The sequence below is a fragment of the Pseudoalteromonas distincta genome, assembly GCF_005877035.1.
In the GTDB taxonomy this organism is placed as follows: Bacteria; Pseudomonadota; Gammaproteobacteria; order Enterobacterales; family Alteromonadaceae; genus Pseudoalteromonas; species Pseudoalteromonas distincta.
Map to the genome: position 1 here is coordinate 1,326,446 of NZ_CP040558.1, position 461,373 is coordinate 1,787,818.

403 protein-coding genes, 5 tRNA genes and 4 pseudogenes (1 of these 412 running past the window's edge) are annotated in these 461,373 nt (G+C 38.8%); 195 read left to right on the top strand and 217 right to left on the bottom strand.

What is annotated here, in order from left to right:
• Positions 1-77: 77 nt before the first annotated feature.
• The 5 genes from FFU37_RS05885 (at position 78) to FFU37_RS05905 (ending at position 9,292) form a co-directional block, all read left to right on the top strand.
• Entirely contained in the window at positions 78-1,571 is a 1,494-nt protein-coding gene (locus FFU37_RS05885; protein ID WP_138488970.1) for a tryptophan halogenase family protein, read from the top strand.
• Positions 1,571-3,427 (top strand): glycoside hydrolase family 13 protein, encoded by a 1,857-nt coding sequence (locus tag FFU37_RS05890; protein WP_138488971.1) that lies wholly within the window; start codon positions 1,571-1,573, stop codon positions 3,425-3,427. Before FFU37_RS05885 ends, FFU37_RS05890 begins: the two co-directional genes overlap by 1 nt.
• Positions 3,428-3,516: 89 nt before the next feature.
• Complete coding sequence (locus tag FFU37_RS05895) at positions 3,517-5,376, top strand: alpha-amylase family glycosyl hydrolase (protein ID WP_138488972.1); 1,860 nt, start codon at positions 3,517-3,519, stop codon at positions 5,374-5,376.
• Positions 5,369-6,868, top strand: a complete 1,500-nt coding sequence (locus tag FFU37_RS05900) for an MFS transporter (RefSeq protein ID WP_138488973.1) — start codon at positions 5,369-5,371, stop codon at positions 6,866-6,868. The genes FFU37_RS05895 and FFU37_RS05900 overlap by 8 nt, the downstream gene beginning before the upstream one ends.
• Positions 6,869-6,877: 9 nt before the next feature.
• A complete protein-coding gene (locus FFU37_RS05905; protein WP_138488974.1) occupies positions 6,878-9,292 on the top strand; it encodes a glycoside hydrolase family 15 protein in 2,415 nt (804 codons plus the stop codon).
• 251 nt (positions 9,293-9,543) lie between these two features.
• Here FFU37_RS05905 and FFU37_RS05910 read toward each other — a convergent pair whose 3' ends face one another.
• From FFU37_RS05910 to FFU37_RS05920, 3 genes are all read right to left on the bottom strand, one after another.
• Positions 9,544-11,451 carry an alpha/beta hydrolase family protein gene (locus FFU37_RS05910; protein ID WP_138488975.1) on the bottom strand — a complete coding sequence of 636 codons (1,908 nt, stop codon included), beginning with the start codon at positions 11,449-11,451 and terminating at the stop codon, positions 9,544-9,546.
• A gap of 71 nt (positions 11,452-11,522) precedes the next feature.
• The gene (locus tag FFU37_RS05915) at positions 11,523-14,708 is read right to left on the bottom strand and encodes a TonB-dependent receptor (RefSeq protein ID WP_024596124.1); all 3,186 of its coding nucleotides are present in this window, start codon (positions 14,706-14,708) and stop codon (positions 11,523-11,525) included.
• A gap of 274 nt (positions 14,709-14,982) precedes the next feature.
• The gene (locus FFU37_RS05920; RefSeq protein ID WP_024596123.1) at positions 14,983-15,999 is read right to left on the bottom strand and encodes a LacI family DNA-binding transcriptional regulator; all 1,017 of its coding nucleotides are present in this window, start codon (positions 15,997-15,999) and stop codon (positions 14,983-14,985) included.
• A 290-nt stretch (positions 16,000-16,289) separates the two neighbouring features.
• On the opposite strand from FFU37_RS05920, the gene glk reads away from it, so the two are divergent.
• The 6 genes from glk (at position 16,290) to FFU37_RS05950 (ending at position 23,518) form a co-directional block, all read left to right on the top strand.
• Positions 16,290-17,282 (top strand): glucokinase, encoded by a 993-nt coding sequence (gene glk, locus FFU37_RS05925; protein WP_002959751.1) that lies wholly within the window; start codon positions 16,290-16,292, stop codon positions 17,280-17,282.
• A 38-nt stretch (positions 17,283-17,320) separates the two neighbouring features.
• Positions 17,321-18,334 carry a LacI family DNA-binding transcriptional regulator gene (locus FFU37_RS05930; protein WP_002959752.1) on the top strand — a complete coding sequence of 338 codons (1,014 nt, stop codon included), beginning with the start codon at positions 17,321-17,323 and terminating at the stop codon, positions 18,332-18,334.
• Between the two features lie 336 nt (positions 18,335-18,670).
• Positions 18,671-20,521 carry a phosphogluconate dehydratase gene (edd, locus tag FFU37_RS05935; RefSeq protein ID WP_002959754.1) on the top strand — a complete coding sequence of 617 codons (1,851 nt, stop codon included), beginning with the start codon at positions 18,671-18,673 and terminating at the stop codon, positions 20,519-20,521.
• 33 nt (positions 20,522-20,554) lie between these two features.
• Positions 20,555-21,175: a bifunctional 4-hydroxy-2-oxoglutarate aldolase/2-dehydro-3-deoxy-phosphogluconate aldolase gene (gene eda, locus FFU37_RS05940; protein ID WP_002959756.1), complete on the top strand. Its 621-nt coding sequence runs from the start codon at positions 20,555-20,557 to the stop codon at positions 21,173-21,175.
• A 9-nt stretch (positions 21,176-21,184) separates the two neighbouring features.
• Complete coding sequence (gene gap / locus FFU37_RS05945; RefSeq protein WP_002959757.1) at positions 21,185-22,189, top strand: type I glyceraldehyde-3-phosphate dehydrogenase; 1,005 nt, start codon at positions 21,185-21,187, stop codon at positions 22,187-22,189.
• Between the two features lie 204 nt (positions 22,190-22,393).
• Positions 22,394-23,518 (top strand): sterol desaturase family protein, encoded by a 1,125-nt coding sequence (locus FFU37_RS05950; protein ID WP_138488976.1) that lies wholly within the window; start codon positions 22,394-22,396, stop codon positions 23,516-23,518.
• 79 nt (positions 23,519-23,597) lie between these two features.
• On the opposite strand, the gene FFU37_RS05955 is transcribed toward FFU37_RS05950, so the two are convergent.
• From FFU37_RS05955 to FFU37_RS05970, 4 genes are all read right to left on the bottom strand, one after another.
• On the bottom strand, positions 23,598-24,920 hold the full coding sequence (locus FFU37_RS05955) for a leucine-rich repeat domain-containing protein (protein WP_138488977.1): 1,323 nt from the start codon (positions 24,918-24,920) through the stop codon (positions 23,598-23,600).
• Positions 24,921-24,961: 41 nt separating this feature from the next.
• Positions 24,962-25,675, bottom strand: coding sequence for a YebC/PmpR family DNA-binding transcriptional regulator (locus tag FFU37_RS05960; protein WP_002959761.1), 714 nt, complete (start codon positions 25,673-25,675; stop codon positions 24,962-24,964).
• A gap of 258 nt (positions 25,676-25,933) precedes the next feature.
• Positions 25,934-28,012 carry a M13 family metallopeptidase gene (locus FFU37_RS05965; RefSeq protein WP_138488978.1) on the bottom strand — a complete coding sequence of 693 codons (2,079 nt, stop codon included), beginning with the start codon at positions 28,010-28,012 and terminating at the stop codon, positions 25,934-25,936.
• 240 nt (positions 28,013-28,252) lie between these two features.
• Positions 28,253-30,031 carry an ABCB family ABC transporter ATP-binding protein/permease gene (locus FFU37_RS05970; RefSeq protein ID WP_138488979.1) on the bottom strand — a complete coding sequence of 593 codons (1,779 nt, stop codon included), beginning with the start codon at positions 30,029-30,031 and terminating at the stop codon, positions 28,253-28,255.
• Positions 30,032-30,132: 101 nt separating this feature from the next.
• Here FFU37_RS05970 and FFU37_RS05975 point away from each other — a divergent pair, with 101 nt between their 5' ends.
• The 5 genes from FFU37_RS05975 (at position 30,133) to FFU37_RS05995 (ending at position 34,705) form a co-directional block, all read left to right on the top strand.
• Positions 30,133-30,594 carry a hypothetical protein gene (locus tag FFU37_RS05975; RefSeq protein WP_138488980.1) on the top strand — a complete coding sequence of 154 codons (462 nt, stop codon included), beginning with the start codon at positions 30,133-30,135 and terminating at the stop codon, positions 30,592-30,594.
• 108 nt (positions 30,595-30,702) lie between these two features.
• Positions 30,703-32,541, top strand: a complete 1,839-nt coding sequence (gene secD / locus FFU37_RS05980) for a protein translocase subunit SecD (RefSeq protein WP_138488981.1) — start codon at positions 30,703-30,705, stop codon at positions 32,539-32,541.
• Positions 32,534-33,478 (top strand): protein translocase subunit SecF, encoded by a 945-nt coding sequence (gene secF, locus FFU37_RS05985; RefSeq protein ID WP_138488982.1) that lies wholly within the window; start codon positions 32,534-32,536, stop codon positions 33,476-33,478. The genes secD and secF overlap by 8 nt, the downstream gene beginning before the upstream one ends.
• 181 nt (positions 33,479-33,659) lie before the next feature.
• A complete protein-coding gene (locus tag FFU37_RS05990) occupies positions 33,660-34,136 on the top strand; it encodes a GreA/GreB family elongation factor (protein WP_039489872.1) in 477 nt (158 codons plus the stop codon).
• A 182-nt stretch (positions 34,137-34,318) separates the two neighbouring features.
• A complete protein-coding gene (locus FFU37_RS05995; RefSeq protein WP_138488983.1) occupies positions 34,319-34,705 on the top strand; it encodes a protein kinase family protein in 387 nt (128 codons plus the stop codon).
• Positions 34,706-34,751: 46 nt separating this feature from the next.
• Here the strand turns inward: FFU37_RS05995 and FFU37_RS06000 are convergent, their stop codons facing one another.
• Positions 34,752-35,090, bottom strand: a complete 339-nt coding sequence (locus FFU37_RS06000; protein ID WP_039490162.1) for a zinc ribbon domain-containing protein YjdM — start codon at positions 35,088-35,090, stop codon at positions 34,752-34,754.
• Between the two features lie 304 nt (positions 35,091-35,394).
• Between FFU37_RS06000 and FFU37_RS06005 the strand changes: the two genes are divergently transcribed.
• The 3 genes from FFU37_RS06005 to FFU37_RS06015 are packed head-to-tail and all read left to right on the top strand — an operon-like array spanning position 35,395 to position 38,427.
• Positions 35,395-36,789, top strand: a complete 1,395-nt coding sequence (locus FFU37_RS06005; RefSeq protein WP_138488984.1) for a RimK family ATP-grasp domain-containing protein — start codon at positions 35,395-35,397, stop codon at positions 36,787-36,789.
• Positions 36,790-36,793: 4 nt separating this feature from the next.
• A complete protein-coding gene (locus FFU37_RS06010) occupies positions 36,794-37,906 on the top strand; it encodes a GNAT family N-acetyltransferase/peptidase C39 family protein (protein ID WP_138488985.1) in 1,113 nt (370 codons plus the stop codon).
• A gap of 8 nt (positions 37,907-37,914) precedes the next feature.
• Positions 37,915-38,427: an MgtC/SapB family protein gene (locus FFU37_RS06015; protein WP_002960746.1), complete on the top strand. Its 513-nt coding sequence runs from the start codon at positions 37,915-37,917 to the stop codon at positions 38,425-38,427.
• Positions 38,428-38,533: 106 nt separating this feature from the next.
• Here FFU37_RS06015 and FFU37_RS06020 read toward each other — a convergent pair whose 3' ends face one another.
• Both FFU37_RS06020 and FFU37_RS06025 read right to left on the bottom strand, forming a co-directional pair.
• The gene (locus tag FFU37_RS06020; RefSeq protein ID WP_033021333.1) at positions 38,534-38,893 is read right to left on the bottom strand and encodes a hypothetical protein; all 360 of its coding nucleotides are present in this window, start codon (positions 38,891-38,893) and stop codon (positions 38,534-38,536) included.
• 61 nt (positions 38,894-38,954) lie between these two features.
• Positions 38,955-39,965 carry a GlxA family transcriptional regulator gene (locus tag FFU37_RS06025; RefSeq protein WP_138488986.1) on the bottom strand — a complete coding sequence of 337 codons (1,011 nt, stop codon included), beginning with the start codon at positions 39,963-39,965 and terminating at the stop codon, positions 38,955-38,957.
• A gap of 126 nt (positions 39,966-40,091) precedes the next feature.
• Between FFU37_RS06025 and FFU37_RS06030 the strand changes: the two genes are divergently transcribed.
• Together FFU37_RS06030 and FFU37_RS06035 are read left to right on the top strand one after the other, a co-directional pair.
• The gene (locus FFU37_RS06030) at positions 40,092-41,999 is read left to right on the top strand and encodes a beta-ketoacyl synthase (RefSeq protein ID WP_096792990.1); all 1,908 of its coding nucleotides are present in this window, start codon (positions 40,092-40,094) and stop codon (positions 41,997-41,999) included.
• A gap of 181 nt (positions 42,000-42,180) precedes the next feature.
• Positions 42,181-43,206, top strand: coding sequence for an energy transducer TonB (locus FFU37_RS06035; RefSeq protein WP_138488987.1), 1,026 nt, complete (start codon positions 42,181-42,183; stop codon positions 43,204-43,206).
• 62 nt (positions 43,207-43,268) lie between these two features.
• Here FFU37_RS06035 and FFU37_RS06040 read toward each other — a convergent pair whose 3' ends face one another.
• Positions 43,269-44,453, bottom strand: coding sequence for an acetyltransferase domain-containing protein (locus FFU37_RS06040; RefSeq protein WP_138488988.1), 1,185 nt, complete (start codon positions 44,451-44,453; stop codon positions 43,269-43,271).
• Between the two features lie 149 nt (positions 44,454-44,602).
• Positions 44,603-45,019 carry an MgtC/SapB family protein gene (locus FFU37_RS06045; RefSeq protein WP_002960738.1) on the bottom strand — a complete coding sequence of 139 codons (417 nt, stop codon included), beginning with the start codon at positions 45,017-45,019 and terminating at the stop codon, positions 44,603-44,605.
• 213 nt (positions 45,020-45,232) lie between these two features.
• Between FFU37_RS06045 and FFU37_RS06050 the strand changes: the two genes are divergently transcribed.
• Both FFU37_RS06050 and FFU37_RS06055 read left to right on the top strand, forming a co-directional pair.
• On the top strand, positions 45,233-45,457 hold the full coding sequence (locus FFU37_RS06050; protein ID WP_239022715.1) for a hypothetical protein: 225 nt from the start codon (positions 45,233-45,235) through the stop codon (positions 45,455-45,457).
• 75 nt (positions 45,458-45,532) lie between these two features.
• The gene (locus FFU37_RS06055) at positions 45,533-45,907 is read left to right on the top strand and encodes a hypothetical protein (protein ID WP_138490008.1); all 375 of its coding nucleotides are present in this window, start codon (positions 45,533-45,535) and stop codon (positions 45,905-45,907) included.
• On the opposite strand, the gene fghA is transcribed toward FFU37_RS06055, so the two are convergent.
• Entirely contained in the window at positions 45,861-46,703 is an 843-nt protein-coding gene (gene fghA / locus FFU37_RS06060; RefSeq protein ID WP_138488989.1) for an S-formylglutathione hydrolase, read from the bottom strand. The two genes, FFU37_RS06055 and fghA, sit on opposite strands and share 47 nt — an antisense overlap.
• A gap of 72 nt (positions 46,704-46,775) precedes the next feature.
• Entirely contained in the window at positions 46,776-47,897 is a 1,122-nt protein-coding gene (locus tag FFU37_RS06065; RefSeq protein ID WP_002960732.1) for an S-(hydroxymethyl)glutathione dehydrogenase/class III alcohol dehydrogenase, read from the bottom strand.
• A 134-nt stretch (positions 47,898-48,031) separates the two neighbouring features.
• On the opposite strand from FFU37_RS06065, the gene FFU37_RS06070 reads away from it, so the two are divergent.
• The 7 genes from FFU37_RS06070 to hflX all read left to right on the top strand — a co-directional run bounded on the left by FFU37_RS06070 (position 48,032) and on the right by hflX (position 56,059).
• Entirely contained in the window at positions 48,032-48,904 is an 873-nt protein-coding gene (locus tag FFU37_RS06070) for a LysR substrate-binding domain-containing protein (protein WP_175413920.1), read from the top strand.
• 147 nt (positions 48,905-49,051) lie between these two features.
• The gene (locus FFU37_RS06075; protein ID WP_138488991.1) at positions 49,052-50,269 is read left to right on the top strand and encodes a lipoprotein-releasing ABC transporter permease subunit; all 1,218 of its coding nucleotides are present in this window, start codon (positions 49,052-49,054) and stop codon (positions 50,267-50,269) included.
• Entirely contained in the window at positions 50,262-50,960 is a 699-nt protein-coding gene (gene lolD / locus FFU37_RS06080) for a lipoprotein-releasing ABC transporter ATP-binding protein LolD (protein ID WP_007375330.1), read from the top strand. Before FFU37_RS06075 ends, lolD begins: the two co-directional genes overlap by 8 nt.
• Entirely contained in the window at positions 50,950-52,194 is a 1,245-nt protein-coding gene (locus tag FFU37_RS06085; protein ID WP_138488992.1) for a lipoprotein-releasing ABC transporter permease subunit, read from the top strand. Before lolD ends, FFU37_RS06085 begins: the two co-directional genes overlap by 11 nt.
• A gap of 117 nt (positions 52,195-52,311) precedes the next feature.
• On the top strand, positions 52,312-52,785 hold the full coding sequence (locus tag FFU37_RS06090) for a YehS family protein (RefSeq protein WP_002960721.1): 474 nt from the start codon (positions 52,312-52,314) through the stop codon (positions 52,783-52,785).
• Positions 52,786-53,157: 372 nt separating this feature from the next.
• Positions 53,158-54,510, top strand: a complete 1,353-nt coding sequence (gdhA, locus tag FFU37_RS06095) for an NADP-specific glutamate dehydrogenase (protein WP_138488993.1) — start codon at positions 53,158-53,160, stop codon at positions 54,508-54,510.
• 199 nt (positions 54,511-54,709) lie between these two features.
• The gene (hflX, locus tag FFU37_RS06100) at positions 54,710-56,059 is read left to right on the top strand and encodes a GTPase HflX (protein WP_138488994.1); all 1,350 of its coding nucleotides are present in this window, start codon (positions 54,710-54,712) and stop codon (positions 56,057-56,059) included.
• Between the two features lie 100 nt (positions 56,060-56,159).
• On the opposite strand, the gene FFU37_RS06105 is transcribed toward hflX, so the two are convergent.
• Together FFU37_RS06105 and FFU37_RS06110 are read right to left on the bottom strand one after the other, a co-directional pair.
• Positions 56,160-57,893 carry an AMP-binding protein gene (locus FFU37_RS06105; RefSeq protein ID WP_138488995.1) on the bottom strand — a complete coding sequence of 578 codons (1,734 nt, stop codon included), beginning with the start codon at positions 57,891-57,893 and terminating at the stop codon, positions 56,160-56,162.
• 185 nt (positions 57,894-58,078) lie between these two features.
• On the bottom strand, positions 58,079-58,525 hold the full coding sequence (locus FFU37_RS06110; protein WP_002960715.1) for a DUF3010 family protein: 447 nt from the start codon (positions 58,523-58,525) through the stop codon (positions 58,079-58,081).
• 354 nt (positions 58,526-58,879) lie between these two features.
• Here FFU37_RS06110 and thrS point away from each other — a divergent pair, with 354 nt between their 5' ends.
• The 10 genes from thrS to FFU37_RS06160 all read left to right on the top strand — a co-directional run bounded on the left by thrS (position 58,880) and on the right by FFU37_RS06160 (position 69,415).
• Positions 58,880-60,790: a threonine--tRNA ligase gene (gene thrS / locus FFU37_RS06115; RefSeq protein ID WP_033039267.1), complete on the top strand. Its 1,911-nt coding sequence runs from the start codon at positions 58,880-58,882 to the stop codon at positions 60,788-60,790.
• 59 nt (positions 60,791-60,849) lie between these two features.
• Positions 60,850-61,410 carry a translation initiation factor IF-3 gene (infC, locus tag FFU37_RS06120; RefSeq protein ID WP_002960714.1) on the top strand — a complete coding sequence of 187 codons (561 nt, stop codon included), beginning with the start codon at positions 60,850-60,852 and terminating at the stop codon, positions 61,408-61,410.
• Between the two features lie 211 nt (positions 61,411-61,621).
• Positions 61,622-61,822, top strand: coding sequence for a 50S ribosomal protein L35 (gene rpmI, locus FFU37_RS06125; protein ID WP_002960713.1), 201 nt, complete (start codon positions 61,622-61,624; stop codon positions 61,820-61,822).
• A 15-nt stretch (positions 61,823-61,837) separates the two neighbouring features.
• Positions 61,838-62,197: a 50S ribosomal protein L20 gene (rplT, locus tag FFU37_RS06130; RefSeq protein ID WP_002960711.1), complete on the top strand. Its 360-nt coding sequence runs from the start codon at positions 61,838-61,840 to the stop codon at positions 62,195-62,197.
• A 363-nt stretch (positions 62,198-62,560) separates the two neighbouring features.
• Entirely contained in the window at positions 62,561-64,378 is a 1,818-nt protein-coding gene (locus FFU37_RS06135; protein WP_138488996.1) for a M14 family metallopeptidase, read from the top strand.
• Between the two features lies 1 nt (position 64,379).
• Positions 64,380-65,021 (top strand): MBL fold metallo-hydrolase, encoded by a 642-nt coding sequence (locus tag FFU37_RS06140; protein ID WP_138488997.1) that lies wholly within the window; start codon positions 64,380-64,382, stop codon positions 65,019-65,021.
• Positions 65,022-65,127: 106 nt separating this feature from the next.
• Complete coding sequence (locus FFU37_RS06145) at positions 65,128-65,586, top strand: Lrp/AsnC family transcriptional regulator (RefSeq protein ID WP_002960703.1); 459 nt, start codon at positions 65,128-65,130, stop codon at positions 65,584-65,586.
• A gap of 129 nt (positions 65,587-65,715) precedes the next feature.
• The gene (locus FFU37_RS06150) at positions 65,716-67,272 is read left to right on the top strand and encodes a SulP family inorganic anion transporter (RefSeq protein WP_024596640.1); all 1,557 of its coding nucleotides are present in this window, start codon (positions 65,716-65,718) and stop codon (positions 67,270-67,272) included.
• 249 nt (positions 67,273-67,521) lie between these two features.
• Positions 67,522-68,598 carry a sensor histidine kinase gene (locus tag FFU37_RS06155; RefSeq protein WP_024596641.1) on the top strand — a complete coding sequence of 359 codons (1,077 nt, stop codon included), beginning with the start codon at positions 67,522-67,524 and terminating at the stop codon, positions 68,596-68,598.
• A complete protein-coding gene (locus FFU37_RS06160) occupies positions 68,591-69,415 on the top strand; it encodes a LytR/AlgR family response regulator transcription factor (protein ID WP_039489820.1) in 825 nt (274 codons plus the stop codon). Before FFU37_RS06155 ends, FFU37_RS06160 begins: the two co-directional genes overlap by 8 nt.
• Before the next feature lie 64 nt (positions 69,416-69,479).
• On the opposite strand, the gene pyk is transcribed toward FFU37_RS06160, so the two are convergent.
• On the bottom strand, positions 69,480-70,916 hold the full coding sequence (gene pyk, locus FFU37_RS06165; protein WP_039489818.1) for a pyruvate kinase: 1,437 nt from the start codon (positions 70,914-70,916) through the stop codon (positions 69,480-69,482).
• A gap of 377 nt (positions 70,917-71,293) precedes the next feature.
• Between pyk and gnd the strand changes: the two genes are divergently transcribed.
• Complete coding sequence (gene gnd, locus FFU37_RS06170) at positions 71,294-72,667, top strand: NADP-dependent phosphogluconate dehydrogenase (protein ID WP_039489817.1); 1,374 nt, start codon at positions 71,294-71,296, stop codon at positions 72,665-72,667.
• A 68-nt stretch (positions 72,668-72,735) separates the two neighbouring features.
• Here the strand turns inward: gnd and ansA are convergent, their stop codons facing one another.
• Together ansA and sppA are read right to left on the bottom strand one after the other, a co-directional pair.
• Positions 72,736-73,746, bottom strand: coding sequence for an asparaginase (gene ansA / locus FFU37_RS06175; protein WP_002962901.1), 1,011 nt, complete (start codon positions 73,744-73,746; stop codon positions 72,736-72,738).
• Between the two features lie 82 nt (positions 73,747-73,828).
• Positions 73,829-75,694, bottom strand: a complete 1,866-nt coding sequence (sppA, locus tag FFU37_RS06180; RefSeq protein ID WP_039489813.1) for a signal peptide peptidase SppA — start codon at positions 75,692-75,694, stop codon at positions 73,829-73,831.
• 219 nt (positions 75,695-75,913) lie between these two features.
• Here sppA and FFU37_RS06185 point away from each other — a divergent pair, with 219 nt between their 5' ends.
• The 8 genes from FFU37_RS06185 (at position 75,914) to FFU37_RS06220 (ending at position 82,577) form a co-directional block, all read left to right on the top strand.
• Positions 75,914-77,875 carry an oxidoreductase gene (locus tag FFU37_RS06185; protein ID WP_138488998.1) on the top strand — a complete coding sequence of 654 codons (1,962 nt, stop codon included), beginning with the start codon at positions 75,914-75,916 and terminating at the stop codon, positions 77,873-77,875.
• Between the two features lie 93 nt (positions 77,876-77,968).
• Complete coding sequence (locus tag FFU37_RS06190; protein WP_138488999.1) at positions 77,969-78,652, top strand: HvfX family Cu-binding RiPP maturation protein; 684 nt, start codon at positions 77,969-77,971, stop codon at positions 78,650-78,652.
• Positions 78,653-78,781: 129 nt separating this feature from the next.
• A complete protein-coding gene (locus FFU37_RS06195) occupies positions 78,782-79,330 on the top strand; it encodes an NAD(P)H nitroreductase (protein WP_138489000.1) in 549 nt (182 codons plus the stop codon).
• 203 nt (positions 79,331-79,533) lie between these two features.
• Positions 79,534-79,911: a hypothetical protein gene (locus FFU37_RS06200; protein WP_002962892.1), complete on the top strand. Its 378-nt coding sequence runs from the start codon at positions 79,534-79,536 to the stop codon at positions 79,909-79,911.
• A gap of 144 nt (positions 79,912-80,055) precedes the next feature.
• Positions 80,056-80,146 (top strand) — tRNA-Ser (locus tag FFU37_RS06205).
• A gap of 53 nt (positions 80,147-80,199) precedes the next feature.
• A complete protein-coding gene (locus tag FFU37_RS06210) occupies positions 80,200-80,586 on the top strand; it encodes a hypothetical protein (RefSeq protein ID WP_002962891.1) in 387 nt (128 codons plus the stop codon).
• Between the two features lie 69 nt (positions 80,587-80,655).
• The gene (bamJ, locus tag FFU37_RS06215) at positions 80,656-81,276 is read left to right on the top strand and encodes a BamJ family beta-barrel-assembly machinery protein (protein WP_002962890.1); all 621 of its coding nucleotides are present in this window, start codon (positions 80,656-80,658) and stop codon (positions 81,274-81,276) included.
• A gap of 260 nt (positions 81,277-81,536) precedes the next feature.
• Positions 81,537-82,577 carry an IS481 family transposase gene (locus tag FFU37_RS06220; RefSeq protein ID WP_138488686.1) on the top strand — a complete coding sequence of 347 codons (1,041 nt, stop codon included), beginning with the start codon at positions 81,537-81,539 and terminating at the stop codon, positions 82,575-82,577.
• Positions 82,578-83,116: 539 nt separating this feature from the next.
• On the opposite strand, the gene FFU37_RS06225 is transcribed toward FFU37_RS06220, so the two are convergent.
• Together FFU37_RS06225 and FFU37_RS06230 are read right to left on the bottom strand one after the other, a co-directional pair.
• Positions 83,117-85,486, bottom strand: a complete 2,370-nt coding sequence (locus tag FFU37_RS06225; protein WP_138489001.1) for a TonB-dependent receptor — start codon at positions 85,484-85,486, stop codon at positions 83,117-83,119.
• A 214-nt stretch (positions 85,487-85,700) separates the two neighbouring features.
• The gene (locus FFU37_RS06230) at positions 85,701-86,090 is read right to left on the bottom strand and encodes a YkgJ family cysteine cluster protein (RefSeq protein ID WP_039489801.1); all 390 of its coding nucleotides are present in this window, start codon (positions 86,088-86,090) and stop codon (positions 85,701-85,703) included.
• A 280-nt stretch (positions 86,091-86,370) separates the two neighbouring features.
• Between FFU37_RS06230 and FFU37_RS06235 the strand changes: the two genes are divergently transcribed.
• Both FFU37_RS06235 and FFU37_RS06240 read left to right on the top strand, forming a co-directional pair.
• Positions 86,371-86,550, top strand: coding sequence for a hypothetical protein (locus FFU37_RS06235; protein ID WP_002961145.1), 180 nt, complete (start codon positions 86,371-86,373; stop codon positions 86,548-86,550).
• 199 nt (positions 86,551-86,749) lie between these two features.
• Positions 86,750-87,178 (top strand): hypothetical protein, encoded by a 429-nt coding sequence (locus FFU37_RS06240; protein ID WP_002961147.1) that lies wholly within the window; start codon positions 86,750-86,752, stop codon positions 87,176-87,178.
• Between the two features lie 135 nt (positions 87,179-87,313).
• Here FFU37_RS06240 and FFU37_RS06245 read toward each other — a convergent pair whose 3' ends face one another.
• The 4 genes from FFU37_RS06245 to FFU37_RS20370 form a co-directional block, all read right to left on the bottom strand.
• Entirely contained in the window at positions 87,314-88,354 is a 1,041-nt protein-coding gene (locus FFU37_RS06245; RefSeq protein ID WP_138488686.1) for an IS481 family transposase, read from the bottom strand.
• 175 nt (positions 88,355-88,529) lie between these two features.
• Positions 88,530-89,519, bottom strand: a complete 990-nt coding sequence (locus FFU37_RS06250; protein WP_039489797.1) for an alpha/beta fold hydrolase — start codon at positions 89,517-89,519, stop codon at positions 88,530-88,532.
• Positions 89,520-89,683: 164 nt separating this feature from the next.
• Positions 89,684-90,031: a hypothetical protein gene (locus tag FFU37_RS06255; protein ID WP_138489002.1), complete on the bottom strand. Its 348-nt coding sequence runs from the start codon at positions 90,029-90,031 to the stop codon at positions 89,684-89,686.
• Between the two features lie 248 nt (positions 90,032-90,279).
• Positions 90,280-90,495, bottom strand: coding sequence for a hypothetical protein (locus tag FFU37_RS20370; protein ID WP_239022716.1), 216 nt, complete (start codon positions 90,493-90,495; stop codon positions 90,280-90,282).
• 293 nt (positions 90,496-90,788) lie between these two features.
• On the opposite strand from FFU37_RS20370, the pseudogene FFU37_RS06265 reads away from it, so the two are divergent.
• Positions 90,789-91,263 (top strand): annotated as a pseudogene (locus FFU37_RS06265) (hypothetical protein).
• A gap of 27 nt (positions 91,264-91,290) precedes the next feature.
• Positions 91,291-91,878 (top strand): DUF1287 domain-containing protein, encoded by a 588-nt coding sequence (locus FFU37_RS06270; RefSeq protein WP_138489003.1) that lies wholly within the window; start codon positions 91,291-91,293, stop codon positions 91,876-91,878.
• Between the two features lie 35 nt (positions 91,879-91,913).
• Here FFU37_RS06270 and yfaE read toward each other — a convergent pair whose 3' ends face one another.
• The 5 genes from yfaE to ubiG form a co-directional block, all read right to left on the bottom strand.
• Positions 91,914-92,186, bottom strand: coding sequence for a class I ribonucleotide reductase maintenance protein YfaE (yfaE, locus tag FFU37_RS06275; RefSeq protein WP_039489790.1), 273 nt, complete (start codon positions 92,184-92,186; stop codon positions 91,914-91,916).
• Positions 92,186-93,316 (bottom strand): class Ia ribonucleoside-diphosphate reductase subunit beta, encoded by a 1,131-nt coding sequence (gene nrdB / locus FFU37_RS06280; RefSeq protein ID WP_002961159.1) that lies wholly within the window; start codon positions 93,314-93,316, stop codon positions 92,186-92,188. The genes yfaE and nrdB overlap by 1 nt, the downstream gene beginning before the upstream one ends.
• 65 nt (positions 93,317-93,381) lie before the next feature.
• A complete protein-coding gene (gene nrdA, locus FFU37_RS06285) occupies positions 93,382-95,664 on the bottom strand; it encodes a class 1a ribonucleoside-diphosphate reductase subunit alpha (RefSeq protein ID WP_002961160.1) in 2,283 nt (760 codons plus the stop codon).
• Between the two features lie 408 nt (positions 95,665-96,072).
• Complete coding sequence (locus FFU37_RS06290; RefSeq protein ID WP_039489787.1) at positions 96,073-96,753, bottom strand: HAD family hydrolase; 681 nt, start codon at positions 96,751-96,753, stop codon at positions 96,073-96,075.
• A complete protein-coding gene (gene ubiG, locus FFU37_RS06295; protein ID WP_024597262.1) occupies positions 96,753-97,463 on the bottom strand; it encodes a bifunctional 2-polyprenyl-6-hydroxyphenol methylase/3-demethylubiquinol 3-O-methyltransferase UbiG in 711 nt (236 codons plus the stop codon). Before ubiG ends, FFU37_RS06290 begins: the two co-directional genes overlap by 1 nt.
• A gap of 176 nt (positions 97,464-97,639) precedes the next feature.
• On the opposite strand from ubiG, the gene gyrA reads away from it, so the two are divergent.
• The 10 genes from gyrA (at position 97,640) to FFU37_RS06345 (ending at position 108,450) form a co-directional block, all read left to right on the top strand.
• Positions 97,640-100,339 carry a DNA topoisomerase (ATP-hydrolyzing) subunit A gene (gyrA, locus tag FFU37_RS06300; protein ID WP_002961163.1) on the top strand — a complete coding sequence of 900 codons (2,700 nt, stop codon included), beginning with the start codon at positions 97,640-97,642 and terminating at the stop codon, positions 100,337-100,339.
• Positions 100,340-100,497: 158 nt separating this feature from the next.
• Entirely contained in the window at positions 100,498-101,580 is a 1,083-nt protein-coding gene (gene serC, locus FFU37_RS06305; protein ID WP_033021486.1) for a 3-phosphoserine/phosphohydroxythreonine transaminase, read from the top strand.
• On the top strand, positions 101,580-102,857 hold the full coding sequence (aroA, locus tag FFU37_RS06310; protein ID WP_138489004.1) for a 3-phosphoshikimate 1-carboxyvinyltransferase: 1,278 nt from the start codon (positions 101,580-101,582) through the stop codon (positions 102,855-102,857). The genes serC and aroA overlap by 1 nt, the downstream gene beginning before the upstream one ends.
• Before the next feature lie 106 nt (positions 102,858-102,963).
• Positions 102,964-103,674 (top strand): (d)CMP kinase, encoded by a 711-nt coding sequence (gene cmk, locus FFU37_RS06315; protein ID WP_002961166.1) that lies wholly within the window; start codon positions 102,964-102,966, stop codon positions 103,672-103,674.
• A gap of 95 nt (positions 103,675-103,769) precedes the next feature.
• Positions 103,770-105,437, top strand: a complete 1,668-nt coding sequence (gene rpsA, locus FFU37_RS06320) for a 30S ribosomal protein S1 (protein WP_002961176.1) — start codon at positions 103,770-103,772, stop codon at positions 105,435-105,437.
• A 67-nt stretch (positions 105,438-105,504) separates the two neighbouring features.
• Positions 105,505-105,792, top strand: a complete 288-nt coding sequence (gene ihfB, locus FFU37_RS06325) for an integration host factor subunit beta (RefSeq protein ID WP_002961178.1) — start codon at positions 105,505-105,507, stop codon at positions 105,790-105,792.
• Between the two features lie 21 nt (positions 105,793-105,813).
• Positions 105,814-106,095 carry a lipopolysaccharide assembly protein LapA domain-containing protein gene (locus FFU37_RS06330; protein WP_039489780.1) on the top strand — a complete coding sequence of 94 codons (282 nt, stop codon included), beginning with the start codon at positions 105,814-105,816 and terminating at the stop codon, positions 106,093-106,095.
• Positions 106,096-106,097: 2 nt separating this feature from the next.
• Positions 106,098-107,234, top strand: coding sequence for a lipopolysaccharide assembly protein LapB (gene lapB, locus FFU37_RS06335; RefSeq protein ID WP_002961182.1), 1,137 nt, complete (start codon positions 106,098-106,100; stop codon positions 107,232-107,234).
• A 43-nt stretch (positions 107,235-107,277) separates the two neighbouring features.
• A complete protein-coding gene (gene pyrF / locus FFU37_RS06340) occupies positions 107,278-107,982 on the top strand; it encodes an orotidine-5'-phosphate decarboxylase (protein ID WP_002961184.1) in 705 nt (234 codons plus the stop codon).
• Between the two features lie 93 nt (positions 107,983-108,075).
• Positions 108,076-108,450: a hypothetical protein gene (locus FFU37_RS06345; protein WP_138489005.1), complete on the top strand. Its 375-nt coding sequence runs from the start codon at positions 108,076-108,078 to the stop codon at positions 108,448-108,450.
• A gap of 39 nt (positions 108,451-108,489) precedes the next feature.
• On the opposite strand, the gene FFU37_RS06350 is transcribed toward FFU37_RS06345, so the two are convergent.
• Together FFU37_RS06350 and FFU37_RS06355 are read right to left on the bottom strand one after the other, a co-directional pair.
• Positions 108,490-109,323 (bottom strand): CvfB family protein, encoded by an 834-nt coding sequence (locus FFU37_RS06350; RefSeq protein WP_138489006.1) that lies wholly within the window; start codon positions 109,321-109,323, stop codon positions 108,490-108,492.
• A 2-nt stretch (positions 109,324-109,325) separates the two neighbouring features.
• The gene (locus FFU37_RS06355; protein ID WP_138489007.1) at positions 109,326-110,654 is read right to left on the bottom strand and encodes a DEAD/DEAH box helicase; all 1,329 of its coding nucleotides are present in this window, start codon (positions 110,652-110,654) and stop codon (positions 109,326-109,328) included.
• 208 nt (positions 110,655-110,862) lie between these two features.
• Here FFU37_RS06355 and trhO point away from each other — a divergent pair, with 208 nt between their 5' ends.
• From trhO to FFU37_RS06370, 3 genes are all read left to right on the top strand, one after another.
• Positions 110,863-111,870, top strand: coding sequence for an oxygen-dependent tRNA uridine(34) hydroxylase TrhO (gene trhO, locus FFU37_RS06360; protein WP_138489008.1), 1,008 nt, complete (start codon positions 110,863-110,865; stop codon positions 111,868-111,870).
• A gap of 148 nt (positions 111,871-112,018) precedes the next feature.
• A complete protein-coding gene (locus tag FFU37_RS06365) occupies positions 112,019-113,914 on the top strand; it encodes a DUF294 nucleotidyltransferase-like domain-containing protein (RefSeq protein WP_039489770.1) in 1,896 nt (631 codons plus the stop codon).
• Between the two features lie 3 nt (positions 113,915-113,917).
• Entirely contained in the window at positions 113,918-114,628 is a 711-nt protein-coding gene (locus FFU37_RS06370) for a 3'-5' exonuclease (protein ID WP_024595068.1), read from the top strand.
• Between the two features lie 80 nt (positions 114,629-114,708).
• Here the strand turns inward: FFU37_RS06370 and FFU37_RS06375 are convergent, their stop codons facing one another.
• Positions 114,709-116,289 (bottom strand): BCCT family transporter, encoded by a 1,581-nt coding sequence (locus tag FFU37_RS06375; RefSeq protein WP_007376589.1) that lies wholly within the window; start codon positions 116,287-116,289, stop codon positions 114,709-114,711.
• 628 nt (positions 116,290-116,917) lie between these two features.
• Here FFU37_RS06375 and egtB point away from each other — a divergent pair.
• Complete coding sequence (gene egtB / locus FFU37_RS06380) at positions 116,918-118,189, top strand: ergothioneine biosynthesis protein EgtB (protein WP_138489009.1); 1,272 nt, start codon at positions 116,918-116,920, stop codon at positions 118,187-118,189.
• Positions 118,186-119,160, top strand: a complete 975-nt coding sequence (egtD, locus tag FFU37_RS06385; protein WP_033041141.1) for an L-histidine N(alpha)-methyltransferase — start codon at positions 118,186-118,188, stop codon at positions 119,158-119,160. Before egtB ends, egtD begins: the two co-directional genes overlap by 4 nt.
• Before the next feature lie 283 nt (positions 119,161-119,443).
• Here the strand turns inward: egtD and FFU37_RS06390 are convergent, their stop codons facing one another.
• From FFU37_RS06390 to pxpB, 6 genes are all read right to left on the bottom strand, one after another.
• A complete protein-coding gene (locus tag FFU37_RS06390; protein WP_138489010.1) occupies positions 119,444-120,331 on the bottom strand; it encodes a PhzF family phenazine biosynthesis protein in 888 nt (295 codons plus the stop codon).
• Positions 120,315-121,988, bottom strand: coding sequence for an asparagine synthase B (gene asnB / locus FFU37_RS06395; protein WP_138489011.1), 1,674 nt, complete (start codon positions 121,986-121,988; stop codon positions 120,315-120,317). Before asnB ends, FFU37_RS06390 begins: the two co-directional genes overlap by 17 nt.
• A 153-nt stretch (positions 121,989-122,141) precedes the next feature.
• Positions 122,142-122,810, bottom strand: a complete 669-nt coding sequence (gene pcp, locus FFU37_RS06400) for a pyroglutamyl-peptidase I (protein ID WP_138489012.1) — start codon at positions 122,808-122,810, stop codon at positions 122,142-122,144.
• Complete coding sequence (locus tag FFU37_RS20535; RefSeq protein WP_138490009.1) at positions 122,803-122,883, bottom strand: hypothetical protein; 81 nt, start codon at positions 122,881-122,883, stop codon at positions 122,803-122,805. Before FFU37_RS20535 ends, pcp begins: the two co-directional genes overlap by 8 nt.
• Before the next feature lie 49 nt (positions 122,884-122,932).
• On the bottom strand, positions 122,933-123,859 hold the full coding sequence (locus tag FFU37_RS06410; protein ID WP_138489013.1) for a 5-oxoprolinase subunit C family protein: 927 nt from the start codon (positions 123,857-123,859) through the stop codon (positions 122,933-122,935).
• Positions 123,852-124,517 (bottom strand): 5-oxoprolinase subunit PxpB, encoded by a 666-nt coding sequence (gene pxpB, locus FFU37_RS06415; RefSeq protein WP_138489014.1) that lies wholly within the window; start codon positions 124,515-124,517, stop codon positions 123,852-123,854. Before pxpB ends, FFU37_RS06410 begins: the two co-directional genes overlap by 8 nt.
• Positions 124,518-124,773: 256 nt before the next feature.
• On the opposite strand from pxpB, the gene msrA (FFU37_RS06420) reads away from it, so the two are divergent.
• Complete coding sequence (gene msrA / locus FFU37_RS06420) at positions 124,774-126,063, top strand: peptide-methionine (S)-S-oxide reductase MsrA (protein ID WP_039489755.1); 1,290 nt, start codon at positions 124,774-124,776, stop codon at positions 126,061-126,063.
• Between the two features lie 133 nt (positions 126,064-126,196).
• On the top strand, positions 126,197-126,973 hold the full coding sequence (locus FFU37_RS06425) for a transporter substrate-binding domain-containing protein (RefSeq protein WP_138489015.1): 777 nt from the start codon (positions 126,197-126,199) through the stop codon (positions 126,971-126,973).
• 1,227 nt (positions 126,974-128,200) lie between these two features.
• Here FFU37_RS06425 and FFU37_RS06430 read toward each other — a convergent pair.
• From FFU37_RS06430 to FFU37_RS06470, 9 genes are all read right to left on the bottom strand, one after another.
• Positions 128,201-129,082 carry a LysR family transcriptional regulator gene (locus tag FFU37_RS06430; RefSeq protein WP_002961883.1) on the bottom strand — a complete coding sequence of 294 codons (882 nt, stop codon included), beginning with the start codon at positions 129,080-129,082 and terminating at the stop codon, positions 128,201-128,203.
• 333 nt (positions 129,083-129,415) lie between these two features.
• On the bottom strand, positions 129,416-130,072 hold the full coding sequence (locus FFU37_RS06435) for a CoA transferase subunit B (RefSeq protein ID WP_138489016.1): 657 nt from the start codon (positions 130,070-130,072) through the stop codon (positions 129,416-129,418).
• 14 nt (positions 130,073-130,086) lie between these two features.
• Positions 130,087-130,785 (bottom strand): CoA transferase subunit A, encoded by a 699-nt coding sequence (locus tag FFU37_RS06440; protein WP_138489017.1) that lies wholly within the window; start codon positions 130,783-130,785, stop codon positions 130,087-130,089.
• Positions 130,786-131,046: 261 nt separating this feature from the next.
• Complete coding sequence (locus FFU37_RS06445) at positions 131,047-131,943, bottom strand: hydroxymethylglutaryl-CoA lyase (protein ID WP_138489018.1); 897 nt, start codon at positions 131,941-131,943, stop codon at positions 131,047-131,049.
• Positions 131,943-133,976, bottom strand: coding sequence for an acetyl/propionyl/methylcrotonyl-CoA carboxylase subunit alpha (locus FFU37_RS06450; protein WP_138489019.1), 2,034 nt, complete (start codon positions 133,974-133,976; stop codon positions 131,943-131,945). Before FFU37_RS06450 ends, FFU37_RS06445 begins: the two co-directional genes overlap by 1 nt.
• An 8-nt stretch (positions 133,977-133,984) precedes the next feature.
• Positions 133,985-134,755, bottom strand: coding sequence for an enoyl-CoA hydratase/isomerase family protein (locus tag FFU37_RS06455; protein ID WP_039489743.1), 771 nt, complete (start codon positions 134,753-134,755; stop codon positions 133,985-133,987).
• Between the two features lie 12 nt (positions 134,756-134,767).
• Positions 134,768-136,375 (bottom strand): carboxyl transferase domain-containing protein, encoded by a 1,608-nt coding sequence (locus FFU37_RS06460; protein ID WP_138489020.1) that lies wholly within the window; start codon positions 136,373-136,375, stop codon positions 134,768-134,770.
• A 10-nt stretch (positions 136,376-136,385) separates the two neighbouring features.
• A complete protein-coding gene (locus tag FFU37_RS06465) occupies positions 136,386-137,561 on the bottom strand; it encodes an isovaleryl-CoA dehydrogenase (protein WP_002961873.1) in 1,176 nt (391 codons plus the stop codon).
• A gap of 56 nt (positions 137,562-137,617) precedes the next feature.
• Positions 137,618-138,052, bottom strand: coding sequence for a MerR family transcriptional regulator (locus FFU37_RS06470; RefSeq protein WP_008135264.1), 435 nt, complete (start codon positions 138,050-138,052; stop codon positions 137,618-137,620).
• A gap of 330 nt (positions 138,053-138,382) precedes the next feature.
• Between FFU37_RS06470 and FFU37_RS06475 the strand changes: the two genes are divergently transcribed.
• The 7 genes from FFU37_RS06475 (at position 138,383) to FFU37_RS06505 (ending at position 146,152) form a co-directional block, all read left to right on the top strand.
• Positions 138,383-139,564, top strand: coding sequence for a thiolase family protein (locus FFU37_RS06475; protein WP_138489021.1), 1,182 nt, complete (start codon positions 138,383-138,385; stop codon positions 139,562-139,564).
• A 125-nt stretch (positions 139,565-139,689) separates the two neighbouring features.
• Positions 139,690-141,180, top strand: coding sequence for a CoA-acylating methylmalonate-semialdehyde dehydrogenase (locus FFU37_RS06480; RefSeq protein ID WP_138489022.1), 1,491 nt, complete (start codon positions 139,690-139,692; stop codon positions 141,178-141,180).
• A 171-nt stretch (positions 141,181-141,351) separates the two neighbouring features.
• Positions 141,352-142,509, top strand: coding sequence for an acyl-CoA dehydrogenase family protein (locus tag FFU37_RS06485; RefSeq protein ID WP_138489023.1), 1,158 nt, complete (start codon positions 141,352-141,354; stop codon positions 142,507-142,509).
• A 10-nt stretch (positions 142,510-142,519) separates the two neighbouring features.
• Positions 142,520-143,311, top strand: coding sequence for an enoyl-CoA hydratase (locus FFU37_RS06490; protein ID WP_138489024.1), 792 nt, complete (start codon positions 142,520-142,522; stop codon positions 143,309-143,311).
• Positions 143,311-144,462: an enoyl-CoA hydratase/isomerase family protein gene (locus tag FFU37_RS06495; RefSeq protein WP_138489025.1), complete on the top strand. Its 1,152-nt coding sequence runs from the start codon at positions 143,311-143,313 to the stop codon at positions 144,460-144,462. Before FFU37_RS06490 ends, FFU37_RS06495 begins: the two co-directional genes overlap by 1 nt.
• Positions 144,463-144,472: 10 nt before the next feature.
• On the top strand, positions 144,473-145,372 hold the full coding sequence (gene mmsB, locus FFU37_RS06500; protein WP_138489026.1) for a 3-hydroxyisobutyrate dehydrogenase: 900 nt from the start codon (positions 144,473-144,475) through the stop codon (positions 145,370-145,372).
• Positions 145,373-145,381: 9 nt separating this feature from the next.
• Positions 145,382-146,152: an SDR family oxidoreductase gene (locus tag FFU37_RS06505; protein ID WP_138489027.1), complete on the top strand. Its 771-nt coding sequence runs from the start codon at positions 145,382-145,384 to the stop codon at positions 146,150-146,152.
• Between the two features lie 249 nt (positions 146,153-146,401).
• Here the strand turns inward: FFU37_RS06505 and FFU37_RS20375 are convergent, their stop codons facing one another.
• On the bottom strand, positions 146,402-146,584 hold the full coding sequence (locus FFU37_RS20375) for a phage integrase N-terminal SAM-like domain-containing protein (protein ID WP_336432871.1): 183 nt from the start codon (positions 146,582-146,584) through the stop codon (positions 146,402-146,404).
• Positions 146,585-146,827: 243 nt separating this feature from the next.
• Between FFU37_RS20375 and FFU37_RS06515 the strand changes: the two genes are divergently transcribed.
• From FFU37_RS06515 to FFU37_RS06565, 10 genes and pseudogenes are all read left to right on the top strand, one after another.
• Entirely contained in the window at positions 146,828-147,409 is a 582-nt protein-coding gene (locus FFU37_RS06515) for a hypothetical protein (RefSeq protein ID WP_138489028.1), read from the top strand.
• A gap of 165 nt (positions 147,410-147,574) precedes the next feature.
• Positions 147,575-147,847, top strand: a complete 273-nt coding sequence (locus FFU37_RS06520) for a hypothetical protein (RefSeq protein WP_138489029.1) — start codon at positions 147,575-147,577, stop codon at positions 147,845-147,847.
• A gap of 966 nt (positions 147,848-148,813) precedes the next feature.
• Positions 148,814-149,093 (top strand): annotated as a pseudogene (locus FFU37_RS20555) (hypothetical protein); the annotation flags it as partial.
• Positions 149,094-149,320: 227 nt separating this feature from the next.
• The gene (locus FFU37_RS06535; protein WP_101163871.1) at positions 149,321-149,557 is read left to right on the top strand and encodes a hypothetical protein; all 237 of its coding nucleotides are present in this window, start codon (positions 149,321-149,323) and stop codon (positions 149,555-149,557) included.
• 181 nt (positions 149,558-149,738) lie between these two features.
• Complete coding sequence (locus FFU37_RS06540; protein ID WP_138489031.1) at positions 149,739-150,713, top strand: transposase; 975 nt, start codon at positions 149,739-149,741, stop codon at positions 150,711-150,713.
• A gap of 404 nt (positions 150,714-151,117) precedes the next feature.
• Positions 151,118-152,281, top strand: coding sequence for a hypothetical protein (locus tag FFU37_RS06545; RefSeq protein WP_138489032.1), 1,164 nt, complete (start codon positions 151,118-151,120; stop codon positions 152,279-152,281).
• 84 nt (positions 152,282-152,365) lie between these two features.
• Positions 152,366-153,160 carry a hypothetical protein gene (locus FFU37_RS06550; protein ID WP_138489033.1) on the top strand — a complete coding sequence of 265 codons (795 nt, stop codon included), beginning with the start codon at positions 152,366-152,368 and terminating at the stop codon, positions 153,158-153,160.
• Positions 153,157-153,357: a hypothetical protein gene (locus FFU37_RS06555; RefSeq protein ID WP_138489034.1), complete on the top strand. Its 201-nt coding sequence runs from the start codon at positions 153,157-153,159 to the stop codon at positions 153,355-153,357. Before FFU37_RS06550 ends, FFU37_RS06555 begins: the two co-directional genes overlap by 4 nt.
• A gap of 215 nt (positions 153,358-153,572) precedes the next feature.
• Positions 153,573-153,950 (top strand): hypothetical protein, encoded by a 378-nt coding sequence (locus tag FFU37_RS06560; protein ID WP_138489035.1) that lies wholly within the window; start codon positions 153,573-153,575, stop codon positions 153,948-153,950.
• A gap of 156 nt (positions 153,951-154,106) precedes the next feature.
• Positions 154,107-154,532: a retropepsin-like aspartic protease gene (locus FFU37_RS06565; protein WP_138489036.1), complete on the top strand. Its 426-nt coding sequence runs from the start codon at positions 154,107-154,109 to the stop codon at positions 154,530-154,532.
• Positions 154,533-154,648: 116 nt separating this feature from the next.
• Here the strand turns inward: FFU37_RS06565 and FFU37_RS06570 are convergent, their stop codons facing one another.
• Positions 154,649-155,683, bottom strand: a complete 1,035-nt coding sequence (locus tag FFU37_RS06570) for a methionine synthase (RefSeq protein ID WP_138489037.1) — start codon at positions 155,681-155,683, stop codon at positions 154,649-154,651.
• Between the two features lie 78 nt (positions 155,684-155,761).
• Positions 155,762-156,739: a DUF1852 domain-containing protein gene (locus FFU37_RS06575; protein ID WP_024604410.1), complete on the bottom strand. Its 978-nt coding sequence runs from the start codon at positions 156,737-156,739 to the stop codon at positions 155,762-155,764.
• Between the two features lie 612 nt (positions 156,740-157,351).
• Here FFU37_RS06575 and FFU37_RS06580 point away from each other — a divergent pair.
• From FFU37_RS06580 to FFU37_RS06595, 4 genes are all read left to right on the top strand, one after another.
• Positions 157,352-158,101, top strand: a complete 750-nt coding sequence (locus FFU37_RS06580) for a spermidine synthase (RefSeq protein ID WP_138489038.1) — start codon at positions 157,352-157,354, stop codon at positions 158,099-158,101.
• Positions 158,102-158,237: 136 nt separating this feature from the next.
• Entirely contained in the window at positions 158,238-159,251 is a 1,014-nt protein-coding gene (locus FFU37_RS06585) for a DUF5924 family protein (RefSeq protein ID WP_138489039.1), read from the top strand.
• A gap of 72 nt (positions 159,252-159,323) precedes the next feature.
• Complete coding sequence (locus tag FFU37_RS06590) at positions 159,324-159,560, top strand: hypothetical protein (protein WP_138489040.1); 237 nt, start codon at positions 159,324-159,326, stop codon at positions 159,558-159,560.
• A 381-nt stretch (positions 159,561-159,941) separates the two neighbouring features.
• A complete protein-coding gene (locus tag FFU37_RS06595; protein ID WP_138489041.1) occupies positions 159,942-160,745 on the top strand; it encodes a hypothetical protein in 804 nt (267 codons plus the stop codon).
• A gap of 287 nt (positions 160,746-161,032) precedes the next feature.
• Here the strand turns inward: FFU37_RS06595 and FFU37_RS06600 are convergent, their stop codons facing one another.
• Complete coding sequence (locus FFU37_RS06600; protein ID WP_039487815.1) at positions 161,033-161,338, bottom strand: hypothetical protein; 306 nt, start codon at positions 161,336-161,338, stop codon at positions 161,033-161,035.
• Positions 161,339-161,345: 7 nt separating this feature from the next.
• Positions 161,346-162,374, bottom strand: a complete 1,029-nt coding sequence (locus tag FFU37_RS06605) for a YHYH protein (RefSeq protein WP_138489042.1) — start codon at positions 162,372-162,374, stop codon at positions 161,346-161,348.
• Positions 162,375-162,628: 254 nt separating this feature from the next.
• On the opposite strand from FFU37_RS06605, the gene FFU37_RS06610 reads away from it, so the two are divergent.
• The 3 genes from FFU37_RS06610 (at position 162,629) to FFU37_RS06620 (ending at position 166,287) form a co-directional block, all read left to right on the top strand.
• Positions 162,629-163,288 carry an NADPH-dependent FMN reductase gene (locus tag FFU37_RS06610; RefSeq protein WP_007377135.1) on the top strand — a complete coding sequence of 220 codons (660 nt, stop codon included), beginning with the start codon at positions 162,629-162,631 and terminating at the stop codon, positions 163,286-163,288.
• A gap of 267 nt (positions 163,289-163,555) precedes the next feature.
• Entirely contained in the window at positions 163,556-164,005 is a 450-nt protein-coding gene (locus FFU37_RS06615; protein WP_138489043.1) for a hypothetical protein, read from the top strand.
• Positions 164,006-164,469: 464 nt separating this feature from the next.
• Entirely contained in the window at positions 164,470-166,287 is a 1,818-nt protein-coding gene (locus FFU37_RS06620; RefSeq protein WP_138489044.1) for a protein kinase domain-containing protein, read from the top strand.
• 105 nt (positions 166,288-166,392) lie between these two features.
• On the opposite strand, the gene FFU37_RS06625 is transcribed toward FFU37_RS06620, so the two are convergent.
• Positions 166,393-166,923: a hypothetical protein gene (locus FFU37_RS06625; protein WP_138489045.1), complete on the bottom strand. Its 531-nt coding sequence runs from the start codon at positions 166,921-166,923 to the stop codon at positions 166,393-166,395.
• Positions 166,924-166,936: 13 nt separating this feature from the next.
• Positions 166,937-167,941 (bottom strand): YHYH protein, encoded by a 1,005-nt coding sequence (locus FFU37_RS06630; protein ID WP_138489046.1) that lies wholly within the window; start codon positions 167,939-167,941, stop codon positions 166,937-166,939.
• A gap of 206 nt (positions 167,942-168,147) precedes the next feature.
• On the opposite strand from FFU37_RS06630, the gene FFU37_RS06635 reads away from it, so the two are divergent.
• A complete protein-coding gene (locus FFU37_RS06635; RefSeq protein WP_138489047.1) occupies positions 168,148-168,579 on the top strand; it encodes a DUF3859 domain-containing protein in 432 nt (143 codons plus the stop codon).
• A gap of 98 nt (positions 168,580-168,677) precedes the next feature.
• Here the strand turns inward: FFU37_RS06635 and FFU37_RS06640 are convergent, their stop codons facing one another.
• The 3 genes from FFU37_RS06640 to acuR form a co-directional block, all read right to left on the bottom strand.
• Positions 168,678-169,094, bottom strand: coding sequence for a VF530 family protein (locus FFU37_RS06640; protein WP_002960902.1), 417 nt, complete (start codon positions 169,092-169,094; stop codon positions 168,678-168,680).
• Positions 169,095-169,166: 72 nt separating this feature from the next.
• A complete protein-coding gene (gene acuI, locus FFU37_RS06645) occupies positions 169,167-170,159 on the bottom strand; it encodes an acrylyl-CoA reductase (NADPH) (RefSeq protein ID WP_138489048.1) in 993 nt (330 codons plus the stop codon).
• A 49-nt stretch (positions 170,160-170,208) separates the two neighbouring features.
• Positions 170,209-170,844, bottom strand: a complete 636-nt coding sequence (gene acuR, locus FFU37_RS06650) for an acrylate utilization transcriptional regulator AcuR (protein ID WP_138489049.1) — start codon at positions 170,842-170,844, stop codon at positions 170,209-170,211.
• Between the two features lie 399 nt (positions 170,845-171,243).
• Here acuR and rmf point away from each other — a divergent pair, with 399 nt between their 5' ends.
• Complete coding sequence (rmf, locus tag FFU37_RS06655) at positions 171,244-171,414, top strand: ribosome modulation factor (RefSeq protein ID WP_002960897.1); 171 nt, start codon at positions 171,244-171,246, stop codon at positions 171,412-171,414.
• A 65-nt stretch (positions 171,415-171,479) separates the two neighbouring features.
• Here the strand turns inward: rmf and fabA are convergent, their stop codons facing one another.
• Positions 171,480-171,995 carry a bifunctional 3-hydroxydecanoyl-ACP dehydratase/trans-2-decenoyl-ACP isomerase gene (gene fabA, locus FFU37_RS06660; RefSeq protein ID WP_002960896.1) on the bottom strand — a complete coding sequence of 172 codons (516 nt, stop codon included), beginning with the start codon at positions 171,993-171,995 and terminating at the stop codon, positions 171,480-171,482.
• 203 nt (positions 171,996-172,198) lie between these two features.
• Between fabA and FFU37_RS06665 the strand changes: the two genes are divergently transcribed.
• The 3 genes from FFU37_RS06665 to FFU37_RS06675 are packed head-to-tail and all read left to right on the top strand — an operon-like array spanning position 172,199 to position 174,304.
• Positions 172,199-173,056, top strand: a complete 858-nt coding sequence (locus FFU37_RS06665) for a 6-carboxytetrahydropterin synthase (RefSeq protein ID WP_002960893.1) — start codon at positions 172,199-172,201, stop codon at positions 173,054-173,056.
• Positions 173,049-173,867, top strand: coding sequence for a M23 family metallopeptidase (locus tag FFU37_RS06670; RefSeq protein ID WP_138489050.1), 819 nt, complete (start codon positions 173,049-173,051; stop codon positions 173,865-173,867). Before FFU37_RS06665 ends, FFU37_RS06670 begins: the two co-directional genes overlap by 8 nt.
• 5 nt (positions 173,868-173,872) lie before the next feature.
• Positions 173,873-174,304, top strand: a complete 432-nt coding sequence (locus tag FFU37_RS06675; RefSeq protein WP_002960891.1) for an acyl-CoA thioesterase — start codon at positions 173,873-173,875, stop codon at positions 174,302-174,304.
• Between the two features lie 274 nt (positions 174,305-174,578).
• Here FFU37_RS06675 and FFU37_RS06680 read toward each other — a convergent pair whose 3' ends face one another.
• The 5 genes from FFU37_RS06680 to FFU37_RS06700 are packed head-to-tail and all read right to left on the bottom strand — an operon-like array spanning position 174,579 to position 180,175.
• Positions 174,579-175,901 carry a Na+/H+ antiporter family protein gene (locus FFU37_RS06680; protein ID WP_138489051.1) on the bottom strand — a complete coding sequence of 441 codons (1,323 nt, stop codon included), beginning with the start codon at positions 175,899-175,901 and terminating at the stop codon, positions 174,579-174,581.
• Between the two features lie 8 nt (positions 175,902-175,909).
• The gene (locus FFU37_RS06685; RefSeq protein WP_138489052.1) at positions 175,910-177,880 is read right to left on the bottom strand and encodes a transglutaminase TgpA family protein; all 1,971 of its coding nucleotides are present in this window, start codon (positions 177,878-177,880) and stop codon (positions 175,910-175,912) included.
• Positions 177,880-178,866 (bottom strand): DUF58 domain-containing protein, encoded by a 987-nt coding sequence (locus FFU37_RS06690; RefSeq protein WP_138489053.1) that lies wholly within the window; start codon positions 178,864-178,866, stop codon positions 177,880-177,882. Before FFU37_RS06690 ends, FFU37_RS06685 begins: the two co-directional genes overlap by 1 nt.
• A 6-nt stretch (positions 178,867-178,872) precedes the next feature.
• Positions 178,873-179,778 carry an AAA family ATPase gene (locus FFU37_RS06695; RefSeq protein WP_138489054.1) on the bottom strand — a complete coding sequence of 302 codons (906 nt, stop codon included), beginning with the start codon at positions 179,776-179,778 and terminating at the stop codon, positions 178,873-178,875.
• 13 nt (positions 179,779-179,791) lie between these two features.
• Positions 179,792-180,175 (bottom strand): response regulator, encoded by a 384-nt coding sequence (locus tag FFU37_RS06700; RefSeq protein ID WP_002960883.1) that lies wholly within the window; start codon positions 180,173-180,175, stop codon positions 179,792-179,794.
• 528 nt (positions 180,176-180,703) lie between these two features.
• Here FFU37_RS06700 and FFU37_RS06705 point away from each other — a divergent pair.
• The 6 genes from FFU37_RS06705 (at position 180,704) to FFU37_RS06730 (ending at position 187,561) form a co-directional block, all read left to right on the top strand.
• Entirely contained in the window at positions 180,704-182,032 is a 1,329-nt protein-coding gene (locus FFU37_RS06705) for a hypothetical protein (RefSeq protein WP_138489055.1), read from the top strand.
• Between the two features lie 152 nt (positions 182,033-182,184).
• Positions 182,185-183,489: an ABC transporter substrate-binding protein gene (locus tag FFU37_RS06710; protein ID WP_138489056.1), complete on the top strand. Its 1,305-nt coding sequence runs from the start codon at positions 182,185-182,187 to the stop codon at positions 183,487-183,489.
• Positions 183,490-183,635: 146 nt separating this feature from the next.
• Positions 183,636-184,508: a carbohydrate ABC transporter permease gene (locus FFU37_RS06715; protein ID WP_002960879.1), complete on the top strand. Its 873-nt coding sequence runs from the start codon at positions 183,636-183,638 to the stop codon at positions 184,506-184,508.
• Positions 184,509-184,510: 2 nt separating this feature from the next.
• Positions 184,511-185,341 (top strand): carbohydrate ABC transporter permease, encoded by an 831-nt coding sequence (locus tag FFU37_RS06720; RefSeq protein WP_002960878.1) that lies wholly within the window; start codon positions 184,511-184,513, stop codon positions 185,339-185,341.
• A gap of 10 nt (positions 185,342-185,351) precedes the next feature.
• On the top strand, positions 185,352-186,353 hold the full coding sequence (locus FFU37_RS06725) for an ABC transporter ATP-binding protein (protein WP_138489057.1): 1,002 nt from the start codon (positions 185,352-185,354) through the stop codon (positions 186,351-186,353).
• 248 nt (positions 186,354-186,601) lie between these two features.
• Positions 186,602-187,561 (top strand): sugar-binding transcriptional regulator, encoded by a 960-nt coding sequence (locus FFU37_RS06730; protein ID WP_002960874.1) that lies wholly within the window; start codon positions 186,602-186,604, stop codon positions 187,559-187,561.
• Positions 187,562-187,981: 420 nt separating this feature from the next.
• Here the strand turns inward: FFU37_RS06730 and FFU37_RS06735 are convergent, their stop codons facing one another.
• From FFU37_RS06735 to FFU37_RS06800, 14 genes are all read right to left on the bottom strand, one after another.
• The gene (locus FFU37_RS06735) at positions 187,982-188,806 is read right to left on the bottom strand and encodes an alpha/beta fold hydrolase (RefSeq protein WP_138489058.1); all 825 of its coding nucleotides are present in this window, start codon (positions 188,804-188,806) and stop codon (positions 187,982-187,984) included.
• 357 nt (positions 188,807-189,163) lie between these two features.
• A complete protein-coding gene (locus FFU37_RS06740; RefSeq protein ID WP_002960870.1) occupies positions 189,164-189,592 on the bottom strand; it encodes a response regulator in 429 nt (142 codons plus the stop codon).
• 206 nt (positions 189,593-189,798) lie between these two features.
• Positions 189,799-192,669: an ATP-binding response regulator gene (locus tag FFU37_RS06745; protein ID WP_138489059.1), complete on the bottom strand. Its 2,871-nt coding sequence runs from the start codon at positions 192,667-192,669 to the stop codon at positions 189,799-189,801.
• Positions 192,635-193,837, bottom strand: a complete 1,203-nt coding sequence (locus tag FFU37_RS06750; RefSeq protein ID WP_138489060.1) for a hypothetical protein — start codon at positions 193,835-193,837, stop codon at positions 192,635-192,637. The genes FFU37_RS06745 and FFU37_RS06750 overlap by 35 nt, the downstream gene beginning before the upstream one ends.
• 9 nt (positions 193,838-193,846) lie before the next feature.
• Positions 193,847-194,662, bottom strand: coding sequence for a type II secretion system F family protein (locus FFU37_RS06755; RefSeq protein ID WP_024589372.1), 816 nt, complete (start codon positions 194,660-194,662; stop codon positions 193,847-193,849).
• Positions 194,659-195,534 (bottom strand): type II secretion system F family protein, encoded by an 876-nt coding sequence (locus FFU37_RS06760; RefSeq protein WP_002960861.1) that lies wholly within the window; start codon positions 195,532-195,534, stop codon positions 194,659-194,661. The genes FFU37_RS06755 and FFU37_RS06760 overlap by 4 nt, the downstream gene beginning before the upstream one ends.
• Positions 195,527-196,825 carry a TadA family conjugal transfer-associated ATPase gene (locus FFU37_RS06765; RefSeq protein ID WP_138489061.1) on the bottom strand — a complete coding sequence of 433 codons (1,299 nt, stop codon included), beginning with the start codon at positions 196,823-196,825 and terminating at the stop codon, positions 195,527-195,529. Before FFU37_RS06765 ends, FFU37_RS06760 begins: the two co-directional genes overlap by 8 nt.
• 6 nt (positions 196,826-196,831) lie before the next feature.
• Entirely contained in the window at positions 196,832-197,599 is a 768-nt protein-coding gene (locus FFU37_RS06770) for a hypothetical protein (protein WP_138489062.1), read from the bottom strand.
• A gap of 69 nt (positions 197,600-197,668) precedes the next feature.
• The gene (locus FFU37_RS06775) at positions 197,669-198,058 is read right to left on the bottom strand and encodes a hypothetical protein (RefSeq protein ID WP_039487863.1); all 390 of its coding nucleotides are present in this window, start codon (positions 198,056-198,058) and stop codon (positions 197,669-197,671) included.
• Positions 198,059-198,747: 689 nt separating this feature from the next.
• Entirely contained in the window at positions 198,748-199,425 is a 678-nt protein-coding gene (locus tag FFU37_RS06780) for a tetratricopeptide repeat protein (RefSeq protein ID WP_138489063.1), read from the bottom strand.
• Positions 199,422-201,341, bottom strand: a complete 1,920-nt coding sequence (locus FFU37_RS06785) for a pilus assembly protein N-terminal domain-containing protein (RefSeq protein WP_138489064.1) — start codon at positions 201,339-201,341, stop codon at positions 199,422-199,424. The genes FFU37_RS06780 and FFU37_RS06785 overlap by 4 nt, the downstream gene beginning before the upstream one ends.
• A gap of 212 nt (positions 201,342-201,553) precedes the next feature.
• Positions 201,554-202,126: a MiaE family protein gene (locus FFU37_RS06790; RefSeq protein ID WP_002962521.1), complete on the bottom strand. Its 573-nt coding sequence runs from the start codon at positions 202,124-202,126 to the stop codon at positions 201,554-201,556.
• 47 nt (positions 202,127-202,173) lie between these two features.
• Positions 202,174-202,806 (bottom strand): sulfotransferase, encoded by a 633-nt coding sequence (locus FFU37_RS06795; RefSeq protein ID WP_138489065.1) that lies wholly within the window; start codon positions 202,804-202,806, stop codon positions 202,174-202,176.
• A gap of 14 nt (positions 202,807-202,820) precedes the next feature.
• Positions 202,821-203,192 (bottom strand): MAPEG family protein, encoded by a 372-nt coding sequence (locus FFU37_RS06800; RefSeq protein WP_002962524.1) that lies wholly within the window; start codon positions 203,190-203,192, stop codon positions 202,821-202,823.
• Between the two features lie 152 nt (positions 203,193-203,344).
• On the opposite strand from FFU37_RS06800, the gene FFU37_RS06805 reads away from it, so the two are divergent.
• Positions 203,345-204,691 carry a DUF2254 domain-containing protein gene (locus FFU37_RS06805; protein ID WP_039487868.1) on the top strand — a complete coding sequence of 449 codons (1,347 nt, stop codon included), beginning with the start codon at positions 203,345-203,347 and terminating at the stop codon, positions 204,689-204,691.
• 134 nt (positions 204,692-204,825) lie between these two features.
• On the opposite strand, the gene FFU37_RS06810 is transcribed toward FFU37_RS06805, so the two are convergent.
• From FFU37_RS06810 to ggt, 3 genes are all read right to left on the bottom strand, one after another.
• Positions 204,826-205,551 (bottom strand): SIMPL domain-containing protein, encoded by a 726-nt coding sequence (locus tag FFU37_RS06810; protein WP_138489066.1) that lies wholly within the window; start codon positions 205,549-205,551, stop codon positions 204,826-204,828.
• A gap of 154 nt (positions 205,552-205,705) precedes the next feature.
• Positions 205,706-207,400 (bottom strand): NAD-dependent malic enzyme, encoded by a 1,695-nt coding sequence (locus FFU37_RS06815; protein ID WP_002962527.1) that lies wholly within the window; start codon positions 207,398-207,400, stop codon positions 205,706-205,708.
• A gap of 142 nt (positions 207,401-207,542) precedes the next feature.
• Complete coding sequence (gene ggt / locus FFU37_RS06820; RefSeq protein WP_002962528.1) at positions 207,543-209,321, bottom strand: gamma-glutamyltransferase; 1,779 nt, start codon at positions 209,319-209,321, stop codon at positions 207,543-207,545.
• A 97-nt stretch (positions 209,322-209,418) separates the two neighbouring features.
• On the opposite strand from ggt, the gene rrtA reads away from it, so the two are divergent.
• Positions 209,419-210,015: a rhombosortase gene (rrtA, locus tag FFU37_RS06825; protein ID WP_138489067.1), complete on the top strand. Its 597-nt coding sequence runs from the start codon at positions 209,419-209,421 to the stop codon at positions 210,013-210,015.
• An 81-nt stretch (positions 210,016-210,096) separates the two neighbouring features.
• Here rrtA and FFU37_RS06830 read toward each other — a convergent pair whose 3' ends face one another.
• From FFU37_RS06830 to FFU37_RS06850, 5 genes are all read right to left on the bottom strand, one after another.
• Positions 210,097-212,601: a S9 family peptidase gene (locus tag FFU37_RS06830; RefSeq protein WP_138489068.1), complete on the bottom strand. Its 2,505-nt coding sequence runs from the start codon at positions 212,599-212,601 to the stop codon at positions 210,097-210,099.
• Positions 212,602-212,733: 132 nt separating this feature from the next.
• Positions 212,734-213,897: an endonuclease/exonuclease/phosphatase family protein gene (locus FFU37_RS06835; protein ID WP_138489069.1), complete on the bottom strand. Its 1,164-nt coding sequence runs from the start codon at positions 213,895-213,897 to the stop codon at positions 212,734-212,736.
• 112 nt (positions 213,898-214,009) lie between these two features.
• Positions 214,010-215,161 (bottom strand): 5-(carboxyamino)imidazole ribonucleotide synthase, encoded by a 1,152-nt coding sequence (locus FFU37_RS06840; protein ID WP_138489070.1) that lies wholly within the window; start codon positions 215,159-215,161, stop codon positions 214,010-214,012.
• A gap of 2 nt (positions 215,162-215,163) precedes the next feature.
• Positions 215,164-215,646: a 5-(carboxyamino)imidazole ribonucleotide mutase gene (gene purE / locus FFU37_RS06845; RefSeq protein WP_138489071.1), complete on the bottom strand. Its 483-nt coding sequence runs from the start codon at positions 215,644-215,646 to the stop codon at positions 215,164-215,166.
• 151 nt (positions 215,647-215,797) lie between these two features.
• Positions 215,798-217,387, bottom strand: coding sequence for an ABC-F family ATPase (locus FFU37_RS06850; protein WP_138490010.1), 1,590 nt, complete (start codon positions 217,385-217,387; stop codon positions 215,798-215,800).
• 637 nt (positions 217,388-218,024) lie between these two features.
• Here FFU37_RS06850 and FFU37_RS06855 point away from each other — a divergent pair.
• On the top strand, positions 218,025-219,233 hold the full coding sequence (locus FFU37_RS06855; RefSeq protein WP_039487884.1) for a porin: 1,209 nt from the start codon (positions 218,025-218,027) through the stop codon (positions 219,231-219,233).
• 778 nt (positions 219,234-220,011) lie between these two features.
• Here the strand turns inward: FFU37_RS06855 and FFU37_RS06865 are convergent.
• The 3 genes from FFU37_RS06865 to FFU37_RS06875 form a co-directional block, all read right to left on the bottom strand.
• On the bottom strand, positions 220,012-220,893 hold the full coding sequence (locus FFU37_RS06865) for an alpha/beta hydrolase (RefSeq protein ID WP_138489072.1): 882 nt from the start codon (positions 220,891-220,893) through the stop codon (positions 220,012-220,014).
• 30 nt (positions 220,894-220,923) lie between these two features.
• Positions 220,924-221,535 (bottom strand): MarC family protein, encoded by a 612-nt coding sequence (locus FFU37_RS06870; RefSeq protein ID WP_039487889.1) that lies wholly within the window; start codon positions 221,533-221,535, stop codon positions 220,924-220,926.
• A gap of 162 nt (positions 221,536-221,697) precedes the next feature.
• Positions 221,698-222,180, bottom strand: coding sequence for a GNAT family N-acetyltransferase (locus FFU37_RS06875; RefSeq protein ID WP_002962624.1), 483 nt, complete (start codon positions 222,178-222,180; stop codon positions 221,698-221,700).
• A 107-nt stretch (positions 222,181-222,287) separates the two neighbouring features.
• On the opposite strand from FFU37_RS06875, the gene FFU37_RS06880 reads away from it, so the two are divergent.
• Positions 222,288-222,488 carry a hypothetical protein gene (locus FFU37_RS06880; RefSeq protein ID WP_002962626.1) on the top strand — a complete coding sequence of 67 codons (201 nt, stop codon included), beginning with the start codon at positions 222,288-222,290 and terminating at the stop codon, positions 222,486-222,488.
• A 58-nt stretch (positions 222,489-222,546) separates the two neighbouring features.
• Here the strand turns inward: FFU37_RS06880 and FFU37_RS06885 are convergent, their stop codons facing one another.
• Complete coding sequence (locus FFU37_RS06885) at positions 222,547-222,741, bottom strand: CPXCG motif-containing cysteine-rich protein (protein WP_002962627.1); 195 nt, start codon at positions 222,739-222,741, stop codon at positions 222,547-222,549.
• Between the two features lie 281 nt (positions 222,742-223,022).
• On the opposite strand from FFU37_RS06885, the gene msrA (FFU37_RS06890) reads away from it, so the two are divergent.
• Positions 223,023-223,622: a peptide-methionine (S)-S-oxide reductase MsrA gene (msrA, locus tag FFU37_RS06890; protein WP_039487894.1), complete on the top strand. Its 600-nt coding sequence runs from the start codon at positions 223,023-223,025 to the stop codon at positions 223,620-223,622.
• A 68-nt stretch (positions 223,623-223,690) separates the two neighbouring features.
• Here the strand turns inward: msrA (FFU37_RS06890) and FFU37_RS06895 are convergent, their stop codons facing one another.
• The gene (locus tag FFU37_RS06895) at positions 223,691-223,930 is read right to left on the bottom strand and encodes a hypothetical protein (RefSeq protein ID WP_002962631.1); all 240 of its coding nucleotides are present in this window, start codon (positions 223,928-223,930) and stop codon (positions 223,691-223,693) included.
• Between the two features lie 323 nt (positions 223,931-224,253).
• Between FFU37_RS06895 and FFU37_RS06900 the strand changes: the two genes are divergently transcribed.
• The 4 genes from FFU37_RS06900 to FFU37_RS06915 all read left to right on the top strand — a co-directional run bounded on the left by FFU37_RS06900 (position 224,254) and on the right by FFU37_RS06915 (position 228,829).
• Positions 224,254-225,168: a 2OG-Fe(II) oxygenase family protein gene (locus tag FFU37_RS06900; RefSeq protein ID WP_138489073.1), complete on the top strand. Its 915-nt coding sequence runs from the start codon at positions 224,254-224,256 to the stop codon at positions 225,166-225,168.
• 334 nt (positions 225,169-225,502) lie between these two features.
• The gene (locus FFU37_RS06905) at positions 225,503-226,765 is read left to right on the top strand and encodes a hypothetical protein (protein WP_138489074.1); all 1,263 of its coding nucleotides are present in this window, start codon (positions 225,503-225,505) and stop codon (positions 226,763-226,765) included.
• Positions 226,765-227,205 (top strand): type 2 periplasmic-binding domain-containing protein, encoded by a 441-nt coding sequence (locus FFU37_RS06910; protein ID WP_138489075.1) that lies wholly within the window; start codon positions 226,765-226,767, stop codon positions 227,203-227,205. Before FFU37_RS06905 ends, FFU37_RS06910 begins: the two co-directional genes overlap by 1 nt.
• The gene (locus tag FFU37_RS06915; protein WP_138489076.1) at positions 227,198-228,829 is read left to right on the top strand and encodes a sensor domain-containing diguanylate cyclase; all 1,632 of its coding nucleotides are present in this window, start codon (positions 227,198-227,200) and stop codon (positions 228,827-228,829) included. Before FFU37_RS06910 ends, FFU37_RS06915 begins: the two co-directional genes overlap by 8 nt.
• Positions 228,830-228,896: 67 nt before the next feature.
• On the opposite strand, the gene FFU37_RS06920 is transcribed toward FFU37_RS06915, so the two are convergent.
• The 4 genes and pseudogenes from FFU37_RS06920 to FFU37_RS06935 form a co-directional block, all read right to left on the bottom strand.
• Complete coding sequence (locus FFU37_RS06920; protein WP_138489077.1) at positions 228,897-229,319, bottom strand: hypothetical protein; 423 nt, start codon at positions 229,317-229,319, stop codon at positions 228,897-228,899.
• Positions 229,320-229,359: 40 nt separating this feature from the next.
• On the bottom strand, positions 229,360-229,767 hold the full coding sequence (locus tag FFU37_RS06925) for a hypothetical protein (RefSeq protein WP_138489078.1): 408 nt from the start codon (positions 229,765-229,767) through the stop codon (positions 229,360-229,362).
• A 649-nt stretch (positions 229,768-230,416) separates the two neighbouring features.
• Positions 230,417-230,716: pseudogene (locus FFU37_RS20385) on the bottom strand (DUF4241 domain-containing protein); the annotation flags it as partial.
• Positions 230,717-231,013: 297 nt separating this feature from the next.
• On the bottom strand, positions 231,014-231,367 hold the full coding sequence (locus FFU37_RS06935) for a hypothetical protein (protein ID WP_138489079.1): 354 nt from the start codon (positions 231,365-231,367) through the stop codon (positions 231,014-231,016).
• A 518-nt stretch (positions 231,368-231,885) separates the two neighbouring features.
• Here FFU37_RS06935 and FFU37_RS06940 point away from each other — a divergent pair.
• Together FFU37_RS06940 and FFU37_RS06945 are read left to right on the top strand one after the other, a co-directional pair.
• A complete protein-coding gene (locus FFU37_RS06940; RefSeq protein WP_002962650.1) occupies positions 231,886-232,587 on the top strand; it encodes a metal-dependent hydrolase in 702 nt (233 codons plus the stop codon).
• 334 nt (positions 232,588-232,921) lie between these two features.
• Positions 232,922-233,524: a thiamine biosynthesis protein ThiC gene (locus FFU37_RS06945; RefSeq protein WP_138489080.1), complete on the top strand. Its 603-nt coding sequence runs from the start codon at positions 232,922-232,924 to the stop codon at positions 233,522-233,524.
• A gap of 263 nt (positions 233,525-233,787) precedes the next feature.
• Here FFU37_RS06945 and FFU37_RS06950 read toward each other — a convergent pair whose 3' ends face one another.
• The 4 genes from FFU37_RS06950 to FFU37_RS06965 form a co-directional block, all read right to left on the bottom strand.
• Positions 233,788-234,153 (bottom strand): hypothetical protein, encoded by a 366-nt coding sequence (locus FFU37_RS06950; RefSeq protein WP_138489081.1) that lies wholly within the window; start codon positions 234,151-234,153, stop codon positions 233,788-233,790.
• A 93-nt stretch (positions 234,154-234,246) separates the two neighbouring features.
• Complete coding sequence (locus FFU37_RS06955; protein WP_138489082.1) at positions 234,247-234,795, bottom strand: hypothetical protein; 549 nt, start codon at positions 234,793-234,795, stop codon at positions 234,247-234,249.
• A 122-nt stretch (positions 234,796-234,917) separates the two neighbouring features.
• The gene (locus tag FFU37_RS06960; RefSeq protein ID WP_138489083.1) at positions 234,918-235,682 is read right to left on the bottom strand and encodes a DUF1883 domain-containing protein; all 765 of its coding nucleotides are present in this window, start codon (positions 235,680-235,682) and stop codon (positions 234,918-234,920) included.
• Positions 235,683-235,960: 278 nt separating this feature from the next.
• The gene (locus FFU37_RS06965; RefSeq protein ID WP_138489084.1) at positions 235,961-236,575 is read right to left on the bottom strand and encodes an excalibur calcium-binding domain-containing protein; all 615 of its coding nucleotides are present in this window, start codon (positions 236,573-236,575) and stop codon (positions 235,961-235,963) included.
• 392 nt (positions 236,576-236,967) lie between these two features.
• Here FFU37_RS06965 and FFU37_RS06970 point away from each other — a divergent pair, with 392 nt between their 5' ends.
• Complete coding sequence (locus tag FFU37_RS06970) at positions 236,968-237,588, top strand: trimeric intracellular cation channel family protein (protein ID WP_138489085.1); 621 nt, start codon at positions 236,968-236,970, stop codon at positions 237,586-237,588.
• 71 nt (positions 237,589-237,659) lie between these two features.
• On the opposite strand, the gene FFU37_RS06975 is transcribed toward FFU37_RS06970, so the two are convergent.
• Both FFU37_RS06975 and FFU37_RS06980 read right to left on the bottom strand, forming a co-directional pair.
• Entirely contained in the window at positions 237,660-238,169 is a 510-nt protein-coding gene (locus FFU37_RS06975; protein ID WP_138489086.1) for a DUF421 domain-containing protein, read from the bottom strand.
• A gap of 91 nt (positions 238,170-238,260) precedes the next feature.
• Positions 238,261-238,701 carry a GNAT family N-acetyltransferase gene (locus FFU37_RS06980; protein ID WP_138489087.1) on the bottom strand — a complete coding sequence of 147 codons (441 nt, stop codon included), beginning with the start codon at positions 238,699-238,701 and terminating at the stop codon, positions 238,261-238,263.
• A 121-nt stretch (positions 238,702-238,822) separates the two neighbouring features.
• On the opposite strand from FFU37_RS06980, the gene gloA reads away from it, so the two are divergent.
• The 3 genes from gloA to FFU37_RS06995 all read left to right on the top strand — a co-directional run bounded on the left by gloA (position 238,823) and on the right by FFU37_RS06995 (position 241,733).
• Positions 238,823-239,350: a lactoylglutathione lyase gene (gene gloA, locus FFU37_RS06985; protein ID WP_138489088.1), complete on the top strand. Its 528-nt coding sequence runs from the start codon at positions 238,823-238,825 to the stop codon at positions 239,348-239,350.
• Positions 239,351-239,518: 168 nt separating this feature from the next.
• Positions 239,519-240,148, top strand: a complete 630-nt coding sequence (locus FFU37_RS06990; RefSeq protein ID WP_138489089.1) for a response regulator transcription factor — start codon at positions 239,519-239,521, stop codon at positions 240,146-240,148.
• On the top strand, positions 240,135-241,733 hold the full coding sequence (locus FFU37_RS06995; RefSeq protein WP_138489090.1) for an MASE1 domain-containing protein: 1,599 nt from the start codon (positions 240,135-240,137) through the stop codon (positions 241,731-241,733). The genes FFU37_RS06990 and FFU37_RS06995 overlap by 14 nt, the downstream gene beginning before the upstream one ends.
• Here the strand turns inward: FFU37_RS06995 and FFU37_RS07000 are convergent.
• From FFU37_RS07000 to bioB, 8 genes are all read right to left on the bottom strand, one after another.
• Positions 241,730-242,272 carry a hypothetical protein gene (locus tag FFU37_RS07000; RefSeq protein ID WP_024593597.1) on the bottom strand — a complete coding sequence of 181 codons (543 nt, stop codon included), beginning with the start codon at positions 242,270-242,272 and terminating at the stop codon, positions 241,730-241,732. The genes FFU37_RS06995 and FFU37_RS07000 overlap by 4 nt on opposite strands.
• A gap of 200 nt (positions 242,273-242,472) precedes the next feature.
• Positions 242,473-242,991 carry a hypothetical protein gene (locus FFU37_RS07005; RefSeq protein ID WP_239022717.1) on the bottom strand — a complete coding sequence of 173 codons (519 nt, stop codon included), beginning with the start codon at positions 242,989-242,991 and terminating at the stop codon, positions 242,473-242,475.
• 247 nt (positions 242,992-243,238) lie between these two features.
• Positions 243,239-244,102, bottom strand: a complete 864-nt coding sequence (gene htpX / locus FFU37_RS07010) for a protease HtpX (RefSeq protein ID WP_002961248.1) — start codon at positions 244,100-244,102, stop codon at positions 243,239-243,241.
• A gap of 212 nt (positions 244,103-244,314) precedes the next feature.
• Positions 244,315-245,886: an FAD-dependent oxidoreductase gene (locus FFU37_RS07015; RefSeq protein ID WP_138489091.1), complete on the bottom strand. Its 1,572-nt coding sequence runs from the start codon at positions 245,884-245,886 to the stop codon at positions 244,315-244,317.
• A 121-nt stretch (positions 245,887-246,007) separates the two neighbouring features.
• A complete protein-coding gene (bioD, locus tag FFU37_RS07020; protein WP_138489092.1) occupies positions 246,008-246,691 on the bottom strand; it encodes a dethiobiotin synthase in 684 nt (227 codons plus the stop codon).
• Between the two features lie 28 nt (positions 246,692-246,719).
• Positions 246,720-247,619 carry a methyltransferase domain-containing protein gene (locus tag FFU37_RS07025; RefSeq protein WP_138489093.1) on the bottom strand — a complete coding sequence of 300 codons (900 nt, stop codon included), beginning with the start codon at positions 247,617-247,619 and terminating at the stop codon, positions 246,720-246,722.
• Positions 247,616-248,767: an aminotransferase class I/II-fold pyridoxal phosphate-dependent enzyme gene (locus tag FFU37_RS07030; protein ID WP_138489094.1), complete on the bottom strand. Its 1,152-nt coding sequence runs from the start codon at positions 248,765-248,767 to the stop codon at positions 247,616-247,618. The genes FFU37_RS07025 and FFU37_RS07030 overlap by 4 nt, the downstream gene beginning before the upstream one ends.
• 12 nt (positions 248,768-248,779) lie before the next feature.
• Entirely contained in the window at positions 248,780-249,820 is a 1,041-nt protein-coding gene (gene bioB, locus FFU37_RS07035) for a biotin synthase BioB (protein ID WP_002961242.1), read from the bottom strand.
• Positions 249,821-249,914: 94 nt separating this feature from the next.
• On the opposite strand from bioB, the gene bioA reads away from it, so the two are divergent.
• From bioA to FFU37_RS07075, 8 genes are all read left to right on the top strand, one after another.
• Positions 249,915-251,216, top strand: a complete 1,302-nt coding sequence (bioA, locus tag FFU37_RS07040) for an adenosylmethionine--8-amino-7-oxononanoate transaminase (RefSeq protein ID WP_138489095.1) — start codon at positions 249,915-249,917, stop codon at positions 251,214-251,216.
• A gap of 171 nt (positions 251,217-251,387) precedes the next feature.
• Positions 251,388-252,200 carry a hypothetical protein gene (locus FFU37_RS07045; protein WP_138489096.1) on the top strand — a complete coding sequence of 271 codons (813 nt, stop codon included), beginning with the start codon at positions 251,388-251,390 and terminating at the stop codon, positions 252,198-252,200.
• On the top strand, positions 252,201-253,241 hold the full coding sequence (locus FFU37_RS07050) for an extracellular solute-binding protein (protein WP_096793161.1): 1,041 nt from the start codon (positions 252,201-252,203) through the stop codon (positions 253,239-253,241).
• Positions 253,241-254,740: an ABC transporter permease gene (locus FFU37_RS07055; protein ID WP_002961234.1), complete on the top strand. Its 1,500-nt coding sequence runs from the start codon at positions 253,241-253,243 to the stop codon at positions 254,738-254,740. The genes FFU37_RS07050 and FFU37_RS07055 overlap by 1 nt, the downstream gene beginning before the upstream one ends.
• A 14-nt stretch (positions 254,741-254,754) precedes the next feature.
• On the top strand, positions 254,755-255,771 hold the full coding sequence (locus tag FFU37_RS07060) for an ABC transporter ATP-binding protein (protein ID WP_138489097.1): 1,017 nt from the start codon (positions 254,755-254,757) through the stop codon (positions 255,769-255,771).
• Positions 255,772-256,212: 441 nt separating this feature from the next.
• Complete coding sequence (locus tag FFU37_RS07065; protein WP_138489098.1) at positions 256,213-257,403, top strand: sensor histidine kinase; 1,191 nt, start codon at positions 256,213-256,215, stop codon at positions 257,401-257,403.
• A complete protein-coding gene (locus tag FFU37_RS07070; RefSeq protein WP_039487942.1) occupies positions 257,378-257,743 on the top strand; it encodes a response regulator in 366 nt (121 codons plus the stop codon). Before FFU37_RS07065 ends, FFU37_RS07070 begins: the two co-directional genes overlap by 26 nt.
• Positions 257,744-257,783: 40 nt before the next feature.
• Positions 257,784-258,848, top strand: coding sequence for an HD domain-containing phosphohydrolase (locus FFU37_RS07075; protein WP_138489099.1), 1,065 nt, complete (start codon positions 257,784-257,786; stop codon positions 258,846-258,848).
• 203 nt (positions 258,849-259,051) lie between these two features.
• On the opposite strand, the gene FFU37_RS07080 is transcribed toward FFU37_RS07075, so the two are convergent.
• Positions 259,052-259,486, bottom strand: coding sequence for an ATP-binding protein (locus FFU37_RS07080; RefSeq protein WP_002961231.1), 435 nt, complete (start codon positions 259,484-259,486; stop codon positions 259,052-259,054).
• A gap of 297 nt (positions 259,487-259,783) precedes the next feature.
• On the opposite strand from FFU37_RS07080, the gene asnS reads away from it, so the two are divergent.
• Positions 259,784-261,181, top strand: a complete 1,398-nt coding sequence (gene asnS, locus FFU37_RS07085; RefSeq protein ID WP_024596826.1) for an asparagine--tRNA ligase — start codon at positions 259,784-259,786, stop codon at positions 261,179-261,181.
• Between the two features lie 128 nt (positions 261,182-261,309).
• Here the strand turns inward: asnS and FFU37_RS07090 are convergent, their stop codons facing one another.
• Positions 261,310-262,236 (bottom strand): electron transfer flavoprotein subunit alpha/FixB family protein, encoded by a 927-nt coding sequence (locus tag FFU37_RS07090; RefSeq protein ID WP_138489100.1) that lies wholly within the window; start codon positions 262,234-262,236, stop codon positions 261,310-261,312.
• Positions 262,237-262,986 carry an electron transfer flavoprotein subunit beta/FixA family protein gene (locus tag FFU37_RS07095; protein ID WP_138489101.1) on the bottom strand — a complete coding sequence of 250 codons (750 nt, stop codon included), beginning with the start codon at positions 262,984-262,986 and terminating at the stop codon, positions 262,237-262,239.
• Positions 262,987-263,207: 221 nt separating this feature from the next.
• Between FFU37_RS07095 and FFU37_RS07100 the strand changes: the two genes are divergently transcribed.
• The 6 genes from FFU37_RS07100 to FFU37_RS07125 all read left to right on the top strand — a co-directional run bounded on the left by FFU37_RS07100 (position 263,208) and on the right by FFU37_RS07125 (position 270,092).
• On the top strand, positions 263,208-264,854 hold the full coding sequence (locus FFU37_RS07100) for an electron transfer flavoprotein-ubiquinone oxidoreductase (protein ID WP_138489102.1): 1,647 nt from the start codon (positions 263,208-263,210) through the stop codon (positions 264,852-264,854).
• 132 nt (positions 264,855-264,986) lie between these two features.
• Positions 264,987-265,451: an acyl-CoA thioesterase gene (locus tag FFU37_RS07105; RefSeq protein WP_002961226.1), complete on the top strand. Its 465-nt coding sequence runs from the start codon at positions 264,987-264,989 to the stop codon at positions 265,449-265,451.
• A 259-nt stretch (positions 265,452-265,710) separates the two neighbouring features.
• Positions 265,711-266,280: an outer membrane beta-barrel protein gene (locus FFU37_RS07110; RefSeq protein ID WP_002961225.1), complete on the top strand. Its 570-nt coding sequence runs from the start codon at positions 265,711-265,713 to the stop codon at positions 266,278-266,280.
• Positions 266,281-266,493: 213 nt separating this feature from the next.
• Positions 266,494-267,198, top strand: coding sequence for a tRNA (N6-threonylcarbamoyladenosine(37)-N6)-methyltransferase TrmO (gene tsaA, locus FFU37_RS07115; protein ID WP_039487947.1), 705 nt, complete (start codon positions 266,494-266,496; stop codon positions 267,196-267,198).
• A gap of 89 nt (positions 267,199-267,287) precedes the next feature.
• A complete protein-coding gene (locus tag FFU37_RS07120; protein ID WP_138489103.1) occupies positions 267,288-269,012 on the top strand; it encodes a proline--tRNA ligase in 1,725 nt (574 codons plus the stop codon).
• Positions 269,013-269,246: 234 nt separating this feature from the next.
• A complete protein-coding gene (locus tag FFU37_RS07125) occupies positions 269,247-270,092 on the top strand; it encodes a UDP-2,3-diacylglucosamine diphosphatase (RefSeq protein ID WP_039487950.1) in 846 nt (281 codons plus the stop codon).
• A 19-nt stretch (positions 270,093-270,111) separates the two neighbouring features.
• On the opposite strand, the gene FFU37_RS07130 is transcribed toward FFU37_RS07125, so the two are convergent.
• The 4 genes from FFU37_RS07130 to FFU37_RS07145 all read right to left on the bottom strand — a co-directional run bounded on the left by FFU37_RS07130 (position 270,112) and on the right by FFU37_RS07145 (position 276,245).
• Positions 270,112-273,123 carry an ATP-binding protein gene (locus tag FFU37_RS07130; RefSeq protein ID WP_138490012.1) on the bottom strand — a complete coding sequence of 1,004 codons (3,012 nt, stop codon included), beginning with the start codon at positions 273,121-273,123 and terminating at the stop codon, positions 270,112-270,114.
• 323 nt (positions 273,124-273,446) lie between these two features.
• Entirely contained in the window at positions 273,447-274,655 is a 1,209-nt protein-coding gene (locus FFU37_RS07135; RefSeq protein WP_039487952.1) for an ABC transporter permease, read from the bottom strand.
• Positions 274,648-275,436, bottom strand: a complete 789-nt coding sequence (locus FFU37_RS07140) for an ABC transporter ATP-binding protein (RefSeq protein ID WP_024596859.1) — start codon at positions 275,434-275,436, stop codon at positions 274,648-274,650. The genes FFU37_RS07135 and FFU37_RS07140 overlap by 8 nt, the downstream gene beginning before the upstream one ends.
• On the bottom strand, positions 275,433-276,245 hold the full coding sequence (locus tag FFU37_RS07145) for a DUF3025 domain-containing protein (protein WP_039487953.1): 813 nt from the start codon (positions 276,243-276,245) through the stop codon (positions 275,433-275,435). The genes FFU37_RS07140 and FFU37_RS07145 overlap by 4 nt, the downstream gene beginning before the upstream one ends.
• Positions 276,246-276,358: 113 nt before the next feature.
• Between FFU37_RS07145 and FFU37_RS07150 the strand changes: the two genes are divergently transcribed.
• Together FFU37_RS07150 and FFU37_RS07155 are read left to right on the top strand one after the other, a co-directional pair.
• Complete coding sequence (locus FFU37_RS07150; protein ID WP_138489104.1) at positions 276,359-277,984, top strand: M28 family metallopeptidase; 1,626 nt, start codon at positions 276,359-276,361, stop codon at positions 277,982-277,984.
• A 120-nt stretch (positions 277,985-278,104) separates the two neighbouring features.
• Positions 278,105-279,274 (top strand): putative manganese transporter, encoded by a 1,170-nt coding sequence (locus FFU37_RS07155; RefSeq protein WP_138489105.1) that lies wholly within the window; start codon positions 278,105-278,107, stop codon positions 279,272-279,274.
• Positions 279,275-279,335: 61 nt separating this feature from the next.
• Here the strand turns inward: FFU37_RS07155 and FFU37_RS07160 are convergent, their stop codons facing one another.
• The 7 genes from FFU37_RS07160 to seqA all read right to left on the bottom strand — a co-directional run bounded on the left by FFU37_RS07160 (position 279,336) and on the right by seqA (position 287,319).
• On the bottom strand, positions 279,336-279,701 hold the full coding sequence (locus tag FFU37_RS07160; protein ID WP_138489106.1) for a DUF805 domain-containing protein: 366 nt from the start codon (positions 279,699-279,701) through the stop codon (positions 279,336-279,338).
• Positions 279,702-279,850: 149 nt separating this feature from the next.
• Complete coding sequence (locus FFU37_RS07165; RefSeq protein WP_138489107.1) at positions 279,851-281,437, bottom strand: dihydrolipoyllysine-residue acetyltransferase; 1,587 nt, start codon at positions 281,435-281,437, stop codon at positions 279,851-279,853.
• A gap of 8 nt (positions 281,438-281,445) precedes the next feature.
• Complete coding sequence (locus FFU37_RS07170; RefSeq protein ID WP_138489108.1) at positions 281,446-282,423, bottom strand: alpha-ketoacid dehydrogenase subunit beta; 978 nt, start codon at positions 282,421-282,423, stop codon at positions 281,446-281,448.
• The gene (locus tag FFU37_RS07175) at positions 282,423-283,637 is read right to left on the bottom strand and encodes a thiamine pyrophosphate-dependent dehydrogenase E1 component subunit alpha (RefSeq protein ID WP_138489109.1); all 1,215 of its coding nucleotides are present in this window, start codon (positions 283,635-283,637) and stop codon (positions 282,423-282,425) included. The genes FFU37_RS07170 and FFU37_RS07175 overlap by 1 nt, the downstream gene beginning before the upstream one ends.
• Positions 283,638-283,902: 265 nt before the next feature.
• Positions 283,903-284,955 (bottom strand): succinylglutamate desuccinylase, encoded by a 1,053-nt coding sequence (astE, locus tag FFU37_RS07180; protein ID WP_138489110.1) that lies wholly within the window; start codon positions 284,953-284,955, stop codon positions 283,903-283,905.
• 120 nt (positions 284,956-285,075) lie between these two features.
• On the bottom strand, positions 285,076-286,713 hold the full coding sequence (pgm, locus tag FFU37_RS07185; protein WP_002962933.1) for a phosphoglucomutase (alpha-D-glucose-1,6-bisphosphate-dependent): 1,638 nt from the start codon (positions 286,711-286,713) through the stop codon (positions 285,076-285,078).
• A gap of 9 nt (positions 286,714-286,722) precedes the next feature.
• Entirely contained in the window at positions 286,723-287,319 is a 597-nt protein-coding gene (seqA, locus tag FFU37_RS07190) for a replication initiation negative regulator SeqA (protein ID WP_138489111.1), read from the bottom strand.
• Between the two features lie 220 nt (positions 287,320-287,539).
• On the opposite strand from seqA, the gene FFU37_RS07195 reads away from it, so the two are divergent.
• The 5 genes from FFU37_RS07195 (at position 287,540) to fur (ending at position 290,077) form a co-directional block, all read left to right on the top strand.
• Positions 287,540-288,307, top strand: coding sequence for an alpha/beta fold hydrolase (locus FFU37_RS07195; RefSeq protein ID WP_138489112.1), 768 nt, complete (start codon positions 287,540-287,542; stop codon positions 288,305-288,307).
• Positions 288,308-288,402: 95 nt separating this feature from the next.
• Complete coding sequence (locus FFU37_RS07200; protein ID WP_002962930.1) at positions 288,403-288,624, top strand: DUF2788 domain-containing protein; 222 nt, start codon at positions 288,403-288,405, stop codon at positions 288,622-288,624.
• Positions 288,625-288,626: 2 nt separating this feature from the next.
• The gene (gene ybfE, locus FFU37_RS07205) at positions 288,627-288,905 is read left to right on the top strand and encodes a LexA regulated protein (RefSeq protein ID WP_002962928.1); all 279 of its coding nucleotides are present in this window, start codon (positions 288,627-288,629) and stop codon (positions 288,903-288,905) included.
• 14 nt (positions 288,906-288,919) lie between these two features.
• The gene (gene fldA, locus FFU37_RS07210; RefSeq protein WP_007586856.1) at positions 288,920-289,447 is read left to right on the top strand and encodes a flavodoxin FldA; all 528 of its coding nucleotides are present in this window, start codon (positions 288,920-288,922) and stop codon (positions 289,445-289,447) included.
• 186 nt (positions 289,448-289,633) lie between these two features.
• Complete coding sequence (gene fur, locus FFU37_RS07215; RefSeq protein WP_002962922.1) at positions 289,634-290,077, top strand: ferric iron uptake transcriptional regulator; 444 nt, start codon at positions 289,634-289,636, stop codon at positions 290,075-290,077.
• 273 nt (positions 290,078-290,350) lie between these two features.
• Here the strand turns inward: fur and glnS are convergent, their stop codons facing one another.
• On the bottom strand, positions 290,351-292,009 hold the full coding sequence (gene glnS, locus FFU37_RS07220; RefSeq protein WP_024596870.1) for a glutamine--tRNA ligase: 1,659 nt from the start codon (positions 292,007-292,009) through the stop codon (positions 290,351-290,353).
• 218 nt (positions 292,010-292,227) lie between these two features.
• Between glnS and FFU37_RS07225 the strand changes: the two genes are divergently transcribed.
• Positions 292,228-293,298, top strand: a complete 1,071-nt coding sequence (locus FFU37_RS07225; protein ID WP_138489113.1) for a DUF3083 family protein — start codon at positions 292,228-292,230, stop codon at positions 293,296-293,298.
• 58 nt (positions 293,299-293,356) lie between these two features.
• Here FFU37_RS07225 and sucD read toward each other — a convergent pair whose 3' ends face one another.
• From sucD to sdhC, 8 genes are all read right to left on the bottom strand, one after another.
• Positions 293,357-294,229 (bottom strand): succinate--CoA ligase subunit alpha, encoded by an 873-nt coding sequence (gene sucD, locus FFU37_RS07230; RefSeq protein ID WP_002961811.1) that lies wholly within the window; start codon positions 294,227-294,229, stop codon positions 293,357-293,359.
• A complete protein-coding gene (sucC, locus tag FFU37_RS07235) occupies positions 294,229-295,395 on the bottom strand; it encodes an ADP-forming succinate--CoA ligase subunit beta (protein ID WP_002961809.1) in 1,167 nt (388 codons plus the stop codon). The genes sucD and sucC overlap by 1 nt, the downstream gene beginning before the upstream one ends.
• Positions 295,396-295,572: 177 nt before the next feature.
• Positions 295,573-297,090, bottom strand: coding sequence for a 2-oxoglutarate dehydrogenase complex dihydrolipoyllysine-residue succinyltransferase (gene odhB / locus FFU37_RS07240; protein WP_138489114.1), 1,518 nt, complete (start codon positions 297,088-297,090; stop codon positions 295,573-295,575).
• A 3-nt stretch (positions 297,091-297,093) separates the two neighbouring features.
• On the bottom strand, positions 297,094-299,913 hold the full coding sequence (gene sucA, locus FFU37_RS07245; RefSeq protein WP_033021680.1) for a 2-oxoglutarate dehydrogenase E1 component: 2,820 nt from the start codon (positions 299,911-299,913) through the stop codon (positions 297,094-297,096).
• Positions 299,914-300,004: 91 nt separating this feature from the next.
• Positions 300,005-300,721 (bottom strand): succinate dehydrogenase iron-sulfur subunit, encoded by a 717-nt coding sequence (locus FFU37_RS07250; RefSeq protein WP_002961804.1) that lies wholly within the window; start codon positions 300,719-300,721, stop codon positions 300,005-300,007.
• 10 nt (positions 300,722-300,731) lie between these two features.
• A complete protein-coding gene (gene sdhA, locus FFU37_RS07255; RefSeq protein WP_002961801.1) occupies positions 300,732-302,504 on the bottom strand; it encodes a succinate dehydrogenase flavoprotein subunit in 1,773 nt (590 codons plus the stop codon).
• On the bottom strand, positions 302,505-302,852 hold the full coding sequence (sdhD, locus tag FFU37_RS07260) for a succinate dehydrogenase, hydrophobic membrane anchor protein (RefSeq protein WP_002961798.1): 348 nt from the start codon (positions 302,850-302,852) through the stop codon (positions 302,505-302,507). It lies immediately after the preceding gene.
• Complete coding sequence (gene sdhC, locus FFU37_RS07265) at positions 302,843-303,220, bottom strand: succinate dehydrogenase, cytochrome b556 subunit (RefSeq protein ID WP_122975019.1); 378 nt, start codon at positions 303,218-303,220, stop codon at positions 302,843-302,845. Before sdhC ends, sdhD begins: the two co-directional genes overlap by 10 nt.
• 420 nt (positions 303,221-303,640) lie before the next feature.
• Here sdhC and FFU37_RS07270 point away from each other — a divergent pair, with 420 nt between their 5' ends.
• The 3 genes from FFU37_RS07270 to FFU37_RS07280 all read left to right on the top strand — a co-directional run bounded on the left by FFU37_RS07270 (position 303,641) and on the right by FFU37_RS07280 (position 306,718).
• Positions 303,641-304,927, top strand: a complete 1,287-nt coding sequence (locus FFU37_RS07270) for a citrate synthase (RefSeq protein ID WP_002961796.1) — start codon at positions 303,641-303,643, stop codon at positions 304,925-304,927.
• Positions 304,928-305,041: 114 nt separating this feature from the next.
• Positions 305,042-306,268, top strand: coding sequence for a SufS family cysteine desulfurase (locus tag FFU37_RS07275; protein WP_138489115.1), 1,227 nt, complete (start codon positions 305,042-305,044; stop codon positions 306,266-306,268).
• Between the two features lie 33 nt (positions 306,269-306,301).
• Positions 306,302-306,718, top strand: a complete 417-nt coding sequence (locus tag FFU37_RS07280; RefSeq protein WP_138489116.1) for a SufE family protein — start codon at positions 306,302-306,304, stop codon at positions 306,716-306,718.
• 6 nt (positions 306,719-306,724) lie between these two features.
• Here the strand turns inward: FFU37_RS07280 and tcdA are convergent, their stop codons facing one another.
• The 7 genes from tcdA to FFU37_RS07315 are packed head-to-tail and all read right to left on the bottom strand — an operon-like array spanning position 306,725 to position 314,186.
• Entirely contained in the window at positions 306,725-307,522 is a 798-nt protein-coding gene (gene tcdA / locus FFU37_RS07285) for a tRNA cyclic N6-threonylcarbamoyladenosine(37) synthase TcdA (protein ID WP_138489117.1), read from the bottom strand.
• A complete protein-coding gene (locus FFU37_RS07290) occupies positions 307,523-308,203 on the bottom strand; it encodes a TIGR01621 family pseudouridine synthase (protein WP_138489118.1) in 681 nt (226 codons plus the stop codon).
• Positions 308,200-308,961 carry a 3-deoxy-manno-octulosonate cytidylyltransferase gene (gene kdsB, locus FFU37_RS07295; RefSeq protein WP_138489119.1) on the bottom strand — a complete coding sequence of 254 codons (762 nt, stop codon included), beginning with the start codon at positions 308,959-308,961 and terminating at the stop codon, positions 308,200-308,202. Before kdsB ends, FFU37_RS07290 begins: the two co-directional genes overlap by 4 nt.
• Positions 308,949-309,146, bottom strand: a complete 198-nt coding sequence (locus FFU37_RS07300) for a Trm112 family protein (protein ID WP_002961789.1) — start codon at positions 309,144-309,146, stop codon at positions 308,949-308,951. Before FFU37_RS07300 ends, kdsB begins: the two co-directional genes overlap by 13 nt.
• The gene (gene lpxK / locus FFU37_RS07305; RefSeq protein ID WP_138489120.1) at positions 309,136-310,116 is read right to left on the bottom strand and encodes a tetraacyldisaccharide 4'-kinase; all 981 of its coding nucleotides are present in this window, start codon (positions 310,114-310,116) and stop codon (positions 309,136-309,138) included. Before lpxK ends, FFU37_RS07300 begins: the two co-directional genes overlap by 11 nt.
• Positions 310,113-311,858, bottom strand: coding sequence for a lipid A export permease/ATP-binding protein MsbA (gene msbA / locus FFU37_RS07310; RefSeq protein WP_138489121.1), 1,746 nt, complete (start codon positions 311,856-311,858; stop codon positions 310,113-310,115). Before msbA ends, lpxK begins: the two co-directional genes overlap by 4 nt.
• Positions 311,859-311,918: 60 nt before the next feature.
• Positions 311,919-314,186, bottom strand: a complete 2,268-nt coding sequence (locus tag FFU37_RS07315; protein WP_138489122.1) for a DNA internalization-related competence protein ComEC/Rec2 — start codon at positions 314,184-314,186, stop codon at positions 311,919-311,921.
• On the opposite strand from FFU37_RS07315, the gene FFU37_RS07320 reads away from it, so the two are divergent.
• Complete coding sequence (locus FFU37_RS07320; protein WP_024595571.1) at positions 314,166-314,672, top strand: DUF2062 domain-containing protein; 507 nt, start codon at positions 314,166-314,168, stop codon at positions 314,670-314,672. The two genes, FFU37_RS07315 and FFU37_RS07320, sit on opposite strands and share 21 nt — an antisense overlap.
• Positions 314,673-314,773: 101 nt before the next feature.
• On the opposite strand, the gene FFU37_RS07325 is transcribed toward FFU37_RS07320, so the two are convergent.
• The 24 genes from FFU37_RS07325 to FFU37_RS07440 all read right to left on the bottom strand — a co-directional run bounded on the left by FFU37_RS07325 (position 314,774) and on the right by FFU37_RS07440 (position 346,281).
• Positions 314,774-316,519 (bottom strand): DUF3466 family protein, encoded by a 1,746-nt coding sequence (locus FFU37_RS07325; protein WP_138489123.1) that lies wholly within the window; start codon positions 316,517-316,519, stop codon positions 314,774-314,776.
• 11 nt (positions 316,520-316,530) lie between these two features.
• The gene (uup, locus tag FFU37_RS07330; protein ID WP_138489124.1) at positions 316,531-318,444 is read right to left on the bottom strand and encodes an ATP-binding cassette ATPase Uup; all 1,914 of its coding nucleotides are present in this window, start codon (positions 318,442-318,444) and stop codon (positions 316,531-316,533) included.
• A gap of 15 nt (positions 318,445-318,459) precedes the next feature.
• The gene (locus FFU37_RS07335) at positions 318,460-318,699 is read right to left on the bottom strand and encodes a glutaredoxin family protein (RefSeq protein ID WP_138489125.1); all 240 of its coding nucleotides are present in this window, start codon (positions 318,697-318,699) and stop codon (positions 318,460-318,462) included.
• Positions 318,692-320,809, bottom strand: a complete 2,118-nt coding sequence (rlmKL, locus tag FFU37_RS07340) for a bifunctional 23S rRNA (guanine(2069)-N(7))-methyltransferase RlmK/23S rRNA (guanine(2445)-N(2))-methyltransferase RlmL (RefSeq protein WP_138489126.1) — start codon at positions 320,807-320,809, stop codon at positions 318,692-318,694. Before rlmKL ends, FFU37_RS07335 begins: the two co-directional genes overlap by 8 nt.
• A 91-nt stretch (positions 320,810-320,900) precedes the next feature.
• The gene (locus tag FFU37_RS07345) at positions 320,901-321,431 is read right to left on the bottom strand and encodes a cell division protein ZapC (protein ID WP_002961896.1); all 531 of its coding nucleotides are present in this window, start codon (positions 321,429-321,431) and stop codon (positions 320,901-320,903) included.
• Between the two features lie 117 nt (positions 321,432-321,548).
• Complete coding sequence (gene pyrD / locus FFU37_RS07350) at positions 321,549-322,559, bottom strand: quinone-dependent dihydroorotate dehydrogenase (protein WP_039488000.1); 1,011 nt, start codon at positions 322,557-322,559, stop codon at positions 321,549-321,551.
• A gap of 120 nt (positions 322,560-322,679) precedes the next feature.
• On the bottom strand, positions 322,680-327,521 hold the full coding sequence (locus tag FFU37_RS07355) for an NAD-glutamate dehydrogenase (protein ID WP_138489127.1): 4,842 nt from the start codon (positions 327,519-327,521) through the stop codon (positions 322,680-322,682).
• Between the two features lie 208 nt (positions 327,522-327,729).
• Positions 327,730-330,051: an efflux RND transporter permease subunit gene (locus FFU37_RS07360; protein WP_138489128.1), complete on the bottom strand. Its 2,322-nt coding sequence runs from the start codon at positions 330,049-330,051 to the stop codon at positions 327,730-327,732.
• Positions 330,051-331,046: a WD40/YVTN/BNR-like repeat-containing protein gene (locus FFU37_RS07365; RefSeq protein ID WP_138489129.1), complete on the bottom strand. Its 996-nt coding sequence runs from the start codon at positions 331,044-331,046 to the stop codon at positions 330,051-330,053. The genes FFU37_RS07360 and FFU37_RS07365 overlap by 1 nt, the downstream gene beginning before the upstream one ends.
• Positions 331,047-331,172: 126 nt before the next feature.
• On the bottom strand, positions 331,173-332,537 hold the full coding sequence (locus FFU37_RS07370; protein ID WP_138489130.1) for a DUF1329 domain-containing protein: 1,365 nt from the start codon (positions 332,535-332,537) through the stop codon (positions 331,173-331,175).
• A gap of 13 nt (positions 332,538-332,550) precedes the next feature.
• On the bottom strand, positions 332,551-334,650 hold the full coding sequence (locus tag FFU37_RS07375; protein WP_002961905.1) for a DUF1302 domain-containing protein: 2,100 nt from the start codon (positions 334,648-334,650) through the stop codon (positions 332,551-332,553).
• Positions 334,651-334,902: 252 nt separating this feature from the next.
• Positions 334,903-335,124, bottom strand: coding sequence for a DUF2835 family protein (locus FFU37_RS07380; protein ID WP_010552655.1), 222 nt, complete (start codon positions 335,122-335,124; stop codon positions 334,903-334,905).
• Positions 335,125-337,719 (bottom strand): aminopeptidase N, encoded by a 2,595-nt coding sequence (gene pepN / locus FFU37_RS07385; protein WP_138489131.1) that lies wholly within the window; start codon positions 337,717-337,719, stop codon positions 335,125-335,127.
• Between the two features lie 47 nt (positions 337,720-337,766).
• Positions 337,767-339,230, bottom strand: coding sequence for a Na+/H+ antiporter NhaC (gene nhaC, locus FFU37_RS07390; RefSeq protein WP_002961908.1), 1,464 nt, complete (start codon positions 339,228-339,230; stop codon positions 337,767-337,769).
• A 181-nt stretch (positions 339,231-339,411) separates the two neighbouring features.
• Complete coding sequence (gene prc / locus FFU37_RS07395) at positions 339,412-341,436, bottom strand: carboxy terminal-processing peptidase (protein WP_138489132.1); 2,025 nt, start codon at positions 341,434-341,436, stop codon at positions 339,412-339,414.
• Between the two features lie 26 nt (positions 341,437-341,462).
• Positions 341,463-342,113: an RNA chaperone ProQ gene (gene proQ / locus FFU37_RS07400; RefSeq protein ID WP_002961909.1), complete on the bottom strand. Its 651-nt coding sequence runs from the start codon at positions 342,111-342,113 to the stop codon at positions 341,463-341,465.
• A gap of 15 nt (positions 342,114-342,128) precedes the next feature.
• Positions 342,129-342,407 carry a hypothetical protein gene (locus FFU37_RS07405; protein ID WP_002961910.1) on the bottom strand — a complete coding sequence of 93 codons (279 nt, stop codon included), beginning with the start codon at positions 342,405-342,407 and terminating at the stop codon, positions 342,129-342,131.
• Positions 342,407-342,865 (bottom strand): free L-methionine (R)-S-oxide reductase MsrC, encoded by a 459-nt coding sequence (msrC, locus tag FFU37_RS07410; protein ID WP_138489133.1) that lies wholly within the window; start codon positions 342,863-342,865, stop codon positions 342,407-342,409. Before msrC ends, FFU37_RS07405 begins: the two co-directional genes overlap by 1 nt.
• Positions 342,866-342,993: 128 nt before the next feature.
• Positions 342,994-343,374 (bottom strand): hypothetical protein, encoded by a 381-nt coding sequence (locus FFU37_RS07415; RefSeq protein WP_138489134.1) that lies wholly within the window; start codon positions 343,372-343,374, stop codon positions 342,994-342,996.
• Between the two features lie 173 nt (positions 343,375-343,547).
• Positions 343,548-343,796, bottom strand: a complete 249-nt coding sequence (locus tag FFU37_RS07420; RefSeq protein WP_138489135.1) for a hypothetical protein — start codon at positions 343,794-343,796, stop codon at positions 343,548-343,550.
• 13 nt (positions 343,797-343,809) lie between these two features.
• Positions 343,810-344,622 (bottom strand): CPBP family intramembrane glutamic endopeptidase, encoded by an 813-nt coding sequence (locus tag FFU37_RS07425; RefSeq protein WP_138489136.1) that lies wholly within the window; start codon positions 344,620-344,622, stop codon positions 343,810-343,812.
• A 118-nt stretch (positions 344,623-344,740) separates the two neighbouring features.
• Positions 344,741-345,598, bottom strand: coding sequence for a LytR/AlgR family response regulator transcription factor (locus FFU37_RS07430; protein ID WP_239022718.1), 858 nt, complete (start codon positions 345,596-345,598; stop codon positions 344,741-344,743).
• Between the two features lie 418 nt (positions 345,599-346,016).
• A tRNA-Ser gene (locus FFU37_RS07435) sits at positions 346,017-346,107 on the bottom strand.
• Positions 346,108-346,190: 83 nt separating this feature from the next.
• Positions 346,191-346,281: transfer RNA gene (locus FFU37_RS07440), tRNA-Ser, on the bottom strand.
• Between the two features lie 251 nt (positions 346,282-346,532).
• On the opposite strand from FFU37_RS07440, the gene FFU37_RS07445 reads away from it, so the two are divergent.
• The 13 genes from FFU37_RS07445 (at position 346,533) to FFU37_RS07505 (ending at position 356,085) form a co-directional block, all read left to right on the top strand.
• Entirely contained in the window at positions 346,533-347,198 is a 666-nt protein-coding gene (locus FFU37_RS07445; protein WP_008133668.1) for a Bax inhibitor-1/YccA family protein, read from the top strand.
• A gap of 55 nt (positions 347,199-347,253) precedes the next feature.
• Positions 347,254-347,607, top strand: a complete 354-nt coding sequence (gene tusD, locus FFU37_RS07450) for a sulfurtransferase complex subunit TusD (protein ID WP_024607063.1) — start codon at positions 347,254-347,256, stop codon at positions 347,605-347,607.
• Complete coding sequence (tusC, locus tag FFU37_RS07455; RefSeq protein ID WP_002962696.1) at positions 347,604-347,960, top strand: sulfurtransferase complex subunit TusC; 357 nt, start codon at positions 347,604-347,606, stop codon at positions 347,958-347,960. The genes tusD and tusC overlap by 4 nt, the downstream gene beginning before the upstream one ends.
• Entirely contained in the window at positions 347,957-348,223 is a 267-nt protein-coding gene (locus tag FFU37_RS07460) for a DsrH/TusB family sulfur metabolism protein (protein WP_138489137.1), read from the top strand. The genes tusC and FFU37_RS07460 overlap by 4 nt, the downstream gene beginning before the upstream one ends.
• A gap of 3 nt (positions 348,224-348,226) precedes the next feature.
• Positions 348,227-348,556: a TusE/DsrC/DsvC family sulfur relay protein gene (locus tag FFU37_RS07465; RefSeq protein WP_138489138.1), complete on the top strand. Its 330-nt coding sequence runs from the start codon at positions 348,227-348,229 to the stop codon at positions 348,554-348,556.
• Positions 348,556-349,242 carry a pseudouridine synthase gene (locus FFU37_RS07470; RefSeq protein WP_138489139.1) on the top strand — a complete coding sequence of 229 codons (687 nt, stop codon included), beginning with the start codon at positions 348,556-348,558 and terminating at the stop codon, positions 349,240-349,242. The genes FFU37_RS07465 and FFU37_RS07470 overlap by 1 nt, the downstream gene beginning before the upstream one ends.
• Complete coding sequence (locus FFU37_RS07475; RefSeq protein WP_138489140.1) at positions 349,235-349,675, top strand: NUDIX domain-containing protein; 441 nt, start codon at positions 349,235-349,237, stop codon at positions 349,673-349,675. The genes FFU37_RS07470 and FFU37_RS07475 overlap by 8 nt, the downstream gene beginning before the upstream one ends.
• A gap of 246 nt (positions 349,676-349,921) precedes the next feature.
• Positions 349,922-351,022 carry a tRNA 2-thiouridine(34) synthase MnmA gene (gene mnmA, locus FFU37_RS07480; RefSeq protein ID WP_002962705.1) on the top strand — a complete coding sequence of 367 codons (1,101 nt, stop codon included), beginning with the start codon at positions 349,922-349,924 and terminating at the stop codon, positions 351,020-351,022.
• Positions 351,022-351,624 (top strand): high frequency lysogenization protein HflD, encoded by a 603-nt coding sequence (hflD, locus tag FFU37_RS07485; protein WP_033028400.1) that lies wholly within the window; start codon positions 351,022-351,024, stop codon positions 351,622-351,624. The genes mnmA and hflD overlap by 1 nt, the downstream gene beginning before the upstream one ends.
• Positions 351,625-351,655: 31 nt before the next feature.
• Positions 351,656-353,026 (top strand): adenylosuccinate lyase, encoded by a 1,371-nt coding sequence (purB, locus tag FFU37_RS07490; protein ID WP_002962710.1) that lies wholly within the window; start codon positions 351,656-351,658, stop codon positions 353,024-353,026.
• An 88-nt stretch (positions 353,027-353,114) separates the two neighbouring features.
• Complete coding sequence (locus tag FFU37_RS07495) at positions 353,115-354,272, top strand: ribosomal protein uL16 3-hydroxylase (RefSeq protein ID WP_138489141.1); 1,158 nt, start codon at positions 353,115-353,117, stop codon at positions 354,270-354,272.
• 154 nt (positions 354,273-354,426) lie between these two features.
• Complete coding sequence (locus FFU37_RS07500; protein WP_024606109.1) at positions 354,427-354,885, top strand: GNAT family N-acetyltransferase; 459 nt, start codon at positions 354,427-354,429, stop codon at positions 354,883-354,885.
• Between the two features lie 159 nt (positions 354,886-355,044).
• Entirely contained in the window at positions 355,045-356,085 is a 1,041-nt protein-coding gene (locus FFU37_RS07505; protein WP_138488686.1) for an IS481 family transposase, read from the top strand.
• A gap of 75 nt (positions 356,086-356,160) precedes the next feature.
• Here the strand turns inward: FFU37_RS07505 and FFU37_RS07510 are convergent, their stop codons facing one another.
• From FFU37_RS07510 to FFU37_RS07520, 3 genes are all read right to left on the bottom strand, one after another.
• Positions 356,161-356,607, bottom strand: coding sequence for a DUF4826 family protein (locus FFU37_RS07510; protein ID WP_024594685.1), 447 nt, complete (start codon positions 356,605-356,607; stop codon positions 356,161-356,163).
• Between the two features lie 117 nt (positions 356,608-356,724).
• Complete coding sequence (locus tag FFU37_RS07515) at positions 356,725-358,128, bottom strand: M28 family peptidase (protein WP_138489142.1); 1,404 nt, start codon at positions 358,126-358,128, stop codon at positions 356,725-356,727.
• A 174-nt stretch (positions 358,129-358,302) separates the two neighbouring features.
• Positions 358,303-358,716, bottom strand: coding sequence for a hypothetical protein (locus FFU37_RS07520; RefSeq protein WP_002962719.1), 414 nt, complete (start codon positions 358,714-358,716; stop codon positions 358,303-358,305).
• Positions 358,717-358,865: 149 nt separating this feature from the next.
• On the opposite strand from FFU37_RS07520, the gene FFU37_RS07525 reads away from it, so the two are divergent.
• Positions 358,866-359,663 carry a class I SAM-dependent methyltransferase gene (locus FFU37_RS07525; RefSeq protein WP_138489143.1) on the top strand — a complete coding sequence of 266 codons (798 nt, stop codon included), beginning with the start codon at positions 358,866-358,868 and terminating at the stop codon, positions 359,661-359,663.
• A gap of 6 nt (positions 359,664-359,669) precedes the next feature.
• Here FFU37_RS07525 and FFU37_RS07530 read toward each other — a convergent pair whose 3' ends face one another.
• On the bottom strand, positions 359,670-360,074 hold the full coding sequence (locus tag FFU37_RS07530) for a GFA family protein (protein WP_138489144.1): 405 nt from the start codon (positions 360,072-360,074) through the stop codon (positions 359,670-359,672).
• Between the two features lie 224 nt (positions 360,075-360,298).
• Here FFU37_RS07530 and FFU37_RS07535 point away from each other — a divergent pair, with 224 nt between their 5' ends.
• A complete protein-coding gene (locus FFU37_RS07535) occupies positions 360,299-361,135 on the top strand; it encodes a hypothetical protein (protein ID WP_138489145.1) in 837 nt (278 codons plus the stop codon).
• A 97-nt stretch (positions 361,136-361,232) separates the two neighbouring features.
• On the top strand, positions 361,233-363,080 hold the full coding sequence (locus tag FFU37_RS07540) for an ABC transporter ATP-binding protein (protein WP_138489146.1): 1,848 nt from the start codon (positions 361,233-361,235) through the stop codon (positions 363,078-363,080).
• Between the two features lie 127 nt (positions 363,081-363,207).
• Here FFU37_RS07540 and FFU37_RS07545 read toward each other — a convergent pair whose 3' ends face one another.
• From FFU37_RS07545 to FFU37_RS07555, 3 genes are all read right to left on the bottom strand, one after another.
• Entirely contained in the window at positions 363,208-363,627 is a 420-nt protein-coding gene (locus tag FFU37_RS07545) for an MAPEG family protein (RefSeq protein ID WP_002963227.1), read from the bottom strand.
• Positions 363,628-363,815: 188 nt separating this feature from the next.
• Positions 363,816-366,203, bottom strand: a complete 2,388-nt coding sequence (locus FFU37_RS07550) for a tetratricopeptide repeat-containing diguanylate cyclase (RefSeq protein WP_138489147.1) — start codon at positions 366,201-366,203, stop codon at positions 363,816-363,818.
• Positions 366,204-366,380: 177 nt separating this feature from the next.
• Positions 366,381-367,484 carry an endonuclease/exonuclease/phosphatase family protein gene (locus FFU37_RS07555; RefSeq protein ID WP_138489148.1) on the bottom strand — a complete coding sequence of 368 codons (1,104 nt, stop codon included), beginning with the start codon at positions 367,482-367,484 and terminating at the stop codon, positions 366,381-366,383.
• Positions 367,485-367,990: 506 nt separating this feature from the next.
• Here FFU37_RS07555 and FFU37_RS07560 point away from each other — a divergent pair.
• The 4 genes from FFU37_RS07560 (at position 367,991) to FFU37_RS07575 (ending at position 373,844) form a co-directional block, all read left to right on the top strand.
• Positions 367,991-370,282, top strand: coding sequence for a peptidase U32 family protein (locus tag FFU37_RS07560; RefSeq protein WP_138489149.1), 2,292 nt, complete (start codon positions 367,991-367,993; stop codon positions 370,280-370,282).
• A 10-nt stretch (positions 370,283-370,292) separates the two neighbouring features.
• Positions 370,293-370,952 carry a glutathione S-transferase gene (locus FFU37_RS07565; RefSeq protein ID WP_002962992.1) on the top strand — a complete coding sequence of 220 codons (660 nt, stop codon included), beginning with the start codon at positions 370,293-370,295 and terminating at the stop codon, positions 370,950-370,952.
• Positions 370,953-371,088: 136 nt separating this feature from the next.
• Positions 371,089-372,351 (top strand): valine--pyruvate transaminase, encoded by a 1,263-nt coding sequence (locus FFU37_RS07570; protein ID WP_138489150.1) that lies wholly within the window; start codon positions 371,089-371,091, stop codon positions 372,349-372,351.
• Positions 372,352-372,644: 293 nt separating this feature from the next.
• A complete protein-coding gene (locus FFU37_RS07575; protein ID WP_002962995.1) occupies positions 372,645-373,844 on the top strand; it encodes an Nramp family divalent metal transporter in 1,200 nt (399 codons plus the stop codon).
• A 103-nt stretch (positions 373,845-373,947) separates the two neighbouring features.
• Here FFU37_RS07575 and FFU37_RS07580 read toward each other — a convergent pair whose 3' ends face one another.
• Entirely contained in the window at positions 373,948-374,400 is a 453-nt protein-coding gene (locus FFU37_RS07580; protein ID WP_138489151.1) for a hypothetical protein, read from the bottom strand.
• On the opposite strand from FFU37_RS07580, the gene FFU37_RS07585 reads away from it, so the two are divergent.
• A complete protein-coding gene (locus tag FFU37_RS07585; RefSeq protein WP_138489152.1) occupies positions 374,385-375,575 on the top strand; it encodes a PQQ-dependent sugar dehydrogenase in 1,191 nt (396 codons plus the stop codon). The two genes, FFU37_RS07580 and FFU37_RS07585, sit on opposite strands and share 16 nt — an antisense overlap.
• An 886-nt stretch (positions 375,576-376,461) precedes the next feature.
• Here the strand turns inward: FFU37_RS07585 and FFU37_RS07590 are convergent.
• The 5 genes from FFU37_RS07590 to FFU37_RS07610 all read right to left on the bottom strand — a co-directional run bounded on the left by FFU37_RS07590 (position 376,462) and on the right by FFU37_RS07610 (position 380,499).
• Positions 376,462-376,716, bottom strand: coding sequence for a hypothetical protein (locus tag FFU37_RS07590; protein WP_200218719.1), 255 nt, complete (start codon positions 376,714-376,716; stop codon positions 376,462-376,464).
• A 121-nt stretch (positions 376,717-376,837) separates the two neighbouring features.
• Positions 376,838-377,056, bottom strand: a complete 219-nt coding sequence (locus FFU37_RS07595; protein WP_039489617.1) for a hypothetical protein — start codon at positions 377,054-377,056, stop codon at positions 376,838-376,840.
• Between the two features lie 134 nt (positions 377,057-377,190).
• Complete coding sequence (locus tag FFU37_RS20390) at positions 377,191-377,409, bottom strand: hypothetical protein (protein ID WP_239022719.1); 219 nt, start codon at positions 377,407-377,409, stop codon at positions 377,191-377,193.
• 1,058 nt (positions 377,410-378,467) lie between these two features.
• Entirely contained in the window at positions 378,468-379,442 is a 975-nt protein-coding gene (locus FFU37_RS07605) for a transposase (protein WP_138489154.1), read from the bottom strand.
• 82 nt (positions 379,443-379,524) lie between these two features.
• The gene (locus FFU37_RS07610) at positions 379,525-380,499 is read right to left on the bottom strand and encodes a transposase (protein WP_138489155.1); all 975 of its coding nucleotides are present in this window, start codon (positions 380,497-380,499) and stop codon (positions 379,525-379,527) included.
• 97 nt (positions 380,500-380,596) lie between these two features.
• Here FFU37_RS07610 and FFU37_RS20395 point away from each other — a divergent pair.
• Positions 380,597-380,740, top strand: a pseudogene (locus FFU37_RS20395) (IS110 family transposase); the annotation flags it as partial.
• A 52-nt stretch (positions 380,741-380,792) separates the two neighbouring features.
• On the opposite strand, the gene FFU37_RS07620 reads toward FFU37_RS20395, so the two are convergent.
• The 7 genes from FFU37_RS07620 to lrp all read right to left on the bottom strand — a co-directional run bounded on the left by FFU37_RS07620 (position 380,793) and on the right by lrp (position 389,254).
• Complete coding sequence (locus tag FFU37_RS07620; RefSeq protein WP_138489156.1) at positions 380,793-381,794, bottom strand: DUF4062 domain-containing protein; 1,002 nt, start codon at positions 381,792-381,794, stop codon at positions 380,793-380,795.
• A gap of 662 nt (positions 381,795-382,456) precedes the next feature.
• Positions 382,457-383,761: a serine--tRNA ligase gene (gene serS, locus FFU37_RS07630; RefSeq protein WP_008133608.1), complete on the bottom strand. Its 1,305-nt coding sequence runs from the start codon at positions 383,759-383,761 to the stop codon at positions 382,457-382,459.
• A gap of 9 nt (positions 383,762-383,770) precedes the next feature.
• Entirely contained in the window at positions 383,771-384,151 is a 381-nt protein-coding gene (gene crcB / locus FFU37_RS07635) for a fluoride efflux transporter CrcB (protein WP_021032117.1), read from the bottom strand.
• Positions 384,144-385,487 carry a replication-associated recombination protein A gene (locus tag FFU37_RS07640; protein WP_138489157.1) on the bottom strand — a complete coding sequence of 448 codons (1,344 nt, stop codon included), beginning with the start codon at positions 385,485-385,487 and terminating at the stop codon, positions 384,144-384,146. The genes crcB and FFU37_RS07640 overlap by 8 nt, the downstream gene beginning before the upstream one ends.
• Positions 385,480-386,106 carry an outer membrane lipoprotein periplasmic chaperone LolA gene (gene lolA / locus FFU37_RS07645; RefSeq protein ID WP_138489158.1) on the bottom strand — a complete coding sequence of 209 codons (627 nt, stop codon included), beginning with the start codon at positions 386,104-386,106 and terminating at the stop codon, positions 385,480-385,482. The genes FFU37_RS07640 and lolA overlap by 8 nt, the downstream gene beginning before the upstream one ends.
• Positions 386,103-388,601 (bottom strand): DNA translocase FtsK, encoded by a 2,499-nt coding sequence (locus FFU37_RS07650; protein WP_024595504.1) that lies wholly within the window; start codon positions 388,599-388,601, stop codon positions 386,103-386,105. Before FFU37_RS07650 ends, lolA begins: the two co-directional genes overlap by 4 nt.
• Positions 388,602-388,774: 173 nt before the next feature.
• Positions 388,775-389,254, bottom strand: a complete 480-nt coding sequence (lrp, locus tag FFU37_RS07655; RefSeq protein ID WP_007582985.1) for a leucine-responsive transcriptional regulator Lrp — start codon at positions 389,252-389,254, stop codon at positions 388,775-388,777.
• 142 nt (positions 389,255-389,396) lie between these two features.
• Between lrp and ald the strand changes: the two genes are divergently transcribed.
• Positions 389,397-390,518: an alanine dehydrogenase gene (ald, locus tag FFU37_RS07660; RefSeq protein WP_002962982.1), complete on the top strand. Its 1,122-nt coding sequence runs from the start codon at positions 389,397-389,399 to the stop codon at positions 390,516-390,518.
• Positions 390,519-390,626: 108 nt separating this feature from the next.
• Here the strand turns inward: ald and pssA are convergent, their stop codons facing one another.
• The gene (pssA, locus tag FFU37_RS07665; protein ID WP_002962483.1) at positions 390,627-391,952 is read right to left on the bottom strand and encodes a CDP-diacylglycerol--serine O-phosphatidyltransferase; all 1,326 of its coding nucleotides are present in this window, start codon (positions 391,950-391,952) and stop codon (positions 390,627-390,629) included.
• Positions 391,953-392,239: 287 nt separating this feature from the next.
• On the opposite strand from pssA, the gene trxB reads away from it, so the two are divergent.
• The 4 genes from trxB to infA all read left to right on the top strand — a co-directional run bounded on the left by trxB (position 392,240) and on the right by infA (position 395,010).
• Positions 392,240-393,190: a thioredoxin-disulfide reductase gene (trxB, locus tag FFU37_RS07670; protein WP_002962484.1), complete on the top strand. Its 951-nt coding sequence runs from the start codon at positions 392,240-392,242 to the stop codon at positions 393,188-393,190.
• Between the two features lie 97 nt (positions 393,191-393,287).
• Positions 393,288-394,004 (top strand): leucyl/phenylalanyl-tRNA--protein transferase, encoded by a 717-nt coding sequence (gene aat / locus FFU37_RS07675; RefSeq protein WP_024595507.1) that lies wholly within the window; start codon positions 393,288-393,290, stop codon positions 394,002-394,004.
• Positions 393,997-394,701 carry an arginyltransferase gene (locus FFU37_RS07680; protein WP_024606094.1) on the top strand — a complete coding sequence of 235 codons (705 nt, stop codon included), beginning with the start codon at positions 393,997-393,999 and terminating at the stop codon, positions 394,699-394,701. The genes aat and FFU37_RS07680 overlap by 8 nt, the downstream gene beginning before the upstream one ends.
• Positions 394,702-394,791: 90 nt before the next feature.
• Positions 394,792-395,010, top strand: a complete 219-nt coding sequence (infA, locus tag FFU37_RS07685) for a translation initiation factor IF-1 (protein WP_002962494.1) — start codon at positions 394,792-394,794, stop codon at positions 395,008-395,010.
• 213 nt (positions 395,011-395,223) lie between these two features.
• On the opposite strand, the gene clpA is transcribed toward infA, so the two are convergent.
• Together clpA and clpS are read right to left on the bottom strand one after the other, a co-directional pair.
• Positions 395,224-397,485: an ATP-dependent Clp protease ATP-binding subunit ClpA gene (clpA, locus tag FFU37_RS07690; RefSeq protein ID WP_138489159.1), complete on the bottom strand. Its 2,262-nt coding sequence runs from the start codon at positions 397,483-397,485 to the stop codon at positions 395,224-395,226.
• Between the two features lie 93 nt (positions 397,486-397,578).
• Positions 397,579-397,887 carry an ATP-dependent Clp protease adapter ClpS gene (gene clpS, locus FFU37_RS07695; RefSeq protein WP_021032429.1) on the bottom strand — a complete coding sequence of 103 codons (309 nt, stop codon included), beginning with the start codon at positions 397,885-397,887 and terminating at the stop codon, positions 397,579-397,581.
• A gap of 208 nt (positions 397,888-398,095) precedes the next feature.
• On the opposite strand from clpS, the gene cspD reads away from it, so the two are divergent.
• Both cspD and FFU37_RS07705 read left to right on the top strand, forming a co-directional pair.
• A complete protein-coding gene (cspD, locus tag FFU37_RS07700) occupies positions 398,096-398,314 on the top strand; it encodes a cold shock domain-containing protein CspD (protein WP_002962500.1) in 219 nt (72 codons plus the stop codon).
• Positions 398,315-398,825: 511 nt separating this feature from the next.
• Positions 398,826-401,048, top strand: a complete 2,223-nt coding sequence (locus FFU37_RS07705; RefSeq protein ID WP_138489160.1) for an NADP-dependent isocitrate dehydrogenase — start codon at positions 398,826-398,828, stop codon at positions 401,046-401,048.
• Positions 401,049-401,339: 291 nt separating this feature from the next.
• Here FFU37_RS07705 and FFU37_RS07710 read toward each other — a convergent pair whose 3' ends face one another.
• The 4 genes from FFU37_RS07710 to FFU37_RS07725 form a co-directional block, all read right to left on the bottom strand.
• The gene (locus FFU37_RS07710) at positions 401,340-402,587 is read right to left on the bottom strand and encodes an amidohydrolase family protein (protein WP_138489161.1); all 1,248 of its coding nucleotides are present in this window, start codon (positions 402,585-402,587) and stop codon (positions 401,340-401,342) included.
• Between the two features lie 12 nt (positions 402,588-402,599).
• Positions 402,600-403,982: an amidohydrolase gene (locus FFU37_RS07715; protein ID WP_138489162.1), complete on the bottom strand. Its 1,383-nt coding sequence runs from the start codon at positions 403,980-403,982 to the stop codon at positions 402,600-402,602.
• A gap of 100 nt (positions 403,983-404,082) precedes the next feature.
• Complete coding sequence (locus FFU37_RS07720) at positions 404,083-404,868, bottom strand: hypothetical protein (protein WP_138489163.1); 786 nt, start codon at positions 404,866-404,868, stop codon at positions 404,083-404,085.
• A gap of 227 nt (positions 404,869-405,095) precedes the next feature.
• Positions 405,096-405,788 carry a hypothetical protein gene (locus FFU37_RS07725; RefSeq protein ID WP_024603971.1) on the bottom strand — a complete coding sequence of 231 codons (693 nt, stop codon included), beginning with the start codon at positions 405,786-405,788 and terminating at the stop codon, positions 405,096-405,098.
• A 124-nt stretch (positions 405,789-405,912) separates the two neighbouring features.
• Here FFU37_RS07725 and FFU37_RS07730 point away from each other — a divergent pair, with 124 nt between their 5' ends.
• Complete coding sequence (locus tag FFU37_RS07730; RefSeq protein ID WP_138489164.1) at positions 405,913-406,785, top strand: fructosamine kinase family protein; 873 nt, start codon at positions 405,913-405,915, stop codon at positions 406,783-406,785.
• Between the two features lie 103 nt (positions 406,786-406,888).
• The gene (locus FFU37_RS07735) at positions 406,889-407,092 is read left to right on the top strand and encodes a CPXCG motif-containing cysteine-rich protein (protein WP_002962509.1); all 204 of its coding nucleotides are present in this window, start codon (positions 406,889-406,891) and stop codon (positions 407,090-407,092) included.
• A gap of 1 nt (position 407,093) precedes the next feature.
• Here the strand turns inward: FFU37_RS07735 and FFU37_RS07740 are convergent, their stop codons facing one another.
• Positions 407,094-407,720, bottom strand: coding sequence for a riboflavin synthase (locus FFU37_RS07740; protein ID WP_024603969.1), 627 nt, complete (start codon positions 407,718-407,720; stop codon positions 407,094-407,096).
• A 128-nt stretch (positions 407,721-407,848) separates the two neighbouring features.
• Between FFU37_RS07740 and FFU37_RS07745 the strand changes: the two genes are divergently transcribed.
• The 4 genes from FFU37_RS07745 (at position 407,849) to FFU37_RS07760 (ending at position 410,820) form a co-directional block, all read left to right on the top strand.
• Positions 407,849-409,219, top strand: coding sequence for an MATE family efflux transporter (locus FFU37_RS07745; protein ID WP_138489165.1), 1,371 nt, complete (start codon positions 407,849-407,851; stop codon positions 409,217-409,219).
• Positions 409,200-410,246: a DUF3080 family protein gene (locus tag FFU37_RS07750; protein WP_138490014.1), complete on the top strand. Its 1,047-nt coding sequence runs from the start codon at positions 409,200-409,202 to the stop codon at positions 410,244-410,246. Before FFU37_RS07745 ends, FFU37_RS07750 begins: the two co-directional genes overlap by 20 nt.
• A 113-nt stretch (positions 410,247-410,359) precedes the next feature.
• A tRNA-Val gene (locus FFU37_RS07755) sits at positions 410,360-410,436 on the top strand.
• A gap of 307 nt (positions 410,437-410,743) precedes the next feature.
• Positions 410,744-410,820 (top strand) — tRNA-Val (locus FFU37_RS07760).
• A gap of 638 nt (positions 410,821-411,458) precedes the next feature.
• On the opposite strand, the gene FFU37_RS07765 is transcribed toward FFU37_RS07760, so the two are convergent.
• Positions 411,459-412,196 (bottom strand): Crp/Fnr family transcriptional regulator, encoded by a 738-nt coding sequence (locus FFU37_RS07765; protein ID WP_138489166.1) that lies wholly within the window; start codon positions 412,194-412,196, stop codon positions 411,459-411,461.
• A 673-nt stretch (positions 412,197-412,869) separates the two neighbouring features.
• Here FFU37_RS07765 and FFU37_RS07770 point away from each other — a divergent pair.
• Entirely contained in the window at positions 412,870-413,073 is a 204-nt protein-coding gene (locus FFU37_RS07770) for a hypothetical protein (protein ID WP_002962616.1), read from the top strand.
• Between the two features lie 94 nt (positions 413,074-413,167).
• On the opposite strand, the gene FFU37_RS07775 is transcribed toward FFU37_RS07770, so the two are convergent.
• The 9 genes from FFU37_RS07775 to FFU37_RS07815 all read right to left on the bottom strand — a co-directional run bounded on the left by FFU37_RS07775 (position 413,168) and on the right by FFU37_RS07815 (position 424,493).
• Complete coding sequence (locus FFU37_RS07775; RefSeq protein WP_138489167.1) at positions 413,168-413,626, bottom strand: ATPase; 459 nt, start codon at positions 413,624-413,626, stop codon at positions 413,168-413,170.
• Between the two features lie 52 nt (positions 413,627-413,678).
• Entirely contained in the window at positions 413,679-414,662 is a 984-nt protein-coding gene (hflC, locus tag FFU37_RS07780; protein ID WP_138489168.1) for a protease modulator HflC, read from the bottom strand.
• Complete coding sequence (gene hflK, locus FFU37_RS07785; protein ID WP_002962612.1) at positions 414,659-415,600, bottom strand: FtsH protease activity modulator HflK; 942 nt, start codon at positions 415,598-415,600, stop codon at positions 414,659-414,661. The genes hflC and hflK overlap by 4 nt, the downstream gene beginning before the upstream one ends.
• A 494-nt stretch (positions 415,601-416,094) precedes the next feature.
• Positions 416,095-417,462, bottom strand: coding sequence for a Na+/H+ antiporter NhaA (gene nhaA / locus FFU37_RS07790; RefSeq protein ID WP_138489169.1), 1,368 nt, complete (start codon positions 417,460-417,462; stop codon positions 416,095-416,097).
• A gap of 170 nt (positions 417,463-417,632) precedes the next feature.
• Positions 417,633-418,781 (bottom strand): N(5)-(carboxyethyl)ornithine synthase, encoded by a 1,149-nt coding sequence (locus FFU37_RS07795; protein WP_033021975.1) that lies wholly within the window; start codon positions 418,779-418,781, stop codon positions 417,633-417,635.
• A 557-nt stretch (positions 418,782-419,338) separates the two neighbouring features.
• Positions 419,339-420,217 (bottom strand): restriction endonuclease, encoded by an 879-nt coding sequence (locus FFU37_RS07800; RefSeq protein WP_138489170.1) that lies wholly within the window; start codon positions 420,215-420,217, stop codon positions 419,339-419,341.
• A gap of 113 nt (positions 420,218-420,330) precedes the next feature.
• Positions 420,331-421,350: an RES family NAD+ phosphorylase gene (locus tag FFU37_RS07805; protein ID WP_175413893.1), complete on the bottom strand. Its 1,020-nt coding sequence runs from the start codon at positions 421,348-421,350 to the stop codon at positions 420,331-420,333.
• A gap of 631 nt (positions 421,351-421,981) precedes the next feature.
• On the bottom strand, positions 421,982-423,379 hold the full coding sequence (locus FFU37_RS07810; protein WP_138489172.1) for a sugar porter family MFS transporter: 1,398 nt from the start codon (positions 423,377-423,379) through the stop codon (positions 421,982-421,984).
• A 73-nt stretch (positions 423,380-423,452) separates the two neighbouring features.
• Positions 423,453-424,493, bottom strand: a complete 1,041-nt coding sequence (locus FFU37_RS07815) for a LacI family DNA-binding transcriptional regulator (protein ID WP_138489173.1) — start codon at positions 424,491-424,493, stop codon at positions 423,453-423,455.
• 211 nt (positions 424,494-424,704) lie between these two features.
• On the opposite strand from FFU37_RS07815, the gene FFU37_RS07820 reads away from it, so the two are divergent.
• A complete protein-coding gene (locus tag FFU37_RS07820; protein ID WP_138489174.1) occupies positions 424,705-426,315 on the top strand; it encodes a glycoside hydrolase family 43 protein in 1,611 nt (536 codons plus the stop codon).
• Between the two features lie 83 nt (positions 426,316-426,398).
• On the opposite strand, the gene FFU37_RS07825 is transcribed toward FFU37_RS07820, so the two are convergent.
• Positions 426,399-427,355: a Gfo/Idh/MocA family protein gene (locus tag FFU37_RS07825; protein ID WP_138489175.1), complete on the bottom strand. Its 957-nt coding sequence runs from the start codon at positions 427,353-427,355 to the stop codon at positions 426,399-426,401.
• A gap of 162 nt (positions 427,356-427,517) precedes the next feature.
• On the opposite strand from FFU37_RS07825, the gene xylB reads away from it, so the two are divergent.
• The 6 genes from xylB to FFU37_RS07855 all read left to right on the top strand — a co-directional run bounded on the left by xylB (position 427,518) and on the right by FFU37_RS07855 (position 434,853).
• Complete coding sequence (xylB, locus tag FFU37_RS07830; RefSeq protein WP_138489176.1) at positions 427,518-428,975, top strand: xylulokinase; 1,458 nt, start codon at positions 427,518-427,520, stop codon at positions 428,973-428,975.
• Between the two features lie 30 nt (positions 428,976-429,005).
• Positions 429,006-430,325 (top strand): xylose isomerase, encoded by a 1,320-nt coding sequence (xylA, locus tag FFU37_RS07835; protein ID WP_024599023.1) that lies wholly within the window; start codon positions 429,006-429,008, stop codon positions 430,323-430,325.
• A 39-nt stretch (positions 430,326-430,364) separates the two neighbouring features.
• Positions 430,365-431,303 carry a transaldolase gene (tal, locus tag FFU37_RS07840; protein ID WP_138489177.1) on the top strand — a complete coding sequence of 313 codons (939 nt, stop codon included), beginning with the start codon at positions 430,365-430,367 and terminating at the stop codon, positions 431,301-431,303.
• Positions 431,304-431,361: 58 nt separating this feature from the next.
• Entirely contained in the window at positions 431,362-433,380 is a 2,019-nt protein-coding gene (gene tkt, locus FFU37_RS07845) for a transketolase (RefSeq protein ID WP_138489178.1), read from the top strand.
• A 107-nt stretch (positions 433,381-433,487) separates the two neighbouring features.
• Entirely contained in the window at positions 433,488-433,871 is a 384-nt protein-coding gene (locus FFU37_RS07850; protein WP_138489179.1) for a hypothetical protein, read from the top strand.
• Positions 433,872-433,884: 13 nt separating this feature from the next.
• Complete coding sequence (locus FFU37_RS07855; protein ID WP_138489180.1) at positions 433,885-434,853, top strand: aldose epimerase family protein; 969 nt, start codon at positions 433,885-433,887, stop codon at positions 434,851-434,853.
• Between the two features lie 57 nt (positions 434,854-434,910).
• Here the strand turns inward: FFU37_RS07855 and FFU37_RS07860 are convergent, their stop codons facing one another.
• Positions 434,911-436,050 (bottom strand): endo-1,4-beta-xylanase, encoded by a 1,140-nt coding sequence (locus tag FFU37_RS07860; RefSeq protein ID WP_138489181.1) that lies wholly within the window; start codon positions 436,048-436,050, stop codon positions 434,911-434,913.
• Between the two features lie 135 nt (positions 436,051-436,185).
• On the opposite strand from FFU37_RS07860, the gene FFU37_RS07865 reads away from it, so the two are divergent.
• Entirely contained in the window at positions 436,186-436,608 is a 423-nt protein-coding gene (locus tag FFU37_RS07865; RefSeq protein WP_138489182.1) for a cupin domain-containing protein, read from the top strand.
• Between the two features lie 59 nt (positions 436,609-436,667).
• Here the strand turns inward: FFU37_RS07865 and FFU37_RS07870 are convergent, their stop codons facing one another.
• Complete coding sequence (locus FFU37_RS07870; protein ID WP_138489183.1) at positions 436,668-437,555, bottom strand: LysR family transcriptional regulator; 888 nt, start codon at positions 437,553-437,555, stop codon at positions 436,668-436,670.
• Positions 437,556-437,692: 137 nt separating this feature from the next.
• Here FFU37_RS07870 and FFU37_RS07875 point away from each other — a divergent pair, with 137 nt between their 5' ends.
• Positions 437,693-438,064: a DoxX family protein gene (locus FFU37_RS07875; RefSeq protein ID WP_033021971.1), complete on the top strand. Its 372-nt coding sequence runs from the start codon at positions 437,693-437,695 to the stop codon at positions 438,062-438,064.
• 266 nt (positions 438,065-438,330) lie between these two features.
• Positions 438,331-439,284 (top strand): MBL fold metallo-hydrolase, encoded by a 954-nt coding sequence (locus FFU37_RS07880; protein ID WP_007375177.1) that lies wholly within the window; start codon positions 438,331-438,333, stop codon positions 439,282-439,284.
• A 185-nt stretch (positions 439,285-439,469) separates the two neighbouring features.
• Here the strand turns inward: FFU37_RS07880 and FFU37_RS07885 are convergent, their stop codons facing one another.
• Positions 439,470-441,695 carry an endo-1,4-beta-xylanase gene (locus tag FFU37_RS07885; RefSeq protein WP_138489184.1) on the bottom strand — a complete coding sequence of 742 codons (2,226 nt, stop codon included), beginning with the start codon at positions 441,693-441,695 and terminating at the stop codon, positions 439,470-439,472.
• 571 nt (positions 441,696-442,266) lie between these two features.
• Positions 442,267-443,400, bottom strand: a complete 1,134-nt coding sequence (locus tag FFU37_RS07890; protein WP_138489185.1) for an endo-1,4-beta-xylanase — start codon at positions 443,398-443,400, stop codon at positions 442,267-442,269.
• Positions 443,401-443,515: 115 nt separating this feature from the next.
• Between FFU37_RS07890 and FFU37_RS07895 the strand changes: the two genes are divergently transcribed.
• On the top strand, positions 443,516-444,490 hold the full coding sequence (locus tag FFU37_RS07895) for an SMP-30/gluconolactonase/LRE family protein (RefSeq protein ID WP_138489186.1): 975 nt from the start codon (positions 443,516-443,518) through the stop codon (positions 444,488-444,490).
• Positions 444,491-444,604: 114 nt separating this feature from the next.
• Here the strand turns inward: FFU37_RS07895 and FFU37_RS07900 are convergent, their stop codons facing one another.
• Positions 444,605-445,885 carry a family 8 glycosyl hydrolase gene (locus FFU37_RS07900; RefSeq protein WP_138489187.1) on the bottom strand — a complete coding sequence of 427 codons (1,281 nt, stop codon included), beginning with the start codon at positions 445,883-445,885 and terminating at the stop codon, positions 444,605-444,607.
• A 322-nt stretch (positions 445,886-446,207) separates the two neighbouring features.
• Here FFU37_RS07900 and FFU37_RS07905 point away from each other — a divergent pair, with 322 nt between their 5' ends.
• A complete protein-coding gene (locus FFU37_RS07905) occupies positions 446,208-447,080 on the top strand; it encodes a LacI family DNA-binding transcriptional regulator (protein ID WP_239022720.1) in 873 nt (290 codons plus the stop codon).
• Between the two features lie 672 nt (positions 447,081-447,752).
• On the opposite strand, the gene FFU37_RS07915 is transcribed toward FFU37_RS07905, so the two are convergent.
• The 10 genes from FFU37_RS07915 to FFU37_RS07960 all read right to left on the bottom strand — a co-directional run.
• Positions 447,753-449,765: a glycoside hydrolase family 32 protein gene (locus FFU37_RS07915; RefSeq protein ID WP_138489188.1), complete on the bottom strand. Its 2,013-nt coding sequence runs from the start codon at positions 449,763-449,765 to the stop codon at positions 447,753-447,755.
• A 14-nt stretch (positions 449,766-449,779) separates the two neighbouring features.
• Positions 449,780-451,090 (bottom strand): sugar porter family MFS transporter, encoded by a 1,311-nt coding sequence (locus FFU37_RS07920; RefSeq protein ID WP_138489189.1) that lies wholly within the window; start codon positions 451,088-451,090, stop codon positions 449,780-449,782.
• 415 nt (positions 451,091-451,505) lie between these two features.
• The gene (locus FFU37_RS07925) at positions 451,506-452,330 is read right to left on the bottom strand and encodes a ThuA domain-containing protein (protein WP_138489190.1); all 825 of its coding nucleotides are present in this window, start codon (positions 452,328-452,330) and stop codon (positions 451,506-451,508) included.
• Positions 452,331-452,337: 7 nt separating this feature from the next.
• Complete coding sequence (locus FFU37_RS07930) at positions 452,338-453,060, bottom strand: DUF6445 family protein (RefSeq protein ID WP_138489191.1); 723 nt, start codon at positions 453,058-453,060, stop codon at positions 452,338-452,340.
• A gap of 5 nt (positions 453,061-453,065) precedes the next feature.
• On the bottom strand, positions 453,066-454,550 hold the full coding sequence (locus tag FFU37_RS07935; protein ID WP_138489192.1) for a tryptophan halogenase family protein: 1,485 nt from the start codon (positions 454,548-454,550) through the stop codon (positions 453,066-453,068).
• A gap of 21 nt (positions 454,551-454,571) precedes the next feature.
• Complete coding sequence (locus FFU37_RS07940; RefSeq protein WP_138489193.1) at positions 454,572-455,582, bottom strand: cupin-like domain-containing protein; 1,011 nt, start codon at positions 455,580-455,582, stop codon at positions 454,572-454,574.
• Positions 455,583-455,592: 10 nt separating this feature from the next.
• Positions 455,593-456,336 (bottom strand): SapC family protein, encoded by a 744-nt coding sequence (locus FFU37_RS07945; protein WP_138489194.1) that lies wholly within the window; start codon positions 456,334-456,336, stop codon positions 455,593-455,595.
• 178 nt (positions 456,337-456,514) lie between these two features.
• The gene (locus tag FFU37_RS07950) at positions 456,515-459,544 is read right to left on the bottom strand and encodes a TonB-dependent receptor (RefSeq protein WP_138490015.1); all 3,030 of its coding nucleotides are present in this window, start codon (positions 459,542-459,544) and stop codon (positions 456,515-456,517) included.
• Between the two features lie 386 nt (positions 459,545-459,930).
• Positions 459,931-460,998 (bottom strand): glycoside hydrolase family 43 protein, encoded by a 1,068-nt coding sequence (locus tag FFU37_RS07955; RefSeq protein WP_138489195.1) that lies wholly within the window; start codon positions 460,996-460,998, stop codon positions 459,931-459,933.
• Between the two features lie 62 nt (positions 460,999-461,060).
• A protein-coding gene (locus FFU37_RS07960) for an MFS transporter (protein ID WP_138489196.1) crosses the window boundary here: on the bottom strand, positions 461,061-461,373 show its 3' end. The gene runs 1,043 nt beyond the window's last position; the window shows 313 of its 1,356 coding nt (coding positions 1,044-1,356); its start codon lies off the right edge, out of view; its stop codon occupies positions 461,061-461,063.

Genomic DNA, 461,373 nt, shown 5'->3' on the forward strand with positions numbered 1-461,373 from the left:
ATTTGTTTTACAAGGGCTTTTTTATAGCTACTTTATCAAACTTAACAAAGCTTTAAACTGTAAACGTGGACAATAATATGAAACCAATAAAACACGTCGTAATCGCAGGCGGGGGCACGGCAGGGTGGATAACAGCCGCCTTGCTTAATAAAGTGTTAGGTAAAGTAATTAAAGTAACCCTTATTGAGTCAAGTACTATTGGCACTATAGGCGTGGGTGAAGCAACAATTCCACCTATTATTCAGCTCAATAACGCGCTGGGTATAAACGAGCAAGATTTTATAAACGCTACTAATGCATCTATAAAACTAGGAATTGAGTTCGAAAATTGGAAAACCCCCTCTCATAGCTACATGCATTCTTTTGGCTCATTTGGAAAAGACTTCCCCTTTTGCGATTTTTACAATTTTTGGATAAAAGGAAAAATTACAGGTTGTGAAGACAGCCTATGGGATTTTTCGTTAAATTACCAAGCAGCTAAACAGCATAAGTTTGCACCATTAAATACCATTCCTAATACGCAATTACCTGGCTTAAGTTATGCGTACCACTTTGACGCATCTTTATACGCTGAGTTTTTAAAAAAGCTCGCAACATCACGCGGTGTGGAGCATATTGATGCCAAAATAGAGCAGGCTGAACAATGCCCTCTATCAGGGAATATAAAATCATTAACCCTTGGTAACACACAACAGATAAATGGCGACCTTTTTATAGACGCGACAGGCCAGCGCGCCTTACTCATAGAGCAAACCCTTAACACCGGTTTTGTCGATTGGTCTCATTATTTACCGTGCGATAGCGCCGTGGCGGTGCAGACTCAAGGGACAAGTGAGCTAAAACCTTATACGCGTTCAATTGCACACAGCGCAGGCTGGCAGTGGCAAATACCGCTGCAAAGCCGAATAGGTAATGGCTTGGTGTACTGTAGTCGTTATTTATCTGACGATGCGGCAACGCAGTTATTATTAAATAATTTACCCGCTGAGCCAATGACTGAACCGCGGGTGATTAAATTTAAAACAGGACGGCGGTTAAAACAGTGGCATAGAAACGTGGTCTCGGTTGGCCTTGCCAGTGGCTTTTTAGAGCCGCTAGAGTCTACCAGTATTCATTTAATACAAAGTGCCGTAACCCGTTTAATAAAGCTGTTTCCACACAATGGCATAAGCGAAGCTTTAGTTACTGAATTTAATAAGCAAAGCGTAACTGAAATAGAGCACATTCGTGATTTTATAATTTTGCATTATAAGCTAACTGAGCGAGAAGATTCTGCTTTTTGGCGACAATGCAAGCAAATGGACATTCCTGACTCATTGGCCCATAAGCTCAAATTATTTAAGCAAACCGGCAAAGTAGTGCGCGAAAACGACGAATTATTTGCCGAAGTTGCCTGGCAACAGGTGTTTATTGGCCAAGGACTTATCCCCGAAGATTACAACAGCATTGTTGACTCACTCAGTAGTGAACAACTAAACGATTTATTCTCAACACTAAAAACGCTTATTACCTCAACGGTAGATCAATTACCCACTCATAAAGATTTTTTAGCAAAAATTAAAAAGGCCTGATGATGCAACTTTTAAAAAAACTTTTACTTGTAAGTGCCTGTACTTTACCAACCATTAGCTACGCAATTGACGTTGAGCCTGCTAATTGGTGGGTTGGCATGAACAAAAACACGATTACCATCATGGTTCATGAGCAAAACATTGCAAACGAGCAAATTAAATTAGCTAAATACAACGGCGTTAAGTTAAATAAAGTAACCCGTACCGATAATCCAAATTATGTATTTTTAAATATTACCATTACCGACGCCGCTAAAGCCGGAACGCTTGAATTTAATAGCAGCGAAACGAGCAATAACTTTGAGTTTCCACTGCTTAAACGAGATAAAAACAGCGCTCAGCGTCAAGGGTTTACATCAGCTGATACGCTTTATTTGATTAACCCTGATCGCTTTGCTAATGGTGATAAACAAAACGATACCGTCCCAAGCATGTTAGAAGCGGCAAACCCGAGTATAAAAGGTGGGCGCCACGGTGGTGATATTCAAGGCGTTATAAACGCGCTACCCTATTTAAACGACTTAGGCGTAACACAGCTTTGGTTAACCCCAGTGCTTGAAAACAACATGCCTAATTATTCTTATCATGGTTATGCAATTACAGACTTTTATAAGGTTGACCCACGAATGGGCTCAAACCAGTTATACAAAACGCTCTCGGTAAAAGCCAAAGAGCAGGGTATAGGGCTGGTAATGGATATGGTCCTTAACCATTTTGGCTCTGAGCATACTTGGGTTAACGATAAGCCAACTAAAGATTGGATTAACTTTAATGGTGAGTTTAATAAAGGCAAAAATGCCACCAGCCATGCGCGCCAAACCATACAAGACCCACACGCTAGTGAATACGACAAGCGCCAGTTTAACGATGGCTGGTTTGTAGAAACCATGCCTGATTTAAATCAGCGCCAACCACTGTTAAGTGAATACTTAATTCAAAATGCAATTTGGTGGATAGAATACGCCGATTTAAGCGGCATACGTGTTGATACCTACTCTTACTCAGATAAAGCATTTTTGAGTGATTGGACAAAAGCCATAATGCAAGAGTACCCAGACTTTAATATTGTTGGAGAAGAGTGGACGTCTAACCCTGCTATTGCCTCTTATTGGCAACGTGGAAAGCATAACCAAGATGGCTATACATCAAGCTTACCAAGCGTGATGGACTTTTCGTTGCAAGAGTCGGTAATTCAAGCGCTAAATGAAGATGAAAGCTGGAACACGGGTTGGGTTAAAGTATATGAATCGTTAGCTAATGACTTTTTATACCCTGATACAAATAACATTATGGTATTTGCCGATAACCACGATATGAGCCGTGTATACACCGAGCTTGGCCAAGATGTAGCCAAAACAAAAATGGCGATGACCTTGTTTTTAACCACACGTGGCATACCGCAAATGTATTACGGCACCGAAGTACTATTAGATAACACCCCAAGTAAAGACCATGGTGATATTAGAATCGACTTCCCGGGTGGATTTGAAGGGCAAACTCGTAATGCCTTTACCAAAGAGGGCTTAACAAAACAGCAAAAAGAGATGCATAACACCATCAGTACGCTGCTTAACTTTAGAAAAAACAGCTCAGCATTAGATAAAGGAAAGCTTGTACATTTTACGCCTCAACAAGGCGTGTATAGTTACGCGCGTGTTAGCGACGAGCAAACTGTGTTGGTATTTATGAATAAAAACACAAAAGAGCTAACTAAGAATATTGAGTATATGCAGGAAGTAATACCAAAAAATACCAAAGCACTTAACTTATTCACCCACAAAACACAGGTGTTGGGTAATACAGTTGCTTTACCGGCAATGAGTGCAACGGTATTAATTATAAATACCTCTCAATAGTTTACCTGAATACGTATGCAGCAACTGTATGGTTGCTGCAGTAATCTTTAGTATAAAGTTAATAACAATACTGACAAAAAAGACACACAATGAAAAAATCAGTTTATGTACCCGCAGTACTGTGTAGTGCACTTATTGCTACAGGGTGTTCAGAAAATAACAAACCTGAACAACAGCAAGCACCTGCCCACACGCAAAATGAGCTTACCAAGCCGGTTGTATATCAAGTATTTACCCGTTTGTTTGGTAATACCGAAACAGCCAATGTGCCATGGGGCACAAAAGAGCAAAACGGCGTAGGTAAATTTGCCGACTTTAACGATGCAGCCCTCAAAGGCATTAAAGAGCTAGGTACCACGCACGTTTGGTATACCGGTGTATTACACCACGCGTTAGTGGGTGATTATACCGACTACGGCATTTCACAAGATGACCCCGATGTAGTAAAAGGCCGCGCAGGGTCACCGTACGCAATTAAAGATTACTACGATGTTAACCCCGATTTAGCCGTTAATGTAACAAACCGCATGGGGGAGTTTAGCCAGCTTATTGAGCGTACACATAGCCACGATATGAAAGTCATTATTGATATAGTGCCTAACCATGTTGCCCGTAATTATCAATCACTTGGAAAGCCTAAAGGCGTAGAGGATTTCGGCGCGCAAGACGACACCAGTAAAACGTACGATAAAAATAACAACTTTTATTATGTGCCTGGGCAGTCATTTCAAGTGCCTACCTCTACAACTTATACCGTATTAGGTGGAAAGGCTCACCCACTTGCGGATGGTTTTTTTGATGAAACACCTGCTAAATGGACAGGTAACGGTGCCCGTGCACCAAAACCCGATATTAACGATTGGTACGAAACAGTAAAAGTAAATTATGGCGTAAAGCCTGATGGTAGCTACGATTTTGCTCAGCTGCCAAACGATTACAAAGACAAAGATTACCGTGCTCATTATGCATTTTGGCAAGATAAAGAGCTACCAGATAGCTGGTACAAATTTAGAGACATTGCGCTTTTTTGGCTAGACAAAGGCGTTGATGGCTTTAGATACGACATGGCCGAAATGGTCCCGGTTGAATTTTGGAGCTTTTTAAATTCGTCAATAAAAATGCAAAAAAGCGATGCGTTTTTATTGGCCGAAGTATATAACCCGTTAATGTACCGTGCCTATATTCAGCAAGGTAAAATGGATTACCTTTACGATAAAGTCGGCTTTTACGATACCTTAAAAGCGATAATGCAACTTAAACAACCTGCCAATAGTATTTTTGATGCGCATCAAAGTGTGCTTGATATAGAGCAACACATGCTGCACTTTTTAGAAAATCACGACGAGCAACGCATCGCAAGCCCAGACTTTGCGGGTAATGCCCAGTGGGGTAAACCTGCTTTAGTTGTTTCTAATTTAATTAGCCGCGCGCCAACACTTTTATATTTTGCTCAAGATGTGGGAGAAGATGGCTCTGAAAACGCAGGATTTGGCACAGCAACACGTACCAGTATTTTTGACTACATTGGCGTGCCAGCGCACCAAGCATGGATGAATAATGGCAAGTTTGACGGTGCTAATTTAACACAAGAGCAAGTAGCACTTCGTGATTACTACAAAGCGGTTATGTCACTAAATAGTTTACCTGCTGTGGTAGGCGGTGAAATGACTGAGCTTAGCGTTACAGGAAGTGAGCGAGTTGTAGGTTTTACGCGCAAACTTGGCCAACAAACGCTGTACGTATTAAGTAACTTTAGTGAACAACCTCAAACAATTACGGTTAATTTATCAAAAGAGCAATTAGCGGTACTTAGCGAGCACACTCAATTACATGACTTACTTGAGCAGCACAGCACCGAGATCACATCAGGGTCTCAAGGCTCAAGCTTCACACTCACACTTGATGCATTTAGCAGCGCAGTATTAACAAATAAGGCTAGCAATGAATAATCAAAATAATAATACCGATAAGCCAAATTTAAGTTTTTGGCAAATATGGAACATGTGCTTTGGCTTTTTAGGCATACAGTTTGGTTTTGCCCTGCAAAACGGTAACGTGAGCCGAATATTTCAAACATTAGGCGCACAAGTTGATGATATTCCCATTCTATGGGTTGCAGCCCCGCTTACTGGCTTAATCGTACAGCCTATTATTGGTTACTGGAGCGATAAAACGTGGGGGCGCTTTGGTCGTCGTCGCCCGTTCTTTTTTATAGGCGCAGTATTAACAACGCTTTCACTATTTATTATGCCGCATTCACCAACGCTTTGGATTGCCGCTGGTATGTTATGGATTATGGATGCGTCAATCAACGTAACCATGGAACCTTTCAGAGCACTTGTTGGCGATAACTTGCCAGAAAAACAACGCGCTACAGGTTACGGGTTACAAAGCTTTTTTATTGGTATTGGTGCGGTACTAGCCTCAGCATTACCATGGATGATGACCAACTGGTTTGATGTAAGTAATACTGCAGCGCCTGGGCAAATTCCAGAGTCTGTTAAATACTCATTTTATTGGGGTGGGGTGGTGCTACTTGTTGCTGTGCTTTGGACCGTTACACGTACAAAAGAGTACAGCCCAGAGCAATTAGCGGCTTTTGAAAAGCAAAGCGCTCAACCAACTACCAGCAAGCTGGTTGATATTAATTTTAATAAAGGCGCCATTATTTTTGTGGTGTTAGGTTTAGCAACCCTTGCATTAGTAATGGGCTTATCCCTTGAAAAAGAGTTATACCTACTTGCTGGTGGTTTATTAGCGTTTGGTATTGTGCAGTGGATTGCAGCAGCGCTTAAAAATGCTAACAAAACTCAAGGTGGTTTTTACCAAGTAGTACAAGATGTATTTACAATGCCAGAAGCCATGAAGCAGCTTGCATGGGTGCAGTTTTTTAGCTGGTTTACTTTATTTGCCATGTGGATTTATACCACCGCAGCAGTAACAAGCTTTCATTATGGTAGTAGCGATGCAACCTCTAAAGCATTTAACGATGGTGCAGACTGGGTGGGTATTTTATTTGCCGCCTACAATGGCTTTGCAGCTATTGCCGCTATGTGTATTCCGTTTTTAGTTAAAAAAATGGGGTTAAAAGGCGCGCATTGTTTTAATTTATTGCTGGGCGCGTTAGGTCTTGCAAGCTTTATGTTTATTCAAGACCCTAAAATGTTACTTATTCCTATGATTGGGGTGGGGTTTGCGTGGGCGTCTATTTTATCGCTGCCTTACGCCATGCTAAGTAACGCACTGCCAAGTAATAAAATGGGCGTTTACATGGGTATTTTTAATTTTTTTATAGTTATACCTCAGTTACTTGCCGCCAGCATTTTAGGGCTCATTTTACGCCACGTATTTTCTAATCAGCCTATTTACGCATTGTTAATTGGTGCAGCCTCGTTCGTTGTCGCTGCCGTTGCGGTAATGCGCGTTAAAAATTCACATTAAGGACACACAATGAAAAAATATAACCTTATAACCGCCTCACTTTTAACGTTAGGTTTAACTGCTTGTGGCGCTCAAAACACAAGCACAACCAATGAAAGTACCGGCGCACAGATTAAATCGGCACCAGGCGCCCCAGGTGCTGAACCATTTTGGGCTTATGCGGGTAAAACAGGTATTGGTACATCGTACGAGCAATACCAAAACGGCCAATACACTGATGCAGCTGCCACGGGGGATGTATCAAAAGTATGGTTTTCAATCGCTAAAGGTATGATCACCGAAACCATGTTTGGGCTTATTCACCAAGCTCAAATAAAAGACATGCAATTTATAGTAACAGGTAAAGACTTTACCGTTAGTGAAGCTGATGATTTAGATGTCACCATTGATTACTTACATAAAGATGCACAAGGTCGCCCGTTATCGCTGGCTTATAAAGTAACTAGCACTGATAAACAAGGGCGCTTTAGCCTAGAAAAACACATTTTTACTGACCCAGATGGGCAAACATTATTTGTACGCAGTGTATTTAACACTGAGCTTGAAGGGTTAAAAGCCTATGTTGCTGTAAACCCTTACATAAACAACAACGGGTTAGGTGACTTTGCTAAAACGACTGAGCAAGGGCTTGTGGCATGGGAAGAAGATAACTATTTATCGCTTCAATCTACATCACCATTTAAAGCAAAAACGGTAGGGTTTACAGGAAAAAGTGACGGTATTAACGCACTTAAAACAACTCAAGCGCTAAACACTCATTATACAAATACTGGCGAAGCTGCAGGTAACGTAAGCATGTTGGCAGAGCTTGGTGAAATAAGTGCTAACACCACCTTCGATTTAGCACTTAGCTTTGGTAAAACGCAGCAGCAAAGTATACAGCAAGGCGAAAAAAGCTTAGCAAAAGGCTATCAAGCGGTGCTTGATCACTATAACGGTAAGGGTGAAGCGCTAGGCTGGCAAGATTACCTACAAAGTCTCAAGCCGCTCAATAAAATGATTGAACAAACAGCCGATAACGGTAAGCTTTTATACACAAGCGCCATGGTTCTAAAAGCACAAGAAGATAAAACACACGCAGGGGCATTAATTGCTTCTTTATCTAACCCATGGGGCGAAACCGTATCTGCTAAAGAAGGCTCAACCGGTTATAAAGCGGTATGGGTGCGCGACTTTTATCAAGTAGCCATGGCCTTTATGGCACTGGGTGATACTGCCACAGCAAAAACAGCTTTCGAATACCTTGAAAAAGTACAAGTAAACAGCAAAACACCGGGAAATAACGGCGATACAGGCTGGTTTTTGCAAAAAACGCACGTAGATGGTGAGCTTGAATGGGTCGGCGTACAGCTTGACCAAACAGCTATGCCTATCATGCTTGCCTGGAAGTTACATAAAGCCAATGTACTTAGCGATGATGAACTAAAAAGCTGGTACGGCAAAATGTTAAAACCAGCGGCTGATTTTTTAGTTGATGGCGGCCTTGCTAAAATTTTGTGGAACGACACACAAATTACACCACCAGCAACCCAACAAGAACGTTGGGAAGAGCAAAGTGGTTATTCGCCATCTACAACTGCGGCAATAGTCGCTGGCCTTATTACAGCCAGTGATATTGCAACACTAAGTGGCGATGATACAAACGCAAAGCGCTACCTAGCTACGGCTAAAAAGTATAACAACGATATTGAATCGCAAATGTTCACCACTAAAGGTAACTTAAAAGGCGCGAATAGTGATGGTGAATACTTTATCCGTATAGGCCAAGATACCGATGCAAACTCAGACACTAAAATTAACGCTAATAATGGCCGCGAAGGGTTTAATAAAAAGCAAATTTTAGATGGCGGCTTTTTAGAACTAGTACGCTATGGCGTACGCGGTGCAAATGATGAAAGCATTGTTAAAACTCTGCCTGAGTACGATGATGAAACGCTTGAAGATAACCTACAAGTTAAATACAGCTTTAGCTTTGACGATGGCAGCGGCACATTTGCAGGCTACCGTCGCTACGGTAATGATGGCTACGGCGAAGATGAAGTAACAGGCACTAATTACGCAGAGGGTGGCAGTAATACACCAGGCCAACGTGGTCGTGTATGGCCATTTTTCACTGGTGAGCGTGGTCACTATGAAATAGCTGCAGCTAACGCAAACAACGCCTTTGATGATGCTAAACAAGCGCACATTAAAAATAGTTATGTTAAAGGTTTGGAGCAATTTGCCAATAAAGGGCTAATGCTACCAGAGCAAGTATGGGATGGTGTAGGTGTAAATAAAGCTGGTTATGAACTAGGCGAGGGCACAAACTCAGCAACACCACTGGCATGGACTCATGCAGAATACATTAAGCTTGTACGCTCACTCAGTGATAAACAAGTTTGGGATTATTACCCTGTGGTAGCCGAGTCGCTTAAAGACTAATATAAAGCATGTTGCAGTTATTAAAAAAAGGCTTCTAAATAAATTTAGAAGCCTTTTTACTATTCAGTAATTCTGTATTTAAACTAATATGAATAAGAAGTAATACTTAATTATTTGTTGGTAATAACAAGATAACGAAATTTTTATCTTGTTATCAGTACGATTTTCTTACCTCAAAATAGATCACCTAATTAGGCGATTTGGTATAAAGGGTGCTCTTCATATGAAATGAATGCCACCCTTTTATTACATTATTTGAGGCCACATTTATTATCAAACCAAGATAACAACTCTGTATAAAACTCTTTTTTATGATCGTAGAAAAGCGTATCAGAAAAGTGATCAGCATCTTCTAGCTCAATATATTTAAAGTCTTTTTTGTACTTTTCAAGCTCAGATACAAAGTCTCTACTGTGTTTTACTGGAACACGACTGTCGATATCGCCATGTACAACCAGTATAGGAATATTTACTTTATTTACTTGCTCTACAGGAGAGACACCAGAAATAGTAGGGCGTTGTAAGATACTTAAAAAGCGATTTTCGTTAAGAGTTGCATTGATACGACTCAAATCACTTACACCCGCACCGGCAACAACACATTTATATATGTTGTTTTCACGCATAGATGCAGCAAATGCAGCATAACCACCATAACTCCAACCAAATAAAGCAAGCTTATCTTTTGTTGCTAAACCTTTATCTATTAAATATTGTGCGGCGTCGTCTAAATCATCTTGTTTTTTCAAGCCCCAGTTATTATCACCGGCTATCCAATGCTCCAAACCGTAACCTGTAGAACCTCGGTAGTTTGGTTGAATAACTACGTAACCATGATAGGCTAGTAACTGTGCCCAGTCATCAAATACAACAGAGTCACGAACCCAAGGACCACCGTGAGGGAGTACTATTGCGGGGTAAGGACCTTTAGTTGCAGGAATAGTTACGTATGCTTTTATTTTACGTCCATCTCTTGCTTTATAAGAGATATATTTAACGGTTCCTAATTTACTTTTATCAATAAACGGAAGGCGATCACCAATCTTAGTTAACTTCTGTTTATTAGTAACAATGTAATAGCTGCCAGGGTTATCGTCAGCAGATACTCTCACTACTAATACATTATCGTTATCAGAGCTACTGATGATTTGTACAAATTTACCTTTAAATAAAGACGCAACAGATTCGTTAAGTGCTTGTAGGTTAGGATCTGTGAAATAAAACTTAGGTTGCTTAGTTGTATAGCGAAAGCCTTGTAAGGTGCCGTCGGTATCAAGTATAACACCATCGGTATCTACAGACTTAAGACCAAATTGACGTTCAGAATACTGACCTGTTTTAATATTATAAATATAAATGCCAGTCGTATTTTCGCCTAAGTTGGCATTAACATAAACTTCGTTAGGGTTACCTTTCGCAAACCCTAAAATCTCAAAGTTTTCACGCTTTTTAGGACTAACTTGCTTAATTACTTTCCAATCATCATTACCTTTATCTCGGGCATAATAATCGATTGCGTTATCAGACTTATTCCAACCTTGGGCTATTCTTATTTCACCGTCGTAGTCAGAAACGAATGAGCCTGATACTTTTTCATTTCCGCGCATTACAGTAACGCTTCGTCCAGTATTAATATTAAAGCGCACTACATCTGGAATGTAGTTATTATTAATATCAACCTCTACTAATACTTCATCTTTTTTGTCAGGAAGTATATTTATTATATTAAATTGAACATTTCGTTTCTTCTTAAATGGTAATAGCCAGTCGCCTTTACCATCTGCATCGGTTATTGCAAACTTATTAACCCAGTATTTGCGACTTCCATCTTCTAATATTTGCCTAAACATAACGCCAAGTTTTTCATCGTTTAACCATACGATTGAAGATATCAGCATTTTATCAGCGCCTAATCTTACAGGCTCTGCATCTAGGTTATTTGGATCTCTTATCTCAATTATATAGTCACCATTTTTAGTAGTCGCTCTTAAAATAGCAAGCTTCTCACCATCAGGTGATGCTACAACACTGCGTATAGCAGATGACATTGAGAAAGCATCAATACTGCTTACTTGTGCCGCATCTTCAGTTTCGCTATTAGCAAAAGAAGATAGGCCTAGTAGGGTTAATCCTACTAATATTCTTTTTTTAAATTTCATTTTTATTCCCTCAAAAAAAATGGCCTAAATTTTAGGCCATCTGGATTGAATATTTACTCAGCCAATTCTAATTAAAAAGAAGCTGTAAAACTGATGTATGGGCTACGACCTGAAGTGTCATAACCAACACCTAGAGGGATATTAGTGTTTGAAAAAGAACCACTTGGATCTACTTTAGGAGGAGCTTCATTAAACACGTTACGAACACCAAAGTTCACTTTATAAGCATCGTTAGACCAAGTCATACCGATGTTATGTACAAAGTAGTCATCGGTGAAACCAACTGGGCGACATTTAAGTGCTTCACCGTTAGCGTCAGTTAAACCACGACAACCTGCAGTGCCTTCTTCAAATTCTCCTAAATCATCCTCATCTTCACGACCTTTACCGATGAAACGCGTTTCCCAGTTAAATCTAAAATCAGAGTATTTAAGTTGCAAGCGAGCGGTACCACGCCATTCTGGAGAATCTGGTTCGCCCATATTGTCATCAATAGTACCAAGCACGTCAAAAACTTGTTCTGTCATGCGAGTAGCTTGAAGATCTAGTGTAATACCTAGGTTTTCTTCTGCGATTACTGTATCTGTTTCAAAGTAGATATTGTAATCAAAACCTTTAGATGAGATTAAACCAATATTGATAAAGCTAGCATCAACTAAATCAATTTGACCATTTTCATCACGCCCGATACGGCTACAGAAAGCATCATTACCATCAGCAGAATAACACTGACCAATACTGTAACCAGCGCTTGGTTCTGCAATACTATTCGTTACTTCAATATCAAAACGAGTTAATGACATTGTTAAATCAAATGCATCAGTGAACGGTTGTTCAAAGATAAAACCATATGTTTTAGCCACTGATGTTTCAGCACTAAGCTCAGTTGTACCGCCAGTTTCAATCTCAGCGCTGTAAGCAGCAGTGTATGAGTCAGTTCCATTTTGACCTAAACCAAGAGTAGTTGGATCAATACCTGATGCTTGACAAGCGTTTAGTACAGCTGTATCACGTGTTTCTTCAGCTGCATTATATGTAGCTGCTGAACCTGGGTTCAATGGGTCGATATTACGAGCATCTTCCGGAACAACACATGGATCGGCAACTGTATTAAAACCAGACGTACCGTTTAAGAAACGCTCGCGTAGGTTAGGTGCTCTGTACGAAGTACCTTTTGTTGCACGTAGAGTAAACCACTCAACAGGACGGTAAATTGTTTTAAGACTATAAGTTGATTCTGCATCGTAGAAAGATTCTTCAGAAACACGGCCAGAAGCTGTAAATGTAAGTTCTTCAGCGCCTTTAACACCTTTAAGTAAAGGGAATTCAACTTCTGTGAATATTTCCTTTAAGTTACGTGAGCCATCAGCGCCTTGGTCAGCAAAATAGCCCCATAGTAAGCCTTGAGATGCAGCAGCATTTGGATTTGATTCAATTTCATCACGACGATATTCAACCCCAACGATACCTGCAACAGTTTCGTTGTTCCATGGTAATGCGAAGAAATCACCACCCATGAATGCATTGAAAACAAACTGGTTTACTTTAGTTTCGATATCGCGATCGATAAATAAGTAAGCAGCTTCTTCAGGTGAAAGCGTACCGCCACCTTCTTGATAAATACTATCTGCAAATAAATTAACAGGAACACATCCATCAGAACCGGTACCACAGGTAACAGTACCATCATCATTAAGAACAGCGGTTTCTAATGAGTTAATTAAGCGCTCTTCATCAATACCAACACGGTGGTCAGTACCTTTTGATGCGCTGTACGATACAGACGCGTCGTAGTACCAATTGTCTAAACCGATGTTTTCAAACATACCAAGATTACCAGTAACACCAGTAACTAAACGATATTGTGAAACTTCAACCTCAGTTTGATCACGGTCACCACGAATATTGATGATTGGCTGAACGGCTTCTGGTCCACCAGGGCCCACACCTAACACGCCAAAACAGTCAATACCGTTTGTTCCACAAGGGTTATATGGGTTTGATGCCGCTACTTGTTGGAATATCTGTGCACCTGGGCTAAAAATTGGTGATTTACGACTAGCGTATAAACCTTCGTAGTAGAAAGTTGTATCGTTATCATCTTGGAAGTTATATTCACCATTAAGCATTAGTGAAATACGTTCATTTTTACTTCTGTAATCACCACTTTTGTAATAATCAGATTGTTGGAAAGCGTATAGAGGGTCTTGGAAATCAACGTCACGGAAACCATCGCCGTTACCATCTACAAATACACCATCATTGATACCATCGCCATCAAAATCGCCCGCTACCCATGAAGGTAAAAACCCTTCAAGACTTGATGGTACAGTTGATTCACTGAAGTTTGGAATACCAGTGTTTGTAAAGTCAGGTGTATAATAAACACTACCAAAGAAAGATGGTACGCTAATACGGTTTGTTAGAGGGAAAATGTCACATGAATCTTCACCGCTTGCTACAGGACCATAGCCACTGTTTCGGGTTACGATACTGCCATCTTCAGCTTCCCAAATACGCTCTTCACACCCTTTAACAAAAGGGTTGCCAGCTAAAGATTGAGATTTCTGTTCTGAATATTCAACACCAACGGTGATAAAACCATTATCCATGGTTTTGCCCCACATACCCGAAAGTACAGTTTCTTCACCGCCTTCACCTTTAGGTTGACGGTAAGATGCATCAAAAATAAAGCCTTCAACATCTTTTTTTAATATTACGTTAGCTACACCCGCTACCGCATCAGAACCATAAACGGTTGATGCGCCATCAAATAAATTCTCTACACGCTCAATCATTACACCTGGTATCAAGTTCAAATCAGGTGAAGTTGGCGCACCACCTACACCTGCGGGAGCCATTCTTCGACCGTTGATAAGTACAAGAGTACGCTCAGCACCTAAACCACGAAATCCGATTGTTGCAGCGCCCGGACCGTTATCTAGTACAAAACCACCAAATGTATTATCTATTTGAGCACCAGCCGCTTGGCTGGTTGACTGGAGCATTGAACCTGCATCAAATAAACCCATTTCACGAGATAAGTCACCGTTGATAATTTGAATTGGCGATGCATTTGAAAATTCAGCTTTTCTTATACGCGAACCTGTTACAACAATTCGCTCTGGCGCTTCTTCTTCTAGTTCAACGTCTGAGTTTAAGTCATTTTCCTGGGCTAGCGCGTTAGGCGCTAAGGCTACAGATCCTAGCAATAAAGAATATCTTATTGCATTTGATAGTGCTTTAGTTTTAAACATATGTAAATCCCTGAGATATTATTGTTATTTAGGCTATAAATCATAAATTAAACAAAGTGAAACATAGCATCACAATAAATTTACATTGTTGAAGTTAAATAGTAAATGCGGTTAATGGTGAGTAACTATGCAAAAGGTGCTGAAACAGCCTTTTTTGGGTCTTAAAAGTAATTTTTTTCGCTAAATATTTTTTAATTAACTGTTTTTAAATGGTTTTTTTGTTTGTAAACGAATGTGAATGGATGTAATCGGCATATACATGGAAAGAGAAGGCTCAGCTTGACTTTCTAGGAATGAGAATAGGAGGCAACAGGGTGCTTTGTACTTCTTCACCACGTATCAGTTTTAATAGGTTCTCTACTAACATTTGCCCAGCAATAGTGGTGTTTTGCTCTATTGTAGTTAGGGGGGGGTTTACATAACTTGCAATGGCTATGTTATCAAAGCCGACTACCGCAACATCTTTTGGCACGTTAATATTTGCTTCTTTAAGTGCGCGTATAGCCCCTATAGCAATTAAGTCACTTGCAGCAAATAAGGCGTTAAATTTAATATTATTAGCAATTAGTGAGCGTGTGGCGTGATAACCTGATTCTTCAGTAGAGATAGCATTAGCCATTTTACGTTCATTTATTTTAACGTTGTTAGCCAATAGCTCATCTTTAAAACCCTGAAAGCGACTAAAAAATTCGGGGCTGTGATCAGAAGCATCACCAATAAAAGCGCAATCAGTTCTGCTATGCGCAATAAAGTGCTCAGCGGCGAGCTTACCGCCACCGTAGTTATCACAACAAACAGTTAAATCGGGACGGTTATCTACCGTTGCACCCCAGCAAACAAACTTAGTATTTTGTTCAAGTAAGGTGTTAAATTTTGGTTGGTAATCAATGTAATCGCCATACCCGAGTAAAATAATGCCATCAGCTCTGTGGCTGTCTTCGTAGTCTGCTTGCCAATCAGCACTGGCCGATTGAAATGAAACTAATAAATCGTAACCTTCTTTAGCGCAAGCACGGGTAATACTGCCAAGCATGGCTAAAAAGAAAGGATTTATTTGGGACTCGTCAGAAGTGGGATCTTCAAACAACAATAATGCAAGCGTACTACTTTGTTGAGTGCGAAGGTTACTCGCATTTTTATCAACTTTATAATTAAGCTTTTTAGCTATATCGAAAACACGCTTGCGTGTTTCTTCATTAACAAGGTGGCTGTTACGTAAAGCGCGAGATACAGTCGATTGAGATACCCCTGCATAGTGGGCAATATCAAATGAGGTAGCTTTACCTTTCATTGTTACAACTTAATTAAATTGATAAATAATTGTGTCATTTTCGTTTATTGATGAATAATTTCAAGCTTTTTGTGAATTAACGTATATTTTTATTGATAAATTCCTGACACCGGTGTCATAATGTCAGTGTTTTATCATTTTGTTGTCAAAACGTATTCGCTGTCTATATCTTTATAGGCAGCATTTTTTACTGTGATAGCTACTTTGAGGTGATAGCTCAAAGTATAAATAACAATGGTACACCATTGTAAAATAATAAGCATGAGTCGCTTAACAAAAGAGATAATACTATGAGCCCAAACGCTTCTGCCCAATTTGATCCCATCTTAGTTGCTGATGTCGGCGGCACTAATGCCCGCTTTGCTTTAATAACTGCTTTTAATGAACAGACTAACCAATTTATAATAGAGCACATTAATATTTTTCCTAGTGCCAACTTTGGTTCTCTTGAAAGTGCGCTCGAGCAATATTTACAAACAGTCCCACATATTGCACCCAAACGCGCATGTTTAGCCGTTGCAGGGCCAATAAAAGCCGGGCAAGTGCATTTAACCAATTTAGGTTGGCATTTTAGCGTCAGTGAATTTAAAACTCATTTTGATTTACAACAACTTGAAGTCATTAATGATTTTGCTGCCTTTGCTTACGCTGCCCCTTACTTAGATCCTAAACAAAATGTCATTGTTAAATCAGGCCAAGCTGATGATAACGCAAACATTGGTGTTATAGGTCCAGGTACTGGTTTTGGTGCTGCGTGCTTAGTTAGAACGTCTCAATCTACCGCAGTGTTGAGTTCAGAAGGGGGGCATATTTCACTTGCACCTGTTAATGAACTCGATACTTTATTATTGAATGAATTAAGAAAAGATCATCCCCATGTTTCTATCGAAACAGTTTTCTCAGGTCCTGGCATAACGCATTTATACAAAGCAATGTCTGCGGTTAAGGGGGTAACAGCTAAAAATTTAGATGCCGCACAAATTAGCAGCCTTGCAAATAGCGGTGAATGTGACGTGTGTGATGCAACCTTAAACCAGTTTTGTGATTGGATTGGCAGTGTTGCCGGTGATTTAGCGGTTGTTTATGGCGCCTTAGGTGGATTATTTATTGGCGGTGGAATACTACCTCGTATGCAAGCGAGACTTCTTGAGAGTCGTTTTGTTGAACGATTTTCGCAAAAGGGTATTATGTCGCAGTACGCAGGACAAATCCCTGTAACACTCGTAACACAAGACAACATACCGCTTATTGGCGCTGCTGCGTGTTTACACAATAGCAAATAGGGCTTTGGTCTTACAGGTTGTATTTGGATAATGGATAGATGAAAAAAGTAACCATAAATAGTGTAGCAAGCCATGCAGGGGTTTCTAAAAAAACCGTCTCACGCGTGTTAAACAATGAGCCTAATGTAAGTGCCGCCACCCGAGAAAAGGTGCTTGCGGTATTTAAAGAGCTTGATTACACCCCAAATCCAATTGCACGAGGTCTTGCTCAAAATCGTAGCTTTATTATTGGCTGTTTATACGATAACCCAAGTAAAAGTTATATTACCCGAGTGCAAACGGGCGCCTTAGAAGCGTGTAAAGAAAATAACTATAATTTATTGATACACCCTTGTGAGTTTCGTGGTGAAGCACTAATAAATAATATTGAGCAATTACTACAAACTTCTCGATTAGATGGCATTGTGCTAACACCTCCTTTTGGTGACTTTGCTGAGCTTGCTTCTTTTTTAAAGTCTAAAAAAATTCCTTATGCAAGGGTTGCTTCAGCTTTACTACAAGATGATTCAATTTCAGTGCGTAGTAACGACGAGCAAGGCGCATTTGAGATTACTGAGCATTTAATTAACCTCGGTCATAAATCTATAGCCTTTATTAAAGGGCACCCAGATCACAGTGCCACGCAACAACGTTTTAAAGGTTACAGGCGTTCACTTGCAAGCCATGGTATAGAATTTGATGAGCGCTTAGTAGAGGAGGGTAACTTTAGTTATCACTCAGGTGTAGATAGTGCACGCAGTATTTTAGATTTATCCCCTAGGCCAACCGCTGTATTTGCATCAAACGATTACATGGCGGCAGCCGTACTTAAATTAGCAACTCAGCGCCAATTAAAAGTGCCTGATGACATTTCAATAGCTGGGTTTGATAATGCACCCATTGCACGTCATATTTGGCCTGGGTTAACAACGATTGCACAGCCTGTTGAAGAAATGACTAAACAAGCCGTAACACAACTTATTTCACACATAGCTCAACCACAAGAACAGCCGTATCAGGTAACGCTTGAGTCGCGCTTGATTACACGTGAGTCTACCTCAGCAATAAAATAGTGGGTTTAAAACACTTTCACAGTAGCCCGAATATGAGTGACGCTTATTCGGGCTTTTTTTTACTCTGAACTTGCTAAAACATGGTTTGCGCCTAAAAATCAATTAGGTCATTATTTGGTCATGTTAAAATATTAAACTATTTTTGTTACCCGGGGTTGACACCGGTGTCATTGCTATGCGTTAATACAGTGACACCGGTGTCAGGGTTGTTGTGAGAGGCTCCCTGGTAGCGTACCTTTGAACGGGTAAATCAAAGATGCTCAGTACAGTTATTTACGTGGAGTCTGTAGTTGCTACTGAGCCTTTATCCTCTAACTAATAGAGATGAGTTAAATTATGTTACATCCTCGTATTCAAGAAGTTACCCAGCGCGTTATCGAACGCAGTAAAAATACCCGTCAAGATTATTTAGATCGCATTTCGCACGCAAAAAAACAAACAAGAGTTCGTGCCGGTTTAGGTTGCGGAAATATAGCCCATGTTATGGCTGCATGTAGCAGTGATGACAAAGCGCGCTTAAAGGCTGATGAGCAGCCAAATCTTGCTATTATCAACTCATATAACGATATGTTATCGGCTCATGTGCCATACAAAGACTACCCAGATTTAATTAAAGACATTGCAACAAAATACGATGCTACAGCTCAAGTTGCTGGTGGCGTGCCTGCAATGTGTGATGGCGTTACGCAAGGGCGTGACGGCATGGAACTTTCACTTTTTTCTCGCGATGTAATTGCTATGTCTACGGCAATTTCTCTTTCGCACGATGTGTTTGATGGCGTTTTTTGTTTAGGCGTTTGTGACAAAATCGTCCCGGGTTTATTAATTGGTGCATTGTCGTTTGGTCATTTACCTGTGTTCTTTTTACCAGCAGGTCCAATGCAATCAGGTATTCCGAATAAAGAAAAAGCACGTATTCGCCAAAAGTTTGCACAAGGTTTAGTGAGCCGCGAAGACTTACTTGAAGCTGAAAGTGCGTCTTATCACAGCGCTGGTACATGTACGTTCTACGGTACTGCCAATTCAAACCAAATGTTAATGGAAATAATGGGCTTACACCTTCCAGGTAGCTCGTTTATTAATCCTTACACTGAGCTTCGCGATGGTCTTACAGGTAATGCTGTAGAAACAATGCTTAAGCAACTTACAGATGATAAAGAAAGCCCGTGTTTAGCCGATGTGATCAGCGAAAAAACGATTATAAATGGTTTAGTGGGTCTGCTTTCTACAGGTGGTTCTACTAACCATGCAATCCATATTGTTGCGATAGCAAAAGCTGCCGGCATTCAGGTTACGTGGAAAGATATGTCTGACTTATCAGAAGTTGTACCACTTCTTACACGTATTTACCCTAACGGCTCAGCTGATGTAAACCACTTTCAAGCAGCTGGCGGTATGGGTTTCTTAATGCGAGAACTAGCAAGCGCTGGTTACTTACATACAGACGTTAAAACAATGCTTGGCGATGGTTTAGCACCATACATGACAGAGCCTCGTTTGGATAAAGACGATAGCTTGATCATGAGCGACTCAACTGGCCCAACTAAAGTTAAATGGGTAGATTGCCCAGCAAACTCGCACGATGAAGAAGTACTTCGCCCAGTGAGTAACCCATTTAGTAAGCAAGGTGGTCTGCAACTTCTAACTGGCAACTTAGGTAAAGCTGTTATCAAAGTGTCAGCTGTTGCTGAAGAACATCAAACCGTTACTGCTCCTGCAAAAGTATTTAGCTCACAAAGTGCTCTGCAAGATGCATACACTCGTGGCGAATTAAACCAAGACTTTATTGCCGTGCTAAAAGAGCAAGGCCCTAAAGCGAAAGGTATGCCAGAGCTACACAAGTTAACGCCAGTAATGGCAACGCTTCAAGATGAAGGCTTTAAAGTAGCCATTGTTACTGACGGTCGTATGTCGGGTGCATCAGGTAAAGTACCTGCTGCTATTCACCTAGCACCAGAGGCAGTAGAAGGCGGCATTATTGCTAAAATCCGAGAAGGCGATTTAGTGACGCTTGATGCGCCAAACGGAATATTAAAAGTACACGTTAGCGACGAAGAACTTGCTAAGCGTGAAGCAGAACTTAGCCTGCCAAGTGCAACATTTGGTACAGGTCGTGAATTATTTACTGGATTTAGAAATATCGTAAGCAGTGCCGATTTAGGCGCGAGTGCTTTTGGACTTGAATAAATATTAGCCATACTGGGTAATGAGGAACAAGTAATGAGTATTGAAAAAATCTTAGCATCGGCACCCGTAGTGCCAGTGGTTGTAATCGAAAAATTAGAAGATGCAGCACCACTTGCAAGAGCTTTATACAACGGTGGCTTGAAAGCCTTAGAAATAACACTACGTACACCGATTGCTGCAGAAGCTGTAAAGCTAATGAAAGCAGAAGTACCTGAAGCCTATGTAGGTACTGGTACGGTAGTAGATAAGGCAAGTTTTGATCTTTCGGTTGCTGCTGGTGCAGATTTTATGGTGAGTCCAGGTGTGAGCGATGAGCTTATTGCTTTAGCTAAAACATCAGATATACCATTTTTACCAGGCGCTGCAACTGCAAGTGAAGTTATGCAACTTGCGTCGCATGGTTTTAAGTATTTAAAATTCTTCCCAGCAGAAGCTGCGGGCGGAACAGCTATGCTTAAATCAATCGGTGGCCCATTACCACATATTACTTTTTGCCCAACTGGCGGCATTAGCCTAGCAACTGCTCCTAATTATTTAGCGCTTAACAACGTTATTTGTGTTGGTGGTACGTGGATGCTAGATAAACAACTAATTGAAAATAAAGACTGGCAAGCAATTGAAGCGCTTGCTCGCCAAGCAAGTGAACTTAAATAGGAGTCTAAAATGATTAATGTAGCAATTAACGGTTACGGCCGTATCGGTAGAAATGTTTTACGTGCACTTTATGAGTCAGCTCAAAACAGCGAAATTAAAATTGTAGCAATTAACGATTTAGCACCAGCTAACGTAAATGCACATTTAACGCAGTATGACTCAGTTCATGGTCAATTTTCTAAAAAAGTAACACTTGAAAACAACACTATGCTAATTGGGGATGACGTAATTACGTTAACGCAAGAGCGTGACCCTGCAAACTTACCGTGGAAAGAGCTAAACGTAGATATCGTTTTAGAATGTACTGGTTTTTTCACTAAACGTGATGACGCTGCTAAGCACATTACTGCAGGCGCTAAAAAAGTAATCGTATCTGCTCCAGGTACTGGTTTAGATGCAACAGTAGTGCATGGTGTAAACAGCGACGTAATTAATGCTGATAGCAATATCATTTCTAACGCTTCTTGTACTACTAACTGTTTAGCGCCAATTGCAAAAGCAATTAACGACACAGTAGGTATTGAGCAAGGTAGCATGACGACTATTCACGCTTACACCAACGATCAAAACTTATCTGACGTATACCACCCAGATTTATACCGTGCGCGTAGTGCAACTCAATCTATGATCCCAACTAAAACAGGTGCTGCGGCAGCTGTTGGTTTAGTATTACCAGAACTTGCTGGAAAATTAGATGGCATGTCGGTACGTGTACCTACAATCAATGTTTCTTTAGTTGATTTTACGTTTATCACTAAGCGTGATACGACTGCAGAAGAAATCAATGCAATCATGAAAGAAGCATCAACGGGTTCAATGAAGAGTATTTTAGAATATAACGAGCTTCCGCTTGTTTCTATCGACTTTAACCATAACCCAGCGTCGTCTATCTTTGATGCAACGCAAACTAAAGCCAATGGCAAACTAGTTAAAGTAATGGCTTGGTACGACAACGAGTGGGGTTTCTCAAACCGTATGTTAGACCAAGTTAAAGCACTGGGTCAGTACTTATAATTGACCTTGTAAAAGTTTAGCTTTATCCAACCAAGCCACGCATTGCGTGGCTTTTTTGCGTTTGGTTTACCTGTATATTTGCAATTCAAAATTAGGAGGGAACTATTTGTATTTTCTATACCCTAAATTTTGTTAATATGTGGGTGTGTAAATCAATGGAATTTCGTTGTATTTAATCAACTCAACGACGCAAGGAATAATAAAATGATAAGAGTTTTATCGCGAAAAGTATTTCGCACAAATCATCTTCAGATAGGTGAGGGCAACATAAGTGGCTACATAGCCTGCTTTTTAGCAATACTGAGTTGCTTAGGCGTATTAGCGTTTCACTTTCCTGAATACTTAACCACACCAGAGCTAAGAAAAAGCTACAGCGTCGACTTTTTACGTCAGCTTATGTTTGCATCATTATTGGTCTCGGGCAGTCTAGGATTACTTAACTTTGTACGTAATACCAATAAGCGTTTAGGGGCTACAGCGTGGTTTTTTATTTTACTCGCTATTATGTTTGGCGGACCAAACGTTGAAGTAAACGAATTTGCTTCTGATACACCTTATATAGGGCTTGATTGGTTTATTTTAGATTTACTCGGCTCAACACTTATATTTATTGTGATTGAAAAGTTATTACCTCATCGTAAAGAGCAAAAAATATTACGTAGCGAATGGCGAGGCGATTTAAACCACTTTTTTGTAAATCATTTAATTATTGGTTTTGTATTACTCGTTACTAACCACTTTGTGCATTATGGCTTTGGCTGGGCTGTATCATCTACAGTACAAGGTTATATAGAGCAAACACCCTTTGTAGTGCAGTTGTTTTTAATAATACTTGTGGCAGATTTAATGCAGTATTGGGTGCATCGTGCTTATCACGAAGTCCCTTTATTATGGCGCTTTCATGGCGTACATCACAGTGCTAAAGAAATGGACTGGTTAGCGGGCTCTCGCCAGCATATTCTTGAAATACTCGTAACGCGCAGCTTAGTGCTCACGCCTATATTTGTGCTTGGTTTTTCACAGCAAATAATTAGTTTGTACGTAATAATTGTGGGTTTACAGGCTGTGTTTAACCATGCAAATGTACGTGTGAAATTTGGTTGGCTAAAATATTTTATGGTTACACCGCAGTTTCACCATTGGCACCATGCGTCAGATAAAGCCGCGATTGACCGAAATTACGCTGCACATTTTTCGTTTTTAGATTACGCGTTTGGTACTGCTGTTAAAGGCCAAAAAGAGTGGCCACAAGCGTATGGTGTAGTCGGGGATTACATGCCCGTAGGTATGCTTAAACAACAGGTTTACCCGTTTAAGCGCACTAAATAAGTTCGGAAAATCCGAATAAACATAAAATAAAAGCGAGCAAGGTGTTACATTTTGCTCGCTTATATTATTAATATTAAATTTATTTTAGCTCTGCTAATAACTCAGTAAATGTAGGTCTTTGATTTAATGTAGGTTGCATGGCACATTTTGCCATATCGGACATTTTAACAAAGAGCTCACTTTGTCTATCATCGCTAGGTACCGTGCCTAATAAGTCTTCAATTAAACACCCTAATGCGCGTACTTCAATTAACTCGATTTGCTTTTGTTGATAATCACTTAACATGGCTAAGTTTGTGGCTGCACCAAAATCACCAAATAATACATCAGCATCTTTGTTTATCATGGTGTTATGCGCATACACGTCGCCATGGCTTACTTTACAAATATGCAAGTGATGTAAGGTACTTACCATTTGCTGTGCAATTTTTAAAATAGCGTGAGTTGAGTAATGGCAATCATCATTAAAGGTATCACGCGTACAGGTTTCAAGGCTTGGAGGCAGGCCTAAATTAGCAAAGCTTTTATCTATTAGCTCCATTACTAAACCTAGCTGATCACTTTGCTCAATGTAGGCAAGTACTTTAATTAAATTAGCGTGATCGCCTGCTTGTAAGCAGCAATTTACTTCATCAAGCGGGTAGCCGTCGCTGGTAATCGCGCCTTTAAATAATTTAATCGCTACAGCGCTATCAGCTGCTTGCGCTAAATGAATAACGCCAGATGCACCTTGACCAATAACATGACTAAGTGTGTAATCGTTAAGAGGCTTATTTTCTAAGCAGCTTTTTGTAAGGCACTGAGCTTTATTAAAATCGTTACCGGCAAACGCAAGCCAAGCAAGTTTTGGCAATTCAAACAGCCAGTTGTCTACGTGTGTTAAGTTATTAGCAGAGAGCCTAACAAGCTCAAGGTTTTTACACTGCGCCATGCTACTTGGCAGTTGCTTAAGTTGATTGCCTGCAAGCGCAAGCTTTTTAAGCTGGGTATAATTACCAAAATCTTCAGGCAATTCGCTTAACGTATTATCGGTGAGTATTAGCCACTCAATATTTTTTGGCAGGCTGTTTAAAGCAAATTCAGAAATTTGGTTACCTTTAAACGCGACCATAATTAAAGCAGGGCATTTAGCGAGCACTTTAGGAATATGCTTAAACTGATTAAACGATAAAAACACACGCTTCAGGTGTGTTAAACAGGCAAATTCATCAGGTAGTGTTGATAAGTTATTATTTGATAAATCGAGAACTTCAAGCGTGTCAGCTAAGCTAAAGATTTCTTCAGGAAATGTCGTTAGCTCTTCTACCAATTGCAGGCGAGTAGCACCAACAAGTTTGCCACTTTTAAGCTCTTTAAGGGAGTTCATATTAATACCATGTTCTAAAAATGAAAAAGCCAACATAGCTGTTGGCTTAAAGTCGTTCTAACTTACTAAATCGCTCTTTAGAATTGCGCGTTATGGTAAACGTTTTGTACGTCGTCGCAATCTTCTAACATTGCTAAAAAGCGTTCCATAACTTCAACGTCTTCACCTTCAATCGGCGTTTCAATTTGTGGCACAAAGCTAATTAGGTCTTCGTCAAATTCAGTCACGCCCATTTCTTCAAGAGCTGTACGTGTATTGTTGTACTCTGTGTGAGGAGCAAAAACAGTAACTTTACCGTCATCTACTTCTACGTCAGTTACATCAACATCAGCCATCATAAGAGCTTCAAGTACTGCTTCGTCGTCATCACCGTCAAATACAAAAATAGCAAGGTGATCAAATAAATGTGAAACAGAGTTTTGAGCGCCAATTTTAGCATTTGCTTTGGTAAAACAAACACGTACATCAGCAAAGGTACGCTTGTTGTTGTCTGTTAAACAGTCAACAATAATCATACAGTTACCAGGGCCGTAACCTTCGTAACGTGTTGCTGCGTAGTCTTCACCGCCGCCGCCTTTTGCTTTGTCTATTGCGCGGTCAATAACGTGTGCTGGTACTTGGTCTTTTTTAGCGCGTTCAATTAAACGACGCAATGATAAGTTACCATCTGGATCTACACCGCCGTTTTTTGCACAAATATAAATTTCTTTGCCGTACTTAGAATAAACTTTAGTTTTAGCACCCGCAGTCTTAGCCATTGAATCTTTTTTGTTTTGGTAAGCTCTTCCCATCTGCGTTTCGCCTTAATATATGTAAATAATAGAATAAAATTATAATGCGTATTCTAAAGGTAAATGCATTCAAGGGCTAGTAAGTATTAAAACAGATTAAATCGGTAACGTTTAAAAGCCATGTAAACTGTATTTTATTAATGGGATCATCGAGGGTTCTAGACGTTGGAATTATATCTATTATGTGTAAATTTAATTCAATAAAAAAGCAACCTGTATAACAGGTTGCCTTACTAAGTAATAAAAAGTAAGTGTTACTTACCAAATACGTACACGCTCATCTTCAGGAAGGTATAACGCATCGCCTGGTTTTACATCAAACGCTTTGTACCATGCATCGTGGTTACGCGGCGCTTGTGCTCTAAAGCGACCTGGGGCATGTGTGCCACCACGAAGTTGGTTAAGCATGCTTTGCTCAGTACGTTTTTCTTTCCATACTTGTGCCCACGCAAGGAAGAAACGTTGATCGCCAGTCACGCCGTCTATTACAGGCGCTTCTTTACCATTTAAACTTAGCTTGTACGCGTGATAAGCCATTGATAGCCCACCTACATCACCAATGTTTTCGCCAAGGCTATTTCGACCATTAACAAAGTTACCTTCGATTGGCTCGTATTTACTGTACTGCGCAGCCAGTTGGTCGGCTTTTTTGTCAAATGCAGCGCGGTCAGCATCAGTCCACCAATTACGTTGCACACCGTTTTCGTCTGATTTTGAACCTTGATCGTCAAATCCATGACCCATTTCGTGACCAATTACAGCGCCAATACCGCCATAGTTTACAGCCGGATCGGCATTTGGATCGAAAAACGGCGGTTGTAATATCGCAGCCGGAAATACAATTTCATTAAACGAGCTATTGTAGTAAGCGTTTACGCGTTGTGGCGTCATGCCCCAGCGGTTACGGTCTGTTTTTTGTAGCTCTTTTTCAACACTTTCTGCATGAAAAAATTCACGCATGTTTTTCACATTACCGATTAAATCGTTTTTAGTAATGCTTAAACCTTCATAAGACTGCCATACATCGGGGTAACCAATTTTTGGTACAAATGCAGCCAGTTTAGCGCGCGCATTTACTTTAGTTTCATCGCCCATCCACTCTAGGTTATCAATACGTTCACCAAGAGCTGTACGTAGGTTTTCAACCAGCTCAGACATTTGTTGTTTAGATGATTCAGGGAAGTAACGCGCTACGTATATCTTACCAATAGCAAAACCAAGCGAACTTGTGCCTGACATTTCACTTATTGCACGTTTCCAACGAGGGCGAGGCTCTTGCTGTCCGTTTAGTTCTTTGCCAAAAAAAGCAAAGTTAGTATTAAATACTTCCTCTGATAGTAAACCTGCGTTACCGCTAATTGCGTGATACGTTAGGTAGTCTTTCCATACTGCAATATCTTCTTGATTGATTAGCTCAATCATCGCTTTTATAGGTTCAGGTTGAGAGACATTTAACTGAGGTACTTTATAACCTGTTTGTGCAAAGTATAAATCCCAGTTAAAATCAGGATAAGCAGTGCTTAAATCGGCGCGTTCAATTTGGTTTAGCGTTAAATCGCGATTACGGCGCTTTTCACGAGGCCAATGACCTTGTGCAATTTTGGTTTCAAGATCAACAATTGCTTGAGCGCGCTCAGCGGTATTTTCTACTCCTGCAAACTTGAGCATATCCGCAATGTGAGCAACATAAGCTGTACGGGTTTTTATAAAGCGCTCAGCGTCTTCAAGGTAGTAAGAGCGATCTGGTAAGCCTAACCCACCCGCACCTAGTGACATTTCATATTTGTTAGGGTCTAGGCGATTAAACCACATGCCGCCGCCAAAAGGGGCTTTATTACCGGTTAACCAAGACTTACCAAACATCTCAGCTAAATCGTCGGTCGACGCTATATCACTAATTTCACTTAACAATGGCTTGATTGGCGCCACACCTAGTTTATTAAGTGTTTCGGTATCCATATACGCATTGTAAAAATCAGCAACGAGTTTTTCTTCTGCGTTTAAGTCTTTGCGTGCTGCTATTTCTTCAATAATAGCTTTAACATCGCCTTCGCTTCGCTCAGCTAATCCAGAAAAAGCACCATAGCGGGTTTTATCTGCAGGCATTTCGTAGTTGTCATACCACGTGCCGCTGGCATACATAAAAAAGTCATCGCCTGGTTTAACGGCTTCGTCACGGGCTGTTAAATCAACACCAAAACTACCCAACTCTGCTTTTTCTGTCACTGCTGCAGTGGTTACTTTAGGTTGTTGCTCTTCTGTTTTTGTTGTTTGCGGCTCTGAACAACCGGTAATAAATGTGGCAGCTAATGCTGCGGCAATTAAACTCTTTTTCATTACTTACTCCTGAGTATCACTGATTGAATTAAAGCAGCAGTGAATCATTTTTATTGTTACGAATATTTAACTTATCGATTGTTATTGATATTAACCAGACAAACAAACCTTTTGAGGTGAATCACCACTGTGCTCGATAAAACTAATATAGAAGAAAAGAGAAAGGCTAATAGGCGCTATAAACGCTTTATTTAGCTCGAATACCGGCAAGCATAAGAGCTAAAAGGGGTTACGCAGTATTTATTTTTTATGCTGAAGCTCCCACATACGGGCATATTCTCCGGCGAGAGTAAGTAACTCATCGTGCTTACCTTGCTCAATAATTTGTCCGGCTTTGAGCACAATAATGGTGTCTGCATCGGTAATAGTAGATAACCGATGAGCAATAACAATACTCGTATGGTTACTGGCAACTTCACGCATTGCTGCGAGAATTGCTTGCTCAGAATGAGAGTCGAGTGCAGATGTTGCTTCATCAAAAATTAAAATAGGGGACTTTTTCAAAATGGCGCGGGCAATGGCAATACGCTGTTTTTCGCCGCCGGATACTTTTAAACCGCGCTCGCCAACCAGTGTTTTATCGCCTTTATCAAGTGTGCCTATAAAGTCTTTTAAATGCGCCATAGCAATGGCTTCATCAATTTCAGCATCGCTTGCTGATGGTCTGCCGTAAGCTATATTTTCACGAATCGTGGTGTTAAACAGCACGGTGTCTTGCGGGACTATTGCAATGGCTTTTCGTAAACTATTAAGTGTTACTGAGTTTATTGCTTGATTATCAATACTAATTTCACCACCGCTTACATCATAAAAACGATAGAGCAGTCGCGCTAATGAACTTTTACCTGCACCACTGGCACCAACAATGGCTACTTTGCTGCCTGCTTTAACATTAAAGCTAAGATTATTAAGAATAGGGCGATGCGAATCGTACCTAAAACTTACATTGTTAAATGTTATTTCACCTTGGCTAATATTGAGCTCTTTAGCATTAAGTGCATCGGTTATTTGTGGCTTTTTGTTAAGTAGCCCTAGCATATTTTCAAGGTCGGTTAGCGCGCGTCTTATTTCGCGGTACACAAAACCTAAAAAGTTAAGCGGTAAAAACAATTGAATCATATACGCGTTAATCATCACAAGTTCACCAATAGAGAGCGTGCCTGCAACGACCTGGGTTGAACCCAACCACATTAAAGCAGTAATAGCACAAGCAATAATAAGTGCTTGGCCTGAGTTGAGGGCGAGCAATGACATTCTATTTTTTAAACGGGCTTTTTCCCAGTTTGCTAAAAATGTGTCGTACGTTTTTGCTTCAAACTGCTCATTATTAAAATACTTCACAGTTTCATAATTAAGTAGGCTGTCTATAGCGCGGGTATTACTTTGATTGTCGGCAGCGTTTGCTTCTCGAATAAAGCGGTTTCGCCACTGAGTAACCGTTACCGTAAAAGTAATATAAATAGCGACTGCCAATAATGTAATCAGCGCAAACCAAACAGAAAACAACGTGCCAAAAATAATCGCAACGGTCAGTATTTCAAATAAAGTAGGCACAATGTTAAACATTAAAAAACGCATTAAAAAACTTAACCCGCTAGTACCTCGTTCTATATCGCGGCTAATACCGCCAGTTTGCCTATCTAAATGAAAAGCCAGCTCAAGTGAGTGCAAATGCTTAAATACTTTTAAACCAATATCACGCATAGCGTGCTCGGTTACGCGAGAAAATACAGCATCTCTTATCTCACCTAAAAATACGCTAGCAAAACGCAGTGCACCGTACATCAATAACAATAAAGCGGGGATAACTAACAGTGGGTTAATTGACTTATCTACCGAGTCTATAATTTCTTTAAGTGCCCAAGGCATTAAAAGCGTGGCACCTTTTGCGCCTATAAGCGCCATAAGTGCAATAAAAACACGGCCTTTAAATTTTGTAAGGTAGGGCCACAGTGTTTTTACACTTTGGCGTAAATTCATAGCGTCTGGTCGTTTTTCACTGCTTTGTCTGGGGCGCATTAAAAGTCTCAGTAAAATTAAATTAAATAGTTAAGGGCTATTGTATTTCAAATACTAGCCCTTATATACTACGCATCCCTTATTTTAGTTTTAAAACGTGAATGTTTAAATTTAGAGTGTTTCTAACTGCCTTTTTGCTACTTGCTGCACTTTTTAGTGTGCAGAGCAATGCTATGGGCGCCTCACAAAATTTAAATATTACTGTTAGTACGCAGGTTTCGCTTACTGATATTGGCGATTTAACTAAAATACAGTCTATTAGTAAGTCTGTAGATACTTCGCAGCATAAAAAAACGCATCAAACCGATTTTGACGCGCACCAACCAAGGTTAACAGCCAATAATTCATCATTGCTTTTGCACACTGTTCAAAGTGAGCCAGAATACGATGTGGTTTTTGAATTTTTTGCTCAAAATCTTGTTAGGCATATATTCTTACGGCCAAGAGCTATTAATCCTATACAGCCTTGGTATACGCTTGTAACTAATAGTAAAAAGTCGCGCTTGAGTGGCTGGAAAGACGTAAACTTACTCTACAGAGCTGTAACTACCTACCACGCTTAATTTTCCTTATTTAATTTTATTAGGTTTTAACTTTTAAAGTTTTAGCCTGCAGATTAATTGTGCTTTTAAAAAGCACGTTGCTAGCTTTGCTGGCAATAAGGATTCAACATGTTAAGTTTTAAAAAAGACAAAAAGCCGTCTACGGCTAAGTTCAAATTAAGCTATATAGCCATGCTAATAGTATTGGTTTTATTAGCTATTAGCGCATTACCAAACCTATATCCAAATAAATCGTGGTTGCATATCAGTGCAGCCCCGCACAGCGAAACGCAATCTTTACCGAGCACTAAAACGCTAGTTACTTTTTTGAATAACCAAGGGCTTGAGGTTGAACAGGGTTTAGATAAGCAATCGACTATTAATGTACTTTTAAACGAGCCAACTAAAAGCGCTCAGGCACAAGCGGCTATAAAAGCGCAGTACCCAAACACGCAAGTTAAAATTGTTGAGCATGCAACCAGCCCTACATGGTTACAAAATTTTGGTTTATCACCAATAAAGCTGGGCCTTGATTTAAATGGCGGTGTGCTATTTGTACTAGACGTAGATTTAGATAAAGCCGTTGATGAGCAATTAGTCAGTGCGTATCAACAAGCTAAATCAATCATTATTAAACAAAAAGCACATGGCGTAAAAGCGCAGCAAACTCAGCACGGGTTTGAAATAAACGCATTGCCTAATGCAACCGACAAGTTAACCCCAGTTATTGAAGAGCTACAAAGCCGATTTGCTAATTTAGCCGTTGTAACAAGCAATAACGGCAGCGTTAAAACTGCCAAATTTAGTTATTCAGAGCAAGGCCGCAGCAGCTTTGATAAAGAAGTAATGGGGCAAACACTTACAACCCTTCGTTCACGTATTGAAGAGTTAGGCATTACCGAAGCAGTAACACAGCGCCAAGGAAAGCACCGCATTCGTATAGAGCTTCCTGGCGTGCAAGATCCAACCGAAGCTAAGCGTATTATTGGTGCAACAGCATCGCTTGGTTTTTATCAATTAAAAGAAATAGGCGGACAAACATTTAATATGCAATCGGGCGGAACGATAAAGCTCGATCCTGTGCCAATTTTTACAGGGGACCATATTAATAATGCAAACATAGGCCGCGACGATTGGGGTAAACCACTTGTACAACTAAGCCTAGACGGCCAAGGCGGGGATGCAATGTCGGCGTTTTCAAAAGCCAATATTGGTAAGCCAATGGCGACGGTTTACTCTGAGTACTCTCAAAATGCTAAAGGCGAAGTAGTTAAAAAAAGCGAAGTTATTAACGTTGCCAATATTGCTCAGCATTTAAGTTCGCGTTTTAGTATTACCAATATGAAAAGCCAACAAGCGGCAGCCGACCTAGCATTGTTATTACGTGCAGGCTCGCTTACAGCACCCGTTACAATTGTGCACGAACAAACTATAGGGCCAAGCCTCGGCAGCGAAAATATTAGTAATGGCTTAGCCGCGCTTATGTTAGGTATGGGTATTACCCTTGCATTTATGGCGCTTTGGTATCGCCGTTTAGGCCTTATTGCAAACGTAGCACTTATATTAAATTTAACGTCGCTTGTGGGCTTAATGTCATTATTACCAGGGGTTGTGTTAACGCTTCCGGGTATCGCTGGCCTGGTGCTAACGATAGGTATGGCGGTAGACACTAACGTAATAATATTTGAACGTATTAAAGAAGAACGTCGCCAAGGCCGTGCACCATATCAAGCTATTCAAGAGGGTTATAAACAAGCCGCAAATACAATATTTGATGCCAATATAACGACCATGATCACCGCACTTATCTTATACGGCATAGGCTATGGGCCCGTTAAAGGTTTTGCCATTACACTCGCACTGGGGCTTTTAACGTCTGTATTTACAGGTGTGTACGTATCAAAAATATTAAGCCAAACGTTGTATTTAAAAATGGGTAAAAAAGCAGGAGTAAAAGCACATGCTTAATTATTTTTTGAAAGGTGAAAAGGGCACACGTTTACGCTTTATGGGCATGCTTTTAAGCGCCATCTTAGTGCTGCTATCAGTATTTACGCTTGCACAAAAGGGTCTAAATTTTGGCCTAGATTTTACCGGCGGTTATTTAACTGAGTTTACAACCAGTCAAAGTGTTGAGCTAAAAGAGCTTCAATCGTTTATTGCTAAAAATCACAACGGTGAGTTTGAGCTAACCGCGCAAGGTAATAGCCATTTTCAATTAAGAGAAGCACCAAGTGCATCAACTACATCAACAGCAGCTAATAGCCTTGATTGGCAAAGCGCTGTTACACAAAACGATGATATAAACGCACAGGTATTATCGTCAGCTTATATTGGCTCACAAGTGGGCGATGAGTTATTTGATCAAGGCTGTTTAGCAATGTTTGCTGCAATGATTGCGGTAATGATTTACCTTGCAGTGCGTTTTGAATGGCGATTAGCCGTTGGCTCTGTGGTAGCGCTAGTGCACGATTTAATACTCGTACTTGGATTATTTTCACTATTACAAATTGAATTTAACCTAACCGTACTGGCAAGTTTACTGGCTATTATTGGTTACTCACTTAACGACTCAATAATAGTAGGGGATAGAGTACGCGAGCTTTTACGTGTTCAATCAAACAATGTACTTAGCCCAGCGACTATTATTAATAATGCGATTAAAAGTACGCTAACACGTACCTTAATAACTTCGGGTACCACACTTGCAACGGTTGCGAGCGTTTGGTTACTTGCAGGTGCACCACTGCAAGGCTTTGCTATTGCATTATTTACCGGCATTGTAGTGGGTACGTTCTCGTCTATTTGTATAGCGGCAACCTTGCCGGAACTATTGGGCTTAAGCGCTAAAAACTACGAAGTTAAAGTAGATGCCCACACGCAAACATTATTAGATATGCCATAAGGTTTTTAATAAAACACAAGCAAAGAGCTGCACCAACCAACGGCTCTTTGTTAGTTTAATGCAAATTTAAGCCCCGCTAGTATTCCCACCAAGCTTGCGGGGTTTAAAACAATGGTTTTAAGCCCCGCAAAAATGTTAAACTAGCTGCCTTATTTTTACAGCCTGTATTGTACTAATCCCCATGAATAAAACCCACGTTATCGAACATCTTCGTTTTGCGCTAGAAGCGCAGCTTACAACAGCAAAAGTAGCGGCAAAAACTGCGCACGACACCGCCACACATGAAGAAAACATAGCCGAAAATAAATACGATACTCTAGGGCTCGAAGCCGCTTATTTAGCACAAGGCCAAGCCCAGCGCGTAAACGATTGCTATAAAAGCATAGAATTGTTTGAGCCTGCATTTAACGAAAAACCAACCGACAAAATAGCTATCGGTTCGCTGGTGTGTTTAGAAGATGATAACGCAGCCCAAAAATGGTTTTATTTAGGCCCTGCAGCTGGTGGGTTAACGGTAAATGTTAAAGAGCACGCAATAGCCGTAGTAACACCCGGCGCACCACTGGGTAAGCAGTTATTAAATAAACAGATTGATGATGAAATTACGTTAACAATTGCAGGTAAAGCCCACGAATACGTGGTGGTAGAGATTTTATAAATACTTCCTTCAGCAAAGTAAACCTTCTGAGGGACTACTTTATATACATAGCTTGAACTAACTTATCTGATTTTGTAGCTATATTACTTGGAGTTACTACTCAATTATTAGTGTTTTTGTAGAGTGTAATACTCAAAAATGTAAAATGTCCTTGATTATATTAAGGGAGACCGGAGGGAACTATGAAAATTCATAAAGGTGATATTGCTATGGATATGATTGAAGACGCTATCGACCTGTACAATGAAGAACGCTTTATTTCTAGCTTACATTTATCTGCTGCAGCATCTGAATTATTATCTGGTTTAAGTGAAATTTATGGATTTGAAAGCTCACACCAAAACTTAAAAAAAATGGTATGGGACTTCCATAATTCAAATCCTGATTTTTTCTCTAAGCCCCGACTTGCAATCAAAAAATTTAACTACTCTAAAAATGCTGTAAAGCATATTAATGGCGACAAGGATCAACTAGCATATATTTTGCCTAAAATGGACTCCGAGATGTACATAAATCAATGCCAAAAAATGTTAGAAAATTTTGGTATATGCTTGTTAAAGCGAATATGAAAAACCAATTCTTCGCTTATAACTACTCGGTTATAGGGAGGCTAACTCAATTAGCTTTTTTCACAAACTTCGCTGTTACCATCATTTCGCCAATGCCTTCTACTTTACAATCAAGCTCGTGATCTTTTTTATCAAGCACTCTTCTAACTACCGCTTTGGTGCCAATTTTAATTACTTGCGAGCTGCCTTTAATTTTTAAATCTTTGGCTACTGTCACTTTATCGCCATCATTAAGTAATGTGCCGTTGGCATCTTTAACTAAAATAGCGTCTTCATCGTTTGTATTATTTGGGTTCCACTCATGGGCGCACTCGGGGCAAATAAGCAGTTGTTGGTCCTCGTAAACATATTCACATTGGCATTTTGGGCAAGCAGGCAGCGACATTTTTAAACTCTCATAAGGTATTGTTTTGCGTATTTTAATCTGCATTTATAGGAAAATATAGTTAATCAATATTTTTCATCTTCACGCTAAAAATATCTCGTTTGTGCGTTTTTAAAAAAGGGCATATAAAGCACATGTCGCTTAAGCAATTTAAGCGCTAACTCGTACAGTAGGTACCTGTTAAAGCACCCATCATATTAAGTGATTCGCGCAATGCCCACTTAGTACGATGGGTGTTTCTATTTATAATGCTTAGTATTTTACTAAGCATGCTTTTTATATTTTGACTTAACTAGGAAAAGTCGTGTTTAAAACCTTAATTGTGGTTGATAACAACGAGCAAACGCTTGCTCAATCGTTCGAAAATGTAATTACGTTTAATACCTACTTACGTGATTACCCAAAACATAACGAACCAAAAACACGCATTATTAATCTGTGCGACTCAAGCCAATACTTGAGCAAAGGTTACTATTGCTCATTACTTGCAGAGGCGCGCAAGCACCAAGTTTTACCCAGTGTAAAAACCATTAATGCTCTTCGTAGTGGCCAAGCAGCTATGTTAAATGTGGGTCAAATAGACGGCACACTTTACTTTGGTAATGCCCAAAACGATTTACAATCAAAAGCGGCAAAGTCGGTATTTAAACAATACCCAGCGCCTATTTTATTTGTTGATGAACAAGGATTATTGCAACAAGGCTCGATGTCGTCTTTAAACGAGCAGCAGTACAGCGAATTTGTAGCCAAGCTAGATAACTTTACTAAAACACAGTGGCGTATTAGTTCGGTGCAACGTCGTTTTAGATGGGACATGGCAATACTTGTTGATCATAACGAAAAAGTACCACCGAGTGATAAAGACGCCATTGCACGTTTTATTAAAGCAGCGGCTAAACACGGTATTTATGCACAAGCATTAAGCTTTGACGAAATTGACAATATTGCCCAGTTTGATGCGTTATTTATTCGCCAAACTACAGCGATTGACCACCCAACGTACCGCCTTGCAAGCAAAGCGCAAAGCCTGGGTTTAGTGGTTATTGACGATGCTGAGTCTATTTTACGTTGTTGTAATAAAGTGTATTTACACGATGCATTTAATTATCAAAAAGTGCCAAGTTTAAAAACGGTTGTAGTGGCTGATCAAGCAAATGAAACGCTTGAGCAATTAGAAGAAGCGTTTACGTATCCGCTTGTTTTAAAAATGCCTGAAGGGTCGTTCTCAAAAGGTGTGTTTAAAGTATCAAACCGTGATGAGCTAGCAGCTAAGCTTACAGAGCTGTTTGAATATAGCGCATTAGTGCTTGCACAAGAATACATGTATACCGAATACGATTGGCGAGTGGGTGTGTTAAATGGCCGTGCAATTTATGCATGCCGCTATTTAATGGCGCGTAACCATTGGCAAATTTATAACCACGATGCTAAACGTTTTTTCTCTGGTGGCTTTGAAACATTACCAACCTTTGAGTTACCAAAAGCGGTATTAGATGCAGCATTAAAAGCCTGTAAAACAGTGGGTAGGGGTTTATATGGCGTAGATGTTAAAGAGCATCAAGGCAAAGCATATGTACTTGAAGTAAACGACAACCCAAGTATTGATCACAAAGTAGAAGACGGCTATTTATGCGACGAGCTATACATGATCATTATGGATGAGTTTAAACAACGCTTAGAAGCACGAGGTCGTGGGTAATAACATGAGCAACCTTGTTATTCGAAAGGCGTTTAGCAGTGATTTAAATGCACTGATTGACGTTGAAAATGCTTGCTTTAATAACGATAAATTGAGCCCGCGCAGTTTAAAGCGCTGGCTTAGTGCTAAGCACGGCATTTTACTCGTTGCCCAAAGTGGCGAGCAACTATGCGGTTACGGGTTAGTGTGGTGCCATAAAGGGACGCGTTTAGCGCGTTTATATTCGCTTGCTGTTTTACCCACAATGCAAGGTAAGGGGATTGCAAAAGCACTACTTACTAGCCTTGAAAAAGAAACGTGTGAGCGTGGGCGTATTTACCTTCGTTTAGAAGTGGCTGTAAATAACGAAGGTGCGATAGGGCTTTATAAAAGCTTAGGTTACAGAGTGTTTGGTCAATACAGCGATTATTACGACGACCACAGTGACGCACTACGAATGCAAAAAAACATTCGACAAACGAGTGAGTTAAAAGTGGCGCGTTTAACGCCGTGGTATCAGCAAACTACTGAGTTTACGTGCGGACCTGCTGCGCTATTAATGGCAATGGGTGCACTTGAGCCAACAACTGAGCTAACTCAATCACATGAGCTGGCACTTTGGCGTGAAGGTACCACCATTTTTATGACATCGGGCCATGGTGGTTGCCATCCGTTTGGTTTGGCACTTGCGGCTAATAAGCGTGGTTTTATAAGCGAAGTAATGGTGAATACCACAGAGCCTTTGTTTTTAGATGGCGTACGCAACGAAAACAAAAAAGTGGTACTTGCCACAGTGCATCAGCAATTTGTAGATGGTATTGCACAGGCAAATATACCGCTTACGTATAAAGATGTAGAGCTTGAACATATTGAGCAGTGGTTAAGTAAAGGCTTTAGTGTGCTGTTATTAATTAGTACATACAGTTTTGATGGTAAAAAATCGCCACACTGGGTGTGTGTTACGCACCTTGATGAGCACTGCGTGTATGTTCACGATCCATTTTGTGAGCCTGGAAACGATAAACAGCTCGCAATAGATTGCCAATATGTACCTATTGCACGAAGTGATTTTAGTAAAATGTCAGCGTTTGGTAGCCAACGTTTAAGAACGGCGGTGGCTATAGCTAATAAAATATAAGGTTAACAGTGACTTTTTTAGATTTAATTGATGTAGCCCCGTATTCGTGGGCAGCTATTGGTACTGCGGCTTTTTGCGGTGCTATTATTGGTATAGAGCGCCAGTTGCGCGGCAAACCTGTAGGCATTCGTACATCAGCCCTAATAACGCTGGGCACGTATTTGTTTTTATCCACTGCGTTTAATTTACAAGGGGATGTAATAGATCATTCTCGTGTAGTGGGGCAAATAATTACAGGTATTGGCTTTTTAGGGGCAGGCGTTATGCTCGCAAAAGATGGTGCGGTAGTTGGCGTAACCTCTGCTGCAACCATCTGGGTGCTTGCATCAATAGGCGTTATGATAGCGACCGAAAACTTAGGCGCAGCTATTAAACTCTCTGTTCTGGTGGTGGGTATTTTATACGGTGTAGACGTACTCGAAGCTAAATTTAAAAGCTTAAGCAAAGGCGTACACACTAAAGTAAAAAACTATCAAAAACGCTATTATCGAAAAGAATTTAACGAATCTGAACGCCACTAAAAGTGGCGTTTTTCGTTTATGAGTACCAAATAGAGATCACTACTTTAGGTGGAAAGCTGTGTTTGGGTGTTAAGTTTTCTACGAATGGTTTTAGTTGCATAAGGCTCTATGCTTCTACTTTTAAAGCAATATATGGGAAGTTATTAAGTCTATATTTTGAGGTAGCAAACACAGCTATTAATATCGCAAGTAAAGAGCTGGGATTAAAGTTTCCAAAAAAAGTTGTTTGCAACACTAATTGGTTTATTAAAAACCAGACTATTAAATAAGTGCAAATTCCTACAGCTGCTGTTATGTAGTGAAATTTTCTTATAGACGGGCCTTTAAGCTCTACTGTTAACTTTTTATTACAAGAGGGACAATAGCAGTACTCACGTAGGTATTCATAGTCGAGCTTATACGCTCTACTTTCTAAAAATTCGGCTTGGCAAGACGGGCATTCTACTGTTTTTCCTGGGTTATTCATTGTTAAATAGATCCTTTATTTAAATTTATCCTGCTTCAAATATAGCAAATCAACCTGTAGGTTATCCAAATAACTTTCGTCTAACTACTTTTCTATAACCACTAGGCGTTTGGCTTAATACTTTTTTGAACACGCGGGTTAAATGACCTTGGTCGTTATATCCCACTTCTAAAGCCACTTCTTGAATTGATAAATTTGATGATGCTAATAACTCTTTCGCACCTTCTACGCGTAATTGTTGCCAATACTCAATTGGGCTTTGGTTAGTGGCGGCTCTAAAACGGCGGGTAAAAGTACGATAGCTTAAGCTAAATTGGGCAGCAACTTCTTGCAAGTTTAGCTCGGTGGCTAAATTTGTTTTTAGCCAAAACTGAATTTGCGCAATTAGCTCATCGGGGTGGCGGTCTACTGCACCTTCTAAGTAGCGTTGATCTTCGTAGGGTTTACGTATTTCGTGCGAAAAATTACGCTCTACATGCTGCGCGGCAGCTTTTGTGTAGTATTGGCTAATAATATGTACGATCACATCTGCAAGGGCATTAAGACTGGCCACCGTATACATTCGCTCTGACTGGGTTATAAAAAAGTCGGGCTTTAAGCGTACCTGCGGGTAGTCATGGCTAAATTGTTTGGCGTAATGCCAATGGGTGGTAGCAGGGTGGCCATCAAGTAAGCCAGCCTCTGCTAATAAACAGTTGCCAGTACCTACACCAATTATATGGCTGCCTGCGCTAAAGCTTTCACTTAGCCAATCAACTATTTCTTGATTTGTACGTACTACAGGGCGCGGATTTCGCCAAATACCCGGCACTATAATCAAATCGCTGTAGGGCGCGTTAGTTGTTATGCAATCAGGATTTATAGCAAGGCCTGCGCGGGTGGGTATAGATTCAGCACTTTTAGCCACTAAATTTATAGCAAGTGGCCTAAAGCTTTGCTTATCAAGATGCCCTTTAGCAAAGGCCTCGCCGGCTCTTAGCATTTCTATAGGCAGCGTTAAACTAGTCACTAACAAATGCGGATATACCGCTATAGCAATGTTTAGTGGTGGATTAGTGTGTTTATCAGTCATATAAATGCTCCGACCAGTACCTTTTGGCCTTTTGTGCTGAATATTTGGCTATTAAAGCACAATGCGTGGTGCATAATCCATTTAAACTGCCTCTTCTCCTTATAACACGTTTCTAAAAGGTAAATTATGACAGCATTACCCGTTATAGTAGGCATGGGTGGCATTAACGCCGCTGGCCGTACTTCTTTTCATCAAGGTTATCGCCGTATCGTGTTAGATAGTTTAAATGCTCAAGATCGCAGTGAAACATTTTTAGGCCTCGCCACACTGATGAATCTAGTAAGCGTTGTAAACGGCCAATTACAAGATACACAAGGTAATAATGTTGAGCAAAGCGACATAGAAGCACGCTTTGGTGAGCAAATTATTGCTGGTACACTTATTCGTAAAATTGAAAAAGAACACTTTGATGCCGATGCCACACCGTGGCAGCAAAAAATGACACTAACCGCATCAAGCGATAACGCAATTGTGTTTGAAACGCGTGCTCGCGACTTACCTGCACCTGTTCCAGCTAGCTGGCAAGTTGAAGAGCTTGAAGGCAAAAAAGTTAAAGTAACTATTGCAGCTGACTTAGACGTAAAGCACGACTCAACACGCGATAACCCAATTAAATCTGCTGGGCAATTTCCGACTGGGTTTGATCCGTCTGTTATGTATAACAGCCGCTATCAGCCTCGTGGTTTGCAAGCTACTATTTTTGCAGCTACCGATGCGATTAAATCAACAGGGCTTGATTGGCAGCATATTATGAATAGCGTAGAGCCAGATAAAATTGGTACCTATTCAGCATCGGTAATTGGCCAAATGGACGACAAAGGCCTAGGTGGTTTAGTAAAGGCGCGCCAACAAGGCGACCGTGTTAGCACTAAGCAGTTAGCACTGGGCTTAAATACAATGTCTACCGATTTTATTAATGCCTATGTTACGGGCAATGTAGGGACTACGTTTTCGACCTCAGGCGCATGTGCAACGTTTTTATATAATTTACGTGCAGCGGTTAATGACATACAAGCAGGGCGTACACGCGTTGCGGTTGTCGCAAGTGTTGAGTGTGCTATTACACCAGAAGTTGTAGAAGGCTTTGGTAACATGAGCGCACTTGCAAACGTTGAAGGTTTGCGCCGTTTAGATAACTTATCAAATGATGAAGAACCAGATTACCGTAATAGCAGCCGCCCATTTGGCGATAACTGTGGCTTTACATTAGGTGAGGGCGCGCAAGTTGCTATTTTAATGGATGATGCTTTAGCCCTTGAGTTGGGCGCTGATATTATGGGCAGCGTACCGGATGTGTTTGTAAATGCAGATGGCGTTAAAAAGTCGATTACATCACCTGGCCCTGGTAACTATATTACAATGGCAAAATCAGCCGCACTTGCTAGCAGCTTATTAGGTAAAGAAGCACTGCAAGAGCGTAGCTTTATTTTAGCCCATGGTTCTAGTACACCGCAAAACCGTGTAACAGAGTCTTTGATTTATCATAAAGTAGCGCAAACGTTTGCTATAGATAACTGGAAAGTAACAGCGCCAAAAGCGTATGTTGGCCATACTATTGCACCTGCAAGCGGTGACCAGTTAGCGATTGCGTTAGGCATATTTAGCCATAATATTATGCCGGGTATTACCACAATTGATAAAGTGGCTGATGATGTTTATAGCGACCATCTTGATATTCGTAATAGCCATTACGAGTGCGCTGATATGGATATTGCTTTTATAAATTCAAAAGGCTTTGGCGGAAACAATGCAACAGCGACTGTACTTTCACCAAAAGTAACAATGCAAATGCTTGCTAAGCGCCATGGCGATGATGTTATGACTAGTTACACACAGAAAAATAGTGTGGTTAGCGCTTCGCAGAAAACGTATCAAACGCAAGCAGATTTAGGCCAATATGAGCTTATTTATCGCTTTGGCGACGGACTTATTGACGACAACGACATTGTAATAGACGAGCAAAGTATTCAGTTACCAGGCTTTGAAAAAGCAATTACGTTTAGCACAACAAACTCCTATCAAGATATGTTTTAAGCACACATACTTGTTAGCAAGGCGCTTTTTAAGCGCCTTTTTTAATGCCATAAATATATTTATCTATTAAGTTCTTTCTAAGTAAAGCTCATTAAATAAACTAATTTTTTGTATTTACACTTGCTTTTATATCGATCGTTTGTTTCTATTATATAAACACTATCTAGGATGGATAAAATCGATGAAAAAACTCATATTAGCGCTTTCTTTTACTTCTGCTTTTACTCAACTCCCTGCGTTTGCTGACGACTTTGTCCCTGCAGAGGTGATTAATAAAAATTACGATCAACTTACTAATACCTCACCGCGTGCGTCTCGATTAGAAGGAATTAATTTAAGTAGTTATCTTGTTGATGAAAACGGCCAAGTGAGCGATATCGAAATTGTAGCTACAGCTGGTCAAAAAAAGTATCAAAGAGAAGTAATGGACTACGTGTCTAAGCTCAACTACAAAAGTGCAAAATTAAATGGCGAGACTATACCTGTAGCAAAAACTATTACTGTAAGTTCGCAAAATTTACATGCTGGTTTTTCAAATGACAAAGCGTCTCGCGGCTTTTTTAATGATTATGAACAAGCTAGTAAGTTAATCGATGAAAAGAAATACGATGAAGCTAAAAGCCGTATTAATGAGTTAGAAAACGAACATACGAAAAATACGGTTGAGATTGTTTTGCTTGCATGGCTTAAAAGCCAGCACAGCTATTTTGTACAAGATTGGAAGAGCTTTGATCAGCACATCAACGAAGCGTTTTTATTTCGAGGTAACCTACCAGATCAAATTCAAAAGCGTGTGATAAAAAATGCATTACAATGGTTTATATCAAAACAAGATTATGTACGTGCCTATGACGCAATAGATGCGTTAGGCAATATTGAATCCATCACTTTTACACAGCAAAATAAGGAGCAGTTATTAGCTCAAGTTAATGACATTTATAAAAGTTCTGGCGATATAAAACAACAAATAGAGCTATTGCCTAAGCAGGCGGTATTACCTTTATTGTCAAAAAGTGAAGTAGCGCTTGAAGCGCAAATGCCGCTAACTAAAGTCCAGTTACGCTGCGAGAACAAAGTAGTAAATTACGATATAAGCACAATTGATAAAATTGTAATTTCACAAAACGATGTGCGTTGTGGGTTATTAATTAAAAGCGCTCAAGCACAAACTGTTACGCTAAAGCAAAGTGGTGATAGCTTTTTATAAGTTTTACGTATTGGTTAATGACATAAAACCCCGCAAATATTATGCGGGGTTTGTGTTTTTACTTATATATATTTAGCAATTAAGCTATGTTTGTGGCTTCGCTTCCAAACAATGTATCGCTTAGCGAGTAGGGTTGTTAGCCCTATTACAACGGCTATGAATAAAAGTGTTGCTGTGTAACTCATGCCATAACCTTCAGGCAAACCAACGAGAGTATCTGCGTAGGTCATATCGCTAAAATTAAAGCCAAGAATAGGTATAAGTAACCAAGCAATAGCATGTAATAAATACAAATGCACAAGGTATGAAAACATACTTGTTTTACCCAGTACTTGTAAAAAGTTATGCGAAAAATCGGTTTTTAAACCACTTAATGCTTTTAAAGAAATAAGTCCAAGGCCTACTGTAAGTAGCATAAACTGCAGCGAAAGCGGATACTTTGTTGGGTTTAGAAACGACATAACAGTGAGTAATGAGCTTGTATGTATAGCAAACTGTGACATATCACCGTATAAGTTAAACCCACGTAAAATGCCATAAAGCGCAAGGCAAGTAACCCCTAATAACAATGCGTGATTCATCACTTTTTTACTGTATTGTTGCGCTTTGTAATAAACACCAGCGCAATATGCCAATGCCATTAAGCCAACAATGGGGGCAACTGGGTAGGTTGTTCTAATTTGAAAATCAAAAGGGAGATCAAGTACATTTTTTTGATGTGCAATAGACCAAGCAGTATGTGCAAATGTATTAGGCTCAAAGCTTGTTCCATCAAATAAATTATGCCCAAACACGAGTAATAAGCCTGCTACAAAAATGGCATAAATGCCCAGGAAACGCAGCAGTCCTAAAATAACAAAGCCCCAGCCGATAGCCCAAATAACTTGTGCGTATAGCATTGGGTATAATGGGTTAAAGCTCCAAGACCACGAAACAATAGTAAATTCAAACAAAATTAGCACTAAACCACGAATAATCAAGCTTTGTGAAAATGCTTTAGTGGATACATATTTATGCTCTGTTATAGCCGCAGATAGACCTGCTAAGAATACGAAGAGTGGTGCGCAAAAGTGAGAAACAAAACGCGTAAAAAAGGTAACGGGATCAGTCCCTGGAATGGTCATCGGATCGGTAACTGAGTAATTAAGGCAATAATACATACCATGGTCAATAACCATAAATATAATTATAATGCCCCGTAATATATCAATATGATGTAAGCGGTTATCGGTTGAAGGTATCGACATAAGAGAGCTATATAGAGTGATTTAAAACTGCATTTATTATATGTTATATTGTATCAAATTGAAATCGTGTATTTATATTTTGCCAGTGATTATACACACGTAATACGACCAATATTTGCTCGCATTACTTGTAATAATACTGCTAATTATCACTTAAACTTTTTTACATACCTTAGCGTTATAAAATTAATAATGGCGAGCAAAATGGCTATTTCGTAACGGCTATAGGCTACAGCTATACCAATTAAGCCCATATTCCAAATACTGGCTGCGGTTGCTGTACCGGAGGTTGATTTGTTATTTTTCAAAATTGCGCCACCGCCAATAAAACCAATGCCAGTAATGATGCCTTGTAACATTTTAGATTGAGCTTCTGCGCCATCTAAAACCGACATAGCTATTAATGCATACCCACACGATGCAACCGCAACAAGAGGAAAGGTACGAAGGCCTGCACCATCATGGCTACGCTCTCTGTCGTAAGCCATAGGTAGCGCAAGTAGGTATGCAATACCTAAATGTATTAAGTTATCGATGATTTCATTCCACTGTAAATCAATTTCCATTATTGAGCCTATGCGGGTTAATTTTGTTAATAATAAGCAAACAGTGGGCCATTGCATAAATAACTAATAATCAATGGTTTATTGTAGGAAGCTGAGTTTAATAAAAATTATTGAGGAAACTTTTACATGTTTTTATTACTATTTTACGCAATAGTTAATTTGACCTGAGTTTTAAAGCCCCGTATTCTTTTATCATATCTAAAAGACAGCTATGTGAATATCTTGCCTTTAAATAAAACATTAAGCACGCCCACTAAGCTTGAAAAAACAGCCTTACTATTTTGCGCTGGGTTATCTGTTTTTGCTTTTTTATTTCCTGAATTTCTCACAGAACACTTACAACCTACCATTAATAAAATTTTAGGTTATTTAGGATCACCATTTTTTATATTGCAGCTGGTGGGTGTTCCAAGAAAGTTTATAAATGATTTTAGGTAGTAATACTTACATTTTTTTACAGAGTTACAATAAAAAACGTATACAATTTAGGTAATATTTTGTTTAGGATGAATGATGAAAACACTTATTGTACTTTTGTTTTTTTATTGGCTTTCTGGCTGTACAGTTGCGGGCGCTATTATTGATGGGCAAGCACAATCTCAGGCGCGTAATGATAAAAATAGTATTAGCCCGGCGCAGTCAACACCTTATAAAAACCCACTAGAGCCAGTACCTACAGATAAAAACGGATTTAACTTTACTGATATGGGATTAAAGATAGATTCGGCTCTTGTTAGCCTAGTTAAAGGGGAAAGCACTACTTCGCAAGTATGTAGGCAGGTCACTAAAAGTCTAAAAGAGTGTGTAGAGGTAGAAAAGTCATCCCTACACACTAATGAGCCTATGCAGTTAAAAACTGATGATGAAATAATAAGTGTTGGTCAATAAAGCTGCTTATAAAAAAGTAGCTATGATCGTAGCCTGCTTGCATTTCAAGTGTAAGCGGGTAGCCTTTTTTATCTGCAATAGCGACTAGGTTTTCTGGCTTAAGTTGCTCTTGTAAAAAACCATCGGCATCACCTTGACTCACTAACATGGGTAAGTAATTAGCTTGCTCTGCGTTTTTCATCAGCTCGCAGCTGTCGTATTGCTTCCAAAGCGCTTTATCATTTCCTAAATAACCAGTAAATGCTTTTACACCCCAAGGGCATTCAATCGGATTTACAATAGGGCTAAAAGCCGAGGCACTTACAAAAGTAGTCGGGTTTTTAAGTGCAACCATTAATGCACCGTGCCCGCCCATAGAGTGACCGCTAATTGCTTTTGTGCTTGTTATTGGAAAATGTTGTTCAATCAATGCTGGTAATTCCCTAACAACATAATCGTACATATTAAAATGGGTGTTGTAAGGAGCTTGCGTTGCATTTACGTAAAAGCCTGCGCCTTGTGCAAAGTCGTAACTGTCTTCATTGGGTACGTTTTCGCCACGCGGGCTGGTGTCAGGCGCTACAATAGCAATGCCCAGCTCTGCTGCTTTTTTAAATGCACCGGCTTTTTGCATAAAATTTTCGTCGGTACAGGTTAATCCCGATAACCAATAAAGTACCGGTACTTTATTTGCTTCACTTGCGCCAGGTGGTAAAAATACGGCAAAGCGCATAGTGCAATGTGTACTTTGCGAGCTGTGAGTATATTGCTTATGCCAACCGCCAGACACTTTTACACTTGAGATATTTTCTAACATACTTAATCCTTAAAAGCCGTAAACTTAAAAGTATTACGGCTTATTAATAAGCTATTTTACGAATGCAGTTTATTAGTAATGAATGACTGTACGAATACTTTTTCCTTCATGCATTAAATCAAACGCTTCGTTAATATCTTCAAGGCTCATTGTGTGAGTAATAAAGTCGCTAAGAGCAAATTCACCTGCCATGTAACGCTCAACAATTTCAGGAAGTTGTGAACGGCCTTTAACGCCACCAAATGCACTACCACGCCATACACGCCCAGTTACCAGCTGAAACGGACGGGTTGATATTTCTTGGCCTGCACCTGCCACACCAATAATTACTGACTCACCCCAACCTTTGTGGCAACACTCAAGCGCTGAGCGCATTACGTCAACATTACCGATACATTCAAACGAGTAGTCAACGCCGCCATCTGTCATTTCAACAATAACTTCTTGAATTGGCTTGTCGAAATCTTTTGGGTTAATTAAATCAGTAGCACCTAGTTTTGTAGCTAAATCGAATTTAGTGGTGTTTATATCAACACCAATAATACGACCTGCACCAGCCATTTTTGCGCCAATAATCGCAGATAAACCAATACCGCCTAGGCCAAATATAGCAACAGTGTCGCCAGGCTTTACTTTAGCTGTGTTGGTAACTGCGCCCATGCCTGTTGTTACACCACAGCCGAGTAAGCAAATCTCTTCTAGTGATGCTTCTTTATTTACTTTAGCGAGTGAAATTTCTGGTAATACAGTGTACTCAGAGAACGTTGATGTACCCATGTAGTGATAAATTGGTTGGCCGTCTTTAAAAAAGCGTGTAGTGCCGTCTGGCATTAGGCCTTTACCTTGTGTTTCGCGCACGGCTGAACACAGGTTAGTTTTACCTGAAGTACACATTTTACATACGCCACATTCTGCAGTGTATAAAGGAATAACATGATCCCCAACTTCAACACTCGTTACGCCTTCGCCAACTGCATAGACAACACCAGCGCCTTCGTGACCTAAAATAGCAGGAAATATGCCTTCAGGATCTTGGCCTGATAATGTAAATGCATCGGTGTGACATACACCTGTAGCGGTAATTTTTACCATTACTTCGCCTTTTTTAGGCATCATCACATCAACTTCTTCAACACTAAGTGGTTGATTAGGACCCCAAGCAATCGCCGCTTTTGATTTAATAAATTCAGACATGTGTTTTATTTCCTTTAACTGGCTATTAAAAAATAATTGTAGACCCAATTTGCTTGGGTGATGTGCTTATTGTATTTGTTTCTCAAATAATGATAATCTCAATTTTATTAAAACACTTTTACAGTATGGTAATAATGGCGCGTTGGGATGGAATAGATGAGTTTATAGCGGTGGGGGAGGAGGGCAGCTTTACTGCGGCTGCAAAAACGCTTGGGCTTTCGGTTGCGCATATTAGCCGCCATGTTACGGCGCTTGAGAAACGTTTAAATACCCAGCTTTTAACCCGTACTACTCGTAAAGTGGTTTTAACTAAAGAAGGCGAAGTGTATTTACATCAAATAAAGCACTTACAACACGCTATGGACGAGGCAACTCAAGGTCTTGCTCAACAACAAAGTACACCTAAAGGTAAAATAAAGCTCACAGCACCCGTTATGTACGGAGAGAGTTTTATTATGCCCATAGTGCATAATTTTATGAAGGATCATCCTGAGGTCGAAGTTGTTGCCACACTAAGTAACGAGCAAGAAAACTTATTAGAGGGCGGATTTGATTTAGCCATAAGGTTAGGGCATTTAAAAGATTCGAGCTTAAAAGCGCGTAGGTTAAGTGCGCGGCGCTTTATTATGTGCGCGGCACCACAGTATTTAACGCGATTTGGTGAGCCGCATACTTTAGGCGAGCTAAACAGCCATGAATGTTTAATTGGGAATAGTAGCTATTGGCGCGTAAACGAAAATGGGCGCGATAAACACATTAAAATAGCGGGGCGGCTACAGTGTAATAGTGGTTGGGCGCTGGTGGATGGCGCAAAAAAGGGGCTTGGTATTGTACAGCTCCCAGACTACTACATTGAAAACGAAATTAACTCAGGGCAATTGGTGCCTATTTTAACACCCTATCAACCACAGCAAGAAGGGGTATGGGGCGTATATCCACCAAGGCAGTTTGTGGCCACTAATGTACGGGTATTGCTCGATTATTTAGTTAAAGGGCTGAAAGCTTAACAGCGAATTAATGGTTAAGCATGTATTGCTGTAAATATAGCCAAGTATCAGATTTTTAAATTATTTCTTACATTTTACGCCATACCCAAAGGCACTTTTTTCGTGCTACTATTGCTCAATACTTTTACGATAAGTGTTAAAAATAATATGTTTCAACCGGTTAGCTTATTTATAGGGCTTAGATATAGTCGCTCATCTAAAGGAAATGCGTTTATATCGTTTATTTCGTTTTTTTCTATTGCCGGTATCGCTATTGGTTTAATGGCATTATTTACGGTAAGCAGTGTAATGAACGGGTTTGAAAATAGCCTCAAAACCAATATGCTCGGACTTATTCCGCATGTTGAAGTTAGCGCAGGTAAACACACTGCCACCCAAATGAACACCCTAAAAACCGACCTCGAACAATCTCCTTATGTTGATCATGTAAGCTTATATCGCCACGGCGAAGCTATTTTGCAAACAAATAAAGACTTGCACGGCGTTTTACTACAAGGCCTTTATAACGATAGGGGTTCTTTGTATAAAATTACCGATAAAATAGTGCAAGGCGATTGGAAAACTGTATTAAACAAAAATTACAACATTGCTATAAGTCGTTATTTGAGTCGTAAATTAGGCGTTAGCGTGGGTGATAAGCTTCGCGTTATTATGCCTAATGCTTCAACGTATACACCTCTTGGGCGAGTACCCAGCCAGCGTTTATTTAAAGTTGCCGCAATATACGAAACCGGATCTGAGATAGATATGGCACTTGCGTTTACAAGTGGCGCTTCACTACAACGGGTATTAAAGCTGGATAAAAACACTGCCCCAAATTTAAGTGTTTCATTGCACGAACCTTTCGAACTAGATGAGTTTATTGAAGCAAGCCAGCGTATTTTACAAGATCATAATTATAGTGATTGGCGCAGTACCCAAGGTACTCTATTTGCAGCCGTTGCTATGGAAAAGCGCATTATGTCTATGTTGCTTGCCCTCATTGTATTGGTGGCTGTATTTAATATTGTATCGGCATTAACCATGATGGTAAGCGAAAAACAAGGTGAAGTGGCCATACTACAAACGTTAGGTTTAACACCTTCGCAAGTGCAAAAAGTGTTTATGGTGCAAGGCTTATATAACGGCGTAATTGGTACCGCAATAGGCGCATTTTTAGGTGTAATATTTAGTTTATACATAAATGAGTTACTTGCATTAGTGGGCTTAAACTTATTGGCGGGTATAGAGCTTCCGGTTAAATTTGATATTTTGAGTTTAGTAATAATAGCGTTTGCCAGTATTGCTATGAGCTTTTTAGCTACCTTATATCCTGCGCGTAAAGCCGCAAAAGTAAAACCAGCAGAGGTATTACGTTATGAATGATTTAGTAATTAGTTGTGAAAATTTAAGTAAGGTTTATCAAGATGGCAGCAACCAAGTTGAAGTATTAAAAGGCGTTGATTTAGCGCTGCAGCAAGGTGAAATGCTCGCTATTGTGGGGAGTTCTGGCTCTGGTAAAAGTACGCTTTTACACATACTTGGCACATTAGATACCGCAAGCTCAGGTAGCGCTAAAATTAAAAACCAAGAAGTTGCAAAACTTTCGCGAACAGAGCAAGCCGCATTTAGAAACCAAAACTTGGGCTTTATCTATCAATTTCATCATTTATTAATGGAGTTTAGCGCAGTTGAAAACGTGGCTATGCCATTATTAATTAAAGGCTTGAGTGCAAAAGAAGCCAAAGCTCAAGCGCTCGACATGCTCGAAAAAGTAGGCCTTGCACATCGCAGCTCGCATAAACCGTCTGCGCTTTCTGGTGGAGAGCGCCAACGCGTGGCAATTGCCCGTGCATTGGTTACAAAACCTGCGCTTGTGCTTGCTGATGAACCAACCGGTAATTTAGATAAACAAAATGCGATTAAAATTTACGATTTAATTAATGAGCTTAACCAAAGCTTAAACACGAGTTTTGTGGTAGTTACACACGATTTAGAACTTGCCGATAAGCTAGGCAAAATAGCTTATTTAGACGATGGAAAACTAGCTATTAAAGAGTCGCAGCATGTTGCTTAGTGCATTTTTAAGTAAACGTTTTAGAGCCTATTCAGGCCACAAAGATGAAAAAAACGGCTTTGTTAGTTTTATCGCTAAAGCGTCGACTATTGGTATTTTATTAGGTGTCGCGGTTTTAATTGTGGCGCTGTCGGTAATTAATGGTTTTGAGCAGCAACTAGTACATAGATTGCTAAGTGTTGTGCCGCAGGTTGAATATGTAGCACCAAGTAGACCCATTGCGAATTGGTCACAAAAGGTTGAGGATTTACAAACACAACCGCATGTAACAGGGGCTGCGCCATTTATTGCCGTTAACGGAATGGCGCAATATAAAAGCCAGCTAAAAGCGATAGAAATTCGAGGTGTTGAGCCATCGTTCGAGAGTAATGTATCGGCGGTAAACCAGTTTACCAGTGGTAAATTAGTGAGTCAGTTAGGCCTTGACGATGTAATTTTAGGTAAGCAAATAGTAAAACAGTTAGATGCAAAAGTAGGCGATAACATTACATTACTTATTCCGCAAATTAGTCAAAAAGGTCAATCATTATTAGCGCCTAAACGCGTAACACTTAACCTTGCAGGTGTTATAGAAATGGGCGGACCGATTGATAGTACCGCTGCATTTATACATCTTAACAAAGCACAGCAAACATTGGGTTACGATGAAACCCAAGTAACAGGGCTGCGTTTAAGTGTTGATGATGTGTTTTCGGCGCACCAAATAGCGCTAAAAGTAGGGCAAACTATTGACGACTACGTGTATGTTTCTAGTTGGTTTAGAACCCAAGGTAGCCTTTATCAAGATATTCAAATGGTACGTACCATTGTTTATATTGTGGTGTTTTTAATTATAGCGGTAGCCAGTTTTAATATTGTATCGTCCTTAGTGATGGAAGTACGCGAAAAACAAGGCAATATCGCGATTTTAAAAACCATGGGCGCGAAAGACAGTACTATTTTAGCCACCTTTGTAATGCAAGGCTTAATGCAAGCATTTGTAGGCGTGGCACTAGGAACACTAATTGGTGTGGTATTAGCGCTTAATATAAGTGAGCTTTTTACGTGGATAAGCCAATTATTTGGAGCCAATCCACTTGAGGGCGTTTATTTTATAGAGTTTTTACCAAGTAAATTAGTACTTGAAGACATTGGTATTACAGTGATTGTTACGTTTGTGCTTGCGATACTTGCCACTATTTATCCTGCATGGCAAGCAACGCGTGTAGATCCTGCCAAGGTGCTTGGTAACTAGGTATAAGAAGCTCAGATAAAAATTAATAGGGTGGTATTAGTAAACCTGTTAAACTAGGCGCTTATTTAAAATTAAGCAATAACTGCTTGGTTGCTATACCTCACTTTGGGATTTACTTTGACTAATAACGATATTTTACGCCGCATTCGCTACACTTTTAACTTAACTGATACTGCTATGGTCAATGTTTTTGCATCAGCAGAGCATACGGTCACCAAAGAGCAAGTAATTGCATGGTTAACTAAAGAAGGTGAAGAGGCTTTTACCCCAATAAGTGATACTGAGTTTGCTAGCTTTTTAAATGGGTTTATTAATACCCAACGTGGCAAGCGCGAAGGTGAGCAACCAGAGCCAGAGAAAAAGCTAAACAACAATATTATCTTTATGAAGCTACGTATTGCTTTAAATATGAAAGCAGAAGATGTTATAGCAACACTTGCACTTGTTGATTTTGATTTAAGTAAACATGAGTTAAGCGCATTTTCTCGAAAAGTAGATAACAAACATTACCGTGTTTGTAACGATCAAATATTACGCTTGTTTTTAACCGGCGTACAAAAGCAGCACCGCCCAGAAGAGTCTGCTGAGTAACTGGTTTTAGCTAATTAGCTTTTAGTTAATGGGTTTTTTGCGAGCGCAATGCAGTATAAAGCCCATTAATTGTTATATTTTTAAACAAACCCATACCTAACCAAATACTTCTAAAATTCCCTTTTAAAATATAAAAACTCGCTTGGCACTGTTCTAATTTTAAATCTGTGAATTTAAATTCATCTTTAATACATAAAAATCAAACTTCCAATCAAAAATAATTCACGCAGCTGGCGTTAAATATCTCAATTTTTCATGCTAAGGTAATAGTTAATTATATTAAATTAAGACCTTAAAGCATGAATCATAAACTTGATCACGTTTACTTTAACATCTGATAAATACTTTTATTATTAACACGGAAGAATAATTATGAATTATATCCATAGCACAATCGCACAATTAAAAAATAGTAGTCCTGCACAATGCGAGTTTTATCAAGCTGTTGAAGAAGTACTTGAATCACTCGAACCTATCTTAGAAAACTCAGCAAAATACAAAAAAAATGCCATTATACAACGCTTAGTAGAGCCCGAACGCCAAATTATGTTTAGAGTTCCTTGGGTTGATGACGAAGGCAATATTCAGGTAAATAAAGGCTACAGAATTGAGTTTAACTCTGCACTTGGCCCCTATAAAGGTGGCTTACGTTTTCACCCAAGTGTGAATGCCAGCATAATTAAATTTTTAGGGTTTGAGCAAATATTTAAAAATGCTTTAACAGGTTTACCGATCGGTGGTGGTAAAGGCGGGGCAAACTTTGATCCAAAAGGGCGCTCAGATGCTGAAATAATGCGTTTTTGCCAATCATTTATGGGTGAGCTCTATCGCCATATTGGTCCTACAACCGACGTACCCGCTGGAGACATTGGAGTCGGGGCGAGAGAAATAGGTTACTTGTTTGGTCAATATAAGCGTTTGACTGGGCGCTATGAAGGTGTTTTAACAGGTAAAAGCTTATTGTGGGGTGGATCGCTTGTACGAAAAGAAGCCACTGGATACGGCGCTGTTTATTTTGCTGACTACATGCTGCAAGCGCGCGGCGATAGCCTACAAGGTAAGCGCTGCTTGGTCTCGGGCGCAGGTAATGTTGCTATTTATGCCATGGAAAAGCTTTATCAAATGGGGGCAACACCAGTAAGTTGCAGCGACTCTCGTGGCACTGTGTATCATGAGTCGGGTATAGATTTAAATCTTATTAAATGTTTAAAAGAGCAATCGCGTGATTGCTTGAGCGTATATAAACAAACTCACCCCGATGCTATTTATATTCCTGTAAATGACTACCCTAAAGATGGGCATGCTGTTTGGCGCTTTAATGCTGCCGCTGCTTTTCCGTGCGCCACACAAAATGAATTAACACAGGCAGACGCTAACGCATTATTATCCGGCGGTTGTTTATTAGTAAGTGAAGGCGCAAACATGCCTTCAACAAAAGAGGCTATTGATTGCTTTATTGCTGCAAAAATTGCGTATGGGCCAGGTAAGGCCGCCAATGCTGGCGGCGTTGCAACAAGCCAATTAGAAATGGCGCAAAATGCGAGTATGCAAAGTTGGACCTTTGAAGAAGTTGATGAAAAGCTAAAACAAATTATGAAAAATATATTTGTTACCGCTAACGACACCGCTATAGAATTTGGTGTGCCTGGAAATCTTTTATTAGGCGCTAACATTGCAGGCTTTAGGCGCGTCGCCGATGCAATGATTGAGCAGGGCGTCGTTTAATATTAAAGCTGAACAATAAGGCTTTACTATAATGTGATTTTAAAACTAGCCATAAAATTGAGTATATTATGGTTAGTTTTAAATATTAACGCCATTAGTGAACTATAACCCTATAAAGCTGAGCCATAACAGCGTAGGATCAAGTTACTTTCGAATGAAAATTAGGTTTGCACTTTAGGTGCATTAACATATAAAAATTATGCAACTAACTGCAAAACCATCACTTCCTAATGCGTTACTTATTTCTATTAGCACACCACAATTTAAAGGCGACGAAGCAACAGAGTCGCTTGCAGAGCTTGCTCGTTTGGTGACTACGTTAGGATTTAAAGTAGTAGGTACGCAATCGCAAAAGCAAAGCTCAACTCAAAAAGTTAATGTACTGGGCTCAGGTAAACTAGCTGAAATAGCCCACCTTACTGGTAATAAAGGGATGGTTGAAAACGAGCAAGAAGATGATTTACTTGATGAAGACCCTTTAACCGAAATATCCTCAGAAATCCCATCAAACGATTTAGATTTTGCATGTGCCGATGTAGTGGTATTTGACTGCGATTTAACGCCTTCTCAACTGCGTAATGTTGAGAACCAATTAGGTGTAGAAGTATTTGATCGCACTGGTATTATCATTGAAATATTTAGTCGTCATGCGCGTACTAAAACTGCAAAATTACAAGTTGAAATAGCTCGCCTTAATTATGTAGCGCCACGACTGCGTGAAACATCAACAGGTGATAAAGAACGCCAAATGGGTAAAGGTGCGGGTGAAACCACACTTGAGCTTAATCGCCGTAAGGTGCGCGATCAGTTAGCAGAATTAAAGCGCGAACTTGTTAGTGTTCAAGATGTAATGATGGACAGACGTACTCAGCGCTCTGAGCTATTCTCAGTGGCTTTAATTGGTTATACCAATGCGGGCAAGTCATCAATGATGCGCGCAATTACAGGTAGTGATGTAGAAGGCGAAAACAAACTTTTTGCAACGCTAGATACTACTGTTCGCGCGCTGTATCCGATTACCCAGCCTCGTATATTGGTTTCAGATACGGTTGGTTTTATTAAAAAATTACCTCATGATTTGGTTGCTTCATTTCATTCAACGCTCGCTGAGGCACATGATGCGTCGTTATTGTTGTATGTTGTAGATGCTTCAGATCCTTCTTTTCGCTCACAACTTGAAGTAGTACATAAAGTACTGGCAGAAGTTGGGGTAGAAGGTAGCAAAAAACTATTAGTATTGAATAAGTCAGACCAATTAAGTACTGAGCAGCAGCAGTCGCTAATGGATGAATTTCCTGATGCGATGATGACCTCTACACGTAATCCAGATGATATTAGTAAATTGCACAAATACATTATTGACATTGCTCAAGAGGACATGATTGAAGAAGAGATTGTTATACCGTACACAGCCAAAGGTATTGTGGGCGAAATCCGATCGAGTATGAGTGTTGTTAAAGAAGAATATGAATACAGCCATATTAAATTAACAGTGCGCTCGAGTGCGATTGATTTAGAACGTTTAAAAAAGAGAATGTTAGATTTATAATAAATTTAGTATACAAAAAGCACAGCCAATTGGCTGTGCTTTTTAATCGTTACTTGAGGTAGATTTATTATTCAGAGTTCAGATTTTTTGTAGAGAAAAATTAGGAGAAGGCTTTGTCGCTTAGCTCTTCTTGCATTTGCTCACGCATTTTAAATTTTTGCAGTTTACCTGTTACTGTCATTGGGTAGTTTTCTACAAAACGGATATGTCGTGGCATTTTAAAGTAGGCTAGTTTGTCTTTTAAAAACTCACGAATTGCTTGCTCATCAAGTACAGCATCTTCTTTTGGTTGGATCCAAGCGCACACTTCTTCGCCATACTTTTCATCGGTTATACCAAATATGGCAGCATCTTGAATGCCAGGGTAGGTGTAAAGTACTTCTTCTATTTCTCGAGGGTAAATGTTTTCGCCGCCGCGAATAATCATATCTTTAATACGGCCAACAATCGTGACAAACCCTTCTGTATCCATGACACCTAAATCGCCAGAGTGCAGCCAACCTTCGTCATCTATTGTGGCTTTTGTTTTAGCTCCGTCATTCCAATAGCAGCGCATTATGCCTGCACCTTTACTACACACTTCGCCAGGTTGACCAATTTTTTGAATGTTACCCAGCTCGTCAATTATTTTAACCTCGGTATGGGCAAGGGCGCGGCCAACTGTCGTTACTTGCCGCTCAATTGAAGAGTCTGTTTCGGTAATGTTGTTTATGGGGCTGCACTCCGTTTGCCCGTAAGCAATCAGTACTTGATGCATGTTCATTTGTGTTTGTACTTTGCGCATTACTTGCTCTGGGCATGTAGAGCCTGCCATTACACCCGTGCGTAAAGTACTTAGGTCATAATCGTTAAAATTACTTAGCTCAAGCTCACTAATAAACATAGTAGGTACACCGTGCAGCGCTGTACATCCTTCTTGTTGAACTACATCGAGTGTGGTTTTTGCATCGAACGAATCACTTGGGTAAATGGCTGCTGCACCTTTACTCACACACAATAAGCTACCCAATACCATTGCAAAGCAATGATATAACGGGATAGGGATACATAACTTGTCATCGCTCGTAAAGTGCATAGATTCGGCGACGAATAGCGCATTATTTAAAATATTTTTATGCGTGAGCGTTGCGCCTTTTGGGTTGCCTGTTGTGCCTGATGTAAATTGTATATTGATGTCTTGCTCAGCATTTAAGTTTTCACCTATTGCTTTTAATTCAAGCTCATGAGCTGCTGTTGGCAAGTTAATAACATCATTAAAAGAGTGCATACCAGGTGATGCTTCATCGCCAATGCGGATTATATTTTTAAGAGTGGGTAGTGCTTTTAAATTAAGTGTGTCTTTATCGCAAGTTGCAAGTTCTGGCGCTAAACAATTAAGCATTTCTAAGTAATCACTGCCTTTAAAATTTGATGCTGTGATCAGAGTAGAGCATTCAACACTATTTAAAGCATATTGTAATTCGTTAGGACGGTAGGCCGGGTTGATGCACACCATTATTGCGCCAATTTTTGCCGTTGCAAATTGGGTTAAGCACCACTCAATATTATTAGGAGACCAAATACCAACGCGCTCACCTGGTTTCACGCCAAGTGCCAGCAACCCCATAGCAAGTTGATTAACTTCTTTTTGAAATTCTTTATACGTTAAGCGAATACCTTGGTGATGAACTACAACAGCTAACGCCTCTGGGTTTTTGTCGACAATAAAGTCAAAGTACTCCCCGATAGTCGAATTTGTTAAAGGTGTGCTTTGTATACCTTTAAAGTAGCTTTGAGATAACGGCAAGTGATTTATTTGCTCTACTTCTTTTACCGCAATAGTGTGTGTGTGCATTGCTCTCTCCATGAAAATGTGTGTGAGTTATGTAAACTACAAAGTTAAAATAAACACATATTGTCGACAAAGAGAAGTGCAGTTAGACTAATGTATTATTAGATTAATAAAAGCTAATACTACTTTTTAGACACAAAAAAACGCGTCTTACAATGTAAGTACGCGTTTTTAAACGAGTAATGAGTTTACATTTCGTCGCTGCGGTATGTTTTTTTCATGATGTAAACGTAAGCGTTTACAAAAGCATTTTCTTGGTACTTTTTAAGGCCTGTTTCTTCAAAATCAATAGGGATGGGGTTGCGTTTTAACTGCTCTTTAACTTCAGTTGTAGTAAATAAACGTACATCTAAGTTGTCGATTAATTGAATTGCAGTTTCCATTTTAAAGCCTTTTGCACTGCCAGCAAATTTACCTTTAGGCTGACGCTCACGAATTGCAACAGAATCAATTTGGTAATCTTGCATTAGTTTTGCAAAATCGAATTGAAATTTACGCATTACTTCAGTGTCGTTACCGTTACCTAAGGTAAAGCGTGTTTGGCGCACATCGCGAATATCAAATACGTCATTATCTTTACTTAAAATACAAAGTAGTACATCACTACCGGTAATTTCTACACCACATGTTCTCATGTCTATTCTCTAAAATAACTTAATTACGCAGTATTATACGCAACGCACATTAAAATGCGAGTGTGGGTATAGTTGTAGGCGCGTAATTAATGCATTGATGCTTTTATATTTTAATAAAATGATTTTTTTGCTTTAAAAGCTACATTTTGTGGATAAAACGGGTGGATTTCACCCCTTTAAACTTGTAATTAAATGCGCGGCACGCGACAATATATCTTTGTAGTTGAATAGACTCCTCATCTACATATATTAGTCAATGCTTATTCGTAAAAGCGTTGTCGAGTCATTCTCATTTAATTTATTAAAAATACACGTGATACATTGTAGGTGTCACCACTGTAGCAAGGATTTATAATGCCAGTTATTACTCTTCCAGACGGAAGTCAACGTAGTTTTGAAAACCCTGTAAGCACGCTTGATGTTGCAAACGACATTGGTCCTGGTTTAGCTAAAGCGACCATTGCGGGTCGTGTTAATGGCGACCGTGTTGATGCATGTGATTTAATTAGTGAAGACTCTCGTCTTGAGATCATTACCGCTAAAGACGATGACGGCCTTGAAATCATTCGTCACTCTTGTGCTCACTTAATTGGTCATGCCGTTAAGCAACTTTTCCCAGACGCAAAAATGGCAATTGGTCCTACCATTGATAACGGTTTTTACTACGATATCGATATGGAACATTCATTATCACAAGATGATCTTGAAGCAATTGAAAAGCGTATGCTGCAACTTGCAAAAACCAACTACGACGTAGTGAAAAAAACAGTAAGCTGGCAAGAAGCACGCGATACATTTGAAGCGCGTGGCGAAACATACAAAATAGAAATTCTGGACGAAAACATCGCTAAAGATGACCGCCCAGGTTTATATCATCACGAAGAATATGTAGACATGTGTCGTGGACCTCACGTTCCTAACATGAAATTTTGCCAAAACTTCAAAATAATGAAAGTGGCGGGTGCATATTGGCGTGGTGATTCAGAAAACAAAATGCTACAACGCATTTATGGCACCGCGTGGGGCGATAAAAAGCAACTTAAAGCGTATTTAAAGCGCCTTGAAGAAGCTGAAAAACGCGATCACCGTCGTATTGGTAAAGCGCTTGATTTATGGCATTGGCAAGAAGAAGCACCAGGCATGGTATTTTGGCACAACGATGGTTGGAGCATTTACCGCGAGCTTGAAGAATTTGTACGTGAAAAATTACGCGAATATGAGTACGAAGAAGTAAAAGGTCCAATGATGATGGACCGTTCACTTTGGGAAAAATCAGGTCACTGGGAAAAATATTCAGAAGCAATGTTTACCACTGAGTCTGAAAAACGTGAATACGCAATTAAACCTATGAACTGTCCTGGTCACGTGCAAATCTTTAACCAAGGTTTAAAATCGTACCGTGATTTACCACTTCGTATGGCTGAATTTGGTTGTTGTCACCGTAATGAACCATCAGGTGCACTACACGGTTTAATGCGTGTACGTGGCTTTACACAAGATGATGCTCACATTTTCTGTACTGAAGAGCAGATAATGGACGAAGTGTCAGCGTGTATTAAGATGGTTTATGATACATATGAAACATTCGGATTTGAGAAGATTGTAGTTAAGCTATCTACTCGCCCAGAACAACGCATTGGTGAAGACCATATGTGGGATAAAGCAGAGCTTGCTTTAGCTGATGCACTTAAGCTAAACGATATTGAATTTGATTATCTTCCGGGCGAAGGCGCGTTTTACGGTCCGAAGATTGAATTTACTTTGTACGATTGTTTAGACAGAGCGTGGCAGTGTGGTACAGTGCAATTAGACTTTGCATTACCGGGTCGTTTAGGTGCTACTTATGTAGCAGAAAATAACGAGCGTCGTACACCTGTAATGATACATCGTGCTATTTTAGGTTCTATTGAACGCTTTATTGGCATTTTAACTGAAGAGTACGCTGGTTTATTCCCGACGTGGCTTGCACCAAAGCAAGTGGTAATTATGAATATTACCGATAAACAGGCTCCTTATGTTAAAGAAGTTGTACAAAAATTAAATAAACTTGGAATTAGAGCCGCTGCTGACTTGAGAAATGAGAAGATTGGCTTTAAAATCCGTGAGCATACACTGAAGCGTATTCCATATTTACTTGTTGTTGGCGATAAAGAAGTTGAACAGCAAGAAGTAGCAGTGCGTACTCGCACAGGTGAAGACCTTGGCAAATTTAATGTTGATGATTTTGTAGCTAAAATTAGTGAAGAAATTAAAAATCGACAGTAAAAATCGAGCGTGTAAGGCATTAACAAACAGCCATTTACACGCTTATATTATTGATATTCTTGGAGGAACGTACTATTAGAGGCGGCAAGAAAGGGCAACAAACAGCTCAAAAAAATCGTATTAACGAAGAAATTACAGCGCAAGAAGTTCGTTTAATTGACATTGAAGGCGAACAAGCTGGAATTCAGTCATTACAAGACGCGCAAACTATGGCCGATGCAGCGGGTGTTGATCTTGTTGAGATCAGTCCAAACGCTGAGCCGCCTGTTTGTAGAATCATGGACTACGGTAAGTTCATCTTTGAAAAAAGCAAAGAACTAAAAGAGCAGAAGAAGAAGCAAAAGCAAATCCAGATAAAAGAAATCAAATTCCGTCCTGGTACGGATGAAGGTGATTATCAGGTTAAGCTTCGCAACTTACGTAAGTTCTTAGAAGCTGGCGATAAAGCTAAGATTACTATCCGCTTCCGTGGTCGTGAAATGGCTCACCAAGAAATTGGTATAGAATTATTAAACCGTATCAAAGCCGATTTAGAAGAGCTTGCAGTAGTTGAGTCTTTCCCAAATCGTGTTGAAGGCCGCCAAATGGTTATGATGATGGCGCCTGTTGCTAAAAAATAATTTTTAAGCGATAATACGCACCGAAATTAGCTCAGGTCTGCAAGCAATATGCGAATATTCACCTGAGTTAACCGGTCTTAAAGTAAGATTGCGGCATTTATGTTGGGTCTTCACCGGAACATGGCAGTAAGTTAGGCCTAAAAGTGGAGCTATAGAAATATATCTCACGCCTGCTTACTAATTTAAAAGCAATACAATTGGAGTTATTGCAATGGCTTATAAGCTAAAAAGTCACAGTGGCGCTGCTAAGCGTTTCAAAAAGACTGCTTCTGGCGGTTTCAAGCGTAAACAAGCGCATCTTCGTCATATTCTGACTAAGAAAACTTCTAAGCGTAAGTTACACCTACGTCCTAAGATGATGGTTCATAAAAATGACCATGGTCTAGTTTCACGTATGTTACCGTTCGCTTAATAGGGGTTTTTAGAAATGGCAAGAGTTAAACGCGGCGTTGTCGCACGTGCACGTCACAAAAAAGTTTTAAAACAAGCAAAAGGTTACTACGGAGCACGTTCACGTGTTTACCGCGTAGCTTTCCAGGCTGTTACTAAAGCGGGTCAATACGCTTACCGTGACCGTCGTGCGAAGAAACGTACTTTCCGTCAATTATGGATTGCACGTATCAATGCTGCTTCACGTCAAAATGGTCTGTCTTACAGCCGTTTTATCAATGGTCTTAAAAAGACTTCTGTAGAAATCGATCGTAAGATCCTTGCAGATATCGCTGTTTATGACCAAGTTGCATTCGCAGCGCTTGTAGAAAAAGCAAAAGAAGGCCTAGCCGCTTAAGCTTTTTTATATAAGTATTAAAAAGGAGCCTATGGCTCCTTTTTTTGTGCCTGTAATTTAGTAACTTAAACCAATGAGTAATACCAATTCGCTATTTAGTTGTTCTCGGCAATTGCTCCTGCATCCATGCAGTCGTAAATGAGAGTTTTTTAACGCAGGTAGCGACATGGTTAGCCCCGCAAAATGATTAAGTATTATTGCGCATTGGTATAATACTTAATAAGGTTATAAAGCCTAAAAACACGGGTGTGAATGAGTGAAATGTATTTGGCTGCATTTTTTTGTTGAATCACCGCAGTTTCCTCATTATAAAAAATTTAGTTGATATAATTTATATAATTAAGGCGTTTGTTAGAGAATTATATGTTTGCAAGTTTACTCATTTTATCTGCAAGTGTGGCGTATGACGCACACTTACCTCCACTCATTGAGTGGCAGGGGAAAAGCGTAGAGCTTTTACAAAAACAAGGGCCGTTAACTACTGACTTTGAGTTATCTGCAGGTGAAGCGTCGCCCGATTATGCAAATACAATGGCATTTGTAGATAGATTAGTTGCAGCAAACCCTACTCAGTTTCAATCTCAAACCATTGGCTATAGTAATAGTAAACGTGCAATAAAAATGCTAATTGCCAGTGAGCAAGGTTTTTTTGAAGCAAGGCAAATGGCTAATAGCACTAAGCCAACTATTTTTATTCAGGCAGGAATACATTCTGGTGAAATAGACGGTAAAGATGCCATGTTCATGTTACTCAGAGATATAGCGACGGGTAAGCGCCGTGACATTTTAAAAAAGGTAAACATATTATTTATTCCTATTTTAAATGTAGATGGTCACGAACGTAGCAGTGCATTCAATCGCATTAATCAACGGGGCCCTGCAAAAATGGGCTTTAGAACAAATGCTAATAACCTTAATTTAAATCGTGATTTTACTAAATTAGATACCCCAGAAGTTAGAAGTGTTTTAAAGGTTATTAACGATTACAACCCAAATTTATACATTGATGTACACGTTACCGACGGCGCAGATTACCAATACGATGTGACTTATGGTTACAATCCGGTATTTTCGAGCGAATCGCCTGCGGTATCGGATACATTAAACCAGTTTTTTAAACCTCTCATTGACGATACGCTAGCGAAGCAAGGACACATCCCAGGACCACTTGTTTTTGTTATGGATAAACGCGACTTTAAAAAAGGGTTAGCGGGCTGGGTTGCTACGCCACGTTTTTCAAATGGTTGGGGGGATTTAAAGTCATTGCCGACTATTTTAGTCGAAAATCATTCATTGAAGCCTTACAAGCAACGTGTATTGGGAACTTATGTATTTTTAGATGGTGCTATTACTGCGCTATCAAAGCACAGTCATGAATTAGCTAATGCAGTAAAAAAAGAACAAGAATTTGTTCCTAAACAGTTAATTGTAAAGCGTGGCTATGCCAAACAAGCAGATACTATTGCACAGTTTAAAGGCATTGAATATTCATCAAGCATGAATTCACTTTCGGGTCAAAATGAAGTGAAGTATTTGGGTAAAGCACATACATATACTGACTTACCTATTTATTGGCAAAAAGATGTACAACATACAGTTGAAGTACCTAAAGCTTTTTTTATTCCGCCTGTATATCGCAATATAATTAAGAAACTAAAGTTACATGGTGTCTCTATTAATAAACTTGAAGGGGCAAACACACAGCCTTTGAAAGTTGCAAAGGTGGCAGACTACACGTTTGATAAAGCACCATTTGAAGGGCGTTTTAGAGTATCAGCAACTTTTGATTACGTCCCTGCTATAAATGTAGATTTAGATGGTTGGTACCAAGTAAATACCCAACAAAAAGCAGGCGAATTAGCGGTTCATTTATTGCACCCGGAAGCCCCTGATTCATTTTTTGCGTGGGGTGAGTTTAATACTATTTTTCAGCGTACTGAATATATGGAAAACTATGCGCTAATTCCGTTTGCACGCCAAATGCTAAAAGATAACCCAAAGCTTGCGCTTAAGTTTGATGAAAAACTTAAAGATAAATCATTCGCGAGTGACGCAGAGGCACGATTAAATTGGTTATATGAGCAAAGTCCATTTTATGATCAAGCGTACTTAAAGTATCCAATACTTATGTCATTCGAAGAAGAAGTTGTTATCCCGGATCAAAAAAGTAAAGAAATCTAATATGCAAATTATAACCATACCCGTCACTGCATTTGCACAAAATAGTCGTATTATTTGGTGTAGTGAAACTAAACAAGCCGTAGTCATAGACCCAGGTGGCGACCCTGATAAAATAGTAGCAGCCCTTAATGAGCATAAACTAGAATTAAGTGCTATTTGGTTAACGCACGGGCATTTAGATCATGTGGGTGGGGCTGATATTTTACGTAATCAATTTAACGTACAAATTATTGGCCCACAAAAAGATGAGTACTTCTGGTTTGAAAACTTACCTATGCAAGCACAAATGTTCGGGTTTAAACCCATTGAGCCTTTTTATCCGGATATTTGGCTAAACCATAACGATACCGTGAGCGTAGGTAAACTTAGCTTTTTAGTGAAGCATTGCCCAGGGCATACACCTGGTCATATTGTGTTTTATCAACAAGAGAATGAATGCGTTATTGTAGGTGATGTTATTTTTAAAGGCTCAGTAGGGCGCACTGACTTCCCTAAGGGGAACAGTGAACAACTTATAGAGTCGATTAAGACGCATATTTTAACCTTACCTGATAATACTAAAATACTGGCAGGACATGGTAGCGACACTACGGTGGGATTTGAAAAGAAAACAAATCCTTTTGTGAGTGGTAAGTTTGGTTAAGTTACTTATTTTAAGTTTACAAACTGCATAAACATTAAAAATAAGCAGACTGAGTTTTAAAATGGTTGTATAATTTAACCAGTTTATTTGATAAATAAGAAATAAAATGTCTCTAAATCACGTAGATCGCCAAATATTGGCACTTTTACAACAAGATGCTAGTTTATCAACCGCAGAAATTGCAGATAAAGTAGGCTTGTCTCAATCTCCATGCTGGCGTCGAATCGCTAAGCTAGAGCAAGATGGTTATATAAAAAGCAAAGTGGCTCTTTTAGATGAGAAAAAACTTGGCTTTGATATGCTTGTATATGCACATGTGCGTTTATCAAATCACGGTAAAAAGAATCTTGCTGAGTTTGAAAAGCTGATCATGAGCTACGACGAGGTAACAGAGTGTTACACTATGGCTGGTACCATGGACTTTATGCTACGCATAATTTCACAAGGCATAGAAGGGTATGAGCATTTTGTGCGCGATAATTTACTAAGCTTAGAATACGTCCAAGAAGTACATTCTAATGTAACAATGACATGTGTAAAACGCAGTACTTCCCTTCCTTTGTAAAAGCACTTCTTTTAAAAGCTAAACCATTTTTAGTTTAGCTTAACCACATAATGACAATTGTTAACTGAGCGCTAATTTGGTAGAATTTAGCGCTTTTTTTGATACCCATTACACCATTTGAGGACCTCAATGTTTAACTTACTCAGTAGGGCGCCTAGCTCTGCTAAAAACGATATTCTATCTGGATTAACTGTGGCGTTAGCCTTAGTTCCAGAAGCAGTTGCGTTTGCATTTGTTGCAAATGTAGAACCTTTGGTTGGTCTATATGCCGCGTTTATCGTTGGTTTAATTACGGCTATTTTTGGTGGTCGCCCTGGTATGATTTCAGGTGCAACCGGTGCACTAGCTGTTGTCATGGTAAGTTTAGTGCTTGATCACGGTGTTGAGTATCTATTTGCAACTGTGTTGCTGATGGGAATACTGCAAATTCTCGCGGGGGTATTTAAGCTCGGTAAATTTATCCGTATGGTTCCTCATCCGGTAATGCTTGGTTTTGTAAACGGATTAGCAATTGTTATATTTTTAGCTCAGCTAGGGCAGTTTAAAGTGCCAGACGGTATGGGCGGACAAGAATGGATGACAGGTAATCCATTATTTATCATGCTTGGCTTAGTTGCATTAACCATGGCAATAATCCACTTTTTGCCAAAATTGACTACAGCAGTGCCTTCATCTTTAGTTGCTATTGTAACTGTAACCGGATTAGTGATTGGGTTTGATTTAGAGGCGCATACAGTATTAGATTTCTTAAAAGGAATGACTGGTGACGAAGCTGCAACAATCGCTGGCGGCTTACCTGAATTTCATATTCCTATGGTACCGTTTACTTTCGAAACGCTACAAATTATTTTTCCTTATGCACTTATTTTAGCGGCTATTGGTTTAATTGAATCATTATTAACGCTTAGCTTAATTGATGAGATTACAGAAACTCGTGGTCATAGTAATAAAGAATGTATTGGTCAAGGCGCTGCAAATATTACCTGCGGTATGTTTGGTGCAATGGGTGGTTGTGCAATGATTGGTCAATCAATGATCAATATTAACTCAGGTGGCCGCTCTCGTTTATCAGGTATAAGCGCTGCACTTATGCTACTTGGTTTTATTATTTTTGCCTCTAGCTTAATTGAAATGATCCCATTAGCTGCACTTGTTGGTGTTATGTTTATGGTAGTACTTGGTACATTTGAGTGGGCAAGCTTTAAAATGATGAAGCGCGTACCATTATCAGATGCATTTGTAATTGTTCTTGTGTCGGGCGTGACGGTTATTACTGATTTAGCGATTGCTGTATGTGTGGGTGTTATTGTATCGGCTCTAGTATTTGCTTGGCAGCATGCGAAGCAGATATATACAACTAACTACATTGATCAGGAAGGCGCTAAGGTGTACGAACTACATGGTCCATTATTCTTTGGCTCTGTTAAAAACTTTTCTGAGTTATTCGATGTGAAAAATGATCCTAAAAATGTGATTGTTGAATTTAAACACAGCCGCGTATCTGACCACAGTGCAATAGAAGCAATTGATACACTTGCTGACAAATACACAAAAGCAGGTAAACAACTTCATTTACGTCACTTAAGTAAAGACTGTACGCAGTTGCTTCATAAAGCACGTGATTTAGTTGAAGTGAATGTGATTGAAGATCCAACGTACAAGGTAGCATCAGATAAACTAGCTTAATTTACACAAAGCTATTGATATTTAAAAAGCGGAAGGTGGATAACCTTTCGCTTTTTTAGTGTCTCGACTATTTGTTTGCGGTAAGACTCTTAAAAAGCAAGGCAAGCTGTAGTGCTATGCAAACTCATAAATCTATATAATAAGACTACCTAATTTTGTGAAAATTAGCCCTACATAGGTAAAAATAATAAAAATAACAAACGCCTATTTTATGGAATTAGTTTTAACCATACGGAGTAAACATCTATTTTGAACTGGCAATCTTTAGTCGATAACAGGCAACGTTTTTTTTGGCTTTTGCAAATCGCGGGCTGGATTGGTTACGCGTTAGTAAATTATATCGGCTCTAAAGTATTTGAAATGCGTGATATATACGTATTTGTTATTTTATTGAATGCTTACGCTGGTTGTTTGATGACAGTGCCGCTTAGGTATATTTACCGTAAAATTTGGAATGCCTCGCCTTGGGTATTAATGATTGTAGTATTTGGTGCCTCTTATATAACGGGGACTCTATGGGCTGTCGTTCAAAAATTCAATCTATGGGAAATATACCGCCATGGTTATAGACCAGAGGAGTGGTTTTATTACCTGCAGCAAGGTTTAGATTCTGTATATATTATTTTATGTTGGAGTGGTTTGTACTTTGGCGTTAAATATTATCAATTATTACAAAGTGAGCGACAGAAAGCGTTAAAGGCCACAACGATGGCACACGAAGCGCAACTAAAAATGCTCAGGTATCAGTTAAATCCCCATTTTTTATTCAATACACTTAACGCTATTTCTACTTTAATTTTGGTTAAAGAAAACAAAGATGCTAACTTAATGGTAGCAAGGTTAAGTGACTTTTTACGTTACACACTTAATACCGATCCAATTAAAAAAGTACCGCTTGAGCAAGAGCTTCATGCGCTCATGCTTTACTTAGAAATAGAGCGCGTCCGTTTTGATGAGCGATTGAAAGTAAATGTAGATATTAGCGAGCAAGCAAAAGAGGCTTTAGTACCGAGCTTAATTTTGCAACCAATTATAGAAAACGCGATTAAATATGCCATTGCCCATCTGACAGAAGGTGGTGTAATTGATATTAAAGCACAAGTATTTGCGAATGAATTATTACTAGAAGTGGGTGACAACGGCCCTGGCACTGAAATACTTGATGGCCAATTAGTTAACGCTCAAGGTGTAGGTGTTGCTAACACCAAAGATAGATTAAAAACGTTGTATGAAAATAATTATTCGTTTGTATTATCACATAATACGCCAAGTGGATTAAAAGTTAATCTGCGAGTACCTTTTGAGAAGGCTGTGAAAAATGACTAAAATAAAAACACTCATTGTTGATGATGAACCGTTAGCGCGAAAAGGTTTAGCGGTAAGACTTGAAGAATATTCTGATATTGAAGTAATTAAATTATGTAGTTCAGGCGCTGATGCAATTGAAATGTGCCAAAGAGAGAAAATCGATTTGGTTTTTTTAGATATTCAGATGCCAGGTATGAATGGCTTTGAGGTGGCAAGAGCGCTTAGCGAAAGTACAAAAGTATTACCTGCAATTGTATTTGTAACTGCTTTTGATCAGTTTGCTGTAAAAGCATTTGAAATTCATGCTCTCGATTACATTTTAAAACCCGTTGATGATAACAGATTAAAACAGGCGGTAGAAAAAGTGCATACTTATTTAAAAACGCAGCAAGACAACGCCCATAAGAAAAAACTAGCGAGTTTTGTAGCCGGTATTACTGGTAATAATTGCGAAGAAATATTAAAAAAATTAGCGACTGGCGATACCTTAACAGATAGACGTTACCCAGAATCGCTTGCAGTAAAAGAGCAGGGTGAAATTATACGGGTACCTGTAGCGACTATCCAATGGGTTGATGCTGCAGGTGACTATATGTGTTTACACTGTGAAGATGGACAAACGCATATACTTCGTAAAACAATGAAAGAGCTTGAGCAAGAGCTAGACCCTCAGTTATTTGTGCGTGTACACCGCAGTGCAATAGTAAATACAAAACAAATTAGTAAGCTGGTTACACAAGTAAGTGGCGAGTATTTATTAGTACTTGAAAACGGACAAGAATTAAAAGTGAGCCGTAGCTACCGAGATAAGGTTAAAGCGGCATTAGCAAGTTAAAGCCAACGCTTTTATTACAGGCACAAAAAATGCGAGCTAAGCTCGCATTTTTTATATTTAGTAATTATGCAACAGTTACAATTTTCATAGTGTTAGTTGCGCCCACAGTTTCCATTGAGTCACCGTGAGTAATAATTACTGTATCACCAGACTGTAAAGAACCTTGAGAAACCAAAGTATCAAGTGCCGCTTTTACCATACCGTCTTTTTCAGTTTTTGTAGAATCAAAAAATACTGGGTAAACACCACGATAAAGTGCTGTTTGACCTAATGTACTCGCATGGCGTGAAAGCGAGTAGATTGGTAAGCCAGAGCTGATACGTGACATTAATTTAGCCGTGCTACCAGATTCAGTAAGCGTGATGATAGCTTTAACAGAATCTAAGTGATTAGCTGCATACATAGCAGAAAGTGCGATAGATTCTGCATTGTTAGAAAAACGACTATCTAAACGATGCTTAGAAACATGCGTTTCTTTTTGAGATTCAGCACCTAAACAAACACGTGCCATAGTTGCAACAGTTTCTTCAGGGTAATCACCTGCAGCTGTTTCAGCTGAAAGCATTACAGCATCTGTTCCATCAAGAACAGCATTTGCAACATCCATAACCTCTGCACGTGTAGGCATAGGGTTATCGATCATCGATTCCATCATTTGCGTTGCTGTTACTACAGTACGGTTTAATGAACGAGCACGACGAATAATTAGTTTTTGCTTGCCCATAAGAGCTGCATCACCAATTTCAACACCTAAATCACCACGAGCAACCATTACAGCGTCAGACGCTAGAATGATGTCATCAACAGCTTCTTGTGTTTCTACGGCTTCAGCACGTTCAATTTTTGCAAGTAGTTGTGCTTTTGAACCAGCAGCTTCAGCAAGTGAGCGTACGTAGCGCATATCGTCGCCACTACGTGGGAATGATACGGCAATGTAATCTACGTCAATTTCAGCGGCAGTTATTAAATCTTCTTTATCTTTTTCAGTAAATGCTGGAGCAGTTAAGCCACCACCTAAACGGTTAATACCTTTATTGTTAGATAAAACACCGCCAACAGTTACAGTACAATGTACTAAGTGCCCAGCTACTTCATCAACACTTAGTTGAATAAGGCCGTCATTTAGGAGTAGTAGGTCGTTAGGGCTAACATCGTTAGGTAGTTCTTTATAATCAATACCTACAGAGTTAACATCGCCTTCGCCTTTTTCCATTTTTGCATCAAGAGTGAACTTTGCACCCACAGCAAGAGTTACTTTACCTTCTTTAAAAGTAGAAACGCGGATTTTAGGGCCTTGAAGGTCAGCAAGGATAGCAATATGCTTGCCTAATTTTTTTGCAATATCGCGTACAGCTTGCGCACGGTCTTTATGATCTTGGGCAACACCATGTGAGAAGTTTAAACGTACTACATTAGCCCCAGCGATAATAATTTTTTCTAAGTTGTTATCTCTATCGGTAGCAGGTCCAAGGGTAGCGACTATTTTCGTGCGTCTTAGCATCAATTTCTCCTGTTTGCTTGGTGAAAGCATGTTGACGTTATTTTGTTGAATTAAAACATCTATATTAGATTAAAATATTTTAATTATGTGCAAACTTCAAAGGTTTGCCACTATTTTATACAAAACTATTGTGTCATCATTATGACACCGGTGTCAGAATGCGTCAATGATCTTAATTTCAATTAGCGTAGCTTTTAGTCACCCCGAGAGCATTGATGTTTGATATAATTACGTAGCTTATTTATCTGTAATAAAAAAGCATGTTGTATGGGCTCATAGTTAGTATTTTATGACTGTATGAGTATAATGCACGCGGTATTATTTAATTTATACACTGAATTTTCTAACCAAATAGTTGTTACCGAGGAGGACACTAGATGCAAGTTGCATTAGTAGGGTTAGGCGTTATGGGAAAAAATCTTGCCCTAAACTTGATTGAAAAAGGGATAACGCTAGTCGCTTATGATAAAAACCCACATGCGGGTGAAGAGTTACTAAGTTGTGCCAAATCACAAGGCATGGCTGATAGGCTTCACATTGTCTCTGATTTAAGTGACATGGTAAGGCGTTTAGAGGCACCTCGTTCTATTTTATTACTTGTTCCTGCTGGTGAGTTAGTTGATACAGTTTGTAATGAACTTGTAGAGGCCGGCGTTAATTGTGACGATATGATAGTCGATTGCGGTAATAGTAATTATAAAGATGGTATAACGCGTAAACTCAAATACCAAAATAAATTTGAATTTGCCACTATGGGAATTTCTGGCGGTGCAGAAGGCGCTCGTCATGGTCCTGCAATGATGGCAAGTGGTTCTGAAGGTGGTTGGGAACGTATTGAGCCATGGTTTGAAAAAGTAGCTGCTAGCTATAATGGCGACTCGTGTTTTGCACGTGTTGGCCAATCAGCAAGTGGTCATTTTGTAAAAATGGTTCACAACGGTATTGAATACGCACTGATGCAACTTATTGCAGAAGTGTACCAATTACTTCGTTTAGGTACTAATCGTTCTCCACAAGAAGTAGCTGAGATATTTAATGACTGGTCAGAAGGTCAATTAAATAGTTACTTACTGTCTATTTCTAGCCATATATTGTCACTTGAAAATCATAATAATGTACCGCTTGCGGACTTAATTGATAATAAAGTTGGCGCTAAAGGTACTGGTCTTTGGACTGCGCAAAATGCACTCGAACTTGGTATTGCTGTCCCTTCACTTGTTGCTGCTGTTCAAGCTCGTCATTTAACTAATGCATGTAACACAACGGCTGCACAAGAGATGACATATGCATCTAAATCAACGAACAATGTTGAAATTGATTTAGAAGAGCTAAAAGACGCGTTCTTACTTGCAAGCTTACTTGCGTATCGTCAAGGTTTAGCGCTAATTAAAGGTGCATCACGTACTCATCAGTGGAAAGTAGATTTATCTAAAACGCTTCAAACATGGCGCGCTGGTTGTATAATCCGTGCTGACTACCTTGATAGCGTTGCACAAGGTGTTGAATTTATTGACACTCTTGAAAAAGAGTCTAACTCTTTGCGCAAAATTACCGGTCAAGCAATAATGACTGGTTTAGCATTCCCTGTATTGGGAGCTACACAAACGTATTTAGCAACATTAACTACACCGAGTAATGGGCATTTAGTTCAAGCCCAGCGTGATTACTTTGGTGAGCACGGCATAAAAACCCACAGTGGTGAAATGTGTCATTTAACTGATTTAGTAGATATAGACGCTAAAGTTAGATAAAAAACAGTTGTTTAAAACGATAAAGGCACGCTATTTAGCGTGCCTTTTGTATTTTTAGCCCGTAAAAATTAACGGCTTAACTCACCACGTAAGTTATCTTGCATTAAATGACGAATCGTTTCGACTTCAAGCTTTTGGCTAAATAAATAATGTAACTTAGTTAAACATGCTTCAAGGGTCATATCGTACCCACTTATTACACCAATATTTAATAGCGCATTACCTGTTGCATAGCCACCCATGTTTACATGACCTTTTAAACACTGAGTTAAGTTAACAATTACGACGCCACGTTTACTTGCTTCTTCGAGTATTGACAAAAAGCTCGGATCTTGTGGTGCATTACCTACACCAAAACTCAGTAACACCAATGATTTAATATTGCCATTGACCAAGCTTTTAACTACCTCTTGGCTAATGCCAGGATATAAATAAAGCACCCCGATAGGTTGAGGTGTAATAGGTGTAACTTGCAGCTCATTTTCAACATATGGGCTAAGCTGACCTTTAATCAGTTGGATATTAATACCTGATAACGCTAAGGGGTCTAGGTTAGGCGAGGCAAAAGCATTAAACCCATCCGCGTGTGCTTTAGTTGCTCTATTACCTCTAAACAGTTGGTTATTAAAAAAGAGGCTTACTTCAGCAATAGGATAATTTGCAGCTAAATACATGGCATTAAGTAAGTTTACTTGGCCATCAGAACGTAATTGTGAGAGCGGAATTTGTGAGCCGGTTACAATCACAGGTTTAGTCAAATTTTCGAACATAAATGACAGCGCTGAGGCTGTATACGCCATAGTATCAGTGCCATGGAGCACCACAAAACCATCATAATCTTGGTATTTATCTTTGATATCATTAGCAATGAGTTGCCAATGCTCTGGAGACATGTCTGAAGAATCTATAAGAGGGCAGTATTCGTGAATATCAAACAAAGGCATTTCATCACGATTAAATTCTGCGTTATTCACTACGGTTTCTGTTAAAAAACCTTCAGCTGGAATATAGCCTCGACTCGATTTTTTCATACCTATAGTACCGCCAGTATAAGCGATATAAATGCGTTTACGTTTCATAAAAAAAGCCCAGTAAAAAAACTGGGCCTAGTATAACGTTAAGCAGCTTTAAATACAGCTGATTAGGTGAAGCTATGCACTTTTATTGTGCAACATTACACACTAAACAGCGTGCGTATACACCTTGTGGATCGTTGTAATCTTTAAGGTTTTCAACTTCAGTACTTAATTGGTTAATAACACTTTGTAAATTAGCTTGTGTTGCTAACACAGATGTTTTTTGTGTTTGCAAACCAAGCATAGATTTAATAGACGCATTACCAAAAATGTTTTGAATCATTTTTTCTTGCGAGCTTAAATCTTGTTTAATAGTTTTAACTTCATAATGATTAAGCTTGGCAAGTGCAGCCGCGGCTTCAATCGCACCTTGTTTGTCGCCTAGCTTATCAACCAAACCTAGTTCAAGTGCTTGAGATGCAATCCATACACGGCCTTGGGCAATTTTGTCAACCTGCTCAGGCGTCATATTACGCGCATCAGCAACAACATTTAAAAAGCGACCGTATGCTTCCTCAACGTTCATTTGAATTACTTGACCCATCTTTTCATTTAGTGGACGAGTGATAGAAAAGCCAGCCATTTCGGTTGTTGCAACGCCATCTGAATAAACACCAATTTTCGATAAGGTTTTCTCAAATGTCATAAACGTACCAAATACACCAATTGAGCCTGTAATTGTACTTGGTGCTGCCCAAATTTCGTTTGCAGCAGAGGCAATCCAATAACCACCTGATGCAGCCACAGAACTCATTGAAGCAATAACAGGTTTACCAGCAGCCTTAAGGGCTAATACTTCAGCACGAATAACTTCAGAGGCAAACATACTACCGCCACCAGAGTCGATACGTAGTACAACCGCTTTAACTTTATCATCCAGGCGTGCTTTACGAAGTAGGGCAGCTGTAGAGTCACCCCCAATTTCGCCCGCTTTACGCTCACCATCAACAATCGTACCTTTAGCAACAACTACCGCTACTTTTTCGGTAATAGGGTTATCAATTTCAATAGGCGGTTTAATTAAGCTTAAGTATTCACGAAATGAAACTTGCTTAAATGTCTTACCATCTTCTTGTGTGCCCACTAAATCAATTAATTGTTTGCGAACTTGCTGATTTGTTTTTAAAGAGTCAACCCACTGGTGATCAAGTGCATATTTACCTGCATCGCCATCGGCAGCTTTCATTTTTTCTAGATATACGTCCATTGTTTCGTCAAAATTTGACTCATCAAACGGGCGAACAGCGGCAACATCTTGTTTGTATTCGCTCCAAAGAGCGCCTAACCAAACGCGGTTAGCTTCTTTAGCTGCATCGGACATGTCGTTACGAATAAAAGGTTCTACTGCTGACTTAAATGTACCAACACGGAAAATATGCTGCGTTACTTCAAGCTTTTCAAGTGCATCTTTAAAGTAAAGCGGGTACATGCCATAACCTTCAATACCTACGCTGCCGTATGGGTGCATAGCTATTTCGTCAGCATGCGATGCAATATAGTATTGTGCTTGAGTATAGTAATAACCCGATGCAATTACTTTTTTGCCAGCTTGCTTGAAGGCATCAATAGCCTTTGTAATTTGCTTAAGTTTATTTAAATGTGCTTTAGGCATCTCTTGTAAATCAAGCAATATCACCGTGATACGATCGTCTTTAGTCGCTTCGTTTATTACTTCAACAATATCGTCGAGTAATATTTCGCTTGGTGCTTCAGAACCAGAGGTTGCATCACTAATTGCGGCTTCAACTGGGTCTATATATGTTTTCTCTTCAACAATAGGACCATTTAAGTTAAGCCTGAGTACAGAGCCATTTTCAACTATTATTTGATCATCGTCACTTGAGAGTGACACAAAGAAAACAATTACCAGTAATAAAAACAAAATGTTTAGTATTAAGCGACGAGAAAAATTAATTCCAGCCCAAATACCTTTAAATACCTTTGCTATCAAAATAGCTCCTTAATTTGGTACAGTTAATACATTAGTTCCATCTTAGCCTAGAATAAAAATAAATTTAACTGCTAAATCGTAACGAAGTGTTTATGAACCTATATAAACGTAAGTTTTTACTGCTATTTTTAATTAAATGCATGCACATATTGCTTATTACTTGCCATTAAAGCAGAATTAGCTAATGTATACAGGTTAGACCAGTTAACGGGGCACAAGATGTTAGAACAACAATTACAACTAAAACACACACAATTACGTAACCGCTTAGTTATGGGCTCAATGCATACAGGTCTTGAAGAGGGCTGGCATAACCGCAAACGCTTACGCGCATTTTATGAAGCACGTGCAAAAGGTGGCACCGCAATGTTAATTACAGGCGGATACAGCCCTAATTTACGTGGCAAGCTAACACCTATTTCTTCCTCATTTAATAGTTATTACGATGTGTTTAAGCATCGCGCCTACACAGATGCTGTGCATAAACACGGTGGAAAAATTTGTTTGCAATTATTACATGCTGGACGTTACGCATACCATCCTTTCAATCAAGCACCAAGTGCAATAAAAGCACCTATTAATCCTTATAAACCTAAAGTGATGTCGCTTGGCTCGATAAAAAAAACAATTAAAGACTTTGCGCATTCTGCCTATATGGCTGAAAAAGCCGGCTACGATGGCGTTGAAGTCATGGGTTCTGAAGGGTATTTGATTAATGAGTTTATGGCGCCTCATACCAATAAACGCGATGATGAGTTTGGTGGCAGCTTAGAAAATAGAATGCGACTTGCACTTGAAATAGTTAAAGCTGTAAGAGCAAAAGTATCTGAAAAATTCTTAATTATTTTTAGATTGTCGGTCATTGATTTGATTCCAAACGGTTCAACACCAGAGGAAGTTGTTATTCAGGCTACCGAACTTGAAAAAGCGGGTGTTGATATATTTAACACTGGCATTGGTTGGCACGAAGCGCGTGTACCGACTATTGCGAGTATGGTGCCACCGGGTGCATTTAAAGAAGCATCAAAGCGTTTAAAAGACGTAGTTAATGTCCCTGTGATTGCTGTTAACCGAATTAATACTCCAGAAATTGCTAACGATATTTTAAATGCAGGCGAGGCTGATTTAATTTCGATGGCACGTCCGTTATTGGCTGATCCTGAGTTTTTTAATAAGTATGTAAACAATCAATCTAAACAAATTAATATTTGTATTGGCTGTAACCAAGGTTGTCTAGATCACGTATTTAAAAATAAACGTGCTACGTGTTTAGTTAATCCACAAGCTGCATTTGAGCTAGATTACCCGCTAGAGCAAGCAGCTAAAGCTAAAAATGTATTAGTTGTCGGTGCAGGTCCTGCTGGTTTATCAGCAAGTTGTTACTTGGCTCAAAAAGGGCATAACGTCACGTTAATTGATCAAAAATCGCAAATGGGCGGTCAATTTAATTTAGCCATGCAGATACCGGGTAAAGAAGACTTTAACCATACACTTACTTACTTCACTAATGAGCTCGAGCGATTAAAAGTAACTGTGGAGCTTAGTAAAGCTTACGACGATTCAATGCTTAAAGATTATGATGATATTGTTTTTGCAACAGGCGTTAGGCCGCGTGAAGCCTCTATTAAATGTAGTGATGATAAGCGTGTGTTTGCTTATGACGAAGTTATACGCGGCGAAGTAGAACTGGGCAAATCAATTGCTATTTTAGGTGCTGGCGGTATTGGTTTTGATATGGTTGCTTTTTTAAGTGAACATAAATCACAATCTATTAGCGAGTTTAAAACGCAATGGGGGATTGAGTGTGATGCACAACCTCATAAAGACGAGCGCCAATTGTATATGTTAAAACGCAGTTCGGGTCGTTTTGGTAGTGAGCTTGGTAAAACCACTGGTTGGATACATCGCCAAGTTGCTAAACAGCATGGTGTTAAACAAATTGCTGACTGCCAATATCAAAGTTTTGATAAGAATGGGTTAACAATTAATGTTGCTGGAGAAGTTCAAGTACTGCCGGTAGATACTGTTATTGCCTGTATTGGTCAGGTTTCTAATAGCGAAGTGCTAGAAGGTTACACAGATAACGCAAAAGTGCATGTGATAGGCGGAGCTAAATTGGCTGCTGCAATTGATGCTAAACGCGCTATTTTTGAAGCCCTACAAGTGGCGAGAAGTATTTAACCTTTGTAAATAAATTGAAATAGTTTATCAATTTATACGGTCTTTGTTGTTTATAGTCTATAACTTAATAAACATTGAACACACAGGATACGCATGAATAAACTAATCAGTTTTTATAACACAATATTGGGTAAACTATCGTTTTTAGATGGTTTACCTGCTTTACTATTTCGCTTAATTTTAGCTCCCGTTATGATCATCGCAGGTTATAACAAACTTGCTATAAGCACTGAAACAGAAGGCTTTCTAAATAACTTTTTAGCATCTCCTGATGTCGTTCAATGGTTTGGTAATAGTGAATGGGGTTTAGGCTTGCCGTTTCCTGACTTACTAGCTTTCTTAGCTGGTTGGAGTGAGTTTTTAGGAGGCTGGTTGTTATTATTTGGCCTTTTAACTCGCTTAGTCAGTATCCCGCTTATGTTCACAATGGTTGTAGCGGCTACTTCAGTACATTGGCATAACGGGTGGTTTGCAATAGCGCCGACTAATCCAGAAACAAGTGCTGCGCAAGTACTTGATTGGTTATCTATCCCTGGTGCAAAAGAAAGCCTCGAAAACTCATTAGAAGTACAGGACAGGATAGGGAAAATTCGAGGCTTAGTTGAAGAGCACGGCTTTCCTGATTACCTATACGAAAAAGGGAAACCATCTATTTTAAATAATGGCATAGAATTTTCGGCAATTTATTTTGCTATGCTCCTAAGTTTATTTTTTATGGGCGGTGGTCGTTTTGTTAGTTTTGATTACTGGTTAAAGCGAAAAGTTATAAAAAAATAGCGCATTAAATGTATTTTATTAACGGCTGCATAGTTGACCCTTTGCGGCCGTTTTGCATTTTAATTTCTCGGTATTTATTATTTAAGGTTTTAAATGTTACTCTATCGTTTTGAATTTTGAGGAATCGTTATGAACGCTATCGAGCTTTTACTTACTCGCCAATCAGACTCTAAACTAACAGAGCCGGGCCCTACGCCTGAGCAGCTCGACATAATTAAGCAAGCAGCATTACGTGTTCCTGATCATGGCTGTATAGCACCGTGGCAGTTCATCATAGCTCAAGGTGATGCACGCAATAAACTGGGTGAAATTTACCATCAAAGTGCAGTGGCAGAGCAACAGACAGAAAAAGTAATTAACCGTGCTAAAGAGCTTCCCCTTCGTGCGCCTATGATTGTAATAGCAATTGCTAAATATCAAGAACACCCAAAAGTTCCTCGTATCGAGCAAGTACAAAGTGCAGGCTGTAGTGTATTAGCAATGCAACAAGCTGCATTTGCTCAAGGTTTAGGTGGTGTTTGGCGCACAGGTTACTTTGCACAAAGTAGAGCAGTCAAAAAAGCGCTTAACTTACATGAGCAAGATGAAATTGTAGGGTACTTATACATTGGTACTCCTCAAGTCGAGTGTAAAAAGTCACCTCGCCATAAACCAGAACATTATTTTAGTAATTTGTGAAATAGTATGAACTTTATGCAATTTGCATAGTCATAATTCATTAAGGTTACCAAGAGTAATATAAAAAAGTTAGTGGTTTGGCTGTGAGAAGCGCTTGGAAGCACAAAAGTTAATAATTCTTCTTCAGTTTGTTTTTTAATCGGTTGTTTTTTGATACATTATGGAAAGTCTTAATAAAAATAACGATAAAGAAGACGAAAACAATGGGAAATTTATTTTTACAGGAAAAAGAAAACTGGCTTGCGTGGTCAATTTGGGGAATTGTTGGTGCTTTTGTAACCTTGTATGTTGCAATGAGTACAAATGCAGCGCATTTTATAGCAGGCTCTGCAATAGGTATGCTAATACTGTTAACTTTGTGGATGCAACAGTCTAAACGTTTTGACTTTGGACGGGCATTTAAAGTGTGTTGTTATGTTTTAGCGCTAAGTGTACTCCCCGCTTTTATGTTTGTAATAGTGCCAAGTGATGATTTAAATCGGTTTGACTTAATTTTTCAAAGTGTAACATTCACGGCATTGAGTTTATTGGCTTGTTTGATTTGTTCTTGGATTGCTCGCAGGCCCAAACAATATTACTGAGTATTGAATTAATAAGCGTGTTGCAGTAAATAGCGCAACAAAAGAGCAATGTGACTTGTTTTTAATCGTTTAATTATTATTTACGATTAATTTATATTTAGCTCTTTACAAGTAACACGTTTAACCATATTATTCGCGCCGTACGGAGAGATGGCAGAGTGGTCGAATGCACCGGTCTTGAAAACCGGCATGGGTTTATAGCCCATCTAGGGTTCAAATCCCTATCTCTCCACCATTATTTAAAAAAACCGCCTTATAGGCGGTTTTTTGCTTTGTGGAGTTTAATTAATGACTAAAGCAACGAACCTATCAACCTCACAGCAATTAATAAAACATCTTTTATTATGGGTGGTATTTGGTTACTGCTATCAAAGTGCTATTAGCTTGTTGGCAAAAATGGCGGTCGACGCACAACCAGAATATCCATTAATTACCGCTTTTGCTTATGGTCTTGGTTTTAATATTTTGGCTGCCCATCTTATTACTAAATATGATAAACATTGGCCAGTAATTGGCTCTGCTTTTATTGGTTTAGTAGGCTTAGTTGCAGTGCCATTTTTATTGTCTGGTGAATCTGGATTATTAGCTATTCCTTTACTTGTTGGAATTTTATTCACTTTACCGCTTTGTAGTTATATTGTTGGCCTAATTAAGCTAAAACTCAGCAAAAACTAGCCCCAAACGGGGTTTATTTTGTGATAGCATATACGTGTCTTTTAACTAACAAAACGTGAAAAACACATTATGTCAGATAATTTTACTACAGATGCTGAAAAAGCAAGTTACGGTATTGGCTTACAAATGGGTGAGCAACTTAAGTCTAATCCTTTTGAAGGCTTAAACCTAAATTCAGTATTTGAAGGCATGAAAGATGCGTACGCTGGTAGCGCATTTCAAGTTGAGATCCCTGAGATTCAAGCTGCATTCGAAAAGATTAACGAAGAGATCCAAGCTCGTCGTGAAGAAGAATCTAAAGTACTTTCTGCAGAAGGTATTGCATTCTTAGAAGAAAACGCAAAACGTCCTGAAATCACAGTAACTGAGTCTGGTCTTCAATACGAAGTACTAGCGACTGGCGAAGGCGAAAAGCCAACAGCTGAGTCTACAGTACGTGTTGATTACCACGGTACACTAATTAACGGTACTGTGTTTGATAGCTCATACGAGCGCGGTCAACCAGCTGAATTTCCAGTTGGTGGCGTGATCAAAGGCTGGACTGAAGCATTACAAATGATGCCTGTAGGTACTAAATGGCGTATCTACGTTCCTCATGAGCTTGCTTATGGTGAACGTGGCGCAGGTGCTGCAATCGCACCTTTCTCAACGCTTGTATTTGACGTTGAACTACACGAAATCATTTCTTAATTTAAATAAATTTTAAAATTAAGAGTTTAAAAAGCCGTATTCAATCTGAATACGGCTTTTTTGTGTCTGTAATCTAAGTGTTTTATACCAATTCGATTAGGGTCTGTTGATCTTTCAAGGTTAAATTTGCAGCAGTCTGTTTGGTATTTAGGTGTATTAGTTCAGACAAGATCTGACACATCAACTTGAAAAAGTGAGAGTTACCCGTTTTGATAAAAGGTGTCGAATCTTTAAATCAAAACATATAAGAGGTAACTCTCATGCTACATACTAACAATCCAATTATTAAACACAAAGCGGGTTTACTTAATCTTGCAGAAGAACTTGGCAACGTATCAAGAGCCTGCAAAGTGATGGGCGTATCCCGTGATACATTTTATCGATATCAAGAACTCGTCGAAGACGGTGGACTTGATGCGTTAATTGATAAAAGTCGTAGAGCGCCAAACTTAAAAAATAGAGTTGATGAAGCAACTGAACAAGCCGTCATTAAATACGCTGTCGATTATCCAGCTCATGGCCAACACAGAACGAGTAATGAACTCAGAAAACAAGGCGTATTCGTTTCTGGCAGCGGTGTTCGTTCAATATGGCTACGTCATGACCTAGAGAACTTCAAAAAGCGTCTCAAGGCACTAGAAAATAAAGTTGCTAACGAAGGTATCATTCTCACCGACGCTCAAGTAGCTGCGCTTGAAAAGAAAAAACATGATGACGAAGCGTGTGGTGAAATTGAAACGGCTCACCCAGGTTATCTAGGCTCTCAAGATACATTTTACGTGGGTAATCTCAAAGGCGTTGGGCGTATCTACCAACAAACCTTCGTTGATACATACAGCAAAGTAGCGTTCGCTAAGCTCTACACCACGAAAACGCCAATTACTGCGGCTGACATACTCAACGACAAAGTACTGCCGTACTTCGAACAGTACGAGCTTCCCATGCTACGTATTCTAACCGATAGAGGCACTGAATATTGTGGCAAAGTCGAACATCATGATTACCAGTTATATCTGGCTATTAATGATATCGATCATACAAAAACCAAAGCTATGTCACCGCAAACAAATGGTATCTGCGAACGCTTCCACAAAACGATACTCAATGAATTCTATCAAGTTACATTCCGTAAAAAGCTATATAGCTCATTAGCGGAATTGCAAAAGGATCTGGACGAGTGGATGATTTATTACAATAATGACCGAACTCATCAAGGAAAAATATGCTGTGGCAGAACGCCATTAGAAACTTTATTAGATGGAAAATTGATCTGGGCTGAGAAAAATTTAGCTCAAATCTAGACTGACAGTCACCGATTAAAAAACGGGTAACTGTCAGATCAAGTCTGAGCTAGTACAATTTAGGCAAGGCAGAGCCTATGTAGTGTGGTTATTCCCCATAAATGGGCGATAACGTAGCATTAATGCCAAACAGGCGCTGCCCAAAGGGTTCTTTCTAGGGGCTATTTACTCTTTGTTGCTCGGTTTTTACTTAGCCCACTAGGTTACAAACCTCGCGCCGCGATTAAATAGCCCCTAGTTTGAACAAATTTTAATCCGCAAAGATCAACAGACCCTAATTAAGTGATCTATTTTGCGCTAAGAAAATAGTGTTGATAACAAGGCAAAAGCTTTTTTAACTAATTGTTATCACTAATTGCTCCTGCATTGCTCTACCTTTTGCATCCATGCAGTCGTATTTCATAATTTTTTACGCAGTTAGCGCAAAGTTTAATCCCTTGAATTGATCAAGTATTATTGCCGAACGATATTATATATTCTAAAAATAAAAAAACCGCATTAATAAAATGCGGTTTATAAACTAAAACTACTTTTAATTATTAAAAATAGCCACGAACACCAAAGCGGAAGTTTCTGCCTGGTAGTGGTGCTTTATCTTTAATAAATGAGCTATGTACAAAACCTAACTCATCAGTAATGTTATCAACGTTTATATACAGCTGTGCATCGACACTGCCTAAACCTAATTGGTAATTAGCTTGTGCATCAAATAACGTATAGCCATCAGTTTGAGTTTCAAAGGCAGTTACATCGTTTTGATCAAAGTAATGAGTACCCGTTAATGTTAGTTGTAAGTCACCTAAATCGTACTGTAACTCAGAGCCTAATTTATTGGCAGGGATACGTGGTAAATTCCCTTCGTCGTCTTTTAGTTTTGCACGAGTTGAGTCACCAAATACTTTAACCATAGCGCTTGGTGTTACTTGGTAATGCGCGTCAAACTCAATTCCATAAAGCTCTGCGTCTTTACTTGTAAACTGATAAACCGCAACAGCATCGTCATGTGCACCAATAGCTGATTCTAAACCATCTTCTTCATCGTAAACTAAACCCGTATTTTCTTGAAAATAAAAGTTTTTGATATCGTTATAGAAAAAGTTAACGGTGTAACCAAAATCACCGCTAAAGCGTCTAAAGCTTAAATCTAAGTTTGTTGAAGTTTCCTGCTTGATATTTTCTGGCTCAAAATGCGCTTCATTATCTTCAATATTGTAACCAAGGCCTAGCTCGTACGTGCCAGTTGCAATGTGTAAACCGTTAGATAAAAGCTCTGCCGAAAGTGGTGCTCGTTCTGAATGAGAAATACTCGTAGCGATACTATGACCCGGCTTGTATTGCCAAATGGCACCAGCAGAGGCGCTTAAATTGGTAAAACTTTTATTGTATCCAATAGTTTCTTCGTCGCTGTGATCTATTTCTACTTCATCGTGGCTATGCTCGTATGCCGTGATTTTGCTTTCAATTTTGTAATCTTCAACACGTGCGCCAAGTTCAATTGTAACGTTGCCAAATTCACGCTCTTCTAGTAAATATAATGCGTTAGTTGTAGTTACACTTGCGGGTGTAAAGGCTTCTTCACCAATTGCATCGTAGTCAGAATCGCTGTAGTGATAACCCATCATTCCGTGCCAATCAGCAAACTTATGCTCTACATTTAAACGTGCTTCAGTCGTTTTATTTTTAAAAGTAGTACCAATTTCGCCATCTTCAATTTCGCTGTGCGAGTAATCTGTGTAGCCAACACGTAGGTTGATGGTTTCAATCCAGTTATTATGAAGGGCGTAACTTACAAGCCCTTGCCAGCGATCTTGCTCTAAATGTGCGTAAACCGGCTCTTCAGCTGCTTCGTCTTCATGTTCTGCATGCTCTTCTTCAGTTTCACCTTCGTGATCGTGATGATGCTCATGCCCAGGAATACCGTAATCGGTATCAATACTACCGTACGAAAAACCAATCGTTAAATGATCGCCAACATAGCTGGTACCAAAGTTAAGTGTTTCGCTATCAATAAAAGTATTTTCTACAGAATTCTCTGTTTCTACATCGCCATCATCGTCGGCAATAGTAAAGGTAGGTGTTTGGTAATCATCGCCACTGCGCTTAGTGCCATCAAAATGAAAGTTAAAGCCTTCATTACCAGTTTCGAGTTTTGCAGCTACGGTGTTTGAGTTTGATACTGTATCGTGGCTGTATTCTGCAGCCCCCGTAAGCTCGTCGATATTGTCTGTAGGAATGCGGTTATCAACCACGTTAACAACACCGCCAATTGCACCAGAGCCATAAAGTAGGGTACTTGGGCCACGTAATACTTCAATTTGTTCTGCTGCTAGGCTATCGCTTGATGTCGCGTGGTCTGGGCCAATGCGTGATGCATCGCTGGCATCTAATCCGTTTTGTGTGATTTTAACGCGAGGGCCATCTAATCCACGAATAATTGGGCTTGATGATACAGGGCCAAAGTAACTTGCATTTACGCCTGGTAAACCTTTTAGCGTTTCACCAAGAGTTGGTTTTGATTTATTTCTTAATTCATCACCTGAGAGCACGCTTACTGGCGATATCATCTCGAGGCTATTTTTATGAAGTGCAGAGGCATAAACAATCACTGTCTCAACCGATGTTGGTTTAAGTGACACAGACAGATTATTTGAAGATTCGCTAACAGCAATACGAGAGTCTACGTAGTTGTCTTTACTAATATGTAATTGGCTATTTGCATCGATTTCTATAGCAAATTCGCCTAAATCATTACTTTTAACGCTTTGGTTTTTACCATGCACATGAATTGAGGCATTTTTAATTGGTTGATTTTTATCATCCATTACTTTACCAGTAACAGTGGCAGCCAAAGCTGATTGAGAACATAAAACAGAAAAAATAGCAGAGGAGATTAATGTTAACTTTGTCATGGATATATTGGTTCGCGGTTATTATGTTGTGATATAATATAACACCGCAAAATCAGTGAATCAACAATGTTATAGTATAACTTTGTGTTTTGCGATGAATGATCTAAAAATGACGATTAAACCAATTTTATAAAATTATAATAATAGGTATGTTAATAGAAATACCTATTTATTTAAGTGCGAGACTCATAGCGCTGCAGGTTTATCTAGGTATCTAAGAGCGGCTATCTATCATTATCAAATCTAGTTTATGCTGCGCTCTTGTCTGGTTTGTAATATCTATAGATTCAATCATTTCGCATTCGTCGCGGATCATCTCTGAAATAAGGCTAGGGTAGTGGCGGCAGTCTTCTGGACGGTCAAGGTAAATACTGCAGGTATACATATTTTTAGCGAGAGGCTCCTTTTTAGGCGCAATTTCTAAAAATGGGCACACTTGAAGTCTTGAGCCTGTTTTTGGGTCAAACCAAATTTCGTTGTTTTTAACGTACTCATAAATTTCGGGGTTAAAGAGCTCCCATAAATCTATTTCTTCTTTCGTTGCGCTTAAGTCGCCGCCACCATATTTAATACAGCATTTACCACACTGGTTACACTCTTTCATAATTTGCTAATTTAATTGGCTGTTAACACATTTAAGTTAGCTATTAGTGTAGCACCAAATTTATTATTAACGCTCTACTGAATTGTCCCATTGTTTGCTTTTTGGGTGTGTAAAAAAGTTAGATACAATAACTTAAGTTAAAACCCCTTGTTACATTTTATATAGTACAGGCTTTATTTAATGCTTTACTCTAAGGTGGCGAAAAATATTATGAAACCTGCTTGGGCAGCTGTGTAGTTATTAAATGTTGCTGAGCGGGATACCTAAGTAGGATGTAATTATGAAAGAAGCTGTTACTAAGTTAAAAACAGAATTTAATGCAAAGTTATTATATTGGAACAACCTCAAAAGTAGTAAAGCCAAAGCGGCAATCATCTTATTATTTATAGTTGTCATTGCACTTAAAGTGTTTACGACTATCTTTACGTTGGATTGGGTTGCAAGTTTATTCAGTGTGTGAGGTTACTAAGAGTAATTGCGATAAAGTTTAATTACAGTGTGTTTAACGCCTACGCGATGTTCATTATTAATGTATTATTACGCTATACACCAAATTAAATAAATCAGTTGTTTAAATACATTTTATAATGACTGTAATGATACATTTTAGCTAAATTGAGTCAGTAAATTAGTTTAGCTGCACTAAAGGATAACCTGTGATGATGAATACAAAAATATATAAAGCGGTACATGACCTAGCAGAAGATTTAATGGCGGCGGCTAACAAAAATAACCGAGAAAAATTTGAATCTTTATTTGCTCAATTAAAAGCGATTTGTATTGAAAACGAAAACACTTCAAAAGATCACCCAGTACAATGGGAAACTTTAGCTGATTTTACCGAAGAGCTAGAAGAGGCAATCACGACTTATGAAAAAGCATTAGAAAAGTCTGTTGCGATTAATAACAAAGATCACATGTCATCAGTTTCTTTTTCAATGGCTACACTGCAGCTAGAACTTGGTCAAAAAGACGAGGCTATTAAAAATCTTCAAAATGCTAAGGTTAGTGCTAATAAAATAGAAGATAAAGAGCTTAAAGCTGAAATACACGATCTACTAGAATCACTTATTGAAGAAGAAGGTTAAATACTTAAAATTTACTAGCTCAGACTTGATCTGACAGTTACCCATATTAAATACTATTTCTTTGGATTTAGCTTAAGTTGTACTAGCTCAGACTTGATCTGACAGTTACCCGTTTTTTAATCGGTGACTGTCAGTCTAGATTTGAGCTAAATTTTTCTCAGCCCAGATCAATTTTCCATCTAATAAAGTTTCTAATGGCGTTCTGCCACAGCATATTTTTCCTTGATGAGTTCGGTCATTATTGTAATAAATCATCCATTCGTCCAGATCCTTTTGCAATTCCGCTAATGAGCTATATAGCTTTTTACGGAATGTAACTTGATAGAATTCATTGAGTATCGTTTTGTGGAAGCGTTCGCAGATACCATTTGTTTGCGGTGACATAGCTTTGGTTTTTGTATGATCGATATCATTAATAGCCAGATATAACTGGTAATCATGATGTTCGACTTTGCCACAATATTCAGTGCCTCTATCGGTTAGAATACGTAGCATGGGAAGCTCGTACTGTTCGAAGTACGGCAGTACTTTGTCGTTGAGTATGTCAGCCGCAGTAATTGGCGTTTTCGTGGTGTAGAGCTTAGCGAACGCTACTTTGCTGTATGTATCAACGAAGGTTTGTTGGTAGATACGCCCAACGCCTTTGAGATTACCCACGTAAAATGTATCTTGAGAGCCTAGATAACCTGGGTGAGCCGTTTCAATTTCACCACACGCTTCGTCATCATGTTTTTTCTTTTCAAGCGCAGCTACTTGAGCGTCGGTGAGAATGATACCTTCGTTAGCAACTTTATTTTCTAATGCCTTGAGACGCTTTTTGAAGTTCTCTAGGTCATGACGTAGCCATATTGAACGAACACCGCTGCCAGAAACGAATACGCCTTGTTTTCTGAGTTCATTACTCGTTCTGTGTTGGCCATGAGCTGGATAATCGACAGCGTATTTAATGACGGCTTGTTCAGTTGCTTCATCAACTCTATTTTTTAAGTTTGGCGCTCTACGACTTTTATCAATTAACGCATCAAGTCCACCGTCTTCGACGAGTTCTTGATATCGATAAAATGTATCACGGGATACGCCCATCACTTTGCAGGCTCTTGATACGTTGCCAAGTTCTTCTGCAAGATTAAGTAAACCCGCTTTGTGTTTAATAATTGGATTGTTAGTATGTAGCATGAGAGTTACCTCTTATATGTTTTGATTTAAAGATTCGACACCTTTTATCAAAACGGGTAACTCTCACTTTTTCAAGTTGATGTGTCAGATCTTGTCTGAACTAATACACTTAAGTTAATACAATTTAATGAAACGCTGATGGTTTATACCCTCAGCGTTTTTTTATTTCCGCTATTTATAGCTTATCCATAAAGTTCACAATGTACTTTGCAATCTCAACTGGTTTTTCTTCAACACTAAAGTGTCCTGAATCGAGTAAATGTATTTCAGCGTTCGGTACATCTTTCAAATATGCTTTAGCGCCTGCGGCTATAAACGCAGGGTCGTTTTTACCCCATACAATTAATGTTGCTGGTTGGTACTTGCGTAAATAAGCTTGCCATTTAGGATAGTCGAGAAGGTTATTGTAGTAATCTTGTAGCAATTGTACTTGAATTACTCTATCGGATTTAGTTTGTAAAAAGTGAAGATCGTGCGTCCAGCTATCAGGGCTCATTACTTCTGGGTTACTTTGTACGTCTCGTAAATATTGCTTATTAATAATGGCTTTATTAGACGTGAACGAATAAATTTTATCACTCTGCGCTTGTGATTTGTCCTCATTCGCGGCTTTAAAAAACGCTTGCCTCGGTAGGGTTAGCCCCTCTAAATACGCATTACCATTTTGTACAATAAGTGCATCAAGTTTATTTGGGTTATTTAACAACATTCTAAAGCCCACAGGAGCTCCAAAGTCTTGTATATAAAGGCTGTAGCGCTTTACTTTAAGTGTTGTTAGTAATCCTTCAACGTATTGAGCTAGTAATTCAAAAGTATATTTTTGAGTTTTTGGGTTTGGGCGTGCGCTATAACCAGAGCCTAAATAATCAGGTGCAATCACATGATAACGACCTGATAAGAGTGGGATCAATTCTCGGTAGCTGTGTGAAGACGACGGATACCCATGTAAAAGTACAATGGTTTGCTTATGCTGCGCGCCAGCTTCTCGGTAAAATATCTTTTTACCGTTTACATTTGCATATTTGTAAGTGGTTTTTGAAGGCCATACAGCATCAGCGGCATATACTTGAGCGGTAAACGTAGATATTGAAACTAATAAAAACACAATAAATGAGACGATGTGAGCAGGTTTTACTTTAAGGCTTTTTTGTATATCTAGAGGCATAGGTAAACTCGTTATTTTTGGTAATGACGCTTTATTAATTTACTAGACCTGCTATTTACACATTTATATTCAGATAATAACGTTGTAGTTTCACAGCAAAGAAGTGTATAGCAGGAGTAAGTGCAGCTTTGGACCTTACCAGATACTAATGAGCCAACAGTGGGCTAGGGCGTTAGTTCTTTATTGGCCGCTTTTTTGTATTTGAAATAGCTTATTAAATAAACGGCTATTGGAATCGTTGGGCTTAAAAATATGTGAGGATGGAAATAGATACCACGTTCGTCATATAGAAACGCATATAACACTACCGCAAACGTTGAAGGTAAGGGGAAGATTATTGCACCGTGCCCAACAGCAGCAAATAGTGTCCACGAGAAAACACTAGGCCAAATCACTGCTCTGATGTAAGCACCTTTATTAGTCGCTTTAGCCTTTTTAGCGTAATTACGTGAAACAAAATAAGATATTACCGTTGGAAACAAAGTTAAAATGACACTTAACAGTATAAGCATAGTGATTCAATTCCTTTTGATATTATTTGCATAACCCAGTTTTTCACAATGTGTTAATTGGTTTGAGTTAATACCGTTTTTAAAGCAGCAATTTGCTTAATTTCATCAGCTGTTAATGCTTGATATAACCTAGGGTACGGCCAACCAAAGCCCCATCTGAAAGTCGATGGTATATAAGGGCTGCCGCTAAATCGAACTCCAGCAAGCATAAGGTTCGCTATACTCGTTTCGCCGGCTTCAATAACACACTATTGCAAGGCTTTATCTGCTTCTAAACGTTGCCAATAAGTGCCACCTTGCCAGTAGGCGTAGTCGTGCGCTTTACAACATGCAAGCCACAACTTTTTATCTTTTGTCGTGCCGTCCGGAAAAGCACTACAGCCATCTGATGTGAACGGTTTTATATTTTCAGCATTTGCTGTATTACTTAATATGACCAGTAAGACAATGGGACTGAAACGCATTATTTTCATACGAAAGAGTATATTAGTAAAATTATACATGATTTTAAGTGTTACTATTTTAGTTACAAATAATAACACTTTAAAAAGTATAAAAAAGGGTTTTACTGTTTATAGACCGGTTATGCTTATATGATAATTTTGATTTAGAGCTTTTTGTTTAGATATTCTATGCGTTCTATTTTCTTCGCTAGTTGCGAGGTGTTAATACTAAAAGTGCTGGTTAAAAAATTTACTACAATATTAGATTAAGGTTTACACTTGGTGTGTTGCATTTGTACTTTAGGAGAGGAGCTGTGCTAGAACAAATAGAAAATTGGATTGACGCTACAAATTTAAAATACAGCAGTCAAAAAGTGAGTTGTGATAAATTCAGTAATGAATTTTATGGGTTTTATCCTGCCGAGTTTTTTAAAAAACGCGTATTACGTTGTTGTAGACCAAATACCAAAGCCAGACTTTGCGGGTCTGCGAGAAATGGGCCTAGGTGATTTTGTCGATATGGACGCGGCGGGTATAACGTATAAAAATACCTATTATCTACTTCCTGAGGTTGCAAAAGATTTGAGGGTTCATTTTCATGAGCTTGTGCATGTAGCGCAGTGGCTTAAACTTGGTCCAGACGCGTTTATGATGCGTTACATTAGCGAAATCCAACATGTAGGATACAACGACGCTCCGCTTGAAAAAATGGCATATGCGCTGGATACGCAATTTGCAAGTAAAGGCAATAAAATAGACGTTCTTAGGCACGTAGCCCAAACGCTGTAACTCAATTTTAGGTTTAAAGGAGTTTATATGTACAGAATTATTGGGTGTTTACTTACTTTAGCGTGTATAAATAGTAATGCAGCATCGTTTGAAGAAGATATTGTTTCAGCTCTGCTTGAGCGTACAACTCATGATGTGACTTACGACGGCGCTTATCGCTCTATTGGCTACCCTGGTGGGGATGTACCTAAAAATATAGGTGTGTGCACCGATGTAATAATTAGAAGTTATAGAAAGTTAGGTGTTGATTTACAGAAACTCGTGTATGAAGACATGCAAAAAAACTTTGCGCTGTATCCATCTAAACGTATTTGGGGCTTAACTAAGCCTGATAAAAATATAGATCACCGACGTGTTCCAAATTTACAAGCTTACTTTGAGCGCCATGCAAACGTATTGAGTAAATCCAACAAAGTGAGTGATTATAAAACCGGCGATATAATAACGTGGATGTTACCAGGTAATTTACCTCATATAGGTATGGTGATTAATGAGTTATCTCAAGATACGGGTAACCCACTTATTGTGCATAATATAGGGCGTGGTCCGCAAAAAAGCGATATGCTTTTTGATTATAAAATTACCGGACATTACCGGTTCGTTCCACACTATTGATAAGTTTAATAAACGATAGATGTAAGTATTGATTTTTATTTCAGATCAATACTTACATTGCCATTGGGTTTACAGCAGCACAACAGTATTTCGCCTTCGCGTACAAACGCAAGTGGCTCTTCGTTATACTCAACACTGCCTGACACTAAAGTTGCTCTACAAGCGCCGCAATAACCTTCACGGCATTGGAATGCGACGTCTATTTTCATGGATTCTAAGCAGTGTAGAAGAGAAGGGCAGCCAGCGATAAATTCTATACACTGGCTGTTTTCTGCAAGCGTTATGCTTGCAGTAGACTTGTCACTCATTATAAATCAAAATCACCAAATTCTGATGCATCAACTTGAGAGTCAATTTGACCAACAAGGTATGAGCTTATTTCTGCTTCTTGTGGTGCTACTTGCACGTTATCAGACACTAACCACGAGTTTATCCACGGGATAGGGTTACTGTTGTTTTCAAACTGTGCTGGCAAACCAATCGCAGTCATACGTGCATTGGTAATGTATTCAACGTACTGACATAAAATATGTTTATTTAAGCCAATCATCGAACCATCTTTAAATAAGTATTCGGCCCACTCTTTTTCTTGCTCTGCAGCATCAACAAACATTTTAATTGCTTCGTCGCGGCACTGGGCAGCAACAATCGCCATTTCTGGGTCGTCCTTACCGTCTTGCATGATGTTTAAAATATGCTGAGTACCAGAAAGGTGAAGTGCTTCATCGCGTGCAATTAGCTTGATGATTTTAGCGTTACCTTCCATTAGCTCGCGCTCAGCAAATGCAAACGAACATGCAAAGCTTACGTAAAAGCGAATCGCTTCAAGAATATTTACCGACATCATAGCCAGGTAAAGTTTCTTTTTAAGCTCAAATAAATTAATGATAACTGTTTTACCGTTAATCTCGTGTTTGCCTTCACCGTATAAGTTGTAAAGCGATACAGAGTTAATTAAGTCATCGTAGTATTTAGTTACGGCATCAGCACGTTCGCTAATTTTATCGTTGCTAACAATGTCATCAAAAATAAGCTCAGGTGCTTGTGTTACGTTACGGATAATATGCGTGTATGAGCGGCTGTGAATTGTTTCACTGAACGCCCATGTTTCTATCCATGTTTCAAGCTCTGGTAGCGATACAATTGGAAGTAGAGCCACGTTTGGCGAACGACCTTGTACACTATCAAGCAGTGTTTGGTATTTTAAGTTGCTTAAAAATATATGCTTTTCGTGATCTGGTAATGCTTGAAAGTCTAAACGGTCTTTACTTACATCTACTTCCTCAGGACGCCAAAAGAAAGACAGTTGCTTTTCAATTAACTTTTCAAAAATTGGGTATTTTTGTTGGTCGTAACGAGATACGTTTACAGTTTGGCCAAAAAACATTGGCTCTTGCATTTGGTTATTATGGTTTCGGCTAAAAGTAGTATAAGACATGTTTATCACTCAAAAAACTATCAGAAAAAGCGGGCTAAATGCCCGCTTAAAATAAAAATCAGCAGTTATATTTTACACGCGCCGCCTTCACAATCGTCATCTTCCACTTCTGGAGCATCTTCTTGTGAATCTGAGGCGCCATCGCGAGTATTGTGGTAATACAAGGTTTTAACACCTAGTTTGTACGCGCTTAGTAAGTCTTTTAATAAGACTTGCATAGGTACTTTACCGCCTTCGAACTTGTTTGGATCATAATTTGTATTTGCAGAAATTGTTTGGTCAACAAATTTTTGCATTATGCCAACAAGCTGCAAGTAACCATCGTTTGATGGAATGTCCCATAGTAGCTCGTACTGATCTTTTAAACGCTCATACTCAGGAACAACTTGTTTTAAAATACCGTCTTTACTTGCTTTAACGCTAATATGTCCACGTGGTGGCTCAATACCGTTAGTTGCGTTAGAGATTTGCGACGATGTTTCTGATGGCATTAACGCACTTAGTGTTGAGTTACGCATACCGTGCTCTTTAATACTTGCACGTAGTGTATCCCAATCAAGATGAAGTGGTTCATCACAAATTTTATCTAAATCACGTTTGTACGTATCTGTTGGCATAATACCTTGTGAATACGTTGTTTCGTTAAACTTAGGACACGCGCCACGCTCTTTAGCAAGCTCGTTTGATGCTTTCATTAAGTAATATTGAATAGCTTCAAAGGTTTTATGTGTTAATGCATTAGCACTGCCATCAGAATAACGCTTACCGTTTTTAGCTAGGTAGTATGCGTAGTTAATTACGCCTATTCCTAGTGTACGACGACCCATAGTTGCATTTTTAGCAGCCGGTACAGGGTAGTCTTGGAAATCAAGTAAGTTATCAAGTGCGCGTACTGCAAGTTCAGCTAGCTCTTCAAGCTCATCAAGTGACTCTATTGCACCTAGGTTAAACGCAGAAAGTGTACAAAGGGCAATTTCGCCTTCTTCGTCATTCACGTTATTAAGTGGCTTAGTTGGCAATGCAATTTCTAAACATAAGTTAGATTGGCGAATTGGCGCAACTTTAGAAATAAATGGGCTGTGTGTATTACAGTGATCCACATTTTGTAAATAAATACGACCAGTACTTGCACGCTCTTGCGCAAACATTGAGAAAAGCTCAATGGCTTTAATGCGTTTTTTACGAATAGACTCGTCTTGTTCGTATTTAACGTAAAGTGCGTCAAACTCAGCTTGGTCTTCAAAAAATGCATCATAAAGGCCAGGCACATCTGATGGGCTAAATAATGTAATGTAGTCATCTTTAATTAAACGAGAGTACATTAGTTTATTAAACTGTACGCCGTAATCTAGGTGACGAACGCGGTTGTCATCTACACCACGGTTATTTTTAAGTACAAGTAGGTTCTCTACTTCTAAATGCCAAAGCGGGTAGAATAATGTTGCTGCGCCGCCACGTACACCACCTTGTGAACAGCTTTTAACCGCTGTTTGAAAGTGCTTATAAAAAGGGATACACCCTGTGTGATACGCTTCGCCGTTACGAATGTGGCTACCTAGCGCACGTATTCTACCTGCATTAATACCAATTCCCGCACGTTGTGAAACGTATTTAACAATAGCTGACGACGTTGCATTGATTGAATCAAGGCTGTCGCCACATTCAATTAATACACACGAGCTAAATTGGCGAGTAGGCGTACGTACACCCGACATAATTGGCGTTGGTAGAGATATTTTAAATAAAGATACTGCATCGTAAAAACGTTTAATGTAATCAGTACGTGTTTCACGTGGGTAATCTGAAAATAAGCTTGCCGCAACTAAAATATATAAAAACTGTGCACTTTCGTATATTTCACCCGATACACGGTTTTGAACGAGGTACTTACCTTCAAGTTGCTTTACAGCAGCGTAGCTAAAGTTAAGATCGCGAGAATGGTCAAGGTATGCATCAAGCTCATCTAACTCTTGCTCTGTGTAATCTACTAGTAAATGAGCATCGTAGCGTTTATCGCCAACCATTTTTGTTACGTGGTCAAATAAACGTGGTGGCTCAAATTGACCGTACGCTTTTTTACGTAAATGGAATACAGCTAAACGTGCAGCTAAGTATTGGTAATCAGGCGATTCTTTTGAAATCTGATCCGCTGCTGCTTTAATGATGGTTTCGTGAATGTCTTTAGTACGAATACCGTCGTAAAACTGAATGTGCGACTTTAATTCAACTTGCGAAACCGAAACGTTGTTTAAACCTTCGGCGGCCCACTCAATAACGCGATGGATCTTATCCAGATCAAGAGGCTCTTTACGCCCGTCACGTTTGCTTACAGATAACTGTTGGTTCATTTGCCTGTATTCCTTGGGAATTATGTATTTTGACCAATGCTTTATACCTCGCCGGGGCAAGGTATATACTCATTTATTATAAGTTTCGCCATATTTGCGAATTTAATTGAATAACATTTGGCCACAATATCTGGTGTTGTTCAATTTAGAGATCACAAGATAGTGTGGTCTGAGTTGTTTTGCAAGGGACATAATTGCCCCTATTTGTGGATAACTTCGGGATAACGTATTTGTGTTAGTAGACACTCACCTTCGAACAATCATTTAAGTTGAAATATGCAAAAATCAACTAATGATCTGCTAAATTTACGCATTTTAAAAATAAATTTTGACTGCTTTTTTTATCAGCAAGCTTTGCGTAAAAACTAACACAATCACAATATATAGTGTTTATTAATTAACATGGCACTATATATGGTTAAAACCATCAATTGGGCTTTGCCAGTTAAAATCAGCATTCCAGCTGTTGGCTTCATCAATACTTGGTATGTAGCCCCAAAGTGCCGTTGCTGTGCGCATACCTGCGGCTTTGCCTGCTTGTATGTCTCGCTGTGCATCACCAATGTACAAACAGCGTTTTGGTTGCACTCCCATAAGCTTTGCACAGTATAGCAGCGGTAAAGGGGATGGCTTAGCTTCAGCTAAGGTGTCGCCACTTATTACTACACTAGCATTTTTCAATGCGGGAATTGCTGCCACTAAAGGATCAGTTAAAAACCCTGGTTTGTTAGTCATGATCCCCCATTTGATCTTTTTCTGATCAAGGGCAATAAGCAACGATTCAACACCGCTGAAGCAATGCGTGTGATTTGCTATGTTTGCAGCGTATTCGTCGACTAATTGCTTAATAAGTTCGCTTTGAGGTTGTGTGTCCCATAACTCTTTAAAACCAGCCTCTAATAATGCGCCTGCGCCGTTAGATGCCGCAGGGCGGTATACATCACTACTAACAGGCTCTATTTTATTATTAATGAGAACTGCATTTAAAGCCGCACCTAAATCATCAGCGGTGTCGAGTAGAGTGCCGTCTAGATCAAATAAAAATGCATCGTACTCAATAAGGGGGAGGGGGGCTTGAGAGTTAGCCATTAAGCTAACTTCTCAAAGTACAGTATGTAATTTACGCTAACGTCACTATTGAGCGTATATTGCTTTGATAGTGGATTATAAGAAAGGCCTGTACTTGCACGAACTTTTAAACCCGCTTGCTCTGCCCATGTAATAAGCTGCGCAGGTTTTATAAACTTTTTATGGTCGTGTGTACCTTCAGGGACCATTTTTAATAGCTTTTCAGCGCCAACAATGGCGTATAAATATGCCTTAGGTGTTTTGTTTAGGGTTGAAAAAAACACGTCTGCGCCTGGTTTGGCAAGTGCAGCTACGGCATGAATGATAGATGCTGGGTCGGGAACGTGCTCAAGCATTTCCATACAGGTTATTACATCAAAGCGCTCTGGGTGTTGCGATGCAAACTCTTCTGCTGGCACTTTTATGTAATCTACATTTACGCCAGTTTCTAAACTGTGCAACTTAGCAACAGTTAAAGGCTCTTGCCCCATGTCGATGCCAGTTACTTTTGCGCCCATGCGCGCCATGCTTTGGCTTAAAATACCGCCACCACAGCCAACATCGAGTGTTTCTTTATCGAATAAGCCTTGCGTTTTGTTTGCTATAAAGTCTAAACGTAACGGGTTAATTTCGTGAAGAGGTTTGAATTCTCCGTCTAGGTCCCACCAACGCTCGGCGATGGCTTCAAATTTTGCTATTTCTGCGTGATCTACATTTTGATGTTCGGTCATAAAATACTTCCTCGTCAATCTGAGGCCATTATATAGGGCTAAATTGATAAATCGCAAAGTTTTGCGCCTGTAAATTAAAATTAATTGTGATAGCATGGCTGTTAGAAATAATAACAATACTCTTAATACCCAATACCGGGTTGTTGAGAGCTGATACTGAAGGAATGTGATATCAAATGACTGATCTCGCCAATGAAATTCTGCCAGTCAATATTGAAGACGAGTTAAAAAACTCCTACTTAGATTACGCAATGAGCGTAATTGTAGGACGTGCATTACCAGACGTACGTGACGGCTTAAAACCTGTTCATCGCCGCGTTTTGTTTGCAATGAACGAGCTTAGTAATGACTGGAACAAGCCTTACAAAAAATCGGCCCGTGTGGTCGGTGACGTAATCGGTAAATACCACCCACACGGCGACAGTGCAGTTTATGACACGATAGTTCGTATGGCTCAGCCATTCTCACTGCGTTATATGCTAGTAGATGGCCAAGGTAACTTCGGTTCGGTTGATGGTGATTCAGCAGCGGCAATGCGTTATACAGAAGTACGTATGGCTAAAATGTCGCATGAGTTATTAGCCGATCTTGAAAAAGAAACGGTTGATTTCGTTCCTAACTACGATGGCACTGAGTTCATCCCTGATGTTTTACCAACGAAAGTTCCTAATTTATTAGTGAATGGTTCGTCAGGTATTGCAGTAGGTATGGCTACAAATATACCACCACATAACTTAACTGAAGTTGTAAATGGTTGTTTGGCACTTATTCAAAATCCAGATTTAACTATTTTAGAGTTAATGGATTATATCCCTGGTCCTGATTTCCCAACGGCTGCAATTATCAACGGTAAGAAGGGTATTGAACAAGCCTACTTAACTGGCCGTGGTAAAGTGTACATGCGTGCACGCGCCGACATCGAAACCGATGAAAAAACAGGCCGTGAAACAATTATCGTTCACGAAATTCCTTATCAAGTTAATAAAGCTCGTTTAATTGAAAAAATTGCTGAGCTGGTTAAAGATAAGAAAATTGAAGGTATTAGTGCTCTACGTGATGAATCAGATAAAGACGGTATGCGTATCGTTATTGAAATTAAACGTGGTGACGTAGGCGAAGTTATTTTAAACAACTTGTATTCACAAACTCAGTTACAAACTGTGTTTGGTATGAATATGGTTGCGCTAATTAATAACCAACCTAAATGTTTCAATTTAAAAGAAATGTTAGAAGAGTTTATTATTCACCGTCGTGAAGTAGTAACTCGTCGTACAGTATTTGATTTACGTAAAGCCCGTGACCGTGCACACACGCTTGAAGGCTTAGCGATTGCGCTTGCGAACATTGACCCAATTATCGAACTTATTCGTAAATCCCCTACACCTGCTGAAGCTAAAATTGCTTTAACAGCGCGTCCGTGGGAATTAGGTAATGTACAAGGTATGCTTGAAAAAGCAGGTGAAGACAATGTTGCTCGTCCAGATTGGTTAGCAAGCGAACTTGGTATTCGCGATGGTCAATATTATATCTCTGAGCAACAAGCTCAAGCAATTCTTGATTTGCGTTTACATAAGCTAACAGGTCTTGAACACGAAAAAATCTTAACCGAATACCAAGCGTTATTAGAACTAATTGCTGAACTACTTTATATTTTGGCAACTCCTGAGCGTTTAATGGAAGTTATACGTGACGAGCTAGTTGAAATTAAAGAGCAATATGGTGATGAGCGTCGCACTGAAATTAATGCCGCTGCTCACGATATCAGCCTTGAAGACTTAATTACTGAAGAAAACGTAGTCGTAACGCTTTCTCACGAAGGGTATGTGAAGTATCAAGCATTGTCTGATTACGAAGCACAGCGTCGTGGTGGTAAAGGTAAGTCAGCAACGAAGATGAAAGACGAAGATTTCATTGAGCGTCTATTAGTTGCAAATACACACGATACTATATTGTGTTTCTCTACGGCCGGTCGTTTATATTGGCTTAAAGTGTATCAGTTACCACTAGCGAGTCGTGCAGCGCGCGGTAAGCCAATTGTTAACTTGTTACCACTTGAAGCTGATGAACGTATTACTGCTATATTGCCAGTACGCGAGTACGCAGAAGATAAATACATCTTTATGGCAACAGCGTTTGGTACAGTTAAGAAAACACCATTAACGGCTTACAGCCGTCAACGTGCAAGCGGTATTATTGCTGTTAACTTGAATGATGGCGATAGCCTGATTGGGGTTGATATTACCGATGGTAGCAACGAAATTATGTTGTTCACTGATGCAGGTAAAGTTGTACGCTTTAAAGAAGCTGAAGAAACAACAGTTGTTGATGAAAACGGTAACCCAGTATTAGACGAAGAAGGTAACCCTGAGATTCGTTTCAAAGGTGTTCGCCCAATGGGTCGTACTGCTACAGGTGTTCGTGGTATTAAAATGGCCGATGATCAACGCGTAGTATCGTTAATTGTACCAAAAACTGACGGTGCTATTTTAACGGTAACTGAAAATGGTTACGGTAAGCGTACACAACTAGAAGATTACCCATCTAAGAGCCGTGCAACACAGGGTGTTGTATCTATCAAGGTGAGTGAGCGTAACGGTGCTGTTGTTGGTGCTGTACAAGTTGATGATAACGACGAAATCATGATTATTTCAAATCGTGGTACCTTAGTACGTACTCGCGTTAATGAAGTTTCTACGGTTGGACGTAACACCCAAGGTGTTATTTTGATCAGAACTATTGACGAAGAGCAAGTAGTTGGTTTACAACGTATAGAAGAGATTGAAGTTACAGAAAGTGACTTGATTGATATTGAAGACGTTGAAACTGTAGATACGGTTATTGATGAAGTAGCGGATGATAATCCTCCTTCAGAATAATTGATATTGAAAAAGCGGCCTTGGCCGCTTTTTTTAATGTTGTTGAAAAAAATTAATAGGGTGTGAAGTTATATTCATTCACTAAAACTCAAAGGTTTAGTGGGTGGGTATTGAGCGTTCATGCTTAGTAGTTAAATTACTGGAATGAGGCAAAGGTAATGAGTAAATATAATTTTTGTGCGGGGCCAGCTATGCTTCCGCAAGCGGTTATGAAAAAAGCACAAAAAGAGTTTCTAGATTGGCAAGATTTAGGTGTGTCTGTGATGGAAATAAGCCATCGTAGCAAAGAGTTTTTAGCCCTTACAGCTAAATGTGAAGCCAGCCTTCGTCGTCTAATGAATATCAGTGATGAATTTGAAGTGCTGTTTATGCATGGCGGTGGTCGTGGTCAGTTTAGTGCTGTGCCATTAAATTTACACCAAGAAGGCAAAGTTGCGGTTTATTGCGAAAACGGCGTGTGGTCAAAAAGTGCAACAGACGAGGCCAACAAGTTTACTCAAGCAACCTCTATTGATGTGCGTAATGATGACAATGGCGAGTTTTCTATTAAACAGGTTGCTGATTGGGTGTTACCAGAAGATGCATCTTACATTCACTATTGCCCTAACGAAACGGTTGACGGCTTAGAAATTTTTGATGTACCAAGCCACCCAACTGCACCGATCGTTGCTGATATGTCGTCAACTATTTTATCACGCGAAATAGACGTTAATAAATTTGATTTAATTTACGCTGGTGCGCAAAAAAATATCGGCCCGTCGGGCATATCAATCGTTATTGTTCGTAAAACATTACTTGAGCGTGAAGGCTTACCTAAGCCAGGCATTTTAGATTACGCATTAGAAGCAAAACAAGGCAGCATGTTTAACACGCCTCCTACATTTGCTTGGTATTTAGCTGCTGAAGTATTTCAATGGCTTGAAAGTAATGGTGGCGTAAAAGCGATGGAAGTTCAAAATATTGCTAAAGCGCAGCTACTTTATGACTTTATTGATGAATCGAGCTTTTATACCAATAAAGTAGCTAAACATTGCCGTTCACGTATGAATGTTCCGTTTTGGCTTAATGATGAAAGCTTAAATGATAAGTTTGTTGCTCAGTCTAAAGATGCAGGGTTACTTGCTCTTGAAGGCCACAGAATTGTGGGCGGTATGCGCGCAAGTATTTATAACGCAATGCCTATTGAAGGTGTTCAAGCACTTGTAGACTTTATGGCTGCTTTTGCAAAGGAGCACAGCTAATGGAGCAGCTTCGTTTAGAACCTATTTCTAGAGTAAATGGCACAGTAACCCTACCAGGTTCAAAGAGTCTATCGAACAGAATTTTATTATTAGCAGCACTTGCAAGCGGTACTACCGTTGTAGAAAACTTACTTGATAGTGACGATATACGCCATATGCTGGGCGCCTTAAAGTTATTAGGTGTAAATGTAACTTTAAATGATGAACGCACTGTAGCCACCGTAGAGGGTGTTAGTGGTGTGTTTAATACACCGACTGAGCCATTGTTTTTAGGTAATGCGGGTACTGCTTATAGACCTTTAACGGCAGTACTTGCTGCCGTTAAAGGTGAGTACGAGCTAATAGGCGAGCCACGTATGGAAGAGCGCCCAATAGGGCACTTGGTTGACGCGCTGCAAGCATTGGGTGGTGATGTTACTTATACAAAGCACAAAGACTACCCACCACTTAAAATTGTGGGTGGCCAAATAAAAGGCGGTGAAGTTGAAATTGACGGCAGTATTTCAAGTCAATTTTTAACCGCTCTATTAATGGCAGCGCCATTATTTAACGGTGATACAACAATAACTATTAAAGGTACTTTAGTCTCTAAACCTTATATTGATATTACACTTGATGTAATGGCACGTTTTGGGATTAATGTTGAGCACAGTGATTATGCAACTTTTAAAGTTAAAGGTGGTCAACAATATCAATCATTAGATCGCATAATGGTTGAAGGCGATGCATCTTCTGCTTCTTACTTTGTTGCTGCGGCTGCAATTGCAGGCGGTGAGATTGAAATTAAGGGCGTTGGCGCTAAATCGGTTCAAGGTGATATAGGCTTTGCCAAAGTAATGGAGCAAGTAGGCGCAAAAATTGATTGGTATGATGAACGTTTAGTTGTTCGCAAAGGCGAATTAAAAGGCGTGGATATTGACGCCAATGCAATTCCTGATGCAGCCATGACTCTTGCAACTGTTGCTCTTTTTGCCAAAGGCCCAACAGCCATTCGTAACATTTATAACTGGCGAGTAAAAGAGACAGACCGTTTATATGCAATGGCAACTGAGCTTCGTAAAGTAGGCGCACAGGTTGTAGAAGGTGAAGATTTTATAGAGATCACCCCACCTGAAACATTTAATGATGTTGCTGTTGATACTTACGACGATCACCGTATAGCCATGTGTTTTGCAATGGTTGCCGTTGGTGGAAAGCCAATAACAATTAATGATCCAAAGTGTACCTATAAAACATTTCCTACATTTTTCAATGTTTTAGCGTCAGTCAGTGAATAAGCTAATTAGAAGTAATTACAAAAGTTACACACTAATAGCAGATATATTTTAATAACTGACGTATAATGTCGCGGTTTATTTAGGTGTGCATTGCAGGAGGTTTTAAATGCAGGCGTTATTAATGCCCGTGATCACCGTTGATGGCCCAAGTGGTTCAGGTAAAGGAACTGTTTGTCGCTTGTTAGCCGACAAGTTAGGGTGGGATGTATTAGATAGCGGTGCGATTTATCGTGTTTTATCTTTAGCTGCACTTCATCACCAAATTGCATTAGACAATGAAGAAGGGCTTGTCCCGCTTGCTGCAAATTTAGATGTGCAGTTCTTGGTAGATAGCCAAACTAATGCAGGAAAAGTTATTTTAGAAGGCGAAGATGTCACCACTACTATTCGTAATGAAGAAGTAGGCGCTGCGGCATCAAAAGTTGCAGCATTACCTCGCGTTCGTGAAGCGTTATTACGTCGCCAGCGTGCATTTCGCACTGAAAATGGCTTAATTGCCGACGGCCGTGATATGGGCACTGTGGTTTTTCAAGATGCGCCGTTAAAAATATATTTAACAGCAAGTGCACAAGAGCGTGCTCGTAGACGCTTTGTTGAGTTGAATACGCGCGGCCTTGATGTTACACTAAGTGGTCTATTACAGGACATTCAAGCTCGTGACGAGCGCGATATGAATCGCACCGTTGCTCCGCTTGTACCTGCAGAGGATGCTATTGAGATTGATACTAGCGATCTTAATGCACAGCAAGTGTTTGATAAGGTAATAACTTTATTGGATATTGCTATCTCTGAAGGTAAGCTTCCTAAACGAAGCTAAACACATTTTATGCGCCAGCAGGATGCCAGTGCTATTTTAACAACCCCATGCAGCATGGTTGCTTATTGGTATTAATATATGAGACGTATATTCGTATGTCAGAAAATTTTGCGCAGTTATTTGAAGAAAGCTTAAAGGGTTTTGAAGCAGAGCAAGGCTCTATCGTTAAAGGTACAGTAATCTCTATCGAGAATAACATTGTACTTGTAGATGCTGGTCTTAAATCAGAAAGTGCTATCCCTGCAGAGCAGTTCAAAAATGCTGCTGGTGAACTAGAAGTTGCTGTAGGCGACGAAGTAGATGTTGCACTAGATGCAATTGAAGACGGTTTCGGTGAAACTATCCTTTCTCGTGAGAAAGCTAAGCGTCACGAAGCATGGATCCGTCTTGAGAAAGCATGTGAAGAGCAAGAGACTGTTACTGGTGTTATCAACGGTAAAGTTAAAGGCGGTTTCACAGTTGAAGTTGATTCAATCCGTGCTTTCCTACCTGGTTCACTTGTTGATGTTCGTCCAGTACGTGACACAACTCACCTTGAAGGCAAAGAGCTTGAATTTAAAGTAATCAAGCTTGACCAAAAACGTAACAACGTTGTTGTTTCACGTCGTGCAGTTATCGAATCTGAAAACTCACAAGAACGTGAAGAGCTTCTTGCTAACCTTGTTGAAGGCCAAGAAGTTAAAGGTATCGTTAAGAACCTTACTGACTACGGTGCATTCGTTGACCTTGGTGGTGTTGATGGTCTACTACACATTACTGATATGGCTTGGAAGCGTGTTAAGCACCCTTCAGAAATCGTTAATGTTGGCGACGAAATCGCAGTTAAAGTTCTAAAATTCGACAAAGATAAAACTCGTGTATCTCTAGGCCTTAAACAGCTTGGTGAAGATCCATGGGCAGCTATTGCCGGTCGTTACCCAGAAGGTTCTAAACTTTCTGGTCGTGTTACTAACCTTACAGATTACGGCTGTTTCGTGGAAATCGAAGAAGGCGTTGAAGGTTTAGTACACGTTTCTGAAATGGATTGGACTAACAAGAACATCCATCCTTCAAAAGTTGTAAGCCTTGGCGACACTGTTGAAGTTATGGTTTTAGAAATTGACGAAGAACGTCGTCGTATTTCTCTTGGTCTTAAGCAATGTATTGCTAATCCTTGGCAGGAATTTGCTCGTCTACAAAACAAAGGCGATCAAGTTACTGGTAAGATCAAATCAATCACTGACTTCGGTATCTTTATCGGTCTTGACGGTGGTATTGACGGTCTTGTACACCTTTCAGACATTTCTTGGAATACACCTGGCGAAGAAGCTGTACGTGAATTCAAGAAAGGCGACGAAATCACTGCTATCGTATTGCAAGTTGACCCAGAGCGTGAACGTATCTCTCTAGGTGTTAAGCAAATCGAAGCTGACCCATTCAATAACTACCTTGATGCAAACAAAAAAGGTGCTATTGTTAAAGGTAAAGTGACTGAAGTTGATGCGAAAGGCGCAACTGTTGAACTTATCGAAGGCGTTGAAGGTTACATCCGTGTAGCTGATATCGCTCAAGAGCGCGTTGAAGATGCAACTACTGTTGTTTCTGTAGGCGACGAGATTGAAGTTAAATACGTTGGTGTTGATCGTAAGAACCGCACTTTAAGCTTATCTGTAAAAGCTCTTTTCGAAGCAGAAGAGAAAGAAGTACTAGAGAAGCTTAAGAAAGAAGAGCCAGTGTTTGAAAACGCAATGGCAGCTGCTTTCGCAAATGCACAAAAAGACTAATATATAATTAGTTTTTAGTTGGAAGGGCATTTTTTGCCCTTCCTATATCTCTTTTTAAGGAAACGCTATGACTAAGTCAGAATTGATAGAAATACTTGCGGAACAACACGCACACGTTCCAGTGAAAGATGTTGAGAATGCTGTAAAAGAAATTCTTGAACAAATGGCCGGCTCATTATCTACTTCAGATCGTATTGAGATCAGAGGTTTTGGTAGTTTCTCTTTGCATTTCCGCGCTCCTCGCACAGGTCGTAATCCTAAGACTGGCGATACAGTTGAGCTTGAAGGAAAGCATGTACCTCATTTTAAACCAGGCAAAGAATTACGCGACCGCGTGAATGAAAGCATTGCCTAGTTAACTTAGTGGAGTAGTTACTTGTTCAAGGTATTAAAAATTATTCTGGTTGCACTATGCCTTATTAGTGCATTTGTATTAGGGTCACAAAACCCACAGTTAGTACAAGTAAATTACATTATAGCCAGTAATACACTACCTTTAGCTGTAATAATAAGTATCTGCTTTTTATTAGGTGTTTTGATTGGTTGTTTTATTAGCTTTAAATTGTTTTCGCAATTAAAGTGGCAAAACTACCGCTTAAAAAAGCAATTAGCGCCTGAAAAAGATAAAAAAAAGCTTGCCGCGAATAAAGACACCTAACTATGATTGAGCTTTTGTTTTTACTATTACCTGTTGCCGCTGGTTACGGTTGGATTATGGGTAAAAACAGTGCTAAAAACCAAGCTCATCAACTTAATCGTCAGATCACTTCTGAATATAGCAAAGGCTTAAAATTTCTACTCGATAGAGAAGAAGATCAAGGCTTAGAGCATTTAATCAACTTACTTGAAGTTTCAGCCGACTCGGTTGAACACTATTCTACACTTGCCACCATGTTTCGCCGTAGAGGTGAATTAGACCGCGCAATAAAAATTCATGAACTTCTGTTAAAACACCCAAGCTTAAATGAACAACAAGCTGCAACTAGCCGTTTAGAACTAGCCGAAGATTATATCATGGCCGGACTACTAGATAGTGCGGAAGAGCACTTAGTTTGGTTAGTTAAAGCAGGGCATGTAGAAGCGCTGGACCCTATTATCACTTTATATTCGCAAACCCGTGAGTGGGAAAAAGGCATCAACATGTTTGAAGCTCATAGCGAACTATTTTCAAAAGAACAGCAATTTAAAGCAATTGCTAATTTTTATTGTGAGTCAGCTTTAAGTGACAATACACCCCAACTAATGAGAAAAGCGATTAGCTTAAATTATAAAGCCGTGCGTCCGCTTTACGAGTTAGGGTTAGTTGCTTACGCAAAAGAAGATTACGTTAAAGCTATTTATTACTGGCGTGAACTTGTCTCTCAATTTACCTTGTTTGCTCCGTTGTTTATTGATGAGCTTGCACACAGTTATAAACAATTGAATTTGACGCATCAATTTCACGAGTTAGTCAGTGACTTGTTAGAGAAGGGCGGTGTATTAATTAAAATAAAGCATTGCCAAGCATTACTTGAGCAAGGTCACACCAAGCAAGCCTTTGAATTTTTAACTGATAGCTTAAAACGTCAACCTACTATTCGTGGTTTTAGTTTTTTACTGCAATTAATGGGTGACCAAAATAAAAATACTAAAGAAGTACTTAACGAAATTGATAAGCTTGTAACCTCTTATATTGCTACAAAACCAGATTTTCAATGCCAGCATTGTGGTTTTACAAGCTACACCATATATTGGAACTGCCCTTCTTGTAAGCATTGGGAAACCATTGTTCCAAGTCGAGGCTTAGACGGATTTTAATAACCCCAAATTAATAACTTTACTGCCATTCACTAGGATAGTTATGTCTTTCGAACACTCAAAAAAAATTCTTATTGCATTAGATTACGATGATCAAGAAGTTGCTTTAAACTTTGTTAAACAACTTTCTCCTGATACTTGCCGTCTCAAGGTCGGCAAAGAAATGTTTACCTATTTTGGACCTGCATTTGTTAAAGAGTTAATTGATTTAGGTTTTGATGTTTTCTTAGATTTAAAGTTTCATGATATTCCTAATACAGTAGCTAAAGCTGTTACTGCAGCTGCTAAAATGGGGGTGTGGATGGTAAACGTTCATGCTTCTGGTGGCTTTGAAATGATGAGCAAAGCTAAATCGGCTCTAGAGCAATTTGGTGACAAAGCGCCATTACTTATCGCTGTTACTGTATTAACAAGTATGGATGAAACAGAGCTTAAGCGTTTAGGTGTTGATAAATCAGCTCAAGAGCAAGTTATCTATTTAGCTAAGCTTGCAAAGGAAGCTGGGCTTGATGGTGTTGTGTGTTCTGCACAAGAAGCAAAAGCTTTAAAAACAGAGTTAGGTGATAGCTTTAAGCTTGTTACGCCTGGTATACGCCCTGAAGGGAGTGATGCGGGTGATCAAAAGCGTATAATGACTCCTAAGCAAGCTATAGATTCAGGAAGTGACTATTTAGTTATAGGCAGACCGATTACTCAAGCAGATAATCCTGTAAAAGTGCTTAGTGATGTTAATAACTCTATAGCTTAATTTAACAATAAGCAGTCATATAGTGCTAAAACCCCTTACCTTATGTGAGTTTTATGTTACATTAATAAAATCAAAATGTAGTAGGGGTTTGTTTTGAAGTTATTTTTTGGTTCTATAATAATTGTTATTGCGGGTTTTTCAGTAAATAAGTACGTTTTTTCTAATAAAGCATACGATGGTGTAACAACCGTTACAGATATAATTCCAACGTACCCAGTCGATATGTATGATTTTAAAAAAACAATGCAAGATTATGCTCATCATCTGTGTTACAAAAATGAAGATACACTTATATCTCAGCATGTAAGCGTTAGTGAATGTATATCAAAGCTTGATGATAAAAAAACAGAATGTGAAAAAAAGGTTTTTCGTTTGGCACCGCTCAATCTTGAGTCGGAAGTTGAAGTGCTTGATTATTCAAGGCAATATACGCAATGTACATTGCCTTATAAATATATTTTAGGTTAATTACTAACAGGTATTATTAGTAATTACAGCCAATTATAATTAAGATCTTAAGCGAATGGATTTCGCTTCAATATCTATTAACTCTTGTTTAAATAAGCCACCAATTGCTTTTTTATAATTAGCCTTACTTGTAGAAAACATCTTTTTTATTGCTTCAGGATCAGACTTATCACCAAGTGGAATAACACCGCCTTCGTTTTTAAGCTTTTGCATAATAGTTTCACCAAGGTCACTTACTTTTCCCATACCTGGCTTTTCTAGTACAACATCAATTTTTCCGTCGTCACGCACTTTTTGAATATAGCCTTTAAGCTTTTGACCCACAAATAAGCTTTTAAATACCATATTGTAAAAAACAACACCGAAGTGCGACTCTTCAATTAATACTTTGTAGCCAATATCTGTTTTGCCAGCAACAATTAAATCCACTTCTTGTAAGTGAGTATATTGCGGCTCACCTTTTGATAGGAAACGATTAAAGTTGTTTGAGGCACAAATACGTTGGCTTGCATTATCAAGATACAGGCGTACTAAATAAGAATGGCCTTCTTGCATGCGTGGCTTTTGTTCATTAAAAGGTGCAAGCACATCTTTCTCAAGCCCCCAATCTAAAAATGCTCCAATACTATTTATTTCTTTAACGCGTAGTAGGGCATACTCGCCAACTTGAGCATGTGGTTTCTTTATTGTTGCTGTGGCTAAATTAGCATTGTCTAAAAAGATAAATACACTAATACTATCGCCCGCTTCAAGCTCATGTTTTATTTCTTGTTTTGGTAAAAATACTTCACCTAAATCATGGCCGTCTAAGTAAGCACCTTCGTTACTCACTTCTTTTACAAATAATGTTTGTGTGGTTCCTAGGTAACTCATAATTATTCCTGCTCAGGCTTTTTTTTACGGCGCATTGGTGTATCGCCATCAATGTTCATCGGTGCTTTAATTGGTGCTGTAGGCTTTTTAGGTTTAGCTTTGCGCTTAAATGCAGGCTTTTTAACAGCGGCGGCTTTTTCTTTAGATTTGTCCCACGCTGCCTCAGGTTTTTTCTCTTTTAAACCTTTAAACTTAGCTTTTAAGCTCTCTACGCTCGCAAATTTTAATTCGTCATTTAAAAATGCTTTAATAGCTAAATAACTTGCCCAATCTTTTGGGCCAACTAATGAAATTGCATTTCCTTTAAAGCCAGCACGTCCTGTACGACCTATGCGGTGTACATACTCTTCAGCGTGTTTTGGTAAATCAAAGTTAATAACGTGCGTTACGCTTAACAAATCTAAACCACGAGATGCAACGTCGGTGGTGATCAATATTTTAAAGTTTTCGCGACTAAATGAATCCATGATATCTAAACGTTTGTTTTGCGTTAAATCACCAGCAAGCGCTACAGATTTGAAGCCTTTAGCATTAAGGGCTTCACTCAAACGGCTCGTGTCAGAACGCGTTGCTGTGAAGATAATACATTGACCAACATCATCTTGGTTTAAAAAATGCACTAATAGGGCTTCTTTATGGTCAAGGTGATCGGCAAGGTATAACGTTTGTTTAATATCACTATGTTGCTCATTTGCTGCACTTAGCGTAATTTGCTTTGGTTTTTTTAATAGGTTACGTGATAGAGCATCTACTTGTGCATGGTCAAGTGTTGCAGAAAACAATAACGTTTGGCGTAAACGGTGATTAGCTTGCTCGTTAATCATTTTTAACTGCTCGGTAAAGCCTAAATCTAAAATCCGATCGGCTTCATCAAAAATAAGCAGTTCTAGTCCACTCAATTGCAATGAGCGTTTTGTAATGTGATCAGCTAAACGCCCAGGTGTAGCAACTACGAATTGTGGGTCGTTTCTAAGTGCTTTTATTTGGTCATTAAAGTTTTCGCCGCCAAGTATTTTAACTGCCTTAATAGCTGTGCCAGCAATTAATAAACGCAGCTGAGTAAATACTTGCGTAGCAAGCTCACGCGTAGGAGCAACAATAAGTACACGAGGATCGCGTTTGCTGAGTGCTTTTTGTTTCATAACCCTTTGTACAGCAGGTAATAAAAACGCCAAGGTTTTGCCCGACCCAGTTTTAGACTGAGCGAAAATGTCATGCCCTGCAAGTGCGGTAGGCACTGCATGCGCTTGAATATCGGTGGGCTGGGTGATCCCTTGATGTGCTAATTGTGTTTCAAGGCGTGTATCAATCCCAAGATCAGTAAACTGCAATGTGTGTTTCTCCAAAATGAGCAAATTAACTCTATAAATTTATTAGCGCATTATAGCTTACACAGCTAGGTCGCTAACAGTAAAAACCAATCTATAGCGCTATTTTTTGCAATTAAACTAAAAAAGCGTAAAATACGCGCCCCATATGCGCCGGATTTACGATTCGGTAAACGCCAATATTGGCTAACAAGGCAAAATAGGAAATATAATGACTGTTGTTCATAAAGATAATGTAACGGGCGATCACTTTGTAGTATGTGCGCTGTATAAGTTTGTAGGTTTACCTGAATTTGAAGCTATCCGTAAGCCATTACTAGAAGTGATGGAAGCAAATGAAGTACGCGGTACTTTATTGCTCGCTGCCGAAGGTATAAACGGCACTGTTTCTGCAAAACGTGAAGGGATAGACAACTTATTAGCATGGCTAGATGAGCAACCAAATTTAAAAAACATCGTTACAAAAGAATCTTACGACGATGAATGTCCGTTTTACCGCACTAAAGTAAAACTAAAAAAAGAAATTGTAACGATGGGCGTTGAAGGCGTAGATCCGCTTAAAGTTGTGGGTAGCTATGTAAAGCCAAATGAGTGGAACGCACTTATATCTGACCCTGAAGTAATTTTAATTGATACACGTAATGATTACGAAATTGAAATTGGTACATTTCAAAATGCGGTCGATCCAAATACTAAAACCTTTCGCGAATTTCCACAGTGGGCAAAAGAAAACTTAGACCCTGAAAAACACAAAAAAGTGGCGATGTTTTGTACCGGCGGTATCCGCTGCGAAAAATCGACAGCCTACATGAAAGAGCAAGGTTTTGATGAAGTTTATCACCTTGAAGGCGGTATTTTAAAATACCTAGAAGAAGTGCCAAAAGAAGAAACCATGTGGGAAGGCGAGTGTTTTGTATTTGATAATCGCGTTGCGGTTGATCACGACTTACAAAAAGGTTCTTATGATCAATGCCACGCGTGTCGTATGCCAATTACAGAAGACGAAAAGTTAAAGCCTGAATACATGGAAGGCGTCTCTTGTCATCATTGTATTGAAGACGTTACGGACGAACAACGCGCACGTTTTGCAGAGCGCCAAAAGCAAATAGAATTAGCGCAAGCGCGTGGTGAAGGCCATATTGGTAATGAAGCACAAGCTGTTTTACAACAACGTAAAGAAGCTAAAAAAGCCCAAAAAGACGCTCAGCGCGGTAAATAAATTTTTACAATAAGTATTACATTTAAAGAGTCTATTTAGGCTCTTTTTTTGTGCCCAAAATTGTGCAGTAATTGTTTTCACACCCCGATGATAGTGTTAATCTGCAAAATAGATTTAGTCATTTTAATGCGCATACAGGAAGGGATTTATGCAAGCCGAACAAGTTGAAATCGCACAATTTTTAGCACAACATCCTCCTTTTGATGACTTACCTCAAAAAGCGCTTAATGAGCTAGCTCAACAAGTAGAAGTGGCTTATTTTAGAGCAAAAACAGATATCTTGAGTTTTGGACAAGACATTTCTGATTTGTATGTAATTAGAAGTGGTTCTGTAGAAATGTATCGCCGAAATGGCGAGCTGTACAATCGTTTGGCTACCGCAGGTATATTTGGTCAAATGGGTTTATTGATGAACCGTAAGGTGCGTTTTCCTGCAACTGCTCTTGAAGATACGTTAGTTTATTGCATAAATGTTGAGCTATTTAATCGTTACTGTGATGAGTTTGATGCGTTTGCTGATTACTTCGAAACAGACGGTAACGTGCGTTTGCATCAAGCTATTGTCGAGCAAGCCGATGGCAATGACCTGACAACCGCGAAGGTAAAATCATTAATACACAGAGATGTAGTCACCGTAGATGCAACCTCTACGATACAAGATATCGCTAAATTAATGACCGAAGAGGCGGTATCGTCAGTGTTGGTAACCGATGTAAATAAACCCATAAATGATGACCCAGAAGAAGATGACGGACAAGTAGTTGGTATAATAACCGATAGGGATTTACGCACTAAAGTAGTGGCTAAAGGGCTTGCCTTTAACACGCAAGCAAAAGACATTATGTCCACTAATTTAGTGCTTTTAGATGCTAATGACTATATTTTCGAAGCCGTATTGGCCATGCTTAGAGATAACTTACATCATTTGCCAGTAGTACAAAAAAGACGCCCAATAGGCGTTATCTCCCTCTCTGATATTTTGCGTTATGAATCCCAAAGTAGCTTATTACTTGTACGTGGCATACTGGCTCAACAAACAATAGAGGATTTGGCGCATTATGCACGCCAATTGCCCAATGTGTTTGTTCGTATGGTGAATGAAGATGCAAACTCACACATGGTTGGTACAGCCATGGCTGTTATAGGGCGTACATTTAAACAAAGACTACTTGTATTAGCAGAAGAAAAGTTTGGGCCACCTCCTGTGCCTTACTGTTTTATTGCTCTGGGCTCAATGGCTCGAGACGAGCAACTAATTGTAACCGATCAAGACAACGCGCTTATTTTAGATGACAGTTACGACGACGAAAAACATAACGCGTATTTTCAAAATATTGCCGATTTTGTGTGTGATGGTTTAGCGCAGTGTGGTTACACCTACTGTGATGGAGAAATTATGGCGTCGTTTAAAAAATGGCGTAAAACTCGCTCACAGTGGTTCGATCAATTTGCAGATTGGATAGCGCAGCCAAAACCACAAGCACTGCTTAATAGTTCTATATTTTTTGACTTAGACGGTGTGTGGGGTAAAACCAAGTGGGCCGACGAGCTTAAAATATTTATAGCAAAACAAAGTAAAGTAAATCGCGTATTTTTAGCTAATATGGCAGCAAATGCTAGAAATAGAACACCTCCACTTGGTTTCTTTAAAGGCTTTGTTATGGAGCATAATGGCCAACATAAGCGTTCAATGAACTTAAAGCGAAGAGGGACTGCACCTCTTTCTGATGTTATTCGCGTGCACGCATTGGCTATTGGTTCGCGTAAACAAAATTCGTTTGAGCGACTAGAAGACATTATTGAAGCGAAACTTTTACCACAGGGTAAAGCGCAAGATTTACGTGATGCACTTGAGTATATTGCCATGATGCGAATTCGCCATCAAGCGTGGCAAATAGAGAAGGGCGAAGAGCCCGATAACGACTTAGATCCACATTTACTTTCTCCGTTCGAGCAACGAAACTTAAAAGAGGCATTCGCCATTTTAGAAAAAGCACAAAGCTATTTAAAATTTAGCTACACAGCAAACTCTGGTGTGAAGTAGCCTATGAATCCGCGTAATCATAAAGCAATTGATTGGCAAGCTAGGTATAACGAGCTTGCCAATAGCACCAAAAATAAACTCCTAAAACACTTTTATGCGGGTGCTTATAATCAAGACAAAGCTGCAATAAAAGACGTACCTTTTGTAGCAATGGATTTTGAAACAACAGGCTTAAATAGCCAAAACGACGATATAGTGAGTGTTGGTTTAGTGCCGTTCAATTTAGAGCGCATTTATTGTAAGCACAGTCGGCATTGGGTTGTGCAGCCTAGGCGCAACCTTCATGAAGAGTCTATTTTAATACATGGAATCACGCACTCAGAGGTGGACGACGCCCCCGACTTTAATCAAATTATAGAGCCTTTACTTGAAGCACTCAGTGGTAAAGTTGTCGTGGTGCATTATGCCGCAATAGAACGTCACTTTTTAAATAATGCGTTATTGTTAAGACTTAAAGAAGGTATTGAGTTTGCACTTGTTGATACAATGGAAATAGAAAAAAGAGCACTAAAAGCAAGGCAGGGTTTATTAGGGCGATTGTTTAACACAAAATTAGGTTCTCTTAGGCTAACAGATTGCCGTGCGCGTTATTCCCTACCAGCATATCAAAATCACAATGCGTTAACGGATGCACTTGCTACAGCAGAACTTTTACAAGCGCAGCTGAGTTATCATTATCGTGTAGATACTCCAATCTCAGAGCTGTGGCTCTAGCTTTTAATGACCTAACAAAAAAACGCCGCAAAAATTGTGGCGTTTTCGTTACTAATTAAAAGTATTACTTACTAGAAATATTATTTAACTGGGCGAGGCTCAGTTCGTAAACCTAAAACTAAGCTTAAACACATAAATAATAATACAATAGTAAATGGCAACCCTGTAGAGACAGCGCCTGCTTGTAGTGCTTCAATTGCTTGTGTGCCACCAATCCAAAGTAAAGCAGCTGCAATTGCGCCCTCAACCGATGCCCAAAATATACGTTGTGGTACCGGTGCATCAATTTTACCGCCAGCTGTAATTGAATCAATTACTAATGAACCAGAGTCAGATGACGTAATGAAAAATACCAACACTAATAAAATTGCAATAAACGATAAAATATTAGATAGAGGTAATTCATCAAGCATTTGGAACATAGCTAAAGGTACTTCAGTTAAACCATTAGTGCCTAACGCACCAACACCATTAACTACTTGATCAATCGCAATACCGCCGTAAATAGACATCCATAAAACAGTAACTAGAGTAGGGATAAGTAAAACCGCAATTAAGAATTCACGAATTGTACGACCACGTGATACACGCGCGATAAACATACCTACAAACGGTGACCAGGAAATCCACCAAGCCCAGTAAAACACAGTCCAACCATGCATCCATGTTTCGTCTTCACGACCGTGAGGATTACTCAATGGAATAATATTTTCTACATAGCCCATCACGGTAGTTGGTACATTACCCATTGCTACGGCAAAGCCTACTAAACATACAAACAATAATAATGAAAACGCAATTAGCATATTTACATTACTTAGTAGCTTCACACCACCGTCAATACCACGAACCACAGAGACTATGGCTAAAAGTGTTACACCCGCAATAACTAAAATTTGAGAGCCAATGCCACCTTCTGTACCAAATACATGGTTAATACCTGCAGAAGCTTGCTGCGCACCTAAACCTAAAGATGTTGCAAGGCCAAATAACGTAGCAAGTACAGCTAAGATATCAATGATATGACCAGGCCACCCCCACGCTCTATCACCTAATATAGGGTAAAAAATAGAACGAATTGAAAGCGGTAAACCTTTGTTATAGGTAAAAAATGCAAGAGATAAACCAACAACTGCGTAAATAGCCCAAGGGTGAAGACCCCAATGAAACATAGTTGCGCCCATTGCTAATTTTGCAGCTTCTGGTGTATTAGCGGCTACATTAAGCGGTGTTTCGTACCAACCAGTAAAGTAAGCAACTGGTTCAGCAACGCCCCAAAACATAAGGCCGATACCCATACCCGCAGCAAATAACATAGCAAGCCATGAAACGCGAGAGTGAGAAGGTTTAGCGTCATCACCACCAAGGCGAATATTACCGTAAGGAGAAACAATAAGTGCTAAACAAAAGAGTACAAAGAAGTTAGCAGCCCACATAAATAGGGCATCAAAATTATTAATAATATCTGTCTTGATACTATCAAGCGCTGTTTTTGCAGTTTGTGGGTCGGTAACAAGTATGGCGATTAAAAAGATGACAATCAGGCCCGCACTAGTTCCAAAAACAGGGTTGTGAATATCAAACCCCCACTTTTGTACGTTGTCCTGACCTACGGTGTAATCCGTGTTGTCAATACTATATTTGTCATGATTTTCCTTCATGCAATACCTCTTTAGTTGTCCTAACAAGCCAAAATAAATTCGGCGTCATATCGAATTACATTAGTCTTTAAATATTAAGTAAAAAGTAATACCGTAATTATTTGAAGACTAACTAATTTGAAGCGTGATCATACAGCTAGTAGTGTATGAGTTAAATATTAAATGTAAATGAATTTGTATTTAAAACGCTGTTTATATGGCCAAATTCATGATTCTTTCATTTAAAAGCCCTAAATTTAAAAATTCAGTGAACGTTAAAATTTAGTTTGCTATTAAAAGTATTAATTTACTTGGTTAAGTAAAAAAAGATCATTTTTAAGTAGCTTAATTAATGCTTAAATATTAGGGCTTGTTAGTCTTTTAGGATTGAAATTTGTTAAGTCTAGTCGCGATTTAATCGCTCCTAGATTTATAGCTTAGCGGTTCGGTAACAGCTTATGCGTTATTTTTCATGCTTGCATGCACGTAAGAATAATCAAAAACCGGCTAGCAAAGAGCAAATTTCTCTTCAAGGCTATTATAAATTTATAAGCCGATAAGCATCTTTAATCAAGTTGTAATATGAATATGATTTAACACAACACTAAGCTATATTTTATAAATAGATAGGCAAAGGATTAATACTATTATGCGTGAAAGCGTTACAAACGATACCAATCAAAACGAACTTGTTAAACGCTTTTGCAGCGTTAGAGACGAAAGCCTAGCTATTATTGAACCACTCACTGTAGAAGATTGCCAATTACAAGCTATGGCTGATGCCAGTCCCACTAAATGGCATTTAGCGCATACCACGTGGTTTTTTGAAACGTTTTTACTTAGTGTTCATTGTAAACAGTACGCAGTGTTTAACCCTCACTATAAAATGCTTTTTAATTCTTACTACAATGGGATTGGAGAGCAATTTAAACGGGCAAACAGAGGAAGCTTATCTAGGCCAGGTTTAGACGAAGTGCTAGCTTACAGAGAACATGTAGATAGCCGCGTGATTGAATTACTTAAGACTGACGTTGACCCGCACATTAAAGATATTATTGAACTTGGGTTACACCACGAGCAACAGCATCAAGAACTAATGCTTATGGACATCAAATATAACTTTTCAGTAAATCCAATATTTCCTCAATATAAAACATCGCTTTTAAATAGCCAAAAAAAATCAGCTGATATTAAACCCCTTAATTTTATCAATTTTGAACAAGCCATTATTAATATTGGCACAAATGCCGACGATGAATTTGCATATGATAATGAGTGCCCCAAACACCAAGTACTAATTCATCCATTCAGTTTTGCTAATAGATTGGTCACTAATGGTGAATATTTAGACTTTATAAATGCCGGTGGATATAGCAATCCACAATATTGGTTAAGCGACGGTTGGGCGCATATTCAAAACACTCGTTTAACGCATCCATTATATTGGCATTGCATAAATAACGAATGGTTTGAGTTTACACACTATGGATTGCAGCCTTTAAATTTAAGTGCCCCCATTAGCCATGTTAGTTATTTTGAGGCCAGCGCCTACGCTAATTTTGTAAAGGCTCGCTTGCCTACAGAGTTCGAGTGGGAATATGCAGCTAAAAATACACCTTTAACAGACACTAATAATAACTACCTAACACCACAACAAGCAAAAGATGATACTGAAATAAACCAGTTAACGGATTCATGTTGGCAATGGACAAACAGTGCATATTTGCCATACCCCGGTTTTAAGCCTATTGAAGGAGTAGCAGGGGAATACAATGGTAAATTTATGAATAACCAAATGGTGTTACGGGGCGGGTGTGTGTTTACCCCTCAAAACCATTTACGACAAACATACCGAAATTTTTATTACCCACATCAAGCGTGGATGTGCAGCGGGATAAGACTAGCTAAGGATATAGTATGAGCCAAGTAACAGCGATTAAACAAAGTAACATAACCGACACTGAATTTTTAAACGACGTGATAAGCGGGTTAACTCAACAACAAAAAACGCTTCCGTGTAAGTATTTTTACGATGATAAAGGTGCTGCATTATTCGAGCAAATAACATCCTTACAAGAGTATTATGTTACACGTACGGAGTTGTCTATTTTAGAGCAATACTCGCAGTCAATTGCTCAAATGCTACCTGAAAACCTTTCTATTATTGAGCCTGGGTGTGGTTCTGGTAAAAAGGTCGCGTATTTATTAGCGCACATGGCAAACGTAAAAACCTTCGTACCATTTGAAATTTCTGAGGAGATGCTCAGTTATTCACTTGCACATTTGTCGCCATTATTTCCAGATTTGGCAATTTCGCCATTACTAGGAGACTTTACACATAGCCAAATGGTTAAACAGCTAACCAAAGACACCGCTTTAGACAGTCAAACTAATTTGGTGTACTTTCCGGGCTCTACTCTTGGTAATTTTGCCCCAGTTAAAGCCATAGAAATTATGAATAATTTCCATCGCTTATGTGGTGTAAACGGTTATGTATTAATTGGGGTTGATTTAGTAAAAGAGCGCCAAGTGTTACTTGATGCATATAACGATAAAGCGGGAATCACCGCTGCATTTAATAAAAATTTACTACAACGTATTAATAACGAGCTAAGTGGCACATTTAATTTGGATAACTTTAGCCACGAGTCACGCTTTAACGAGCAACATAGCCGCATTGAAATGCATTTAGTAAGTAACTGTAATCAAAGCGTGATTATAAATGATCAGCAAATAGACTTTATTGAAGGCGAAAGTATCCATACAGAAAACTCTCACAAGTACACGCTCGAATCGTTTAAGCAGCTTGCAGCGCAAGCTAATTTAAAGTTGGAGCAAACATGGCAAGACGATAGTAACTATTTTGCATTGTGCTTATTAAGACCGCTATAAACGTTTACTTAATATGTTTAGGGCGTGTTGATCTTTGATAGTTGAATTTGCAGCAATATGTTTGGTTTTTAGGCAAGGCAGAGCCTATGAAGTGTGGTTATTCCACATAAATAGGCGATAACGCAACATAAATGCCAAACATGTGCTGCCCTTCGGGTTCTGCCTAGGGGCGATAAACTCTTTGTTGTTCGATTTTTACTTAGCCCACTAGGTTACAAACCTCTCGCCGCGATTTAATCGCCCCTAGATTGAACAAATTTCAATTCGCAAAGGTCAACACGCCCTAGTAAATGACAACTTTAGCATTGTTAAGCTCATAGCTTAGCAATGCGCCATTATTTGATTTCTGTATAAGCTTAGCTTTATTTAAACCATGTAGTCTAAATAGCAGGGGGGCAATAACAGATACCGCAGAGCCCGTTGCACTGTCCTCATTTACTCCAAACTGGGGTGCAAAATATCTAAAATGCGCTATGGCATTTTTCTTGTCTTTATTTTTTATACTAAGCGCTATAACTGCATTTTTGTGGAGTTTACTCAAAGCCTTAAAATCAACATGTAAGCTTTTTAAATAGTCTTTTTCAACGTCTTTACTAAATTCTTCATTAAATTCTTCATTAAATTCTTTATTAAATAATACAACCGTATAACCGTTTTTATCACCGGTACTGTAGGCTGCTTTTATTGCGGTTGAAAACACACTTTTTAACTCACCTTTAGCTAATTCGCTTTTTTTTGGCTCTATACTTTTTAGTAACAACTGGGCGCGTTGTTTTTTTACTCTTATAGTAAAGCGCTCATGACTCATTGCTGTAAATACTTCAGGGCAATAACCAAAATACTTTATTAAAAAATTAGCGGCCGCTAAAGTACCATGCCCACAGCGTTTAATTTCACTTGTTTGGTTAAACCAGCGAATATTACAATGGCGTTTAGTTATCTCATTTTGATTTAAAAATACGGTAGCAGGGTGGTTTGATTGTGATGCAATATATTGCATTGTTTTTGATGTTAACCCAATTTTATAAATAACAATTAAAGCACTAGAGCCTTTTAAGTTATTTGCAGGGCTATAAAAAACAGATTCGGTGGAAGTGAGTTTTATAAAGCGAAGCGTAAGCCATTTGGGCTTACGCTTCGTTAAACAAAGAGTGTTATCCTTTGCTTGCATAAGCGTCGTTATGAACGCCCGCAGCACGACCTGATGGATCTGCATTGTTTTGGAACGATGCGTCCCATGCAAGTGCTTCAGGAGTCGAACACGCTACCGATTTACCATGCGGTACACATTTAGCTGATGCATCACCAGGAAAGTGCGATTCAAAAATAGTACGGTAGTAGTAAGCTTCTTTTGAATCTGGCGTATTAATAGGGTATTTAAATTTAGCATTTGCAAGCTCTTGATCGCTCACTTGCTCATTTACAAACTCTTTTAACGTATCAATCCAGCTGTAACCAACACCGTCTGAAAATTGCTCTTTTTGGCGCCATAAAACTTCATCAGGCAAGTAGCCATCAAAACCTTCACGTAAAATGTGTTTTTCAATTTTGCCATCTTTACACATTTTGGCTTCAGGGTTGATACGCATAGCAACATCAACAAATTCTTTATCAAGGAACGGTACACGTGCTTCAACGCCCCATGCTGCCATTGATTTATTAGCACGTAAACAGTCAAACATATGCAGTTTTGATACTTTACGGTTTAGCTCTTCATGAAACTCTTGTGCGTTAGGGGCTTTATGGAAGTATAAGTAACCACCAAATAGCTCATCAGCACCTTCGCCAGATAACACCATTTTAATGCCCATCGCTTTAATTTGGCGAGCCATTAAGTACATAGGTGTAGAGGCACGAATCGTTGTTACATCATACGTTTCAATGTGGTAAATCACTTCACGCAGAGCATCAATACCTTCTTGAATGGTAAAAATGATAGGGTGGTGAATAGTACCAATCATGTCAGCTACTTTTTGGGCAGCGGCTAAATCAGGTGAACCCTCAAGGCCTACTGAAAAAGAATGCAACTTAGGCCACCATGCATCGCTTTCGTCGTTATCTTCAATACGTTTTGCAGCAAAACGCTGGGTAATAGCAGAGATAACCGATGAGTCTAAACCACCAGAAAGTAATACACCGTATGGTACATCACACATTAGCTGGCGTTTAACGGCCGCTTCTAATGCATCTTTAACGTCTTGTGCTTGTGCGCTGTTATCTTTAACTGCATCAAATGTTTCCCAATCACGCTTGTAATAAGGTGTCATTTTGCCATCTTTGCTGTACAGGTAATGCCCTGGTGGAAATTCTTCAATATGCTTACAAATTGGAGAAAGTGCTTTTAACTCAGAAGCAACGTAAAAGTTACCGTGCTCGTCGTGACCAGTGTAAAGCGGGATAATACCAATATGGTCACGGCCAATTAAGTAAGCGTCATTTTCTTCATCGTATAAACAAAATGCAAAAATGCCATTTAGATCATCTAAAAAGTCAGGCCCTTTTTGTTTATAAAGCGCTAAAATAACTTCACAGTCTGATTGAGTTTGAAAAGTAAAATCAACATCTAGCTCTGCTGCAAGTTCTTTATGATTATAAATCTCGCCATTAACCGCTAAAATATTTGTTTTTTCAGGATTGTATAAAGGCTGTGCACCGCTTGATACACCAACAATAGCTAAACGCTCATGTACTAAAATAGCTTTTTCAGATGCATATACACCAGACCAATCTGGGCCACGGTGTCTAAGCAGCTTTGACATTTCAATTGCTTGGGTACGCAATTGAGCGGGATCAGATTTAATATCTAATACCCCAAAAATTGAACACATAGTAACTCCTCATTCCTATTATGTGTGCAGCAAAGCCAATTTGCTGTGCTGCGAAACCTTGTTTTATCAGAAAAAATTACTCAAGTCACATAGCTTTTACAATTAATTAAGAATAATTTATGCACCAAGTTATATGTAACCGCACCAAAGTGGTCAATGCGTGGTGCCTGCTGCTATTTTTACGTCGTTATTATTGTTCAAAGCTTGTGCAATCATCACTTTTAGCGCGTTAATAACAGTGTCTTCACACATGCTAGGTGCGCCATTGTGGTGCACAGCTTGGCTTGGTAAATAAGGAATATGCACTAAGCCACCTTTCATTACAGCGCAGTGATCATTTATGTAATGCATAAGGCCATACATAACGTGATTGCATACATACGTACCTGCCGTATTGGAAATGGCAGCAGGTATATTGCTGTTGTGCAGTGCTTGTAACATGCGCTTTATTGGTAAGTTTGTGAAATAGGCATCAGGGCCATTTTTTTCTATTGGTGTATCGATAGGCTGCTTACCTGCATTGTCTTTAATGCGTGCATCGTCAACGTTTATTGCAATACGCTCAATTGATATTTCGCTGCGCCCACCAGCTTGGCTTATACATAAAACAACCGCCGGATTGTGCGACTCAATGGCGTTTATAAGCTGACTGATAGACGTATTAAATTCACAGGCAAGTTCTAGTGTGCATATTTTGTGTTTCATGATGATAGTTTCATCAAGTTTTTGCACTGCTTGCCAAGAAGGGTTTATAGCTTCGCCACCAAAAGGAGCAAAGCCAGTTATTAATACACACGGCATAGTAGAAGTTGATTTAGTCATTAAACACCAAGCTATACATTAAAATAATATTAACGGCGAGTAAGGTAACGGCCGTCTGAATTTGAACCTTTATTACATGGTACCTATTTTTAAAATCTAGGGCGTGTTGATTCTAGAATATTTTATAGGTTATTTTTAAGTGCAAGGCTCAATTGATGTAGGTGTCCGTCAAGTTTCTGCTTCGCCTTTGCTGCTTCTTCAAACGTTACATATTTAAACTCAACAGTATCTAAAGGTCTAAATTGTGCAAATTGACGTAAGTCGGCTTCAATAACAGTCCCTAACAGAGGGTAGCCCCCTGTGGTTTGGCCATCATTTAGTAACACAATTGGCTCTCCACTTGGTGGTAATTGAATACTCCCAGGGCTCACCCCTAATGATGGCAAAGAGTGCGAATGCCCCAAATTATTTTTATGCTCAAGCCTTACGCCCATTCGGTTACTATTATTGCTGACTTTAAAAGCGGTAGACACAAAGTTGCTAAGTAAAGTATCGCCTAATAAGTCGGCATGAGGACTTGGATGCAGGCGTATAAGTTTGCGCTGGGCGGGAGCAATTGCGCCTACCTTTATAAACTCTCCATAATAAGGAGTAATAGGTATTTCATCACCAGTGGTGAGAGATCTACCTTCAAAACCACCAAAACATGCGTTTAAATCTGTAGACTTAGAACCCATAACCTCAGCATTTTGTATACCGCCTTTCACTGCTAAATAAGCTCTTAAGCCCGCTCTACCAGTAGCAAAACTTAGGACTTGTTTGTTTATTACTGCGTATGTCCAACCAGGATAAATTGCATGTCCATCAAGGGTTGCTTGCAAATCTGCACCATGAAGCGCAATTACTGTGTCGCAGGTAAATTCCAGTTCGCACAAACCCACAGTTATTTCTAAAACGGCATCATTGTCGTTATTGTTAAGTAATCTATTAGCAATTATTTGTGCATAAGGGTCTAGGCTGCCCGCTTTGCTTACACCTAAATGGCGGTAGCCCTCACGGCCAAAATCTTGAATTGTAAGTAATACACCACTTTTAAGTACTTTAATCATGATTTGCTCCTTTATTAACGAGCGGAACAAATTCAAGCGTATCGCCTGGTTGAATTAAACAAGGTTGCCCAGAGGTCGAATCAAACAAAGCAGTATCTGTATGACCTATTATATGCCAACCACCTGGGGTATCTGCGGGGTAAATTCCGGTTTGTGCAGCACCTATCGCAACAGAGCCTTTAGGAACCCTAGTACGTGGCTCATCACGCCTTGGTGTATGTAATTGCTCATTTAAGCCATGTAGGTAAGCAAAACCGGGCTGAAAGCCTAAAAATAAAACGTGGTACTTGGTGTTACTATGAATATTAATAACCTCATCGGCACTTAAATTATGATAGCGAGCCACGTAATTAATGTCCTCACCCTTGTATGTGGTTTCGATTAAGTGATGCTGCCCCTTAAATGTACTCGTTTTAATATCATTCCACAGCGAAGGTAGCACTTGTAACCACTGTTTTAAGTGTTTATCTGATTTTAAATAAAGAGTGAGCGAGTTCATGGCGGGCACCAAATCGCTAAATTCATCAGTGCTTTTACAGTGGCTAGCTAAAGCCCAAATTTTCTTTTGAATAGAGAGTCTATCTATAGCGTCTAAATGCGATGCATCAAACAGTAAACTACTGTTTGTTAATACATAAATATGAGGAGCTGGCTTCATTAAATAAACCTATTTGTACAACATAATTCAAACGTAACACAGTTTTATTAATTTATTTACACCATTGCGACTAAGTGGTTATGTTTAGTGTTTATTTACCCAGCTTACTTTAAGAGTGTTTTTATATTCAATTAATCGTATTTAACTTATTGAGGACCAAAATTTAATACGCTTCGTACTAAATAAGTAATTAGGTTGAAATGAAAATTAGGATAAGGAGGTCTTAGTTAGCACGCACTTGTTTAAGAGGTACTTTATGAAACACCAGCATTTATTATATTTATCAGGCGCTGCTATTATATTTAGCGCAGGCAGCTTTGCTTTATCTATGGAAAAGGTTGAGCACAGTAATGTAGAAGCCACCATGCATGTAGAAACCATTGTACTTGGATCGGGTTGTTTTTGGGGAGCCGAAAAACGCTACGAAGCGCTTAATGGCGTTATTGATGCTGAATCGGGGTACGCTGACGGCAATGGCTTTAAAGCTACCTACAGAAATATTACTGATCAGTCTCGTCGTTTTGACGAGAACAATTATGCTGAAGTTGTACAAGTTATGTATAACAGCAATATAATTTCAGCAGAAGATCTCTTAAAAAACTATTTTGAAAGTCACGACCCTACACAAAAAAATCGCCAAGGTAACGACATTGGTACTCAATATCGCTCAATTGTATTAACGACTACTGATGCACAAGCTAAAGTAGCTGAGCAAGTTAAATCGCAATATCAGCAGCTTTTAACTGATGCAAGCTATGGCAAAATTGAAACAGTTATTAAACCGCTTCAAGGTTTTGTATCGGCAGAAGAGTATCATCAAAATTATTTAGAAAAGAACCCTAATGGCTATTGTCCCGATCATTCTACCGGTGTTGTTTTTAATAAAACACCTGTAGAAAAAGTAGATAACACGGCTTTATTATCAGGGAAACAAATCGTAGTCTTAGATTCACGTGAATACTGCCCATACTGTGAAAAGTTTAAAAAAGCAGTCGCAAATGATTACAAAGGGACAATACCAATGTCGTTTCGCCATGCTGACCAACTTGATGATTTAACTATTAAGTCAGCCACGTGGGCAACACCGACCATTTTGTTTTTAGAAAATGGTATTGAGGTATATGGCCGTCAAGGTTATGCAACGCCTGAAGAGTTTTATAAAGCATTAGGCGCTTTTAAATTAGGTAACAGTGATGCTTATAAAGTTGCATTTGATGCACGAACAGATAGACCTTACTGTAAAGAGTACAAAGAGTTTAAAAATACACCAGACGGCACTTTTGTTGATAAATTAAGTGGCGAGCCACTATTTGATACAAGCGATAGGTTTAACTCAGGTACTGGTTGGTTGTCGTTTACTCATCCTGTAAAAAACAACGTAACACAGCACGACGATAGCAGCTGGGGCATGACACGCATTGAGCTTCGCTCTAAAAGTACAGGCATACACTTAGGGCATTTATTTCCAGGTGAAGGTCCAAGAGGTCGCGATCGTTACTGTATTAATGCAACAGTCCTTGATTTTGTACCGAGAGATAAAAGCTAAACCTTTTCTTTACGTAGCCTGATTTTAATCAGGCTTTTTTTTGCATAAAACAAAATAGGCTTATCATAATCTTTGCAAATTTGTTAAAATTTAAGCGTGCAGCTAATCGTCAATAATATTACTTAGGTTATTAATGAATCAATTAAAAAAAATAGCAACGCAGTTAATATATTTGCCATTCGCTTTACTGCTTTTAATAAACAACGCTAAATCAGCGACTCATTACGTAGTAGGCGTAGAGAATATAGAATACCTTCCATACTACGATGGTAGTGGGGCTGATAACCGCGACTATTATGGTTTCAGTCAAAAGTTACTTACCTTGTTTGCCCAGCAGCATGACTTTGAGTTTGAGTTTTACACACTACCTATTAATCGACTTTACAAAGAATTTGTGGAACATCGCCATGTCGACTTTAAGTATCCAGATAACCCTAGCTGGAAACCAAGCTACAAAGCTTCATTTATTGATGTAAATAAAATTATTTATTCGCAGCCAACCGTTGTGACTAAAACGGGCATTGCGAGCTTAAATAAAAATATCACTATTGATGAATGCATTAGTTTTGCAACGGTAAGAGGGTTTACGCCTCAAAGCTTCAAACCGTTAATGAATAATGAAAACGTTGAGTTAATAGAAACAGCTAACGTAATTGAATTAATAGAGTTGCTTTTAAAAGAGCGAGTGGAGTGTATTTACATATCTAACGATGTATTAAATTATAACCTCCTAAAATACTTTAAATTAACCCGACCTGTTTATTTTCAAAACGAATTGCCGACAGATTTACAAGCCTTTCTATTATCGTCGATTGACTACCCTGACATAATCAAGAAATTTAATACCTTCTTGATTTCACATAAAGTGCAAATAAGTAAATTAAAAAAAGAATATCAAATTAAAAATTAATTAAAAAAGCCTCGTAAGTTATAACTTACGGGGCTTTTAAAAGTATTAAACTTATATTGCATATCATGTGGTTTGCGCCAAAAATAAAAACAGTTCAAGCCAAGTCACCACCTAACTTGAACCGCTTTTTCACACTGACAACATCTTCACACACAATATAAAGATTCTGTTTACTACGCGTTGGTAGCTTTGTATTAAATATCATGTGGTTTGCGCCAAAAATAAAAACAGTTCAAGCCAAGTCACCACCTAACTTGAACCGCTTTTTCACACTGACAACATCTTCACACACAATATAAAGATTCTGTTTACTACGCGTTGGTAGCTTTGTATTAAATATCATGTGGTTTGCGCCAAAAATAAAAACAGTTCAAGCCAAGTCACCACCTAACTTGAACCGCTTTTTCACACTGACAACATCTTCACACACAATATAAAGATTCTGTTTACTACGCGTTGGTAGCTTTGTATTACATATCATGTGGTTTGTGCCAAAAATAAAAACAGTTCAAGCCAAGTCACCACCTAACTTGAACCGCTTTTTCACACTGACAACATCTTCACACACAATATAAAGATTCTGCTTACTACGCTTTGGTAGCTTTGTATTGCATATCATGTGGTTTGCGCCAAAAATAAAAACAGTTCAAGCCAAGTCACCACCTAACTTGAACCGCTTTTTCACACTGACAACATCTTACACACACAATATAAGATTCTTTTCACTGCTACGTTTGAGTTACTAGAACTCTAAAGGTTGCATTTATTGCTCTTAAGAAACAACTTAACTAAGTTGTTTTGAGCTGATAAAGCAACTTTAATATTTAACTTTATTTTCGACAAACGATAAAAACGAAACCAATGAGTGAAAAAAATTAAACTATAGACTTTAGTCTAATGTATGGCGCTAAGTTTATGTATTTAATTAAAAAATATTATTCAAATTTGCAGGAAGTTATACCAATCTGCTTATATATGGGGTCTATTTAACGTTAAGAAAATTACGCTAGAACTAGGCAAAAATTTTTGTATTTAGTTGTTCTCGGCAATTGCTCCCTGCATTGCTCTACCTCCTGCATCCATGCAGTCGTAAATAAAAAATTTTTAACGACGTAATAGTGCAATTTAATTAGTTAAATTGATCAAAGATTTATGCAGGTTGGTATTAGACGAGTTCAGTAATACAACACAGAGTTGGTTGTATTACTGAACTCACTTAATAGGGGATTATTCTTGAATTTTTCTAAACGTATTTACAACCCACTTCGCAAATAAATCAAGGGGGTGATTAGGCGTGCTTGATTCGTGCTGCACTAAATAGTATTTATCTTTAGTTGTTAAAGGCTGTTCGAATAATTTGTAAAGCCATTGCTCATCTAGCCAGCTTTGGCTAATAGGCAGTGGGATAAGTGCAATGCCCATGCCTTGCTGCGCTGCTCGCGCTACACCAAACATGCTATCTATTTGAATAATCTGCGAAGGAGAAAAGTCATCAATCCCTGCTTTTTCGGCCCACTGATGCCAAGCCCAAGGGCGAGCTTTGTGCAAGATTAGCGGAACTTGGTTAAGGGCTTGACGATGATCGTCCCTCCACTGGTCGAGCAATTTTTTATTACATGCAGGAATATATTCAAGGTTAAACAACTCAGTCGCTAACCCTTCAGTAGGTTTACCAGAGGACAATACAATAGATAAATCGCTATGACGCGTTAATTCTTTGCGTGTTTTAAGCGTGTCCATTTGCAGGTTTATATTAGGGTGTTCCGACGTCCACTCACTTAATTTAGGCATGAGTAGTTCGCTGGCAAAAAATTCAGGCAGGGTAATCGTCAAATTTGTATTTTGCTGCATCTGACTAAACTCATTAATGGTGCTCTCTAACATTGTGATGATAGGAGACACAGCATCAAAAAAGTTTTTACCCGCTGTGGTTAAGCTAATTGAACGCGTTTTACGTTGAAAAAGCTCAATACCAAGTTGTTCTTCAAGTTGTTTTATTTGATGGCTTACCGCAGACGGCGTTAAGTACAGCTCATTAGCTGCATGCTTAAAACTTAGGCTTCTTGCGGCAAAGCAAAAAGAGCGAAGGCCACGAATAGGAGTTTGCATGTTTTCCAGAATTATTTAATTTATTGAGACGCCTTACTTAGGCAAAATTTGAACCAACTATTTAATGTTTAAATATCAGTAGGTTAAAAATAAAATTAACGCTAGTTCACAAAAAGGGTGCAGGCTATCCACAAAATAGTGCAAAGAATCTAAGCGCTTACATTTAATTTATATTTGTATTATAGATAAAATTTACTACAGATGTATGAATGACGGTAAAAATAATGACAAAAGATAAAAAAAATCCCTCGTAAGAGGGATTTTGGGTAACTCAGCGCCATTGGCACTGGGAATGAGGTCGGTACAGGGTAAAGCGTTATTTTAAGTTAAAGCCTAAAAAACCATTTCTGGAACTTCACCGTCAACAAGTAATTTACCTGCTGTTTTACTAATGATTTCATCAACAGTAACGCCCGGAGCACGTTCTAATAGATGAAATGCGCCGTCTTTAACTTCTAATACGGCTAAATCTGTTACTATTTTTTTTACGCAATTAACGCCAGTAAGCGGTAAAGAGCAGGACTCTAATAGTTTAGAGTCACCATGCTTACTTGCATGGGTCATAGTAACAATAATATTTTTCGCGCCAGCGACTAAATCCATCGCGCCACCCATGCCTTTAATCAGCTTTTTAGGGATCATCCACGATGCGATGTTGCCGTTCTGGTCAACTTCAAATGCACCCAGAACGGTTAAGTCTACATGACCACCCCGTATCATGGCAAAACTATCTGCACTATTAAATATGGCTGCACCTGTGGCTGCTGTCACGGTTTCTTTACCCGCGTTAATCATATCGGCGTCTAGCTCTGCTTTAGTCGGGTACGGGCCCATGCCTAAAAGGCCATTTTCGGACTGTAACATAACTTCAATATCATCTGGTACATAGTTTGCGACGAGTGTCGGAATTCCTATGCCCAAATTTACGTAGTAACCATCTTGAAGTTCTTGTGCAACGCGCATTGCAACTTGTTCACGTGATAATGCCATAATTTTGCTCCTGCTTAATCTCGTGTTGTTACACGTTCAATGCGTTTTTCAAAGCTGCCTTTAATAACGCGATTTACAAAAATACCCGGGGTATGAATTTGGCTTGGTTCAAGCTCACCCGGCTCTACAATTTCTTCTACTTCGGCAACGGTAATTTTGCCCGCTGTTGCCGCCATTGGATTAAAGTTCATGGCGGTGTGTCTAAACACTAAATTACCAAAGCGGTCGGCTTTCCACGCTTTAACAATAGCAAATTCACCTGTTATAGACTCTTCTAAAATATACGGGCGACCTTTAAACTCTTTTACATCTTTACCCTCAGCCACAGGAGTACCGTAACCGGTTGCGGTGTAAAACGCAGGTATACCCGCGCCGCCAGCACGCATTTTTTCAGCTAATGTACCTTGAGGCGTAAGCTCTACATCAATTTCGCCACTTAATAACTGCTGCTCGAATAGGGCATTTTCGCCAACGTACGAGGCAACTACTTTTTTAATTTGTTTGTCTTGTAATAAAATACCTAAACCAAAGTCATCAACACCACAGTTATTAGATACTACGGTTAAGTTTTTTGTTTGCATGTGCTTAATTTGTTTAATTAAGCCCTCAGGAATACCACATAAACCAAAACCACCGGCAATAATAGTATCGCCGTCTTTTAATCCTTCCATTGCAGCTTCGTAACTAGAAACTACCTTATCAAAACCGGCCATGAGTCTCTCCTCATTGTGTGCTATTTGTTGTTAACTATCTTTAATCATCATTTCATAAGATAGCTATTTAACCTGAACTCTGGTTAATAGATTTACTAACATATGAATCAGGGTGATATTTAAATTTATTTTCTCTAGCCAGAGATTTTCAGTGAAAACAAGGCGAATTTACGCGTCAATAGCTGGCCTATTGCAAGTAAATTCAACGCAGTTAGTGCTGAAAATAGCTGCTCGAGATAGATTTATTATCCAGAGCTCAGGTTATTTTGTGTGCAGTGCCACAGATACTTTGCTCACAGGTTGCTTACCAAGTGCTTTGGTTATCTCCCAGCCAGTGTCACTTAACCTTTGTAAATCAATTCCATGCTCAATGCCAAGCCCTTGCAGTAAGTAAACTACATCTTCGGTGGCAACATTTCCTGACGCACCCTTAGCATAAGGACAGCCACCAAGGCCTGCAACTGCCGCGTCAACCGTTGCTATACCTAGGCTTAAGGCTGCGTAAATATTTGTAAGCGCTTGACCGTAAGTATCATGAAAATGCACGGCCAACTTGGCTTTATCAATGTGCGTTAAAAGTAACTCGATTAATTGCGTTACTTTTTTAGCGGTGCCAACACCAATGGTATCGCCAAGGCTTACTTCGTAACATCCTAAATCTAACAGCTTTTGCGATACACTAAGTACTGCTTGTGGGTTAATTTCACCCTCGTAAGGGCAACCTAGCACACAGCTTACATAACCACGTACGCGGATATTATTCGCTTTAGCAAACGCCATTACTTCACTAAAGCGCTCAATACTTTCATTAATTGAGCAGTTTATGTTTTTTTTACAAAACGACTCACTCGCAGCGGTAAATATAGCAAACTCTTTAATGCCAACAGCGTGCGCTGCTTGCGCACCTTTTAAGTTAGGTGTAAGGGCACTTAAATTCACATCAGGTAAATCAAGGGCTGATATTACATCAGCCGAGTCTGCCATTTGCGGCACCCACTTTGGGGATACAAACGCGCCAGCTTCAATATCTTTTAAACCTGCAGCACTTAGGGCGTTAATAAGCGCTACTTTATCGGCTGTGCTTACTGTTTTTTCGTTTTGTAGGCCGTCTCGCGCACCAACTTCAACAATACGTACTTTAGTTGGAAAGACACTCATTATGCACCTTCCTCAGTTGTATCTTCGACAATAGCAAGCAGAGCACCATGCGTTACTAATTCGCCTTCACCAAAACAATAGCTTTTTAAAATGCCGTCGTGTGGTGCGTTAAGCGTGTATTCCATTTTCATGGCTTCGATAATAACAACCGCATCGCCTTTGGTAATTGTGCTACCAATGTCGATTAAGTGCTTAACTACTGTGCCATTAAGGGGCGCGGCAAGAGGCAGTGCTTCGCTTTCGTGCGAACTAATATAATGTTTATCAACTAGCTCAAACTTAGTTTGCAGCGCTTTATTCATAACAGTGACAATATTGCCCGCAGTACTATTGCTCAAAGTACTATTGCCAACAATATTATTACCTACCGTAGTTACGTGCGCGGTATGTTTTTCGCCATTAATAAATACACTGCAAAGATTATTATTTAATGTGCCTTGTAGATTAAAAACGTGCTCGTTATGCCTAATACTATAGCCTGCTGTCGTTTTTATAGCGCTTAGCTGCAAATCAGCAAAAGGGACTTTAATTGCTTGTGGTGCATTGAGTGTAAAACCACTCAGTTGTTGCCACGGGCTTGCACTGTTTTGCGCATTTTGGGTATTAGTTAGCGATTCTAAATATGCAAAAGCAGCAATAAGCTGGCTCGTTTGTAATAACGATTCGTCAACCGCAACTAACGAGTTGCCTTGCTCTGCAATAAAGTGTGTGCTTGGCGCACCTTGTTTAAAGGTAGGGTGGCTTGCTAAATTATGTAAAAAGCCAATGTTAGTGCTAAAACCCGCTAAATGAAATTGCTCAAGGGCTTGTTGTAAGCGGCTCAGTGCTTGTTCGCGATTGTCGTCGTGCACAATAAGTTTTGCAATCATTGGATCGTAAAACGGGCTGATTTCGTCGCCTTGTGCAATGCCTGTATCAATGCGTACAAATTCACTGTTAAGCGGTGTGTGTAGTGCTTCAATAGTGCCCGAGCACGGAATAAAGTCGTTGGCTGGATCTTCTGCGTATATACGTGCTTCAAAGCTATGACCCTGCAATTGAATATCGCTTTGTGCCAGAGGCAGTGTTTGCCCACCCGCAATATTAATTTGCCAGTTGACTAAATCTACACCGGTTACCATTTCGGTCACAGGGTGTTCTACTTGAAGGCGCGTATTCATTTCCATAAAGAAAAATTCATCGCCACACAGTAAAAACTCAACCGTACCAGCGCCTCTATAATTTATAGCCAGTGCACAACGTACAGCCGCTTCGCCCATTTCTTTGCGTAGTTCGTCAGATAAACCCGGAGCAGGGGCTTCTTCAATTACTTTTTGATGACGACGTTGCAAAGAACAATCACGATCGCCTAAATAAACACAGTTACCGTAGTTATCTGCAAATACTTGCACTTCAACATGGCGAGGCTGGTTAACGTAGCGCTCAAGCAATACTAAATCGTTACCAAAACCGGCAATCGCTTCACGTTGCGCACCTTGTAGTGCGCTCATAAAGTCTTTTGCTTTTTGTACAACGCGCATGCCTTTACCACCGCCACCAAAGGCAGCTTTAATGAGTACGGGGTAGCCAATTTTTTCAGCTTCACTTTGTAAAAAAGCAGGGTATTGTTTATCGCCATAATAACCAGGTACTAATGGCACATTAGCAGCTGCCATTATTTCTTTAGCTCGGGTTTTAGACCCCATTGCTTCAATACTGCTTGCTGGTGGCCCTATAAAAGCAATGTTATTAGCTTCGCAGGCTTTAGCAAATTCGCTGTTCTCAGATAAAAAACCATAGCCCGGGTGAATACAATCAGCGCCGCAGTCTTTGGCAACTTGTAAGATTTTGTCTGCTACTAAATACGAATCTTTACTTGGCGCGGCACCAATATGGTAAGCCTCATCGGCCATTTTTACGTGCTGGGCATGTTTGTCTGCATCAGAATAAACCGCGACCGTGGTTAAGCCCATTTGTTTTGCGCTGCGCATTACACGGCACGCAATTTCTCCACGATTGGCAATTAGTATTTTTTGTAATCGTTGTGTCTTCATAATCAATCCTACAGTTGCCAAGCGGGTGGGCGTTTATCAAAAAAAGCACTTAGCCCTTCTTGACCTTCTTCAGATACGCGAATTTTTGCAATACGCTCAGCGGTAAGCTCAATGAGTTCATCGGTTATTGGTTTATTTGCTACATCGTTAATTAATGCTTTTGCGGCTTTTACTGCAACAGGTCCGTTATCAATCAGTGTTTGCAGCATATTATCGAGTGCACAGTCTAAATTACCGGTTACTTGATGAATTAAACCAAGTTGCTTAGCAGTATGGGCATCAAACACTTCAGCCGTTAAAAAGTACCTGCGAGCAGCGCGCTCACCAATGGCTTTAATGACATACGGGCTAATAACCGCCGGAATAAGACCCAGCTTTACTTCACTTAAACAAAATTGCGCATCGTCTTTACTAAGGGCTATGTCGCAACAGGCAATTAAGCCCAGTGCACCACCAAAAGCAGCACCTTGCACAGCACAAATTGTAGGGTGGGGCGAGCTTGCCAATACCTGCATCAACTTAGCTAATTGCATTGAATCAGCTAGGTTATCGGCATAGTTGTTATCAGCCATTGATTTCATCCAAGCTAAATCAGCACCGGCTGAAAAGTGTTTACCCTCAGTTTTTAAAACCAAAGCACGAATATCAAGCGTATTTGCATGTTCAATACACTGGATCAGTTCGTGTATTACTTCACTGTTAAATGCGTTTCTTTTTTCTGGGCGACTTAACACAAGTACAGCCACATTAGATTTTGTTATTTGTAGTGTTACTGACATTTTGCGCTCCGGTTACATTCTAAATACGCCAAATTTCGAATCACGTTTTGGTGCGTTATTAGCAGCCGTTAACGCAAGCCCTAATACATTACGTGTATCGGCAGGGTCTATAATGCCGTCATCCCACAAGCGTGCGCTGGCGTAATACGGATGACCTTGCTCTTCGTACTGATCAATAATTGGCTTTTTAAAATCACTGATTTCTTGCTCGCTCATGCTTTGGCCTTTGCGTGCTAAACCATCTTGTTTAACTTGCGCCATTACACCGGCTGCTTGCTCGCCGCCCATGACCGAAATACGGGCATTAGGCCACATCCACATCATAGTTGGTTCAAATGCGCGGCCACACATACCGTAGTTACCTGCGCCGTAAGAGCCGCCAATAAGTACTGTGAATTTAGGCACGTCAGCACACGAAACCGCCATCACCATTTTAGCGCCGTGCTTTGCAATGCCTTCGGCTTCGTATTTTTTACCCACCATAAAGCCGGTAATATTTTGTAAAAACACTAAAGGAATATTGCGCTGAGCACACAGTTGAATAAAGTGCGCGCCTTTTTGCGCCGACTCACTAAATAAAATACCGTTATTAGCCACTATGCCAACAGGATTGCCATAAATATTGGCAAAGCCGGTGACCAGCGTTTCACCAAAGTAACGTTTAAATTCATCAAATGATGAGTCGTCCACTGTGCGCGCTATTACTTCGCGTACATCAAACGGCTTTTTAAGGTCGGTGCCTACAATGCCGTAAAGCTCGTTTATATCGTATCGCGGTGGTTTTACATCATCTAGAAGAGGGGCCGTAGGGCGTGTGTAATTAATACGCTCAATACATTGGCGCGCAATAGACAGCGCATGAGCATCGTTTTCAGCGTAGTGATCGGCAACACCCGACACTTTACAGTGCACATCGGCGCCGCCTAACTCTTCGGCTGTTACTTCTTCGCCGGTTGCTGCTTTTACAAGGGGCGGACCTGCTAAAAATATAGTGCCTTGATCTTTTACAATAATACTTTCATCTGCCATTGCAGGTACGTACGCACCACCTGCGGTACATAAGCCCATTACTACAGCAATTTGTGGAATGCCTTTACCCGACATACGGGCTTGATTGTAAAAAATACGACCAAAATGCAGCTTATCTGGAAATACATCATCTTGCTCTGGCAGATTTGCACCGCCGGAATCCACCAAATAAATACACGGTAAGTGGCAGCGCTCTGCGATGTCTTGTGCGCGTAAATGCTTTTTAACGGTAAGCGGAAAATATGTACCGCCTTTAACCGTGGCATCGTTTGCAATAATCATGCATTCAACGCCTTTAACACGGCCAATACCGGCTACAACGCCTGCACAAGGTATTGCTTGTTCGTACACACCAAAGGCAGCAAATTGCGAAATTTCTAAAAACGGTGAGCCTTCGTCAATTAATGTATTTATGCGGTCGCGTACAAATAATTTACCACGGCCTTCGTGGCGCTCTTTTAATGCAGCGCCTCCGCCTTGGCTAATTGTGGCTACTTTACTGCGTAAATCATCCACCAGCGCTGACATATTTTTATGGTTTTGCACAAACGTTGGATCGTGAGGATTAACGCTCGATTTTAAAATAGTCATGGTTTAATCCTTAACGGCTTTCTGTGAAAAGTTCGCGGCCAATAAGCATGCGGCGAATTTCGGATGTACCAGCACCAATTTCGTATAATTTAGCGTCGCGAAGAAGACGGCCCGTTGCGTATTCGTTTATGTAGCCATTGCCACCTAAAATTTGAATCGCATCTAGTGCCATTTTAGTTGCAAGCTCAGCAGCGTATAAAATTGCTCCGGCTGCATCTTTACGGGTTGTTTCGCCTCGGTCACACGCTTTAGCTACCGTATATACGTATGAGCGGGCAGCATTCATTTGTGTATACATGTCGGCTACTTTGCCTTGAATTAACTGAAATTGACCAATAGGGGTATCAAACTGTTTACGTTCATGAATGTACGGTACCACTATGTCCATACACGCTTGCATTATGCCAAGCGGGCCCGCTGCAAGTACTACGCGTTCGTAATCAAGGCCACTCATAAGTACTTTAACGCCTTCGTTTAAGTTACCTAAAATGTTTTCCTCGGGCACTTCGCAGTTTTCAAATACCAGCTCACAGGTATTTGAGCCGCGCATGCCCAGTTTGTCGAGCTTTTGCGCTGTTGAAAAACCAGGAAAGTTGCTCTCAACAATAAACGCGGTAATGCCTTTAGCGCCGGCGTTTAAATCTGTTTTAGCGTAAATAACTAATGTGTGCGCGTCTGGGCCATTGGTGATCCACATTTTATTGCCGTTTAAAATGTACTTATCGCCTTTTTTTTCGGCTTTGAGTTTCATCGATACAACGTCAGAGCCCGCATTAGGCTCGCTCATTGCAAGAGCACCAATGTGCTCACCACTAATAAGCTTTGGTAAGTATTTTTCTTTTTGAGCTTGTGTGCCGTTACGGTTAATTTGATTAACGCACAGGTTTGAATGTGCTCCATAGCTTAACCCTATAGAGGCACTGGCACGGCTAATTTCTTCCATAGCAATAACATGTTCTAAGTAACCTAAACCGGCGCCGCCAAGTTCTTCAGATACGGTCATACCTAGTACGCCCATTTCGCCCATTTGAGTCCAAAGTTGATTTGGGAAAGCGTTATCTAAGTCCGTTTTTTCAGCAAGCGGGGCAATCTCCTGACTCGCAAAACTGTTTACGTGGTCGCGGATCATATCGGCAGTTTCGCCAAGGCCAAAGTTCATTTCTTTATATAGTGAAATAGTGCTCATGATTCATTCCTGTGTGACGTGTGTGTTGTCAGTGTGTTTTTATTTTAAAAATAAACTTACTCGTCTATTTTATTAAGCGTGTCTCTACAGCGGCGCTCGGCCGTCACCAACTCCATAAGAACAACTTTAATGTCGTCCATTTGTTGAGATAGGTCTGCTTTTTTTTCTGAAATAAGGTCAAGCATAGTAACCAACTGCTTAGCGCTTGATTTATCTGCGTCGTACAGTTCAAACAAACGACCGGTTTCGGCCAATGTAAAGCCAAGGCGCTTACCACGTAATATTAGTTTTAAACGCACTTTATCGCGTTTTGAATAAATACGGGTTTGACCATTACGTTCTGGCGTTATTAACCCTTGGTCTTCGTAAAAGCGAATAGAGCGGGTTGTAATGTCAAATTCTTTAGCGAGTTCGCTAATGCTAAATGTTTGTTCATTACTGGCCGGCATTTTGGCTGAGCTTGCAAAGTTTGTTTGATTATCTGGTTTCATAATTGTATTTACCTCATTCGAATAACCCCAATATAAGTGAAGTTTACGTAAAGGTAAAGCCTGGTGTGATTTGAAACTATTTATAAAGGGATGTTTGAGCGAGGTATTGATTTATATTATTAATATTCAATGGGTTAATTTTATTTCATCAGTGTAGCCTAACCGATGGAAAATAATCCTTACACTTATAAAACTAAAAATTAAGCTGTTTTTAGTTGACGTTGGCGTAAACGTTAGTATTGTGTAAGGGTATTAAATAATAAATGAATACTAAATTAATAGAGCAAATATACTAACAACTATTTGCATATAAATACAATGGAGTTAGTTATGACTTTAGAATCAGTGGTAATTGTAGCAGCAAAACGCACCCCAATGGGTGGTTTTATGGGAGCGTTAAGTGATGCGCAGTCTACCGAGCTTGGCGCTACCGCCATTGCAAGTGTACTCACACAAACTGGTTTAGCTAATGATGCAATAGACGAAGTAATTATGGGCTGTGTATTACCAGCAGGCCTTGGACAAGCACCTGCACGCCAAGCAATGTTAAAAGCAGGCCTTGCACTTAGTACTGGCGCTACAACAATTAACAAAGTATGTGGCTCTGGTTTAAAAGCGGCCATGCTTGCAAACGATTTAATTAAAGCGGGCTCTATTCAATCTGCCATTGCCGGTGGCATGGAAAGCATGACAAACGCACCGTACTTTATACCAAAAGCGCGTGGCGGAATGCGTATGGGACATGGCGAAATAAAAGATCACATGATGAGCGATGGCCTTGAAGATGCTTACGACAACAAAGCTATGGGTTGTTTTGCACAAGACACCGCCGACGAATACGGGATTGGTCGCGAGCAAATGGATGCGTTTGCATTAGGCTCATTAAGTAAAGCTAAAGCCGCGATACAAAACGGTAGCTTTGATAACGAAGTTGCACCGCATACGATGCAAACACGCAAAGGCGATGTAACAGTATCGATTGATGAGCAACCAGGCAACGCCCGCCCAGAAAAAATTCCTACCTTACGTGCTGCTTTTAAAAAAGACGGCACTATTACAGCCGCTAATTCATCGTCAATTTCAGACGGTGGCGCAGCGCTTATATTAATGAGCGAATCAAAAGCAAAAGAGCAGGGCTTAACACCGCTTTGTAAAATTGTAGCGCACAGCACGCATTCTCAAAAACCAAGTGAATTTACAGTAGCGCCAGTAGGGGCAATAAGCAGCGTGCTTGAAAAAGCAGGCTGGGCTGTAAACGATGTTGACCTTTGGGAAATTAACGAAGCATTTGCCATGGTAACCATGCTGGCTATTAACGAGTTAAAACTTGATGAAAGCAAAGTAAACGTTAATGGCGGTGCATGTGCATTGGGTCATCCAATTGGTGCAAGCGGCGCGCGTATTTTAGTAACGCTTATTCATGCCCTTAAAAACCGAGGCCTTAAAAAAGGCATTGCGTCTTTATGTATTGGTGGCGGTGAAGCGGTTGCTATGGCCGTAGAAGCGTATTAACTAGGTATTAAGTAGTTATAAGAAAGCTATACGAATAACTATAAAAGCGCTGCACTAATAATACTAACAAAGCGGCGCTACCAATTTTAAAAGAGAACACACAACTCACACACTAGGATTTAATCATGCACCAAGTACCACTACTTATTAATGGCGAATTTATTCAATCAGCATCAAAAGAGCTTATCGATGTTATAAACCCAGCAACTCAAGAAGTACTTGCACAAGTGCCATGTACCACAGAACCAGAAATGGACGCGGCAATTGCCTCAGCTTCTGAGACGTTTAAAACATGGAAAGACGTACCTATTACTGAACGTGCTCGCATTATGATGAAGTACGCGGCGCTATTAAAAGAACATCATGATGAGCTTGCTACCATTATTTGCCACGAATTGGGTAAAACATTTGAAGATGCAAAAGGCGATGTTTGGCGTGGTATTGAAGTAGTAGAACAAGCAGCAAACGCACCATCATTAATGATGGGTGAAACAATGGAAAACGTAGCGCGTAAAATCGATACGTATTCTTACATGCAGCCACTTGGCGTATGTGCAGGTGTTACTCCGTTTAACTTCCCTGCAATGATCCCACTTTGGATGTTCCCGCTGGCTATTGTGTGTGGTAACACCTTTATTTTAAAACCGTCTGAGCAAGACCCACTTACTCCAATGCGCTTAGCAGAGCTATTTATTGAAGCCGGTGCACCAAAAGGCGTATTACAAGTTGTTCACGGTACAAAAACACAAGTAGACCGCTTACTAGAAGATAAAGCAGTACGCGCTATTTCGTTTGTTGGCTCGTGTGGTGTAGGTGCTTATATTTATTCTAAAGGCACGCAAAACCTTAAGCGCGTGCAAGCCTGTGTTGGCGCTAAAAACCACATGGTTATTATGCCTGATGCAAGTAAATCGCACGTTGTAAATAACTTAGTAGGCGCATCGGTCGGTGCTGCTGGCCAGCGTTGTATGGGTATTTCGGTTGCTGTATTTGTAGGTCAAGCAAGTGAGTGGGTAGATGAAATTAAAGCCGGCTTTGAAAATGTACGCCCAGGCGTGTGGGATGATGCAAATGCGGCATACGGTCCACAAACATCAAAAGCAGCAAAAGCACGTATTTTATCACTTATTGCTGGTGGTAAAGAGCAAGGCGCTACCTGTTTAATTGATGGCTCTGACTTTACAGTTGAAGGATATGAGCAAGGTAACTGGGTTGGCCCAACGTTATTTACCGATGTAACCAAAGAGATGGATTTATACAAAGAAGAAATATTTGGTCCAGTACTCGCGTGTATGTTTGTAGACACGCTTGATGAGGCAATCGCCCTTATTAACGACAGCCCTTACGGTAACGGTACCTCGTTATTTACCTCAAGCGGCGCAGTGGCTCGTAAATTCCAACACGAAATTGAAGTAGGCCAAGTAGGTATTAATGTGCCAATTCCGGTGCCGCTTCCATTCTTTTCGTTCACTGGTTGGAAAGGCTCGTTTTACGGCGATACTCACACGTACGGTAAACAAGGTATTCGTTTTTACACAGAAACTAAAACGATTACATCACGTTGGTTTGAAGACGACATTGCGTCGGGTCCAAACATGAGTATTAACTTAAAATAATCGTAATTAAAAAATGAGTAAATAAAAGAATAATTAATAAAAAAGATGGGCGCGAAGGCTACTTCACACACAACACACACAACACACACATAAGCCTTCGCCGCTCGTCACAAACTATCCCTGTGACGGGAAACACTAACAACACAACTAACACAATTAAAGAGGTCTACCATGGACTTTAACTTATCTGAAGATCAACAAGCCTTTGCACAAACTGCACGCCAATTTGCCGAGTCAGAACTTGCGCCCCATGCAGCTAAATGGGATCGCGAACATATTTTTCCTAAAGACACGATTAAAGCAGCCGGCGAGCTTGGTTTTTGTGGTTTATACACGCCAGAGGAAGCAGGCGGCCTTGGTTTATCTCGTTTAGATTCGAGCATTATTTTTGAACAACTTGCTATGGGTTGTACCGCAACAACGGCCATGTTAACCATTCATAATATGGCCACCTGGATGGTAGCAAGTTTTGGTACCGATGCCGTTAAAGACAAATACGTAGAGCAATTAGTAATGGGCGAGCTACTTGCCTCTTATTGTTTAACAGAGCCAGGGTCGGGCTCAGATGCCGCATCACTTAAAACAAAAGCCGTGCTTGAGGGTGATGAGTACGTTATTAACGGCTCAAAAATGTTTATATCGGGCGCTGGCGAAACCGAAGTATTAGTGGTAATGGCACGTACAGGCGGCGAAGGCGCTGCGGGTATTTCGGCATTTGTAGTGCCTGCCGACGCAAAAGGCGTGCAATACGGCAAAGCTGAAGAAAAAATGGGTTGGAACGCACAACCTACACGCCTAATTAGCTTTGAAGATGTACGCATTCCTGCGCATAACTTGTTAGGCGCAGAAGGCGAAGGCTTTAAATTTGCGATGCAAGGCCTTGATGGCGGCCGAATTAACATTGCTACATGTTCAATAGGTACAGCGCAAGCGGCGCTTAATACAGCCCGTGAATATTTAAAAGAACGTACACAATTTGGTAAACCATTGGCTGCGTTTCAAGCATTGCAATTTAAAATTGCCGATATGAACACCGAGCTTGTAGCTGCGCGCCAAATGGTAAGGCTTGCTGCATTTAAACTTGATAATAACGACGTTGAAAAAACCACTTACTGCGCCATGGCTAAACGTTTTGCTACCGATGTTGGCTTTACTGTGTGTAACGACGCACTGCAAATTCATGGTGGTTACGGTTACATAAAAGAATACCCGCTTGAGCGCCATGTACGTGATGTACGCGTTCATCAAATTTTAGAGGGCACTAACGAAATTATGCGTGTGATTATAGCGCGCCGTATTTTGGCTGAGTCTGCAAGCGACGTTTTATAAGGAGCAATGTATGTCAGAATCTAAATCTAATCCGAGTATTGAACTTACAACACAAGGTCATGTTGCTATTTTAACTATGTCTAATCCGCCAGCAAATACCTGGACAAAAGACACCCTAGTTGATTTAAAAAATACCGTTAACGCGCTTAATAATAATAAAAATATTTATGCATTAGTACTGACTGGTGAAGGCGAGAAGTTTTTTAGCGCAGGTGCCGACCTAAACGTATTTGCTGGTGGCGATAAAGGCGTAGCCGCCGATATGTCGCGTGTATTTGGTGAAGCATTTGAAGCGCTTAGTAATTTTAGAGGCGTGTCGGTTGCGGCCATTAATGGTTATGCAATGGGCGGCGGGCTAGAAGTTGCGCTTGCGTGCGATATACGTATAGCTGAAGAGCAAGCACAAATGGCGCTCCCTGAAGCTAAAGTTGGGTTATTACCCTGTGCGGGTGGCACACAAAATTTAGCATGGCTAGTAGGCGAAGGCTGGGCAAAACGCATGATTTTATGCGGCGAGCGCTTAAAAGCTGATAAAGCCTTGCAAATTGGCTTAGTAGAAGAAGTAGTACCACAAGGTGAAAGCTTTGCGGCAGCACTAAAACTGGCCAACCAAGTAAGCGAGCAAAGTCCTACCTCAGTCGCTGCATGTAAAACATTGATTCAAAAAGGGCGCCATCAACCAATGGCAAGTGTATTACCTCTTGAGCGCGAGTTATTTGTTGGTTTGTTTGATACCGAAGATCAACAAGAAGGTGTAAATGCCTTTTTAGAAAAACGCCGCGCTAACTGGGTAAACGGCTAATGAGTGCTTTAACATTAATAAATAGCGCCGATGAGCCCGTGGTATTTGAAACCGCAACCGCAGAAAACGGCAGTTTAATTGGGCTTATTACACTCAACGCGCCAAAAGCATTAAATGCGCTTAATTTTGAGATGATCAAATTACTTGAACCGCAATTGCGAACTTGGCAAGACGATGATGCAATCGCAATGGTGTTGTTAAAAGGCGCAGGCGATAAAGCATTTTGTGCTGGTGGCGATGTTGTAAGCCTTTATCATGCAATGGCGCAAGGTAAACCAACAAGCTTAGTTGAAGAGTTTTTTACGCTTGAGTACAAGCTTGATTACCTTATTCATACCTTTGATAAACCAATCCTTGTTTGGGGTAACGGCATAGTGATGGGCGGCGGTTTAGGGCTAATGGCCGGTGCTAGCCACCGCGTTGTTACTGAAACATCACGCATTGCCATGCCAGAGCAAACCATAGGTTTATACCCTGATGTAGGCGGCAGTTACTTTTTACATAAAATGCCACAAAGTGTGGGGCTATTTTTAGGGCTAACGTCGGCATCAATTAACTGCGACGACGCGCGTTTTGTATCGCTTGCCGATCACTTCATCGACAGCACTAAATATGATGCCATGCTTGCGCAAATTTTAGCAGCTAAATGGGGCAAAACCGCAAGCTTAAATCATGAGCGTTTAACTAAGTTATTAACCGATTTAGATAACCAATCTGCGCGTATGCCAAAAGGCAATATAAAAGCTAATTTAAAAACGATTCAAAAGCTGGGTGAATTTACAACCTTGCAGGAGCAGGTAGATTATATTTTAGGGCTAACCACTGACGATAAATGGCTACAACGCGCCCAAAAGTCACTTAAACATGGCTGCCCACTAAGCTGCGCACTCGTTAGTGAGCAATTAAAAACCAGTAAAGGCAAAAGCTTATTAGCGTGTTTTAAAATGGAGCTGGGTATGTCGGTGCGCGCTGGCGAAGTAGGTGAGTTTCAAGAAGGTGTAAGGGCGTTATTAATAGATAAAGACGGCGCACCTAATTGGCAGTACAAAACTCTTAGTGATGTACCACAAACAATAATAGACAGCTTTTTTGTTAACCGCTTTGGCGAAAATCATCCACTCGATGGCTTAGACACGCCAATACACAAATAAAGGAAAGACGATGACTAAACTCAATATCGGTTTTATCGGCTTAGGCAATATGGGCGGCCCAATGGCGGCTAACTTAATTAAAGCTGGACATACTGTGAGTGTGTTCGATTTAAACCAGTCGGTCGTAAATGAACTTGCAAGCAAAGGCGCAAAAGCCGCAGTTGATGCAAAGCAGTGCGCAACAAATGCTGACGTACTTATTAGTATGTTACCTGCGGGCAAGCATGTTAAATCGCTGTATTTGGGTAATAACGACGACAGCGGTTTAATTAACGTGCTAAGCAAAAATACATTAGTAATTGATTGCTCAACAATAGATGCAGAATCAGCACGCACTGTAGGCACTGCACTTGGCAAACAAGGCATAAGCTTTGTAGATGCACCGGTATCGGGCGGCGTTGCAGGCGCAACTGCAGGTACACTTACTTTTATTGTAGGCGGCGAAAAAGCCGCGTTTGATAAAGCAAATACAGTGCTGAGTGATATGGGTAAAAACATATTTCATGCAGGCGATATTGGTGCAGGGCAAGTAGCAAAAATATGTAATAACATGCTACTCAGTATTTTAATGGCAGGCACCAGCGAAGCACTGCAAATGGGTATTAACAACGGCCTCGATCCTAAAGTACTTAGCGACATAATGACCGCAAGTTCTGGGCGAAACTGGACGCTTGAACTTTACAACCCTTGCCCAGGTGTAATGGATACAGCCCCTGCTAGTAACGATTACAAACCAGGCTTTATGGTTGATTTAATGGCTAAAGATTTAGGCCTTGCCATGGAAGCCGCGCAGCAAAGTAATTCATCAACCCCTATGGGTTCAATGGCTAAAAATTTATACACTATGCTACAGCACCAAGGTGCGGGTAGTGATGACTTTAGTGCCATTTTTAAACTGTTTTCAAAGTAGGAGCAACGCGTGGAAATTAAAAATAACACGGTAGTAATAACCGGTGGCGCACAAGGCTTAGGCTTTGCAATGGCGCAAAAGTTTGCACTTATGGGTGCCAACATTGCTTTAATAGATATGGCACAAGACTTATTAAACACAGCATGCGAGCAATTAACGCAGCTTGAAGGTGTAACTAGCAATATTAAAGGTTATGCCGCAAACGTAACAAATGAGAGCGAAGTAGAAAACGTATTTAATACCATCAACAGCGATTTTGGTCACATTGGTGTGCTAATAAACAACGCCGGTATTTTACGCGACGGCATGTTTATAAAGGCTAAAGACGGCAAAGTCGTTAAAAAAATGTCTCTTGATCAATTTCAATCAGTGATTGATGTAAACCTAACCGGTGTGTTTTTAGCAGGGCGGGAAGCTGCAAGCCACATGATTGAATCAGGCAAAGGCGGCGTTATAGTTAATATGTCGAGCGTAGCGCGCGCAGGTAACATAGGCCAAACAAATTACGCGGCATCAAAAGCAGGTGTAGTGGCACTTACCACCACATGGGCTAAAGAACTTGGTCGATTTGGTATACGTGTAGGCGCTATTGCACCAGGTGTAATAAGTACCGCCATGACCGACGCCATGAAGCCTGAAGCCAAACAACGTATGCTTGCAGTAACGCCAGTAGGGCGCTTAGGCGAAAGCGACGAAATTGCGCATACTGCACAATACATAATCGAAAACGACTTTTTTACCGGTCGTGTTGTTGAAATAGACGGCGGTATTCGTTTGTAAAACAAGCGGGATTAAGATTGATTTAAAAAGCATGGCGTTTGTGGGCTGTGCTTTTTTGTTTTAAATCGGGGAGTTTATAATCTTGAAAAAGGGCTGATAACGGCGTTGGCATTTTGTTGTGAAATTAGTTGCTCGTTTGCTCTTAATAAAACCTAATGAGAGTGGCTTTTTAATCACTTTTTTAAATAAAAAAGCTCAACGCATTTAAGGCTTGTGTTTGAGTGTTAGTAGCAACATTTTGTTGGTTGACTAAACGAGTTTAAAAAAGCTAAAAAAAAGTTCGACCTCATTATGTCCCATCGTTTTTGGGTGCCTCATAGAGTTAAATCGAATAAACGAAGCTATCCAGTATAAATACGCTTTAATGGTACTTTTAGCATAACGCTTTAGGTACATTTGTTCGGCTATCATAGTTAAAAAAGATGATTTCATGATATGAATCTCTAGTAAAAGTTAACTGTATATATAGACAGTGCTTGTTGTTTTGTCCAATATTACTGATCTCCACCATTTCGGTGCATTTGTGCATTGATTAAAAATAATTTCCAGTTAACTAATTGTTTACAGGTGTTTATTTGATGGTTAAGATAAATGCATTGTAATATATGGACATTTGTCGGTTTATAAAACAACAAATGTCGTAGACAAAATTGTTAGGCATACAAGGAGAGTCCGGTGGCGCTAAATAATTATCTCGCTTTAATCGATTGGACTATTGTAGTTGCGTTATTAGCAGTACTTGTTAGCTTGCTTACTAAGCGAGACCAGCGACGACTACAGAGAGAATCAATTGATTTACAAAAGTCACAATCTAAGCTTGCTGAAAAACAGCTAGAGCTAATTGAAGGCGAAGAAAAAATTAAACAAAGCACAATTGAATTACAAAAAGCACAAGCCAAATTATCTCAGAGACAACTCGAATCATTTGAAAAAGAAGAAGCTTTAAAATTAAAAGCGTTTGTCCGTTTGGATCTAAGAAAAACAGACAATAGAAGCTATAAATTCTTTTTATCAAATAATAGCCATCAACAAGCTAAAGATGTTTCATTTAATCTAGATATACCTACTAAATATTCAAGTCCACTTATAGGCAGTGAAATCGAAGAGAAATTACCTATATCTGTTCTTGGAACGGGAAGTGATGTTTCATTTATAGCAGCGCTTTGTGATGACACTCCTTTAGGTTTTAATGCTACAGTTTTTTGGACAAATCCAGATGGTTCTCAAGATAAGTCGGAAGTCTACGTTTCTGCGTAAATGTATGCCTAACAAGGGTTTTCAAGTCGGACAAATTACAGTTGGCTGTTGTTCGTACCTCACACATTTTAGCCAACTATAATTTGCCGCTTAAAACGGCGTTATACGTTTCGTGGAATTTAAAAATTAGTTTTCTATTCCACCTGATTTCTAGAGAATATTTATATGAGCGATACAGAATCAAAAAAGAACATAACTGATTTTGATGATAAGTGGTTTACGGTATTTTTAGTTCCTTTTATTATTGTTTTTCCTAAGTATAGCTCTATCTTTCCAGAGAATTTTTCCAGTATTGCGGCAGCAGGCATTTTAGGTGCTTTTGGAGGCCTTCTTGGTATTGGTACATATCTGTTGGTAAAGAGTAAGCCCATATGGGTAAAAGTGGTTGCTTTAGTAATGTTATTGCTTCCTACATTTTATTTTTTACAGTTTGTGTAAATTGTTTCTTTAAGTCTTAAGTTCTTAAAGTAGGAGGCGTAGGTGGTAAAAATTTCGTATAACAAGGTGGTCAACCCGACAGCCAAACGCTACGCTTTTTGGTTCCCGCCTATTGGCGGCTGCGGCTTACCACGGCGTTGGTATGACTCCCACTGTCGAGTGTAAGGATGGACAAATGAACATAAATGCAACTTTTGCAGGTCAAATCATATTTATTAATTTCTTAGTTATGCTGTATTTAACTTTGAAATTTGCCAAAGGAAAATCCGACAACTTACCACTTGTAGGGTTTTATACTTTCCTATTAAGTTTCCTTTTCTTTCCTGCTAGCTGGTTGTATTGCTGGTACTGGTCAAAAAAGAAGCCTAAAGTAGTAAGTGAGTTATAACAAGCTAATTGCCCATTATTAGGGCGTTAGTTTTAATTCATAGGAGGTATTTTGAGTAGCGATATAGAGTTAATTGTAAATGCAGTTGAAAGCCTAAGAGCTAATGCTTTTAAAGACTACTTGTTGCCAATCGGAAGTGTCTTAATTACAGATGCATTGGGTGCTTAAAATTATAATCAACTTAATGTCCGACCTTAAACACTTGTTCGGAAAACCTCTTGATTTTAATGATCTACGTGAAATACTTGGTGAGGCTCAAATGGTTCAATTATCTGATTTAACGTAAAAGTTATAGCATTAACTGATGATTTATTAATTGAAGTAAGTTGTTTTCTTCTTGGATTTTCAGAATTGATGAAAGAAAAAGTAGATAAGACAGCTATCAAAAAGTTTGGGACAATAATATCTTTTTCATTGCCTGATAATAAGACTGCAAAAAAACCTGATGTCTAGAGTAATAGATTTGAATTTTGCTATTGCTGCAAATTTGCATAACTGCACAGAATGATGATTAGGATGACACCCATCCTAATCATCAGGTAAAAAGCCAACAAAAACAGTATGAAGAGTGCATTATTATAAATAATGAATCACGCAAAAAGCTGAGCTATGTAAACAAAATGAAAGTAAAAATAGACAGCCCAATCGGGCTACGATAGCTGTTTATTAAAGAATGGCAAACGACTTGGCTGTATCAAACCGGCTCTCCTTTAAATATAAAGCGGAATATTACGGTGAATAAAGGCATGAATAAACTGACCTTACGGGGTCAAGCGAAAGTAAATGCCTTTACTTTATTGTGTAGCAACTGTATGCCTTATTCATAATATTGAAAAGCTGCAAAAGACGATGCATTAAGAAGGGTAAGCCCTCATACTCTAAATAAAAGCCACTCAAACACCCGTAATCTCTTCCAAAAGGCCAATTAAAACAACACCAAATTCCCACTTTATATTCTGCGTAAAATTACAGTAATCAATTGAACCAAAATAGGAACTCCGCTATGGTTTGTTTATCAATAAAAACAAATTTAAAAACGAGTTAATCTACAGGCTCGTTAGGTGTTTCTCAAGTTTGGAGTTCAAATGGGATTTAAGTTTTGGATTGTTAGAGCATTAAAAGTATTTCTTGGAGTAGCAGCCTTACTTTTTATAGTTGAGTTGCTTAAACAGCATTCAGTACAAGAAGCATTAATTTTTGCTTTTATTTGGTCTTCAATAACAACAGCAGTATTCATATGTTCAAGACTATATCAATCACGTAAAGGTGTAGAGTGTGCTTTGTGTAATGATATTCCAGACAAAAGTGATAAAAACACCTAACAACACGCCCTGAGGTGGACGACTAGTAAAATTTAGCTATTAACTGCAAATTTTAAAAGTGGTGAGCCTCTGCGTTTTAAGGCCGCTAAACAGAATTAACAGTGACACCCATCCTAAATTTTGCACTTTATGGAGTTAGAGGTTAGCCTTTATTTAGTGCAAAAAACAAGCAGGGTGTCTTATGGCAATTGCAAGAAAGCGTCAAATAAGTCTGGTTGATACAAAATATTACCATTGTATTTCGCGTTGCGTACGTCGTGCATTTTTATGTGGCGAAGACCGTTTTACATGTCAATCTTACGAGCATCGACGAGGTTGGGTTGAAGATAAGTTACTTATGCTCGCAAAAATATTTTGTATTGATGTATGTGCTTATGCCGTCATGAGTAATCACACCCATTTGGTACTATATGTAGATGATAAGAAAGCAAACAGGCTGAATGATAAAGCGATTGTTATTCGCTGGCATAAACTCTGTAAAGGCACATTGTTAACGCAAAAATATGTACAAGGTGAAAAGCTAAGTAAAGTTGAACTTATCATTTTTAATCAAACAGTAAAGCAATACCGCGAACGCTTATCAAGTATCAGCTGGTTTATGCGGCTATTAAATGAAGACATTGCCCGCAGAGCAAATAAAGAAGATAACTGCACGGGTAGATTTTGGGAGGGTAGATTCAAATCGCAAGCATTACTAGATGAAGCAGCACTTGCAGCTTGTATGGCCTATGTCGATTTAAATCCCATTAGGGCTAAAATGGCTAACACACCAGAAGAGTCAGACCATACCAGTGTACAAAATCGCTTAACATGCACGGCAGAAGGTAAACAACCTAAGCAGTTACTACGTTTTGCAGGCATGCCACGTCAGATTATGCCTAAAGGGCTGCCGTTTGAGCTTAAATCGTACCTTGAACTTGTTGAGCTAACAGGGCGAATAATACGAGAGAATAAACGCGGGTATATTGATAACATGAACCTTCTTTTGCTAGAAAGGCTTAATATATCCCCAGATAACTGGCTAAAACTCACTACGCAATTTACGCGCGTATTTCATGGTGCAGTAGGCAGACCCACTTCACAAGCAAGTTACTGTGAAAATTTAAAGCGTAAACGGCGATCAAATATTAGCAATTGCGAAAAGCTACTCGCATAAATTAAAACAGTTCAGTAAAAGTTAAAAATGCCATTACGGAGTTATTTTCATGCGTGTAATTTGGGTTTAAAAATGTAATGACTTATTTAATAGATGAAATGAAAGCGACCCAGTAATAAAAGGTTAATTATGAACCTGAAGAGCTAATTTTGTGGCACAGTTTTGTTTGTTCAATTAAAGTGGCTGTCTGGTTAGGTCGGTATTAGCTCGCTATGTTTTATAAAGAACTTACTTAAAAGGCGTATTAAAGCTTTGTGTCTTACGGCTGTGTATTTGAATTTTCCAAAGAAGATGGATGGGTAATCATTGTTGCGTCTAGTTAATTGGTTTTTTGAAAACCTTAAGTATTTATATGTTTTGAGTGTTTGCAATTATGCATGCTCTTTTTATTTAAAGAGGGAATTTTGGCTAATTCAATTATATTAAAATCACTATTAGAAACGATTAAATGGCTACTCATTTGGCTAACTGTAGCAGGGCCTGTGCTAGGTGTTTTAAGTCAAGGCTTGATTTTTGATACAAGTGATGGGCTTGATATTTTATTAATTCTTGCGCTTTTGATGTTTCAACATCGATTAAAATTTGATGAACATAATAATCAAATTGATGTAAATTGTGCTGCTTATTTTTTTAAGAAAAAAATCTTCACGTTTAATCACCATACCATTGACACTAACACGATTAAAACAATTTCATGCCAAGATAATAAAGCCATTAGTGTGATTGATATTAATTACACCTCAGCAGATGGCAAGCTTAGTACCTACACGTTTAGGTGTTTTAAGCAATCTAAACAAGCGCAGCTAGTAGTGAATAAGCTTTCAACCGTTGAGCGTGTTTATACTGCTAAACCTGAAGAGGCCGAGGCTGAAAAAACAAACTCAGCAACAGTAAACAAATTTTCAAAAATATTCCCACAAAATACTATTTTAGGTAACACTGAGGCTAAAAATAATATTCCTATACTTAGATGTGCGCTACCGCTCCCTAATAGTAAGAAAAATTTAGTTCATTTCATCGTGTTGTGTTTTGCTTTGCTTACGCTATTTATTGCGTTTTCATCACAAAATTGGAAACCCTCTTTTGCATTTTTAATAATAACTTATGCAAGTTATTATTTTGCTAGAATTATTATTTGTAATAAATACTATTTTATAAAAACAGCGCCCTTAAGCTCCATAATAATAGATGATGATGAACTTTATTTACCCGCGTTATTATTCACTGATAAAACACCGCGCACACTAACTAAGCAGGATATTATTAGCATTGAGGCTAAATGGAATTACGATCACGACTCAGTTGAAGGCTCGATTGGCAGAACTTCAAAAAGGTCGCATTTAATCTCACTTGTATTTAATACAACAAAGGGGCAGAGTATCCCACTGTCTCATTGGAGTGTTGATAGTAAAACACTTGTGTTTTCATTATTAAAATATAAATATCCAGTATCGTTAGACAGAACAAGTCAAATGGTTTACCCATTTAAACTTCACGTGGGGCTATTCGTTTTTTTGTTTATACTCATTCTACTTGTTATGAGCCTACCAAAAATTATATCTACTTAATGTAAAGGTATTTTAGGCGCTGATAACAGCTCAATACAGCGTGGTTATGTCGCTTTTTAACAGCTAAATTTTAAGGATGAAATTTTGAAAAATATAGTTAAATTAATAATTATTCTCACTGCAAATTTATGTGGTTATGCACACGCACAAAATAACCTAACACTTAATTATCAAGTCACTAAAGAATTAAATCATTTCGCAGACATTAAAATAAAAGTCACCGATAACTACCTTCGTACAGACTATATTTTGCCAAATAAAACATTTACAGAAATGACTATTAAAGATGATGGACAATATATTTTAGATCATCAAAAAAATATCGCATACAGATTAGATTATACCGTAAATAAAGAAAATAGTGATAAAGCTTTAACGGGTATGCTGCAACACGCCCCAGGATTTACCAAAGAGCAAATTTATGAAATGAGCTTAGATCCTAAAAACGACCCTAATAACTATATTGCTTATGAAAAGGAAGGAGAAAACTTATTTAAAGGGTATTTTGATGGTGAAAAAGTCCAGACAGTTAAAACACTTACATTCCCAAATCAGTTTTTATCATCTACTGAATATACTTGGCTTTTAAAACGAGCAAGAGAGGATACTTATTTTGGAAAAGCATTTGTTGGTTTTTTAGATGTGCCTTTAATTGACTTTATACGTAAATTTAAGTACGACACAAATGAAATGCCGACGGAAATCACACTGCATAATGAAGGGAAAACCATTTTTTTAAAGGCTGTAAGTAAAAGTGTGCTAGATGAAGGTGACCTCAAAATAACAACGCAGTTTACGGTTAAAGATATAACTCATGAATCAATTCAATTTTTGAAGAATTTGACGGATTTCGCTAGAGAAAAAGGAGTAATAGAATGAAAAAAATCACTGTGTTAATTATTTCGTCTTTAATAGCTTTACTCATACTGAGTTATGGGCTGTTTGCGATGACTCTTGACACTGAGTCTAGTTCAATAATCAACTATATCTGTATAGGAGGTGGGTTTATTTTCTGTATGATTATCGCCATATTTGTTGTGAAAGAAGGTCTAAATAATCAGAATATTCCTGAATAACCCTTTGAGTTCAACGCTTGTTTATCTTGGATTAACCTTTAGCAAATGCAGCTTTTTAGGTGGTGAATTAGTACTTTAATGTTTAAAAGTATTAAAGTTAATAACGATAACTAGGGACTGTTGAACTTTTCGAATTAAAATTTATTCAAACTAAGCAAATAACAAAACGAGTTAATCTATAGGCTCGTTAGGTAACAGGTCAGGCGGGTCATTTTATGGATAGAGTAGTGATTTTTGTTTTGTGCATTTGTTTATTTATAGCTGGTGCAACCCACATATTTGATAATTTATACTATGGATTTTTACCTTATAAATTTGCTCCCGAATGGATTAATTTTTATTGGACAGTATTGGCTGTTATAGATATTGTTGCTGTTTATTTATTAGTTAAACATCGTAACGTTGGCTTGATGTTGACACTGATCATAATGTTTAGCGATGTTGCAATCAATTCATTTGCATTTTATTCCTTAAGTATTGTTTCAGATAGTTTTGCATTACAACTTCAAACATTATTCTTAGGTTTTTGCATAGGTTCGTCTATCTGGTTATGGCAACCGAATACCAAGGCTACAGTGATAAATGTTACCTAACAAAAAGCCTTGAGGTGGGCCATTAGTAAAATTTAGCTTCTAATTGCAAATTTTACTAATGGTGAGCCTCTGCGCTTTAAAGCTGCTAAATACATCGATTCATCGTAGGGTGTATTCGTTTTCCAACACCTAAATAAAATCTAACAAGGAACGTATATGAATTTATCTGAAGGCAAAACTGTAATTGAGTTTGAAATATCAGAAACAGGCCACCAAATTGTTGAAGCTAAAATTAACGGTAAATTGTTACGTTTTATTTTAGATACTGGCGCTGGGACATCTGTTTTAGACAGGGGATGCCTAAGTGAGTTAGGCATTGAAGAAAAACTCAATGTTGAGAATGCAGCAGGCTTGGGCACTTCGGATCACGCTATGGGAGATATAGAAGTTCATTCAATTGAGTTTGGAAATGCCTTGTTTGAAAGTCCTGACTTTGTGTCACTTAATCTTGACCATGTACAGGTGGCGGGTGGTGAAAAGGGAGTACATGGCTTGTTAGGCTCTCCCTTTTTTACTCAATACCAAGCAGTTATCGATTTTTCAAAAAATAGGTTAGCGCTTTTTAATAAAAAAATTAAATAACTAACCTAAACTTTGTTCTTTAGTCGGTTTTAGCTAAAGCACCATGTTTATGGATTTTACTATGGCATGGTGCGACAGCTGTTATTGTTTACAATTTGTATTTCAAAGCTACTTTTCTAGTTCTTTTTTAATAACTCTTTTCTTATAATTTCAGCTCCAGCGCTCAAGGCATTTAGTTTACCTCTGGCTATATGGTGAGGTAGTGGAGCCATGCCGCAGTTGGTACACGGGTAGAGCTTGTCGGCATCTACAAATTGCAGTGCTTTACGTAGAGTATTAGCTACTTCTTCTGGCGTTTCGATAGTGTGATTTGCTACATCAATTGCGCCTACCATTACTTTTTTACCGCGAATTAGTTCTAGTAAATCCATTGGTACATGGGAGTTATGGCACTCTAGTGAGATAATATCGATATTAGATTGCTGAAGCTTAGGGAATGCTTCTTCGTACTGTCGCCATTCGCTTCCTAGTGTTTTTTTCCAATCTGTATTGGCTTTAATGCCGTAGCCATAGCAAATATGCACGGCGGTTTCGCATTTAAGCCCTTCAATTGCGCGCTCTAAACAGGCGATTCCCCAGTCGTTCACTTCGTCAAAAAATACGTTAAACGCGGGCTCATCAAATTGAATAATATCAACGCCTGCGGCTTCTAACTCTTTTGCTTCTTGATTAAGAATGATGGCAAATTCCCACGCTAGTTTTTCGCGGCTTTTATAATGATCGTCATAAAGCGTGTCAATCATGGTCATAGGGCCTGGTAGTGCCCATTTTATTGGTTGATTGGTTTGCTTGCGTAAAAATTTAGCGTCTTCAACAAACACAGACTTTTGACGGCTAACAGGGCCAACAACTGTAGGTACACTTGCGTCGTATCGGTCACGAATTTTTACTGTTTTACGTTTTTCAAAGTCAACACCGTTTAGGTGCTCTATAAATGTAGTGACAAAATGCTGCCTTGTTTGCTCGCCATCGCTAACAATATCAATACCTGCTTGTTGTTGGTCGAATAATGACAAGCGTAGGGCGTCGTGTTTTCCTTGGGTTAATTCATCACCTTGTAATTTCCAAGGTGACCAAAGTGTTTCTGGCTCTGCAAGCCATAAAGGCTTAGGTAAACTGCCAGCGGTAGATGTAGGTAGTAATTTTTTCATAATAAATAATGCCGTATATTTTAGTTAATTATTAAACGTATCGTTAAGCGCGTTATTACTGGTTGTTGCTATTAGTTGTTATGACAGATAGCTAGTAGAGAATTGCTCAAGAACTCTTTGGTACGGCTTGATAAAATGCTCTTGCGCAAACTTGCCTTGCTCATTTGCTAACTTGCCGCGCTCTTCTCGGTCATACACAATTTGCGTTAGTGAGTGGTCCAAGTTTTTTAAGTTTGGTTTATATGATTTACCCGCTGTTGCGTTGGCATTATAAATCTCTGGTCTGTAGATTTTTTGAAACGTTTCCATCGTACTAATGGTGCTTATAAGCTCAAGATTGCTGTAATCATTAAGTAAATCACCAAAGAAAAACAATGCTAAAGGCGCTGCACTATTTGGCGGCATAAAGTAACGTACCTGCAAGCCCATTTTTTTGAAGTATTGCTCAGTTAAAGACGATTCATTTGGTTCGTATTCAACGCCAAGTACCGGGTGTTGGTTTTCGGTGCGGTTGTAGGTTTTGTTATCTGACACACTTAGGCATATAACCGGCGGTTTTTTAAAGTTTTGCTTATATGTATCCGAATTTACGAATGACTGAAATAGCTTGCCATGTAAAACCCCAAAGTCATCAGGAATACTAAATTGAGACTTGCCTTTATTGTGCTCTTGTAGGAGTACGCTAAAGTCGTAGTCGCGCACATACGATGAAAAGTTGTTTCCTACAATGCCTTCAATGCGTTTATTTGTTTTATGATCAACAATATTTGTTTTTAATATTTCGATAGAGGGGAAGCTTTCGCCGCCGTCTTCAATACCTATCTCAACAGAGATAATTTCAAGCTCAACAGCATAACGCTCACCTTTGGTGTTATCCCAGTGGGCTAGGGCGTTAAAACGGTTGTTAATCATGTTTAAGGCGTTACGCAAGTTTGCTTTGCGGTATTCACCTCTGGCTAAATTAGCAAAGTTGGTTGTGATACGTGTATTAGTTGATGGATGATAATTTTCGTCGAGTGAAACGCTCTTAATATTAAATGTAAAATCTTTTTTCATCGTGTTTATATCCAATTTTATAATTTAAACCTGATTGATGCTCTGCGCTCTATTAGCCTTGCAACTTACTTAGCTGGCTTAGGTATTCAGCAGCTTTAAGTTGTTAAATAGTGTTTAGCGCTAAGGGATGAGTAATTTATACGTTGATTGCTATATGAAGAAAAACGGTTTAATTTCACATAAAACATGAGTCATATTCATTAATCATTATTGTTAAATTCGATTACGTAGTAATTGACGAAAAAAAGGCATAAATCGATAAAAACAAAGGATAGATGTTTAGCCGTTTAGACTTCTTTTATTTGAGTGTGCACTTTATTCATGTTGAACATGAGGAATATTCAAAGGGGTTTTTTATTGCTATAACAGTACATTAGCCAAATTTTTAGTATGTTTCGTCGTTGTTTATACTAAAATTCATCACTGGATAAGTTTTAATTAGCTATAAAAGCAGATACTTCAGCTCATCTAACCTAAATGATAAACCGACTTTTTTGAGTACGTATATAAATGCTTGTAAATTAATAAAAGCGTTATTAGCCATATTAGTAGCAATGGCAGTGCGTTAACTAAGTTATACTCGTTTTTCATCACCTCACCTATTGAGTATTCGTGGATATCAAAGGCACTTGTATTGCATCAACTATTGATGAGCATGGCCCTGTTTATGTATATCAAACAAAAAAGAATCTAATTCTCAGCTTTGACGGAAAAATTTATCAAAGCTGTATTAAATTAAATAATATTAACGGGTTAAGCTTAGCTTATACGCAAGCTATGATGGCTGCGCTTTTTTTTATACCCAATTTAAAAACCGCGATGATAATGGGACTTGGGGCGGGCTCTATAGCAAAAAGTCTTTATCATGCGTTTCCCGCACTGACTATACATACCGTTGAATACCGAAAAGCCGTTGCTGATATGGCTATAAAATATTTTGAACTGCCTGTTTCAGAACGTTTGTTTATTCACATTGATGATGCGGCAAACTACATGAAAAACACGCAGATAAAAACGGACGTTATTTTTTCTGATTTATATAGCTCAGAAGGGATGGAATCAGATCAGGTGGAATCATCCTACTTACGCGATTGTAAAAATGCGCTCACTTTTGATGGTGTTTTAGTACTTAATATTTGCCATACCAAAGTTGGGCAGAGGGAAGCGTTCGATCAACTTCTTGAGAAAGAATTTGCAGGACAGATTTTTAGTTTTATTATTGAAGGCGGTAATAAAATTGTGTTCGCTTTTAACAATAAAATGCCAGTACTTAGTGAGGATGAATTACTTGCTAAGGCTCACACGTTACAAAAATTAATAAACGTACCAATGACGCGCTATGCTGGGCTTTTATTTAATTAAAAATGGTTAGTTTGATGTACTGTTAAATGGCGCGTTTAAATCCATCCGTCTATCTGTTGTTCATTTAAACTTGGTTAAACTAATCATACTCTGAATAAAAATAATAAAGTACATACCCGTACGGAAACACTCATACATGGATTACTGTAAAAATATAATCGCTAAATTTATAAGCGCGATGCAAAAGCGACCTGGATTGTTGGCTGTGTTGGCATTTTTGTCGGGCGTTGCTAGTTTTGCACTTGTAGATAGAAAAGAGTCTTTTTCGCAAGTTATTGCGATATTTTTGCTTATTAGTTGGTTGTGGCTAATTATTGATAATTGGTTACGTGACAAAGTAGAAGAAAAGTTTGGTGTGGCTGTATCTCCTAATGTAATGCGTTTTGCTCTGCAAATGGTGCAACAAGAAAGTCTATTTTTTGCTTTGCCGTTTTTTTTAGCGGTTACGCAGTGGGATCATCCTCAAGCATTTTTTACCTCTCTCATTGTGTTATGTGCGGTTATATCGGTAATCGACCCCTTTTATTATAAGAAGCTTGCTAAAAACCGTACGTTATTTAGTGTGTTTCATAACTTTGCTTTATTCGTTGTTTTACTTGTTACCTTACCTATTTTGTTAAACCTTACAACGAGCCAAAGTTTAGCTGCAGCCCTTGTAACGGCTGTAGTGGTTACTCTTCCGAGTTTAAACAATTTAATGCCTAATGCGCGCTGGTGGCGTTTTCCTATTCTAGTATTGATTTTATGTGCTTTGAGCACTGCTGTGTGGCAATTAAGAAGCTATGTGCCTCCTGCAGCGCTGCGATTAACCGATATTACGTTAGCTCATGAAGTTGATTTACAGCATAAAAAGCCAGTTGGGAGTATTAAACAGTTAGACTCCTATACATTGCATCATCAAGGTTTATATAGTTGGACCGCTGTTAAAGCACCAAGAGGTTTAAATGAAAAAATATTTCATGTGTGGCTTCATAATAAAAAAGAAGTTGATCGGATCACGTTAAATATAAACGGCGGGAGAGAGCTTGGTTATAGAGCATGGACACACAAGGTCAATTTTCCTAGCGACTCTGTTGGTAAGTGGCAAGTAAAAGTAGTCACCGAATCAGGCCAGTTAATAGGTTTAACGAAATTTACTGTTACACCTTAATTAACTAAGCCGGCTGTATTTTAAACACATAGCTGATATAGTTTTTGTATTCCAAACTAATGGACATAGTTAATGAGTATTGCATTTGAGATTTTTATTTGGCTAATAGTTGATACTGGCTTGAGCTTTTTATTTTACTCGACCGGTTGGCTACTATTAAAAGTGGTTACGTTTGGGCAATATAATAGCGAGTTTAAGGGTTTTGCATCTTATAAAGCGAGTAAAGCTAGAAGAGTCGACTTAATCTTTTTACTCGGTTTTGGTTTTTATGTTGCACTCATTGCCGTTATGGCTTATTTAAGTCATTAAATTTGCTAATAAATTAGGTTAAGAATAAGCAGGCTATTGAGTTGTTGCTGCTTATGTTTGTCCCGTTACCGCACTTTTTTACACTTTCTACTTATAGCTTTCCTGTTTTTGCAATAGGGAACACCTCACCGTGAGTACTATAACTATCATTTTAGCTATTAAATTAAGTACCTGCTAGAGCATTGCTCGGTGCGTATATAGCTTTGGTTTGCTGGTTAAAACCCGAGCTAATTGCAACTTGTAGTTTATGGGTAATACTTAGTAAATACTTAAAATCTAATAAATAAAACAATATATATGCATCTATTTATTGCGCTAACACGTTTTATAACAATACTATGCGCGACTTTTTACCATTTATGATGGTTTTGGACTTAATAAATGACTCACTATTTAAAATATGTATTTGTTATTACGACTCTCGCGGGAGTAAATACAGCTTACGCACAAGCAAAAACACAAGAACACTATCAAGAGCTTGAAGTGGGCGTAGGCGGAAATATTAAGCATACCCATACTGACGTAAATTATAAAAATAAAGAGTTTGATTTACATATTCACCCATTATGGGAGAGCCGATATGTTACCGAAGGTCGAGATAACCTTGCCGGTAATGGTATTGCATCAATTGCTACTGAGGTTAACTATAAAAACTTTGCGGTGATCCCTTGGGCGGCAAAAGGTATTAGTAGTGATTATTCAGAGCTTAATTTAAATGCTATTTATACCGCTCACTTATCTGAGCGGATAGAGATGTATGTAGGCTATAACTATATTAAAGCTCGCGAAGATGGCATTGATGCTCACGATAATGAGCTAAGCCTCGACATTGCGTATTTTTATGCGGACGATATTCAGTTATTAAGTAGTGTTTATCATTCATTTGATGCCAGCGGTACATTTTTGGAGATGGCAGTAAAAAAAGATTTTTATATTAACGATTTACTATCAGTAGATATTCAATCAGGCGTGGGGTTTAATACGGGGTATGTTAGTGATGGGCACAACGGAGTAAACAATGTTAAGTTTACTGCAAACTTGTCGTATCAGCTTTTTAATCAGTTAGCCCTATACACATATACAAGCTATAGCATTGCAGTTAATAAAGATGAAAAACGCTTTGCAGGTGACGAGACACTTCGAAATATATTTTGGGGTGGTGTAGGGCTAAGTTATCAATACTAATCGTAACGGTTTAAATTAATTAGGTGCAGTAAATTTACTGCACCTAATACCAATTCGCAATAATACTTAATCATTTTGCGGGGCTAAACTTGTCGCTACCTGAGTTAAAAAAATTCTCATTTACGACTGCATAGATGCAGAAGGTAGAGCAATGCAGGAGCAATTGCCGAGAACAACCAAATCGCGTTTTTTTGCCTAGCTATCATCACGTTTTTCTACCCTCAAAATAGATCACTTAATTAAGCGAATTGGTATAATACAAAACCCACAACTCTTAACTCTTAAAACTACTTATGCTGCTTATTTTGATGTTCGTGGCTATCATTGCTGTTATTCGTTTTACTTTCTTTGTTATCAACTTTTTGAATGGGTTGATTACGAACACACATTAAGTCATCAGCCATATATTGGCAGCTTCCTATATATAAGTCGTTATGCCCACCCTGATACTGACACGATTGTGACTTTTGCTTTTCAAAGCATGCTTTCACTGCTATTTGATTTAGTGGCTGAGAATGTGCTGCCGCATAAACACTTAAAAGTAATAATGAAGGAGCAAGTAAAACAAACAGTGACTTATATTTAATAGTCATAATTTTCTCAATGCTTTGGTGGTGGTTTATTGCCTGGCGGCGGGCCACCAGCTGCTCTTACTGACTCACCATGAAGGCAGCCAATAAACAAATTTTCGCTCGGGCTGGCAGCATGATAATGATAGCCTCTGGTTTCATCTGTTATACCACGGCATTCGTCGAGTGACTCTTCATTGCCTTGTGCATCTTTCATTGCGTAAATACCGTAACCGTCAACGGCATAACCTATTAAAGGGGCGTGTCCGTCAGTACTTGGAGCTGAATTGGTACATCCGGTTGTTGAATGATAGTGATAACCTTGGTGCAGGTTAATATGCCCACCGCAGTCGTCAAATGCTGCAATTGTATAACTGCCCAAAATAGCATTTATAGGTGCAGGGCCTGAAAGTTCAGTACCATCAAGCGCTAAGCCCACGGTATGTAAACGGCTGGATTTTTGACTCACTATTGGTGTAGTTGGAATTAAATACGTAAGCGAAAAATTATCTTCTAAATAGGATAGCTCGCATTCAATACAATTTTGTTTGTATTGTTCTTCTACATCTGGGCGTGCAGCACCTGAGCAAGATTCTTTTGTTGCTGTATAACGAACTTTATTTGTTTTTGCGTCATACAATACCCATTTTTCATCGCCGTAGTATTCATCTAACTTAAGAATAAAGTCGCCAGTTAAGTCGACTAGCTCTCCTTTACCTTGTTTATCAAACCAAGTACCTGATACATCAGCTCCGTCTGTAGTGCTGCGAGGGCAAAATGGGCCAGGGTCTCTGCCTGCAGGTGCACCTGATGTAGTAAACTCATAACAGGTTGTTTTAGTACCTTGCTGGGTTTCACAATCAACAATTTTAGGCTCTGTAATAAAAGCCTCTTGTTTGAACATAGATAGCTTTATTGATTGATTTGCTTTTTGCGCCTCACTAAGTGAGCTACTGACTTGCTCGGTATTTTTGTTAGTAGATGAGTCGTTGCAACCACTTAGAGTTAAAGCTGTTGCGGTAACAATGATTGCACATGCGCTATAATTTTTTAAGCCCATTACTTGTATCCTTTTCGGTATAGGTTTTGGCGTAGTTATACTGTGGCATATTACTGGCCAATTGTGTAAAAAGTATGCAAGCGAGAGAATTTAACACACGATAAAATATGTTTAACGGCGCGGTTGTTGCTAAATTTCAGTTTTAAATTTAATTATTATTGTGCTTTGAATCAATAAACAATGCGTATGTGTAATACACAATTACTAAAAAATGTTAGTGTTTAGCTATCGTTTAAAAAAGTTGAGAATTACATATGAAGTTTTTAGTATTTTTAGGCACAGTACGCGATAGCACTCCACCAAAACCAGCTCGCTTAGGCTTAAGGGTTTCTAGGGCTTGTATAGAATGCTTAACAGAGCATTTTGGCGATCATGAGTTTGAGCTAATTGATGCGTTGGACTTTCCTAGCGAAAACGTATTTAAACCGCACTTTGCATACGCTAAAAGTAATGCACCTACAGAGCTCACTCTATTAGCTGATAAAATTAAAGCCGCAGATGGATATATAATGATTAGCCCTGAGTACAATCACAGCATGAGTCCAGCTCTCGCTGACTTACTTAATCATTTTGGTAGCTCACTATTTTCGTATAAACCAAGTGCAATAGTTACTTACTCAGCAGGACAGTGGGGTGGTGTAAGAGCGGCCATTAGTATGCGCACGTTTTTATCTGAACTTGGCTGTTTGCCGGTATCGGCTATGATCCACGTACCAAAAGCGCAAGATGTGTTTAGTGAGGATGGCAAACCTGTTGCAGGAGAGAGTCAATCATCGTGGTTTAATTATTTCTCACGCACGTTTGGCCAACTAATATGGTGGGCGCAGGCTGCTAAAGAGCATACCGAGGTGGTTGACCCACAAAGTTTGCTAAAAAGCTTTAAAACAGATCCTTCTCAGCGCAATGCGCCTTAATATCCGCTAATTAATTGTTTGGATTGATTATAGAAACATAGCTGCATATAGTGGTATCATTAACGCTACATATTTTTAATAATGCATAATACCAATTCGCAATAATAGTTAATCAATTTAAGGGATTAAATCGCTAACTGCATTAAAAATTTCTGATATAGAACAACTCAATAACGAAATTTTTGCTGTGTTCTCAACACGATTCTCTTGTCTCAAAATAGATCACTGAATTATGCGAATTGGTGTAAGAAACAAGGAAATTGTGTCTTGAAATATCTAGCCTTACTAAGTGTGCTAACGCTTAGTGCATGTAGTTCTGTTCCCCATAAAATTGAAATGAGCCAAAGTACGGCAGCAAATATGAACCTTATCGCTTTAACTGAGCAAAGTGCACCAAAGGGTGTTGCTGGCACTTACCAGTTTCATATTAAAGCGGCGGGGGCTCAGGGGAGTTGGTTGTATTTAAATACAGAAACTGATTATCGCGACAGGCGTTCTATTACGATATCAATACAGCCTAATGTGGTAGCAGAGCTTCAAAGTAAATACGGACAACCAGCAGACACCTTTTTTATTGATAAAACAATAGAAGTAACAGGCGAAGCTAAACGAGTAACTATCGATTTTATGAGCCGTGGTAGAGCCACTAATAAATATTATTATCAAACGCACATAGATGTGTCATCACTTAAGCAGCTTCGTTTTATTGAAAGTTAGCAAAAAGCAATGCACTGTATTTATATACAGTGCATTGTAAAAGCTTACTTTGAGCTTTAACGTTTACACTTAAATTTACTGCTATGGCGCTACTTTAGCGCTGTTTTATTCCACGATTTCAAAACTCTTATTTAACCTATTGTAATCTCATTACATAAAACTAATAATTAGGGCGTGTTGATCTTTGGTGGGTGAATTTGCAGCAGTATGTTTGGTATTTAGGCAAGGCGGAGCCTATGTAGTGTGGTTATTCCCCATGAATAGGCGATAACGCAGCATAAATACCAAACATGCGCTGCCCTTTGGGTTCTTTCTAGGGACGATTAACTCTTTGTTGCTCGGTTTTAACTTAGCCCACTAGGTTACAAACCTCGCGCCGCGATTTAATCTTCCTTGGATTGAACAAATTTCAATCCACAAAGATCAACACGCCCTAGTTAGTTTTATAAATTTGAGTACCTGTATTGAAAGCCAAAGAAATCCGCAACTTTTATATCAACGAAGAGCAATCTGTTTATTTGCTTTCGCACCGCGATGCTAAAAAACACCGCCAGTGGCTTAATATTTGTATTAAGCAGCTAACACTGCTGGGCTACAAAAACGTTGAAATGATTGGCTCGGGTGCTTTTGGTTTTGTGTTTGCAGGTGATGACGATAACGGCTTACCTTGGGTATTTAAGTTTTCGCGTATTACACTTGCCCAAAGTATACGCGACCGCCTAGAAGACGAAGCGTATATGCTTTCGCAAATTAATAACCCCTTAGTGCCTACCTTTTATGCATTTGAGCGAATTAAAAAACAAGGGATTTTAATGATGGCTCGCGCCATTGGAGAGGACCTTGAAAAAGTATCGCTTAAAACAGGGCGCTTTAGTGCCGCGCAAATAATGGCGCTAGCTGTTAGGTTACGTAATGTATTAATTGATTTACGTAGCCACAAAAATGGCGTTAGCCCACAACCTATAGTGCATGGCGATATAAAACCTTCAAATCTTGTTTGGGATGCAAACACTGATGCGCTTTCGTTAGTGGATTGGGGCAGCTCTGTGTATGCACAGCTCGATAGTGATGGTAACCCTGTTGCCAGTAACTTTATGGATTTAATGTCGGGTGATTTAAGCACAACGAATGCTCGTATGGGCGATGTATATTTTATTGGTGAAGCGCAAATGTCGGGGGAGCAATCATCCCCACGATTTGACGAGCAAGGTGTAGCCGCTACGTTGTATGCGCTAGCGTCGGCGCAGTCGTGCCGCTTTGGTGCGCAAGCCATCCCTGCAAGCAGCTTAGGGCTCCCCAAAGAACTGGCTAAGGTGATTGATGGCATGCTGTCAAAAAGTAAGGCCATACGTGATGGTGCTGGTGATTACTTTATGCGTAACATTACAACTATGGCCAAAATGTATTTACCTGAGCTTGATAAAAAACAAAAAAAAGCAGATATCCCTTTTTGGTATGGCAACGACGAGCAGCCCGACACGGTGGTATATAGTTCACGAAAACAGTTTTTACGCCAAGCCGATCATAACCAGCAATTACTAGATATAAACGACGCGCAACTTGACCGCTATTATAAAGAGTTTTTGTTTGATACAGGCGATACCGAAAAAGCATTTTTGGCATCAATAAGCCGATTAGCTAAGTACCCTGTAGTAGGTGGGCTTAGTTTTCATTGGAAAGATGAGTCAATGTTTGTTGAATCGTCTTTAATTATGCATGACGAATCATTGGGTGATGCGTTTAGTGATGCGATTAATAACACAGTGATGCTTGCGCAAGCGATTAATCAAAAAGGGTTATTTAAGTGTTGTTTGTTTGATGCCCGTAAAACCATTCAGTTAGAGCGAGATGGCACCGGTGCATTTAAGTTTGATAGCCTACCAGAGCTTGAATACGAAGTTGTAAGCATGAAAGCAAACGATATAACCCGCCCGCATTCATACTTTGAAGACGGTAAAGACCCTGACGAGCAACTACAGCTACCTAAAAAAGTTATTAAGTGCGTATTTGAGCTTAACCAAATTCATCATACGGGGTGTATTATTTTTGAAGCACTGCCGGACAGAATGAAGATTCATCATTACTACCGTTTACTCGATTCGAGCAAAGAGGTTGAGTTTAAACGTTTACTAAATAAACTTATGCAATACGCGGTAAATATTACGGACGTGGGTGTTGCGGGCTTTATGAAGTTGCCATATAAAAACACCCGTGAGTTTAGTTTATGTGAGCAGCAACAAGAGCATTACTTTCCTAAAAATCCCAAGCTTGTATCTTTATAGAAAGAACCCTTCACTAAAGAGTGTTAAATAAGAAGACAAAGATAAAAAGAGCACAAATTGGTTTAACTTGTACTCTTTGCCACTTAATTATTTAGGTAAGTATTACTAATTATTAAACACCTTACTAAAGGGCGACGTTGGTGATAGCTCAAATTGATGAGTTAGCTTTTGCGTTTTATTAGTCGCTGTAATTTGATAATGCTGCTTGTGCTCATTGTTACTAAATAGCTTAACGTTAAAGTTAACTTTGGTTAGTTTACTTGGCAAAGAGTAGCGCCCAGTAATGGTTACTTGATCTATATTGTCGCTTTTATGTTTATGTGACGCTTCTGGGTTTAGCAAAAGTCCGTCAATAGTAAATTTATACTGATGATCCGCTAAATAAACGTTCTTTTTAACTCGCTTAGTTATTAGTTTTTTATGAGCGTTAAACTCAATTATTGACACTTTGCCATCCTTGTTTTCATCAATCCCTTTAAAAGCCGACATAGGGATTGAAAGTACAATAAACACGTTATTATCAACAAAATTCAGCGTACCGTGATCTGCAACCATTAAATGCGCGTTTGCTAATGTTGATGTACTCAATAAGCCCAATGTGGTCACACTTAACAGATAATTTTTCATATAAGGCATAACTTACTCCTAATTAAACTTCGCCTTTAACGCAGCGTTGAAAAAACGGGTAAGTGTCTGTTGCGTAGTAGTGGTATATCCCATCAGGAAACTCAGGTGTTACGCCAACGCGGCCATTACATTCATCTAAATCACCAGAGCCTGCTACGTATTCCCAATCTTGTGCAAATGTACCTAATGGGTATATATCGGTAGAAGGGCGGTTTGCGCTTACAGATGTTATGTGTTGGTAGCTACCGGTCATTACGGTTAGCGCTGAAGTTGCATCATTTGAGTCTGAATAGCCGTAACGTGCATAAATAGGAAAGCCGTCTGCTGCCCAGCCTATTAGAGTCATAGTGGAGCTATTACCACCTCGCAGTATTACAAAGCCTTCAGGCATACCATGATAGTGATATGTGCCATCGGGTTGTACGTGTGCATTGTTGTCGTCTGTTCCAAAACTAAACGTGTCTTGGCTTAAGGCTTCTATGTTCCAATTACCGCTGTTGTCGCCTAAATCGCAATCGGTGCCAGAATCATCGCAACTACCGCCTGTGCCTGCGTCTATTTTAATGCCGTTAAGTACAACGCCTATCATTCCACGAGGACCCCCAAGCATGGTTGCTTGTGTTGTTTCTACAGGCTCAAGTGTGTAGCTTTCATTTACTGATTGTTCAGAAATAGTATTTGGGTTATCGGCATTAGGGAATGTACCTACTTCGTGATCAGGTATGCCATTAGCGACTAAGTCGCGTGTAGTTCCTGTACATGACCAATCTGCGGCGCTGGTGGCTTGTACTGATTCTGACTCGTTATATTCACTGTAGCTATATTCACAAAGCACGCCTTGGGTTGAGCTACTCGTACCTGTACCGTTATCTAAGGTGGTTGGTGATGAATCTGTAGTTGTTGAGGTATCAACTATGCCTTCTCCACCTCCGCAAGCAACTAACGATGAAACAACTAGAGCCAAGGTGCTTAGCTTTATAGCATTTACCCTATTTGAGTTTTTAATATTAAGTGCGTGTAGTTTCATTGCTGCTTACCTGATCAATTAAGTTACTTAAACAATAATCAGCAATTGTGCAAATAGTGTGTAAACAATGATGACAAATTAGCAATGATGTAAATAGGCGAAGTATTTAAGCTAAGTTGAGATTTAACTTTATTGGATTGTGTTTTATTTTAAAATTTCAAAAAGTTAAACTAATGCAAAAATAGCTAATATAAAAGGTTACCTTAATGGCTAAAACAAAACCTGTAGTGACGTTACAAAGTCACGGTATTTACTCTAAGTGGGACAGCGAAAGTAAAGCATTGCCACAAATAGAGCAATTTACAACAAATGTAATAGCTGAGGTAGATGTTGAGTTTGGCTTAATCGTAAATATTAAAAAGGGTAAAGGCGAAAAGCTTCACTATTGTATATACCATCCAGATATTCCAGACAGTGACGGTGATGTAATGGACCCCTTTGAAGGCGATGTATACGTTAAAAACAGTGATTGGAACTTTTATTTAGGCGACACGCTTTGGTTGCCAATAGAGAATAAATTGGGTGATTGGCGTATGACGATTGAGCTAAATGGGAAAATTATTGCTGATAAAACTTTTAAGGTGGCATTAGAGGTAGAGCGTACTGAAACAGATTTTTGGAAAAACCGAGGGTATTGATTTCTATTTGTTAGCTATATGGTGTGGATGTAATAAAAATTAATAAAAGAGAGTTGTAGAGCCATTTAAAATAGCTCTACAAAATTAAATTAGCGTGTTTAGTTACCCCAAGGGTTACTAGAATTAGAGCGTTGTTTACGATCGCGAGCACGTTGCTTTGATGCTTTTTTTTCCATAATACGTTTTGCATCACTAAAACTTAACTCACATGGCTCACCAGGTTTATGATCAGCTGGGATCACGCGATCACGTGGCGGTAATTCGTATTGCACATCATCAGGTCTAGGTAAGTTTTTTAGGCGATAAAGGTAAAAGTTATCTACTTTTTCTTGTGCCCATTGTGTTTTACGTAAAAATTTAACCGCTGACTTTATATCAGGATTGTTTTTAAAGCAGTTAAGTTGTAAATAAGCGTGTAGGAGCTCCCACCCGTATTGTTCAACCAGCTCTTCAACCACTTGTTCTAATTTAACGCCTTGCAGTGGATTATTACTGAAAAGTTCTTGGTTGCTCATAGGTGTTGCCTCGTTATTAAAATACAAATTGCATTATAAATTTAATAACGAGGCTTTAACAGAGTAAATAGCTTAACTTTGACAATTAACTACAACACGACCGCGAATTTTGCCTTGCATTAGTCGCTCTGCGTTATCAATGGCGTGTTCTAGTGAAATTTCAGTCGAAATTTTATCTAAGTAATCAGCGCTAACTAATTTTGCTAAACGATCCCACGCTTCAATTCTGTCGGCTTTAGGGCGCATTACGCTATCAATGCCTATAAGAGATACGCCACGTAATATAAATGGGGCAACTGAGGCAGATAAATCCATGCCTTGGGCAAGTCCGCAGGCGGTTACTACACCCCCATACTTTAGTGATGCACAAATATTGGCAAGTGTATGGCTACCTACTGAATCTATTGCCGCTGCAAAACGCTCTTTTTGTAAAGGCTTACCCGGATTTGAAAGCTCGTTTCTGTCAATTACCTGTTTAGCACCTAACTCTTTTAAATATTTACTTTGATCTAATCGACCCGTAGCTGCTGTTACGTTGTAGCCAAGCTGGTTTAATAAATAAATAGCAAAGCTGCCTACGCCACCATTGGCACCTGTTACCAGTATTTCGCCAGATTCAGGCGTAATGCCTTGTTTTTCCAGAGCTATAACACTTAGCATAGCGGTATAACCGGCTGTACCTATTTGCATCGCTTGTTTTGGAGAAATACCTGCAGGCAAGGGGATTAGCCAATCGCTATTAAGTGCCGCTTTTTGAGCAAGCCCGCCCCAATGTTTTTCGCCTACACCAAAGCCATTTAATATTACGTTATCGCCATTTTTAAATTCATCGCTGGTGGAATTTGTAACCGTACCCACTAAATCAATACCTGGCACCATAGGAAAACTGCGTACAACGGGGCCTTTCCCCGTAATTGCTAAACCATCTTTATAGTTAAGTGTGCTGTATAGCACGTCGATAGAGACGTTTTCGTTTGGTAAATCACTATTTTCGATAGTCGATAATGAGGCGCTGTAGTTATTATCTTCTTTATTAATAACAATGGCTTTAATTGGGTTACTCATGGGATATCCTTTTAGACCGATCGTCTTTTAATTGGTAAATAAAAACGCATTAGGTTAATAATGCGCGTAAAAACATTTCTGTATACAAAGTAAGTGGAGTATTTGATTTTGTGAGCTTGGCGCGCATAACCGCACCTTCCCAGCCAATCCAAAAGTACTCACTCATCAATTTTGTATTTACATGGTTTGCAATAGTGCCTTGTTGCTTAGCTTGGTTTAAGCAAACCTCTACATGGTTTTGCCAAGCGGTGTAGCTTTGCATTAATCTGGTTTTAAACTCATCACTTAAATGGTTAAGCTCTTGATTTAAGTTACCTACTAAACAGCCACGTTTGTAATCGTATTTTTTCATTCCTTTAATTGCGCTTTGGGTAAAATTAACGATTCGCTCAAGTGGGGGAACATTTTCTTGTTGCAGGTAGTGGGTAAGCTTGGCAATAAAGTAACTGTCGTATGCATCAACTAGGGCAATGCCGTAGGCTTCTTTACTTTTGAAGTAATGATAAAAAGAGCCTTTAGGTACAGCCGCTTTTTTTAAAATAGTATCGAGCCCCGTGGCGCTAAAGCCAAATTCAGTTAAGGTTTCTAGGCCCGTGCGAATAAGTAACGCTTTGGTATCGGCGTTCTCTCTGGCTATTTTAGGTGGGCGACCACGGCGTATTGGTGTTGATGTATTTTTGTTCATGTACGTATATTAGACCGATCGACTTTAAATAATCAAGTATAATATTTAATTGTTCAAAAAGAATGCAAATCGGGTGAATAAAAATAACTGAAATAAAAGTGTCACGATTACATTTTTGTTTGGAACTTAGTCAATATTAGTCGGTCACAAATAAAGCACATAAGTGCTTTTTAGCGATTATTGAGTCGCATTTTATTTAGCATAAAACCGGTCAAATTAAATGTTGTATGACCACTTACTTTTTTAAATGTTAATTCATTTTTGCATCAGCAGCTTAGTTAAAGTCAAACAATTTAATTGCTTTTACGATTTGAATTTTACATTTTTATTAACTATTCATTAAATGTAGATTTCACTAATGCTACACAATATACAAATAAAAAGGTGAGGATATTACCGATGAAGAGACAGAAAAGAGATCGTTTAGAAAGAGCTCATTCTCAAGGTTTTAAAGCAGGTTTAGCAGGTCGCTCAAAAGAGCTATGCCCTTATCAACAAGTAGATCCCAAATCAGAGTGGTTAGGAGGTTGGCGTGAAGCGATTGAAAACCGCAACATGTACAAAACCTAAAATCAATAATCGAATTTAAGCAAAAAGGCCTCCACGTTGGAGGCCTTTTTGTACGCATTTAAAAATTAAAACGCGCTAGTGTCTTGGAACAAGCCCACTTTTAAATCTTTTGCTTCGTAAATTACTCGGCCATCTACTTCAACAGTGCCATCTGCAACGCCCATGAACAATTTACGTTTAATTACGCGTTTCATTACAAGGCGGTAAGTTACTTTTTTATTAGTTGGTAAAATTTGGCCAGTAAATTTAACTTCACCCACACCTAGCGCACGGCCAAGACCAGGGCCACCAGACCAACCTAAGTAAAAACCAACTAGTTGCCACATAGCATCTAAGCCTAAACAACCTGGCATTACTGGGTCGCCTTTAAAATGACAATCGAAAAACCAAAGGCTAGGGTCAATATCAAGCTCAGCAACAATTTCGCCTTTCCCATGAATACCGCCATCAGCAGTAATAGAGGTAATGCGATCCATCATTAACATGTTGTCACTTGGTAAACGGCAGTTACCTTCACCAAACATTTCACCTTGACCACACAGGATCAACTCTTCTTTTGTATAGCTATTTTTAGGTTCCATAACACTTATCTTCGCTTAGAAATTGCCAAGTACTTTAGCGTACACTTGTACGCTAAACAACTCGGAGCAGTTAAAAAATCAAAATATTGCATATTAAATCATCAATCAATCAATGCGATTGGTTTTTGCACTATAAAACCGCGCAATTACAATCAGAAATCATTATAATTAACGCTGTCTTATAACCAGTCTAAAGGAAGTTTATGATCCTTTTTGTTAACTCACTAACTGTGATTGATTTTTCTTACTTATGTAACAAACGCGGCGCCGTTGGCGAGAGCTGGATTGTTGATTTAACTTTGCACGGTAAACTTAACGAAGAGTCTATGGTTTTAGACTTTGGTTTAGTTAAAAAGCAAATTAAAGGCATTATAGATGAGTGTATTGATCACCGTTTAGCAATTCCTACAGGGCTTAATGGCACTGTATCTGAATTTGACGAGCATAAAACACTCGACTGTACATTTGGTGAAAATAATCACTTAGCTATGAGCGCTCCTCATCAAGCTTATTGCATGATTAACGCAGACGAAGTAACGGTTGAATCGGTTACCGAATTTTTAATTGCGACTATTTTACCGAAGCTACCAGATAACATTGAAAAAATTGAGCTATCTCTTAAGCCTGAACACAGCCAAAGTTTTTACTATCATTACAGCCATGGCCTTAAAAAGCATGACGGTAATTGCCAGCGTATTATTCATGGGCATCGTTCTCAAATTGGTATTAGCCTAGATGGTATCTCTATGCCGCGCTTGCAAAAAGAATGGTCTCAAAAGTGGGAAGATATTTACTTAGCCACCAGTGAAGATCAAATTAATGCAGCTGATTTAAAACACATACCAGCCAAAGCGGGTGACGTATGTTTTGCTTATACATCGGCACAAGGCTATTTTGAAATGGCTATTAGCGAGTCTCGTTGCGACATTTTGCCAGTAGATACCACAGTAGAATGTATTGCAGAACATGTAGCTGGCCAAATTAAAGCCCAATACCCAGAAAAAGCAGTGAAAGTAACCGCTTATGAAGGTGTTGGAAAAGGATCGATTAGTTATGTTTAAAACACTTTTAGCAACAGCGCTTGTTGCCTCTGCTAGCTTTAGTGCTATGGCGCTTGAGTTAAAAGGACATTTAACACAAGGCGGTTTAGTTACTGGAAAGCTAGAAAACGCTAAATCAGTAAGCTTAGATGGCAAAAGCTTAAAACTTTCGCAAAATGGTGACTTTGTATTTGGTTTTGGTCGTGACGCTGAAACTACTCATACTTTAAAATGGGTAGATAACAATGGTAAATCGCATTCACAGCCAATAGCTATCACTAAGCGCGAATATAAAATTGATAAAATTACCGGCGTAGCTAAAAAATATGTCTCTCCGCCAAAAGAAGTTAGTGCGCGTATAAGCCGCGAAGCAGTTGCTGTGCGAAAAGCCAGAGAAGTAGACTCTGATTTACTGTACTTTTTAGACCCTGTTTTAAAGCCTGCAGAAGGGCGCATATCGGGTGTTTACGGTAGTCAGCGCTATTTTAATGGCGAGCCACGTCGTCCGCACTTTGGCTTAGACATTGCCAATAAAACAGGCTCTCCTGTTTACGCGCCTATAAGTGGTACCGTGGTATTTGCTGAACCTGATTTATACTACTCAGGCGGTACATTAATTATTGATCATGGCCATGGTATTACCTCAACTTACATTCATTTGAGTAAGCTTGATGTAAAAGTGGGTGATAAAATTGAGCAAGGTAACAAAGTGGCTGAAATTGGTGCAACAGGGCGTGTAACGGGTCCTCACCTAGATTGGCGTTTTAACTGGAAAGGCGAACGCCTTGATCCTGCATTACTAATGCAAGATACATTAGCAAACAAAAAGTAGAGATTATGACTGACGTAAATCGCGATGCAATAATTGCTCAGCGTATTGAAGACTCAACCACATCGGTAACTAAAACCGTGTTTCCAGGGCGTACTAATCATCACAATACTTTATTTGGTGGTGATGCACTGGCGTGGATGGATGAAGTGGCATTTATAGCAGCGACTCGTTTTTGCCGTAAGCCTTTGGTAACTATATCTTCAGATAGAGTCGACTTTAAAGAAGCCATACCAGCAGGTACTTTTGCAGAGTTAATAGCTAAAGTAGTGCATGTAGGTAACACCAGCTTAAAAGTTGACGTAGATATATTATTAGAAACCATGCACAAAGACGATAAACATTCAGCCATTAGTGGCAGCTTTACGTTTGTAGCAGTTGATGATAACCACAGACCGACTCCGGTAGTATGCGACAAAATGATTTATGGTTTTGATTAAGCTAAAGCTTTGAATATGCGCTAAAGTAAATTTATATAAGCACCTTAATTGGTGCTTATATAAATCCATTTAAAGAACACATCATACAAAATATCCATTAAATATAACCTCAACAACAGAGTTAGTATTAACTAAAAGAAAGTAATCAAACTGAGGGGGAATTGGTAGGGGGGAGAGTTGTTGGATTTGGATACTAAAAAGGTATGCTTTTAACATACCTTCTTGGTTATATTCAGCTTTTAATCACATTTATCAACACTTACATAAATACTACTTAAAGCACCATTGCTGCAATCCAGCCAAATATCAGCAGCGGAATGTTAAAGTGAATAAACGTTGGAATAACAGAGTCTCTAATGTGGTCGTGCTGGCCATCGGCATTTAAACCCGATGTTGGGCCAAGCGTTGAGTCTGAAGCAGGGGAGCCTGCATCACCTAGAGCGCCCGCAGTACCAACAAGCGCAGCGGTAGCCATAACAGAAAACCCAAGGTCTAAACATAAAGGAACAAACAAAGTTGCAATAATAGGCACTGTTGAAAACGAACTGCCAATTCCCATTGTAATTAATAACCCGACTAACAAAATAACACCGGCGGCCAAAGGTTTATTACCATCAAAAAGGGCGGCTGCGCTGTGTACTAAGCTTGCTACATCGCCAGTGGCTTGCATAACCGATGCAAAACCTTGTGCCGATATCATAATAAAGCCAATCATGGCCATCATCGCAACGCCTTTACTAAATACGTCGCCGTTTTCTTCCCACTTAACTACACCGAAAACACTAAATATCATTACACCTACTAAGCCACCTAAAATCATTGAGCCACTTAGGTTTTGTGCAACAAGTGAGGCAAGTACTGCAAAAAGCCCGACAATCATTACTTTTCTAGGGTTTTCTACTTCAGCCGATTTACTTTGAGTTGTTAATGGGAGCTCGGTGTATTCGCGACGTTTTTTGTAAGTAATAAATACCGCAATAAGCAATCCAATAAGCATACCTAATGCAGGAATTATCATCGCCACAGGGACTTGGGTATTTACAATGTCTAGGCCGTTATCAACTAGGTTTTTGTGCAAAATTGAATATAAGTAAATACCCCCAAAACCATAAGGAAGCACCATGTAAGACGTTGCTAATCCAAATGTTAAAATACACGCTATAGCACGCCTGTCTAATCTTAACTGATTAAAAACAACGAGTAACGGCGGGATCAAAATAGGAATAAACGCTATGTGTACAGGGACTAAGTTTTGCGAAGAAATTGCACAACCTAAAATAATTAATAAAATGAAGTAACTTAAAAATGTTTCATTACCGCTGCCTTTTGCATTTACTTTAGCAAGTAGCTTATCAGCGAGAATGCGTGTTAAACCCGACTTAGAAATAGCAACGGCAAACGCGCCGAGCATAGCATAACTTAGTGCAATTTCAGCTCCAGCTGAAAGGCCAGAATTAAACGCATCAACACTTTCTTTTATGCCCAAGCCTGCAGTAAGACCTGCAACTAACGCGCTTATGATCATGGCAACAATGACGTTAACGCGAGCCAGAGATAGCCCGAGCATTAAAATAACGCCTATAACAACAGCATTCATAGTATTCTCTATTTGGAAATTTTAATTAATTTTATCAGATCTTTAGCCTGAGTTTTACGCTCTTTCGTAAAAGGTTTTTTACCATAGCGTACTTGGTTAAATAACTGCCTAAAAGTGTTTATAGATTGTGCAGAACGAGGAAGTTGATCAGCAAAAAAGTCTAACTGCTGACTCGGTGTTAAATTATCGGGTATATTTATTTTTTGTTTTTTAGCCCATGCTTTTACTTCATAAAACTCTTTAACCATAGGCGCTAATTTAGCTGGGCGTTTTGGTAAGTTTAAATAAATAAAATAACCTATAAAACAAAAACCAGCTGTTAGTAAAACCATTAATGGTACAAGCCAAATATTTTTACTACCAAAAATTGATTTTAAAAAATCATTTTGTTTTTCTTCGTCAAAACCAAGTACCCAGCTAGACCATTGATAATCGAGGTTTTCAAGTTCCAACCTTAACCAATTAATAGCCGGGAAATTACTTAAACTCACTAAACCAAAATCAAGATTACTTTTAAATTCGTCATTCAGCTCTTCGTTTTGCGAAAGTGATCCATTTAAACGCTCTGGTGCGACAATAGCGGTTGCATCAAAAATAACCCAACCTTCGTTTTGTAAATATACTTCTACCCAAGCATGTGCGTCGTACTGGCGAACAGTGAGCGTATTATTATCTTGGTTTAATTCACCGCCTAAATAGCCACTTACTAGTCGAGCGGGTATACCTGCGGTTCTAAAAATGTACGCGGCGGCACTGGCATAGTGGCCACAAAAGCCACGTTGGTTTTCAAATAAAAATTGGTCAATTGTATTATCACCGCTCATAGGCGTGGGTGTTAACGTGTAAGTAAATCCCGTACCTGCAAAGTACTGTAATAAGCTATTGTAAAAATCGCGGTCAGAGTGTGTATTTTGCTTTAAGTTTTTAGCAAGTAATGATGTTTTTACATTCTTTTTATAAGCGAGGTATTTGTAGCGTTTTTCTTCAAATTCGCCAAGCGGTAAAGTTGTGAAGTTAAAGCTATTTACATCGTATTGTAAGCTTTTAGCTTGGCGACTTTTTTTACGCAATAAACCTAGCGAATTACCTTCAACATTTGATGAGTTACTACTGGAATACGCTAAACCATAGAGCCATTTTTGTGTAGCAGGCTCTGTAATAACTGAGTAGCTTGCAATAAGTTGCTCATCATTTTCGCTCTGCGTATTTGTTTTTACATTATTATATTTTAAAAAGTCAGACGTAAGCCACGCATTACCATTAAATTCATCATGAACTATTGCTCGCCAATAATAAGGCGCTACAGGTTTTTCTTCGTTAAATTTAGCTCTAAATACAAGCTCGTCAGAGTTTGACAGCTTTGCAATATCGAATGGATCGACCTGTTCAGAAAGCCCTGTTTTAGCAAGCTTAGGCCCAGGAAGCTGCCAAAAGGCGGGCATTTTTGGTAAAAAAAGCAGTAAAAATATAGCTAAAGGAAGCGCTAAAAGTAGCAATTTACCACTTTGCTTAGAGGCTATTTTTAAATTATGTTTGGACTCGAGTAGGCCAAGTACTGCAAAGTTTAATATGTATAAACTACTAACAGTTAAAGTCGTTAAAATGCTTTGGTTAAATAAATACACCGATGAGAGTGAAAAAAACGTAAGCGTTGTAATTACATGATAGTGTTTTTTGGTTTTAGCCTGTAGCAGCTTAAATAAACTAGCAAGTAGCAGCATGGCCACAAATAAAATAACCGTATCCGACATGCCTACTGTGTAGAGCATTAAACCTAGTGACACACCTGCGAGTATATTTGCCAGCCAAGCATTTGGCTTTGGTTTATTACTTAGCGTTACGTAAAAGTTCCATGCACAAATAAGCGTAAGTACACCAACAAAAACAAGCGGTAAATGTGATACAAAAAATACAATCAAACATGCATATATAAAAGACAGCGAATAATTTATTACTTTTTCGTTTTTAAGTATGTCCATTACACATCACCATTAAATGAGCATAATAATTCTAAGCATTGCTGCTTATGATGCTGTCCGGTATTTGTATTTATTGTTTTATTCGGTAGCTTTAACATAAAAGGGGTGTTTTTCTCGGTTGCTTCACACACTAAAAAGCATAACTGGCTTAAGCGCTGTTCTGTATCTCCATTCATTAACGTAAAATCGAAGAGCGCATTTGCTATTTTAAAGTCTACAAACTCTTTTACTAACAACTGCTGAGTTTTTGCGTAATGCTTCCACGACACTCTTTGCAACCCCATTTCAGGTAAATGTGGGATAAGAGACTCAAACTCTTCGCTACCAGATTGTGTAGAAATACCTTTATCGGCTTGCTCATCAAGCATAGAAACATGCGCATCACTGTGTACTTGTTCAAGCGACGGGTATACAAATATATCTTCTTGTAATTGAATGTAGCTCCAAACAGTTATCAAACCAAAGGGATAGTTACTCGCTATTTTAATACGTTGCACTGAGTACTTACCGCGTGAGCTGTAGGGTAAGTTGAGTGTAAGTAACTGAGGTTTACTATCAACTTGGCCGGTATGTTTGTGAGTTTGCTCACTATCTTGATATGTTAAATTAATAGATTGGGTAACAGAAGGGCTTTGTAATTCAAATATAATACTCGGTTTTTGAGGAGCGTAGCTGTTAAATGCATCTTTAAATTTAACTGTTAAGCCTTTAGCGTTACTGTAGCCCATTAATACAGCAATAATCATTACCACAAACATAAGATAAGACATTATTAAAATTAAATTATTTTGATAATTAATGCCCATTACAAAGTTTAAAATAGCAACAATTACAAAGTACCAACCGAGGGATGATGGCAATACATAAATTGTTCTGTGTTCAAGTGTAATTGAGTTTTTTAAATGTTTATTTTTTAATAACTTATTAAATACACTTTGCTTAAATGACTTAAATAAAGAAGGGCGATTAGCTGGTTTTTTTGGCATAAAAATTTATACCGGAACTAAAACGTTTTTTAAAATATCATTTACTTGCGCTTCACCTGACTCGTTATGCAAACCTAATCGATGCTGACACACACTTGCAAATACAGCTTGAACATCTTCTGGCATTACAAAATCACGACCATCAATAAAGGCCCACGACCTAGCCGCTTTAGCCAGAGCCATACTAGCACGAGGTGATAACGATGATGCAAAAGCGTTGCTTGTGCGTGTGTAATTAACAAGCTCTATAATGTAGTCAATAACCGGGCTACTTAAAGTAATTTGGCTTATCTGGGTTTGAATTGCAGCTAACTCTTGTTGGTTAATACGCTTAGGTAATTGGCTGTAATCTCGTTTTTGCATATTCAAAATTAAGCGTTTTTCGGCTTCTTTAGGTGGAAAACCTAAGCTAATACGCATTAAAAAACGGTCTAATTGCGACTCAGGTAACGGATAGGTACCTGATTGGTAAAGCGGGTTTTGTGTTGCAATCACAAAAAATGGATTTGGCAGCGTATATTTTTTTCCATCAACTGTTACTTGTTGCTCTTCCATTGCTTCAAGCAACGCACTTTGTGTTTTGGGCCCTGCGCGGTTTATTTCATCAGCTAAAACAACTTGGCTAAAAATAGGGCCTTTATGAAACGTAAAAATGTGCTCGGTAGAATTAAACACGTTAGTACCTAGAATATCAGCAGGCAGAAGATCACTGGTAAATTGTATACGCTGATACGATAAACCTAACACAGCTGACAATGCATGAGAAAGAGTGGTTTTTCCCATGCCAGGCAAATCTTCAATGAGTAAATGCCCTTCGCTAAATAAGCATGTAAGTGCCAGTTTTATTTGTTGTTGTTTACCAAATATAACACTCGAAAGATCTTCTATAATCGCAGTAACAGTACTATGCATGCTAACCTTTCTATCATTCTATTATTTCAAGACGCTTCATTACAGTGTCTACTTTTTTTGTATTGAAAGGTTTTGCAATAAAACCTTTAGCGCCCATTTCCCACGTGTTTTGTACGTTTTCGAGACTATTGTGGCCCGAACACATAACAACATGAGTGTGCGGGTAAGCACTATTAATGTATTCCAATATCTCTGCACCGTTAGAGTCTGGTAAATCTACATCTACAAATATAACGCCTGGCGGTTTATTGTCCATAATAGGTTTGGCAGAGCTAAAATCAGCACTTTCTAATATATCTTCAAACCCTAAGTCCGTTAAAATTTGGTTTAGATAATCACGAATTTCCTTAACGTCATCAATAATGAGGATGGGCTCTAGCGGGCGAACAAATTCCATATGTAGGTTACTTCTATTTTGAATACATCTAAGTGCTTTAATACTAAGCTAACCCCATCATAAGCTCAAGAACGTTACTTAAAAAACACTAATAAATAAACTGTTTATTGGTTGCCCAACAGCCTATTTTTAAAGGATTACCTGCTTTTATGTCTTCTACTAACTTATATTTTTATTAATTGTATTGAACAATAATGACGTATTCATAAGAAATCCCTTAATCCAATACAACATTCCATCAAAATTTGATGTAACAAATTTGCTACTTAACTTATTGATTCAAAAATATTTACATACAAATTCGATTTTTTGTAAACGTTTTGTAATAAAAAATCGTTGACCTTCTAAATCCATTCTGTGATTATGCTCATCAGATGGGCTTATGCTCACAAGTGCAATTTCATTAACCATTTAATGTTTTGCTCAGCCAGCCTCATCTATACACACTGAATTAATACCAATTTCATTAAATGAAAATGCAATTTAATAAAGTTGGCATCACACACCACACTAAATAAAGAGCTTATTATGTTGAATAATAAAAAGACTAAATTTGCAATTTCTCTCATAGCGGCAGCTATGGCTACATCGGCTCCAGCACAGGCTGATATTTCTGAATATTTAGATCGCATTGACGTAGACTTTTTACTAATGCAAAACTTTCAGTCAATTCAGGCTAAAGACGGCGCATTTCGTCCAGAAGATGAAGAACAAGAATCAGGTTTTGGCCGTATTAGAGCAAATCTAATGCTTAAATTTCATATTAACGAGTTCATTACTGCCGATATAGATATTGCAGAAGAGCCTAATGACTTTGGTGGCGAAGATCGTGACTTTTCATTTCACAACGATTTTGCAGGTGTTGAATTTGACTTACTAGGCCTTTATGGCACACCAAAAGAAAACGCAAATTTAACACTGCGTTTAGGTAACATTGGTGGATCACCTTTTCAATTTAAAGGTTTTCAAGACGGCGCTGATAACCAAAGTAATGCACTTATTGGTAATGGTATTACCGATTACGCAACCGCAGAAAACGGTGCACAGCTAAGTTACAGCGAAACTTTCGATAGTGGTGTAGTACGTGCTTATAATGTTACAGGTCACATTACGACTTCAAGTTTCGGTGAAGCATTTCAAGAAGACAGAGGTTACAACTACCGACTTCAAGGTACTCTAGAATTTGAAGGTGGCTTTAAAGCAGGTTTAAACTTATTAAAAGCCAATCAAGGCGACCAGTTACGTTTTGAAAATGGCGTAGCAAGTCTTGATGGTGTAACCACAACAAACTATCGCTTTGGCGATGGTGAAAACTATAATTTCTCAGCGTCACCTTCAAACGAGCGTGACACTCACGTTGGCGCAATGCCAGGGCTTGAGCAATCAATCATCCAGCTTAACTTAGCTTATCAACCATCTGACGAAACTAGCTTAATTTTTATGGTTGGTAAATCATCTGATGACTACACGTTTGCAGATGCCGCTGGTAATGCAGTTGCCGGTATTACCTACTTTGGTACAAACGGTATAGCAGATGAAAATGGCACTACTTTTGATTCAAACAGTGTAATAGAAGGCGACTCATCGGTTGAGTACTTCGTGTTTGAAGCACAACAATATATTATTCCTAAAAAGCTATATGTAGCGGCTCGTTATGCAGAAGCCGAAAACACTTCCGACTTAATTGAACAAACAGACAACACAGTAGAGCGTATTCAAGTAGCCGCAGGTTACTGGTTTAACGATAAAACGCTTTTAAAAGTTGAGTATGTTAACCAAGAAGAAGGGGTTAATTCGGGCGGCCAAATCGGTAAAGGATTTGACGGCTTCACTTCTGAAATATCTGTTAAATTTTAAATCATTATCCAACTAGTCTAACTATTTATACAAAGGACCTAAAAAGGCACTTTGCGGGCAGTTTTATGCGTTAAAACTGCCATAAATAGAATTGGTAATAGATTGAAATTTAATAGCACTTCTTAAAACATAACGTGTATGGGGAATACCCGATGAAAAATAAATTAATTATGCTCGTGTGTGGCTTTATAAGCATGGGCGCTGCGGCAAAAGAAACAATTACAATAGCGACTGTTAACAATGGTGACATGATCACCATGAAAGAATTAAGCAGTGACTTTACCAGCCAAAACCCTGATATAGATCTAAAATGGGTCACTCTAGAGGAAAACATCCTTCGCCAACGTGTCACTACCGATGTTGCAACAAAGGGCGGCCAATACGATGTTATGACCATAGGTACTTATGAAGTACCAATTTGGGGCAAGCAAAATTGGCTAAAAGAGCTGGATAATTTAGGTGAAAACTACGATTTAGACGATTTAATTCCGGCAATTCGAAGCGGTTTAACGATTAACGACAAGCTTTATGCTGCGCCATTTTATGGCGAAAGCTCAATGGTTATGTACCGCACTGACTTAATGGAAAAAGCAGGGCTGACAATGCCTAAGGCCCCAACATGGGACTTTATACGTAAAGCTGCTAAAGCGATGACAGATAAAAAAGAAGGTGTTTATGGCCTTTGTCTACGTGGTAAAGCAGGTTGGGGCGAAAACGTTGCGCTTATTACATCAATGGCTAATTCGTTTGGTGCGCGTTGGTTTGATGAAAATTGGAAGCCACAGTTTAATACCCCAGAGTGGGAAAATACCCTTCAGTATTATGTCGATGTGATGAAAGAATCTGGTCCTGCGGGTTCATCTGCAAACGGTTTTAATGAAAATCTTGCACTATTTCAAACCGGAAAATGTGGGATTTGGATTGATGCAACCGTTGCAGGCGCATTTGTTACTAACAAAAAAGACTCAGAAGTTGCCGATAAAGTAGGGTTTGCACTTGCGCCAGATAACGGTCTAGGTAAACGCGGTAACTGGTTATGGTCTTGGACTTTAGCCGTACCGGCAAGCAGCAAAAAACCAGATGCCGCAATGAAATTTATTAGCTGGGCAACATCTAAAGAATACACTCAACTTGTAGCCGACAAAAAAGGTTGGGCAAAAGTACCGCCAGGTACACGTAAATCACTTTACAGTAATCAAAAGTACATGGACGCAGCACCGTTTGCGCAAATTACCTTAGATTCTATTCAATCTGCAGATCCTAAAAATCCAACCGTTAAACCGGTGCCTTATGTAGGTATTCAGTTTGTTGCTATTCCTGAGTTTCAAGGAATTGGTACAGCTGTTGGGCAACAATTCTCAGCAGCATTAACTGGCCAAATGACCGTTAAGCAAGCGCTTAGTACGTCTCAGCACCTCGTTGAGCGAACAATGCGTAAAGCTCGCTATCCTAAATAGCATGTAATGGGCGGGTAAGTACTCAAACTTACCCAATATTTTATGTCAATTCTATTTACTTGTTAGTTATAAACACTATCAAGGGTTTCTGATTTTCACTTGATAGTTAACAAGTAAATAGAATTGGCTTTTTTAAGGTCACCTTTATGGCAACAACTAACTCGCGCACGCTTGCTCGGTTTATGCTTCTTCCTAGTGTAATTTTATTACTTGCTTGGATGATAGTTCCGCTGTGTATGACACTGTATTTCTCATTTATTGATTACAACTTACTCGTTCCAGGGGATAAAGAGTTTGTAGGCTTTTTAAACTATGAATTTTTCCTAACTGATCCGGCTTTTTTTGAATCATTTTTTAACACGCTTTACCTAGTAACTGGGGTTTTACTTATCACTATTTGTGGTGGTATTGGCTTAGCTATTTTACTAGACCAAGCAATATGGGGACGAAATTACGTTCGCATTATGGTACTAGCCCCATTTTTTGTAATGCCAACTGTGTCGGCATTGGTATGGAAAAACATGCTAATGAACCCAGTTAATGGCTTATTTGCACATTTCGCGATTTGGCTTGGCTTTGAACCTATCGACTTTTTTGCTCAAATGCCGTTATTTTCAATCATCATAATTGTGTCTTGGCAGTGGTTACCATTTGCAGCATTAATACTGCTAACAGCAATACAGTCATTAGACCGTGAACAATTAGAAGCGGCTGATTTAGACGGAGCTGGGCCATTTAGTAAGTTTTTTTACATCGTTTTGCCGCACTTATCGCGCGCTGTAACCGCTGTTATTTTAATCGAAACTATATTTTTACTGTCAATCTTTGCTGAAATATTAGTTACAACCAGCGGTGGTCCTGGTTATTCGTCGACCAATATAACGTACTTAATTTACACGCAATCACTACTTCAATTTGATGTAGGCGGTGGTTCGGCAGGGGGCATAGTTGCAGTTATTATTGCAAATATAGTCGCTATATTTTTAATGCGCTTAATTGGAAAAAACTTGGAGGGTTAATTATGACTATAAAAGATAGCCGTCGTTCCAAACTAATTTATACCATTGCTGCATGGACAATAAGCGGCATGATTTTCTTTCCAATTTTATGGACGTTAATCACCAGCTTTAAAACGGAAGCTGAAGCAATTTCAGCAAGTCCAAGCTTATATGCGTTTGATTGGACGCTCGAAAATTACCGAGATGTACTGTCGCGTTCGCCATACTTTAACCATTTTTGGAACTCTGTAGTTATATCGCTAGGTTCAAGTTTACTGGGGTTATTAATTGCTGTACCTGCAGCTTGGTCTATGGCTTTTGTACAAACTAAAAAAACTAAGCATTTATTAATGTGGATGCTTTCTACCAAAATGTTACCGCCAGTAGGGGTACTTATTCCGATTTATTTATTGTTTCGAGACTTTGCGCTACTCGATACAAAATTAGGTTTAGTAATTGTAATGACACTCATTAACTTACCAATAATGGTATGGATGCTGTACACCTACTTTAGAGAAATACCAAACGAAATACTTGAAGCTTCACGTATGGATGGCGCAACAATTGGTGAAGAAATATTCCATGTTTTATTACCAATAGCCTTACCGGGTATAGCCTCAACGCTATTGTTAAACGTAATTTTGTCGTGGAACGAAGCTTTTTGGACACTTATTTTAACCGCTGCAAATGCTGCACCTTTAACGGCATTTATTGCCAGTTACTCAAGCCCTGAGGGGTTATTTTACGCTAAGTTATCGGCAGCATCTGCCATGGCCATTGTGCCAATTTTAATACTTGGTTGGTTTAGTCAAAAACAATTAGTGCGTGGATTAAGTTTCGGCGCAGTAAAATAGGAGAATACACATGGGCAGCATCACACTAAAACAAGTCACTAAAAACTTTGATGAAGTTAACGTTATTAAACCACTCGACTTAGAAATTAAAGACGGTGAGTTCATCGTATTTGTTGGGCCATCAGGCTGTGGTAAATCTACATTACTTCGTATGATCGCAGGTCTTGAAGATACCACCAGTGGTAATATAGAAATTGACGGCATTGACGCTACAAAAACACCGCCTGCAAAAAGAGGCTTAGCAATGGTGTTTCAATCCTATGCGTTATATCCGCATATGACCGTGCGTAACAATATTGCTTTTCCTTTAAAAAGAGCCAAAGTTAGCCCTGCAGAAATCGAAAGTAAAATTTCTAACGCCGCTAAAATTCTTAATTTGACCGATTATTTAGACCGAAAGCCTGGGCAATTATCGGGCGGTCAGCGCCAGCGTGTAGCGATAGGGCGCGCAATTGTACGTCAGCCTTCGGCATTTTTATTTGATGAACCGCTTTCAAATCTTGATGCGTCACTACGTGTAAATATGCGTTTAGAAATATCTGAATTACATAAAAGTTTAGCTACAACAATGATTTATGTTACGCACGATCAGGTTGAAGCTATGACAATGGCAGATAGAATCGCGGTATTTAATGCCGGTATTATTGAACAGGTAGGCACACCTTTAGAGCTTTATAAAAACCCAGTAAACAAATTTGTAGCTGGTTTTATTGGCTCTCCAAAAATGAATTTTATAGATGCTCCACAAAATGAAGATGCGAATGTTAGTTGTATTGGTATACGACCAGAGCATATAACACTCTCTACTGAGCAAGGAACGTGGGCTGGTACTGTAGGTGTAATTGAACATTTAGGATCGGAGAGCTTTTTACATATAAATATTGAAGGCAAAGGTACCGTAACAGTAAAAGCAGATGGTGATTGTCCGTTAAAATATGGCGATAGTATTTACCTAAGCGCTCCGGCTGATAAAGTATTAAAGTTTGATAATAACGGTTTAACAATTCGCTAGAGCCAATCTTTAATTACCTTAAATAGCACCTTTATAAGGGTGCTATTAACTAAATTCTAATTACATAATCCTATGAAACCTAGGTATTTTTTATTAAGGAATGGTATATTTACAACTATAAATAACAAAAACGTTATTGATAAATAGATATTCCAAAATTAATAAAATAATTTATATAGCAGCACATATAATTAAAATTATGTAATGAAAATAAGGACTTAGTTTTCCTTCTATTTTAAGAGGTTTACGTGGTAAAGCTATCAAATACAGAAATTAGAAAGCTAGATGATGCAGCCAGAGCAGGCTGGTTATATTATGTTGGCGGTAACACACAAGATGAAATTGCTAAAAAGCTAAATATATCTCGTCAATCTGCACAAAGAATGGTCGCATTATCTGTGAGCCAAGGATTAATTAAAGTTAGACTAGACCACCCGATTGCCAAATGTATGGATTTAGCTGAAAAATTAAAAAGCCGTTTTGGGTTAGATTCGTGTGAAGTTGTACCGAGCGATCCATCTGAACCATCATCTACATTAGGTTTGGCTCAAGCTGGCGCGGCAGAAATAGAACGTCATCTAAAATCAGAACAACCCAAAGTACTTGCTATGGGAACCGGTCGAGTTTTACGTTCATGTGTGGATGAGCTAAGAACCGTTGATTGTCCGCAACATAAAATTGTAGCCATGCTAGGTAATATGGCTTTGGATGGATCGGCTTCACCTTATGATGTTGTAGTAAGAATGGCCGAGCACACCAATGCAAAACATTACCCAATGCCATTGCCAGTTTTACCAAGAAGTATTGAAGAAAAAGAACAGTTACATGCACAACAAAATATTACCGGTAATTTAAAACTCGCTAAAGATGCCGATGTAACATTTGTGGGTATTGGCAGCTTAGGTGAAAAGTCGCCATTACATATAGATGGTTTTATTGATGCGCAAGAACTTAAAGAGTTACAAGATCTTGGTGCTGTTGGTGAAATGATTAGTTGGGTGTTTGATAAAAACGGTAAGCTTTTAGATTGCACAGTTAATCAGCGTGTAGCAAGTACGCCATTAAAAACAAATGCTAACAAACAGATTTATGCGATAGCTGCTGGTGAAGAAAAAGTGTTAGCCATTTTGGGCGCAGTAAGGTCAAACATGATCAGCGGATTAATTACTAACGAATATACAGCTGAGCGTTTATTAAGTATTGATTAAACAAATTGATAAATAAAGTATCTGTATTAGTAATACCTATTATTGTAATAAAATCACTTAATGTCCGATACCGTCTAGTATTGGACATAGTAAGGGCGCATTTAAGCGCTCTTTCTCTATACACATTAACTACCTATAATTTATATTATGTTAAATAGCATGAATAAATACATAACTAAGTTACTCACCTTCATTAATTAACGTATAAACGCGATATTTTGACTGTTTAATAAGCATTAACCTACTTATTTTAAAAATTAATGTTTTGCCTCTTTTCGCTATTTGTTACTTAATCATATAAAAATACCGCTTGGTTATTAATATAATCAAGCGGTATTACAATGGTTGCCTATTCGCTACTTTACTCAATAAAACTTAACGTATTGAAATAAAAAGCTTTTTACTAAGCCTAGTAATTAACTAGAATGTTTTATCATTCATAAATTCATTAATAAGCTCAGACACTTTATCTGGATGTTCATCAATAACCCAATGTGCGGCTTTATCTATCCAAACCAATGACGAATTTGGAATTGCTTCTTCTAACATTGGTGCATACTTTGGCTTTTGAAACTTGTCTTCTTTACCCCATATTATGAGTGTTTCATGAGGTAAGCTTTTAAGATCGCCTGTAATAGCTTCGGTATATTCTTTATTGAGTCTGCGCATGTTACTAAATAAAGCGGCTTTTCCTTTTTCATTACTCCATGGTGTTAAGTATATTTTCATCAACTCTTCAGTCATTACGTTCGAGTCGTAAACACCTTTGGGCATGAAATCTCTTAATGTATCAACAAATTCATCTACAGATGTTTTTTCTTCTACGCCTGGTTCTAGTAAAGGTTCAAATTCTGGTATTGGCCAAGAATCAAAACATACACTATCAAGTAAAACCAACCCGTTTACTTTATCTGGATGATTTACAGCCATTAATTGAGCAACACCACCACCAATATCATGTGCAGCAATATTAACTTTAGAAATACCGAGCTTTTCTATAAACTTACACATTATTCTACATTGCGCATTTATAGATACATCAGTGTTACTTGGCATATCTGATTCACCAAAGTTAAGTAAATCTGGTGCTATTACTCGATATTTTGATGCAAGTTTTGGCATCACATTTCGCCATAAAAATTTATTTGTCGGAATACCGTGTATCAATAATAAAGGTGTTCCTTGTCCCATTTCTTGATAAGCAATTTGATGACCTTCTACTGTAACGTACTGTGTTTTGCTCATGCTTGTGCCTCGTTAATTTTAAAAATTATAATGTTTCGTAAACTATAAAATTGGAATATAGCCTTATAAAGCAAATTCCATCCCAAGATGAGTATTTTTTAGTTATTAAAAAATCTTAATGTTTTAAAAGTTAAACCCTTGTGATACCTGGGCTTAAGGCTAAGTAAGTTTATTTGTTTTTTATTATTATAGAGTTTGATAATTGTGATTGTTAAACCACTTTATGAAGTGTGAAGCGTTTACTCTTATATATGCAACAATTACAAAAGCGAAGTTGCTAATAATTTGAAGAAATTATTCTTATTAAATAGTTTTTAGTAAGTAATAAACAGCGAACCGCCCTACTATTGGTATTAATCACTTTAAGAAAGATCTAATATTTTCAATTAATACACTTTGCTTAACTGGCTTTAATAACAAACCATTAAATCCCAGCTTTATATATTTATTATTACTATTTTCGTTTTCACTAAATGTATGCGCAATAATTTTCGTTGCTGATGCATCAGCGTGCTTTCTTATTTTTAGCATTGCGTCTGTGCCTGTAAACTGTGGCATGACTATGTCCATTAAAATAATATCGTAAATATTTTGTGAAACCATCAATAGCGCCTCTATTGCACTGGATGCAAAATCTATTAATATGTTTTCTTCTTTAAGCATTTTTCTTATTACAATTTCTATTAGTAAATCATCATCGACTAAAAGTAGTCGTGTAGTTTTATTTATAGGCTTTACTTTATTAAACCCGATAACTTCCGCTGTATTTCCAATAGTGTTATTCATTTTTCACCTTATTACTTTTCAGTAATATATTACTGCTAATTTTTAATACCAACCGCTATAACTTTTTGAACAAATTAACGAGTAAAATAACTTTATAATGTTGTTAAAATTTCAAATAAAGAAATTAGATATAAAACTTACTAAGTTGTAGCGCTAATTCTTTCTCGTTAAATAGACCTCTTATGTAAGGCGGTTGGTATAGCGGATTACCTTTTTAAAATACGTGCTATTTGGTTTATTAATATGCCTTGTTTTACAGGTTTTAATAGCATGTCATCAAAGCCCTGGTTTACATATTTAGATTCTGGATCGGGTGTCGATGTATGTGCAATTATTTTAGTTTTAGAATTATCACTGTGTTTTTTAATTTTTAACATAGCATCAGTTCCTGATAATTCTGGCATTACTATGTCCATTAAAATAATGTCGTAACTGTTTTGAGATACCATCAACATTGCTTCTATAGCACTGCGCGCGTAATCTATTTTAATGCTCTCATTTTTTAGCATTGCCCTAATAACAATTTCAACCAGTGGATCGTCATCAACCAGTAATAGTGTGTTTTGTTCTTCATTAGTTAATGGATTAATATTTACTAAATCGGTAGTTATTAATGGACTGTTTAATACTTCTTGTTCATCATCTTTGTTTTGTTTACTCGCTAGGTTTACCAACATAGAAAGTGATATCGTCGTTTTATTGGCACTACTGCTAATAATTATCGCTTTCCCACCAAGCATTTTAAATATCGAGATAAAAAACTTTAACTCTAATGATAAGTCTTTATCATCTATAAAGCGCGTTATATCATCACCCGAAATGCTTTTAAGTTCAGTTATAAAATGGTTAGTGTTGATTAAATTACTTAATGAAAAGTCGAGGTTTAAGTAATTACGCGTACTTTCTTTTTTAATCTGAGCGTCAATTGAAAGCGTTGTATTATTTGATGAATCCAAAACCTCAGTAACTAACTGAATAACCAGTTGAGAAATTAACTTTTCATCGCTTGCTACCGTTAACTCTGATGTAATATTATTTTTCAAAACTATTTTATTATTTTCAGCCTCTTTCGTTAAAATTGACATATTATTATTGATCAGTTTCTTTAGGTTTACGTTTTTGGCTTGAAGCTTTAACTTACCTATCTCTGATTTATTTATATTTACTAGCTGTTGAATAACACTTTCAAGCTGGTCGCACACATCAGAAATATTCCCCACATTGTTTTTAAATTCGTTAAAGCTTATTGGATCTTTAGATATTTCAATTAATGACTTTAAAGATGATAAAGGTGTTTTTAACTGACGGCTAAGCCTTGAAACAAATTTTTCTTTTAATTGATTTGTTTGTTTAGATTTTTCGAGAACATCAGCGAGTAAACATTCTTTTTGATGTGCCTCTGTATCATCTCTAAAGTAGCAAACAAAACCATTAAAATCTGTATGTCTTTGTAATACAGTTATCCACTTCCCGTCTGTAAAACCTATATCTATTAATTGGTTACGATCATCATCAAGCTTATGATGCTCATGGTAATGATTTATAATATTATGCTGTTGCGCAATACTTATCAGCTGGCTATACGATAGCTGACTGTTTTGTTTATTCACCTGTGCAAATAAAAGATTAAATGCATTGTTAGTAATCACAGGTAATTCGTGGCTATTAAAAATAGCAAACCCATGTGGCAATGCATCAAGAGAACTTGAAAATAGCTCTTCCCTATTAAGTATTAACTGATTTTTTTGTTTTATTTCATTGTGTAAACGCCTAGGCAAACGTAAAAAATAGTACACGAATGCGAATACACAAAAGGCGATCAGTCCTAATCTAATTAGGCTATATTTAGTTATTTGTGGACGTACTATTTTATTCATTGGTTGCACATGTAAACGCCAAGTAGGTGGAAAACGACTGCTTAAAGCGCTAATACTATTTTTAATTATACTAGGGTTTACTTCTCCTTGTTTTCCTAAAGTAAACTGTGGTGTTGCTATAAAAACGTTATAATTTTCAGTGTTTAATTTGCCAATAACGGCTTTTAAAAACTTACTTAAATCAAATGCTGTAAGTGTATAAATAGAGCCTTGTTTAATTTTTATTTCAGAAATTAAAAAGGCCGTATCTGCAACAGTAAATACTTCTACTGCTTGTTTATTCGCTCTATTATTGAATTTTTCTAACCAGTTTTTAAATCCATACGCAGCTAAATCAAAATTATTTTTTGACCAAAGTGCAAGTTGGTTATACTCAGAATCAAACACAACATACCCTTTATAAGTTAAGCTTTGTGAAACCTGACTCTGTACTAAATCATTAAGCTGCTCTTTTGTATAGCTATTTTGGCTTTGTAAAAAGCCTGCGATAACTAAATCTTTTTGCGATATATATAATCCTTGATTATCAAATCGCTCTAAAGCATTAAATAACGTTTTACGTAATTGCTGAGTTTGTTCATTGTAATTACTTTGCAGCTCCTTTTTTTCTATAGTATAAAGCAGTAATGCAGTGAATGAGCATAATACTAATGAAATTAAGAATGCGACGGGCGCTAAACTAAATACATGAATATACTTTTCCCCATAATTTTTTTTCACAGGATTAGTAATTTGATTACTTACTGAATCTGAATTTTTATTTAACTGTGTCTGCAATAATTGAGCAAATGAAATAAACTGATCTTTTTGTGAACCTATTAATGTTTTAGGTGCTAAATCAGCCATCAGCACTACGCCAATTAATTTATTAGTGACACTATAAATTGGATATTGTGCATAAAAACGAATTAATTTGTGCGTGTTGTTTGATACATCATCAAAAAAGGTATCTTCAAATAAATATAGTTTTTCTTGTGTGCAGCGTTGTTGATAGCTTAATAACTCATTTTCGACGCTTTCTATATCGTTGCAGGTTATTAACTGCTCTGAATAAACCTCTCTAAAATCGATAAATTTAACAATTGGAACATCATAAAACTGTTTTAATAGCGTTAGCGTTTCTTTAATTTCTGTTGATATTTCATCAGTTGGTGTATCTGCTAAATTAGCATGTGAGGTAAATATATTTGAGGCGTTCATTGACGTTCTCCTTCCCCTTTTGGGGAGTATGTATCCACGTTGTACTGTTTTGACCGCTATGTACTGGCAGTAAAACTTTAAATGGTGGTGTTAAGCTACTAAGTGCAGGTTCGCCTGTGGTGATATTAATTACTTGTTCTGCATTAACTAAATTAAGTGATGTTTTGCAATATGTAATGCCTGGCTCAATCCCTATTAAGCTCAGTGTTTCACTAATGATAAGGTTATTTACTAAATCGATACCAGCGAGCTCAAATGTAGTTTGTAAAATAGTGAAGACGAGTGTCTCTACAATGTTTTCATCTTCTTCTAAGCGTGTACCTTCTGGGCAGCAGATTGTGCCAAGCTCTATGTCAAAGTTTGTTCCAACTGCAACTCCAACGAACTTAAGTGCTTTAAGTGCATCTTTTAAAAGAGATTCTACTTCAGGTAAGTATAAATCAAGTATGTCGCCTTGCGATTCGTACCCTGTTTGACATGTGTCACATGATACCGCCAACTCTCGACCATCGGTCCCTACAAGTGGACGACCCAAAGCAGTCACTCCAACTAAACAACTGCTGTCGGCCGGTTGCTTATCTATTTCAAAGCTTTCACAAGGTGAGCCTGTTACTACTTTTTGCGATACATAACGAGATAGAATTTGTTCACTATTAGCAGGGCATTGTTGTGGCGTACTTCTTAATAACTGACCAATAACGGTGTTACCTAACTGCCCTATTGCATAATTTGGACCTTGCTGCAGCGCATTTATATAACTTACATTACCGGTATTATTTAGTTTACTCACACCTTGGCTGTCTGTTGCTTCGTCGCTTAAGCCCTTTAAACACGGGTTACCTTGGCAATTTGGAGCATCGTAATAAACAGCTTCCCGCGAGGTAAACCTATCATCTCTTATGCCTATTAATGCCCTGTACGTGTTGTTTGCTCCCCTGTCTGTATAAAAAATGAGTGGTGCTTGATGCTCATCAAAACTTACTGCAATACCGAGTGGTCTATTGTTAGCATCAACTACAGTAATTTGATTATCGACCTTAGTTTGATGGCGCTTAATAAGGGCATCCCTTACTAAAATCACCCCACCAATTGAGCCAATAATTAAAATAGTTATAATTAAAATAAGCTCAATAGTAAGTATGTACCCTTGTTGATAATGCTTTTTCATATCAGGCTCCTATAACACTTCTACAAGCATTTTAAGTACGTTCATTACTTGTAATGCTGCGGGAAAAAACACCAATACCAAAAACATCGGAAAACAAATTAAGATAATGGGAAAGGTTGTGTGCATCGCTTTTTTGTTTACCTTTTTAGCGAGTAAAATGTTCTTTTTTAAAGCTAGGCCTTCAAGTTGAGCCTCTACTGCTTGGATAAGTGGCGTACCAAGTTTTGACCCTATTAACATTAAGTTTGCGAGTTTTTTAATTCCTAATACGCCGGTTCTTTCAAAAAGTGAATTAAATGCAAATTCACGATCTTTACCTGCGCTTAGTTCGAATAAAAATAACTTTAGCTCTTTGTATAATGGGTGTTTTTGACTTAATCCATGATCAACTGCTAGTGCAAATGAACGCTCTAGTGAAAATCCAGCGCGCATGTAAACCAGTAACACCCGTAAAAAAAACTCTAAGCTATTATTTATAACGGTTTTACGTTGGTTTTTACGTAATAAAAACCAGCATTCGGGTGCAAAAAAACACATAAAACACAGTAATAATTTAATCGATTGGCTCAGCTCATACCCTGTTAGTTCTATAACTGTAAATGCACTAAAAGTAGCAGCCACTTTAAAGCAGTACAGGCTTATTAATATTTTATTAATTTGAATTCCTGCTTGTCTTAATTGACGTTTAGAGATGATGATTAGCGGATACCAATTAATGTTTTTAGTATCGGGTTTATCTAATTCGACTTTAAGAGATTGCCTATGAATATGGATAAACGAGCCCATACTTACTAAAAGTCCAATAAGTAAAAGTATATCAATCATAATGTTACCCTTAAGCTAAGGCGTAGCCATAAAAAGCCAAATAGCTGACAAAGAAGCGCAACCGTTATAAATGCAATCCCATTAGGATCGTTTAATAAAGGTTCAAACCAGGTTGGATCGGTATAGCTAAATAAAGGAATTAGTGCGTAAGGTAAAAAACCACTAAATACAGCAGCGTACTTAGTACCCGAAAGCTTTGCTTTTAGCTGTTGGCGGTCGAGGGTCCGAAGCGACATCATGTTGCATACGCTTTTTAGCATGTCAGTTAAATCGCACTGGCTTTGTGTATGTGTGATGATGCTATGAGCAAATAATCTTACGGTCTCGCAGTTGTATCTTTCAATTAACGGAGCAAACGACGTTTCGGCATCACTACCCATGCTCATGCGTTGTAATAGCAAAGAGCTTTGTTTTTTTATGTATGGGTCAGCATGTTCATCAGCAAACTGCATTGATTGTTGTAGCGACAGCCCCGTACTTAAACACGATTGTACGGTTTCAATAAATTCTAAAAAATGATGCTCAAATTTTGCTAATTTATAATGAGCCAAGTCAATCACAGTTATAAAACAGGTTACAAAAACCACGATTGAAATAATAAATGCGCTGGTTGATGCCTCAGGGTAATATAATTTAGCTAAAAACCATGAACTACTAGAGAGCGAGCACGCCATGCTTATAAACCAAGCGTTACTTATGTTTAAGCCTAGTACTCGTAGTGACAAAGTAAGGACGTCTTTTTCTTCTAAAATATCTACTTTTTTAGCGCTCTGGTTACTTTTATTTTTAGCATACAAAGAAACCAACACACTAGCTGCAAGTACAAAAGTAATAACCGCCGCTATAGCTAATAAATAATCAAGTTTAGTCATTGTTAGCCTCCGGGTTATTGTGCAGTAATGCTTTTAATTCTTTTGCATTTGCGCCTTGGCCTTTCATAAACTCAATAACACTTGAGTTATCTATTAGCTCACTTTGAACAGGCTCTGCTTCGTTAATACTATAAAGCGGGCTGAAATGTGCGCCGCCATTAACACGCTTAATTTCACCAATACTTTTTAGAGTTCGGGTGCCATTAGTTGAGCGAGAAACATGCACTATAAGTTGAATACTAGACGCAATTAGCGAACTTGTATGTGTATCACTCAGTTGTGCATTGTGTAACTGCACTAAAGTAGATAAACGAATAACGGCATCATTTGCGCTGTTAGCATGTATGGTCGTCATCGAACCTTGGTGACCACAGTTCATTGCTTGGAGCATATCGATTACTTCGCCAGAGCGTACCTCACCTACAAGTATTCTATCTGCGCGCATTCTTAGGGCTGCTTTTACTAAATCTCTTAGGCTTACTGCACCTTTACCATCGCTGTTTGTGTCGTGGGCTTCTAATTGCACAACGTGGTTGTGATGCAAATTAAGCTCAGCACTTTCTTCAATGGTTACAACTCGTTCATTTGGGTTAATTGAGTTAGCAAGTACGTTTAATAATGAGGTTTTACCAGCCCCCGCATTGCCACACACTAAAATATTAACGCCTGTTTTAACTGCGCTTTTTAAAAATGATAAGATGTTTTTATCTAAAAAATGGTTATTAACTAAAAAGTCATCGTTTATTTTTTTATGATTAAATTTACGAATCGATACAATCGCGGCGCTGGTACACGCAGGCGGTACAATAATATGAACTCGGCTACCATCTTTTAGTTTGCCATCAACAATCGGCATAAGCGCATTGACTTGTCGGCCACAGCCATCAAGTAAGCGATCAACAAATCGGCGTAAATGGCGTTCGTCATCAAACTTACTGGCTGTGCAAAGTAGTTTGCCTTGTTTATCAATCCAAATATCTTGCGTGTCGTTTATTAAAATATCACTTACCTGATCGTCCAGCATAAACTGTGCAATAGGACCTAGGCCTTGAATTTCATCAAATACAGCCTGAACAACCTGCTCTTGTTGATATTGGTTAAATGAAGATTGATTAAATTGTGGAATTTCACTGCACAATGCAGAGATTTTTTCGAGAACATTACTTGATAAAAGCGCGGTTGGTTCTTGTTCGTACTCTTCGATAACGGCATCGTGCAATAGCTTTTTAAGCTCTTCAAAGGTACTTAAACTGGTTTGAACTTCTTCATGTTTGCTTGATAAATTAAACATAAAAACTCACTTAGCTACATATACAGCTTCATTTTTAACGCCTTTAACCACTTCGATTGTGCGACTGGTTTGTAAGCGTGAAAAGTTTTGCAAACGACCTTGTTCAATGTCATAAGCGCTATGCACAATAATTGAAACTTTGTCGGCATTATCTATACCCGCCAACGAATAAACATCTTTTGGAAGTACCGCAAGGACTAACGAAACACCGCCTGTAGCAGAATTAGACTCTTTAGCTAAGTTATCCATTACGCCATTTTTTTCGGCTTGCGATTTAGGGCCTTTTGAAACACCAATGAGCTGTACATCACGGGCAACTGTTCTTACTAGACGATTAGTTTTAGCGACTATGTCGAGTCGGTCACCTTTGTGTATACGCGAAAGCGGAATATCCAAGGTGCTTAGTTTTAAAGTATATAAAACACGCCCTGCTGGTATGGCTTCTGACAAATTTTGGCTTTTCGCTCTAATAAAATCTGTGTCAAATAATGGTTGTTCAACCATTTTATTAGTTGCTAATTTTTGACCAATTAATGCACGTGGGTTTTGAACGCTCAGTGCAATATTTGAATAGTTACTTGGATCTATACTCTTTTGCTCTACATCGTGAACGGTTACTGTTTGACCGGCCGACATATTTTTGTTTACTACCCAAGCTGTTACGCTATTTTCATCGTTTACCTGTCTAATACCCAAAGCCGAAGCTAACATGCCAGAGGTGATGAGTAATGTGAGAGCCGCTGTGGTTGCGCCTTTGTTACTTTTACTTTTCATAATATTCCTCCAGAGTAACTTTCACTGCCACACTTTTGTGGCAGTGAGCCTTAAGCTTGGTATTCAAACTTAGTTACCTTGTGAACCGCCTGCCGTTGTACGTGTTGCAGCATCACCACTTGGTGTTGCACTAATAAGTGCCGCATTTTCACTAAAGTCTGATGCAACAAAAGTGAATGAACTACCATCGCCTGCGTACACATCAACTGAATCTACAAAGCCTGAGCCAGACACTTCAGCTGTGCCTTCGGCGTTAATCATCCCGTCAAATACATAGCTTTGGTCAAGTGAGCCAATTGCTTCAGCTACATCTTCAAGTTCGCTGGTTACCGAGTCACGTAATGTAGATAAACCAATTACAAGTGCCGCTACCATTGAAGTAGAAAGAATGATTAGCTCTGACGTTAGTACAAAACCTTTTTGCTTTTTGCTATTTAAGTTATGTTTAATAGTTTTCATAATCGTAGCCTTTAAATTAGAAGAGCTTATGCTCACTTTATATATTGCGAGGACCATGCCAACTAATTAAGTCCTCTAAATACAGTCGGTTAGTGTGTTTTTATTATTTACTCTTTAGCTGTTTTTACTTTTGATTTGCAAAATGCAAATCAATATTAAAAAATAATTTTTAGATACTTAATGCTAGGGTCTGTTGATCTTTGCGGATTAAAATTTGTTCAAACTAGGGGCTATTTAATCGCGGCGCGAGGTTTGTAACCTAGTGGGCTCGATAACTGCTCCTGCGTTATTCTACTGACTTACATCCATGTAAGAATAAGTAAAAACCGAGCAACAAAGAGTAAATAGCCCCTAGAAAGAACCCTTTGGGCAGCGCCTGTTTGGCATTAATGCTACGTTATCGCCCATTTATGGGGAATAACCACACTACATAGGCTCTGCCTTGCCTAAATACCAAACAGACTGCTGCAAATTTAACCTTGAAAGATCAACAGACCCTAGAGACGTTCTGTTAAATTATTAAAACTAATAGGTGTTCAAAAAAGGGTTAAATATTAGAAGCAGTCTTGTGGGGTAACTTATAAAACGTATGATTAGCGTAAGCTTTACTTGTATTTTTGATAAATAATAAAGTGGTTTTGGCTCCTTAATAATGCCAAACTTTAGGTATAAAAAAAGGCCCGAAGGCCTTAAGAATAACAATTACCTAAAACAGAGAGTTTACCGCGCCTAGCAAGTGCTTTTTGATGCGTGGGTTCGACACGTAAAACTTGCTCATAATAGCCACAGGCCAATAAATTATTGGTATTAGCTTCTTCAATTAGGCCTTTATGGTAAAAATAGGCGGTGCTATTTAAACCAAACTTAACCGAAAGCTCTAAATAGTTTGAAGCTACAACGTAGTTACCCTGGGCATAATGTATAGAGGCCATTTGCAGGTATGGTGAAGCATGTGTACCAAAAACATCGACGCCGTATTGGGCAATGCTTTTCGCTTTAGCTAAATTGCCTTGCTCTATTGCTAAAGTGACTCCTAAAGTAATTGCGTTTAACGGCGGGTTAGCTTTATTAAGCAAAGTGTTTATAACCTGTTGAGACTGATTAGCACGGCCACTTTTATAAAGTACATATGCCGATATTGAAAGTATTGCCGTGTTATCGGGGTGTTCAAGCATTAACTGATTCACCTCATGCACAAGGTTCAAACAGTCACTTGCATTAATACCTTCGCACTTTAATGGTTGGGCATTTAATTGGTATTTTTTAACTATGTCACCCAGCGCGTTGTAAGGATTTACTGTTGGCTTGTAATCAATATGAGCGCAACCCGATAAAGTAAGCAGTAAAATTATATAAAGTATTTTCATAGCCCTTGCTCCTGTATATAGCTAAGTATCTGGGTGTCTATATTTGCCTGTTCCCACGAACGTAAGGTATTAATTGGCTCACGCACCAGGTTTGGAGTTACAACAATTATAAGCTCGCGGTTGTTTTCACTTTTACTGGTTGTTTCGCTTAACTTTCCTAGCATGCTATTGCCGTTGCCATCAGGTACAAAGTCGTGGCTTGCATTGTTATCGGTGCTAATCAAGCCACCAATAATAAGAGGTTGTCCGTCTTTTAAACGCGTTGATGTTTGCATGCTGCGTGTATTAAATGCACTACTGTTCAAACTGCCGCCTGTGCTTTGTGCAATTTCGGCGGTTAACGTGGTATCGGGTAGCGAAATTACTGGGTTTAGATCAAGTGTGATTCTGTCTTTGTCGTCAACCATGGCGCGTACATTTAATTCAACTCCGAATGATTTAAATTCTGTACCGCTAAACACCGAACCACTACTACCTTGCTGCCCGCTTGTAATTCCTGAAGGGCTATAACTTGTAGGTACGGGTACTTCTCCACCGACCTTAAATACGGCACTTTCACCGGCTAAAACCGTAATTGTTGGGCGAGAAAGCGTTCGAGAAATACCTTCTTGTTCAAGTAATGAAAACAACATATCAATGGCAAACTGTGAGGTAGAAAGCTGTAAGTTATTAGTTAATTGACCGCCAATTAATTGCAGCGCATTTTCTATTGTTGCAGAGCCTGATTCGCGTTCAGTCATACCGTCACGACCAAACAATCCTGCTTCTTTTTCATACCCATTAGAGAGCACGCTAATATCTGGGCGCCATTGCTTTAATCTACGTTGATTTACTTCATATAATTGCACCGAGACACGCACTTGCGGTAAATCTTCAACTTCAATGCTCGACAAAACTTTACCGCCAGCCACTGAAAGCAACGTTGCTCTTGCAATATTAGAACTTACATTACTTAAGTTTAACCCTGATGTAGCATCATTTATTAAACCGCCTGACTCGTTGGCAAGTACTTCAATACCTGCGCTTTTATCCTGTGTTGCGCCGCTCATTAAATTATTAGGATCAAGGGGAGATCCCTGAGTTTGTAATGCTTGCTCTGGTTCGAATAATTTATTAATTGTATTTAATAAGCGCACTAGCTCAATTTGATTTTTTACAGAGCCTGACAGTAAAAATACATCGCTATCATCATTTGATAGCTCATCAACCGAGATGCGTTTAATGGTCACTTTATCTGCGCCCATTGATTTTATTACTTCGCTAATACGTTCTTCTTTTGGCTTGGGTGCTTGAGTTACTTTTATTAAATTAATAATAGCGACTTTGCTTGAGTTTTGAGAGGTACCACCGTTTGCGTTACCCAATCCTTGCAAGCGTTGAGCGAGAGAATTAAACATTCCTTGGTTAGGGTTTGAGGTAATAACGGGTTGTGATGCTTGTGAGCTACTGGCGTATAGATAGTTTTTTGCAGCTTCATAAGCGGCATGACGATAATTTATAGTAGGTACTTCACCGCGTAATACAACAGCATGGCGATCAGGTGCTATGGTTAGTTGCACGTCAGGGTGAATATCGTTTAAGGCATTTTCCAGTACGCTATAGTCTTCGGTAACTCCAAGTAAAAATGTTTCCGAGCTTTTATCGTCGTACCACACCATCATAGATGTACGGCCCAACTTTTTAGCTAAAATTAGTAGCTCGCGACCATTAACCACGTTCACATCAAGCGTTGTTTCGTGACCAAGTGCTATACGCGAAATATCACGGGTAAACACAAAGCGAGTATGTGTCCATTTAACTAAGTGTGATACTTTTTGTACCCGCTCACCATTTGCATTTTCTATATAATCTAAATGACTTTCACTGCCTACGGCGCTAAAAGATATTAGTAATAGTATAAAAGTAAATTTTAACATAAGCCTTTCCCTCAATTTGCTTAATCTATAGGTAGCAAGTATGAGACCAAACGCTTTTAGCTTTACTATCAATACATTAAAATGTATGAAAGTGTGTTTTATTATTTTGATTCGCAAATTGCAAATCAATAATTCATGAAGGGTTTAACCAAGAAATGAGAGTAGAGGTAGGTGGCGCAAAGCGAATAAAATAGGCTCTGCGCTAGTTTTAGTTAATGCAAAGCAGCTGTAAATGGGATGCTTTCACAGATTTTAGCTTCTGCTATAAGTAACTCTTCCAGGCGAGTATCTACTTCTTCTTTATCAAAGTATTCGTAAGCAAGTTCTACAAAAAGGTTTTTATGTTTTTCTTCTGACTTGGCAATCGCAACATAAAAGTCTTTTTCTTTACCCTCAGGAAGCGCTTGTGCAACTAAAGAAAAACGCTCGTGACCGCGTGCTTCAATTACACCGCCAACCAGTAATCGGTCCATTAAAAAACCATCACGACCATGTCTAAACAGTGCACGTATTTGTTTTATGTACGGATCTTTTTTGTCGTCACCTAAGTTTACATCGCGCTCTAAAAGTAACTTAAGCACTTGTTTAAAGTGTATTAATTCTTCTAATGCTAAGTCGGTCATGGCTTTTACTAATTTACGTTTGTCTGGGTAATGCGAAAGCATAGACATAGCCATACCCGATGCTTTTTTTTCTGCAGCGGCATGATCTTGTAAAAAAGTATTAAAGTCAGCAAGGACAACTTCGGTCCATTCAAATGGGGTGTGGTATTTTAATTCAAACATGTTCTGTACAACTTAAATAATAATGCGGGGATTTTAACGTATTTGATTTAAAAAATCTTGTAAGGCAGTAATTTATCTATCCGTCCTTTAGCGGTGGATTCAACTTTTAACGGGTGTTTAATATCGTTCCACGCGGTAACTTTGCCGCCCATATTCATTTTTTCAAAATCAGCTTTGTCACTTTTTAATGCTAAAAAATCGCATAGCTTTTTATAGCTATCAGGCTTTGCTATATCAATGGATAAAAAATCGTTGTCACGGTTCTTAAAGTACGTGTGAGCATCGTTAAAATGTGTTTCATAGCAGTGAGCTAAGTAACTATCGTCGCTAATATTATTAAGCGAAAGCTCACTAAACGTATTTAAATAACAGCGCTTTATATGAATATTAAAGCCCCCGTCGCCGCGCGTTAAATTAGTGTGCATACGCGTTAAAAGCTGTTTTATTGATACAAGCCATGCATCAAGTTCGCGCTCTAAATAAATAAACTTAGAGTGTGGGTAATGAATATCAAGCGCTTTAAAATCGTTAAATATGGGAGTGTCGGCAATCGCACTGGCATTTTCAAAACAGGCATTAGTATACGCGGTATGCGCTGTTGTAATGCCAAGTTCTAAAAATGCATGGCACACACTAGTTGTGCCGGTACGTGGTAAACCTATTATAAATATTTTGCTCATTAACTTTTCTTTAATTAGCCGCGTGTTACTAGTAATACAAAGGCGCTGATAATCATGACTAAAAATGTAGTAATAGTACCAATTTGGCGATATTTAAGGCTTTTTTCTACGATGCCTAAATTTTGAAACACACGCCCTACTAATAACGCACCACCTAATATATGGCAGTAATGGCTAGCAAGCCCTTGGTACTCTGCTAAAAAAAGCAAAATTAGAGCAAATGGCACGTACTCCATAAAATTTGCGTGGGCACGCACAGCACGTTGTAGCGTTGCATTACCGTTATCACCAAGTGATATTTGCTCCGCACGGCGCACTTTTATTACGTTAAAGCTTAAATAAATGTAAAAGAATGCGAGTAATGCAGCATAAGTTGAAATGATCACGGCGTTTTCCTGTTATTTTTATCGCATAAATATGCGCTCTATTATTGTGGGCGTGATAATAACACATAAATTTGAGCAGCATTATCAGAAGTTTAATAATTGCCTATGCTAAGCTAGAGGTATTAAGTTAGTAGAAAATACATAAGGATTTTATGTTTGTACCTCGCAAAGTAGCCGACAGTTACCGTGAAATGATTAACAGTATTGGCTTTTACCCTTCGATGCTTTCAGTGGGCTTTTTGGTATTTGCCATTATTACAATGTCGGTTGAATATTTAGCACCTGTTGAGCAGCTAAAATCGTTTATATCGGTTGTACTTGTTGATAGCGCTGAAAACGCGCGTACTATTTTAAGCACTTTAGCTGGCAGTATTATTTCGCTTACCGTGTTTAGTTTTTCGATGGTAATGGTGGTTTTAAATTCGGCCAGTGCGAGTTTATCGCCCCGCGTAGTGCCAGGGCTTATTACACGTAAATCACACCAAATGGTTTTGGGCTTTTATTTAGGCAGCATAATTTACTCTATTATTATGCTTATAAATATTAATAAGCTTGATGGTGGCAGTACGGCAATTCCTTCAATAGGTGTGTTGTTTGCACTTATTTTTGGATTGATTTCATTAGGTTTGTTTGTATTTTTTATACATTCAATCTCACGTGCTATTCAAGTTGATAACGTGTTAAATGGCTTGTTTAGCCAAACTAAAAACGAAATTAAAACAATAATACAAAGACAACAAGAGAACCCAGTTGAAGACTTTCCAGACTTTAGCAAGTGGCATTCGGTAAGCAGTAAAACAGAAGGATATTATAAAGGCGTACATACCGATAAGCTGTGTGCTATTTTGGCTGAGCAAGATATAAAGGTGTATATATCTGTAAACCAAGGCTATTTTACAGTTAAAGGTTACCCGTTTTTAAAATGTAATAAAGATATAGCAAACGATGAAGAGCTGATTAATAAAATTCTCGACTGCTTTATTTTTTATATAGAAGAGTACATTAGCGATCATTACCGTTATGGATTAACGCAAATATCAGAAATTGCAGTTAAGGCAATGAGCCCGGGCATAAACGATCCAGGTACTGCGGTTAAATCAATTGATATGCTGAGTATTTTACTTATTCAACGACTTTCGATTAACGATATTAACTACTCGTTTAAGCACAGTGATAATGCCCCATTGTTATACCTTCATGAAACAAGCTTTGATGAGTTATTACACGACAACTTTACACCGCTGCGTAATTACGCCAAAGGCGATGCATACGTAATGACAAACGTGCTTGAGGCATTTAAAAATATCTTGTTTGTTGCCCATAAAGATACCGATGCACGCAACAGTTTATTTAATTATTTAAATGCGATTGTTGATGACATAAATGAGCATGTAACTAATGAATACGACAGACGCGAAGTGACTAATATGCTTAACTCGATAGCGCGTATTAGCCAAGAGCAAGGTGAGAAGTTGGTGGCACGTTTTGAGCACCACTAGGGCGTGTTGAATTATTTGGATTGAAATTTGTTCAATCTAGGGGCGATTAAATCGCGGCGCGAGGTTTGTAACCTAGTGGGCTAAGTAAAAACCGAGCAACATAGAGTTAATCGTCCCTAGGAAGAACCTATATTTTAATCTATGTAGTACACAGCATAGCTTGACGCTGTTACTTTAATCTCTCCAGCATGGTAGGCATCAGGTACATAGTTACTTGGTGCGCTATCAGCCATCATTACTTTTTCTGCACGCATGTACGGCTGCGACTCCACATTGAGTGGACTCAGTGATGCGCTGTATAATCCTTTTAAGTCAACGCCATAATCTTCACTAAACTCTTTTGCTGCGTCACGTGCGTCTTTAATTGCTAACTTTTGCGCTTTTTTATGCAGCTCGTTATAGTTACTTGCTAAAAATTGCGTTTGATTAATTTCGTTAATACCGTTGTTAACTAAGCTTTGTAGTAACTCTGGGTATTTATTTATATCGCTGAGTTTTACTGTTAACGTACGAGAAACCTTAAAGCCTTTAAATTCTTGATTACCGGTAGTGCGGTTGTATTGGCTATCACGGTTTATTGAAATTTGCCCTGCGTTTATATCTCCCTCTTTAACACCAATCTCTTTTACGAGCTTAATTGCCTTGGCGATAGTTAAGTCGGTTTTATTTTTAGCAGCAATTAAGTCTTTATCAACTTCAGTAATACCTACACTTAGCTGTACGTAATCCGGCATTGTAGTAAGAGTCGCTTCGCCCTTAACATAAATATGAGGAGCATCGGGAGTCGCTGCCGCAAGTGCATCAAAGCTAAGTACGTTTAAAGCCAGTGCACTACCTAAAACAAGAGTCAGTGTTTTCATTAAGTCGATCCTTTAATTATGTAAAAGCAAGTAAACACCGTACGTGGTTAATTAAATATGAACAAGCACAAAAAAACAGGCAATTGCCTGTTTTTTGTTAAGCGTTGTAACTGTGCCTACAACGTTATTTATTTTTAATTACGTATAAACCTAATTAAACACTACAACGTTTATAGTTACGGTATTTTGGTAACCAGTAATTTTTGTCGATTGCTGCCCATAAGGCATCATCCGTAATCTCAAGAGCAACGCCCTCTTCGATTGCTTTTTTAGCAATGGCAAATGCAATACGCTTACTTAGCGTTTCAATTTCAGTCAGGGCTGGTAATAAACTGCCTTTACCTGTGTTGGCACGCGGCGACGACTCTGCAAGCATTTCGCTAGACACACTTAACATAGCATCTGTAATGCGCGTCGCTTTAGCGGCAATAACACCTAAACCAATACCCGGGAAAATATAACTGTTGTTACATTGTGGGATTGGGAACGTCTCGCCATTGTACTCAACAGGATCAAATGGGCTACCTGTGGCAACAAGTGCTTTACCGTCAGTCCACTTAATCACATCAGCAGGATGCGCTTCTACTTGCTTAGATGGATTACTTAATGGGAAAATAATTGGCTGTTCACAACCGGCATGCATAGCGCGTATTACTTGTTCTGTAAATAAGCCAGGTTGACCAGAAACACCAATCAAAATGTCAGGCTCAGCACAGTGCATAACATCAAGAAGTGATGCGTACTCGCCGCTGTATGTCCAATCACTTAGAGAGCCTGTAGGTTGTGCAAGTGCTTGTTGGAAATCGCGTAAGCCTTCCATACCCTCTGAAAGTAGGCCAAAACGGTCAACCATAAATACTTGGCTACGCGCTTGTGCTTCTGAAATACCTTCAAAAACCATTTGGCTAATAATTTGCTCAGCAATACCACAACCAGCAGAGCCTGCTCCCACAAACACTACTTTTTGTTGGCTTAAGGTTGAATTTTTAACACGACACGCAGCAAGTAAAGAACCGACCGTTACAGCCGCCGTACCTTGAATGTCATCGTTAAAGCTACAAATTTCATTGCGGTAGCGCTTAAGTAATGGCATTGCATTTGGCTGTGCAAAATCTTCAAACTGAAGTAATACATTCGGCCAGCGACGTTTAACCGCTTTAATGAATAAATCTAAAAACTCATCGTATTCGTCTTGAGCAATACGCTTATGGCGTGCGCCCATGTACATAGGATCGTTTAAAAGCTTTTCGTTATTAGTACCCACATCAAGCATTACAGGCAATGTGTATGCTGGGCTTATACCACCACACGCAGTGTAAAGTGACAATTTACCAATTGGAATACCCATGCCACCAATACCCTGATCGCCTAGGCCTAAAATACGCTCGCCATCGGTTACAACAATAACTTTTACTTTACCTTTGGTAGCGTTGCGTAAAATGTCGTCAATTTGGTAACGATCTTCATACGAAATAAATAAACCACGTGCACTGCGATAAATGTCTGAGAATTTTTCACAAGCATCGCCCACTGTCGGTGTGTAAATGATTGGCATCATTTCTTCAAGGTGGTCACGTACTAAACGGTAGTAAAGTGTTTCGTTGTTATCTTGAATCGCACGTAAGTAAATATGCTTATTAAGGTTGTCGGTAAAGCTAGAATACTGCTGATAACAACGCTCAACTTGCTCTTCTATTGTTTCAAAGCGAGGAGGAAGTAAACCAGCAAGATTGAAATTTTCGCGTTCTTTTTTACTAAAGGCGCTGCCTTTATTTAATAGCGGTGTTTCAATTAGGCCAGGGCCAGAATGATGAATATATAAGTAGTTAGGATCAGTATTAGTTGTCATATTTCCAGGCTTTAACGGAGTCTTAAGTTATGATCTGTCATTATCAGTGTTAGAGGTTTAATTGCAACGACAATTAAGCTAGTCAGACCATTGAGAGAAAATACATGCGGGCTTCACTGCCCGCATGCATATTATACATAATTTAAAATTTGATAGTGGCGTTATTATCAGTTAAATCAGATAACGCAACACCTTCACGGCGCGGATCAGCGCCACCATATAAGGTATTATTTTTAACTTCAACTGCGTGTAAGCCTGAGTTTAAATCAATAATACGTACATTGTGGCCGCGTTTGGTAAGTGCAGGCGCAATGGCTTCGATGGCTGTGCCTTTTTCAAGGCTGGTGTAATCGTTACGATTTGTTGTACGCGGTAAATTAATAGCGTCTTGCGCTGATAAATTCCAGTCAATAACACCCACAACAACTTGTGCAACGTAATCGATGATACGGCTACCACCAGGTGAGCCTACAATTAAGCGTAAGCTACCATCTTTATTAAATACCATTACCGGTGACATAGAGCTACGCGGGCGTTTACCGGCCTCTACTCGGTTTGCTACAAGCTTGCCATTTTTACGTGGCGATAACGAAAAGTCAGTTAGTTGGTTATTTAAAATAAAGCCATTAACCATAACCGTAGAGCCAAACGCCATTTCAATTGAACTGGTCATCGAAACGGCATTACCTTTACTATCTACAATAGATACATGTGAGGTAGAAGGTAACTCGTATGAATCATCCATTGCATAACTTAAGTACCCTACAGGATTACCTGCTACCGCTTTTTGGTCTGTTTCGGTAATTAATTTAGCGCGTGAGGCAATATAATCTTTGTTTAGGAGCTCTTGTGTAGGTACTTGGGTAAAATCGGGATCACCCATGTACATATCGCGATCGGCAAATGCAATACGCGAAGCTTGGCTAAAGTAATGAATCGCCTTTTCGCCGTTTGGCTTAAGTGCGCTCATATCTTTATGTTCAAGCAAGCCAAGCATTTGCAGTACTGCTACGCCGCCACTACTTGGTGGTGCCATAGAACACACGTTATAAGCACGGTATTGTATACATACCGCATCGCGTTCTTTACTTTTATAATCTGCTAAATCTTGCACACTTAATTTACCAGGGGCAATTTTAGAATGTTGTACCGCATTAACCATTTGTTTTGCATTTTCGCCTTTGTAAAATGCATCAATGCCCTGCTTTGCAATGTCTTTGTACAAATCAGCAAGTGGTTGATTCTTTTTAACGCTACCCACTTCAATTAATTTACCATTAGGGTAAAAGTATTCGTTAATAATTGGCATGCTCAATACGCCTGGGTTTAACTGGCGGGCTAATAAGCCATGTAAACGCGGCGAAACTACAAAGCCTTGCTCTGCAAGTTCAATAGCAGGTTTAAAAAGCGCTTCCCACGGTAATGTACCGTATTGTTTATGTGCGCTTGCAAAGGCATGTAAAATACCGGGTACACCAACAGAGCGTCCACCTACTACGGCTTCAATCCATTTAACGGCTTTACCGTGTTTATCTAAAAACAGCGTTTCGTCTGCATTTGCAGGTGCGGTTTCGCGGCCATCAAAACTAGTCAATTTATTGTTAGCTTTGTTGTAATACATCATAAATGTACCACCGCCAATACCAGAGGATTGCGGTTCAACTAAGGTAAGCACTAGTTGAGTAGCAATCGCAGCATCTACGGCACTGCCGCCTTGGGCTAAAATTTGTTGACCGGCTTTTGAGGCATATGGATTTGCCGCAGCTACCATGTATTTATCACCTTGCACCACTTTTTTATGGATTAATCCGGTAGCAGCTTCAGGTTCGCGAGTTTCAATTTGAGTTGTTTGCTGTGCTAATGAAGGCAGTGATACTGCGCACAGTCCAATGGCAAATAATGAGTTAAGTTTAAAATGCATAAAAATACTAAAAACACTTAATTACGTAGTTGTATTTGGCATCTTAAAGTTAAACGGGCACAATATGCAAAAATTTTGACTAAAAAAATATAATAAAATGCTTAATTTACCTATTCAACCTCGTTATATATTACCGCCTATTATTTTGCTGCTTTTTAGTACCATTTTTGCTGCATTTGATTTAAATAGTTTACTTGAATTTAACCGAAGCCTAATTGATGATGGCGAACTGTGGCGAATCTTTTCTGGCCAATTTGTTCATGCTAATTGGGCTCATTTGGGATTAAATGCCAGTGGTGTTTTACTAATATGGTTACTACATGGCGAATACACATCCCCTACTCGCTACGCTTTTAATGCAATTTCGCTAGCACTGTGGTGTGGACTCGGTGTTTATTGGTTTTGCCCAAACATACATATTTACACCGGATTAAGTGCTCTACTGCATGGTGTAATTATTTGGGGCGCAGTTAAAGATATAACCGTAGGGCTTAAGTCGGGTTATTTATTATTTATAGGCGTATGGATTAAAATAGCGTTTGAGCAATTTAGCGGCCCTAATGCTGATATAGGAAAGCTTATTAACTCCACTGTGGCTATTGATGCTCATTTAATTGGTGTAATTGGCGGGACTCTGCTTGCCATACCACTGGTTATAGAGCTCTTTAAAAAGAACTTTAAAAATAAAAAATAAAGTTAGATTTTGTTCAACCCAATAAAAACGCCGCATTAGTTAACTAAATCAATGCGGCGTTTTTGTTTTTATAATTAAAGCTTAAAGCGTTTCTTTAAATAACTTATAAATACGGCGGTATTCGTCTAACCAACTTGAAGGCTGTACAAAACCATGTGGTTCAACAGGAAATATAGCTGTTTCAAAGTTTTGTTTTTCAAGCTCTATTAAGCGCTGTACTAAACGCACTGAGTCTTGAAAAAACACGTTATCGTCAACCATAGGTGCATTAATTAATAAACGTTTGTTTAAACCCTCAGCGTAATAAATTGGCGAGCTGCGTTCATACGCAATCGGGTCAACATCAGGATGGTTTAATATATTAGCCGTGTAACCTGTGTTGTAATGTGCCCAATCGGTAACAGGTCTAAGTGCCGCACCCGATTGGAATAACTCAGGCGCGGTAAACAATGCCATAAAGGTCATAAAGCCGCCGTAAGAGCCACCATAAGTGCCGACTGCTTTGGTATCAACGTTGGCATTTTGCGCCATCCATTTAACGCCATCGGCTAAATCTTGTGTTTCAGGTGTGCCCATTTGACGATAAATCGCGGTACGCCAATCACGTCCGTAACCTTTAGATGCGCGGTAATCCATATCCATTACTATGTAACCTTCATCAGCGAGCAATGAATGAAACATAAATTCACGAAAATAAACCGAAAATCCCATATGTGAGTTTTGTAAGTAACCCGCGCCGTGGTTAAAAATAACTGCTTTGCGATTTTTACCTACTTCACCTTCAACGTAATCAGCTGGGTAGTACACTTTTGCGTATATTGGTTGTTCGGTATGGCTCGATGGCACGGCAACAATTTTAGGTGCAGTTAGCTTTTTAGCTAAAAACTCATCCGACACTGTATGAGTTAAGCGCGTTGCTTTTGTATTGGCTTGTGCGTCAGCTACATAAAGCTCATTAGGCATGGTAATTGTAGAGTGCTTAAGGAGTAACTTAGTTTCATCTGGGCTTAACGTGTAATCAGTCATGCCATTTAAATCAGTAACTTGCTCGCTATTACCTGTTTGTGGGTTAACACGGTAAATTTCGTAAAGGCCTGGGTGTTCAACATTCGCTTTGTAATAAATTGCGCTGTTGTCACTGGTAAGCGTTAGGTTAGAAACTTCAAATTGGCCTTGTGTTAGCGCAGTTGCACTTCCATTGACTGGCTTTTTATAAAGTTGGCTGTAACCCGACTCTTCAGATAGGTAATAAAGCGTGTTTGAGTTATGTAACCAGCCAAAATCGTTAAACGCATAAGCAATCCATGCATCGTCATGCAGGCGATGTTGCGACACAAGTTTGTTGTTTTTAAAATCTACGGTAGCAAGCCAGCGGTCTTTGTTATCCCATGCTTCGAGCATGATAGCCACTTGCGAGCCGTCATCGTTCCATACTATTGGGCTTTGCTCAAAACCCCAGTCCATAATAAGGTTAATGCCACGAGGCGCCTTTTTAGACTTATATGTTTTACCATCACGTGCATAATTTTCTTTTTTAACTGCGGCTAAAACATCTTCGTCAAAGCCCGGTAAAGTATTAAAGCTAAGTGATGTTTGCTCTTTATTAGTTAAATTGATGTAGACAAGCTTTGACGTTTCTTCTTTAGCGTCAGCTACTCGGCGGCGTGCTTTTTTAGGTTCAATCGTTGCATCATTTGTAATGTAGTTAGGCATAATATCGCCATCACCACGCCAATCAGTTTGCTTTTGTACAACAACTAATAACGCATCACCATTTGGCGAAAGCTGTGCTTCTGCAACTTTATTACCGTCACCTAAGTAGTAAGCCGTGTTAGCAATTGAATCGTTTTGTTCATTAATTTGCTCATTGCGTGCTTGCTGATCTTTTTTATTTTTTTGTTGAAGCGCCACAAATTTAATTAATTTATGCTGCTCTTTAGCAATATACGTGCTTGGCTCTTCAATCCCCTTTGGCTCATCAGCAAGTTTTAAGTTAGCAAGCTCGCTCGTTAAGCCTGTTTTTAAATCAACTTTAAAAAAAACATTGCCTTGGCGGTAAACTAAATCGCCGTTATTTAAAAATTGTGGTTTAGACTCGCTTGCTGATGTCGCTGTAATTTGCTTAAGTTCACCGGTTTTTAGGTTTTTAACAAACACATTGCCTTTAAACGTGTAAGCCGCCATTGTTTTATTTTTTGAATAAACGGCTTTATTAGAACCCACAGTATGAAGTTTATTAAGAGCTACCTGCTCTGCTGTTTGGCTAGTAACAGATTGGCTAAATAAATTGCGTAGTGTATTACCTTGCTCTTTTTGAGCATAAATTATAGTTGCCGAATCGCTAGCCCAGTAAGCGTTCTCTGGCTGATTGCCCATCCAATCAGGATCGGCCATTGCTTGTTCTAGCGTTATTTTTTGTGAGCCGATATCTGCTGGCGTGTTCACAACCGCAGCAACCTTACTTGCTGGTAAAGCACTTTGCTGTGTTGAAGAGGTGTTAGCGGTAGCGCTACAACCTGCAAGCATAACACTTGAGGCAACAGCTAAGGCCACTAACGTTTTAGATGAAGAAAAATTAAAAATCATAGTGCTTCTATACGGTTATTATAATTAAGCCGTATTTAAGCAGAAGCACTTGAGTTATTGCAATTTTTTAAGATAAATAGCCATTAAACAGGGTAAAGCTCTGTTTAATAGCGCCTCTTTTGTTAACAGGCGTTATTCAATTACCAAATCAAGCCAAACCATGCGGTGATCGCTCGATGCGTTTCTATCTTTAATTAAACGATATTCACTACTCGTTTTAGTAGGCCAAAACACACCACCGTCCTTAATTTTTAAACCATAGTTTGACGGTAAAACGTAATCAACACGGGCTTGCCAATTAGCACTATAATTTTGTGCATAAGGCACATCATACTGCTCTTTAGCACCTTCGCTTTTTGGAACAAAGCTTGCGTTGATAAGTGGGTTTTTAAGTAATTGGTCGGTGGTATTTGTACGGGCTTTGTCCCCCTCAGGGGCTGCATTTAAATCGCCTAAAATAACAAAACGAGAGTGAACTTTTAAACCGCCCTTTTCGCCTTTATCGTCATAAATATACTTAGCATTTGAAACGTAATCGGCAATTAACCTTACTTCATCGTGGTTACGCTTGCCGTTTCTATCCTCTTCTCCGTCAAATACAGGCGGTGTTGGGTGAGATGCAATAACATGAATTGTTTTATCATTTACGCTAATAGGTAAATCCCAAAACGATTTAGAACTGAGCCTAAGTGTTTGCCATTCTTGTGCGTTATACCAGTTTTCACCTGTTTTAGGCATCACAGGCATTTGTGCATTTGGCATGTCTTTATATTTAAAGGTTTGAAGGGTTCTTACTTTATCAAAATTAATTGGGTATTTTGATAGAACAGCCATACCGTAATGTCCTTCAAAAAAGCCAAAGCCTTGTGCATCGCCCATCACGCCATTTTTTTTGCCATCGTTATCTAAATCAAACTCGGTAGCTAGGCCTGTATTTACTGGTGCAATATAAGAGTAAGGGTAGTTAATAGCGGCTTGTTTTTGCTGACTTACGTTTAAATAATACTGATTAAAGTATTCAATGCCTTGCTCTTTTGGGATGTAATCAAATTCGTTAAGTAAAATAATATCAGGGCGAACACGCTGAATAATTTCCGCTATGTTCTTAATTTGCTGGTGGTTAGCTTTAAGTGCATTAACTAAAGCATCACTTTTAACTTGCTCACCTTTAGGCGTGTGATTAGTTGCATCCATACTTACATTAAAAGTTGCAACACGAAGAGATTCCGATGCAAATGTATTTAAGCTAAATAATGCAGTAATGGCTAGCACGCCAGATATTGTTTTTAGTTTCATTGTTTTACTTCACAAATTTAAAATTAGACTTTAACAGTATTACATATTCAAAGCCCATTTTTATGACAAAAAAATACCGGCTTAAGCCGGTATTTATATAAAGGTATGATAACTATTCGCTGAGCACTAAATTGGCAGCTGCTTTTAAAATACCAGGATAATCTTGCTCTGGTAGGTACTCTGTAAGTTCACCAAGTTTGTCTGCAAGCTCACCCATATTAACAGCTGATACATTAATATGGCCCATTTTACGACCTGGCTTAGCTGTTTTACCGTACCAATGGCTCGTTACATCAAACGTTTTTAATACTTCACTTGGAATACTTGGTTGGCCTAATACGTTTATCATCGCGGTAATGTGTTTAAGCTCTGTATTGCCAAGCGGTAAACCTGCAACAGCGCGCATGTGGTTTTCAAACTGCGAGCAATGGCAACCTTGTTGCGTCCAGTGGCCTGAGTTATGTACGCGCGGTGCAATTTCGTTAACGAGTAACGTGCCATGTACATCAAAAAACTCAATAGCTAACACGCCAACGTAGTTAAGCTCATTTGCTATTTTTGTAAATGCATCGTTTGCTTGAGCTTCGACACTTTGATTATTTTTACCAGCAATAGAAAGCGTTAACACACCTTTAGTGTGCTCGTTTTCTGTTAGCGGATAAATAGCAACGTTACCGTGTTTATCGCGCGCACCAATGATAGATACTTCACGATCAAACGGAATCATTTTTTCAGCAATAATCGTATGTGGCGCAAGCTCGGTGCCAGAGGCAATAAAATCAGCCATTTGTGACCAAATTTCGTCTATTTGATCATCCGATTTTAAACGCCATTGGCCTTTTCCGTCGTAACCCGCTTGGCATGTTTTAATTACAAGTGGTTTACCTAGAGTTTTAACGGCAAGTTCTAAATGCGCTTTTTCAGTAATTAATTGGTACGGCGCACAAGTTACGTTTGTTTTATCAAGCAATGCCTTTTCAAGCGAGCGATCACCACCGGTTTTAATAGCGGCTTTACCTGGGTAAAACTTATTACTGTTACAGCAAAGGGTTAGAACATCATCAGGAATGTGCTCAAACTCTGCAGTAATGGCATCAGCGTTTAATATTGCTTGCTCAAGCGACGTGTTATAAATGTCACCAGTTAGCGGGTGCATAATTTGTTTACTGCCTACATCGTACGCAACAACGTTTAAATTAAGCGGCGCGCCTGCAAGGCTCATCATACGTGCAAGTTGCCCTGCACCTAATATTAAAATATTCATTATTACTCTGCAGGGTTTGGATTAGCTAATATAGTGTCGGTTTGAGCTTTACGAAACGCTTCAATTTTTGCAAAAATGTCTGGATTTTGACATCCTAAAATTTGTGCAGCTAATAAACCCGCGTTTGCTGCGCCCGGCTCACCAATTGCAAGCGTACCTACCGCAACGCCTTTAGGCATTTGGCAAATAGATAAAAGTGAATCAACACCATTTAATGCTTTTGATTTTACAGGTACGCCAAGTACAGGAAGCGACGTAAAAGCAGCTGCCATACCAGGTAAATGCGCTGCGCCGCCAGCACCAGCAATAATAACTTTAATACCACGTTCTGCGGCTGAACTTGCGTAATCAGCAAGTAATTGAGGAGTGCGGTGTGCAGACACGACTTTGGTTTCGTACTTAATGCCAAAATGCTCTAGCATAAGTGCTGCATGTTCCATGGTTGGCCAATCTGATTTAGAACCCATAATAATGCCAACAGTCATAAATACTCCTCAGTAATGTATTTTAAAAATAGCGGACTTATGTCCGGTTTTAGGCGGGTATTATACCCAAACCAAGTTTAATTGCGACTCACAAAAACAAAAAAAGCCATGTTTAAACATGGCTTTTTAGAGTTAACGGGTAAATAGCTAATTAAGCTTCTTTACTCGCTAGGTATTCTGCGTAGTTGCCTCTAAAGTCGATAACTTTACCGTCTTTAATTTCCCAAATACGGGTCGCAACAGATGATACAAACTGACGGTCGTGGGAAACAAACATCAATGTACCTTCGTAAGCTTCAAGGGCTAAGTTAAGCGCTTCAATTGATTCCATATCCATGTGGTTAGTTGGCTCATCCATTAACAATATGTTTGGCTTATGCATCATAATTTTACCAAACAACATGCGGCCTTGCTCACCACCTGAAATTACTTTAACTGATTTTTTAATATCGTTTTGAGAGAATAACATACGGCCTAAGAAGCTACGAACCACTTGCTCGTCGTCGCCTTCTTGTTGCCATTGCTCCATCCACTGAAACAAGTTCATGTCGGTTGCAAACTCATCAGCGTGATCTTGCGCGTAGTAACCAATATTAGCATTTTCTGAGAACTTAAACTCACCAGCTTTAGGGGCTAAGCGCCCTGCTAATGTATTAAGTAATGTTGTTTTACCAACACCATTTTCACCAATAATAGCAATACGTTCGCCAACTTCTACTAAACCTTCAAGTCCAGAAAACAACGTATTGTCGTCAAAACCTTGTGTTAAGTTTGTCATTTCAAGTGCGTTTCTGAATAACTGCTTTTCTTGATCAAAACGGATAAACGGCGTTTGGCGTGAAGATGCTTTAACTTCGTCTAATTGGATTTTGTCGATACGTTTAGCACGCGATGTTGCTTGCTTAGCTTTAGATGCGTTAGCAGAGAAACGAGATACAAACTGTTGAAGTTCAGCAATTTGGTTTTTCTTTTTCGCGTTTTCGTTAAGTAATTGCTCACGTGCTTGCGTTGCTGCAAACATGTATTCGTCATAATTACCTGGGTAAATACGAAGCTCGCCGTAGTCAATGTCGGCCATGTGTGTACACACAGAGTTTAAAAAGTGACGGTCATGCGAGATGATTATCATGGTACAGTCGCGCTGATTTAACACGTCTTCTAACCACTTGATGGTGTAAATATCCAAGTTATTAGTAGGCTCATCAAGTAGCATAATGTCTGGGTCTGAAAATAATACCTGTGCAAGTAGTACGCGCAGCTTAAAACCCGGTGCAATTTCTGACATTGGGCCAAAGTGTTGGTCAGTGCCAATACCTACACCTAATAAAAGCTCACCTGCTTTAGATTCCGCAGAGTAACCATCCATTTCAGCAAATTCAGTTTCAAGATCGGCTACTTTCATACCGTCTTCTTCACTCATTTCAGGTAAAGAGTAGATACGGTCACGTTCTTGTTTGATTTCCCACAACTCTTTGTGGCCCATAATCACGGTATCGATTACTGAGTATTCTTCGTAGGCAAACTGATCTTGGTTAAGTTTAGCAACGCGTTCGTTAGGATCAGTACTTACATTACCTGCAGACGCTTCGAGCTCACCACTTAAAATTTTCATAAATGTTGATTTACCACAACCATTTGCACCGATTAAACCGTAACGGTTACCATCGCCAAATTTTGCTGAGATATTTTCAAATAATGGTTTAGCACCAAATTGCATGGTGACATTAGCTGTACTAATAATAGCGCTACCCTCCAAAGGAGTAATGATGTATTTAAATTGCGCGCAGTTTAAACCAAAATGGCCTGTTTTTCTATGAAAGTTTAAAAGCAAACCACTGCGTTTTAGCCATTTATTATGGCTATGTAGTTAGTAGTAAAAATAACGGATTAGATTTAATGGTTTCGTTAATTTTTATTCAACTTATTCTAATTAAAATCCATAAAGTATGTTTTACATACAGGCATAAGAGATTAGAAATTACGATACAAATTAGAGTAAAAACACTTTTAACGTGTTTGTGTGTCTACTTAACTCATTTTTGTTCACCCTATAATAATAAAAAGTTATATTTATGAAAATAAAGTACTTTTAGAGCTTTTACACTAGTTACTACTTTTTAACCAAGATGAAATTAATTCAAATTACAATTTTTACACATCGCTAATTCCTCATCCTATTTACCTATCAAATCATTAAAAACATAAACTTTTGCAACACCTGAAAAACAAAATTAACCTTTAGTGAATATCCGTTAAGTTTAACGATTAATTTTATTGAGTATTTTTCACTTTTGAGCCGTTTATTGCTTTGTTAGTCTTCGAATCTGAATTTTTACCTACGTAAAAAATTGACCAATTTACACAGGGCAACACACAAGATGAGCAAAAAATTAGCGACGCTTATTAGCGCAAGTATTGTATTCGCACCCGCTGTTTCGGCAGTAGAATTATACAAAGATGACAAAAATACTGTTGAAGTTGGTGGATATCTTGATGTGCGTGTTATTAATACACAAAACGAAACCGAAGTTGTTAATGGTACTTCGCGCATTAACTTTGGATTTACCCGAAAGCTTAAGAAAGACTGGACCGCACTCGCACTCGTAGAATGGGGTGTAAACCCTGTTGGCAGCAGCGATATTATTTATAACAATCGTTTTGAGTCTATCCAGGATGAGTTTTTATACAACCGTTTAGGTTACGCAGGGCTTTCGCACGAAAAGTACGGGCAACTAACTATTGGTAAACAATGGGGTGCATGGTACGACGTAGTTTACGGCACAAATAATAGCTTTGTATGGGATGGTAATGCGGCTGGTGTTTACACCTATAACAAAGACGATGGCGCTGTTAATGGCACTGGTCGTGGAGATAAATTAGTGCAGTACCGCAATAGCTATAACGATTTTAGTTTTGCAGTACAAGCGCAGCTTAAAAACAGCGAATTTTATACCTGTGACGTAACCGACATTTCAGAAGAAGAATGTGAAGCACTTTGGAACTCTGGCGATAGTGCAGCCCAAGAAGTTGAATTTAATTACACATTTGGGGCGTCTGTAACTTATACCCCAACTGACATGCTAACACTTACAGCAGGTGTTAACCGTGGTGAGTTTGATTTAACGTTTGGCGATGGTTCTACTCGCAATGTTGAAGATTTAATTTATGGTGCAGGTATTATGTGGGGCAACATTGATGAGCCCGGCCTATACGTTGCAGCCAACGTAAATAAAAACAAAAACCACGACACAGACAACATTGGTCGCTTAATTAAAGACGCAATCGGTGTAGAAACATTTGCATCTTACCGCTTTGATAACGATTTTCGCCCTTTTATTGCCTACAACGTGTTTGATGCCGGTGATGATTACGTAATTCAGCCAAACTTTAACGCCGACCCAGAAGATGTGTTTAAGCGTCAGTTTGCTGTTATTGGCCTTCACTACTTAATTGACGAAGACACTATTGCCTACGTAGAAGCGCGTAAAGACTTTAGCGACTTTGAAAGCGATAACAAAGAGCAACAAGCACAAATGGAGCAGTCGGAAGATGACGGTATAGCATTTGGTTTTAGATATAAGTTTTAAATATAAGTTTATAAAACGACTACAACTTCCCTAAGCACAACCCTTTTAGCCCTTTTAACTTTTTTAACTGGGCTTTTTTTATTCCGCCATACTTTTTTCAATACTCAATTTTGCATTTAAGGCTATTTCAAAAAAGGCATTAACAGCCGCATTGGTATCTGCTTTTTTAATTTGTAATAGCACCAATCACGATGCCCCTATTTTTAACGTTTACCGTTTTGCTGCTCATTACAATGAGCGAGGAAAACTTTAATTAAGCACTCATAGTCCACACTCGGCATTTATATTTTTAGTGGATGTAGTTATCGCAGGCTTTATTATTTTGACTACCTCTTTGATTACTTTTTTCTATTTTGACTCTATTGCTAAGTTTAGCGTTATAATAAAATTTAGTATGATGTGTTCTTTTATTGTAAAGCCACCAGCCAATTTATATTCACTGCATTAAGAGTATAAAAAGTTGCTGAAACTATATTGAAATTGCAAAGTACTGACACAGCTTATTGCTGATCACAAAGGCAAAAGGCTGATTAAAAGCAGTAACAAATAGATGTGTATATGCTTCATGGGTACTGACGGTATTCTAATTTAATAGTTGTTAACTGTATATAAAAACAGTACATGTAATTGCTGTGCAAAAATAATTTAAACCTACCTTTTTTTGTAAGTCGTTAATAATATTGAACTAAGTAAATTGTATAAAGCTGATTCGTTATCATAAATAGATAAAACAACGACAACTGTATATGTATACAGTTGTCACTTAAACCTATCTAACCTACTTTTTAATAAACGTACTATAACCAGCTAATGCCTTAGCCACACTAATTGATGGATTATCTGAATGCTCAGCACCTTTGTTTATAGCACTTTGCCACACAAGGTTATTGTTAGGGTTGGCTGTTAAAACGGTCTCTAAATTACTAAACGCTTTTAACATTAACGGATGCTCTGCCCCACCCACCGAAAGATATAAATAAGTAGACGATTTAACTTTGTTATCTTGAGCACTTAAAAACGCTTCTAAATTATTAACTACGGTCATATCGTCATACCAAGCCGCTGGGCTAAAAGCAAAATAGCCATTAAACAATTCAGGCTTTGTATGCAGTGTATAAAGCACAAAGCTACCACCTGCCGAAAAACCACTTAATACACGGTTATTACTAAGCTTATATTTTGTTGATAAATAAGGGAGTAACTCAGTTTCAATAAACGCTAAAAACTTGTCGGCTTCACCATTTGGTTCAATAAGTGTTTCATGCTCTGGACGCGCTTGTGTATTTACATCTTGGCGGGCATAAGGGGGCACTAAATCGCGATTACGTGTATCTGTAAAAAACAAATTAGGAATAGACACCAATATAGCCTTATCCCCTTTTTCGCTCTTAGCTTGTTTTGTAAGTGCTTTATCCCATGTATCTAAATTAAAGTTACCATCGGTTTTAATAATTAACGGATACGCTTTTTTAGGATTGTAATTAGCGGGCAATCTTATAAACACTTTGCGCGACTCATTAAGCACGCTTGAGTTAATTGTTACATCTGTATAGGCCGATACATAATGGTTATAATAACGTATAGCTAAAATACCAATAGCAAAAATGACTACGGCTAAACTTAAATTAATAATATAGTGTTTTGTTATTTTTATTGCCATACGGCATTCCTTTCAATGTTTAGGAGTTATTTAATCGAGCTTAACCCATTGCTTTATTTCCAGCGCGGTCATAATAAGCTCAACCGAAAACGCGGCTAAAATCATCCCCATCACACGCGTTAAAATAGACGCGCCGCCAGTACCAATTAGCTTAATAATTTTACCCGAAAGCAGCAACAGTATTAAAGTAATACCCAACACACCAATTGTAACAAGCGCTGTGCCTATTTGAGTAGTAATTGGGTGTATGTGGTTATCGGTAAGTAGTATTACCGCCAAAATAGCGCCAGGAGTCGCCGTTGCCGGTATAGCAAGCGGAAACACGGCTATGTCGTGATCGGGGTCTTGTTTGGCTTTGTTAGAATCGTTTCCAAAAATCATTTGCAGGCCAAACAAAAACAATATAATTCCGCCCCCTAACTGAAACGACACCAACCTAATTCCCATCGCATTAAGTATTAGTTGCCCTATTAAAATAGAACCCAATAATACGCCCCCGGCATAAAGCACCGTTTTAAATGCAGTTTTACGACGTTGTTGATCAGTTAAATGAGAAGTAAGCGCAGCAAACAGCGCCATAGTGCCTATTGGGTCAATGGTCGCCCAAATTACAAGCGCATCTTGAGAGAGTTTTTCTAGCATATAAAATCCTTGTTAAGCGTAAATGTTTAATAAAACACGGGTAACAAATTCATTTGCTTACGCTTAACTATAATAGAAAGCCGCTATTTTTTGTATTTTATTTACTGAGCTTTAAGGATTGAGGATTGAAAAAAGATAAGCACTTATAATTGCCGTCTTGAGTTAAAGTGATTTATGCCAAATAGAATTTTCTCTTAAACTAAAGCCCAGTTTCATAAGTAAATTATGGGAACGTGCATTATGTGCACTCACCTCAGCAGACAAATGTTTAAGCGGAATATGCTTAACTAGAGTTTCAATAAAACCGGTCACCACTTCAAACATTACGCCCTTATCCCAAAAGTCAGGATGCAGCTCAAATCCTATAAACGCACTACTTTTACACGGGGTTAAATTATAAAGCCCACAAGTACCCATTAACTTTCCAGATATATTATGTTCAATTGCAACTCGAATTACTTCACCTTCGTAATATGCACTAATATCATCTTGTATTAATTGTTTGATTTGCGTTTTGCTAAGTGGTGTTTCGTAGTCGTTAAATTCTGACACGTGCGGGTGATTTAAAATATTAAATAAACACGCTGCGTGTTTGTGGGTAACTAAACGTAGCGTAACGCGCTCAAGCTTTGTGGTGTTAAACATTTTATTTAAGTGGTTAGTTAAATTAGCTCTTTATGGGCACGCATTATTAACTTACCATACCCCATTAACAAGCATTATCTTTAAAGCAAAAAGAGTAAGAGAACGTAATGAGTGACGATTTTAAAGTAATACAACCCACTACCACAGTATATTGCCCAAAGCGCGGCGAAGGCTGGACCTTAACAGGCATTACTAATATTAACGAGTTTACCTCAGTAATGTTTGACGGCACACGCTATACGCTTCCAGCACGCGAAATAGTAGAAGAACTTCTTCCTAACCAATTAGCGCGTGAGCAAAATAGCTAACCAAACACATACACAGTAAAAAGGCTGCAATTTTGCAGCCTACTATCTAATTAACGAGTTAAAATGCATCGTCTTCGCTGTAAACATTAACGTTTAGCTCGTCATCATTTTCAAATACCACAAACGAAATAGGCTTACAGCATACTTGGCAGTCTTCTATGTATTGCTCATCAATATCTGCTGCATCAAGTAATACTTCTATGCTTTCTCCACAATAAGGGCAGCTTATTGATGTTTCTGTTAACTGGTTCATTTATCACCTGCTAATTTATATCACGAATGTTGTCACTTTAATGAACACGTAAGCATAATTCAACACCCCATTAAATAACGCATACTTGGCTAACCCAATTAAACCGTGCTACTAACTTAAATAGTGATCTTGTTACTAGCCTTATCCCTATAAAACTTGTCAAAGTACAATATTTTTCACCATAGATAAGTTGGCCAGCCCTCTACAATGAAATTGTATTAGCACTTAGCGGGTCTAACTTTATAAGTATTTATAAACTCACAGTACAGATGGATAATTTTATGAAAAAATCACTTACGCTTGCATTAACATCTGCCGTTATTTTGTTTAGTACATTTTCCCATGCAGCTAAAACCGAAAAAGCCGTTCTAGCTGGAGGTTGTTTTTGGTGTATGGAAAGTGACTTTGAAAAGCTAGAAGGTGTAACCGATGTAATATCGGGCTTTACTGGCGGTAAACTTAAAAACCCGACATACAATGGTAATCATAAAGGCCATTACGAGGCTGTAGAAATTACTTACGATCCGGCCATAGTAAGCTATCAGGGCATACTTGATCATTACTGGGTTAATATTGATCCCTTTGATGCCAAAGGCCAATTTTGCGATAAAGGCCCTAGTTACTTAAGCGCTATATTTGTACAAAACGACGAACAACGTAAATTAGCTGAAAAAACAAAAGCAGCAGTAGTTGCCGAGTTCCCTAATCAAACTGTGGTTACACCTATACTAAACGCAAGCACCTTTTACCCTATAAAAGGGAGGGAAAGCTTTCATCAAGATTATTACAAAAATAACCCAATCCGATACAACACCTATCGTTGGCGTTGTGGTCGCGACAGCCGCCTAGAAGAAATTTGGGGCGACAGAGCAACCCATTAATCGCGTTTAATCAGGTAATCCACTGTAAAATATTAAAAGGCTGGTTTAATTATCAGCTTTTTAATGTTTTAGTTATTGCGAGATTCTTTAATAAATCGATATCTAAATTCAGATAAATAACCAACAATGCTAACAAGCAAAGCAGAATTAAAATCACCTCTCACAAGCTGTGTCCAAACATTTCCTTCTCCATTAAAGCTAATGTAAATAACCATAATAAAAGCAACAAACGCTGAAACTTGATACATCCAAGAATATTCACCAAAAAATTTCTGTGTCACACTTTTTTCTTTTAATTTATCTTCCACAATTAATCTCCATTTTATATTGCTATTAAATCCTAGCTATAACATAGGCAAAACAAGGAATTTATAATAAAGGTTTATTTATACACCGTCTATTTCATAAAGCCTTTGTTATTAAGCTAAGTGCTTGAATAGCAAATAGGATACGTGGTACTTCGCTTTAAGTGGACAGTATTGCTTGACTAAAGATACTTAGTTTTAGGATTCATTATCAATAAATAGTATATTCTGTTTCCTAAAGCAGGCTGTTTATCTACTAAATCAAATGCAATAAATTGCACTCCTAAATTGATATAAACCAAATTCAACAACTGGAGTTACACAAAATGTTTGCCAATCAATTACAACTAGCGCGTGCTCTAGAGTTACCAACACGACAAGCCATGCTTTACCGTGAACAATCAGTACAACACTTTTGGAATAGCAACACCGACCTAATTACAAACGCGTGGAGCGAATGGGAAGCCACATCAACAGATAGCTCAACGTTTACGCTAGACGACACACTACTTGATAAAAACCTGCGTGAAGCAGTAAAACAAGCATGGGAAGATCCATCAAAAGAGCTAGCCGTAAAAGCGTTATTACACGAAGTAGCGCCTGATGTGTTTCAATTTCAATTTTTTGATCCTGAACGCCTAGCAGTATTACGCGGATATTTAGAACAAGTATTGAATTCGCAAATCCCTATGCGCCCGCCATACGGCATAGTGTTAAATCGCCGTGGTGCCATGCTTGATAGCCGATCAGAAGGTTATTTAGCCGCGCCAAGCTTTCAAGCATTTTATTACGAAATACTAAACACTTATATGCGCCCTATTTCACGTATGCTGTTCCCGGAAGTTATGGGGTTTGATACACAAACATTTGGCTTTTCAATTTATTATGAGCCAAATACAGATTCGTCAATTCGCCCACATACCGACGCATCAGCTGTAACGCTTAACATTAACTTAAACTTACCAGGCGAAGAGTTTACAGGGTCACAAGTGGACTTTTATCACCCGTACACAGGTGACATTAAATCACTTACCTTTAAGCCTGGTACTGCCATGTTACATCGAGGCAATATTGCACACGCAGCCAAGCCTATTACCAGTGGCGAGCGAACCAACTTTGTATTGTGGTTGTATGGGGAGCGCGGTCGATTACCAGCACAAGGTGCACCACGTATTCCTGTTGATGCTAAACAGCGCTGGACTAACCCTAACAAACCAAATGATGGCTATGCACCATTTTAAGTAAGCGCTTTTAACGTTTTAAATACAAATGGCTGCCTAATTTAAGCAGCCTTATAAAAGTAAAGCTTATCCAGTAACCAACACGTTTTAAGTTTAGTAACATCAAAAAACCGCCCTATTCATAATCTATATTGTCGCCACTTATAACAATAGATAACACAAATTTTCCGCCTTGCTGTTCTTATGTCCCAGTACTTCGCTTAACAAAGTACAAAATTTAGGGGGATGGCATGTTTTTTTGTATTTAATTGATAAGCCACTGTAATGCTTAAGTTGGTAATTTAATAAACTGTGCTATCTTTTTACTATCTATATCATAAAAATAAGCGCTAACATGTTGTTCCGAGGTACAATTGCCATAGCTATATTGGTAATTTCCGCTGCTAATAAAAGCTATGCAGATGAAGTAGACGTGCAATTTAGTGGTTTTGCATCCTTAACACTCAGCTACACGGACGATTCAGATATTGGCTTTGCATCGAGTTATTCAAATGTCAACGAATCTGGTTTTTCAGCAACGCGAGATTCAATTTTAGGTGGGCAGGCTAATATATCATTGGCCAAAAATTGGGACTCTGTGTTTCAAGTAGTTATTCAAGATCATGCCTTTAAAAGCTTTGATAATTTTTTAGAGCTCGCCTTTGTGCGCTATCGCCCTACCCGTCATTGGGCTATTCGTGCAGGCAGGTTAAATAGTGACCTTTACTTACTATCGGAATACCCTTACGTAGGATATGCCTACTTATGGGTGCGCCCGCCTCATTCGCACTACTCGTTTGCAAACATTGCAGGAAATTTCGATGGTGTAGATGTTGAATACAGCAAAGCAATTAACGACGGTTTTTTACGTTTAAAACTTGCTTATGGTAGTACAACAGCCAAGCTACAAGCCTATAATGACGACTTTTTTATTGATTTTGATAACTTAACAACTTTTAGCGCAACCTACTCTTTAGATGCTTGGACTATGCGTTTTTCATTATCAAAGTCAGACTTTGGGGATTATAAGTTAACCTCCTTAGATGAATATTTAGCCGCACTCAACGCAATACCACAAAGTATATGGCCGCAAGCGCAAAAAATATCAAACAAATTTAACACCAAAGGCAACAGTATAGAATACGCCGCATTTGGGCTTACTTACGATCACAACAATTGGCTAATCCAATCTGAGATGGGTATTTCAGAATCAGATTGGATAGTTGCTCCGTCAGTTCTTAGTGGCTACATTAGTGCAGGTTACCGTGTAGATAACGCAATATTTTATACAGGTTTTACAGCGGCTAAACACCGACATGACGTAATAAAAGTAAACGATCCTGCTTTTCCGCCAAGCACTCCCGAGCAATTTTCAGTGCCTATACAACAACTCGCAGTTGCCAGTCAGTCTGCTGTTAAAGTTACCAATGTTCACCAACACTCAATTAACGTAGGCGTAAAATGGCAACTGTCTGAGAGCATAGCATTAAAAGCCCAGTTAGACCGCTTTGATATAAAGCCTCAAGGCGCTGGCTTATGGAGTCTTAGCAACCCTTCAGATGTTGATGAGGGCCACAAAGTACATATACTTAGTCTAAATGCTAGTATGGTGTTTTAATGATGAGCCCTCGCAACTTGTTTATAACTGCATTGCTGCCCTTGTGCCTGCTTTTTATGAGCTTTTATGCTAAATCTACAGAGTTTGTAGTCGTGGTTAATAAAAGCAATGCGATTAACGCATTATCAAAACGAGAAATTATTGATATTTACATGGGCCGGTATTTAACTTTCCCTGATGGTGAGACATCAAAACCGCTTGATTTGCCCGCGCAATCAACATTAAAAAACGACTTTTACCTGCAGCTGGTCAACAAAAATGAGCAAAAAATTAATGCTTATTGGGCAAGGCTTTTATTTTCAGGGCGTGCAAAGCCACCCACTCCTTCAACATCGGTAGAAGACGCAATAAACAAAATAGCAGCATCACAATTTGCAATTGGCTACATTCCGCTATCGCAAGTTACAGATGAAGTAAAAGTGGTATACACATTTGATTAAAATTATTAGCCAAAAACTCTACATACGCGTCGCTATATCAATTGCGTTAGTTGCTATTGTTGTGTCTTTAGTCTCGTCTATGCTCTCTTATTACTCAGGCTTTAAAGAGAAAAAAAATACAAATTACTTACTCGTTCAACAGTTAGCGCAAACAATGGAAAAAACAGCCGCCATAGCAGCCTACCTAAACGACAGAGAATTAAGCCAAGAAATTATTAACGGCCTACTCAGTAATGACTTAGTGCAAGGCGCAAGCCTAGAAGGAGAAGTAAACCCTAAAGGAGAGATGGATTTATTTATAGCAAAAGGATCTACTAACAAAAAAAATGAAGCTGTTTTAATTAAATTAGTTCACCCTTTTATAGAAGACACTTTTATAGGTGTACTCGCCATATATCCTGATGATAACTTTATTGAACAACAAGCACAGTCAGCGCTTATAAAAGAATTTATCTTAATGCTGATTCAATCCATTGTTATCGCATTTTTTGTATCGCTGGTAGTTCAGCGTTGGCTTACACAGCCTATTCAAAACCTAACCGACAGCTTTGCTAAAATAAATCCAAGCGAGCCAGAAACCCTTAAAATGCTAACCTTCAAGCAAGGCAAGCGGGACGAAATAAGCCGTTTAACCCAAGGTATAAATGCCTTAATGCACGAGCTACATTTAACTATTAGTAATGAGCAAACACTGCGTAAAAAAACTCAAGAGCTAGAAGCTAAATTTAGACTTATTTTTGAACAAGCCAGCGCAGGTATTTGTTTACTCGATGACAAAAACATTATCACCACCTTTAACCCTGCATTTAAGCATTACTTTACCGTACCTGGTGAAGAAGAATTACCAACCTTGCATTTTCCTGAGTTACTTAGCAATGTAGACGAATTACAAAGCCTACTGGCAGATATTCGCTCTGCTAAAAACCCACCACAAACCACCTTAGATGTAGAGTGTAAAGTTGGCTATAAAACGGTATGGTTTCATTGTTTATTTGTAAGGTTAACAGACCAAAGAGATACCAAACGAAACCCCAAACAAGAGCAGCTAGTAGAAGTAATTTTACACGATGTAACCGAGCGCGCAGAACGCGAACAGCAAACCCGCTTTGAAGCCGATCACGACCCACTCACTGGCTTATTAAACCGACGCGCCGGTGAAAAACGCCTTAAAAAAGCACTACGTGAATGTATTAAACACAATGAACATTTAGTGCTTATGATGATTGATTTAGATAAGTTTAAACCCATTAACGACACCTACGGCCACGAAGCCGGCGACAAAGTGCTAATTGAAATAGCACACAGATTTAAAACACTTTTTCACGAAAAAAACGACATGTGTATCCGCCTAGGCGGTGACGAATTTATTGTTGCGCAGCAAATTAAAACCTACGATAAAACGGCAACACAACAAAAAGCGAACGCCTTACTCAATGAGTTAAAATACGATATTAATATTGCGCAAAATAAAACATGCGCAGTAGGTGCAAGCATAGGAATTGCAATAGCCCCATATGATGGTAATGAACTACATCAATTAATGCACAACGGTGATAAAACTCTTTATCACGTAAAAGAAACAGGCCGAGGGCAAATTGCATTTTACGATGAGTTTAAAAAGTAAAATGGTGTGAATTAAATAAGATCACGCAGTTTCCTGAAGTTATGAAAATAGACAGTAGAAGTGAATACTATAAAGTTTTCACGACTTTCAAATAGTCTTTATTATAAAAGTACGCTGCTAAACCAAAGTAAATAACAGGACCAAAATAAGCGATTGGGAAGTGAGCATAAATACTAAGATAGATAATCGATAAAATAAAAAATAAACTAACACTAAAGCAAACAACTGCCAAAAACCTGCCTAACCAACGTATAGATTGGGCAGCTATATTTAAAACAAACAAAGCAAGAGCACCAAGCATAGTAACTCCTACAGCGTTTAAATCTTTGCCATGTTCTACACCGTCAACGCTATAATACATCATGTAATGAGCAAGCGGAGTCAGTGCTAATAAAGCCCAGAAACCATAACTGCTCCATGTTGATGAAACAAAATAGTCACTACCAATATTAGGCGCAGGAAACGATGCTTTATATCTATTTTGGTTCATGTTTATTTTCCTTATGACACACTATAAAAAGCTACTTTATTTATTCATTTAATAACATAATTTTATTATCAAATTCAGATTTGCCATTTATTTTTTTACAAATTTTGTAAGAAATATTTTGAGATGACAAATCTAAAGAATGATCTTTTGAAGACTCATCTGATGTCACTTTTACTGAGCTTATTGATTTAATTGGTAAATATTTGTTATTAGAAAACTCATAGATAAAAAATTCTAAGTACTCTACACCACTTATTTTAGATTCAAAAAAACCGCGTAAAACAGGGATTCTGTAGTTACTATTGTTGCATTTTACATACATGACAGAAATAAGTTCTAATTCTCTTGATGCTTGCCGATCCGCTATGACCTTAGGAGAGTCATTATTTGGGGAAGATAAAATATATTCTTGATCGTTTTTCTCAGTAAGCGTAAATTCACTGCTCAATGTATGCATTGGTAATAAACTAAAAACAATTGATATTAATATTTTAATAAACGTTACCTTTTATAATGTAATTTAAGCGCTTATAAACCTATCATAGCGTTCTTTTAAAGGTGTCTCTGTACTATATTAGTTGAAGGTTTAACTTCCCAATGAGTTTACGACGAAGGCACAACTTATTTCTATTAACTTTATTTTCTGCTCGCATTTTTTGAACTAATAAAATTTTTTAGCACACCACTAAAAGATTAAATGATAATTTTTTATATAGAAATAGCCAACAAGCGCAAACGTCGCATACAACAAAGATTTGAGAGTTACGGGCCAATTAGTTTTGAAATTTAACAACGTTATGATTACGCCAGATAGTAAAACACTACACCAAATAGCAACCACAATAAACGAAGTAAAAAAATCAATAACATCGCCTAAACCGTAAGCTTCACCCGCAACTACGGGTACCTGATCATATAATTTTGAACGATAGAGAAGGCCTAAAAGTACAATAATGTAAATTGCAGCAAGACTAACGTCCAAAAACTTTTTGAATCTAAATTCCACTGACTAAATGACTCCAATCAAAACAAAAATATTGGCTGTAAATAATTAACGTTTTAGCCATGAATTTATATACAGCCATAATTAAATTGTCTTAAATCGACTCGTACAGACCATGTTCATTCTCTTTGACGAGTATCATAAAATCTATATAAAGTGATACCACATCACCACTATTACCACCCCCCCAAAAAGCGGGATAAGCACCATCTCCAAATCCACTACTCGATATGACACAATCATTATTGTCTGTGATTGACACTAATTGAGGTTTTCCATTTCGGCACCACTCATCAAAGGTTCTTTCTTTAGTAATTTGGCTTGCAACCATAAGACTACTTACATCAAAAATAGCTAAATTTCCGGCATCAACACCATAAACTCCGTTACCACTTGGCGTGTTAGCGGCATACCATTTTACTGGTAACTCACTATCGGATAACTTGACTCTTACCCGCTACGCGATCATGTATTGTTACTGCTTCTTCAGCATAATCTCCAGGGGTTATCTTTCTTTGTATTTGCTCAAAATCATAGATATCATAACCAAGATCTAATATGCCAATAATTCCTGAATTAGTACGTAAATTACCAATCTTTTTTAGCCTTACAACATCTTCATCTAACTGAGGTAGTTTAATACTTCGTCCTGCTTGAAAAAGTATATTTTCATTAAGGTCTATGTGTTCTTCTATATTTTTTCCTTTTTTTTACTCAAGCGTACAGATGATTCAGTTATAGAGATTAAAAAAAAGAATGCAAACAACCCGCCACACCATGTGGCAAACACCCAAATTGCCGGTTTAAGCTCATGCCAGGTATCAATATTAATAGTGGCAAAGTAAAACAGTCCTAATGAAATAAATGGCAATATGAACAAAGAGTAAAAAGCCCCCATAACAGCATGCATCAACACTTTCTGGTAAAAACTGGGTTTGCTAGTCCCCAAATCCACCAAACCAAAAACACATTGCGTAGCGATAAACAGACAAATAAACTGTAAAAAGCTCCAACCTAAAGCTGCCAATATAGCAATTAGTTGCATTTATATTCCCTTATTCATAGTAGTTAGACTATCTAAATGGATTTTAACTAGAGGAACTGTGCTTTCATCTTCTAGAGTGATGAAGGGATCATTGTTATCAAATTTTCTTATACTCAAAGTTTGCATTTGACTGTTGACCAGAGCAAAACCTTGATCATTCTCTAATATTCTCTTCGTTTCCCTACTATCGTTAATTGGAAAATAGTATTTACTAAATATAACATTTTCAATTGCTGAACTTGAAAAGCTCAACAGTAACGCAAGGACTATGAATATTCTATGCACTAGTAATTCCTTTTAGTAAGTTAGATATACCACATTAAAAAATATATTTTAAAATCAACTTCAAACTACATACGGAGATATGCCAATGTGATGTATCAATAACCCTTTAAAAAACCTTAGACATTCTCTTAATATTAATCAGGATTGTAAAACATATATAACCTTAAAAGAACATTGAACAATTAAGTTTTTGATTGCTAGAATGCCAACCTATTTTTCTATCAAGAGATACAATGGCAAACTTCAATACTCATCTTAATACTGCCGTAATCATCACAGGCTTAGGCTCGGCCACTTTATTATCTGCAGGCCATATCGATTTAAAGGGCGCACTCTGGCTTTGGTTTTTAGGCTCAATTGGCGGCCTATTACCAGATATAGATTCAGATAACTCAACATCACTCGATACTATTTTTAACTTATTTGCACTGAGCGCTGTATTACTGGTACTGCATTACATAACCACCGAGCTCATTATTGAAATTAGCTTTATCGAGTTAATCGTAGTGCCGTTATTGGTTTACGGATTTATGAAATACATTATTAGACCTATTTTTGAATGGATCACAGTACACAGAGGTAGTTGCCACTCTTTACTATTTATACTGTTATGCGCGCTATTAACGACTCAAGTAACATGGAAACTGAATGACCAATCAACCACACAAGCAGCCGTCTTTGCCTGGTTAACGGGTGGGTTTATTTTACTCGGCGGATTAATTCATTTATTACTGGATGAAATTTACAGTGTGGATTTAAGTAATGTCACCATTAAACGCTCTTTCGGAACCGCTTTAAAAATAGCTGACTTCGATAATAAACTAATTACGCTAGCTTCAATTATTGCCATTGCAGGTTTGATCTATGTTGCCCCTCCCACAGAACAAACTATTACAGCGTTAAGTGACTGGTCTCATTTTACGTTTTTATCTTAACGCCATAAGTAATAAGCCGTTTAACCACATACTCAAAATGTGTGCCCTCTTGGTAATTAAATGTTGATTTACTAAGAGGGCATGAGGCACTGCGCTTTTAGATACATGCATGGCTAAACCAAAGCGGCTTTGCAAAGTTAGGTTTAATTAAAAGCCTGAGCCTGTTTGTTATTAATTATTATTTTTAAAGGTTTAAGTGAAATAATTTACTCGCTTTACCTGTCTTATACCTACAACGATAAACGCTATTTAATACAAATACTAAGCAGTTTGATACATTCAAATCCGCAACAACTGTTGAAAGCGTCAAATATAAAATCAAAAGAGGTCCATAATGGAATTTACACATAAACGCACCACCCTAATTACAGCATCTTTATTGTTGGTATTGGCGATATCACAGGGTATTTATTCAGCCCTTTACAGTGCTGAAATTAGTTTTTCAAGACAGGTTGCTTGGGGGCTAGAAGCACTGGTATTTACTTTACTTGTTGCCTTTGCAGGCGCAGCTATGGTGCAAGCAAAAAACGCACAACTAGGCTGGTCGGCTATCGCGTTTAGCGCAGTACTTAACATAGTGCAGGTAAGCGTTGGCCTTACTTTGTTTTCTACATTTGGAAAAGTTGCGGGCACAGTAGAAGGCGCACAACCTTTAATTGGTGGCGTGGTGTCTCTATCATTCATGATTTACTACGCAGCCAAGGTACTATTAGGGTTAGCAGCACTTGTTTTTGGCCTGTCTTTTATCGCTAAAGGCGGCAAAGCAATAGGTAGCCTTACAGCCCTAGCAGGCGCAGTTGCAATGCTTGCCAATGGTATTTTAATCACCTTTGGTCGTGATGGATTTCTACCATCAGCTGTTGCTGGCGCTTCGGGTATGATTGCAACATTACTTTTAGCAATATGTTTAATGAGCCTTTACCGCAAAAAAGACTAAGGTTTAATGCCTTATGAGTAAGGTATTAAGCTAAATAATGTTTAAACATCGGCGTGTATTAAAGAACCTAATCCGCCGATGTTTTACGTTTGGTCACAGCCATCTTATTTTTTAAGGCTAACTCACAAAGAGGATATGAGGCGCTGCGCTTTTAGAGGGTAAAATAACTAATATCAAAACCTTTTAACCAATTGATGTATGAAGTCAAGATTTGACCCCAATTACTCCTAAGTTTTCGGATTGGAAACTCTTGTTAGTGGGCTTTAATCACGCATGAATGATTCTTTAGAATGAGCATCGGCTGATGCTTGAGCCTCGCAACTTTCACAATATTTCCCTTGTTCTTGATAATATTCAACAAGATCTTCATCATCTAAAGTAGCTTCACAGTCACGATGAACCTCATCAAACTCATGTGTATAACCAGAGCATTGCACATCTTCTATTAATGGTCTGATACAATTATCAAAGTGATATTTTTGTGAATCAGATAATTTCTCATATCCATTTTCAGCAGCAAACGAAGCAATTCCAACAATCGTTTTTTCGTCAGCTTTATTATCCCTTGCTGATTGCTCTAATATTTCAGGGCTATTCGTGCTTATCTCTTTTAGTGCTTCTAAGTTCATTGCAAATTCCTTGTAAAGTTTGATGATGTAGACTCAGCTTGCCCACTAACGCCTCAATCAGCCGACGCGTTAGCGGTCGGTTGCATTGACTTGTTAGGCATTTTCGTTCCACCAGGCAGAGTAAAGCTCTGGTGACACTTTAAATATATCGTTTATGATTTTAACTTCTTCTAAATCCTCGTTTTCTTTTTTTCTAGCATAAAGTAAGATGTATAAAGAAAATAAAATAAATTTGTCGATAATTTGCTTTTGTGAAAATATACAAAGCCTTGCATGTAGCTCAGGAAGGAGTAACGGCAGCCTATCAGGATTTATATGTTTCTTGTTTAACGAAAAATATGACTCATAAAGAAATGGGGAGTTATTGATTAAACTAAAAAATCTTTCAAAAGACTCTCTAAATATTACAACCCTTTGTTCTTCGATCTCTTCTTTATTTTTTATTTTTATGCCTAACAGTTCGTACGTTTCACGAATTGAGAATAGCTCTCTCTCAATTGAATTAATCTGACTCTCAAGTTCCTGCTCTTTCTGTATTCTAATCTTATCTCTTTCTTTAACAGCAACTAGAATCAAAGTCACTATTGCTATCGTTGGAGATAAAATAGGTACGAATATATCTTTTATTAATTCATACAGCATAACAAACTCCTTCTGAATGCCCAACGCCTTGCTAAGCGGCGAAAAATAGTTGGCTAAAATTAGCTAGGAACGAGCAACAGCCAACTGTTTTTTGTCCGTTTAAGCAAATTGTTATACCTTTTCTACACTGAAGTTAATAGCTCTGATATTTCTTGAGCAATTTCCTCAATAGTGTGAGTCGCGGTACTTCTTGCCACTTTGTCAGCTAATGACGGACTAAAATCAACAACTTGTTGTTTCGTGATGTTATGCCAAATAGGAAGTAATATTTGCTCACCAGAAACAGTTCTTGTAACCATTCCATCAAGCTCGTAGTTAGTCCAACCTTTTTTGATAAACGAAGGGGATAAGACAACTAAACCCACGCGACTATTAGCAAGACCTTTATCGATTTTTTGTCTTAAACTATCGCCAAGTCTTAATGTCATTTCGTCATACCAAACATTTAAGCCTAACTCAATTAAAGCGTTTGCTAACGGACGAACAAATTCATCCTTATCTTCAGATGCATGAGATATAAAAACATCATGTGTTTCTACACCTGTCTCTGTAGATGGTGGAATATTGTCTCTGACAAGACTCGGCACTTCACTAAGAGGTCTTTCTCGAGTTTCAGGTAATGCACCAGGAAGTACTTGAACTGATGCTCTGGTTCCATTTCTTAAGCCTTGAGTGTCGACAGCAACATGCCAATGACCTGAACTTGGAATTTGCATTCTGTATGGCGATTGTTTTACTAGTCCACCAATATACTTATGTCTTCTGCCATTCTTATAATTATTGAAGTTTGGCGAATCCATTAAACGCACATTCGCGCCACTCGTCAGAGTAACTTGTACTATTTCACCTCTTGTTCTTTGACCAAGGTCATTATGTATAAATTGCAATTCAAATACTCCATATTCGCAAAAAGGTATAACAGCTTATTGGAACCCCACTTTGGTGGTTTATAACACCCTAAAACGGCGCATATTACATTGTTCGATATTTACGCTAAATAACTCTATTAGTAACAACTAGCTACAAGAGTTATCCAATGACCTTTGTTATTTAACCCCAAAACGACTTTTAATAATGTTATGGGACAAAACTCAAATTACTGTACCTATATACAGCAATTAATTCTATTTTTTCAACCCAACCTTTAACTAAACGGTTTATCAAATTACCATTCATTTTTAAACCTTGTATCGTTCTCGCAAGGTTTTCCATCGCCATCACCATCCATTTTTGTGTTCGGGCAGTTATTAATAAAAAACACAGCCTCTGCACGTGAAGTCATTTGGCTACAGTGCTGCCTGCCATCGCAGGTAAAATTTTGCGTGCTTTTTGGAATAACGACTTTTGGGTATTTTTCATCAAAGGTAGCTAAATCGTCATTGGTGGCTAAATCATTGGTGATAATAGGTGTTTGGCTGCTTGAGTGAGCGTTGTATTTATTAATCGCATAAAAACAAAGTGCAGCAATAAGCGCTATTGAGGCAACTTTACCTAAAAAGCTACTGGCAAAATTAGATTTGGCAATGCGGTGCGGCTGGTTATTGTGTTTTTGATAAGGTGCTTTAAGCTCTGCAACGCCTTCTATACGGCAGTTAATTGCTTTGGTTTTACCGTCGGGCTGTGTTGCCACTTCAAAGTAAATGGTGTCGCCAATTTTTGGCTTGCGGCTCATGTGTTTGAGCGCTGATATGTGTATAAACGTGTCGTGTTCTAGGGTGTCTGATTTAATAAAACCAAAACCTTTGTCGGTTTTCCACGATTTTAACAGTCCTTTGTTCATGTATCCGCCTATTTTGCTTAAGCTGCGATTTACGCAAATTCCATTTAGTTAACACTTGTTATTATACGTTCCTAAATTAAAACCATGCAACCAATTATTCATATTGCGTTAATTTTCACGTCTTATCTATTAAACTTAGCTGAAAAATAAGCGTGCTAAAAACAACTAAACCTCAACTTATTTTATTTATAATTTACGGCCAAATGTCCTTTAATTCACATCAACCATTACGCACTCCCCACCAGCTTAACAGCTTGTTTACACTAGGTTTTGTCATTAGTTATTTCTATCTGAATTAACCATTTTTAGTACGATTTTTCATTCGTTATTTACTTAATTTATCTATACAATCCACACCTTATTTTTACGCACGTATTTTAAGTGATTATCTCATGCTATTAACGATTGTTTATATTATTGGTATTACCGCAGAAGCCATGACCGGCGCACTTAGCGCAGGACGAATGAAAATGGATTGGTTTGGCGTAGTGCTAGTAGCCAGCGCCACGGCAATTGGCGGTGGTAGCGTACGAGATATATTACTAGGCAATTACCCGCTTACGTGGGTACAACACCCAGAGTATTTATTAATTACCTGTATTGCCGGTATTGTCACTACGTGGCTGGCTAAATGGGTGGTTAAATTTAAAGGCATATTTATGCGCCTAGATGCCCTGGGTTTAGCTGCCTTTAGTATTATTGGCTGCCAAGTGGGGCTAAATATGGGGCTGCATTACGGTATTTGTGTAGTGGCTGCGGTTGTAACGGGTGTTTTTGGTGGCTTACTGCGTGATTTAATATGTCGCCAAGCGCCGCTTGTATTACATAACGAGCTATACGCGAGTGTATCGTTTCTTGTTGCCTGTTTATACTTAGCGCTACATCATTACAATATTGACGACAACATAAGCATTATTGTAAGCCTTGTTGCAGGCTACTTAATACGTATGGCATCAATACGCTTTAAATGGCGCTTACCTACCTTTAGTTTATTAGAGCAGCACGCTAAATAAAAATAACCTTCAATACAAAATAAGGCAGGTAATATACCTGCCTTATTTAATATAACTATTAGCGTATTAATTTAATGGCCGCTTACATCGCTTAACGCGGTTTTTAACCCGCTGTTATTTTGCTTAAGTACGCTAAAACTGCCATCGGTTTCTAGCACTACGGCGGCTACATCTTCTATTGCCAATATTCCCGCACCACGAATAGCGGCGCGAATTTCTGACTTTGTTACGCGCTGCGATTTAAGTGCAGCCGTGCAGTATTCACCATCACTCATTAAAAGCGTGGGTTCTGCTTTGATAAGCGCTGCAAATTTTGACGAGCGCACACTAAGCCATGTAATAACATATTGCAGCCCTATTAATACTACAAAGGCAAGTATGCCCTCAAACAGCGGAACACTTTTTGAAATAATAACAGACGCCAATATAGAGCCCAGCGCAATGGTGACTACAAAGTCGAACACGTTCCACTTTGAAAGCGTACGTTTACCCGATACACGTAGCCAAAACACCAGTGCGATATAACCCAGTACACCTATTGTAAGTACACGTAATAATCCCTGCATATCATCATAAAACATAGAGGTTCCTTGCTATTAAAGGTGGCAATTAGCTTTTGCTTATAACCCTACATGGCGCTAAGTTAAATAACGATGAATAAAGTGCCTGCATTTACTTTGTGAGTTGTTTTACAAACTTAATTTTACTTAGCTCTGTGCTTTGTTTATCAACGTAGCCACAAACGTGATAACCATTAGTGATGAGCATAGTTAGCATTTGAGGAAACCGGTTCATCGATTTAACGTGTATATTGCTAAAACCTTGTTCATAAGCCCACTTTTCTTGTTGAACAAGTAATTTTTTAGCAACACCTAATCTACGATAGTTAAAATGCACTCCACCAAGCCAACTATAAAATTGTGTATTAGATAGCTCATAGCCAATTTTAAAACCAACTAATGTATCTTCTTTATGTGCTACTAATATCAATGCTTTTTTGTTTTCTAAACGGTTACGTAAAGTGTCACTATCAATGGCTGTTAGCAGTTCAGGGATATATTCACTCACTGCGGTTACATCATCAATGGTGCCTGTGGTTATAGTTATAGCCATAAAATTCCTTGTTTTTTATTATATGATTTGACCTAGACAGTTTAAATTTAAACTACGGTTGATTATGATGGTTTAAGCATTATATCTTTATTCTCGCTTTATCATTTTTGAAAGGATCACCATGTCTAACTATAACGAATCTCCAGAACAAGTTGAACAGGCCACTCAGGGCTTTGTTATGCAACAAACTATGTTACGTATTAAAGATCCAAAGCCGTCGCTTGAATTTTACCAAAATGTACTTGGTATGAAGCTGTTAGGTAAGTATGATTTTCCTGGTATGAAGTTTACTTTGTACTTTTTAGGCTACGAGCAAGAATTGCCACAAGGTGATGATAAAACTAAAGCAGAATGGGTGTTTCGTCGCCCTGCGCTAATTGAGTTAACCCATAACTGGGGCACTGAAAACGACGACAGCTTTGAGGGATACCACAGTGGTAACCAAGAACCTAAAGGATTTGGGCATATTGGTATTAGCGTACCGGATGTTTACGAAGCCTGTGAGCGCTTTGCAAAATACGATGTTGAGTTTGTAAAAAAACCAGATGATGGCTCAATGAAAGGCTTAGCATTTATTAAAGACCCTGACGGCTACTGGATTGAAATACTATCTTCTGAAGGAATTACTGAGATTATTCTTTCTCAGTAATAATAAGCTGCTATAAAAAGAGCTTAGTTGTAATCTCCACCAGCAACTAATTACCAATTTAGAACCACTGGTTTTGTTACCTTGCTTTTAAGTGAGGTAACCCATTTAAAACGTTTTAGGTAATTAGTTACCCGCCCCGCTGTATTTTAAGCATCAAAGGAGATTTAAATGCTCATTGGCATCATAGAAGATCATCAATTAGTAAGAGACAGCTTTAAAAAGCTTTTAGAATTACAACCAGATTGGAAAGTAATTATTGAAGCCTGCAGCGTGACAGAAGCAAAGCTGGCTGTAGAGCTTGAACAACCTGATATATTTATTGTTGATATATCACTTAACGGCACTGAAACCGGCCTTTCTTTTTTATCGTACCTTGAAGAGTCTTTCCCGCATATTAAAAGTATTGTTGCCTCCATGCACGACCACGAACCTTATGTAAGCAATGCTTTGCGATTAGGCGCTTTAGGTTATGTGTCTAAGCGCTCTGCCTCTGATGAGCTAATAGATGCAGTTAAAGCGGTCGCTTTAGGTAAAAGATACATTAGTGAAGACGTAAATTTTTCGATGAGTACCGAAAATTTAGCATTAACTGTGCTTACTAACAGAGAGCTTGAAGCCCTTCCGTTATTTTCTAAGGGGTTAAACGCTAAACAAGTGGCGCAAATACTCGAAATAATGCCTAAAACAGCACATGTACACAAAGCAAACATATACAGCAAACTTAATGTTACTACCTCGTTTGAACTGCTAAAAATTGCAATTGATGCGGGAGTAATACAGTTAGATGAACTTACCTAACGTTTCTTCTTTATTTAATTTTAGTTTTACTACCGCATACAAAGAGGTAGCTAAACAATTATTGGTGGGGCTAATTTACTTTATTGCTTCACTTGCCGCTTTTTGGGTTAGCCAAAACCTTGAAACCGTACCCCAGAGCAGCGCGATATTTATTCCCGCAGGCGTAAAAATTGCGTTTTACTTACTCACTCCAACACGCTATTGGCTCACCTTATGGGTTGTGTCGCGCGCCTTAGCTGCACAGCTTGGTTTAACATACAGTGGGGTTTGGGAGTTTGATTTATTTCATGGCTTTTGGCAGGAGCTTTGTTTTATAGCGCTTGTTTATGTGTTTAAAAATAGCCGTTGGCCGCCAAGCATTAACGACAGCCTAGGTATACTTTCGTTAATACTGCTTTGTGTTGCGAGTACATCTATAAAGTGGTTTTTGTTTGCCAGTGCATTTGAATTTACAAATGTATTGGTTGCAAAAGAGCTACTGCAGTATCAGTTAAACATGTGCTTGGGCGATATTACTGGCTCGTTGTTAATTGCCCCTTTTATTATGTTAATTTACGATTCTAAATACAGTTTTAACACAGTCAGGCTCACTAAATTATTTGGCCTAGTAGCCACTTTAGTGTGCTTTATATTAATTGTATTTTTTGTCTATGCGGTTCGCCCAGATACCTACCCGCTATTACGGCTTGCATCGTTATTACCTATAATTTGGTTTTCGTATAAGTATGGCTCGTTAGGGGCTGTAAGCAGTGCAGCGCTAATTAACGCGTTAATAATTGTTGAAGCAAGCATTACGCACGAGCCTAGCAATACCTACATTAGCCAGTTATTTATTTTAGCAAACGCAATTACCAGTATGGTTTTAGGCGCTGCAATTACTGAGCTTAAACGTAAAAACAACGAGTTAAAGCAAACCAATAAAGAGCTTAAAGAGCAGCTAACTCAAAACACGGCGCTGGCTGCCAAAATGGTGTCGGTGCAAGAAAACGAGCGAAAGCATCTTTCGCAAGAGTTGCATGACGAATTAGGGCAAAACCTAACAGCATTAAAAACAGATTTAGCTATTTTGTCGCACCTTAGTAACGAAGATACCCAATCGTTTGTGACTACATTAAAAAACAATGCTAATTCGATGTATGACTCTGTTTATCAATTAATGCATTATCTTCGCCCGCGTGAGCTAGATGAACTCGGTTTAGAAAAGGCAATAACACAAGGGCGACTAAAAAACTTACTGCACAAGGCAAATATTAAGTATCAGCCACAATTTAAGTTAGATAATAGCCTTTCAAAAGATCACGAAATAGCTATTTACCGAATTTGCCAAGAAGCAGTAACCAATTGTATGAAGCACAGCAATGCCTGCAAACTGGTTATAAATATAATAAACAGCGACGAATTTATTGAGTTAACAATTAGCGATAACGGGACTTTAGTAACCCCAACAGATAACTCAGGTCACTACGGTTTGGCGTTTATAGAGGAGCGCACTACAGCATTAGGCGGCACTTTTAAGGTGTTTAAACAGAATGGCTTTACCATTAAAGTAAAGCTGCCTTTGAGTTTTGATGGCGCAATTAATTAGCAAACATGAACTTGTTTGGTATAAAACTTTTGTCTTAATTGGCCTTCGTCAAGGTGGTCGGGATTAACTTGGATCTCGGCTTGATTACCTAATAGCTGTAATAGCATTCCTTTTGATATTAGGTAGTTGCCTAAACTTGATTTTACAATCACTTCTTTGCCTATGGCTTCTTGTAAGCGTGGCGTAGGTAAGCTCGGATGGCTAATTGGTTTTAAGCCCTCAGCTGAGGTAAATAAGTTTATGCAATGCTCTTTAGCTGCAACAATACTTTCGTTTTTACTTTTAATTACATCTACATTATTTAAAAAATGAATTAGTGCTTGGTTAGCCCGATCAAACTCTGCTGATACGTCATCTATATTGCGGGCGGTTGCCCATTTTCGCACAACTATATATTCGTTTTTTTTAACACGAATTAAGCTTATTGAGGCTCCTGTCATCCTGCTATTCCACTCAATGCGGTAGCAATCAGTTCCTAAGCTGTGAAGCAACACGCTCATGCTTCCAAAATCCTTTGTACTTTCATCAATCAAGCTCATTTTCGCTCCCTCACTTGCAAGTTACAAGGAGTGTATAAACGATTGCTTAAGTAATAAATCATCCATATTCTTAATCGCTCTAGGAAAATGGCTTATATAAATTTTGGAATTAGTGGCTTTAAGTTAATAAATAATATTACAAACAAAAAAGCGAGTGGTTTAGCTAACTGCTAATAATTAATTTGTAAGTGATTTATAGCTTATTTATAAGCCCAGGCATCAGTTATTGTTACTTGGCAATTGTTATAACTAGCCGCTTGTTTTTGCGCAATACCTCTTACTCTAAAGTTTGTTGAGTCATTAGGAAGTATAATTAGGTCCTCATCGGTTATTGATAGCGTATCGACTAGCGTGTTTTGATCTGTTAAAAAATCGACCTTAAACTTTATATTTTTAAAGGCGAAGTTTGATACGTTTTTTACCTGCCCTATGCATGCAACATACAATGCATCGTTTTCATTTTTAGTATGAATTTGGCTTACATTAGCGATTAAGTTTTTTTGTGCTTGGTCTTCAAGCCCTGCTACATAAATATTTTGATAAAAAATAAACCCAAAAATACCAACAATACTAAGTGCTAATGCACCAATAATAATGGGATTGTTTTCTAAGTTAGAATATTTAGCTTGAAGTGAGGTGCATTGCGGGCATTTTTTAGCCCGTGAATCTATAGCGCTAAAGCACATAATGCATTCTTTAGTGTGTTGCACCTTTTCCACTACAATAACCGTCCTTGTTAAGTATTAAATGTTAAGTATTAAAACCAGCAGCATTGCTGGCTTTAAGGTATTTTTGTTTACTCGTACCTAGTAACCCCGTAAACACATATAGCTTAAAAAAGTAACGATTTTATAAAGCAGTACAATATACTGTATATAAATACAGTGCGTTGTATTTTAGCATTTCAACGTAAACATAAAAAAGCCAGCGGTTAAGCTGGCTTAGAATATTTACTAACTTACATAGTTACTTGCGTAGTGCGTCGATTCGCGCATCAAGCGGCGGGTGCGACGAAAACAGCTCAGCAACGCCTTTACCACTTGCAATACCAAAGGCCATCATTGAGCCTTCTAATTGCGAAGGATGGTTTTGCTTTAATCGCTCAAGGGCTGATCGCATTTTATCCGCACCAACTAGTTTTGCTGCGCCGCTGTCGGCTGCAAACTCACGTTTACGACTGTAACTTGCAACCACTATGCTTGCTAGCACGCCAAATAATACTTGGAATAACATATCGAATAAGAAGTATGTCCAGCTACTGCCGCCCTCTTCTTCATCGCTATTAATAAAGTTATCTACAATGCCTGCCAGTACTTTTGCGGCAAATATTACAAAGGTATTTACCACGCCTTGTATTAGCGTAAGCGTTACCATGTCGCCGTTAGCCACGTGCGATACTTCGTGGGCAAGTACGGCTTCGGCCTGATCTTTGGTCATGTTGTGCATTAAGCCTGTGCTTACTGCCACTAACGAGTTGTTTTTACTTGGGCCCGTTGCAAATGCGTTCATTTCTGGGCTGTCGTAAATAGCCACTTCTGGCATTTTAATACCTGCTTTTTGTGCTTGCGCAGATACCGTTTGTACAAGCCAATGTTCGGTTTCGTTTCGAGGCTGCGTAATCACATGCGCACCTGTTGATTTTTTAGCGATCCATTTCGACATAAATAACGAAATAAACGATCCACCAAAACCAAATACTGTGGCTATAAGTAAAATTCCGCCAAGGCTACGATGGCTTAAGCCCAGCGCACTCATTATTATTGAAAGCACTACACCTAATACCAACATAACCGCTAGGTTAGTTAATAAAAACAAAAATATACGTTTCATATTGTCCTCACAAAAATAGGTTTGATCACCGAACATAAAATTAAATTAGGTTAAAGCAATCACTGCGTTATGACACACTATGTCATAACGTTAACGCTATTCTGTGACAAACTATGTCATAACACAAGTGTTATTTATGTGTTTATTGATAATTTTTTTAAGAAGGGTTTTACAGCAAATTTAAGACTAAAGTTTCTTTATAAGTCACCTTATTACAAGCTGTTATTAAGCTCTGCCATATCAATTGGAAAACCACGCTCGTGTGCCAATATGCGTGCAACTTCGTCAATTTTTTCGCCACTATTATGTTTAAGGTACGACCATTGGTGGGTACTGCGGTGATGATTTACAGCAGGATCGCTACTTATTATTCCTAATTTTATAAACTCACCCACTATTTGATCTGCCGCTATTAACGTTGACGATGCTTTAACATTTTCGGCCCGTGCGTAACTAATATGCGAATATAAACTTACATCGGCTACGCGCAAAGTGTCGTCATCACCTGGGATTTGTTGCCCGCCATACAAGGCATTATTTTGTGTATTAGCAGTTTTAAACGCAGGGACAAACTCGGCTACATAATCAATTGCTGTTTGGGTACGTGTTTGCAATGCTGCTTCATCCCAGCCACCTTTAATATAATGCAGGTATTTATTGGGAAGTTTAGGCTGTGCGCTCATTGACGTTGCATCAGCTAAGCCATCATTAAACAATGTAATGTTGTTAGTCATGCCATGTATTTGAAAATACCCTTTAGGGTAAGGCGTTAACTGCGCCATGCCCTCTGGCGTACCACGGTTACCATAAATAATTATTTCGGGTATTTGCCCACCAGCACCTTGCCAATGAGTAATGTAAGAGGCTTTAAATTCAACCATGCGTTTTACATCTACCCCAACGAGGTCGTCAATAATACCGGTTTGAAAACCACACGCATTTATTAGGTAATCTACCTCAATGGTTTGTGAATCGGTTTGTGTATCAGGTTGTTCATCAAGGCTTGGCTCTGATTGGTATTCAATGTGCCATTTAAGTGTTTGCTTATCATTATTGGTATTTATAACTGGCGATACGTTTTTAACACTGGTGCTTGTTAAAACATGAGCGTGTTTGTACTGTGCAAGGGCGAGTTGTGCACTGGCCGATAAGCGAAATATATTCCAACCATATTCTTGTGCAACAATAAGCGGAAACTTTAACTTATCTAAATCTAAATGCTTAGCAACGGGTATCATCCACTCATCTAATGACGTGGGTTTGGCTACTTGTTTTTGCTTAGCAAGCTTTAGCATATGCTCATAACTATATAACTGATAATAATGCTCAGGCTCGCCTAATACTTTGTTAGCGCTATCTTGCTCTACAAGCTCGCTGTAGGCTTTTACTAATTTATTTAAACGCGGAAATAAGTCCTCTGGTGCGTCGTCATCACGCTTGGGTACGGCAAATACTGTAGGGCGAACATCTATGGTGTGAGGATAAAGACGCGCAATATCTATACATTGCTTGAGTAAATCTATGCAGTCTTCGTCGGGTATTTCACGATATAAGTTGCCACCTGCATGCAAATGGCACATTGGAGGGCCATCAATTAACGACTTTTTCTTTTCAAGTACGTAAGTTTCTAGCCCTAACGCAGCAAGTCTAATGGCTATTGTGGCGCCAGCTGTGCCTCCACCTATTATACCTACGCGTTTTTTAGGTAAGCCATAGTTTAGTGCTTTTGGCTCAGCGCTTACGTGCGCATCTGGGGCGTAGCTTTCAATAAATGGGTGCGTCATATAGTCGTTATGTCCTTAGTAACATTGTCTTTAAGCAAGCTATGTATTTATAAACGTTTATATGTGTACTAAGGCTGACTATTTCAAGATTTACCTAAAAAAGTAACTTTTTTAAAACCACTTAAGTGTTTATAGATAACGCACTAAGCAAGCTTTTGTATATTTGTAACTTAGGAGTTTGCTCGCTGTATGGGCTTATGGCAAGTATTGGGAACGGTAAACGTGCTTTGAGTGAATCAAGGTTTGCTTGGTATTCGTCCATATTTTTATCGACTTGGTTTGCAATCCAGCCAACGCAGTTTATACCCATACTTTGCATATGCGCAGCGGTTAGTAACGCATGATTTAAGCAACCTAGCTTCATACCAACAACAAGTATTACCGGCAGTTGCTCTGCTTTAACCCAGTCGTATAAATAATCGTTTTTATTAATAGGTAATGCCCAACCACCAGCACCTTCGGTAAGTATAATGTTAGCGCCCTGTTGTTTTACGTTTTTATAAGCATCACTAAGTTTATCTACAGTAATACTCACCCCAACTTTCTCCGCTGCTATGTGCGGTGCAATAGGCGGTGCAAACGCAAACGGATTTACTACGTCGTATTTAGCGCTGACTGTTGCGCTTTCCATTAGTATTAGAGCATCGGCATTTACCAGCTGATCGAACGCCATTTCGCAGCCAGCAGCAAGGGGTTTAAAGCCAATGGCTTGTTTTTTGTGTTGGGCAAGTAACTTTAATAGCAAACTGGTAACGTGGGTTTTTCCGGCATCGGTGTCGGTGCCTGTTATAAAAAATTCTTTCATGCGTTGCCTTTAATGTCTTTGGGCTTATTTAGTGTTTTTCTAATGATAACAGCACCACATGATAAGACACACATGCTTTGTTATTTATAAGCGGATACGCACTGCATACTTTTTGTAGCGCCGATTTAGTAAGTAACCCTTGGCGCGTATTGGTATGATTTTGCGTTGTTGCACCAATAGCCTTAATTGAAGCAATAGCTTTTAAAGGTGTTGTGTATTTATCGGTGTAAATACGTTTTTTAGCACTATTAATAGTAAAGCCTGCCTTTTGGACTGATTGGTTTATATACTGTTCATTATTAAAGGTATTTATGTGGCTGTTAGAATCAAGCGCGGCAAAGGCCGTTTTTATTTCGTTAAGTGAGCCCTCTACCACAGTGCTTATGTACGCCCGCCCGCCTGGTTTTAATATACTGTAAAGTGATTGCATTAAAGCCGAAAAATTAGCAGACCACTGCACTGCAAAGTTACTGTAAATAACATCAACACTGTTTGCTTGTAGCGGTAAGTTATCCATATCGGCGCATATTTTTGGTGCGGTTAAATCACTACTTTGTAGCATGTTTATGCTCAAATCCATGGCAATAACGCTTGCAAACATACTTTGTAAGGTATGCGTATTAACAAGCGGGCCTGCGCCTAAATCAACACAAAGCATATTTTTATTAAAGCCTGGTTTTATGAGTGCAAATAGATCGCTCGCAGCATGTTTTTGTACATTTGCATGGGTGTTATAACTCGCCGCCGCCTTTGAGAACTTACTTTGGGTAGACTTTTTAAGCTCCTTGTTTAGCTCTCGACTTGGCTCCTTGTTTAGCTCTCGACTTGGCTCCTTGTTTAACTCTATGTCCAATTCGCTACTTACTAGGCACGGTTTTACAAGTTGTGTTTGCACTAGGTCTGTTTTTAATACTGGCTGAGCAGTCATACTATTGCACCTACTAAATGCTTAACTAAGTGCGTTATGTCTTGCTCGGTATGCGCGGCGGTTAAAGTAATGCGTAAACGTGAGGTGTTATGTGCAACCGTCGGCGGTCTAATTGCAGTGAGCCAAATACCCTGTTGTTTAAGTTTATCTGCCGCTTGCAACGTTTGCTCAGCGCAGCCTAATACAATGGGTTGTATGGCTGTGTTTGACTCCATTACAGCAATATTATGGCTTTTAGCGAGTTGCTTAAATAATGCAATATTGGCATTTAGCTTATCGCGTTTATCATCAGCTGTTTTTATGCTTTTAATACGCGCAAGTGTGTGGCTTGCCATAAGCGGCGACATAGCGGTTGAATACGTGTAATCGCGATTAAATTGCAGCATGTAATCAATAAACTGTTTACTGCCTAATACACACGCGCCACTACTAGCCACTGCTTTACCAAAGGTAATAACTAATATATCTGGCAGCGTTTGAGTAATAAACGCTTCGCAACTACCCAAACCGGTTTTACCTAATGCACCAAAGCCGTGTGCGTCGTCAATCATTAGCCATGCGTTGTGCTGTTTTGCAAGTGCGAGTAATTCTTTAAGAGGCGCGGTATCGCCATCCATCGAAAATACGCCTTCGCTTATAATAAGCTTGTTTTGCGCTTTTGATTTTTCGAGCCGTGAGCGTAAATGGTTCATGTCGTTGTGATTAAAACGCACTAAAGCCGCGTTTGAGTGCATAGCCCCGTCAATCAAACTTGCATGATTTAACTTATCTTGAAAAATAGCGCTGTTTTGCGCAGCCGCTTTATCTTGAAACAGCGCTTTAATTACGCTGCTATTAGCGCTAAACCCTGAGTTAAATAACATAGCTGCGCCATAACCAAATTGCTCACACAAGTATTGTTCAAGCGCTTTTTGCTGAGCCTGATAACCCGTAACCAATGCTGAGCTGTGACTCCCTAATGCGTGGGAGTCATTAAGGTTAACAGCCACATCACCAAAACCTAAGTAATCGTTACTGGCAAAATTAAGATAGGTTTTATTATTAACCGTTATGGTGCGCGCTGTAGCGTGTTGTACTACGTGGCGTTTACGAAGCAGTGCATCTTGCTGGCGAGCCTGCAGATGCGTATTTATAAAATCAAAAGGCATAGATATAAAAGCCTACGCTTCGTAAAACAATTCAGAGGTTGCTTTGTCGGCTACTTGCGATGAAAGCGAGGCTTCAACTGCTTCGTCTGAATAGTCGTGACGTTTTTCTGGGTTCATGCCTAATTTTTTAATTAGGTTCATATCGGCATCAGCGTCTGGGTTTTCGGTGGTAAGTAGTTTGTCACCATAAAATATTGAGTTAGCACCTGCAAAAAAGCACATAGATTGCATTTGCTCGTTCATGGCGTTGCGCCCTGCCGATAAACGTACATAACTGTGTGGCATCATAATGCGCGCTGTTGCTATGGTACGTATAAATTCAAAGTGATCTAAATCGTCTACGTTTTCAAGCGGAGTGCCTTTAACTTTAACGAGCATATTAATAGGCACGCTTTCTGGCTGTTGTGGTAAATTAGCTAATTGCATAAGTAGTCCAAAACGGTCGCTTGCTTGCTCGCCCATACCAACTATTCCGCCTGAGCATACTTTCATACCGGCATCGCGTACGTGGTCAATGGTATTTAATCTATCTTGAAAAGTACGAGTTGATATAATTTGCTCGTAATACTCAGGTGACGTGTCAAGGTTATGATTATAGTAATCAAGCCCTGCATCTCTAAGCTCATGGGCTTTTTCGTTTGTGAGTTTACCCAGCGTCATACAGGTTTCTAGCCCTAGCTCTTTTACTTCTTTAACCATTTGCGAAATGTATGGCATGTCTCTGTCTTTTGGATCTGACCATGCAGCGCCCATACAAAAACGGGTAGCGCCTTTTTGTTTTGCAAGGCGTGCTTGCTCTACTACTTTTTCTACTTCTATTAAGCGCTCGCGCTCTAAATCAGTTCTGTAATGGCCCGACTGCGGGCAGTACTTGCAATCTTCTGGGCAAGCGCCTGTTTTAATTGATAACAACGTAGAAATTTGCACTTCATTTGGGTTGAAGTTAGCACGGTGAACCGATGCGGCTTTAAACAGTAAATCGTTAAATGGCATTTCAAATAATGCTTTAACTTCAGCGTGGGTCCAATCGTGACGAACAGGTGCAAGTTCCATAATACTCTCTTATTTTTTTCATAACGGTGATATTGGCTTAGTCTACGAGTTGAAGTACCATTGTCAACGAAGCCCACCAAGTTAAAGTTTACATATGACTAAAAAGAATACGATTGACCTTGATTTTGATCGTGAGCACATTTGGCACCCATATACGTCTATGACTAAGCCAATTCCGGTATACCCCGTTACACATGCTAATCACAATATTATTCACCTCGAAACTGGCGAGCAATTAATCGATGGCATGGCCTCGTGGTGGAGCGCAATACATGGCTATAATCACCCTGTTATAAATAACGCCATGATTGAGCAAATTAATAATATGAGCCACATTATGTTTGGCGGTATTACGCATAACAGCGCGGTAGAGCTGTGCAAAAAAATAGTAAATATAACGCCGCCTAGTTTAACTAAAGTGTTTTTAGCCGACAGCGGATCGGTAAGTGTTGAAGTAGCAATAAAAATGGCGCTGCAATATTGGTTAAGCCAAGGCATTACAACAAAACAAAAATTAATGACGCCTTACAAGGGCTACCATGGCGACACCTTTGCAGCCATGAGCGTATGCGACCCCGTTAACTCAATGCATAGTTTGTATAGCGGCTTTTTACCTGAACACCTTTTTGTACCTGCACCGGTTAGTCAATTTGGGGGCGAGTTTAACCAAGCTGAAGCCCAAGAGCTTGAAGCGTACTTTAAAGTAAACCACAGCCAAGTAGCCGCCTTTATCATTGAGCCTATTGTACAAAACGCGGGTGGGATGAACTTTTATCACCCTGATTATTTAGCCTGCGTACGTAAATTGTGCACCCAATATAACGTACTACTAATTTGCGACGAAATTGCCACAGGCTTTGGCCGCACAGGTAAATTATTTGCTGTAGAGCATGCCAATATAGAGCCCGATATAATGTGTATTGGTAAAGCATTAACTGGCGGCTCAATGACGCTATCGGCCACTATCACTAGCGATAAAATAGCCATTGGCATAAGCGAAGGTGAAGCAGGTGTTTTAATGCACGGCCCTACTTTTATGGGTAATCCGCTTGCCTGTGCTGCGGCCTGCGCAAGTATTGATTTATTACTTGAGCAAAACTGGCAACAACGAATAAAGCAACTAAACACCCAACTACAACAACTTAATAAATGCCGTGAACTAGATGCGGTTGCCAATGTACGTACCTTAGGTGCAATAGGTGTTGTTGAACTCAACGAGGCTGCGGGCAATGTTGATGTTGCTAAAATTCAGGCTTATTTTGTAGAGCAAGGTGTATGGATACGCCCATTCGGTAAACTAATTTACCTTATGCCACCGTATATAAGTGACGACACCAGTATAAAAACACTGTGTGATGCCATTTATAATGCCATTAAAGGCAAGCATTACGCTTAATAGTCGGTCTCAATAACTAACCCTAATACAGGTTATAGCGCTATTTGCTGTAACCTACCGCTACATTTAGTGTTTTTATCTATTAAGCGAGTTTGTAGTTATTGATCTCGTTAACCATTAGCTATATGATAATGTCTATCATTTACAATTACTTTTTTGGACTTCTTTGCTATGAAATTACTATTTAAACCAGCTAAAACTTTAGGTGCAAGCCTTTTACTAGCCTCGGCGTTTATGGCTCAACCAGTATTAGCTAACGGCCCTATTGGCGAGCATGTTAATCATCTTCAAGCTAACCTTAAAAGCTACACTGAAGAAGTAGAATGGATGGTAGGCAAAGTTGATACCATGGTAAGCGACTACGACACTAAAGGCGCAAAATCTGTAAAAACTGATGATTTAATTGAATATTGGGAATCAGTTAAGTTTCACAGCGCAATAGAAACTAACTTTGTACCAGTATACGCTTCTATTTGGCAGGGTCTTTATGGCGTAAAAATGGCCATTGATAATAAAGAGCCTGCTGAGGAAGTTCGTAAACAGCAAAAAGCGATGAACATAGCCTTGTGGCAAGGCCTTGGGGCTGTTAAGCTTGCTGCAAAATTCCAGCAAAAAGGCTTGTTAGACACTGTAAAAGCAACCGCTACAAAAGAAATGACACAAAGTGCCACAATTGATGAAATTAAGCACAAATTAGACCGTGTAGTAGCTAAATTTGCTGAGCGTTTACGAGACGAAGCAACTGAAATTGTTCACGATACTTATCTGCACCTGTTTGAAGGCGTTGAAGGTACACTTATTGAACAAGATGCAAAACTAGTTGAAGTGCTGGAAAAAGACTTTAACGTAACACTGCCACAAGCCATTAAAAACAGCAAAAGCGTAGACGAAGTACGCGATGTGATCAGTGACATGCAAACCAAATTAGACCGCGCTAAGGTTTTAATAGAAAAAGCCGAAAAAGCCCGTAAGGATGTATTTTAAGTGAAGCGTAGGACCTTTATTCAAGGCCTAGCTGCGTTAGGGGTGGTTGGCTCATTGCCACTGCCTCTTTCTCGTGCGCTAGCCGCTGATATAGCAAACCCTGTTTCTGTTGACGATTTACCAAAGCTTAAAGGCGAGTTAACGCTTTATTTAGGCCGAGGCGAAGGTGGTTTGTATGAAAACGTATTACAAGCAATCCAGAAAAAAAATCCAGACTTTAAACTCGGTATACGCCGAGGTCCTACTGCTGCTTTAGCAAATACCATTGTTGCAGAAGCTAAAGCTGGCGTTCGCCGCGCTGATTTATTTTGGGCGGTTGATTCAGGCGCGATTGGTTTAGTAACCGATGCAGGCCTTGCACAACCTATCCCTGGTGATTTATCTGCTCAATTACAACCACAGTTTAGGTATAAAGAATGGGCACCAGTAACTGGCCGTATTCGTACATTGCCATATAACACGTCGCGTTTGACCAAAGATCAAATTCCAACAAGTATTATGGAAATTGCCGACAGCGATTTAAGTATTGGCTGGGCGCCCGCCTACGCTTCTTTTCAATCGTTTGTAACCGCAATGCGAATTTTAGAAGGCGATGACAAAACCGCTAAGTGGCTTAAAAAGATTCAAAAACGTGCTAAAACATACGCCGGCGAGCTAGGTGTTGTTATGGGCGTTGAGCGCGGTGAAGTTGATATTGGTTTTGCAAATCACTATTACACTCTGCGTTTAAAATCAGGTAAGCCTGATGCCAAGCTAGATTTAGCATTTACACAAAATGATGCGGGCTGTTTAGTTAATGCATCGGGTGTATTAGCGCTTAACGACGATCCGCTTGCAACTAACTTTATGCGTTACTTACTAAGTAAAGAAGTACAAGGTTACTTAGCCAGTGAAGCGTACGAAATTCCGTTAGTAAATGGTATTACCCAACCTGAGGGTTTACCGTCACTTGCTAATATTTCTCCACCTAAAGTAGATTTAACACAGCTAGCTGATTTACGCCCTACTATAGATTTGATGCGAAGCAGCGGCGTATTGTAATGAAAATACCTGCCTCTTATCCAATGGCGCTGCTTGCAGCGCTTGTTGCGCTTACCCCTGTTTATGTATTAATTGTGCTTGCAAGCGATGCAAGCTCAGTGTTTGACACCCACAATCTTCAAATTTTAGGTAACACGTTATCGTTAATGGGTTTAACGGTACTCGGATCTATTTTAATTGGTGTGCCACTGGCGTTTATTAGCGCGTATGTGCATTTACCATTTAAAAAGCTCTGGCTGGTTGTATTTGCAGCCCCGCTGGCAATTCCCAGTTATATTGGTGCATTTACACTTTATGCTGCTTTTGGCCCCGGTGGCGAAATAAATACCTTAACAGGAATAGAAACACCATCAATGTATGGCCTAACAGGTGCCGCCATTGTAATGACGCTTTATACCTTCCCATTTGTAATGATGACAACTCGCTCATCTCTACTTAGCCTTGATGCGAGTATGGTTAATGCAGCACGAACGCTGGGCATGTCGATGACGCAAAGTATATTTAAAGTTATATTACCGCGCGTAGTTAACGGTATTGCAGCAGGCTCTTTGTTAGTCGCGCTTTATACATTATCAGACTTTGGTACACCGGCAATGATGCGCCTAGATACCTTTACCCGCGTAATTTATGTTGAATACAACGCCTTTGCGTTAGGGCGCGCTGCAATGCTTTCACTTCAGCTGATGGTTATTGTCGGTTTTTTACTTTTAGTTGAATCACAAATAAAAACAGCACCTGAGCGCCATGGTCGCCCGTTAATTTTATTTCCAAGTAAATTACAGTTAAGTGCCATGTTTGTTACGTTTGCACCTGTTTTACTGCTTGCTATTGGCTTGCCTTTGGCTATATTTTCGCTTTGGTTAGCTCGCGATGGTTTTAGCTCATTTGATTTTAATATTGCGTGGAACTCTACGTATGCATCGGGTATTGCGGCAATTGTAGCCGTTATCGTTGCGATCCCCGTTGCGCATGCCGCACTTAGTGGAAAAGCGGGTCGTATAATGGAGCGTGTTACTTACTTTGGTTTTGGTATTCCGGGCATAGTAATGGGCACAGCGCTTGTTTACGGTGGTTTGCAGTTGCCGTTTTTATATCAAACACTGGGATTGCTTATTATTGCTTACATGCTGCGATTTTTACCACTTGCTGTAGGCTCTGTTAGAACAAGCACTGAACACTTAGATCCAAGCTTAGTGAAGTCTGCCCGCGTATTAGGGGCAAGCCCACGTGAAGTATTTACTCGCATAACACTACCTTTAACTATGCGCGGTATTATTGCCGGTGCAGCACTGGTGTTTTTAGAGTCAATGCGTGAACTCGAAGCCACGCTCTTACTTGGTCCAACAGGGTTTGAAACCCTCTCTACTTATTTATGGCGTGTATACGAAGCGGGCTATTTTGGTCGCGCCGCGATTCCTGGGTTATTGTTAGTAGTGATATCTGCCTGCGGGTTAGCTATTATGATGTCTGGCGAAAAACGCAACCAGTTTGAACATTAAGGATTTAAGAAACAATGCTATCTGTAAGTCAGTTGTCTATAGATTATGGCAGTAACCGCGTAGTAAGCGATTTAAACTTTTCGCTGGGTGAAAACGAAATCCTTATGCTTGTAGGGCCAACAGGTTGTGGTAAAAGTACAATTTTACAAGCCCTTGCTGGCCTTATACCTATTAGCGAAGGCGAAATAAACACTGATAAATGGCGCGCTACTCCCAAATTAACACTACCTCCTGAAAAACGCAGTGTAGGCATGGTTTTTCAAGATTTTGCGTTATTTCCGCACTTAACCGTACAGCAAAACATTTGCTTTAGATTAAAAGATACAGCCCCTGCTGAGTATTGGATAAACCTACTTGGGTTGAGCGATTTTAGAGACAAAAAACCTGCAACGCTTTCTGGCGGACAAAAGCAGCGCGTTGCACTTGCGCGTACCCTTGCCCACCAACCTGACTTTGTATTACTTGATGAGCCGCTTTCAAACTTAGATGCAGCCCTTAAAGACATGCTTCGTTGGGATATTAGAAACGCACTTAAAGCCGCTGGCGTACCGGCGATTTGGGTAACACACGACCAAGAAGAAGCACTCTCAGTTGGCGATCGTGTTGGTGTGCTTAAAGGCGGCAAAATTCAGCAAATCGATACACCCGAGCGCTGTTTTAGTACCCCAAACAATCGCTTTGTGGCACGCTTTTTAGGTGAAGCCAGCTTTATTAGCGGCCAATTTAGCCAAGGACAAGCCACTACCTCAATTGGTAATGCGCCCGCTCATGGCGTTGACTGTGAAAGTGGCGACGTTGATGTACTACTTCGACCAGACGATGTGTTACTTGTACAAAGCAGTGTTGGCAATAACGGCGAAGTAATTTGGGTACGTTTTGAAGGTGGCAGCCGCTTGTGCGCTGTAAAACTTGCGTGTTCTACGGTTGTAACTAGCAGAGTAAGCCATGAAGTTGTGGTAAACCCAGGCGACGAAGTGCACGTATCACTAAGTACATCGCACCCACTAGCGGTTTATAAATCTATAGACTGATTAAAATATTGATGTAGGCATTAATTTAAACATTAATACCTATATCAATCCTTACTATTTAGACCCAAAATTCAGTTTAAATACGTTCTCCGTTAAAACCCTATTTCGCTTAAAACTAATACTTTTTACCTTTAAAAAACTCACTATAGTCAATAAACAACAATAATATGCAGGTTAAATTATGAACCTCTTGCTATTAATCAGCTGTTGCTGTTTACTGAACACAGATTAATGTTAAACAGTTCCTCTCAGATATCACTTATCAGGTTACGCCTTTTATATTAGTTAAAACCACACACATACATTAAAACACATTATTAAGCATTGCTTTTAGCGAACGTATTATAAAAATAAAGCTATATTCAAGCATTGCTGAACCTTAAATATCCTTTAAACGTTTATAAAGTTGTTCAGCCCTTAATGGTACAAAGGATCTAGATAGTGAATAAAATAAGTACCAAAAAAGAACTGTTAGAATACTCCGAAAGTATTGTAAATACGGTTCGAGAACCACTGATTGTTTTAGACCAACATTTAAGAGTAGTTACAGCAAGCCGCTCATTTTATGAATTTTTTCGCGCTAACCATAAAGACACAGTTGGGAAACTAATATACAACCTTGGTAATAATCAATGGAACATTCCCAAGCTTCGTGAATTATTAGAAACCATATTGCCTCAAAAAACGAGCTTTGATGATTATAAAGTTGAGCACAATTTTAAAACAATTGGCTGGCGTACAATGCTGCTCAACGCAAGGCAAATTAAACGTACTCAGTCAAAAGATCGTATTATTTTATTGTCTATCGAGGACATTACTGAACGTAACGCGATTCAAGAAGGACTCGTAAAAGCGAATAAAGAGCTAGAAGTACTTACGAGTGACTTGGAAAGTGCTGCTCGAGTTAAATCTGAGTTTTTAGCAAATATGTCGCATGAACTAAGAACTCCACTTAATTCTATAAATGGTTTTTCTGAGGTGCTCTTCGATGAAACATTTGGCACTTTAAATGACAAACAAAAACAGTATGTTAAAAATGTATTGGTGAGCGGCAAACATTTACTGTTACTTATTAATGAAATACTGGATATGGCAAAGATTGAAGCAGGCAAAATGAGTCTCACCATCTCGCATTTGCCAATACGCCAAGTATTGCACGAAATTACAGGGCTTACAGCAGATACAGCTAACCAGAAAAAATTGAATATGTGTCTTGATATTGCTGATGACTTGCCACCAATTGAAGCTGACTCCCTTAAGGTTAAACAGATACTTTATAATTTGCTTTCAAATGCAGTGAAGTTCACACCCGATGAGGGTCAAATTGGCGTTAAAACACGACATACTGATACAGAAATAGAAATAATAATTTGGGATACGGGTATAGGTATTGCTGCTGAAAATATGGAAAAAATATTTGAAGGTTTTTTCCGTATAGAAACCCCCTATTCTAGATTAACAGAAGGTACAGGACTTGGGCTGCCAATCGCAAAAAGTCTAGTAAAGTTGCATGGAGGCGAGTTTGTTATTGAATCTGAAGGTGTTAATAAAGGCACATCGGTTCGTATAACTTTGCCAATTAAACAAAAGTCTGTGGTAAAGCATAATGAAAACCAAAATAGTTATAGTTGATGACAATGCGAATAACCTATTGCTAGAGGAAGATCTTTTACTCATGGCAAATTTTGAAGTATTCACTGCTATGAATGCAAGAGATGCGCTTTTAACAATAAAGCGTGAAACTCCAAAAATTATTATATTAGATGTCCAGCTCCCAGATATGTCTGGAACAGAGGTTGCTAGAATTTTGCGTGATGAAAAAGAAACGGCAGATATTCCTATTGTTTTTGTTACCGCTTCTGTTTTACCCGCAGATATAGACCAATTACTGTGTATACCTAACAGTGCGTATATTTCTAAGCCTATAGATACACGCACGTTTGCTCAACAAATAAGTTTATATATAAAGTAATGACTAAAATTATTTAAACCTTGATACACAGGAAAAGTTAATGAAAGATAGCCCTTTAATTTTGGTTGTAGATGACAACCTTCAAAATATTGAACTCATGCAAGCTTATCTTGAACCCAAGGGATATAAAACTGTAACAGCGACTGGCGGGCAACAAGCATTAGATATCTTAGCACAACAACCTGTAGACCTTATTTTACTTGATATAATGATGCCCGGTATGAACGGTTTTGAAGTAACACACCGAGTTAGAGAAGACGCTTTATTAAAGCTACTACCTATCGTCCTTATTACTGCTTTAAGAGAGACAAAAGAGCGAGTTAAAGGGATTGATGCTGGTTGCGATGATTTTATTACAAAGCCTGTAGATAAAAACGAGCTATTATCGCGCGTTAAGTCCCTTCTTAAGATTAAAGACTATAACGATTTAAGAACAAATTATCAGAAACAATTAGAAGCTGAAGTTGCTCAAAGAACTGAATCATTAAAGCAAGCAATGCAAAGCATTAAAGCCGCATCACTAGAAACAATTAATAGACTAACCAAAGCTGCTGAATACAAAGACGAAGAAACGGGTGCACACATTCAACGCATGAGTTTGTATTCTGAGGCCGTTGCACGCAGTGTAGGGCTAGATGAGGGAACAGTTGAAAATATTTTATTTTCAGCGTCAATGCATGATCTCGGAAAGATTTCTACACCTGACCACATTTTGCTAAAAGCAGGACAATTAGATGCTGCAGAATGGGAAATAATGAAACAGCACACCGTTGTAGGCGCTATCATACTTTCAGGTTCTGATTCTGAGGTTATTAAACTCGGTGAAATTATTGCCCGCTCACATCATGAAAAATGGGACGGCTCTGGTTATCCTGATGGCTTAAAAGGTAATGAAATTCCAATTGCAGCACGCGTAGTTGCTATTGCTGATGTATTTGATGCTCTCTCGTCAAAACGTCCTTATAAAAAATCATTCTCACAAGAAAAAACATTTGCCATTATTAAAGAAGGTAGTGGGAAGCACTTTGACCCCGCAGTAGTGGATGCTTTTTTTGCAGTGCAAGAAGAGATTTTAGCAATTAAACAAAAATATGCTGAAAAGTAACACGTCCATAATTAATTAGAGGAAACCCCATGAACGGACCAAACCCCAATAATCCTTCACCAATGGAAGGTTTTTATATTTGACGATAAAACAATAAATACGCTGCTAGATATAGCTTGGTGAGATTGGAGCAATGATAAAATCACTGCTCATTTTGATGCTATAACTCAAAATAATTTAGACGTGCTGTCTAAAATTCAGCACTACCACTCAAACATGTAGGCCATTTTACTTATTGTTTTTAGCGGCACATTATGTGAGTTTCGTTTAGCGTATAGGTGCTGCATAGCTTTGTCTTTTACTTCACCCACTATCACTTCTTTTACTTGATAACCTAAAGCAACGGCAGCTTGAGAGTAGGCTATAAATTCCCATTTTTTAATATTGGTGTTATCTACAATCACCAATGGAATGCCTTGAGCAAGTGCATTTATAAAGCGCGCCAAATTTAAATTATGAAATTGTGGTAACTTAAATTTATCAAAATGATATTCGCCCTGCTCATTATTAAAGTAATCATCAGTTGAGCAAATTAGATACTGACTTTCGTCGGCTCCACCTAATTCGTCAGCAAGGCTTTGCGCGTAGTAAGACTTACCACTTCCTGGTAGTCCTCGTAAAATAAAAACTTGTTTCATAGCATCGATTTTTTAAGGGTGAATAAATATTAATTTAGTTTGGATGTTAATAATGCCACAAAATCATTAAATTTCAGAGCAACAAATCATAATAGTGGCAATTAAACTCTAAAAACTGTTTAAAAATAAACCGCATGCATAAAAACTTTTAAAGAGTTGCCCACAATAGTTTTTTTATTTAACTTTACTAGGTAAGATACAGGGTTCAAGTGCAGCGCCGTTTATGTGCAATTTATGCCCGCGTGTTGCGCACAGTTAAAATAAAATAGTTAGGCAACTTATATCATTGGAGTGAAGATGAGCCATTTAGCGATTTCAGAGCTATTAAAAGGCAATGTTGCGGTAGACAGCCAAGTAACAATTAAAGGCTGGATCCGTACTCGCCGCGATTCAAAAGCAGGAATTTCATTTTTAGCCGTTCATGACGGTTCGTGTTTTGATCCTATTCAAGCGGTAGTTCCTAATTCACTGAATAATTATGATGAAGTTACTAGCTTAACAGCCGGTTGTTCTGTGTCGGTTACTGGTGTTTTAGTTCAATCTGCTGGCCAAGGTCAATCTTACGAAATTCAAGCTAACTCTGTGACTGTATTAGGTTGGGTAGAAAACCCAGATTCATACCCAATGTCGGCTAAGCGCCACAGCATTGAGTACTTACGTGAGCACGCTCACCTTCGCCCTCGTACAAATATGATTGGCGCGGTAACTCGTGTACGTAACTGTTTAGCACAAGCTATTCACCGTTTTTACCACGAGCAAGGCTTTTACTGGATCAGCACGCCAATCATTACGGCAAGTGACTGTGAAGGCGCTGGCGAAATGTTCCGTGTATCTACGCTTGATATGCAAAACTTACCACTTACGGATAAAGGCGAAGTTGATTACAGCGAAGATTTCTTCGGTAAAGAAGCATTCCTTACTGTATCTGGTCAGTTAAATGGCGAAACTTACGCATCTGCAATGTCAAAAATTTATACATTTGGCCCTACATTCCGCGCAGAGAATTCAAATACATCTCGCCACCTTGCAGAATTTTGGATGGTAGAGCCTGAAGTAGCGTTTGCAGATTTAGAAGACATAGCAAAACTTGCTGAAAACATGCTTAAGTATGTGTTTAAAGCCGTACTTGAAGAGCGCCGTGATGACATGGAATTTTTTGCACAACGTGTAGAAAAAACCGCAATTACGCGTTTAGAAGAATTTGTAGATAAAGACTTTGCACAAGTTGACTACACAGACGCTGTAGAAATCCTTAAAAACTGTGGCAAAAAGTTTGAGTACGCTGTTGAATGGGGCGTAGACTTACAGTCTGAGCACGAGCGTTACTTAGCTGAAGAGCACTTTAAAGCACCGGTAGTTATTAAAAACTACCCACGTGACATTAAAGCATTCTACATGCGTCAAAACGAAGACGGTAAAACTGTTGCCGCTATGGACGTAGTAGCACCTGGTATTGGTGAGATCATTGGCGGTTCACAACGTGAAGAACGTCTTGATGTACTTGATGCACGTTTAGAAGAAATGGGCTTAAACAAAGAAGATTACAGCTGGTACCGCGATTTACGTAAATACGGTAGCGTGCCGCACTCAGGCTTTGGTTTAGGCTTTGAACGCTTAGTTGCTTACGTAACAGGTATGGGCAACGTACGTGACGTTATTGCCTTCCCTCGTACTAAAGGCAGCGCAACTTACTAATACTAAGTTAGCCGTAAAAACCAGCCAATTGGCTGGTTTTTTTGTGTCTTGAATTAACCGAATAAAAAAGCCGCAGCACTCAAAGAGCACCACGGCTTTCAACCAGAATAAGATTGTTTATTTAAAGGCTATAAAGCACTCTCTAACTGTGGCAGTACTTCAAACAAATCAGCCACTAAACCGTAATCTGCAACTTGAAAAATAGGTGCGTCTGGGTCTTTATTAATCGCGACGATTACTTTTGAGTCTTTCATGCCGGCTAAATGCTGAATAGCACCGCTGATACCTACTGCAATATATAAGTTAGGTGCTACAATTTTACCTGTTTGCCCTACTTGCATGTCGTTAGGTACAAAGCCCGCATCAACTGCAGCGCGCGATGCACCAATAGCTGCACCTAGTTTATCGGCAATACCATTAAGTAATGCAAAGTTTTCGCCGTTTTGCATACCGCGACCACCCGATATGACCACACTAGCTGCTGTAAGCTCAGGGCGTTCTGATTCGGTTTGCTCAACACTTACAAAGCTGCTTAATTGCGAATCTGATACTGTATCAATGCTTGTTATAGCAACAGCTGATTGCTCACCTTGTAAATCAAAGCTACTGGCACGTACGGTAATTACTTTTTTACTGTCGAGTGATTTAACCGTGGCGATTGCATTACCTGCATAAATTGGACGTTTAAATGTATCTGCGTCCACGACTGCGATAATTTCAGAAATTTGCGCAACATCTAATAGCGCAGCAACACGTGGCATAAAGTTTTTGCCCGTTGTAGTAGCACTTGCAACAATGTGGCTGTAGTTGTCGCTAATTGATAACACTAAATCGCTCATGCTCTCAGCTAACTGATGTTCATAAACGTTATTATCGGCAACTAAAACATTAGCTACGCCATCAATGCTGGCAACTTGTGAGCTCATTGCGCTTAAGTTGTTACCTGCAATTAGTACATCAATAGAAAAACCCATTTTTACTGCGGCGTTAATAGTTTTTGAGGTTTCTGGTTTTAAGGCACCGTTGTCGTGCTCTGCAATTACGAGTGTTTTCATTTAAATCACCTTTGCCTCTGTTTTTAATTTTTCTACAAGCTGCGCAACGTCTTCAACAATAATTCCTGCGGTGCGTTTAGCTGGCTCTTCTACACTTATTAATTGCATACGCGGTGTTAAATCAACACCAAGCGAATCTGCTGCTATTACTTCAAGCGGCTTACGTTTGGCTTTCATAATATTTGGCAGTGATGCATAGCGAGGCTCATTTAAGCGTAAATCAGTTGTAACAACCGCCGGTAAGTTAAGTGCTACCGTTTGCAGCCCGCCATCAACTTCGCGAGTTACGTTTACTTTGCCATTTTCAATAACTACTTTTGATGCAAATGTACCCTGCCCGCGATTAGTTAATGCAGCAAGCATTTGACCTGTTTGATTATTATCTGAGTCAATTGACTGCTTACCTAAAATGACAAGTTCAGGCGTTTCTTGCTCTACAATTTTAGCGAGTAACTTTGCAATATGAAGTGACTCGAGCTTTTCATCGGTTTCGATGTGAATGGCTTTATCAGCGCCCAATGCTAATGCTGTGCGTAATTGTTCTTGTGATGCTTTTGCACCAATAGTTACGGCAACCACTTCAGTGGCGGTACCGGCTTCTTTAAGGCGAATTGCTTCTTCTATAGCAATCTCACAAAACGGGTTCATTGCCATTTTAACGTTGGTTAAATCAACGTCGCTGTTATCACTTTTAACGCGTGCTTTTACGTTGTAATCAATCACTCTTTTTATTGGTACGAGAACTTTCATAGGAACTCCATAATTATTTAAACCTACAAGGTAACGTGCACGTCAACCTATTTATTTTATGAAATTAGACTACTTCCTGTTGACGTAAACGTCAACCTAAAATAACCTTTAACTATTCACAGTCTGTAACGTTTAATTTGCAAGGTTATAAATAGGCTGTACACCTTATTTAAATGCGTAGTAAACATTCAAATAAGTCCGTCATAGATAAAGAGGTTATTATGGTCGAACGTGAAACCATGGAATTTGATGTAGTAATTGTTGGTGCAGGCCCTGCTGGGCTTTCAAGTGCAATTAAACTCGCGCAATTAGCACAAGAAAAACAACAAGAGTGCATGATTTGCGTAGTCGAAAAAGGTTCTGAAGTAGGAGCACATGTACTCTCTGGTGCTGTTTTTGAAACCAAAGCTTTGGATGAACTACTACCTAATTGGCAAGAGCTTGGCGCACCGGTTACAACCAAAGTAACTAACGATGAAATTTATTGGTTTAACAACGAGCAAAAAGCGACATCAATCCCCCACTTTGCTACACCAAAAACATTTCATAATGATGGTAACTACATTGTATCTATGGGCAATGTATGTCGATGGCTTGCAGAGCAAGCTGAGAGCTTAGGCGTAGAGATATTTCCAGGATTTAGCGCACACGCTTTAATAATTGAAGATGAAGCAGTAAAAGGCATTATTACTGGCGATATGGGTGTAGACAAAGACGGGAATGAAAAAGACGGTTACATGCCAGGCATGGAGCTTCGTGCAAAATACACTATTTTTGCCGAAGGTTGCCGAGGTCATTTAGGTAAGCAGCTAATTAATGAGTTTGCACTTGATGCAGATTCATCGCCGCAGCATTACGGTTTAGGCTTTAAAGAAATTTGGCAAATTGATGAAAGTAAGCATGAGCTTGGCAAAGTTGTTCATGGTACAGGTTGGCCACTTAGCGGCGATACTAATGGTGGTGCATTTATGTATCACAGTGAAAACAACCAAGTTGTTGTGGGTTTAATTATTGATTTAAATTACTCAAACCCACATTTAAGCCCGTTCGATGAGTTTCAGCGAATGAAGCACCATCCAGTATTTAAAAACGTACTTGAAGGCGCTGAACGTGTTGCTTACGGTGCGCGTGCTATTGCTAAAGGCGGTTTACATTCATTACCAAAAATGCATTTTGCAGGTGGCCTACTTGTAGGATGCGATGCAGGCACACTTAATTTTGCAAAAATTAAAGGTAATCACACTGCAATGAAATCAGGAATGATTGCCGCAGAGGTTATTTTTGAAGCATTGCAAAATGAGTTAGCAAATACCGATTTAACTCATTATCAAACTGCGTTTGAGCAATCGTGGGCATATAAAGAGTTATATCAATCTCGTAACTTTGGCCCTGCAATGCACAAGCTCGGTAAATTTTTAGGTGGTGCGTATAACACGCTTGATCAAAATATTTTTAATGGCGGTTTACCGTTTACATTTAAAGATAATACGCCCGATCACTCTACCCTTGTTGATGCTAACGCCGCTGACAAAATTGCGTATCCAAAACCAGATGGACACCTTAGCTTTGATAAACTCTCAAGTGTGTTTTTATCAAATACTAACCACGAAGAATCACAGCCGTGTCATTTAAAGCTTAAAGATGCGTCAATTCCTATTAACGTAAATTTAGTTAAATTTGATGAACCCGCACAACGTTATTGCCCAGCAGGCGTTTACGAAGTACAAGAAATTGCAGGCAATAAAGAGTTTGTTATTAATGCCCAAAACTGTGTGCACTGTAAAACCTGCGATATTAAAGACCCAAGCCAAAACATTACATGGGTAACACCTGAAGGTGCAGGTGGGCCAAATTATCCTAATATGTAACTAAATTATGCGCTGTATAGCTATATAACTACGTTTTTTACATATAAATTATAAACATATCCTAAATTGCAGGGGCTTCGGCCCCTTTTTTACGTTATGCTAATAGTAGTTTTAATAATAAGAGTGTTATTTATGCCGTCGTCAAAAGTTATTTTTCGTTTTTTAGCAGAGCCTACTGATGTTAATTTTGGTGGTAAAGTTCATGGTGGGGCCGTCATGAAGTGGATTGACCAAGCAGGTTATGCGTGCGCTGCAGGTTGGAGTGGTCATTACTGCGTAACTGTTTCGGTTGCGGGTGTTAAATTTAGACGCCCTATTTTAGTGGGTCAAATAGTCGAAGTAGAAGCTAAAATTGCCCATACGGGTAGAAGTAGCATGCAAATATTTATTCAAGTTAGGTGTGGCGATCCAAAAACGCAAAATATGGTTGAAACAAACCATTGTGTTATCAGCTTTATTGCAATGGATGAAACGGGCTACCCAATAGAAGTGCCTTCGTTTAAAGCAGTGACCGATGAAGACATTAAATTAGAAAATTACGCTATAAAAATGAAAGAAATAGCAATTGAAACAGAAAACTTACTTCACGAAGTCTAATTAGTAATTTAAATAAAGTAAGGCTATGTAAAAAACTCATTATACTTTGTAAAACATACAACTTATTTTAGAGTACACGATTACACAAAAGTTCACTTTGATTATAAAACACGCTAAATAATGTAAAAACCAATACAAAAGAACTAATTATGGCGTGTTTTTAATCCATTTTAATATTGGCACGCTCGCTGCAAGTAAGTAATTGAAGTTTGATTAATGAAATCAAGCATTTGATTATTTTTTGTAAAGGAGCTATTCAATGATTAAAACACTTTCTCTTTCAGCTATTGCACTAGCAACACTGGGTTTTAACTCTGCAGCACACGCTGACATTTCTGATTTCGATTCTCCACGTATTTATACTGGTATCGGTTACGGTCAATATTCTTTTGAATTTGAAGACAGTGACAACGACACTGACTTTGACGACGATGCACAAATGCTTAAAGGCTATATTGGTACTCAGTTTAACGAATACCTAAGCTTAGAACTTGCTTATCAAAACTTTGATGAAGTAAGTGATATAGACAGCAAAGCTGAAATTGATGGCGTATCGCTTGCCGCACGTTTGGGCTACCCAATAACAGAAAGCTTTTCGGTATATGCAAAAGGCGGTTGGCTTGAGTGGGATGCAGATTACACACAAGATTTACCAGTAGGTGGTGTAACAGCGTCTACAGATGGTGGTGATGCATTTTACGGTGCGGGTATTGAATACGCACTTACAACAAATGTACAGTTTCGTTTAGAGTACGAACGCTACAAACTTGATGACGATATTGATCCAGACATGGATGTAGCATCTGTATCAGTTCAATACATGTTTTAATTAATCTTTAACATGTATGAGAGGGGTAAGCTTATGAGCTTGCCCTTTTTTGTTTTAGGTCCTTTTTAAATACATTAATACAAAATATAAACCACTCAGTCTAATAAATGATTTTGAACCGCTTGGTCTATAAGCAATAAACTTACTTACACTAATGCCATAAATACTAAATGCAGGTAGAATAGCGCTCTATTTTATTTGTACCCGAGTACTATGAGCGATTATACCATTTCGGCTATTGGCCACATTGAATCTCCTTATAAACAAAAGTTTGCTATACCTAGGCAGCCTCGTTTAGTGCCACAAGCCAAGGCAAAACTTATTTTTGCACCTGATTTTAATCGCGAAGAGTTTGTACGTGGTTTAGATGAATTTACTCATATTTGGTTGTTATTTCGTTTTCATGAAACGGCCGATAAAGGTTATTCTGCTATGGTGCGCCCACCTCGTTTAGGTGGCAATGAGCGAAAAGGTGTATTTGCTACCCGCGCTACATTTAGACCAAACGCGATTGGTATGAGCGCAGTAAAACTTGAAGGTATCGAGTATAAAAATGGACAACTTAGTTTATTACTCGCTGGCATTGATTTACTTGATGGCACACCCATTATCGATATTAAACCGTACTTACCCTATTCAGATGCAATGTTTGACGCCAGTGCTGGCTTTGCAGATACACGCCCAGAAACACAAATGACGGTTGAATTTAGCCCTCAGGCAATTGAGTTTGTTAATGCGCAAACACAATACCCAGATTTACATGATTTTATAGCTAATGTTTTAAAACAAGATCCCCGCCCTGCCTATAAAAAACAAAAAGACGGCGAGCAAAGCTATGGTATGACTTTGTACAATTATAATATTCGCTGGCAAGTCAATGGCGAGCATAACGTAGTAACAAACATAGAAAAAAACTAAATAACTCACTTAGCGCTTTAGTGTAAAAGCATCCGCTGTTAAACTTAAGCTCTATTAAAAGAACATAATTACTCTATTTCGGAAAAAACATGCGTACAAGCCAATATATACTCGCAACACTTAAAGAAACGCCATCAGATGCTGAAATCGTATCGCATCAGTTAATGCTTAGAGCCGGTATGATCCGTCGCGTCGCTTCGGGTTTATACACTTGGTTACCCTCTGGTTTACGTGTGCTACGTAAAGTAGAAAACATTGTACGTGAAGAGATGGACAAAGCAGGTGCTATTGAAATGCTAATGCCTGTAATTCAACCTGCTGATTTGTGGGAAGAGTCTGGCCGTTGGAATGAATTTGGTCCTGAGCTTATGCGCTTTACAGACCGTCATAACCGTACGTTTGCACTTGGTCCAACACACGAAGAAGTAATAACTGATTTCGTACGTAAAGAAATAAGCAGCTACAAGCAGTTACCAGTTACCTTATATCAAGTACAAACTAAAGTACGCGACGAACGTCGCCCTCGCTTTGGTGTTATGCGAGCTCGTGAATTTACAATGAAAGATGCCTACTCTTTTCACTTAAGTGAAGAGTGTTTAGATGCAACTTATCAAGCGATGCACAAAGCATACTGTAACATTTTTGAGCGTTTAGGCCTTGATTACCGCCCTGTACTTGCTGATACTGGGTCTATTGGTGGTAGCCTATCGCACGAGTTTCATGTACTTGCTGAGTCGGGCGAAGATGCAATTGCATTTAGTGATGGCAGCGATTACGCAGCTAATATTGAAAAAGCAGAAGCACTAGCGCCAAACGATCCACGCCCAGAAGCAAGTAAAGAGTTAAAAGCATTCCCTACTCCTGACGCTAAAACAATTAATGAGCTTAAAAAGCATTACGGTGTAAAACCTCATCGTGGTGTTAAAACCTTAATTGTTTACGGTGCACCTAATGAAAACGATGCACGTGGTTTAGTGGCGCTTGTACTTCGTGGCGATCATGATTTAAATGAATTAAAAGCTGAAAAGCACCCATTAGTAGACTCTCCGCTTGAAATGGCAACAGAGGCAGATATTGTTGCTGCTATTGGTGCAAAACCTGGCTCCTTAGGCCCGGTCGGCTTATCTATGCCTATTATTGTTGATAGAGCCGCTAATATCCTTGCTGATTTTGTTGCCGGTGCTAATAAAGACGACGAGCATTACAGCGGTATTAACTGGGATCGTGACGTAACTGATTACGAAGTTGCTGATATTCGTAATATTGTTGAAGGCGATATGAGCCCATGTGGCCAAGGCGTTTTACAAATTAAACGCGGTATTGAAGTAGGTCATATATTCCAACTTGGTACCAAGTACTCAGAAGCGATGAAAGCGGGAGTATTAAACGAAGGCGGTAAAAACCAAACCATGACTATGGGTTGTTACGGTATTGGTGTTTCACGTATTGTTGCTGCTGCTATTGAGCAAAACAACGATCAATACGGGATCATTTGGCCAAAATCAATCGCGCCATTCGATTTAGCAATTGTTCCAATGAACATGCACAAATCGCATCGTATTCCTGATATTGCAAATAACCTTTACCAAGGTTTAAAAGATGCAGGTCTTGATGTGTTATTTGATGACCGTAAAGAGCGCCCTGGTGTTATGTTTAATGACATGGAGCTAATTGGTGTACCATTTACACTGGTGATTGGTGAGCGTAACCTTGACGAGAATAAAGTTGAGCTTAAAAACCGCCGCACCGGTGAAAAGCTAATGATTGATATAGACACAGCAATTGATGCAATTAAAGCGGCTGTTAAAGGTTAATAACACGCACGCTCAAAATAGACTAAAAGGCCGCATTTAAAATGCGGCCTTTTTTATGCGCGATTAATAGCAATGCGTAATAATAGCTGCTCAATGACTCACCTTTCCTAGCTTTATAGAAATCTTTTAATTACGTGCCTTGGTATAAATTGTCATGGAGGCTTCGCTAAAGTGTCTCATAAGTGTCATTAGATTTATCTACAGTGTTTAATTATTACACTATGGATGACGGGCATGACAAACAATCAACTGCGTAAAAAACAACATTATCCAGCCATTTGGATATCTGATGTTCATTTAGGTTACAAAGATTGTAAAGCTGATTACTTACTTGATTTTTTAAACTCGGTAGAATCTGACACACTTTATTTAGTGGGTGATATTATTGACTTATGGTCGATGAAGCGACAGTTTTATTGGCCCCCTTCTCATTATGAAGTATTAAACTGCATACAAACAAAAGCAGCTAGCGGTACACGTGTCATTTATATTCCCGGTAATCATGATGAAGCGTTTAGAAACTATATAAATCAAACATTATTTGGTGTTGAAATCCACCAGCAGTTTATTCACACCACTAAAGCTAATAAACGGTTTTTACTTATACACGGCGACGACTTTGATTCAGCGACTCGTTATAACAAACTTGTTAGTATTGCGGGGGATGCAGGATACGACTTTTTATTATTTTTAAATCGCTGGACCAATCGTATACGTAAAATATTTGGTGGTAACTACTACTCGCTTGCATCATGGATAAAAGCTCGGGTACACAAAGCACGAGAAGCGATTAGTGCCTTTGAAGATGCCGCAGTTCATGAAGCTAAAAAACAAAACGTAGATGGTATTATTTGTGGACACATTCACCATCCCAAAATAAAAGTGGATGACGATATTATATACTGTAACGATGGTGATTGGATTGAGAGCTGTACTGCGCTTGTAGAGCAGCAAGATGGAAAGATAGAATTACTACATTGGTCAGATACACAATTTATACTTGATAGCGCAGACATAGCTATTCTTAACACGCCTTTTAATACGACAACAAGTACCAAACCAAAAAAATCAGCTGCCTAGCAGCTGATTTTAAAAACGATTAACTTAACCAAGTAATTAGCTTATCTTTTAAAGTTTCTGGTTTAATTGGTTTTGTAATGTAGTCGTTCATTCCAGCAGCTAAACATCGCTCTCTATCACCTTCCATCGCACTCGCTGTCATAGCGATAATCGGTATGTAAGTATAATCTACCCCTGCCTTACTATTTCTAATTTCACTTGTTGTATCGTAGCCGTTTAAATTAGGCATTTGGCAATCCATTAATATAACATCAAAAGCTTGCTCTTCGTTTTCTCTCAATGCTTCTAATGCTTCTACACCGTCTGACGCACAAGTGATTTTTACTTTAGTACGCTTTAATATCGCCTTTGCTACTTCAATGTTTATCATATTATCGTCAACTAATAATATATGATAAGCAGATAGGTCAGGCTCTACTTGTTCCTCTTCCAAGCCTTTAGGTGGCGCTATAATACAGTCACTACTAGCACCAAATAAGCTGGCTAATTTATAACTGAATTGATCTTGAGTGAGTGGTTTATTTAAAATATGGCTGCCTTCAGGTAATACCGTTTTGATTGGCTTATCTGTCACCATGTCTCGTAAAATTAAAACATACTTTTTATTAAACTGTTTACAGTAATCAATTAACGCATCAATTTGAGGATGCTCATCATCAATTAATAATAAATCAGCTTCAAACTCTTTGTGCTCACTAAAGTAGTCAAGTCGTACAATGTTTTCTGCTTTTACTTTGCAGGTTAATAACAATAAGTCGCATACGTTTTTATAAACGTTATCGCGCGCTATTAATGCAGCTACGTTGATACTTGTAGCAAGCTCTATACCTGTGTTTAATTTTTTCTCTTGTGCAACGTGTAGCTCAACCGTTGCGGTAAAGGTACTACCCGCGCCCTTTTCACTTATAACCGTAATATTACCACCCATTAACTGAGCAAGCTTTTTACATATAGATAACCCTAAGCCTGTACCACCAAAATGGCGGGTCGTGCTTGAGTCTTCTTGCGTAAATACTTCAAATAATTTGTCAATGTTTTCAGGCGCTATACCAATTCCGGTATCTTTTATTGTAAAGCTCATTAATAACTTTGAGTCAGTAATGTACTTAGAGCCAACAGTTAAACTTACTTCACCTCTATGAGTAAATTTAAACGCATTATTAACTAGGTTAATTAAAATTTGTTTAAGTCGATGGCTGTCGCCAATAACCATTCTGTCTACTACATCTTTAGTATCTAAAAATACTTCAAGACCTTTGCGTTGCCCTTGTAACGCTAAAGAGCTAATCATATCGCTACATACTGTAACAACATCAAATGTATGATTATCAATATCAAGCTTACCTGCTTCTATTTTAGAAAAATCAAGGATATCGTTAATCAAATTCATCAATGAATTAGCACTGCTATTTGCTAGTTTTAAATAATGGTATTGTTGTTCGGTTAAGCCATCTTCTTTGAGCATTTCAAGCATCCCTAATACGCCATTCATTGGTGTGCGTATTTCGTGAGAGATATTTGCTACAAAGTCACTTTTTGCATGGCTTGCTGCTAATGCTTGGTCAATTGCACGCTCTAGTTCAATGGTCCTTTGTGAAACCTTTAGCTCCAGAGTACTGTTTAACGCTTCGAGCTCTGATTGCGTATTTTTTAATGAGCTAATATTTCTTAAAATAGCCGCAACTTGATAACGGTTATTATATACATCAAAAATACTGCTAAGCGTAATCGAAAAATATTGTTTGTTGCCATTGCCATCTGTGTAGATTGCTTCAAACGGCATTTTTGAACCGTTTGTAATAGTCTCTTGTATACAATTAGTGTCTGCGTTGTTTAAATTAAACAGCGAGACAAAATCAGGATTAGTGCCTGAAATTGAACTACCAAAAACCTCTTTAGCGGTATTATTAAAGTGAACAATTTCCCCGTTTTGCTCAATTGTAAAAATAGCATCCAAAGAATTTTCTATTACTTTATTGTTTTGCTCTTTTAGAGAATTAATTAACAGCTTACGGTTTATAAAACGTTGGTATAAAAAAGCAATAACTAAAAATATGCTAAAAAATACCACTAACATTGCAATAAAGTTTTGACGTCTCTCATTCACCTTTGCAAACAATGTTTTTGTATCAACACTTACACCAAGATCTAAAGGTAGCATGGCTATATCACCCTCAAACGAAATTCGTTTTTTTAAAGTGTAAGCCACTGGATAATTACTTATTGGTAAAGTGCCTTGCTCTGTCATGGTGGTTGCAGTAGAGAATTCTTCAGACCATGTTTTAGTTTTATTAAATTCAAAACTGAATCGAAGTTGAGGGTTTGGATGATATAAAAATTCACCTTCATTATTCATAAGGTAAATCTGCGTCCCTTGTGGAGATTCAACTGTTAAATCTTCAAGTAATTTATCCGCAAAGTAATTAGTAACTAATATTGCAAATATTTTATTATTTTCATCAAAAACAGGCTTAGCAACACGAAAAGTGCTTATATAAGGTTCTTGTATCTGTCCATTTTCACGGTTGTAGTTAATTGGAGAAATATAAACACTTTTCTTATCAAGCATGCTTGCTTTGATTATGTAATCGCGTTGACCTTTTTTTTGTAATTGCAGACCTTGCAGTCGATTAATCTCTCCAAGTTGATTTCGGTCAACTCTAACAATCTCTTGCCCACCATCTTCGAGCATAATATAGCGAGCTTGCAAAATACTGTCATCGGTCTGCATAAAACCAGTAAAAATACTTGCTAAGCGCTCTTGCCAAACATCTATTGGCGTACCAAGAACAGGATCAATTAGTTTATTTTCTTTAGCGCGGGTAATGCCTTGTATTGGTGGTGTAGCATCTAAAAAGCGAATGGCGGTAACACTGTCTTTAAGATGTTTTTTTAATGAAAGGCTTTTTGTTTCAAGTTCACGCTTTAATTCTATTTGAGCTGAATTATAAACATCACTTCTTACTTTTTGATCGAACAAATACAGAGATGGTAAAGCTATAAGAACAAATATTATTGTTGCAACGAGCATTAGTTTATTATTTTTTGTCACATTCAAAAAAATATTCCTTTTTAACATTTACCTTCACCATAAGTTTTTATTGTTATTAGTATAGAGTATTAAAGAGAGAATTGGACCCTCTAACTAATCAGTTATCGTTATAATTTTTATAATAAAAAGACTAAATCATTAGTTTTATTTAGAGCATAACCCTTATGTGAATTTTAAATGAATGGGTGAAAAAATATTGGCTTACAAAATTAATAAATGGGCTATTTTAACTATTAATCGCTTCAAAGTATAAAAGGTAGCAATTGCTACCTTTTATATATTCTTAAAACCCTTTATGTACATTATCTAAATAGCACATCTTCTCTGTTAAACCACTTGACACAAAATGCCAATAGCCCAGCAGCAATGATTGCAGTGGCTAAAAATATTAAGCCTACAAATGTGTAATCAACAGTCCCTTTTACTATTTCTTTAATTGCTAATGCTACGTTTGTAACAGGAATGAATGCTGTTTTAGCAGTAAGTTCCATATTTGGCATTATTGAAATAATAATCGGGAAAAATACGCCCATACTAAGTGGTGCCATATAATTTTGCGCTTCTTTAAACGTGCGAGCATAGATAGATATAGCCAGAGCTAAGGCCGAAAAGATAGCTGCAACAGGTAGTAATAGTACAAATATCATTAGTAAATCGGTTACTGCTAATGTACTAAATGCGGCTTTAATAAAATCAAGATCGGCAAATGCGAGCGCCAATGCTATCCAACAGCCCATACTTAAGACGGTTATGGTTGTGGAGGCAATAGATGTAGTTAACAAGGTTATAAACTTACCAAGCACCAACTCTGTACGCGTAATAGGTGTAAGTAGAAGTGTTTCTAGCGTGCCGCGTTCTTTTTCGCCAGCGCCTAAATCAATAGCGGGATAAGTTGCCCCCATCAATACTAATGGAATAAGTAGGTAAGGTAAAAAACCGCCAATTTTTTCGCCAAGGTTTTCACGTTTATCGGCTGTATCTACTTTTATTACTTCAATTGGATTAAGAATAGATTTTTGAACAGACTCTTCAATACCAAAACTGATTAGCTTTTGAGTTTGCAGCACGTCACTGTATTCTTTTGCGAGCTCTTTAACGCGTTCGAATAAAAAGTTGATAGATTTTGAATCGTTAAAAACAACCTGCCACTGGCTTTGTTTTCCATCGTCCAATGTTTGCACAGCATGACTTGGTAAATAAATACCCATATCAATATCGCCAGCGATTACACCTGCTTTAAGCTCATCAATATTGTTAAAGGTTTTATCCCCTTTATAAAGCTCAAAACTTTTGTGATAAAACACTTTGTCAGTAAATTCTTGTGCGTATTCACCGTTGATAATCGCGTAAGTATTTACTTTTTGCTCAGCATCCATTGCAGCTTGCGAGCTTATAAATGCCATTACGGCAAACAATAACGGAAATATAGCAACAGGAAGCGCGACTACAAATAATAGCGTTTTTTTATCGCGTAATAACTCTCTTAATTCCTTTTTAAATACCTCAAACATCATGTTTCTCCGTTAATATATTCATAAACGCTTGATTAAGCTCATCACTATTGCCTGCTTGTTTAAACTCTTCTACTGTTCCGTCAAAACAGCTAATACCTTCGTTAATTACAGCGACACGGTCACATAAAAGGGCTACTTCATCTAGATGATGGGTTGAGAAAATAACAGGCGTCCCTTGCGCCTTTAAACCTTTGATAAATTTAATAACTGTTTGTGTTGTCATTATATCAAGGCCCGTTGTTGGCTCATCAAGTACCACAACTGCTGGGCGATGAACAACTGCACGCGCTATATTTGCTTTTTGCTTCATACCTGTTGAAAGGTTTTCTGCCCGTTTATCTACAAATTTATGCATATCAAGCAATGTAAATAGCTCATCACAACGCGATGCTATATCGCTTTTGTTCATGCCATGAAGCTTTGCAAAATACTCTATGTTTTCTTTTACAGTTAAGCGGCCATACAGCCCCGTAGAGCCTGATAAAAATCCAATAGACTTACGGCCCAGTAGCGGTTTTTTTACAATATCGTTTCCGGCAATCGTTATTGAGCCTTCATCGGGCTTTAACGCGGTTGAAATCATTCTCAGTGTCGTCGTTTTACCCGCACCATTTGGGCCGAGCAATCCAAGTACCTCACCTTTAGCGCAACTAAAACTAACGTCTCGTACTGAGTGAAAGTAGTCTTTATCTTCACGAGGATCGATGTCGTCTATTTTATTTTTTTTGTGATCTTTAGTTAGCTTAAATTTCTTTTTAAGCCCAGCAACTTCTATCATGTTCGCATCCTTCGTTTCGCTCTAAAATAATCTGTATTGTTGTAAAAAGAGTCGTCTTTGTTTTCGTCATGCCAGCCTGGCACACCTAATAAAGGCAGTGGTGAAAGCTTTTTGTTATCGGCTAAGCAGTTATCTGTACTAATCATCTCATAAAGGGCTTGGTCAAGGTACTGGTATTGAGTTACTAAATCTTTACAAAATATTTCATTAGGTACACAAACAAATAACGCTTTACCCGTTAAACCTATATAGGGCTTTGTTAGCATTTCATAATTAGCATGACCAAACATAAAAGGTTTTATTGTTTTACCCCACTCATGTTTGTGTTCAACGAATGCAGTTTTCCATTGGTGATCGCAAAGCCACTGCTGCCATTTACTCTCACTTATAGCTAATACAACACCACACTCATCAAAAAGCGTTAGTGCATTACGATGCTTAGTACGCTGTTGCAGTCCATGCTCAGCTATATCTTGCACATGTCTATGGTTTATTAACGCTTTGGTTTTAGGAAATAAACACCATATAAACCCACCAAATAAGTCATGCCAGTTTTCACTGCGTGTAGGTACAACACCTGTTTCAAAAATTACTTGCTCATAATACCGCTCGCCAAAGTCTACCTTTGCATCATCTTCAAAAGTAATAGGAATATTATTCTCATTAATAGCAGTTAAAAATGGAGAAAACCACTGCGGCGATGGCCAATCTGTTAGTTCGTTAACTTTAAATAGCTCACGTAAATGCGCAAATGCACCTGTTTCTAAACTACTGATTTGCCACTGCTCGGGGGGAGTAAAACGCTTCATTTAAACCTTTAACAATTTATGCCTATAATTTACGAGAAGTTTACCGCAAAAACTGGTTCTGCTTAATAGAAGTTAATATACTAATCACAACTTAAAACAAAAAAAGAGCTGACATGAAACATTATTTCTCTCTCACACTCCTCGCTACTGCTGTTTTAGCAGGTTGCGCAACAACAAGTATTACCCCGACTGATGTAACAAATGGTTATAACAGTATTCAAGCTGATGAACTGGCTAAACATGTAAAAGTACTCGCATCGGACGAATTTGGTGGCCGTGCTCCTTCATCACCTGGCGAAAAGCTAACGCTTGATTATTTAACTGCGCAGTTTAAAGCTTTAGGTTTAAAGCCAGGTAATGGCGACAGTTACTTACAAGAAGTGCCATTGGTTTCTTTAGAAGCTGATTCGAATATGGTGCTTAGTATTGGTGGTAAAGACTATCAATATAAAAAAGACATGGTTATGGGTAGCAGCCGCATTAGCGCACAAGAAGGCATAGAAAATTCTGAACTCGTATTTGTGGGTTACGGCGTTAATGCCCCTGAATACAATTGGAATGACTACGAAGGGTTAGATGTTAAGGGCAAAACGGTTGTAATGCTGGTTAACGATCCGGGCTTTGCAACAAAAGACCCTGCTTTATTTACTGGCGATGCAATGACTTATTACGGTCGTTGGACATACAAATATGAAGAAGCAAGTCGACAAGGTGCAGCTGGCGCGATTATTATTCATGAAACAGCACCTGCGTCATACCCATGGTCGGTTGTTGAAAATTCGTGGAGTGGCGAGCAGTTTGGTTTTCAAAAAGAAAACAACAATATGGACCGCGTAGCCGTTGAAGGCTGGGTTACAACTGACGTAGCAAAAGAGCTTTTTACTAAAGCAGGATTAGATTTTGAGACTGCGAAAGAAAACGCAGCTAAAGGTGCTTACCATGTTGATATGGGCGATTTAACTGCTTCTGTTAATGTTAAAAATACAATTAAAAAATCAGTGTCGTATAACTTTATCGCTACGTTACCAGGAAGCGAGCAACCAGATGAGCATGTTATTTACTCAGCGCATTGGGATCACTTAGGTACAGATAAAACACGTAAAGGCGATCAAATTTACAACGGTGCTCACGACAACGCAACGGGTACAGCTGGGCTTATTGAAGTAGCTGAAGCCTTTACTAAATTACCAAAGCACCCTAGCCGCTCAATGACATTTTTAGCAGTTACGGCTGAAGAGCAAGGCTTACTAGGTTCTAAATACTATGCAGCTAACCCAGTGATTGCAGCTAATAAAACAGTCGCTAACATAAACATGGATAGCTTAAATTTATTAGGCAAAGTAAAAGACATGAATGTGGTTGGTATTGGCAAGTCACAAATGGATGAGTTTTTAGCAACTGCAGCTAAAGAGCAAGGCAGAACAATATCAGGCGATCCTAAACCATCATCTGGTGGCTATTACCGCTCTGATCACTTTGCATTTGCTAATATGGGGATTCCAGCCATGTACGCAGGTGGCGGCACAGTCGCAGCTGACGAAGAGACAGCTAATTACCGTAAACGCATGAGTTTAGTACTTCGCGGTTGTTATCATCAACCATGTGATCGTTACCGTGACGAATGGGATTTATCGGGTGCTGTTCAAGACTTACAATTGTTTTATAAAGTAGGTTTTGATATTTCGGAGCAAGAGCAATGGCCAACGTGGAATGCAAACTCAGAATTTCAACGTAAGTAGCATTGGTTTAACATCGAAAAACTCAAAGAGAGTAATCGATTTAAATAGATGCAAATGATATTGATTATCATTTAATTAAAATATACAGTGTTACTAAGTTTATTTAATTGGTAACACTGTATGATTTTACTCTCTCAAATAGGATTTATTACGCCCGCTTCTAAACGCTTTGTTAGCCAAAATAAACGTTTATTATTACCACTTTTTTTACTGGTATGCTTAGCTGTGCCATCACTTCGTGAAATTACAATAACAGCACTAAGCGATGCTTTTTTTCAAGTTAGCGTATTTGTTGCTGCTACATTATTAATTTATTACTACGCCATAGAGCATTTACCTCAATTAGAGCTTAGTTATTTAAGTGCTAAATCGCCGGTATTAGAAATATTTTTTGCTGCCGTTTTAGGTGCACTTCCTGGATGTGGTGGTGCAATAATAGTGGTTACCCAGTTTACAAAAGGCCAAGCAAGTTTTGGGGCCATTGTTGCTGTTTTAACAGCTACAATGGGAGATGCCGCATTTTTACTCCTTGCCACTCGCCCTACTGAAGGTTTAACCATAATGGCCATTGGCTTAGTCGTAGGCACGCTTTGTGGTGTTATAGTAAATGCCCTACATGCAAAAGACTTTTTACGCCCAACAAAGCAAGAACAAAAACACCAAGTTAAAGTATTGCCAACTCGTATAATTAAAATAAGCAAACCCGTTTGGATGTTCGCTATTATTCCAAGCCTCATTATTGCTTTTTTAATTGCATTTAATGTCGACTTTGATCAATTTGGAAAATACACAGGCACAAGTATTAGTATTTTTGGTGCTGCAATGGCGTTATTTACTGTAACTATATGGGCGTATTCTTCTAAAGGTGAAAGCTATAAAGAAGTAACCTCAGAAGACGATGAATGTAATCCACCTTCTAAAATTATTAAAGTACTTCAAGACACACACTTTGTGACCGCATGGGTAGTGGCATCATTTATGTTGTTTGAGATTTTAGTAAATATTGCAGGGCTTGATTTAAAAAACTGGTTTGCACATTATGCTTATTTAGCGCCACTTATTGCTGTAGTGATTGGTTTTTTACCAGGTTGTGGTCCGCAAATAATTGTTACTACGTTATATATTCAAGGCATTATTCCCTTTAGTGCATTAACTGCTAATGCAATATCTAACGATGGTGATGCGTTATTTCCTGCAATTGCAATGGCACCTAAAGCGGCTGTAATTGCGACTGTGTATACATCTATTCCTGCTTTGGCCGTTGGCTATGGCCTTTACTTTTTAAGTTAAAATTGCCATAAACAAAAAAGCTCAGCTATTGCTGAGCTTTTAGGATGTTAACTTATTTTATTTATACGGCTGCTGGCTCTGCAGCTAGTTCTTTTGGATTTGGGCCATAATCATTTTCGCCTTCATGTGAGTCTTGTGCAAGAAAAACAATTAAAACAATCCAACCAATTACTGGCACTAACCAAAGTAACTGCCACCAGCCTGAACGGCCAGTATCATGAAGGCGACGTGCGCCAGCACTCAATTGAGGGATCAATAATGCCAAGCTATATATTGTTCCAATCACAGCTACACCCATCAGCTCATCAACCACTCCCAGTGCTAAAGCGATTAAAAAGTTGATTAAGTAAAACATCCAAAATGCTTTGCGGCGATTACGGCCTGAAAAATCGGCGTAGCTGCGAAGCGCATTCATATAATGTTCCATGAAATTTCCTTAGTGTTATTTTTTATATTCCCTAACAGGGGTAACTTTATTACTTTTTAGTAACACTTGTATCTTAAATAAAAACAGACTCATTTAAAACAAAAAACCAGCAAATTGCTGGTTTTTATTACATATTAGCAGTTTAGCTATTAACTCATAGCCATCATCATTGCCGATGGGTTTTCTAAGTACGATTTCCATAGGTTATTAAAGCGTGCAATAGTGCCGCCATCAATAACACGATGATCGCCAGACCAACTCACTTGCATTATCGCTTTACTCACAACTTGGCCACTTTCATCAAAACGCGGTAAGTGCTGCAGTTTACCCAATGCAACAATAGCTACTTCTGGTTTATTAATTATAGGGGTCGCAATAGTGCCGCCAATCGCACCAATGTTAGAGATACTAATTGTCCCACCTTTTAAATCATCAGGTGCAACACGCCCTTCTCGCGCTGAGTGAGTTAAGCGGGTTAAATCATTAGCCACATCAACAATACTCTTACTCTGGCACGACTTAATATTAGGCACTAACAAGCCAATTTTTGAATCAACCGCTATACCAATATTATGATCGTTATAATAGGTAAGCTCTGAGCAATCATCATTCACTTTTGAATTAAGTACAGGGTACTCTTTCATTGCCAGCGAGAGTGCTTTTACAAAAAATGGCATCATGGTGAGCTTTACGCCTTGTGCTTTGTACTGCTCTTTTAAGGAGCTGCGCAAAGCTATAAGCTGTGTTAAGTCTATTTCATCACTAAACGTAAAGTGCGGAATAGTTGAAACTGAAGCTACCATTTGTTTGGCCATGGCCGCTTTAATGCCTTTAATTTGCTCTACTCGTACGCCACCGCTTTGATTCTGTGTTTGGTTTTGTACTGCACTTTGAGAAGCATCGCTATTAAGCGGTGAAGTATCAATAGTATTTGGCACTTCGCCTTTTACAAACTCTTCAATATCTTGCTTGTAAATACGGCCATTTTTTCCACTACCTGGTACACAGGTTAAATCAACATCTAGCTCACGTGCTTTACGACGAACTGCAGGGGATGCAACCGCTTTTTGATTGATAACCTTTGCAGCTTGCTGTGTTTCAACTGGTGCAACTTTTTCAGCGACGGCATTAGTTTGAGCCTTTACGACCGCTTGGTTTATATCAACATTTGGCTTTACTGCACTGCCTGCAATTGTCATTTGAAACAACGGGCTATGTACTTTTGCTATTTCACCTTTTTGGTAATATAGTTTTTTTACTGTGCCTGTATATTTTGCCGGAATTTGTACTAATGCTTTGTCGGTCATTACGTCACAAACCGCTTGGTCTTCTTCTATTTCATCGCCTTCTGCGACTAACCAATCAACAATCTCACATTCGACAATACCTTCACCAATATCAGGTAGTATAAAGTCCTCAACTACATCAGATGCATTGTTATTAGTTTGATTTTCAGCTTGAACTGGCTCTTCTACTACTTCATTACTCGTACTATCACCAGTTACATCCATAGCAAATAAAGGAGCATGTACTTTAGCAATTTCACCTTTTTGATAATATAGCTTTGAAATAACGCCATCATGCACTGCCGGAATTTGTACTAATGCTTTGTCTGTCATCACATCACAAATTGGCTGATCCTCAGATACGGTATCGCCTTCTTGTACTAGCCATTCAACTACTTCGCATTCAACAATGCCTTCACCAATATCGGGTAATATAAAATCTTTCGCCATGGTACCCCCTAAAAATCCATTGATTGTTTAATTGCAGCCAACACTTTTAGTGCATCCGGTACGTATTCTTTTTCAAGTGCCAACGGGTATGGTGTATCTAGACCACATACACGTAAAATTGGCGACTCTAAATGCAAGAAACACGCTTGTTGTATTGTTGCTGCTATTTCGGCACCAAAGCCATTAGTTATAGGCGCTTCATGGCTCACGATTAAACGACCGGTTTTAATAACCGATTTAGCAATCGTTTCAACATCCCATGGTAAAATACTACGAAGGTCAATAACTTCACAGCTTATACCTTGCTCGCTTGCTTGCTGTGCTGCCTCTTCAATAATCTCCATTTGAGCACCCCACGCTAAAAGCGTAATATCGGTACCCTCTTGTACTACTTCAGCCGTGCCTAATTCAATACTATAATCTTCTTCTGGCACTTCGCCTGTTGATGCACGATATAAACGCTTAGGCTCAAAAAATATGACAGGGTTATCATCTTTAATAGAGGCACGTAATAACCCCTTAGCTTGATAAGGGTTACGCGGTACAACCACTTTCAAGCCCGGTGTATGTGCAAAATAAGCTTCGGGTGATTGCGAGTGGTATAAGCCACCAGCAATACCACCGCCATAAGGCGTACGAATAGTTAAGTTACCCACATTAAATTCATTACCACTGCGATAACGAAATTTAGCGGATTCATTTACTATTTGATCGAACGCTGGGAATATATAATCAGCAAATTGAATTTCTGCCAATGCAGGCGCACCAAAAGCCGCTAAGCCATTAGCGAAACCTAAAATACCTTGTTCGGTTAAAGGCGTATTAAAAACGCGATGCTTACCGTACTTTTCTTGCAAACCTGATGTTGCTCTAAATACACCGCCGAAGTAACCAACATCTTCGCCAAAAATACAGGCTTGAGGGTGTTCGTTCATCGTAATATCGAGGGCAGAGTTAATTGCGTGGAGCATGTTCATTTTAGCCATTACTTAATTCTCCCTGCGGTTACTGGGTAAGCATCTGGATGCTGTTTTATATGATCTTTTAATTGCTCGTACTGGCGTTGCAATAAGGGAATTGGAGTATCGTAAACGTCAGATACCAATTCTTCTAAAGCAGGCTTGGCAACAACTTCAGCACGCTTAAGCGCTGCTAAAATTTCTTCACGAATCGACTCTTTTGCTTTTATGTCGTCCTCTTCGTTTAACCAATCTTGCTTAACCAACCATTTTCTAAATTTATCAATAGGACAGATTTGATTATTTGCCTCTTCATCTTTAGAGCGATAACCACTGGGATCGTCTGATGTAGAATGCGCGCCTAATCGATAAGCAATCGATTCAATAAGCACAGGCTCACCTTGTGTTGAGGCTATTTCGCGTGCTTTTTTAGTCGCTGCATACACTGCAAGTGCATCTGTGCCATCAACACGAATTGTTTTAATACCATAACCTACACCACGCGACGCAATACCATCGCCTTTAAACTGTTCATCAGCAGGGGTAGATATGGCATAGCCGTTATTACGTGCAAAAAATATAACCGGCGCTTTGTGAACAGCCGCCATATTTAAGCCCGCATGAAAGTCACCTTCTGATGCAGCACCTTCGCCAAAGTAACAAATAGTCACGTTATCAATTGTACTTGCAAGCTCACCTGTTTTAGCGTCGATATGCTTTATTTTTTGACCATATGCATAACCTGTTGCCTGTGGTATTTGCGTACCCAGTGGCGATGAAATCGTCATGTAGTTTAGCGCTTTAGAGCCATAATGGATTGGCATTTGGCGACCTTTACCTAAATCCAATTCATTTGAGAACATTTGGTTCATAAATTGATCAAGCGTAAAGCCACGATAATGCAGTGCTGCTTGTTCACGATATTGCGCCATGATCATATCGTCTTGATCAAGTGCAGCAGAAGAGGCTGTAACTGCGGCTTCTTCGCCTAGGCATTGCATATAAAAACTAACACGACCTTGGCGCTGCGCGCCTTGCATACGTTCATCTAACAAACGTATAAAACGCATTGTTTCATATAACTTAATAGCGGTATGTTTTGAAATATCAGGTGCGGTTGCACTAGGATGAATGTCGCCGTCCTCAGTTAAAATACTAAGGGTTGGAATATTAAGTGCTTGGCCATCAATAAATTCAAGCGCGTGGTTAATATTCAGCGATACGTTATTTGGATTACTCATAACCTACCTTCTTTTGTTGTCGGTAAAACAGTGCCCCTTTAAATTATTATTGTGGGTGATTGTTGCTGGTTAAACTTTGCAACATCTGCACTACCTTTAATTAAAGCTGCCAACACTTTACGTTAACGTAAAGTGTTATTCAACACATCTGGGACGAAACAAAAGCAAATACAGGTTAAATAAGTGGCAAGTTAACGATACGGTTACTTTAATTAATAGTAATCATATAGTTAACTTGAAGCCACCAGTGGTCTGATGAGTTTAATTAGACGAAATTGCTATCAATATCCATTGGAATAACGGTAAGCAGTGCTCTTTGGCCTAATGCTACGCTCGCATTTGGAAATATAATAGCCTCACCTTCAACGTCAGCGTAAATCGCTGTATCACCGTCGGTTGCAAGTAGTTCACCTTTCGCAAAGCCAGTAAAGTTCTCAGCATCATCAGAAAAAGGGAAACTAAAATCATCCTGCGTTCTATTAATTGTGCGGTGCACTTCAAATAACTCAAACTCACTTGCATTAAAATCAGGGTATTTAACTTCATTTTGGCTAATTAATGCAGTTAATGTTTGCTTTGTTTTTTCAAAGCGGGCCATATCATTTTGGCCAAATGGCTTAACCTGACCCAGCTCTACCGTAAACGAGTCCGCACCATGAACAAACGACGAATAATAGCTAAACGTTGTTGCGGGTGATTTCATCATAAGTACGGTATTTACACCACAGCTCAATAAAAATTGTAACTGTGACTTTTTCCATGGCTTACCATGTAAAAATGGATACACAGCAAATTTTTCGTTTTTAGAGCCTCTAATTGCAGTGTGTAAGTCGTAATGACATCGGCTACTGCCTTGCTGGCCACGTGCATAAAAGTCACTTACGTATTGCTCAAGCTTTGCAGCGCGGTTTCGTTCATTATTCATTGGTACACCTTCAACTGTATGGTGACCATTAAATAATCTATTTAAGTTTTCTTCTACAAAACGCAGGCCAATATTAATTGATTGTGGATTACCATAAATAAATAAAACACGCTGTTTAAGGACTAGCTCACCTTTTATAATTTGTTTAATGAGCGCATCACAAATTTCAATTGGCGCAGTTTCGTTACCGTGTACAGCGCTTGAATAAATTACATCTTTGCTTGTTTTGACAGCAGGTTGAAACTCAATTACACCGGTATCGTGTATATTTACACAAGTTCCATTATCTAAAACAAATTCACCTGCATCTAAATGCCATTCGTTATTACGGCTAAGCGTTAAAAAATCGCCCGTTTGTTTTAATTCATTTAAGTAAGATGGATTGGCTGACATGTAATAAGCCCTTTAAAAATAATGTGAGAGTAAACTCTTATGCATACATATGCACAAGGTAAAGGTATAGAAACAAAAACGGCTGAATAAATCAGCCGTTTTAAAATAGTTTAAGCAGTGTTAGCTGATCACAGAATCGACTAACTTTTTAGCTTCTTTTTCAAGTAACGCTAAATGCTCTTCACCTTTAAATGATTCAAGGTATATTTTATAAATATCTTCAGTACCTGATGGACGCGCTGCAAACCAGCCATTTTCAGTGACCACTTTTAAACCACCAATTGCCGCATCGTTACCTGGTGCATGAGTCAGTTTTTGCAAAATAGGTTCGCCAGCAAGTGTATCTGCTTTAACATCAGAAGCACTCAATGCTTTTAAACGTGACTTTTGGCCGCTTGAGGCCGGTGCATCAAGACGTTTGTAAATTGGAGAACCAAACTCTTGTTCTAGTTCTTTATAAAGCGCTGATGGTGTTTTACCTGTTACTGCAAGTATTTCTGCAGCGAGTAGTCCCATAATAAAGCCGTCTTTATCTGTACACCATACAGAACCATCAAAACGTAAGAATGCAGCACCTGCGCTTTCTTCGCCACCAAAGGCAAGCTTGCCTTTGCTTAAGCCTTCAACAAACCATTTAAAGCCTACGGGTACTTCTTTTACTTTTCGATTATTGCGCGCTGCTACTTTATCGATCATAGAGCTAGAAACCAGTGTTTTACCAATCTCTACTGTTTCATTCCAATCACGGTGTTTAAGTAAGTAATCAATTGCCACTGCTAAAAAGTGGTTTGGATTCATTAAACCATCTGGCGTTACAATACCGTGGCGATCGTAGTCAGGGTCGTTACCAATAGACACATCAAAATCATCTTTTAATGCAATAAGGTTCGCCATTGAATAAGGTGATGAACAATCCATACGAATTTTGCCATCTTTATCAAGTGGCATAAAAGCAAAACGTGGGTCAACAACATCATTAACGACGGTTAAATCTAAATTATATTTTTTAGCAATAACAGGCCAAAAATTAATACCTGAACCACCTAGTGGATCGATACCAATTTTGATACCTGCATCGCTAATGGCTTTTAAATTAACGATATTTGCTAAATCATCAATATAAGGAGTCATTAAATCTTCGTAGCGGATAAAGCCTGAACGTGAAGCTTTAGCGAATGGGAATAACTCAACTTCAACCAAGTCTTCTAATAAAAGTTGATTTGCTCTGTCTTCAATCCATTTAGTAACGTCGGTATCAGCAGGTCCGCCATTAGGTGGGTTGTATTTAAAGCCACCATCTTCAGGAGGGTTATGCGAAGGCGTAACAACAATCCCGTCTGCAAGCTCATTTGGGTGTAGCTTGTTATGGCTAACTATGGCGTGGCTGATAACTGGCGTTGGTGTAAAGTCACCGTTTTCTTGCGTTATCACTTGCACTTCGTTAGCAACTAAAACTTCAATAGCTGAATTAAATGCAGCCTCACTCAGTGCGTGTGTGTCTTTACCTAAAAATAACGGACCAAAAATATCATTTTGTTTTCTATAATCACAAATAGCCTGAGTAATCGCTAAAATGTGTGACTCGTTAAATTTAACATCGTAAGAACAACCACGGTGGCCTGATGTACCAAAAGCAACACAATGCTCTGGATTTTGTTCAAGATCAGGTTCGTTTAAGTAATACGCAGATACTAATTTAGGTACGTTAACCAGTGCTGATTGTGGAGCAGTTTTGCCTGCGCCTGAGTGAATAGCCATTATATTTCCTTACAGGTAATCGCGAATTTTTTCAGCTTGCTCTGCACTATATCCAAGGCAAAGAGCAACTTCATGAAGCATCATTTTTTTACGCGTTGTATTAGAATTTGTCATAACCCAATATTCACTATCAGTTATGTTTTTAGGGTTCATACTACTACCGCTATTTACTAAGGCTTCTTTACTAGTAGCAAAGTAAACACGGTCACGCCCTTTTATATCTAGTACAGCCGAAAAATCAGTTTTATGTGTGCGGTAAAATGCACTTAAAATAAACAAAAAGCGCCCAACAACACCCTTTTGCATTGCCAGCTCTTCTTTATTTAATACATTAAAAACATTATCGCTCTTTTGCTTCACGGGTGCGTGAGCTAGAGGCGTTTGTTTTTTTGAAGTCTCAGCAGCAGGTGGCTCTGAGCTTTTTAATGTGGCGGTAGACGTAGTCGCAGTTTGATTATTTTGAGTTAGTTCTACGTTTGCGGTTTGAATTTTTTCGCCGCTAAGATTTAATAAACGACGTAAAATAGTGGATGCACTTTCACCAATACTTTGCGTATTGCTTGCAATATACTGATATAACTCGTCGTCTATGTCGATTTGTTTCATGTTCTTCCTGTCATTACGGGTCACATTTTTTTCTCCCGTGTGATTATACCCAAACCAATCAGAAATGCGAGTTACAACAAGCACTCCCGTAAACATATTAATATTTACTTGATTGTTGTTGATTTAACAAACAAAAGCCCAATTTAATAAATAGTCGCTGTATTTTTTGCTTTTTAGAGCAATGCTCGGCAAACTATGGCGAAATTTTCAGGAGGCGTGTATGCAGTTAAATTACAAGCAACAAGGGCAAGGCCCTAATGTTATCTTGATCCACGGACTTTTTGGATCATTAGAAAACCTAAATGTAATCGCAAAACCATTAAGTGAACACTTTAATGTTATTAACGTTGATTTACGCAACCACGGGCTTTCTCCTCATAGTGATGAAATGAACTACCCTGCAATGGCTCAAGATATTGTCGAGTTATTAGCACATTTAAACATAGATAAAGCTCATTTAGTTGGACATTCTATGGGTGGGAAAGTCGCAATGGAATTAGCACTAACACACCCTGAACTGGTAAATAAATTGGTTGTACTTGATATCGCACCTGTTAGTTACCCTGCTCGCCACACAAAAATATTACAAGCACTAAAAGCAGTTTCAACGCAGTCAATAGATGATAGAAAGCAAGCTGATGCAATTATGCAGCCTTTTATCGAAGAGCTTGGAGTTCGACAATTTTTACTTAAAAGCCTCGCCAAAAATGAAGAAGGTCATTTTGCATGGCGATTTAACCTAAATGTGCTTGATGAAAAATATTCGACAATCACGTCCAATGTTAATGAAAACAATTCTTGTTTATGCGATACTCTTTTCATTAAAGGTAATGATTCTGACTATATATTGCCCGAGCATCGTACTGCAATTACAGCACGCTTTAAAAACACCAAGGCTAAAATTATTCATGGCGCAGGTCATTGGCTTCATGCTCAAAAGCCTCTTGCTGTTAATAAAGCGATAAATGACTTTTTAACTGCGGTTTAAAGCAATTTTAATCGCGTGTTTTTGATTCAGCGCACTAAATATATGAATATTTATATGCTATAGTACGCGCCGTTTAATTTAAAGGTTATACGTTGATGGTCAGTCAGTTAATTAACGAATTTGATACCCTAGGGTTGTATTTTGGCTTAGCCGGTATTTTCATATTCATCGGCATGGCAATTAAAGACGTACTAAAAAGTGGCAATGTACCAAAGTTCGGACAATACATTGTTTGGGGCGTGCTCTTTTTAGGTTGTTCAGGCTTTATTGCTAAAGGGCTTATTCAAGTATTTTGGCAAGGCGCAGGTGTAGGTTAAGCATGGCGAAGTCAGAAACAGATAGAACTACACTCGATTTATTTGAATACGAAAAACGCCCAGGCAGACCTAAAACCAATCCCCTTTCTCGGGATATGCAGTTAAAGGTAAATAAACGTAATCAAATAAAAAGAGATAAAGCACGTGGTTTAAAGCGTGTTGAATTTAAAGTTTCATCGCAGTTATATCAAGCATTGAGTGATATGGCAGATGCACAAAATATTAGCCGCAGTGCGCTGATTGAAACGATTTTACAAGAAAGATTGGCTATTGATACATAAAAGGTTTTAAATCCATGGCAAGTGTAGGCATTTTTTTCGGAAGTGACACAGGTAACACAGAACACGTAGCAAAAATGATCCAAAAAGAATTGGGTAAAAAGCTAGTGGCTGTTCATGATATTGCAAAAAGCTCTAAAGAAGAGATTGCTGAATTTGATTTAATCTTATTCGGTATCCCTACTTGGTACTACGGCGAAGCACAATGTGACTGGGATGACTTTTTCCCAGAACTTGAGGAAGTAGACTTTGAAGGTAAACTTGTTGCTATTTTTGGTTGTGGTGACCAAGAAGATTACGCTGAGTACTTTTTAGATGCAATGGGCATGATCAACGATATTGTTACTGAACGTGGCGCTATTGTTGTGGGCCATTGGCCAAGTGAAAGCTATGACTTTGAAGCGTCTAAAGGAATGGCTGATGATAAGCACTTTGTAGGTTTGGGTATCGACGAAGACCGTCAACCAGAGCTTACAGAACAACGTGTTAAAGCATGGTCTGCTCAAGTATATGAAGAAATGTGTTTAAGTGAATTAGCTGACTAATTTACTGCATATATCGCTAGCTGTTTAAATAATTATCAAACAGTTAGCGTTTTAAGCTTTAGAGGCAATATAAATCAATTGTTCTTTGCACTTAACGCTTAGGCACGTTATCCTGTTTGTTGCTAATGTGTCGTGTACATCTTTGCAAGATGTCTAGTATAACCAAATAAAATTGAGACAGATTTAATGACTGATCATAACTTGGAACTTAAAAAAGCCGGTTTAAAAGTAACTTTACCGCGTATTAAAATATTAGAGATTTTACAATCTCCAGATAACCAACACATCAGTGCTGAAGATGTTTACAAAATTCTTTTGGATCTAGGTGAAGAAATTGGTCTTGCAACTGTATACCGCGTACTTAACCAATTTGATGATGCGGGTATTGTAAGCCGTCATCACTTTGAAGGCGGAAAATCAGTATTTGAACTTTCTGGAAGCACTCACCACGATCATTTAGTATGTTTGAAATGTGGCAAAGTAGTAGAGTTTGAAGATGACATGATTGAGCGTCGTCAACTAGAAATTGCTGAAGAAAATGGTATTACTCTTACAAATCATTCATTGTATTTATACGGTGAGTGTAATGATAAAGCAGCGTGTAAAGAATTTAGCGACGCTAACAGCTAATACCGCTTTTATAAGCAATAAAAAAACCTGCTAACTGCAGGTTTTTTTGTGCCTAAAAGACGATAATATTGAATATACCCAGTAAATCCTGGGTATATTTTAAGTATTATACCAATCCGAAATAATACTTAATCATTTTGCGGGGCTAAACGTGCCGCTACCTGCGTTAAAAAGTGCTCATTTAGAACAACTAAATAGCGAATTTTTTGCCTAGCTATCAACACGTTTTTCCAGCCTCAAAATAGATCACTTAATTAAGCGAATTGGTATTACTTATTGAGTTTTAGACCATGAATCGCGAAGACCCACGGTTTGATTAAATACAACGTTCTCTGATTTAGAATCACGAGAGAAATAACCTGTACGCTCAAACTGAAAGCCCTGCTCTGCTTGTGAATTAGCAAGCGATGGTTCTAATTTAGCATTAGGTAAAACAACCAGTGACTCCGGGTTTAGCGTAGTTTCAAATTCCTCTGCAGCTGCTGGATTTGGTACGCTAAACAAGCGGTCGTATAAACGAACTTCTGCACTAATAGACTCTGGTGCTGAAACCCAATGAATAACACCTTTTACTTTACGACCATCACTTGGGTTTTTACCAAGTGTTTCGCTGTCGTAAGTACAGAAGATAGTTGTGATTTCGCCATTTTCGTCTTTTTCAACACGCTGCGCTTTAATAACATAAGCACCACGTAAGCGTACTTCTTTATCAAGTACTAAACGTTTGAATTTGTTATTCGCTTCTTCTTTAAAGTCTTCTCGTTCAATATAGATTTCACGAGTAAATGGAACATCACGACGCCCCATTTCTTCTTTATTTGGGTGATTAGCCACTGATAAAGTTTCAACTTTATCTGCATCGTAGTTTTCAATAACGATTTTAACAGGATCGAGTACAGCCATTGCACGTGGTGCATTTTCGTTTAAGTCTTCACGGATACAGGCTTCAAGCATGCCCATTTCAACCATATTCTCTTGTTTTGTTACACCAATACGCAAACAAAATTCACGAATTGAACCTGGTGTATAACCACGACGACGTAAACCTGCAATAGTAGGCATACGAGGGTCATCCCACCCTTCTACATAGTTATTTACTACTAAATCATTTAGCTTACGCTTTGACATAATAGTGTATTCAAGATTTAAGCGCGAAAACTCAATTTGCTGTGGGTGACACTCTAAACTAATGTTATCAAGTACCCAGTCGTATAAACGACGGTTATCTTGAAACTCTAATGTACATAATGAATGTGTAATACCTTCAAGCGCATCAGAAATACAGTGAGTGAAGTCATACATTGGGTAAATGCACCACTTGTCTGCTGTTTGGTGATGATGAGCAAAACGTACACGGTAAATAATTGGATCGCGAAGCACCATAAATGAGCTTGCCATATCAATTTTAGCACGCAGTACACATTCACCTTCTTTGAATTCGCCAGCGCGCATTTTTTCAAATAACGCTAGGTTTTCTTCAACTGAAGTATCTCTATAAGGACTGTTTTTACCTGGCTCTTTTAATGTACCGCGGTACTGTCGTGCTTCGTCTGCAGTTAAAAAACAAACGTACGCTAAGCCTTTTTCAATAAGCTCTACTGCATAACCATATAAAGTATCAAAATAGTTAGAAGAATACTTTATGTCGCCATCCCAATTAAAGCCTAACCACTGTACATCCTCTTTAATAGAGTTAACGTAGTTAATGTCTTCTTTTTCAGGGTTTGTATCGTCAAAACGTAGGTTACATAAACCGTTGTAGTCTTTTGCGATACCAAAATTCAAACAAATTGATTTGGCATGGCCAATATGTAAAAAACCATTTGGCTCAGGTGGAAAACGTGTATGCGTTGTCGCATGTTTGCCACTTGCTAAGTCTTCATCAATTCGGGTTCTAATAAAGTTACTTGGGCGATTCTCAATTTCCGCCATAGGAGTGTGATCCTCTAAATATTACGTAATAACAAAACTAATGCATTATTACAAAAACATACAATAACATACAGCAATAGATTAAGGTTTATTTTAGATATTGATTAACTTTAATCCACTTGTTCAATTGTTTATGAATAAAATTTGTTTTAACGCAACATTTAGGTCATCAAAGCCAATTATAGTAGCTAAATAACCTACTTTATAAGGATTCTAAGATGGCGACACTTAATCAACACCGTGTATATATTCCAACTAATGCACGCGCTAACCACTATTTATTGGCTGAAATAATACCTAATGAAGCATTTTATAATAGCTTTAGCACTATAAACTGTTGCTATGAGCGTATTGCGCGTCAATTATTTGCATGTTGTGATGAGTATGAACTGCATAATGTACATTTATTAGCAAACGATAAACTACCGGTTGTACGCTTTCATGATGAGTCATATCAATTAGAAACCGACAAGCAGATGTTGTTTTTTTATAACCCTCGTTATCACGAGGCACATAAAATTTATTACTCACCAGATATAAAAAGTAAGAAAATACGTTTCTTGTTTTTAGCCACGGGTGAAGACTTACGTGCAAACTCAGCTTTGTTTCACAATAGAGTGCAAAAAGTATTAAACTTACTCCAAGAACAGTTATTTATAAATCAGCCCCAATTTAAACTTCGCGATCACCAACATCTAACTTACGATTTATTTGCTAAAGATAAGGGAAATAAAGAGAGTTATGGATATAAACTCAGAAGCCTCTACCCTCGTTATCAATCAAGGCAATGTAATATTCCTAGTGACTATGCTGAAATGACTTACGCAACATTTACCATTGCGGTTTCTCGGGCCATCAAAACACAGTTTCAAACAATGGTGAACAATAACGATGTGGAAAAGTTTTATGATTACTTTGCAGATAGTTTTAAACGCGCATGTGAACAAAACAAACTAACACACGGTGCAATGGTAGCTAATGGCGCAATACCCATTGTCCGAAACAGTAAAATAGATAAAAATGAAGGTAATGCAGAGTTACAAAAGTTGAGCTTTGATGTTGAATCAAATGAAAATCAAATTAAGTATTTTTATGAAGCAACAAAATTAGTAGAAACAATACATTTTGTTATTGTCGCAACGCAGCAGGATAAACATGAAATTGGTTATGGCCGCTTTATGAACCAAGTAGAGAAAACAATTCATGCATTATGTAACGAGCTGCCTATAAATAAACAACGACAAGATTTGTCTGTACGCTTTTTTCAGCATATTAGTTATCCGTTCTAAATTTACCTCAATAACAAAAAGGCCCGCATAAGCGGGCCTTTTCAGAGGAAACAAGCAATTACCAGCCTGTTTTCTCTTTAAGTGCTTTACCGATTTCAGCAAGTGAACGTACAGTTTTTACGCCCGCAGCTTCTAATGCAGCAAATTTCTCATCAGCAGTACCTTTACCGCCTGCGATGATTGCGCCAGCGTGACCCATACGCTTACCTTCTGGTGCAGTAACACCAGCAATGTAAGATACTACAGGTTTAGTTACGTTAGCTTTGATGTACTCTGCAGCTTCTTCTTCTGCAGTACCACCAATTTCACCAATCATTACGATTGCTTCAGTTTGTGGATCTTTTTCGAACATTTCTAGAACGTCGATAAAGTTAGTACCTGGGATTGGATCACCACCAATACCAACACACGTAGACTGACCAAAACCAGCATCAGTAGTTTGCTTAACCGCTTCGTACGTTAAAGTACCAGAGCGAGAAACAATACCTACTTTACCAGGTTTGTGGATGTGACCAGGCATGATACCAATCTTAGTCTCACCAGGAGTAATAACACCTGGACAGTTAGGACCGATCATACGAGTACCTGTTTGATCTAGTTTAACTTTTACGTCAACCATATCAAGCGTAGGGATACCTTCAGTGATACAAACAATCAGCTCGATGCCAGCATCGATAGCTTCTAAGATTGCATCTTTACAGAAAGGAGCTGGTACGTAGATAACTGAAGCAGTTGCGCCAGTTTCTTGAACAGCATCACGAACTGTGTTGAATACAGGAAGACCAAGGTGCGTTTGACCGCCTTTACCTGGGCTTACACCACCAACCATTTGTGTACCGTACTCAAGCGCTTGCTCTGAGTGGAAAGTACCTTGGCCACCAGTGAAACCTTGACAGATAACTTTTGTATCTTTATTGATTAATACAGACATTATTTGCCCTCCGCAGCAGCAACAACTTTCTCAGCAGCGTCTGTTAGTGATTCAGCAGCAATGATATCTAGACCTGAGTTCTTAAGAACTTCACGACCTAATTCAGCATTAGTACCTTCTAAACGTACAACTACAGGTACATTTACGCCAACTTCTTTAACTGCGCCAATGATACCTTCAGCAATCATGTCACAACGTACGATACCGCCAAAGATGTTTACTAAAACAGCTTTAACATTGTCGTCAGAAAGGATGATTTTGAATGCTTCAGAAACACGTTCTTTAGTCGCGCCGCCGCCAACATCTAGGAAGTTAGCCGGTTTGCCGCCGTGTAGGTTTACGATGTCCATAGTACCCATTGCTAGGCCTGCGCCGTTAACCATACAACCAACATTGCCATCTAGAGCAACGTAGTTAAGCTCGAAGCTTGCTGCGTGTGCTTCACGTGCATCTTCTTGAGATGGATCGTGGAACTCACGGATTTTAGGTTGACGGTAAAGTGCATTACCATCAATACCGATTTTTCCGTCAAGACAGTGAAGGTTACCTTCGTCTGTAATTACTAACGGGTTGATTTCAAGTAGTGCGAAATCAAAATCAGTAAACATGTTACCAAGACCCATAAAGATCTTAACAAACTGCTTCATTTGTACTGGGTTAAGACCCAATTTGAAGCCTAGTTCACGTGCTTGATAAGCTTGAGGACCCACTAATGGATCAATTTCAGCTTTGTGGATAAGCTCTGGTGTTTCTTCTGCAACAGTTTCAATTTCAACGCCGCCTTCAGTAGACGCCATGAAAACTACTTTGCGAGATGCACGGTCAACTACTGCACCTAGGTACAATTCGTTAGCAATGTCAGTACAGCTTTCAACTAAAATTTTAGCTACTGGCTGGCCTTTCTCGTCTGTTTGGTAAGTAACTAGGTTTTTACCCAACCAGTTAGCTGCAAACGCTTTTACTTCGTCGATAGTTTTTACTAGCTTTACACCGCCAGCTTTACCACGTCCACCTGCGTGAACCTGAGTTTTAACAACCCACATATCACCGCCGATTTTTTCAGCAGCTGCTGCAGCTTCTTCAGGTGTATCGCAAGCGAAACCCTGAGAAACTGGTAAACCATATTCGGCAAAAAGTTGTTTTGCCTGATACTCATGCAAATTCATGATGCTTTATCCAATTTTTTATACTAAAAGAGCTGAATATTTTTTCAAATAAACAACTATCCCAAATTGCGCACCTAGTATAGATCCCAAGGCTTAACATGAAAACCCCAGTAAGACCAAAGGCGCAAAAAAAAAGCTGTGAATGTTCATTCACAGCTTACATTTCATACAACTAGATTAAACATCTAGCAATAAGCGAGTTGGATCTTCAAGTAACTCTTTAATAGTCACTAAGAAACCAACAGATTCTTTACCATCAATGATACGGTGGTCATAAGAAAGTGCTAAATACATCATAGGTAGTATTTCTACTTTACCATTTACAGCCATCGGACGGTCTTGGATTTTATGCATACCCAAAATTGAAGACTGTGGCAAGTTAATGATAGGTGTAGATAGTAATGAACCAAATACGCCGCCATTAGTGATAGTGAAATTACCACCGGTCATATCTGCAAGCGTTAGCTTACCATCACGACCTTTAAGTGCTAATTCACGAATACCCTTTTCGATTTCAGCAACAGATAGTTTGTCACAATCTTTAAGTACTGGAGTAACTAAACCACGTGGAGTAGATACTGCAATGCTAATATCAAAATAGTTATGGTAAACAATATCGTCACCATCAATTGATGCATTAACATCTGGGAAGCGTTTAAGTGCTTCAGTTACCGCTTTCACGTAGAAAGACATGAAACCTAAACGAATACCATGACGCTTTTCAAATACTTCTTGGTACTGCTTACGAAGGCTCATGATTGGTTCCATGTTCACTTCGTTGAATGTTGTTAACATTGCAGTTGAATTTTTAGCTTCAAGAAGACGTGTAGCAATCGTTTTACGTAAACGAGTCATTGGAACACGTTTTTGAGTACGGTCGCCCATCGGTGCTGCAGGAGCAGAAGCTTCTGCTTTTTTAGCCGCTGGCGCTGGTGCTTTTAAGAACGTATCAACGTCTTCTTTAGTTACACGGCCATTTTTACCTGTGCCGTTAATTTTAGAAGCGTCTAAGCCTTTCTCAGCAATTAAACGACGAACTGATGGTGTTAACACATCTGAACTTTCGCTAGAATCTGCTGCTGGCGTTTCGTCTGCTTTTGCAACTGGAGCTGCTGATGCGCCGCCTGCTTTAACCGAACCAATTACTTGCTCGCCTAGTACAGTATCGCCTTCGTTGTGAATGATATCACCCATGATGCCATCTTCTTGAGCTACTACTTCAAGAACAACTTTATCTGTTTCAATATCTACCAAGTTTTGGTCGCGTGTTACTGCGTCACCTGGTTGTACATGCCATGTAGCAATTGTTGCGTCTGCAACTGATTCTGGAAGTACAGGTACTTTAATGTCCACTTCTTTACCTTCTGATGCTGGTGCTGATTGCGCCGCTGGCGCGTCTTCTGATTTAGCTGGTGCTGATTCTTCTTTAGATGAACCTTCACTTGCTGGCGCTGCATCAGCATCACCAAGTAAACCCATAACTTGATCGCCAAGTACGGTTGCACCTTCTTCTTGTGATATTTCTGTAATTACACCGTCATGCTGTGCAACAACTTCTAAAACCACTTTATCTGTTTCAATGTCTACTAAGTTTTGATCGCGAGTTACTTTGTCGCCAACACTTACATGCCATGTAGCAACGGTAGCATCTGCAACCGACTCAGGAAGAACAGGAACTTTAATTTCTGTGCTCATTGCTTATCCTTTATTTTCTATAGTAAGCGCGTCGGCAACGAGCGCTTGTTGTTCTTTAGTATGTACTGACATGTAACCACACGCTGGTGATGCAGACGCTTTACGTCCTGCATATTTTAATTTAGCACCTTGTGGGATTGCATCAATAAAGTGATGTTGTGAACAATACCATGCACCTTGGTTTTGTGGCTCTTCTTGACACCATACAAAATCAGTTACGTGTTGGTAACGCTCCATAATTGTTTGCATTTCGTCATGTGGGAACGGATATAACTGCTCAACACGAACAATAGCAATATTATCTTGCTCTAGCTTACGACGCTCTTGTAATAGTTCGTAATAAACTTTACCACTACAAAATACAACGCGTTCGACTTTCTCAGGGTTAATATCATCAACTTCGTCGATCATATTATGGAAAACACCATGCGATAGTTCTTCAAGCGATGAAGTTGCAAGAGGATGACGAAGCAACGACTTAGGCGTCATAACAATCAAAGGACGACGTAGTGGTCGAACTGATTGACGACGAAGCATAGCGTAAACTTGTGCAGGAGTAGATGGAACACATACTTGCATGTTGTGATCAGCACATAGTTGTAGGAAACGCTCTAAACGAGCTGAACTATGTTCTGGACCTTGTCCTTCGTAGCCATGTGGTAACAAAATTGTAAGACCACATAAACGGCCCCATTTTTGCTCACCAGAACTTAGGAATTGGTCAAATACAACCTGTGCACCGTTGGCGAAATCACCAAACTGTGCTTCCCAAAGCACTAATGAAGTAGGCTCTGCAGTTGCATAACCGTATTCAAAAGCAACAACAGCTTCTTCAGATAAAACAGAGTCAAATACTTCAAAAGTACCTTGATCTTCGCTTAAGTGCTGTAGAGGTGTATAAGTAGCGCCGTCTGATTGACTGTGAACAACAGCATGACGATGGAAGAATGTGCCACGCCCTGAATCCTGACCAGTTAAACGAATGTCAGTGCCTTCAGTTGCGATTGTTGCATAAGCAAGTGTTTCTGCCATACCCCAATCTAGAGGTTTCTCACCAGAAGCCATTAATTTACGATCATCGTAAATCTTTTTAACGCGTGACTGTGCTTTATATTGCTCTGGGTAAGAAGCGATTTTCTCACCGAGTGCTTTGAGCTCTTCAACAGGTACGCTGGCATCGTAATCAACATCCCATTCATGGCCAACATACTTTGCCCAATCTGAAGAATGCGATGTCTCTGGTTGAATTTCTGAAACAACACAGTTGCCTTCGTCTAATGCATTACGGTACTCATCAGCAAGTGCTTTTATTTCTTGTTCAGAAAAAGAGCCTTCAGCTATAAGTTGGTCTGCGTATATTAAACGTGGAACTGGGTGTTTTTTAATTTTTTGGTACATAACAGGCTGAGTTGCATTAGGCTCATCAGCTTCATTGTGACCATGGCGACGGTAACATACTAAATCGATTACTACGTCACGTTTAAACTGGTTTCTGAAATCAAGTGCAATTTGAGTAACAAATGCAACTGCTTCAGGGTCATCAGAGTTAACATGGAAGATAGGTGACTGAACCATTTTAGCAATGTCAGTACAGTAATCAGTAGAGCGTACATCGTCTTGTTTTGATGTAGTAAAACCAACTTGGTTATTTACAACAATACGAATACTACCACCACAACTAAACGCGTTAGTTTGTGATAAGTTAAACGTTTCTTGTACAACACCTTGGCCTGTAACCGCAGAATCACCATGAATTGTAATTGGTAAAGCTTTAATACCAGAACTGTCACCTAAGCGGTCAAGACGAGCACGTACTGAGCCCATAACAACTGGGTTTACAATTTCAAGATGAGACGGGTTAAACGCAAGCGCCATATGAACATTGCCACCTTTAGTAGCAAAGTCAGATGAATAACCCATGTGGTATTTAACATCGCCAGAACTTAATGTTTCTTTATGTTTACCAGCAAACTCATCAAATAACTCTGATGGATTTTTACCAAGTACATTTACAAGAACATTTAAACGACCACGGTGAGCCATACCAATAACAGCTTCTTGTTGGCCGCTTTCACCAGCGCGGTGAATAAGCTCTTTTAACATTGGAACTAACGCATCGCCACCTTCAAGTGAGAAACGCTTAGCACCTGGGAACTTAGCCCCTAAATATTTTTCAAGTCCGTCAGCAGCAGTTAATCCTTTTAGGATACGCAGCTTTTCGTCTTTTTCGAATTTTGGCCTAGACTGGACAGATTCTAAACGCTGTTGTAACCAACGCTTTTCCTCTGTTGATGTGATGTGCATATACTCAGCGCCAATTGAACCACAATATGTAGTTTTTAGTGCTTGGTATAGTTCACCTAAAGGCATAGTATCGCGGCCTACGGCAAACGATCCTACGTTAAACTCGCGGTCAAAATCACTTGAAGATAAGTCGTGGTACTCTAGCTCTAAATCTCGTACACGCTCTCGTTGCCAAATACCTAATGGATCTAGGTTTGCATTTTGGTGTCCACGAAAACGGAAAGCATTAATAAGTTGTAGAACTTTAACCTGTTTAAGGTCACCGCCACTACCCTCTGCTACCACTACTTCTCTATGCTTGTTTTTTGCAAGCTGTGCAAACTGCGTTCGAACTTCTGAATGTTTTACTTCAACATCCACACCATCAACTTTAGGTAATTGTTCGAACACTTCTCGCCATTCATCTGGCACAGAAGTCGCATCGTCTAAATACGCTTCATAAAGCTCTTCTACATAAGCAACGTTGCCGCCGTTTAAATGTGAAGATTCTAGCCATGCCTTCATCACACCTTCGTGCATTTATAAGCCCTTTTCTTTAGCGCAGAAATTAATAGTTATCATAACAAGATGGCTAATAATCTGTATTAGCCATCTTACGTTTACTAAGTAATCAAACCGCTCGGTTTAATAACATAGATTTGATTTGCCCAATTGCTTTAGTCGGGTTAAGACCCTTAGGACAAACGCTAACACAGTTCATGATACTGTGGCAACGGAACACACTGAACGCATCGTCTAAATCCGCTAAACGTTCTTCAGTTGCTGTATCTCGGCTATCAGCTAAGAAACGGTAAGCGTGAAGAAGGCCTGCTGGACCAATGAACTTGTCTGGATTCCACCAGAACGAAGGACACGATGTCGAACAACATGCACACAAAATACACTCATATAGCCCATCTAATTTATCACGTTCTTCAATAGATTGAAGACGCTCGCCTGCTGCAGGCTGATCATTAATTAAATAAGGTTTAACTTTTTCGTACTGAGTGTAGAACTGACTCATGTCAATAACAAGGTCACGAACCACAGGTAAGCCTGGTAACGGACGTACTACAATTTTACCTTTGCCATTTTTTTGTAGCGTAGATAAAGGAGTAATACATGCTAAACCATTTTTACCATTCATGTTAACACCATCAGATCCACACACACCTTCACGGCATGAACGACGAAAAGATAGTGTAGGATCTTGTTCTTTTAAAAGAATAAGTGCATCTAACACCATCATGTCGTGACCTTCCTCTGTTTGCAAGGTGTATTCTTGCATACGAGGAGCGTTGTCAACATCTGGATTATAACGATAAACTGAAAATTGTACTTGTGCCATCGTCTATCTCCTAGTAAACACGTGCTTTAGGTGGGAAAGCTTCACGCGTTTTAGGCGCATAGTTTACATCACGCTTACTCATTTCATCCGTTACAGGATTGAATACTGAGTGACATAACCAGTTTTCGTCATCACGATCTGGGTAGTCAAAGCGAGAATGTGCACCACGGCTTTCTGTACGGAAGTTTGCAGCTACTGCAGTTGAGTAAGCTGTTTCCATTAAGTTATCTAGTTCAAGACATTCGATACGCTGCGTATTGAAGTCTGATGATTTATCATCAAGACGAGCATGTTGCAGACGTTCACGAATTTCTTTAAGTTCTTGAAGACCTGAAGCCATTGAATCGCCTTCACGGAATACCGAGAAGTTAAGCTGCATACATTGCTGTAGATCTTTTTTGATTTGAACTGGATCTTCACCTTGGCCAGCCGTTGAATTTTCCCAACGGTTGTAACGTGCAAGAGACGCTTCTAAATCTGACTCTGAAGCCGCTTTTGACACTTCAACATCTTTAAGGTATTTACCTAAGAAGTTACCAGCAGCACGGCCAAATACAACTAAATCTAGTAATGAGTTACCACCTAGGCGGTTTGCACCGTGTACAGATACACATGCAATCTCACCAACAGCAAATAAACCTTCAACTACTTTTTCGTTGCCTTGAGCATCGATTTGTAGTGCTTGTCCATTTACGTTAGTAGGAACACCACCCATCATATAATGACAAGTAGGAATTACTGGAATTGGTTCTTTAGCTGGATCAACGTGAGCGAAAGTTTTAGCTAGGTCACATACGCCAGGAAGACGTAGGTTAAGCGTTTCTTCACCTAAATGGTCAAGTTTCAGCTTGATATGAGGACCCCAAGGACCATCACAACCACGACCTTCACGGATTTCAGTCATCATTGAACGCGCAACAACATCGCGAGACGCTAAGTCTTTTGCGTTTGGTGCGTAACGTTCCATGAAGCGCTCGCCATCTTTATTTAAAAGATAACCGCCTTCACCACGACAACCTTCAGTTACTAGCGTACCAGCACCTGCAATACCCGTTGGGTGGAACTGCCACATTTCCATGTCTTGCATAGAAATACCAGCGCGTGTTGCCATACCAACACCGTCGCCGGTGTTAATGTGAGCATTTGTTGTTGATGCGAATATACGACCTGCACCACCAGTGGCTAATACAACTGCTTTAGATTTGAAGAAAGTGATTTCACCTGTTTCAATCTCAATTGCTGTACACCCTACTACATCGCCATTGTCGTTTTTAACTAAGTCAAGTGCATACCACTCAGAGAATACATTTGTTTTGTTTTTAACGTTTTGTTGATATAGAAGATGAAGTAAAGCATGACCAGTACGGTCAGCAGCAGCGGCAGTACGTGCGGCTTGTTCACCACCAAAGTTTTTCGATTGACCACCGAAAGGACGTTGGTAAACACGGCCATTTTCAAAACGAGAAAATGGTAGTCCCATGTTTTCTAATTCAGTAATAGCTTCTGGGCCAGTTTGACACATGTATTCAATAGCGTCTTGGTCGCCGATAAAATCGGAACCCTTAACGGTATCGTACATATGCCATTCCCAGTTGTCTTCGTGTGAATTACCTAGCGCTACTGTAATACCACCTTGAGCAGATACAGTGTGTGAGCGCGTTGGAAATACTTTAGATATTAATGCACACGTTTTGCCAGATTCTGTAATTGCTAAAGCAGCGCGCATACCAGCACCACCTGCACCAATTACTACGGCGTCAAATTCACGAACAGAATATTTCACTTAAACACCCCATAAAACGATTAGACCAATAGCTACGTAAGCAACGGCCATTAGGTTTAAAACAAAACCTAAAACAGCACGCAACTTCGAACACTTAACATAGTCTGTAAGAACTTGCCAAAGGCCAATGCGGGTATGAACCATAATGCAAATAAGGGTAATTAAAGTAAACCCTTTCATTGCTAGGTTAGAGAAGAGGCCTGTCCAGGCTTCGAAAGTGACTTCTGGCGTCGCTAAAAAATAGCCGATAATAAAAATCGCGTACGCGCTGATTATTAATGCCGTGGTACGTAAAGATACGAAATCTTGTACACCATCACGTTTTAGAGTTGCTTGATTTAAAACCATATCCACACCCCTGCCAATACGGCAAACACAACACCAAGAGCCATTGATACTTTAGCGCTGAGGTTACCTGATTCAAGTTCTTCCCAATGTCCCATATCCATAATCATATGACGGATGCCACCAATAAGGTGATAACCTAATACAGAAACAGTGCCCCAAGCTATAAATTTGGCAATGAATCCGTTAAACAGACCCTTGACGAATTCAAAACCTTCAGCTGAAGAGAGAGACTCAGACCAAGCCCAAATGACAAAAGTTAAAGCAAAAAACAATGCAACACCGGTGACGCGGTGAAAAATTGAAGCTTTAGCCGTTGCCGGCATAGATATAGTTGTTAGATCTAGATTTACAGGTCTTTGCTTTTTCACAGTTACTTGCCCATCTTTGCTCACAGTGGAGCTCATCTACTTGTTTTTCTAAAAACCCACCAAATATTACTGATGGAACTATCAGAATAAACGTATCAAAATAGTTAAAGTTCACAAAACAGTAAATTTTAAGCTGTTAAGAATATGTTTACCCAAATACAATACGGTTTAAAACCACCGTTAGTATATATACCCACAGGACTTTTTACAATTCTTGTTTATTTAGAGATGTTTGCGAATTAGCCAATAGTATTATATTTAATTAATACCGAATATTTATTATACATATATGCATAATGTTTATAAAAATTGACTTTAACCCCCTCTTTCACGTTAAAATGCGAAGATGTGCTTAAAACAGATTTCAGAACTTTAAAATCTAAAAATCAGAATAGATATCTTAATAGGAGATACATAGCGATGGCAGATAAAAAAGCCACAGTCCATATTGATGGACTAGATCCAATCGAACTTCCAATTTATCAAGGCACTGCTGGCCAAGATGTAATCGACGTACGTACGTTAGGTTCACATGGTCACTTTACTTATGACCCAGGTTTCATGTCGACTGGTTCTTGTGAATCTGCAATCACCTATATTGATGGTGGTAAAGGTGTACTACTTCACCGTGGTTACCCAATTGAGCAATTAGCTGAAGATTCTAACTATATTGAGCTTTGCTACTTACTTTTAAATGGTGAGTTACCTTCTAAAGAACAATATGAAGTTTTTAAGAATGAAATCACTACAAGCACTATGCTTGACGAGAAGATTGCTAACTTTTTCCAAGGTTTCCGCTTTGACGCTCACCCAATGGCAATGCTTTGTGGCGTAGTGGGTGCGTTATCATCTTTTTATCATGAAGACCTTGATATTACTGATGCAGAACAACGTAAAACAAGCGCAGTTAAGCTAGTTGCTAAGTTACCAACTATTGCTGCAATGGCTTATAAAACAAACATCGGCCAACCGTTTGTATACCCACGTAACGATTTAAGCTACGCAGAAAACTTCTTACACATGATGTTCTCTGTACCTGCTGAAGAATATAAAGTTAACCCTGTAACTGCTAAAGCCATGGATAAAATCTTTATGCTTCATGCAGATCATGAGCAAAATGCATCGACTTCAACAGTTCGTCTTGCTGGTTCATCAGGTGCTAACCCGTATGCATGTATTGCAGCTGGTATTGCTTCTTTATGGGGACCTGCTCACGGCGGCGCTAACGAAGCATGTTTAAACATGTTAGAAGAGATTGGCTCTGTGGACCGTATTGATGAATACGTTGCTAAAGCTAAAGACAAAGCTGACCCATTCCGCCTTATGGGCTTTGGTCACCGCGTTTACAAAAACTTCGACCCACGTGCTACAGTAATGCGTCAAACGTGTCATGAAGTTTTAGCTGAGCTAAATATCCAAGATCCACTTCTTGATATTGCTATGAAGCTTGAGCAAATTGCCCTTGAAGACCCGTACTTTGTAGAGAAGAAACTATACCCTAACGTAGATTTCTACTCTGGTATTATCTTAAAAGCGATTGGTATTCCAACAAGCATGTTCACTGTAATTTTTGCAATGGCACGTACTGTTGGTTGGATCACTCACTGGGATGAGATGCTATCTCAACCTGGTCATAAGATCAGCCGTCCTCGCCAAATGTATACTGGTTACACTCAACGTGACTACGTATCAACTGACAAGCGTTAATTAGCGCTGGTTAGTTTAAAAGGCCGCATTTTGCGGCCTTTTTTATTAACAGCACTTGAGAATTATCATAAACCGATTACAATCCCTGCCTAAAAAACACTATGTAGATGAGCTATGCCTACTTTAAAGTTTGATATAAATAAAATTAGAAAAGACTTCCCGACATTAAATCAAACAATAAACGGCTGCCCGCTTGTTTATTTAGACTCAGCAGCAACCTCACAAAAGCCTCAATCAGTTATAGATACAATTACTGAGTTTTATACGTCTCAAAATGCAAATGTACACCGTGGACGCCATACACTTAGCGAACAGGCCACTTATTCTTATGAACAAGTCCGGGATAAAACTGCAAGGTTTTTTAATGTCTTAAGTAAAGAGATTGTATGGACTAAAGGTGCTACAGAAGCCATAAATTTGGTCGCTAACGGCTTAAAAAAGCGCTTAAATGAAAGTCATACCATAATAATATCTCCGCTTGAGCATCACGCAAACATAGTGCCTTGGCAACTAGTAAGCCAACAGACGGGAGCTAAATTAGTCTCTCTGCCGCTTAATAATAACGGCACGCTAAACATACAACAATGCTGTAAATTTATAAAAGAAACAAAACCTGCCTTATTAGCTATTACACAAGCATCGAACACACTGGGTAATATCACTGATTTAAAGCCACTAATTGTAGCTGCAAAAGAGGTGAATTCGCTTGTTTTAGTGGACGGAGCCCAAGGTGCACTGCATTTAAAACCCGATTTACGTGAATTAAACTGTGACTTTTATGTTTGCTCAAGCCATAAAATGCTCGGTCCAACAGGCTTAGGTGTACTTTATGGCCAATATGAAGAGCTAAATACGCTAGATATTTACCAATCCGGCGGTGAAATGATCGATAAAGTTTACTTAACTCATAGCACTTATCGCCCTGCGCCTGCAAAATTTGAAACTGGCACACCAAATATTTCTGGAGTTTTAGGCTTTGGTGCCGCATTAGACTATTTAAATGAATTAGATCACGTGCAAATACAGCAATATGAACAAGAATTGTTTAGTTACGCGGCGCAAAAATTGGTAAAGATGGATGGCATTACCATATTCAGCAACCTATCTGACAATATTGGTACACTCTGTTTTAATTTTAAAGATGAACATCCTTATGATTTGGCAACTTTACTTGACGGATATGGGGTTGCAGTCAGAAGTGGACACCATTGTACGCAACCATTAATGACACATTTAGGGCTTAATGGAACGTTAAGAGCGAGTTTTTCTTTTTATAATACCTACAAAGATGTAGATATATTCATTGATTCACTTAAAAAATGTATCGCTTTATTAGATTGAACGCCAGTTTAATAGAATTAATTAGGATAACTCATGACAAATACGTTTAACAAAGTCACAGAATCTATAAAAAATGCACCTGCTTGGCAGCAAAAATATCGTGAAATAATGTTTTTAGGAAAAACGTTACCGGCTTTAGCTGATGTTTTAAAAACTGATGACGCACTTGTCTCTGGCTGTGAAAGCAAAGTATGGATGTTCGTTGAATTTGACTTAACCGAAAATACACTTGTTGTAATAGGTGACTCTGATACTCGTATAGTAAAAGGATTATTAGCTATTATTTTAGCGCTTTATAACGGGCTCACACCAGAACAGGTAGTGAATAAAAATGCGTATGAAGAATTTGAAAAGCTAGGCCTTATCAGCCACTTAAGCGCATCACGTGGTAATGGTATTAAAGCCATGGTTGAAAAAATTCAAACCATGGCACAACACAAGCTTAGTTAGCAAAAACTAAGCTTGTGAGCGTTGTTTTTTATCTAGGTATTTACGTACAGCTTTAGCAGCAACAAAAAAACCAAAGCTTCCTGTGATCATAGTCACAGAGCCAAAACCATTATTACAGTCCATATTCATCGTGCCATCAGCACTTTGCTTAGCATGACATACGCTGCCATCGCTTCCTGGGTAAACCAATTGCTCTGTTGAGTAAACACAGTCAATATTAAACTTACGTTTAGGATTATTACTAAAATTATATTGCTTGCGCAAAATATAGCGCACCTTTGCAAGTAATGGGTCTTGCGTAGTTTTAGCTACATCACCAAAAGTTATTTGGCTAGGATCAGTTTGCCCGCCAGCACCACCGGTTGTAATTATAGGGAGTTTATTACGTTTACAATGCGCTATTAATGCCGCCTTTTCTTTAACCGCATCAATACAATCAATCACATAATCAAAACCTTGAATATGTTCTTGAATATTATCAAGTGTAATAAAGTCATCTATTACACTAATTTGGCACTGTGGATTAATGAGCTCGCAGCGCGCTTTCATTGCATCGACTTTAGCTTGACCAATAGTGCCCGTTAACGCATGAATTTGCCTATTGACGTTAGTGGCGCAAATATCATCCAAATCAATCAATGTTATTTTACCAACACCAGTACGCGCAAGTGCTTCTGCTGTCCAGCTTCCTACACCACCAATACCTACTACACAAAAATGTGCTTCTTGAAGCCAATCAAACTGTTGATGACCATATAAACGTTTAATACCACCAAAACGTATATCTGTAACTTTTTCGCTCATTTACCAATCCAGTTGCCATGGCGATTGCCATGCTTGAAAATCTTGATGTTTAATTAACGCCAAATACTCATCACCATTATCGGGTAATAAAGTTAGCTGTATTTGTTCACTTTGCCATAAAAAGCTCAATGCATATGCATGTAAATAGGTACGATTTGATAGCGAGCCTGAATACATTGCATCGCCTAAAATAGCTGCACCCACACTTTTTAGTGCCACTCTTAGTTGATGTGTTTTACCAGAGTAAGGCTTTAAAATATACCCTCTAAACCCTGGCTTATAACTCAGAGAATAGAATCGGGTAATTGCAGGGTTAAGTGTACTCGTTAGTAACTTAAATGAGCCACGGCGAGATTTAGCCATATCGCCTTTTATCCACCCCTGCTTCTTTTTTGGTTTAGTATCACTAATCGCTAAATAAAATTTATTAATCGCATGCTCAGTAAACATAACAGTAAAGGCGGCTGCAGCGGATTTGTTTCGCGCTAAAATAATCAGCCCTGATGTCACTTTATCTAAACGATGAACGGCATAAAGCTTTTGCAATAATTGTTGTTCGGCTAAAACAACAAAGCCGGGTCCCTCTTCAGAATGAAAATTAAGACCCGCTGGCTTTTCTAAAATATAAAAGTCGTTATGTGTATAAACAACTTTTAATATCTTACTTACTTGCTCACTCACACGTTTTTACTTTTAATATGCGCTATCACTTTAGCTAAGTCATCAGGCGTATCTACACCTGCATGAGGGGCTATTTGAGCTTGTTCTATTTTAATTTTATAACCGTGATACAAAACACGTAACTGCTCAAGTGATTCAAGTAATTCTAGTGGTGATACACTCAGCTCTATATATTGTTTAATAAAACCCGCTCTGTACGCATAAATACCTACATGGCGTTGAAACGGGGCTAAATTAAGGGCAGTGCTATCATCCATCATCGTATTTCTATCAAACGGTATACTTGCACGAGAGAAATACAGGGCATTTTTATTTATATCGCTAACCACTTTAACGGCATTAGGATTAAATACTTCATCACGTTCTTCAATAGCAACACTTAACGTTGCCATTGGTGCTGTTGAATCACTTAATAGTGCAGCAACTTGAGATACGTTTTCTGGTGCAAGTAATGGCTCATCGCCTTGTACATTAACCACAATTGTATTGCTATCAAGTTTCAGCAAATCAACCACTTCAGCTAATCGTTCAGTACCCGACTGGTGATCTTCACGCGTCATTAGTACATCATTAGTAAACATACTTACTGCATCAAATACTTTTTGATGATCGGTTGCTATAACTACTTTACTAGCACCTGATAAACATGCTTTTTCGTAAACGTGTTGAACCATTGGCTTACCACAAATATCAGCAAGCGGTTTACCTGGTAGTCGGGTCGATGCAAAACGAGCAGGAATTACAACTACGAATTCCACTTTTCAACCTCTTCTAGAGATAGTTCTCGTGCTTCATTTTCAAGTAAAACTGGAATATCGTCTTGAACAGGATAAGCAAGCTTAGCTGCTGTGCTAATTAGTTCGTTGTTTTCTCTGTCAAAGCGTAATTTTCCCTTACAAACAGGGCACGCAATTATCTCGAGTAATTTTGTATCAAAGGCCATTGAGTATTCCTTTTTCTTTTAATATTGAATTTAATGTGTTTATTACGCTATCGGTAGGTTGTGCATCTACTGGTAAATAATACCAATTAGGCTTTGCAAAGGACTTACATTTAACGGCATCTTTTTCGGTCATTATAATGCAATCATCACCAAATTGGGCAAAATCATCTACTGTATAAGCATAATGATCTCTAAAATGATGAGTCGATAATAACGTGATATCTTGTACTTCTAATGAGTTTTCAAACCGTTTAGGGTTCCCAATTGCACTTATTGCATGTGCTTCACTTACGTTACTTTTTGCATAATCGCCTGAATTAACCAAGCGAAGATTACTTACTTGTAATGTGTAGCTATTATTAGCCTCACCACCATTTTCAATTACTATATCGACACTTTGCAAACGTTTAGTTGTTTCACGAAGTGGTCCTGCTGGCATAACAAAGCCATTACCAAAACGACGCTCACTATCAACAATACAACACTCAATGCTACGAGGCATTTTATAATGCTGCATTCCATCATCAGAAATAATAACATCGAGTGTATAATTATTTTCTAATAAATCGATATTGTGTTGTCTATTAGGCCCAACCGCTATTGGGCACTTTAAACGATGGTATAAAAGTACGGGCTCATCTCCAGCCTGCTGAGCATCTACAAGCTCAGTAACTAACAGTGGGTAATTTTCTGATTGCCCGCCATATCCTCTACTAATAATTCCTACTGATAAACCTTGCTGTGTTAAATGACCATACAGCCACAAAACAAAAGGCGTTTTACCATTACCGCCAACACTTATATTGCCAACTACGATTACAGGCGTTTTGCACTCAAAAGGTTTAAGTATTTTAGCGCTGTATAAGTATTTTCGAAATGACGATACAACCCAAAACAAAGCACTTAATGGTAATAACAGCAAAGTAATTAGACCAAATGGTTTATACCAGCTTTGTTCTATTTTACTCACGCCTGATCACCAAACTGCATTTTGCAAAGGGCTGAATAAGTACCGTCATTTGCTAATAAGCTATTGTGATCGCCACTTTCTATTACACGACCGTTATCAATAACATAAATTCGGTCACTGTTTTCGATAGTAGATAAGCGGTGCGCAATGACAATTGAGGTTTTATCTTTCATTAGCGTTTCTAATGCTTGCTGAATAAGCTTTTCAGATTCGGTATCAAGTGCTGATGTTGCCTCGTCTAAAATCAAAATAGGTGCGTCTTTTAATATTGCACGTGCTATCGCTATACGCTGACGTTGACCGCCGGAGAGCATTACACCATTTTCACCTACCATGGTGTTTAATTGCTCTGGCAGGTCTTTAACAAACTCCCAAACATGCGCTTGTTTAGCAACTTGCTCTAATTCTTTCTCAGACACATCATGCTTTATGCCATAACAAATATTGTTAGCAATCGTATCGTTAAATAACACGACCTGCTGAGACACTAAAGCAAACTGGCGACGCAAATCTGTTAATTTATAATCCTGCAGGGCTATACCATCAAGTAATATTTCACTCGGTAACTCTAGGTCATAGTAGCGTGGTAATAAATTAGAAATTGTTGATTTACCCGAGCCTGAGCGCCCTACTAAGGCAATACTTTCACCCGCTTTAATCGTTAGCGACAAATCGTTTAATACGGCTTCATCTTTTGTTGGGTACTTAAAAGTTACATTTTTAACTTCAATTAACCCTTTAACTTTATCGACTGAAACGGTGCCAGTATCTTTTTCCATTTCTTCATCTAAAACTAAAAATATACTTTGTGCAGCAGAGATACCACGCTGCATATCACTATTAACATTAGCGAGTTGTTTTAGCGGTCGCAATAGCATCATCATTGAGGCAATTAATGCCATGAAGTCACCAGAGGTAATCGTATCAATCATTGATGGAAGAGATACAGCCCATAAAATAACAGCCATAGCACTTGCTGCTAATATTTGAATAATTGATACACTTAAAGCTTTTGTCGCATCCATTTTAATGCGCTGCTGGCGGTTATGATTATTAATCTTTGAGAAATGGTTTATTTCTTGGTCTTGTCCGCCAAATCCATGAATAACTTTATGTCCGCTAAGCATTTGTTCAGAGCTACGTGTAACCTGCCCCATAGCTGATTGGATACTTTTAGAAATATGGCGAAAACGTTTCGATACAACTGCTACAATAATGGCAACGAGAGGGATGATGACTAAAAATATAAGTGAGAGCTTCCAACTGGTATAAAACATTACACCAAGTAAAAAGACAACAAAGGCCCCTTCACGTACAACAATAAGTAACGCTTTAGTAATTGCTTGTTGAACTTGCTCTGTGTCAAAAGTGATTTTTGAAATTAAATCGCCTGTTGAGTTTTTGTCATGAAAAGAAACGGGTAAATGCAATATGTGCTCAAATAACTCTTGGCGTAAAGAGCGTACAACTTGAGAGCCCACATAACTTAAACAGTACGAAGACATAAAGTTAAAAACACCACGCCCTAGTACTAACGCGATAACGACAAAAGGAGCGTACTTTAAAACTTCTGTATTTCGCTGGTTTAAACCTTGATCAATAAACGGCTTCATTAATTGAATGAATAAAGCATCCATTGCTGAATAGCCTATCATCCCAACAATTGCGATAAAAGCGACGCTTTTGTATGCGCCAACATACGAGACAAGACGTTTATAAATTTGTGCAGTACTTTGATCCATAACACTCTCTAAATACAGTAACTCCCTGTATTGTATCCTTCGATGAGATAAAACTAAACGTCAATCTTTGATAAACCAATAACTTTCCTGCCCTCTTGCTGTTTCTATGACCAAATTGTTTGAGTAGAATTTAATACTAATTTGTCCTTCAACGCCTGTTGTAAATTGCTCGGCGCTTATTGCTTTGTAACGCTCGACAACAACTGGCTTGGGAAATTCCCACTGTCCTTTATAAGCACTTGAATGAATCACAACTTTAGGAGCTACATCACTAATAAAATTAACACTTGAGGATGTATCACTGCCATGATGCGGGCTTAACATGACTGTACTTTTCAACGGTGTATTATTCGCTAATAAGGAGGCTTCACGAGATTTTGATATATCACCTGTAAATAACACACTATGAGTATTACTCGATACTCTAACAACGCATGAATCGTCGTTTTCATTCCCATACCCTCTAGTGCTAAAGCTTTCTACTCTTAAACCAACAAAATCAACACTTTGGACTTCACACAAATTAAGTGTATTTTCAGGATGAAATTGCTTTAATGTTTCCCCAAATCCAGCTTCAATAAAATGCTGTATTCCTCCAGCGTGATCACTGTCTTCATGACTTAGAATCGCTGTTTTTACTGTGAAATTATTTGCTTTTATATAAGGCAATAAAATACTTCGCGTACGGCTAAAACGATTAAAATAACTTGGACCAAAATCATAGATAAGCACTTGGTTATCTTTTTCAATTAATGCCATGAGACCATGCCCAACATCAAACACATGAAGTTGCCAGTTAGGCTTTTCTTTTAGAAGATTATTCAATAAAAGTACTGTTAAAGGAATGAAACAGAGCAATTTATAGGGGAGGAAGTAAATCATCAACATAGTAATATAGGTAAAAATGACGAATATTAACTCGATTCTTCCTGTTGTCAGCCATCTTAACGACTCGGGTATTTCATAAAGTAATTTAAATAACGCATATAACCCTGTATCAAACAAATGTATTAAATTACCTATATCTATAAAAGTACTCAGTAATGTAAAAACAATCAAAAATGGCAAAATAATGATGGAAAGAAACGGTATCGCAATTAAGTTAATCACTAATCCCGCAATACTTACGCCATTAAAAAAATAAAGTGAAAGTGGTAATAAACCGATAAACAATGCTACTTGAATAACAAATAACGCAATAATTTTGTTTTTTATTCGTGTTTTTAATATTGGTAATTTATTAATAACAGTAAAAATTATAGCGACAGCTAAAAATGAAAAATACAGACCTGGATTAAGTAAATTAAATGGGTTAACAGCAAGCACTATTACCAAGGCAAATAAAATACTACGCCAACGCAGCGGCTGCTTAGCAAGAAAATAAAGTAACAAATAACAACCCAGCATAATTAGCGCTCGCGTTGCTGATACTAAAAAGTCACTTAAATATACGTAAACTAATGCAGCTATAAAACCGAACGAACTGTAGTAAAGTGTAAGGTTAAATGATTGACCAATTGAAAAGTTTATTTTCGTACAGATAAATCGAATGAATAAGTAACCAAAGCTAAAAATCAAACCAATATGTAAGCCCGATATAGCCAGTAAATGACTTAACCCAAGTGATTGCATTAATTGTTTATCTGTATAGCTCATTAACGATTTATCACCACTGAGTAATGCATAATAGAGCCACTGCAATCTTGTATTTGTATAGGTATTTTTAATGAAGTTTTGATAATCTAGTACGATGCTTTGTTTATCGCTGTGTATTATATTAAGCTCTTTATTGAGCACTTTGCCTTTAAATAATATTCTATTTACAAATGCATAACGTTCAGTATCAAACACATTAAAATTTTTATTACTGCGAAAATATTTCAAATGGATTAATGCAGAGAATTCATCCCCGACTGTAAAAGGCTGTGCAGAATTAACACTGAGCATTGCTTTGGGTGCTCTAAAATTCGAAAAGCTACTCCCGTCTAATGCCACTATTTTGGCTTTGATATACTGAGGTTTTTTATCAGAAATAATCTCTTCAACAACTAATGTAGAATCAAGTGCATACTTTTCGTTCGGTTTTGGTATTTCAAAACTATAAAAAAGGTAAAAATGCATACCAACAAAGCAAATTGCACAAATAAAGCCTAACAATACGTTTAAAAACGGCTTAAAATAAGCGCTCACTATTACAATGAAAATTGTGAAGACTGTAAATTCGAGAGTTTGATAATAAAACACGGTTGCTACACAGCCAATTACAAACCCAAGACTTATCCACACTGATGTAAATGGTTGCTTTAAATGGCTAAAAAAACTATCCAAAGATTTTTACCTGATCCAAATAAAATTAGACATCATAAATCACTAAAAATATTTGGACGACTTTTGCAAGACGCAAATCTTTGGCATTTAAATAGACGTTCAGCTCGAGGGGCCTTCGCGGTCGGATTATTTTTTGCTTTCATCCCTGTTCCTTTTCAAATGGTTTTAGCCGCAGCAGGTGCTATATTATTTAGGGTTAATTTACCCATATCAGTTGCTTTAGTATGGCTTACGAATCCATTAACCATGCCACCTATCTTTTATGGCTCATACTTAGTGGGTACGTTAATACTTAATCAGCCAGAACAACACTTTGTATTTGAAGCCAGTTGGTCTTGGTTTTTAGAAAGTATAGAAACAATTGGTCCTGCATTTTTATTAGGTTCATTAGTATGTGCTTCTATTGCATCAATTATCGGATATTTTGGTATCGATATTATTTGGCGCCGTTCTGTGAAAAAAGCATGGTTATCACGAAATAATTAGGCCGTTAAAGCTAAATAATCACTGCAATTCTAATCTAATAAAATATTATAGACGAAAAAAAACCAACTTTATTAAGTTGGTTTTTTTACAATCAATAAACTTTAAAAGCGAAATACGCGCCTTAAGCCAACCAGTGGTAATAACAATAATGTATACCAAGGGAAGCTAGCAGAGTTACGCTCATAAGCTTCCGCTTCTACTGGAGCACAGCTTTCTACTTCACCATTTGCAATGGGAGTTAGTTTAACTGCTATTGCAATACTCTCATATTCAATTTCACCATTAATATCAGTTACTACACCGCCTAATGAATCAAGCTTTTCAACTGTTTTAGTCGCAGTACCAAATATTTCATTATTTTCGTTGATAGCTGTCGCTTCAACCATAGTATAAGCGTAATCAGTTTCACCGTCGGTGTCATAACAAGGCAGTAAATCGTTTAGATTAGTGATTTTATCTTCACCAATTTTGTAAATAAAGGCTTCTTTTAGTCGCGAGCTATCGGAAACACCCACTTCTCCTTCACCTACAATATAACCTTGGTTATTTATATCGTTACCGTAAGAACTTGAGCTTGAAAAGTAATCAGTAGGGAAAACCGTACTACCCGTTGCGATATCATGGTAAAAGAATTTATTACGAAGAGTGCCTTCAATACGCTTAGTCGCATAACCTGTAATAACATCGTTATCATTAATAGCAATTGATTTACCAGACTGCCAGTCATCTTCTTGATTAATAAAATCAACAACCGCACCGTCTTTAAAATAAACTGGCATTGTAAGAATTGTATCGTCATTTTTGTAATAACGTGTATTCGATGAACCTACAATTGTACCGTTGCTGTTCACTGCTAAAGCAGTACTTGTAAATGCGTCATCTTCCGCTTCACCTTCATCAGGTGTCAGTGCCATACCAAGCTCTTCAACAGACGTGATATTGAGTGATTCATCAAGTTCCCATTTAACAGCGCGCTTATTAAATATACCGCGTGAAATATTTGAATTTAACAAGTTGATACATACTGACGTTGGTTCGTCTTCATTATCACAGTTATCATCAATATTGTCTTGTCTGTCATCTGGAATGCTTGTAGACATGTTACCTACAACGGTATAACCACTGTTAGTTTTAATAATATCGTTGGCACGACTTGTACCACCGTATTCATTAAACTCAGGCTCTAACTCAACACTTACACTGCCATCAGCGCTTATTACAATCCCACGTTCTATAAATTCATGAGTAAACCATGTTTCTGCATCATCTTCACCATCAGGTGTAAAAGATACTTTATCGTATGGAGCGCTTCCCCAACCGACTGTAACACCATCTTCAGTTACAGCATTAAAAAGGTTAGTAGTTGAACGTGTTAGTCCGTCATAATCAACAGATGCAACATCAAATAATGGTTGCTCAGTTATTTGTGTATCATTATATTTTATGCCTACTAATGAGCTTAATTTTTGATATTCAAAATTTGTAGAAATTGAAGATAAAAAACTAACCATGAAAGTGTGTGCATCAGCATTAGTCAGTACTGCATCATTATTTTCAATGTCATCAAGTGTGAAGGTAATCTCTTTATCACTTAATTCAAATGCTGCCTCTGTATTGTCATAGCTATTTTCAATAAGGTTTTCAGTAAAATCTATATAGCTTGTATCAATAGGTAAATTGTATAAACCATTTGCGAAACCAATAATATGCCCGCTTTCGCTTACATCTGTTACATAAGAATATTTAGCGTCTTCAAGAGTCCCTAATTCACTTAACTGGTACGTCGCACTTGTTGCTGAAGTGCTTAATGTCGCTAAAATACTGGCAGCGAGTAATTTATATTTCATTTTAGTCCTTACTACTGATTCTGTAATTCTTCAAGTTCTTCCCAGCGCTCAAGGGCAGCTTCAAGGTCAGACTCAAGTTGTGCTAAATGGTTCAATGCTTTAGTTGTTACATCACTCTCTTGTTTAAAAAAGTTTGCGTCACTTACTACAGCTTGTTGAGCTTCAATTTCAGCTTCTAGTTTTTCCATTTTATTCGGTAGTTGCTCTAATTCAAGTTTTAATTTGTAAGAGAGTTTATTTGTCTTAGCTGCTGGTTTTGAAGCTGGAGCGGCTACTTTTTCAACTTTTTTTACTGGTTGTTGCTGAATTTTTTTTTCTTGTTCAGCTAAGTAACCTACATAAGCTTCATAGTCGCTATAACCACCGACGATATCTGTTACTTTACCATTGCCTTCAAATGCCCATACACTAGAACATGTATTATCAATAAATTCTCGGTCATGGCTTACAATCAGCACTGTACCTTGATATTGATTAATAATGTCCTCTAGTAACTCTAACGTTTCAATGTCCAAGTCATTCGTTGGCTCATCGAGAACAAGTATATTAGATGGTTTTAAAAACAGTTTAGCTAATAGCAGTCTATTTTTTTCACCACCAGAGAGTGCTTTAACCGGGGTTCGAGCTCGAGCTGGAGGGAATAAAAAGTCTTGCAGGTAACCTAAAACATGACGTGAACGACCGCCCATCACCACTTCTTGTTTACCTTCGGCAACGTTATCTTGAACAGTTGCTTCTTCGTCAAGTTTTTCACGGTATTGGTCAAAGTAAGCAAACTCTAAATTAACACCTTGCTTAGTAATACCACTATCAGGTTCTAAATCACCAAACATTAGTTTTAATAGTGTTGTTTTACCAATACCATTTGGGCCTACTAAGCCAATTCTGTCGCCACGCATTACAAGTGTCGAAAAATCATCAGCAATAACTTTATCTTTAAATGCATGGCAAAGGTTCTTAGCTTCAAATACCAACTTACCTGAGCGATCAGCTGTTTCAATATTAAAGTCAGTTTTTCCAACTTGATCAACACGTTGCTTGCGCTCATTACGTAGCTGTTTTAGCTCTCGAACACGCCCTTCGTTACGCGTTCTTCGCGCTTTAACACCCTGGCGAATCCACGTTTCTTCTTCAGCTAAACGCTTATCAAACAATGCATTTTGCGCTTCTTCTACTTTTAAATCATGCGCTTTTTGCTCTAGATAAGTCGCGTAATCACCTGGGTACGAAATAAGTTTACCGCGATCTAAATCTAAAATACGCGTAGCAACAGCGCGAATAAACGCACGGTCATGCGATATAAATACAATGCCGCCTTTAAATTCTTTTAAAAACTGTTCGAGCCACATTACACTTGCCATATCTAAATGGTTTGTTGGCTCATCTAGTAATAATAAGTCAGGCTCACTTACAAGTGCACGCGCAAGTGCCACTTTACGTAACCAGCCACCAGAAAGAGACTCAAGTTTAGCCTCTGGTGTTAATTCTAATTGTGTTAAGACTAATTGAATTCGGCTATCAAAGCGCCAACCATCAGCGGCTTCAAGTTGGTTTGATAAACGTTCAAGTTTATTTAATAACTTATCAGTACATTGTGTTTGCAGTTCGTTGCTAACATGATGAAAATCAATGAGTAGGTTAGCAATTTCCGGCATACCCTGCGCAACGTAATCAAATACAGTTCCGCTTGCACCTTTTGGTGGATCTTGCTCTAAACGAGAAATTCGAATGCCACCAAGCTGATTTATTTCACCGTCATCTAAAACAACTTGTCCATCAAGTACTTTTAATAACGTTGACTTACCCGCGCCATTTCGACCAACTACACACACTCTTTCGCCACTTTCTATAACGGCGTCTGCTTTATTAAGCAAAGCATGTGTACCAAAAGCAAGTTGTGCTTTTAAAATTCTTATTAAATCCATAGTTCTTATTTGCTCTTATTCTGCTTGTGCTAAAAATTCGCGCACAGAGTGTAAAGTAAAAGGCCAATATAATTTCTCGCCTTTTTCACTTTTTAATACAGGAATAGTAATTTGATACTCAGCAATAAGCTGCTCATCAGTCATAATATCGATTAGTAATAACTCACTGTTGTCATTTACTACATCAGTGATAAGTTGCTCAGCCTGTTCGCACAAGTGGCAGCCATCAGTATGATATAAAGTCCATTTAGCCATGCGTAATTAGCCAGCTATTATGGATTTTTTTATTACGTTTGAAGTCTGGTGATAGCGTTTTATCTGAGATATTAACGGCTTTTAAACCTAAACCAATCAGGCCAACTTCATCCATTACAAAACCACGTTTGTTATTAGAGAAAATCAAAGTACCTGATGGACTTAAGATCTTTTTTACCCACGTTAATAATTTAATGTGATCACTTTGCACATCAAACGCGTCTTTCATACGTTTTGAGTTTGAGAACGTTGGAGGGTCTAAAAATATCAAATCATATTGTGCTGTCGCATGCTCTAACCATTTTAAACAATCTGCTTGTTCAAAACGGTAACGTGTATTACTGATATTGTTTAAATCGAAGTTATCTTGGCCCCATTTTAAATAGGTTTTAGATAAATCAACTGTTGTAATTGCTTTAGCGCCACCAAGTGCAGCATGCACAGAGGCAGTACCTGTGTATGCAAACAAGTTTAAAAAGCGCTTATCTTTCGCATTTTCTTGAATATAACGACGCATTAAACGGTGATCTAAAAACAAACCTGTGTCTAAGTAGTCAAATAAATTAACTTTAAACTTAGCACCAAACTCTTCAACTACCATAGTTCGGTTTTGTTTAGACATGGCCGTATACTGCTCTTCGCCCTTTTGCTTTTTACGCACTTTTACAGCAATATTTTCAGGTGAGATATCAAGTTGTTGCGAAGTCAATGTTATTACGTCTTGCAGGCGTTTTTCTGATGTTTTTTCATCAATTTCTTTAGGCGCTGCATATTCAAAAATAACCGCAGAGTCACCGTAAATATCTACAGCAACATTGTACTCAGGGATATCCGCTTCATAAACACGATAAGCGTCTACTTTATTTTGTTTAAGCCAGTTTTTTAAGCCTTGCTTATTCTTTTTCAATCTATTTGCGAATGACGTAGAGCCCTCAAAATTAAGCGCTTTTTTATCATCGGTAGTCAAACTTACTTGCTTATCATCTAATTGATATAAGTTAAGTTCAACATCAAGTGGGCCATTTTTAAACTTATAACGCTTAAGGCGCACAAGTTTTAAAAGTTTAAATAAGCTCTCGTCCATACCTAGTAAGGCAAGTTTCCAATGATTAAAGTGCTTTTTAAAGCCAACACCTAAATTACGGTGTAAATCAACAAGCTCAGCCATAGAACCAATACGTTCACCATAAGGTAAGTTTGAAATTACAACACCCGGTAATTTTGCAACAGCAGTAAGTTTAGTGGCATCACTTTGCTTAAACTTAATAACATCGTCAAGCTCAGCACGTTTGGCATTATCAATCGCTTTATTTAAAACTTGTTCATCGTAATCGTGGCCAATTAACCACAATTTAGGATCGGTAATGTTAGCAAGTAACTCTTCTTTAAGTTCTTTAAACTTAGCGGCTCTAAAACTGGGTAAACGCTCAAAAGCAAAGCCTTCACGAAATAATCCCGGCGCTTCGTTTCGCGCCATGCCAGCCGCTTCGATTAAAATAGTACCTGCACCACAACATGGATCGAATAAAGGTTGTTTTACATTATCAAGCCAACCACTTCGTTTAATTAATGCAGCAGCTAAATGTTCTTTAATTGGTGCTTTACCTTGGCCTTGGCGGTAACCACGTTCAGATAAACGAGGGCCCGAATAGTCAATATACATAGAAACGCCGTAACGATTTAATCGCGCAACAACACGCACATTTGCATCTTGCTTATCAACGTTAGGACGCTGCTCGTATAAATCATTAAAGTAGTCAACAATCGCATCTTTTATTACAAGACCCGAAAATTGTGTGTTTTTTAATGAGTCATTGGTACCGTTGAAGTCGACAGCGAATGTTTGTGTTGGTCCAAACCACTCTTGCCAAGGTTGCGAGCGAGCAAAATTATACAGGCTATTCTTGTCATCTACGCCTTCTTTTTCTTCAATAAGCATAAGCACACGCGTTGCAAAACGACTTGATAAACAAACCTTTTGCGCCAGTAATGAGTCAGCCTCAAAACGAACAGAACCAACAGTTTGCTTAGACACAGTTGCGCCAAGTTCTGTTAGTTCATCAACCAATAAATTTTCGATTCCGATAGAAGTAAGTGCGATAAATTGCAAAGTAATAACCCTTAATAGCTAATTGCGCAGGATTATAACATAGGTTGGGCGACAAACACGCCATAAAGACACGCTGAAGACTTAAATTTGGTTAGGCGGTTTGACTTTGATATTGCTGATTTAGAATGGGGTGTACTCGATTATTCAAAATACGGATTACTTCAAATTGTGCTAAAGATAAATTTTCGTCTAATTTAAAGGTTTCGCTTAAATTTAAGCAAATAGATGCATCAGGGCAATGCTCTACAATTAAAAAATCACCAGTCTGCGCTTTAGATATTAATTTAACTATTGCTTCTACACTTGGCTCTGTTCCAGTGTACTCTTCAAAAAACCAGCTTTTTGATAAAACGGGTTTTAAGTGATACTTAACAGCGGTTGCATTTAGCGATATTTGACAAATTTGAGCAGCAGACCACAATTCAAACCCATCTAAATAGTTATAAACTTGTTCATAAAATGCAGCATCTTCTAAACTAAAACGTGGATTTTTAAAAACAGAATCGGTGAGTTGTCTTAACTTATAGGGCGTACATAATTGCATGTCGTCATTTAAATCAAGTAACAAACGATTTTTATTAGGACAAGTAATCCACTGCCATTGCTTTGATGCTTGTAACATTTACTCCTCCTTGGGTATGTTGAATAATTATTGCTCACAGTATAACCGCTTTTGACCACTTTTAAAATGCTTGCTTAGAACATTTATCGAACGATCAAAAGCTTAGATAACTGATCCTTATAAGCCGTTAACGATCGACTTTACCAATTGTGGACCTTTGTAGATGAACCCAGTATAAACCTGGACTAAATTTGCGCCTGCATCGAACTTTTCTTTTGCAGATTGCGCATCATCTATTCCGCCTACTCCGATGATTGGTAATTTACCTTGTGTTAAGCGTTTCAATTCACTCACTACCTCTGTAGAACGCATTCTAACAGGGTGACCTGATAAACCGCCGGCTTCTTCTGCATATTGCTGGCCCATAACTGCAGCTCGCTCAAGCGTGGTATTGGTGGCAATTACACCATCGATTTTATTATTTAAAAGTGATTCACTTACTTGTTGAATTTGAATTTGATCTAGATCCGGTGCTATTTTTACAAGCATAGGCACTTGTTTATTGTGCTTTGCAACTAAATCTAACTGTTCGTTTTTAAGACTTTGCAGTAAATCATCAAGTGCAGCGCCATATTGCAAATCACGCAAGCCAGGTGTATTTGGTGATGAAATATTTACCGTAATATATGAGGCATGCTCAAACACTTTACGCATACAATGAATATAGTCATCTTTACCTTGTTCATTTGGCGTATCTTTATTTTTACCAATATTAATACCGAGTATGCCACTGTATTTTGCTGCTTTTACATTTGCGACTAAGTTATCAACGCCTTTATTATTAAAACCCATGCGGTTAATAATAGCGTTTGATTCTGGCAACCTAAAAATACGAGGTTTATCATTACCCGCTTGAGCACGCGGCGTAATAGTGCCAACTTCAATAAAACCAAAGCCCATTTGGCTAAATGCATCAATACATTCCGCATTTTTATCAAGGCCAGCTGCTAGCCCTACAGGGTTTTTAAATTTCAGACCCAAAAAATCGACTGGCTTATCAGAAATATTTTGCGACCAAGCTAAATTTAAAGGTGTATTGGTAAAACGACGAAGATTATTAAGTGCAAACTCATGCGCCCACTCCGCATCACGGGTAAACATAAAACGGCGAGCTAAATCATAAAACATCAATATAATCCTCTTTTTAAATTTTAGACAAAAAAATACCTCAGACAAGGCTGAGGTATTGTATAACAATTTTAACAATCAGTTATTTATTTACTAAACAATTAACTGATTAAAGCTAAATTATTTTCCTGACGTATCACAATTGTGGCTTAACAACATAAGTTCACGAAGTGCTACCGAGAACTTAGCAAAGTCGTGGCTTTGTGATGTTTTAAACTCAGCCAGCATTTGTTTCCAGCGTTGAAGTAATAAATCTTGGCTATCCATCCACTCGTCTATTTGACTATCAACATCGCTCTCATCACCTTCAAAGCTATTTAATACAACTTCAGATAACGTACGTTGCTGCCAATCAAGCTCTTCTCGATAAGACGAGCGAGCAAGTGCTTGCCAATGATTCGCTACTGGTTGCTTAGTTATTTGCTCTAAGAACCAATGCAGACCCATTCTTGCACCTAGTTTAAAGTAAGTATTGGACACCATCGAAATGCTCTTACCTGAACTATTCGCAACTTCTGCTAAATCCATCACAGAGAATAAGCTTGATAAAGAAACAATACGATTAGCTATATCTGTTGGAACGCCCGCGTCAATTAACTTATTGGCCTCAATTACAATACGATCATTTTCTTTTTCAATCATATACGTATTTAAGTTATCGCTTAAATCTTTAAAGGTTGGCGCAAAGAATTCAATTCCTTGTTCAATCGTTTGTGACTTATTACGATGACGTAAGAACCAACGCGTTGCTCGGCGCACAGTACGACGAAGTTGGTAAAGCATTTCAGTTTGAACTGCTGCTGGTATTTTATTATCAAGTGCACTAATAGAAGACCATGTTTCACGCATTTCAAATATTTCGCTAGCAATTGAGTAACACATTGCTATCTCAGCTTCATTAGCACCGGTTTCTTCATGCATACGTACCATGAAGTTTAAACCCATATCGTTAACGATACTGTTAGCAAGTTTAGTTGCAATAATTTCTTTGCGAAGTGGGTGGTTGTTCATCGCATCGTTAAACTTCTCACGCAATGGGCGTGGGAATGACTTAACAAGCAATTGGCGATAGTAAGGGTTTTCAGTAATTTCATCACTTACTAAAGACTCTTTTAATACCATTTTTGCGTAAGACACTAGCACTGAAAGCTCAGGACGAGTTAAGTCTTTACCTGCAGCGGCGCGTTCTGCCAATTCTTCATCACTTGGAATAAATTCGATAGCACGGTTTAACTTGCCTTCTTTTTCAAGCGCATGAATAAAGCGAATCTTTTCTTTGAGCGTTGAAGTTCCTTTAGACTGCGTAATTGAAATAGTATGTGTTTGACGGTAACAGTCTTTTAATACTAATTCAGAAACTTCATCTGTCATTGAGTAAAGTAGCTCATCACGTTGTTTACGTGTTAGGTCACCTTCAGCGACTAAGCCATTAAGTAAAATCTTAATGTTAACTTCGTTATCTGAACAGGCAACACCCCCTACGTTATCAATAAAGTCAGTATTAACACGACCACCTTTAGCTGCAAATTCAACACGACCTAATTGCGTTGCACCTAAGTTACCGCCCTCACCTATTATTTTAGCGCCTAAATCTCTACCATTGATACGTAGTGCATCGTTTGCACGATCCCCTACATCGGCATCAGTTTCTTTAGAGTGTTTAATGTATGTACCAATACCGCCATTCCACAGTAAATCAAACTCCATCATTAATGAGGCTTTCATTAACTCATTTGGTGTCATACTAGCTTTTTTAGTGCCCAACATTTTTTTCATTTCTGGGCTAAGCGTAATTGATTTAGCTGCACGAGAGAACACACCGCCACCGGCAGAAATTAGCTCTTTATTGTAATCTTCCCAAGAAGAACGCGGCATATTAAATAAACGTTCGCGCTCAGGGTAAGATGTAGCAGCATCTGGATTAGGGTCAACAAAAATGTGCATATGGTTAAAGGCAACTTGTAGACGAATATGCTTAGATAACAGCATACCATTACCAAATACATCGCCTGCCATATCGCCAATTGCTACGACTGTAAAGTCGGTAGTTTGACAATCAATATCCATTTCACGGAAATGTCGTTTAACTGACTCCCATGCGCCTTTTGCTGTGATACCCATTTTCTTATGGTCATAACCAACCGAGCCACCAGATGCAAATGCATCACCTAGCCAGAAATTGTATTCGTTAGCAATGCCATTTGCGATATCAGAGAAAGTAGCAGTTCCTTTATCGGCTGCAACTACTAGGTAAGCATCATCTTCATCGTGACGAACAACATCGCGCGCTGGTACTATTTCACCACGCTCAATATTATCAGTAATATCTAAAAGACCACGGATAAAGATTTTATAACACTCTTGGCCTTCTTTGATAAACGCTTCACGCTCAGTCGGTAGTTGTTTACATACAAAGCCACCTTTAGAACCAACAGGTACGATTACCGTATTTTTAACTTGTTGTGCTTTAACTAAGCCAAGTACTTCAGTACGGAAGTCTTCACGACGGTCAGACCAACGCAGACCACCACGCGCTACTTTGCCGTAACGTAAATGCACACCTTCTACGCGCGGAGAATAAACAAAAATTTCAAACGCAGGTAAAGGAAGTGGTACATCAGGGATTAAGCTAGGTTGTATTTTAAACGACACATAAGACTTAAACTGTCCAGCATCGTCTTTTTGGAAATAGTTAGTACGCAGCGTCGCAACAATCATATCTACGTATAAACGTATAATACGGTCATCATCAAGGTTTGCTACATTTTCAAGCTCTAAATAAATTTGCGTGCTTAGCTTTTCAAGTGTTTTAGCACTTGCAGGGCTTTTAACTGAGAACTTTTTAGCAAACAAGTTAACAATTTGCGCTGCGATATTTGGATAATTTGCAAATGTACTTTCTATGTAGCTTTGTGAGAACGTTACACCAATTTGACGCATGTATTTAGCGTACGCACGTAAAATAGAGGCTTCGCGGCCTGTTAAGCCACCCATTAACACTAAACGGTTAAAACCATCGTTTTCAAGGCGGTTGCCCCAAACATTTGTTAATGCAGCACGAAAACGTGCTGAGATTTTATCAAAATCCGCCATCCCTTTGCTGTCAATAAGCATCGAGAAGTCCATGATCCAGTTGATACGACCATCGCTAGTTTTAACTGAATATGGTGTTTCACCAACAACGCGAAGGCCAAAGTTTTCAAGCATTGGCATGACATCAGATAAGTGAATCGGCTCATCTTTATGGAATAAGCTTAATCGTACAATATTGCTGTTTGCTTCTTCTTGAGGACGATAAAACAGCATTTCTAGTTTGTTTTCATCGCTAAGTAGTTCTAACTTTTCAATATCAACAACCGCAGCACTTGGAAGCACTTCATCTTTGTATGAGCGTGCAAACGCGTTACAGTATTTACGATTTAAATCGTTACCACGAGCTTCACCCGCAGACTCTAAAAGAGCAGATTGAAGTTTATCTTCCCACGTACGTGCAGCTTCTACTAAATTGTTTTCGATGTCTTTCACGTTATATTCGATCTTGTTGTCGGTCACACGAACGGTGTAATGAGTACGCGCCAGTGTTGACTCAGAGAAATAAGTAGTAAATTCGACTTTATCGTCAGAATTAAATGCATTAGCTAATATATCTTGCGTTTCACGACGAAGAGCCGTGTTATAACGCTCGCGAGGTACATAAACCATGCAAGACAAAAAGCGACCATACGCATCTTTACGTACAAACAAGCGGCACATATCGCGCTCTTGTACTTGTAAAACACCCATAGCAACTTCAAGTAGTTCACTTTCGCGCGCTTGAACAAGTTCATCACGCGGGTAAGTTTCTAAAATATTTAAAACAGCTTTGTAGGCGTGTGTGCCTTTGGCAAAATCACACATATCCATGATACGGTTAATTTTACTTTTTAATACAGGTACATCAGTAGCACTGTTATTGTAAAAGTTTGATGAAAACAAACCAATAAAGCGGTCTTCACCAATTACGTTACCTTCATCGTCAAAACGTTTAATACCTACATAATCAATGTAGGCTGGACGGTGAACGCGAGAAACAGAGTTGGTTTTTGTTAAGATCAGTAAGTTGCTACTACGTGCTTCTTGGCGGGCAACTTCAGGTAATTCTGATAATAATCGTGTATGTTCTTCAGTAGAGTTTTTCATCAAGCCTAGGCTTGTATCCATTTTACCTTTTAGTTGGTAATCACCTTGAACTGGGCTTAACTCATATTCACGGTAACCCATTAGGGTAAAATTATCTTTAGCTAACCAATCTAAAAACTCAGTTGTTTCTGAAACTTCATCTTTACTTTTATTATGATGACGTTTAGGTAACTCTTTAGTCACTGCAATCAATTTTTTACGGATTGGTTGCCAATCATCAACAGCAACTGATACATCAACAAGCACAGACTCTAATTCTTTTTTGAAAGACTCAATCACAGAAGAATCTGTTTGACGGTCAATTTCAATAAAAAATACTGTTTTAGTAGATGAAGATTCTTGCTCTGCTTTTAAATTTGATAATCCAGAAATTTTAGCGTTTTCATCACGCTTAATTTTTAATGGGCAGTGAAGTAATAAGTGAGAGGCGATATTTTCACGAGTCATGGCCATACGAACAGAATCAACTAAGAACGGCATATCTTTAGTGATAATTTCAACGATTGTATGTGATGACTGCCAGCCATCTTTTGCCACTTCTGGATTGAAAACGCGGATAACAGCGTCGTCAGTAGTATTTTTTTCTAGCGAGTTCCAAAGGCTTAATGCTGCGCCATATAGGTCACTATCGTTGCGGTTTGCCAAATCCTCTTTAGACATATTGCTGTACAAGGCTTTGGCGAATTTCTCAACGAGTAACACATTATCAGCGCGAACTTTTTTCTGGATCAGCTTACAGACATTATCTAGGATAACCGAGGCTTGGCCTTCATTTCGTGTCATTGTATGTTCCTTAATCTATTACTGCTAAAAGCAGAATATTTGTACAGCGTATTATTAGCGTGGAGTCAGTTAAATTCTAACCCTTTTACAGCTAATAAACAGCCTTTTCGATGAAAACATTTTAAGCATTTCAGCTATTTGGTCATCTATTCACAAAATATAGATATAAATGGCCATTACTGGCCATTTAGGAGCAAAAGTATTCACATTATTTTTTCTGGTCAGTCCAGAGGAGGCTGCCAATTGCGGGTAATAACAACACTGCACCTAACATATTCACTAAAAACATGAAGGTTAATAGTATACCCATATCAACTTGGAATTTAAGATCTGAAAATATCCAAGTGCTCACACCAATAGCTAATGTAATACCAGTAAATAGAACTGCGCTGCCACGCTCAACAAGCGCATTACGATAAGCAACACTAAGCGGTACGTTTTGCTTAAGCTGCCCCATCATCGACGAAAGTATATAAATACCGTAATCAACACCAATACCTACACCTAATGCAATTACAGGTAAAGTAGACACTGTTAAGCCTATTTCCAGCTGTACCATAAGTGCTTGGGCAAGGGTTGATACAATATAAAGCGGTAATACCACGGCTACTGTTGCTTTTACGCTTCTAAAGCTCATTAAACATAAAATAATAACGGCACCATAAACGTAAAGCATCATGGGTATTTGTGCTTCTGATACAGACTCATTAGTCGCGGCCATTACGCCCACAGGTCCTGACGCTAATTTAAATGCTAATTTATCAGTGCCCTCTTCTTGGGCAAATTGCTTAACACTCTTAATTACGGTATCGATAGTTTGTGCTTTATGATCATCTAAGAATATAATCACTGGCATAACAGAACAATCACCGTTAAGTAAGCCTGTACTAGTTTCAACTCGAGACGTTGACTGTACTAAGCTCGCTGAATTTCTTGGCAAACTCTGCCATTTTAAATTGCCTTCGTTGTAGCCCGCGTTAACCGATTGAGCTACAGAGCTCAAACTTACAGCAGACTGCACACCGGGCACATTCTCAACTTTGTATTGAAAACGGCTTATACGCTCCATCACATCATGCTCAGTACATGCTGCAGGATACGCCTCTACAATTACTTTTAAAATATCAGACGAGATAGTGTACTTATCCGATATTAAAAACGTGTCTTGGTTATAACGGGCATCTTGATGCAGAGATGGCGCGCCTGCGTGTAAGTCACCTATACGCATTTTATCTGCTTGCCAGTAGCCTAGAGCAAATAAAACAAGAGTAAAACCGATAATCATTTTAGCGATTTTAGGATCGGTTGCTTTTACTAAAATGTCTCTGATCTTATCAAGTATATTAGGCTTCTCAGCATCACCAGATTGAATATGTACACTGTTTTCAAAGTTCATGTACGACGCCCAAACTGGCAGCAAAATTAAATTTGTAAATATAATTACTGCCACACCTAAACTCGCTGTAATAGCAAGTTCGCGGATAATACCAATATCAATAGTAAGTAACGTTAAAAAGCCTACGGTGTCTGAAAGCAGTGCAATACCACCTGGTATTAATAAAGCCCTGAAACTTGACTGACAACAAATTCGCGTACTTTTTCCTTCACCTACTTTTTTGCCAATCGCATTAATCATCTGCACACCATGGCTTACACCAATAGCAAAGACTAAAAACGGCACCAAAATAGACATAGGGTCTAGTCCAAACCCTAAACTTGAAAGCAGGCCTAATTGCCAAATAACGGCAATAATAGAACACGCGATAGGCAAAATAGTTAGCTTTAAACTGCCACAAAATAGCCAAACCATAATAAAGGTAAAGGCGATAGCAATGGCAAAAAATACGACTACCCCTTTTGCGCCTTCAGCTATATCACCAGCCATTTTTGCAAAGCCAATAATATGAATACTTACTTTGTCTGTACTTAAAGGCTCTCTTAAATCACTTTCTAGCTTTTGTGCAAAAGCTAATGTGTCTAATTTTTGTTGTGTTTGAGGATCTGTTTCTAAAAGTTGAGCCGTTACCATTGCACACGAGTAATCGCTGGCAATCATACGCCCTACAACTTTTGCTTTTTCAATGTTTTCCTTTACTACACCTAATCCACGCGTATCTGCTTTAAAGTTTGCAGGAATAATTGGACCACCGGCAAAGCCATCCTCTACTACTTCTACAAAGCGAGCACTAGGTGAAAATATAGAATTCACTAAAGGACGATTTACACCAGGAATAAAATAAAGCTGATCGTGAACCGCTTTTAATTGAGTAAAAAATTCTGGATTAAATATATCTCCGCTGTCGTCACATACTGAAATTAAAATACTGTTTGCACCACCAAACTGTTTTTCATGTTTAGTGTATACCTTCATGTAATCGTGATTTAACGGGATATTTTTATTAAACGATGCATCAAGTTGAATTTGAGTCGCTTTAAATACAAGTAAACAGGTTATAAGTGCAAAACTTATAAGCATAATTAAGCGATGTCTAAAAATCGCCTTTTCAATAAAATCGAGTAACTTATGCATTAAGGGGTTAACTCCTTCACTTTAATGCCATCTTCTGTAGCCATGATCAATCTGTTATCTAAAATTACACCATCAAGAATCGCTTTACCGTCAGCAAGCTGCTCATGGGTGAGTAACCCATCTTGAAGATGAAAAATAACGCCACTATTACCGAGCATGAGCCATTGTTTGTTATTATAATTAATGATGTTGTTAATCGTCGCTGTTTTAACATTTTCAAAATGCTGCCACTGCTTTTCGCCACTTTGCTTTGCAAAAACATTACCTCGAAGCCCTGCCACAATTTCTTGTGTGCTATCAGAGGCAACTGCAAAGAATGAACCGGGATAAACTTCTTCTATTCTTTGCCAAGTTTGACCATCGTCAACGCTTCTGGCCATTAAACCCATTTCACCAACGAGCATTAATCCATTGTCTGTTTTTTCTATGCGATTAAAGTGCGGTAAAATAGAAGCAGTTTCCGCTTCGTATCCTTGTGGGTCATTTTCTTTTAAATCGTTTAAGTAATCACGATCATCACTAAAGAGTAGCGAATCTAAAAAGCGTTTTTGCCAATGTTGACCACCGTCTGTAGTTTGATAAAACATGCCATATGCGCCCACTGCAAAACCTTTTAAGTCATCTTCAAATAAAATATCTAAACATGGTTTGTCTAATTCAGGTAATGCTTGTTGTAGCTGCCAATTAACGCCACCGTCAGTAGTATTTATGATTGTTGCATCGTGGCCACACGCCCATCCATTATTTTCGTTACTAAAATCAACGGCAGTTAAGAGCACTTGAGTTGGAACTAGCTCAGCTTGTTGCCATGAATCACCCGATGTACTTTTAATAACAGTACCGTGTTTACCAACAGCAATTAAGCCATTACCCGTGTTAGTTATGTCGGTGAGTAAGGTTTTAGCTGCATTTGTTGCACTGATTGCATTGTTAGGGGCTTCTTGTGCAACACTCGCACCGCTTATTATCAGGCTGGCATATACCAAATACTTCATAAATTTTAATCGCCTTGTACGAGAGAGTTGTTTGTCTTTTTACTAGGGAGTGCGTTGCGCGCTGTAAGACAAACGCGATGAGAAAGGAAAAGGCACTTAACAAATTGTTAAGTGCCTAGTTTAATACTATCTACCTGCGCGACGTAAAGCGCTTGAAGTAAATTCGTTATCGTTAAATGACTGTGAAAAATCGTACATTTTTTCTTGGTTATCTAAACCAATTGCTAAATAACGACGAGAATTCAAATCATGATAAACCTCAAGCGTACTCCACTGTGTAGGAACTTCGTAATAGTTAAGACCATAAGCCATGGCTACACGGTAAAGTTGGTCGCGGTTATCATAAATATCAGTTACCTGTACTTGCCAGCTATCTTCATCAATGTAAAACACACGTTTTTTATAGATATGGCGTGTATCATCTTTTAAGTTAGCTTCAACAACCCAAACACGATGTTTTTCGTAACGTGTATGTTCTGGGTTAATATGGCCAGGCATTAAAATATCATCGTACTCTAGCTTGTCGCTATGAAGTTTATAGCTATTGTAAGGTATATATAACTCTTGCTTACCTTTTAGCGTCCAGTTGTAACGATTTGGTGAGCCATTAAACATATCAAAATCATCGGTAGTGCGCAGGCTATCTGCAGCTGTGCCTGGTGCATCATATGCAACATTAGGTGCACGACGAACACGACGTTGTCCCGAGTTATAAGTCCATGCTTGGCGCGGCGTTAATATTTGGTCCATTGTTTCATGAACTAATAATGCAGTACCTGCTAAACGTGCAGGCTCTGTAACGCTTTGTTTAAACTTAAACAAAATGTTTGAGTCTTGTAGCTCTGCTGGTGTAGCGCTTGGGTCTGAGTATTTAACTAATAGCTGCTCATCAAAACCAACATAGTTGTAAGAACCAGATGCAGTCGGTGCAGCTTGACCACCAAAACGCTCAATAGACTGGCCACGGTAACGTAATAAGTGATTCCAAATTGCCTCTAAACCTGTTTTAGGGATAGGGAAAGGGATACCAATCGCCGTATTTTTAATACCGTTACCGCCTTCGATTAATTCAGCAGTTGATGCAAACTTTTTAGTCGCGTCATAAACAAACTGAGGGTAAGAAGCTGAGCGGCGTGTTTCATACACTGGCATCTTAAATGTATCTGGGTATGCTTCAAATAAAGCAATTTGACCCGGACTTAAATTGGCTTTGTACTTTTCAATATTACTTTTATCGATAGTGAAAAGTACTTTATCAGCTGTAAACGGGTCAAGGTGATGCATACCAGCTTCATAACCTGCAGGCGCTGTTGTAATTCCGTTATTCCACGCTGGAATAGAACCATCAGCATTCGCAGCTTTTTCTGCACCCATTGGCGTTAAGTTTTGACCTAATTGAGCAACTTCATCAGCGCTTAATTTAGCCAAAGCTGCGCTGCTTGCAAACAAACTACAAAATGCTGTAGCGATGAGGGTAGGTTTTTTAATCATAGTAATGTTACCCCTAAATAGAATATTTTAAGTTAAAAGAAACGTAATCGCGGTCTGAGAATGTATTAACACCGCCACCGCCCCAAAACGAGTTATAGCTCACATCAAGTGACCACGCATTTTGGTAGTTAAAGTTCATCGTAGCACCTAAAGATTTACGATCTTCAATAAATAAGAACATAGGATCTGGTGTATTACCGTTTACGTCATGAGAAAATACAAAACGTGGTGAAAAGTTAATACCTTTGTAAAAGTTGAAGTAATCGCCTTTAGCAATTAGGCGGTAACCCCAAGAAGATGCTGTAGCGAATGATTTTTCTTCAGCGCCATTTGAAAGACCAAGTTGCAATGTTGAATAATCAGTAGTACCTGGGCCTGTTATTGTGCCACTACGGCCAGTACCTGATACATTTAAACGCATTTCGTCATAGTCAGGCATATCGTGAATTTTAACTGCACCCACTTCACCAACTACAGCCCAACTATCAGCACCTAATGAAGGACCAAATAAATGTGTTGCTGTAAATTGAATTTGTGATGTATCGCGTTCAATGTAGCCTTTGGCAACTTCACCTGCACCAACTGAGCTTACCGCATCGCCTATACTCATTTGCGAAATACCCGCAAAATCAGGACGAATACCAGCAACAGCCAATTGTTCAGGCATAGCTGTGTAAAGTAACTCTACGTCATCAATTTGTAGCGGTTCATCTTGGCGAAAAGCAAATTCACCCGCGAAGGCTGTTTCGCCGATAGTCGTATTAAAACTTAAACCATATAACTTAATATCTTCAGGGTACTCATTTTCAGCTTTAGAAAAAGCAGTTAAATCAGCAACATTATCTGACGTAATTTCTGTTGTCATGATCATCGCTAAATCTTGGGCAATTGCAGCTTGTGAAAAGTTTGATACGCGACCAGATATAAGCGGACGACGGCTATGATAATTCACGTGATAGAGTGCAATCTCAGTATCATTAAATTCAGGTAAAAATACACCTAAACGTAAACCATACTGACCGCCATCTTCTGGCTCTGTTTTACCATTATCCCCTTTACCTTTTAAAGCAACTTTAGTTGGGTATGCAAGATACATTTGAGCTAATAAAGCACTTCCTTCTGCACTTGAAGGATCAATACCTTGTGCTGCTGCGGCTAATGCAAAATCAGATGTTAAGTTATTCAAACTATCTGTTAAAAAAGCAACATCAATATCAGGATTAGACGTAAAACCTAATTGAACATTCTGCTGATAACCATTTTCTGCTGCAAAGTCATTAGTCGAAAAATACGTACCAGCTGCTGGTAAACGCGTTTCTTGCCATTGGTATTGGTAGAAACCTTCAAGGGTAATGTTGTCAGTAATGCCAAGCGATGCCCAAAGCATGCCTACAGGTATAAATGCTTCTTTAAGCTCAGCACCTGGCGCTTTCAATCGGTCAATATCAACTGGGTTTACGTTAATACCATGAGATATAAGTGTACTCTCACCCCAGTTAACTACTTGTTGACCTAAACGGACAGATAAAGGGTTATTACCATCATTTAAATCAAAATCAGCCCACACAAACGCATCTAATAAACGAATATCTGCACAACTTTGCGCTTTAGTGTCTTTATCATCACACGGATCAACCCCCTGCCCTGATGTAGGATTTGAATATGCATGATTGCCATCCATCAACGCAAAGTCATAAAAATACATGAAGCGAGTGAACAAACCGTAGTTATCTTTATTTATTGAAAGGTCGTGTGTTCCCTTCAAAAGTTTTGAAAATGAGTCACCACTGTCAAAATTTAAATTACCAGCATCACCATTATTTGAATAAGAGCCAGGTTGAGCCCATACATCTTGAGATGAGTAAATAGTGTTGTTTAGCGCAGGGTTGTAACCTGTCCAATCAAATGCCGGATTGTTACTTTTACCAATTAGGCTAAAGTCTCTGTCTTCTACGCGAACACTTTGCCCATATGAAAAGGTTGAATCGAAGGTAATATCAAAACCTCCAGCTTCAAATGTTACAGCTTGTGTACTTGCTGCAGATAAACCTAAGCTAGCGGCTGCTATACCTATAGCGATTCTATTTTTAACAAAAAGCGATCTTCTTATCATTTTGGTTCCCCCCTGTCGCGGGTCATTTTGTGTGATCAAGTTATTGTTTTTAGTGTAATCATAACGATAGAAGCGAATCAGTGAAATTACAAATACTCGCTCTAATCTTCCGTATACTTTATATTTTGGTTGACGCTTACGTATTGGTAAGACGTCGTACCAGATAATTTATACACGTAATTTAACAATAGGACAAATTGAAATTAACAAAAATACAATATTTTTATGTATATATAACATAAAAACCGAGTGTCAGGCCACTCGCTCTAGGCGGATAAACTTGTTTTCGGGGGTTAATAAGAGTCTAAAACGGCCACGTACACCTAAACTTGAAATGAAGGGCCTCAAATGTGTAGCAGCAAAACGAATCGTTTTACCGCCATCTTCTACAACTTGTAAAGAGCTAAAACGGCCATGGTAGTAATCCATGCACTCGTTATAGCTCAATCTTAAGGTAAAATAATACTCAATCATTTATGCGAGCGCTTTTTCAACCTTTTCATACAAATCAGCACTTAGCCCATCTAGATTAGCTAAGCGTTGTAATTGCAGTTTCATTGCTTGAGAGCGAACATCATCGTAACGCTTCCATGACATGAACGGTGTTAGCATACGAGACGCATTTTGTGGATTAATTGCATTAAGTTTTATTAGTAAGTCACCTAATAACGTATAGCCTTGGGCATCTGAGCGATGAAATTGTGCTGTATTAAAGTGACTAAAGCTTCCTACAAGTGCACGTACACGGTTCGGGTTTGAAAAATCAAAACACGGATGTTCGTAAAGTGCCTTAATATTATCTATAGCTTTATTGCCTGACTGCATAGCTTGCAGTGCAAACCACTTATCCATCACTAAAACATCATGGCGCCATTGACTATCAAAATGATTCAAAAGCTCTTCTTGTATAGGGTGGGATGCTTTTACCACTGCGCTTAGTGCACCAAGTACATTGGTCATATTAGTCGAACTTGCGGCTTCTTTAATAAAGCTTACAGCCTCTGGCTTTTGAGTTTTAGCCAAATAATGCAAGCATATTTGTTTTAAAGCGCGCTTAGCAACGGAGCTTGCACTTATACTGCCATCATCTTCAAGAGATTCGTAACAAGCAAGCAGTTCATCAGCAAGTTCGTCAGCAATTTGTTGCTCAAACTTTTCTGTTATTTCAATAATCTCATCAACAGGTATTACTTCAAATTCAGCGGCTAATGTATCAAAACTTGGCAGTTTAAACAGCTCTGCAATTAAGGCTAAATCGCCCTCTTTGGTGTTAATAAGTACACGTAGCGCATTTATAGTTTCACTGCTTAACACGCTATTAGATGTGTCGGTAATCTGAGATTTAATCGCTTTAATAAATAGCTGCTGTTGTGCATCCCAACGTGAAAAATCACTGCGTGCAAAACGCATAATATGCAATAGTTCGGGCTCTGTTGTTTGCTGATTTAAAATACAAGGTGCAGAAAAATCTTCGAGTAAAACCGCAACAGGCTTTTCTAAGATATTGTCAAAGCTAAATGTTTGAGTCGTACTTGTTACATCAAGTACATCATCTAGTTTTTTACCTTTGTATTGCAGAGCAATACTTTCCCCATTCGCATCAAGTAGTTCAATAGCAAAAGGTATATGAAGTGGTTTATTGTCTGGCTGATTGTCCGGTGCTGCTTGTTCTATTGTTAATGTATACGTATTTGAACTGCTATCAAAATGTTGTATTGCATTTAAGCGCGGGGTACCCGATTGACTATACCACAGCTTAAATTGCTCTAAATTTACACCTGATGCATCGCTCATTGCACTGACAAAGTCATCACATGTTACTGCTTGCCCATCGTGGCGATCAAAGTAAAGTGTCATCCCTTTTTGAAAATTAGTTTCACCTAGTAACGTGTGCATCATACGGATAACTTCAGCACCTTTATCGTATACAGTTACAGTATAAAAGTTATTCATTTCAATAACTTTTTCAGGACGAATCGGATGCGCCATAGGGCCTGCATCTTCGCTAAACTGATGCGTACGCATTACTTTAACAGCATCAATTCGGTTAAGTGCACGAGAACCTAAATCACTACTAAACTCTTGGTCTCTAAATACGGTTAACCCTTCTTTTAGCGATAACTGAAACCAATCTCGGCACGTTACACGATTGCCCGTCCAGTTATGAAAATATTCGTGCCCTACAATGGATTCAATCGTATGGTAGTCTTTGTCTGTCGCTGTTTCTTGATTGGCTAATACACATTTACTATTAAAAACGTTTAGCCCTTTATTTTCCATCGCGCCCATGTTGAAAAAATCGACGGCAACAATCATATAAATATCAAGGTCATACTCTAAATTAAAGCGTTCTTCATCCCATTGCATTGCTTTTTTAAGTGAAGCAATAGCATGAGGTGTTTTAGATAAATTACCCTTATCAACAAATAATGCTAACTCTACGTCTTTGCCGCTTTTAGTCGTGTACGTATCTTTTAAAACATCAAAATCGCCCGCTACAAGTGCAAATAAATAGCTCGGCTTTTTAAATGGGTCTTGCCATTTCACAAAATGACGACCATCTGATGTTTCACCGCTATCTACTTGATTACCATTAGAAAGAAGTTGTAGATACTTTTTATCGGCAATAATAGTTACATCAAACGTGGCAAGTACGTCAGGGCGATCCATGTAATAAGTGATTTTTCTAAATCCCTGCGCTTCGCACTGTGTGCAATACGCACCGCCCGATAAATATAAACCTTCTAAAGAAGTATTTGTCTCAGGTGATATCTCGGTCACAATACTTAATTGGCAACTATCCGGTAGGTTATTGATTATTAGCTGCTCACCAACAATTTCATAATCCGTTATATCAACTGTATCAACAGATAAAGACAGTAAACGCAAATCAATACCATCAAGCACTAAAGGTGCTTTTTTATCACCAACACGGGTAAGTGTTAGTAAAGAGATTACTTTGGTTGATAAAGGCTGTAGGTCAAATGTTAGCTCTGTGTGGTCAATTAGAAAGTCAGGAGCTTTATAGTCTTTAAGATATTGTGCTTGAGGTTTACTTGATTCAGTCATAGATACTCCAAAGCAGCTCCTTTTAAGTTAAAAGGAGCTGCTTAAAATTAGGCAGATTGTTTTGGCTTAATACGTAAAATTTTAATGCCTAAGTAGGCATAAACAACCGCTAAAACAGGGTTAATTAAGTTAAAGAAAGCGTAGAGTGCATAATCAAAAGGGTTTATAAGTAAAACGCTTTGCATGTATGCGCCACACGTATTCCATGGAATTAGTGGGCTAGTAATTGTACCGCCATCTTCCAATGTACGAGATAAGTTAACAGGCTTCAAACCACGTTTTTCGTATTCATCTTTAAACATACGTCCAGGTACAACAATCGCTATATATTGATCGGCCGCTATTACGTTAGTTCCTATACACGTAGCTATTGTCGCCGCAATTAACGACCCCGTGCTTTTAGCTATTTTAAGTATGCTTTTTACAAAAATATCCAAAAGACCTGTTTTTTCCATAATGGCACCAAACATCAGTGCAGTCATAATCAGCCATGTAGTTGTAAGCATACCGGCCATACCGCCACCACTGAGTAACGAATCCATCTTATCATCGCCGGTACTTATGCTAAAACCATCAAAGAAAGTAGTCCAGACAAGTTTAAAATAGCCAACTAGCTGTCCTTGAGAAACATCAATTTGGCTAGCAATTAGATCAGACTGAAACAACATAGCCCAAACAGCGCCCACAACAGCACCAATTGAGATAGCAGGAAATGCTGGCATTTTTTTAATAGCTAAAACTAAAAGTACGATTAACGGGATCAGCATTTCAAAACCAATATTAAAGTTTTGCTGTAAAATAGCCGTTATTTCATCAATGCGCCCTGCTTCGCTTGAAGCTGTTGCATTAAACCCCATGAATATAAATATAATCAGTGCAATTACAAAACTCGGTACTGTCGTCCACAGCATATGTTGAATATGCTCAAACAAATCAGCGCCAACAACTGCTGGTGCCAGATTGGTTGTTTCTGACAGCGGGCTTAGCTTATCACCAAAGTATGCACCAGATATAACTGCACCTGCGGTTACTGTTTGCTCAAGTCCAAGACCCGTAGCAACACCTAATAAAGCAACACCTATCGTAGCAGCCGTGGTCCAAGAACTACCAATACTCATTGCTACAATGCCACAAATTAAACAACTCGCTGCATAAAACCAACTTGGATTTATAACTTGTAAGCCATAATAAATTAAAGTTGGTACAGTCCCAGAAAGTAGCCAAGTACCAATTAATGCACCTACCATAAGTAAAATTAAAATAGCACCAAGTGAAAGCGTTATGCCTTCGATCATAGCTTGTTCTAATTTTTTCCATGTGTAACCGTTTTTAAGACCAATTAAAGCCGCTGCAAAAGTGGCAAATAAAAGTGCTATTTGGTTAGGACCGGATGAAGAGTTGTCACCGAATAAGTATACAGCCGCGCCAAGTAAACAGATTAATACAGAGATAGGAATTAATGCATCAAAAAACGAGGCGGGTTTGATTGGTTTATCTTCCAATGGCTTCAAAATAGAGACTCCTACACACACTTGCTGTGTGTTTAATTATTATTTTTAGCACGTAAAGCGCATTAATTGAGCTTCATTAATCCAGCTCAACTTTATGTAATCGAAGATTATAACAATTTAGTAAATTTTAGGTAGTAAAAAAGGCGCCAATGCGCCTTTTTTACAGAGGTAAAACCAGTTATTACTTCTTAGCTATACGACCATAATTTATATAATCTTGAGTAATTAATGCAGCCTCTTCCAAAAATGGGTCAAGCTCTTCGATTACTTCTGGTATATCGTCTAAGTTTTCTACCGGATCTTTACCTAAACGCTTAAGACGTTCGTTAGTACGTACAAGTGCACGTGCTTCACCTTCATCTTTTTCTTTAATACGGTCTGCTTCAACTAAAGAGATAGTTTTACGGTCTTTCTCTTCGTTGTATAAGGTAATGTCATTAAATACATAACCAAATTCTGGCTCTGATTTAATTCGTACTTCGTGTTGTTTTTCAAGGTACGTAATAATAGGTGTTAGATTACCTAGTTTTTTATATTTCGCTTTAACAATGCTGTCCCAAGGAAGTGCATTATCTTGCTTACTTTCGCCCCACTGTGCAGGATCAATTGCTGATGGAAACGAAATATCAGGGATAACACCTTTATGTTGCGTGCTACCACCGTTAATACGATAAAACTTAGCAATAGTATACTGTACACTGCCTAGCGCATTATCGTATAGATCATAAGCACGGCCTAAGCCTTTGTGCTGCTGTACAGTACCCTTACCAAATGTTTGCTCACCAATAATTACAGCGCGACCGTAATCTTGCATTGCTGCTGCGAATATTTCAGAAGCAGAAGCACTGTAACGATCAACTAACACAGTTAAAGGGCCGTCATAGTAGGTTATACCATCACGATCTTTTTGCTCTTCTATACGGTTATTTAAGGTATGAATTTGAACAACTGGGCCCTGGTCAAAAAATAGACCTGACAATTGTGTTGCTTCATATAAAGAACCACCACCATTTTGGCGCAAGTCGATAATAATACCATCAACCTTTTCTTCTTTAAGCTTAGCAAGTTCTACTTTTACATCTTTCGAAAGATTATTGTAAAAGCCAGGAATTTCAATCACCCCAATTTTACTTGTTAGATCAGAGTATTTTGCTTCAAATACTTCTGATTTAGCCGCTCTATCTTCAAGTCGAATTTTATCGCGAGTGATTTCTACAACTTTCGGAGCGCCGTGAGCATCAACACCTTTTAAATACTGTAGACGTACTTTAGTCCCTTTAGGACCTTTAATTAAATCAACTACGTCATCTAAACGCCAGCCAATTACATCTACAAACTCTTCTCCATCTTGAGCAACACCAATAATGCGATCATCAGCTTTAATTTGATCTGTTTTATCTGCAGGGCCTCCCGGCACTAAGCTGCGAATAACAGTGTAATCTTCATCAGGGCTTAATACGGCACCAATGCCCTCAAGCTCTAAGTCCATATCCATTTTGAATTGCTCTGCACGACGTGGCGATAAATAAGACGTATGCGCCTCAATACTGCGTGCTAGCGAATTCATAACAATTTGAAAAGCATCTTCTGAATTTGATTGTACTAAACGTTTTTCTGCATTTTTGTAGCGTTTGGTCAGCACCTCTTTAATGCCTTCCCAATCTTTACCCGTCATTTTTAAACGCAGTGCGTCGTACTTTACACGCTCACGCCAAATTTCATCAAGCTCAGCTTGTGACGCAGGCCATGCTGAATCTTCACGGTCAAAAAAGTATTCATCTTTTTTATCAAACGTCATCTCTTTTTCAAGCAAAGTAAGTGAATACTCGTAACGTTCAAAACGGCGTTTAAGACTTAAGTTAAAAATATCAAACGTAAAGTCTAATTTACCGGTAGTAATAGCGTTATCAAAGTCATCACGATATTGCTCAAATGAGGCGATATCACTGGCTAAGAAAACGCTTTTATTAAAATCAAGGGATTCGATATAACGATCGTACACTTTACTAGAAAGCTCATCGTTAAATCGAACCGGTGTATAGTGTGAACGAGCAAATAAGCTAGCCACTCGTTTGCTAGCAGTACCATGTTGACTCTCTTGCTTGAGCTGGGGTAAATCGTCAATAGTGACGGCTTCTACAGCAGCAAATAATGAACCTGAAAACAGGGCAGCAACTAACGGAATGAGCGTAAACTTTTTACTCATACACAACTCCTTAATTTAATTACAACTTAAACAATGTATAAGCTGTCAGCTTTGGTTTTAACTTGCATACCTGTTACTAACTCAACATGAACATCATCTTTGTTCACTTCAGTTATTACTGCATTTACAAGTGCTTGGCCAAGTTTAACCTTAACCTTATTATTAACCTTGACCTCAGTTGCTGGCAAAGGTTCAATTTTTCCTGAACGCTTAGCCGGCGCTGCTTTAGCAGGTTTGTTAGCTGCAGGAGCGTTTTTATCGCCTGGTTTGCTAGCATGAGCTGGTTTTTTCTTGAAAGATTTAGAATCAGAATCTTGGCGAGGACGCTGTTGTTTTTTGCGTTTAGCCATTTTAGCGCGGCTTTCTTCCAATGCTTTTTGCGCATGGTCGATATGCTCTTGCTCAACTTTTTCACCTTGATTACCATCAAGATCAATACGAAACTCTGACTTGGTCACAGCTTCTAAATAACGCCAGTTAGACGTGTATTTTCTAAGCGCTTGACGAACTTGAGTCTTACTTACTTTTTCAGACCCTTCAATACGCTCAGCAATATCTTTAAAAATACCTACTTTAAGCGGCTTGATGCCATCTTTTTGTTTAAAACATTGTGGGAATTCTTGATATAAAAATTCCAACACTTCATTAATATCTTTTAGCTTGTTTGTGGTTTCCATTTTAGAACCTATTTTTCACATCTTTTCATCAAGGGACGAATCGACGTAGTGTGTTACCCAGTCGACCAACTCTTCGAAATCGGCTTCTATAACAGCCATATCACCTCGAAGGTGTTCCCAAATACCATTAATTGTTTCATCAATAAATTCACATTCTGAATCATCTGGAAGACGATCCCATGCAATATGAATCAAATCATTGAGCGTTTCCGCTACATGTTCTTCTTCGCCTTCCCAATCGCCAACATCTTGTACAGCAAATAGGTAGTCTTGAACATTTAGCAAATCTTTCATTACAAGCTCGCCTCTAAGCATTTTACTAATGCTTCTAGACCGGCTTTATCGTCAGCATCAAATCGACCAATACTCGGACTATCAATGTCTAGTACAGCAAATACTTTACCATGTTTCATGATAGGTACAACTACTTCAGAATTAGACGCTGCATCACAGGCTATGTGGCCGTCAAAAGCGTGAACATCTTCAATTAATTGTGTTTCTTCGGTTGCCGCAGCAGTTCCGCATACACCCTTTCCTACTGGAATACGAATGCATGCAGGGTTACCTTGAAACGGACCAAGTACTAATTCAGTAGGAGAATCCATAAAGTAAAAGCCCGCCCAATTCACATCCTCTAAAGAGGTAAATAACAGCGCGCTTATGTTTGCCATATTGGCAATTACATTGGATTCACCAGCTATCAGCGATTCAGTTTGCTTAACTAATGACTGGTAAAAATCGTGCTTTTGCATACCAAACTACTTCTTATTAAACATACAGTAGCTAAAGGTACTCTTTGTCGTGAAAAATTGGAACCTTTTGGAGGTAAAAAAAAGGAAATCACACCGTTTATCAGTGCGCTTGGTTAATAATGCTGCGATTATTTTTTTGCCGTTTTACGAAGACCAAACAAAAACAGTCCAGCAGCGAATGCTGACATTACACTATTGATCAAAAATATCTCGCCAGTTGTGGCACTTAATAAGTAACTAAATATCGCTCCGCCTAACAATCCAAGAGTTAATACCCCTGAATAATTAACTTTAGAATACTTAAACATGAGTAAATACCTAGGCACAACAAAAGCAGCCATTGTTAAGCCTACTATGTGTGCATTTGATATAGCAGTCATTAATAAGGTAAGAAATATTGATACAAACTCGCCTTCAAGCGTAAGTGAGTAATAAACACCAAGTAAACTGCCTACAATAACAGGCGATAATAACGAAAGCCCTACGCTTTTTGCTAGCTGATGTTTCATTTAAAATCCTTAATACACAAATCTAAATTCTATGTATAAAGCATGCACCAAGATCTAAAGGTTAGAAACAGAGACTATGGTCGTAATTTATGATTAAAAATAAACCTTATTGCAGTATGAGCCTATTACTTTATTAATAGGCTCATAAGTTTGGGTCACACTTATCAAAATGCTTATAACTTAGCTATTTTATTTGATAACTCAAAATGGCGAGATGTTACTATTTCCTCAAGCACTGCCACCCTTTTGCTTAACATCGCTGTTTGTTCCTCTAATTTTGTTATCTTGTTATTATTATTTAGTCCTTTAAATTTTGCGTGCGCTGCCATTATTGTAGTTTTATAGGAGAAATAACGTTTAGTAATAATAAGAATCAAAAAGGGTGAGCTAAATATAATTATTACAATAAATAATTCTAGCATGGTCGTTTCCCAATCAATTTAAGTTAACTTGTTGCGTGCAAAGGCCATTTTTAGTGCATTGGAATAATTTTGATAATGTAACTTCACGCTGCTTTCCTCGTCGAATTAGCATCTCAACATACACAATACTTAACACAATGGCTGTTGCTTTAAATAAATTACCTTGTAGATCACCTACTGCGCCACCCGACATACCAAATATTCCGTAAGCTGCATTCATAAAAATATGCATCCACATAGGAAACCAAATACGATAACCACATTCACAATATAGCCACGCAAACCATGTACCTGCTACAGTAGTGATTGCAACCGCCATCAATGCAGAAATCGCATCATTGCCTTGATAAATATGGCCCAAGCCAAATATTACTGAACTAATTAATGCCGCTGGCACAAAGCCCCATCTACAATATTTAAATAAAACACCAAACAATGCAGCCCTAAAAATTAGCTCTTCAAAAAAACCCGCATAAACTGAGCCAGTTATTATTGCTGGTATTGATAGGTTAAGTTCATCACTCAAAAATCCATAACCTATTGCCATAGGAGTACAACAAATAATTGCTGCGAGTGCATAGTTAATAAAACCAGAGGAATTGAGCCCTATAGATTCAAAAGGCTTACTTTGTTTAAACAAAATAATAGCCGCAATAACTAACGGTCCATATAAAAAAGTATATTTAGCGGGGGTAAATAAAATGCCAGTTAGATTATCAAGTTCAGACAACCAGCTAGACCAACCTTCTCCCCAAAAATGCCTCATTACATAGTGGCAAAATACAAATATAGAAATTATTGCAAGTGCCTTGATAGCGTATTTCATATCTACTTTTCTCGTTAAGTTGTAAATTTCAACTTAATCTTGGCAATAGTAAAAATACAAAGCGACCTATTAGGTCTCAATTACAAGACGAGGTATAAAGCCCATGTTTTAGGGGGGATTAACATGTTTTTGGGATTAATGACAAAGCATCTTTTATTACTTTTACATAAGAACGAGACACCGGAATTTTAATATCAATTGTATGTAGCGATAATTGCAACCCTCCAGCATTACCACTGTAGTGTTGAATGTTTTGCAGGTTGACCGCATAAGAACGGTGGCATCGTAATATGATTGTATTTTCTGGAAGCTGCTTTAATAAACCGCTAAGAGATACACGTAATAGTTTACGTGAAGTTGAAGCTCCTTCCTGTATTGTTATTTCACAATAGTTGTCTGAAGATTTAATAAATAAAATATGGTGATGAGCCGTGTTAATTTTGTCGTTTTTGTTATCACCTTTGAGAGTAATTGTCTTTAATTCAACTTCTCTCAACTGCTCTTGATCAACGCTAACTTTACTTGGCTTAGTTAAATCTATTACATGCCTATTTACCACAAGTAAAAAAATAAGAGGAAATACACCAATACAAAAAATATACCCTACAAAAAGTAATTGATTCTGCCAATGCCAAGACCCAAGTACAGCAACCACAAAATACCCATGATTGAATATCGCAGTAATTAAAATATATGTGATAGGAATAATAATTAAACGGTTTAATTTACTTAGCTTAAACTTAAGTAACACTATTTCTATGAAACCTGACAATAGCAAAGCACAAAAGGTTACTAACCCATAACCAAAAAGCCGCAGAAACTTGTAAGACTCGGTATCGCTTGAAGTGCCAAAAGGTTGGAATACAAAAAGTACAAAAAGTACAAAAAGCGTTATAAACGAAAACATGACGGCACGATATAAAACTAACTTTCTCGAATCTAGATCATCTTTGAGCCACAACATCTTATTTTGCATACCTTTAATACACTAATATTTAAAAATAACACAGATTAATACGTGCATTCCAACTCATTTAAAGTTTTTTGTGATGGTAGTTTTATTAAAAACAAAAATAGGAAGAGAACATCAACGTTTTTTAACATCAGAAGATGATGTGTGAGCAATTCTATCTGCTTTTAAGATTTTACTAATAAGAGATAAGAGATGTAATACCAATTCGCTTAATTAAGTGATCTATTTAGAGAGCGGATAAACGTGTTTACAGCTAGGCAAAAAATTCGCTATTTAGTTGTTCAAAATGAGAGTTTTTAACGCAGGGAGCGACACGTTTAGCCCCGCAAAATGATTAAGTATTATTGCGAGTTGGTATAAGTGCACTGATTTTGTTCCAAACACAAAAAAGCCCGCTAAATTAGCGGGCTATTCTGTTATATGGTGGAGAGATAGGGATTTGAACCCTAGATGGGCTATAAACCCATGCCGGTTTTCAAGACCGGTGCATTCGACCACTCTGCCATCTCTCCGATACTGCTAAGTTAAAAGTAAGAGTGTACTAATAACTATTTAAATGAATGATATTTTAATTATCACACACTTATTAAATAAGTGGTGGAGAGATAGGGATTTGAACCCTAGATGGGCTATAAACCCATGCCGGTTTTCAAGACCGGTGCATTCGACCACTCTGCCATCTCTCCGCACGGCCTGCATAATAGGGAAACCCATCCCTTTTGTGAAGCTTTTTTTTAAATTAATTGTTTAAGTGCCTAAAAAACAATTAATTTGTTTAAAGTTAAAACAAAATGTTTTTAATTTAGCCGTCAATATACTTTTATTTAAATATTTAACTCTATTGATCTACAAAGGTTTGCCCAAACATATTAGAGTTGGTAATCTAATTTTAGTTAAATTATCGAAACACACATGTATCACTTAAAGGAGCTCTACAATGGCGTTTAATCAATCGTACAATACCGCGAAACCGGTAATGTCTACCATTGAAACAAACAAGGTACTTAAAAACACCTACTTTTTACTAGCTATGACACTTGCATTTAGTGCAGTTACAGCCGGTATTTCAATGGCACTACAATTACCTTACTTTATGGGAATTGTGTTTACACTCGTTTCGTTCGGTTTATTATTTGTTGTAAATAAAAAAGCAGATACAGCATCTGGTGTATTTTGGGTGTTTGCTTTCACAGGTTTAATGGGGGCAGGCTTAGGTCCATTGCTTAACCATTATGCTGCATTACCTAATGGCCCAATGCTTATTATGCAAGCCTTAGGTTCTACAGCGCTTATCTTTTTTGGTTTATCTGCTTATGCACTAAATACTAAAAAAGACTTCTCATTCATGGGTGGCTTTTTAACTGTTGGCTTAATCGTTGTGATTGTAGCAAGCATCGTTAATATTTTTATTGGCAGTTCATTGATGTTTATGGTGCTTAATGCAGCAGTTGTACTTATTATGTCTGGTTTGATTTTATTTGATACAAGCCGAATCATAAACGGTGGTGAAACTAACTACATTCGTGCAACAGTCTCTTTATACCTAAGCGTATATAACTTATTTACTTCTTTGCTTGCTCTACTTGGCGCAAGTGATGACTAATTAAATAGTTCTGTTAAAATAGCCCCTTTATTGGGGCTTTTTTATTGGAATTGTTTTGGCACGCTTTGTTCTTTCATTACATACACCACCATCCGATCACGATACCACGCAACGCATAGTTAAATTTGCGAATGCATGTTTAGCCCAAGGGCACACCATTGATGCTATTTTTTTATACCAGCAAGGTATTTATCATGCATCTACCCACTTTGATTTATCCTCAGACGAGCTTCAAATTTCAGCACTTTGGCAGCAACTCGCTGATCAAAATTTAAATTTAATGCTGTGTGTTACCGCCGCGCAAAAGCGCGGGTTAGATATTAAAAACACAGGTGTATTTAAAGTCGCAGGGTTAGCTGAATTTGCAATGCTTGCAAGCGACGCAGATAAATGGGTGCAATTTAAATGATAAACGTATTAGTAATGAGTCAGTGCAGCCCATTTGACGATTTAAATATTCGTGATGCACTAGATATGACATTGATATTTGCTGCTGTTGATCAAAATGTAAGTTGGTTGTTTAGCGGCCCCGCCGTTTTAGCTTTAAAAAAGCATCAGCAACCAAATAATATCGGCTTAAAAGACTTTTTTAAAAATATTAAAACACTCGAAATTTATGATGTTGAAAACATTTTCGTGTGTGAAAAATCATTGCTTGATTATGGTTTAAATAAACATGATTTACTCATAGAAGCAAAAGCTCTTAACTTTAGTCAACAACAAACACTAATCAAAGCGCAGCAACATGTGGTGAACCTATGAGTACGTTACATATTTTTTCAAAGACGCTTAACTATTACTCGGCAAATCAGCTTGAGAATTTAATTTTATCAGGCGATAAGGTACTACTTGTTGGTGATGCCTGCTTTGCAAAAAAACAATTTAGACAATTTGCAGATACACTGTTAATACTTGAACAAGACGCGCAAGTACGTGCAATAAAATTAGCAGATAACGATAAAGCAATTAGCTATGAAGACTTTGTGGCAATCACTTTATCAACTAATCAATCAATTACGTGGTAACTCATGCTTGAATTTAACAACCAACAGATTGAAACCGACAAACAAGGCTACTTGCTCGACCATACTTTATGGTCAAAGGAGCTAGCGCCTATAATTGCTATTCAAGAAAACATTACACTTAGTGAGCAACACTGGGAAGTTATTAACTTTGTTCGTGATTTTTACATTGAATATAACACCAGCCCAGCAATTAGAATGCTTGTAAAAGCAATGGCTAAAGCACTCGGTGAAGATAAAGGAAATAGCCTTTATTTATATAAATTATTTCCTAAGGGCCCAGCCAAGCAAGCAACAAAAATTGCCGGATTACCAAAACCAGCTAGGTGCATATAATGAGAGCTAAATCAGGCAATAATCAAGCAACACAAGCCAAGCCAAAAAGAAGTACTGGGCGTACTTATTCACGCAGTGCACTTAACAAAACGCCATCTGGTAAAAGAGAAATAAAGCCGCAAATAGCATCTAAAGACAGAAAAATTGTGTTATTCAACAAGCCGTTTGATGTGCTATGTCAATTTACGGATGACGCAGACAGAAAAACGCTTGCTGAGTTTATACCTATTAAAGAAGTTTATGCAGCAGGAAGGTTAGACAGAGACAGTGAAGGTTTATTGCTTTTAACAAACTGTGGGAAACTACAAAACACCTTAACTGCTCCTGATAAAAAAACAAATAAAACCTACTGGGCACAAGTTGAGGGTGAACCAACGAGTGAATCAATTAATGATTTATGTAATGGCGTAGAACTTAAAGACGGGCTTACACTCCCCGCTAACGTTAAAATAATTGATGAACCAACAATTTGGGCGCGTAATCCCCCTGTACGCGAGCGAAAAGCAATCCCTACCACTTGGCTAAGTATTACTATTAATGAAGGTAGAAACAGACAAGTTCGTCGTATGACCGCGCATATTGGACACCCTACACTTCGCCTCATCCGCTATAGCATTGGCAACTATACGTTGGATGATATTAATTGTGGTGAATACAAAGTAATTAAGGGCGTAGTTGATGCATAAACCGCATGTCACGGTTGCAGCAATAGTAAAAAAGCAAAACGAGTTTTTACTTGTAAAAGAGCGCGATAAATTTACAAAGCAAATTTGTTACAATCAACCTGCGGGTCATTTAGAGCAAAATGAGACACTTGCACAAGCTGCAAGCAGAGAGCTACTAGAAGAAACAGGCTTAGCGCTTGAGCCTATTGGGTTTTTAGGTGTTTATAATTTGCATGCCGATAACGCAGTGCACTATTTGCGATTCTGCTTTTTATTTGAAGCGCCTAATAATATAAAAGCACCAACACCAATAGATTCTTACATTATCAGCGCTAACTGGCATACATTAGAGCAAATAAAATCATTACCGCTTAGGAGCCCTTTAGTGCTCAAGTGTGTTGAAGATAGCTTAAGCAAAAAGGCTTTGAGATTAGATACAATTTACGATGACTAAATTATAGTTTCCTCCACTAATCCCTAGTTTATGTATTTTGAGGAATTTGAAAGTATCATTTTTCATCAAAAAATCGATAAATAAATTTATACAATACTTCGTAAGGTTACTTTGCTATTTGTTATACAAATAAAATAGTGACAAATTATGTCCTTTGCCGCCCTACGCTCTTTAAGCACAAACAAAATACATGCTATAATCGCGGCCTTTCCAAGTTAACAGCAATCTGTATAAGCGAAATTATTCATGAGCGAAAATAGTCACATTAAAGTCATTGTTGGCATGTCCGGCGGTGTTGATTCTTCTGTATCTGCATATTTATTACAACAACAGGGCTACCAAGTAGAAGGCCTGTTTATGAAGAACTGGGAAGAAGATGACAATGATGAATACTGTGCCGCCGCTGATGACTTAAAAGATGCACAAGCCGTGTGCGACAAATTAGGCATTGAGCTTCACACAGTAAACTTTGCTGCTGAATATTGGGATAATGTATTTGAGTACTTTTTAGCAGAGTACAAAGCGGGTCGTACTCCAAACCCAGATATAATGTGTAATAAAGAAATTAAATTTAAAGCCTTTTTAGAATTTGCGGCTCAAGCACTCGGTGCTGACTTTATTGCAACCGGACACTACGTTCGCCGTGAACTTCGCGATGACAAATACGTAATGTGTCGCGGACTTGATAACAATAAAGATCAAAGCTACTTCTTATATACCCTAAGCCATGAACATATTGGCCAAACGTTATTCCCTGTAGGTGATATCGAAAAACCAGAAGTACGCCGCATAGCAGAAGAACAAGACCTAATCACTCACGATAAAAAAGACAGCACCGGAATTTGCTTTATCGGTGAGCGTAAATTTAAAGACTTCTTACAAAAGTTCTTACCAGCGCAACCTGGCGTTATCGAAGACACTGACGGTAACAATGTAGGCGAGCACGAAGGCTTAATGTACCATACGCTTGGACAACGCAAAGGCTTGTTAATTGGTGGTATGAAGGAAGGTTCTGGCGAACCATGGTACGTAGTTGATAAAGATTTAGAACGTAACGTACTTGTTGTTGGTCAAGGTAAAGATCACCCTCGCCTATACAGTAATGGTCTTAATGCAAACCAATTACATTGGGTAGACCGCGTTGGCCCTAAAGGTACCACTCGCTGCACAGTTAAAACACGTTACCGTCAAGAAGACTTAAGCTGTACCCTACTTGTAGGTGAAGACGGCATGGCTCGTGTATTATTTGATGAACCACAAAAAGCAGTTACGCCAGGTCAATCTGCTGTATTTTATGCAGAAGATGTGTGTTTAGGTGGTGGTATTATTGACTCGGTGATTAAGTAATGAATGAATACCAAGTCATGGCGCTTGCCGCCATGTGCCAGGTTGCTAAACAAGTTCAAAAAATTGCCCAATACGGCAGCAACAACGAACACGATTTAGAAATCTTACTTTCAAGTATTATTCAAACATCTCCTGAATCCCCAGAGGACGTTTATCAAGGTACAGATAACCTGCGTGATGGCTATAAAACATTAATGGCACAGCTAACTGCTGGCGCTCAAAAAGATGTTGAAATAGTAAAGTACGTAGGTGGTTTAATGCAGCTTGAACGTGCACTAAATGCAAACGACAAGAGCTTAAACGAATTAGGCAAACGAATTGATGATATTCATCGTCGTTTAGATCATTTTGCTATTACCGACGAGAGCGTTGTTGCCGGTTTAGCAGATATATACTCGTCGGTGCTGAGCCCCCTTGGGCACCGAATACAGGTTTATGGTAAACCCGAGTTATTAAAACAGCAGCTCACTCAAAATAAAATCCGTGCGCTATTACTAGCCGGTGTTAGAAGTGCAGTATTATGGCGACAAATGGGCGGTAAACGCCGTCACTTTTTCTTTTCAAAAAGAAAAATACTCGCCATTGCTAAATCAAAAATTTAACTATCGTTCAAACTAAAATTTAGGAGTTATTATGGAGCTTTCAGCGTTAACGGCTATCTCTCCAGTGGATGGTCGCTACGGCAGCAAAACCACTGAACTACGCAGTATTTTCAGCGAATTTGGCTTAATTAAATACCGCGTAATTGTTGAAGTGCGTTGGTTGCAAGCGTTAGCTGCAGCAAGCGATATCAAAGAAGTACCTGCATTTAGCGAGCAAGCAAATGCACTACTTAACGCTATTGTAGATAACTTCAGCGAAGCTGATGCACAGCGCGTTAAAGATATTGAACGCACTACAAACCACGATGTTAAAGCGGTTGAATACTTATTAAAAGAAAAAGTAGCCGATAACAGTGAGCTTCATGCAATCAATGAATTTATTCACTTTGCTTGTACTTCAGAAGATATTAACAACCTATCTCATGGTTTAATGCTTAGCGAAGCACGTAACAAGGTTTTGCTTCCTTATTGCGATGAGCTTTTAAGCGCAATTAAAGAAAAAGCGATTGAGTACAAAGCCATTCCAATGATGACTCGTACGCACGGGCAACCAGCTACACCATCAACGATGGGTAAAGAGTTTGCTAACGTATACATGCGTTTGAAGCGTCAACGAGACCAAATTGCTCAAGTAGAAATGCTAGGTAAAGTTAACGGTGCTGTTGGTAACTACAACGCTCACCTTAGTGCATACCCAGATTACGACTGGCATACTCACGCAGATAAATTTGTATCAAGCTTAGGTTTAACACTAAATCCATTTACGACACAAATTGAACCGCATGACTATATTGCAGAGTTGTTTGACGCAATTGCACGTTTTAACACTATATTGCTCGATTTTGACCGTGACATGTGGGGCTACATTGCCCTTAATCACTTTAAGCAAAAAACAATTGCTGGCGAAATTGGCTCATCAACAATGCCGCATAAAGTTAACCCAATTGATTTTGAAAACTCAGAAGGCAACTTAGGCTTAGCAAACGCTATTTTTGCTCATCTTGCACAAAAATTACCAGTTTCTCGCTGGCAGCGTGACCTTACCGATTCAACGGTATTACGTAACTTAGGTGTAGGTATGGGTTATGCGATTATTGCATACCAATCAACACTTAAAGGTGTGAGCAAGCTTGAAGTAAACGAGCAACGTTTAGCTGACGAGCTTGATCAAAACTGGGAATTGCTAGCCGAGCCGATTCAAACCGTTATGCGTAAATATGGTATTGAAAAGCCATACGAAAAACTTAAAGATTTAACACGCGGTAAACGTGTAAATCAAGAAATAATGGCTGACTTTATCGATGGTCTTGACCTTCCAGAGCACGCTAAAGTAGAAATGAAAAAACTAACACCTGCTAATTACATTGGTCGTGCTGTTGAGTTTATTGATGATTTAGTTTAAAAACTAAATTGCTCTTTTAAAAAGCGAAAGGATCATCCTTTCGCTTTTTTTGTTTTAACCCCATTGCACTAACTAGTAGGCATAATGTATGTATCAATTAAAAATAAATAATTTGTCTGAGCAAGAGTTTTTAAGCCATTTTTGGCAAAAAAAACCGCTTTTAATCAAACAAGGTTTTGCTGATTTTCAAGACCCGCTTGATGCTAATGAACTTGCCGGTCTCGCAATGGAAGAAAGCATAGAGTCGCGTATTATCACCAATCATAAAAATGACTGGCAAACGCACCAAGGTCCATTTGAAGACTTTGAGCAATTAACAGACGATCATTCTACATTACTCGTGCAAGCAGTTGATCACTGGCATAGCGAAGCTGCACAACTACTAGAGCCATTTAGGTTTATTCCAAACTGGCGCATAGATGATTTAATGATCAGCTATTCAACGCCTAATGGTGGTGTTGGCCCACATTTAGACCAATATGACGTATTTATTATTCAAGGCGAAGGTAAACGTCATTGGCGCGTAGGCCTGCCCGATCCAACACTTAAGCAGTTTGCTCAAAACAAAAAATTACTGCAAGTAGAAGCATTTGAAGCCGTAATCGATTGCATATTAGAACCAGGCGATATTTTATATATTCCACCAGGGTGCCCTCACGAAGGTTACGCTGTAGAAAACGCACTAAATTATTCAGTTGGTTTTAGAGCACCAAATCAACAAGATTTATTGTCGAGCTTTGCCGATCATATTATTGATACCGAAAGCGGACAAAAACGTTATACCGATCACAACATCACATTAAGAAAATCAAAGGGTGAACTTACAAACCTTGAAGTTGATAAAGTTAAAACATTGATGGCGGCACTTTTAGAAAATGACGATTTATTTAAACAATGGCTAGGCTCAACGCTTAGTCAGCCCAAACATGAAATGGATTTAGCGCCAGTAGAGCCTCCATTTACGTCAGAGCAAATAAGCGATGATTTAAGTAATGAAGAAGCAGTGTTTGAACGCTTAGGTGGCACACGCGCTATTTATCAGCAACTCGATACAGAAGTTTTACTAAGTGTAAATGGCGAAAATTACGCTATGCCGTTAACCGACTTAGCGGCGGTAAAACTACTTACCGATCATACTGACTTTAAAAGTTCAGCATTAAATTTAACAAAGCCAAGTTTAGTTTTTACTCAAACTTTTACTACACTTGTTAATGAGGGGATCTGGTTTAATATAGACCACGAGTAATAATACCAATTATATTAATAATGATGAGCATTTTACAGCGTAAGATATTATGTATACAGGTCAGTTAAAATTTTTAATTTTCATCTGATATTGGCTTAAATAATTTTGCTGTGATTGCTTACTCATTCTAATTTGGTATCAATAGGAGTTTGCAATGGGCTATCTGGTTGATAAGGTTGAATGGGATATAAAAAAAGATATGCTACAAAAAATTCGAGAGCGAGTTTTTGTTTACGAGTTACATATCCCCAAGCATATCGAATTTGATAGCCTAGATAAAATTGCATTACATGTACTTGTTACAGACGATGCAAACTGCCCAATAGCAACAGGTAGATTATGTACAGATGGCTTAATCGGCAGAATAGCTGTATTACCTGAGCACCGTAATCGCAAAGTATATACATCGCTTCTCAACTTTATTGTTGAATTAGCCTCAAACCAAGGTATTGAAGAAGTAAGCATTAATTGTATTTTAAATGAGGTAGAACGTTTTAAGCGAAATGGCTTTATTCAGCAAGGGAATGTATTTATGGAGGCGGGAATTCCTAGGCAACGTATGCAATGCCCTGTTTCGGCGTTTAATACTACTCCCTTTACACTTGTGCATTAGATAAAGAAAAGGGCAATAAATAAGCTATCACCCTCTACTTTTTTACTTAACTGTATTAGTTCAGACAAGATCTGACACATCAACTTGAAAAAGTGAGAGTTACCCGTTTTGATAAAAGGTGTCGAATCTTTAAATCAAAACATATAAGAGGTAACTCTCATGCTACATACTAACAATCCAATTATTAAACACAAAGCGGGTTTACTTAATCTTGCAGAAGAACTTGGCAACGTATCAAGAGCCTGCAAAGTGATGGGCGTATCCCGTGATACATTTTATCGATATCAAGAACTCGTCGAAGACGGTGGACTTGATGCGTTAATTGATAAAAGTCGTAGAGCGCCAAACTTAAAAAATAGAGTTGATGAAGCAACTGAACAAGCCGTCATTAAATACGCTGTCGATTATCCAGCTCATGGCCAACACAGAACGAGTAATGAACTCAGAAAACAAGGCGTATTCGTTTCTGGCAGCGGTGTTCGTTCAATATGGCTACGTCATGACCTAGAGAACTTCAAAAAGCGTCTCAAGGCACTAGAAAATAAAGTTGCTAACGAAGGTATCATTCTCACCGACGCTCAAGTAGCTGCACTTGAAAAGAAAAAACATGATGACGAAGCGTGTGGTGAAATTGAAACGGCTCACCCAGGTTATCTAGGCTCTCAAGATACATTTTACGTGGGTAATCTCAAAGGCGTTGGGCGTATCTACCAACAAACCTTCGTTGATACATACAGCAAAGTAGCGTTCGCTAAGCTCTACACCACGAAAACGCCAATTACTGCGGCTGACATACTCAACGACAAAGTACTGCCGTACTTCGAACAGTACGAGCTTCCCATGCTACGTATTCTAACCGATAGAGGCACTGAATATTGTGGCAAAGTCGAACATCATGATTACCAGTTATATCTGGCTATTAATGATATCGATCATACAAAAACCAAAGCTATGTCACCGCAAACAAATGGTATCTGCGAACGCTTCCACAAAACGATACTCAATGAATTCTATCAAGTTACATTCCGTAAAAAGCTATATAGCTCATTAGCGGAATTGCAAAAGGATCTGGACGAATGGATGATTTATTACAATAATGACCGAACTCATCAAGGAAAAATATGCTGTGGCAGAACGCCATTAGAAACTTTATTAGATGGAAAATTGATCTGGGCTGAGAAAAATTTAGCTCAAATCTAGACTGACAGTCACCGATTAAAAAACGGGTAACTGTCAGATCAAGTCTGAGCTAGTACAACTTAACCCAAACTGTCGTTATTTTGCCTCATTTGCCCACAGCGGTTCATTATCATACATTTCGTACAAGCCATGTGCTCTATTGATAAGTAAGTTAGCAAAGTCTACTTGTGTTTTATCACGCGCGCCTGTACTCATAATCTGATCCGCTTTTAATTGCCACTGCAAAGAAAAATACCGCATTGCATCACGCGCATCTGTAGCTGCACTTACTTCAGCATGATCTGTAGGTAAGCGCCCTGTTACTACCCAATATGTTTTACCGTTCTGTGCTTTAAATTTCCACATAGCACAAAGTGGTGCTAAAAATCGGCTGTCTTTATCAACTACTGATTTTGGCATAATGCCCTTTTCAGCTAAATGCTTTTGCGCTGTTTGAAAACATTCGCGTTGCCACTGCATTCTTTGCTCATCAGTTATAACTTGTTCTTTTGCTGTTAACGGCTTTTTTTCTTGTTGCTGCATTTTTATTAACCTTTTACTTCTTTTTTAACACTCTAAGGGCTTAGTAAATAAGGTGCAAGTATAAAACGGTCATTTGCACCTTAAAGCGCTCTGTTTGCTGTGTTTTTAGCCAAACTATTATTTTATATTGTGATCAAACGAACCCACATCACCCGGAAATACTACCGGCGACTCAACACCGTCTTTACTGACAGAGGCTACACCAAAGTAATAATTATCAATCACTACGTTTTTAAGTGTGTACTGTGAAACCTTACCAACGTATTTACTAAACTGCCATTGCGACTCGCTCGTGTAACGCCAATAAATTTTATAGCCAGCAATATTTTCATCACTGCTTTGTTGCCATGAAAACGACGTATCAGCTGTAACAGCTCCCTTTATTTTAACTTCTTTTGGCGGTGCGGGCGCCCACGCCATAGATGCCATAGTTACCGCATTAAGTGAAGTTAACTTAGCTGTATAATCAAAATCAACGCCTTCAATAGTATCGCCATACTCAACGCCATTTTCAGTGCGTAAATCTTGATGCTGACGATCGTAGTGCTCGTTAGTTTCCATAATACGCACTGCAGCAAAACCTGCATCATTAAATGGACGATGATGCCCACCACGGCCAAATCTATCTAATCGATATACAAGCATTGTATCTAGGTTAGGAATGTATCTGTCAGCAATAGTATCTATGTAGCGCGCTAAATTTCGACTCGCCGAATCAACTTCACCACCCGTAAAGCGGCGAGTATTAGCTTCCTCTTTTGTTTCTACAACACGGGTACCTTCTGAAAATATACGCGCAGTTGTATTATCAGTTACCCCATTAATACCGGTAATATTGCCAATCATATCGTTGTTTAAAACGCCATGAACTTGCCAGTCATGCTTTTGCGCATAAGCCGTTAATATTTTTCCGCCAAACAAACCCTGCTCTTCGCCCGAAAGCGCCGCGTAAACTACCGAACCATTAAATTTGTATTTACTTAAAACACGAGCAGCTTCAATTACTCCCGCCACACCTGATGCGTTATCATTTGCCCCAGGTGAATCACTCGTAAAGTCCATAACATCACTTACACGAGAATCTATATCACCCGACATAATCACCATGCGATTAGGCTCGCTTGACCCTCGTTGAATAGCCACAATGTTAACCACTTCAACAGGATTAGGAATGCGTTTTTCGCCCGATATAGTGTCCTTTACTTCAATGATTTCCAGACAACCGCCACACTGCGCGGATATTTTTTCAAATTCATTCTTTATCCAGCGCCTAGCCGCACCAATACCTCGAGTATCCGATTTAGTTTCTGAAAGCGTATGGCGAGTACCGAAATCCACCAGCGTTTGAATGTCACTACCAATACGTTCGGCTGATACTTGAGCTGCTATATCATGTAATTTTTGTTGTTCTGTATATTGAAGTTGTGTTTTCCCATGTGCTGATAGTGCAAGTGTACAAGCGCCTGCAATTGCAGTAAATTTAAGTAACGTTGTTGTGATTTTCAAAGGTGTTTTAAGCATCTATTAGCTCCTAATTATTATAGTGTAACCATTACTTAACTAAGATTTTATGGCAATACATTTGAGGTAGATGTAGAAAGGATCACGCTAAAGCGCATTTACAAGAGGTTATTAGGATAGTAAAAAGCCCACTACCTTTTATAGGTACTGGGCCAAAATTTATTATGCATATTTTTAATGAGTGGTTTTAATATCAAATTCTTTCAAAAAGGCCTCATGTCCTCCTAAGCTTGCAAGCACACCAGCAGAAAACATAAATATTAATACAAATGCTAAACAGCTCAAAAACTCCGAACTATTTTCAGGCTTAATATAGTAGTTAAGTAAAAAACCACTCAACACACCTATAAAAGCTATTTTGCTAAATAAAAAGTAACTTGGGATCTCAAATGCCCAAACTGAGGTATTGTTTACAAACTGCCTATATCCATACGTCATAAAAGCCAACATACCAACAATACTAATTGCAAAAGTAGACACTGTGGTTAATACGCTCATATTTTTATAAATAAGCACATACCCTAATCGTAAAGAATAGATAAATACCGCAAACCACGCTAAAACAGCAGGCCCTAAAATCAATCCCATTTCCAATCCTTGAATAACGTCTAAGTGGTTAATTGCTAATACAATATTATATTTAGAGGTTAAATTACAAACCTTGTTACACAATAATCTACAAAAAAATGTGATTTTCGTGGCACACTGTAATTGTGTATACATTAATAGTTTAAGTTATGCGTCAGCTAAAAGAAGATACAATTAAAAGTAACCTTATTGAGTCGCAGCAAAGTGCATACGGCCCAGTATGCGTGTATCAAAACAAAGAATACCGTTGGTTAACGCTTGCACAAAAAACCAATGAAGATATAACAATTCAAGGCGTTATGAACCTTACGCACCCAGAGCAAGTAATAGTACCTGTAAACCAATGTATGATGTTATTTTTACTTAAACCGGTAGATACACTAAATATATTAAATTTAGGTTTAGGCACTGCAGGGTTTGAGCGAATTATGTATCACTTACAAAGTAATACGCCTTACATAAACACCATCAATACATTTAACACGGTAGAAATAAACCCAAGCATTGCCTTAATTGCAGCCCAGCACTTTAAGTTACCAATTAAGCACAGCAGCTATTTACAATGCGCCGAGCAATATATTACCCAATGCACTGATCACTTTAACGTAATCACTATCGATATTTTTAGTGGTGAATATCATCAGCCTTTTTTAACCAGCGATAGCTTTTGGCAAAATATAAATCGCTGCAGTGAGCAAAATACGCAAGTAATCATTAATTTAAACCCACAAACAGGCCAAGAGCTGCAAATGCTTTTAGTACTTTTAAGGCAACATTTTAAGTGCTTAGCGATAATAGAGTTTAACGAATACAAAAATATAGTGATCATACTAAGCCAACAAACATTAATGCATATAAACGTTGATGAAATACAAAACTCACCGGTGTTTATAAACTTTGCGCCAGACCTTTATAAAAGTATTAACAGCATTTACCACATTGAATAAAACGCTTTACCGACCAGGTTCATGTTTTTCATAGCACGGTAAGCTTGTTTCGAGCTGCTCCCAGTTAGCTTTAGACGTAACAAAGTTATGCGATAATACCTGCTCAGTAATATCGGTATCGAATATTCCTAAACGAATTCGTATTCTGCTTTTGTCATCATTATTGCTGCTGTAAACAGGCGAGCCACAACATCTACAAAAATAACGTGTGCGCCCTGCTTTAAAACTATACTCGCTAAGTAGTGCCTGCCCTTTAGTTATTGTGAAGTCATCTGTATTTACAAAGCCATTGGTTGCAAATGCAGTCCCGCTGTTTTTTCTGCACAGTGAACAATGACAATGAATAATGCTGGTTATACTGCCCGACACTTCAACGTTTACTTCACCACACAAACACGAACCCGTATACATATAACATCCTAACTATTAAATTATTTTTATACTCAGTTAAAATTTGCTGAGTTGATTTTATAAATACAATAACAACATTATATTTCTCAAGCTCTATTAAACCATAACTTTTGTTTTAGTGATTGACATAAAAAAATTAAATTGGTTATATAGTTATTAATAAAAAGCTATAGCCAAAATCTAAATTGGTTAACCAAATATCAATAATATTACGAGAGCCAATTATGCATTCCAAACATATTTTAATTCTTTGCTTATTCAGCACGCTCTCAGCGTGTTCAAACATTAACAAAAATACATCGAGCGATTGGCTGCTTATTGATAATTTTGAAAACTCTCTTAGCGACTGGCAAAATGTCGATACCCAAAATGAAACTAAGCCACAGGTTAAAAATCCACAAATCACGGTTATACAATCAGAACAAGCAAACTCATCAACAAATCATTATTTACTAAAAAAGCCTGCGGCTGAGGGCATTGTTGGCAATCGTAAAGCACTTTCTTATACAAAGCTTCCACAAGCGGTTGAAGTTGGTCAAACCTACACATTTTATATACGTATAAACGTCGCTGCGTTTCCTAATAACCATGCTTTTGGATTGAGTAACCTTACTCCAGCGCTAATAAATAAACATGCTTACGATGCCTTTGAGCCAACACTTCGCGTAACCGATAAAACAGAATCAAACGGGTTTGTAAACGATGGCGCTTTAATGGTTAAAACCGACAGCGGATATAGCAACATTCAAAACTACACTACAAAACAGTCAGCTAAACCTCTGCAAACAAATACTTGGTACGACGTATGGTACGTTGTTAATAACGCAGCAGCCTCAGAGCAAGGTCAGCAATATGATGTTTACGTAAAAGGTGGTGAGTTTAACAGTCAAACGCTGGTATATAAAAATGCACAATTTAGAATGAAGCGCGAACAACCTCTTATATACTTTTTAGCAAACTGTAATACAGGCCCAATTAAAAAACCTTACGGAAATGGTGGTCTCAGATATGACGATTTATACATGAGCGAAGGAATAAACCTAAGTAACCCAACGCAATAAATAAGAATAACACTCATAATTAATGCCCCACAAACCTGCATTTAAAAATACTTAAATGGTATGATACTCACCATTATTTGCCATTTAAGTTTTTAAAATGTATCGATTATTTGAAAAAATGACAAAAGCATTTCCTGAGGACCAACCCACTCAGCCGCCTTCGACTTTATTTGCTTTTTGTCGTCACTACACCAAAGGAATGGAATTGTCGTTGGTGCTAATGTCAATCAGCGCCGCCATGCTCGCTATTTTAGAGGTTTCTTTATTTAGCTACATGGGCCAACTTGTTGATTGGTTAACGGCCTACACACCCGAAACCTTGTTTGTAGAGCAAAAATCAGAACTTATCAAAATGGCTGTCATGCTCTTACTCGTATTGCCCGTAGTCGTATTTTTTCATTCTGCTATTTTGCACCAAGCATTACTGGGCAATTACCCTATGTCGATTCGCTGGTTAGCGCATCGTTATTTACTGCGCCAAAGTGTTAGCTTTTATCAAAATGAATTTGCAGGAAGAATAGCCACTAAAGTGCTACAAACCTCTTTAGCCGTTCGCGAAACAGTGACCAAACTACTCGATGTATTAATGTATATCGTGGTTTATTTTGGCTCAATGGTATTTTTAGTTGCCGAAGCTGATTGGCGCTTAATGATCCCTTTATTAGTTTGGTTGGTTTTATACATTTGCGTGCAACTTTACTTTGTACCGCGCCTTAAAAAAATTGCCAGCTCACAAGCCGATGCGCGCTCAGAAATGACCGGCCGTATTGTTGATAGTTACACTAACATTTCAACTATTAAATTGTTTTCGTATACCCAGCGTGAAGAGCAATACGCAAAACAAAGCATGGATGTATTTTTACAGCCTGTGTACAAGCAAATGCGCTTAGTAACCAGCTTAAACTTTGTTATTCAAAGCTTAAATTACCTATTAGTATTTTCGGTTGCCGCTGTATCACTTTATTTATGGTCACTTAGTGCAATTAGCGCCGGCGCCATTGCAGTTGCTGTTAGCTTAGCGCTCAGATTAAACGGTATGGCGCAGTGGATCATGTGGGAAATAAGCAGCTTATTTGAAAACATTGGCACCGTAGCCGATGGTATGAAAACACTGTCAAACCCTATCGAAGTTGCCGATAAACCAAACGCTAATACGCTTAACGTAAGCCAAGGTGCCATTGAGTTTAACAACGTACACTTTAATTACGGAAAAGCTGCAAACGAGACTAATCGCAGCCCTGTAATGAACGGTTTAAACTTAAATATTAAACCTGGCGAGAAAATTGGTTTAGTTGGTCGCTCTGGCGCGGGTAAATCAACACTTGTTAACTTATTACTGCGTTTTTATGATACCGACTCTGGAACAATAAAAATTGATGGGCAAAACATCACAGACGTCAGCCAAGAAAGCCTACGCAGATATATAGCCATGGTAACGCAAGATACCTCCTTGCTTCATCGTTCAGTAAAAGACAATATTTTGTACGGTCGCCCCGATGCAACCCACGATGAGATGATTAACGCCACCAAACAAGCTAAGGCGCTTGAGTTTATAAACGACTTGGTCGACAGCAAAGGTAATAAAGGCTTTGATGCACAAGTGGGCGAACGCGGTGTTACGCTTTCAGGCGGTCAACGCCAACGTATTGCTATTGCACGTGTACTACTTAAAAATGCACCCATACTTATACTCGACGAAGCCACCAGCGCACTCGACTCAGAAGTAGAAGCCGCAATTCAGGCAAGTCTTGATGACTTAATGACAGGTAAAACAGTTATTGCCATAGCGCACAGGCTCTCAACCATTGCACAAATGGATAGATTAATTGTACTTGATGACGGCGGCGTAGTTGAGCAAGGCACTCATGAACAATTAATTGCTAAGGGTGGAATATACGCAGCACTATGGACACACCAAACAGGCGGGTTTATAGGCGTCGATTAACCATTAATATTACCTTACGGTAGAGGTGGTTTTATTCTGCTTCTACTTTAAACAAAAAAGCGAAGATGCCTTAAAGGCTCTTCGCTTTTTTTATCGTTATAAATAAATTTTATAACTTTTTTATAAATTAAGAGATTAGCCTTAACCCTATCATTATCAGCATAACCACATTAGCAAGTACGCCGATTAAAAAAAAGTAACTACGTGGGCTTGGGTTTTTCTCCGTTGCTATAGCGTAGTACAGCGCCATGTGAATTAAACGCGCAATTAAATACACCCAAATACACATTGCAAAAATCGGGCTTTGATAATTAATTACAAACGCAAATAACACCGTACCTATAAATAATGCACTGTTTTCAAGCGTATTATGAAACGTACGATGTGCTCTAAATATAAAGCTGTCGTGTGATAAATCCTCGTCAATTTTACCTGGTACAGCATTTGGTTCTTTAGCTTTGCTAAACGTAGCCACAGCCCACTGTACAAGCAACATAATTAAATAGAGGTAAAATGCCAAATAGGCAGAAAGTGCAACTTCAGTCATTATTAAATCCCTTGTTTTGTTTTTAACTTAGTATTGATTGCAATTTTAAAGCCTAAGTTAATACACTGATATTAAAGGGGTTAATTTAATAAGCCTAATTACATATGTAAGTAACACACAGCATTATATAAAATTTACTTGTTATAATTTTAAAAAATAACATCAAAACTAAACTGTATACTGCTGGTTTACTCCGATCTAAAAAGCTTAAACTCTTCAAGCGAAGCATCCCATAACGCAACCTGATTACGCCCCAAGGACTTAGCCTCATAAAGAGCTAAATCTGCCTGTTCAATCAACTCAGAAGGTGTTCTTGCTTTAAATTTAATAGACGTAACCCCAAAGCTACACGTAACAGGAATATCATCAAATGTCGCTTTTTCAACTTTAATACGAATAGCCTCAGCTATACGTATTGCTTGCTCTTGAGTTGTGTTGGGCAAAATAATACAAAATTCTTCGCCACCAAAACGGGCCACGCTATCACTTTTACGTATATTAGCTTGTAAAAGCTCGGCTACGCCACAAAGTACTGTGTCGCCAATGCTATGCCCATAGGTGTCGTTAACGCTTTTAAAATGATCAATATCGACCATTAAAATACAGTACTCTTCAATCTGAGGTAAATCCAAAAAGTCGCGATTCATAACCTCAAATAAAATACGACGGTTATAACAATTGGTTAAAGGGTCTCTTGCTGCCAAATAGTCTAACTCTTCATTACGTTTTTTAGAGGCAATAAAACTTCTATAAACCAGTAATACAATAGCTAAACAAGCGGCTAATAAAAATGCGAGCGCAATACTGGCGTATTTATTCTTTGATAGCTCTAGCTCTGATATAACTCTAGCTTGGGCGGCGATTTCAATTTGATTATTTTTCTTTTCAAGCTCAAGCTGATGGCGTTTTTCTTTTTCTCTTAACGTCTCAAGCTCTATTTCCATTTTGTGCGAATGTAAATGTGCTTTTTCAAGCGCCAATTTATCTTCATTTCTTTCATTTTGAATAATATCGGTTAGGGCTATTTCTTCTTCTGCATAACGAAGTGACTCTTCTATACGACCACGCAATTTTTCTGCTATTCGAATTTCACGATAGGCATATAGCATATGTAATTTATCATCTATTTCGGTTGATAAAGCGAGTGACCTTTTCAGTAAGGAAATCGCCTCATTTGTATCAATACCAATTAAAATGCCCGCAAGCGCAGTAAGCGACTTTATCTCATAAAGTTTACCACCTGTTTCTCTGGCAAACGACAACGACTCTTTGTAATACTCTATAGCCTTGTTGTTATTTCCTTGGGCACGATAAATATTACCAATAATACGTGCTGTTGTAGAAATGTACGATGTAAGGTTTTTGTTTTTATAAGTGACATAAGCTTTTTTAGCATATTGCATTGCTGATGCTAAGTCGCCAGATTCGAGGTTAATAACAGCCATTTCTCTTAAAGCTGAAGCGAGCGTTTTTTCCTCGACCATACCTTTTGGCAAATCGATAGTTATTTGATAGAAAAATTCGGCCTGATCAAACTGCCTTAATCGTGTATATACCAGTCCCATTTGATTTGATGTTTTAGCAATCCCAAGCATGTTATTTACTTTTTTATAATATAAATATGCCTCATTTATATGTTCAAGTGATTTTTCATAAAGATTAATATGACGATAAATAATACCCGCCCCTAGTAATGCTTTAGCAAAGCCAACAGGATCGTCAATGTCTTTATGTATTTCTAATGCGCGAGTGGAGTAATCAAGGGCTAAAACTAAGTTATCTAAATAACGGTGTGCTTCTGCTAGTGTATTTAAAGTACGCGCCATTAGCTTTAAATCACCTAAACTTGTGTATATTTCTAAAGCTTTTGTATAAAAGTGAGCCGTTTGCTCTCTATTTTTGAGGCGTTTGTACGACTGAGCTAATTTTTTATACGTTTCACCTAACTGTCTTTGTATTAATTCGTCTTCGTCAACAAGGTATTTTAAAGCAGATGTATATTGCGCGTTCGCGTTATCGTACTTTTTTTGCCCATAAAACGAATCTCCCTTAATAAGTAGCACTTGCGCTATAAAAAAGTCATCGCCATACACAAGGGTTGTTGGTAATAAAGTTTCAATACGGGTAGTAAGTTCGTCATAACGTTTTTCTTCTAATAATATATTTATATAATCAATAGACGCCTTTATTTGGTTTCGTGAATCATTTAATTTGCTGTAGTAAACAGAGGATTGTAAAAAGTGCTCGAGCGATTCATTAATATTATTATTTTTTTTATTCGCCCTACCTAGCAAGTTATGTAGCTTTGCGCTGAGTAACATGTCATCAGCACTTTGCGTTTGTGACAACAACGACTTACTTAGTTCAATACTTATTATAGCGTCAGTATCTATAAGTAATTCAGCTCTTTTAAGCAGCCCTGCATTAGATTCATTAGTTAAACTGTATGAGGTGGTTTCTTGTGCGTAAGCGCTGTTTAAGCTAACAAACAAAGCAAAAAGCAAAGCTTTCACTAAAAATGTAAAATTATAAATTCGCTTTACAATGAAACTATGTATTTGCGAAGGTAAATCCATATTTCGCTTATGATTCAAGTAGGTATAAAATTCCATATTTACCATTTTAGTAATTTATTATTAATACAATTCAAAAGGCTGGTGATAAAATATACAAACCGGCGCAATACATCAAGTATTGCTGCTATATGAATACTTTTAATTTATAATTTTAGCATAATTATGCATAGAGCAAGCCTAACTTCTTAGTTTTAGTGTAACTAACACAATTCCATGATCAGTACTTAAATCATCACGCTCAAATTCGGGGTTAATTAAGTGACGATCATAAGTATTATACTCAATCACCTCAAAAAAACTGCCAAGGTAGCTGGCATCAAACTCACAAGATAATAAAATATAATCAAGCACGGAGCTGCTCGCGCCATAATAATGTGTTGGTGCTCTTAAAGGCATAAGCTTAGTTGCATTAACATTTTTTGCTTCGTTTTCATCAGCTAAATCAAAAATGCTATGGCTTTCACTATGGCTTATTTCATCGCTAGCCATTGCCTCACCATTAGACAGTTCATCTTCGCTTAGCTGCGACTTAACAAACAAATCCCATGAATCATTTAAACAATATTTAGCGAGGTAGGTTTTAGCATCAAATGCAGGCGCAAAGCGTAGCGTACTTGTCAGTAAATGGCTTAATACGCCATCCGCAAGTTCATTATTAAAGTCTCCCATTAATAGCATGGGTTGTTGCGTAGCTTCGCGACGAGCAATCATTTGTATCATTAGTAATGTAGCTTCACTGCCACGCTGAATAGTTGAGCCCCACCCACCCGCTACATTCGCTTTTAAAATTTCAATTATGTTTTGCTCGGGTGTAAGCTCTTTATTATGTTCATCAACATTAATCATTGGGCGCTTAGATTTAAAATGCACCACGTAACAATCGGTATTACCTATATGCGGCAGCGTTATAGTTGCTCTTAGTACTTTACGACTAAAAGTAAACTCACTATTAAGGCCAAGCGCATTTGCAAGCTCACTATCGTGCTCAACCGCTGCTACTTCAACTATGGGGTATTTAGAGGCGATTGCCACTACAGGGCGTTTATAAATAAAGTCATCAATCACCTCTGGCGTATCAACTACAGCAAAGTAATTATAACCTTGCTCGCCTACTAGCTCTTTTAACGAGTCAATACTAAACACTTCCTGAAAACCAATCACATCAGGGGCATGTTCTGTTAAATAATCAACAATCCAACGCTGCTTTTTAGCCCACTGCTGCGCGGTATAAATTTTCTCAAACTCATAGTATGCATTGGGCGGCTCAAGATAGTTAAACAGGTTAAATGTGGCTATTTTTAGTTGAGTGTTAATAATTCCAGATTCATCACTTTTTAAATCTGTATCTAACTGTTTAAGATCTTGATTGCTGATGGGGTTCGCCTAAGTAAAGTTGAAAGTGTTGCCTGCTTATAAACTATCATTTTATTACATGTTTACGTAATAAATCAGCCAGCTTAATTGTAATTTTATGCACTCTTTTATTCTATACCAATCCGCAATAATACTTAATCATTTTACGGGGCTAAACGTGTCGCTACCAGTGTTAAAAAATTCTCATTTACGACTGCATGGATGCAGAAGGTAGAGCAATGCAGGAGCAATTGCCGAGAACAACTAAATAGCAAATTTTTTGCCTAGCTATCAACACGTTTTTCCAGCCTCAAAATAGATCACTTAATTAAGCGAATTGGTATTAGTCTTTATTATATCCCTCAATAAATAGCATTAACGTGCTTAACCATATAAAATTCGCGGCAATTAAATATGAGCAAAGCGACATTGTAATGAGTAGAAAGATTGAACTATTAGCCCCAGGCGGTGATGTTAACGCGGTAAAAGCCGCCATTGTAGCCGGTGCTAATGCGGTTTATTGTGGATTAGATACCTTTAATGCACGTAACCGAGCGTCTAATCTTTCGTTTGATGAGCTTAACGGCGCACTTCGCCTAGCCCATGAATACGGCTGTGAAATATTTTTAACGCTAAATGTAGTGATATTAGAGCACGAAATGGGCGCGCTATTTAAGCTACTTAACCAACTCGTAAATACCACGCTCGACGGCATTATTGTGCAAGACCTAGGGTTATTCAATATAGTTAAAAAGCACTTTCCTACTTTGCATATCCACGCATCAACGCAGTTAACTACGCATAACGAATCACAGGTTGAGTTTTTAGCGCGCATTGGCGCTACACGTGTAAATTTATCGCGCGAGCTTAACTTAACTGAAATTAAAATACTGACCGATGTAGCGCACAAATGCGATGTATTGACCGAGGTGTTTGTACATGGTGCATTGTGTATTGCGTTTTCGGGGCAATGTTATTCAAGCTCAGTAAGTGTGGGTAACTCAGGTAACCGTGGTCGTTGCTCACAAGCATGTCGTGATGAATACGAGCCAACCGCCATGGGTAACAAACATCCGTTAAACTTAAAAGATAATTCAGCCTATTTTGATTTACCGGAGTTGGTAGCCGCGGGTGTTGACTCGTTAAAAGTAGAAGGCCGCATTAAAGGTGCTAACTACGTTCATACCGTTATTGATAGCTGGCGCAAACAAATAGATACCTTTGTACAAACAGGTAATTTAATTGAAGACGATTCAAGCTTATATAAAGTATTTAACCGTAATTTCACTAATAAGTTTTTGCAAGGTGACATGACAAAAAACATGTTTACCGACAACCCGCGCGACCATAGCTTTGATCACGCTAACGAAAAGAGTAACGCGATTTCGGTTGTGCAAATTTACGATGCACAACAAGAACTCGCCGCAGAAAAAAATGACATTGATACGTTAGTTAAAAAGAAGATTGAGTTTTTAGATATTTCAAAGCGAGAACTACGTTTTGAGTTTAGCGGCCAATTAAACCAGCCATTTACAGTAACACTGACAATAAACGATAAACACGACAACACCCTAGCAGAGCAAAGCGCCCTTCAACCTCTACGCTTTGAAGTTCAATCGCAAATGCCTATGCAAACCGCCGATAAATCGGTTGTTGATATTGCAGCTATTGATAAACGCTTTAAAACCTTTAGTAATGCCAATTTTGAAATTAAAAATATGGATTACTCAAACTTAGGCAACAACTTAAGCATTCCGTTTAAAGAGCTTGCCCGTATTAAGAAGCAAGTCGCGTTTTTATTAAACGAAGGCAAAGACGTACTCGCCCCTGTTGAACTGCCAAAACTAGTAAACCACCCTAAAGCCGATAACAAAACAACACTCTCTATTTTAATATCGGACATAAAAGACGTTCATCTATGTGATTTAACAGGTGGCGATGTTTACTTTAAATTACCAGAGAGCTTTAGAACCGATAACGATAAATACATTAATGTATTTTTAGAGCACCCACAGTTAATTCCGTGGTTTCCGGCGGTGTTAATTGGTAAAGATTTTGAAGAAGCGGTACGTTTGCTCGAGGTTGTAAAACCTAAGCTTATTATTAGTAACAACACAGGCGTTGCATTTAAAGCAGTACAAATGGGTATTGACTGGATTGCAGGCCCGTTGTTAAACACCACAAACTCTTATGCGTTACTAACACTACAAGAAGATTTAAACGCAAAAGGCGCGTTTATTTCAAACGAAATAAACAAACCACAAATGCGTAATATTAAACGTCCTAACAACTTTAAAATGATGTACAGCATTTATCATCCAATACTAATGATGACTAGCCGACAGTGTTTTTTCCAGCAAACAGTAGGATGTAAAAAACCACGTATTGACGCAAGCTGTATGCTGAGCTGTAAAAAAGAAACTACCGTTACCAATGTTAAAGGTATTAGCTTTGCTATTGATAAGCAAAAAGGCGGCTACCCAAGTATTTATAACCATGAGCAATTTTTAAACATGGATATTGTGAGTGACTTTGCCGACAAATTTGACGAGTTTATGATTGATTTAACCGACATTGGTTCAGGCGATAAAGAAAAGCTAGACAAAGCCGTGTTACTTGCGCATTTTCAAGATTTAATTAACGGGGAAACACAAGCGGTTGAACACTTAAATAGCTTGGTTAAAGTACAAACCCGTCAGCAGTATGTTGAAGGCCTAAACAGCTAAGGTAACTAACATGACATTGCCATTATTATATTCATTACAACACTGCCCATACGCAATGCGTGCACGAATGGGTATTTTAATGGCAGAGCAACAAGTACTTCTACGCGCTATAAAAACTAAAAATAAACCGCCGCATCTATTGCAAATATCGCCTAAAGGCACTGTGCCTGTTTTATTACTGCCTAATAACCAAGTTATAGATGAAAGCCTCGATATAATGCTTTGGGCTTTAAAGCAAAACGATCCGCATAATTTACTGCATACTCAAGACCCATTAGCACTTGAGCGCATGCTTGAGTTAATTAAGCTAAACGATACGCAATTTAAACCCGTACTCGAAAAGTACAAATTTTATGCTCGTACAAAAGACATGGCACAAATTTATTACCAAAAAGCCTGCGAAGAGTTTATTAAGCAATTTGAAGCAAAACTAACCACCCATAAATACTTGATGGGCGATGAAAAAAGTCTAGCCGATTATGCCCTGCTGCCATTTATTAGACAGTTTGCCCGTGTAGATAAACACTGGTACTTACAAAGTGAATACACGCATGTACGCGCATGGTTAAACGAGTTTTTACACGCCCCCATGTTCACCAAAGTCATGGCCAAATTTGATTTGTATATGGACTGCGGCGAAGAGTTTTTATACGGCGTTAAAAAGTCTTAACTTAGCCTTTGTTTTATAAGAAATTACATTGTCATAGCCAACTACAAATCTCAGCATTGAATTATTCTCATCATCGAATTTAAGCCCTTTATTTACGCTATACTGCCCTCCCCATTACTAACAAACGCTATGCATTATGAACTACTCAAACTTTGGCACTAAATTTACACAACCCAACGGCATTACCCAATTAATGGAAGACTTAGGCGGGGCTAAAAACAGTAACAATCCTAATATTGTTATGCTGGGTGGCGGTAACCCCGCATTAGTACCACAAGTAAATGAGGTTTTTTTAAGTGAATTACAAAAACTTGTTGCCAGCAATAAAGTATCGCAGGTGTTTGGCCTTTACGATGGCCCAACCGGTAACGACGAGTTTAGAGCAGCATTAGCTGGCCAGCTAAGTAAAGAGTACGCATGGGATGTTAGCGCCGATAACGTAGCACTTGGCAATGGCAGCCAAGCTAACTTTTTTGTGTTGTTTAATATGTTGGCAGGCGAAATGCCGGATGGCAGCCACAAAAAGATTTTATTCCCCCTCGCGCCAGAGTACATAGGTTATGCCGATCAAGGTTTATCGGCTGATATGTTTGTTGCCATAAAGCCTGATATCGAAATTTTAAATACAGGCAGCACATCAAAACAGTTTAAATACGTCATTGATTTTAAAGCAGTTGAAAAAAAACTAGCAAACGACAGCAGCATAAGCGCGCTGTGCGTATCACGCCCTACTAACCCAACAGGTAATGTAATTACTGATGATGAAGTAAAACACCTTGATTTGCTCGCTAAGCAATATGGTATTCCACTCATTATTGATAACGCATATGGCGACCCGTTTCCAGGCTGTATTTACACCGATGCAAACCTAACGTGGAACTCAAACATTATTTTATGTATGTCACTTTCAAAACTGGGCCTACCGGGTTTACGCAGCGGTATTGTGGTTGCCAATAATGAGATTATTAAAGCAATTGGTCGCGTAAATGGCAGCATGGTGTTATCGCCAAATAGTATTGGCCCAAGCTTAGTGACACGCTTAATTAACGACGACGAACTACTGCCACTGTGCCGCAACGTTGTACTGCCTTTTTATCGTAATAAAGCACAAATCGCGATTGAGTTGTTTGAGGAAGTATTTGCCGAACTGCCTGTTTATTTGCACAAAGTTGAAGGTGCATTTTTTATGTGGCTGTGGTTTAAAGATGCAAAAATAACAAGCGAGGTATTGTACCAACAACTCAAAGAGCAAGACGTGTATGTGATCCCTGGTCACAACTTTTTTATCGGCATTGACGATGATTGGGCGCACAAGCACGAGTGTATTCGTATTAACTATGCTACCGATGCAGATACCCTAAAAAAAGGCTTAGAAGCGATTAAAAACCTAATAAAGTAAATATACTGATGCCGATATTAATATCGGCATCAGTCATTTAACTCGCTTATATATACGTTTAAAATTCATGCAAACGCACTGTATCCCCTTTAAATTTATATACAAGTTGGTATCCTACGCGCCCTTTTTTAACATATGCTTATAAAAAAGAAATCGTCAAGGAGCGAATACTGCTGCAAGGCACTTACTGTAAGTGACAGCTTTAACACAACAGGCATCGCGTATAATTATTGATTTTAAACGTAAGATGTAACTTTAAATAGCAACATGCATTAGCACTATTAAGGTCAATTATGCGATTAGGACCAGGACTACTCGTCACTGCAGCCTTCATTGGACCAGGGACCATTACTACCGCCAGCGTGGCAGGTGCAAACTTTGGTTTTGCACTTATATGGACATTACTGTTTTCAGTAGTTGCCACTATATTATTACAATCTATGGCGGCGCGCCTTGGCGTTGCTACCGGGCAAGATTTAGCTCAAGCGCTCAGAGCACATATTCAAACGCCCTTATTCAAATCTTTAGCTATATTTTTAGTCATCAGCGCCATTGGTGTGGGCAGTGCAGCTTATGAAGCTGGTAATTTAAGTGGCGCTAGCATGGGATTAATTGAAATATTCCCTCAAGTTAGTCCTCAACTATGGACACCACTTATTGCTTTTTTTAGTGCAGCTTTACTGTATAGCGGCAAACATAAAGTGGTTGAAAACGCGCTAATTTTACTCGTTATTTTAATGAGCTTAGTGTTTATCTCAACACTTGTAATGGCAGCGCCTTCACTGGGTGATGTATTTGCAGGTTTTATTCCTAGTATGCCTGAAGGTTCTATTACGACAATATTGGCATTAGTAGGCACTACCATTGTGCCATACAACTTATTTTTACACTCCGGCGTGCTCGCTGCTAGACACGACAGTAACAGCGATATGCAAAAAGTGATTAAACAAACAAATGTTGATACAGGCCTATCAATCACTTTAGGCGGTGTGATCACTTTAGCTATTTTATCTACAGCTTCAGTTGCATTTTATGGCACCGATGCGGGGCAAATTAGTGCGGCCAATATGGCCGTGCAGCTAGAGCCATTGCTTGGCGACGCCGCTCATTACTTTTTTGCTATTGGTTTATTTGCTGCAGGTTTAACAAGTGCTATTACAGCGCCGCTTGCCGGTGCTTACGCCGTGTGTGGCATGTTAGGCTGGTCTAACGATATGAGTAACACGCGCTTTAAAGGCGTTGCTATTGTTATTTTATTGTTTGGTGCTGCGGTGGCGTCACTCGGTTTAGACCCTGTCGCGGTAATTATATTCGCGCAAGCGGCTAACGGGTTGTTACTTCCTATTGTTAGCACCTACCTTGTATGGCTGGTTAATCAAAAAGGGGTTATGGGAAACTACACTAACTCTTTGCTGTTAAACCTGGTAACCCTGCCCGTTTTGATCCTAATTTTTGGGTTAAGTAGCTACAAACTGATTAGTTTAATTTTTTAATTTAACTCTAAAAACCATATTTAAAGGCCGCTGTTTACAATAAACAGCGGCCTTTATTTATTAATCACTAAATAACGTATAAGCCGTACTTATATTCACACATCTAACAAGCTTTTTGGTTTTTAGTTGCTTTAAATAATTGCGAAAACGCAAAACCACCTACCGCGCCTGCAAGCAGTTGAGCATAAAAACCCCAGCCTCTTGCGCCCGCTATAATATGAATATTCATAATTGATTCAATGGCAATTAACACAATAGTAATTGCCAAAATGCCAGCAATAACAAATAGCTGAGTACTGTATTTTTGAACCTTTTTATTAAGCTTTGCGGTAACAAAAAAAGCGATGGCAAGTGCTAGGGCAATAATAGCGCCGTAGGTAGGTAATAGGCCTAACCAATCATCAAGCGTTAAACTAGCACGATCACTAAAGCCCACCACTACACCTACATTAACTAATTGATTGACAACGTATTGGCTATGAAACAAGCTAGCTAGTGTGAATGTAAGTAACCAAGAAACTAAAAATGAAGGCAATATACGTGTTAAAAACGACATGGTTATCTCAACTTAAAATAAAGCTTTTCTCTTATGCTAGCCATGCTAGCAAAGGCTTGCCCCGTAAACAATGTATCTCTTTTTTTACTCTGCTTTCGCTTTGTGCGTTTTCTGTTAATGCAGATGTTGCGCTCCCAAAGGAGCAGTACAGTACAAAAACACTGGCTACGCAATTACAGTCTCCGTGGAGCATGGTTGAACTACCAAACGGCACATGGTTAATTACAGAGCGTGATGGTCATGTAGTTATAGTTAAAAACAACGCGCAATCAAGAGTAAAATTAAACCTAACAGGTTTATACGTTGCAGGCCAAGGTGGTTTACTCGACATTGTATTATCACCAGATTATAACGACTCAAAAGAAATTATTTTTACTTATGCCCAAGGTGATGCAAGCGCAAATAGGCTGGTTGTTGCCAAAGCCACGTTTAATGGCACTGACTTTTCAAAGCCTAATGTTATTTATAAAGTAGCGACTGATAAAAACACACCGCAACATTACGCAGGACGCGCCCTTATCCTACCCGACAATACATTATTAGTTTCAACGGGCGATGGGTTTGACTTTAGAGAGCAAGCACAAGTTATCACCAGCCAACTTGGTAAAATATTACGTATAAACCTAGATGGCACCATTCCAACAGACAACCCATTTATTAATCACAAAAACCCAAATGCGCATGCTGTTTACTCCTTTGGTCATCGTAACCCTCAAGGCTTAGTTTATGATTACGATACGCAGCAAATTATTAGCAACGAACACGGCCCTGCAGGCGGTGACGAGCTAAACTACTTAACCGCTGGGACTAATTACGGCTGGCCGGTAATCACCTATGGCAAAGATTACTCGCAAGCGCGTATTTCACCATTTACCGAATATAAAGGCATGCAAAAACCAAGTGTTAATTGGACGCCATCAATAGCGCCATCAGGCATGGCGTATTACGGCTCTAAACATACCGCCTTCCCTTCACTACAACAACATGTACTCATCACTACTCTTGTTGATAAAAAGCTCTACAGCGTTAATCTGGTAAGTGGTGAATTTACGCAGTCTCACGTCTTTCCTGAGGCTTCAGGAAGATTAAGAGATGTATTTGTAACTGATAAAGGTAACGTCGCGGTATTAACAGACGGTAAAGAGGCAGAGCTAATGTTGGTAAAACCAAAGTAGTTTACAAATAGGGTTAGAGGCGCTTCGGTTTTAGAGAGTCATAACAGTTTAAATAAAGCGGCTTTTAGTAAGCACGCCATCCGACAAAAACTATGAGTTGACAGGGACAATCAAACTTACCACATCCTTTAATACTTGATATTTGAGGTCAATATTTGCCCTTTGTTTCTTTCCTATATATTGGTGATACCGAATTAATTTGCATGAAGTAACAAATAATAAAGCTAATCGTAAAAAGAAAGACCTGACTCTATTCAATTCTAAATGAAGGTTTTAAATCCCATAATCAACGTCAGATAGAATAAATGACTGACTATAACCTGTCCTATTGTTACGGAATAATAATTATCTTGGATGCATTCAATCCCAAATCTGTCAATGAATTTCCCTGTATATAATGCCCCGATTAAGCAAAATAGAAAGAAAAATGACATAACTAAAAAGATTAAAAAAGCACCTCCTGTCGATGAGATCGAATTACTCTCAGAGAACAAACTCAAAATGCTAGCAAAGAACAACCCTATTAGATTAATCCCAATAACTCTTCTCTGGGAGCAGTCATATTTACCTTTTGCTGAACACGTTGCGCGTTTTAATCTCGTCATTTTCCACCCAAATTTGTATACTTATTAGCATAACATTTCTTTCTTAATTAGTAGCCAAAATTACTCTACTACTACAAAAGGAAAGCCGGTTCGATACAGCCGAGTCATTTACCATTATTTAATAAACAGCTGTCGTTATCCGATTGGGCAGTCTATTTTTGCTTTCATTTTATCTACATAGTTCAGATTTTCGCATGATTCATGCATTTATAATAATGCACTCTTCATACTGTTTTTGTTGGCTTTTCTCGTAATGATTAGGATGGGTGTCATTCTAACTTCTACAATGGAACATCATGTAATGCTGTTTCTAAATCTATATTGGCTTTCAGTTTTTCACAAAAATTATGCCAAGAAGCTTGTTCGTTATCGTGTAATTCCACCACATCAACATTCGCCATAAGGTGCTCTGCTAACTTCCACATTCCGGACATTCCAAAAGCAGCCGAAGCTCCGCTACCTAATATAATTACGGGTGTGTTCTTGTAATAATCTTGAGCTTGTTTTGATACTGTATCTAGGATTTCCTCAGACATAACATTCCTTATATTGACTGATAACTATGATGCGGCTTTGTGCGCCTAACGCCCCAATATGCCGACGAAACGAGCGCAGCGAGTTGAGTTCGGAATAATTGGATTGTTATGTGATTACTATTTAACGCCCCGCGCTTTTGTTTTTAGACTTAAACAAACCTTTACCAGTTAATAGCGACAAATAAACACCCACTACAATTATCATTAACATTGAGCCAATAAAAAGTTCTCTTTGAATTACAAAAGTAACTGGAATTACAGAGGCTATAAATAACATAAAAGTGGATGAGATATTCTTCTTAGTAATATAACTCGCAGTTTTAATTCTAAATAATTTCATTATTAAACTCCTTTTTTGTTTTCAGCACAAATCACATAACGCCCAAATAACAGGCTAAGTAATGGTTGGCTAAAATTGTGTAGCGAAGCGAAACGTAGCCAACTGTTACGTGTCCTTGTTGATTTACTTGTTAGCTATACATTGCCACCAAGCCAATTTTTAACGGGTTGAACCCACTCTATAATAGGAGTGAAGAATGCACCATGTTCTTTACCTGTACTAATAGATATTTCACTAAATGAATTTACACCAGGGCTTTGATTTATCAAAAATTGGCAAGAGCCAACCATATCAGATGTTTCATAAATAGAATAAATATTACCGTAAACTTCAAATTTTTCATTATTCTTCATGAAATTAGCACAACTAGCTAAAAGAATAATATTGATATCTGGGTTCTGTATGTGACGTGAAGCTAAAATAGTAATCTCCCCGCCACGAGAGAAACCTAAAAGTGTAATGTTTTGAGGTTTAACACCAAGAGTAATTAATTTTTTAACGTCGTTTGTTAGTTTAAGAGCAAACGTTTTTGGGTTAGTATTTTGAATTCTGTGATATGCAATGAGATTGTAGTTGTTGCTTGAAATAGCATCTTTAACTTCTGGGAAGTCATATTCTCCCCAACGGGGGCTGACAGGATTAGTGTTTTCTCCCTCAACTATTTTCCCATGGGAATAAAAAACATATTTTCCGTTTGGATCTACGTTATCAGGAAATTGTTCATATATTTCACCCGCATTTACAAAAACAGGAGAAAATAATAATAAAATGCTAGAAGTTTGATATGTACGTTCCTTGTATAGCTAACAACTTTGTATCCGACATTTGTCGCTTTACAAACCGACAAATGTCCAAATATTACAAAAGGTTCTAATTTAACCAGCTAATAAGGACTTGTAAACAACTAGTTAGCCGATATTTAAGTTTCCTTGATGTAGAAATAACCCAAAATGGTAGAGATCAGTAATATCGGAAAAAAAAGTAATGAGCTATAAAAATAGGTGTAAGCGATATTATTAATAAGATAACTTAAATTTGTCTCTAAGTTTTTGCCTTTAACCTAAAACAAAAAAGCCGCTGTTCATTACAAACAGCGGCTTTCTAATTAAGATTTACAGGCTTAAAGCTTGCTTAACTTAAACTTGATTTTTATTGTTTACCAATCACTTCAAGTCCACCCATGTATGGGCGTAATACTTCTGGTACGGCCATTAAACTAGACAGCCACTCCAATTGTAAACTAATCTAGCGCGCCACTAAATTTACTTTTTTGGGCTAAGAGTTCACCTCTTTTTATATCTTTACTCGCGCGTTACACATTAAGTAAGCAATTATCACTGTTAAACCTAAATTACACGCATGAAAATGACTGCATAATGCAGTTGTGATTTATTACTGAGTAGTTTAAGTTTTATGCCAGTAGCTTTTCGCAGTTACTGATATTCGCTCGCCGCTTTCGCTTTAAGTTTTCACAATAACCTTCTTGTGATGCTGGCCTGCCGACTGCACCATGAAATACACGCGTAAATTGTGTGGTGAGTTTTAACCAGTTTTCTGGAGAGATATTAACTCTTTCGAGTAAGGGTAAGTGTGTACTTTCAATATAACCACTTTTGTATTCTCGTATACAGCGCCCTGTTAGCTCAACAAGTTCAAGGTACGATTTAAGCTCAAAAGGCAGCCCTTTTGGCATAATTTGACGAGGCATGCCTGCAAAGCGCAGTAGTTGTTTTGGTTGCTTGCCATCCTTTGCATACGTTAAACGCTGTTTGATGCTGGTATGGTCTGACTCTTCTGGGGTGTTAGCCATTTTGGCTCTAATGGGGTTTAAATCGACATACGCCATACAGGCCGCAAGGGCTGCTTCATCTAATAATGCTTGAGACGTAAATCGTCCCTCCCAAAAACGGCCAGTGCAGTTATCTTCTTTATTTGCTCTGCGAGCAATGTTTTCATTTAACAACCGCATAAACCAGCTAATACTTGATAGGCGTTCGCGGTATTGTTTTACTGTTTGATTAAAAAAGATAAGTTCAGCTTTACTTAGGGCTTCTCCCTGTATGTATTTTTGCGTAAGTACAGTGCCTTTACACAGCTTGTGCCAGCGAATAACAATCGCTTTATCATTTAGCCTATTCGCTTTTTTATCATCAACATACAGCACTAAATGGGTGTGATTACTCATAACAGCATAAGCACATACATCAATACAAAACACTTTGGCTAACTCAAGCTGTTTATCTTCAACCCATCCTCTACGATGCTCGTAGGATTGACCTGTAAAGTGGTCTTCCCCACATAAAAATGCACGGCGTACGCAACGTGATATGCAATGGTAGTACTTTGTATCAACCAAACTTACTTGGCGCTTTCTTGCAATTGCCATAAGACACCCTGCTTATTTTTCACACTGATAAAAGCCTAGTACTTAGTTCACTAAACTGCAAAAAATAGGATGGGTGTCACTGTTATCGTTGTAGCTTTTCGCAGTTACTGATATTCGCTCGCCGCTTTCGGTTTAAGTTTTCACAATAACCTTCTTGTGAGGCTGGCCTGCCGACTGCACCATGAAATAAACGCGTAAATTGTGTGGTGAGCTTTAACCAGTTTTCTGGGGAGATATTAACTCTTTCGAGTAAGGGTAAGTGTGTACTTTCAATATAACCACGTTTGTCTTCTCGTATACAGCGCCCTGTTAGCTCAACAAGTTCAAGGTACGATTTAAGCTCAAACGGCAGCCCTTTTGGCATAATTTGACGTGGCATGCCTGCAAAGCGCAGTAGTTGTTTTGGTTGCTTGCCATCCTTTGCATACGTTAAACGCTGTTTGATGCTGGTATGGTCTGACTCTTCTGGGGTGTTAGCCATTTTGGCTCTAATGGGGTTTAAATCGACATACGCCATGCAGGCCGCAAGGGCTGCTTCATCTAATAATGCTTGAGACGTAAATCGTCCCTCCCAAAAACGGCCAGTGCAGTTATCTTCTTTATTTGCTCTGCGAGCAATGTTTTCATTTAACAACCGCATAAACCAGCTAATACTTGATAGGCGCTCGCGGTATTGTTTTACTGTTTGATTAAAAAAGATAAGTTCAGCTTTACTTAGCTTTTCACCCTGTATGTATTTTTGCGTAAGTACAGTGCCTTTACACAGCTTGTGCCAGCGAATAACAATCGCTTTATCATTTAGCCTATTCGCTTTTTTATCATCAACATACAGCACTAAATGGGTGTGATTACTCATAACAGCATAAGCACATACATCAATACAAAACACTTTGGCTAACTCAAGCAGTTTATCTTCAATCCAGCCTCTACGATGCTCGTAGGATTGACCTGTAAAGTGGTCTTCCCCACATAAAAATGCACGGCGTACGCAACGTGATATGCAATGGTAGTACTTTGTATCAACCAAACTTACTTGGCGCTTTCTTGCAATTGCCATAAGACACCCTGCTTATTTTTTACACTGATAAAAGCCTGGTACTTAGTTCACTAAACTGCAAAAAATAGGATGGGTGTCACTATTATTCTTCGCCATCATCAGATCGTTGGCATTTAAGTGGATACGAATTCTATTTAGGTGCTGGAAAACACATACGCCCTACGATGAATCAACTTACTTAACCGCATTGAAAAGTAAAGGTTCACCGCTGTTAAAGTTTGCGGTGGAAAGTGAGCTTTAGCGCTTGCTGTCCACCTCAGGGTGTGTTGTTAGGCGACATTTACCGACAACTATTATTCACTAATTCTAACAACTCTAGTTTCTAACATTTTTTGAGATCCCAGTCCTGTTAACTCCCATTTCGATACCGCATCGTCATTGTTAATGGAGATTAAATTTAAGGCTAGGAACTGAATACGAATAGTAAATAACACCTGAGTATCGACCAACAGGCTACTAATATTATAATTATTCGTATCTATACCACTATATTGTGAAGCTATAAACTCACTAATAGATGTTTCATATGGACTATCAACTAGGAATGGTGAAATAGTGCTAAAAAGCTCTTCCCAAGTAGTTTCCTTAGACCAATTAGAATATCGTGTATCATGATTGAAGCTTTGAGCATAGATACTGTAGTCACCTTTAAGCATTATTTTACTATCAAAATTTGCCATCTCAGCTTCAGGAATGAGAGTTGAAGGAGAATTACTTTCAGATAATTGCATGCTTAGTTTATTATTTTCTTTCCTCAATTCATTTATTTCAGCCAACAGCTCAGGAGAAGCTGTTGAATCAGCTCTCACCCAGCCTATAGCAGGAAACATTTTCATAGTTTTGTTTAAGCTCAGTGAAACTTCACCAGGCAACTGTGCAGGATTATTCCAAAAACGAATTAATCGTCCATCACTTACTTTATCGCGAAAATCTTGCAACTTTTGATAATTGCTTTCATCATTTTCTGATTTCGCTCTTGGTAATTCATCTGGTGATTTGTGTAATAAAGCAATTACTTTGATGCCTTTACTTACAGCATAATCAAATTCTTTTTCCGTATAACTAAGTCCGTCATCAGCAGTTGAACCGTAACGACCACCGATTATCAACAGATAATAGTCACAGTCATCAATAATTCTTTTAATAAATTCCCATTGTTCTTCATCTGATGCAGGAAACAACTCCATTCCTGCAGGAATGCAATCCATCTCCATCAATGTTTGTAAAACACTTTGCCTTTCCTCTTGAAGATCAACATAGGTAGAACTCACAAAAACTTGATAGCGCTTATCCATAAATTTCCTATTTATTCCGATTGAGTGTAATAAATGCGACCATGTCGCCTAACAGCTTATTGAACACCACTTTGGGGGTTTATAACACCCCAAAACGGCGTATATTACATGGCTCAATAATTCCACTAAATAACTCTAATGTAAACAAGTAATTACGTATGTTATAAAATGCTCGCTGTTAAAATACACCAAAACGACTTTTAATAATGTTATTGGACAAAACACTGTTCACACACAGTGTATTTGAAAGTTGAATATTATTTATGAAATTTCTCTTTCTAACCACGATTAAAGGCCATATGTATAGCAATAACTATTGTTACAAACTACACAAAGAGCATTATTGAAGCTTATCTTTTTTGGTTAACTGCCTATATCTGCTTTAATAATATGCAACACGTACTGGCTCTATGGGAGATACTCAAGTGAAGTTATGTTTAAATCATTTAGTAAACTCGTAAAATGTAGCGCTAGAAACTGATAAAAAAGAAAGGTGCATATTTTTGTTAAAGAACTATAACGCGCAAAACACGTCCTACATACTAGTTGAATCTTTTTATCTTCAACCTTAACCTAAAACAAAAAAGCCGCTGTTTATTACAAACAGCGGCTTTCGTCTTAAGATTTACAAGCTTAAAGCTTGCATAACTTAAACTTGATTTTTATTGTTTACCAATCACTTCAAGTCCACCCATGTATGGGCGTAATACTTCTGGTACTACTACTGACCCATCGGCTTGTTGGTAGTTTTCTAGGATGGCTACTAGTGTACGGCCAACGGCTAAGCCAGAACCATTTAGTGTATGTAGTAACTCTGGCTTTTTAACACCTTCACGACGAAAACGTGCTTGCATTCTACGCGCCTGAAAGTCAGCCATGTTTGAACATGATGAAATTTCGCGGTATGTGTCTTGCGCAGGTAACCATACTTCTAAATCGTATGTTTTAGCTGAGCCAAAGCCCATGTCGCCCATACATAAAATTACTTTACGGTACGGAAGCTCAAGTGCTTGTAGTATTTGCTCTGCGTGACCTGTTAACTCTTCAAGCGTTGCCATTGAGTCTTCTGGTTTTACAAGTTGTACAAGTTCAACTTTATCAAACTGGTGTTGACGAATTAAGCCACGTGTATCGCGACCATAGCTGCCTGCTTCACTTCTGAAACACGGAGTGTGGGCAACTAAGCGAATTGGTAAATCGCTTTCATCGTAAATTTCGTCGCGGGCGCTATTTGTAAGCGGTACTTCAGCTGTTGGAATTAAGCTAAAGCCGGCTTGTTGTTCGCCGTCGTCGTTTACAAGGCCTAATGTGTGGAACAAATCGCCCGCAAATTTAGGTAATTGGCTTGTGCCATAAAGGCTTGCGCTATTTACTAGGTACGGTACATACATTTCTGTATAGCCGTTTTTATCAGCGTGTGTATCTAGCATAAATTGCGTTAGTGCACGGTGCATACGCGCAACTTGGCCGCGCATTACGGTAAAGCGTGCACCACTAATTTTAACGCCCATTTCAAAGTCTAAACCGTTTAGGTCTTGGCCTACATCTACGTGGTCTTTAACTTCAAAATCGAATTTTTTAGGTGTGCCCCACGTTAATATTTCAACGTTGTCGTCTTCGTCTTTACCCGCAGGTACAGACTCATCTGGCAAGTTTGGAATTGCTAAAGCAATGTCGTTAATCGCGGCTAATACTTCATCTTGCTCTGTTTTAGCTGCGTCTAGCTCACTACCTAAGTTAGCCACTGCATCAAGTAATGGCTGTGCGTCTTCGCCTTTTGCTTTGGCTTGACCAATTGCTTTTGCGCTTGCATTACGTTGACTTTGAAGTTCTTGCGTTTTTACTTGTAATGTTTTGCGTTTTTCTTCAAGTGCCGTTACCGTCGCTACATCGAGTTCGTAACCGCGCGCCGCTAAACGTGCTGCAGTTTGTTCGATGTCTTGACGTAAAAATTTAGAATCTAACATGTTAGTTTTTTAACCTTTTTGCATTACTAGCTGAAGGCCCAGCCAAGCCATAAAAATACACACCATCACGTTTAAGATGATATTGAGGGCCATTTTAATAAAGTGACCTTGTTGTAATAACAACAACGAGTCCATTGAGAATGTTGAAAAGGTGGTTAATGCACCTAAAAAGCCAATACCGATAAGGGTTTTGGCGGGGCTTGCGGTGATAATTTCTTTATCTATCAAACCGTACAAAATGCCCATTAACAATGAACCCAGAATATTAACCGTCAACGTGCCAAAAGGGAATCCCCTACCGAGGAGTTTTAGCATGCTTTCGCTAATAAAAAACCGTAAACACGCACCTGAGGCTCCGCCAAGGGCGATCATCATATAAAGTTTAATCATTTTCGTATCGTCTAAGTGGGCTTTGCGCATCGCGCTCTTTTAGGTAATCGAGTTTTTGTTTAATTTTTTGCTCAAGTCCGCGCTCGCTCGGTAAGTAATATTCTTTGCCGTCCATCTCTGGTGGTAAGTATTTTTCACCTGCGGCAAATGCGCCTTCTTCATTGTGCGCATAACGGTACTCAGCGCCATACCCTAGGTCTTTCATTAAGTTAGTTGGCGCATTACGTAAATGCTCTGGTACGGGATAACTTGGCTCGTTTTTGGCATCTGCTTTTGCTTGATTAAACGCCATATACACCGCATTACTTTTAGGTGCGCTGGCTAAATATAGAGTGGCTTGTGCAATTGCACGCTCGCCCTCGCTTGGGCCAACACGTTGAAATATATCCCACGCATTTAAGGCCACTTCCATCGCACGCGGATCGGCGTTACCAATGTCTTCTGTAGCTATGGCAAGTAAACGCCTTGCTACATACAAAGGGTCGCCGCCACCGGCTAAAATTCGGCAATACCAATACAGTGCACCGTCGGGGGAGCTACCTCGTACTGATTTATGAAAGGCCGATATTAAATCGTAAAACTCATCGCCGCCTTTATCGTATTTAGCTAAATGCGTGGGTAGCACTTGGCTAAGTACGTGCTCATCTACGTTGTATTGACCGTTTTTCTCGGTTGTTAAGTCAACTGCTTGTTCAAGTAAATTAAGTACTTTACGCGCATCGCCGCCACTTGCTTGGCACAGTGCCTTTTTAGCGTTGTCGGCAATAGTGATGTGTTTTTGGCTTAGCTGCTCGTCTTGTTTAAGTGCGCGTTCTATTACGGTGTATAAGTCGGTATCGGCAAGCGATTTTAAAACATACACGCGTGCACGCGACAATATAGCGTTGTTAAGGGCAAACGATGGGTTTTCTGTGGTTGCACCTACAAATATAAAGGTGCCGTCTTCTATGTGCGGTAAAAAGGCATCTTGTTGGGATTTATTAAAGCGATGAACTTCGTCAACAAACATAAGGGTGCGTTGGCCACGGCTTTCTAGGTTGTCCCGCGCTTGCGTTACGCTGTCGCGTATATCTTTTACGCCTGCAGTTACCGCCGACATTTGAATAAGTGAGGCATCAGCATGGTTGGCAATTATTTGCGCAAGTGTTGTTTTACCCACACCAGGCGGACCCCATAAAATTAAACTATGGCAGCGCCCTGCGACAATGGCTTGATGCAGTGGTTTATCACCGCTTAATAAGTGCTGCTGACCAATGTATTCATCAAGTGTTGTAGGGCGCATACGCGCAGCAAGTGGGCGTACATCGGGCCCAAAATTAAAACCTAAATTACTCACCGTTACTCTGATCGTCTATTTCAACACCTTCAGGAGGCGTAAATTCAAAAGTGCTTTGATCAAGCGGTGTATTAACTTGGGCATTGTTAAACGTAAATGACGATAGCTGCCCTGAGTTGTCGGTAACCACTAGTTTAGCAAGCCCTTGCTCGTTACCCGCAAATGCTATATCAAGTTGTTCTACTTGGCTTTCTACGCCTTTATTTGGCGTTACGCTAAAGCCTGTACTTGTTGCAAGTACGCTGTATTTTTCCCACTGTGCTGGGTCTTTTGATGTCAGTAGCACAAATGGTGTTGAATCGATTAGGCTGCTGGTTTTCATAATTGTTACTTGCTCAGCAAAGCTGTCGAAGTAATATGTTTTATCACCGTTTGATACAAATAACGTATCGTCTGGATTAGTTTGCTGCCAGCGAATCATCATAGGCTGTTGAAGCGCTATTGTGCCCTCGCCTTGCATAACTGCTTGGCCTTCTTTGTCTGTTACTTGTTGTGCAAACTGCGCTTTAAAGCTTTTTAAAGTGGCAAGTCTGTCTTGTAATGCTTGGCTGTCGTCAGCAAAGCTTGGTGCGGCAAGTACGCTGCCTAACACTAATAATAAGGCGTTAACTTTTTTCATGAATTTGCTCCATTAGGTACTAATACATCGCGAGCACCGTTATGACCTGGTGAACTCACGATACCCGATGTTTCCATTTGTTCTACTAAACGTGCTGCGCGGTTGTAGCCAACACGTAATTTACGTTGCACTGACGATACAGATACTTTGCCGGTTTCAATTACAAACGACACAGCTTCGTCGTATAACGGATCAGATTCTTCATCTGCATTTTCGCTAGCTTCACCCGGTAATAAAATATCTTCAGTGGCATCGCCATTGAGTATTTCGTCAATGTAATTTGGTTTAGCACGTGCTTTCCAATCGTTTACTACGGCGTGTACTTCATGGTCGTCTACAAACGCGCCATGCACACGCTCTGGTACGCTAGTGCCTGGCGGTAAATAAAGCATGTCGCCCATGCCTAGTAAGTTTTCTGCACCTTGTTGGTCAAGTATTGTCCGTGAATCTATTTTGCTCGATACCTGAAACGCCATACGTGTTGGGATATTAGCTTTAATTAAGCCGGTAATTACATCAACCGATGGGCGCTGCGTAGCAAGCACTAAGTGAATGCCTGCCGCACGTGCCTTTTGGGCTATACGTGCAATAAGTTCTTCTACTTTTTTACCTACAATCATCATCATGTCGGCAAATTCGTCTATTACTACAACAATACTTGGTAATTTACCTAGCTCGTCGGGGCCTTCTTTCATGCCATCGGTGTCTTTAAATAATGGATCAAGAATTGGGTAACCCGCTTCATTGGCTTCAAGCACTTTTTGGTTGTAACCTTTTAAGTTACGCACACCCAATGCTGACATTAATTTATAACGACGTTCCATTTCGCCTACACACCAACGCAGTGCGTTAGCAGCTTCTTTCATATCGGTAACTACTTCACACAATAAATGCGGAATGCCTTCGTATACTGAAAGCTCAAGCATTTTAGGGTCAATCATAATCATACGTACATCGTCAGGACCCGATTTGTAAAGCAAGCTTACTATCATGACATTAACGCCCACTGATTTACCTGAACCAGTTGTACCGGCTACCAATAAATGTGGCATTTTACCTAAATCAGCACATACCGGCTGACCAGCAATGTCTTTACCAAGCACCATGGTAAGTGGCGACGGGTTTTGCTCAAATTTAGGGGCGTTTATAACTTCTGATAAACGAACTATTTCACGGTGTTTATTTGGAAGTTCAATACCAACATAGGTTTTACCTGGAATAACTTCTACAACACGTACACTAATTGCCGAAAGCGAACGGGCTAAATCTTTAGCTAAGCCTGTAATTTTAGACACTTTAATACCTGGCGCTAAATCTAGCTCAAAACGCGTAACAACCGGGCCTGGGTATACCGCTACTACGGTTGCTTGTACGTTAAAGTCGAGAAGTTTTGTCTCTACAAGGCGCGATACGCTATCAAGCTCTTCTTGCGAAATTGGGTTTTTAGCTTTATCCGGTCTGTCGAGTAAATCGAGCGATGGTAATGGCCCTGGTGGTGGCTCTTGCGTTAATAATTGCTCAAATTTTTCTTTTGCCGTTGGTGGTGGTTGATATTGCGCTTTTGGTTTAGGCATTGGTCTTGCTGGCGATACCACCGTTGTAACTGGTTTTTCAGGCTCCACAACTGGGCTTTGATCAAGCGCATTTAATGCAGCAGCCGTGTCCATTGGTTCGTCATCTATTGCGCTAAAGCCAATTTCTTGATCGAGTATATCGTCAAGTTCATCAAACGGCATAAAGTCATCACTAATTTGTGGTTCACTAAATGGTGTTTGAGGCTTATCTATTGCTTTTTGTTTATCTGCTTTTTTAGCTGATGTAGGCAGCTCTATTTGCTCTTTTATATCGTCTTCAAAATGGGCGTCTGCTTCATCGTTATTATTTACTTTACCTGCAGTATGTTCTCGGTGCATCCAGCCTTTTGCATACGATACAACATAGCGATAAAGCCTAACCATTAAATCGCCAAGGTAATCTACAAAATCAACCCACGATACTCCCGTCAATAAGGTAAGCCCTGCGAAAAAGAAACACAGCAATAATATAGATGTACCGGTAAAGTTAAACGCAGGCATCATGGCTGATGCAATAACATCGCCCACTACTCCACCCGATGAAAAGTTATAAATATCGTCGAAATTAATACTACTAATAGCGGTAGCTGAGGTAATAAATAAAGCAAAACCAATAACACGCAGCGCTAAGGTAGTGTAATCAAGCTGTAAAATGCGGTGAGGTTGTTTAAATAGCAAGTAGCCAAATAGCTGAATGGCCGCAGGCACTAAGTAAGCCAACCAACCAAAGGTGAGTAATAAAATGTCGGCTATCCATGCACCGGCTGCTCCTGTGATGTTGCTTACTTCGCTAAAACTAGTTTGCGACCATGCAGCATCTGCTGGATCAAAGCTGATCAAGGCACATAAAATAAATATTGCCGTAAAGGTACTGATAATCAGCCCTGTTTCTAATAGTCTTTGCACACCGTTTAGGCGCATAGTTCCCTATTCCTCTTTATTATTCTATTTTTATTCACACTTACTTAGCAGTGAAATACCTTAGCAGGAAATGCAATTTGTTGCACTTTATCTTAACCTTGATGGCCTGATTATGAACAAGTTTTTATAATTTGAGCTTATATAAGCAAATGACGCAGTTAATATAAATAACCTCAAGTAATATAAGGGCGAATAATTACGCCTTCTTCACCTTTTACTTCTTCCATTACTACATAAGTTCGGCTTTCACTTACGTTAGGCAGTTTCAATAGTATGTCGCCTAATACGCCACGGTATTCTGACATATCATTTACGCGCGTTTTAAGTAAAAAATCAAAATTACCCGATACTAAATGACATTCGATAATTTCTTCGTGCTTTTTAACCGCAGCACTAAACTCATCAAATACGTCGGGAGATGTTTTAGTAATCGTTACTTCTACATACACCGATAAACCTTGCCCAAGCTTAGCGGGATCGACCACCGCTTTATAGCCAAGTATGTAACCTTCTCGTTCTAGCTTTTTTACTCGCTCCAAGCAGGGCGTGGCGCTTAGGCCAACTCGTCTGGCCAGTTCTACGTTCGACAAGCGTCCATCGTGTTGTAATTCCATTAAAATTTTACGGTCAATTCTATCTAATAATTGATGCATAGTACCAACTAGTTTTTTATGCTGTTTATTTTTATTATCTAGATGATAACACTAGATTTGACTTTAAAAAAGGTGAGACACACGGGCTTATGATGAATATAATAGTGGAAAATGTTAATCCGTTCTTAATAAGGCAAATGATATGATTATTGGTGTTCCTAAAGAAATTAAAAACCATGAATACCGTGTAGGTATGGTTCCTGCAAGTGTTCGTGAATTAGTAAACCACGGTCACCAAGTGATTGTAGAAACTGATGCAGGCATGGGCATTGGTTTTACTAACGAAGATTACACACAAGCGGGTGCTGAAATTTTAGCAACTGCTGCTGATGTTTTCGCTAAAGCAGATATGATTGTAAAAGTAAAAGAGCCGCAAGCTGTTGAACGTGCAATGCTACGTGAAGACCAAATTCTTTTCACTTACTTACACCTTGCACCTGATCTTCCACAAACTGAAGACCTTGTAAAAAGCAAAGCTATTTGTATTGCATACGAAACTGTAACTGACTCACGCGGTGGTTTACCGCTTCTTGCTCCTATGAGCGAAGTTGCTGGTCGTATGTCTATTCAAGCTGGCGCACAAGCGCTAGAAAAATCTAACCACGGTCGTGGCATGCTACTAGGTGGCGTACCAGGCGTTGAAGCTGCTAAAGTTGTTGTAATTGGCGGCGGCATGGTTGGTCGTAGCGCAGCTCAAATGGCTGTTGGCCTTGGTGCTGAAGTTGTCGTTCTTGATCGTAACATCGACGTATTACGTGCTCTAGACGCGCAATTTGGTAATAAAGTTAAAGCTATTTACTCAACTGCTGATGCACTAGAAAAACACGTACTAGAAGCTGATTTAGTAATCGGTGGTGTACTGATCCCTGGTGCAGCTGCACCTAAACTAGTAACTGCTGAGCACATTAAAGCAATGAAACCTGGTTCTGCAATTGTTGACGTTGCAATCGACCAAGGTGGCTGTATTGCTACTTCTAAAGCAACGACGCATGCTGATCCAACTTTCATTGTTGATGAAGTTGTTCACTACTGTGTTGCTAACATGCCAGGTGCTGTTCCACGCACATCTACGTTTGCACTTAACAATGCAACATTGCCTTTCATTATTAACCTTGCAAACAAAGGTTATAAAAAGGCGCTACTAGATGACGCTCACTTCTTAAAAGGCTTAAACGTAATTAAAGGCCAAGTAACTTACAAAGAAGTAGCTGAAGCGTTCAACATGGAATATGTTGACCCACGCACAGCGGTAGAAAACGCATAATTTAGCGTTTCGTAGTTAGGTTGGTATTAAATAATACAGTAACTTAACTACAACCCATAAAAAAAGCAGCTAATTAGCTGCTTTTTTTATGTCTGATTTAAAGTAAATTTATATGAAACGCTTAATTATAAAATCTACTTTTACGCGCTTAGCTTGGCCAAGTAGTTTTTTAACTGGCTGCGGGTAATCATCCATTGTTTCTAAATCATCTGGGCCTGTTAAACGGCGGCAGTGTTGTAAAATTTCCTGCTTTTCGTTATCAATAGCATCCATAATTGTTTGCTCTGGATCCTCTATTAAAATACCGTTTTCGATATCAAGACCCCATGCACGCGGATTTAAGTTATGCCCGCTCAGTAAATGTTTTGTTCTATCTGAGCAAATACCTTTTAAATGAAACGAATTACTTTCATCTTTCCACAGATACACATTTAAATTACCGTTATCGATGTGGCGTTTTTGCGTTTTTACAAACTTATGCAAAATAGTTTCGTATAAATAAGGTAATGCCCCTATTTTACTAAAAGGCTCGCTTGGCGGTAAATAAAAGTCATTGGCTGTTTTATCCCCTACCACAATCGTAACTTGCTTGCCTTGCTTTAATAATCGGCGCAGTGATCGCATAAGTGGCGCCGGAAAATTAAAGTATGGTGTATACAACACAAGCTCTTGCTCTGTGGTATCAAATAACGCTTTTATTAAACGATTTAATTCGTTATTACGACGACCAAGCCCTAAAAACAAACGAATACCTAATGCTTGCGTATTTAGTTGCTCTGCTGCGTTGTAACTTGCGACTTTTAAATCACGCATTAATTGCTTTTGATCAAGTTTGAAGTCGTGTAAACGCTTAAGCGGTCGTGTGTCTATGCGTGGCACAGCAACGGAGCTAATTAGCTTTGTCTCAATAAAATCAACCACTGAATCACACAGCTCGCTCTGCGTTATTAAAAAGTAACGATCGAGTCTGTAACGCTCGTTATACTGCAAATACACGTTGTTTAAGCTTGCGCCGCTGTAAAGTAAGGTATCGTCAATGACAAAACCCTTTAAATGTAATACGCCAAATAATTCTTTAGCTTTTACAGGTACGCCATAAACTTGTACGTTCGATTTAAACTTTTCTAAATCGTCACAGTATAAACTTGCGTTACCATCAGATTTCTCTGCACCAATTAAACCACGTTGCGCACGATGAAAATCCACCAGCACTTTTACATCAAGCGCAGGGTTCTCTAATGATACTCGATGCAGGGCTTCTAAAATCTCGCGGCCTGCTTCGTCATCCTGTAAATAAAGCGCTGTGATATAAATTCGTTTTTTTGCATTAGCTATCAAACGTAGCAATTGCGTTCGGTAATCTTGCGCATTGGTTAAGACGTTAACGTCTTTTGAAGTCAACCCGAATGCGGGTTTTTCCTGCCAAAATAACATAGTTGCCTATTCGCTTAGGTCACATAATCTATCAGTGACAAATAAAATTAGGTAAAACATAACAAAAAAAATCAAAGGGGTCATGAATTAACGCTGTTTTGTTGCCTGTTAGTCTATTTATTGAGCTACTTAGGTATTTTAACTGTAAAAGTACTGAGCTCTAGTACACAATACTGCACAGCTTTTCGATTTGCGAAAAAAAATAATCGCGGATTTTGTTTACATCCGCCTTGATTTTCTTAGAATCGAGCGCATTAAAGACCGTATTAAACGTTTAGGAAAAAATAATGACTGAAGCAAAACATTGTAAGCTACTAATTTTAGGCTCTGGCCCAGCTGGTTATACTGCCGCAGTATATGCAGCACGTGCAAATTTAAACCCTGTTTTAATTACAGGCATTCAACAAGGTGGTCAATTAACAACCACGACTGAAGTTGAAAACTGGCCTGGTGATGCACACGGCTTAACGGGCCCTGCATTAATGGATCGTATGAAAGAGCACGCTGAGCGCTTTGAAACTGAAATCATATTCGATCACATCAATAAAGTAGATGTATCTAAGCGCCCTTTCACACTAACTGGCGACCAAGGTACTTACACATGTGATGCGTTAATCATTGCAACAGGTGCTTCTGCTAAATACTTAGGCTTAGAGTCTGAAACTAATTTCCAAGGCCGTGGCGTTTCAGCCTGTGCTACATGTGATGGCTTTTTCTATAAAGGTCAGAAAGTAGCGGTTGTTGGTGGTGGTAATACAGCGGTTGAAGAAGCGTTATACTTATCTAACATTGCTGACGAAGTACATGTTATTCATCGTCGTGACAGTTTCCGTAGTGAAAAAATACTTGCAGATCGCCTTGCTGAAAAAGCAGCTAACGGTAACGTTGTTTTACATTACAACCGTACGCTTGACGAAGTATTAGGCGACCAAATGGGCGTAACTGGCATTCGTATTAAAGATGCACATTCTGATGCAACACAAGAGCTAGATTTAGCAGGCGTATTTATTGCTATTGGTCATAAGCCAAATACAGATATGTTTGTTGGTCAACTAGAAATGAAAGACGGCTACTTAGTTGTAGAGTCTGGATTGAATGGTAACGCAACTCAAACAAGTGTAGAGGGCGTTTTTGCTGCAGGTGATGTGTCTGACCACATTTACCGTCAAGCAATCACATCAGCGGGTACAGGCTGTATGGCTGCCCTTGATGCAGAGCGTTTCTTAGATAATTTATAAGCAATTAAATAAATTATAATAGGGCTGATTATTCAGCCCTTTTTTTATGTCTAAAATATAGTTACACTTTTACGATCAATTATAAAATAAGTACTGTATGAGAAATCAGCTATACCAATTAAGTGAAACCGATATAGCATTCCCCAATCCGGAATACGCATTAGAATCCCCTGATGGCTTGTTAGCAATTGGCGGAGATTTAAGTTTACCTCGCCTAAGTAATGCCTACAAAAGCGGAATATTCCCTTGGTTTAGCGAAGATGAGCCTATTATGTGGTGGTCGCCGAGCGAGCGAGGGATTTTTGAACTGGATGATTTTCATATAAGTAAGAGCCTGCGTAAACATTTAAAAAAGCACCCTGTAAAAGTAACCATTAATAATGCCTTTGAGGAGGTAATAGAAGCTTGTCGCGATCAACGCCTTGATACCGATGGCACTTGGATCACCTCTGACATGCTCAACGCTTATGTTAATGCACACAATGCTGGTATTGCCCATAGCTTAGAAGTGTGGAGCAACGGAGAGCTTGCAGGTGGCTTATACGGTATTATGCAAAATGGTGTTTTTTGTGGTGAATCGATGTTTCATCATCAAACCAATTGCTCAAAGCTTGCTATGTGGGCACTGGTAAATTGGCTTAAACGTCATAATGCGCATTTTATTGATTGCCAGTTAGAAAACCCTTATTTAATGACCTTAGGTGCACAAGTAATCCCCCGCTCAACATTTTTGACTAAACTAAAAGCTGCACATAACTATATTATTAATCCTATTATGTGGGAGCCACAAGAACTTGACGCAATCTATGAATGAGCAACTTCCTGCACGTGTTGGTTTAACCCAAGAGTTTGACTGTAGTTATTTACCCAACAGACAAGAGCAACTATTAGTTATTCTAGATCCTAGTTGCTACAGCACAGACAAATTTGAGTCATTATTAGGCTTAGGATTTCGTCGCAGTGGTAACCAAATATACCGTCCACACTGCCCAATATGCAGTGCATGTAATTCTGTACGTGTATTAGCACAAGACTTTATCCCTTCAAAATCGCAAAAACGTAAACTAAACAAAGCAAAAAACCAGTTTGAGGTAAAATATTCAACGCAAGAACGCCCTGAGTATTATCCGCTCTATAGTAAATACATAACGATGCGCCATCAGGATGGAAGTATGTATCCTCCTGAAAAAGAACAGTTTCAAAGCTTTTTACTTTGCAGTTGGCTCAAAATCACATTTATTGAACTATGGCACCAAGATACTTTAGCCGCAGTTGCCGTAACTGATTGTATGAACAGCTCTATTTCTGCAATTTATACTTTTTTTGACCCCGACTTTGAACACTATAGTTTAGGCTCTGTGATGATATTAGAGCAGCTTAAATTTGCAAAAGAGCAAAATAAGCAATACGTGTACTTAGGCTATCAAATTGATGAATGCGATAAAATGAAGTACAAAACTCAGTTTTTACCAGCTCAAAAACAGCTCAATGATGAGTGGGTGGCTATTTAATTTGCAAATATAGCCCCTGCGCCTTTACTTATTGGTGTATTTTGGGCAAAATCTGCAGCGTTTAACTATTAAAGAGGTGTTACGCTAAACATGGCGAAAGAAGACGTAATCGAAATGCAAGGGACAGTCCTTGATACTTTACCAAATACAATGTTCCGAGTTGAGCTAGAAAATGGTCACGTAGTTGTGGCTCACATTTCAGGCAAAATGCGCAAAAACTATATCCGTATTTTAACCGGCGATAAAGTAACGGTAGAAATGACTCCTTACGATTTATCAAAGGGTCGTATCGTATTCCGTGCTCGCTAAGTAAGTGCGTAAACGAGATTTAGTTTTTGGCTAGTGTTTTACTAGCTTTAAGCGTTTATTAAATGTAATTGATAGACATTGACTAGCAATTACATTTAATAAACAAAAAACCCAGTTTTTACTGGGTTTTTTGTTGCCTATAAAAATGGCAAAAAAATGGCCCGCTATTATTTAGCGGGCCATTTTTATTTAACTAAATTTTGTAATTAACGTTTACGCTGGCGTTAAATTGCTCTCGTAATCAAAGCGAATCTTCTTGTCTTTAACCGATACTTTAACTGTACCGCCATCAACAAGTTCACCAAACAGTATTTCATTAGCTAATTGCTTTTTAAGCTCTTCTTGAATAACACGTGCCATTGGTCGTGCACCCATAGCCTTGTCATAACCTTTATCTGCGAGCCATTCACGCGCTTTAGGCGTAAGCTCAAGATTAACCGATTTTTTATCAAGCTGAGCTTGCAGTTCCACAATAAATTTATCAACCACCAGTAAAATAACTTCACGTTCAAGGTGATTAAACCAAATAATGTTATCTAAACGGTTTCTAAATTCTGGCGAAAATACTTTATTAATTTCGCCCATTGCATCGTGCGTGTGATCTTGCTCTGTAAAACCAATCGACTTACGCGTAGTTTCTTGAACGCCCGCATTGGTAGTCATTACAACCACTACATTTCTAAAATCAGCTTTACGACCGTTATTATCGGTTAACGTACCGTGATCCATAACTTGTAGTAAAATATTGTAAATATCTGGATGCGCTTTTTCAATCTCATCTAAAAGTACAACCGCATGTGGGTTTTTAATAACCGCCTCGGTTAATAACCCGCCTTGCTCAAAACCAACATATCCTGGTGGAGCACCAATTAATCGGCTGATTGCGTGGCGCTCTACATACTCAGACATATCAAAACGAATAAACTCAACACCCATACATTTAGCAAGTTGCTTAGTTACTTCTGTTTTACCAACACCTGTTGGGCCTGCAAACAAGAACGAACCCACTGGTTTTTCTTCGCTTGATAAACCCGAGCGAGATAAACGAATAGCCGATGTAAGCGCATCAATAGATTGATCTTGTCCAAACACCAGCATTTTAAGATTACGGTCTAGATTTTTAAGCGTCTCTTTATCTGTTGAAGACACATTTTGTGGTGGAATACGTGCCATCTTCGATATTATTAGCTCTATATCAGCCACACCGATGGTTTTTTTACGTTTAGAACTAGGTTGTAAACGTTGGTTAGCGCCCGCTTCATCAATTACATCAATTGCTTTATCTGGCAAGTGGCGCTCATTAATGTATTTAGCACTAAGTTCAGCAGCTGCTTTTAATGCTTTTTGAGTGTAGCGAATACCATGGTGCTCTTCGTAACGCTCTTTTAATCCATTTAAAATTTTAGTGGTATCGGCAACACTTGGTTCAAGTACATCAATTTTTTGAAAACGGCGTACTAATGCACGGTCTTTCTCAAAGATATTTTTATACTCATTGTAAGTGGTTGAACCCATACAACGTAACTTACCACTTGAAAGAAGTGGTTTAAGTAAGTTTGAAGCGTCCATAACGCCACCAGACGCTGCGCCAGCACCTATTATGGTATGTATTTCATCGATAAATAAAATAGACCCAGGTTGTGCCTGAAGCTCTTTTAGTAAGCTTTTAAAGCGCTTTTCAAAATCGCCACGGTATTTAGTACCTGCAAGCAATGCCCCCATATCTAGTGAGTACACAACTGCATCTGCAATTACTTCTGGTACTTGCTCGTTCACAATACGGTAAGCTAAACCTTCAGCAATGGCTGTTTTACCAACGCCCGCTTCACCAACAAGTAATGGGTTATTCTTTTTACGACGACACAATACTTGTACCGTACGCTCTACTTCGCTGTCGCGCCCAATCAATGGGTCAATATTACCTTCACGAGCCTGAGCGTTTAAGTTAGTTGTAAAGCTGTCTAGCTTACTTACTTCTTCATTTTGAACTTCTTGCACTTCTTCATGTATATCATCGCTGTCGTCGCCTAGTTCATCATCAGCTTTTGAAATACCGTGCGAAATAAAGTTAACAATATCTAAGCGCGATACATCATGCTTTTTAAGTAAATAAACAGCTTGGCTCTCTTGCTCAGAAAAAATAGCAACCAGTACATTGACACCCGTCACTTCGTTTTTTCCTGACGATTGCACATGAAACACAGCACGTTGTAATACACGCTGAAAACCAAGCGTTGGCTGAGTTTCACGCTCTTCTTCTAAATCTGGGATGACGGGTGTTGTTTCGTCAATAAATTCTAATAATTCGGTTTTTAAGCCTGAAAGATTAACACCACACGCGTTTAAGGCTTCTCCTGCAGAAGGATTATCTAATAGCGCAAGTAAAAGGTGCTCTACGGTCATAAACTCATGACGGCGAGTGCGCGCTTCACGAAACGCGGCATTTAAAGTGAGTTCTAAGTCTTTGTTTAGCATTGGCAACCCCTTACTGAGATAATAATTTATACCACAACAATCGGATGTTTGATCACCCTAATTGGTATTTATACCAATTGTATTAAATTGGTATTATTCCTGCTCACAACTACAAAGCAGTGGATGCTCGTTATCCCGTGAGTAACGGTTAACTTGTTCAACTTTGGTGTAGGCAACATCGGCGCTGTAAACACCGCAAATACCCTTACCTTTTTCATGAACCTGAAGCATCACATCGGTTGCTCTATCGCTATCCATATTAAAAAACGTCGTTAAAACTTCAATTACGAAGTCCATCGGCGTGTAGTCGTCGTTATTTAAAACAACTTTATATTTTCGCGGCGGCTGTAGCTTTTGCTTTTCACTGTCGCGAACTGTGTCGATAACACCTGAATCTTTCATACCACTCATAATTAAATATAGTCTTGTCTTTGTAACTCAAGCAAACTTGAATAAAAAATAAATAAAATGTTAAAAAATAACTCAAAACACTTGACTGGTTGGCTAAATAAACTACAGTCAAACATAGATTGATTAAACCTTAGTCAGTCTAGCAAATTATACGGTTTAGAATAACTAAATTAGTCAACTTATTGAAGGATGTAGAAGTATGGCTTGTGGTAAAGTTAAATGGTTCAACAACGCCAAAGGTTTTGGTTTCATCGTAGAAGACGGCTGCGAGAATGATATCTTCGCTCATTACTCAACAATTGTAATGGACGGCTATAAAACGCTTAAAGCTGGTCAAGATGTAACATTCGAATTAGAACAAGGGCCTAAAGGCCTACACGCTAAAAATATTGCCCCAGATGGTGACATTATTGAGTGACGATTGTTTTGTTCGACTAAAGCGAGCGACCTTTTAAGATCCTCGCTTAATTCCTTAAGCATACTAACTTATCTCTTCTTCCCTTATTTATTGCCTCTTTTCATTCAAATTCAACCCTTTTCCTTGAATTTATTTTATATACCCCAATGTTCTAAGAGTTGATTGTTTAACTGCTTATTGGGCATGCTCAAACTCTAGCCCTTTTTATTTAAGCTTGTTACACTCTTGGTGCTAAAAATTGCGCATAACACCTTATCGCCTCTTTTATATGTACTAGGCTAAAGGCTGATTTATTTTTGTTAATTTTTTAGCTATAAATACGATTCCAGTTCGTCAGGTGTGACTATTCTGCTTTTATAAAAGAGCAACGCTGAGTACCAACACCTAACAAACTATTCATTACGAGCGTACGTGTTCATTAACTTGTTTAATAATATGTACTCACTCATAAGTAATGATTTTCTTTGCATTGTTGAATAAGACCTTATCGGTCGACTATCTAGGAATGATGATGACATCAAAAATTATCTATACAAAAACGGACGAAGCTCCGGCACTAGCAACTTATTCGTTGCTACCGATCATCCAAGCATATACAAATGCGGCCGGTGTTGAAGTTGAAACTCGCGACATTTCATTAGCAGGTCGTGTAATTGCTAGCTTCCCTGATTATTTAACAGAAGAACAACGCATTGGTGATGCACTTGCTGAACTTGGCGAGCTTGCTAAAACACCAGAAGCAAACATCATCAAATTACCAAACATCAGTGCATCTGTACCACAGCTTCGCGCTGTAATTAAAGAGCTTCAAGCAAAAGGTTACGCTCTTCCAGAATACCCTGTTGAACCTAAAAATGATGAAGAAAAAGCAATTCAAGCGGCTTACGACAAAATTAAAGGCAGTGCAGTAAACCCTGTACTACGTGAGGGTAACTCAGATCGTCGCGCGCCAGGCTCTGTAAAAGAATATGCACGTAACAACCCACATTCAATGGGTGCGTGGAGCAAAGATTCTCAGTCTTACGTTGCAAGTATGAGCGAAGGCGATTTCTTCGGTTCAGAAAAATCAGTAACTGTTGATACAGCCACTGATGTGCGTATTGAACATGTTGCAACTAACGGTGACGTTACTGTTCTTAAACAAAGCACACCTCTTTTAGCTGGCGAAGTTATTGATGCATCAAGCATTAGCGCTTCTAAGCTTCAAGCTTTCTTAGCTGCAGAAATTGACGCTGCTAAAGAGAAAGGTGTTTTGTTCTCGCTTCACATGAAAGCGACAATGATGAAAGTATCTGATCCAATCATCTTCGGTCACGCTGTTAAAGTATTCTACAAAGATGTATTTGCTAAACACGGTGAGCTTTTTGAAGAGCTAGGTGTTGATGTAAATAATGGTTTAGGCGACGTATATTCTAAAATTCAAACATTAGACGATGCTAAGCGCGAAGAAATTGAAGCAGACATTCAAGCTGTTTACGCTAACCGCCCTGCTATTGCTATGGTTGATTCTGACCGTGGTATTACAAATTTACACGTACCAAGTGACGTGATCATCGATGCATCTATGCCTGCAGCAATCCGTTCAAGCGGTCAAATGTGGAATAACGATGGTAAATTACAAGACACTAGCTTTGTAATTCCTGATCGTTGTTACTCAAGTGTTTACCAAGCAACTATCGATTTTTGTAAAGAAAATGGCGCGTTTGATCCAACAACAATGGGTAGCGTTCCAAACGTTGGCCTTATGGCTCAAAAAGCTGAAGAATACGGTTCACACGACAAAACATTTGAAGCTAAAGCGGACGGTTCTATCCGTGTTGTTGATGCAAATGGTAATACATTACTTGAGCACAGTGTTGAGCAAGGCGATATCTGGCGTATGTGTCAGGTTAAAGACGCACCAATTCAAGATTGGGTTAAGCTTGCAGTAAATCGTGCACGCGCAACAGGCGTTCCAGCTATTTTCTGGTTAGACGAAAACCGTGCACATGATGCGCAGCTAATCAAAAAAGTAAATAAATACCTACCAGATCACGATACAGCTGGTCTAGATATTCAAATTTTAGCACCGCTTGAAGCAACATTGTTCTCATTAGCGCGTATTAAAGAAGGTAAAGACACGATTTCTGTAACAGGTAACGTTTTACGTGATTACCTTACAGATTTATTCCCAATTTTAGAGTTGGGTACAAGTGCTAAAATGCTTTCAATTGTTCCGCTTATGAACGGTGGTGGCTTATTTGAAACTGGCGCGGGTGGTTCTGCACCTAAGCATGTTCAACAATTCGAAAAAGAAAACCACTTACGTTGGGATTCTTTAGGTGAATTTTTAGCACTTGCTGCATCTCTTGAGCACCTAAGCGTAACTACGGGTAACAACAAGGCACAAGTTCTTGCTGATACACTAGATAAAGCGACTGGTACTTTCTTAGCAGAAAACAAGTCTCCTTCACGTAAAGTGAAAGAAATTGATAACCGTGGTTCTCATTTCTTCCTATCTTTATTCTGGGCACAAGAACTTGCTAAGCAAAATGATGACAGTGAACTTAAAGCACAGTTTACTCAAATCGCTAGTGACCTTGAGTCTAATAAAGAGCAAATCGTAAGTGAACTTAACGATGCGCAAGGCCCTGCAGTTGATTTAGGCGGTTACTTCCAGCCTAACGATGATGCAGCCTTTAAAGCGATGCGTCCAAGCACTACATTTAACGATATTCTTGCTAAATTAGTATAAATATCGGTTTAAATTTAAAAGCCGCTTACTTGCAAAAGTAAGCGGCTTTTTTATGTCTAAACTTTACAAAAAAAGGCCGCTATTTATAAAATAGCGGCCTTTGAATAATTAAATTTATTTATTTAATTATTTAATTATTTAGTATCATACCAATTCGCTTAATTAAGTGATCAACTTTGAGGCAAGAAAATCTTGTCGATAACAAGGCAAAAATTTCGTTATTTAGTTGCTCTATATCAGAAATTTTTAACGCAGTTACCGTCAGATTTAATCCCTCAAATTGATTAAGTATTATTGCGGGTTGGTATAAGCACGTGGCATTTTTGAATCTGTCGTATAGCGGTCACGCAGTTTATCTTGACGCGATTGTGTAGAAACCTCAACGCCATTAATAAACATTTTGCTCACATGGCTGCTTAGCTCAAACGGGTCATTACTCCATATTACTACATCAGCAGCTTTGCCAACTTCAAGACTACCTGCATTAATGCCAAATACATCAGCAACGTTTGATGTAAGCGCTTTTAACGCACCTTCTTGGCTCATACCGTACGACACAGCATTACCAGCATCAAAACGCAGCTGATAAATATTGTGACTTGCATCACCACCTACCGTTAATAATACTTTAACGCCTGCTTTTTCAAGCACACTAGCATTATCTAAACTTGCATGAAGCGAATCAAAGCTTCCTGGTAAGCTATCCATTGCACTAATAATCACTGGAATATTTGCTTTAGCAACGCGCTCTTTTACTACAACAGCATCTTGCGCGCCGTTAAGTACTAGGTTAATACCAAATTGCTCTTTTACTTTAATTAGCTCAATAATATCCGCCGCACGCGAAACGCCAACCACTAATGGCATTTCACCACTGAGTACTTTTGCCATTACTTTATCTTCAGTACTTGGCTTGTCGTCATCTTTTTTCGCTTTTTTACCGGCTTTAGTTTTGTGCTCATCAAGCTTATTAATCAGTGTTTGCAAAGTAAAAGCACGTGAGCCTTTACTACGCTCACCTAAGTAAACAATTAAAGCCGCTTGTTTTTGCATGTCGCTGTCAAAACTACCACTTAAATCAACAACACTCGCAAGGCCTGAAAAAATGCTATCGCCGCCATGAGGAGTAATTACATCGCGTGTTACACCGCCTTTACGAGCGTAAGGAATTAAGCTTGAATGTGCGTTGTAAGCAAGGCTTACATCAAAATCAATACCGGCTTTTTCTTCCCCTGCATCGCGAGAGCCCGCAACTGCACTTACTTCAACCAAACCAAGTTGATTAATACTTGCTATAAAGCCTGGGGTTACAATTTGCCCCTTTGCATCAATAATTTGATCTACTTTAATTTCAGTTGGGTTAATCGCTGTGATTTTACCATCTGTCATTACAATGCTTGCCGCTTCTAATACACCTTGATCAGAAGACGTATGCAATGTTGCATTAATAATTGCTAGTGATTGTGCGCTTACAGCACCAGATGCTAATAATCCTGCAGCAACCAGAGAAAGCGAAAACGAACGTGATAAATTTTTCATTCTGGGTGCTCCTTATTGTTGACCTAACATAAAATCACTTGTTGCTTGGTACGCGCTGTCGTTTCTATCGTAAACCTTTGCACCATCAACAAACACTTGTTCAGCTTTAGCATAGACACTAAATGGGCTTTGATTCCAAATAACAACATCGCCCTGCTTACCGGCTTCTAGTGAACCTGTTTTGTCATCAATACCTAACGATTTAGCAGCGTTAGACGTGATCCATTTAATAGCGTGTTGCTCAGAAATATCAAAACCATTTTCGTTAGCTCGGTACATCACCTTGCCCGCTTCTTGGTTTAAACGCTGAATAGTAGTATCTGAATCTGAGTGAACAACTGCACACGAGTTTTTAACCGCATCAACAATAGCCACGTTTTCTTGTACCATATCGTAGGCTTCCATTTTAAAGCCCCACCAGTCTGGCCAAAGTGCAGCACACGAACCATTTTGCGCAAGTAAGTCAGCAATTTTATATGCTTCTACACCGTGATGAAAAGTACCTGCGTGGTAACCAAATTCTTTTGACAGGTCAATCATCATTGCCATTTCTTCAGCTTTATAACAATGATTATGAATACGTACTTCGCCTTCAAGCACACCACGAAGCGTATCGTGTTTAATATCACGTACTGGCGCTTCTGGGTTTAAACCTGCGGCGTAATCAGCATCGTATTTATCCCATGCACGTTTGTACTCAGCGGCTTCAGCCCATGCCATACGGTAACCAGCCATATTACCCATACGGGTTGAAGGTAATACACCTTGACGACCATAAACACGTTTAGGGTTTTCACCACACGCCATTTTTAAACCATACGGCGCCTCTGGAAATTTCATCCCTTGCATAGTGTGCGCTGGTACATTTTTAAGCGTAACGCCGCGTCCACCAAATAAGTTAGCTGAGCCTGGTAAAATTTGTAGAGAAGTAATGCCGCCTTCGCGTGCACGATTAAAGCCTGGATCTTGTGGCCAAACAGAATGCTCAACCCACACTTCTGCAGTGTTAGGGCTGGTCATTTCGTTACCATCTTGATGCGACTCGACCGAAGGACTTGGGTATGCGCCTAAATGTGAATGTACGTCAATAATACCCGGTGTTACCCATTTCCCTTGTGCATCAATTGTAATATCAGCAGTGGCTGTTAAGTCTTTACCGACTTGTTGTACTTTACCATCAACAAGTAATACATCTGCCTCATCTAAACGCTCACCAGTACCTGTAAGTACTGTTGCATTTGTAATAAGAGTGCTTGATGTAGAAAGTGGCTGATAAGTACTTGGGTAAGGATTTTTGTTAATTGTTATTTTATCGTCTTGTGGGCCGTTTTCTTGGCAGCCTACAAGTGCAGCAGCTAAGCCAACCGCTAATAAAGAAGGTGCAAATTTTTGCATGTTGTTTGGATCTCCTGTTTTTTTGCTACTTTAGCGAAACCTAAAGGATAAAGCCAAAAAAACAGGTGAAAACGCAGTTAATTAAGATGAATTTCTGTAATTATTTCTTTATATAATTGTTATATAGCTTTTCAAGCGCACCTTCGGTGGTAAGCGAGGGATCTTTACTAATAAAGTGCTTAACCGTACGCGTTACAAAATCAGAGTTTTGCTTGTGTAGCTTAGAAAAATCTTTAATAAGTGTATTACCGTCTTTAGCCGCAGTAACATTGTCATGACGATGACGATACTGGCTCAATGCTTTATTAAAATCGCCTTGATAGTCTTCAACCAAAATTTTATAAAAGTCGCTTTTTTGAACATTTAAATCGTTAATACAGTAATTTAGCGCCTCTTTAAAGTCGGTAAATATCATGCCTTCTACATCAAACTCTTTTGTTTTTTCGCGCACTGCTACTTTGGCATCTTCTGTGGCATAGCTAAAACCCGTAAAGGCTAAACGCTCAGCGGCTTCTTTGCCTAATTTCATACCCGCTTGAATACTATGGGCAAACTCGTCGCTCATGTCGCCAAGTTCGCTTTCTTCCCACATGTTATAAACGCGCAATGGTTTAGCATATTTATTTGAGAGCTTTTTTTTAAGCTTGGTAAAGCGCTCATCAATCGTCATCAGTCTTTCGTTATGTAAAAGTGCATGGCACTCATAACACGCAGGGATTGAGATAAAGTCAGCCTCTTCACCTAAATCAACGATACTTTGTAGCATATGCAGTGGCGGACAATGATCGCGCTCTGTCGCTTCGCAGCCACAATAAAAACACTGATTAAAATGCTGCTGATCGCACGCGTATGCTTGCTGATAATAACTGGCTAACGTTTTGCTCACCGTTGCTCCTTGAAAAAACACGACTAAATTATGGGGGCGATAATAACAGCCTGAAAAAATAAGTTATACCAATTGCATTAAATTAGTGCTCTATTATTTCGCTAAGAAAATAGTGCAATAACAGGCACAAATAACAACGTGTAGTTATTCTATACAAATAATTTTTAACGCAGTAAGTACACTATTTAATGCAATAGAATGATTATGTTTTTTATTAGTCGCTAGATTTAAATAACGGCCGCTATTAAACCAAATAAACCACCAAACACACCGCCCCATACTACAAGCCAACCTAGGTGCTCGCGGATCATGGTCTGAATAATCTCTTTAACCATTTTAGGAGTAAGCTCATCTAAGCGCTCATCAACTAGTTTAAGCACCGTTTTATGTAGGCTTTCTGCGCTATTACCTTGTGAAAGTGTTTGGCTTACTAATGCTTTAAAGTCGTCAGTTTGAGAAATCTCACTAAGCGACAATTGCATTTTTTCAATAAACTTTTCACGCATCGGCTCTATTGCCGCTGTACCGCCAAACATTCCTAGCATACTACCAAACTGAGACTGCTCTATTACCTCTAACAAATTGTCGAATGCAGGGTTTAAATCAACATTGCTAATTATTGGCTCAAAGTCGATATTGGGCTGTGCTTTATTGAGTAAATTATTAATTTTTTGCTCTGAAAAAAACTCCGTTAATATTAGGTTTCGTATAGCGACTTTAAAGCTTTCAAACTTAAGCGCTATAACACCTGAACCATATAAAAACGGGACTTTTTCGAATAACATATGAATAGCTAATAAATTAGTTACCGCGCCAGAAAGTGCAAATAAACCAACAGACAACACAATTGCTTGGTTAAACATAAAACCTACAACAACACATAAACCCGCTAGCAAATTGGTTATTAAACTTTTGTTCATTTTAACTCCACTACAGTAAGTGTAATTTTATTCAATATAGCCGTTAATTTTACAACGTTTAGATTGTTAAATTAATACCTTTTTGCCATAGTTTAAGTATCTGTTTAAAAGGCGAGCAATTGTTATGTGGAAAACAGTAAATGAGCACATCAGCCGAGCCATCAATTTTGACTTTAAGCACACCTACAAACGCCAATTACAAAGTACAAACACCGACAAACTATTTCATATTACCAATGGTACGCATAACTACCTCGTTAAAATAGCACTAAAAAGCGAGCTCGAGCGTTTAGAAAGTGAATTTATTGGCTTAAAGCTTTTGGCGCAAAATAGTAATTTTAAAGTACCTGAATGTATTACAACTGGTGCAAATATAGAGTTTTCGTTTATTGTTTTACAATGGCTCGTTTTAGATAAACAACCCCACGACACGTGGACTAATATGGGGCGTAACCTCGCTAAAATGCATCAAAAACATGACCAAGCTATGTTTGGTTTTGATGTAGATAATTATCTAGCCACAACCATACAGCCAAACCGCTGGCACAAAAAGTGGGATGTATTTTACGCCGAAGAGCGTATAGGGTGGCAATTACAACTACTCGCTGAAAAAGGCATTAACTTTATTGAGCCCGAACGCTTAATTAATACCGTAAAAGAGCAACTACATAGCCATCAGGTACAACCTTCATTACTGCATGGCGATTTTTGGCGTGGCAATATGGGATTTTTAAAAGCAGAACCAACAATATTTAACCCGGCTTGTTATTATGGTGATCGGGAAGTGGATATTGCAATGAGCGAACTATTTGCCCCCCTGCCTAAAGACTTTTATAGCGCCTATAACGCGCACTACCCGCTTTGTCAAAATTACGAAAAGCGTAAGTTAATATACCAGCTATATCCTATTTTAAATCACGCCAACATCTTTGCCGGTCACTATCTTACTGAAGCTAAACAACATATAGAAAAGCTGGTATTTGAAGGTATTAAATAAGTGTCGTAAGCTGCATTTCAGCACTATATTTAATGAGTAAGTAGACGTTCATCTGTAAGCGATTAAGTTGAACCTAACTTAATTATTTATAACTGGAGTGATTATGAAAGATTTTTTATCACAACGAATAACGTGCCCACACTGCGGACACCACATACATCTAGACTTAGACGCAAGCAGCGGCGATCAAGACTATATAGAAGATTGCACTGCCTGTTGTAACCCAATTCATTTAAATATGCATATAGACCATGCTAACAATAAATTGGAGCTACACGTAGACAGTGACGACGAACAAATATTTTAACTTAAGCCTGATGGCGTAAGTAGTTCTCTACCGTATTTACAATAGTGTAAGTTTGCTGATCAACTTCAATATTAAACTTGTCACCCACTTGCGCTGCACCAATGTTTGTAATGGCGAGCGTTTCCGGAATTAGGTGTATCCAAAAACCTTGTTCATCAACTTCGCCTACGGTTAAGCTTGCGCCATTTATAGCAACAAAGCCTTTATATAACACGTACTTTTGCCACTCTTTTGGCAAGCTTAATTGTATTTTGCAGTTATTCTCAAGCTTCACTATTTGAGAGATTTGTGACGTACAATGAATATGCCCAGACACTATATGCCCACCTAGCTCAGTACCAAACGTAACAGAGCGTTCGTAATTAACTAAACTACCTAGCTCAAGCAGTCCTAAATTAGTTAACTTTAGGGTTTCGTCAATCACATCAAAATGCACTTGCGCTACCACATCGTGATTACTTAGCTCAACTTGCACAACTGTTAAACAACAGCCATTAATAGCAATACTTGCGCCTAAATCTAAATGCTTAACGTACTCATCGCTCACCGATACAACTAAGCGTAACACACCATCAGCTTGAGTTTTAGAGACCACTGTTGCTTGTGTTTGCACTATTCCTGTAAACATAAAATCACTTAAAATTATTACAAAGTGCTAGTTTAACGTATCAACTCATAAAATCATTCACTACTGTGATTTTTATTTGAAACGCAATAGATTACAATTGCCGCCTGTTTTATTTAATAGCTTTTTTTATGACCTTTTGCAATTGGGAAGCCAAGCGTTTACTTTCCCTAGCCTTACCTGTTTTTTTAGCACAAGTTACACTTATTTTAATGTCGGTAGTCGACACAATTATGGCCGGCCAAGTTAGCCCTACTGACTTAGCTGCACTTTCTATTGCAACAGGAATATGGAACCCATTATTACTTGCTCTGCAAGGTATTTTATTAGCGCTTACTGGTATTATTGCGCAGTTTTCGGGCAGCGATGACCACAAAGGCATTAGCCACTATTTTCAACAAGCGCTTTATTTAACCGCTATTTTAAGCTTTACAGGTTTTAGTATTGCCCATTTAGCAGATGCCATTATTTTAAAGCTCGATACAACGCCTGCTATTGCAAACCTTGCCATTGACTACATCCATTTTGTGAAATGGGGTGTGTTTGGATTTTTAATTTTTACAGTATATAGAAACGTTACCGAAGGCATGGGGATGACCAAACCCGCCTTCTACATAAGCCTATTAGGTTTAGCCGTTAATATTCCAGTAAATTATATTTTCATAAATGGCTTATTTGGGTTTCCTGCTTATGGCGGCGCAGGCTGTGGCATTGCCACAGCAATTGTTTTAACTGTTATGGCAATAGCACAAGTCACTTACTGCCAAATGAGTAAAAAGGTAGATGCTAAAGGCCTGCTTTCATCGTTCGAAAAACCTAATTTCACTACCATTGGTATTATTACTAAACTAGGTATACCAATTTCACTTGCCACCTTTTTTGAAGTCACTTTATTTGCGTGTATACCGCTATTTATTGCGCATTTAGGTGCAGTGGCTGTATCGGGACATCAAATAGCAGCGAGTGTAACTACATTGCTGTTTATGATGCCGCTGAGCCTCTCTATCGCTATAAGTATTCGTATTGGTAATCTATATGGTCAAAATAATTTACAGCAGTTAAAAGTTGCCGTATCGACTAGTTACATATTAGCTATTGTAATTGCACTATTTTTGGCACTTATGACTTTTACAGGTCGTGATTTAATTAGCCAACTTTATACCGACAGCCCCGCTGTAATGGCTCTGGCTTCATCAATTATGATACTAGCGTGTGTCTACCAGTTACCCGATGCATTACAGGTTGCTGCAAATGGCATGCTTCGTGGGTTAAAATACACCACGCCTATATCGTATATTACGTTTATATCGTATTGGTTAATCGGCTTTTGTTTAGGTTACGTATTAGCAAGAACAGACATAATTGTGCCAGCTATGGGGCCGCATGGCTTTTGGGTTGGAATAATAGTAGGCCTTAGTGTCGCTGCTATTTTATTAATGCTAACAGTAAGAAAGCGTCTAAAATATGAATTTGCTAACAGTGATGCACTCAATCAAAACTAATAAGCTCAGCCTTAAAACATTACCAGCTGCTTTGCTGGTAATGTGTTTTTTAATGCTTACTGGCTGCAACAAACCACAAAGTAGTGTAAACGCTACTTATATTGAACGCTTAAGTAGCACAGTTAATGCAAGCCCAACACAGCCTACGCCACTCAAGCAACTCCCTTTACTGCAGCCTCCCCCAATAGCACAAAGTGACTTAACACTGAGTATTGTTGAGCTTGCAGGCATTAGCCAATGTAAGCTTAACGTACTTATAAGTGAGCACAACAACCAATTAGGAAAAACAGCCAGCGCTGCTGGGCAATTAAAATATCAAATAAACTTTATTAAAAGTGCGCAGGTTTGCTTAAATACGCTTGATAAAAATAGCCCTAGTTACACAAAAATACTCGCAGCCAAAAACTATAAAGAAACACACCTAATGTACTTTTTTAATACCATGTTATTTAAAGAACCTGAGTTAAATCGTACCTGGCAACTCACCTCAAACGAGCTCACTACTGAACCCGCTGGTTTTAGTGATACCGTACTTGCGCTAAAGCAACTTGCACTCATTAAACAGCAAATTAAGGCTAAAGAGTTTAGTACAATTAATAGCGATTCTATTTTTAGCGCACTCGAGCAGCTTAATAAATTTCAATTTAACCAAGCACTCATTCAATCAGTCCGTATGCAGGTCGTGTTAAATAACAACGCCACACAGTTTGTAAAAACACTAGACTTTAATACGCTGTGCCCAGAGGATAAAAATAATAAAAACGCAAAAATCATAAGCAACGTATTTCAAAAGTTTTACCTAAAAGAAATTCAGCCCTATCAAGCGCAATTAACTGGTTATCTAGAGGTACTACAACCGCTTTATAACGAGCTTTGGTTTAACGAAAGTATCTCAAGCCCTCAAATTAATAACTTAGTCAAAACGGGCTCGACAAGTAACTTACTGAACTTACTTAAAAGCTCAGCTAAAAAACATGTGGTTTGGTGGCAAGGTTTTTATAAAACGTGTGAAATAAGCCCAATATGAATAAAAAAGCGGCAAATAAACTCAAAAACAACAAACTTGCTTGATTCACCAACCGCCACGCTATATATTAGCCGCCGTTGTTAAGCAATTAACACTTACTTAAATAAAGTAATACGACTGTAGCTCAGTTGGTTAGAGCACTACCTTGACATGGTAGGGGTCGGTGGTTCGAATCCACTCAGTCGTACCAACATTAATGAAACGTATAATTGAAGGAAAGAGCACTACCTACTCTTGACCACCCGGTCCAAGGGTCAGTAGTTCGAATCCACTCAGTCGTACCAACGTTTAAAAAAGTATAATTGAAGGAAAAAGTACTACCTACTCTTGACCACCCGGTCCAAGGGTCAGTAGTTCGAATCCACTCAGTCGTACCAACATTTAAAAAAGTATAATTAAAGGAAAAAGCACTACCTACTCTTGATCACCCGGTCCAAGGGTCAGTAGTTCGAATCCATTTAGTCGTACCAACATTTAAGTAAAACCTCAAAAATTGTACGACTGTAGCTCAGTTGGTTAGAGCACTACCTTGACATGGTAGGGGTCGGTGGTTCGAATCCACTCAGTCGTACCACTTCAAAGTAATGAAAAAAACCTAAGAAAAAGCACTACCCACTCTTGATCACCCGGTCCAAGGGTCAGCAGTTCGAATCCACTCAGTCGTACCAATTCAAAGTAATAAAAAAAAACCTAAGAAAAAGCACTACCCACTCTTGATCACCCGGTCCAAGGGTCAGCAGTTCGAATCCACTCAGTCGTACCACTTCAAAGTAATAAAAAAATCAAAGAAAAAGCACTCCCTACTCTTGATCACTCGATCCAAAGGTCAGCAGTTCGAATTCACTCAGGCGTACCAATTAAAGTTTACATTTCAGATAGTTAAAACGCTTCCAATCTACTCGTTTACTTTTCACAAAAAAAACTAAAGCTAAGACCTAAAAGATCATTGTAAAAATTATAGTTTTATCGATTTACCTAAAACGTCCAAACCATATTTTTAGCCTTTAATCTCACTAAAAACTCAACTTCTACCTTACAAATTTACCACTTTGCAATTGAAGATTAAGTGACCAGTAACCTAAACTTGTTCGTGTCATTTAATAAATTTATTTTAGAGCCCAGGCTCAGTGAACTACTTGCTAGGCTGTGTTTTTTGAAGCTATTACTGAATTTTATTTTTATATAAATAAACTTATTAGATACCAGAATATATTAACTGATAATTGATGGTTCTTTCGTGTTAGGTTTTTTTGCCATATAAGACTCCAACCTATCTGCTTCTCTTTTTACAACCTCATAGCACTCGCAAGATTGGTGCTCTAATTGAGGTCGGTCTATCACACTAATATGACCACGTTTATAAGTGATAACACCTAGTTTTTGTAGTTTACCAGCGGCCTCAGTTACCCCTTCACGTCTTACGCCTAACATATTTGCTATTAGCTCTTGAGTCATTATTAAATTGTTACTCGGTAAACGGTCAATCGATAGCAAAAGCCAGCGGCTTAGTTGTTGCACTATACTATGATGACGATTACAAACTGCGGTTTGCGCCGTTTGGGTAATTAATGATTGCGTGTAACGTAACATGAGCATACGCATATCAGGCTCGCTGTTAAACTGCCTGCGTAATTCACAAGCGGGTAAGCGATAAGCGGTACCAGCACTTTGCACAATAGCCCGATTAGGGGGGCTTTCTCCCCCCATAAATACAGCTATACCTACAACCCCTTCATTACCGATAACTGATATTTCAGCAGATGAGCCATCAATCATCACATACAATAATGAAACAATACTATCTATTGGAAAATAAACGTAATCGAGCTTTTCACTTGTTTCATAAATAACTTCTCCAAGGGATAAATTGACTCGCTGTAAAAGCGGAAACATGCGGTGTTGTGCATCAGTAGTTAAAGCATTAAGCAGTGTGTTCTTCAATTGACCCATCGAGTGTGAATTTCCTTTTTATATGCCCAACTTATAACTAATAAAACCTCAAAGTAATGGCTTAAAAGCATGTAAGTCAGGATGTTTTAATAATAAACTCGGATTTGTTTATACAGTTATTGGGCGCTAGAAATGAAAGGTCGTTGCTTTTTGATAATAAAAATTGTTCTATTTTTATTAAAGAATTTTAAGGTGCCTTTTTACGCTTATTCACTTTTAATATAAGCCGACACTCCCGCTGTACTTCACTGAAATAATAAAATGTTCAATACAACAAGGCGAATATGTACGCTAACACACATAGTTTAAATTTATCTGCCTTTAGTTAATATATATCCATAATGATTGATGGAGATTAAAGATAATCTACACCACAATATAGCGACAACTCCCTGTTATAAAAAAAAATCGAACACTACTATTAGACTATGTGGGTTGACGAACCGACCATTAACGTTGCTTGATATATGTTGATGTATGTATTCAGCAATAAGATAAACTTTAAGAACATTTTTAATGGTGCGCTATTGATTCAGTAGGTGTAAAGTTGGTGCAGCTAACAATGAGCGCTCTAAGCAAACAATGTCGTCTTTGTACCAGCATTTAGTCAATAGCGATGATAAATTAATCCAATTACTCGCTACACCTTGCATCACAACAAACGGGGCTTATTATGACTAATGAAATTCAACACTCAATCGCAAACTTTGCAGCCTTAGAAACTTCAATAGCAAATGGGGAAGAACAATCGGTAAAAGAATTATTAGCAGATCAGTCAATGCAAGAGCTAGAAAAAAGCTACCTGTTAGACTTAGCTAAACTCGGTAATAACAGCGCTATCATAAAGCTATTAAATGATATTCCAGTAACAAAATAAATTTAACTGGTTGCTCTATAGTACAAAAAATTAGCTAAGCATATTTTTGGTCAAACTGACATTTTTCAGAAATATTGTCAGCTTTTCCTATCTATTACATATCTGAAAATCGGTTAGCCGATTGCACAATTCTTTTGATCTCATTTTCTTCAATATCTTTTATTGTATCAAGCAACGTTTTTGCGCTTTCGATATCTACACGAGAATATATATGAATGTATAACTCAATAACTTGTTCATGATGGTTTACTATTTTATCCATAATGTCTGAGATATCGAGCTCTTCAAAGAGTGAGTTACAATCAACGCGCTCAATAATTGAGTGCTTTTCGATGTAATCAAAACACCAGGTGTTTAGCGCTTTTTCGTCTGCCGTATTTTCAAATCCTTGTACAATATTCTCTAAACTCTCCTCATGCTCAGATAGGTAGCGAAGCATCATTCGTGCTCCCTCATCCTTATTTTGTTTAGAGCTCTGGTTTAGGCTATCTTTTAAGTTTTTGTGAAATAAAACGGTCCAATTAAGTACATCTCTAATTGTTTCAATTTGCATTTATTGCTCCTAAGTTTGATGATATCTATACAATATTTAAATATGAAGCATGCTAATTTTTAGGATTAGGCTCACTCGCCTTAGTGTGTTGTAAATACTGAAATAGCTCACTGTCGGTCGATAATACCAATGTTGTGTTTTGGCTAAGGGCAAGTTCAAGCGCCTGCAACGAACGGGTAAATGCATAAAATGCGACTGCTTGATCATTTTTGTTATAGGCTGAGGCGTAAATAGCGGCTGCTTTAGCATCAGCTTTACCTCTAATTTCTGTTACTGCTCGGTAGGCTTCAGATTGAATTTTATCTAAGTCTCGCTCTCTGTTACCTTGTATACGGGCAGCTTCGCCTTTTCCTTCTGACAAAAAGCGTTCTGCTATTTGACGACGTTCGCTGATCATACGTTCATAGATTTTAGGACGTACACTTTCATTATAATTAATACGTTTAAAGCGAATATCCATAAGCTCAATACCAAATACTTTTACTTTTTTGGCTGCGGCATTAAATATATCTTGCTCGACAACTAAGCGTCCCATGCTTATAGGCACTAAACTACCAATATTTTGCTCTTTTTCAGCCTCGGTGAGTGACGAGTCACGCAAAGGTTGGCGATCTTTCGTTGTACGAATAATTTCGATTAATTCGTGTGTGGCTACTGCATTACGCGTTTCACTGCCAAAAATATCATCGAGCCTAGACTGTGCGCTTCGCTCATCACCTAAGCGTAAAAAATACTGCAACGGATCGGTAACCTGCCACCGCGCGTAAAGACTTACAGAAATATAAAGCTTATCTTTGGTCGGCATATCAGAAGGTGTTCCTTCCCATTCCAGCACGCGCTTATCAATAAAATTAACTTGCTGAACAAATGGCATTTTGAGTTGAATACCCGCCTCTCTAATTGGCTCACCAACCGGTTTACCAAACTGAGTAATAACAACCTGCTCTACTTCGTTAACCGTATATAAAGCGCTATATAAAGTAACCCCTACAAGTGCAGCTAAAATACTGCTGCCAAAGATTAAATAAGATTTCATGGCTGCTGTCCTTTTAGTGACGTTAAATTGAGTAAAGGTAATACACCGCGTGCTTCGCTATCGATAATAATTTTATTTTTTATCGTTGGCATAACATCAGTCATTGTTTCTATATATATTCGTCTGCGTGTTACCTCAGGTGCCAGTTGGTACTGTGCAAACAGCGCATTAAAACGCAGAGCGTCGCCTTCAGCTTCATTAACTCGCTTAAGGCGATAACCGTCGGCTTCTCTTATTCGTTGGTCGCGCTCCCCCTCAGCAAGCGGAATAACGCGGTTATATTCGCGACGCGCTTCGTTAATCAACTTTTCTTTTTCTTGTTGAGCCTGATTAACTTCATTGAACGACCCTTGTACTGGTACGGGTGGATTAATGTTTTTTAGTTGAACCTGATCAATACTAATCCCCATTACATATTTGGTTGCCAATGCCTGCATTTTTTGTAATGCCTCAATTTCAATCCCTTGCCTGCCAATGGTAATTACTTCATCTACAGTTCTATCGCCTACAACTTCACGCATAACTGATTCAGACACGTATCGTAAAGTGCCTGCCGGGTCGCGCACCTCAAATAAGTACTTTTGGGGATCGGCTATCCGATATTGAATTACCCATTCAATTAGCGCAGTGTTTAAATCGCCAGTTACCATTTGGGTTTCTTCGCGTTGATTTGTTGCAGGTGAAATTTTTGGCGCAAATGAGCGAATATTATTTTCAGGATTAATATTTTGATCAGGGTCTGAGGCTCCAGGAGTAGAAAAACCAAACTCCTGCTTTAGTTGCCGCTTAGTAGGCACTATTGTGACGTGATCAACACCTAATGGGATTTTTACATGCAAGCCCGCAGGCAGAATTTCTTGAAACTTACCAAACCTTAATACCAAAGCAACTGAATCACTGGGAACGGTATAGACTGCGCTATAGCCTGTAGCAATCAATCCCAAAAACAATACTATGGTTAAACTTGTGCTAAATTTTCCACTCAGCAACTTCTTATACTTTTTAAACGCACCGCTCATCACTTTATCGATATCTGGCGGACCGCTTTTACTTTTAGAATTTGGATTATTTTCGTTTTGTGTAGAAATAATATTTTCCTTTTTAAGAAACCAAAAATATGGAGCCTTATTACTACTTTAGATTGTCATAAGCCCTAGCGTGCTTCGCAATCTAGGTGATAACTTCCTCTGTATAATTTAAGGGTAATAATTTAGGGGTAATGATTTAAGAAATAGTTTTAAGATTTGAATTCATGCACTTATAGATTAATTTAAAGCCAAAAAATCTTTATAAGACATTAGCGTATTTATTTTAATTGGTCTGTTCGCTACAACACATAGCTTGTTTTAACCAATAGGTTTAATTGATAAATAAAGGGTTAAGTACAACTAATGAGTACACATTATTGAATACCCATTAACCCCTTCACGCCCTATTTTGGCGTTGAATTAATTGATTTATTGCTCTTTTTTGAGGCAACCACTCGAATATATAAAACCCCAAGTATTGCAGAAAGAACCGAAGCCACTAAAACCGATGTTTTTGCGTTATGAAGATGCTCGGCTTGCCCATCAAACCCCAACGTAGCAATAAAGGTAGACATGGTGAATCCAATCCCAGCGATAAGTGAAGCACCAATAACATGCTGAAGATTGATACCTTCTGGCAAGCAACCTATTTTGTAGCGCAAAGCAAGCCAACACGCACCCGAAATACCAATAAACTTACCAACAACAAGACCACTAATAATACCTAAGCCAACGGGATCACTGAGGCTTTCAACAAATGAACTAAAGTTAAAAACCACACCCGCATTAACTAAAGCAAATAGCGGTAAAATAAACAGTGCGACAGGCAGGTGCAGCACATCTTCCCACCGACGCAAAGGTGTACCTGCATTTTCGGCTAAATCACGAATTTCGAGTACCTGTTTATGATCCTGCCTGCTAGCCAGAACATCTACTTTCTCTATTTCTTTTTGCATAGAGGTAATGGTTGTTTTTGCCTTTTCAAGCGACCTTCCTGAGCCCAACATTGAGCGTGCAGGAGCCGTTAAAGCAATAGCAACACCTGCTACAGTAGGATGAACACCTGACTGTAACATCATCCACCAGGTGGCAAGACCAATGATAATGTAAAAAAGCGGTTGTCTTATTCCGGCATAATTGGCGGCTACTAAAAAAGCAAATAGAACAACGGCGCATGACAAATACATCACCGATATTTCTTGGGTATAAAACACGGCAATAACGAGTATTGCCCCCACATCGTCAACAATCGCAAGACCTACAATAAAAGCCAACAAGCTTGTTGGTATATGTTTTCTTACAATTGTAAGCACACCTAATGCAAACGCAGTATCGGTTGCCATGGGTATACCCCAACCAATCAGTGAATCTTGCCCCCAGTTAAACAGCGAATAAATACCAGCCGGCACGACCATTCCGCCTATGGCGCAAAAAATGAGCATGTGTCTATTTTTGGGCTCAGCTAAATCTCCAGCAAGCACCTCTCGTTTTATTTCAAGCCCAAGCAATAAGAAAAATATCACCATCAAACCATCATTAATAATGTGTTTAAGCGAGGTTTGTAGCTCAAAGTTTCCTAATGAGATCCCAATAGGCGTATGCACTAAGTTCAGATAGGTAGCTGAATAAGCTGAATTTGCCCACCAAAGTGCAATGATTGTAGATACTAGAAGAAACAAACTAGAGGTGGTTTGAGCACGCATAAAATTAGAAAATGGGGTGTGCATATAGTCTAAGCCACGATTTAGTATATTTTTAGAATCGTTAGGCATATCAGGTAGCCTTATAAATTGTGGGTGTTCGTTTTATCAAAACTTTTAAGATTTAAGTTCTCCAGCTTTACTATCAGTCAACAAACACTTCGCCTTAAAATTACTAGCATTAAGACGAAGTGCCCCCCCCTAATTAATCTTACGTAAAATTAGATTAGAGATAGATATAATCATTGTGTTATTACGTTATAAGGATAAATATTTTCGCGGTTTTGGAATGCCAAAATAGCCGTATTTTTAATTATTCCTTGCTCAATGTTTATTGCACGGCGAATGGTTTCATCTTTTTGCCACTGCAAAGCACCTTTAAGTATCGTTTGTAAATAAACTATGAGCGCCGCAGAGATTGAACGCGTCGCGCTTTCCCATAAATAACTCGGTGTATGATCAACGCCATAATAATCCGTGTTGTTATATCGAAATAAAGGGTTTTTAAACGTTGTCGGCTTTGCAAAAAAGAATCCCATCCCCTCATCACAGCTAACATCAATAATTAAGCTGTTAGGTTTTAAGCAGTCTGCTTCTGATTCAATTACAAAGTTAACCGGATGAGCTGTTTCTTGATAAGTCCCGTTCACGATAATATCGGCTTCGCTAATAAGATCGCTAAGTGGTCGATTAGTCCCATCATGTTCAACAACCATCATACGAGCTTCTCCTTCAACACCTTCTCGTACCTTAACATAATGACAATCTAATATTTCTTCACGCACTTCGTGATCAGGACGCTGAATACAAATTGTAATATCTCTAAAGCCATGCGCTTTAAGGGCGTAAATAGCGCCTCTACTCACTGCACCAAAACTAAATATAATCGTTTTACGTTGATCGCCATAATGACCATCAATACCCTTAAGTTGCAAAGCATGTATTACAGCGCAATACCCTGCCATTTCATTGTTTTTATAAAAAGTATGGCGCCCTACATTTCCGTTTGGTGACCACACATACATATCTTCAAAAGCAATTAAGGTAAGTTTACGCTCTATCGCCGCTTGTGTTATTTCATGCTGTTGAACGCAGTGGGCATAGCCCCAAATAGTGCCTCCTTCGCGCATTTCTTCTAAGTCAGCAAGTACAGGCTTTGCGATAATGGCAGTGCCAATATGGGTAAGTATTTCGCTGCGAGATGCAATGCCACCCGTTAACGTTGCAATATATTCATCGCTAACATTAAAAGCGGTGCCATAGCCTTGTTCAAACACCATTTGTTTTCTAAGATTTTCGGGAATTCGTAATAAATGCTCTGGGTGAATAGGATACCGTCTTTCATCTGTCTTGCGGGATGTTCCGATAACGCCGATAGTTAATTCACTCATGCTAAGTCCTGTTTATAAAGTAAGTACGCTTGAGTTCATCAACGAATAATCGTACTTCGCCAATAAACTTAGGCGGTGTTTTTTCTGTACATTTATGGTTCGGATGAACCAACTCTATTTTACAAAGGTGTAATTTTGACAATAAATAATGAAGAGCAGTGAGTTAACTTGCATTGAGTTGCAAGCTGAAGCCTATTACCTTTTGAGTAAAAGTGCTGACTGAGTATATCAGAAATAAGTATTGCTAACTTGGGTATCTCAGACTGAAATAAAAGGAGTACTCGATAATTACTGAAGTTTTACCTTAGTGATTTACTTTTTAGAGCAGGTTTAATCTGCTTTGTATTGGGTTAGCCGAACGTTTGGCTTTTATATCAACTCCGGCTATGTGCCAGTGTAGGTCGGATAAGCGAAGCGCCATCCGACACAGTAAAATACCTTGCCAATTATTATCAACATTTTATGTTGTCGAGTGGCTGGAGAGTGCCATGAGCGGACGGTCGTAACGCCCACTTAAGCCGACTATTTTTGTTCCGTTTAAAGTGTTTGTTAGGTTTTTATATTTTTACATTCAATGGTTTGCAGTTCTCATCAAAAATCACATTACCTTTAATTAATTTTTCGCCGATCCATTCTAATTTTTTCAGATACTGCTTTTCTTTTGTTGCGTCAGTTAAAAGTGTCAAATATATAATCACCCTAGGGTAATCAAGAAACAAAGTATATTCGATTGTATTTCCCATTTCCTTTGCGTCTAAAACTCGAAGTATTAAATTGCAGTCTTCTCGCTTAATCGTATTGATATATTCAATTTTTGGGAGGTGATAATGCTGTTTAGATGTCAATTCTTGCTTTCTTAATAGGTCAGGTAAGTCGGGCCATTGCTTATCTTTATGGCTGAAAGCCATATAGATAAACCCTTCGGTATGAAAAGCTTCTTCTTGAGTTAAACCTGCCGCATAAAATGAAGCAACAAACCTCTCTTGACCCACTGCATCGACTACCCAGCCATCAGGAGATGTTACGATAGCGCACTCAGATTTAGAATATGGAATTGCCATAAATGACTGAAATTTTTCTAAATCATCAAAGTTGATGATTCGTAGTTCAATATCTTGAGAGTCATACATTGCTCGATTATAAGCCGCTTTAGTGTAACCATGATTTGTAATTAGGATACCTTTGCTAACTTTTAAGTCCTGTAAAAAACTAAGAAAGGACTCAACTGCCTTTACATCAACTTTTTTATTAAAATATTTACAATCAACCACAATCTTTAAATCGAAACCAGCTATTCGCCCTTCGATTAATATATCAATTTGGCGTTTTACTTTAGACATTAATCCTTCACGACGAACATCATGCTGTATTGAGGTTTCAGGAAATAACGATTGAAAGTGCTTCGTAATATATATTTCGTACTCTTTCCAGTTCATAGTGCCTCATCGGAAAACCTAACGCCTAAATAACAGGCTAAGTAATGGTTGGCTAATATTGTGTAGCGAAGCGAGACGTAGCCAACTGTTACGTGTCCTTGTTGATTTTCTTGTTATGTATCAACTTCAATAGCATAAGTTTTATTTGAATCTTTTAAAGACATTTGAATAAATTCAATTGAATTATTAACAATATCTTCATTGATAAAAACAATGTTGAAGTTTTTACCTACAATTTTCGTTGATGGATACTTAATGGCATCAAACCCTGCAAGCTTTGCACAGTCGGCAATAAACCTTGAAAAAACGTAACATGGCTTGTGGTAGCCTTCCGTATCCAATTCTCTGCTCATTAAAGAAGAAAATACTAAAGCTGATAATTCTTCTGCAAATTTAACATGTGATGCCTCGGGATCACTTAAATCAAGGACTTTTATATTTTGGCTAATTTTAAATTCAGCCACATAACAAAGTGCTTTTCTAACTTCCCTAAAGCAAGTATCAAAGTCACTCGCGGCATATAATACTTGTTGTCCAGCATGATTATATCTTCCTTCTTGGATGAATTTTTTAGGAGGGAATAAGAATTGGTTAAAGCTTAACTCTCCAATTTGAGTGGCAATTCTTGCTCTATAAAGAGTTTGCTCAATCTTATTGGAAGTTGTTGACTCTGCCAATTTTTTTAATAACTCAAAAGTTTCATTTGCAAAATAGTTAGAAAGAAGTAGAAAGGGGGTGTTTTCAGATAACTCAGCGATTGAATTTATATCTTCCTCAAATTCATTCGGTTTAACTTGATACGAAAATGGTAATTCGTAAGCCCAAATGTTACTAATTAAGTCATTAGAACATCGAGGACAGGGGTAATTTTTAAACAATATAGTAAATTCATGTTCTGTATATTGTTGTCGGCATCGTTTAGATCCACTATAAAATGAACTTAAATCAATTTGGTTACATTGGAATTCACCATCATTAGCATTAAAGGCTAATGGCCATGTTTTTAAAAAATCAGCATAGCAAGTATCGCAGCATGCTATATCTGCAGAAAACCATGACTCGATATCTGAGGTAAAAAGCTCTTCAAATAAAAAATCATTATCTTCAATTAATTGTTCTTCATATGTCGGCATGAATAAAAGTTCCACTTGATACATAACAACTTTATCAGAGGACACTTTCCCTTTTTTAGCGCGAAAACGTCCTTACTGTATGAGTTTCTATTAATAGCAAATAGTGTAAGTGATTGCCAGCTATAAATATTATGCTTTCTGTAACTCATTTAAACATGTAAAAAAGAGGAATGTTTCTTCTTATTCTTACCAAACTAATGAAGACTCACCTGACCGACTGCTTATCGCTCACTGCAGACTATCAGCTGTATTTGCTTTTTAGTTGCTTATTACACAAACTGCGCAACTACGTCTTTTTAAAAACTACGTCACGTCTAATATTATTCATTTTCACAACATAGTCGTAAGCTGATGACCCAGTTAACAACCAAGGGAAAACAGCGATGGAGGCAGCTTAAATCGAAATAATAAAAGTTTAAAAAATGATGTTAAACGCCATTACAGATCGCGATATTGAACAAGCTATTCACACTTTACTTAAATGCATTAGTAATTTACCTATTGAGAAATGAGATAGTTGCTGCGAGTTTATAAAGTGTTTGGGTTTAGTAAAAAAAGCTTAAGGAGTGAGGTAGTCTAACAACGCCAAAACTATTGCTTTAGTTTTGGCGCTTATTAAAGGGGGTAATATTTACCCTTTCATTTGTTCAAGCTCTTTGCCTTTGGTTTCGTGTAAAAACTTAAATACAAATATGACTGAAACAAACGCGCAAAATGCGTAAAAACCATACGCCCCTGCTAAACCAATGCCTGTGAGCATAACAGGGAACGACCAAGTAATTAAAAAGTTAGCTATCCACTGGGCAAAGCCGGTAACTGCAAGGCCAGAGCCACGGATTTGGTTAGGGAACATTTCGCCTAACATAACCCACATTACAGGGCCCCACGATAAGTTAAAAAAGAACACATACGCATTAGCGGCTATTAAAGCAACTATGCCCTGTTCTCCTAATTCTAAGTTACCTGTTGAGCCAATATCTGCGTTTAAAAAGGCATAGACAATAACCGAAAGCGTCACCGTCATACCAATTGAGCCGGTTAACAAAAAAGGTTTTCTGCCAATTTTGTCTATAAAATACATGGTAATAAACACCGCTAAAATACTTACAAAGCCGCTTATTATATTAATAAGTAACGCGTCAGATTCAGTAAAACCGGCAGCTTGCCAAAGTACCGCGCCGTAGTAAAAAACAACGTTAATGCCTACTAATTGCTGAAATGTAGCTAGGCCAATTCCTATCCAAACAATGGGGCGTAAACGTTTTTTAGGTTTATCAATAAGATCAGATAATTTAGGTTGGTGTTTATCGCCAGCAAGAGACTCTGCTATTTCATTTAATTTAAGAGCGGCAGTTTCAGCACCATATAATGACGATAAAACACGTGCAGCAGCGTCTTTTTTACCAGCCATAATTAAGTATCGAGGGCTTTCGGGGATAAAAAATAAAGCGATTAAAAACAAGCATGCAGGTAATAATTCAACCCAAAACATCCAACGCCATGTTTCAAAGTCGAGCCAAAATAAAGCCGTAGAGCCGCCAGCCGTATTTGCTAAAAAGTAGTTACTCACAAATGCGCTAAACAAACCAAAAATAATAGCCACTTGTTGCAGTGTAGAGAGCGTGCCTCTGTATCGCGCGGGGGCAATCTCGCTAATATAAGCAGGGGTCATAACCGATGCAGCCCCTACAGCTAAGCCGCCTAAAATGCGATAAATCACAAATTCAAACGATGTGACTGACACACCCGAGCCCCAAGCACTTATAATAAATAAAGCAGCGGCAAAAAGTAAAATTAGACGCCGACCAAATTTATCAGCCAATCGACCTGCGCAAAACGCACCAATGGCACAACCAATTAGCATGCTCGATACGTTAAATCCCGTACCCGCACTACTGGAGCCAAACGCCGTTTGTAATCCATCAACAGTGCCGTTAATTACACCGCTGTCAAAACCAAATAAAAACCCGCCAATGGTCGCAACAAAGCAAACCAGTACTATTAAAAGTACATTTTCTTTCTCGTTCATAAGTATCCATATTGTGTGTTGTTGTTATTTTATATAGATTTTGAAGCTCAAAAGGGTGTGCATATTCGCTTATTTAGTTATTTTTATTGGTTGAGCTTGATTCTCTTTCTATTAATTCAAAATCTAAAATATGTCTTAAGTCTAAGCTTTTTACATTGCTTAAATCGTTATACTGACCCGATGCAAGTAACGTAATCGCAAGCTCAGCCATTTCATTAATGGGCTGTTTTACCGTAGAAATATTTGGCCAAACTATGGTTGCAAGTTGCGTGTCATCAAAGCCAACAACCGACAGTTCGCTTGGAATATTAATGCCTTGTTTTTGAGCTATTGAGATTACAGCGGCTGCCATATCATCGTTAGCTGCAAAAATAGCCGTTGGTTTATCATCAAGCGAAAGCAATTTTATTGCCGCTTCCATACCCGATTGATAGGTAAAACTGCCCTGCTCTATATACTCAGGTGGCGTTATTATTTTATTAGAACGCAGCGCATCTAAATAGCCTTGGTAGCGCAAACGGCTTACACCTTGTTTGGTGTCGCCAATAATATGTGCAATTTTGCTATGCCCTTGATTTATTAAATGCTCTGTAACATCAAACGCCGCTTGGTAATCGTCCATGCATATATAAGGGGAGCGATTTAATTTTGTATCTGGCGTTATTCTTACAAATGGCACTTGAGCTTTAGTAAGCACATCTAAAACCTGTTCGTTATCGCACATAGGAGGCAGTAAAATCATGCCATCAACTTGTGTAACATCAATAAGTTGCTTTACCGATTCAATTGTTTTGTCAATATCGGTATGCGCTTCGTCAACAACTAGGTGGTAGCCCAGAGCGCGGCATTTTTTAAGCGCTGCTAACAAAAACTGGCTTATGTAAGAGTCACTTGGGTTATCGTATAAAAGCCCTAAAAAGAATGACTTAGTACTAGCAAGGCGCCTAGCAGACACATTTGGCCTGTAATTTAATTGCTCAACAACCGTCATTACTTTTTCGCGGGTTTTGTCGCTTACTTTTTTGTCTTGGTTGAGCACGCGCGAAACTGTCATCATTGATACACCAGCCTGCTCGGCTACATCTTGTATTCTTGCTCTTTTAGGATCGGCCATTACTGTTATTACCTACTCACAATCAGTGGATTGTTATAATTAACTTTCTTAATTTTCATTATACATAATTGTAAAGCTTGATATTGTTTACAGCGCGTTTTATGTGATTACTTATTGACAAAGTCTTATACTACACTGAAAATGTTAACGCTAACAACAAATTTATAATATCCACACCCAATAATATAAAAAACTTAAAAAGGCCTATATTATGAGCATGCTGCAAAACCCAATTCTAAGAGGCTTTAACCCAGACCCAAACATTGTCAGAGTTAATTACGACTACTACATAGCCACTTCAACATTTGAATGGTTTGGCGGTGTGCAAATTCACCACTCTACCGATTTAGTAAATTGGCGAGTTATAGGCCAAGCACTTAACACCGTAGAGCAACTCGATATGCGAGGAGTGCCCGACTCTTGCGGCGTATGGGCTGCGCAACTTAGTTACAATAATGGCCGTTTTTATTTGGTATATACCAATGTAAAAAGCTTTGATGGCCCTTACAAAGACACGCCAAACTATTTTGTATCAACCACTGATATTACCGGTAACTGGTCACAAGCGACTTACTTAAACTCTAGCGGTTTTGATCCGTCTATTTTTCACGATGATGACGGTAAAAGCTATTTGCTAAACATGCTGGTTGATCACCGCAACAACGCACTATTTGGTGGCATAGTAATGCAAGAGCTTTGCCTAAAAACCAATAAATTAATAGGCGATGTTAAACCTATATTTTCAGGCACAAAACTTGGTTGCACTGAAGGCCCACATATTTTAAAACGCGGCGATTACTACTATTTAATTACCGCTGAAGGTGGCACTGGGTATGAACACTGCATTAGTGTAGCGCGTGCTAAAAACGTATTTGGCCCTTACCAAGTACACCCGCACAACCCCGTTATTACAGCAGCCCACGAGCCGAGTAATACGCTACAAAAATGTGGCCATGGAGATTTTTTTCAAACGCAAGCCGGTAATTGGTACACGGTATTTTTAACATCTAGACCACTGACTGAGCGTGGCCGCTGCATTACAGGGCGTGAAACAGGGATTGAGCAAATAATCTGGAAAGACGATGACTGGCCTTATGCCAAACACACAAATAAAGCCCCGAGAATGCACGTACCCATTGAGGGTTTAATGCTAAATTCACAGCCGCAACCCACAACACATATTGATTTTAGTAAAGATGATCTGACTGTTGATTTTCAGTCATTGCGTATACCCATGTGCAAAAGCTGGGTGTATAAAAATACTCAAAAAGCATCGCTCACCCTAGTGGGAAAAGAGTCTTTAAGCTCATTGCATCAGCAAAGTTTTATTGCCAGGCGTGTACAGGCTCATCATACTGTTAGCAGCACATGCGTTGATTTTGCGCCGAGCAGTTTTCAGCAAATGGCGGGGCTAGTATGTTATTACAACACCGCGCATTACTACTATTTGCATATAAGCGGCGGCGATGTAGGTGATGAAGCCACACCGCGTTATTTAAATATAATAAGCTGCGATAAATACCAAACAAGTACGCCTGTTGCACCGCTTTTGCTTAAAACAAACAAACCTGTTTACTTAAAAGCTGATTTTAATGGCGCTCAGCTGCAGTTTTACTACGCCACCGAGAAAAACTGCTGGATAAAGTTTGGTCCTGTGCTCGATGGCAGTATTTTATCTGATGATTACGTGCAGCAATCACCACAAGGGTATCGCCCGTGTTTTACCGGCGCTTTTGTTGGTATGGCCTGCCAAGACTTATCGGGACAAAATAAAGAAGCTCACTATTCATTTTTTAATTATGACGAACCTAGCGACGAATAAATCGCCGCCAGTTAAGTTTATTATTTGATTGAAAGCTTTTTGAAACTGCTTTAAAGTTCTCTTAAAGTTCTCTTAAAACTATTTTAAAACAGGGCTTTAATACGTTCCATTTGTGATTGTAAAAGTAAACTTTGAGAGTGGCTCATAATGTCACTCTCTCGTTTGTTTTCGCTCAGTAAGCGCCCTACTTCTTGCGCTTCAAAGCTATAACCTTGTGACTGCCTGCCATCTTCAAAATGCTCAATTAAATCATCAAGCTCATACAAAGAGCACTCATAAGCCCTAAATGCATCGGGTATTTTTATATAGCCTTTGTCGCCAATAATATACGCGCCATTCCCTAACCGGCATTGAAATGACGTTGCTAAGCTCACCATTACATCGCCACAATTAGCAGTAATAAGTACATCGTCTTCCACGCCTTTGTAGCGAATATTTGCTCTTACGTGTAAGTTTTCAAGGTCGTTATTTAAAAAGTAATTGGTAATGGCAAGCGGATAAATTCCCATATCAAGTAAACAACCGCCCGCTAAATCTGGGTTATATTCACGCCCGTCAGGATTAAAAGGCACAGGATAGCCAAAGTCAGCTTTAACATGTTTAATAGTGCCAATTCGCCCTTGCTCTACCCATTGTTTTGCTTTTTGTATTGCAGGTAAAAAGTACGTCCACATGGCTTCCATTAAAAATACGTCGTGCTTTTTAGCCAGTAAAGACAACTGCTTACACTCTTCAGCCGAAACCGTAATGGGCTTTTCGCACAATACATGCTTACCTGCTTTAATAGCATCGCGGGCATTTTTAAAGTGAAAGTTATGCGGGGTCGCAATGTAAACTACATCAACGTTTTTATCATCAAATAGTGTCTGATACCCTTCGTAGGCATTGGCCGCACCATACTTGCTCGCAAAAGCGGTTGCATCATCCCCATTTCTTGCTGCAACTGCGTACGCAACACCATTATTTGTATGTGCTAAGTCTTCACAAAATTGTGCAGCAATTCGGCCACAACCAACAATACCCCAGTTTATTTTTTTCATAGTGTTTCCTTATGATCTTAAAAAGAAATTTAAGTGAACTCCAACAACCAAGCAATAAACTTGCAAATTAATTGTTAAACATAGTTTAAAACTAGCTTGACTTAACAATATCAAATCATTAATGTTAGCGCTAACACTAAAACAACATTAAGTATCACATTTATGTTCCTTGGTATCGATTTAGGCACTTCAGGTGTAAAAGTAATTATTTTAGACGAGCAAGACCAATTACTTGCTCAAGCAAGTGGATCTTTAAGCGTTTCACGCCCAGCACCACTTTTTTCTGAGCAAAACCCTTCAGATTGGTGGCTTGCTACCTGTAGTGCAATCGAGGAGCTTAAAAATACTCACCCTGCATTACTAAAATCGGTAAAGGCTGTGGGCCTTTCTGGGCAAATGCATGGCGCAACGCTGCTTGATAAAAACAATAATATTATTCGCCCAGCCATTTTATGGAACGACGGGCGCAGTGCTGCACAATGTGTAGAGCTTGAAAAACGCGAACCAAATTCTCGTAATATTACCGGCAACATAGTAATGCCTGGTTTTACTGCGCCTAAATTGGTGTGGTTAAAAGAGTTTGAACCAGAAAACTTTGCAAAAGTAGCCAAAGTATTACTACCAAAAGACTACCTACGCTTTTTAATGACCGGTGATTTTGCATCAGACATGTCTGACTCAGCGGGCACACTGTGGCTAGACGTAGAAAAAAGAGCATGGTCGAAAAAAATGCTCAGCGCCTGCGACTTAACAGAGCAGCACATGCCTACCCTTTTTGAAGGCACACAAATTACGGGCAAATTAACAGCTCAAGTTGCAGCTAAATGGGGAATGGAGCAAGTACCTGTTGTGGCAGGCGGTGGCGATAATGCTGCAGGCGCTGCAGGTGTTGGCGTAGTAAAGCCAAAACAAGCGTTTTTGTCATTAGGTACTTCGGGCGTTTACTTTGTTGCTAACGAAAAATACCTGCCTAACCCAGAAGGTGCAGTACATACTTTTTGTCATTGTATTGAAAACACCTGGCACCAAATGTCAGTGGTGTTAAGCGCAGCAAGCTGTTTAACCTGGGTGACTCAATTAACCGGTTTTAAAAACGAAGGCGCACTCCTTGAACAAGTAAGTAAATGCGACTTTAGCAAACCAAGCTCAGTGATATTTTTGCCTTATTTAACTGGTGAGCGCACGCCGCACAATAACTCCAACGCAAAAGGCGTGTTTTTTGGTTTAGACAGCGACACCGATGCAGCAACCCTTGGCCGCGCAGTACTCGAGGGCGTTGCCTTTGCTTTTGCCGATGGACAACAAGTACTGCTTGATGCCGGCGCACAAATTGACGATGTAACAGTAATTGGTGGTGGCGCTAAAAGCCCACTGTGGGGAAAAATCATCGCAAGTGTACTCAACCGCCCCCTAATTTACCGAGAAGGCTCAGAAGTTGGCCCCGCATTTGGCGCTGCAAGACTTGCCCGAATAGCAGTAACACAACTCCCTGCACAACAAGTGTGTGTTAACGGCAAAGTAACGCAAACAATTGAGCCAGACCCAGTCATGCAAGACTTTTACGCACAGCAATACACAACATACAAAGCACTTTACCAAAGTGTAAAAACATACTTTTAATACACTATTATAAAATTAATGGAGCACATTATGAGCGAACAATTTTTTACAAACGTTGAAAAAATCAAATTTGAGGGTGAAAACTCTAAAAACCCATTTGCATTTCGTTACTACGACGAAAACCAAGTAGTGCTTGGCAAAACAATGAAAGAACATTTACGTTTTGCAGCCTGTTACTGGCATAACTTTTGTTCTACAGGGTTTGATATTTTTGGTGAAGGTACGTTTGACCGTCCTTGGATCCAACCTGTAGGCAATCAATTAGAACTTGCTGAACAAAAAGTAAAAGTAGCCTTTGAATTTTATGAAAAATTAGGCGTTCCTTACTTTTGTTTTCATGATGTTGATATTGCCCCTGAAGGCAAAACACTACAAGAAAGCCACGATAACGTAACGCACATAGCTAACATTATCGAAAAAGAAATGCAGCGCACAGGTGTAAAACTACTGTGGGGTACTGCTAACTTATTCTCAAATCAGCGTTTTTGTGCCGGTGGTGCAACAAACCCTAATCCTAATACGTATGCATATGCAGCAGCACAAGTTAAACATGCAATGGAAATTACGCATCGTTTAGGCGGCGAAAACTACGTACTTTGGGGTGGTCGTGAAGGTTACGACACACTACTAAATACAGACCTTGCACAAGAAAGCGAACAGTACGCACGCTTTTTGAAAATGGTTGTAGAACACAAGAAAAAAATTGGTTTTAAAGGCACATTATTAATTGAGCCAAAACCACAAGAGCCAACTAAGCACCAGTACGATTACGATACAGCAACGGTTGCAGGCTTTTTATACAAGCACGGCTTACAAGACGAAATTAAAGTAAACATTGAAGCAAACCACGCAACACTTGCGGGTCATAGCTTCCACCACGAAATTGCAGTTGCTTGCGCTGAGGGCATTATGGGTAGTATTGATGCTAACCGTGGCGACATGCAAAACGGTTGGGATACTGATCAATTCCCTAACGACGTAGCTGAATGCACACTTGTTGTTTACGAAATTTTAAAAATGGGTGGTTTTACAACGGGCGGCTTTAACTTTGATACTAAACTTCGTCGTCAATCGTGTGAGCGTGATGATTTATTTATCGGTCATATTGGTGGTATGGATACGATGGCAAAAGCATTACTCAATGCAGCAGCAATGATTGAAGGCGGCGAGCTTTCTGACTTTGTAGAAAAACGTTACGCAGGCTGGAAAGAAGACCTAGGTCAAAGCATTCTAAATGGTGAGCAATCACTTGAAAGCCTTTCAGCCTTAGTACACGAAAACAACATCGATCCTAAGCAAGTTTCTGGCCGACAAGAGCTGCTTGAGAATATTGTTAACCGCTACGTATAAGGACATCGCCTCGGTTTTAAAGCCGAGGCGTACATCATTATGAACTTGTTAGAACAACTCAAAAAAGTAACCACAGTCGTTGCCGACAGTGGCGATGTAGAGTCAATCAAAGCCCTACAACCGGTTGATGCAACAACCAATCCTTCGTTAATTTTACAAGCTGCAAAATTACCTCAATATAAACATTTAATTGAAGACGCTATAAATAAAGCTGGCAACAACGTTGACGCTATATGCGACCAACTTATTGTTAACTTTGGCTGTGAAATACTAAAAGTAATACCTGGGCGTATATCGAGCGAAGTAGATGCGCGTTTATCGTTTGATACCCAAGCAAGTATTGCCAAAGGGCGTAAGCTTATTTCACTTTACGAGCAAGCGGGTATTTCAAAAGACCGCGTACTTATTAAACTTGCTTCAACATGGGAAGGCATTAAAGCCGCCGAGCAGTTAGAAAAAGAAGGCATTAAGTGTAACTTAACGCTGCTTTTTTCGATGGCTCAAGCCATTGCGTGCGCACAAGCTAACGTAACGCTTATATCTCCGTTTGTTGGTCGTATTCTTGATTGGTACAAAGCCCGCGATAATAAAGAATACACCCCAAGCGAAGATCCTGGTGTGCAGTCGGTTACAGGTATTTATCAGTACTATAAAAAGTACGATTATAAAACCGTGGTAATGGGTGCAAGCTTTAGAAACATTCAGGAAATAATCGAACTTGCTGGCTGCGATTTACTGACTATCTCGCCATCATTACTCAATGATTTACAAAGCCAAGAAGGTGAACTGGTTACAAAGCTTGACGCTGCAAACATTGCCAAAGCACCGCAAAGTGACTTAACCGCACTCACCCATGAGCAATTTTTATGGCAGCACAACGAAGATGCAATGGCCAGCGAAAAGCTCGGTGAAGGTATTCGTAATTTTGCCAAAGATCAGCGTATTTTGACTAAATTGGTTGAAGACTTACTAAACTAATTTCCCTCAAGCCTGCCACATAACGTGCGGGCTTTTTTAATTTTATTTGAGGTAATACATGACTCAACTTTCTTCTCGTGCGCCTTTTGCTAATGCCATTCGTGCACTCAGTATGGATGCGGTACAGCAAGCAAACTCAGGGCATCCGGGCGCACCTATGGGTATGGCCGATATAGCCGAAGTACTGTGGAACGATTTTTTAAACCACAATCCAACCGATCCAAATTGGCCAAACCGAGACCGCTTTGTACTCAGTAACGGTCACGGCTCTATGCTTATTTATTCTTTATTACATTTAAGCGGGTACGAACTACCACTAAGCGAGCTTAAACAATTTAGACAAATGCATTCAAAAACCCCAGGTCACCCTGAATACGGTTACACCCCAGGTGTTGAAACAACCACAGGTCCGCTTGGCGCAGGTTTATCAAATGCCGTAGGTATGGCTATTGCCGAAAAAGCCCTAGCAGCACAATTTAACAAAGAGAGTTTTGATATTGTAGATCATTACACTTACTGTTTTATGGGTGATGGCTGTTTAATGGAAGGCATATCGCACGAAGCATGTTCGCTTGCAGGCACATTAGGCCTGGGTAAACTTATTGCTTTTTGGGACGATAACGGCATATCTATCGACGGACACGTTGATGGCTGGTTTACCGACGACACCGCTAAACGCTTTGACGCTTACGGCTGGCATGTAATAAAAGATATTGACGGCCACGACCCAGAGCAAATTGCCAGCGCCATTGCGCAAGCCAAACAAGTGAGCGATAAACCTACTCTACTTTGTTGTAAAACCGTGATTGGTTTTGGCTCGCCAAATAAATCAGGCTCGCACGACTGCCATGGCTCGCCATTAGGTAATGACGAAATAACTGCGGCGCGCAAATTTTTAAACCTACCAAATGAAGCATTTAGTATCAGTGATGATATTTACGCCCATTGGGACGCTAAACAAAGCGGTGATAAAAAACAAAAACAATGGCAGCAACTGTTTAGCGACTACACCAAAAGCCACCCAGAGCTTGCTAAAGAATTTGAGCGACGCGTAATTAAACGCACCCTTCCTGACAACTTCGAAGCTATTGCAAACAACTATATTGCACAGTGCAACAAAGACGCCGCTAATATTGCCAGCCGAAAAGCCTCGCAAAACACCATTGAAGCCTTTGCCCCGCATTTACCAGAGTTACTGGGTGGCTCTGCCGATTTAGCCGGTTCTAACTTAACGCTGTGGTCTGGCTCTAAAGGCATAAGCGCAGATGACGCCAGCGGTAATTACCTGTTTTATGGCGTGCGCGAGTTTGGTATGAGCGGCATTATGAATGGCATATCACTGCACAGTGGTTTTATTAATTACGGTGCTACATTTTTAATGTTTATGGAATACGCCCGTAACGCAGTAAGAATGTCGGCACTTATGGGTATTCAAAATATATTTGTGTATACCCACGACTCTATTGGCCAAGGTGAAGACGGTCCAACTCACCAACCTATTGAGCAACTAGCCAACCTACGTATGACGCCAAACCTAGTCACATGGCGCCCATGTGACGCAGTAGAAACTGCAGTATCATGGAAAAACGCGATACAAAATCAGCAGCAACCTACAGCGCTTATTTTTAGTCGCCAAGGGCTCAACCACCAGCCACGCAGCGCTCAGCAAATTAGCGACATAGAAAAAGGCGGCTATATTCTTAGCGAAAGCAATAAAGCGCCTGAGCTTATTTTAATTGCAACGGGGTCTGAAGTTGATTTAGCAATGCAAGCCGCAAAAGAGCTGACAACACAAGGTGTTGCAGTGCGTGTGGTATCAATGCCAAGCACCACATTGTTTGATCTACAATCAGACGATTACAAGCAAAGTGTATTGCCAAACTCGGTAGCAAACCGTATTGCAATTGAAACATCACACCAAGATTACTGGCTAAAATATGTAGGCTTACAAGGAAAAGTAATTGGTATGAGCACTTTTGGTGAGTCGGCGCCAGGTAACGTGTTATTAGAGCATTTTGGCTTTACCACCAAAAATGTAGTGAGCACCGCGCAGGCGTTAATTAAAGCCAACGCTTAATATATTTAGTACGCGTAATGCGCTAAATAATCCAAACTTTATCCAATTAATGCGCTAAGCCTCCCAAAGCTCGGCGCATTTTTATAATTAACTAACAAAGGTGAACTATGAAATATTTACTATTAATTATGCTTTTTAGTGCAAGTACTAGTTTTAACGCATGGGCAAATGACGAGCAAAATGATGAACTAATGCTAACGATTTTTTTAAAGCACGACCAATCAAAAAACCTCTCTGAGATAAAAGAAATACTAAACAACACTAACTTTTACAAACACTTCCCACCAGAGGGCGCAACAGTAGAATCTTGGAAAGTAATGATGGGTATAGGGCAAGTAGTTACCTTGCGCTTTCCGGCAGCGTTATTACCAAAAGTAAATTTATCGATTGAACGTTATGGTTGGAAAGCCTACAGCACTGAGTTTTATCCAACATACAATCTGTACCCAATCGTAAAAGAAGAAATTAAAAAAGCTAGAACGAACAATTAAAAGAGTAACCAACATGACAACTTCAATTGTTCAATACACACTAAGTAATGAAGCAAACGACACTATTTCTATTATTAACTATGGTGCCCGGCTTACCAGCTGGGTTACCCATGTTGATAATAAAAAACGAAATATTATACTTGGCTATTCTAATATTAATGACTATTTAAACGACACGTTTTACTTAGGCGCTGTAGCCGGTCCTTATGCAAACAGGCTAAGTAACGCCCAAATAAACATCGATGATAAAGCCTATGCACTTAATAAAAACGAAGGAGTAAACCAACTCCACGGCGGTCAAAAAGCATTAAGCGACTTGTTTTGGCAGCTCGATTACCATCAAAAAAATGCGTTAAGTTTAAGTATTACCCTACCCGATGGTTATAACGGCTACCCCGGTAAAACTATATTTAACGTGCTGTATACCTTTACCACTAACAGTAAAAACCAAAGTAATCTTGATATTAAATTTACGATTACCAGTAATAAAAAAACCATTGCAGGGCCAACAGCGCACCCATATTTTAATTTAAATGGCATTACTAACAGCGCACAAGGGCATACATTAAAACTGGCCGCCGCGCATTATACCCCCATAGATACAAATGCCATTCCCACAGGTTTAATAGCCCCTGTAGCAAATACAACTTTTGACTACACAAATACGCGTGTACTTAATAAAACCGATAAACTCGATCATAACTTTGTCACCGAACAAGTGCTTAATCTGCAAACCAATAAGCAACACGCAGAGCTTACAAGCGCTGATGAAAAACTCATGCTAAACGTGTTTTCTAACTACCCTGCTATTCAGGTATATACAGGGCAGCACTTAAAAAATCCGTTTAACCAATTTGACGGTATTTGCCTAGAGCCGCAATTTTTCCCCGACAGCCCTAATAACCCACATTTTCCTTTTAGCTATTTAACACCTCAAGTGCCTTTGCAAACACACATAAGTTATTGTTTAACTACTATGTAAACCAAAAAAGGATCGCTATTAAGCGATCCTTTGCGGGAGGTTAAATGTTTAGTGCTATTATAAATCGCTTACAAAGCTTTTAAGTTTTAACTCACGGTCAATTAATAATGGGTAATCGGTGCGCCCTTGCATTGGCCAATCGTTGCGCCAAGTGCGTGCATCGCTTATGCCCCAAAAAGTAACGCGGCTTACTTTATCGTCATGTTTTTTAAGTATGTCGAACACAGCTTTATAGCGCTCGCCTAACTGGGTGTTTACTTCACTAGGCAAACCATTCGGGTATGGGTTAAAGCGCTCTTGCAGCGCAATATCTAACGAAATATCAGCCCCTTGTTCTTCACCTTCAGGGAACGGTAATACCGAAATATCAAGCTCGGTTATCATCACATCAATATCCGTTGCAGCGTATGCCACAATAGAGTCTTCCATTAACGAAAGCTCTGGGTTATCAAGGGAATAATGCGCTTGCATACCAATTCCATCAATTTCAATACCTTTGCTTTGCAAGTTTTTAATAAGCGCAATTGCACCGGCTCTTTTTTCTGGCTTATATAAGTTGTAATCGTTGTAGTATAGCTTGGCATTAGGCGCTGCCTGCTTAGCGTATTTAAACGCATATTCTATAAAGTCGTCACCAATAATGGTGCTCCATTTAGATTCACGCAGTGTGCCGTCTTCGTTAAGTGCTTCGTTTACCACGTCCCATGCAAAAATGCGGTTTTTATAACGCCCTGCAACAGCATTAATATGGTTTTGCATGCGCTTAAGTAATGCATCGCGGGTTAGCGGCTCGCCTTGTTCGTCTTCAAAAACCCAGTCAGGAGTTTGCGAATGCCACACTAATGTATGCCCAACTAATTCTTGGTTGTTCTCTTGTGCGTACTGAACTAACGCATCAGCGGCTTCAAAATCATAGGTTTCTAGCTCTGGGTGTATACGCTCCCACTTCATTGAGTTTTCTGGCGTAAAGGTATTAAATTGCGCTTTAGCTACGTTTAAATCTTCAGGCAAAGCCCCTAATATTTGGTCACGGCTAATCGCTGTACCAATTTTAAAGTGGCCTTTAAATTGCGCTTTTAGCGTTAATTGCTCCGGCGCTTTTAATGTTGGTTTACTTTGCTCTGCTGAGCCATTACAGCCAAGTGCAAGGCTCGACATTCCTAATAAAATAGCAATCGTAAATTTATTTTTATGCATGATGTACCTGTTGTGTGTTTTTTAGTGTGCAACGTAAACTTAACACCATATAGTCTTTTTGACAACAACGTTTTATTAAAATAGACTGAACAAAAATAACACTTTTAACTAGCACGAAAATTAGCAAGGACACACATGAAAAATATAACAACCACCTTATCATTAATAGCAGTAGCCATCTTTGCATTAACTGTAAACGCAGCTGATAAACCCACTCAACTTACATCAGCTATTGTGAGTCAAAAAGACGCGCACATTACTCATTACGAAGGCGCTGATTTTCATACTTACTTTTACGGCGATACACCACTCACCAAGGGCGCTATTACAGGCGTTGCGGTTATTAAACCTAATAACGAAATACACCCCGCCCACCAGCATCCTGATGAAGAATACTTAATGATTTTAGAGGGGTCAGGTACCTGGACGCTTAATGGCAAAAGCCAGCCTGCTCATAGTGGAGATATCTTATTTGCAGCCCCTAACGACGTACACGGCATTTATAATAACGGCGATGTGCCGCTTAAGTTTGTGGTAGTAAGATATCAAACTAAGTAGGTTTTAGTGGCTTTTTTTAGGGAAGTAATTTAAATACGTTTTTCACATATATGTAATTGCTATATCTGATAGTTTTTAAATTGCTCCCACACGGCCTCACCTACAGGTCCCAACACTTCTCCCCTTTTCTTAATAATGTAATATTTTAGAGGCGTTATATTTTGCACATCACTAAGTGACAGCATTTTCAGAGTATTATTTGCAATACCTTCATCAGCTAAATAACCTGGTAATTTGCCCCAACCCATTGCACTTTCGATAAGCATTTTTTTAGTTGGAAAGTCATTTACATACCATCGTCGCTGACCTTGCTGTACACCCCACTCTATGTTTTTTGAACCAGTGCCTGAGTCCTGCACAATTATTTGGTATTCGTTCAACAAATCAGTGGCTTGCCTAAGGTTTGGATTTCGCTTTAACAACAAAGGGGAAGCTACATTGATTAATGAGCCGCTATTTAACAAATGCTTTTCAATTTTCTCTTCTTGTGCAGAAAATTCCATTGTTGGTGTTATACACAGATCGGCACCGCCATCAAGTAAGGCTTCAATTGCACCTGTTATGTACTCTTGCCTGATTATTATTTGAGTTTCAGGGAACTGATTTTGCATATTTTTTAGTAATGGTAAAATACCTTTTAAATTAAATGATGCTTCAATTGCAATCGTTATACTTACCTCGTTTCCCTGTGCTATGTGGTGTGCAACTTGTTTAAGTTGTGCTGCATCATCTAGCAATTTCATAGCCTTATGAAACATAGTTCTTCCTGCACTGGTAAGCTCTAACCGATAACCATTACGACTAAATAAGGCAAAGTTAAGGGTATTTTCTAGTTGCTTAATACCTTGACTTATAGCTGGTTGAGTTTTGTGTAAAAGAGCACTTGCTTCACTCAATGATCCAACCTGAGCAACAGTAACAAACATACTAAGCTGTTCTAATTTCATAATTTACGCCAAACATGTAAAGCTAAAGTTTATATCTTATAAAAAAACATTCAATATTAATTAATAAGAACTGTGATTATTCTAACGTCAAAAGCTAAGCATCTGCTTAAATCACTCTTATTAAAGCTAGGAATAACATGAGCACAAAAGTAAAAAGAATTTTTATGTATACATCACTAGGATTAACAACACTTGCCTTTATAGCTGCAGGCTCTGCAAAACTAGTAGGAGTTGAGCAAATGCACTTATCTTTTGCACTCATGGGTTTACCTGCTTGGTTTGGCTATTTTATTGGTGCAAGTGAACTTGCAGGTGCTATTGCTATTTGGATAAAAAAACTAAGTATTTTAGCTGCAAGTGGTTTGTTAGTTATTATGGCTGGTGCAACATTTTTTCATGTAGTTTACGACAGTGTTGCCAATGCAATACCTGCCGTTATTTTATGTGCTTTTTTAATTAATATCATAATTAACCGAGTCAATGATATAAACGCCTTGGATAGTAAGTAACCTAGAGCTATTTTCAATACAATGAATAACGATATATTCGCTTCTATCGTTATTCAAACCCTCATTTACAAAATGACAAATGCTTTCGCATCTCTAATTTAGGATAAAGATAACAAACTCGATCTCTAAACAAACAAAGGCTAAGGTTGTTTTATTCATTAAATTTTAATTTTGAGTTCATACCCTGTATTTAATAATTAAATAGACGACGTACTAAAGTTTATTACTTGGGCTTTTAATATGCCTAATTAACTAAGGTGTAAAATATGAAAAAAACATTTTTAGGCATTTTCTCGATTACAGTAATAACTTACTTACTGAGCGGCTGCACAACGTCAAATAACGGTAATATTACAAAATTGAGTGAAGATAAAATAAGTACTAGATTAAATAAATTACCTTCCTCGCTAACCTCTAGTGATTTGTTCAATACCACTGTTGTTGAACCCACTCAGCTATTTGATAACCTTTATTTTGTAGGATATATCAGCGTAGGCACTTTTGTTATCACTACAACTGAGGGCATTATTTTAATCGATACCATGTGGACCCCGCACGATGCCAAACATGTGATTGTTCCTGGACTAAAAGAGTTAGGCTTAAATCCTGAAGATATTAAATACGTTATAGTTACTCACGGCCACAGCGACCATTATGGTGGCGCTCACTACTTTGAATCACATTATGGCGCTAAAATTTTAATGAGAAAAAATGAGTGGGACTACATCCATAATCCAAATGCACCTGTATTAACTGATCCTTTCGGTAACTTTTCTACCGAAATACCATTACCTAGCACTTACACCCAAGTTATCGATGGCGAAAAAATAAGTTTAGGTAAAACTAATTTGACGGTACTTGCTACACCAGGGCATACGCCTGGTGGGTTGTCTTTGATAATACCTGTTACAGATAATGGCATACCTCATACAGTTGCACTTTGGGGAGGTACCGGTTTACCGGATACTAAAGAAGCAAATCAAACTTATTTGCACTCTTTAAATTATTTTCAAAAAATTGCAAACAAAAACGATGTTGATGGAAGTATCTCAAACCACCCGTTTTCACATGATCTAATTAATCAAATTAATACATTAAAAAATCGTAAATCTGATCAACGAAACCCCGTGGTAACCGGTAATAAGGCATTTAATGAGTACATAGACGATGTATTACGAAATAACGTTCAAAAGAAACTTTCGTCATTTGAGTCAAACTAATATAGCTTTTCACGCACCGGCGTTATCGTGCTAATGTATTTATAATGACGGTATATGTCGCTTTAAAGCGATACTCATTACTAATATAAAAGCATAGTGCACTTCTTTTTATGAAAGCCCTCAAAAAAATAGTCTGTATAAAAATACAGACTATCAAATGTGGGGTTAATTACTGTTAGTTTGGTTTATTGTTCTACCAAAGTGACCGATACGTCGTCTACATAAAAATCAGCAGTCAGTTCGTTTGACTCAACATAAAGTAAAGCGGCGCTTTCCTCGGTTGTTATTGAATGGGTATAAGTGCCCGAAAGCTGTACCCAATCGCCTGCAACTACGTTTTTAACAGTGGTTAGCTCGAGGTATTCAGTGCTCGCATGCTCAATTTGCAGTGTGAGCTTAACTCCTGGCGATACCGCTGCGTTATCGTCAGATAACTTAACCCACGCAGATACATTATAGGTTTTACCTGCTGTAAATAAGCCTTTTGCATCTTTTTGTAACCCATTCCACGTTTCAGTTCGCCCTTGTACTAAAGCACTATTATTTCCGCTGTGAGCTTGGGTTGTTTCAAGTGAAATAGTAGCACTGCCTCGTGATTGCCATGAATCAAGACCGGCTTCAAAGTCACCATTAGTTAGCAGCTCTGCTGAAGGCTCTGGCTCTGCTACTTCAATTAGCTCTTGCAGCGCATCGGCAACACCTTGCAAAGCCGGTTTTGGTGTATAGTCATTAAAGAATAACAGTGGCCATTCAGTTGTCGGTTCTGGCCAAGTTTGTAACCAACTATCACCATCAATCACCCCCCAAATAGTAATACCACCGCGCTGATCTTCAGGTACCGTTTCTAGGTAGGTTTTAACAATATCGTAATAGTACTGCTTTTGTTCATCCGCTCTTTCACTTGTTAAGTAAGTTAGAGGAATGCCGCCTTCGTTGTTCATACGAACATCTAGCTCGGTAATTTTCACTTTTATTTTAGGGCGAATATCGACCACTTTTTGAAGGTGTGCCTGAATGGTTGAAATGTCAGGGCTGTTAAGTGAAATATGAGATTGAAACCCTATGCCATCAATAGGCACGCCGTTGTTGTGAAAATCGTTAACCATAGATATAACGGCATCTAATTTATCGGCGTTCCAAATCAGGTTATAATCGTTGTAATATAAATCAGCATCAGGGTCGGCCGCTCTTGCTGCTTTATAGGCTAACGGTAAAAATTCGGCTCCTATATTTTCAAACCATACAGATTCATCGGCGCTGTCGTTTGTGGTTTTTTCACCACGATATTTACCATTTTCCATAAACGCTTCGTTAACTACATCCCAGCTAACTACGGTATCGTTATCGCCTTCTTCTTCAAAATGAGTGGCAACTTGAGTGATGTGATTTTCCATCATGGTTATCCACGCGGCTTTATCACCTTGAAAACTTTGCATCCAAGGCGCAATTTGCGAGTGCCAAACAAAAACATGGCCATGTACCGTGAGTGAGTTGTCTTTGGCGTAGTTAACTAGCTCATCAGAATCATCGTAAAAAAATTCGCCTTGGGTTGGTTGTAAATAGGTAGGCTTCATAATGTTTTCAGCAGAGAGCTGATTAAAGTGTTGTTCAATAATCGCTTTAATCTCTGGTCTGTCTATTATGCTGTTACCAAAACCACCCGCTGGCACAGCCACACCAATATTAAAATTAGGTGCTAATGCTTTTAAACTTTGTGCAGTTACTTCGCTGTATTGAACATCGGGTATTTCTTCTGCTGGGACATCGTCTAAAATAAAGCCTGAAAATTCGTCTAGGTATATAGGCTTGTTAATGTTCTCTTTTTTTGAAAAGTGAATTGCCAGCCTAACTAAGGAGTCAGCTTCAGCTGTTGCGGCTGTTAATGTTATTTTTTGCCACTCGCCTGTGAGTGTTTCTTTTACTAGGCTAAGTTGACCATAATCTGGCGCAGGTGTTTGAATCCAAAAATCGGCACTGGTTCCTTCTTCCCCTTTGGCCCAAACACTAAACTCGTAATTTTTACCTCCAGTGATAGGAAGGTCTTCATAAGCTATTTCAATTCCCCAAGGGTTGTCACCCAATGTATTAACAATAACCTCAGCTGCTTTGGTGCCTTTGTAAGTATTAACGCCTTCTTGCGATTCAATTACCTCTATAGTAGAAGTAGCGCTTGATTCTTGATCTGGTCTAAATACCCAATTCCCGACGGGCGTTGTTTGCCCTGAAGTGTCTTCTTCAAACCCACCATTTGTTATTTCAGCTGCTATTGGCGCTTCAGGCGCTGGAGTATCAGGGGCTACTACTTCAGGTATGGGTTCAGGCACTGGTGTATCTTTATTATCCCCCCCGCACGCCATTAATAGTGATACTAAGGTCACTAATCCGGTGTTACGAAAAATCGATTTATTCATTTTTTATTCCTTAGACTAAAGCAATAAATGAGTCGTTTTTGAACTAGGTGCAGTAAAGCCATTTGAGTGAATAAAATATGATAGAGTCTTTCTACTGCACCATAAAATTATATTATTCAATATGACTATAACTAATTATAAAAACAAACAGTCATTTATATTTATTATTTTAATATCTCTTCAAACGTTAATATTTACCTTGTACAAGAGCACAAATATAAAATTAAAATCATCGAGTTATAGTTAAGGTTTAAATTAAAATTTATTGTTTTATATTGTGTGTGTGAATATACAATTATTAAATTAACCTAAAACCAACATTGTTATAGTCTATTTAACAATAAGTATCAAGACTAAAATTTAACCCGTTGCATATTGAGTATGCTTTGAGTTTGAGAAAAATAATTAAATAGAAGGTGTAAGTGATACTTGTGCTTGTATTACTTCGGTAAGATCAAGGTTTACCAGCTCATCGCTTAGTAAAATGACTTTTATTAGCCCCTATGTGGAAATTTGCAAACAAAAAAAGCCGAGTATTTAAAAATACTCGGCTTTGACTACACAATGCGGTTTACTGAACTACATCAGTAATTGTTTTAATAACTGGCTTAGGGTTTAAATTACGATCCCATAGTAATGGGTAGTTTGTTCTGTTTGGGATTGGGTAGTCGTTTTTCCACGACATACCATCGTGTAATCCCCAAAAGGTTACGCGGTCTATCTTGTCTCGCTTTGCGTAAAACAGTTCAAACAAGGCTTTATAACGGGCGTTTAATTGCGCCTCTACGTCGCTTGGCAAGCCATTTTTATATGGGTCGAGGTAGGTTTCAAACTCTTCTAGCTGAAATTGTGGTTTCATCATATCGGTGCCGGTAATTTGCCCCTCTTTTGTTAACGGCAGCACGTCTATATCAAGCTCGGTGATCATCACTTTTATACCCAGCGCGGCGTAGGCGTCAATGGCTTGTTCAATATATTGCATTTTAGGAAAATTAAGCCCCCAGTGCGCTTGTATGCCTATGCCGTCGATTCGAATTCCTTCTTTTTGCAGCATTTTGATCATACGTATAATGCCGTCTCTTTTTTCTGGTCGCCATGCATTAAAGTCGTTGTAATAAAGCTCAGTATTAGGTGAATACTGTTGGGCGTATTTAAACGCGGCTTTTACCATCGTATCACCATTACCTATGCGGTTAACCCACACAGTTGGGCGATAAGAGCCGTCATCAGCTATTACTTCGTTTACTACATCCCACGCATCTACATTGTTTTTATAGCGCCCTGCTACCAGCTCTATGTGTTTGCGCATTTGCTCAAGCTGCTCTGCAGGGGTATTTGGCTCATTTTTGCTATTTGTAAAAAACCAGTCAGGCGTTTGGTTATGCCACACTAAGGTGTGCCCTACCGTAAACAAGTTATTTTGCTTGGCAAAATCTATAAACGCATCTGCACCACTAAAATCAACCTTACCTTGCTGTGGGTAAATTACTTCTGCTTTCATAGCATTTTCAAGCGTCACTGTATTAAATTGCTTAGCAATAATTGACTGTGCGGCGGTGTTTTGGCCTGTCACTATATCTTGATTTACAGCAACCCCCATTTTGAATGAGTCTGCAAAGGTGTTTTTAAGGGCTGGGTCTTGTGCAGCGTCTACGCTTAATGATCCTGCAAGTAAAAGCAGGCTAAGTGTGTATTTTTTATGCATATGTGTGCTCCGTTGAATCGTTATTATTTTCGATAAATATCATACAACGAAAAAAATAAATGATATAGTCAATGTGACCATTAATTATAAATTAAACAAACCTGAGTAAACGTCCATGCTAAAAACACACAAAAAAACGCTAAGCTTAGTTATATTAATGCTCTGTATAAATAAAACAGCGCTGGCACAACAACTTCAAAACCCAGCTTTGTTAAACGCTGTAAACAGCCAAAGCAATGAGCAATCACCGCTAATAAAGGGCGTAATACCCACACTTGTTAGTGACGATTTTTTGTTTTTAGAAGGCCCAACGTGGTCAAGCCAAGACAATGCGTTTTATTTTTCAGAAATGAACTTTGCAAGCCTGCAAGCACTAGGCCCCGACTCCACCATTTATAAATTGCAATTGCCTAATACCATCACCACTTATTTAAAACACAGTGGTACAAATGGCCTGTATGCAAAAAGCGGCAACCTTTATAACCTTAACCACAATACGCAGTCGCTTTCTAAAATTAATATAAAAAGCAAGACCAATACCGTAATAGTCAATAAGTTTGATGGGTTAAGCTTTAGCTCGCCAAACGATATGACTATGCACAGAAATGGCGATATTTACTTTACAGATCCTAATTGGCAACTAGGCGAACGCACTCAGCAAATACCTTATACCGGTGTGTATAAGTTAAGTAATATGGGCGTACTTAGTTTAATTGACGCTACGCTTGAAAAGCCCAACGGTGTTGCACTATCCCCAGATCAGCATACCCTTTATATTGGTGATTTTAGTAACCGCGTCAGCAAATACACTATTGATGAAAACGGTAATATTTCACCACGCGAAGACTTTATTAAAGTAACCTCCCCCGATGGTATAAAAGTAGATTCTGCTGGCAATATTTACGTTAGCAGCCACAGTAAAGGCGTTATTAATATTTATACGCCAGAAGGTGCATTCATCGATAAAATTGAACTGGGCCCTAATGTAACTAATCTTGCGTTTGGTGGTAAAAACCGAAAAACATTATTAATAACTACCGCTAAGGGGTTATTTACACTTGATGTAAAAATAGCTGGTTTGGTTAACTAATAAAGTAACTTATTAAAGAGAAAGTTAAGCTCACTCGTTAAGTATAAAAACCGGTGTAACTTAGTTACACCGGTTTTTTATTATCTAAGTTTTTGCTACTTAGGTAGCGTTATTTTAATTAAACGTGTTGTTATAAAACTTAAAATTACCCGATACATGCAGCATAGCTAACATATACAGCGAACCATTGTAGTAACGATAATCACCTGTTGGTTGCGATAAAGACCAAAATTCGTTAAAAAACTCAGTTGCTTGCCCAGCATTTGTTGAAGCCAGTAGCGCTACTGCATTAGCCGCTTTTTGACCTTCGCCCGCACAGCCTCTGTTTTGCGCCCCACCGTACGAATACACTTGCTCGTAACAGTTATTACTGTTGTTAGTTTTTGCATAACTTAAAAAGCCCAATGCTTTATTTACTGCGCTTTTATGCCACGCTTGAGCACCCATTAAATGCGCGTCTAAACCCACATTCATAATTACGCGCCATGCATCAAATTCATACCATTGACCTGGGTTTGCTTGGTCGTTAAAAATGTAGCCAATAACAGGGCTGCCATCTAAGCGTGATAAAAATGTAGGTAAGTTCCAATGCGGGCTACCACTTACTTTTGTAAAATGGTTTTTAAGTAAGGTTCTACTTTTTGTGGCGACTTGTCGCCAGTAAGTTTTGTCTGCTTGGTTAGTTACGTTATTTGCAAAGTAGTCATAAAACGCAGGTATGTGATAAGAAGGGTCTGTTAGGTTATCAATGTAAGGTGAAAAGCGGATTATTTGGTTTTCCATCAACTTACTTTTAATCGTGTTTAACATGGTAATGGCATCGTTGTAGTAGTTAAACTCACCCGAATTGCCCCAACGAGCGGAGGCATTAAGTAGTGCAAAAGCAAAGTACTCTTCGCCATCGGGAGCGGGGCCTTCATCTACTTTATAAACAAAGCCGTTTTGATTAAGCTTTAGTTTCCACGCGTAAACGCCTTGTTTTTTAGCATCAGGGTGGTTGTCTGGATTTTTTTGATACGCTTTTGCAAAGCGCCATAGGTTATCAAACTCTTGCTGTTTGTTTAGCATGACAGCGGCGGTCATTCCCCACGACTGCCCTTCTGTTCTTATATCGTCGCCCTCGTCTGGGTTAATTGCTTTTATATAGTGTGCTTTATAAACACCGTTTTCGGTGTACGGGTAATAAAGTTGTTGAGTGTTGTTATAGCCAAACATATTGTCAAAAGTACTATTCACCTTCTGTTGTATGTTTGTTTTACCCATTTCCTGTGCAAGGTTACGGTAAGTACCCGAGCTATCAGCACCAACACTCGGGGGATTTACGTTAAAAGCTGCATAAGAGTGGCTAGATGCAAGCACTAACAACATAGCCGTAGATTTTAAAATTACGTTCATATTTATCCTCTTTTTGTGAATTATATCAGCGTGAAAACCAATATAGTCTTTTAGACTATTTGATCAAGATATTTTCACATTTATTTTACTTTCGATAAAACTTAAATTTTTACTTAATCAATTAAAATGTCGCAATTTAATAAAATATGCACCCAGTAAATACCATATCAATGACGCATTCATTTCGTACCTAGATAATATGAACTCGAAAGAAAGGTATGTAAGATTTTGCTTAGTATTAGCAATAAAGCAGTGTAAAAACATAAAAATAAAATAAGATGTGCTGGTATACTCTTTTTATTCTTAAGAGGTATTATTTAGTATGGTTACAATCAAGCAAGTGGCTGCCCGTGCTGGCGTTTCATTTAAGACAGTCTCTCGTGTGGTTAACAACGATCCGAGTGTTAAAAGTGTAAACCGTGAAAAAGTGCTAAATGCGATAAAAGAATTAAACTATCGCCCAAATCGAGCAGCAAGCCTAACACGCCGAAAAAAAACAAATATATACGCCATTATTGCTGATGAGCTGCTTAACGTACCCTACACTTTTGATATTATTCGGGGCGCTCAAGAAGTTGCCTGGAAAAAGAACAAAGAACTGCTAATCCTTAACATCAATGAAACAAAAGCAAGCATAGATAGGGCTATAGTAAGTCTATTAGAGAATAGGGTTGAAGGTGTTATTTATTCAGCAATGTGCCACCGTGCAGTTCAATTACCCGATGAATTAAAAAAAATCCCGACTATATTGGCTAATTGCTTTCCAATAAATGGGGATTTTCCGTGTGTTGTACCTGATGAAGTACAAGCCGGGGAAGAAATTACCACAGCACTAATCAATAAAGGCTATCGCCGAATTGCATTTCTAAATTTAAATGAAGATATAATTGCTGCAAAAGGCCGAAAGCAAGGTGTTATTAATGCATTTACGCGCCACGGCTTACCTTTAAGCAATTTACTTATTGAATCGGTTATCATTAAGCAAGATGACGGAATTGAACGCTCTATATCTCGAGAGTCTGCTGCTAAAATTATCGATAGCTTTAAACCCGATGCTATTATTTGTGGGCAAGACCCAATGGCTATGGAAATTTACTTTGTGGCGCATGAAAAAAACATGGTAATAGGCGATGATATAGGTATAGCTAGCTTTGATAATTGGGGCAGTATACCTGAATTATTCAACCAAATTTAACCACTATGGCTTTACCGCACCTACAAATGGGTCGCTGGGCTATGGAATACCTTATAGACCTCAGAGTCGACTTAGTTCATCAACATTTGCCATTTAAATTAATAAAACGAGATTCCTTTTAGGGCGTGTTGATCTTTGTGGATTGCAATTTGTTCAATCTAGGGGCGATTTAATCGCGGCGCGAGGTTTGTAACCTAGTGGGCTAAGTAAAAACCGAGCAAAGCTTCCGCGTCCTGCTCACGCCCCTTACCTACATCCATGTAGGCAACAAAGAGTTAATCGTCCCTTGAAAGAACCCAACGGGCAGCGCATGTTTGGTATTTATGCTGCGTTATCGCCTATTTATGAGGAATAACCACACTACATAGGCTCGGCCTTGCCTAAAAACCAAACATACAGCTGCAAATTCACCCACGAAAGGTCAGCACGCCCTAGTATCAATTTACTTAAGTGATCTACTTTAAAGCATAAAAACGTGCTGGTAGCTAAGAAATTGCGCTATTTAGTTGTTTTAAATGTTCACTTTTAATGCTGTTAACATAAAATTCAGCCTAAAAATAATTAAGTGCTTTTTAAAATTGGTACAAGAGTATTGTCTGTGTAATCACTAGTAAATTATTTTTTGCCGATAAAACCCAAACGGCTCTAAGTGATATAGAGACGTGTTTGAATTTATTTTGTTATAGCAACATTATTAAATTGAATGTCTTTTAAGGTAAATTGCTGCAGGGCTTTTACGCTCACCTTATGGTACGGCTGAGTAGGAAAAACAATAGAGGTCATTGTACTTACTCCTTTATTTACAAACACCTCGACAGACGCTTTATCAACCCAGATATCTACATGATAATCTGTAAGGTTTTTTTGCAGTGGGCTCGTTTGAATAGATGCAAAATCAGCCTCAAAGTCAATCAGTCCAGACTTAGTCCTATCTAAAACAAGTGTTCCTTTTAGTGGGTTGAGCGAGAGTATTGTTTGCTCCCCCGAGTCGGCACTTAATATAATATCAATTGCTTGATTGGCGTTTACTAAGGTAAAACTTAGTTTAAATTGCCCAGGAGCAACATTAAATACCTGGTCAAGTTGGTAATTATTTTTACCTTCTAGCACAGCTTTGGTTTGAGTACTGGCCAAAATTTTCTGCAACTCTTTAACTGGCTGTGATGCTAAGCGTAACCCTTGAGATGTTTTTATCAACTCAAGTTCCCTTGGTAAGGTCATTGCACTACGCCAGGTTGTTGTTGGCACAAAATTAGCGTACTGCCAATTGCTCATCCAGCCCATAAATAAATGACGATTATCAGGTGCATCAGAAAAAGTCACTCCAGCATAATTGTCAGTGCCATAATCTAGCCAAATTGCAGGCTCTATTTTTGGCCTAGCTGCTTGGTCAGAAAAGGTGATATCAGCAACTTTAATGTGGCCCCAATCACCCTTTTTACTATCGATTACTTTAATTACTCCTTGCTTATTTTTAAAGCTGCGCACATCCCACGCAGTTTCTAACATAACATTTGAGTTACTACCTACTGTACTTTTAACTACTTCACCGTTAATCAATAACTCAATTGCAGTTCGTTTTTTATGTTTACCACCTAATATTTTAAAATTGATATAATCGTGCTCAATAGTAAAAGCCTCAGATAAAGCTGAACCAGTTGCTTCGTCAGATTGGTTAAATGAGCTCAGTATTGGCTTTCCTTGTTGATCACTTGCAATATGAAATGCATTTCCTTCTACCTGCCATTTACTTAATCCATTTTTAAAATTTGCAAACTCTACACCTTGTGGAAATACAGCCAATGTAGGCGCTAGCATTTTCTGATAGTTTTCATCTAAAGTGAATTTTGTTCCATCAAAATCACCTATAAAATATTGAGTTCCTGAGCCGCCATTAGGTGCACCAGGGTTAATGCTTACTAGTAGAACATATTTATAATTATCAGTGCCGCGTATTTTTACACGGATTAAATCAGGGCATTCCCACACTCCACCATGGCTACCCCATTGGGCTCCAAAAGTACTTTTAAACTGCCAATCTTTTAGATTAGTTGAAGTATAAAAACCTATGTGGTCATCTTGGGCCAATACCATAACCCACTGCTTTGTTGCTGGATGCCATTTAACTTTTGGATCTCGAAAATCACGGATATTTGAATTTTTAAGTACAGGATTATGTTTATATTTTTGCCAAGTACGCCCTTTATCTATGCTATACGCTAATCCTTGTGTCTGAATATCGCCTAACCCTTGTTTTGCTCTTTCCTCATTATGGTATGTGTAAATAGCCACCAAAGGTGGGTTTTCTTTTGTACCAAAGCCACTGCTATTTTTCCAATCAACAACGGCACTGCCTGAGAATATCGTTCCGTGTTGATCTGGGTACAGCTTTACACCTTGATGTTGCCATTCAACCATATCAGAACTTATTGCGTGCCCCCAGTGCATAGGGCCCCACACCGAACCATAAGGGTTATATTGATAAAATAAATGGTATTCACCTTGGTAATACACCATTCCATTAGGATCATTCATCCAATTTTTATTAGGTGTAAAATGATAAGCAGGCCTAAACGCTTCGTTTGCCAATTGTTCTTTTACATATTGCTTGTTGTTTTGAGATTGATTTACTGCATCACATGCAGTTAAAAAAGACAAAACGAGTATTATAATTATTAGTTGCATCGAATGCCCCACACTTAGTTATTGGTATTAATAGAAATATTTTCTAAAGAACGCCCTTTTGTTTCAGGCATAAAACGAGCTACAAAAATAAGCTGCCCCACCATCATTAAAGTGAAAAAGCCAAAAATCTCTGCTGGACTAAATTTTTCTAAAAAATAAGGCATAAATAAAGTGATTGCTGCAGCAAACAACCAATGTGTACCTGAGCCTAAAGACTGACCTTTAGAGCGTATTTTATTTGGGAATATTTCGGCTATAAAAACCCAAATTACTGTGCCTTGTCCAATTGCATGTGCGGCTATAAATACAAATACAAACGCAACAACCAATACTCCTCCTGTTTGGTTGCTAAATGCCCATGCAACGACAGCCAATGAAATAATGTAACCAATAGAACCAACATACATTAATGAACGGCGGCCATATTTATCAATTAATAATAAGCCAAGCATAGTAAAACATAAGTTAACTAGGCCTATCCCTGCACCTGATAGTAGTGCCTGGTTTACATCTAATCCTGCTAGCTCAAAAAGCCGAGGAGCATAGTAAATAATGAAATTAATACCCGATAATTGATTAAATGCCGCAAACAAAAATGCGAGTAGAGCGGCTTTACTGTAAGTACCTGAAAACAGTTTAGACTCAACATTTTGTTTTTTATCTTTTTCAATTGCTAGTAAAACGGTATCTGGCTTTGACTCTCCTAGTTGGATTAATATTGACCGCGCTTTTTTTATAGCGTTTTTATTTTGTACTAACCAACGTGGACTTTCAGGCGCTCTCACAACCATAAGTAAATAGATAACGGCAGGTATTGCCTCTACGGCAAGCATTAAACGCCAATCGTTTCCAGATGTACCTGAAATTAGGAAATTTGAAATAAATGCAATTAAAATCCCAAACACAATTTGAAACTGATAAAGCGCAACTAACCGCCCGCGATATTTAGCAGGGGCTATTTCTGATATATAAGCGGGTACCACAATAGAAGAGATACCCACACCTACACCGCCAATAAACCTCAGCAAGGCAAAAGTATAAGGGTCTTGCGCAATTGCAGAACCAATAGCAGAAACTAAAAATAATACGCCAACCAATACTAATGTGGGTTTGCGGCCAAATTTATCACAAGGGTAATTACCTCCTAAGGCTCCAATTAATGTTCCCCATAAAGCTGAAGACATAATAAATAAGCCATGAAATAACGAACTCGTATCCCACATTGCTTGAATGGGCTTATCTGCCCCAGATATAACCGCCGTGTCGAAGCCAAATAAAAACCCCGCTACAGCGACTGTTATTGACCAGTAAATAATCTTATTCATATCAACTCTTATTGCTTATAGGCGCCAATTTAATCAAAGCACGACAATGGGCGCATTTATATTCTTATTAAAGCTTTAAGTTACATACTTACCTGGTAATTAGATGCGCTAAATCAGTGTATAAGAGCAATACCCAATACCTTGATAATTATGGTTTTAAAATGCTTAAATTGTGTGTTTTCTCATTGCATGTCTATTTACCCTTGCAAATAAACAACGTTGTCTTTTTTGATTTGCTCTATCTGTCTAAATTTAATTGTACGGTCAATTGCCCGTAGTACTTAAAGCATAAAGTTAAACAAACATTATGACAACGTTGTCTTTTTAACATTAAAGAAACGTAAACTCAACAAAATCATTGCATCAATGTATTACCTTTGTGTGGTTCGTTATTGATGATTACCCGACATATTGCCTACAGCGCTTTTAGTCCTTTCCCTGTTGCTGCCCAATAAATTCCGCCATAGATATGCTCGGTTAAAAATTCACTTTTATACACCGCATTAGTATGCCCAAGGGCTGTGTAAAATGATCGACCACCATCGTAATTGTGATACCACGAAATAGGATGAAACGCCCCCATACCTGAGCCTGTTTTGTTATTACCCCAATCGGCAGTTGGGTTGTAAGTTTGCTCATCAACCGTGAGTAAGTAGTTTAACTTAGTTAGCTCGGGCCCAAACTCGTACCACTCGTCGGTCCAAAGTATCTCCTGCGGCATATGGTTTAAGCCAATAAAGACAGTATTCGGCACTTTACGTAGTACGCCAGTTTGAATAACAGGATGAATGTTAAAGGTGCGCCCCACCAGCTTTTGGTACCAAGGCCAGTCGTATTCGGTATCTGATGCGCTATGAATGCCAACAAAGCCTTTACCTGCTTTTATAAATCGCTCAAGCGCGGCTTGCTCTTTTAGGTTTAAAATATCGCCCGTGGTTGATAAAAATACCACTACATCAACATTTTTTAAGTAATCGTCGTTAAAGTAATGGCTCTCTTCGTGCCAAATTAAGTTAAAAAAATGCTTATCGGCTAAGACCTCTAACGCTTTAACCCCTTCGGTTTGCGACTTATGGTGCCACCCTGCGGTTTTTGTAAATAGCAGCACATTAAATTGCTTTTTAGGGAGCGTATCAAACCCTGTAGCATGACTTTTTTGCACTGTTACCATACTCAGCGTCAATACAACAAAGCATAATAGCCAACCTTTATATGCGAATCTAGATAAAGAAAAAAACATAATATTCCTATTTAAAATGAACAAACATATTAGCCGTTAGCCGCCCTGTTTGTGGACACGACGAAATATCGGTTGACGTGTTAAGTAAACTGGTGTGCAGCAAATACCCAGGAAACACAATAAGCCTATTTGGCTTATATTCTATGTGCTTGTAGCACTCAAACTCACTGTGCTGCGTGGTGCAGTAACTAGGCTTTGTATTTGCTAATTCAAGGTATTGCTGAGCATGTGTTAAATACGTGTTTTTGCGCTTTGTACTGATTGTTTCAAACCCTGTTTTTTTATGCCTAAAAAACCCAGTGCCGCCATGCTCGCCTTCGCCAAGGTAATGAATAATGGCAATTAGGTTAGGATCGTTGGTATCAAAGTGTGGCAAGGTTTGTATAGGTGATAGCTGCTTCTGCGTTTTAGTAATTAACGATAAGGTATTATCTTTTGGGTATGGGGTAAGTGTTTGCCCAATATTAAATACGTTATAAAACCCCTGTATAAGCGGCTTTAGGTAATCAACCACACATTGCTTTGGCAGCGGCATGCGTAAACCTGGGTATTGAGTGAGTTCGTCAGGTTTAAACTCTCCCTGATTTTGCGCATGATTTTCATCAGCACTTTGCGCTAAGTTTATAAGTTTTTGCGGCTCACTCAGGTAGTCGTCAATTATAATAATTGGCGTTTGCTCTTGCCCTATAAACTCATACTGCGGCTGTAAATTATTGCCAAGTGTTAGCATATTGCTTACTTAGCCTTGCAATAATGATTAATAAAATCAATGTGACTCGGTAAGCTATCTGCTTTTTTAGCAACATGATTTTTTATTGACTCTAAAAATCGTTTAAGCTCATCATCGCTCATGCTATCAACAATCGGATGATAATTTTGCGGCATTAGCCCTTGCCCTAACATCACTTGTAACCACGAGGCTTCACCAAATAACTCTTGCTCTGCTTTATAAACATGCCCACTTTGCTTAAATAGCTCAATGCGTTTGGCAAGCGACTCTGGAATTGGCATGTTTTTACAGTAGCGCCAAAAGTCGCTATCGGTGCGCTGTGTTACATAGTAATGCAGCACAATAAAGTCTCGAATGTTTTCGGCTTCAAAGCGCATTTTGTCATTAAAGTCATCTTGATAGCACGACTCGATTGCTTTGGTTGGCATGTTTTGCATTAATCTTATAATGCTTTGCTGAATTAAATGAATACTGGTTGATTCAAGCGGCTCAATAAAACCACTTGCTAAGCCAATAGCTACACAGTTTTTGTTCCAATGTTTACGCCGTGTACCGGTGCGGTATTTAATAACGCGCGGCTCATTAATCGGTTTGCCTTCTACGTTATTGAGTAGCGCTGTTTTGGCCTCATCATCGCTCATGTATTTACTACAAAACACTAAGCCATTACCACGACGGCTTTGCAGCGGTATTTGCCACTGCCAACCACATTTATGTGCCATTGCACGCGTATATGGCACTATTGGGCTTACTAATTCGGTTTGTACTGCCACTGCGCTGTCGCACGGGAGCCAATGGCTCCAATCTTCGTATCCGGTGTGTAGCGCTTGCTCTATTAATAAACCTTTAAAGCCGGTGCAATCTATAAATAAATCGCCCTCAATAATTTGCCCGTCACCTAAAGTAAGCGATTTTATAAAGCCATTAGTGGGCTCTAAGTTAACTTTGCTTATCATGCCTTCTATACGTTTAGCGCCGTTTTGCTGTGCAAAATTTCGTAAAAATTTAGCGTACAAACCTGCATCTAACTGATAAGCATGGTTACGGTCTTGATTCGGTACTACGGCAAATTTACCCAAGCGACTTGCTACGTGCTCTGTGCAATAATCACCAATATCGGCAGCTACACCTTGTTGCATACCTTTTAGCCAAAAGTGCTGAAAACCTGCAGCCCAACAACCTTGCCCCACATAACCAAATGAGTGAAAGTAGCTTTGCTGGTTTTGTTTCCAGCCCTCAAACGATATGCCTAATTTAAACGTGGCATTAGTGGCTGCCATAAATTCTGATTCGCTAATTTTTAGTAAATCATGAAATATATGCAGCGTAGGAATAGTTGATTCCCCAACCCCTACGGTAGGTATTAAATCGGATTCAACTAAGCATACTTCAATATTTTTACCTAGCAGCTTGGCCATTGCTGCGCTGCACATCCAACCGGCGGTACCGCCACCTGCTATTACTATTTTTTTAATTGCATTTTGATTCATAATTCAAACCTTACAAGTCGCCTAGCGTCTTAATTTATTTTGTAATTCGGCTCTTAACTTACGCGCTGTTAGCTCATTCATTGGCTTTGTTAAAATAGCCTGTGCGGGCTCTGGTATGTGGGTAAATTCGTTATCAGCAAATACATAGTAATTAAACAAACGTTGCCATGCTGCGCGCTCATGCTTTGGTAAATTACGTATGTTTAAAATAGCAAGGTGCAACGCATTAGTAGGCTGCCCATACACCGCTGGCGTATTTTTAAACCAATAATTAAACAGTATATTTAAACTGCCAAGCCCCTCTACTTGGTGCCACCACATGCTGGGTAATATAAGGGCATCGCCCGCTTCCAAATCAACAGTTATTGCTGCTTTTATAGCTTGTTTAAATTTAGGGTATTTTGTGAAATTAGGCGCTGTAGTAGTGGTTAAACTTATTGGCTGGCCACCGGGTGCTTTATCAAGCGGGCCTATATATAAATTATCTATTTGATCGGGGGCAAATAAAGTAAAACGCCTTTTACCTGCAACGCAACATGCTAAATTTTGCGCTACGTCGTAATGTGCTGGTACGGTAACCTTTCCGCCTGCCCATACATTAAATAAACAGCCTTCGCTTAATGCGTTAACGTGGCAGTGTTTAACCAAACCAGGTAAGCACTGTGCAATGCTAGTAGAGCCAATGTATAAGGTGTCTGCTTGTGGGTTATTAGCAGTTTGCGTTATTTGCTCAAGCGTATTGATAAATTCCGCTTGCTGATTAGTAAAGTTAAAACCGCTCATATCGCTGTTATACCCAACAACCCCATTTTGGCTGGCAGGTATTGTGCAATTGTTAACTAAAAAACCTTCGTAAAACGGCGTTAAATAATCAATTGCAGTTGCATCAGATTTTTTAGCGGCAATAACTAGAGGCCAATCGCTCACAAACCCTTTTAGTACAATAGGCACAGGTGAGTTTAAAAGCTCCTTGGGTAACGTGCTGGGAGTTAAGCCACTTAGCGTTTGAATATTATTTGATAAATTTTCCATTGTTAAGCACTTATACCGCGTGCTTTTGTAGCTTAAGTTGCTCGTTTTTAAGCGCCACTAAATCACGCACATGTACTTGCGATGCAATGATCATGTATATACACGCTAAATACCCTTGTGAATGCAGCTCTGCAATTGCATCGCTACTTAGCTGGTTAAGTGAGTCTTCGTTGATGGTATAAAAACCAAGTAAGTTATGTTTAAGCCCGTTTACTAAATCAAGCTCTAGCGATACTGATTCAAGCAAACCATGTTTAATCAAAGTTTTAATAAATGGCTGATTTTCTTGTAAACCATGATGCAAGTTGTCGAGCACATTTATTATGTTTTCGAGGTAATCGCTATTCCCGCCGTGTTCTAAAAATAAGTTAATACCCTGCTTTGTTGACACTTTTGGCGAGTCTAAATCAATGCTAAGCATGCGCTCTTGCGTTGCCACACCGTTTTGCATTGTATTTTGAGTCGCGATAGCAAAAGGCAATCGCTGCATACTTAGTGGAATATAGTGTGCTTGCCATTGCTGGTTTACTAAAAATAAGTTTTCGTCTTTATTTATGCCGTACAAACACACCGGCGAAAATGTATTTGTTGTATCGTCTTTGGTAAAAAATATTGGGTAATGTGCTTGAGCGACTCTAAATTCGCTCACAAATGTTTCGCTATACCAAACCCCGTCACCTAGGTGTGTGCTGCGTGCAGGGTTTATTTTTAAATGCTGATGTTCAAGATTATTTAATAATGCATGATTGGCCATGGATTGTGTGCTCCAATTGTTGTTGTGTGCCTTTACCTACTACTACAAATAAAAATGTAACAAATAAGTTAAATTCATATTGACTATAACAGCTGGGTATTATTATTACTAGGTTAATTTAGGCAAATAAAAAAGCCGCAAAATGCGGCTTTTTTAAGGTTGCTACAAGGGTGATTTATTAAAAATTATAACGAACACCTAAACCGTAACGAGAGCCTGTTTGAGTGATGTTATAAATCAACTGTTGCTTACGCCCGTACGATGTTACGTACTCGTCAGTAATGTTTATACCTTCAATAAATACGGTAAGTCCCTCTACTGCGGGTACTTCGTAACTTACGTTAAAGTCTATTTGGTAATACTCATCAGTGTAAATTGGTGCGGTTAAATCGCCATTTACACGACGCTCATTTAAAAACGAGTCGCGCCAGTTATACGCAATACGTGCTTGTAAGCCTTCTTTATCGTAAAAGAACACCACGTTTGCAGTATCACTTAACCCTACTAGCGCTTCTGTATCCTCTAATGAGTCGTTGTCGTATTCAAGGCCTGAGTCAACCATGGTGTAGTTAAAAATACCACCAAAGCCTGACTCACCAAATAAGTGCTGAATATTAAATTCAAAACCATCAATGGTGTATTCTTGGTCGCCATTTACAGGCACGTTTATCCTAAAGTTAATTGGATCATCTGAGTCTGGGTCACCAACAATTGTGCCGCCGTCTAACTCGCCATCTTCATCAAATTTAGGTTGTACATTTGGATCATCAGCAAAGTTTTCAAATATATAGGTTCTGATATCTTCGTTAGATGCATTAGCGCCAAGTGCCGCTGTAGCAGCTCTAAACTTTTCACCATTTAATGGATCAGCTAAGTTAAATATATTTGAGTCGATAGTACCTGTAGTGATCCAATTTGTTACGTCTTTTTTAAAGTAACCAAACGAAATATAGCTACCTTCGCCGTAATACCATTCACTTGATAAGTCGTAGTTAATTGATTCAAGCGGTTTAAGTCCTGGGTTACCAGAGCCACCCGAATAACCACTTAAGCTACCACCGGTATTAATCGTTGTACCGCCTTGTAGTTGGCCATAACCCGCTCTTGAAATAGTTTTGCTCGCTGCTGCGCGAATCATTACATCTTCAACAACTTCAATATTAAAGTTAATATTTGGCAGGAACTGGCTGTAATCTGCCGACTGGCTTAGCGTTTCAATGCCGGTAACACCGGTTACTGATGTAGCTGTATCTTCGTTCCACTCTACGCGGCTGTAACCGGGTGCTGTTGCTTTAGAAAATACGTCTGTTTTTTCGTAGCGTAAGCCAATTTGCAGGTCGAAAAACATGCCACTCAATTCGCCTTTGTAATTTACTTGAGCAAAAGCAGACTGCGTTTTTTCTTCCGTAAAGCGGTTTGTTGCTGCATCCCAGTCAGTTGAGGCACAAAATTGTCCTTCGCCGTTTGGCCCTGCTGCTGCGCCGTCGGCTGCTTTACAATCACCATAAAGGTTATCTACGTTAGCAATAGGATCTGCGTACTCTGCTGCATTTACAATCGCATCAAAGTCGGCAAAAAAGATTGTATTAAATAAATCGTATCCGCCTTGTGATGCAGTGCCTTCAAAGTTACCCGCTTTAGCTTGAAACTTATCTAAAATAGTATCTTGGCGCCAATCAATATCAGCAAAGTCACCCTCAACACCAACACCACCCCAATCTGGGCGCTGTACTTGCGTATGACGGTAATGGTTATTTACTTTATTAACCGCAACACCAAAGTCAATGCTTAGGTTGTCGTCAATGTAGTAGTCGCCCGAAATTTGCGTTTGATCGATTTCTGAATCGTATTTATCGTTTGCAAACCAGCTACCCGATAAACGCATAGTACTTGGGTTAAAGTTTTCAATGTTACCAATTGCAATACCTGGTAAGTCGCCAGTTAAATCAAGCCCTGAGCGCGAACGTGTGTACGACGGTAACTGAATATTGTTACGTGTACCATGGCGTGGATCAGTTGCTTTCATTGATGCTTTTGAACTGTGGTGATCAAACTCTAGGTTAAGCTGATCAGACACTGCCCATTCTAGATTAAAGCCTAGTGAATCTGTTTTTTCTTCGCGACCCCAAGAACCTACCGTAAGCGACGTATCGCGATAATCAGCATCACTTTGAATGTCATAAATTTCTGAGTAAATAAGTGGATACGCGTTAGGCTCGCCCGCCCAAACAGATTCACTTCTATCGCCTGCGTAGTTAAACCAAACTGACGCATCAGTGTGCTGCTCTTCAACGGTTGTTCTAAACGTAGTGTAGTCAAGGGTTGCTGTAATGTTTTCAACAGGTTGATATTGAAAAACTAGCTGGCCATTTACACGTTCACGTTGGCGTTCTTCAAACACATAACGTGGTTGTTGCGGGTTTGAATAAATACCTGATGTAGGTCTGTTTGCTCCGCCCTCTGCGCCTGCAGGTACACCGCCCCACCCTGTATTTGTGTAATCAGATGCTCTGTAGCCTTGATCTTGAATAAACTGTTGCATACCGCTTTCACGGTCTTGGTAGCTACCTGAAATAGATATACCAAATTTATCGTCACCAAATGTTTGCGAATATAAACCACTTACCTCTGGTGTAATACTACCCTCATCGGTTGATTGATCGTCTACAGCTTTTACGCCAAACGATGCTTTTATACCTGGGCTATTTAAAGGCCTGTTTGTTGTCAAGTTTATAGTTGCGCCAATGCCACCTGAGGTAACACTTGCGTCTGATGTTTTATAAACTTGCACGCCCGATACGCTTTCAGATGCCACATTAGCAAAATCAAATGTACGGTCACCTGTTGTATTTGGAAGTTGGCGGCCATTAATAGTAATTAAGTTATTAGCAGGTCCAAATCCACGTACTGTTACGCGGCTACCTTCACCGCCCGCTCTATCAATTGATACGCCGGTAATACGTTGCAGCGATTCAGCAAGATTAGTATCAGGAAATTTCCCCATATCCTCAGCCGAAATAGCATCGACAATACCAGAAGAGTCGCGTTTAACATCCATAGAGCGCTGCAATGAACCTCTAATGCCTGTTACTTGTATTATTTCTACATCTTCGTCGACAACGGTTTCGGCAGCGTAGCTTTGGTGAGGAAGCGTAACGGTACCCATTGCAGCGAGTATGGCTGTTGAAATTATCTTTTTCTTAAACATCATGATGCCTTTTTCTTATTTAATTATTATTGACGTACTGCAAGACTTTAAGAATTACTCGAAACATAATTGTAAACTATTTGTTTCATTTTACGGTCAATAAATAATTATTGTGTGTGTATGTTTTAAACGTTTTACAAAGACCACAACCAGTTTTAAACATGTGCTACTTAACTAAAAACCATTAAATAACAGCACGTTTATGCTAATTCTTTGTGCTAATTTTTGCTTTAAAATATTTTCATTTTGTCATATGTCCTCAGCTTCCTCTTATTTAGACCATTAACAAAATAAATTAATGGTCACATTGACTATATCTTTTTTGTGCAAATAAAAGCTTAAGCTTTGCTTACGCAGATAATTTGCATTGTTTAAAACTATTTTTGTTAAGCGTGTTCATATGGGCTTATTGTTTGAATTTTTCCGTTTGAGTCGTGTTCGAGCTTAGCCATTTTCATACTGCGTAAATGGGTTTGCCCGCCCGATAACGTACTGTCGTGATAAAATAAAAACCAGTCGCCATTGTGCTTAACAATTGAGTGATGCGTGGTCCAACCAAGTACAGGGTTTAAAATAACGCCCTGATAGGTAAATGGTCCATATGGGTTATCGCCCGTGGCGTATACAATTTTGTGAGTATCGCCCGTTGAGTACGAAAAGTAATAAACACCGTTGTGTTTGTGTACCCAAGGGCCTTCAAAAAAGCGGCGGTTGTTATCGCATACTGTAATTGGCGAGCCGCTTTCATCTAGTACAACAACCTCTTTTACGTCTTCGCTTAGGCTGATCATATCTTGCGATAATTTTGCAACGCGCGCAGGAATTGCAGGTTCACCATTTTTGGGATACGTGCTTTGTTCATTAAATTCGCTAGTTTGCCAATTTTGTAATTGGCCGCCCCACAAGCCACCAAAATACAAATAATGGCTTGAGTCGTCATCTTCAAATACAGCAGGGTCAATACTAAATGTCCCTTGAATGTAATCGTCTTCGGCTTTAAATGGACCTGTTGGGCTATCACTTTTTGCAACGCCAATTCTAAAAATACCTTGCTGATCACGCGCCGGAAAATAAAGGTAATACTGACCAAGCTTATGCGCTGCATCGGGTGCCCACATTTGCTTGCTTGCCCATTTTACGTCGTCTACACAAAGTGCTACGCCATGGTCTATGGCTTTGCCTGAGCTTTCGTCAAGCGAAAACACATGGTAGTCGCGCATTGCAAAGTGGTCGCCGTTATCATTAATTTCATTTTTTGATTCAATGTCGTGCGAAGGATAAATATACACTTTGCCGTTAAACACATGCGCAGACGGATCGGCGGTATACATGTGATCAACTAACACATTATGATTTTGTATTAACGAGTTGGCTCGTTGTAAGTCTTTTAACTGTTTAAGTTCAGCGTCACTTAATCCATTAGATGGGGGTGCTGCTTGCGCTGTATTTTGCATTTTTACTCCTAGTATTGCCTGCCCACTTTGCACTTTTAAAAGGTGCAAAATGGACTGCTAAATTAGTTTATGGTTTTGTTATCAGCCAGCTGCGTTTGAATGCGCTTTACTTCAGGCTCGGTAAGTTTGTAACGTGTTATAAAAATTAAACATGCCACGGTACAAATTACTGGAATGCCGGCAAAGGCGAGTAAAATGCCTGATAACGTGTGTTCTGACTGTTCTTGATTAGGCACGTATGCATAGCCAGATAATATCCAACCAGCAATCGCACCGCCGATTGCAAAGCCTAGTTTTATTGCTAATAAATGGCCCGAAAACGTAACAGCGGTTAATCTGCGACCAATTTTTAAGGTGCCGTAGTCAACCGTATCT

Coding starts and splice junctions, on each gene's coding strand:
- FFU37_RS07610 (WP_138489155.1), bottom strand. CDS start 380,499: ATGGCAATTGCAAGAAAGCGCCAAGTAAGTTTGGTTGATACAAAGTAC.
- clpS (WP_021032429.1), bottom strand. CDS start 397,887: ATGAAAGATTCAGGTGTTATCGACACAGTTCGCGACAGTGAAAAGCAA.
- lolD (WP_007375330.1), top strand. CDS start 50,262: ATGAATGATTTAGTAATTAGTTGTGAAAATTTAAGTAAGGTTTATCAA.
- FFU37_RS07620 (WP_138489156.1), bottom strand. CDS start 381,794: ATGGATAAGCGCTATCAAGTTTTTGTGAGTTCTACCTATGTTGATCTT.
- FFU37_RS07725 (WP_024603971.1), bottom strand. CDS start 405,788: ATGAACAAAAGTTTAATAACCAATTTGCTAGCGGGTTTATGTGTTGTT.
- FFU37_RS07565 (WP_002962992.1), top strand. CDS start 370,293: ATGACATTGCCATTATTATATTCATTACAACACTGCCCATACGCAATG.
- FFU37_RS06685 (WP_138489052.1), bottom strand. CDS start 177,880: ATGGACATACTTAAAAACGAAAAAGTAATAAATTATTCGCTGTCTTTT.
- FFU37_RS07955 (WP_138489195.1), bottom strand. CDS start 460,998: ATGCAAAATACAGCGCAAGCAGCACCCCCATCTAATGGATTAAGTGAC.
- FFU37_RS07175 (WP_138489109.1), bottom strand. CDS start 283,637: ATGAGTAATCCAAATAACGTATCGCTGAATATTAACCACGCGCTTGAA.
- FFU37_RS07590 (WP_200218719.1), bottom strand. CDS start 376,716: ATGTCTGAGGAAATCCTAGATACAGTATCAAAACAAGCTCAAGATTAT.
- FFU37_RS07415 (WP_138489134.1), bottom strand. CDS start 343,374: ATGAAACATCAGCTAGCAAAAAGCGTAGGGCTTTCGTTATTATCGCCT.
- FFU37_RS05920 (WP_024596123.1), bottom strand. CDS start 15,999: ATGAAAGGTAAAGCTACCTCATTTGATATTGCCCACTATGCAGGGGTA.
- FFU37_RS07705 (WP_138489160.1), top strand. CDS start 398,826: ATGACATCAAAAATTATCTATACAAAAACGGACGAAGCTCCGGCACTA.
- FFU37_RS07130 (WP_138490012.1), bottom strand. CDS start 273,123: ATGCTCGTTGCAACAATAATATTTGTTCTTATAGCTTTACCATCTCTG.
- FFU37_RS06375 (WP_007376589.1), bottom strand. CDS start 116,289: ATGAAGGAAAATCATGACAAATATAGTATTGACAACACGGATTACACC.
- cspD (WP_002962500.1), top strand. CDS start 398,096: ATGGCTTGTGGTAAAGTTAAATGGTTCAACAACGCCAAAGGTTTTGGT.
- FFU37_RS05990 (WP_039489872.1), top strand. CDS start 33,660: ATGAATAAAACCCACGTTATCGAACATCTTCGTTTTGCGCTAGAAGCG.
- FFU37_RS07080 (WP_002961231.1), bottom strand. CDS start 259,486: ATGAAACAAGTTTTTATTTTACGAGGACTACCAGGAAGTGGTAAGTCT.
- FFU37_RS07735 (WP_002962509.1), top strand. CDS start 406,889: ATGAAAGATTTTTTATCACAACGAATAACGTGCCCACACTGCGGACAC.
- FFU37_RS07850 (WP_138489179.1), top strand. CDS start 433,488: ATGAAATATTTACTATTAATTATGCTTTTTAGTGCAAGTACTAGTTTT.
- pepN (WP_138489131.1), bottom strand. CDS start 337,719: ATGACTGAATCAAGTAAACCTCAAGCACAATATCTTAAAGACTATAAA.
- xylA (WP_024599023.1), top strand. CDS start 429,006: ATGAGCGAACAATTTTTTACAAACGTTGAAAAAATCAAATTTGAGGGT.
- FFU37_RS07475 (WP_138489140.1), top strand. CDS start 349,235: ATGCATAAACCGCATGTCACGGTTGCAGCAATAGTAAAAAAGCAAAAC.
- edd (WP_002959754.1), top strand. CDS start 18,671: ATGTTACATCCTCGTATTCAAGAAGTTACCCAGCGCGTTATCGAACGC.
- FFU37_RS06185 (WP_138488998.1), top strand. CDS start 75,914: ATGTTAGAACAACAATTACAACTAAAACACACACAATTACGTAACCGC.
- FFU37_RS06220 (WP_138488686.1), top strand. CDS start 81,537: ATGCTACATACTAACAATCCAATTATTAAACACAAAGCGGGTTTACTT.
- FFU37_RS07900 (WP_138489187.1), bottom strand. CDS start 445,885: ATGAACGTAATTTTAAAATCTACGGCTATGTTGTTAGTGCTTGCATCT.
- FFU37_RS07920 (WP_138489189.1), bottom strand. CDS start 451,090: ATGAATAAGATTATTTACTGGTCAATAACAGTCGCTGTAGCGGGGTTT.
- trxB (WP_002962484.1), top strand. CDS start 392,240: ATGACTGAAGCAAAACATTGTAAGCTACTAATTTTAGGCTCTGGCCCA.
- FFU37_RS06595 (WP_138489041.1), top strand. CDS start 159,942: ATGACTCACTATTTAAAATATGTATTTGTTATTACGACTCTCGCGGGA.
- FFU37_RS07460 (WP_138489137.1), top strand. CDS start 347,957: ATGAGTACGTTACATATTTTTTCAAAGACGCTTAACTATTACTCGGCA.
- FFU37_RS06600 (WP_039487815.1), bottom strand. CDS start 161,338: ATGACTATTAAATATAAGTCACTGTTTGTTTTACTTGCTCCTTCATTA.
- FFU37_RS07765 (WP_138489166.1), bottom strand. CDS start 412,196: ATGGGTCAATTGAAGAACACACTGCTTAATGCTTTAACTACTGATGCA.
- FFU37_RS07280 (WP_138489116.1), top strand. CDS start 306,302: ATGACAAATACGTTTAACAAAGTCACAGAATCTATAAAAAATGCACCT.
- FFU37_RS06680 (WP_138489051.1), bottom strand. CDS start 175,901: ATGAATGCTGTTGTTATAGGCGTTATTTTAATGCTCGGGCTATCTCTG.
- FFU37_RS07595 (WP_039489617.1), bottom strand. CDS start 377,056: ATGAAATTATTTAGAATTAAAACTGCGAGTTATATTACTAAGAAGAAT.
- FFU37_RS07420 (WP_138489135.1), bottom strand. CDS start 343,796: ATGCTAGAATTATTTATTGTAATAATTATATTTAGCTCACCCTTTTTG.
- FFU37_RS07055 (WP_002961234.1), top strand. CDS start 253,241: ATGAAAATACCTGCCTCTTATCCAATGGCGCTGCTTGCAGCGCTTGTT.
- gloA (WP_138489088.1), top strand. CDS start 238,823: ATGTCTAACTATAACGAATCTCCAGAACAAGTTGAACAGGCCACTCAG.
- FFU37_RS06625 (WP_138489045.1), bottom strand. CDS start 166,923: ATGCCTTATATGAAAAATTATCTGTTAAGTGTGACCACATTGGGCTTA.
- FFU37_RS06370 (WP_024595068.1), top strand. CDS start 113,918: ATGAATCCGCGTAATCATAAAGCAATTGATTGGCAAGCTAGGTATAAC.
- FFU37_RS06690 (WP_138489053.1), bottom strand. CDS start 178,866: ATGCCAAAAAAACCAGCTAATCGCCCTTCTTTATTTAAGTCATTTAAG.
- FFU37_RS07405 (WP_002961910.1), bottom strand. CDS start 342,407: ATGAAAGATTTGCTAAATGTTCAAGACTACCTATTTGCTGTACAAGAT.
- odhB (WP_138489114.1), bottom strand. CDS start 297,090: ATGAGCACAGAAATTAAAGTTCCTGTTCTTCCTGAGTCGGTTGCAGAT.
- uup (WP_138489124.1), bottom strand. CDS start 318,444: ATGGATTTAATAAGAATTTTAAAAGCACAACTTGCTTTTGGTACACAT.
- FFU37_RS06840 (WP_138489070.1), bottom strand. CDS start 215,161: ATGAATATTTTAATATTAGGTGCAGGGCAACTTGCACGTATGATGAGC.
- FFU37_RS07935 (WP_138489192.1), bottom strand. CDS start 454,550: ATGAATCAAAATGCAATTAAAAAAATAGTAATAGCAGGTGGCGGTACC.
- FFU37_RS06035 (WP_138488987.1), top strand. CDS start 42,181: ATGAAAAAACTCATATTAGCGCTTTCTTTTACTTCTGCTTTTACTCAA.
- hflX (WP_138488994.1), top strand. CDS start 54,710: ATGCAACTAACTGCAAAACCATCACTTCCTAATGCGTTACTTATTTCT.
- secF (WP_138488982.1), top strand. CDS start 32,534: ATGCTTAATTATTTTTTGAAAGGTGAAAAGGGCACACGTTTACGCTTT.
- bioB (WP_002961242.1), bottom strand. CDS start 249,820: ATGGAACTTGCACCTGTTCGTCACGATTGGACCCACGCTGAAGTTAAA.
- FFU37_RS06880 (WP_002962626.1), top strand. CDS start 222,288: ATGAGTGACGATTTTAAAGTAATACAACCCACTACCACAGTATATTGC.
- FFU37_RS07540 (WP_138489146.1), top strand. CDS start 361,233: ATGTATCGATTATTTGAAAAAATGACAAAAGCATTTCCTGAGGACCAA.
- FFU37_RS07805 (WP_175413893.1), bottom strand. CDS start 421,350: ATGCCGACATATGAAGAACAATTAATTGAAGATAATGATTTTTTATTT.
- FFU37_RS07275 (WP_138489115.1), top strand. CDS start 305,042: ATGCCTACTTTAAAGTTTGATATAAATAAAATTAGAAAAGACTTCCCG.
- FFU37_RS06045 (WP_002960738.1), bottom strand. CDS start 45,019: ATGGAAATTGATTTACAGTGGAATGAAATCATCGATAACTTAATACAT.
- FFU37_RS05915 (WP_024596124.1), bottom strand. CDS start 14,708: ATGTTTAAAACTAAAGCACTATCAAATGCAATAAGATATTCTTTATTG.
- FFU37_RS06190 (WP_138488999.1), top strand. CDS start 77,969: ATGAATAAACTAATCAGTTTTTATAACACAATATTGGGTAAACTATCG.
- FFU37_RS06210 (WP_002962891.1), top strand. CDS start 80,200: ATGACTAAAGCAACGAACCTATCAACCTCACAGCAATTAATAAAACAT.
- FFU37_RS07170 (WP_138489108.1), bottom strand. CDS start 282,423: ATGGCTAAAATGAACATGCTCCACGCAATTAACTCTGCCCTCGATATT.
- FFU37_RS06290 (WP_039489787.1), bottom strand. CDS start 96,753: ATGGCTAACTCTCAAGCCCCCCTCCCCCTTATTGAGTACGATGCATTT.
- FFU37_RS07030 (WP_138489094.1), bottom strand. CDS start 248,767: ATGCCTTTTGATTTTATAAATACGCATCTGCAGGCTCGCCAGCAAGAT.
- FFU37_RS06105 (WP_138488995.1), bottom strand. CDS start 57,893: ATGCACACACACACTATTGCGGTAAAAGAAGTAGAGCAAATAAATCAC.
- FFU37_RS06200 (WP_002962892.1), top strand. CDS start 79,534: ATGGGAAATTTATTTTTACAGGAAAAAGAAAACTGGCTTGCGTGGTCA.
- FFU37_RS06075 (WP_138488991.1), top strand. CDS start 49,052: ATGTTTCAACCGGTTAGCTTATTTATAGGGCTTAGATATAGTCGCTCA.
- FFU37_RS07945 (WP_138489194.1), bottom strand. CDS start 456,336: ATGGCCAATCATGCATTATTAAATAATCTTGAACATCAGCATTTAAAA.
- FFU37_RS07075 (WP_138489099.1), top strand. CDS start 257,784: ATGAAAGATAGCCCTTTAATTTTGGTTGTAGATGACAACCTTCAAAAT.
- rpsA (WP_002961176.1), top strand. CDS start 103,770: ATGTCAGAAAATTTTGCGCAGTTATTTGAAGAAAGCTTAAAGGGTTTT.
- FFU37_RS07430 (WP_239022718.1), bottom strand. CDS start 345,598: ATGCAAAATAAGATGTTGTGGCTCAAAGATGATCTAGATTCGAGAAAG.
- FFU37_RS06490 (WP_138489024.1), top strand. CDS start 142,520: ATGTCAGAATCTAAATCTAATCCGAGTATTGAACTTACAACACAAGGT.
- FFU37_RS06710 (WP_138489056.1), top strand. CDS start 182,185: ATGAAAAATAAATTAATTATGCTCGTGTGTGGCTTTATAAGCATGGGC.
- FFU37_RS07710 (WP_138489161.1), bottom strand. CDS start 402,587: ATGAAAAATTTATCACGTTCGTTTTCGCTTTCTCTGGTTGCTGCAGGA.
- FFU37_RS07360 (WP_138489128.1), bottom strand. CDS start 330,051: ATGCATAAGTTACTCGATTTTATTGAAAAGGCGATTTTTAGACATCGC.
- FFU37_RS07355 (WP_138489127.1), bottom strand. CDS start 327,521: ATGACACGAAATGAAGGCCAAGCCTCGGTTATCCTAGATAATGTCTGT.
- proQ (WP_002961909.1), bottom strand. CDS start 342,113: ATGGAAACCACAAACAAGCTAAAAGATATTAATGAAGTGTTGGAATTT.
- FFU37_RS06665 (WP_002960893.1), top strand. CDS start 172,199: ATGATCCTTTTTGTTAACTCACTAACTGTGATTGATTTTTCTTACTTA.
- pyrF (WP_002961184.1), top strand. CDS start 107,278: ATGTCTTTCGAACACTCAAAAAAAATTCTTATTGCATTAGATTACGAT.
- FFU37_RS06410 (WP_138489013.1), bottom strand. CDS start 123,859: ATGATTAAAGTACTTAAAAGTGGTGTATTACTTACAATTCAAGATTTT.
- fur (WP_002962922.1), top strand. CDS start 289,634: ATGACTGATCATAACTTGGAACTTAAAAAAGCCGGTTTAAAAGTAACT.
- FFU37_RS07520 (WP_002962719.1), bottom strand. CDS start 358,716: ATGGGATTGATTTTAGGGCCTGCTGTTTTAGCGTGGTTTGCGGTATTT.
- FFU37_RS06970 (WP_138489085.1), top strand. CDS start 236,968: ATGCTATTAACGATTGTTTATATTATTGGTATTACCGCAGAAGCCATG.
- FFU37_RS05960 (WP_002959761.1), bottom strand. CDS start 25,675: ATGGGAAGAGCTTACCAAAACAAAAAAGATTCAATGGCTAAGACTGCG.
- ybfE (WP_002962928.1), top strand. CDS start 288,627: ATGGCGAAGTCAGAAACAGATAGAACTACACTCGATTTATTTGAATAC.
- FFU37_RS07110 (WP_002961225.1), top strand. CDS start 265,711: ATGATTAAAACACTTTCTCTTTCAGCTATTGCACTAGCAACACTGGGT.
- FFU37_RS07140 (WP_024596859.1), bottom strand. CDS start 275,436: ATGATAGAAGTTGCTGGGCTTAAAAAGAAATTTAAGCTAACTAAAGAT.
- FFU37_RS07320 (WP_024595571.1), top strand. CDS start 314,166: ATGGCTAAAAAAACTATCCAAAGATTTTTACCTGATCCAAATAAAATT.
- FFU37_RS07025 (WP_138489093.1), bottom strand. CDS start 247,619: ATGACTGCTCAGCCAGTATTAAAAACAGACCTAGTGCAAACACAACTT.
- FFU37_RS06025 (WP_138488986.1), bottom strand. CDS start 39,965: ATGACTGATAAACACACTAATCCACCACTAAACATTGCTATAGCGGTA.
- FFU37_RS06715 (WP_002960879.1), top strand. CDS start 183,636: ATGGCAACAACTAACTCGCGCACGCTTGCTCGGTTTATGCTTCTTCCT.
- FFU37_RS06570 (WP_138489037.1), bottom strand. CDS start 155,683: ATGAAAAAATTACTACCTACATCTACCGCTGGCAGTTTACCTAAGCCT.
- FFU37_RS06160 (WP_039489820.1), top strand. CDS start 68,591: ATGACTAAAATAAAAACACTCATTGTTGATGATGAACCGTTAGCGCGA.
- FFU37_RS06775 (WP_039487863.1), bottom strand. CDS start 198,058: ATGAAAACTATTAAACATAACTTAAATAGCAAAAAGCAAAAAGGTTTT.
- FFU37_RS06440 (WP_138489017.1), bottom strand. CDS start 130,785: ATGGCCGGTTTTGATAAGGTAGTTTCTAGTTACGAAGCTGCAATGGAA.
- FFU37_RS06830 (WP_138489068.1), bottom strand. CDS start 212,601: ATGATTTTTAATTTTTCTTCATCTAAAACGTTAGTGGCCTTAGCTGTT.
- gnd (WP_039489817.1), top strand. CDS start 71,294: ATGCAAGTTGCATTAGTAGGGTTAGGCGTTATGGGAAAAAATCTTGCC.
- FFU37_RS06705 (WP_138489055.1), top strand. CDS start 180,704: ATGTTGAATAATAAAAAGACTAAATTTGCAATTTCTCTCATAGCGGCA.
- FFU37_RS05905 (WP_138488974.1), top strand. CDS start 6,878: ATGAAAAAATATAACCTTATAACCGCCTCACTTTTAACGTTAGGTTTA.
- FFU37_RS07820 (WP_138489174.1), top strand. CDS start 424,705: ATGAGCATGCTGCAAAACCCAATTCTAAGAGGCTTTAACCCAGACCCA.
- gdhA (WP_138488993.1), top strand. CDS start 53,158: ATGAATTATATCCATAGCACAATCGCACAATTAAAAAATAGTAGTCCT.
- FFU37_RS07525 (WP_138489143.1), top strand. CDS start 358,866: ATGCGTCAGCTAAAAGAAGATACAATTAAAAGTAACCTTATTGAGTCG.
- FFU37_RS05975 (WP_138488980.1), top strand. CDS start 30,133: ATGTTTAAATTTAGAGTGTTTCTAACTGCCTTTTTGCTACTTGCTGCA.
- FFU37_RS07250 (WP_002961804.1), bottom strand. CDS start 300,721: ATGGCACAAGTACAATTTTCAGTTTATCGTTATAATCCAGATGTTGAC.
- sucD (WP_002961811.1), bottom strand. CDS start 294,229: ATGTCTGTATTAATCAATAAAGATACAAAAGTTATCTGTCAAGGTTTC.
- nrdA (WP_002961160.1), bottom strand. CDS start 95,664: ATGAACCAACAGTTATCTGTAAGCAAACGTGACGGGCGTAAAGAGCCT.
- bamJ (WP_002962890.1), top strand. CDS start 80,656: ATGTCAGATAATTTTACTACAGATGCTGAAAAAGCAAGTTACGGTATT.
- tkt (WP_138489178.1), top strand. CDS start 431,362: ATGACTCAACTTTCTTCTCGTGCGCCTTTTGCTAATGCCATTCGTGCA.
- eda (WP_002959756.1), top strand. CDS start 20,555: ATGAGTATTGAAAAAATCTTAGCATCGGCACCCGTAGTGCCAGTGGTT.
- FFU37_RS06520 (WP_138489029.1), top strand. CDS start 147,575: ATGAGCGATACAGAATCAAAAAAGAACATAACTGATTTTGATGATAAG.
- FFU37_RS05895 (WP_138488972.1), top strand. CDS start 3,517: ATGAAAAAATCAGTTTATGTACCCGCAGTACTGTGTAGTGCACTTATT.
- FFU37_RS05885 (WP_138488970.1), top strand. CDS start 78: ATGAAACCAATAAAACACGTCGTAATCGCAGGCGGGGGCACGGCAGGG.
- FFU37_RS20370 (WP_239022716.1), bottom strand. CDS start 90,495: ATGCGTTTCAGTCCCATTGTCTTACTGGTCATATTAAGTAATACAGCA.
- FFU37_RS07090 (WP_138489100.1), bottom strand. CDS start 262,236: ATGAAAACACTCGTAATTGCAGAGCACGACAACGGTGCCTTAAAACCA.
- FFU37_RS06430 (WP_002961883.1), bottom strand. CDS start 129,082: ATGCAAACTCCTATTCGTGGCCTTCGCTCTTTTTGCTTTGCCGCAAGA.
- FFU37_RS07875 (WP_033021971.1), top strand. CDS start 437,693: ATGAGCACAAAAGTAAAAAGAATTTTTATGTATACATCACTAGGATTA.
- glnS (WP_024596870.1), bottom strand. CDS start 292,009: ATGGCGGAAATTGAGAATCGCCCAAGTAACTTTATTAGAACCCGAATT.
- FFU37_RS06040 (WP_138488988.1), bottom strand. CDS start 44,453: ATGTCGATACCTTCAACCGATAACCGCTTACATCATATTGATATATTA.
- FFU37_RS07300 (WP_002961789.1), bottom strand. CDS start 309,146: ATGGCCTTTGATACAAAATTACTCGAGATAATTGCGTGCCCTGTTTGT.
- FFU37_RS07800 (WP_138489170.1), bottom strand. CDS start 420,217: ATGAACTGGAAAGAGTACGAAATATATATTACGAAGCACTTTCAATCG.
- cmk (WP_002961166.1), top strand. CDS start 102,964: ATGCAGGCGTTATTAATGCCCGTGATCACCGTTGATGGCCCAAGTGGT.
- FFU37_RS06225 (WP_138489001.1), bottom strand. CDS start 85,486: ATGACAAAGTTAACATTAATCTCCTCTGCTATTTTTTCTGTTTTATGT.
- FFU37_RS05955 (WP_138488977.1), bottom strand. CDS start 24,920: ATGTTGGCTTTTTCATTTTTAGAACATGGTATTAATATGAACTCCCTT.
- FFU37_RS06605 (WP_138489042.1), bottom strand. CDS start 162,374: ATGGGCTTAAAAAATTATAGCGCATGTGCAATCATTGTTACCGCAACA.
- lapB (WP_002961182.1), top strand. CDS start 106,098: ATGATTGAGCTTTTGTTTTTACTATTACCTGTTGCCGCTGGTTACGGT.
- tusC (WP_002962696.1), top strand. CDS start 347,604: ATGATAAACGTATTAGTAATGAGTCAGTGCAGCCCATTTGACGATTTA.
- FFU37_RS07575 (WP_002962995.1), top strand. CDS start 372,645: ATGCGATTAGGACCAGGACTACTCGTCACTGCAGCCTTCATTGGACCA.
- serS (WP_008133608.1), bottom strand. CDS start 383,761: ATGTTAGATTCTAAATTTTTACGTCAAGACATCGAACAAACTGCAGCA.
- FFU37_RS07550 (WP_138489147.1), bottom strand. CDS start 366,203: ATGGATTTACCTTCGCAAATACATAGTTTCATTGTAAAGCGAATTTAT.
- ansA (WP_002962901.1), bottom strand. CDS start 73,746: ATGAAACGTAAACGCATTTATATCGCTTATACTGGCGGTACTATAGGT.
- gap (WP_002959757.1), top strand. CDS start 21,185: ATGATTAATGTAGCAATTAACGGTTACGGCCGTATCGGTAGAAATGTT.
- FFU37_RS06485 (WP_138489023.1), top strand. CDS start 141,352: ATGGACTTTAACTTATCTGAAGATCAACAAGCCTTTGCACAAACTGCA.
- FFU37_RS05965 (WP_138488978.1), bottom strand. CDS start 28,012: ATGAAAAAGAGTTTAATTGCCGCAGCATTAGCTGCCACATTTATTACC.
- msrA (WP_039487894.1), top strand. CDS start 223,023: ATGAAAAAATCACTTACGCTTGCATTAACATCTGCCGTTATTTTGTTT.
- msbA (WP_138489121.1), bottom strand. CDS start 311,858: ATGGATCAAAGTACTGCACAAATTTATAAACGTCTTGTCTCGTATGTT.
- FFU37_RS07890 (WP_138489185.1), bottom strand. CDS start 443,400: ATGCATAAAAAATACACACTTAGCCTGCTTTTACTTGCAGGATCATTA.
- FFU37_RS06980 (WP_138489087.1), bottom strand. CDS start 238,701: ATGGCTATAACTATAACCACAGGCACCATTGATGATGTAACCGCAGTG.
- FFU37_RS06455 (WP_039489743.1), bottom strand. CDS start 134,755: ATGTCAGTAACACTACAAATAACAAAATCTAATGTGGCTGTACTTGTG.
- tsaA (WP_039487947.1), top strand. CDS start 266,494: ATGAGCGATTATACCATTTCGGCTATTGGCCACATTGAATCTCCTTAT.
- aroA (WP_138489004.1), top strand. CDS start 101,580: ATGGAGCAGCTTCGTTTAGAACCTATTTCTAGAGTAAATGGCACAGTA.
- FFU37_RS07270 (WP_002961796.1), top strand. CDS start 303,641: ATGGCAGATAAAAAAGCCACAGTCCATATTGATGGACTAGATCCAATC.
- rmf (WP_002960897.1), top strand. CDS start 171,244: ATGAAGAGACAGAAAAGAGATCGTTTAGAAAGAGCTCATTCTCAAGGT.
- FFU37_RS07770 (WP_002962616.1), top strand. CDS start 412,870: ATGACTAATGAAATTCAACACTCAATCGCAAACTTTGCAGCCTTAGAA.
- FFU37_RS05910 (WP_138488975.1), bottom strand. CDS start 11,451: ATGAAATTTAAAAAAAGAATATTAGTAGGATTAACCCTACTAGGCCTA.
- FFU37_RS07855 (WP_138489180.1), top strand. CDS start 433,885: ATGACAACTTCAATTGTTCAATACACACTAAGTAATGAAGCAAACGAC.
- FFU37_RS05930 (WP_002959752.1), top strand. CDS start 17,321: ATGAAAAAAGTAACCATAAATAGTGTAGCAAGCCATGCAGGGGTTTCT.
- FFU37_RS06920 (WP_138489077.1), bottom strand. CDS start 229,319: ATGAACCAAAATAGATATAAAGCATCGTTTCCTGCGCCTAATATTGGT.
- FFU37_RS07135 (WP_039487952.1), bottom strand. CDS start 274,655: ATGTTTGAGGTATTTAAAAAGGAATTAAGAGAGTTATTACGCGATAAA.
- FFU37_RS07580 (WP_138489151.1), bottom strand. CDS start 374,400: ATGTCGTTTTTAACACGTATATTGCCTTCATTTTTAGTTTCTTGGTTA.
- FFU37_RS06805 (WP_039487868.1), top strand. CDS start 203,345: ATGTTTGTACCTCGCAAAGTAGCCGACAGTTACCGTGAAATGATTAAC.
- FFU37_RS07375 (WP_002961905.1), bottom strand. CDS start 334,650: ATGATAAGAAGATCGCTTTTTGTTAAAAATAGAATCGCTATAGGTATA.
- FFU37_RS05970 (WP_138488979.1), bottom strand. CDS start 30,031: ATGCGCCCCAGACAAAGCAGTGAAAAACGACCAGACGCTATGAATTTA.
- FFU37_RS06745 (WP_138489059.1), bottom strand. CDS start 192,669: ATGAACGCCTCAAATATATTTACCTCACATGCTAATTTAGCAGATACA.
- lolA (WP_138489158.1), bottom strand. CDS start 386,106: ATGAAAAAAGTTAACGCCTTATTATTAGTGTTAGGCAGCGTACTTGCC.
- FFU37_RS06435 (WP_138489016.1), bottom strand. CDS start 130,072: ATGGCATTATCACGTGAACAAGTTGCAATGCGCGTTGCACAAGAACTT.
- FFU37_RS07530 (WP_138489144.1), bottom strand. CDS start 360,074: ATGTATACGGGTTCGTGTTTGTGTGGTGAAGTAAACGTTGAAGTGTCG.
- FFU37_RS06460 (WP_138489020.1), bottom strand. CDS start 136,375: ATGACTATTTTAAAATCGAGCGTTAATCCTCACGATCCAACGTTTGTG.
- fldA (WP_007586856.1), top strand. CDS start 288,920: ATGGCAAGTGTAGGCATTTTTTTCGGAAGTGACACAGGTAACACAGAA.
- msrC (WP_138489133.1), bottom strand. CDS start 342,865: ATGCAAAAGCACGATTTTTACCAGTCATTAGTTAAGCAAACTGAATCG.
- FFU37_RS07515 (WP_138489142.1), bottom strand. CDS start 358,128: ATGCTTAAAACACCTTTGAAAATCACAACAACGTTACTTAAATTTACT.
- hflD (WP_033028400.1), top strand. CDS start 351,022: ATGAATGAATACCAAGTCATGGCGCTTGCCGCCATGTGCCAGGTTGCT.
- FFU37_RS07815 (WP_138489173.1), bottom strand. CDS start 424,493: ATGGCCGATCCTAAAAGAGCAAGAATACAAGATGTAGCCGAGCAGGCT.
- FFU37_RS06010 (WP_138488985.1), top strand. CDS start 36,794: ATGAGCAACCTTGTTATTCGAAAGGCGTTTAGCAGTGATTTAAATGCA.
- FFU37_RS07125 (WP_039487950.1), top strand. CDS start 269,247: ATGACAAACAATCAACTGCGTAAAAAACAACATTATCCAGCCATTTGG.
- FFU37_RS07545 (WP_002963227.1), bottom strand. CDS start 363,627: ATGACTGAAGTTGCACTTTCTGCCTATTTGGCATTTTACCTCTATTTA.
- FFU37_RS07905 (WP_239022720.1), top strand. CDS start 446,208: ATGGTTACAATCAAGCAAGTGGCTGCCCGTGCTGGCGTTTCATTTAAG.
- rplT (WP_002960711.1), top strand. CDS start 61,838: ATGGCAAGAGTTAAACGCGGCGTTGTCGCACGTGCACGTCACAAAAAA.
- FFU37_RS07730 (WP_138489164.1), top strand. CDS start 405,913: ATGTGGAAAACAGTAAATGAGCACATCAGCCGAGCCATCAATTTTGAC.
- FFU37_RS20375 (WP_336432871.1), bottom strand. CDS start 146,584: ATGAAATCATCTTTTTTAACTATGATAGCCGAACAAATGTACCTAAAG.
- xylB (WP_138489176.1), top strand. CDS start 427,518: ATGTTCCTTGGTATCGATTTAGGCACTTCAGGTGTAAAAGTAATTATT.
- FFU37_RS07715 (WP_138489162.1), bottom strand. CDS start 403,982: ATGCAAAAATTTGCACCTTCTTTATTAGCGGTTGGCTTAGCTGCTGCA.
- FFU37_RS06590 (WP_138489040.1), top strand. CDS start 159,324: ATGAGTATTGCATTTGAGATTTTTATTTGGCTAATAGTTGATACTGGC.
- sdhD (WP_002961798.1), bottom strand. CDS start 302,852: ATGGTTTTAAATCAAGCAACTCTAAAACGTGATGGTGTACAAGATTTC.
- clpA (WP_138489159.1), bottom strand. CDS start 397,485: ATGCTAAACAAAGACTTAGAACTCACTTTAAATGCCGCGTTTCGTGAA.
- FFU37_RS06670 (WP_138489050.1), top strand. CDS start 173,049: ATGTTTAAAACACTTTTAGCAACAGCGCTTGTTGCCTCTGCTAGCTTT.
- FFU37_RS06065 (WP_002960732.1), bottom strand. CDS start 47,897: ATGTCTGAATTTATTAAATCAAAAGCGGCGATTGCTTGGGGTCCTAAT.
- FFU37_RS06760 (WP_002960861.1), bottom strand. CDS start 195,534: ATGACTAAACTTGATTATTTATTAGCTATAGCGGCGGTTATTACTTTT.
- nrdB (WP_002961159.1), bottom strand. CDS start 93,316: ATGTCTTATACTACTTTTAGCCGAAACCATAATAACCAAATGCAAGAG.
- bioA (WP_138489095.1), top strand. CDS start 249,915: ATGACTAAAAAGAATACGATTGACCTTGATTTTGATCGTGAGCACATT.
- FFU37_RS06835 (WP_138489069.1), bottom strand. CDS start 213,897: ATGAAACTAAAAACAATATCTGGCGTGCTAGCCATTACTGCATTATTT.
- serC (WP_033021486.1), top strand. CDS start 100,498: ATGAGTAAATATAATTTTTGTGCGGGGCCAGCTATGCTTCCGCAAGCG.
- hflC (WP_138489168.1), bottom strand. CDS start 414,662: ATGAAATCTTATTTAATCTTTGGCAGCAGTATTTTAGCTGCACTTGTA.
- FFU37_RS07145 (WP_039487953.1), bottom strand. CDS start 276,245: ATGAAGCGTTTTACTCCCCCCGAGCAGTGGCAAATCAGTAGTTTAGAA.
- lrp (WP_007582985.1), bottom strand. CDS start 389,254: ATGCATCAATTATTAGATAGAATTGACCGTAAAATTTTAATGGAATTA.
- infA (WP_002962494.1), top strand. CDS start 394,792: ATGGCGAAAGAAGACGTAATCGAAATGCAAGGGACAGTCCTTGATACT.
- FFU37_RS07865 (WP_138489182.1), top strand. CDS start 436,186: ATGAAAAATATAACAACCACCTTATCATTAATAGCAGTAGCCATCTTT.
- FFU37_RS06675 (WP_002960891.1), top strand. CDS start 173,873: ATGACTGACGTAAATCGCGATGCAATAATTGCTCAGCGTATTGAAGAC.
- FFU37_RS07465 (WP_138489138.1), top strand. CDS start 348,227: ATGCTTGAATTTAACAACCAACAGATTGAAACCGACAAACAAGGCTAC.
- FFU37_RS07740 (WP_024603969.1), bottom strand. CDS start 407,720: ATGTTTACAGGAATAGTGCAAACACAAGCAACAGTGGTCTCTAAAACT.
- bioD (WP_138489092.1), bottom strand. CDS start 246,691: ATGAAAGAATTTTTTATAACAGGCACCGACACCGATGCCGGAAAAACC.
- FFU37_RS06870 (WP_039487889.1), bottom strand. CDS start 221,535: ATGCTAGAAAAACTCTCTCAAGATGCGCTTGTAATTTGGGCGACCATT.
- FFU37_RS06950 (WP_138489081.1), bottom strand. CDS start 234,153: ATGAACTTAGAAGCACTAAAAGAGATAAGCACGAATAGCCCTGAAATA.
- FFU37_RS06755 (WP_024589372.1), bottom strand. CDS start 194,662: ATGATTGATATACTTTTACTTATTGGACTTTTAGTAAGTATGGGCTCG.
- FFU37_RS06720 (WP_002960878.1), top strand. CDS start 184,511: ATGACTATAAAAGATAGCCGTCGTTCCAAACTAATTTATACCATTGCT.
- FFU37_RS07370 (WP_138489130.1), bottom strand. CDS start 332,537: ATGATTAAAAAACCTACCCTCATCGCTACAGCATTTTGTAGTTTGTTT.
- tcdA (WP_138489117.1), bottom strand. CDS start 307,522: ATGAGCGAAAAAGTTACAGATATACGTTTTGGTGGTATTAAACGTTTA.
- secD (WP_138488981.1), top strand. CDS start 30,703: ATGTTAAGTTTTAAAAAAGACAAAAAGCCGTCTACGGCTAAGTTCAAA.
- FFU37_RS06810 (WP_138489066.1), bottom strand. CDS start 205,551: ATGAAAACACTGACTCTTGTTTTAGGTAGTGCACTGGCTTTAAACGTA.
- ubiG (WP_024597262.1), bottom strand. CDS start 97,463: ATGACCGAACATCAAAATGTAGATCACGCAGAAATAGCAAAATTTGAA.
- fabA (WP_002960896.1), bottom strand. CDS start 171,995: ATGGAACCTAAAAATAGCTATACAAAAGAAGAGTTGATCCTGTGTGGT.
- pxpB (WP_138489014.1), bottom strand. CDS start 124,517: ATGAAGCCAGCTCCTCATATTTATGTATTAACAAACAGTAGTTTACTG.
- yfaE (WP_039489790.1), bottom strand. CDS start 92,186: ATGAGTGACAAGTCTACTGCAAGCATAACGCTTGCAGAAAACAGCCAG.
- htpX (WP_002961248.1), bottom strand. CDS start 244,102: ATGAAACGTATATTTTTGTTTTTATTAACTAACCTAGCGGTTATGTTG.
- FFU37_RS06935 (WP_138489079.1), bottom strand. CDS start 231,367: ATGCAACTAATTGCTATATTGGCAGCTTTAGGTTGGAGCTTTTTACAG.
- FFU37_RS06195 (WP_138489000.1), top strand. CDS start 78,782: ATGAACGCTATCGAGCTTTTACTTACTCGCCAATCAGACTCTAAACTA.
- FFU37_RS07870 (WP_138489183.1), bottom strand. CDS start 437,555: ATGAAATTAGAACAGCTTAGTATGTTTGTTACTGTTGCTCAGGTTGGA.
- ald (WP_002962982.1), top strand. CDS start 389,397: ATGATTATTGGTGTTCCTAAAGAAATTAAAAACCATGAATACCGTGTA.
- FFU37_RS07570 (WP_138489150.1), top strand. CDS start 371,089: ATGAACTACTCAAACTTTGGCACTAAATTTACACAACCCAACGGCATT.
- FFU37_RS06585 (WP_138489039.1), top strand. CDS start 158,238: ATGGATTACTGTAAAAATATAATCGCTAAATTTATAAGCGCGATGCAA.
- FFU37_RS06140 (WP_138488997.1), top strand. CDS start 64,380: ATGCAAATTATAACCATACCCGTCACTGCATTTGCACAAAATAGTCGT.
- FFU37_RS07095 (WP_138489101.1), bottom strand. CDS start 262,986: ATGAAAGTTCTCGTACCAATAAAAAGAGTGATTGATTACAACGTAAAA.
- FFU37_RS06815 (WP_002962527.1), bottom strand. CDS start 207,400: ATGACAACTAATACTGATCCTAACTACTTATATATTCATCATTCTGGC.
- FFU37_RS06630 (WP_138489046.1), bottom strand. CDS start 167,941: ATGAAACTACACGCACTTAATATTAAAAACTCAAATAGGGTAAATGCT.
- pcp (WP_138489012.1), bottom strand. CDS start 122,810: ATGACTAAATCAACTTCTACTATGCCGTGTGTATTAATAACTGGCTTT.
- FFU37_RS07105 (WP_002961226.1), top strand. CDS start 264,987: ATGCCGTCGTCAAAAGTTATTTTTCGTTTTTTAGCAGAGCCTACTGAT.
- egtD (WP_033041141.1), top strand. CDS start 118,186: ATGAGCCAAGTAACAGCGATTAAACAAAGTAACATAACCGACACTGAA.
- FFU37_RS07165 (WP_138489107.1), bottom strand. CDS start 281,437: ATGGCGAAAGATTTTATATTACCCGATATTGGTGAAGGCATTGTTGAA.
- asnB (WP_138489011.1), bottom strand. CDS start 121,988: ATGTGTTCAATTTTTGGGGTATTAGATATTAAATCTGATCCCGCTCAA.
- FFU37_RS07495 (WP_138489141.1), top strand. CDS start 353,115: ATGTATCAATTAAAAATAAATAATTTGTCTGAGCAAGAGTTTTTAAGC.
- FFU37_RS07650 (WP_024595504.1), bottom strand. CDS start 388,601: ATGCGCCTAAACGGTGTGCAAAGACTATTAGAAACAGGGCTGATTATC.
- mnmA (WP_002962705.1), top strand. CDS start 349,922: ATGAGCGAAAATAGTCACATTAAAGTCATTGTTGGCATGTCCGGCGGT.
- FFU37_RS06250 (WP_039489797.1), bottom strand. CDS start 89,519: ATGCCTCTAGATATACAAAAAAGCCTTAAAGTAAAACCTGCTCACATC.
- FFU37_RS06575 (WP_024604410.1), bottom strand. CDS start 156,739: ATGAAAAAAGATTTTACATTTAATATTAAGAGCGTTTCACTCGACGAA.
- fghA (WP_138488989.1), bottom strand. CDS start 46,703: ATGTTAGAAAATATCTCAAGTGTAAAAGTGTCTGGCGGTTGGCATAAG.
- FFU37_RS07880 (WP_007375177.1), top strand. CDS start 438,331: ATGAAAAAAACATTTTTAGGCATTTTCTCGATTACAGTAATAACTTAC.
- FFU37_RS07510 (WP_024594685.1), bottom strand. CDS start 356,607: ATGCAGCAACAAGAAAAAAAGCCGTTAACAGCAAAAGAACAAGTTATA.
- FFU37_RS07950 (WP_138490015.1), bottom strand. CDS start 459,544: ATGTTTAAGAAAAAGATAATTTCAACAGCCATACTCGCTGCAATGGGT.
- pgm (WP_002962933.1), bottom strand. CDS start 286,713: ATGGCTATTCACTCAGGCGCAGGCAAAACTGCTCCACAATCAGCACTG.
- FFU37_RS06640 (WP_002960902.1), bottom strand. CDS start 169,094: ATGAGCAACCAAGAACTTTTCAGTAATAATCCACTGCAAGGCGTTAAA.
- FFU37_RS06995 (WP_138489090.1), top strand. CDS start 240,135: ATGAACTTACCTAACGTTTCTTCTTTATTTAATTTTAGTTTTACTACC.
- FFU37_RS06085 (WP_138488992.1), top strand. CDS start 50,950: ATGTTGCTTAGTGCATTTTTAAGTAAACGTTTTAGAGCCTATTCAGGC.
- FFU37_RS06390 (WP_138489010.1), bottom strand. CDS start 120,331: ATGCAAGCAAAGGATAACACTCTTTGTTTAACGAAGCGTAAGCCCAAA.
- FFU37_RS06240 (WP_002961147.1), top strand. CDS start 86,750: ATGATGAATACAAAAATATATAAAGCGGTACATGACCTAGCAGAAGAT.
- FFU37_RS06975 (WP_138489086.1), bottom strand. CDS start 238,169: ATGTTTTATGATGATATGCAGGGATTATTACGTGTACTTACAATAGGT.
- FFU37_RS07225 (WP_138489113.1), top strand. CDS start 292,228: ATGGCGACACTTAATCAACACCGTGTATATATTCCAACTAATGCACGC.
- FFU37_RS07895 (WP_138489186.1), top strand. CDS start 443,516: ATGCTAAAAACACACAAAAAAACGCTAAGCTTAGTTATATTAATGCTC.
- ihfB (WP_002961178.1), top strand. CDS start 105,505: ATGACTAAGTCAGAATTGATAGAAATACTTGCGGAACAACACGCACAC.
- FFU37_RS06480 (WP_138489022.1), top strand. CDS start 139,690: ATGCACCAAGTACCACTACTTATTAATGGCGAATTTATTCAATCAGCA.
- FFU37_RS07680 (WP_024606094.1), top strand. CDS start 393,997: ATGAATGAGCAACTTCCTGCACGTGTTGGTTTAACCCAAGAGTTTGAC.
- FFU37_RS06000 (WP_039490162.1), bottom strand. CDS start 35,090: ATGTCGCTGCCTGCTTGCCCAAAATGCCAATGTGAATATGTTTACGAG.
- FFU37_RS06540 (WP_138489031.1), top strand. CDS start 149,739: ATGGCAATTGCAAGAAAGCGTCAAATAAGTCTGGTTGATACAAAATAT.
- purB (WP_002962710.1), top strand. CDS start 351,656: ATGGAGCTTTCAGCGTTAACGGCTATCTCTCCAGTGGATGGTCGCTAC.
- FFU37_RS07335 (WP_138489125.1), bottom strand. CDS start 318,699: ATGGCTAAATGGACTTTATATCATACTGATGGCTGCCACTTGTGCGAA.
- FFU37_RS05890 (WP_138488971.1), top strand. CDS start 1,571: ATGATGCAACTTTTAAAAAAACTTTTACTTGTAAGTGCCTGTACTTTA.
- FFU37_RS06725 (WP_138489057.1), top strand. CDS start 185,352: ATGGGCAGCATCACACTAAAACAAGTCACTAAAAACTTTGATGAAGTT.
- FFU37_RS07365 (WP_138489129.1), bottom strand. CDS start 331,046: ATGAAGTATTTGGTATATGCCAGCCTGATAATAAGCGGTGCGAGTGTT.
- aat (WP_024595507.1), top strand. CDS start 393,288: ATGAGAAATCAGCTATACCAATTAAGTGAAACCGATATAGCATTCCCC.
- thrS (WP_033039267.1), top strand. CDS start 58,880: ATGCCAGTTATTACTCTTCCAGACGGAAGTCAACGTAGTTTTGAAAAC.
- sucC (WP_002961809.1), bottom strand. CDS start 295,395: ATGAATTTGCATGAGTATCAGGCAAAACAACTTTTTGCCGAATATGGT.
- FFU37_RS06780 (WP_138489063.1), bottom strand. CDS start 199,425: ATGAAAATACTTTATATAATTTTACTGCTTACTTTATCGGGTTGCGCT.
- FFU37_RS06635 (WP_138489047.1), top strand. CDS start 168,148: ATGGCTAAAACAAAACCTGTAGTGACGTTACAAAGTCACGGTATTTAC.
- FFU37_RS06110 (WP_002960715.1), bottom strand. CDS start 58,525: ATGAGAACATGTGGTGTAGAAATTACCGGTAGTGATGTACTACTTTGT.
- FFU37_RS06535 (WP_101163871.1), top strand. CDS start 149,321: ATGGGATTTAAGTTTTGGATTGTTAGAGCATTAAAAGTATTTCTTGGA.
- FFU37_RS07505 (WP_138488686.1), top strand. CDS start 355,045: ATGCTACATACTAACAATCCAATTATTAAACACAAAGCGGGTTTACTT.
- rpmI (WP_002960713.1), top strand. CDS start 61,622: ATGGCTTATAAGCTAAAAAGTCACAGTGGCGCTGCTAAGCGTTTCAAA.
- FFU37_RS07560 (WP_138489149.1), top strand. CDS start 367,991: ATGAGTAGAAAGATTGAACTATTAGCCCCAGGCGGTGATGTTAACGCG.
- FFU37_RS06785 (WP_138489064.1), bottom strand. CDS start 201,341: ATGTTAAAATTTACTTTTATACTATTACTAATATCTTTTAGCGCCGTA.
- FFU37_RS05995 (WP_138488983.1), top strand. CDS start 34,319: ATGAAAATTCATAAAGGTGATATTGCTATGGATATGATTGAAGACGCT.
- FFU37_RS07925 (WP_138489190.1), bottom strand. CDS start 452,330: ATGTTTTTTTCTTTATCTAGATTCGCATATAAAGGTTGGCTATTATGC.
- FFU37_RS06270 (WP_138489003.1), top strand. CDS start 91,291: ATGTACAGAATTATTGGGTGTTTACTTACTTTAGCGTGTATAAATAGT.
- FFU37_RS06020 (WP_033021333.1), bottom strand. CDS start 38,893: ATGAATAACCCAGGAAAAACAGTAGAATGCCCGTCTTGCCAAGCCGAA.
- FFU37_RS06255 (WP_138489002.1), bottom strand. CDS start 90,031: ATGCTTATACTGTTAAGTGTCATTTTAACTTTGTTTCCAACGGTAATA.
- FFU37_RS07775 (WP_138489167.1), bottom strand. CDS start 413,626: ATGCAAATTGAAACAATTAGAGATGTACTTAATTGGACCGTTTTATTT.
- pyrD (WP_039488000.1), bottom strand. CDS start 322,559: ATGTTTTATGATTTAGCTCGCCGTTTTATGTTTACCCGTGATGCGGAG.
- FFU37_RS06150 (WP_024596640.1), top strand. CDS start 65,716: ATGTTTAACTTACTCAGTAGGGCGCCTAGCTCTGCTAAAAACGATATT.
- pyk (WP_039489818.1), bottom strand. CDS start 70,916: ATGCTAAGACGCACGAAAATAGTCGCTACCCTTGGACCTGCTACCGAT.
- FFU37_RS06425 (WP_138489015.1), top strand. CDS start 126,197: ATGAATCAATTAAAAAAAATAGCAACGCAGTTAATATATTTGCCATTC.
- FFU37_RS06470 (WP_008135264.1), bottom strand. CDS start 138,052: ATGAAACCAGATAATCAAACAAACTTTGCAAGCTCAGCCAAAATGCCG.
- FFU37_RS06900 (WP_138489073.1), top strand. CDS start 224,254: ATGTTTGCCAATCAATTACAACTAGCGCGTGCTCTAGAGTTACCAACA.
- FFU37_RS06350 (WP_138489006.1), bottom strand. CDS start 109,323: ATGAGTTACCTAGGAACCACACAAACATTATTTGTAAAAGAAGTGAGT.
- FFU37_RS07380 (WP_010552655.1), bottom strand. CDS start 335,124: ATGATTGAGTATTATTTTACCTTAAGATTGAGCTATAACGAGTGCATG.
- purE (WP_138489071.1), bottom strand. CDS start 215,646: ATGACTGTTGGCATTATTATGGGTTCTAAATCAGATTGGCCAACCATG.
- nhaA (WP_138489169.1), bottom strand. CDS start 417,462: ATGCCTAACGATTCTAAAAATATACTAAATCGTGGCTTAGACTATATG.
- FFU37_RS07825 (WP_138489175.1), bottom strand. CDS start 427,355: ATGAAAAAAATAAACTGGGGTATTGTTGGTTGTGGCCGAATTGCTGCA.
- gyrA (WP_002961163.1), top strand. CDS start 97,640: ATGACTGATCTCGCCAATGAAATTCTGCCAGTCAATATTGAAGACGAG.
- FFU37_RS06450 (WP_138489019.1), bottom strand. CDS start 133,976: ATGAAGACACAACGATTACAAAAAATACTAATTGCCAATCGTGGAGAA.
- FFU37_RS06555 (WP_138489034.1), top strand. CDS start 153,157: ATGAAAAAAATCACTGTGTTAATTATTTCGTCTTTAATAGCTTTACTC.
- FFU37_RS06055 (WP_138490008.1), top strand. CDS start 45,533: ATGAAAACACTTATTGTACTTTTGTTTTTTTATTGGCTTTCTGGCTGT.
- FFU37_RS06965 (WP_138489084.1), bottom strand. CDS start 236,575: ATGAACAAAGGACTGTTAAAATCGTGGAAAACCGACAAAGGTTTTGGT.
- sucA (WP_033021680.1), bottom strand. CDS start 299,913: ATGCACGAAGGTGTGATGAAGGCATGGCTAGAATCTTCACATTTAAAC.
- FFU37_RS06695 (WP_138489054.1), bottom strand. CDS start 179,778: ATGCATAGTACTGTTACTGCGATTATAGAAGATCTTTCGAGTGTTATA.
- FFU37_RS07500 (WP_024606109.1), top strand. CDS start 354,427: ATGGGCTATCTGGTTGATAAGGTTGAATGGGATATAAAAAAAGATATG.
- FFU37_RS06790 (WP_002962521.1), bottom strand. CDS start 202,126: ATGTTTGAATTAAAATACCACACCCCATTTGAATGGACCGAAGTTGTC.
- FFU37_RS06560 (WP_138489035.1), top strand. CDS start 153,573: ATGGATAGAGTAGTGATTTTTGTTTTGTGCATTTGTTTATTTATAGCT.
- FFU37_RS07150 (WP_138489104.1), top strand. CDS start 276,359: ATGAAACATTATTTCTCTCTCACACTCCTCGCTACTGCTGTTTTAGCA.
- FFU37_RS07535 (WP_138489145.1), top strand. CDS start 360,299: ATGCATTCCAAACATATTTTAATTCTTTGCTTATTCAGCACGCTCTCA.
- FFU37_RS06030 (WP_096792990.1), top strand. CDS start 40,092: ATGACAGCATTACCCGTTATAGTAGGCATGGGTGGCATTAACGCCGCT.
- FFU37_RS07160 (WP_138489106.1), bottom strand. CDS start 279,701: ATGGAACATTATATGAATGCGCTTCGCAGCTACGCCGATTTTTCAGGC.
- FFU37_RS06945 (WP_138489080.1), top strand. CDS start 232,922: ATGGAATTTACACATAAACGCACCACCCTAATTACAGCATCTTTATTG.
- FFU37_RS06955 (WP_138489082.1), bottom strand. CDS start 234,795: ATGCTGTATGAATTAATAAAAGATATATTCGTACCTATTTTATCTCCA.
- FFU37_RS06765 (WP_138489061.1), bottom strand. CDS start 196,825: ATGTTTAATTTATCAAGCAAACATGAAGAAGTTCAAACCAGTTTAAGT.
- trhO (WP_138489008.1), top strand. CDS start 110,863: ATGACTGTTGTTCATAAAGATAATGTAACGGGCGATCACTTTGTAGTA.
- prc (WP_138489132.1), bottom strand. CDS start 341,436: ATGAGTAAAAAGTTTACGCTCATTCCGTTAGTTGCTGCCCTGTTTTCA.
- FFU37_RS07345 (WP_002961896.1), bottom strand. CDS start 321,431: ATGTTACAAGCATCAAAGCAATGGCAGTGGATTACTTGTCCTAATAAA.
- FFU37_RS06245 (WP_138488686.1), bottom strand. CDS start 88,354: ATGCTACATACTAACAATCCAATTATTAAACACAAAGCGGGTTTACTT.
- FFU37_RS06365 (WP_039489770.1), top strand. CDS start 112,019: ATGCAAGCCGAACAAGTTGAAATCGCACAATTTTTAGCACAACATCCT.
- FFU37_RS06905 (WP_138489074.1), top strand. CDS start 225,503: ATGTTGTTCCGAGGTACAATTGCCATAGCTATATTGGTAATTTCCGCT.
- astE (WP_138489110.1), bottom strand. CDS start 284,955: ATGTCAGCCAATCCATCTTACTTAAATGAATTAAAACAAACGGGCGAT.
- FFU37_RS06465 (WP_002961873.1), bottom strand. CDS start 137,561: ATGAGCACTATTTCACTATATAAAGAAATGAACTTTGGCCTTGGCGAA.
- acuR (WP_138489049.1), bottom strand. CDS start 170,844: ATGAACAAAAATACATCAACACCAATACGCCGTGGTCGCCCACCTAAA.
- FFU37_RS06475 (WP_138489021.1), top strand. CDS start 138,383: ATGACTTTAGAATCAGTGGTAATTGTAGCAGCAAAACGCACCCCAATG.
- FFU37_RS06770 (WP_138489062.1), bottom strand. CDS start 197,599: ATGAAAAGTAAAAGTAACAAAGGCGCAACCACAGCGGCTCTCACATTA.
- FFU37_RS07200 (WP_002962930.1), top strand. CDS start 288,403: ATGGTCAGTCAGTTAATTAACGAATTTGATACCCTAGGGTTGTATTTT.
- tal (WP_138489177.1), top strand. CDS start 430,365: ATGAACTTGTTAGAACAACTCAAAAAAGTAACCACAGTCGTTGCCGAC.
- FFU37_RS07470 (WP_138489139.1), top strand. CDS start 348,556: ATGAGAGCTAAATCAGGCAATAATCAAGCAACACAAGCCAAGCCAAAA.
- FFU37_RS07100 (WP_138489102.1), top strand. CDS start 263,208: ATGGTCGAACGTGAAACCATGGAATTTGATGTAGTAATTGTTGGTGCA.
- FFU37_RS07745 (WP_138489165.1), top strand. CDS start 407,849: ATGACCTTTTGCAATTGGGAAGCCAAGCGTTTACTTTCCCTAGCCTTA.
- seqA (WP_138489111.1), bottom strand. CDS start 287,319: ATGAAACAAATCGACATAGACGACGAGTTATATCAGTATATTGCAAGC.
- FFU37_RS07070 (WP_039487942.1), top strand. CDS start 257,378: ATGAAAACCAAAATAGTTATAGTTGATGACAATGCGAATAACCTATTG.
- FFU37_RS07120 (WP_138489103.1), top strand. CDS start 267,288: ATGCGTACAAGCCAATATATACTCGCAACACTTAAAGAAACGCCATCA.
- FFU37_RS07425 (WP_138489136.1), bottom strand. CDS start 344,622: ATGAAATACGCTATCAAGGCACTTGCAATAATTTCTATATTTGTATTT.
- rrtA (WP_138489067.1), top strand. CDS start 209,419: ATGCTTAATTTACCTATTCAACCTCGTTATATATTACCGCCTATTATT.
- FFU37_RS07155 (WP_138489105.1), top strand. CDS start 278,105: ATGATTTTACTCTCTCAAATAGGATTTATTACGCCCGCTTCTAAACGC.
- FFU37_RS06875 (WP_002962624.1), bottom strand. CDS start 222,180: ATGTTTAACACCACAAAGCTTGAGCGCGTTACGCTACGTTTAGTTACC.
- FFU37_RS06235 (WP_002961145.1), top strand. CDS start 86,371: ATGAAAGAAGCTGTTACTAAGTTAAAAACAGAATTTAATGCAAAGTTA.
- FFU37_RS07000 (WP_024593597.1), bottom strand. CDS start 242,272: ATGAGCTTGATTGATGAAAGTACAAAGGATTTTGGAAGCATGAGCGTG.
- FFU37_RS07750 (WP_138490014.1), top strand. CDS start 409,200: ATGCACTCAATCAAAACTAATAAGCTCAGCCTTAAAACATTACCAGCT.
- FFU37_RS06565 (WP_138489036.1), top strand. CDS start 154,107: ATGAATTTATCTGAAGGCAAAACTGTAATTGAGTTTGAAATATCAGAA.
- FFU37_RS06940 (WP_002962650.1), top strand. CDS start 231,886: ATGGCAAACTTCAATACTCATCTTAATACTGCCGTAATCATCACAGGC.
- FFU37_RS06135 (WP_138488996.1), top strand. CDS start 62,561: ATGTTTGCAAGTTTACTCATTTTATCTGCAAGTGTGGCGTATGACGCA.
- FFU37_RS06910 (WP_138489075.1), top strand. CDS start 226,765: ATGATGAGCCCTCGCAACTTGTTTATAACTGCATTGCTGCCCTTGTGC.
- FFU37_RS07930 (WP_138489191.1), bottom strand. CDS start 453,060: ATGCTAACACTTGGCAATAATTTACAGCCGCAGTATGAGTTTATAGGG.
- FFU37_RS06230 (WP_039489801.1), bottom strand. CDS start 86,090: ATGAAAGAGTGTAACCAGTGTGGTAAATGCTGTATTAAATATGGTGGC.
- FFU37_RS06700 (WP_002960883.1), bottom strand. CDS start 180,175: ATGGAATTTGTTCGCCCGCTAGAGCCCATCCTCATTATTGATGACGTT.
- FFU37_RS06885 (WP_002962627.1), bottom strand. CDS start 222,741: ATGAACCAGTTAACAGAAACATCAATAAGCTGCCCTTATTGTGGAGAA.
- pssA (WP_002962483.1), bottom strand. CDS start 391,952: ATGTTATTTTGGCAGGAAAAACCCGCATTCGGGTTGACTTCAAAAGAC.
- FFU37_RS06865 (WP_138489072.1), bottom strand. CDS start 220,893: ATGGCAATAAAAATAACAAAACACTATATTATTAATTTAAGTTTAGCC.
- mmsB (WP_138489026.1), top strand. CDS start 144,473: ATGACTAAACTCAATATCGGTTTTATCGGCTTAGGCAATATGGGCGGC.
- msrA (WP_039489755.1), top strand. CDS start 124,774: ATGAAACACCAGCATTTATTATATTTATCAGGCGCTGCTATTATATTT.
- egtB (WP_138489009.1), top strand. CDS start 116,918: ATGCGTGAAAGCGTTACAAACGATACCAATCAAAACGAACTTGTTAAA.
- FFU37_RS07445 (WP_008133668.1), top strand. CDS start 346,533: ATGGCGTTTAATCAATCGTACAATACCGCGAAACCGGTAATGTCTACC.
- FFU37_RS07195 (WP_138489112.1), top strand. CDS start 287,540: ATGCAGTTAAATTACAAGCAACAAGGGCAAGGCCCTAATGTTATCTTG.
- FFU37_RS06750 (WP_138489060.1), bottom strand. CDS start 193,837: ATGAAAAAGCATTATCAACAAGGGTACATACTTACTATTGAGCTTATT.
- FFU37_RS06145 (WP_002960703.1), top strand. CDS start 65,128: ATGTCTCTAAATCACGTAGATCGCCAAATATTGGCACTTTTACAACAA.
- FFU37_RS06855 (WP_039487884.1), top strand. CDS start 218,025: ATGAGCAAAAAATTAGCGACGCTTATTAGCGCAAGTATTGTATTCGCA.
- FFU37_RS06795 (WP_138489065.1), bottom strand. CDS start 202,806: ATGAGCAAAATATTTATAATAGGTTTACCACGTACCGGCACAACTAGT.
- FFU37_RS05900 (WP_138488973.1), top strand. CDS start 5,369: ATGAATAATCAAAATAATAATACCGATAAGCCAAATTTAAGTTTTTGG.
- FFU37_RS06990 (WP_138489089.1), top strand. CDS start 239,519: ATGCTCATTGGCATCATAGAAGATCATCAATTAGTAAGAGACAGCTTT.
- FFU37_RS05950 (WP_138488976.1), top strand. CDS start 22,394: ATGATAAGAGTTTTATCGCGAAAAGTATTTCGCACAAATCATCTTCAG.
- FFU37_RS07940 (WP_138489193.1), bottom strand. CDS start 455,582: ATGGAAAATTTATCAAATAATATTCAAACGCTAAGTGGCTTAACTCCC.
- crcB (WP_021032117.1), bottom strand. CDS start 384,151: ATGATTAAACTTTATATGATGATCGCCCTTGGCGGAGCCTCAGGTGCG.
- acuI (WP_138489048.1), bottom strand. CDS start 170,159: ATGAGTAACCCAATTAAAGCCATTGTTATTAATAAAGAAGATAATAAC.
- FFU37_RS06070 (WP_175413920.1), top strand. CDS start 48,032: ATGGCGCGTTGGGATGGAATAGATGAGTTTATAGCGGTGGGGGAGGAG.
- FFU37_RS07015 (WP_138489091.1), bottom strand. CDS start 245,886: ATGACGCACCCATTTATTGAAAGCTACGCCCCAGATGCGCACGTAAGC.
- FFU37_RS06445 (WP_138489018.1), bottom strand. CDS start 131,943: ATGAGTGTCTTTCCAACTAAAGTACGTATTGTTGAAGTTGGTGCGCGA.
- FFU37_RS06495 (WP_138489025.1), top strand. CDS start 143,311: ATGAGTGCTTTAACATTAATAAATAGCGCCGATGAGCCCGTGGTATTT.
- asnS (WP_024596826.1), top strand. CDS start 259,784: ATGAGCCATTTAGCGATTTCAGAGCTATTAAAAGGCAATGTTGCGGTA.
- FFU37_RS07810 (WP_138489172.1), bottom strand. CDS start 423,379: ATGAACGAGAAAGAAAATGTACTTTTAATAGTACTGGTTTGCTTTGTT.
- FFU37_RS07795 (WP_033021975.1), bottom strand. CDS start 418,781: ATGAGTGAATTAACTATCGGCGTTATCGGAACATCCCGCAAGACAGAT.
- glk (WP_002959751.1), top strand. CDS start 16,290: ATGAGCCCAAACGCTTCTGCCCAATTTGATCCCATCTTAGTTGCTGAT.
- FFU37_RS06610 (WP_007377135.1), top strand. CDS start 162,629: ATGAAGTTTTTAGTATTTTTAGGCACAGTACGCGATAGCACTCCACCA.
- FFU37_RS07060 (WP_138489097.1), top strand. CDS start 254,755: ATGCTATCTGTAAGTCAGTTGTCTATAGATTATGGCAGTAACCGCGTA.
- FFU37_RS07045 (WP_138489096.1), top strand. CDS start 251,388: ATGAAATTACTATTTAAACCAGCTAAAACTTTAGGTGCAAGCCTTTTA.
- FFU37_RS06735 (WP_138489058.1), bottom strand. CDS start 188,806: ATGAGCAAAACACAGTACGTTACAGTAGAAGGTCATCAAATTGCTTAT.
- FFU37_RS07605 (WP_138489154.1), bottom strand. CDS start 379,442: ATGGCAATTGCAAGAAAGCGCCAAGTAAGTTTGGTTGATACAAAGTAC.
- ggt (WP_002962528.1), bottom strand. CDS start 209,321: ATGCATTTTAAACTTAACTCATTATTTGCCATTGGACTGTGCGCAGTA.
- FFU37_RS07915 (WP_138489188.1), bottom strand. CDS start 449,765: ATGCAACTAATAATTATAATACTCGTTTTGTCTTTTTTAACTGCATGT.
- FFU37_RS20390 (WP_239022719.1), bottom strand. CDS start 377,409: ATGAAGAATAATGAAAAATTTGAAGTTTACGGTAATATTTATTCTATT.
- FFU37_RS06740 (WP_002960870.1), bottom strand. CDS start 189,592: ATGAATAACACTATTGGAAATACAGCGGAAGTTATCGGGTTTAATAAA.
- FFU37_RS07885 (WP_138489184.1), bottom strand. CDS start 441,695: ATGAATAAATCGATTTTTCGTAACACCGGATTAGTGACCTTAGTATCA.
- FFU37_RS07860 (WP_138489181.1), bottom strand. CDS start 436,050: ATGCATAAAAATAAATTTACGATTGCTATTTTATTAGGAATGTCGAGC.
- FFU37_RS07325 (WP_138489123.1), bottom strand. CDS start 316,519: ATGAAATATAAATTACTCGCTGCCAGTATTTTAGCGACATTAAGCACT.